This window comes from Leclercia sp. J807, assembly GCF_009734465.1.
In the GTDB taxonomy this organism is placed as follows: Bacteria; Pseudomonadota; Gammaproteobacteria; order Enterobacterales; family Enterobacteriaceae; genus Enterobacter.
Genome location: NZ_CP046446.1, coordinates 228,680 through 690,052 on the forward strand (window position 1 = coordinate 228,680; position 461,373 = coordinate 690,052).

Sequence of the window (461,373 nt, forward strand, 5' to 3'; positions counted from 1 at the left end):
TCAGGCTGGCAGGTGGCGGCAGATGCCAACCTTGCATCCAGCATGTACCCGGATCAGTCCCTCTATCCGGCGAATTCCGTCCCGGCCGTGGTGGAGCGAATCAACAACACTTTCCGTCGTGCGGATCAGATCCAGTGGGCATCCGGTATTGAGCCAAACGATCCGCGCTTCGTCGATTACTTCCTGCCGATTGTGGCCGACGCCGAGGCGGGCTTTGGTGGGGTGCTGAATGCCTTTGAGCTGATGAAATCGATGATTGAAGCCGGTGCAGCGGCTGTCCACTTCGAAGATCAGCTGGCCTCCGTGAAGAAGTGCGGACACATGGGCGGCAAAGTGCTGGTTCCGACTCAGGAGGCGATCCAGAAACTGGTGGCTGCCCGTCTGGCCGCTGACGTCATGGGCGTCCCGACGCTGGTGATTGCCCGTACCGATGCCGATGCCGCAGATCTGATCACCTCCGACTGCGACCCTTACGACAGTCAGTTTATTACCGGCGAACGCACCAGCGAAGGGTTCTACCGTACCCATGCCGGCATTGAGCAGGCGATCAGCCGTGGCCTGGCGTATGCACCGTATGCGGATCTGGTGTGGTGCGAAACCTCCACCCCGGATCTGGCGCTGGCGAAACGCTTTGCCGATGCCATCCATGCGAAGTATCCGGGCAAGCTGCTGGCCTACAACTGCTCGCCCTCCTTTAACTGGCAGAAAAATCTGGATGATAAAACGATCGCCAGCTTCCAGCAGGAACTGTCGGACATGGGCTACAAATACCAGTTCATCACCCTGGCGGGCATTCACAGCATGTGGTTTAACATGTTCGACCTGGCGCACGCTTACGCTCAGGGCGAGGGCATGAAGCACTACGTCGAGAAGGTCCAGCAGCCGGAGTTCGCGGCAAGTCAAAAGGGCTATACCTTCGTCTCGCACCAGCAGGAAGTGGGAACAGGCTACTTCGACAGAGTGACCACCATCATCCAGGGCGGCGCCTCCTCCGTCACCGCCCTGACCGGGTCGACCGAAGAAGCGCAGTTCTGATAACGGAAACGCCCGGTGGCATTGCGCTTACCGGGCCTACGGTTCTGTTTCCTGGGGTGAGGGACATCTATGTCGCGTGGCCTGGAATTACTGATTGCGCAGACCATTTTGCAGGGCTTTGATGCTCAGTATGGCCGTTTTCTGGAAGTGACGGGCGGGGCGCAGCAGCGCTTCGAGCAGGCAGACTGGCACGCCGTGCAGCAGGCCATGAAACAGCGTATTCATCTCTACGATCATCATGTGGGTCTGGTGGTAGAGCAGCTGCGCTGCATCACCGGCAGCATCGATATCAATGCCGCTTTTTTGCTGCGGGTGAAAAGCCATTACACCCAGCTGCTGCCGGATTATCCGCGTTATGAGATTGCGGAAAGCTTTTTCAACTCTGTCTACTGTCGGCTGTTTGATCACCGCTCGCTGTCACCGGAGCGGCTTTTTATTTTCAGCTCTCAGCCGGGGCAACGTTTTCGTGCCTTGCCGCGTCCGCTGGCGAAAGATTTCTATCCTGAACAGGGGTGGGAGGCGTTGTTAACCAAAGTGTTGGCCGATCTCCCTCTGCGTCTGCCGTGGCAAAATCGCCCGCGTGATGTCGGGTATATCATCGCCCATCTGTCGGAAACGCTCGGCGCGGACACTCTGCCAGACTCTCATTTACAGGTGGCGAATGAACTGTTCTACCGCAACAAAGCCGCCTGGCTGGTGGGGAAACTGATTACCCCGGACGCCACGCTGCCGTTTTTACTGCCCATTCACCGCAGCGACGAAGGTGAACTGGTGGTGGATACCTGCCTGACCACCAGCGCCGAAGCGAGCATTGTTTTCGGCTTCGCCCGTTCCTACTTTATGGTTTACGCCCCCCTGCCAGGCGCGCTGGTGGAGTGGCTGCGTGAGATCCTGCCCGGTAAAACCACCGCTGAGTTGTATATGGCGATAGGGTGTCAGAAACATGCGAAAACCGAGAGCTACCGGGAATACCTGCACTATATCACCCATGCGGATGAGCAGTTTATCGAGGCGCCAGGCATTCGCGGCATGGTGATGCTGGTCTTTACCCTGCCGGGTTTTGACCGGGTGTTTAAGGTGATAAAGGATAAATTCGCCCCGCAGAAAGAGATGTCTGCCGCCCATGTGCGCGCCTGCTACCAGCTGGTTAAGGAGCACGATCGCGTCGGGCGCATGGCGGATACCCAGGAGTTTGAGAATTTTGTTCTCGATAAGCGACAGATTGCGCCGCAGCTGATGGCGTTGTTGTTCCAGGAAGCGCCAGAAAAAATCAGCGATCTGGGGGATAAAATCGTCATCAGTCATCTCTACATTGAACGGCGGATGGTGCCGCTCAATATCTGGCTGGAGCAGTCAGAGGGGCAGGCGCTGCACGATGCGATTGAAGAGTACGGCAATGCCATCCGGCAGCTGGCGGCAGCCAATATCTTCCCGGGCGACATGCTATTTAAAAACTTTGGCGTCACCCGTCACGGGCGGGTCGTGTTCTATGACTACGACGAAATCTGCTACATGACGGAAGTGAATTTTCGTGAAATCCCGCCGCCGCGCTACCTGGAAGATGAGCTCGCCAGCGAGCCCTGGTACAGCGTCTCGCCGGGAGATGTCTTCCCGGAGGAGTTTCGCCACTGGTTATGCGCTGACCCGCGTATTGGAGCACTGTTTGAAGAGATGCATGCCGATCTGTTTCGCGCCGATTACTGGCGTGGCCTGCAAACCCGCATTAAGAACGGGCATGTGGAAGATGTTTATGCTTACCGGCGTAAGCAGCGGTTTAGCGTGAAGTATGCGGCTTAACGCCGGGTGGCGGCTGCGCCTTACCCGGCCTACAGAATTTTGTAGGCCCGTGCAAGCATAGCGCCGCCGGGCATTGAAGACTTAACGAATCCCACCATACGCCAGCGTCACCTCTTTCGCCGCCTTAATTACCAGCGCCCCCAGCTCAGTCACCCGGTCGTCGGTCATCCGTGAGATCGGCCCGGAGATGGAGATAGCGGCAAACGGCTCGCGGTGCTCATCATAAATGCAGGCGGCAATACAGCGCAGGCCGAGAGCATGCTCTTCATCATCGAAGGAGTAGCCGCGCTTGCGCGTCAGGGCTAAATCCTCTTTCAGATGCACCGGTGATACCAACGTCGCATGGGTATAGGCGTGTAAGCCTTTGCGGTGCAGCAGACCCGTCACCTGCTCCTCGCTGAGCTGGGACAAAAACGCCTTTCCTGCCCCGGAGGCGTGCATCGGCAGCTTGCCGCCAATCGGGGCCGACATGCGCATCAGTTGGGTACACTGCACCTGGTCGATAATAATCGCCTGGTGATCGCTCTGATCGAGCACCGCCAGGTTGACCGTCTCGCCGGAGTCTTCCATCAGCTTGCGCAGGATCGGATGGACAATGGCGAGCAGATTACGGCTCTGCAAAAAGCTGCTGCCGACAATAAACGCGTGGGCACCCACGGACCAGTGCCCGAGCTCACCCACCTGACGGACAAAGCCCAGCTGCTGCATGGTGGTCAGCAGGCGATGGGTGGTGGAATTTGGCAGGCCAGCCTGCTGGGCCAGCTCCGTTAGCGCCACGCTGCTGTGCGACTCGGCTATCCATTCGAGGAGCTTTAACCCCCGGGTCAGGGACTGGACTTGACCGCCCGCCTGGGCGGTCGCGGCGGCGGGTTTTCTGCCGCGTTTAGCGGGAACGGTGGCGACCATGGCAGGCTCCTTTTTTCTGTATCGTGGAAATCATTTTCGTTTTATTTGGGTATTTTGCAACCGTTATCCTGACTGATCGGATGAGTCATGCTGAACATGTCTCATGTTACCGCGGTGTGACTTTTCCCCTTAGCAAGATTATGCCAGTATGGACTGCTGGCCTTTTGGCCTGGTTGAGCGTTGTCGGGAGCAAGTGTGAGCAGCAAAGTAGATCAACTGCGTGCGCAGTTAAATGAACGCATTCTGGTACTGGATGGCGGTATGGGCACCATGATCCAGAGCTATCGTCTGAGTGAAGACGACTTTCGCGGCGACCGTTTCGCCGACTGGCCCTGCGATCTGAAAGGTAACAATGACCTGCTGGTACTCAGCAAGCCAGAGATTATCGCCGCCATTCACTACGCCTATTTCGAGGCGGGTGCGGATATCGTTGAGACCAACACCTTTAACTCGACAACCATCGCCATGGCGGATTACGAGATGGAATCCCTGTCGGCGGAGATCAACTACGAGGCAGCGAAGCTGGCCCGCGCCTGCGCCGATGAGTGGACGGCCCGCACGCCAGAGAAACCGCGCTATGTGGCGGGCGTGCTTGGCCCGACCAACCGCACCGCCTCTATCTCGCCGGATGTGAACGATCCAGCTTTTCGTAATATCACCTTTGACCAGCTGGTGACCGCGTACCGCGAGTCCACCAAAGCGCTGGTGGAAGGCGGTGTCGATCTGATCATGATTGAAACGGTCTTCGATACGCTCAACGCCAAAGCCGCCATCTACGCGGTGAAAGAGGAGTTCGAAGCCCTGGGTGTCGACCTGCCGATTATGATCTCCGGCACCATCACCGATGCCTCTGGCCGTACCCTCTCCGGGCAGACCACCGAAGCCTTTTACAACTCCCTGCGCCACGCCGATGCCCTGACCTTTGGCCTGAACTGTGCCCTGGGGCCGGACGAACTGCGCCAGTATGTGCAGGAGCTGTCGCGCATCGCGGAGTGCTACGTCACTGCCCACCCGAATGCCGGCCTGCCGAACGCCTTTGGTGAGTACGATCTCGATGCCGCCACCATGGCGGCGCAGATCCGCGAGTGGGCCGAATCCGGGTTCCTGAATATCGTCGGCGGCTGCTGCGGCACCACGCCAGAGCACATTGCCGCCATGAGCAACGCGGTGGCGGGCCTGGCACCACGTAAGCTCCCCGACCTGCCGGTGGCCTGTCGACTATCTGGTCTTGAGCCGCTGAACATTGGCGATGAGAGCCTGTTTGTGAACGTTGGCGAACGTACCAACGTGACCGGCTCCGCGAAGTTCAAACGCCTGATCAAAGAAGAGAAGTACAGCGAAGCGCTGGACGTTGCCCGCCAGCAGGTTGAGAGCGGGGCGCAGATCATTGATATCAACATGGATGAGGGGATGCTCGACGCCGAAGCGGCGATGGTGCGTTTCCTCAACCTGATCGCCGGTGAGCCGGACATTGCCCGCGTGCCGATTATGATCGACTCCTCGAAGTGGGAAGTGATCGAAAAAGGGCTGAAGTGCATTCAGGGCAAGGGGATCGTTAACTCCATCTCAATGAAAGAGGGGGTTGAGCCCTTTATCCACCACGCGAAGATGGTGCGCCGCTATGGTGCCGCCGTGGTGGTGATGGCCTTTGACGAAGTGGGCCAGGCGGATACCCGGGAGCGCAAAATTGAAATTTGCCGCCGCGCATACCAGATTTTGACCGAAGAGGTCGGCTTCCCACCGGAAGACATTATCTTTGACCCGAACATCTTTGCCGTCGCCACCGGGATCGAAGAGCACAACAACTACGCCCAGGACTTTATTGGCGCCTGCGAAGACATCAAGCGCGAGCTGCCGCATGCCCTGATCTCTGGCGGCGTCTCCAACGTTTCGTTCTCGTTCCGCGGTAACGATCCGGTGCGTGAGGCGATCCACGCGGTGTTCCTCTATTACGCCATCCGTAATGGGATGGATATGGGGATCGTCAACGCCGGCCAGCTGGCGATTTATGACGACCTGCCACTGGAGCTGCGCGACGCGGTTGAGGATGTGATCCTGAATCGCCGCGACGACGCCACCGAGCGCATGCTGGAGCTGGCCGAAAAGTATCGCGGCAGCAAAGCTGATGATAGCGCCAACGTTCAGCAGGCGGAGTGGCGTACCTGGGATGTGAAAAAACGCCTCGAATATTCGCTGGTAAAAGGGATCACCGAGTTTATCGAACAAGATACCGAAGAGGCCCGCCAGCAGGCCGCGCGCCCGATTGAAGTGATCGAAGGGCCGCTGATGGACGGCATGAACGTGGTCGGCGATCTGTTCGGCGAGGGCAAAATGTTCCTGCCGCAGGTGGTGAAATCCGCCCGCGTGATGAAGCAGGCCGTGGCCTATCTGGAGCCGTTTATCGAAGCCAGCAAAGAGAAAGGTTCCAGTAACGGCAAGATGGTCATCGCCACCGTAAAAGGCGACGTGCATGACATCGGCAAAAACATCGTCGGCGTGGTGCTGCAGTGTAATAACTACGAGATTATCGATCTGGGCGTGATGGTGCCAGCGGAGAAAATCCTCAAAACCGCACGCGAAGTGAATGCCGATCTGATTGGCCTCTCCGGGCTGATCACCCCGTCGCTGGATGAGATGGTCAACGTGGCGAAAGAGATGGAGCGCCAGGGCTTTACCATTCCGCTACTGATTGGCGGCGCGACCACCTCCAAAGCGCACACTGCCGTGAAGATCGAGCAGAACTACAGCGGGCCGACGGTCTACGTACAGAACGCCTCGCGCACGGTTGGCGTGGTTTCGGCGCTGCTTTCAGCGACCCAGCGAGACGACTTTGTTGCCAGAACCCGCAAAGAGTATGAAACGGTGCGCATTCAGCACGGGCGTAAAAAGCCGCGCACCCCGCCGGTAACGCTGGCGGCGGCGCGGGATAACGACCTGGCCTTTGACTGGTCGAGCTATACGCCGCCAGTTGCCCATCGTCTGGGCGTGCAGGAGGTAACGGCCAGCATCGAGACCCTGCGCAACTACATCGACTGGACGCCGTTCTTTATGACCTGGTCGCTGGCCGGGAAGTATCCGCGCATTCTGGAAGATGAGGTGGTGGGCGAGGAGGCGAAGCGCCTGTTTAAAGATGCCAACGACCTGCTCGACAAGCTCAGCGCCGAGAAAACCCTTAACCCGCGCGGCGTGGTGGGGCTGTTCCCCGCTAACCGCGTAGGTGACGACATCGAAATTTATCGCGATGAGACGCGTACTCACGTGCTGACCGTAAGCCATCATCTGCGTCAGCAGACCGAGAAGGTGGGTTTTGCTAACTACTGTCTGGCTGATTTTGTCGCGCCGAAGCTGAGCGGCAAAGCGGACTACATCGGTGCCTTTGCCGTGACCGGCGGGCTGGAGGAGGACGCACTGGCGGATGCCTACGAAGCGCAGCATGATGATTACAACAAAATCATGATTAAAGCGATTGCCGACCGTCTGGCCGAGGCGTTTGCGGAATACCTGCACGAGCGGGTGCGTAAGGTGCACTGGGGTTACGCGCCTACTGAGAATCTCAGCAATGAGGATCTGATCCGTGAGAACTACCAGGGGATCCGTCCGGCGCCAGGCTACCCGGCCTGCCCGGAGCATACCGAGAAAGGCACTATCTGGCGGCTTCTGGATGTCGAAGCCCATACCGGCATGAAGCTCACCGAGTCCTTCGCCATGTGGCCGGGTGCATCGGTTTCCGGCTGGTACTTCAGTCACCCTGACAGCAAATACTTCGCCGTGGCGCAGATCCAGCGTGACCAGGTGGAAGATTATGCCCTGCGTAAAGGGATGAGCGTGGCGGAGGTGGAGCGCTGGTTAGCGCCAAACCTCGGCTACGACGCCGACTGACCTGGCTTACTTGCCAGCTTGCACCAGGGCTGTCCTCACTGCGGGCAGTCTGTGTGCAATCTGACTGCGCCGCCGACGGTCAGGGTCCGGCTCACGTCACGTTTCCTTACAACAAACAGGGCACCCAATGGGTGCCCTGTCTCTTTCTTACGTTTGACCCCTTATACTTGAGAAGAGCTCAGGCCAGGCGTAGGCCGGATAAGCGAAGCGCCATCCGGCGTTTCTGGCATGGGCTTAAGGAACCGATAACGAAAAGGAGAACCTGTATCCGTGCTGACTCTGCTACATCTGCTTTCTGCCGTGGCGTTGCTGGTCTGGGGCACCCATATTGTTCGTACCGGCGTAATGCGCGTTTTTGGCGCCCGCTTACGTACCGTTCTCAGTCGCAGCGTTGAGAAAAAGCCGCTCGCGTTCTGTGCAGGCATTGGCGTCACCGCGCTGGTGCAAAGCAGCAATGCCACCACCATGCTGGTCACCTCGTTTGTGGCCCAGGATCTGGTGGCGCTGACGCCTGCGCTGGTGATTGTTCTCGGTGCCGATGTAGGGACCGCGCTGATGGCGCGAGTATTGACCTTTGATCTCTCCTGGCTGTCGCCGCTGTTGATCTTTATCGGCGTGATATTTTTCCTTGGCCGTAAGCAGACCCGGGCCGGACAGCTGGGGCGCGTGGGGATCGGCCTTGGGCTGATTCTGCTGGCCCTGGAGCTGATCGTTCAGGCCGTCACCCCCATTACGCAGGCCAGCGGCGTCCAGGTTATCTTCGCTTCGCTGACCGGCGATATCATGCTGGATGCGTTGATTGGAGCGGTGTTTGCGCTTATCAGCTATTCCAGCCTGGCGGCGGTACTGTTAACCGCGACCCTGACCGCGGCGGGGATCATCTCCTTCCCGGTCGCCCTCTGTCTGGTGATTGGTGCGAACCTTGGCTCCGGCCTGCTGGCGGTACTTAATAACAGCGCCGCCAATGCCGCAGCGCGCCGCGTAGCGCTTGGCAGCCTGCTGTTTAAGCTGGTGGGAAGCCTGATTATTCTGCCGTTCGTTAAGCCGCTGGCGGACCTGATGGATAACCTGTCGCTGCCGGAATCGGAGATGGTCATCTACTTCCACGTCTTCTATAACCTGGTGCGCTGCGTGGCGATGGTGCCCTTTGCTGGGCCAATGGCGCGCTTCTGTGAACGTATCATCCGCGATGAACCGGAGCTCGATGCCCGTCTGAAACCGAAACATCTCGATACCACCGCGCTGGATACCCCGGCGCTGGCGCTGGCCAATGCCGCCCGTGAAACGCTGCGCATGGGCGATGCGATGGAGTTAATGCTGGAGGGGCTGAAAAAGGTGGTACATGGCGAGCCGCGGGAAGAGAAAGCGCTGCGTAAACTCGCCGACGATATCAACGTGCTCTATACCGCCATCAAACTCTACCTGGCGCGGATGCCAAAAGATGAGCTGGCGGAAGAGGAGTCCCGCCGCTGGGCGGAGATCATCGAAATGTCGCTTAACCTTGAGCAGGCCTCCGACATCGTCGAGCGCATGGGGAGCGAAATCGCCGATAAATCGCTGGCGGCCCGCCGGGCATTCTCCCTGGAAGGGGTTAAAGAGCTGGACGCGCTGCACGATCAGCTCCTCGCCAACCTTAAGCTGGCGATGTCGGTCTTTTTCTCCGGCGATGTGCCCAGCGCCCGCCGTCTGCGCCGTAATAAACACCGGTTCCGTATTCTCAACCGTCGCTATTCCCACGCACACGTTGACCGGCTGCACCAGCAGAACGTGCAAAGCATTGAGACCAGCTCCCTGCACCTGGGGCTGCTTGGCGACATGAAGCGCCTTAACTCCCTGTTCTGCGCGGTGGCTTACAGCGTAATGGAGCAGCCGGATGAAGACGATGGGCGGGATGAGTATTGATCTGGAAAGCGCCTCGCAGAACGGAGCGGCGAGGCGTGAGTAAACACATCGCCTGGTTTAATGTTATGCCATGGATGATATGTATAAAATTTTATACAGGGATGTGTTATGCTGCCAGAAAGACCGACCCTGCGCCCGATAGCTTGGGTAGGGAGTGCGTTCGATGATTTGCTCTGTTTTCCCGAGGAGGTCCGCCGGGAGGCTGGCTATCAGTTGCACCGCCTGCAGGCAGGGTTAGAGGCGGCAGACTGGAAGCCAATGGCAGAGATTGGCAGAGGCGTGGAAGAAGTCAGATTGCGCAGTAGTTCTGGGGCTTACCGTATCCTCTACCTGGCCCGTTTTGAAGAGGCTGTTTATATCCTGCACTGTTTTATAAAAAAAAGCCGACGTACATCAGAGCACGATAAGCGTATCGCGAAAGCGCGTTTTCAGAGCGTAATGGAGGAGCTAAGGAGTGGAAAATGAGTCAGGCCATTGATTGTAAAATTCGCCATATCACCCCTACAGAGGCAAATATTTTTGCCGAACTCGGCTTTAACGAGCATGAAGCTAAACATCTGCAGGAGGATGCCCAGAAAGAAGTCGAACAACTGTTGCTGCTTAAACGACAGCTGATGCAAGAAATTTCAGCATGGATTGCTGAGCATAACCTTCGTCAGGCGGACGTCGCGGAGAAGCTCAATGTCTCACGACCGCGTGTGTCAGATGTCGTGAATCTTAAAACCAGCAAGTTTACTCTTGATACCCTGGTGATGATGCTCAGCAAACTTGGGAAACCTGTCTCAGTGACGGTAGGCTGATCTTTTTACCAGCCGAAACCTAAGGTATATTTCGCCTCTACAGGAGAAATTATGCTGCCAACTCAATCTACCCGATTAAACAAATACATTAGCGAGAGCGGGATCTGCTCGCGCCGCGAGGCTGACCGTTACATCGAACAGGGCAACGTTTTTATCAACGGTAAACGCGCCACCATTGGCGATCAGGTTGTTCCTGGCGATGTGGTCAAAGTGAATGGTCAAACGATCGAGCCCCGTAACGCAGAAGACCTGGTGTTTATCGCGCTGAATAAACCGGTTGGCATTGTCAGTACCACGGAAGATGGCGAGCGTGACAACATCGTGGATTTCGTCAACCACAGCAGCCGTATCTTCCCGATTGGCCGCCTGGACAAAGACTCCCAAGGGTTGATTTTCCTCACCAACCACGGCGATCTGGTGAACAAGATCCTGCGTGCCGGTAACGACCACGAAAAAGAGTACATCGTCACGGTTAACAAACCGGTGACGGACGACTTTATCCGCGGCATGGGCGCAGGCGTTCCGATCCTCGGCACGGTGACGAAAAAGTGCAAGGTGAAGAAAGAGGCGCCGTTCGCGTTCCGCATTACCCTGGTTCAGGGGTTAAACCGGCAGATCCGCCGCATGTGCGAATATTTCGGTTACGAAGTGACGAAGCTGGAACGTACGCGCATTATGAACGTCAGCCTCTCCGGCATCCCGCTGGGCGAGTGGCGCGATCTGACCGATGATGAACTGATTGAGCTCTTTAAGCTGATTGAGAATTCATCCTCGGAAGCGAAACCAAAAGCGAAAGCCAAACCGAAAACCCAGGGCATCAAACGCCCGGTGGTTAAGGCTCCGCAATCGGAAGAGAAAAGCCGGGCGAAGCCTGCCGGAAACGGAAAGCGCTTTACGTCGCCAGGCCGTAAAAAGAAAGGGCGCTAATCAGCGCCTTCCACGGGTTGGGGTATTCGCTGACCAGGAAAATGTCGCCTCTTTATCTACTTTATAAGCCTGCTCTTTTCGAAGTTTGCGGGCTTTTTTGGCGTCCAGCTCACGCTGCGCCATCAGTTTGTCGATGTACTCTTTTTTGAGGTGATTGGTTTCGGCGTTGGTCAGCAGACGGCCATGGGCGATACGCGCGCGGTCGAGCAGAGTTTTCAGTTCGCGCTGCTCGCTTTCCGTCATCTCTTTCTGGGTCAATCTTGGTGTGGACATACCTGAAGCCTCCTGTGAAAGAGGCTTCAGTGTAAAGCATGCCTTCGCTGCGGCGAAGTGAATTAACCTTCCTTCACCACATCGCTTTTCTTTTGCCCCTCGAGCGGCTTACCCGACCAGTAACCCGCCAGCAGCGAGCCGGAAAGGTTATGCCATACCGAGAAGAGCGCGCCCGGCAGTGCCGCCAGCGGCGAGAAGTAGATTTTGCCGAGGGCCGCGGCGAGCCCGGAGTTCTGCATCCCCACTTCAATCGCCAGCGTGCGGCAGGTGGATTCGTCAAAGCCGAACAGCTTCCCGCCCCAGTACCCGCCCAGCAGGCCGATGGTGTTATGCAGGACCACGGCGATAATCACCACAAAACCGACAGAGGCGATATGGGCCGCAGAACCGGCCACCACGGCGCTGATGATCGCCAGAATGCAGACCATCGAAAATGCCGGTAAATAGGGCTCTACGGCTTTCACCAGACGCGGGAACAGGTGATGAATCACCAGCCCCAGCGCAATCGGGATCACCACGATTTGCAGAATGCTCAGCAACATTCCCATCACATCCACCTGAATGTGGGCATCCACATACAGACGGGTCAGTAGCGGAGTGGCGACTACGCCAACCAGGGTGGAGACAGAGGAGATGGTCACCGACAGCGCCACATCTCCTTTCGCCAGATAGATCATCACGTTGGAGGCGGTACCGCTGGCCACGCTGCCCACCAGCACCATCCCGGCGGAGAGGTCCGGCGGCATCTTAAAGGCGATAGCGAGCGCCCATGCTGCCAGGGGCATCACCAGATAGTGCAGAAAGATCCCCGCCGCAACCGGGGCGGGACGCGACAGGACGCGTTTAAAATCGTCGATTTTCAGATGCACGCCCATGCCGAACATGATCAGCATCAGCAGCGTGGTGACCCACGGGCCGACAGGGGTAAACGTGGCGGGCGTATAATAGGCTATAACAGAGAGCAGCAGCGCCCATAACGGGAACAGCCGGGTGATGGCGGATAACATACGGATTCCTTGCGATTTGTTGTGTTGTGTCGTTATTAAAAAAGCCGGGATCGAGCCCGGCTTAGAGGTATTGTTTATCGTGCTAAGTAATTTTGTTCAATCAAATAATATTCATGATCGCCGGTAGAAGGGGATATCTGCCGTCTGATGAACGCGCTCCTGCGTGTCGGTAACGAATAGTGCAAACTGAAGCAGGAAGCACCGCTTGCTTTCTGCTTCACTCTGGATCAGGTTTGAACCGCCAGACCCGCTGTATGTGCAAATATTTTGGTTTTGAAGTGACGAAGCCATCATGGAGATCAAAGACAAAAGCCAATATTATTTGTCTGGTTAAGCCGTAAAAAAAGAATAGGCGTTATCCCTTTATTAACTTTAGGAAACAATCTTATAACCTGTCTGTCGATAAACTATATATCTTTATTATTTATAGCGAAAGTTTATTCATTCTCTTTAAATATGTTTATTTTATGCTGAATCGATTTAATTAAAAAACAATTAAAATCTGTTTGTCTTGTATTCTCAGAGCATGCTATAAAAGTTTTGTTGCATGAATTTGCTGCAGCGTGAAATATTAATAGATAGTATCGCGTCTATTAATAATATATTTGCTCTCACTATCTTCCCTACGTCATATAATAAGGATTTAATATGAAAGAAATGCCATTGGAACTTCTTTATCGGCTCTACAAGGCGGACATGGGTGATATTATTGATGATACGTATGTTCGTTTAACTGGAGCATGGCTCACTGATGATATACGGAGTACTGATCCGCATAATGGGCTTTTAACCCGATCGGAAGCATATCAATTCATTTTTAAGGATCGTTCTGATGGAAATTATTACCTAGCAAGTAATGGCGCTAGTAAGGCTCATGACCCGGTATATACTAGCCAAAACTGGTTCCATGAACCTTTTACCATAAATACCATTGATCCATTCCCTGTATTTCGTTGTAAATATTGGGCCGAAGCATCGAGTACAGTAATTATGCTTGAAGATGTGCCTGGTTAAATACTTCAAGAGTAATTTATGACTATTTTATATTTTATCGAGATAATGTATAAGCGCTCGTGAATATAGGAAATCATCTAACCCCTGTTAGAGAAAAATGGGAAACTCATTTTTAGTAGTTCGTAATTTTACGCGTTGAGCCGCTTATACGGGCATCACGCCTTCCTTGCGACCGTGTTTTACAGTGATAAAAAAGCCGGGTCTGTACCCGGCTTTTTAATTATTTCTTTTGCTGAATAATTCTATTCAAACAGATTGCGATGTAGTTTCTGCACAACCTGCTCCGCTTCAGCGCCCGGGACCAGGAAGCAGAGGTTGTAGCTGGATGCACCGTAACAAATCATGCGGATGTTAAACGGCTCCAGCACACCAAACACCTCTTTGCCCACGCCGCTGGCGCGGGACAGCTCGTTACCAATGATCGCCACCAGGCGAGCTCTTCCTCCGCCTCAACGCGGAAGCGTTCCCAGTTCCTCAATTACTACCCATCGCTTTTTTATGTTTATCCTGCAAGATAAAGGCTAATACTAAAAGATAAAAATATTCTATCGGTTTAGCAATGTGCTGTGATTTCCAGTAAAAAATCAACTTAAATCAAAAGGATATTTTTGTGTGCAGCAGGAATAGCCTGGCTCGCTCCTGGCAATACTTCCCGGTAACAGACAACGTTAAAAGGGTGGTCACGACGGTTCAGACAGCCCTGAGGATGAGCACTATGAAACAGACTGATTTTGACGTTTTAACGGCGCAGCACAGCGCACCGGTAAAAATGTGGACGCACGGGGTGCCCGTTGAGCCAGAAGCGCGCGAGCAGCTGCTGAATACCGCGAAGATGCCGTTTATTTTCAAACATCTGGCGGTGATGCCGGATGTGCATCTCGGAAAAGGCTCTACCATTGGCAGCGTGATCCCCACCAAAGGGGCCATCATTCCGGCGGCGGTGGGGGTGGATATCGGCTGCGGGATGATTGCCGTGCGGACATCTCTGCTGGCAGGCGACCTGCCGGATAACCTTCACGGGCTGCGCAGCGCCATTGAACAGGCGGTGCCGCACGGGCGGACCAATACCCGCTCCCATCGCGATAAGGGAGCATGGGCAAAGACGCCGGATGAAGTGGATAACCACTGGGCCCGGCTGGCACCGCGCTTCAAACGGCTGACGGATAAATATCCGCAACTGCTGAAAACCAATAACCATCAGCATCTGGGGACGCTGGGCACCGGGAACCACTTTATCGAGATCTGCCTGGATGAGCAGCAACGCGTTTGGGTCATGCTGCACAGCGGTTCGCGTGGTGTGGGCAATGCTATCGGCAATGTGTTTATCACGCTGGCGCAGAAGGATATGCAGCAGCATATTGCCAACCTGCCTGACAGAAACCTGGCCTATTTCCAGGAGGGGAGCCGGCACTATAACGACTACATCGAAGCCGTGGAGTGGGCACAGGATTTTGCGCGCCATAACCGCGAGGTGATGATGTCCCGCGTGCTGGCCGCGCTCTCGCGCATTGTGCCAAAGCCTTTCCTCACGCAGCAGGAGGCGGTGAATTGCCATCACAACTATGTCCAGAAAGAGCGTCATTTTGGTGAAGAGGTCCTGGTGACGCGCAAAGGGGCGGTGTCGGCGCAGAAGGGCGAGATGGGGATCATCCCCGGGTCGATGGGGGCGAAGAGCTTTATCGTGCGCGGCCTGGGCAATGAAGAGAGCTTCTGCTCCTGCAGCCACGGGGCAGGGCGGGTGATGAGCCGCACGGCGGCCAAAAAACGCTTCACCGTCGCCGATCAGGTTCGCGCCACGGCTCACGTCGAGTGCAGAAAAGACAGCGAGGTTATCGATGAGATACCGATGGCCTATAAAGACATCGATGCCGTCATGGCGGCGCAGGCCTCGCTGGTCGAGATCGTCCATACCTTGCGCCAGGTGGTATGTGTAAAAGGATAAAAGAGATGGCTGATAACGGTGCTGGCAGGATAAAAAAAGGGCCCGGTTTACCGGGCCTTTTTTTGTTATTCAAACAAGTTATGATGCAGTTTCTGCACAACCTGCTCGGCTTCATGGCCTGGTACCAGGAAGCAGAGGTTGTAGCTGGATGCGCCATAGCAAATCATGCGGATGTTAAACGGATCCAGCACGCCAAATACCTCTTTGCCCACGCCGCTGGCGCGGGACAGCTCGTTACCGATGATCGCCACCAGGGCGAGATCTTCTTCCACCTCAACGCGGCACAGTTCGGAGAGCTCCATCAGCAGGGACTGCGTCAGCAGGGTATCCCCGGTGGAGGTTGAGCCGGTGGTGTCCAGCGTCAGGGCGATGTTCACCTCTGAGGTGGTGACCAGATCAACCGAGATGCTGTGGCGCGCCAGAATGCTGAACACCTCGGCCAGGAAGCCGCGGGAGTGCAGCATGCTCAGGCTGTGCAGGGTCAACAGGGTCTGTTTGCGACGCAGGGCGATGGCGCGGAACAGCGGTGGGTTTTCGGTGGTGTTGCACACCATGGTGCCGCCCGCTTTTGGATCCTTGCTGGAGCCGACGAACACAGGAATGTCGCTGCGCACTGCCGGCAGTAGTGTCGCCGGGTGCAGTACTTTCGCGCCGAAGGTCGCCATCTCGGCGGCCTCTTCAAAGGCGATCTCGTCAATACGTTTTGCCGCCGGTACCACGCGCGGGTCGGTGGTGTAGATGCCCGGCACGTCCGTCCAGATATCCACACGGGAGGCGCGCAGCGCCTCGCCCAGCAGGGCTGCGGTGTAGTCGCTGCCGCCACGGCCCAGCGTGGTGGTGCGGCCTTTGGCTTCGCTACCGATAAAGCCCTGGGTGATGACAATCCCTTCCGCCAGACGCGGTGCCAGCTGTTGGGTGGTCAGTTCGGCAATGGCTTCAATATCCGGCTCGGCACGACCGAAACGGTCGCTGGTGCGCAGCACTTTACGCACGTCAAACCACTGCGACTGAACGTTACGCTCGCGCAGAACTTCGACAAACAGCAGGGTCGACATCAGCTCACCGTGGCTGACCAGCTCGTCGGTCAGGGCGGTGGAGGTGGCCAGAGAGGCGGCTTCGGCCAGGGTGATGATATTTTCCAGCAGGCGCTCAATCTCTTCGCTGATGACGCTGGGATCGCGCAGGCGGCTAAGGATATCGAACTGAATTTTGTGCAGCGCTTCCAGCTTCGCCTGGCGCTCGCTCGCTTCCAGCCCTTCTGCCAGGGCTACCAACAGATTAGTGACGCCCGCCGAAGCAGACAACACCACCAGCCGGGTATTCGGATCGGCCAGCACCACATCGGCGCTGCGGTTCATGGCATCAAAATCGGCCACGCTGGTACCGCCAAATTTGGCGACAACAAAACTCGTCATAACAACCTCGTGTCAGGGAAGGAAAAGAGCGACCATGGCACAAGGACAAAATAGTTTTATCGGTGCAGGCGCAAATACCGTGTGTATAAATAAAATGTGCAGAGGATCCTGTCAACGCCGGGATTATGCGGATTTTTCATGCTGCCTTCCATATGAGAAACAGGACTTATAACAGCTATACTTTTGGGGCTTTTGCACTGCACTTGATACAGGCCAGGCCAATGGCATAAAAACCATCACAATTTTTGGCGACAGAGGCTACAATCGACCGAGGTCACAATTCTCAATTCAGAAGAGTATTGCTATGAAAAATATCAATCCAACGCAGACTGCAGCCTGGCAGGCATTACAGAAACACTTTGATGAGATGAAAGACGTCACCATCGCGGAGCTGTTCGCGAAAGACGGCGATCGTTTTAATAAGTTCTCCGCGACCTTCGACGATCAGATGCTGGTCGATTTTTCCAAAAATCGCATCACCGAAGAGACACTGGCAAAACTGCAGGATCTGGCGAAAGAGACCGATCTGAGCGGTGCCATCAAGTCCATGTTCTCTGGCGAGAAGATCAACCGCACCGAAGATCGCGCCGTACTGCATGTTGCACTGCGTAACCGTAGCAATACTCCAATCATCGTTGACGGCAAAGATGTGATGCCGGAAGTGAACGCCGTGCTGGAAAAGATGAAAACCTTCTCGGAAGCAATCATCTCAGGTCAGTGGAAAGGCTACACCGGCAAACCAATCACCGACGTGGTGAACATCGGTATCGGCGGCTCTGACCTCGGCCCATTCATGGTGACCGAAGCGCTGCGTCCGTACAAAAACCACCTCAACATGCACTTTGTCTCTAACGTCGATGGCACCCACATCGCGGAAGTGCTGAAAAACGTGAACCCGGAAAGCACCCTGTTCCTGGTGGCGTCCAAAACCTTCACCACCCAGGAAACCATGACCAACGCCCACAGCGCGCGCGACTGGTTCCTGAAAACGGCCGGTGATGAGCAGCACGTGGCGAAACACTTTGCGGCGCTCTCCACCAACGCCAAAGCGGTGGGCGAGTTCGGCATCGACACCGCCAATATGTTTGAATTCTGGGACTGGGTTGGCGGTCGTTACTCCCTGTGGTCCGCGATCGGTCTGTCCATCATCCTCTCCGTGGGCTACGACAACTTTGTTGAGCTGCTCTCCGGCGCGCATGCGATGGACAAACACTTCTCTACCACTCCGGCAGAGAAAAACCTGCCGGTGCTGCTGGCGCTGATCGGCATCTGGTACAACAACTTCTTTGGTGCCGAAACCGAAGCGATCCTGCCGTACGACCAGTACATGCACCGTTTCGCAGCTTACTTCCAGCAGGGCAACATGGAATCCAACGGTAAATACGTTGACCGTAACGGCAACGCCGTGGATTACCAGACCGGCCCAATCATCTGGGGTGAGCCAGGCACCAACGGCCAGCACGCGTTCTACCAGCTGATCCACCAGGGCACCAAAATGGTTCCTTGTGATTTCATCGCCCCGGCCATTACGCACAACCCGCTGTCTGACCACCATCCGAAGCTGCTGTCGAACTTCTTCGCGCAGACTGAAGCGCTGGCGTTCGGTAAAGCGCGTGATGTGGTTGAGCAGGAGTATCGCGATCAGGGTAAAGATCCGGCGACCCTGGATCACGTGGTGCCGTTCAAAGTGTTCGAAGGCAACCGCCCAACCAACTCCATCCTGCTGCGTGAGATCACCCCGTTCAGCCTGGGCGCGCTGATTGCCCTGTATGAGCACAAAATCTTCACCCAGGGCGCAATCCTGAACATCTTCACCTTTGACCAGTGGGGCGTTGAGCTGGGCAAACAGCTGGCTAACCGCATCCTGCCAGAGCTGGGTGATAACCAGGACATTAGCAGCCACGACAGCTCCACCAACGGCCTGATTAACCGTTATAAAGCCTGGCGCGCATAATTCCGCTGTTCTGAACAACGCCGGGCGGCACTGCGTTGGCCCGGCCTACGTGTTTTGTAGGCCCGGTAAGCGCAGCGCCACCGGGCGTTTTGCACAAAATATAAACAAAAAATATAGATCCCCGTCACATTTTTGCGTTATACAGGAATCTCGCCCCGGAGAATGAGGTGCTGTATGACATCCCTGACTCGCCCACGCGTTGAGTTTATCTCAACCATTCTGCAGACCGTGCTGAACCTGGGTCTGCTGAGCCTTGGCCTGATCCTGGTCGTCTTCCTCGGTAAAGAGACAGTGCATCTGGCTGATGTGCTTTTCGCCCCTGAGCAAACCAGCAAATACGAGCTGGTTGAAGGGCTGGTGGTTTACTTTCTCTACTTCGAATTTATCGCCCTGATCGTCAAGTACTTTCAGTCTGGCTTTCACTTCCCGCTGCGCTACTTTGTCTACATTGGCATCACCGCGATTGTGCGACTGATTATCGTCGATCATAAATCGCCCCTCGACGTGCTGCTCTACTCGGCGGCTATTCTGCTGCTGGTGGTCACCCTCTGGCTGTGCAACTCGAAGCGACTGAAGCGGGAATAAAAAAAGGGCGGCCCGAGGGCCGCCGAATACAGTCACAAGTTTGGATCAAGACATCAAGGCAAAGTTGAGGGTTGCAGTGGAATAACAATGAAACTTAACCTTTCACGCCTCCCGCGGTCAGGCCGTTCACCAGCCAGCGCTGGGCCAGCAGGAAGACGACGGTGATCGGGATAGCGGAAAGCACAGCGGCTGCGGCAAAGTCGCCCCACAGGTAGTTTTGCGGGTTGAGGTATTGCTGCATCCCTACCGCCAGGGTGTAGCTGTTCACATCACGCAGCAGCAGTGAAGCGACCGGCACTTCGGTGATGGCAGCGATAAACGACAGAATAAAGACCACCGCCAGAATCGGTACGGAGAGCGGCAGCAGCACCAGACGGAAAGCCTGCCACGGGGTGGCGCCATCCAGCGACGCGGCCTCTTCCAGCGAGTTGTCTATGGTTTCGAAATAGCCCTTGATGGTCCAGACGTGCAGCGCGATCCCGCCGAGGTAGGCGAAAATCACCCCGCCGTGAGTGTTCAGACCGATAAAAGGCACATACTGGCCGAGGCGGTCAAACAAGGCGTACAGCGCCACCAGGGACAGGACCGCCGGGAACATCTGGAAAATCAGCATCCCTTTCAGCAGCGTCGCTTTCCCTTTGAAGCGCATACGGGCAAAGGCGTAGGCGCAGGTGGTGGAGAGCGTCACGATACCGATCGCGGTGATGGTCGCGACTTTCACCGAGTTCCACAGCCACAGCAGCACCGGGAACGGCGGCGGGGTGACGCGGCCATCGGCATGCTCCACGCTGAAGCCCAGCGCTAACTTCCAGTGCTCCCAGGAGATTTGCTCCGGGATAAGGCTACCGGTGGCGAAGTTACCCGAACGCAGGGAGATGGCGATAACCATCAGCAGCGGGAACATGATTGCCGCGATAAAAATCAGCAGACCCAGGTGGGTGATCAGTAAACGTAACTTTTGTGATTTGGGTTGGACCATAGCCATTTTCAGTACCCTCCTTAGTCAAACTTCATGCGGGTTGCTTTCAGGTTCACGATTGCCAGCGCGCCCACCAGCAGGAAGATCAGGGTGGCGATAGCCGCCGCCAGACCAAAGTCCTGGCCGCCGCCGCCTTCGAAGGCGATACGGTAGGTGTAGCTCACGAGCAGGTCGGTATAGCCGGCTGGCGTAGTGGTGCCGAGACGGTCCGGGCCACCGTTGGTCAACAGCTGAATCAGCACGAAGTTGTTAAAGTTAAAGGCGAAGCTGGCAATCATCAGCGGCGTCAGCGGCTTGATCAGCAGCGGGAGCGTAATCTTAAAGAAGTTCTGGAACGGGGTAGCTCCGTCCATGGCAGACGCTTCATACAGGTCATCCGGGATCGCCTTCAGCAGCCCCATGCACAGGATCATCATGTACGGATAGCCGAGCCAGGTATTGACGATGATGATCATGCTGCGGGCGGTAGTCGGGTCGCTGAACCACGCCGGTTTGATACCAAACAGGCTGCTCAGCATCATGTTGATTTCACCAAAGCTCTGGTTGAACAGCCCTTTGAAAATCAGAATCGAAATGAACGACGGTACGGCATACGGCAGGATCAGCAGGACGCGGTAAATCGCTTTGCCTTTCAGGGCTTCCCACTGCACCAGGCAGGCCAGCACCATGCCAACGGCCACGGTCAGGATCACGGTCAGTACCGAGAAGACCACGGTCCAGACAAAGATAGCGAAGAACGGTTTCTGGATGCCTTCGTCGGTAAAGACGCGGGTAAAGTTGTCCCAGCCGATGGTGACGGTATAGCCCGGGCTGAGCTTATCATCGCCCCAGGTGCCGTCAGCATTCACGGACTGGTAGAAGCCGATGTCGTTATTCGGGCGGTACTTCACGCCGGTCTGGTTGTTGGTGAGCGTGCTGTCATCGCCCAGCGTGTAGAGCGGGCGGGTGCCGGAGAACTGGCGCAGCGAGCTCATAATGACTTTGCTTTCGTCCGGCAGCTCAGCGGTAATCTGGGTCAGCGCCTGACGGTTCTGGGTGATGACGCGCAGGTTGGCGCGTTCCCCTTCCGGCAGGGCGTCTGCCTCTTTCAGGGCCAGTTTCTGCTCGCCGCCAAATGTAAAGGCGTCGGAGACGTAATATTTGCCTGCGGCATCGTCGGTCAGCGCCAGCTTCCACTCGTCACCTGCGGGATAGAGACCAAAGTTAAAGGTCTTGCCGGCCTGATAGGAACGATCCATCAGCACCTGCTGGGCGCGCTCTTGCGCGAGCTGGTTGGTGCTACTGTAGTTGGTGAAAGCGATGGCGATGGTGCAAATAAGAGGGAACAGGACAAACAGCCCCATCCCGGCAACGCCTGGATAGACATAGCGCCAGGCATAGGCTTTGCGGTTAGCAAAAATATAGAGGCCGACCGAGCTTAAAATCAGCGTCATGGCGGCAAACAGGTACTCCCCCTGGGCGTACATCAAAACAATAAGGTAACCCACCAGCAAACCCAGCAGACCAATCACTGACCATTTCAGCGTGTCGCTTTGCCACCAGTGTTTCTTTTTAACGACATCCATGGGGATCTTCCTCTACAACTGTGAAAACTTATTGTCAGGTGGCGCTCCGCTTACCTGACCTACGGCTCGAACCGTAGTTGTAGGGCGGGTAAGCGAAGCGCCACCCGCCGCTTTTACTTACTTGGTGATACGACCCTGAGCATCTTTCAGCGCAGCATCCACAGTCTGACGACCGCTTGCGGCGTTGATCACCGCAGTACGGGTGGCATACCAGAAGGCAGCCATCTGCGGGATGTTAGGCATGATTTCGCCTTTCTCGGCGTTGCTCATGGTGGCGGCGATGCGTGGATCTTTCGCCAGGGTTTCCTGGAAGGATTTCAGCGCGACGGCACCCAGCGGTTTATCCTTGTTCACTTCTTCCAGACCCTGATCGGTCAGCAGGTAGTTTTCCAGGAACTCTTTCGCCAGCTCTTTGTTCGGGCTGGCGGCGTTGATACCGGCACTCAGCACGCCAACGAACGGTTTAGACGGCTTGCCATTGAAGGTTGGCAGCACCGCAACGCCGTAGTTGATCTTGCTCTTGTCGATGTTGGACCACGCCCACGGACCGTTGATGGTCATCGCGGTTTCGCCCTTGTTGAAGGCCGCTTCGGCGATGGAGTAGTCGGTGTCCGCGTTCATCTGTTTGTTCTTAATCAGGTCAACCAGGAAGGTCAGACCCGCTTTCGCGCCTGCGTTGTCCACGCCGACATCTTTCACGTCGTATTTGCCGTTTTCAAACTTGAACGCGTAACCGCCATCGGCAGCAATCAGCGGCCAGGTGAAGTACGGCTCTTGCAGGTTGAACATCAGCGCGCTCTTACCTTTCGCCTTCAGCTCTTTATCCAGCGCCGGGATCTCTTCCCAGGTTTTCGGCGGGTTCGGTACGAGATCTTTGTTGTAGATCAGGGAGAGCGATTCAACCGCAACCGGGTAAGCGATCAGCTTGCCGTTGTAGCGCACGGCGTCCCAGGTGAACGGGAACAGCTTTTCCTGGAAGGCTTTATCCGGGGAGATCTCGGCCAGCAGGCCAGACTGAGCATAGCCGCCGAAACGGTCATGGGCCCAGAAGATAATGTCCGGGCCGTCGCCGGTTGCAGCAACCTGTGGGAATTTCTCTTCCAGCTTGTCCGGGTGTTCAACGGTGACTTTAATGCCGGTATCTTTCTCGAATTTTTTACCCACTTCAGCCAGGCCGTTATAGCCTTTGTCGCCGTTAATCCAGATTACCAGCTTACCTTCTTCAATTTTGGCGAGCGCAGGTGCGGAAATCATCATTGCTGCAAGGGCGGACAATGCGAAAACGCGTGCGCCAGTCTTGATATTCATATCTGCCATCCTTTTTGGTGATGTGCTGTGGATACATTGAGGTGGTTCAACGTCGCTCAGTCTCCTTATTTGACATCCTCTTTCCATCCTCCTGGCCCCTACGCCCCACCCCCTCTTTATGTGATCTGCGTTGCATAAATTTCAGTTATGTGTCCTGGCGCACACAAAAGAGCGATGAATTTTGCCGGTGACATCACGAATTTTGCCTCCGCCCCCGGGGGGCGCTGGCGGAGTCCACTCTCTCATCCTCCCGCCTCCTCCCCCATAAAAAAGGCTGGGGGTGGAGGATTCGCGAAACGCCCCGATACCGCATAGTCAGCCCATATTGAATGTTTCTGTTGATGACAGGCTGTAACGAAGGGAGTAGGGCATGGCGAGCGTAGAACTGCGTAACGTAACGAAAGCCTGGGGTGACGTGGTGGTATCGAAAGATATCAATCTCGATATCCAGGAAGGTGAATTCGTGGTTTTTGTTGGCCCGTCAGGCTGCGGTAAATCTACGCTGCTGCGTATGATTGCCGGTCTGGAAACCATCACCAGCGGCGATCTGATGATTGGCGATACCCGCATGAACGATATTCCGCCTGCGGAGCGCGGTGTCGGGATGGTCTTCCAGTCCTATGCACTTTATCCCCACCTCTCCGTTGCCGAGAACATGTCGTTCGGCCTCAAGCTGGCGGGCGCCAAAAAAGAGACTATCAACCAGCGCGTGACCCAGGTTGCTGAAGTGTTGCAGCTGGCGCATCTGTTGGACCGTAAGCCGAAGGCCCTGTCCGGTGGGCAGCGTCAGCGCGTGGCGATTGGCCGTACGCTGGTGGCAGAGCCGCGCGTGTTCCTGCTCGATGAACCGCTGTCGAACCTCGACGCCGCGCTGCGCGTGCAGATGCGTATTGAGATTTCCCGTCTGCACAAGCGTCTTGGTCGCACCATGATTTACGTCACCCACGATCAGGTCGAAGCGATGACCCTCGCCGACAAGATTGTGGTGCTGGATGCCGGTCGCGTGGCGCAGGTGGGTAAACCGCTGGAGCTCTATCACTACCCGGCAGACCGCTTTGTTGCGGGCTTTATTGGCTCGCCAAAGATGAACTTCCTGCCGGTAAAAGTCACCGCCACTGCCATCGATCAGGTTCAGGTTGAGCTGCCGAACCGCCAGCAGGTGTGGCTGCCGGTAGACAGCGTAAACGTCAACGTGGGGGCCAACATGTCCCTCGGGATCCGTCCTGAACATCTGCTGCCAAGTCACATCGCTGATGTGACCCTGGAGGGCGAGGTTCAGGTGGTTGAGCAGTTAGGTCACGAAACACAGATTCATATCCAGATCCCAGCCATTCGTCAGAACCTGGTCTACCGCCAGAACGACGTGGTGTTGGTAAAAGAGGGTGCCACATTCGCTATCGGCTTGCCGCCAGAGCGCTGCCATCTGTTCCGTGAGGATGGCACCGCATGTCGTCGGCTGCATCAAGAGCCCGGCGTTTAAGCAATCCCAATAATAAGCACGAAACCATCAGGTGAAGTGTTCAAAGAAAAGCAATGATCTCAGGAGATAGAATAATGATTACTCTGCGCAAAGTCCCTCTGGCACTCGCCATTGCGGCAGGCATCATGTCTGCCCAGGCCGGCGCTGTAGACTTCAAAGGTTATGCTCGTTCTGGCATTGGCTGGACCGGGAGTGGTGGCGAACAACAGTGTTTCCAGGCAACAGGTGCACAGAGCAAATACCGTCTTGGTAACGAATGTGAAACCTATGCCGAACTGAAACTGGGTCAGGAAGTGTGGAAAGAGGGCGACAAGAGCTTCTACTTCGACACCAACGTAGCCTACTCAGTTTCTCAGCAGAACGACTGGGAATCTACCAGCCCTGCCTTCCGTGAAGCTAACGTGCAGGGTAAAAACCTGATCGAATGGCTGCCAGGCTCCACCATCTGGGCCGGTAAGCGCTTCTATCAGCGTCATGACGTTCACATGATCGACTTCTACTACTGGGATATCTCCGGTCCTGGTGCAGGTATCGAAAACATCGATCTGGGCTTCGGTAAACTCTCTCTGGCAGCGACCCGTTCTTCTGAATCCGGCGGCTCTTCTGCATTTGCCGACTTCGATGCAAATGGCGACCGTATTTACGACAATATCGTACCAAACGATGTCTTCGACGTTCGTTTAGCCGGTATGGAAATCAACCCAGGCGGTACTCTGGAGCTGGGCGTTGACTACGGTCACACCAACATTCCTGACGACTACTACCTGCAGCCTGGCGCCTCTAAAGATGGCTGGATGTTCACCGCTGAACACACCCAGAGCATGCTGAAAGGCTTTAACAAGTTTGTTGTTCAGTACGCCACGGACTCCATGACTTCTAACGGTAAAGGTATTCCGCAGGGTGCGAGCCTGAACAACGACGGCTCCATGATCCGCGTTCTTGACCACGGTGCTGTCACCCTGGCTGACCAGTGGGATCTGATGTACGTCGGTATGTACCAGAACATCGACCTGGACAACAACAACGGTACCGAGTGGTGGACCGTCGGTGTTCGTCCGATGTTCAAATGGACGCCAATCATGTCCACCTTGCTGGAAGTGGGCTACGACAACGTCAAATCTCAGAAAACTGACGACACCAACAGCCAGTACAAAATCACCCTGGCCCAACAGTGGCAGGCTGGCGACAGCATCTGGTCCCGTCCGGCTATCCGCGTCTTCGCAACCTACGCCAAGTGGGATGAGAAATGGGGTTACGCGAACAACGACTCTGGTGCAGGTTACACCTCTGGCGTAGCGTACAACGACACCTCCGCGAAAACCTTCAGCCGTGGCGACAACGATGAGTGGACCTTCGGTGCCCAGATGGAAATCTGGTGGTAAGTCGTAACACCTGATGTATTGACCTAAAAGAGGGGCGCAAGCCCCTCTCTTCATAGGGTGCTGCGCGCTATTGCCTGGCCACCGCAGTGCTAACGCAATCTGAGGTAAACATAATGAAAATGAAAAAAAGTCTCGTCGCGCTGTGCCTCTCCGCAGGTCTGCTGGCAGGAGCTCCAGCCATCACGCTTGCGAACGTCAATTTCGTCCCACAAAACACCAGCGCTGCGCCTGCGGTTCCGGCAGCCGCGCTGCAACAGCTGGTCTGGACGCCTGTCGATCAGTCCAAAGCCCAGACCACCCAGCTTTCTGCCGGCGGCCAGACCTTAAACGTGGCGGGGATCGCCGGCCCGGTGGCGGCGTACAGTGTGCCGGCTAATATCGGCGAAATCACCCTGACGCTGACAAGCGTGGTAGATAAACAGACCAGCGTATTTGCACCGAACGTGCTGATTCTGGATCAGAACCTGACGCCATCTGCCTACTTCCCAAGCGAATACTTCACCTACCAGGAGCCGGGCGTGATGAGCGCCGATCGTCTGGAAGGGGTTATGCGCCTGACGCCAGCCCTGGGTCAGCAGAAACTGTACGTCCTGGTCTTTACGACCGACAAAGATCTACAGCAAACCACCAAACTGATTGATCCGGCGAAAGCCTATGCCAAAGGCACCGGCAACGCCGTACCGGACATTCCGGACCCGATTGCCCGTCACGTGACGGATGGGCAACTGAAGCTGAAAGTCTCCACCAACAGCACCTCCAGCGTGCTGGTCGGCCCGCTGTTTGGCTCCTCCGGCCCTGGCCCGGTCACCGTAGGCAATACCGCGGCACCGGTCTATGCTGCGCCAGCGGTTGCACCTGCTGCGGCTCCGGCTGCTGCGCCAGCCGTTGCCCCGGCCCCGGCGAAGAAGAGCGAGCCGGTACTGACCGATACCGAAGCCTACTTTAATCAGGCCATTAAGCAGGCAGTCGCAAAAGGTGACGTCGACAAAGCGCTGAAACTGCTGGATGAAGCAGAGCGTTTAGGCTCGACCACTGCCCGTTCCACCTTTATCAGCAGTGTAAAAGGCAAGGGGTGACCGTCTCCCCACAATGCTGATTTTGTCAGTAGTTTGGTGCGCCCCTACGGGCGCACTTTTTTTGTGATTTACACCGCTGTTGCATCTCTGTTGCGATAATGTTCGCTAACTCACGTTTGCCCGCCCGCATTGCGCGTTTCTGCGATACAATAGCTTTACGTTATGTATCGGAGAGTCTGGCATGTCACACCCCGCGCTAACGCAACTGCGTGCGCTGCGCTATTTTGACGAAATCCCTGCCCTGGAACCGGAGCAGCTCGACTGGCTGCTGCTGGAAGATTCCATGACTAAACGTTTTGAGCAGCAGGGCAAAAAGGTCACCGTCACCCTCATTCAGGAGGGGTTTGTCACGCCTGACGCAATAGCGGATGAACTGCCGCTGCTGCCGAAAGAGGCGCGCTACTGGCTGCGGGAGATCCTGCTCTGCGCCGACGGCGAGCCGTGGCTGGCCGGGCGCACGGTGGTGCCAGAATCCACCCTTACCGGGCCGGAGATGGCGCTGCAGCAGATGGGCAAAACCCCACTGGGGCGCTATCTGTTCACCTCCTCCGAGCTGACCCGCGATTTTATTGAAATTGGACGCGATGCCGGATTATGGGGACGCCGTTCCCGCTTGCGCTTGAGCGGCAAACCCTTACTGCTGACCGAGCTGTTTTTACCGGCGTCACCGTTGTACTAAGAGGAAGAGAAAATGGAGAGGAGTCTGACGCAGAACAAGCTGCTGGCGTACCACCGGCTGATGCGAACGGATAAGCCGATCGGTGCGCTACTGCTGCTGTGGCCGACCCTGTGGGCGCTGTGGGTTGCTACCCCCGGGCTGCCGCCGCTGTGGATCCTGGCGGTATTTGTGGCAGGTGTCTGGCTGATGCGAGCCGCGGGCTGTGTGGTTAACGATTATGCCGATCGCAAATTTGACGGCCACGTGAAACGCACCGCGAATCGTCCGCTGCCGAGCGGCGATGTCACGGAGAAAGAGGCGCGGACGCTGTTTGTGGTGCTGATCCTGCTCTCGTTCCTGCTGGTGTTGACTCTCAACACCATGACCATCCTGCTCTCCGTGGCAGCGCTGGCCCTGGCCTGGGTCTACCCGTTTATGAAGCGCTACACCCATCTGCCGCAGGTGGTACTGGGCGCCGCGTTTGGCTGGTCGATCCCCATGGCCTTTGCCGCCGTCAGCGAAAGCGTGCCGCTGAGCTGCTGGCTGATGTTCCTGGCCAATATCCTCTGGGCGGTGGCCTACGATACCCAGTACGCGATGGTTGACCGCGACGATGATCTGAAGATTGGCATTAAATCGACGGCCATTCTGTTTGGTCGTCAGGACAAGCTGATCATTGGGATTTTGCAGATCGCGGTGCTGGCGCTGATGGTGGCAATTGGTTACCTGAACCAGCTGAACGGTGCATTTTACGGGGCAGTCGCGGCGGCGGGTGTGCTCTTTATCTACCAGCAAAAGCTCATTGCCAACCGTGAGCGCGAGGCCTGTTTTAAAGCGTTTCTGAACAATAACTATGTTGGTCTGGTGTTGTTTGTCGGGTTAGCGATTAGCTATTGGGCATAAAAAAAGCCGGGTGGCGGCTTCGCCTTACCCGGCCTACGATTTGGCAGAACATGCAGGCCGGGTAAGCGTTAGCGCCACCCGGCTTTTTTACGCATTACTCGCCCTGCGTCGCGCTCTCAATCGTTAAGCGCACGTCAGAGGTGATCAGCTCTGCCAGCATCTGGTAAATCTTTATCGTCTCTTCCGGCTCGGCATCACCGCTGTCGCTGATATAACCCTCATCACGCAGCGTCAATACCAGCGAACTGAAGACCGCCTTGTCGAAGAACTCCGGCGCGTTGATGCCGTGCAGCATCGACAGACGCTGGGCCAGGGTACGGCTCTCTTTCTCCAGCGTACCGCGGTTGATCGACGGGTTGGCGCTCAGCAGCCAGAAGGTGATGGCGTAGCGCTGTACGGTCTCGCGCGCACCCGCCGCCAGCAGCTGTAGCGTGCGTGAGCGGGACGGGTTGATCACCAGAAGGTCATCTTTCTGCGTCATCAGCCCCTGGCGGACCAGCTCTTCAGTATGCTTATCCAGCACCTCTGCCAGCTCGTCGCTGTTCCAGCGCAGGAACAGCTCGGCTTTCAGCATCGGGTAGAGGGCAGTGACATGCTCCAGCAGCGCCTGACGGCTGATCTGGCGATGCTGGGTCACGATGGCGGCCATCAGTGACGGCAGCATCAGCATATGCGCGATGTTGTTGCGGTAGTAGGTCATCAGCACCGCCTGCTCGCGCGGTAGAATGATGATATCGCCAATTGTGTCTTTCTCGACCTCGAACTTATTCATCTGCAATGCGTGATCGATGAGCTCGCTGGCGCTGGCCGTCGGCACCGTAGCATCGGCGGCGTAGGGCACGTTGCGCATCAGGTTCAGATAGCAGTCGATCTGCTCGGTCAACTGCTCACGGGTGAGCGAGCGCTGGCGCGAGGCAAGCAGGGCGGTACAGCACAGGTTCATGGCGTTCGCCGCCCCGGCGTTGTTAATGCGCACCATCAGATCGGCAGCAATGGCGTTCACCGTCGGCGTCAGCCAGGCCGGACGCACCGCTTCGATCGGATCGATGGACTCACGCCACTCCGGTACACGGTGGTTGAGGTAGGTCATCAGCGGCATCGGCTCGCCGAAGTTAACATACCCCTGGCCGAGGTTGCGCAGCTTGCTCAGACCACGCAGCATCTGCAGCAGGCTCTCTTTCTCTTTGGTGGCGCCGCGCAGCTCTTTGGCGTAGGTCCCCACTTCCATCACGTGCTCGTAACCGATGTAGATCGGCACCAGGGTGATAGGACGCGTACCGCCGCGAAGCATCGCCTGGATGGTCATCGACAGGGTGCCGGTCTTCGGATCGAGAAGACGCCCGGTACGGGAACGGCCACCCTCCACAAAGTACTCGACGGAATAGCCGCGGCTGAACAGCTCGCCGAGGTATTCACGGAACACGGTGGAGTAGAGCTTGTTGCCTTTGAAGGTACGGCGAATAAAGAACGCACCCAGACGGCGGAAAATCGGGCCTGCCGGCCAGAAGTTGAGGTTAATGCCCGCCGCAATGTGCGGTGGCACCAGCCCCTGGTGATAGAGCACGTACGAGAGCAGCAGATAGTCCATGTGGCTACGGTGGCAGGGCACGTAGACAATTTCATGGCCGTCATGGGCCAGCTGGCGCACACGCTCGGCGTTGTGCACGTTAATTCCCTGATAGAGACGGTTCCAGGTGAAGCTCAGGATACGGTCGCTAAGGCGGATCATCTCGTAGGAGAAGTTGGCCGCAATCTCTTCCATCAGGGCGATGGCGTTTTGCTGCGCCTTCTCATGGGAGATCTTTTTGCTGCGCGCTTCGTCTTCGACGGCACGGGCAATGGCTTTCGACGCCAGCAGCTTATTGAACAGATCCTGGCGAGCAGGCAGGCGCGGGCCTACCGCAGCCAGACGCTGGCGGGCAAAGTGCATGCGCGCCACGCGGGCCAGCTTCTGGGCGATGGTTTTATCCGTGCCGTGCTCATCGGCCATGCGGCGCAGGGAGACGGACGGTGAAAAACGGACGAAGCTGTCGCGGCCCAGCCAGTTTACGGCAAAAAACTTCTGCACCCCGTTGAGCATGCGCAACGGCGGGTTCTCTTCGCCTTTATCGCGCCCCGGACGACGGCCAAACATCACCGATACCGGCACCATCTGCACATCCAGCAGCGGGTTGCTGCGGTGCAGGTCGAGGTAATCATGGAACAGCTTAATGGACTCTTCTTTCGGCGTGTACCAGGTGAATACGCGAGGTCCGCCGTGGATAAAGATGTAGCGTGGCAGTTGGGTGCCGTCGATCTCCAGCGGCTCCAGCGGATCCGGGAGATCGTGCGCCAGGCACTGGGCGCGCAGCGTCAGCAAGTCGGCCTTCGAGTTATAAGGCAAAACGTACATAATAGGACGCGAGGTATCGAGTCCCAATTCCAGCGTGGGAACCGCCGGAATAGACTTGCTTTTTACCAGGACGCTTAATGGTAAATTAAGTAATTTGTAGTAAATTCGTGGCCAGCCAGACATAAACGATGTAAAGCCTCTGGTTAAAAATGCAATTGCGGCGCAAGGATAACAGAAAGCGCGCAAAATTTCTGTTGTTACCCGTCATACTTCCGGCGGCAGCGCAGTGCGCTTAAGCCACCGTTTCTGACGCTATTTTCGAAGAAAGGTTTCTTTTAATGGCCAACAATACCACTGGGTTAACCCGAATCATTAAAGCTGCCGGCTATTCCTGGAAAGGCATTCGTGCTGCCTGGATCAATGAAGCCGCTTTTCGCCAGGAGGGGGTAGCAGTCATCGCGGCGATTATTATTGCCTGCTGGCTGGATGTTGATCCCATCACCCGTGTACTCCTGATTGGATCGGTAATGTTGGTGATGATAGTCGAAATTCTGAACAGTGCGATCGAGGCGGTGGTCGACCGCATTGGTAGCGACTTCCATGAGCTTTCGGGCCGGGCAAAAGATATGGGCTCTGCCGCTGTGCTGATGGCGATTATCGTTGCCCTGTTTACCTGGGTCACGCTGCTTTGGGGACATTTGCGATAAGCCTTCAGAAACCGAACAAGTCTCTGGTTTTTTATGCGGTTTGTGGTTCCAAAATCGCCTTTAGCTGTATATACTCACAGCATAACTGTATATACACCCAGGGGGCGGAATGAAAGCGTTAACGACCAGGCAGCAAGAGGTGTTTGATCTCATTCGGGATCATATCGGCCAGACGGGTATGCCGCCGACGCGTGCAGAAATCGCGCAGCGTCTGGGCTTCCGTTCTCCAAACGCCGCTGAAGAGCACCTTAAAGCCCTGGCGCGTAAGGGTGTGCTTGAGATTGTCTCCGGCGCGTCTCGTGGTATTCGTCTGCTGGTTGAAGCAGAAGAGGGCCTTCCGCTTGTCGGTCGTGTTGCCGCCGGGGAACCGCTGCTGGCGCAACAGCATATTGAAGGCCACTATCAGGTCGATCCGGGCATGTTCAAACCGAGTGCGGATTTCTTGCTGCGCGTCAGCGGGATGTCCATGAAGGATATCGGCATTCTCGACGGCGATCTGCTGGCGGTACATAAAACGCAGGATGTGCGCAACGGCCAGGTCGTTGTGGCGCGAATAGATGACGAAGTGACCGTTAAACGCCTGAAGAAACAGGGCAATACGGTACAGCTGCTGCCGGAAAACAGCGAGTTTTCCCCGATTGTTGTCGATCTGCGTGAACATAACTTTTCCATCGAAGGGCTGGCGGTAGGCGTCATCCGCAACGGTGAATGGTTATAACCTCTTTCTGACAGACTGCGGCAACGCCGCAGTCTGCTTTTCTTTTTTCTCCCGGTCATACACATGTCTCTGCTGACTGCTTCAGACAAGGCGTTGTGGCGTCTTGCCCTCCCGATGATCGTCTCCAATATCAGCGTCCCGCTACTGGGGCTGGTGGATACCGCCGTTATCGGCCATCTCGACTCTCCGGTCTATCTGGGCGGTGTCGCCATCGGCGCCACGGCAACCAGTTTCCTGTTTATGCTGCTGCTCTTTTTGCGTATGAGCACCACCGGTCTCACCGCTCAAGCCTATGGTGCGAAAGATCCGCTGCGTCTGGCCCGGGCGCTGGTGCAGCCGCTGATCCTCGCGCTCGGCGCCGGGTTACTGATTGTGCTGCTGCGCACACCGCTTATCGATCTGGCGCTGCATATCGTGGGCGGCAGCGAGGATGTCCTGCATCAGGCGCGGCGCTTCCTCGAGATCCGCTGGCTTAGCGCCCCGGCATCGCTGGCTAACCTGGTGCTGCTCGGCTGGCTGCTGGGGGTGCAGTATGCCCGGGCACCGGTGATCCTGCTGGTGGTGGGTAACTTGCTCAATATCGTGCTGGATCTGTGGCTGGTAATCGGGCTGAAAATGAACGTGCAGGGGGCCGCTCTCGCGACCGCTGTCGCCGAATACGCCACCCTGTTGCTTGGCTTGTGGATGGTCTGGCGGGTGCTGGCTCTGCGCGGCATTTCCCTGGCGCTGCTGAAAGCGAGCTGGCGGGGCAATATCCGCAAGCTGCTGGCCCTGAACCGGGACATTATGCTGCGCTCGCTGCTGCTGCAACTCTGTTTCGGCGCGCTGACGGTGCTGGGCGCGCGTTTGGGGCCCGAGATTATCGCGGTTAACGCCGTGCTGATGACGCTACTCACCTTTACCGCCTACGCGCTGGATGGGTTTGCCTACGCGGTTGAGGCGCACTCCGGGCAGGCCTATGGCGCCCGGGAAAGCGGCCAGCTGCGTGAAGTATGGCGGGCAGCCTGCCGTCAGTCTGGCATGGTGGCGCTGGCCTTCGCGCTTGTCTATGCCCTGGCGGGCAACCCGATCGTGGCGCTGCTGACTTCGCTGCCAGAGCTGCGCGCGCTGGCGAGCCATTATCTTGTCTGGCAGGTGATTTTGCCGGTGGTGGGGGTCTGGTGCTATTTGCTCGACGGCATGTTTATCGGCGCAACCCGTGGCGCAGAGATGCGCAACAGTATGGCCGTCGCGGCCGCCGGGTTTGGTCTGACGCTGTTCACCTTGCCCTGGCTGGGGAATCATGGCCTGTGGCTGGCCCTGAGCGTGTTCCTGGCCCTGCGGGGGCTCTCTCTGGGCTGGATCTGGCACCGGCATTGGCGCAACGGCACCTGGTTTCAATAACGGCTTCACCTCACTGAATGGTAAAAGATTCCGAATAACAAACCCAACGCCGCACGCTTATCTATAATTATTATCACGTCCAGCACGAAATCTATTTCAGGACGAACTTATCCTTAACGACCGAGCGAAGAGGAATCGATGATGAATAAAGACCAAGTCGGCGGTAACTGGAAGCAGATCAAAGGTAAAGTAAAAGAACAGTGGGGCGACCTGACTGACGATGACATGACCGTTATCGAAGGTAAACGTGACCAGCTGGTGGGGAAAATTCAGGAACGCTATGGTTATGAGAAAGACCAGGCGGAGAAAGAAGTTGGTGACTGGGAAACCCGTAACAACTATCGCTGGTAATTCAGCGCTACCCGCAGGTACACGGATGTACGCCCAGGGCGACCCTCAGGTCGCCCCTTTTTTTGTGCTCAGCGCGGCTTCTTTTTCAGCTGGATAGAGTGGTCATGCTGGCAATTTTCCTGATGGCGGCAGGCCTCGACTTCCACGCAGTTGCGGCACAGGCCGTGCGCTTCAATCACATTGTGACGCAGGGCAAATCCCATTTTCGCCGCCAGAGTATGCATGATGTCTTCTACCCCTTCCGCGCCTTCTTCCTTCACGCTGCCGCAGCGATCGCAGATAAACATCGCTGAGGTATGGGTAGGCTGATCGAACAGGTGGCACAGCACATAGCTGTTGGTCGATTCCACTTTATGCACAAAACCCTGCTCAAGCAGAAAATCGAGCGCCCGGTATACGGTAGGGGGCTTCGCCTGCGGCTCGCTTTCGCGCAGCAGATCGAGCAGGTCGTAAGCGCTGATGGCCCCATTTTGCAGGCTCAGCAGGCGCAACACTTCAAGGCGCTGCGGAGTCAGGCGCACATTGCGTTGCGCACAGAGCTTTTCGGCTTGCGCTAACAGTGCCTGCATTGTGGTCGTTTCCATTTTGCACCTCGAATAACGTGGAATAACAAACCGCCAGTTTACCATGTTCTGGCCTAAACGCCGAGATCCAGCAGGTGTGCTACCCTGACGAAAAACCACGGGGGAGCAAAAGATGAAAAGACCGGACTGTATTCGACACTGGCGTGAGGTAGAAGGCGCCGACGACTCTACCTATCCCGACAGCACAGAGCGTTTCTCTATTGGCGCACCTCTGGCTCGTGCGCTTGGTTTAGGCCGCCTCGGTATTCACCATGAACGCCTGCCGCCTGGGCGTCGTACCTCTTATCCACATGCCGAAAGCGATGAAGAGGAATTTATCTATGTGCTGGAGGGCTATCCCGAAGCCTGGATCAACGGGTATTTATGGAAGCTGGAGCCGGGAGACAGCGTAGGATTTCCGGCCGGGACGGGGGTTTGCCACACCTTTATTAATAACACCACTGAAGAGGTGCGGTTATTAGTGGTGGGTGAAGCGAATAAAAAACATAACCGAATTTATTATCCGCTAAATGCAGTATATGCCGCCACCCGTGAAGATCGCTGGATCGATCACCCGCCACAATTTTTTGGTCCGCATGATGGAAAACCCGGGCGAAAATAAATTCTTGTTCTATACCTATTTAAAGCAATAAGGAAATCAATAGCTTATCTAATACTAAAGTTTAAGACATATTTAGCTTCTAATACTTTTTTCACGGAGGACGTATTTCCCTGCGCGGCGTATAGCCGCCGGGGTTAATTTACCCAAAATAAGTCAGGTGTCCTGTGAAAATAAAACTCAAACTTTCTGTGGCTGGAATTGCCACCGGTATTCTTTTGTCTCATCAGGCTGGAGCCGCAAATACCTGGACGGAAGCACGCGGAGATGCAATGGGCGGAACAGGCGTTGCATCGGCCCATTATGGCAGCGGGGTATTCATTAACCCGGCGCTGTTGGCAAAATCAAAAGAAGAGGATGATGTCGCCATCATTTTCCCCTCCGTGGGAGCGCAAATTAGCGATAAAGACAATTTGCAGGATAAGATCGATGAAATCAGCGATGAGATCACCGACGATCGGCAGATGATCGACGATCTGACCGTGGCGCAGATCGCCGCCGATCCGCAAGGCACGCTCAGTGAGCTGCAGAGAGCCGCCGGCAACCTTGCCGATCAGCTGGAATTTCTTGATGGCAAAACGGCGCATGCCAACGCCGGCGGTGGGATAGCCGTGAGCATCCCGGGTTCCGGCTTGTCGCTGGCGTTTGTCGCCAAAGCTAATGCTCATGCCCGCGTCAGCTCAGAAATCGATCCTCAGGACATCGATTTTTTACGCCGATTGCAGGGTAGCCCAGGAATGACCAACCAGATGGCGCTGAGCGCGGCGCGCAACGGCTGCGACGTGATTACCCGCAATCTTAACTCTGTTGCCATGGGCAGAGGGGCTATCGTCTCCGACTATGGCTTGGCGATTGCCCGTCAGTTTACGGTAAGCGACCTGCCGGTTTCGGTGGGCGTCACGCCGAAATTACAGCAAACCTGGCTCTATAACTACACCACCTCCATTTATACCTACGACAGCGGCGACTTTAACAGCAGCCGCTACCGTAACGACGATACCAGTTTTAACGTTGATGTCGGCGTCGCGGTGGACTTTGGTGAGAACTGGACGGTGGGCTTGAGCGGGCAGAACCTCTTATCACGTGATATTGATACCAACGACATCCGCATTCTCAACGGGCGTACCGGGCAAGTGGTGAGCTATCAGGACACATACCAGATCCGCCCGCTGGTCACGGCAGGTGTGGCCTGGCATACCGGCCTGCTTACCCTCAGCGCCGATGGCGATCTGACCGAAACCCGCGGCTTTAAGAGCGAAGAAGACGCGCAGTATGTCGGCGTGGGGGCAGAAGTGACCCCGCTGAGCTGGCTGGCGGTGCGCGCAGGCTTTCGCGGTGACGTGAGGGGCAACGACAGCAATGTCTTCACGGGCGGGTTAGGCTTTGCGCCGTTTAATATCGTGCGTATCGATTTGACCGGTATTTACGGGGAAGATGAAACCTGGGGGGCCGGGGCCCAGTTGAGCCTGACCTTCTGAAGGCATCCGGAGGCGCTCGGCCTCCGGCGAATATGTGCTATAGTAGCGCCCCATTTTCACCAGATGCTTAAAACTTCGCCATGTCGTCAGAAAACTCGTCCCGTTATCCTGCCCACCGTTTTTCCATCGCGCCGATGCTCGACTGGACAGACAGACATTGCCGCTACTTCCTGCGTCTGCTGTCGCGCCACACCCTGCTCTATACCGAGATGGTGACCACCGGGGCGATCATTCACGGCAAGGGTGACTATCTCGCCTACAGCGAAGAGGAGCATCCGGTGGCGTTGCAGCTGGGCGGCAGCGATCCGGCGGCGCTGGCGCACTGCGCCAAGCTGGCTGAGGCGCGTGGCTACGACGAGATTAACCTCAACGTCGGCTGTCCTTCCGATCGCGTGCAGAACGGCATGTTTGGCGCCTGCCTGATGGGTAATGCGCAGCTAGTGGCCGACTGCGTGAAAGCGATGCGCGATGTGGTCTCCATTCCGGTGACGGTAAAAACCCGCATCGGCATTGACGATCAGGATAGCTACGAATTTCTCTGTGATTTCATCGGTACGGTGTCCGGTAAGGGGGAGTGCGAGATGTTTATCATCCATGCCCGCAAAGCCTGGCTCTCTGGCCTGAGCCCGAAAGAGAACCGTGAGATCCCGCCGCTGGATTACCCGCGCGTGTATCAGCTGAAGCGCGATTTTCCGCAGCTGACCATGTCCATTAACGGCGGCATTAAGTCCCTTGAAGAGGCGAAAGGGCATCTGCAGCATATGGACGGCGTTATGGTGGGCCGTGAGGCGTACCAGAACCCTGGCGTGCTGGCGGCCGTAGATCGCGAAATCTTTGGTGTGGACGTTGCCGATCGTGACCCGGTGGCGGTGGTGCGGGCGATGTACCCTTACATTGAGCGCGAGCTGAGCAACGGCACCTATCTGGGCCATATCACCCGTCATATGCTGGGGCTGTTCCAGGGTATCCCGGGGGCGCGGCAGTGGCGTCGTTACCTGAGTGAAAACGCCCATAAAGCGGGTGCCGATATCGAGGTGCTGGAGCAGGCGCTGCGTCTGGTGGCAGACAAACGATAATTTTCACCAAAACTTCGTCAAATTCACCACGCCCGGCACCGCATTGCCGGGCGTTTTGTTTCAATATCAATAGGTTATTTTTGGCACGGATCTTGTAAATATCACATCAGCGTATCGTTGTGATGCATTTGGGAGAGAGCCATGCTGGAACTACTTTTTGTGATTGGATTTTTTGTCATGCTGTTGGCAACCGGCGTCTCGTTGCTGGGGATCATCGCCGCACTGGTGGTTGCGACAGTCGTGATGTTTATCGGGGGACTGTTTGCCCTGATGTTGAAACTGTTGCCGTGGTTGCTGTTAGCCGTGGCGGTGGTGTGGGCAATTCGGGCGATTAAATCGCCAAAACTCCCACGCTATCAGCGCAATAACCGTTTTCGTTACTAAGGTATTGAGCGGTTCGTCACATCCTTGCAACTTTTACGGCATCATCACTTAGAACAGAATAGGATTTAGTTATCGAATCTGTCACTATGACCGCCGTTAAAGAATTCATCGCGCTGTACCCTACATACAGCCGAACTAAAAAAAAGCAAAGAAAGAAAAGGGCTTCCCACGGGAAGCCCAATTTTTTATCAAGGGATAAGCAAACTCGACCCCTGCGTCGCCCGACTTTCCAGCACTTCATGCGCGCGTTGCGCATCACTCAGCGGATACTTCTGCGCCTCGGCTACATCCACCTTAATCACGCCGCTGGCAATCAACGAGAACAGCTCGTTGCTGGCCTCGACCAGTTCGTCATGGTTGGTGATATAGCCCTGCAGCGAAGGACGGGTGGCAAACAGCGACCCTTTCTGGTTAAGAATGCCGAGGTTAACGCCGGTCACCGGGCCGGAAGCATTGCCGAAGCTAACCATCAAACCGCGACGTTGCAGGCAGTCCAGCGAGGCTTCCCAGGTATCTTTCCCCACCGAGTCATACACTACACGCACCTTTTTGCCGCCGGTGATCTCTTTCACCCGCTCAACAATGCTCTCTTCACGGTAGTTAATCACCTGCCAGGCACCCGCCTGCAGCGCGCGCTGCGCCTTTTGCGCATTACCCACCGTGCCGATGAGTTTAGCCCCCAGCGCTTTTGCCCACTGGCAGGCGATCAGGCCCACACCGCCGGCGGCAGCGTGAAACAGAAACTGTTCGTCAGGTTTGATTTCGTAGGTTTTGCGCAACAGGTAGAAGACCGTCAGCCCCTTCAGGAAGGAGGCGGCTGCCTGCTCATAGGAGATGGCGCCGGGCAGAATCGCTGCTTTATCTGCCGGGACGTTGTGGACCGAGCTGTAGGCCCCGAGAGCCGATTGCGCATACACCACGCGATCGCCCTCTTTAATATGTTTTACCGCACTACCGACTTTCACCACCACGCCCGCCGCCTCGGTACCCAGACCGCTCGGCAGAGCAGGGGGCGGATAGAGCCCGCTGCGGATGTAGGTGTCGATGTAGTTAATACCAATGGCTTTGTTTTCGACCTGGACTTCGTTCTCCCCAGGCGCGGTGGGAGTGAACTCTACCGCCCTGAGAACGTCCGGGCCGCCGTGTTTATGAAATTCAATACGCGTTGCCATGCTCCCTCCATTAGAATTAGAAAATATGGTAATCTTTCGACCCACTCTCTATCTCGGTAACTCCATTCACTATGGCAGGAAACAAACCCTTCAACAAACAGACTGAACCCCGGGAACGCGATCCCCAGTTAGCCGGATTAAAGGTTCCGCCTCACTCGATCGAAGCGGAACAGTCGGTGTTGGGCGGTTTAATGCTGGATAACGAACGCTGGGACGACGTCGCCGAACGCGTGGTCACTGACGATTTCTACACCCGACCGCACCGCCATATCTTTACCGAAATGGCGCGGTTGCAGGAGTCCGGCAGCCCTATCGACCTGATCACGCTCGCGGAATCGCTGGAGCGTCAGGGGCAGCTGGAGTCGGTAGGCGGCTTCGCTTATCTGGCTGAACTGTCGAAAAACACCCCAAGTGCGGCGAACATCAGCGCCTATGCTGACATCGTGCGTGAACGTGCGGTGGTACGCGACATGATTTCCGTTGCCAATGAAATCGCCGAAGCCGGTTTCGATCCGCAGGGGCGTAACAGCGATGAACTGCTCGACCTGGCCGAATCCCGGGTATTTAAAATCGCCGAAAGCCGGGCCAATAAAGACGAAGGGCCGAAGAACATCGCCGACGTGCTGGACGCCACCGTCTCGCGTATTGAGCAGCTGTTCCAGCAGCCGCACGACGGGGTTACGGGCGTTAATACAGGCTATGACGATCTGAATAAAAAGACCGCCGGTTTGCAGCCGTCGGATCTGATTATCGTCGCCGCCCGTCCGTCGATGGGTAAGACGACATTTGCGATGAACCTCGTCGAAAACGCGGCGATGTTGCAGGATAAACCGGTTTTAATCTTCAGTCTGGAGATGCCCTCCGAGCAGATCATGATGCGTTCTCTGGCCTCGCTGTCCCGCGTGGACCAGACCCGTATTCGTACCGGGCAGCTGGACGATGAGGACTGGGCGCGGATCTCCGGCACCATGGGCATCCTGCTGGAAAAACGTAATATCTATATTGATGACTCTTCCGGTCTGACGCCAACGGAAGTGCGCTCCCGCGCGCGCCGTATCGCCCGCGAGCACGGCGGCATTGGTCTGATCATGATCGACTACCTCCAGCTGATGCGCGTCCCGTCGCTCTCTGATAACCGAACGCTTGAGATCGCCGAAATCTCCCGCTCGCTGAAAGCGCTGGCGAAAGAGTTGCAGGTGCCAGTGGTTGCGCTGTCGCAGCTTAACCGCTCCCTGGAGCAGCGTGCCGACAAACGTCCGGTTAACTCCGACCTGCGTGAATCCGGCTCTATCGAGCAGGATGCCGACTTAATCATGTTCATCTATCGTGACGAGGTTTATCACGAGAACAGCGACCTGAAAGGGATCGCGGAAATTATTATCGGTAAGCAACGTAACGGCCCCATCGGTACGGTGCGGCTTACCTTTAACGGCCAGTGGTCGCGTTTCGACAACTATGCTGGCCCGCAATACGATGACGAATAACTCTCCGACCTTCTTTTAACAAGGATTTGCAATGCAAGCGGCAACAGTAGTCATTAACCGCCGCGCTCTGCGACACAACCTGCAACGCCTGCGTGAACTGGCGCCCGCCAGCAAGCTCGTTGCAGTCGTGAAAGCGAACGCTTACGGACACGGTCTCATTGAGACCGCGCGAACGCTCCCTGATGCCGACGCCTTTGGCGTCGCCCGTCTCGAAGAAGCCCTGCGCCTGCGCGAAGGGGGGATCACCCAGCCGATTCTGCTGCTCGAAGGCTTCTTTAACGCCGCCGATCTCCCGACTATCGCCACGCAACGGCTGCATACCGCCGTACACAATCTGGAGCAGCTCGAAGCACTGGAAAATACGGTGCTCAGCGAGCCCGTCACCGTGTGGATGAAGCTCGACACTGGCATGCACCGTCTGGGCGTGCGCCCGGAGCAGGCGGAGGCGTTTTACCAGCGCTTAAGCCGGTGCAGGAATGTACGTCAGCCAGTCAATATCGTCAGCCATTTTGCCCGCGCCGATGAACCGGACTGTGGCGCCACCGAGCAGCAGCTCGATATCTTTAACACCTTCTGCGAAGGCAAGCCGGGCATGCGCTCGATTGCGGCATCCGGCGGTATTTTGCTCTGGCCGCAGTCCCATTTTGACTGGGCGCGTCCAGGCATAATCCTGTACGGCGTCTCGCCGCTGGAGGGTAAGCCCTGGGGACCGGACCTCGGTTTTCAGCCGGTAATGTCACTCACCTCCAGCCTAATTGCGGTGCGCGAGCACAAAGCCGGGGAGCCGGTCGGCTACGGCGGGACCTGGATCAGCGAGCGCGACACCCGTTTAGGCGTGGTGGCGATGGGCTACGGCGACGGCTATCCGCGCGCGGCGCCATCCGGGACGCCAGTGCTGGTGAATGGCCGGGAAGTGACCATTGTTGGCCGCGTGGCGATGGATATGATCTGCGTCGACCTTGGGCCAGAGGCCGAGGAGAAAGCAGGTGATCCGGTGACGCTGTGGGGCGAAGGTTTGCCCGTTGAGCGAATCGCGGAAATCACAAAAGTAAGTGCTTACGAACTTATCACGCGGCTGACGTCGCGCCTGGCGATGAGGTATCTCGATTGATATTAACTTTCCCTCTCCCTGGAGGGATGAGATATCCGCACGGCCGTTTCCCTCTCAGAAAGGGCTGGGGTAAGGGGGAACATACGACTGAAGTGGTTGTTCCGTTCACCTTACGTTCGCTGCTTCTCTGTAAACCACGTCACCCGTGAACGTGCTAAGGGGGCTCGCCGCCGCCCCCTTAGCAATCCCGGCTCCCGGCAAAGAAAATCGCCGCTTCGCGGTGCCCTCAGCTTATTCCTTCAGGCTTTCGGGTCGGGCACCAGCCTGCATCCCTGCAGGCTATGCCCTCTCGGCGCGTCCCTGCGCCTCGCCCCGGCCTTCCGGAAACGCTTCGGCGATTTTCAGCCGGACCAGGGAGCCGCTGTAAGTTATTTATCTCCTTAGGATTCCGGCATGGCTTTAAGGGCAATAAAATTACTGGTGATTCCAGGGCCCTGCAGGACCAAGGTGAGGAGAAACAGGCCGCGCCGCAGGTTCTGTCGCCCACACCCCATCTTCATTAACATCCTCTCGATCTTCTGCCACTTCCGGTTTATTGTTGAATTCCCTGCCTCATTATTATCCGGAGAACCATCGCGTGTTCCAGAAAGTCGACGCCTATGCTGGCGACCCCATCCTCTCCTTAATGGAGCGTTTCAAAGACGATCCGCGTGGCGATAAAGTTAACCTCAGTATCGGTCTTTACTACAACGAAGCGGGCATCATCCCGCAGCTGCAGGCCGTTGCCAAAGCCGAAGCGTGTCTCAATGCTACACCGCACGGCGCGTCGCTCTATCTGCCGATGGAAGGGCTTAACAGCTACCGTCACACCATCGCCCCGCTGCTGTTTGGCGCAGACCATCCGGTGCTGACGGAGAAGCGTGTCGCAACCATCCAGACGCTGGGCGGCTCCGGCGCGCTGAAGGTCGGCGCCGACTTCCTGCACAAATATTTCCCCGAATCCGGTGTCTGGGTGAGCGACCCGACCTGGGAAAACCACGTCGCCATCTTTGAAGGCGCGGGTTTTACGGTGAATACCTATCCGTGGTTCGACGACCAGACTAACGGCGTACGCGTTGGCGCCTTGCTGGAAAAACTGAGTACCCTGCCGGAACGCAGCATCGTGCTGCTGCATCCGTGCTGCCATAACCCGACCGGTGCCGATCTGACGAATGCGCAGTGGGATGCAGTTATCGAGGTGCTGAAGGCCCGCAACCTAATCCCGTTCCTCGACATCGCCTACCAGGGCTTTGGCGCCGGGATGGAAGAGGATGCCTACGCCATCCGCGCTATCGCCAGCGCAGGCCTGCCGGCGCTGGTCAGCAACTCCTTCTCCAAAATCTTCTCGCTGTATGGCGAGCGTGTCGGCGGCCTGTCGGTGGTCTGCGAAGATCAGGACGCTGCCGGACGCGTGCTGGGTCAGCTGAAAGCCACTGTGCGTCGTATCTACTCCAGCCCGCCAAACTTCGGTGCGCAGGTGGTGGCAACTGTGCTGGGTGATGACGAACTCAAAGCCGAGTGGCTGGCAGAAGTGGAAGCGATGCGCACCCGCATTCTCGCCATGCGTCAGACGCTGGTGGATGTGCTGAAGGATGCCGTTCCGGGGCACAACTTCGACTATCTGCTACAGCAGCGCGGCATGTTCAGCTATACCGGCTTCAGCGCACAGCAGGTAGACCGCCTGCGCGACGAGTTCGGCGTCTATCTGATTGCCAGCGGACGCATGTGCGTTGCAGGCCTGAATAGCGGCAACGTTCAGCGCGTAGCGAAGGCCTTCGCTGCTGTCATGTAAGCACTTACTCACGGCCTCCTTCTTTTGGCGAAGGGGGCCGTAAAGAGATAATCCCTCACTGGCTCCTGGCGCAGACAGGAACACTTTTTAAGCAGATTTACCCGCTGCGGGTTTTACCTTTCGTCGTATTGCTGCACACTTAGAGGGATCAACCTGTAAAACGGAGCAGCACATGTGGTATCAGCAAACCCTGACCCTGCGCGCCAGGTCTCGCGGTTTTCACCTGGTGACAGACGAGGTCATCGGTCAGATTCGCGATCTTCCCCGCATCAACGTGGGTTTACTTCATCTGTTGCTGCAACACACGTCAGCCTCTCTCACTCTTAATGAAAACTGCGATCCCACCGTCCGTTCCGATATGGAGCAGCATTTTCTCAAATCCATTCCCGACAGTGCCCGCTGGGAACATGATGACGAGGGGCCAGACGACATGCCTTCCCATATTAAATCCTCCACGCTAGGCGTCTCTTTGCTGCTGCCGGTCAATCACGGCCGCGTACAGCTGGGCACCTGGCAGGGGATCTGGCTGGGAGAACATCGTATCCACGGCGGTTCGCGCAAAATCATCGCCACGCTACAAGGGGAATAAAGATGACAATTTCGGAGATACTTCAGTACTGCATGAATAAGCCGGGTGCGGAGCAAAGTGTGCACAGCGACTGGAAGGCAACTCAAATCAAAGTCGCCGACGTGCTGTTTGCGATGGTGAAAGATGTGGAGGGGCGTCCGGCGGCCTCGTTAAAAACCAGCCCTGAACTGGCGGAACTGTTGCGCCAGCAGCACAACGACGTGCGTCCCAGCAAGCACCTGAATAAAGCGCACTGGAGTACGGTCTATCTGGACGGGTCGATTCCGGATTCGCAGATTTATTATCTGGTGGATGCCTCTTACAAGCAGGCGGTGGAACTGCTGCCGGAGATGACCCGGCAGCAGCTGTCAGTGTAACTACTTCAGAAGTGGTTTAAGGAAGCGGGCGGTGTGCGAGGCTTCGCACTCCGCGACGGTTTCCGGGGTGCCGGAAACCAGTATTTCACCGCCGCCGCTGCCGCCTTCCGGACCGAGATCGACAATCCAGTCCGCGGTTTTAATCACGTCCAGGTTGTGCTCAATCACCACGATGGTGTTGCCCTGATCTCTGAGCTGGTGCAGCACGTCGAGAAGCTGCTGGATATCGGCAAAGTGCAGACCAGTGGTCGGCTCATCCAGAATGTACAGCGTCTGCCCGGTGCCGCGTTTGGAGAGCTCACGCGCCAGCTTCACGCGCTGCGCCTCCCCGCCCGAGAGGGTGGTAGCCGACTGGCCCAGACGAATGTAGGTCAGACCGACATCCATCAGGGTCTGGAGCTTACGCGCCAGCGCCGGAACGGCATCAAAGAACTCGCGCGCCTCTTCGATGGTCATATCCAGCACTTCGTGGATGGTCTTGCCTTTATATTTGATCTCCAGCGTTTCGCGGTTATAGCGCTTGCCTTTGCACTGATCGCACGGCACGTAGATATCCGGCAGGAAGTGCATCTCAACCTTGATCACACCATCGCCCTGACAGGCTTCGCAGCGCCCGCCGCGCACGTTAAAGCTGAAGCGGCCCGGCGTGTAGCCGCGTGAGCGCGATTCCGGCACGCCGGCAAAGAGTTCACGTACCGGCGTGAAGACACCGGTATAGGTCGCCGGGTTAGAGCGCGGAGTACGACCAATCGGGCTCTGGTCGATATCGATTACCTTGTCGAAGTGCTCCAGACCGTGGATCTCGCGATACGGCGCCGGTTCAGCCAGCGTCGCCCCGTTCAACTGGGTCTGGGCAATCGGGAACAGCGTGTCGTTAATCAGCGTCGATTTACCGGAACCCGACACCCCGGTAATGCAGGTGAACAGGCCGACCGGCAGGGTGAGCGTCACGTCTTTCAGGTTGTTGCCGCGGGCGCCAGTGAGTTTCAGCACTTTTTCCGGGTTGGCAGGCACGCGCTGTTTCGGCACCTCAATCTTGCGTTGACCGCTCATGTACTGGCCGGTCAGGGACTCCGGCACCGCCATGATGGCGTCCAGCGGCCCTTCCGCCACTACCTGGCCGCCGTGGACACCCGCACCCGGCCCGATGTCGATCACATGGTCGGCGGCGCGGATGGCATCTTCATCGTGCTCAACCACAATCACCGTGTTACCGAGGTTACGTAGGTGGATCAGGGTCCCAAGCAGACGCTCGTTGTCACGCTGATGCAGGCCAATGGACGGTTCATCCAGCACGTACATGACACCCACTAAGCCAGCACCAATCTGGCTCGCCAGACGGATACGCTGGGCCTCGCCGCCGGAGAGCGTCTCTGCGGAGCGGGAAAGTGTCAGGTAGTTCAGGCCAACGTTCACCAGGAATTTCAGACGATCGCCAATCTCTTTCAGCACTTTTTCGGCGATTTTCGCCCGCTGGCCAGAGAGCTTCAGGTTGGTGAAGAAGTCCATCGCATGACCGATGCTCATGTCTGAGATAGCTGGCAGCGGCGTGTTTTCCACATATACGTGGCGCGCTTCACGACGCAGACGGGTACCGTCACAGGTGGCGCAGGAGCGGTTGCTGATGAACTTCGCCAGCTCTTCACGCACGGCGCTGGACTCGGTCTCTTTGTAGCGGCGCTCCATATTGTGCAGCACGCCTTCAAAAGGATGGCGACGCACCGAGGTATCGCCGCGATCGTTCATGTATTTGAACTCGATGTTCTCTTTGCCGGAACCGAACAGGATCATTTTGTGCACGGTTGGGCTCAGGCTGCCCCACGGCGCTTCAACGTCAAATTTATAGTGCTCTGCCAGCGACTTCAGCATCTGGAAATAGTAGAAGTTACGCTTATCCCAGCCGCGGATGGCACCGCCCGCCAGCGACAGTTCCGGGTTCTGGATCACCCGGTCGGGATCGAAGTACTGCTGTACGCCCAGGCCATCACAGGTCGGGCAGGCGCCCGCCGGGTTGTTGAACGAGAACAGGCGCGGTTCCAGCTCGCGCATGCTGTAGCCGCACACCGGGCAGGCGAAGTTGGCGGAGAAGAGCAGCTCCTCCGCTTTCGGGTCGTCCATATCGGCAACCACCGCCGTACCGCCGGAGAGATCCAGCGCGGTCTCGAACGACTCCGCCAGGCGCTGGGTCATGTCGTCACGCACCTTAAAGCGGTCGATCACCACCTCAATGGTGTGTTTCTTTTGCAGCTCCAGCTTCGGTGGATCGGAGAGATCGCACACTTCCCCGTCGATACGGGCGCGGATATAGCCCTGGCTTGCCAGGTTTTCCAGCGTTTTGGTGTGCTCGCCCTTACGCTCTTTAATGATTGGCGCCAGCAGCATCAGGCGTCTGCCTTCCGGCTGCGCCAGCACGTTGTCCACCATCTGGCTGACGGTCTGGGCCGCCAGCGGGACATCGTGGTCCGGGCAGCGCGGCTCGCCTACGCGGGCATAGAGCAGACGCAGGTAGTCATGGATTTCGGTGATGGTCCCGACGGTGGAGCGCGGGTTGTGGGAGGTCGACTTCTGCTCAATGGAGATGGCAGGCGACAACCCTTCGATATGGTCGACGTCCGGTTTTTCCATCAGCGACAGGAACTGACGCGCATAAGCAGAGAGCGACTCAACGTAACGACGCTGTCCTTCGGCATAGAGGGTGTCGAAAGCCAGAGAGGATTTGCCTGAGCCTGAAAGCCCGGTGACGACAATCAGCTTGTCGCGAGGGATGACGAGGTTGATATTCTTGAGATTGTGGGTGCGGGCGCCCCGAACTTCGATCTTATCCATTCACCTTTCCCGGTAGGTAGATACACGGAATGCCTGGTTTGTTTGAAGGACAACCGGCATAAACGATTAATTATGACACAAATTGACCTGTCTGGATATACAGTATTGAGATGCAAATTCAGATTCGTTGTGCAAAAATAGACCACGAAAAGAGTTGGGTGGAATCCGCCTCGCAGCTATGAACATGCGGCATGGAAATGGTACACTCGCGCGTTTACACTATTTAGAAATTGTTTTCAGGAGACACGATCATGGCCAGCAGAGGCGTAAACAAGGTGATTCTCGTCGGTAATCTGGGCCAGGACCCGGAAGTACGCTATATGCCGAGTGGTGGTGCAGTGGCCAACATTACGCTGGCTACCTCCGAATCCTGGCGTGATAAAGCGACCGGTGAGATGAAAGAGCAGACCGAATGGCACCGCGTCGTGCTGTTTGGCAAACTGGCTGAGGTGGCCGGTGAGTATCTGCGTAAAGGTTCTCAGGTCTATATTGAAGGCCAGCTGCGTACCCGCAAATGGACCGATCAATCCGGTCAGGAAAAATACACCACTGAAGTGGTGGTGAACGTTGGCGGCACCATGCAGATGCTGGGCGGTCGTCAGGGCGGCGGCGCGCCAGCAGGTGGCGGCCAGCAGCAGGGCGGTTGGGGTCAGCCTCAGCAGCCGCAGGGCGGCAACCAGTTCAGCGGCGGCGCGCAGTCCCGTCCGCAGCAGCCGTCTGCGCCAGCGCAGTCCAACGAACCGCCAATGGATTTCGACGACGACATCCCGTTCTGATAGCCAGAACCTGCGATTCGCAAAAACAAAAAAACCCAGACGCATGTCTGGGTTTTTTTGTATTCAGCCTTTATGCCCGCGGGCATCAGGTGTACATCATCGGCCAGTCCGGCGGCGTATGGCTCATTGCCTCAACCATGATCGTTTTAACGTTATTCCAGACCGCGGCCATATCCAGCAGGGTGATGCCCAACAGGCCGGTGGCAAACCAGCAGGCCGCCGCCAGTCCCAGACAGGTGCTGATCACCGCCAGCACCGCGTAATCCGATTTCTTAAACTGTATATTCAGCGTACTGGCCAGAAACATCAGCACCGCGCTCAACAACTCCCAGCGTGCAAAGACAACACCGGTGGTAATAGCTGCCATAAGACCGATCCTCAAAGATAACCGCCGCCGGGTGTAGCGCGACGTTGCCCGGACGTGGCAAACTGGCTACCGGCAAGCTCAGACTGACAAAATGAAACGATGTTTTTTGTTACATCAGATGTGTGAACTATATCACACTTGTTCTTTTATTCGCCAGTGGGCAAATGCATGAAAATGGCGTTTTTTAACCCGGCTTTTGTTGTATAAATAGCCCGAAGAAATATTTCTTTAGTCTGCTAAGTGCCCGTTTGCGACAACTTTATTGAAAATTCATTGGGATAAGAAAACATGTACAGGCAGCATGTCGATGTACAATATTTACAGCCTCAGGGCTATGGATTATGCTTCATCCGGTTACGTGACTAGCCCGTAATAAATAAATCAGGCTTTTACTGGTTATTATTTGCTGTACTTTTAATTTTACACACACTTTCTTTTTCGACAGGGTCAGACAGCCGCAATAATAGATGCTGGCTGCGTATCCTTTCACTCCTGATTTATTCGTTGCGACATTTTTTATCTCGTTAAATGAGCGACGAATAAAACGATGAAGCAAGCAAATCGAGAGAATATAAATGACAGCACGCGGGCTCTGCACGCATTAGCTAAATTAATGCCAAAATTATCGTCGCAGCAAACCTTAACGGATCTTCTCCAGACGATTAATCATACCTTTGGCGCCCAGACCAGCTGGGTGATGATGGAGGACGATGTGGGCCAGCCGCAGTTTGTCAGCGTCGGCGAATTAACCTGCCATTCTCCAGAAATTAAAGCCTTTCTTTCCAGTGCGTTATTGCAGCGTCACCACCGGGCATGGCGGGTCATCTGTTGGAAAGAGAAGATCGGTACGCTTTTATTTCCTGCCATCCATCCGGGCCATACGCATTTGCAGTGTGGGGTGCTGTATAAATTGTCGCTGCAACAGGATCGCTGCAACGGCTACTTCTTCCTCGGCTTTACGCAACCGCAAAGCAGCATCACTGTGCTGAAAGAGGTGGTGGTGATCCTGGTCGAAAAACTGAAGGACTATTTGACCGGCCTCGTTGCCCGTGAGCGCACGGCAAAAGAGATGCAGCGGATGATCACCCAGTATAAAACCCTGTTTGAGCGGGCGCCGGTACTGATGAACTCCTTTGATCGGCATAGCCGCTGCGTATTGTGGAATGCCGAGTGCGAAAAGGTGTTTGGCTGGACGATGGCGGAGATTAACACCCATGCCGATCCGCTGGCGCTCTTTTATCCTGACCCGGAGGAGCGCCGCCGGGTGCGCGAGTCGGTCAATACCACCCCGCTGAACGATATGTACGAATGGCATCCGCTGCGGCGGGACGGCGTTCAGCTGACGATCCTGTGGTCAAACATCTCTCTGCCGGACGGCTCTATCCTTAATATCGGGCTCGATATTACCGCGCGTAAAAAAGCGGAGCAGCAGCTGGAGGTGAAGGCGACCACCGACGATCTGACGCGCTGTCTGAACCGCTCTGCCATCCTGCAGCAGATTGGCGCTGCGCTGGAGACCTGCCAGCGCGAAGAGGCCGACAGCCACTTCTCTGTCATGATGCTCGACCTGGATTTCTTTAAACAGATTAATGATAAGTGGGGGCATCTGGTGGGCGATGCCGCGCTGGTGCATTTTTGCGACTGCCTGCGGACGGTGATCCCCTCGGGGGCGGCGCTGGGCCGGGTAGGGGGAGAGGAGTTTTTACTGCTGCTGCCCAAAACTCGCAGCGACGCGGCAGTGCAGCTCTCCACGGTGCTCCGTCAGGCGCTCTCCCTCACGCCGCTTAAGGTCGGCAGCCGCACCTTAACGCTCTCTTTCAGTGCGGGCGTGGTGGAGGTGAGCGGGAAACCACGCGATACCTCATCGCTACTCATTAGCGCAGATAAGGCACTTTACGATGCCAAGCGCGGTGGAAGAGGTAAAACAATCGTCGCGGTTGATTATTTATAAATCACTTCAATCACCCTGAAGGGTGAAATAGCACAAAATTTCAGGATGAAGTTGCGCTTTTTTCATTCTGTAGGTAGTTTGGCTTAATCGACGATTTTCTGTTGAGTTATCCGGGAGCCTAGCTTCCTGGATCGGTAATTATTTAACTTAATAAACACGAAACGAATACTTTCAGTTTGGCTTACGGACAAATATTATCGGCATAACTCAATATTAGGTTATTGGCGTTAAAAGTCAGTTGCTAACTTCGCATGATTCATGCAACGTAATCACCTGTTTAGCAAAGCATCCGGCCTTCATGACTACAGGCACATAAAAAGCAGGGATAATAGGGCGGAAATGAATCGTAACGCACGGGACAAGGTGCTGAGGATAGTCGGGGTTATCATGGTAGTTTTGCTACCTGTGATGCTTGCGCTATGGTTTGCTCAGCAACGCGCGGTCAACGAAACAAGCAGTCAACTTCGCTCATTTGCTGCTCTTGCTTTAGACAAAACTGAACTGGTTATTCAGCAGGTTGAGCTGGCACGTCATGCGGCTGAAAAATACTCGGGTAATATTTGCACACCGGAACACCGGCAATATATGTTAAATATCGTCCGGGGCCGACTCTACATTGCCGACCTGCTGTACGCCGAAGGTAAAGCGTTTCTCTGCTCAACCACCAGCACGCCTGAAAACCCCTATTTAATCTCTGCGGCCAATTACCAACGCGCCCCTGACGTCTCTATCTATTATTACCGCGATACGCCCTTTTATGCGGGATATAAAATGACCTATATGCAGGTCGGTAATTATGTGGTGGTAGTTAATCCCCTGACCTATAGCGAAGTCATGTCAGCCGACCGCTCCCTGGCGTGGGGGGTATTTGATACGGTGAACAACGACTTTTTCTCTATCAGTGAACAGGCAAAAGAAAAGGCATTAAAAAAGCTGATTGGCGATAACGAAGCTATATTCCAGAACGAAGGCCGCTTTTACACTATTGTTCATTCGGACAAACGCCCGATTGCCGCTATTGTTTCCACGACTAATCAGCGCTTTTACGAAGTGCTCTATCATCAGGCGACATTAACCCTGCCGCTGGGCATGATCAGCAGTATTATCATTTTATTGATGTGGTCTCGGACGCGACGCGAATTTAATTCTCCGGGTCGCTTATTGCACCGGGCATTAAATAAAAGACAACTTTGCCTGCATTACCAGCCCATTATCGACATTAAAACAAATGCGTGTGTCGGCGCAGAAGCGCTGTTGCGTTGGCCTGGCTTTAACGGCCCGGTAATGAGCCCGGTAGAATTTATCCCGCTGGCAGAAAAAGAGGGGATGAGCGAACGCATTACCGATTACGTGGTAGAGGAAGTCTTCAGCGATCTGGGCCATTTCTTGGCCTGTAACCCGCATCTTTATATCTCCATTAACCTCTCGGCAACGGACTTCCACTCTTCACGCCTGATTGCGATGATCACCGATAAAGCCCGGCACTATAATGTGCGGGCCCAGCAGATCAAAATTGAAGTGACGGAGCGCGGTTTCATTGATGTCCCCAGGACCACGCCGGTAATTCAGGCATTCCGCCAGGCGGGATATGAGGTGGCGATTGACGATTTTGGTACCGGCTATTCCAACCTGCACAACCTCTACTCGCTGAACGTGGATATCCTGAAAATCGACAAGACCTTCATCGATACGCTGACCACCAACAGCACCAGCCATCTTATCGTTGAGCACATTATCGAAATGGCTCAAAGCCTGCGCCTGAAAACCATCGCGGAAGGGGTAGAAACCGTGGAGCAGGTGATGTGGTTGAACAAGCGCGGCGTTCAGTATTGCCAGGGCTGGCACTTTGCCAAGGCGATGTCACCGCAGGATTTCATGACCTGGCAACATCAGCCCGTCGCGACAGCCCTTGCTCATAGCCACTAATTGAGCTGATGGCGATAGTCGCTGGGGGTGCGATCAAATTCGCGGCGGAAGACGCGGGAGAAGGTCTGCTGGGAGACATATCCCAGATCCATGGCGATATCAAAAATGGGCCGCTGGGTGGTGCGTAACGCCTGGGCAGCCAGCAATAATCTGCGTTGACGAATGTATTCGCCCAGCGTCTGGTGCGTGACGGCGCGGAACATCCTCTGCAAGTACCACTTCGAGTAACCCGACTTCTTCGCCACCACATCAATACTCAAAGGTTGATCGATATGGTCATCCATCCATTCAATAAGTGTCTGAATAATTTGTTGATGTGACATAGAGCAGCCTCTCTCTGGATACACCTGTATCGGTTGATTCGTCGTTTTGTCTGCGGGCGAGTATAATTCCTCAAGTTAACTTGAGGTAAAGAGGTTTTATGGAAAAGAAATTACCGCGGATTAAACCGCTGCTGTCTCCGGGCGAGGTGGCAAGGCGTAGCGGTGTGGCGGTCTCTGCACTGCACTTCTATGAAAGCAAAGGGTTAATTAAAAGCATCCGCAACGCCGGCAACCAGCGCCGCTATACCCGTGACGTGCTGCGCTATGTGGCGATCATTAAGATTGCCCAGCGTATTGGTATCCCGCTGGCCACCATTGGCGAGGCGTTTGGTATCCTGCCGGAAGGGCATACCCTGAGCGCAAAGGAGTGGAAGGCCCTCTCTTCCCAGTGGCGTGATGAGCTGGACCGGCGCATTCACACCCTGGTGGCGCTGCGGGATGAGCTGGATGGATGCATTGGCTGCGGATGCCTGTCGCGCAGTGACTGTCCGCTGCGAAACCCTGGCGATAAGCTGGGCGAACAGGGAACCGGCGCGCGGCTGCTGGAAGAGGACTAGCCTGATGCAGAAAAAACTAAAGCGCCACAACAGGGCGCTTTAGTTTGTTCCCGGTCTTTGTCTTTCTCTCTATCCCGCTGGTTCACAGGAGGGTTTCCCCCGACATCAGCACCCCTCAGTCGAGCATCTGGTGGAGGTTCCGGCTTGTGCTGACACTTTAAGTCTAGGCCGCGGCCTTAGCTTTACCAGCCTCATCGCGCAAAAACTCGGCAAAATTTTTTTGTCAGGTTGTGCAATTTTCTATAGTTAGTGGATAAGCCCAACTGGAGATGACGATGATTAAGGTCCACCACCTCAACCAGTCCCGATCGCAGCGCGTGCTCTGGGCGCTGGAAGAGCTCTCTCTACCGTACCAGATCGTTCGTTATCAGCGGGATAAGACCATGATGGCCCCCGCCACGCTGCGTAAAATCCACCCGCTGGGAAAATCCCCGGTGCTGGAGGACAACGGCCTGATCCTGGCGGAATCGGGCGCTATCCTCGAATATTTGCAGGAAACTTACGATCCCGGGTCGCAGATGAAGCCGCAGGATCGTGAGCTAAAGCTGCAATACCGTTTCTGGCTCCATTACGCAGAAGGATCGTTAATGCCGCTGCTGCTGATGAAGCTGGTCTTCGCCAGCCTCGGTAAACCGCCCGTCCCGTTTGGCCTGCGGACACTCGGCAAGGTGCTGGGGCAGGGGGTTGAGAAGGCCTATCTTAACCGCCAGCTGGAAACGCACGCCCGCTTTCTGGAGTCCTCGCTGGAGAAGCATCGCTGGTTCGCCGGGGATCATCTCAGCATGGCGGACGTGCAGATGAGCTTTCCGGTCTTCGCCCTGCTGGAACGCGGCGGCATAGACAATCTTCCCCGCCTGCAAAGCTGGAAGAAAAACGTCGAAATGCGTCCGGCCTGGCAGCGGGCGATCCAGCAGGGCGGGCCGTTCGAAATCCCCGGCGGGTCCTGAAATTGTTATCAAATTGCGCATTCACGATAACGTTTGCGCATACTCTGTTCACTTCTTCACCGCCTCGCACGCATTTTGGCGAAAAACGTCAAAGTTAAGTTGAAAATGCCCGCATTGAGGACGGATAATCGTTTGCCTTCATTTCGACACCCGTTTTGTCAGCGCAAAGCTAAACGTTTGCTTTTTTTATGGCTCCCCTTTTTGTCATAAACGCAGCACAAGGATATGACGTTTAGCGGGTCGTGGAGTGTCCGTCACGCTGACAGACGACAATTATAATTTTCAGGGGATGTTTTCTATGTCTACGCCATCTGCGCGTACCGGCGGTTCACTCGACGCCTTTTTTAAAATTTCTGCCCGCGGCAGCACCGCGCGTCAGGAGATCGTTGCCGGTCTGACGACCTTCCTGGCGATGGTCTACTCGGTGATCGTGGTGCCGGGCATGCTGGGTAAAGCCGGTTTCCCACCGGCGGCGGTATTCGTCGCTACCTGTCTGGTGGCCGGTGTCGGCTCCATCGTGATGGGCCTGTGGGCTAACCTGCCGCTGGCGATCGGCTGCGCCATCTCGCTGACCGCCTTCACCGCGTTCAGCCTGGTGCTGGGTCAGCAGATCAGCGTGCCGGTTGCGCTGGGCGCCGTGTTCCTGATGGGAGTGCTGTTTACCATCATCTCCGCCACCGGCATCCGTAGCTGGATCCTCCGCAACCTGCCGCAGGGCGTTGCGCACGGCACCGGGATTGGTATCGGTCTGTTCCTGTTGTTGATTGCCGCCAACGGCGTTGGCCTGGTGATCAAAAACCCGCTGGACGGTCTGCCGGTTGCGCTGGGTGATTTCGCCAGCTTCCCGGTGATCATGTCGCTGATTGGCCTGGCGGTGATCATTGGTCTGGAAAAACTGAAAGTGCCGGGCGGCATCCTGCTGACCATCATCGGCGTCTCCATTGTCGGACTGATTTTTGACCCTGCCGTTCACTTCTCCGGCGTATTCGCCATGCCATCCCTGAGTGACGAAAACGGCAACTCGCTGATTGGCAGCCTGGATATCATGGGCGCGCTCAACCCTGTCGTGCTGCCAAGCGTGCTGGCGCTGGTGATGACCGCGGTCTTTGATGCCACCGGCACCATCCGCGCGGTAGCCGGTCAGGCGAACCTGCTGGATAAAGATGGCCAGATTATCGACGGCGGCAAAGCGCTGACCACCGACTCCCTGAGCAGCGTCTTCTCGGGTCTGGTCGGGGCGGCACCTGCTGCGGTGTATATCGAATCGGCGGCGGGTACGGCGGCAGGCGGTAAAACCGGTCTGACGGCGATTACCATCGGCGTGCTGTTCCTGCTGATCCTGTTCCTCGCGCCGCTGTCCTATCTGGTTCCGGCGTACGCAACCGCACCTGCGCTGATGTACGTTGGCCTGCTGATGCTGAGCAACGTGGCGAAAATTGATTTTGCCGACTTCGTTGACGCAATGGCCGGTCTGATCACCGCGGTATTTATCGTGCTGACCTGTAACATCGTTACCGGCATCATGATCGGTTTCGCGTCGCTGGTGATCGGGCGTATCGTCTCCGGTGAATGGCGTAAGCTGAACATCGGTACGGTGGTGATTGCCGTGGCGCTGGTGGCGTTCTACGCGGGCGGCTGGGCTATCTAAGCTGTCAACTGCGCAAAAAGACGGGTGGCTCAGGCCGCCCGTTTTCATTTTCGGAACACATCTCGTTGTCTTATGCGTTACTCTGGGGAAGGTAGACTACGGCAAGATGCCAATGGCTTAAACGAACAGATTTATCGCAAACAGGGATCGCATGGAAATTTTCTTCACAATACTCATCATGACCCTTCTGGTCTCACTTTCCGGGGTAGTCACCCGCGTACTGCCCTTTCAGTTACCGCTGCCGCTGATGCAGATCGCCATCGGTGCTCTGCTGGCGTGGCCGACGTTCGGATTGCATGTCGAGTTTGATCCCGAACTGTTTCTGGTGCTGTTTATTCCTCCTTTGCTGTTTGCCGACGGCTGGAAAACGCCAACCCGTGAGTTCCTCGAACACGGGCGCGAGATCCTGGGCCTGGCGCTGGCGCTGGTGGTGGTCACCGTGGTGGGGATTGGCTTTCTCATCTACTGGGTGGTGCCGGGGATCCCGCTGATACCGGCCTTCGCGCTGGCGGCAGTGCTATCGCCAACCGATGCCGTGGCGCTCTCCGGGATCGTGGGCGAAGGACGCATTCCGAAGAAAATCATGGGCATCCTGCAAGGTGAGGCGCTGATGAACGACGCCTCCGGCCTGGTGGCGCTGAAGTTTGCCGTCGCCGTGGCGATGGGCACCATGGTCTTCACCATCGGCGGAGCGTCCGTTGAATTCTTTAAAGTGGCGATTGGCGGTATCCTCGCCGGGTTTGTGGTGAGCTGGCTGTATGGCCGTTCGCTGCGCTTCCTCAGCCGCTGGGGCGGCGACGAGCCTGCCACGCAAATCGTGCTGCTATTCCTGCTGCCGTTCGCGTCGTACCTGATTGCGGAACACCTTGGTGTATCGGGCATTCTGGCCGCGGTGGCGGCGGGGATGACCATCACCCGTGCTGGTGTCATGCGCCGCGCGCCGCTGGCGATGCGCCTGCGCGCCAACAGCACCTGGTCGATGCTGGAGTTTGTCTTTAACGGCATGGTCTTCCTGCTGTTGGGCCTGCAGTTGCCGGGCATCCTGGAGTCCTCCCTGGTGGCGGCTGAGGCCGACCCGAATGTCGAAACCTGGATGCTGTTTACCGATATTGTGCTGATTTACGCCGCGCTGATGCTGGTGCGTTTCGGCTGGCTGTGGACGATGAAAAAGTTCAGCATGCGTTTCCTGAAAAAGAAACCGATGGAGTTTGGCTCCTGGTCCACTCGTGAGCTGCTGATTTCCACCTTCGCCGGGGTGCGCGGGGCGATCACTCTGGCCGGTGTGCTCTCCATTCCGCTGCTGTTGCCGACCGGCGACGTCTTCCCGGCCCGCTATGAGCTGGTGTTCCTGGCGGCGGGTGTGATCTTGTTCTCGCTGTTTGTCGGCGTGGTGATGCTGCCCATCCTGCTGCAACATATGGAAGTGGGCGATCACGTTCAACAGCATAAAGAGGCGCGTATCGCCCGGGCGGCCACCGCTGAAGTGGCGATTGTCACCATCCAGAAGATGGAAGAGCGAATGGCCGCAGATACCGAAGAGAACCTCGATACGCAGCTGCTGAAAGAGGTGAGCTCGCGGGTCATTGGTAACCTGCGCCGCCGCGCGGATGGCCGAAATGACGTAGAGAGCTCGCTGCAGGAAGAGAACCTGGAGCGTCGCTTCCGCCTGGCCGCCCTGCGCGCCGAACGTGCGGAGCTGTATCATCTGCGCGCCACCCGGGAGATCAGCAACGAGACGCTGCAAAAACTGCTGCACGATCTCGATCTGATGGAAGCGCTGCTGGTTGAGAAGCCGTAGTGGTTGATTGCCCGGTGGCGCTGCGCTTACCGGGCCTGCTAAACCGTAGGCCGGGTAAGGCGACGCCGCCACCCGGCGCTACTCTCCCACCCAAAACCCTTCACAGCATTTCAACCACGCCTGAGCGCTGTGCGACAGATAAACCCCTTCCCGCCAGATCATCCCCAACTGCCAGTGCAGGTCGCTCTGGAGCGGGATCCAGCGCAGGGTCTTTTTATCCAGCCGTTCGCAGATGGGCTGCGGCAGGATGGCAATTCCCACCCCTGCCTGCACCATTGCGGCAAGGAAATCCCACTGCCCGCTGCGCACCGCGATGCGCGGCTTAACGCCGTGCTGGTTAAACAGCTGCATCAGCTGGCGGCTGAGGGCAAAATCTTCGTTGTAGATCAGCAGCGGATGCTCGGCGAGGAGTTCAGGATTGATGACATCGAGCGACAACCAGCTGCCGGAGCGCGGCACCAGCACACAGAGCGGATGGCTGAACAGCGGCAGCGCCGTCAGACCGCTATCCTCTTCCACCGGCAGGGCAGTCATGGCCAGATCCAGCTCGCCGTTGATCACCGCCTGCTGGACGGTTAAGCCGCCAAATTCAGAAATTTTTAGCTCTACGCCGGGGTAACGCTGGCGAAACAGGCCGATAGGCCCGGCCATCATCATTCCCACCATTGGCGGGATGCCGAGGCGCAGTATGCCCTTGTTCAGCTGGTTGATGTCGCCAAGCTCGGCCTCCAGCTGGCGAAACTCCGCCAGGATCGCCAGCCCGCGTTCAAACACCACGCGGCCTGTGTCGGTCAGCAGCAGCTTGCGCCCGTCACGGATCAGCAGGGTACAGTTGAGTTCATCTTCGAGGTTTTTCAGCATTTTGCTGATGGTGGGCTGGGTGACAAAGAGCTTCTCCGCGGCGCGGGTAAAACTCTGCTGGCGGACCACTTCGACAAAGTAACGCAGCGTGCGTATGTCCATGACTATTCCTCGAAACTATACCTTTGATGATTTTAATTCATTTCAGTCAATTACGGGCGCTGACTATACTGGCGCTCCGTCTCATTTTGAGGAAATCCCCCATGACCGTGGCGTTAGGTCGCGTTACGCCTGCCGTCGTGCAACGACTCCAGGTACCGGTTCAGGTCCTGCTCTATGCCGCTCTTTTTGTCTTCGCTGAATACCTTGTTCGCTGGCTCCATCTGCCGCTGCCAGCCAATCTGGTCGGCATGGTGCTGATGTTCAGCCTGATCCTCTGTCGCGTTATTCCTCTCAGCTGGGTGCGGGCGGGGTCGCGCTGGCTGCTGGCGGAGATGCTGCTCTTTTTCGTTCCGGCAGTGGTGGCGGTGGTCAATTACGTCCAGCTGCTGATGGTGGACGGCTGGCGTATCTTTGCGGTGATCGCACTCAGTACCCTGATGGTGTTGGGCGCGACCGCGTGGGTGGTGGATAAAGTCTACCGCTTTGAAATCAGCAGGCAGAAACATGACTAACTTTCAGGTCAGCGTCCTCTGCCTGGTGGTGACGCTGATTATCTATTTTGCTAACAAGCGCCTCTACCGCCGCTTTCGTAAACTGCCCCTGATGCCGCTGGTTTTCACCCCGATCCTGCTGGTGATGATGCTGGTGTGGGGGCATATCTCGTGGCAGAACTATATCGGCGAAGCGCACTGGCTGCTGTGGCTGCTGGGTCCGGCGACCATCGCCTTTGCGGTGCCGGTTTACGATAACCTCGCGGTGATAAAACGCCACTGGATGTCGCTCTCCGCCGGGGTGATCACCGCCACGGTGGTGGCCGTCACCAGCTCGGTCTGGCTGGCGCGGTTGTTTACCCTGTCGGACGAGATCCAGCGCAGCCTGGCGGTACGCTCCGTCACCACGCCTTTTGCCCTGGCGGCGGCGAAACCACTCGGTGGACAGCCGGATCTGGTGGCGCTGTTCGTGGTGGTCACCGGGGTATTTGGCATGGCGGTAGGGGATATGCTGTTTTTGCGGCTCTCGATCCGCGAAGGGATGGCGAAAGGGGCCGGGTTTGGCGCGGCCTCCCACGGAGCGGGCACCGCCCGTTCCTACGAGCTGGGCCAGCAGGAGGGCGTGGTGGCAAGCCTGGTGATGATGCTCTCCGGCGTGTTGATGGTGCTGGTGGCCCCGCTGGTGGGCTGGTTGATGTTCTGAGCCGTTTTCTGCCGGGTGGCGCTGCGCTTACCCGGCCTACAAAGACCGTAGGCCCGTACAAGCGCAGCGCCGCCGGGCAATACTCTAACGGTTAAGTCTGCGCACAATCCGCTCCACCTTCTGGCGGAAATCCGCCGCGACCTGAGCGGGTGCCTGGCCCTGTTCCAGTTTTTCCCGCGCCGAGGTGAACTGGTCGATCACCTGTAAATCCTCAATATAGGGCGTGGCGACGACCGTGGTATGCAGCGACTGCGCCTGGCGTAGCCCGGCAATTACCGGATCCTGCGGATCAATCACCCCTTTCTCCGTCAGCTGCGCCTCCGCCGCCTTGTTGAGCGGAATGCCGCGCTCCAGCCCAAGAGCCTCCACCGACTGCGGATCGTTAAGCAGGTAATTCACCAGAATCGCCGCCTCTTTCGGATGTTGAGTGGATTTTGCCACCGACAGCATCTGCGCCGTTTTGAAGTAGACCCCGGACTCCTGTGTGCCGGGCTGCATCACGTAGTCGCCCAGCACCAGCTTCGCCGGTGGCGTCATGTTGTTGGCAAACATGCGAATGGTGATGTTCCAGGTGAAGAGCCCGCCCCACTCACCGTTAATCCACGGCTTCATCTCATAGAGGTTGCCTTTGCCGTAGGAGGAGAGGGTCTTTGGCGACGGCAGAACGTGGTCATCGCTCAGACGTTTCACAAAATCGAAGGCCTCGACCCACTGCGCGTCGTTCCAGGCAAAGGTGCCATCGCTGTTGAACATCGACTTCTGGTGGATCTGCATCATGTACGCATTGAGCAGCAGAATGACATCCTGATCGACCATGGCGTAGGGGTAGTAGTTGTTGCCCAGCGTCTGCTGGAACACTTTTCCGGCGGCAAAAAAGTCGTCCCAGGTTTTCGGATACGCCAGCCCGGCTTTCTGCCAGGTGACGTCGTTGTAGTAAAAGACCGGGGCGTTGACCGAAATCGGCAGGCCGTTGAGCTTGCCTTTCACCGTGGTCGATTGCAGATCCTGCGCCTGGTACTGGCTTAAATCGAGCTCCGCTTTCAGCTTATTCAGGTCGTAATACCCCTCGCCGTTTTTGGAAAAGATGATCAGCCAGGGCCAGTTGGTCTGCATTACATCCGGCTCGGTGCCGCTCGCCATCTGGGTGGTCAGGCGCGAAAGATGCCCGTCCCAGCCGGTGTATTCGGGCTTCACCTTAATCTCCGGATGCGCTTTTTCGAAGGCTTCCAGCGCCTTAAGTGTGGCCTGGTGGCGGCTGTTGCCACCCCACCACGACATGCGTAATTCAACGGGCGCTTGCGCCCAGACAGAGGTACAGGAAAATAACAGCGATGCGATAACACCTGAAACGAGTTTTTTCATTATTGTCTCCGGAACAGAGGCATAAATATTGTTATTAAACAGGTGAGTAACTGCACAATACTACCGGCGGTTCCGGCGCGGCAGCGGGCCGCGCCGGGGTGAGACGCTTAGCGTTTCGTCAGACGGGATACCAGCTCAAACTCCTTAAAGTTGACCGGACGCTGCTGCTGCATGGAGATGTTGCCCGCAATGCCGGTGAGGATAGACATGGCCCCGGCACGGTGGTCCGCTGCGCGCTGCAGCGGATCGTGGCGTGGCTCGCCGAACAGGTCGGCCAGCATCGCGTTGTCGCCGCCGCCGTGGCCCCCTTCGCCGAGGCTGAATTCCGCTTTCCAGGGTTCGGCAAACATCGGGAAGACGGTGAGGTCGCACTGCTCCAGGCTGCCCTCATGTTCCCGCTCCCCCCCGGCATTGACGTAGGACTTCTCGACGATCTTCATCTCCAGACGCCCTTCGGTGCCGTTAAAGACCACATTCAGCCCTTCCCACGGCAGGTAGGCATTGAGGGAGTAGGTGAGTTGGACCTGGTTCTGGTATTTCACCAGCACCGACATCGTATCTTCGATGGTGATCCCGTCGCTGAAGACGCTCTGGTCGCGGAAGTAGTGATCTTCGTGTTCGGCGTCCAGATAGAGCGCCTTAAGTTGCGCATTCTCTTCCATATGCAGCGCAAACGGGTCGTCTTTCGCGTCGGCAAAGCCGTGGGCGCGCGGGTAGAACCGGGTCACGCCGCGCTTCTCCGCATTTTCTCTGCCGTAGAACTGCAGGCTGCCTTCGGCGTAAACCCGTTCCGGGTAGCTGCCCAGCCAGAAGTTCATCAGGTCGAAGTGGTGGGTGGATTTATGCACCAGCAGGCCGCCGCTGTTGCGCTTTTCCCGGTGCCAGCGGCGGAAGTAGTCCGCACCGTGTTCGGTGTTAAGCAGCCACTCGAAATGGACCGAGGTGACCTTGCCGATCGTCCCCTGCATCAGCAGCTCACGCACTTTACTGTGGTGCGGCGCGTAGCGGTAGTTGAAGGCCACGCGCACGCTGCGGCCCGTCTCTTCAATGGTGTCGAGTATGCGCAAGGCGCGCTGCTCGTCGATGGTCATCGGTTTTTCGGTGATCACATCGCAGCCGGCGTGCAGGGCGCGCACGATGTAGTCATCATGGGTGCGGTCCATGGTGGTGACAATGACGATATCGGGCTGCGTCTCGCGGATCATCTCTTCAAACTGCGCCGCCTGCCAGGTAGAAACCGGATCCGCCCCTTCGTTTTTTAATAACTGATTGGCGTACTGCATGCGCGTCTTGTTAGTATCACAGAGCGCGACCAGTCTGGCATTTTCCCGCCAGGCGCCACCGATGGCGGAAATATATAAACCCGCGCGACCGCCGGTTCCGACCAGAGCATATTTTTTCATGGCATCCTCGATTAAATAACAGAATTAATATCAGCAGGTGACGCAATGAAACGTATTCCCCATCAACTGATGGAGCTGAACAGCACGTTTATCTGGCACTGGCCCTGGTTTATTCAGGGGGTGAAAAGCGCGAAACAGCACGGTTTCACTGGCATCATCCTGCACCAACAGGAACTGCTTTCAATACTTGCGACGCCCTCGCCGTTAAGCCAGAAACTCAACGTCGAGAACCTTATTCATCAGCAAAATTACGCCCTGCACTATTTAAAACGCGTCGACAGTTACCTGGCGGAAAATAATTTATCGTTCTGGCTTCAGGGTGAGGCCGCGCCCAATGACGACATTATTAAGCGTAAATTTCCGGAACTGACGTTCGACGAAAAGCACGCGCCCGATTTCTGGCACCCTTTTTATGCCGCGATATTGCATCCCCTTTTACAGGCGCTGCCCCATCTCGGCGGGCTTATTCTCAGCCTGACGACGCCAGACTTTCAGACCAGCCGCTGGCAGCAAAGCCTGTATGATGTCTGGAGCCTGCTGCGCGCCCAGGGAAAAAAGCTCATCCTGCGCGACTTCATTGACAACAGCTGGCCGCGACAGCAGCTCTCCGGCATTCTGGCGACGCTCCCGGACGACGTGCGCGCCTCGGTAAAAGCCACCGAGCTGGATTACCACCCCGGCTTTGCCAACCATCCCAACATCGCCACCCTGCCGGGGCATAAAAAGTGGATCGAGTACGATCTCTTCGGTATCGGCTACGGCTGGACCGCACTGCCGTGCTATCTGGCCGATGAGATTGGCGGCCGCTTAAGCTGGGCGCTCAGCGCCACAGAAAACGAAATCGAAGCGATTACCTCCCGCGTGAGCTGGCAGTGGTTGCCCGACAGCCGGGTGATGGACTCCGTCAACGCCATCAACCTGTTTGGCCTCTCTGCCGCCAACCATGCCGCCGATGCCGCGCTGCCCGCTACCTTCGAGCGCTGGGCGGAACACCATCAGTTCGGCTTTCGCGCTTTGGCGGACAAACATCAGCTTTCGGCCATCCTCCACGCCAGCTACGACTGGCTGTGCAAAACGCCAAACTTCCTCGGACGGCGGCTGCACTACCAGAGCCAGATCCCGGAGAGCATTGCCCAGGCGCAGCAATTGCTCCATACGGACACCCGCAGCGCCAACTGGCTGCACGCCTGGAAGCCGCTGATGCCCGCCGACGATCCTGTTCTTGGCAAAGAGCAGCGTGAACGGGTGGCGCTGGAAAAAGAGGCCGCCTGCTTCCTGGCGTCACGTACGCTGCACAACCTGCGTGAACTGATGCCGCGTATGACCTGCCCGGACGATACCCTGGCGATCCTGCTGGCCGCCTGGCGCAGCGCGGAGATCTACAGCCAGATGTTCTCTCACGTCGCCGCCGCCGTGACCGACGTCGTGTGGCTGGATCACTACGGTCCGCAAAGTCTGCCTGCCGATACCCTGAAGCAGCATCAGCAGCGGTTGCTGCACTTCAGCGACACCCTGGATCGCTGGCTGACAGATCCACCCGCCAGCAGCCCGCTCTTCCTGCCGCTGTTGCTGAGCCCGGCGCGGCTGGAGTGCTTTGCCAGAAGCCTCGGCGAGTCGCTGTAACTAAAGAATAAAAACTGCGGTCGGGGTTGTCTGTATGCCGCGGGTAGGGAATGCGGGGGATCGGCGTGGAATCGGGAAAAGTGTGATGGACGTTGCGGATTGCAGATAAAGCCTGTGATCCGCATCGGCTTTTTCTGTTCTGGCGACGTGATAAACGTCACCAGAAGGGGAAAAAAATGTGATCCCCGACCAGCGGCCGGGGAGGGGATTTTAGTGCGCGCGGCCCTGTTCAACACCCAGGCCGGTTTGGGAGCGGATAAACTGGGCGCGGAACTTCTCGCGCTCCAGGTTGCCTTCCGGCGAGTTATCGGTTGCCGAGAAGACCCAGATGCCGATAAAGGCCACGGCGATGGAGAAGAGCGCCGGGTACTCATACGGGAAGATGGCGCTTTCGTGGCCGAGGATCTGCACCCAGATGGTCGGGCCGAGGATCATCAGGATCACCGCCGTCAGCAGGCCGAGCCAGCCGCCAATCATCGCTCCGCGGGTGGTCAGCTTCGACCAGTACATAGAGAGCAGAATGATCGGGAAGTTGCAGCTTGCCGCAATGGAGAAGGCCAGCCCCACCATAAAGGCGATGTTCTGATTCTCGAACAGGATCCCCAGCAGAATGGCGACGACCCCCAGTACCAGAACGGTGATTTTGGAGACCTTCAGTTCGTCGCGTTCAGAGGCGCCTTTACGCCAGACGTTGGCATAGAGGTCGTGGGAGACCGCAGAAGCACCCGCGAGGGTCAGGCCAGCCACCACCGCCAGAATCGTGGCGAAGGCCACGGCGGAGATAAAGCCGAGGAACAGGTTGCCGCCCACCGCGTCAGCCAGATGGACTGCCGCCATGTTGTTGCCGCCAATCAGCGCGCCCGCCGCATCCTTGAAGGCCGGGTTTGCACCCACCAGCATGATGGCGCCGAAACCGATGATAAAGGTCAGGATGTAGAAGTAACCCATAAAGCCGGTGGCGTAGAAGACGCTTTTACGCGCTTCCCGCGCATCTGACACCGTGAAGAAACGCATCAGAATGTGCGGCAGGCCCGCGGTACCAAACATCAGGCCCAGCCCTAACGACAGCGCCGAGATCGGATCTTTCACCAGCCCGCCGGGGCTCATGATCGCTTCCCCTTTCGGGTGTACCGCCATCGCTTCGGTAAAGAGGTTATTAAAGCTGAAGCCGACGTGCTTCATAACCATAAAGGCCATAAAGCTGGCGCCGAACAGCAGCAGCACGGCTTTGATGATCTGCACCCAGGTGGTGGCGAGCATGCCGCCAAACAGGACATACATCACCATCAGCACACCCACCAGCACCACCGCGACATGGTAGTTCAGGCCGAACAGCAGCTGGATCAGCTTGCCGGCTCCCACCATCTGGGCGATCAGGTAGAGGGCCACCACCACCAGCGAGCCGCAGGCGGAAAGGGTACGAATCGGCCCCTGTTTCAGGCGATAAGATGCCACGTCGGCAAAGGTATAACGTCCCAGGTTACGCAGGCGTTCGGCGATCAGGAACAGAATAATCGGCCAGCCGACGAGGAAGCCCAGAGAGTAGATCAGCCCGTCGTAGCCGGAGGTATAGACCAGCGCGGAGATGCCGAGGAAGGAGGCCGCCGACATAAAGTCACCGGCGATGGCCAGCCCGTTCTGAAAACCGGTAATGTTGCCGCCCGCGGTGTAGTAATCGTTACGGGAGCGTACGCGTTTCGACGCCCAGTAAGTGATGTACAGCGTCAGCACCACGAAGATCAGGAACATCACAATCGCCTGCCAGTTGGTCGGCTGGCGTTCAACCGCGCCGCCAATGGCATCGGCGGCATTTGCCGCGAGGGGGAGGGCGGCGGCAAGCGCCGTCAGGACTCTCTTCATGATGCTTTTACCTCGCGCAGAACCGCTTTGTTCAGACGGTCGAACTCACCGTTAGCGCGCCAGACGTAGACGCCAGTCAGCACAAACGAAACGACAATCACACCGATGCCGATAGGGATGCCGCGCGTGACGCTGGTGCCCGCATGCAGCGGCGTGCCCAGCCAGTGCGGCGCAAAGGCGATCAGCAGGATAAAGCCCACGTAGATGATCAGCATGATAATAGAGAGAATGAAGGCAAACCGTTGCCGTTTATCCACCAGTTCCCTGTAGTGCGCACTGTTCTCTATCTGCTGACAAATATTGTCATTCATCACAGAATCTCCAGAGGTATCCCCCTTCGGTTTTCACGCAGCCTGAGCAGTCACGTGCCTGCAACGCGAAATCCTTTGGGGTGGTTTTTATATTCCCCTCTCCCTTTAAAGGAGAGGGCTAAGGTGAGGGTATTATGATGGCATTGCGATGGCCTGCTTCTCTTCGAGCAGTTTGTCCACCACGCCAGGATCGGCGAGCGTAGAGGTGTCGCCTAAATTGCTGGTATCCCCCGCCGCAATCTTGCGCAGAATACGGCGCATGATTTTGCCGGAGCGGGTTTTCGGCAGCGAGTCGGTCCAGTGCAGCACGTCCGGGGTGGCAAGCGGGCCAATCTCTTTCCGCACCCAGTTACGTACTTCGGTATAGAGCTCGGGTGACGGCTCTTCGCCGTGGTTTAAGGTGACGTAGGCATAGATCGCCTGGCCTTTGATGTTGTGTGGAATACCGACCACCGCCGCTTCGGCGATTTTCGGATGCGACACGAGGGCAGATTCGATCTCGGCGGTCCCCAGACGGTGGCCTGAGACGTTCAGCACGTCGTCCACGCGCCCGGTGATCCAGTAGTACCCGTCTTCATCACGACGCGCGCCGTCGCCGCTGAAGTACATATTTTTGAAGGTGGAGAAGTAGGTCTGCTCAAAGCGATCGTGATCGCCAAACAGGGTGCGCGCCTGACCCGGCCAGGAGTCGGTGATGACCAGGTTGCCCTCAGTGGCGCCTTCCAGCGGCGTGCCTTCGTTGTCCACCAGCGCAGGCTGAACGCCAAAGAACGGACGGGTCGCGGAACCGGCTTTCAGCTGGGTGGCGCCCGGCAGCGGGGTGATCATGAACCCACCGGTTTCGGTCTGCCACCAGGTGTCGACCACCGGACATTTCTCGTTGCCGATCTTCTTCCAGTACCACTCCCAGGCTTCCGGGTTGATCGGCTCACCCACGGAACCGAGGATACGCAGGGAGGAGCGGTCGGTGCCTTCAATCGCCTTATCGCCTTCTGCCATCAGGGCGCGGATCGCGGTCGGGGCGGTGTAAAGAATATTGACCTGGTGTTTGTCCACCACCTGGCTCATGCGCGCCGGGGTTGGCCAGTTTGGCACCCCTTCAAACATCAGGGTGGTGGCGCCGCAGGCCAGCGGGCCGTACAGCAGGTAGCTGTGGCCGGTCACCCAGCCCACGTCGGCAGTACACCAGTAGATATCGCCCTGATGATAATCAAAGACATACTTGAAGGTAGTGGCCGCATAGACCAGATAGCCGCCGGTGGTGTGCAGGACGCCCTTCGGCTTGCCGGTTGAGCCAGAGGTATAAAGGATAAACAGCGGATCTTCTGCGTTCATCGCTTCCGGCTGGTGCTGGTCGCTGGCCTGCTCAATCAGGTCGCTCCACCAGAGGTCGCGCCCCTCATGCCATTCAATGGCGTTGCCGGTGCGCTTGAGCACAATCACGCTGTTGACGCTGTTTACATTGGGGTTTTTCAGCGCGTCATCGACGTTCTTTTTCAGCGGAACGGCGCGGCCAGCACGCACGCCTTCGTCGGCGGTGATCACCAGTTTGGAGCTGGAGTCGATAATGCGCCCGGCCACCGCTTCCGGCGAGAAGCCGCCAAAGATCACAGAGTGCACGGCGCCGATGCGGGCGCAGGCCAGCATCGCCACGGCCGCTTCTGGCACCATCGGCATATAGATGGCAACCACGTCGCCTTTCTTAATGCCCTGAGCCAGCAGCACGTTAGCGAAGCGGCAGACATCGCGGTGCAGTTCGCGGTAGGTGATATTTTTGCTCTGGGTGGCGTCGTCGCCTTCCCAGATGATCGCCGTCTGGTCGCCGCGCTCGGCGAGGTGGCGATCCAGACAGTTGGCGGCCAGGTTCAGCGTACCGTCTTCATACCATTTAATAGAGACGTTACCTGGGGCAAAAGAGGTGTTCTTGACCGTCTGATAGGGCGTGATCCAGTCAAGGATTTTGCCCTGTTCGCCCCAGAAAGCGTCAGGGTTGGTGATGGAGTGTTGATACTTCTCCTGGTACTGCTCAGGGTTAATCAGGCAGCGGTCCGCAATATTTGCGGGAATGTCGTGTTTATGGACTTGGCTCATGGCTTTTATTCTCCTTGTAGGATGTTAATAATATGTCGCAAAAACGTTAATTGTAGGGGCTTTGGCAGCTTTGTTTACTATTTGGGCGACAGATCACGCAAATGTTAAAGCGTATAAAAAATGCGCGAATGACACTTAGAAGGAAAATAATTGCTCTTGAGGATTATTTGCTTTTGTGGATAAAAAAGCGTTTTTATAACAAAAGGTTATTTATCATCATCGATACAAATTAGCGTAACCACCTCTTTTGTCAGTCAAATGCCTCGTTCTTAAAGGCTTGCGCAGCATGCCGTGCAAATGGTACTGATACCGCGCGTTAAAAAACCCCATAAATGAACGCAACACAATTCATACCCTTTCAGTATGTGTCGTCCCCTTCGTTTTACGAGTACGAACACTTCATTGAGGAAGTTTCTTGTTATGAAAAATTTGAAAGTCAGCCTGGCCTGGCAAATTTTGCTGGCCCTTGTGCTGGGTATCTTGCTGGGTAGTTATCTGCATTATCACAGTGACAGCCGCGAATGGCTGATCGCCAATTTACTGTCGCCTGCTGGCGATATCTTTATTCATCTGATCAAGATGATTGTGGTGCCGATTGTTATCTCGACGCTGGTGGTGGGGATTGCCGGGGTGGGTGACGCGAAACAACTGGGCCGCATCGGCGCGAAAACTATCCTTTATTTCGAAGTGATCACTACGGTGGCCATCGTTCTCGGCATCACGCTGGCAAATGTGTTCCAGCCGGGCGCGGGCATTGATATGTCGCAGCTGGCGACGGTGGATATTTCGAAATACCAGAGCACAACCGCCGATGTGCAGAGCCACTCCCATGGCCTGATGGGAACGATCCTGTCGCTGGTGCCGACCAATATCGTGGCGTCGATGGCGAAGGGCGAAATGCTGCCGATTATCTTCTTCTCGGTGCTGTTTGGTCTGGGGCTGGCGTCGCTGCCCTCTGCCCATCGCGAGCCGCTGGTGACCGTGTTCCGCTCCATCTCTGAAACCATGTTTAAAGTGACCCACATGGTGATGCGTTATGCGCCGGTAGGGGTGTTTGCGCTGATCTCCGTGACGGTGGCGAACTTCGGTTTTGCTTCCCTGTGGCCGCTGGCGAAGCTGGTGCTGCTGGTGCATTTTGCCATCATCTTCTTCGCGCTGGTGGTGCTGGGTTTAGTGGCGCGCATGTGCGGGCTGAGCATCTGGATCCTGATCCGCATTCTGAAGGACGAGCTGATTCTGGCGTACTCCACCGCCAGCTCTGAAAGCGTGCTGCCGCGCATCATCCAGAAGATGGAGGCTTACGGCGCGCCGGCGTCGATCACCAGCTTCGTGGTGCCGACCGGCTACTCCTTTAACCTTGATGGCTCCACGCTGTACCAGAGTATCGCCGCGATCTTTATTGCCCAGCTGTACGGCATTGACCTCTCTCTGTGGCAGGAGATCGTGCTGGTGCTGACGCTGATGGTGACCTCGAAAGGCATTGCCGGTGTGCCGGGCGTGTCGTTTGTAGTGCTGCTGGCGACCCTGGGTAGCGTGGGCATTCCGCTGGAAGGACTGGCATTTATCGCCGGTGTTGACCGTATCCTCGACATGGCGCGTACCGCGCTGAACGTGGTGGGTAACGCGCTGGCGGTGCTGGTGATTGCCAAGTGGGAACACAAGTTTGACCGTAAAAAAGCGCTGGCCTATGAGCGCGAGGTGCTGGGGCGGTTTGATAAGACGGCTGACCAGTAAAGTGAAAAGCCGGGTGGCGCTTCGCTTACCCGGCCTACATGACCGTAGGCCCGGCAAACGTAGTGCCGCCGGGCATTTATTCCCCGCTTAACGCATCAAACTCCTCACATCCGGTATCAAACCCTTCGCTACAGCTCAGATTCAACCAGTAGAGCGCCTTCTGTTTATTGGGGGTGATAAACCCTTCCTCGCCCTGCTTAAAGACCTGGCCCGCCCAGTATTCCGCATAGCCTGTGCGCGAGAGGGTGGAGCTCTGCTTAAACCACCGCGCGGCCTGCACATCATCCTGCGCCACTTCCACGCCATTGGCGTAGATCAGCCCCAGCAGCTGCTGGGCATCAACGGCGGCATCGTCTTCGGTATTCTCAGCGACCTTGTGCAGTAAGCTCAGCGCCTGCGGATAGTCGGTCTTCCCGGCCCGGGTGTTTACCAGCAGCCGCGCCAGCATCACGGCCCCCGGCGAGCTCCCGGCGACGGTCGCCTGCTGCGCAAGTCCTTTGGCCTGGGCTAAATCGCCGTGCTTTAACTTGATTTGGGACAGCAGGGCCATGGCATCGATATCGCCGTTTTTCGCTGCTTTTTCGGCCCAGATTTCGGCCTGCTTATCATCACCCGAGCTGTACCAGGTTTCGGCAAGATAGTACTGGGCCCGGCTGTCGCCCGCCTCGGCCTGCTTCCGGTACTGGCCGCCAATCTCCTCGGCGCTCGCCAGAGAAGTAAAAAGGATCAACAACAGATAAAGAGGTTTCATGCGTTATTTTCGTAGGGGTAGATAGCGGGCAGTATAAGCGGGCGATGTGAAGAAAAAAATGGGTGCGTTAAGACCTCCACTACCTACAAGCCGGGCGGGTCTCCCCGCCCGCTGAAGTTAGCCTGCTGCGCAGGCTAATTAGCCGCCACTTCGTGTTGTTCACTCTTTATACCCGTCATACTTCAAGTATTACATCACCCCATCGCGGTATCCCGTAAACGCTTTTTCAACGCATTATATTCATCGATAACATAGCGCTCGGCGGCAGCTTGATCCGCTATCGGCTCGACGCGCACGGCACAATATTTATATTCCGGCGTTTTGGTTATCGGGCTCAGGTTTTCCGTTACCAGCTCGTTGCAGGCACCAATCCACCACTGGTAGGTCATGTATACCGCACCTTTGTTTGGCCGATCGCTCACCTGGGCCCGGGTGATGACCCGGCCTTTACGGGAGGTGACCCACACCAGGGCGTCATCCTCGATGCCCAGCTGTTTGGCATCCCCGGTGTTGATTTGCACATAGCCGGGCTCATCCGCCAGCGCCGACAGCGCCGCACAGTTGCCGGTCATGGAGCGGCAGGAGTAGTGACCCACTTCGCGCACGGTGGAGAGCACCATCGCATAGTCATCATCCAGCTTATCCACTGGCGGCCTCCAGTCGCAGGTGAAGAACTGCGCCAGCCCGTTCGGGGTATCGAATTTTTCCTTGAACAGGTACGAGGTTCCCCGATCCTCTGGCGACTCATCCCGGCACGGCCACTGGATGTAGCCCAGCTCACCCATCTTTTCGTAGGTCGCCCCCTTAAAGGCCGGGCAGAGCTGGCGCAGCTCGTCCCAGATTTGCTGGGTATTATCGTAGTGCATCGGATAACCCATCCGGGTGGCAATCTCGCTGATAATCTGCCAGTCGGTTTTCAGATCCCACTTTGGCTCCACGGCTTTGAAGAAGCGCTGGAAGCCGCGATCGGCTGCGGTGTAGACCCCTTCATGCTCGCCCCAGGAGGTGGAGGGCAGGATGACGTCCGCTGCTGCCGCGGTTTTGGTCATAAAGATATCCTGGACAATCACCAGCTCCAGATCGTCAAAAGCTTTACGCACCGCCGAGAGCTCAGCATCGGTCTGCAGCGGATCTTCGCCCATGATGTACGCCGCCCGCACCTCGCCGTGGGCCGCGCGGTGCGGCAGCTCGCTGATACGGTAGCCGGGGTTCGCCGGCAGGCTCTCCACGCCCCAGGCTTTGGCAAATTTCTCGCGGTTTTCCGGAAACTTAACGTACTGGTAGCCCGGAAAGGTATCCGGCAGTGCCCCCATATCGCAGGCCCCCTGCACGTTATTCTGCCCGCGCACCGGGTTGACCCCCACGTGGGCTTTGCCGAGATTGCCGGTAAGCATGGCAAGGCTGGTCAGCGCGCGCACGGTTTCCACCCCCTGCCAGAACTGGGTGACGCCCATGCCCCACAGCAGGGTAGCGGTGTTGGCCCCGGCATACAGGCGTGCCGCCTGACGGATCTCTCCCGCACTCACGCCGGTGATGGTCTCCACCGACTCGGGCGTATAGCGTTCAACGATTTTACGGTACTCATCAAAGCCCTCCGTGCGGCTGGCAACGAAGGCCCGATCGTAGAGCTGCTCGGCAATAATCACGTGGCCGATGGCATTGAGCAGGGCGATATTCGAGCCGTTTCGCAATGCGATATGCATATCGGCAATGCGGGCGGTTTCGATGCGCCGCGGATCGCAGACGATGATTTTTGCCCCGTTCTGTTTCGCGCGCAGAATATGGTTGGCGACAATCGGGTGCGAATCCGCCGGGTTATAGCCAAAAATAAAGACTAACGCAGTGTTATCAATCTCGTTGATGGCATTGCTCATGGCGCCATTGCCGACCGACTGGTGCAGACCTGCAACCGAGGGGCCGTGTCAGACGCGGGCGCAGCAGTCGACGTTATTGGTGCCGATAACGGCGCGCGCAAACTTCTGCATCAGATAGTTGGTTTCATTCCCGGTGCCGCGTGACGATCCGGTGGTCTGGATCGCGTCCGGGCCGTGCTTTTCCTTGATGGCGGTGAGGCGGCTGGCGACGTAATCCAGCGCCGCTTCCCACGAAACGGGCATCAGCTTGCCGCCGCGTGTTCTGCGGATCATCGGGCTTTTCAGCCGCGGGGTGAGGATTTGGGTATCGTTAATAAAATCCCAGCCGAAGTAGCCCTTCAGGCACAGCGTGCCCTGGTTGGTTTTGCCGTTGGCCGCCTCCGCCCGGACGATTGTGCCGTTATCGACCACCAGGTTGATCTTGCAACCTGATGCGCAATAGGGGCAAACCGTGATGACGTTTTTCATCGATCTCGCTCCAGTTTCACATGATGCTGATATGTCGGTTGAGTATGCCGCCTCTAAGCCGCATTCTTGTTGTGGTTTTCCCCTGACTTTACGGGTGAATCCTGGGCAATACCCTGACGAAAAACAGGCCTGCGGCAAAAATTGCGACGGCGGAAGTGATGGGGGATGTGACGACGGTTGAAGATTCGTGATGGAAAAGGCGTTTGGGCTGGAGCCTTGCACAGAATGGGCCAGACTGATCTTTATCTTCTCTATAGGATCCCGTAATGAAACCAGCAATTCTGGTGGTCGATGACGACACCGCAGTCTGCGAACTGTTGCAGGACGTTCTCAACGAGCACGTCTTTACCGTCCATGTCTGCCACAACGGGCAGGATGCGCTGCGTCTGGCCAGCCAGATGCCGGATATTGCGCTGGTTTTGCTCGATATGATGCTACCGGATATCAACGGCCTGCAGGTATTACAGCAGCTGCAAAAGCAGCGTCCTGAGCTGCCGGTCATTATGCTCACGGGTCTTGGCAGCGAGTCGGATGTGGTGGTGGGGCTGGAGATGGGGGCGGACGATTATATCGGCAAACCCTTTAACCCCCGGGTGGTGGTGGCGCGCGTCAAGGCCGTACTCCGCCGCACCGGCGCGCTGGCGGCAGAGCCTGCGGCGGTCCCACGGGCAGGCGGGATCGGCTTTAACGGCTGGACGCTGGATACCGCCCGCTGCGAGCTGATTGACGCCGCGCGCAACGTGGTCTCCCTGACCCAGGGCGAATACGGTCTGCTGCTGGCGCTCACCCAGAATGCCCGGCGGGTGCTGAGCCGGGAGCAACTGCTGGAGCTGACCCACAGCGAAAGCGCGGAGGTGTTTGACCGCACCATCGACGTGCTGATCATGCGCCTGCGACGCAAAATCGAAATCAATCCTCATCAGCCACTGCTGATTAAAACCATCCGCGGGCTGGGCTACGTCTTTGCCGCCGACGTGCAGCATGGCGACAGGGCGGCCTAGACCAGGCGGTTCTCCTCAATAAACAGCTGCAGCTCCTGCAACGTTTTCGCCCCGTCGATGGCGTTGGCGGCCAGCAGGCTGGCCCGGGCGCAGGCGTGCGCCATCTGAATACTCTCCGTCAGCGACAGCGATTCGTGGCAGCCATACAAAAATCCGGCGCAGAAGGCATCGCCAGCCCCGACGCTGCCGACAATCTCCTCCTGCGTAAGCCGCCACGAGGGGATCCAGCTTCCCGCCTGGCCCGGCTCCTCTCCCCACGCCCCCTCCGGGCAATGGATCACTACCCGTGACTTCACCCCCGCCGCCAGCAGATCTGCCGCCGCCGCCGCAATATTCGCGATCACCGGCGCATCCTGATCATCGCGCATCGGCAGGCCGCTGAACTCGCCCGCCTCCAGCTCGTTAATCACCAGATAGTCGAGATGGCGCAGGGCAGGGAGCACCAGCGGCTGATAGCGCGGATCGCCCTTACGCGACACCAGATCAAGGGACGTTTTAAACCCCAGATCGCGCATCTGCGCCAGCAGCCGCGCGCTGCGGGTGCCATATTCGTCGTCCGGCATATCCAGGCTGTCGAGCAGCAGGAGGTAACCCAGATGGAAGATCTTCATGCTGTAATCGAGCCGGTCAAAGGCGGGCAGATCCAGCAGGCGGTTCGCCCCTGGTGAGTGGAAAAAGGTGCGCTGGCCGCTGGGGTCGGTCATCACCTGCGACATGGAGGTGGGGGCAAAAGTGGTGCGCTGTACCCGCTGGCGGTTGACGTGATACTGGTCGAGCATGGCGAGAATGTAATCCCCGTCGTTATCCTCCCCCACCAGCCCGACCGCCTGCAGCGGGAGCCCGGCATGCATTTTTGCCACGGTTAACAGCACGTTGAGCGGTGCGCCGCCGGTGGCGCGCTCGCTGTGGGTGATCTCCGCCAGCCAGCCGCGCTCCGGCCACTGCACAATCTGGTGGACATGGTCCACCAGCATATTACCCGCCGCGATAATGCCCCGGCGTTCCATTATGCTTGCCCCGCGCTGCCGAAGATGCGCATCTGCGCGGCGACGGTGTCGGTAATCGCCTCTTCGATGCCCAGCAGCAGCTCAGCAAACTCGTCATACAGCGGCTGCCGGTTGGCCATGCGCTGCTCCACGGCCCCCAGCGCCGCCTGGGACATGCCGGTATAGAAGTTAATTTTGTGGATCCCAAGCTCAATGGCCCGGCGAAAATCGGCGTCACCGATCCCGGAGCCGCCGTGCAGCACCAGCGGCAGGCCGGTTTGCTGGCGGATGGCGTCAAGACGGGCAAAATCGAGCTTCGGCTCCCCCTTGTACTTGCCGTGGGCATTGCCGATCGCCACCGCCAGGGCATCAATGCCGGTCTGGTCGACAAATTCCCGCGCCAGGGCCGGATCGGTGAAAAAGGCTTCGTCGGCGTGACCGTACAGGGCGCCGCCCTCATCGCCCCCCACCGCGCCCAGCTCCGCCTCCACCGACACGCCCACCGCGTGGCACATCTTCACCACTTCCCGCGTCTGGCGGATGTTCTCCTCGTAGCTCAGCGTTGAGCCGTCGAACATCACCGAGCTGAACCCCAGGCGCAGCGCCCGCACCACCGCCTCGAAATGCAGACCGTGATCCAGATTCAGCACCACCGGGATGTCATGCCGGGCGGCTTCGAACTTCACCGCCTCCACCAGTGAATCGAGCGACACGTACTTAAAGTGCACTTCGGCAATGTTGATGATAAAGGGCGAGCTCTCCTGGCGGGCCGCGGCAAAGAGCGCCCGCAGGAAGTGAGAGTCGAGGACGTTAAACGCCCCCAGCGCGTAACGCTGTTCCCGGGCGTGCGCCAGCCCGTCGGCGAGAGAGATAAGCGGCATGTTCACTCCTTACAGACGAAACAGGCTGTACTCGTTACACAGCACCAGCACGGCCGGTTCGTCTTCATCAATGTTGTTATAGCGGGCGGTGGGGTGCAGGAAGTGGTTGTCGGTGTCGTCATCATTCACCGAGGAGACCTCGCCCACCAGCACATCCCCAAAGCCCGCTTCACCCCAGAAGCTGTGGTACAAACCGGGCGGCAGACAGATACTCTCTCCCGGTGCGAGACGGATATGGCTGCCTGCCGCGTGAGTCTGCTGGCACCCGTCGATGGAGACCGTAATATCGCCATCCTCTTTCTGCTCATTTTCATCGGCGTTCCACAGCTCCAGAATCAGATTGCCGCCGCCGCGGTTAATGATGTCCTCGCGTTTGCGCCAGTGGAAATGCAGCGGCGTGACCTGGCCGTCGCGCACATGCATGATCTTTTCCGCGTAACATCTGGCCCACGGCTTGCCGCCGGGCGAGCCGTTGCGCAGGGTAAAAAGGGTCAGCCCTTGCGCGGCGAAGTTATCCCCGCCGAAGGCGGTCACGTCCCAGCCGAGGCGAAGATCGAACACTTCGCGCCAGGCCTGTGCGTCGAGCTGCTGCCAGCGGGCAGGGGGGAAGCTGGCAAAGGGGGGCAAATGCACATCGTGCATGGAGAAAAACTGCCGCGTGTGGCCGAGGATTTCGTTAATTTCGGAGCGTTTCATGGTAACTCCTTACGTGATATGCAGAGCCCCTGTTGAAGAGGCTCCGCACCGATCTCACTTAACCGTCCAGCCCTTATAGGTGCCGACGTTGTTCTTATCGATCATCGTCACCGGGATCAGCACCGGCTCTTTCGGCGCCGGTTTGCCCTGCAGAATGCCATAGCCAATCTCCACTGCTTTCGCCGCCATCACCTGCGGGTCCTGCGCCGGGGTGGCGATAAACAGGGAGTTTTCGCGCTTCAGCGCCTCTTCCGCATCCGGGGAACCATCCACGCCAACGATAAAGAATTCATTACGTTGCGCCTGCTTCGCCGCCAGATCGGCCCCGATCGCCGTCGGATCGTTGATGGCGAACACGCCGTCGATCTTCGGATTGGCGGCCAGCAGCGAGGTCATCACCTCCAGCCCGCCTTCACGGCTGCCCTTGGCGTTCTGGTTATCCGAGAGCACCTTGATATCCGGATGTTTTTTAAATTCGGTCTGGCACCCTTCCACGCGGTTCTGTACCGCAGAGACCGGCGGTCCGTTGATGATCACCACGTTGCCTTTGCCTTTCAGACGGTCGGTAATCAACTTACAGGCCATCTCGCCCGCCTGGGTGTTGTTGGAGGTGATGGTCGCATCGGCGCCTTCTGCCGCCACGTCAACCGCCACCACCACGATCCCGGCATCTTTCGCGCGCTTCACCGCCGGGCCGATCCCCTTCGAGTCTGCGGCGTTAAGAATGATCATATCGACCTTAGCGGCGATGAAGTTATCAATCTGCGACACCTGCTGGCCGAGATCGTAACCGCTGGAGACCAGCGTCACTTTCACATTATCTCCCGCCAGTTTGCGTGCTTCCAGCTCCGCCCCTTTGGTGATCTGCACAAAGAACGGGTTCGCCAGGTCACCCACCGTCACGCCGATGGACTTCAGCTCTTTGGCCTGGACAAACGGGGTTGCTGCAAGCAGTGCGCCAGCACAGAGCGCGGTAACAAGAGGTTTTAAACGCATATTTTTCGTCCTCGTTATGTAGGGTATTGTTGTTATGCACTTTGATGGTGTCGGGTACGGTATTTGTCGATCAGTACCGCAATGATGATCACCGCCCCTTTGATCACCAGTTGCCAGAAATAGGAGACGCCCATCAGCGTCATGCCGTTGTTAAGGGTGGCGATAATCAGCGCCCCCACCAGCGTGCCGGTGATGGTGCCGATGCCGCCGACAAAGCTGGTACCGCCGAGGATCACCGCGGCGATGGCGTCCAGCTCATAGCCGGTGCCGAGGTTGCCGTTGGCGCTGTAGAGCCGCGAGGCGCTCATCACTCCGCCCAGACCCGAGAGCAGGCCGCTCATGCCGTAGACAAACAGCAGTACCATCCAGACCTTGATGCCTGTTAAGCGCGCCGCCTGCATGTTGCCGCCCACCGCGTAAATGTGTACCCCGAGGGTGGTGCGGCGCAGGATGAACCAGCAGATGACGATGACCGCGAGGGCGATCACTACCAGCCACGGCACCGGCCCAAGGTAGTTATTGCCGATCCACTCAAAGCTGATGCTGGAGTTAATCACCGTGGTGCCGTCCGCCAGCAGGTAGGCCGCCCCGCGCAGCGCCGTGTAGGTGCCGAGCGTGACGATAAAGGGGGGCAATCCGGCAAAGGCCACCAGCGCCCCGTTGATGGTGCCCAGCACCAGCCCGAGCATCAGGGCCGCCGGGACCGAGAGCATGGAGAGCTCCGGCATCAGCGACACCACCATCGCCGCCACCGCGGTGGTGCCCAGAATCGAGCCCACCGAGAGGTCGATGCCGCCGGTCAGAATGATGAAGGTCATCCCCGCCGCCAGCACGATATTGATGGAGGCCTGACGGGTAATGTTCAGCAAGTTGCTTTCGGTAAAAAAGTTAGGGGCGATAAAGCCAAAGACGGCGACAATCAGGATCAATATCGGCAGGATCCCGATGGTTTGCATCAGATCGCCCATCAGCATTTTTTTGGCGGAGGCCGCTTTGGCCACCTGTTGCGGACTATTTTGTTGGCTCATGATTTTACCGCCTGGTGATGAGAGTCGTTGACGCCGGTTGCCAGCGTCATGATGTTTTCTTGGGTGATATCGGCCCGATGGAGTTCGCCGGCAATGCTCCCTTCGCGCATCACATAGACGCGATCGCTCATGCCCACCACTTCCGGCAGTTCGCTGGAGATCATCAGGATCGCCACCCCTTTACGCGCCATCTGGTTCATGATCCGGTAGATCTCGCTTTTGGCGCCGACATCCACGCCGCGGGTCGGCTCGTCGAGGATCAGAATGCGCGGGCCAATCGCCACCCAGCGGGAGATGAGCAGCTTCTGCTGATTGCCGCCGGAGAGACCGCCCGCCCGCACCTGCGAATGCGGCACGCGAATGTTGAGCAGGGCGATGGCGTCATCGGAGATCGACTGCGCTTTTTTGCGGTTCAGCATGCCGAAGGTGGCGTCGCGCTCCAGCGTCGCCATGGTGATGTTCTCCTGCGCCGCCAGCTCAAGGAACAGCCCTTGCTCCTTGCGGTTCTCGGTTAAAAAACCGATGCCGTGCTCAATGGCAGCACGCGGAGAGTGGATCACCACCGGCTCGCCATCCACCTCAATCATGCCGCCGGTGGCCTTGCGCACGCCAAAAATCAGCTGGGCCAACTCCGAGCGCCCGGCCCCCACCAGCCCGGCGAGCCCGACGATTTCACCGGAGCGCACCAGCAGGCTACAGGGCTGCACTTTGCTACCGTCGGTGAGATGGTGGACATTCAGGCGCGGGCTGCCGAGAGGGATATCGCGCTCTTTATTGAACAGATCGCTCAACGGACGACCGACCATCATCCGCACCAGTTCAGCAGCGTTGAGCTTGTCCCGGGTCAGGCTGCCGACGTACTGGCCGTCACGCAGCACGCTGACGCGATCCGACAGCTCATATACCTCCGCCATGCGGTGGCTGATGTAGATGATCGCCATCCCTTCATCGCGCAGGCGCAAAATCAGTTCAAACAGACGATGGGTTTCGCGAGAGGAGAGGGCGGCGGTGGGTTCATCCATCACCAGAATGCGGCTGTTGCGGTGCAGCGCGCGGGCGATCTCCACCTGCTGCTGCTCGGCGATGGTCAGCTTCATCACCAGATCGGTGGCCTTAAACTGGGCGCCGAGCCGGTCAATTACCGCCTGGGCCTGGGCCGCCATCTCTTTACGCTGCACCAGCCCGCCGCGCGACAGCTCGCTGCCGAGGAAGATGTTTTCGGCCACGGTCAGGTTTGGTGCCAGCTGCATCTCCTGATAAATCAGGGTGATGCCTGCCGCCAGGGCATCTTTCGGGCCTTTGATGTGAAACGGCTTGCCGTCGATCAGGATCTCGCCGCTGGTGGCGATGTAAGCCCCGGCGAGAATTTTCATCAACGTACTTTTTCCGGCGCCGTTTTCACCCATTAGCGCGTGGATCTCACCGGGGAAGACCGTCAGATCCACACCCTTCAGCGCGTGAAAGCTGCCAAAGGTTTTGGCAATGTTGCGCATCTCTAAAACCGGGGTCCTGCTCATGGCGGATCTCCTGTGACGTTCGATATCCGCACTTCATCACAGCCTGGTAAATGCAAAATGTCAGAAGTCGTTCATATTTGTCATAGTTATGAATAGTTAATGTGGATCACAGTTACGCCACGGAGCCAACATGCCCTCACGCCGTCCCCCCTTCTTCGCCAGCGCCCGTGGCCGCCTGCTGATCTTCAATCTGCTGGTGGTGGCGGTGACGTTAATGGTCAGCGGCGTGGCGGTGCTGGGCTTTCGCCACGCCAGCCATATTCAGGAGCAGGTGCAGCGCCAGACGCTGGACGACATGACCGGCAGCATGAATTTGTCGCGGGAAACCGCCAACGTGGCGACGGCGGCGGTACGTTTGTCGCAGGTGGTAGGGGCGCTGGAATATAAAGACGAAGCCAACCGGCTAAAGCAGACCCAGACGGCGCTGGGCCATTCACTGGCGCAGCTTGCCGATGCGCCGCTGGCGCAGCAGGAGCCCGCGCTGGTGGCGCGGATCATCCGGCGCAGCAACGAACTGCAACAAAGCGTGACCGGGATGCTGGAGCGCGGGCAGCGACGCCACCTGGAGCGTAATGCCCTGCTCAGCGCGCTCTACCAGAGCCAGAGCTATCTCCGCCATCTCCAGGAGATCAACCGGCGCTACGCCAGCAACGTACCCGATGCCCGCCTGCTCAGCGAGATGGACCGGCTGATCGTCGCCGCCATCGAAACTCCTTCGCCGCGAGCGACCATCCAGCAGCTTGATACGGTGACGGCGATGCTGCCCCCTCGGGCCACCCAGCCGGTGGTGGGCTTTGTGCTGCCCGATTTTAACGCCGAGCTGAACAAGCTCGGCCCGCTCTCCCGGCAGCTGGAAGAGAGCGATCTGTCGATCAGCTGGTATATGTTTCACATCAAAGCGCTGGTGGCGATCCTCAACCGCGATATCAATCAGTATGTGGAGCAGGTAGCGCAGGCCTCGCAGCTGCGTACCGCCCAGAGCCATCAGGAGCTGCGCTCCATCAGCGTCTTTATTACCCTTTCCGCCGTGCTGGCGCTGATCATTACCGCCTTTGCCTGCTGGTATATCTACCGCAACCTGGGCACCAACCTGACCGCCATCTCCCGGGCGATGTCGCGGCTGGCCCACGGGGAACAGGATGTCTCGGTGCCTGCGCTGCAACGCCGGGATGAGCTGGGCGAGCTGGCGCGGGCATTCAACGTCTTTGCCCGCAATACCGCCTCGCTGGAGCACACCACCCGGCTGCTGAAAGAGAAAACCTCCCAGATGGAGGTGGATCGCATTGAACGTCAGGGGCTGGAGGAGGCGCTGCTCCACAGCCAGAAGATGAAGGCGGTGGGTCAGCTGACGGGCGGGCTGGCGCATGATTTCAATAACCTGCTGGCGGTGATCATCGGCAGTCTGGAGCTGGCCGATCCCCATTCGCCGGATGCGCCGCGCATTAGCCGCGCGCTGAAGGCCGCCGAGCGCGGGGCGCTGTTAACCCAGCGCCTGCTGGCCTTCTCCCGCAAACAGTCCCTGAACCCGCACGCGGTGGAGATGAAACCCCTGCTGGAAAACCTGGCCGAGCTGATGCGTCACTCCCTGCCCGCCACCCTTTCGCTGGAGATCGAAGCGCAGACCCCGGCCTGGCCGGCGTGGATTGACATCAGCCAGCTGGAAAACGCCATTATCAACCTGGTGATGAACGCCCGGGATGCGATGGAAGGGCAAAGTGGAGTGATAAAAATCCGCACCTGGAACCAGCGCGTCACCCGCAGCGACGGACGCAGGCAGGATATGGTGGCGCTGGAGGTGATCGACCACGGCTGCGGGATGTCGCAGGCCATCAAATCCCGGGTCTTCGAACCCTTCTTCACCACCAAGCAGACCGGCAGCGGCAGCGGGCTGGGGCTGTCGATGGTGTATGGCTTTGTGCGCCAGTCCGGCGGGCGGGTGGAGATCGAAAGTGCGCCCGGACAGGGCACCACCGTACGGCTGCATCTGCCCCGCGCCACCCAGCAGGCACTTCCCCAGCCAGAGACGCTGGCGGCCGCCGCAGCGGTACGAAGCGACCGGCTGGTACTGGTGCTGGACGACCAGAGCGATGTCCGCCAGACTCTGTGCGAACAGCTGCACCAGCTGGGCTACCTGACGCTGGAGGCGGAAACCGGCGAGCAGGCGCTGCAAATGCTGAGCGCATCGTCGGATATTGAGATCTTTATCAGCGACTTAATGCTTCCCGGCACCCTGAGCGGCGCGGAGGTGATCCAGCAGGTCCGCCAGCAGTTCCCGCATCTCCCCGTGCTATTGATGAGCGGCCAGGATCTGCGCCCGGCACATAATCCACAACTGCCGGACGTGGAGCTGCTGCGCAAGCCTTTTACCCGTGCGCAGCTGGCACAGGCGCTGCAAAAAATCGGTGCCATGTTTAAGAATTAATCAATCGTAACCGCTGCATTAGTGATGTTAATTTGCGCAAAAATGAGCGGATTAGGATATAAAAGGACTTATGCCGGTACTGTGACGAGAGGGGACTCACATATGATCGTGATGCCTACAACCTATAGCCCGATGACAGTCGCGCGCGCCTTTACGCGGGTGGAAGAGATTGAACTCTCAGGGCGATTGCTGCATGTCATCTATGATCCCCAGACGCCTCGCGCGGCAATCATTGAAGCGGATATCGAAATCTTTGAGGGCATACCGCGACATCGGGTTGTGGCAGCGCTGGATTTACAGCGCAAACCTGCACTCGGTAAAGATATCGTTGCCGTTGAACGCTGCTGGGAAGATGCCCACGTCCTTCAGGTTGAAGGCGTCTGTGTTGATCCTGGCGAGCGGGATAAAGGGCTGGCAACCCGACTTTATGAGGCATTAATCCTCCAGTGCGGTATTACGCTAATAAGCGATTTTGATCAGTACGAAGGCGGTAAAATGCTTTGGCAAAAGATTGCCCGTGAATCGGATCAAATCGCTGTGTTCGTACTGGATGCCGAGCAAGGCGCATTTTGGCCTTATGATGGCAGTAAAGTGATTTACGATGGCGGCTGTATTCCTGAGGAGCGTATCTGGAGTGTTTCGCCTGACCAAAAATGCCATCGCGTTGTTTTAGTGGCCGAGAACAGGCAACGTGCGAATCACCTTATGGAAGAAACTTCCCCCTACAGCATTTGAGATTCCTCCGCTACTCGCTCCACCCGCTGTTTATTACTGTAAAGCCAGCTCACCTGCGAGACTGGCTTTATGAAACAATACTCTACCGCCCTGTTATTGGGTTTGCTCTCTTTAACCAGTCATCTGGCTCACGCTGATATTGTTGACGACACCATCGGCAATATTCAGCAGGCCATTAACGACGCCTACAACCCCAACAGCGACCGCAATAACGATGACGATGACCGTTACGATCGGCGTCGTAGCAGCGATAACCGGCAGTATGAAGAGCGCCAGCGCCAGCTGGACGATCGCCGTCGTCGTCTGGATGAGCGTCAGCGCCAGCTGGATGAGGATCGGCGTCGCTTAGAAGATGACGAGCGCAGGCTGGAAGAGGATTACGATCGGCGGTAATGCCAGTGTCCGGCGGCGCTTCGCTTGCACGGGCCTACGGTTTCCCAGGCCGGGTAAGGCGTAGCCGCCACCCGGCAATGCTTCAGTCCAGCGCCAGCACCATCCCGTCATACCCCGCCTCAAACCCCACAGGGAGCGGGTTGTCCATCATCCACACGTCAAACTCATGGCTGATATGGGTCAGGATCACCTGCGGGCAGCCAATCACCTGATTGAGCGCGATAACCGTATTCAGATCGCAGTGGTTGCGCGGCGTCTCATCCTGCGGCGCATGGCTACAGTCAATCACGATCGCCTGCGGCTGGTTGTTGAGCAGAAACTTCACCGTTTTCTCCGGCAGCCCGGCGGTATCGGAGAGCCAGGCCACGCGGCTGTGGGCGCTCTCCAGCAGATAGCCAAAAGTCAGCTTCGAATGGTTGAGCGGCAGCGGCGTCACCCGCAGGCCCTGGAGTTCAAAGACCACAAACGGCTCGAGAGTATGGCTAAAGTCGAGAAGGCCGGGATGTTTAAAGAGATCGTCGCACCCGGCTTCATCTGGCGGGCCGTAGACCGGAATGGTCGCCCCCATCCCCCAGCGCAGCGGAAACAGCCCCTGGACATGATCCATATGGTAATGGGTGAGTAAAATCTGCTGAAAACTGCCCGCAGTCCAGTCGTCCATCAGGTGTGGGATCCCGGCATCCAGCAGCGTCACCGCATCATTGAATTTGACCACCGCGCTACAGGGGCGACGGCGATAATCTTCCTGCAAACGCGCCCGGCGGCAGGCCGGACAGTCGCAGCCAAAAGCGGGCACCAGCTGGGCGCCACCGGTTCCCGTTAACGTAATGGTCAGACTCATGATGCCTCCTTACAGAGGTTTGGTGAAGCGGAAGTGGCTCTGGGTATACCCTTCACGAAGATAAAAGCGGTGCGCATCGAGACGCTTTACGCTGGTGGAGAGCTCGGTCATCTCCGCCCCGGCGTGGCGGGCCTCTTCTTCCGCCCAGGCCAGCAACTGGCTGCCGACCTTCAGACCACGCGCCTGCGGCATCACCACCAGCTCCTGGATCTCGCCGATCCAGTTGGCGTGATGCAGGTGAAACTGCATGTGCAGGCCGATCATTCCGATGATGTGTCCATCCTGTTCGGCCAGCTGGTAACGCATATTGTGATCCTGCAGATTGGCCGTGAACCCCGCATGGAACGCCGAACGGTCAAGCTCCGCCTGTTTTAACTCACAGATCAGGCCATAGACCGCGTCAACGTCCTCCGCGGTGGCGGGACGCAACTCGCACTCAGGCATGGTTTTTCTCCTTCTGGCTAATGAGTGAAAGGAAGTTGTCGACAGACTGGTGCAAACTGCCGTCATTGTTAAGGATCGGGCAGTCGGACGGCGTATAACGGGCGGCGCGCGCCAGCCGCTGGTCGATCTCTTTAGCGCTCTCCCGCCCACGCGCCTGCAGTCGGCTACGTAGGATCTCCGGCGACACCTGCAGGCAGATCGGCAGCAACGCCCCGGCATAGCGCGCCTGCGCCTGGGGCAGATGGGCGCGCGAACCATTCACCACCACGTCAAATCCGGCGTGCAGCCAGAGATCGATCTCCAGGCCCACCCCATAATAATAGCCGTTAGCGTGCCAGCTCAGGGCAAACAGGTGCTGCCCCGCGCGGGTAAAAAACTCCGACTCGCTGAGGGCGATGTGGTTTTCGCTCCCGGCAGTAGCGGTGCGCGTGATGTAGCGGTGCGCCACCAGCAGTTGTGGATGGGGCTGCTCGCGCAACGCCGCCAGCAGGCTGTCTTTTCCGGAGCCGGAAGGCCCCATTAACCAGATCACTCTTCCCATCAGAACACCCTTTTTCCCTGACGCCAGACGTGGTCGATATGAATGTGCTCGCCTTTACGGTGCGCCAGCACCAGGTCCGCCCGCTTGCCTTCGCCAATCACCCCGCGATCGTGCAGGTTGAGCGCCTGCGCCGGGTTCTTCGTCACCAGGCGGATCGCCTGCGGCAGGGTAAAACGATTCTCCTCGTTGTCCGCCACCCGGAACGCCGCATCCAGCAGGCTGGCGGGGTAGTAATCGGAAGACAGAATATCCAGCAGCCCGAGCGATGCCAGCTGGCTTGCCGCCACGTTGCCGGAGTGCGACCCGCCGCGCACGATGTTCGGCGCACCCATCAGCACGTTCATTCCGTGCTGGCGGGAGGCCTCTGCGGCCTCGAACGTAGTAGGAAATTCGGCGATCACGCTGCCAAGCTGCCGGGATTCAAGCACGTGTTCCGCGGTGGCGTCATCATGGCTGGCGAGGGCGATATTGCGCGCCCGGCAGAGGGCGGCGATGGCCTGGCGGTTGGGCTGCGACCAGCGGGCAGCAAGCTGAAGCTGTTCCTCTTCGTAACGCGCCATCTGCGCGTCGTTGAGGGCATATTTGCCCTGATAATATTCGCGATACTTTTCGATGTTAGCGAACTGGCGCTGGCCCGGAGAGTGATCCATCAGCGACACCAGGGTCACCGGCTCACGGTTCACCAGCTTTTCGAACAGCGGCAGGGTGGTGTGATGAGGCAGCTCGCAGCGCAGGTGCAGGCGGTGCTCGGCGCGGTTAAGGCCGCGCTTCTGCGTCTCCTCCACGGCGTTGATCATCTTCTCCAGATTCTCCAGACGATCGCCGCCGTCGCGCACGTCGCCAATCGCCACCGCATCCAGCACCGTGGTGATGCCGCTGGCGACCATCATCCCGTCGTGGCTGCTCATCGCCGAATGGGCGGGCCAGTCGACTTTGGGTCGCGGGGTGAAGAACTTGTCCATGTTGTCGGTGTGCAGCTCAATCAGCCCTGGCAGCAGCCAGCCGCCTTCACCGTCCATCGCTTCCGGCAGGTGGCTTTGGGTTTCGGCAAAGGCGCGAATGATGCCGTCCTGAATGTCGATGGAGCCGTCAACGACCTCGTTTTCCAGCACCAGTTTTACGTTATTGACGATCATGCGGTGATCCCCATCGGGTGCAGACGATCCGCCACGCGATCCCGCACCGCGTCGTCGTGGAAGATCCCGACGATCGCCGCGCCACGCGCTTTGGCCTCTTCGATCAGTTCAATAACCGCTGCGCTGTTTTTGGCATCCAGCGAGGCGGTCGGTTCATCGAGCAGTAAAATCGGGTAATCGACGATAAAGCCGCGGGCGATGTTGACCCGCTGCTGCTCGCCGCCGGAAAAAGTGGAGGGGGCGAGATGCCACAGACGTTCCGGCACGTTCAGGCGCGTCAGCAGGCTGGCGGCTTTGGCGGCGCAGGTGTCCCGCGGCACGCCGAGATCCAGCAGCGGCTGCATCACCACCTCCAGCGCCGGAACGCGCGGGATCACCCGTAAAAACTGGCTGACCCAGCCAATGGTGGTGCGCCTGACATCCCGCACCTTACGCGCCGGAGCCTGCACCAGATCGACCCATTCGTCGCCGTGGCGCACATGGATATGGCCTTCGTCCGGCAGGTAGTTGGCATACAGCGAGCGCAGCAGGGTCGATTTGCCGCTGCCGGAGTGGCCATGCAGCACCACACATTCGCCGCTGTTCACTTTCAGAGAGGCATTCTGCAGCACCGGCAGGCGCACGCCGTTTTGCTGGTGGAGCACAAAGGTCTTACTTACGTTTTGTACGTGGATCATCTTGGCCTCGTGGCGTTTTCTTGCCGGGTGGCGCTTCGCTTACCCGGCCTACAAAGAGCGCGGTCCGTAGGCCGGGTCAGGCGAAGCCGCCACCCGGCAACAGCAAAATCAGTTCTGCAATACCGATGACACCAGCAGCTGGGTGTAGGGATGATGGGGATCGTCGAGCACCCGGTCGGTCAGCCCACTTTCCACCACCTCGCCGCTCTTCATCACCAGCAGACGGTCCGCTAGCAGGCGGGCGACGCCTAAATCATGGGTGACAATCACCACTGCCAGGTTCAGCTCCACCACCAGACCGCGGAGCAGATCCAGCAGGCGGGCCTGCACCGACACGTCCAGCCCGCCGGTGGGTTCATCCATAAAGACCAGCTTCGGATGGGTAACCAGGTTGCGGGCGATCTGCAGGCGCTGCTGCATCCCGCCGGAGAAGGTGGTGGGCAGGTCGTCGATACGCGACGCCGGGATCTCTACCTCCTCCAGCCACTGTTTCGCCGTCGCGCGGATGTCGCCGTAATGGCGCGCGCCGGTCGCCATCAGCCGTTCGCCGATGTTGCCCCCCGCCGACACCTGGCGGCGCAGGCCATCCATCGGATGCTGATGCACCACGCCCCACTCGGTGCGCAGCAGGCGACGGCGCTCGGCCTCGCTCAGGCCATACAGCGAGTGGCCGTCATAGAGAATGTCGCCGTTCTGCGGCGTCAGGCGCGCCGAGAGGGATTTCAGCAGGGTGGTTTTACCGGAGCCGGACTCGCCGACAATCCCCAGCACTTCCCCCGGCCACAGGTCAAACGACACGTCGCTGAAGCCTTTGCCTGGCGCATAAAGGTGGGTCAGGTTATTGACCGAAAGCAGCGGTTTCATTGGCTGTTGGCCTCGCTCTGTTGGCGGCAAAAATCGGTATCGGAGCAGACAAACATCCGTTTGCCGGTGTCATCCAGCACCACTTCGTCGAGATAGCTGTGCTTCGACCCGCAGATGGCGCACGGCTCATCCCACTCCTGCACCGTAAACGGGTGATCGTCAAAGTCGAGGCTCTCAACCCGCGTGTAGGGCGGCACGGCGTAGATGCGTTTTTCGCGCCCGGCGCCAAAGAGTTGCAGGGCGGGCATCATGTCCATCTTCGGGTTATCGAACTTCGGGATTGGCGACGGGTCCATCACGTAGCGCCCGTTGACCTTCACCGGGTAGGCGTAGGTGGTGGCGATATGGCCGAAGCGGGCGATATCCTCATACAGCTTCACCTGCATTACGCCGTACTCTTCCAGGGCGTGCATGGTGCGGGTTTCGGTTTCGCGCGGCTCGATAAAGCGCAGCGGTTCGGGGATCGGCACCTGGAAAATCAAAATCTGATCTTCAACGAGCGGGGTCTCCGGGATGCGGTGGCGGGTCTGGATCAGCGTGGCGTCTTCGGTGCGCTCGGTGGTGTTCACCCCCGTCACGCGCGTAAAGAACTGGCGGATCGAGACGGCGTTGGTAGTGTCGTCCGCCCCCTGGTCAATCACCTTCAGCACATCCGCTTCGCCAATCACGCTGGCGGTGATCTGAATCCCGCCGGTGCCCCAGCCGTAGGGCATGGGCATTTCACGGCCACCGAACGGCACCTGATAGCCGGGGATGGCCACCGCTTTTAAAATGGCGCGGCGGATCATGCGTTTGGTTTGCTCATCCAGATAAGCAAAGTTGTAGCCGCTGAGGTTAGCCATTGTCGCGCTCCTGTTGCAGACGTTTAAGCAGCTCCAGTTCAGCCTGGAAATCGACGTAGTGCGGCAGCTTGAGGTGCGAGACAAAGCCTGCGGCCTCAACGTTATCCGCGTGGGCCAGCACAAACTCCTCGTCCTGCGCCGGGCCTGTAATGTTCTCGTCGTAGTCGGGGGCCTGAAGGGCGCGGTCAACCAGCGCCATCGCCATCGCCTTGCGCTCGCCCATGCCGAACACCAGACCGTAGCCGCGGGTGAAGTGCGGCGCGTCGTTATCCGGGGTAACGAAGCCGTTTACCATTTCGCACTCGGTCATCAGCATTTCACCGACGTTTACCGCAAATCCCAGCTCTTCCGGCACAATATTGATGTCGATATAGCCGCTGCGGATCTCTCCGGCAAAGGGGTGGTTACGGCCATAGCCACGCTGGGTGGAGTAGGCCAGCGCCAGCAGATAGCCCTCATCGCCACGCATCAGCTGCTGCAGGCGCGATGAGCGTGAACAGGGGTAAACCGGCGGCGTGCGGGTGATGTCGTCTGGCTCATCGCCGCAATCCTCTTCCGCTTTCGCCAGCCCCTGGTTGGCCAGCAGGCTAAAAACGTGCGGCGCGGCGTCCTGCTCGGTGTTTGAGGGGGTAAGGCGAGGGGTTTCGCCATTTGCCAGCAGGGTGAAATCGAGCAGGCGGTGAGTGTAGTCGTAGGTCGGGCCAAGCAGCTGGCCGCCGGGAATGTCTTTATAGACCGCCGAAATACGGCGCTCCAGGCGCATCTCCGCGGTGTTGATCGGCTCGCTCACCGCCAGCTTCGCCAGCGTAGTACGGTAAGCGCGCAGCAGGAAGATGGCCTCGACGTTATCACCGCTGGCCTGCTTCAGCGCCAGGGCTGCCAGCTCGCGATCGGCGATGCCGCCTTCGGTCATTACCCGGTCAACGGCCAGGTTCAACTGCTGTTCAATCTGGGCGACGCTCAGCTCGGGGATCTGCTCATCGCCCCGGCGTCTGTGTTCCTGCAACGCGTGGGCGGCGGCGATCGCCTTCTCGCCCCCTTTGACGGCAACGTACATCAGCACACCTCCACGTGGGTGGTTCGCGGGATCGCCAGCAGGCGCTCGCCGCAGGTCAGCAGCAGGTCGATCCCCAGCGGGAACGGGTGCGGGCGCTCGGTCAGCTCGTGAATGATGCACTCCGGCAACTGCGGGGCGACCATCCGCTCCTCGGCGATGCCGGCCCCGGTCAGGCGCAGCATGCGTCCGCCGCTCAGGCTGGAGACCTGCAAAATCAGGGTCGCGCTGGTCTCCGGCGCCACAGCGCTGCCCTCGCTCAGGGCGTTGAGCTGCTCGTGGCCGATCTGCTCGTCGGCGACGGCGAACACCGCCTGCTGCGGCTGCTCCACCAGCGGGGCGCTGGTATGAAAACGCAGGTTGCTGCTGACGATATCGTTGCTGACGGAGCCCGACAGCCAGACCGGGGTGTCGTTATCGGCCAGGGTCAGCAGCACGCTGGTGGTGGCGAGGTTCAGCGGCTGCCAGCCATGCTTAAGCTGATGCAGCGAGACGATGACGCCCGGCTCGCTCATCGCTTTCAGCAGACGACGAAAACTGTGCTGGGCATCCTGCACGGCAAGGGTAAAAGCGGGGTGAAGTGTCATGCGTTGTCTCCGCGAACGAGCGTAAAGAAGTCGACCCGGCTGGTGTTCACTTCGGCCTGACGGGCGGCAAGGCGTGCGGCGCGGTCGGCATCCAGCGGGGCAATAACGGTTTCCATCAGGGCCTGAAAATGGGGGGCTTCCTGCAGCAGGGCATCCACAACGGCGCACTGCTCGGCGTGGGGTTTGTTACGCCCGAGCAGGTAGCTGTAGCCGAGGGTGCCGCTGGCAAGACGCACCACGGCGCGGGTCAGGGTGGCATCGCCGGCAAAGTAGCGGGCCCCGGTGCCGCCCATCCGCGCCTGGATCTGCACCAGTCCGGTTTCCGGGGCGCGGATCAGTTCATAAGCGGGCGACAGGCTCAGCGCCGACATCCGCGCGGCAAGCGCCGCAGGCTGGCTGTGGGCGAGCACGGCCATCCAGTGCTGGCGGGTGGAGGTATCGAAATGCATTCAGTGCTCCATGGTGAATTCAATCATGTCGGCGCGGGTCAGGCTGACGGAGTACTCCGTCGCATTCACCTCGCCGTCACGGTGGTTAAGGGTGCGCACGCAGAGCAGGGGCGCCATGTTGGGGATCTCCAGCACCTTGCTCTCTTTGGCCTGGGCGCGACGGGCGCTGATGCGCGTCTGGGTGCGTTTGAGCGCAATGCCCGTGGCATCCTGCAGAAAGTCATGCAGCGAGCCGCTGGTGAAATGTTGCAGCACCGGCCAGAGGGCCAGATCCGCGAAGTAGTGGTCGATCTGGCAGAGGGGGATACCGTTAACCCGGCGCAGGGTGCGCAGGTGGATGACGTTGTCTCCCTCCTGGATCCCCAGCGCATCCGCCACGTGACTGGAGGCCGGACGCAGCACCGAGAGCAGCTTTTCGCTGGTGGGGTGGCTGCCCTGATCCAGCAGGTTCTGGCTGAAACGCGCCTGGGCGTTGAGCGGGTAGTCGAACGGGCGCATCAGCACCAGCACGCCGACGCCCTGGCGGCGCTGTACCCAACCGCGCTCCACCAGCTGGTCAATGGCCCGCCGCAGGGTGTGACGGTTGACTTCATAGCGATCGGCAAGCTGCTGTTCCGCAGGCAGATAATCCCCGCAGCGGTAGTGCGTGCGCAGCTCCACTTCGAGCTTTGCCGCAATCTCTTGCCAGCGGGTGGGGTAACTGGTCGGATGTCTGGATAAGTGCATACAAATCAAAGCCTCGCTTCTCAGATGAAGTGCTTACGCAAACGTTGAGAGAGGAAGTCCAGCAGGCTGACGGTGATGATGATGAGCACCATCAGGGCGCAGGTTTGCTGGAACTGGAAACCGCGAATCGCTTCCCACAAAGTGACGCCAATCCCGCCTGCGCCCACCATGCCGACAACGGTGGCGGAGCGGACGTTGGACTCAAAGCGGTAGAGGGAGTAGGAGATGAGTAGCGGCATCACCTGGGGCAGCACGCCGTAAAGAATTTCTTCAATTTTGTTGGCACCGGTGGCGCGAATGCCTTCGACCGGGCCGGGCTCAATGGCTTCTACCGCTTCCGAAAGCAGCTTGGAGAGCACGCCGGTGGTGTGAATAAAAAGCGCCAGCACCCCGGCGAAGGGACCGAGACCGACGGCGACCACGAACAGCATCGCAAAGACCATTTCGTTGATGGCGCGGCAGGCGTCCATCAGGCGGCGCACCGGCTGGTAAATCCACCACGGCACAATGTTGTCGGCGCTCATCAGGCCAAACGGAATGGAGAGCACCACGGCCAGGGCGGTGCCCCAGACGGCGATTTGCAGCGTGACGGCCATCTCGCCGAGGTAGTCCTGCCACTGGCTGAAGTCCGGCGGGAAGAAGTCGGCGGCGAAGGTCGCCATGTTGCCGGAGTCCTGGATCAGCGTCAGCGGGGCCATTTCCGCGCCCTTCCAGGAGACAACCAGCACCGCCAGCAGGATGGCCCAGCTGATCAGCGAGAACCAGCTGCGCTTTGGCGGTGGGAGAGTGATGGTTTGCATGTGTGCTCCTTAATCTGTTCTCCCTCTCCCTCAAGGGAGAGGGAACGTAATCACTGCACCGCTTTGGTCACGCTGGTCATCGCGCCCAGCGCGGCGGTCAGGCGGTCGAGATCGTCCAGCTGCGCCTGAATTTCAGACAGCTTGCTGTTCTTCTCTTCCTCTTTCAGCGTCTTGTTGTCCTTCACGCCCTGGATCTGTTTGAACAGCGCCAGCTGGCGAATCGGCACCAGCTGCAGGTCGCTGGAGGCGCGGAACGGCGCCCAGCCCAGGCGTTCCAGCACGGTTTTCTCTTCCGCGGTTTTGCCGTAGTTCATAAAGAAGTCGTACACCTTCTCCTTGGTGCTTTCGGAGAGGTTTTTACGCCACACAATCGGGTCCCCCGGGATCAGCGGAGATTTCCAGATCACCTTCAGTTCTTTCAGCTTGTCCGGCGCGGAGGTCTTCAGCTTGTCGAGGTTTTCGGTGTTGTTGGTGGCAACATCCACCTGTTTGTTGGCGACGGCCAGGGCGTTGGTTTCGTGCCCGGCGTTGACCGTGCGTTTGAATTCGCTGGTGGAGACATTGTTTTTGGCGAAGACGTAATAGCCCGGCACCAGGAAGCCCGACGTGGAGTTGGGATCGCCGTTGCCAAAGGTGAGCTCTTTACGTTTGGCGAGCATGTCGTTGAGGTTGTTGATCGGGCTCTCTTTGTTGACGATCAGCACGCTCCAGTAACCCGGGGAGCCGTCGGCGGCCACGGTTTGCGCAAAGACCTGACCGTTGGCACGATCCACCGCTTCCATCGCCGAGAGGTTGCCGTACCAGGCGATATCCACTTTGTTAAAGCGCATCCCCTGGATGATGCCCGCGTAGTCCGGGGCGAAGAAGGCGTTCACTTTGATCCCCAGCTTGCTTTCCATGTCCTTCAGGAAGGGTTCCCACTGTGGCTTCAGGTTTTGCTGTGATTCCGTCGAAATAATGCCGAAATTCAGCGCCTTTTCCTGCTCCTCTGCAAACGCCGGGCTGAACAGGGTGCTGATGCTGAACATGCTGGTGAAGGCCAGCGCGGCAACCGTCTTATAGCTCATTTCCATTCCTCATTGTGGGGACGTTAAGCAGCCTGCGCGCTCTCTTCGACGCGGTTAATGCTGCGGTAGAGATGATCAAAACGTTCGTTATCAAACTGGTGGCTGGCGCCATCGAAGAAGACGTGCCCCTGACGCAGGGCGACGATGCGCTCGCAGTAGCGCAGGGCGTAATCCACCTGGTGCAGCGTGACCACCACGGTGATGCCGTCCTTGCGGTTAATGTCGCGCAGGGTTTCCATGACGATGCGGGCCGACTCCGGGTCCAGCGAGGCAATCGGCTCATCGGCGAGAATGATTTTGGCTTTCTGCATCAGCGCCCGGGCAATCGCCACGCGCTGCTGCTGTCCACCGGACAGGGTGGAGACGCGCTGGTGGGCGAAATGGGCCATGCCGACGCGGGTGAGTGCCTGCAGAGCTTCTTGCTTCTGGGACGGGGAGAACCAGCGCAGACAGGTGCGCCAGAACGGGGTGCTGCCGAGCGCGCCAATCAGCACGTTCTCCAGCACCGTCAGGCGGTTCACCAGGTTGAACTGCTGGAAGATGTAGCCGGTCTGGGCGCGGCTTTTGCGAATATCACTCGCCAGACGGCCCGCGCGCTGCACGGTATTGCCCAGCAGCTCAACGTGGCTTTCTGAGGTTTTGTCGCAGGTGATGAGGCCGCTTAAGTGGCGCAGAAGGGTGGATTTACCTGAACCGGACGGCCCCAGCAGCGCTACCATTTCGCCCTGCTGGACGGTCAGATCAACGGCATGCAGAGCCTTGTTGTGATGAAAGGTTTTGCTCAGCTTCTCGACGCGGATGACAGTGTGCATGGGTAAGGCCTCAATTCAAATGTGGCCTCATGCTGGCGGATCAATGTGACATTTAGGTTAAGTGTTGGTTGCGGGAGTTTGAAGAGTTGAGGTGAAAGCGATGACAGTGACGGCAGGCCCGGCGGCGCTTCGCTTGCCGGGCCTATAAAAGACAAATCAGTTCTTCTTAACGAACTCGGATTTGAGCTTCATCGGGCCGAAGCCGTCAATTTTGCAGTCGATGTTGTGGTCGCCCTCGACCAGACGGATGCCCTTCACTTTGGTGCCGATCTTCAGCATAGAAGAGCTGCCTTTGACCTTCAGGTCTTTAATGACGGTGACGTTATCGCCATCCGCCAGCAGGTTGCCGTTGGCATCTTTAACGATCAGCTCATCGCTCTCGGCTACGGGTTCTGCGTTGTTCCATTCGTGAGCGCATTCCGGGCAGATGAACATACCGTTATCTTCATAGGTATATTCAGAGTTGCATTTCGGGCAGTGTGGCAGTGACATGGTGTTCTCCTCAAAATAGTGCGAACCGGCGGCAATGAGGCCCGCCAAAAATCGACAGGTTGTCGAAAAAGGCGGCAAGTATAGCGCATGTCCTTACTTTTGTCGGTGATATTATTTTTCGCTTTTGGCTAAAAAAAGCGTTTCTGATGACAGAGTCTGTCAGTGACTCAGGTAATGATAAGTACCCGGCGCGAGAATGAAATGCTTGCGAATGAAAGCAATAATATTTTATTGCGGCAAATTGATACGCCGTGTCATTTCGGATAAGGTTAAGGTGCTAATGATATTCACCGTAAATGTTTTTATAGCCATCCCCGGGCTTGCAGGGATGATTACCCCCTCATTTTTGGTGGGCGATTAAAGATGGTTTATCCTGAAATTTATTAAATTTGAGCTACGCTCTTAGTCTTTCGGTTTCCCTGACCGAAGGAGCGCGCTCCGCTGTTTTATGCGCTTAAAGAATATATTTGATTGTCATCAGACAATTATTTTGCGTCGAACATATTTGCTACACGGAATCATATAAGCCGATCCTTCATTCTTAAAATAATTCGGTTATATAAAATTTGTGTTAAGGGAAGGCTTTTTACTATGCATACACAAACAATATTTGAGTTAAGCCAGGAAGCTGAAAGACTGCTGCAACTCTCATTGCAGAATCTCGAGTCACTAAGCGCCATGCCTGCTGCGATGCTGGACAATGCAACGTCGGCCCTTACCGGCGAAACCAGCAACGTTTTACCTCTACATTTTAGTGCCCGTGGTTTAGAAGCGCAGCAGTCCATGCTGAATAATGAACTGCGCAAAATTACCCGTCTGGAGATGGTGCTGGCGATTGTGGGCACCATGAAAGCCGGTAAATCGACGACGATTAACGCCATTGTGGGAACGGAGGTGTTGCCCAATCGCAACCGTCCGATGACCGCGTTGCCGACGCTGATCCGTCATACGCCTGGTCAGAAGGAGCCGGTGCTGCATTTTTCTCACGTGGCGCCGATCGATACATTAATAAAACAAATGCAAAAGAAGCTGGCCAATTACGATCGCGGCAAGCTGGCCCAGCAACTTGAAATTGATAAAGATATGAATGCGTTGCTGGGGCGCATTGAAACCGGCGAAGCGTTTGAAAAACATTATTTAGGCGCGCAGCCGATATTTAATTGTTTAAAAAACCTGAATGATTTAGTGCGACTTTCTCAGGCGCTGGGAACAGATTTTCCTTTCTCTGCCTATGCAGCGATTGAGAATATCCCGGTTATTGAGGTGGAGTTTGTCCATCTGGCCGGGCTGGATGGCCATTTGGGGCAATTAACTCTGCTGGATACCCCCGGGCCGAATGAGGCCGGGCAACCACATCTGCAAAAAATGCTTACCGAGCAGCTCGCCCGCGCTTCGGCGGTGCTGGCGGTAATGGACTATACGCAACTGAAGTCGATTTCCGATGCCGAAGTGCGGCTGGCTATTTCTGCCGTCAGCAAATCGGTACCGCTCTACGCGCTGGTCAACAAATTCGATCAGAAAGACCGCAACAGCGATGATGAAGAGCAGGTGCGGGCGATGATCTCCGGCACCCTGATGAAAGGTCATATTTCTCCAGGGCAGATCTTCCCGGTCTCCTCGATGTGGGGGTACCTGGCGAATCGGGCGCGTCATGAGCTGAATCAGCACGGCAAGCTGCCGGATCACCAGGAGCAGCGCTGGGTGCAGGATTTTGCCGAAGCTGCGCTGGGCCGCCGCTGGCGGACTGCCGATCTGGACGATATTGAACACGTTCGCCATTCTGCCGATCTGCTGTGGGAAGATTCCCTCTTTGAGCAGCCGATCCGTAAGCTGATTTATGCTGCCTACGCCAATGCCTCGCTGTATGCGTTACGCTCGGCGTCGCATAAGTTGTTGAACTATGCCCAGAACGCCCGGGAATACCTGGATTTCCGCTATCAGGGGCTCACGGTCGCCTTCGACGAGCTGGAGCTGAATATCGCCCGCCTGGAAGAGGATATGGCGCTGTTGCAGTCCCGTCAGGTGTCGGTAAGCAATGAGGTACGGCATGAAGTCGGACAGGCGCTGGCGGCGACCGACCTGTTTATCAGCACCCAGCAAAACGATATCAAACTTGCGGTAGCGCACATTTTCAATCCGGATAATTTGCTCGATCTGGCCGGGTTTAAGCCGCACACGCTCCATGCCGAGGCGTTAGCTACGCCGGGGCACCTGGTGCTGGACGATGAAGGTCAGGCGCAGATCCTGCTGAGCAAAATCCGCTCCTCCTGTGAAATGATCCTGCTGGATGCACAGGCCAAAATCGGTCGCGAGCTGGCGCTGCGGTTTGACCAACTGGAAACCACGCTGGCCCGCTCCCTGAACGACGCCATGCGACCCATTGAAACGCGGATTAAAGAGGAGCTAAGCCATGCCGGATTCCGCGCGCGGATCAGCTTCCCGGCGTTTCAGGCAAACCAGCTTAACTTCAATACCCGGGGGCTGTTCAGCGATGCTATCGCTCAGGAGAGCCTACCGGCTGGCCAGGGGCAGGGAACCAGCAGTGCGCTGCGCGACACGGTCTCCCGTTGGTTGAACAATCCGGGCTGGGGCTGGGAAGATTATGTGATGACGCGGACGCGCTATGTTATTAACGTGTCAGAGCTTCATGAAAAATTTAAACAGCATATAGATCACTTTTGTGAACAAATTCGTAAAGCTTTGGCTGCGCAGGTCGATGTCTCTGTTACAGCGGGTATGGCGACATTCTTTGCGGAATTCTCGTTATGCCTTGCAGGATTACAGGAAAGCTTGCGTGATAGCCTCGCAGTGCGTCAGCAAAATGAGCATGCCACACGGGCGCTCAGCCAGCTGTTGCAGCAATGCATTACGACTGCGACGTGGATTCAGGAAGATACCCGACTGTTACGCGATGATATTCAAACGTTATTCGCGGCAGAGCAACCATGACAAAACAACTACTGGACGGTCCCGGACGGACGCTGGAATGTATCCATCCTAAATTTATGGTCGACCTGGTGCAGGGGGCTGACGCGCAGCGTCACACCTCTGTGGTGTCGCAACAGCAGCACTTTCGTGAACGTTTAACCCAGGAGATCATGGCGCAGTCTCAGCTTCGTCAGTGGGCCATGGGGGGAATGTTCAGCGAAAATGCTGTGCTGCGGCTCGGGCTGGCGGAGAAGCTGGCGGGCATGTTTGACCCCGGCCATCTGGCGCTGACCCGGATGACGCACATTCTCTCCACGCTGCGCCAGCAGGCCAGCCTGCGCAATCAGCCGCCGATTGGTGTGGTGCATCAATACGAAACCCTCTCCGCCCATTTTCAGCAACGTGCGCAGTTCAAAGAGAAGGCGTTAACCCAGCGCGGATTAACGGTGCAGGCAGGCGTTCACAGCGAGCAGATTTTTACCCGCTGGCGCGCCGGGCACTACGACGGCTGGTCGCTGGCCGGTCGCGGTTATGTGGTGCTGGAGGAGCTGCGCTGGGGGGCGTTCGGTGATGCCTGTCGACTGGCAAATGCAGACGTCAGCGCCATGTTGAAAGATAACCTGTGCAGTATGGTGGCTAACTATCTGGCGCAGGGGATCAACGCTGCACCTAATACCCGCCATTTTTATCACCAGTGGCTCACCACGCCCAGTACGCCGGGGATTATCGACCATAAAGATATGCTGGGCTGGCTGGGTGACTGGTGTGATGCGGACAGGCATCCGGTGTGCTGGTCGGTGACGCAAAGCTGGCAAAATGTGGCGCTGGGGATGCCGAGGTTGTGTTCGGCGGCGAGGCTGGCGAAAGCGATGGTGGAGGAGGTGTTTGGGGAGTAGGGGGAATATGTGGCTCAGGTGGTGGTTCCGTTCACCTCACGTTCCTTGCTTCTCTGATACATCCGAACCGGTGAACGTGCCAGGGTGGCTCAATCGCCACCACCCTGGCAACCCGGGCTTCCGGCAAGAAAATCGCCGCTTCGCGGATTGTTCGCCCCATCCCTGGGGCTCACCCCTCCGGGGCCAGCGCAAGCGCTGTCCAAAATTGCTCCCGGCAATTTTGTCCTCAGCTTATTCCTTCAGGCTTTCGGGTCGGGCACCAGCCTGCATCCCTGCAGGCTATGCCCTCTCGGCGCGTCCCTGCGCCTCGCCCCGGCCTTCCGGAAACGCTTCGGCGATTTTCAGCCGGACCTGGGAGCCGCTGTAAGCTATTAATTATTCTGTTACTACTTTGTAGCTTTAAATGAAAAACCCTCCCGGGAGGGAGGGTCAGGTATTAGTGGTGCAGTGATTCAACCGGGCGCTGTTCTTCGGTCGTGGTTGGAACGTTGCCAAAGCGTTTGGCGTACAGCGCGGTAATAATCGGCACCAGAATTGCGGTGACGATGACGCTTGCTGCAACCAGCGCGGTAGCGGAGGCGGCAACCGGTTCGAACGCCGGGTTAATCTGGGCGATAATCACTGGGTTTGCCACCGCAGCGCCTGCTGCGGAAGAGGCGGCGACACCCGCGGTACCATTCCCGCCGCCGATAACGCGGTCGGCAATAATCAGTGGGATACCGGTGATGATGATAACCGCCACACCCAGCACGATACCCAGCAGGCCGGTATCCAGAATCACGTTCAGGTTGATGGTGTTACCCAGCGCGAAGCCGAAGAACGGGATCAGAACCGGGGTTGCTTTACTGAAAAAGTCGCGCAGATCGTGGTCGAGGTTGCCGAGGGCAAAACCGATCAGGAACGGCAGCACGGCGCCGACAAAGTGATGAAGTTCAAAGGAGGCCAGGCCGGCGGAGCCGAGGATCAGCATGGTCATCAGCGGGCCAGATTCCAGAGACATCAGAACGAAGGCGCCGGACTCTTCTTTAGTGCCGTACTGGTTCATCAGGCTGGCATACAGGCCACCGTTGGTCATGTCCATTGCAGAGACAATCGCCAGCACCGAGAGGCCTGCGAAGAAGCCGGTCTGAATACCGTTTTCCGGAATAAACATGGCGCAAACCATCGCCACAATCCACGCTACGGCAATTTTGGTAATTACCAGCGTACCGGATTTACGTAATACCGTGCCCGTTGCACGTAAATTAATGGAAGCGCCAATACAGAAGAACCAGACCGCAAGGATCGGTACTGTGCCGGTAATCATGCCTTTGGTGAATCCACCAAAATAGGCTCCAGTATTAGGTGCTAAGGTATTTAAAATTGCACCCAATACCAGCGGAACCAGCATCATCCCTCCGGGGATGCGTTCAATCGCGGCTTTAATCTTCATCATCAACCCTCACATCTCATCGCGCATCGCCAGCGGACAAGTCATATTTAATAATCTAATGAATTCAACGAATTGTGACGCAGTGGCGTCAGCGGACTCGTCATTCATACAGCAGATATAACCAGTTTGGTTTTTTTAAGCCTTCACTCAAAGGCCACCAGACTCGTTGTGACGGGCTTATGATGCGATCGTTGGAATGATGATTCAATGAAAATAAAACAGTGTTTTAGTTATCTGCGTCACATATTTTGAGGAAACACGATATTTGCCTCTTGATTATTAAAACCGCTGTAAATGCATTGTAAAATAATGTCGTTCTTTTTTGATTTCACAGCAAATAATAACGGCTGAAAAGATATCTACCGAGCCAGACATAAGAAACAACTGATTGGCATGTATTTACAGTTTTGACTCTTCCGGTAAAAACCCTAATAAATGTGTGAAGTTGATCACAAATATAAACGCTGGTAGGGTAAGGGCATCATTAACAGCCCAGACAGGCGTCACAGGTTCGGTTGTACCGCTCCGAAAGGTCAGTGTAAGTAAACCTGCTACGCTTGAGAAAGGAGAATGCGCATGAGGCGCTTCCCGGGTTCCACAGAGCGCACTTTTTAAGTGCTGTGGTGAGCACTGGGCCCAGTCTACGAGGATAGCAATGCTGAAAAGGAAAAAAGTTAAACCGATCACCCTGCGCGACGTCACCATTATTGACGACGGCAAACTGCGCAAAGCGATCACCGCCGCCTCGCTCGGTAATGCGATGGAATGGTTCGATTTTGGTGTGTATGGCTTCGTGGCCTATGCGCTGGGTAAAGTCTTCTTCCCCGATGCCGATCCCAGCGTGCAGATGATTGCTGCCCTCGGGACCTTCTCTGTTCCCTTCCTTATCCGCCCGTTAGGGGGGTTGTTCTTCGGCATGCTGGGGGACAAGTATGGTCGTCAGAAAATCCTCGCCATCACGATTGTGATTATGTCGGTCAGTACCTTCTGTATTGGTCTGATCCCGTCGTACGCCAGTATTGGTATCTGGGCGCCGATCCTGCTGCTGCTCTGTAAGATGGCACAGGGCTTCTCGGTCGGGGGCGAATATACCGGTGCGTCGATCTTCGTTGCCGAGTACTCCCCGGACCGTAAGCGCGGCTTTATGGGCAGCTGGCTCGACTTTGGCTCCATTGCCGGGTTCGTGCTGGGCGCGGGCGTGGTGGTGCTGCTCTCCACCGTAGTGGGCGAAGAGAACTTCCTCTCCTGGGGCTGGCGTATTCCGTTCTTCCTGGCGCTACCGTTGGGCATTATCGGCCTCTACTTGCGTCACGCGTTAGAAGAGACCCCGGCGTTCCAGCAGCATGTTGATAAGCTGGAGCAGGGCGATCGCGAAGGCCTGCAGGATGGACCGAAAGTCTCGTTCAAAGAAATTGCCACCAAACACTGGCGCAGCCTGCTGACCTGTATCGGTATGGTGATCTCCACCAACGTGACCTATTACATGCTGCTGACCTATATGCCGAGCTATCTGTCGCATAACCTGCACTACTCGGAAGATCACGGCGTATTGATTATCATCGCCATTATGGTGGGGATGCTGTTTGTCCAGCCGATCATGGGTCTGCTGAGCGACCGCTTTGGCCGTCGTCCCTTCATTATTTTCGGCAGTGTCGCGCTGTTCTTGTTGGCTATCCCGGCCTTCATTATGATCAACAGCAATGTGATCGGGCTGATTTTTGCCGGCCTGCTGATGCTGGCGGTAATCCTTAACTGCTTTATCGGCGTGATGGCTTCAACCCTGCCGGCGATGTTCCCGACCCACATTCGTTACAGCGCGCTGGCGGCGGCGTTTAATATCTCGGTGCTGATCGCCGGTCTGACCCCTACGCTGGCGGCTTCGCTGGTGGAGAGTACCCAGAACCTGATGATGCCAGCGTATTACCTGATGGTGATTGCGGTCGTCGGTCTGGTAACCGGCATTTATATGAAAGAGACGGCGAACCTGCCGCTGAAAGGGGCGACGCCTGCTGCGTCTGACCTTCAGGAAGCGAAAGAGATCCTGCGTGAGCACCACGACAACATTGAGCAGAAGATAGAAGATATCGATGCTGAAATTGCCGCGCTGCAGGCGAAGCGTTCCCGACTGGTCGATCAACATCCCCGCATCAATGAGTAAATAACAAAACCCGGCTTCGGCCGGGTTTTGCGTCTTTCGTCACCATAACGTCACAGCATATAAGGTAGATCATATTTTCTATGGTTTTCCTGATTTTGCCTGCGTAATCGTTTTTTTTCATACCTAAAAGGAATACGACTAAAGTTTATTGGCGCTTTGATTGAATAGTGCTTACGCTGTATATAAGCAGATGCCTCTAAAAAATCGACGCTTTGAGCGCTATGAGAGATGTGTATGCCGGGTTTTACACCAACATAGTTATGAATGCAGACAGACCCTGAGATGCTGAATCTTTTCGGTAACGTATTCTTGCGCGAAACAGCATTTTATTATTTTTAATACGCTTACTGGTGCAATTAGCACAAAAAAATAATACCGATGCTTAATTATAAGTAGGTCAGGACATGCTGAGAAATTCGCAGAAGATCACCCATGGAGGTTACTCAGTATTCATTAAATTAATTGATTTCTTCTCAATTAATTTAATTCTGATACTCAGCGGTTGGTGGTTGAAAATGGAGTCTTTCGACACTGTGATTTTGATCAGCTTGTTGTACTCCATCACCTTTTTACTGTTTGGTGAGTACACTGAGTGTTATCTGTATCGGCCTAAAAACAATAAATTACGTAACCAGCGGCGTCTTTTTCTGACGGCGTTTTTAGCCATCCTGTTTATCGGCATGGTGCGCATTTTAGTCGCGAAATTATATTCTTTAGGTTACCTGAGCTTTATTGATGTCCGAAATATCCCGGCAATGCCGCTCTGGTATGCCTCGCCGATCCCTTTTCTTTATGTGATTCGGCTGATTATTTTTAAGCTGTCGGCTAAAAAGCGTATCAGAGTGGCGATTATCGGGATTACCGATAACGGCCTGGCGGCGGAAAAGGCCCTGCGCCTCGAATATGCGGACGTGCAGCTGGAGCTGGCCTTCTACGATGAACGTGGCCCGGAGCGGCTGGGTGAACTGGCGAAAAGAATTACCAGCCCGTATAACGGGCCGGTGATCAAGCTGGTGGAGGAGGCGAAGGCGGGCAGAGTGGATGAAATCTACATTGCCTTGCCGATGGTGGCGCTGCAACGTATACGCCATTTTTTAGCCATGATGTCCGACACTACTGTCAATACGTACATCGTGCCAGATTTTTACGCTTACAGTACCAATACGTCGCAGATACGCTCTATCCATAACTTACAAACGATCGGTATTTTCACTTCGCCGCTGGATGGCGGAGGTTCGTTTATTAAACGCGCAGAAGATCTGGTGCTGGGCAGCGCGATTATGGTAATGATTGTCTCGTTAATGATCGTCATTGCCATCGGCATCAAGCTCACCTCGCGCGGCCCGGTTTTCTTTAAACAGGATCGTTATGGTCTGAGCGGGCAGAAGATCAAAGTCTGGAAGTTCCGGACCATGAAAGTCATGGAAAATACCGACACGGTGATACAGGCGACACGAGATGACCCCCGGGTCACGCGCTTTGGAGCATTCTTACGTCGGACGTCTCTGGATGAACTACCGCAGTTCATCAATGTTATTCAAGGAAATATGTCGATTGTCGGCCCGCGGCCTCATGCTGTGGCGCACAACGAGCTTTACCGTAAGCAGGTCGAAAACTACATGATTCGCCATAAAGTAAAGCCTGGGATCACAGGTTTAGCGCAAATTAATGGCTATCGTGGCGAAATTGATGCGCTATATAAAATGGAAAAGCGAGTCCAGTACGACATTGAATATATTCAGAACTGGTCCTTTTGGTTAGATATAAAAATCATCATTAAAACCATTTTTAAGGGATTTGTCGGTAAGAATGCATACTAAAATTATTATTATCGCTGGGATGATAGCGTCTCCGGTCGCGTTAGCAGAATTAACGCCAAAATCACATATCGGCTGGGCGGGCATCGACTTTCAGAGCAACGTTGGGGTGGAGTATGGACACAACGATAACGTGACTTTCCAGCCTCACGACAGCGATGAAAAAGGCTCTGACTTCCAGGGGCTCAAGCCCGTCCTGAGCATGAACGGGGAGCGAGGCCAGGATAAGTACCTGCTGATGTACTCCGGAGATTATCGCCACTACTCGAGCGATTCTGCGGATGATTATGACGATCACTTTTTCCGCTTTAAAGGCGACTGGCGTTTTGGGCTGATGCATGGCCTGACCCTGAATCTGGAAGATTCTCTCGGCCATGAGGAGCGCGGGCGCGGCGTGACGGAAGGCTTCCTGCCTGAACAGTTCCGGCAATTTGGCGTGAGGTCACCGTTAACTACCAATTTGTTCAACAGTGAGCTGCGCTATAGTTACGGTGCGCCAGATGGCCGTGGAAGGGCAGACCTGGCGTTGATGCACCGCAAGTGGACCTTTGGCAATACCGGCCAGGTTGAGAGCAAGGATGAGGATTTCGCACAATATATCCGCGAACAGGAGTGGGACGAAAATACGCTGATTGCAGAAATTTTCGATCAATACACCTCTAAGACGCGTTTTCGCTATAGTTTTATTACTAACCAGTTTCATTATGGTCATGCGTCGGAAAAAGATAGTAATGAATACTATTTGCGTTACGGCATTCAGTCGCAGCTGACGGGCAAAACGAACGTTGATATGAACGTGTCGTGGCTCTATAAAACGTTTGAAAATAACCCTGGGTCGAAAGATTTTAACGGGATTAACTGGGATATTTTGGGGGAATGGAGACCACTCGAGCAGTCACTTTTTACGTTAAGAACATCCCAAAGTATTAAAGACCCTTCCGAAGCGGGAGGATATAATTTAGTCACGGAGTACGGCGTTTCATACAAACATTTTTGGATGAACAACCGGTTAACGACGTTGCTTGATTATGCATACATAACAGAAGACTACAAAGATCAGGACAAGGACCGTCACGATAAGAATGGCGTGTTTTCATTTATTGTAGGTTATGACCTCACACCATCGATTAACTTTGGTGTGGAATATCATCTAGATACGCTTAAGTCTAATAAAGATACCGATACCTTTACTATCGGCCCTAACGACGATCGCGTGGTGACTGAAACGTTGGGCTACGATCAATCTTTGATTATGCTTACAGCTAAGGTTCAGATTTAAAATGAAAATAATGAAACTGTGCGCGTTTTTACTTCTCAGTGTCCTTTTTGCTGGCTGCAAATCACCGCAGCCGACGTTAAAGGACAATAGTGTGGTCGATACAGCAAATTATTTACTGGGCTCCGGGGATATCGTCAACATTAACGTTGCCGGTCAACCTGACCTGACCATGAAAGTAGTACTTGATAATAGTGGGGCTATTAATTACCCCTATATTGGCAAGCTGGAATTAAAGGGCAAAACCGCCAGTCAGGTCGATGCGGAGATTACGCAACGCCTGCGTAATGGCTTTGTGCTTAATCCCATGGTGACCGTAAATATCGCCGAATTCCGTAAGTTCTATATCTCTGGTGAAGTTGAGAACCCGAATGGCTATTCCTATGAGCCGGGTATGACCGTGGAAAAAGCCATCGCCCTTGCGGGGGGTTATACCGACCGGGCAGACCGTACGGATCTCAGCATTCGTCAATCATCCTCCGGTGAGTTACTTGAAAATGTTGATGTTACCCACTCCGTTCTCCCGGGCGATCTCGTAATTATTGGCATAGGGTTCTTCTGACCATGAAACTATCAATAGTGGAAAATGGCAAAAAGCGAGAAAGCGCTATCGATATCGCCAGATTTGCCAGAGAAATTAAAAAGAACTCCTGGAAAATCGTTCTCTCCGGCGTGATTGCCGGGGCGATTGCCTGGCCATTAATGAGTTTGATGTCATCGAAGTATGTTTCCACTGCCACGGTACTGATTAAAGCTCAGCCGGACAATGTTTCACCTTTCCAGAAAGTGGAAGGCTATGACTCCACCCGTAACGGGTACTACGAAACGCAAAACGCGCTGATGCAATCGCGCGTGGTGCTTGAGCAAGCCATTCGCACGCTGAAACTCGATCAAAACCCGGCGTTTAACGGCGAGGGGGCTGGCAGCAGCGCAACCCCGGCGAACGAACAGCAGCGGGTTGATCATGCCCTGAAAACGCTACAGAAGGATCTGACGATCAGCAACGTGCGTACGACCCATTTGTCTACCGTCTCCTATGAATCCACCTCGCCACAGCTGGCGGCGGATATCGCCAATGGCGTGGCGGAGTCGTTTATTAATTACACCCTTGCGCTCAAGCAGCAAAAAACGGCGAAGGCGAGGGAAGATAACCAGCAGAAGCTGCAGGAACTCCAGCAGCAAATGGTGCAGCAAAAGACCGCGCTGGATAGCTATCTGGCAAAAGAGGGGCTGCTGACCTTCCGTGGCGTTGATGGCTTTGAAACGGAGCAGATGGGCATTATCACCAACCGCCTGGCGAATGCGACCGAGCGTCGGGTAGCGGCGGAATCTGTTTATAACGAAATCCGCTCCGGTGGCTCGCGGGGGCAAGTCATTTCGCTGCCATCCATCTCAAATCACGCCCAGATTCAGGATTTACGCATTGCCCTGATCCAGGCCAACAGCGAGCTTTCCCAACTGGAGAAATCCTACGGTCCCCAGCATGACAAAGTGATCCAGGCCCGGGCGCGTATCAGTGCCATTCAGGCGCAAACGGCGATGACGCTCAGAGAGCAGGAGGCTGGAATACGCCAGACCTACGAGGCGGCGCTGGCGGACGAAAAAAATTACCAGAAGCAGCTGGAAGAGCAGAAAGCGAACTTCCAGAAGCTCTCCCTGAAGCGTGACGGCTACAACGATCTCAAGCTGGCGCTGGATAAAACCGAAGAGATGTACAAGATGGCCTATCAGCGCACGCAGGAGCTGGCACTACCCGGCTCTTATTCCGATGCGGATGCGGAGATCTACGATCCTGCCGTGCCCGCAGCGCAGCCGGCTAAACCGAACAAGCCGCTGCTGATGCTGATGATTGTGCTGCTGGTGATGCTCTTCTACGTGATGTACATCATGGTGAAAACGGCCACGGACAAGTCGGTGAACACCCTCAGCCAGATGCAAAAACGACTGAATCTGATGCCGCTGGGTGAGATCCGCCGCTTTAAAGGCGTGGGCGGACGCAGCAAAATCCGCGATCTGATTATGAGCGATCCGCTGAACGCGGACGTTATTCACAGCATGCGCACGCAGATCATGCTCAGCAGCCATCCGCTGCAGGTGATTACCGTGACGTCGGCGGAAGGCGGCGAGGGGCGGACGCTGCTGGCGAATCTGCTGGCGAGCTCCTTCAGCTTCGACCAGAAAACGCTGCTAATCGATATGGACTTCTTTAACAGCGACGGGCTGTCGGGCGAGCTGGGTTCACCGAAGGCGCCTGGCGTGGCAGAAGTGCTGCGCGGCGACAACGCGACCGACAACGTGCTGGTGAAGATAAACGATAATCTCGATTTTCTGCCGCGCGGCAATACGCCGGTCTCTGCGCTGCTGCTGCTGTCGCCTGAACGGTTAAAACCGCTGATTGATTCGCTGCGTAGCCGCTACCAGCGCATCATTGTCGATGTCGCCGCCGTGAATCAGAGCCAGGAAGTGCAGCTGGTTAACCAGGTAACGGACGGCCTGATCTTTGTCCTCAAAGCGGGTCTGAACACCGCCGACACCACTGGACCGGCGATTGAGAAAGCGGCCCACCACCACAATGTGATTATCGGCGGCGTGCTGAACCAGGTCGTGGATAAAAATCTGGAGAGTAAAGAGGGACTGCGTTCACTTAACTACCATACGCATGAACTGATGAATAACACAGGCCGGGCATGAGTCTTCTCAAGAGCGCCTCCACGATCGCAGGGTCATCAGTTATTTCACAGCTGATTGGAGCCCTGTCGATCTGGCTCATTTCGCATAAGTACGATCTTGGCGAAGTGGGGCTCTACGCGCTCAACTACAGTATTGCCCTGATTGGGGCTCAGGTCTGCACCTTTGCCTCGCAGCTGTTGATCCCCAGACAACAGGATGACGAGCTGGCCCAGAATGTGGTGTTTTGTCTTCTGCAGAGCCTGACCATCGCCATTCCTTATGCGGTGCTGACGGGCTGGCTGTTTCACCAGAATATGCTTTTTCTTTACCTGCTCACGCTCTCGAATACCTGGGTGCTGATAGCCGAGAACCTGTCGCTGCGTACGGCAAACTTTCGCTTTCTGGTGGTACAACGCATCTCCGTCTCGGTGGTGGTGGTGGTCTCCGTGCTGCTCACCCACCAGGTGATGGCCTTTTACTGGATGTGGGCGATCCTGATGATGGCGCTGACCAGCGCCTGCATCTTGCGGGCGTTTGATATTCGCACCGTCACCCTGCATCACCTGTGGCCCTCCAGTAACCTGGCGTTCCTGAAAAAAAATATCCACCACATTACCAAAGTGGGCAGTGCCGAAGTGCTGGCGATGGCTAATAACAACCTGCCGATTATGCTCATCAACTTCTGGTTCTCGGCCTTAACGGCGGGCTACTTCTCGGTGGTGAGCCGCTTCTGCCTGGCCCCGGTGGTGATTGTCGGCAATGCGGTGCGGAACACCATTTTCTCGAAATGGTCGATAGATTTCAGAAACAACGTTTTCAACTACGAAGAGTATACGAAGGTCCGCCTGCTGCTGTTGGTGCTGGGTGTGATCTGCACGCTGGGGGTCTTCATCTTCTATCCGATTGTGATGAATCTGGGCTTCAGCGAGGAGTGGATCGCCTCCGTGCCGACCTCGCGCTATATGCTGCCGTACCTCTTCCCGGCGCTGGCGGTCTGTCCGCTGACGGTGATTGAGCTGATTTTCGGCTCCCATCGCTATTTCCTGCGGATCCAGCTGGAGCAACTGGCGATCGTGGTCATCGCGTTTGTCATCGTGCCGTATGTCTACAATGACTATGCGACCTCCATCATCTTATTTTCGATTCTGACGTTCATTCGCTACGCCTTCATCTACCTGAAGGTGAATAAGCGCGCCGACATTCTGAAAAACGGGTCAGTGGCATCATGAATCTTAATACCGGACATTACTTACAAACCTTCACCCTGCTGACCCTCATCTTCATCGGGCTGGTGCAGTACTTCACCGGTGAGTTGGCGGTGCTGTGGCTCCCCTTCTTTATGACGATGCTGATGGCCGGTTTCCTCGTGCTGCAGACCCGTTATGAACCCGTGCGGCTGGATGCTCAGGAAGCGATTGTTCTGACGCTCTATCTCTCCTTTGTCGTGCTGGCGGGAATTTCGACCCTGTTTCAGGGCGGGGCGTTGATCACCCTGATCGGATTCAAGAATGAGATTGCGCTCTCGCTGGTGATGCTCTGCCTGCTGCTGGGGTTCTGCCGGGAATCGCAGATTTATCAGGTGACGCGCGGCCTGTACTGGATTTTTTATATTCAGTTCCCGGTTGCGCTCTACCAGCTCCTCTTTGTAGTGCCGCAGCGCGTGGCGTTACACGGCGAAGAGGAAAAATGGGACTCGGTGGTGGGGACGTTCGGTGGCGACCCGATGGGCGGCGGCAACACCGCGGCGATGGGGTTGTTCTGTCTGCTGATCATGCTGCTGAAGGTCTCGGAGTATAAGCATGGGCTGACCAGCTTTAAAAACATGGCGTTGCATATCGCGCTGGGGTTTGTGATGTGCATTATTGGTGAAGTGAAATTCGTGATCCTGCTGTCGCCGTTGCTGCTGGGCTGGGTGTGGCTTATGCCCTCCTGGGTCAAAGAGGCGAGTAAGGTGAATTTAGCCGTGCTGCTCTCCATTCTGGCGGCGATGGTGCTGTTAATCGGGCTGGCCATTGTCATTCTCGCCTACAGCTATACCGCCGCTTATGGCATCGACATGTCGGAGAACCCATTCACGGTTTTCTTTGGTTCACTCAGCTATATTTTCGATCCGAATTTCATCTTGCCAGGCGGGGAGATTGGGCGTTTTACCACCCTGACGTTCTGGCTCCAGCATAACGACCTGTCGGGGCTGCCGGGCACGCTGTTCGGCTATGGGCTGAATGCCACCAACAGCGGCAGCTTCCTCTCGCCAGGTTTCCTGAATCAGGTCTATAACCTGATCCTCGACAGTACCGCCATGAGTATGCTGCTCTGGGAAGTGGGCGTGGTGGGCACACTTATATTTATTGGGCTATTTATTTATATACTGAAAGTGGTTCAGCCTGAACCTCTGCTGTCCGTTGACCAAATTGATAAACAGGATCTCCAGCTTCTGAGCTTTGCACCGGCATTTAATGTTTTTGCCATCGCCTGTCTGCTTAGTCTGCCCTACAGTCAGATACTGATGATCGTGCCAATGCTGCAATTCTTATTCTATTTATCTTTAGGTTCCAGCTTGATTATCCGCCGGACCGTACGCCGTTATACGGGGCTCTATTGATGTACAAACCGTTTATTACCGTAAGTATTAAAACGTTTAACGAAGCTGAATGTATTGAGAAGACCATCGACAGTATTCGCAGCCAGATTGTGGAGTATCCGCATAAAATTATCGTTGCCGACAGTCTTTCTACGGATAACACCCAGCAGCTGGCCAGCAATAAAGGGGTGATGGTGGTGTCGTTAACCGAACCGGCAGACCGCTGTTGCGGTGTCGGGCATCAGCTGGGCTACCTTCACAGCGAAGGGGAGTTCATTCTGCTGATGGATGGCGATATGGAGCTGGAGGCGGGCTTTATCGATCGGGCGGTGGCGTTTCTGCAGGAAAACCCTGAGTATGCTGGCGTGGCCGGCACGGTGGAGATGGACGACGCCTCAAACTATGAATTTACCTCCCGCAAACAGCGCATCAATAAGATCTATCCGCTGGGCGACTGCGACCATTTAGGCGGTGGTGGCCTGTATCGCCTGTCGGCAATTGCTGACATCGGTTATCTGACCAACCGCAGCCTGCACGCCTATGAAGAGGCGGAGCTGGGCATTCGCCTGCTGACCGCGGGCTATAAACTGCATCGCCTGAACGTGCCCTATTTCCGCCATACCTCCTACACCATGCCGACCTTTAAAATGCTGCGCTATCGCTGGAAGAGCGGGTTTCATCAGGCGCCGGGAGAACTGCTGCGCAGCGCATGGGGCAAGCCCTGGTTTCGCGATGCGCTGATACTGGTGAAAAACGAAGTGATTTTCGCAAGTTACATCTTTATCGTTCTGATTGTGTTCTTCACTTTCGACGTCAGCCTGATCGACATTGCGTTGCTGCCGCTTCTGGCCTTCATCCTGCTGAAAACCATTCGCAACCGCTCATTAAAAAACGGCCTCAACAGCGTGATCAATCTGGCGGTGCTCTCTGCCGGGCTGGTCAAAGGCCTTTTCCACCCCCTTCGCGATCCCAGGGTGCCACCGGGCAATAAAGTTATTCATGAGCAGGTAGAGTAATGAAAGTCTTACTGGTGAATAAGTTCTTCTTTATTAAAGGAGGAGCTGAAACGGTCTATTTTCAGGAACGTAACATGCTGAAAGAGGCCGGGATGGAGGTGATTGATTTCTCAATGCAGCACGAGAAAAATTTTCCCTCTGACTATGCGGACTACTTCGTCACTAATGTGGATTACCACAAAGAGGGCGGCCTGCTGGCGGGAGCAAAAACCGCCATCAGCTTTATTCACAACCGGGAGGCGTGCAAAAAAATGCTGGCGCTGCTGGAGCAGACGCGCCCGGAGATCGTCCATTTCCACAATATTTATCATCAGCTGACGCCTGCGCTGATTAAAGTCGCCCGGGATTTCGGCTGTAAGACGGTGCTAACCGCTCACGACTATAAAATTATGTGTCCCTCCTACTCCATGCTGCGTGACGGCAAGGTGTGTGATGCCTGCGTGACCGGCAGCGTGTTTAATGCGTTTCGCTATCGCTGCCAGGAGGGCTCGGCGGCGAAGAGTCTGCTGCTGTCGTTAGAAGCGACCTGGCAGTACATCGCGCAAAATTATCAGGCGCTGGACGTGATTGTCTCCCCGAGCGAGTTTCTGCGTAACGAGCTGAGGCGCTCGCTGCCGGACTCCCGTATCGATGTCATCGTGAACGGTATTGACGATAGTCAGCAGCCGGAAGAGGGCCCGGACGAAGGTTATCTGCTCTACGTTGGCCGCCTGAGCCGTGAAAAAGGGGTGCCGACGCTGACCCAAGCGCATCAGCTGATGCGGAATAAAATGCCGTTAAAGGTGGTTGGCCACGGGCCGCTGTATGACGACATGGTAAAAACCTTTCCCCATGCGGAGTTCCTCGGCTATGTGCAACAGGGACCGGAGCTGGATGCGCTGATTAAACATGCCCGGGCGGTGGTGCTGCCCTCTGAATGTTATGAGAACTGCTCCATGGCGGTGCTGGAGGCGATGTCGTTCGCCCGCCCGGTGGTGGGGGCCCGCATTGGCGGCATCCCGGAGCAGATACGACACGGTATTGAAGGATTGCTGTTTGAACCTGGCAACGCTCAGGATCTGGCCGATGCGCTGGACGTGATAGCGGAAAATCCGCAGCAGGCCCGGGAGATGGGGCAGAAAGGCCGCGAACGACTTTGCCAGAAATACTCACTGCGTAAGCACATGGAGACGTTGCAGGCGCTCTACCGCGAGCTGCTCGACGGGCGATAACATGGCAAAAAAAATCACGGTGTTGGGTACCCGCGGCATCCCGGATGTCTTAGGCGGCGTTGAAACCCATTGTCAGAATCTCTACCCGGCTATCCGCCAGCAGTATGAGGTGGAGATTTGCGTCATCGCCCGGTCACCTTATGTACCCTACCGGCGCTCACGCTACAAAAACGTGGAGACCCTGGCACTGTGGGCGCCCAAAAAACGCAGTTTCGAGGCCATTGTGCACTCTATTATTGCTGCGTTGAGGACATTCGTCGATCGATCCGATATTGTGCATGTTCACGCCATCGGACCGGGCCTCGTGGTGCCGCTGTTACGCCTGCTGGGTAAACGCGTGGTCTTTACCCATCACGGGCCGGATTACGATCGCCAGAAGTGGGGCAAGACGGCGAAAAAAATCCTCATGCTCGGCGAGAAAGTGGCGGTGAAGTATGCCAACGAAGTGATTGTGATCTCCGAGGTGATCAACCAGCTGATCCAGCAGAAATACCACCGTTATGATGCGCATCTGGTTTATAACGGGGTTAACGTGCCGGGCCCGCTGGATAAAGAGACAATCGATAAGATCCTCGGACGGTATGATTTGCAGCCAGGGCGCTACATTGTGATGGTCGGGCGTTTTGTTGAAGAGAAGGGGATGCATGATGCCATCGCCGCATATCAACAGTCGGGGCTGACGCTGCCGCTGGTGCTGGTGGGGGATGCGGATCATCCCTCGGAGTACAGTTTGCGTTTGAAACAGCTCGCGTTTGACACGCCTGGCGTGGTGATGACGGGATTTTTAAAGGGCGAGGCGTTGCAGGTGGTCTTCTCTCAGGCGTCGCTCTTTGTGATGCCGTCGTACCATGAGGGTTTACCCATTGCGCTGCTTGAGGCGATGTCCTATTCCCTGCCAGTGGTGGTGAGCGATATTCTGCCGAACCTCGAGGTCGGTTTGCCGGATGAGACCAGTTTTAAGCTGGGAAACGTTGCTGATTTAGCAGCAAAAATGGCAAGTCAGGCGCATTTGCCCCGCGTTGATTACGGCGATTTTCTGAAGCGTTACAACTGGGATGAAATCGCCAGGAAAACCGTCTCCATTTACCACAGATTAGACAAATCAATAGGTTAAAATTGACCAGTAAGCCCAGAAACCCGATCGTTATCGATCGTTTTTACGAAGTGCTTGATAAGAACGTTACCGCTCAGCTGACGCCTGAGCAAAAAGAGGAGATCGAGAGCGCGATCGTCTCAATCACTCTGGCGTCGCGGCACCGGATCGATATCCGTAAAAGTTTCCCTTTCTTCGGCAAACGCCTCTATATGGTGTTTTTACTGGGGCGGGATCTCCGCACGCGTACGCGCCCGGAGTCAAGACTGTCGCGTATCGTGGTCACTTTTCTCATTCTGTTCGCCACGCTTTTCCTGCTGTGTTGCGTGCTGCTGACGCTCTATATGATCAAATCGGCATTGGGGATAGATCTGTTCCAGCACTTTCACGTCGGGATCTGGGACTGGTGGCTTAACCTGAAGTATCAGTAATTAACAGGTGCCTCATGGCACCTGTTACCCTGCTGGTAATCAGGCGTTATACCCGCCGGGATTGTTCTTCTGCCAGTTCCATGCGTCGCGCATCATCTCATCTAGATTGCGCGTCGCATGCCATCCGAGGAGCTGGAGCGCCAGCGATGAATCCGACCAGCACTCTGCCACATCGCCGGATCGCCTGCCGACGATGCGGTAATTAATTCTGGTCTGCGCCGCTTTTTCGAATGCTTTGATCAGGTCAATTACCGAATAACCGACGCCGGTACCAAGGTTGATGACCTTGAAGGCGTCCCCTTCGTCTTTATGATCCAACGCCGCCAGGTGGCCGTGGGCCAGGTCCATCACATGAATATAATCACGGATGCCCGTTCCATCAGGCGTGGGATAATCATCGCCAAAGACGGTCAGACACGGCAGCTTGCCGATAGCGACCTGAGAAATATAGGGTACAAGATTATTGGGGATCCCGTTTGGATCTTCTCCCAGGCGTCCGGAAGGATGCGCCCCCACCGGATTAAAATAGCGCAGGCAAGTGATCCTGAATTGCGGTTGCGCCGCCGCGAAATCTCGCAAAATCTGCTCCACCATCAGCTTGGAAGTGCCGTATGGGTTAGTTGTACCGCCGGTAGGGGACTTTTCGCTTAAGGGAACGGTATCGGGATTGCCATAAACCGTGGCCGAGGAGCTGAAAATAAGGCTGGACACACCTGCCTGCTGCATTTCCTGTAGAAGCACCATCGTCCCGGCCACATTATTTTCATAATAGGCGAGAGGGTGTGCAATAGATTCAGAAACCGATTTAAGACCAGCGAAGTGAATGACGTCGGTGATGCTGTGTTGAGTGAAAAGGGTTTTTAAAGCGTCGCGATCCAGAATGTCAGCAATACAGACCATTGGCCGTTTGCCCGTTAATTCTGCGACCCGGATTAATGACTCCTGCGAGGCATTTGAAAGGTTATCAATGACAACGACCTCTTCTCCCCGCTCGAGTAATGCCAGTACCGTATGTGAACCAATATAGCCTGCACCGCCCGTAACCAGAATCGCCATATTAACGCCCTCAAAAAGCCAGCAGTGGCCCGCGCACTGACGTGGCGGAGCAGGGGAGCTCTTTTACAGTGTTTTATCCTGTCACTCTGGTTAGATTAGTTCTGAATACCGATATTGTCACTTAGCTAAAAAGACGCTTGCGGTGATTCACCATCACTTTATAGGCCAGCTTTTTAAGGGTGGAAAGTAGGCTGAAAGTCAGGTGCTTTGTATCGTAGACAATATAGTTATCGGTAAAGTTTAACGTGTGGATACCGTCACTGTTATTAATCGACGGGCTTATTTTACCGACCAACTTTTCTTCATATTTATGCGGCGTCAGATTGGTCAATTCCTTGATGAATATGGATTTCCCATAAAATCCAGCACTGCACTCCTGGGTAAAGAGGTAGGTTTTATCGTTGACCGAGTAGGGCTTTCCGGCGCCTCTGGCATGCATATTACAGATATCCAGGTCAGGAGAAATTTGCTGCCAGTCACCGAGAATAGCGTCTGAGGTGTGGATCACCAGCTCATTGTCCATGGTGGTGGAGGCCATGAAATTCACGCCATTCAGCTCAAAGATCACGTTATCCGTCACGGCCATATCGGAAACCAGGACTTTCACCTTTTCCCAGCGCGTGGGAAAATCAACCGACTGGAACAAAATGACCTCTTTCCGCTCAGCAGATTCCGGGATCATAAACAGTTTGCCGTCGAGTTCGAACAGAAAGGGAAAGGAGAGGTGGCATTTTAAATCGTCAAACCCCTCGAGCTTAACGTCCTCTATCTCCTCCAGGTCTTTATTAAGGACACGGCAGCGCAGTACCCCCTTTGAGGTGAGGAAGGAGAAAGCTTCATAAAAAACATACAGCCGCTCACCTTTATCGATAATAAAAGGATCGGCCTGGAAAATATATTTTTTATCAAGCTGCCGTGCTTTCGCATTACAGAGAATATCCAGCGTGTTTTCCGGGAAAACATGCTGGCCGTGGCTGTTGATGACCATAATGTCCCAGGACTCATGGAAGAACAGCTTTTTGATTATTCTGTTATTTTTATTGAACATTTTACCATGGTACTCATGAGTAAATATGAATAAACTCAGAAATAAGCGGTGTCTTTAGTCCCAGAAGTATGAAAGGTGAATCATAACACTCGCTCTTCCCGCGCAGTAACATATCAACATTAGCCCAGCGTTTACGCATGGAAATAGTAATATTGGGTGAGTCCGGGAATATATCGTGTGAAATAAAATCTTCTCTGTTGGACGTAACACTCTGGGGAAAGGAGTATTTAATGTGCATTAACAAACTGCCACGCTGTAAAAAGCGGTTGTTACTTCTTGTCGCCGGAGCAGTGCTACTCCTTTCAGGTGGCGCCTGGGCGGAGAGCGCAGACAGGTTACAAACGGTGAATCCGCCTGCCCTTAACGGCCCTCTGGCAAACCCGGGAAACGGTGTTGCCCGTTTTCACGATCAGGACTTAAGCATTGCCGACTATCCGGCGACGGGTCTTGAGTATCGACGCTATTACTGGCGCGAAGTGGAGCCGCGAGAAGGGCAGTACAATTTTGCGCTGGTAGACGAGGGGTTTGCTGCTGCGGCCGCGCATCAGCCAGCCATGAATGTCGGTCTGCGGTTTATGATCCTCGATGGGCCGGAGTCTGGCTCAGAGATCCCCCAGTGGCTTATCGATAAAGGGATCAAAGGCACCTGGACACCGGATCACAAAACCTTTGCCCCCGATCTGGACGATCCCACCTATATGGCTTATGCCCGGCGCCTGCTGCAGGCATTTGGCGCGCGCTATAACAATAACCCGGAACTGGCGTTCATCGATATCGGGATGGTCGGCGCATGGGGAGAGTGGCACAACAGTAACTTCCCGAACCTGCCGCCGTTACAGGAGCGCTATCCGCCTGCGCTGCTCAACCAATACGTTGATATGCATTTCAGCGCTTTTCCTGACACACCCAAAATCATGCTGATTAACGGCTATGATTCCGTGGCCTATGCGGCAAAAAAAGGGGCTGGCTGGCGGGCGGACTGCTGGGGAGACTGGCGCAACTTCAGCCCCACCTGGAGCCACATGGCCAAAGATTACCCGGAACGTATCGCGGCGGCGCAGTCAGCCTGGCCGGGGTTCAACGAGGCATGGAAAAAAGCGCCTGTCAGCTTGGAGATTTGCGGTCATATGGCGGAATGGCTGACCGAGCAGAAGTATACGCGCCAAGAGGTACAGGCCACCTTTGACTGGGCGCTGGCGCAGCATGCCAGCACCCTGAATATTAAATCTACCGAAATACCGAAGGTCTATCGCGATATCGTCGACAAGGCGCTGGCCAAAATAGGCTACCGCTTCCGGGTGGTATCGCTGACCCATCCGGCGAGCGTGCATGCAGGAGAGGCCCTGACGCTCAATAGCCAATGGTCAAATGATGGCGTGGCGCCCGTTTATCTGCGTTATACCCTGGCCTGGCGGCTGCAGGACAATGGCGGGAGCACGGTTGCCCAGGGCAGCGCCGGGGATGACATCCGCCAGTGGCTGCCAGGCAGGCACAGTTCGGCTTATCAACTTGCTACTCCGCGTAACCTTGCGGCGGGGCGCTATCAACTGGACGTGGCGCTGGTGGATAAACACAACAAAGCGCGTATTCAGCTGGCTAACGAGGGGAAACTCAATGATGGCTGGTACAGGCTGTCGTCGATCGTGATTAACTGACCAGTTTCTTTCTATATAGATAAAGCTTCTTCTATATAGAAAGCTTCTCCCGATGCGCTCAGGAAGCCCTTTCCTGGGCTTCCTGATGAAGAATATCGTTCTCTTTGTGGATAAGTCTGTGTGTAATCAGGTATAAGGCGGGCTTTTGCTGGGGAATGCAGCAGTCAGTCATTTTTATGACATTTAAGGGTTGCGGGCGCCGGAGAACTCCCTATAATGCGCCTCCATCGACACGGCAGATGTGAATCACTTCACACTAACAGCCGGGCCGGTTGAGGAGAAAAGCGAAAATAATCGCTTGACTCTGAAAGAGGAAAGCGTAATATACGCCACCTCGCAACGGTGAGCGAAAGCCGCGTTGCACTGCTCTTTAACAATTTATCAGACAATCTGTGTGGGCACTCAAAGTGACATGGATTCTTAATGTCCTCGGACAATAAATGAATACCAAGTCTCTGAGTGAACACGTAATTCATTACGAAGTTTAATTCACGAGCATCAAACTTAAATTGAAGAGTTTGATCATGGCTCAGATTGAACGCTGGCGGCAGGCCTAACACATGCAAGTCGAACGGTAGCACAGAGAGCTTGCTCTCGGGTGACGAGTGGCGGACGGGTGAGTAATGTCTGGGAAACTGCCTGATGGAGGGGGATAACTACTGGAAACGGTAGCTAATACCGCATAACGTCGCAAGACCAAAGAGGGGGACCTTCGGGCCTCTTGCCATCGGATGTGCCCAGATGGGATTAGCTAGTAGGTGGGGTAATGGCTCACCTAGGCGACGATCCCTAGCTGGTCTGAGAGGATGACCAGCCACACTGGAACTGAGACACGGTCCAGACTCCTACGGGAGGCAGCAGTGGGGAATATTGCACAATGGGCGCAAGCCTGATGCAGCCATGCCGCGTGTATGAAGAAGGCCTTCGGGTTGTAAAGTACTTTCAGCGAGGAGGAAGGCATTGTGGTTAATAACCGCAGTGATTGACGTTACTCGCAGAAGAAGCACCGGCTAACTCCGTGCCAGCAGCCGCGGTAATACGGAGGGTGCAAGCGTTAATCGGAATTACTGGGCGTAAAGCGCACGCAGGCGGTCTGTTAAGTCAGATGTGAAATCCCCGGGCTCAACCTGGGAACTGCATTTGAAACTGGCAGGCTTGAGTCTTGTAGAGGGGGGTAGAATTCCAGGTGTAGCGGTGAAATGCGTAGAGATCTGGAGGAATACCGGTGGCGAAGGCGGCCCCCTGGACAAAGACTGACGCTCAGGTGCGAAAGCGTGGGGAGCAAACAGGATTAGATACCCTGGTAGTCCACGCCGTAAACGATGTCGACTTGGAGGTTGTGCCCTTGAGGCGTGGCTTCCGGAGCTAACGCGTTAAGTCGACCGCCTGGGGAGTACGGCCGCAAGGTTAAAACTCAAATGAATTGACGGGGGCCCGCACAAGCGGTGGAGCATGTGGTTTAATTCGATGCAACGCGAAGAACCTTACCTACTCTTGACATCCAGAGAACTTGGCAGAGATGCCTTGGTGCCTTCGGGAACTCTGAGACAGGTGCTGCATGGCTGTCGTCAGCTCGTGTTGTGAAATGTTGGGTTAAGTCCCGCAACGAGCGCAACCCTTATCCTTTGTTGCCAGCGGTTAGGCCGGGAACTCAAAGGAGACTGCCAGTGATAAACTGGAGGAAGGTGGGGATGACGTCAAGTCATCATGGCCCTTACGAGTAGGGCTACACACGTGCTACAATGGCGCATACAAAGAGAAGCGACCTCGCGAGAGCAAGCGGACCTCATAAAGTGCGTCGTAGTCCGGATTGGAGTCTGCAACTCGACTCCATGAAGTCGGAATCGCTAGTAATCGTAGATCAGAATGCTACGGTGAATACGTTCCCGGGCCTTGTACACACCGCCCGTCACACCATGGGAGTGGGTTGCAAAAGAAGTAGGTAGCTTAACCTTCGGGAGGGCGCTTACCACTTTGTGATTCATGACTGGGGTGAAGTCGTAACAAGGTAACCGTAGGGGAACCTGCGGTTGGATCACCTCCTTACCTTAAAGAACCTGCCTTTGTAGTGCTCACACAGATTGTCTGATGAAAAGTAAATAGCAAGGCGTCTTGCGATTGAGACTTCAGTGTCCCCTTCGTCTAGAGGCCCAGGACACCGCCCTTTCACGGCGGTAACAGGGGTTCGAATCCCCTAGGGGACGCCACTTGCTGGTTTGTGAGTGAAAGTCACCTGCCTTTATATCTCAAAACTAACTCATCGAGTTACGTTTGAGATATTTGCTCTTTAAAAATCTGGATCAAGCTGAAAATTGAAACGACACACGTCAAGTGTGTTCGAGTCTCTCAAATTTTCACAACACGAAGTGAAACAGCTTCGGGTTGTGAGGTTAAGCGACTAAGCGTACACGGTGGATGCCCTGGCAGTCAGAGGCGATGAAGGACGTGCTAATCTGCGAAAAGCGCCGGCGAGGTGATATGAACCCTTGACCCGGCGATGTCCGAATGGGGAAACCCAGTGTGATTCGTCACACTATCGTTAGCTGAATACATAGGCTAACGAGGCGAACCGGGGGAACTGAAACATCTAAGTACCCCGAGGAAAAGAAATCAACCGAGATTCCCCCAGTAGCGGCGAGCGAACGGGGAGCAGCCCGGAGTCTGAATCAGCTTGTGTGTTAGTGGAAGCGTCTGGAAAGTCGCAGGGTACAGGGTGATACTCCCGTACACGAAAGCACACATGCTGTGAACTCGAAGAGTAGGGCGGGACACGTGGTATCCTGTCTGAATATGGGGGGACCATCCTCCAAGGCTAAATACTCCTGACTGACCGATAGTGAACCAGTACCGTGAGGGAAAGGCGAAAAGAACCCCGGCGAGGGGAGTGAAAAAGAACCTGAAACCGTGTACGTACAAGCAGTGGGAGCATCCTTCGGGGTGTGACTGCGTACCTTTTGTATAATGGGTCAGCGACTTATATTCTGTAGCAAGGTTAACCGTATAGGGGAGCCGGAGGGAAACCGAGTCTTAACTGGGCGTTAAGTTGCAGGGTATAGACCCGAAACCCGGTGATCTAGCCATGGGCAGGTTGAAGGTTGGGTAACACTAACTGGAGGACCGAACCGACTAATGTTGAAAAATTAGCGGATGACCTGTGGCTGGGGGTGAAAGGCCAATCAAACCGGGAGATAGCTGGTTCTCCCCGAAAGCTATTTAGGTAGCGCCTCGTGAATTCATCCTCGGGGGTAGAGCACTGTTTCGGCTAGGGGGCCATCCCGGCTTACCAACCCGATGCAAACTGCGAATACCGAGGAATGTTATCACGGGAGACACACGGCGGGTGCTAACGTCCGTCGTGAAGAGGGAAACAACCCAGACCGCCAGCTAAGGTCCCAAAGTCATGGTTAAGTGGGAAACGATGTGGGAAGGCACAGACAGCCAGGATGTTGGCTTAGAAGCAGCCATCATTTAAAGAAAGCGTAATAGCTCACTGGTCGAGTCGGCCTGCGCGGAAGATGTAACGGGGCTAAACCATGCACCGAAGCTGCGGCAGCGACACTATGTGTTGTTGGGTAGGGGAGCGTTCTGTAAGCCTGCGAAGGTGTGCTGTGAGGCATGCTGGAGGTATCAGAAGTGCGAATGCTGACATAAGTAACGATAAAGCGGGTGAAAAGCCCGCTCGCCGGAAGACCAAGGGTTCCTGTCCAACGTTAATCGGGGCAGGGTGAGTCGACCCCTAAGGCGAGGCCGAAAGGCGTAGTCGATGGGAAACAGGTTAATATTCCTGTACTCGGTGTTACTGCGAAGGGGGACGGAGAAGGCTATGTTGGCCGGGCGACGGTTGTCCCGGTTTAAGCATGTAGGCGGAGGTTCCAGGTAAATCCGGTACCTTATTAACGCTGAGGTGTGATGACGAGGCACTACGGTGCTGAAGCAACAAATGCCCTGCTTCCAGGAAAAGCCTCTAAGCATCAGGTAACATCAAATCGTACCCCAAACCGACACAGGTGGTCAGGTAGAGAATACCAAGGCGCTTGAGAGAACTCGGGTGAAGGAACTAGGCAAAATGGTGCCGTAACTTCGGGAGAAGGCACGCTGATATGTAGGTGAAGCCCCTGCGGGTGGAGCTGAAATCAGTCGAAGATACCAGCTGGCTGCAACTGTTTATTAAAAACACAGCACTGTGCAAACACGAAAGTGGACGTATACGGTGTGACGCCTGCCCGGTGCCGGAAGGTTAATTGATGGGGTTAGCTGTAAGGCGAAGCTCTTGATCGAAGCCCCGGTAAACGGCGGCCGTAACTATAACGGTCCTAAGGTAGCGAAATTCCTTGTCGGGTAAGTTCCGACCTGCACGAATGGCGTAATGATGGCCAGGCTGTCTCCACCCGAGACTCAGTGAAATTGAAATCGCTGTGAAGATGCAGTGTACCCGCGGCAAGACGGAAAGACCCCGTGAACCTTTACTATAGCTTGACACTGAACACTGGTCCTTGATGTGTAGGATAGGTGGGAGGCTTTGAAGTGTGGACGCCAGTCTGCATGGAGCCGTCCTTGAAATACCACCCTTTAATGGCTGGTGTTCTAACGTGGACCCGTTACCCGGGTTGCGGACAGTGTCTGGTGGGTAGTTTGACTGGGGCGGTCTCCTCCTAAAGAGTAACGGAGGAGCACGAAGGTCAGCTAATCCTGGTCGGACATCAGGAGGTTAGTGCAATGGCATAAGCTGGCTTGACTGCGAGAGTGACGGCTCGAGCAGGTGCGAAAGCAGGTCATAGTGATCCGGTGGTTCTGTATGGAAGGGCCATCGCTCAACGGATAAAAGGTACTCCGGGGATAACAGGCTGATACCGCCCAAGAGTTCATATCGACGGCGGTGTTTGGCACCTCGATGTCGGCTCATCACATCCTGGGGCTGAAGTAGGTCCCAAGGGTATGGCTGTTCGCCATTTAAAGTGGTACGCGAGCTGGGTTTAGAACGTCGTGAGACAGTTCGGTCCCTATCTGCCGTGGGCGCTGGAGAATTGAGGGGGGCTGCTCCTAGTACGAGAGGACCGGAGTGGACGCATCACTGGTGTTCGGGTTGTCATGCCAATGGCACTGCCCGGTAGCTAAATGCGGAAGAGATAAGTGCTGAAAGCATCTAAGCACGAAACTTGCCCCGAGATGAGTTCTCCCTGACCCTTTGAGGGTCCTGAAGGAACGTTGAAGACGACGACGTTGATAGGCCGGGTGTGTAAGCGCAGCGATGCGTTGAGCTAACCGGTACTAATGAACCGTGAGGCTTAACCTTACAACGCCGAAGCTGTTTCGGTGGGTTTGAGAAGATTTTCAGCTGATACAGATTACAGAATTTGCCTGGCGGCTGTAGCGCGGTGGTCCCACCTGACCCCATGCCGAACTCAGAAGTGAAACGCCGTAGCGCCGATGGTAGTGTGGGGTCTCCCCATGCGAGAGTAGGGAACTGCCAGGCATCAATTAAAGCCGAAAGCCCATCCTCACGGATGGGCTTTTTGCGTTGGGGCACCGGAAAAGCCGGGTGGCGGCTTCGCCTTACCCGGCCTGAATGTATTTCTTCCTTCGTTTATTTCCCCTTTTCAACAGGATCGCGCATGTACCAGCAGTCGATCTTTTGATGGATGCATGTCTGGCGCACTGAGTCGCGTTACGAGGCCCTTTTTAAGCAATGTTGTACTCAAAGATGTCGGTGGGGTGAACCGCTGTCTGCGGCACGCCGATGAACGTTACGTGAGAGATGCAATAGGCGATAAGCAGGCTTGAAGGAGGGGGAGCTGACAGAACCCTGAAAAGCAAAAACCCGCCTTTTGGGCGGGTTCTTTAAATAGTGGTGCCCGGACTCGGACTAACGCCGCAGGCGTTGAACAGCGCGCTTGTCGCGCTGGCCCCGGAGGGGTGAGCCGCTTGCGGCGAATAATCGAACATCGTTCGATGAAGAGTCCGGCTCTCAGAAAGCAAAAACCCGCCTTTTGGGCGGGTTCTTTAAATAGTGGTGCCCGGACTCGGAATCGAACCAAGGACACGGGGATTTTCAATCCCCTGCTCTACCGACTGAGCTATCCGGGCAACGAGGCGCATTAAACCGTAATCACGTACAATCGTCAACCTTATTTCGGGAATTGCTGTTCAACTGCTTAAGTTTGCGGCAATCTGTCAGTTTGTGCGTCGATTTTGCACAAATCTTCCAGACAGAAAGGTCATCTCGGGCAATGCTGACAGCCAAAAAGGGGGCGCGACAGTGAAAGACTGGCTTGAGCTGCGACAGCATGCAGATACGGGAATAGAAACGATCAAGGCGCACTTTGAAGGGCATGCCTTTGATCCTCACTGGCACGACAGTTATCTGGTTGGCATCACCCTCAGCGGTACCCAGCAGTTTCATTGCCGTCGTGAACGTCATCGTAGCCATCCGGGTGATGCGTTTCTGCTTGAGCCGGGTGAGATCCACGACGGTGATGCCCCTGTTGCGGGGGGCTTCACCTATCTGACGTTCTATCTTGATGAGCGCTGGTTGACCCAGACCCTGCATGGCCTGTATGACTCGACGCCCGGCAGCTATTCGCTGCATTTCACGCAGACCCTGACCCGCGAGCCGCAACTGGTACGCGCCATTGGCGACACCTTTGCGACGCTGCACACTGACGAGATGAAGATCGTCCAGCAAAGCACGATGGATAATCTGCTCTCTCAACTGACCTCCCATTGCCACTGGCGCAGAAAATTGCCCTCACAGTTGCAGAGCGCGGCGGTGGCGCACCGGGCGCGGGACTATCTCTATGCCCACCTGGGCGACAATATTGGCCTCTCCGATCTGGCCCGGGAGACGGGCACCGATCGCTTCACGCTCACCCGCTGCTTTAAGCGTGAGTTTCACCTGGCCCCTCATGCGTGGCTGATTCAGTTGCGGCTGGCAAAAGCACGGCAGTTTCTGGCGCGTGGGGATCAGCCCGTCGATGTAGCGGCAGCGCTGGGGTTTGCCGATCAAAGCCATCTAGGGCGCTGGTTCCAGCGCGCCTATCGCATTACGCCTGCCCACTACCGGAGGTTGTGCACAAACCTTCCAGACGTTTCTAGAAAATAACGGCAATGTCAGGGCTCTTATAAAAAGGAGCCACCTGTGAATATGTTGCCGTTTCTGTTGTTTGCTTTTGTCGCCTCGATAACCCCAGGCCCCACCAATATCCTTATTCTGACCAATAGCCAGCATTACGGCGTGAAGGCGACCCTGCCTGCGCTGGTGAGCGCCTGCGCGGCAGCCAGCGCCATTGTGCTGATTTCGGGAGCCGGAGCGGGCGAGATGCTGCGGCAGTATCCGCTGGTGCGCCAGGTAATGAGCTGGGCCGGGGTATTGTGGTTAAGCTGGATGAGCTGGCAGCTTTTTTGCGCGCCTGCGGCCAATTTATCCGGGGATAACTATACCCGCTTCACCGCGCGTGCCGCAGCGCTATTGCAGATTATCAATCCCAAAACCTGGATGATGGCGTTGGCGGTTGTCAGCCTGTTTGCACCGGCGGGAGAGGGGGCATTGCGGGAGATCGCGCTGATGGCGCTCTGCTTTTTACTGATTTCGGTGGCCTGCCTGCTGGGCTGGGCATGGCTAGGGCAGGCGGTAAACAGGCTGTTTCGCACCCCTGCCGCCATGGTGCGTTTTCAGCGCCTGATGGCGCTCTGTCTCTTTATTTCCGCCTGGGCGGGGATGCTGGCTTAAGTCAGCGCCCCACCTTTACGACATTGCGCGAAATGCAGAATATCTTCCGCCAGCCGCTGGGCAGTATCGACATCGGCCTGGCTTCGATTCACCAGCATCCGGCTAAGACAGCCTTCTATGATCAGATCCATCTGCTTGGCCACCATCGCCGGGTCGTCCACTTCAAGGGTGGTCAGCAGTTCATGCGTAAAGTCATGAGAGGCGCGTTTTTGCTGATCGGCCAGTTGATGGATCGGATGGTCGGGATCCGGGTAAAAGGTGCAGGCGGCAATAAACAGGCAGCCCGGATAGCGGTGATTACGCACGCATTCGGTGAGCGCGGAATAGCGCGCCATGAGTTTTTGCTCCGCCGAGAGCTCGGTGTTAAGCATCAGTTGCCTGCGCCAGGTATCCACCTGCTGGCTCAGGTAGCGCAGGGCATCGTACAGCAGCGCCTCTTTATCGGGCCAGAAACGACGTAGTTCATCCAGAGGATAATTAACACGTTCAGCGACCCTTTCCAGCGAGGTGCTGGCTATCCCTTGTATTTCAAGCAACTGCAGGGTTGCGCCCAGAACATCTTCACGTTGCACGGTTTATTCCTCCGTCTACTTTCGTACTTTCCCGCTTAAAGTGTCGTTTACGGTTGGCGATTGCGCAAATGCGCACTGAACGCGGCGGCATTCATAAAGCCCGTTACCCGTTGAGCGGGCTGCTCCTTACCCTGAGCGTTGAAAAACAGGATGGTGGGCAGACCGAGCACGTTCAGCGCCTTCAACAGAGCCTTGTCCTCTGGATTGTTTGCCGTGACGTTAGCCTGCAAAAGAACGGTATCAGTCAGAGCGTTTTGTACCTGCGGGTCGCTGAAGGTGTATTTTTCAAACTCCTTGCAGGCGACGCACCAGTCGGCGTAGAGGTCGAGCATCACCGGCTTACCTTGCGCCTGAGCCAGCGCGCGATGTAAGTCATCGACGTTCTTAACCGGCATAAAATTCAGGTGGGCCTGGCTTTGCGCGGCCGGTGCGCCAAATGCCCAGTCCTGTAGCGGACGCACGCTGACCAGCGCGGCGGCCAGCAGCAGGATTTGCACAATGCGGACCCAGGGCTTGCGGGCACTGAGGCTGCTGATAAAGGCCCAGCTAAAGAAGGCCACGCCCAGCATCGCCCACAGACGCAGGCCCCAGACATCACCGATCACGCGCTCGAGCAGGAAGACCGGCAGGGCCAGGATGACAAAGCCAAACGCGGTTTTGACCGTCTCCATCCACGGGCCACTTTTCGGCAGCAGACGGTTACCGAACACCGTCACCAGAATCAGCGGCAGACCCATTCCCAGCGCGTAAAGATAGAGCGTGCCACCGCCGAGCCACATATTGCCGCTCTGGGCGATGTAGAGCAGGATCGCGCTGAGTGGCGCCGTGGTGCAGGGCGAGCAGATCAGCCCGGCGATGGCGCCCATGGCAAACACGCCCCCCACGGAGCCGCCCTGCTGACGGTTGCTCATCAGCGTTAAGCGGGTTTGCAGGGAGGAAGGCAACTGCAGGCTGAAGAGACCAAACATTGAAAGCGCCAGAAGGACAAAGACGATCGACAGTCCGATCAGCACCCATGGATGCTGGAGCGCCGCCTGAAACTGGAGCCCGGCCGCCGCGACCACCAGACCGAGGGCGGTATAGGTGAGCGCCATCCCCTGCACGTAGATAAACGCCAGCAACAGCGCGCGGGTGGTAGAGAGGCGCTGCTTACCGCCGAGCACGATGCCGGAGATGAGCGGGTACATGGGCAGCACACACGGCGTGAAGGCGATGCCAATGCCGATCAGCAAGGCCCAGAGGGCGGAGAAGGGCAGTTCACTGCCGGTTTTTTCTGGGGCCGTTTCTCTCTTTTCAGGAGTGACGGGAACCAGTGCAGCAGCCGCTTTGACTTCGCTCAGCGGCACCACTTTCGTCTCTGGCGGATAGCATAGCCCGGCGTCGGCACAGCCCTGATAAGTGACCGTCAGGGTGGCGCCTTTAGCGGCCTGATCCACCGTCACGGGAACAGACAGCTGGCCCCGGTAGATTTCGCTTTTGCCGTAGAATTCGTCTTCGTGGGCGACGCCAGCAGGCAGCTGGAGTTTGCCGACCTGCGCCTGAGCGGGCGTAATGCTGATCTGCTTGCGATAGAGGTAATAGCCCTCCTTCACATTCCAGTTGAGATTTAGTTCATGCTGGTTTTGCTGAAAATCGAAGACGAAAGCCTGATCGGCAGGGGTGAAGTTCGAGCGGCCGGGTGCATCAAACAACCCGGCAAAGACGGATGTGCTGCACAGCAGCAGGATTAGCGTAAGGAAGCGTTGAGCCATGAGAGATAGTCGTTATCGCCGTGGAGCACTGGCAGCACCAGCAGCTCCGGAGTCTGGTAAGGGTGATGCAATTTGAGGCAGTCGAGGAGCGCTTGCTGTTTCGCCACGCTCGATTTGAGCAGCATCTGCACTTCATACTCCTGTTCCAGTTTGCCTTCCCAGTAGTAAAGGGAGGTGGCGCCGGGGAGGATGGTCACGCAGGCGGCGAGCTTATCTGCCAGGACTTTGGCAGCCAAATCCTGAGCGGTAGCTTCATCGGGGGCGGTACAGAGTACAACAACAGTGTCAGGCGTGTTCACAGGTCGACCTCGTTATCGCAAAAAAATCACTATACCACGACGGGACGCTGCTCATTAATGAATCGGGCCGCTAAGCGGCCCGACTTTAACTCTTTTTACAACCAAAAAGGATTTACAGCACAATCCCGCCGATGATGAAGCCGAGGATCACGCACAGGGTAATGGCGATCACACCCGGGATCAGGAAGGCGTGGTTGAAGACGTATTTACCGATGCGGGTTGAGCCGGTGTCATCCATCTCGACCGCGGCCAGCAGGGTCGGGTAGGTTGGCAGCACAAACAGCGCGGAGACGGCAGCGAAAGAGGCAATGGCGGTGAGCGGTGAGACGCCCAGCATCAGTGCGGCTGGCATCAGCGCCTTGGTGGTGGCCGCCTGAGAGTAGAGCAGGGTCGCGGCAAAGAACAGCACCACCGCCAGCAACCACGGGTAGTTATGCAGCAGGTCGCCCGCCACGGTCTGGATATCGGTAATGTGCGCTTTTACAAAGGTATCGCCCAGCCAGGCCACGCCCAGTACACACACGCAGGCGCTCATACCGGATTTGAAGGTGCTGGCGTTGAGCACTTCGCTGGTGTCGATTTTACAGGTAATGCTAATCAGCGTGGCGATGGTCAGCATAAACACCACGATCGCTTCGTTACGCGGCAGGACCGGGTTCTTGATCAACCCAACGGTATCGCTGATGGCGGTGGCGTAGAACATCACCGCGACAATGCCGATCAGGAACAGCAGCACGGAGCGCTTAGCGTGTGGCTTCAGGATAAACGCCTGGCTGCCGCGCAGCTTCACTTCGCCTTTTGCCAGACGCTCCTGATAGACCGGATCGTCTTTCAGCTCGGCGCCGAGGAAGTTACAGAACACCGCGGTGATCATCACGGCAATCAGAGTCACCGGAATACAGATCGCCAGCAGCGTCAGGTAGCTCACGCCCAGCGGCTCAAGGATACCGGCAAAGAACACCACTGCCGCCGAGATGGGCGAGGCGGTGATGGCAATCTGCGATGCGACAACGGCAATAGAGAGCGGACGGGAGGGGCGGATGCCCTGCTCTTTCGCCACTTCGGTGATCACCGGCAGGGTGGAGAATGCGGTATGGCCGGTACCGGCCAGAATGGTCATAAACCAGGTAACCAGCGGAGCAAGGAAGGTAATGTATTTTGGATGACGGCGCAGCATACGCTCCGCCAGACTCACCAGATAGTCCATACCGCCTGCAACCTGCATGGCTGCGATAGCGGCGATAACCGCCATGATGATTTCAATAACGTCAAACGGGATAGCACCTGGTTTAATCTGGAGAAAGAGAGTGAGGACAAGCACGCCGAGACCCCCGGCGAAACCGATGCCGATCCCCCCGAGTCTTGCGCCTAAGTATATCGCCAACAGGACGATGACGAGTTCTGCTCCGAACATAAGTTCCTACCTTGCTTATTAACAAGTTGATATTAAATTGTTGTGTTTTGGTAACGCCTAAAAACAAAAAAGGCACGTCAATTGACGTGCCTTCATGAAGTTTAACCTGAACTGTTATTGTTCACTTTCATCCGTATATCTTTTTGCTTTATAGGCCGGGTGCATTAAGTTTTGCGCGGAGAAGATATCATCCAGCTCGGCTTCTGTCAGCAAGCCACGCTCAAGTACGACCTCTCGTACGCTCTTACCGGTTTCCGCACAGATCTTACCGACGATATCGCCGTTATGGTGACCGATGAACGGGTTGAGGTAAGTGACGATACCGATGGAGTTATAGACGTAGCTTTCACATACCGCTTTGTTGGCGGTGATGCCGTTAATGCATTTTTCCAGCAGGTTGTAGCAGGCGTTGGTCAGGATATGAATGGATTCAAACATCGCCTGGCCAATCACAGGTTCCATAACGTTCAGCTGCAGCTGACCCGCCTCGGAAGCCATGGTAACGGTAATGTCGTTACCGATGACCTTGAAGCACACCTGGTTAACCACCTCTGGCACCACCGGGTTCACTTTGGCTGGCATGATGGAGGAGCCCGCCTGCAATTCCGGCAGGTTGATTTCGTTCAGACCGGCACGTGGCCCGGAAGAGAGCAGGCGCAGGTCGTTACAGATCTTGGAGAGTTTCACCGCCAGGCGTTTCAGCGCACTGTGCACCATCACGTAGGCGCCGCAGTCGGAGGTGGCTTCAATCAGGTCTTCTGCTGGCACCACCGCCAGGTTGGAGACTTCGGCCAGCTTCTGCACCGCCAGCTGCTGATAGCCGTCCGGGGTATTCAGACGCGTACCAATCGCCGTTGCACCCAGGTTCACCTCAAGCAGCAGCTCAGAGGTGCGCATCAGGTTTTTGGTCTCTTCATTCAGCAGCACGTTAAATGCGTGGAACTCCTGACCGAGAGTCATTGGCACCGCGTCCTGCAGCTGGGTACGACCCATTTTCAGGATGTCCTGGAATTCGACGGCCTTGTTCTGGAAACCTTCGCCCAGCTGGTTAATGGCATCAACCAGCTTCACGATGGAAGCGTATACGGCGATACGGAAACCGGTCGGATAGGCGTCGTTGGTAGACTGGCATTTATTGACGTGATCGTTCGGGTTCAGGTACTGGTACTCACCTTTCTGGTGGCCCATCAGCTCGAGGCCGATGTTTGCCAGTACCTCATTGGTATTCATGTTCACTGACGTGCCCGCGCCGCCCTGATAGACGTCTACCGGGAATTGATCCATGCACTTGCCGTTGTTCAGCACTTCATCGCAGGCGGCGATGATGGTATTGGCGATGCTTTTTGGAATGGTTTGCAGCTCTTTGTTTGCCATAGCTGCCGCTTTTTTCACCATCACCATGCCACGCACAAACTCAGGGATGTCGCTGATTTTGCTGTTGCTGATGTAGAAGTTTTCAATCGCTCTCAGAGTGTGAATACCATAATAGGCATCCGCTGGAACTTCCCTGGTACCCAACAAATCTTCTTCGATACGAATGTTGTTTAACATGTGAACCTTCTTTTCAAGCTGCCGATTGATGTACTAAACACACAGTACATATGTGGTTATGTCTATTTTCTGACCGACGATTATCCCCTGAATCGACCAGATACCCGGAATGATATGCTGATGATAGCGAATTGCCGTAACCTGGATCACTTATTATGGACCCGGCGACATGATATTTATCAATCTGTGAAATGAATCACCGCTTTAATATTTCCAGAAAAAATATCCGTGCAAACCGATTGAATTTTGACTAAACGCCTCCATTTCTGACAGACGCGAATCGCAAATTGTTACCGACAGGGGCCGTAACGGCGACTGCCACACAGGAGAAGCCAGTGCGCTGGATACCGTTAGCTGCAATCTTTCTTTATGTTTATATAGAGATTTCTATTTTTATTCAGGTCGCCCACGTGTTTGGCGTCCTGCTGACCCTGATTCTGGTCATTTTTACATCGGTGATTGGCATGTCACTGGTGCGCAACCAGGGTTTCAAAAATTTCCTGTTAATGCAGCAGAAGATGGCCGCCGGGGAGAGCCCGGCAGCGGAGATGGTCAAAAGCGTGTCGCTGATTATTGGTGGGATCCTGCTGATTATTCCCGGCTTTTTCACCGACTTCCTTGGCCTGTTGCTGCTCGTTCCGCCAGTGCAAAAGCTCCTGACGCTGAAGCTGATGCCGCATCTGCGTTTTAACCGCATGCCGGGTGGTGGATTCAGCGCCGGAACGGGCGGTGGCGAGACCTTTGACGGGGAGTATCACCGTAAGGATGATCAGCACGATCGCCTGGATCATAAAGACGACCGTTGATGTCAGTAGCCCGGCGGCGCTGCGCTTGCACGGGCCTACGATTTTGTAGGCCGGATAAGCGAAGCGCCATCCGGCGTTTACACCGCACTCCGTTTCGGTAAAAAGAGCCACAATCCCGCCAGCATCACAATGGCGTAGAGACTTTTCCATCCCACCATCGCCAGCAGCAGTAAGCAGAGTATCCCACCGATTATCGCCAGCGCTTTATAGCGGCCTTTCAACAGGCGACATCCCGCCAGCATGCACAACAGATAGATCATGATGAAGATGCCGTTGGCATAGACGATAAGCGCGTCGAGGTTGATATCCAGCCAGTAGATTGCCAGCGTGCTTATCACACAGCAGCCCAGCACCGCGTTCAGGGCGTTGAGCGGTAGCTGGCGTCTGGACAGGCGGGCGAGGGGGCTTTCGGGTTTGTACAGCGCCTGGGACCACACCAGCCGGGCAAAGCTCTGGATGTAGATATTCAGACTGGCGAAGCAGGCGAGGTAACCAATCACGCAGGCAACCCACAGCGCTTTTACGCCAAATAGCTGGACCACGATGGCGGGCAGCGAGGCCGCCGCAGCCATATCGGCACCATAGGCAGTGAAATGAAGCACCAGCACCGTACAGGCCCAGTAGACCGTACCTGCCAGCAGCAGCCCTATCATCAGCGCCCGCGGGAAATCACGTTCTGGCTGTTTAAACTCGGAGGCCAGGTGTGCAAAGGCTTCAAGGCCGACAAAACACCAGAACATAACGGAAAGGGCTGCGAAGAGCTGCGAATGATCGATATCGGTTAAGGCAGGGAAGGGGATCTGTGTCACCTCAAGATCCCCTGCCCACCAGATAGCGGCAATCAGCGCCACAATCAGCACTGCCACCAGGGTTTGTAGATTGGCGCTGGAACTGGCGCCGCGTGAACCGACCCACCAGACGATGGCCAACGTACCTAGTTCAGCCAGCAAGAGCTGCGCGTCATGCCAGTCAAACAGCGCCTGGCCAAACCCCGTCGCAATATGCAGGGCAGCAGGCAAACCCACGGGGATAACAGAGAGAAACAGCCAGCCGGTGACGCGCTCCAGACGCGGGCCAAATGCCATACCGACAAAGTGCGCCACGCCACCGGCGCTCGGGAAGTGTCGCCCGAGAAGGGCAAATACAATCGCTACCGGGAAGACCAGTACAATAAGCACCGGCCAGGCCCACAGACTGTTATCACCCGCCACCAGGGCCGCCAGCGCCGGTACGGCAAACACCCCCGTACCTAATAAAGAGGTTGAAAGTAAGCCAACACCCTGCGCGAGTCCCAGCTCCTGTTTGAGTCCACTCATTCCATTGTCCTGCCGCCATCAAAAGAGAGGCGATGGTAACACTTTCACAAATTTTTTTTCGACTACCCCTTGAAGGGGTAAAACCCCATCCCCATCTCTCAGGGCACTAGCCGGAAAACCGCTTACGGCCCGGCGTCACCCATAACTGATAATGACTTTCTCAAAGGAGAGCTATCAATGAGTATTCGTCCGTTACATGATCGTGTGATCGTCAAACGTAAAGAAGTTGAAACCAAATCTGCGGGCGGCATCGTTCTGACCGGTTCTGCAGCAGCAAAATCAACGCGTGGCGAAATCATCGCTGTCGGTAAAGGTCGCATTCTGGAAAACGGAAATGTGCAGCCGCTGGACGTTAAAGTTGGTGACATCGTCATTTTCAACGATGGCTACGGTGTGAAATCCGAGAAGATCGACAATGAAGAAGTGCTGATCATGTCCGAAAGCGACATTCTGGCAATTGTTGAAGCGTAATCCGCGAACGACACTGAACATACGAATTTAAGGGAAAGATTAAAATGGCAGCTAAAGACGTAAAATTCGGTAACGACGCTCGTGTGAAAATGCTGCGCGGCGTAAACGTACTGGCAGACGCAGTTAAAGTGACCCTGGGCCCGAAAGGCCGTAACGTGGTTCTGGATAAATCCTTCGGCGCACCAACCATCACCAAAGATGGTGTTTCCGTAGCGCGTGAGATCGAGCTGGAAGACAAGTTCGAAAACATGGGTGCCCAGATGGTGAAAGAAGTTGCCTCTAAAGCGAACGACGCTGCAGGCGACGGCACCACCACCGCAACTGTACTGGCGCAGGCTATCATCACTGAAGGTCTGAAAGCCGTTGCTGCGGGTATGAACCCGATGGATCTGAAACGTGGTATCGACAAAGCTGTCGCGTCCGCTGTTGAAGAACTGAAAGCGCTGTCCGTACCGTGCTCTGACTCTAAAGCTATTGCTCAGGTTGGTACCATCTCCGCTAACTCCGACGAAACCGTAGGTAAACTGATCGCTGAAGCGATGGATAAAGTCGGTAAAGAAGGCGTGATCACCGTTGAAGACGGTACCGGTCTGGAAGACGAACTGGACGTGGTTGAAGGTATGCAGTTCGACCGCGGTTACCTCTCTCCATACTTCATCAACAAGCCAGAAACTGGCGCTGTTGAGCTGGAAAGCCCGTTCATCCTGCTGGCTGACAAGAAAATCTCCAACATCCGCGAAATGCTGCCAGTTCTGGAAGCCGTTGCGAAAGCAGGCAAGCCGCTGGTTATCATCGCTGAAGACGTTGAAGGCGAAGCGCTGGCAACGCTGGTGGTTAACACCATGCGTGGCATCGTGAAAGTGGCAGCGGTTAAAGCACCTGGCTTCGGCGATCGCCGTAAAGCGATGCTGCAGGATATCGCTACCCTGACTGGCGGTACCGTCATCTCCGAAGAGATCGGTATGGAGCTGGAAAAAGCGACGCTGGAAGACCTGGGTCAGGCGAAACGCGTTGTTATCAACAAAGACACCACCACCATCATCGATGGCGTGGGTGAAGAAGATGCCATCCAGGGCCGTGTTGCTCAGATCCGTAAGCAGATCGAAGAAGCGACTTCTGACTACGACCGTGAAAAACTGCAGGAGCGCGTTGCTAAACTGGCAGGCGGCGTAGCCGTTATCAAAGTCGGTGCCGCTACCGAAGTTGAGATGAAAGAGAAGAAAGCCCGCGTTGACGATGCCCTGCACGCGACCCGTGCTGCGGTAGAAGAAGGCGTGGTTGCTGGTGGTGGTGTTGCTCTGGTTCGCGTTGCAGCGAAACTGGCTGGCCTGACCGCTCAGAACGAAGATCAGAACGTAGGTATCAAAGTTGCGCTGCGCGCAATGGAAGCGCCACTGCGTCAGATCGTTTCCAACGCCGGTGAAGAGCCGTCTGTTGTGGCGAACATGGTGAAAGCGGGCGAAGGTAACTACGGTTACAACGCCGCTACCGAAGAGTACGGCAACATGATCGACTTCGGTATCCTGGACCCAACTAAAGTGACCCGTTCTGCTCTGCAGTACGCGGCCTCTGTTGCTGGCCTGATGATCACCACCGAGTGCATGGTCACTGACCTGCCAAAAGGCGATGCGCCTGATTTAGGTGCTGCTGGTGGTATGGGCGGCATGGGTGGTATGGGCGGCATGATGTAATCATGTTGTTCTGCACCTCGCAGAAATGAATAAACCCCCGGTCAGAAATGATCGGGGGTTTTTCTTTTGGTCATCTTTTAGGTATAAGGTTTAGACGCGGGCAGCACGTGCCCAGCTTATTGAAAACGAGGAATAACATGCGCGTTAAAGTGGGTGCAGGGATCGTAGCGGCAGCGTTGCTGCTGGCGGGGTGTAGTTCCGGTAACGAACTCTCTTCTGGTGGGCAGAGCGTTCGCTTTGTAGAAGATAAGCCGGGCAGTGAATGTCAGCTGGTCGGTACCGCAACCGGTAAACAAAGTAACTGGCTTTCTGGGCAGCATGGCGAAGAGGGCGGTTCAATGCGCGGCGCGGCAAACGCTCTGCGTAATCATGCAGCGGAGATGGGCGGGAACGTGATTTATGGCGTGAGCAGCCCAACCCAGGGCTTGCTGTCGAGTTTTGTCCCGACCGCCAGCGAAATGCAGGGCCAGGTTTATAAGTGCCCGAACTGATTCAATGTCGGATTATCCCTCTCCATCAGGAGAGGGCAACCCGTACAAGCCGTTAATGGAACCTGTTTTTCAGCCCGACGCAACTTACTGAGACAGTGTTCCCTGCGTCTCAAGACAGAAGTTCTGAAGCGCTTTAAGGCAGTTTGCTTTCGCCAGGGGTTTTTCAGGCTGTGATGGAATAATTCTGCTAAAGGTCTGACACAGGGTATATTTCCCCTGAATCTCTTTAATAGACGGGGTTAAAAAGGCCACTCGCTGAATAATATTGTCAGCTTCAGGCGTGTTCGGCTGAGCATTAGATTTAATTACCGTGCCGGCAAGGATTTTTTTTCCGTTTTCGGTATTAAAGCAATACAAGACCGCCAGATAATGCGCAAAAAGGCTCTCTTTCCACGGCTCGTGCTTAATCTCGAGATAGCGCAAATTATCGACATTCGCTAAGTCAACGTTATAAAGCAGGATGAAATCCAGAATCGATCCCATCATCTGGAACGCTTCTTTATCATTAGAGGCTTCAATCGCTTTGACGATCGCCATCATAATAAATTCAGCCTCTAAGTCACCAATATCGAGAGTAACAACATGCTGATTATTGAGTGACATAATCAGCGTGAATCCTTCATCGGCAAATTTGGGTGCCATAGACATGACCAGTTTGCCGGTATCGGGTTGCATAACCTCTTGCGCAGTAATTTGAGGGATATTTTTAGTCAACGATTCAATAGTAGTCATCAACTCTGCTTTGTAACTTTCCCCTCGTTCTTTTATGCGCTGAGAAACCTTATACATACGGTTATTAAGAATGGTAAGGAAATCAACCAGGGTAGACATTTGCATGAAGAGTATATGCTCGTTGTCAGTGTTATCCCTTACCTTTAAGGTCATAACGGACAGGCGTTCACCCTGTTTGATTGGTACAGTATTTATGCCTTTGATTTCCATTTTGGCGTTTTCCCTTTGAGTGATTAAACGGACTGGAAGGTCGTTTTATGGGTAGATAAATCGATAACCCGATCTGCAGAGGCAATCGTTGAAGGACGATGTGCAACAATCACGCGTGTAATGCTTAGATTCGAGATCGCCTGGTTAATGTATGATTCATTATCAAGGTCGAGGTGACTTGTCGCCTCATCCATAAATAAGATACTTGGCTTGCGATAAAGCGCCCGGGCAATCAGTATGCGTTGCTTCTGCCCACCAGAAATCCCTAATCCTAACTCACCGATTATCGTTTCATAACCCATCGGCATTTTCATGATTTCATTGTGGATGTTGCTGTTACGGGCGCATTGCTCAATAAATGCTTGATCTGCATTGTCTTCAAAGCAGCTGATGTTTTCAGCTATAGAGCCAGAAAACAGGCGATCCTCCTGCAACACGCAGTATGTACTCAGGCGATAGTTATTCAGGCCAATCTTGTTAATATCGAGATTGTTAGCCAGGACATCACCCGTTGTCGGCGCAAGAAGACCGCACATAACTTTCAGTAAAGTCGTTTTGCCTACACCTGATGGGCCCACTAAAGCGACTGACTCCCCGGGGGAGATGGTGAGATCCAACTGGGAAAATATAGGTTGTGAAAAAGGATCGTACTGATAGCTGAGATTTTTAATCTCAAGTTTCACGCCTGTGTTTTCTTCAAATACGCGGCGGGTAGGCATCTCCGCTTCCGGCTCGCTAAAGGCAATTTCTGACAGTCGCTCGTTATGCAAAGATAACATGCGAACCTGCATAAAGAGATCGACGAGGCTTGAGGCTCGCTGAGAGAATTGGCCGCGGTAGGCGTTAAACGCCATAAACATACCGAGGGTCATATTATTATCGATGACCATCAAGGCGCCCAGCCATAAAATTACCACCTGATCGATGGTCGATATGAACGTATTAATGCCGCTAAACATCATGTCAAACCGGGTCTGCTTAATGCCAGCGTTACAGGCATCCACGTTGATATTAAGCCAGTATTTAGAGCGTCTCTCTCTTAAATTAAGCGCTTTGATTGTAGATATGCCGTACAGGGATTCCATGAAATGGGAACTTGAACGCGCCCCTTTAATGACCTGCTCTTCAGAAACACGGCGATAAAAACGATAAGTGCCTAAACGCATAATGGCATAGCAGGCTGTAAAACCTACCACCACCCATACCAGCCAGCCACCGTATAGCGTAAGCATGATGAGCAGGCCGATAGTCATGATTGAATCAATAACCCCGGTGACGATACTGTTCGTAAAGGTAGAACGAATCACATCCAGCGAGGAGAATCGAGACTGGATATCCCCCAAATGCCGCTTTTCAAAAAATGAGAGCGGCAGGCTGGTGAGGTGATCAAACAGCGTCGTTTTCCACTGAATATTGGTTAAGGTGTTTAGCGTGAGCGACGTCCACGCGCGCAACATGCTAATGAAGGTACGAAATAACGTAAAGGATACCAGTCCAATACAAATGACGGATAATAAGCTCTGGTCATGCGCCATAATCACATGGTCGGTAACCAGTTGTGTACCGACAGGTAATAAAAGACCGATAGCTTCAATAACAACAGAAAAGGCAAACAGCTTAAGTAAGGTGCTTTTGAGACCAACAATATTTCTCATCAAATCCAGCAAGCGTAATTGCGTTTTCGCTTTTTCTTGCCGGAAAGAGTGATCGGGCCACAGTTCGAGGGCCACGCCGGTAAAATAGTTGGACATCTCCTGCATGCCGATGACGCGTTTGCCCAGCGCGGGATCGTGAACAACGAAACTCGATTTTTTTACTTGCGTCAAAACGACAAAGTGATTCATTCCCCAGTGGAGAATACAGGGTAACTTCAGTTGCCGAATTTCATCCAGATCGAGGGAAAGCGCACGGTTTTTCAGACCTGCACGTTCCGCTGTGTGGCTTAAGGATAGCAGCGTCGTGCCCTGGCTCGGGCTGCCGAAGCGCTGGCGAAAATTAAACAAATCGATATTCAGGCCATAAAAACCGGCGACCATTGCCAGGCATGCGATACCGCATTCTGACGCTTCTGCCTGCAAAATAACGGGGGTTTTATTTCGCAAAGAAAAGTTCAGCTGTTCTGTAATCGTTTTAAATAAGGCCTTAGTCATTGATTGGTCCACTTACGCTCTGGGCAATTTTATAAAATGGAGTAAACATCCACATGTAAAGCGGACGCTCTTCAAGGAAAACAATCGCCTGTGCTTTTAAGCCATTGGACAATTCAAGTTTCTTTCCGTTGTAGATGAAGCTCGTATGTTTTATTTTTACTATTGCTTTATAAAGCGCGAACTCCTGTTGATTGGCCCCTGTTGTAACGTTAGTGTACTCAGCCATTTCCTGACGAGAAGCGGGTACAGAGGAGATAGACATAATTTCTCCCGGAAACTGACCAAACTTATCGGAAGGAAATGCATCATAGCGAATATTAACCGTATCCCCGGGTTTGACGTAGGGGATACTGTTATTAGGCAACCACAGTATTAAATAATACTCGATATTTCCGGTGGGTTTAATTTGTGCAAGGCTACTGCCTTTATCAACCATCTGACCCACCGTTACGGCTACGGATTCAATCTTGCCTGCTGCTGTGGCTTTAATAACCGCATTACCGTTGGCGTTTGATTCCACGGCTTGATTTTTGAAATCATTTATCTGGTTTTTTTGACTGGAGATCTGATTATCAAAATCGGCAGCTTTAATCACAATATCACTCTTTAATTGGGTGAGTTGCGATTCGAGATGCATTTTCTGGCTAATAAGGGATTGATAGGTACCCTGTTGCTGAAAATAGAGAGAGTGCTGGTAGTTATATTGATCTTTGGTAATCAACCCTTGCTTAAGATAGGAGTCATAGCTGGACAGGTTATCCTTCATCTTTTTCAGGCCTGTGCCAGCGTTGGCAAGCATCACTTTCGTCTCTTTGAGCGAGCTCTCATATTGCTTAACTTGGGTATCAAGGGCTTCGAGCGTCTCTTTTTTATTAATTAAGGTCTTATTAATGATCTCTTCGGCATTAAGGATTTTTTCTGAGATGGCGGCATTCATCGCATCGGTTACATTGCCAATAACCGTCGTACGTGAAACATCCAGTTCGTAAAGCGGTGTGCCTTTAGCGACAATGTCTCCGGCTTCCACATGCTTTTTAACGACAAATCCTTGTTGGGGAGCGTAAACGTTTATTGAGTGAGGATGCGTAATCACTTCTCCGCGGACGTCAATACGCTGGGTATAGCTGCAAAAAGTGAGCGTTGAGATCAGTATGACTAAAAATGCAAAGGCCAGCAGGCTTATAAGCCATGCAGGCATTCCTGCCAACAATAATGCTTTTCCTTTCCAGTGATTTTTCTTATATTCAATCGCTTCCTTGCGATACAAACTATTTCCCATGTATTTTCACTTGTTATTAGCGTGGACGGTCCCGGCAGAGGATTCTGCATGATGTTAAACAAAAGTAAAGTGAAATTGAATACAATAGTTTATAAGAAAACATACAGATAATCTTCTGTATTTTCTGTTATAATAACAAGAATTATTCGTAGTATTTATATTTACCTAATCTACTAACATTAATATGTATCTATATTACGACGGGCATAGCTCAAAAATTAAAATCGAATTTGCCTGCTTCCTGTGAAACAGGCAATTTAATTAATGCTGCTTTAATCCCAGATCCAGCGGCGTCTTGCTCGGTTCACCGCCAATCTCACGCGCCAGTTTAGGCACCATATAACCTGACACCAGGGTAAGCAATTCACGCATTATGGCGCGCGCTTCCTCATCATCGACCATAAAGTGCGCAGCACCCTGCACTTTATCCAGCACATGGATGTAATAGGGCATCACCCCGGCATCAAACAGAGCATTACTCAGATCGGCTAACGTCGCAGCACTGTTATTCACGCCACGCAGCAGAACGCTTTGATTGAGTAATGTCACGCCTGCCCGACGCAACCTGGACATGGCATCCCGAAACGCATCGTCAATCTCGTTGGCATGGTTGATATGGTTCACTAACAGGATCTGGAGTGAGGAGCGCCCCAGCCGGTGAGTCAGCTCATCGGTAATACGTGCCGGGATAACAATCGGTAAACGACTATGAATGCGTAGCCGTTTAATGTGCGGGATCGCTTCCAGTTGTGTAATTAACCAGTCCAGCTCGTGATCCTTCGCCATCAAAGGGTCGCCGCCGGAGAAGATGATCTCATCCAGTTCCGGATGAGAGACGATGTAATCAAGCGCCGTCTGCCAGTTACGCTTGTTCCCCTGGTTATCGGCATAGGGGAAGTGGCGACGGAAACAGTACCGGCAATTTACCGCGCAACCGCCCTTAACCAGCAATAGTGCGCGATTACGGTACTTGTGCAGCAAACCGGGCACCACGCTGTTCTGCTCTTCAAGGGGATCGGTGCTAAAACCGGGGGCGGTGATAAACTCATCCTGCGCAGTAAGCACCTGTTTTAAGAGCGGATCGCCAGGGTTGCCTTTTTCCATGCGTGCAACAAAAGCGCGAGGAACACGCAGCGCAAACAGGCGCTTCGCTTCCCGTCCGGCAAGGAGTTTTTCGTTAGCGTCTACATTTAAAAGACGTAGCAGTTCATCAGGACTGGTGATTACATCGGCAAGTTGCAATAACCAATCTTCTCTGGATGGGGTGTTTAGGGTTACAATATGCGCCATTTTGTGGCTTAGCTACCAGTTAACAATTTCAGAGGGCCTTATGGCGACTTACTATAGCAACGATTTTCGTGCCGGTCTTAAAATCATGATGGATGGCGAACCGTACGCGGTTGAAGCCAGTGAATTCGTGAAACCAGGTAAAGGCCAGGCATTCGCACGCGTTAAGCTGCGCCGCCTGCTGACCGGTACCCGTATCGAGAAAACCTTCAAATCCACCGACTCTGCTGAAGGCGCAGACGTTGTTGATATGAACCTCACCTACCTGTACAACGACGGTGAATTCTATCACTTCATGAACAACTCTACTTTCGAACAGCTCTCTGCTGATGAGAAAGCTGTCGGTGACAGCGCTAAATGGCTGCTGGATCAGGCTGAGTGCATCGTGACCCTGTGGAACGGTCAGCCTATCGCTGTGACCCCACCAAACTTCGTTGAGCTGGAAATCGTTGAAACCGATCCAGGTCTGAAGGGTGACACCGCAGGTACTGGCGGCAAGCCAGCTAAGCTGTCTACCGGCGCTGTGGTTAAAGTTCCACTGTTCGTCCAGACTGGCGAAGTGATCAAAGTTGACACTCGCTCTGGTGAATACGTTTCTCGCGTGAAGTAATTCATTCCGGGATGCTGGGCGCAGCGGTCTGCTGCGCCTTACCATTCTAAAGAAGGGTCATGGAAGATGTCGCGTACACTCAAAATTATCCTGATGACAATGATTGCCAGCGCTCTGCTTTCCGGCTGCAACACCGCTCGTGGTGTCGGGGAAGATATCAGAAGCCTGGGTAATGCTATTTCGCACGCCGCCTCCTGATACTTTCTACTTTTCCTAAAAATTCTTCCTTTTCCGGCACTCGTCGGGATCCTGGCTATGCTTATGTAGCTGTACAAAATAACTTTGCCTAAAAAAGGAAGACATTATGCTTAAGAAAACATGTGTAGCGATCTTTTCTGTCCTGGTGCTTTCATCTGTATTAACCGCCTGTAATACCACTCGCGGCGTCGGTGAGGATATCTCCTCTGGCGGCAGCGCGATTTCTGGTGCGGCAACTAAAGCACAGAACTAAAGCACAGGCGTAATTTTGGGCGGTACGGTGTTGAAAATTGAATCGCCGTACCCTCAGTTTACCGCTCAGGGCAGTGACAGAAACGGCGAGTACCGGGTATCCATGTGCAATTTCATGCGAATATTGCGCTTGTAGGTATAAACCGTTTTTCCATGAATCCTCAGTTTGCTGGCAATGATGTGGTTGCTGGCGCCATCCATCCACAGCATCAACACCTTCTCCTCCTGGCGCGTCAATAATGGCGTCGCGGCAGGCCCTGGCTCACTGACGTCCTGTGCGGCTAATGCGGCGTTAATCGTCTGGGCCAGTACGTCCAGCGGGGCCGTTTTAGACAACGACGCCCACAAAGGAAAAGTATCCATAAAGGCTGACATTTCAGGGTGTTCATCGGAATGAAGCGAAATGAAAGGCACAGTTTTACTGGCGTTTATCACCGAAGAGAGCTGCTGGATATGCTGAATGTCTGACGTAAATCCTTGAAAATCGGCGATAACCAGCGTCGGCTTCCACTGCAGGATATGCTCTCTGGCAAGAAAGAGATTGTTAAGGCCCGTCACCAGCACGGGTGAAGGAAATAGCCCTGAATGATTGATCCACATTTCCAGGCCCTTACGGGTGTAATGACACCGGTCAATCAAGAGAATTTTGAACATTTTATTTCGCAATCGGCAAAGTATAGTCGCTTCCTGCTATCAGGAAGTGCCCCATCATAAAGAAGTCGGATGAGTAATAAATGACTGAATTTCGCTGCGAATTGCGTCTATTTCCTGGCTTTAATGTCTCAACTATTGAATAAAACAAACGAGTTGAAAAAAGAATTCAAGCTCTTCACAATAGGAAATTCCTATCCCTTACAGGACGACCTGTAAGTGTTTCTTTCATCGGGGACGGCCCCAGACTGTTATTTAAGTTAAGGAGCCTGAAATGTCCTGGATCATCCTTTTTATTGCCGGTTTACTCGAAGTCGTATGGGCCATCGGCCTGAAATATACCCACGGCTTTACGCGTCTCACCCCCAGCGTGATTACCGTCTCTGCCATGATTGTAAGCATCGTGCTGCTCTCCTGGGCGATGCGTTCGCTGCCTGTGGGAACGGCTTATGCCGTATGGACGGGGATCGGTGCGGTAGGGGCGGCCATTACCGGGATTTTACTGCTGGGCGAGTCTGCGAGCCTGGCGCGTATTGCCAGTCTCGCATTGATTGTTGCCGGTATTATCGGGCTGAAGCTCAGCACCCATTAATGGGTCTGCTCAACCCAGATAAGCTTACTGACATCAAATCCCTGACGCGTTGCGGAATCCAGTAACGCTTGTTTCATCTCATCTGAAATCGTCGGTGTGCGGGAGAGGAGCCACAGGTAATCGCGATCTGGCCCGCACACCAGCGCATGCCGGTAATCTTTATCCAGCGCAATCACGTTATAACCGCCATAAAAAGGGCCTATGAAGGAGACTTTCAGCGCTGCGGTATCAGACGCGCCGGTAAAGTACGCCTTGCCCGTCACCTTCTGCCACATGCCGCGTGCAGGATTGTAGCCCCGGTTGATCACCTGGATTCCCCCGTCTTGCATCAGGCTGTAATTCGCTGTCACTTTTTCCAGTCCACGTTCAAAACGGTGGTCAAAGCGGGCAATTTCATACCAGGTGCCAAGGAATCGCTGGACTTCAAAAGGACGAACAACCGTCACGCCCCGGGGTGGGGTAGGGGAGCTACAGGCAACAACCAGAAACGCAACGGTAACTGCGGCGATGACAGGCAGGATGCGCATAAGAATATCCTTACAGGATTTTTGTTAAGTGTAGAACCTGTCAGGAATTTTGCTCTCCCACCGGCAGGCGGGAGAGCGGGGGAGAGATCACATAAAGACCACGGCAACCAGCGTGACGACGCTCAGAATAGCCGCCAGACCGTAGAACACCCATTTACCGTTAGGCACGTGGATCTTCAGGTCATGCATGGCGTGATGAATACGGTGCAAACCGCACCACAGCGGCAGAACAATCATCAGGAAGATGAATACCCGACCAATAAAGCTGTGGGCAAAGGCCAGCACCCGCTCGTAGCTCAGCGCATCGCCAGGATAGAGCCCCAGCGGCAGCATAATGCCCACCAGCAGAACAATGACTGGCGCGATAATGGCGCACCACATGCCGCCTGCTCCAAAAAGACCCCAGAAGACGGGTTCATCAGAGCGTTTTGGATTTGGATTAATCACGATGGTCTCCTTACCAGAACAGGGCTACGCCAAGAATCACCACGGTTACCACCGCAGTCACCACCCAGAGTCCCTTAATGACTGGCTCTGGCCCAAGTTTTTCGTTTTTCACGATAATATTTGCCGCTTTTGGCGCCAGTTCAAACCAGGTTTTGGTATGCAACAGCGCCGCCGCCAGCACGATGATATTCAGGATCACCACAATCGGATTCTGCAGGAACCCGACGAAACCGGCCCAGGTTTCCGGACCGTGTTTAAGAGCAAACAGGCCGTACATCAACTCAATGCTGAACCACACCGCCGGTACTGCTGTGCCTTCACGCAGCATATAGAAGCGATAAAACGGCAGATTTTTCCACCAGGTGGACGGCATTGGCCGTACATAGGCTTTGCGTTTAGTCGTCATCATGCACTCCTTAGCGTGGTTTCAGGGTGGCGATAAGAAAGTCTTTCGAACTTTCCACCTTACCCTGTTGGATCGCGGCGGCCGGATCGACATGCTTCGGACAGACTTCCGAGCAGTAGCCGACAAAGGTACAGGTCCATACGCCGTTCTGGCCGTTCAGCTGCGTCATACGTTCTTTCTTACCGTGATCGCGGCTGTCTTCGTTGTAGCGATGCGCCAGGGTAATGGCTGCTGGCCCGATAAACTCCGGATTCAGGCCAAACTGCGGACAGGCGGCATAGCACAGACCGCAGTTGATACAGCCGGAGAACTGATGGTATTTGGCCATCTGCGCCGGGGTCTGTTTGTTAGGCCCTTGATCCGGTGTGCGCGGGTTACCAATGATGTATGGCTTAATGGCTTCCAGGCTTTCGATAAAGTGGGTCATGTCGACCACCAGATCGCGCTCAATCGGGAAGTTCCCCAGAGCCTCGACTTTCATGCCCTTCGGGTATTCACGCAGGAAGGTTTTACAGGCCAGCTTAGGCACCTTGTTGACCATCATGCCGCAGGAGCCGCAAATGGCCATACGGCAGGACCAGCGATAGCTCAGGTCCGGCGCCAGATTGTCTTTGATATAACCCAGCGCATCCAGCAGGGAGGTCTGTTCATCGTAAGGGACTTCATAGAAAGCACTGTGCGGGGCGCTATCCACTTCCGGGTTATAGCGCACCACTTCTACTTTCAGGGTTTGCATCTCAGCCATTCGCCGTCTCCTTCTTATCGGCTGCTTCCGCTTCTGCACCGTAAACGCGTTTCGCTGGTGGCAGCGTGGTGATTTTCACGTCGCTGTAGTCCAGACGGGTCGTGCCGTCCGCATCGCGATAAGCGAGGGTGTGCTTGAGGAAGTTCACGTCGTCACGCTCGGTGCAGCCTTCGTCCAGACGCTGATGCGCGCCGCGCGACTCTTTACGCGCCATGGCGGAGTGCGCCATACATTCGGCAACATTCAGCCCGTGGCCCAGCTCAATGGTGTAGAGCAGATCGGTATTGAAGACGCTGGAGGTATCCGTCACCCGCACGCGTTTGAAGCGCTCCTGCAGCTCAGCCAGCTTATCGATGGTTTTCTGCATCAGCTCCGGCGTACGGTAAATACCACAGCCCTCTTCCATAGAGAGCCCCATCTCATCGCGGATCTTCGCCCAGTTTTCGCTGCCTTCCTGATTCACCAGATTTTTCAGGCGCTGCTCGACATCGGCTGCCTGCGCATCGAGCGCGGCGTCGTTCGCCTCACCAGCGGCAGCGGCGCGCGCAACGGCCTGCTCACCGGCCAGACGGCCAAACACCACCAGTTCCGCCAGCGAGTTTGAACCGAGACGGTTAGCCCCGTGCAGGCCAACGGAGGAGCATTCGCCCACTGCAAACAGGCCCTGAATGCGGGTTTCACACTGCTGATCGGTTTCGATACCGCCCATGGTGTAGTGCGCGGTTGGACGCACAGGAATCGGATCTTTAACCGGGTCGACGCCGACATAGGCTTTGGACAGTTCACAGATGAACGGCAGACGTTCCAGCAGTTTTTTCTCACCCAGGTGACGCAGATCGAGGTAGACCACATCGCCGCGCGGGGTAGGGATGGTGTTGCCTTTACGCCACTCATGCCAGAAAGCCTGGGACACTTTATCGCGCGGGCCGAGCTCCATATATTTGTTCTTCGGCTCGCCCAGCGGCGTTTCCGGGCCCATGCCGTAATCCTGCAGATAGCGATAGCCGTCTTTATTGACCAGAATACCGCCTTCACCGCGGCAGCCTTCAGTCATCAGAATACCGGAACCCGGCAGGCCGGTTGGGTGATACTGCACGAACTCCATATCGCGCAGCGGAACGCCGTGCTGTAGCGCCATGCCCATCCCGTCGCCGGTCACGATGCCGCCGTTGGTGTTATAGCGGTAGACACGTCCGGCCCCGCCGGTCGCCATCACCACAGCATTGGCGCGGATCTGGACCAGCGTACCTTCCATCATATTCATCGCCACCAGGCCGCGAGCCTGGCCGTCATCGACCAGAATGTCGAGGACGAAATGTTCGTCGAAGCGCTGGATCTGGGGAAACTGGAGTGATGTCTGGAACAGGGTGTGGAGCATATGGAAGCCCGTTTTATCGGCGGCAAACCAGGTACGCTCAATTTTCATGCCGCCAAAGCGACGCACGTTGACGCTGCCGTCATCCCGGCGGCTCCACGGACAACCCCACTGCTCAAGCTGGGTCATTTCCGTCGGGCAATGATGGACGAAATAATCAACGACATCCTGCTCGCATAGCCAGTCGCCGCCGGCCACCGTGTCGTGGAAGTGATAATCAAAGCTGTCATGATCCTGCGCGACGGCGGCGGATCCCCCTTCGGCGGCAACCGTATGGCTGCGCATTGGGTATACTTTTGAAATCAGGGCGATTTTAGCGTTCGGATTAGCCTGGGCTGCAGCTATCGCTGCGCGTAATCCTGCTCCGCCAGCGCCTATAATGGCAAGATCGGCTTGAAAGGTATGCACGACATTCCTCCAGATTTTTGATATTCGCATCATGACTACCCTAGGGTAGGGCAGGGCCCCGGAGGGCGAATGCGAAAGCGATTCCACTGCTCCTTTATGGGTAACGCAGTATAGCCGCAGGGAAAGAAGGGAAATTTGACGTGTTCGATTTTTTTGCGGTTATTTCCCTTCATTTATCACTGCAATTGATGAATTGCGTCACGTAATTATTGGAAGTTATGAAAATCCTAAAATTCACTGGGCAAAATTTGTCTCCGCCCTGGGTTGCGAGTAGACTTCGTCCCCTTGTCTGAAATCGGAGAAATTCTCATGAGCGAAACGGCCACCTGGCAGCCGAGCGCATCCATCCCCAATCTGTTAAAACGCGCAGCGATTATGGCGGAGATCCGCCGCTTCTTTGCCGACCGCGGAGTGCTGGAGGTGGAAACGCCCTGCATGAGTCAGGCGACGGTCACGGATATTCATCTGGTGCCGTTTGAAACCCGTTTTGTTGGCCCTGGTCACTCTCAGGGGATGAATCTCTATCTGATGACCAGCCCGGAATACCACATGAAACGCCTGCTGGCAGCCGGATGTGGCCCGGTGTACCAACTGTGCCGCAGTTTCCGCAATGAAGAGATGGGGCGTCATCACAATCCGGAATTCACCATGCTGGAGTGGTACCGTCCGCACTATGACATGTACCGCCTGATGAACGAGGTGGACGACCTGCTGCAACAGGTGCTGGAGTGCCCGGAAGCCGAAACGCTCTCTTATCAGCAGGCTTTCCAGCGTCATCTGGAGATTGATCCGCTCTCGGCTGACAAAACGCAACTGCGTGAAGCTGCAGCAAAACTGGATCTCAGCAACATTGCCGATACCGAAGAAGATCGCGATACGCTGCTGCAGATGCTCTTTACCTTTGGTGTTGAGCCGCAGATTGGTAAAGATCGCCCGACCTTCGTCTATCACTTCCCGGCAAGCCAGGCGTCACTGGCGCAAATCAGCACGGAAGACCACCGTGTGGCGGAGCGCTTCGAGGTTTACTTTAAAGGTATTGAACTGGCGAATGGTTTCCATGAGCTGACCGATGCCCGGGAGCAGCAACAGCGTTTCGAACAGGATAACCGCAAGCGTGCCGCACGCGGCCTGCCGCAACAGCCTATCGACCACAACTTACTGGGTGCGTTAAAAGCGGGCCTGCCGGACTGCTCCGGCGTGGCGCTGGGCGTTGATCGTCTGGTGATGCTGGCGCTGGGCGCCGAGCAACTGGGTGATGTGATTGCGTTTACCGTAGATCGCGCCTGACATTTTGTTTGCCCGGCGGCGCTGCGCTTGCAAGGGCCTACGGATTTTGTAGGCCGGGTAAGCGTAGCGCCACCCGGCATTTGCACTACAAACTCCCCGCCGGGCGCTGCTTCGCAGCCGACGTCAACGTTCTTCCCGTCTTACGTCCGTCCAGCGTTTCCAGACGCATCTGGAACGGTGGGAACGGCATATCGATACCGTGTTCACGGAAGCCCGCCAGTATCAGCTGGTGGATCTCATGACGCAGCGGCATACGATGGCCCATTTCCGCTGCGTAAATACGCAGTTCGAAAATCTGGATCCCCTGCTGTAAATCCACCAGGAACACTTCCGGCTCCGGGGTGCTGATCACCAGCGAGCAGCGCTCGGCCGCCGTGTAGAGGATCTGCGTTACCTCTTCGCTGTTGGCATCCGACGGTGCCGGCACGGTCAGGACCACACGCGTGACGGAGTCAGAGAGCGACCAGTTAATAAACTGCTCGGTGATAAACGCCTTGTTTGGCACGATGATCTCTTTGCGGTCCCAGTCGCTGATGGTGGTAGCGCGGGTGTTGATTTTGGTGATGCTCCCGGTCAGATCGCGGATCGTCACGGTATCGCCAATACGAATCGGCTTTTCAAACAGGATGATCAGGCCGGAGATAAAGTTGGCGAAGATCTCCTGCAAACCAAACCCGAGCCCCACCCCGAGCGCAGCAACCAGCCACTGCAACTTCGACCACTCAATGCCGATCATCGAGAAGCCCACCAGCCCGCCAAAGAGCATTAGCAGGTATTTGGTGATGGTGGTGATGGCGTATCCGGTTCCTGGGGTCAAATCCAGATGCTGCAACAGGGCCAGCTCCAGCAGCGCCGGGAAGTTCCGGATCAGCTGGGTGGTGATGATGAAGACCAGAATGGCAATCAGGACTGCGCCGAGCGTAATCGGCTCCAGACTCTCCACGCCCTGTACCGTCGAGGTCACATCCCAGAGGGTGATGTTCTCCAGGAAGCCAAACGCCGAATGAATTTCCGACCACAGGAAGATAACGGAGAGCAGGGCGATCAGCATCAGGATGGATCGTACCAGCCGCAGGGACTGGGTACTGATGGCATCCAGATCCAGCTCCGTTTCATCCACTTCCACTACTCCTTCGGTGCTGAGCATATGGGCTGGCTCTTCTTCGCCGCGCGCCCGCTGGGCAAGGATTTCAGCCCGGCGGTTTTTCGCCCGGTCGAAGGCCAGGCGACGGCGCTGGATCAGCATCCAGCGGCGGATCACGTGGTAGACCACCAGCAGCAGGAACCAGATCGCTACCGACGTCTCAAGACGGGCCAGCAGCGCCTGAGCGGTGGCCAGATAGCCGACGGCAGCCGCGAGGATCGCCGCCAGCGGGGCGCCGAGCAGCAGATTCCACAGCATATGGTTGACCATGTTATCGCCGCTACCCTCTTTGTCGAGATAGAGCGGGATCCCGGCTTTCTTCAGGCTCAGTGTCACCACCGCCAGCGCACCGCAAATCAGCATAAAGCAGAGGCGACCCAGCGAGCCGGAAAACTCCCGATCGTTGAGGTTATCAAACATGATCAGCGCCATAATCAGCGGCACGATAAGCCCAATGCTCATCAGGTAGTAGCGCATGGCCCGCGCCACGCGATTACGCGGCCAGCCAAAGTGGGCGACAAACAGCCCGTTCGGGCGCGCGAAGGTGGCGCAGATCATCACCACCCACAGCAGCGGCACGGTAGCCGTCACCCCGAAACCTATCGCCACCGCCAGCGGGTAAGGCCAGGCTTCGCGCAGGCCATAACCCAGGGTCATCCACAGCACCGGCAGCGGTGAGGCAACCAGAATCGACCAGAAAACCGTGCGCAGCGTGAGCCAGAAATGATCCTGCGTCACTTTGCCTACACGGGCGCTGGAGCGGTCAAGGAAGCGGGTGAAATGGCGACGCGAATAAATGCTGAATCCGACCAGGATCAGCGCCCCCAGCAGCGGGAAAATCGTCTCCTTGCTGGTGAGCATCATAATGCTGGCTTTGCCAAGCTGGCTGAAGGTATCCAGCGAAATTAAGCGGCGCAGGTCCTGAACAATATCAATCGGCCAGGAGAAGGAGACAGGGCGCACGTCCGAGGTCCAGAACAGATAGCGGTGGGTCGCCTCGTTGACCTCTTTTAACGCATCTTCCAGCTGGCTGTTCGACACTTTCAGTTTGGTCAGTTCGAGCAGCAGCGTATCGCCGCCCTGCAACAGAGAGTTCAGCAGCTCGCGCTGGGTTCTCAGCTGGGCTTCCAGAATCCGGTTTTGTTCGGCGGTCAGCGGCTTGCCATCCGGCTGGTGGATCTGGCGCAACTGGGGCTGCTTATTCAGTTGATCCTCAAAGCGCAGACGCTGTACGCGCAGCTGTGCCATTTCGGTATCCAGCTGCTGCGGTTTTGGCATCTCGGGCAGACGGGCAACCTGAGCGCGCAGCGCCTCGCCCAGCAGATTCGACGACCCCAGCCACTGGGACTGTTCGCGAAGGGTATTCAGCGCCTGGCGCACCTGCAGGGTCTGACTGGTTGCCTGACGTTGCTGCGAGGCCACCAGATCCATACGCTGCGCCTGTTGGTTAAGCGCGGCCGAAAGCTCCCGGTTGACTTTGAATTGCTCAACGATGCCGGAGGGCAGGTTCTCGCTGTTCTCCGCCAGCATCTCGGTGCTTTCCAGCGCCCGCTCAGCTTCACGCTGGCGCTGGCTGTTCAGCTGATTGCGCAGCGCCTGAAGATAAGCGTCCAGCTGCTCACCCTGCTTTTTCGCCAGCTCAGAGCGCATACGCGCCAGCTCCTGACGGTTGTTAGCCGAGAGTTGCGCCAGCTCCAGTTCATCCACCAGGGCTTTTAATCTGGCTGATTCCGCCTGCATGCCGAGATTCTGTGCCTGGTTAAGGGCGGTATTGCCGGTTTGCGTTCCGGCCCGGCGTTCAACCTCATTGAGCTGGCGGCGGGCGTCGGTTTGCTGCTGTGGCAGCTGGTTCAGCGAGTCGGCGATATCCCGGGCACGCTCCTGCTCCTGCTGCGCCTGGCGGGTTTTTTCCAGTAGCTGGCTGCTGACCTGCAGGATCTCCTGGTTGAGCGCGTCAGAGGTTAAGCCCGCGGGCACCTGACGCGGCTCTTCACGGATATCGCTCAGCTGTGCGCGGAGGGTTTGCGAAAGTTTGGGGAAATTATCGATAACCTGCTGATACTGCGTGGCACGCTCAAGGGAGCCTTTACGCTCCTCAAGGGCGTTCAGCGCAGCCTGGAGCACCTCTACGGCTTCTGGCTGGGCGGGTTTCGCCGCCTTTGCCTGCTCCAGTTCTTGCGTGATTTGTTTGGTATCGGGAGCCGTCGCTGCGTAGGCCCCCATACTGAGGCACCAGGCCATCAGAAAAGTGATAATCAGGCGCACGTCAGTTTACCTTTTGCTTAGCTTACGTCTTTTTTATCGTCGACCAGTGGGCTGGCTTCGTGTTCGGCGGCAATCTCTTCTGCTGGCAGTGGCGCAGGCTCTGCATCCGTGGTGACGAAGGGCTCTGTTGATACCGCCAGCGGCTGGCCGAGCTTGGTCACGGACAGACTTTCAAGCTGCTCTACCAGCTTCACTTTACCCGGCGCAAACAGGTTGATAACGGTGGAGCCGAGCTTGAAGCGGCCCATCTCCTGGCCTTTAAGCAGCGCCACGGAACCTTCGCTTTCGCCCGCAGGCCACGTCCAGCGTTTGATGATCCCTTCACGCGGCGGCGTAATGGTGCCCGCCCAGACCGTTTCGATGCTGCCGACAATGGTCGCACCCACCAGAATCTGCGCCATCGGGCCGAACTCGGTGTCGAACAGGCAGATAACGCGCTCGTTACGGGCAAACAGGTTCGGTACGTTTTGCGCGGTGAGGTGGTTAACCGAGAAGAGATCGCCCGGCACGTAGATCATCTCGCGCAGGATACCGTTGCACGGCATATGCACGCGGTGGTAGTCGCGTGGCGACAGGTAGGTGGTAGCAAACGTACCGTTGCGGAACAGATCCGCCATCAGGTAGTTACCGGCCAGCAGGGCTTCCAGGCTGTAGTTATGGCCTTTAGCCTGCAAAATTTTGTCGTTTTCGATAGCACCCAACTGGCTGATCACGCCGTCGGCAGGCATTACCAGCACGTTTGGGTCAGTGTTCAGAGGGCGTACTTCATCGCGCAGCGGACGCACGAAAAAATCGTTGAAGGTGCGGTAGCTGGCGGTGTCCGGCTTCTGCGCTTCACGCATATCGACCTTGTAATATTTCACGAACAGATCGATTACCAGCTTAGTCAGCCAGCCCGCTCGTTTGCTTGCGCCCCAGCCCGCCAGGCGAGTGAGCCACAGTTTCGGCAGAATGTATTGAAGCGAAAGTTTAAATGAGTTTAACAAGGTAGCCTCCAGGCCATTGTTTTGTCGTTCCTGAGCCGGCTGTTAAACAGCCGGAACCTGAAAAAAGGGGACGATTTTAGCGACGCTTAGCTTAGTTGTCAGTCATCAGATTCAGAAAAGCTTTTACGCGTTTTTACCTGAGCCATGCTTTCGAGAATGCGGTGGTAGTTTTCAAAACGGGTTTCCGCAATTTCACCGTTTTCGACCGCTTCACGAATGGCGCAGCCCGGGTCGTTGTCATGCTTACAGTCGCGATATTTACACGCGCCTAAGTAGTCGTGGAATTCGACAAAACCGTTAAAGATTTGTTCCGGTTCAAGATGCCAAAGACCAAATTCACGCACGCCGGGGGAGTCGATCACATCGCCGCCGTGCGGGAAGTGATAGAGGCGCGAAGCGGTAGTCGTGTGCTGGCCAAGACCGGAGGTGTCGGAGACATCGTTAGTCAGGATCTCTTGCGGCAAGCCAAGCAGATTATTCAGCAGGCTGGATTTGCCCACCCCGGACTGGCCCGCAAAGATGCTGATACGGTCGGTCAACGCCTCTTCAAGCGGCTTCAGGCCATCCTGAGTACGGCTTGAAACCATCAGTACGCGATAGCCAATCTTGCGATAGATATCCATCTGCTCGTTAACAAATGCGGTGCCTTCGGCATCGAGCAGATCAATCTTATTCAGGACGATCAGCGGCTCAACCTGCAGGGTTTCACACGCAACGAGATAACGGTCGATAATGTTCAGCGACAGTTCGGGCAGAATGGCCGAGACAATGACAATCTGATCGATATTGGCGGCAATCGGTTTTACGCCGTCGTAAAAGTCGGGGCGGGTTAATACCGACGAGCGCTCGTGCACGGCTTCGACGATACCTTTCACCGTCACGCCTTCAGCAGCGGCTTTACCGGGGCGCCACACCACGCGGTCACCCGTTACCAGCGAGCGGATGGTGCGACGAATGTTGCAGCGGTGAACGTCGCCGTCGGCAGACTCCACATCAGCATGCATACCGAAGCGGCTAATCACGATGCCTTCCGCGGGCTCGCCAAACAGGTTGTCGTCGTAGTCGACCTTCTCTGAAGTGGTTTTAAGGCGGCGCTGATGGTTGGCTTTAACGCGGCGCTGCTGCCCTTTGGAGAGTTTATTTTTACTCAATCGTGCTGGCTCCTGGTCGCCCATATTGGGCAAAACCTCTATGATACACACTAATTAATAGTAGTTAACCTGCCACGGCCGGTTATGCGAGAAGGGTGGAAAATAACATGAGTGCAGATGAAAACAATCTGATTTGGATCGATCTGGAGATGACCGGGCTCGATCCCGAGCGCGATCGCATTATTGAGATCGCCACGCTGGTCACTGACGCGAACCTGAATATCCTGGCGGAAGGGCCGACCATTGCCGTGCACCAGTCCGACGAACAGCTGGCGCTGATGGATGACTGGAACGTGCGCACCCACACCGGCAGCGGGCTGGTGGATCGCGTGAAAGCCAGCACCCAGGGCGACCGCGAAGCCGAGCTGGCGACAATCGAATTTCTGAAGCAGTGGGTACCGCAGGGAAAATCACCGATTTGTGGCAACAGCATCGGCCAGGATCGCCGCTTCCTGTTTAAGTACATGCCGGAGCTCGAAGCGTATTTCCACTACCGTTATCTGGATGTCAGCACCCTGAAAGAGCTGGCGCGTCGCTGGAAGCCGGAAATTCTCGACGGCTTTAAGAAGCAGGGCACCCACCAGGCCATGGATGACATCCGTGAGTCGGTGGCGGAGCTGGCCTACTACCGCGAACATTTTATTAATTTATAAGCGATCTTTCCGGCAGGCGTGCGCCTGCCGGGGCATAACGCTTTAAATCTGCACAATGTGACGAATATTGCAGCACTTGAACTAAATTTATAAAAAAACGCTTTTTGGGGGGTTGCAGCAGAAAGGATTTCTCGTATAATGCGCCTCCCGTAACGACAGAGAATTCATCGTTACGACAGCACAGATTTTGCGGGAATAGCTCAGTTGGTAGAGCACGACCTTGCCAAGGTCGGGGTCGCGAGTTCGAGTCTCGTTTCCCGCTCCAAATCTGTTCGCTGAGAAGTAAGACCACCAATCGCAGGATTTCAGGTTGCAACAAGGCGGCAACTGAACGAATCCTTAAGAGCTTACTAAAGTAAGTGACTAAGGTGAGTGAAGGCAGCCAACGCAGTGGCGGCTTGAAAGACGAAGATTAAGCGGGAATAGCTCAGTTGGTAGAGCACGACCTTGCCAAGGTCGGGGTCGCGAGTTCGAGTCTCGTTTCCCGCTCCAAAATTTGTTCGCAAAGAAGTAACACCACCCAAGCGGGAATAGCTCAGTTGGTAGAGCACGACCTTGCCAAGGTCGGGGTCGCGAGTTCGAGTCTCGTTTCCCGCTCCAAATTTTTTCTCCTCCTCCAGATATCCACCGCGGAAAGCCCCGCCGGGGACGACTTGTTTCATTTCTGACAAACTCTTCTTAACAGACTTATCCACAGGTTAATCTCTTTTTACCGAATATTCGGAAACTTCGCCTGATGAATAGTAACGTTTTAACACCTTGAAATTTATAAAGAAAATTTCATTTCAAAATGTTAGCTCGATCACTTGACCAATAGCCAGAACCAGTCTCTCTCTGCCTTTTAATTTTTATTCACAGGCTGTGGAAACATCATGCATCTCTCGGAAGCCCCTTTTCGACGACCCTTACCAGCCTGAGTTTCTGCGGAGATTGCACCTCAACCACGCAGGCATTTCGTTTGGCGATTTGCTGCGCAACCGCCCACTCTATGTGTTCATCGAGAAGTGGGTGCTCACCTCGGCGACTTTCCAGCGCCCGGAGATTGGCTTCATCCCAGGGAGCATTTCCCAGCGCAACGGCGATATTACGCAGCCAGCGGATGTGACCAATACGGCGAATCGCCGATCCTTCCGTCACTTTCAGGAACCAGGCTTCGCTCCAGGCAAACAGCTCTGTCAGCGGCGGCGCGTGCAACGCCTTGCGCGGGCTGAAGTCGTCCTCTTCCGTTAGCTGTGAATAACGGTTCCATGGGCAGATCAGCTGACAATCATCGCAGCCGTAAATGCGATTGCCGATTAACGGCCGAAACTCTTCCGGGATCGCCCCTTCCAGTTCAATGGTCAGGTAGGAGATGCAGCGGCGGGCATCGACGGTGTAAGGCTCGACAATGGCGCCGGTAGGGCAGATGGTCATACAGGCCACACAGCGGCCGCAGCCTTCTTCGACCGGCTTATCCACCGGCAACGGAATATCCACCAGCAGTTCCCCCAGGAAGAAGAACGAGCCGGCATCGCGGCTGAGGATAAGTGAGTGCTTACCTGTCCAGCCGAGCCCCGCTTTTTCCGCCAGCGGGCGCTCAAGAACAGGCGCAGAATCGACAAAAGGTCTAAAATTCAGCGTGGCGCACTGCTCCTGAATCCTTTCCCCAAGCTTTTTGAGCCGGTTACGCAACAGTTTATGATAGTCACGCCCCAGGGCATAACGGCTGACATACCCCAGAGAGGGGTTCTTCAGCGTACTGGCAAAAGCGGCTCCGGTGGGAAGGTAGTTCATACGCACGCTGATCACGCGCAGGGTTCCCGGCAACAGTTCATGCGGGCGGGCGCGCATCATGCCGTGACGCGCCATCCACTCCATCTCGCCGTGGTATTGATTATCCAGCCATGCCTGCAGTTTGGGCTCGCTGGCAGAGAGATCGGTATCGGTGATACCCACGTGTTGAAAACCAAGCTCAGCGCCCCACTGTTTAATGTTTTGCGCTAACTGATTGAGATCGAGGGGCTGTGACATGACGGACCATACTGTGAAGAAAAACCCCGCAAGTATACCACACTCTGTCTGGCCTGCGGACGACCTGCGGCGCGCCGAAAAAGAGGCGGCAGACAGTCTGGGCATAACCCTTTATGAACTGATGCGACGTGCGGGTGAGGCAGCGTTCACCATTGCCCGTACCGCTTATCCGCAATCCCGCCACTGGCTCATCCTGTGCGGTCATGGCAATAACGGCGGTGATGGCTATGTCGTCGCCCGACTGGCGCTTGCCGCGGGCATTACCGTCACGCTGCTGGCGACAGAGAGTGACAAACCGCTTCCGGAAGAAGCCACAAACGCGCGGCAAGCCTGGCTGGATGCGGCGGGGATTATCCACGCTGCGGATACCCCCTGGCCGGAAGGCATCGACCTGATTGTTGACGGTCTTCTGGGAACAGGTTTACGCAGCGCGCCTCGCGACGAGGTTGCCGGATTGATCGCCCACGCTAACCAGCATGCGGCCCCCATCGTTGCGCTGGATATTCCCTCCGGGCTGGTTGCTCAGACGGGCACCACGCCAGGCGCGGTCATAAATGCCGACCATACGGTGACGTTTATTGCTCTTAAACCGGGCCTGTTGACAGGTAAAGCGCGCGATGTGGTGGGCTCGCTGCATTATCACGCGCTTGGCCTGGAGGGCTGGCTCGCCGGGCAGGAGACCGCCATCACCCGCTTTGATGCCTCGCATCTGGCGCAGTGGTTGCCGCCACGCCGTTCAACCTCCCATAAGGGCGATCATGGCCGGCTGGTGATTATCGGCGGCGACCATGGCACAGCGGGCGCTATTCGCATGACCGGCGAAGCAGCACTGCGCACGGGGGCTGGGCTGGTGCGCGTCCTCACCCGCCGCGAAAATATTGCCCCGATCGTTACCGCCCGGCCTGAGCTGATGGTGCATGAACTGACGCCGAAGGCGCTGGATGACAGTCTGCAATGGGCCGATGTGGTGGTGATTGGCCCCGGTCTCGGTCAGGAGCCGTGGGGGAAAGAGGCACTACGCAAGGTCGAAAACTTTCGCCATGCGATGCTATGGGACGCTGACGCGCTGAACCTTCTGGCAATCAACCCGGATAAACGTCACAATCGCATCCTGACGCCGCACCCCGGCGAGGCCGCGCGGCTGCTTAACTGTAGCGTTGCAGAAATTGAAAGCGATCGCTTACATTCTGCCCAGCGTCTGGTAAAACGTTACGGTGGTGTTGTCGTCCTGAAAGGCGCCGGTACCGTCGTCGCCAGCGAGAGCGGAGAGACAGGCATCGTGGATGTCGGCAATGCCGGAATGGCGAGCGGCGGCATGGGCGACGTGCTTTCCGGTATGATTGGCGCGTTGCTTGGACAGAAACTGGCGCTTTATGATGCCGCCTGCGCAGGCTGCGTCGCGCATGGTGCAGCAGCCGATCGGCTGGCTGACCACTATGGCACGCGCGGCATGCTGGCAACCGATCTTTTTGACACGCTGAGGCGTGTCGTTAACCCGAAAATAACTGACGTAGAAAATGATTAATCGCGTGATCCCTTTACCCGACGAACAAGCAACTTTAGATCTCGGCCAGCGCGTGGCGCAGGCCTGCGAAGGCGCAACCGTCATCTATCTGTATGGCGACCTTGGCGCGGGTAAGACAACCTTTAGCCGGGGCTTCTTACAGGCGCTGGGGCATCAGGGTAATGTGAAAAGCCCGACCTACACGCTGGTCGAGCCCTACACCCTGGAAAACCTGATGGTCTACCACTTCGATCTCTATCGCCTTGCCGATCCTGAAGAGCTGGAATTTATGGGGATCCGTGACTACTTTGCCAACGATGCCATTTGCCTGGTCGAGTGGCCGCAGCAGGGGACCGGTGTTTTACCTGAACCCGATGTTGAAATTCACCTGGAGTATCAGGCGCAAGGGCGTGAGGCCCGCGTGACTGCTCTCTCCGCATCAGGAAATTCGATACTGGCGCGTTTAGCCGGTTAAGTTAAGAGATAACGGGATGATTAATCGCGTTAAAAGTTGGCTGATAGCTGCAACGGTGCTGTTTTGCGCGCAGGCCGGGGCGGCAACGTTGTCCGATATTCAGGTTTCCAACGGAGACACTCAGGCCCGGATCACCTTCAGCTTTATGGGCGATCCTGAGTATGCGTTTTCCCAGGACGATAAGCGCAGCGTCGCGCTGGATATTAAACAGACCGGCGTTATCAAGGGGCTGCCTTTACAGTTCAGTGGCAACAACCTGGTGCGCAGCATTCGTTCCGGTACGCCAAAAGACGCGCAGTCCCTGCGTCTGGTGGTTGATTTAACGCAAAACGGCAAGACCCGGGCGGTAAAGCAACAAAACGGCGCGAGCTATATGGTGGTCTTTACCATCAACGCCGATGCACCACCGCCACCTCCGCCGCCACCGGTCGTGGTGAAGCGGGTGGAAGAGCCTGTCGTTGCGCCGCGCCCTTCGGAGCCCGCACGAAATCCGTTTAAATCCGGCAGCGATCGTATTACCAGCGTCACCAGCAGCAACACGGTGACCCGTCCCGCGATGCAGGCGCGCCCGGCAAGCGGCGATAAAGTTATTATCGCCATCGATGCTGGACACGGTGGTGATGACCCTGGCGCCATCGGGCCGGGTGGGACGCGTGAGAAAAACGTGACCATCGCCATTGCGCGTAAGCTGCGGACGCTGCTGAACGACGATCCGATGTTTAAAGGCGTCTTAACCCGTGACGGTGACTATTTTATCTCGGTCATGGGCCGTTCTGACGTGGCGCGTCAGCAGAATGCCAATTTCCTGGTCTCTGTGCATGCCGATGCGGCTCCAAATCGCAACGCGACGGGGGCATCCGTATGGGTACTTTCCAACCGTCGCGCGAACAGCGAAATGGCAAACTGGCTTGAGGAACATGAAAAGCAATCCGAGCTGTTAGGCGGGGCGGGCGACGTGCTGGCAAACAGCCAGTCGGATCCCTACCTGAGCCAGGCGGTACTGGATTTACAGTTCGGCCATTCCCAGCGTGTCGGGTATGATGTAGCGACTAACGTCCTGAATCAGCTGCAAAGTGTCGGTTCCCTGCATAAACGCCGCCCGGAACATGCCAGCCTCGGCGTGCTGCGTTCGCCTGATATTCCGTCCATTCTTGTGGAGACGGGCTTCATCAGCAATAACGGTGAAGAGCGCCTGCTGGCCAGCGACAGCTACCAGCAGCAGATTGCCGAAGCGATTTATAAAGGCCTGCGTAAGTACTTTGATGCGCATCCGCTCCAGTCTGCCCCACAGGGTGGCGCGGGGCAGACCGCCAGCGCCATTTTACCGGGCGAGTCAACCTCGACCAATTAAGGAGCTATCATGCCGATTCAGGTTCTGCCGCCGCAGCTTGCGAACCAAATCGCCGCCGGTGAGGTGGTAGAACGACCTGCGTCGGTAGTGAAAGAGCTGGTGGAAAACAGCCTCGATGCGGGCGCCACCCGCATCGATATCGATATTGAACGCGGCGGAGCGAAGCTCATTCGGATCCGTGATAACGGCTGCGGCATCAAAAAAGAGGAGCTGGCGCTGGCGCTGGCTCGTCACGCAACCAGCAAAATCGCCTCCCTCGACGATCTCGAAGCCATTATCAGCCTCGGTTTCCGCGGCGAAGCGCTGGCCAGTATCAGCTCCGTCTCCCGCTTAACGCTCACCTCCCGCACGGCGGAACAGCCGGAAGCCTGGCAGGCATATGCCGAAGGCCGGGATATGGACGTGACGGTCAAACCTGCCGCGCATCCGGTGGGAACGACGCTGGAGGTACTGGATCTCTTCTACAACACCCCCGCGCGGCGCAAGTTTATGCGCACCGAGAAAACCGAATTCGGTCATATCGACGAGATTATTCGCCGCATCGCGCTGGCGCGCTTCGATGTCACCATCAATCTGAGCCATAACGGTAAGATGATGCGCCAGTACCGCGCCGTGGCGCAGGGCGGGCAGAAAGAGCGCCGGCTGGGTGCCATCTGCGGCACGCCGTTTCTTGAAAAGGCGCTGGCCATTGAGTGGCAGCATGGCGATCTGACTCTGCGCGGCTGGGTGGCCGATCCGAAAGCGAGCAGTGCGGCTTTTGCCGAGATCCAGTATTGCTACGTGAACGGACGCATGATGCGTGACCGTCTCATCAACCATGCGATCCGCCAGGCGTGTGAAGATAAACTCGGCGCCGGCGAACAACCTGCATTTGTGCTCTATCTGGAGATCGACCCGCATCAGGTGGATGTCAATGTCCATCCGGCGAAGCATGAGGTGCGTTTTCACCAGTCCCGGCTGGTGCATGACTTCATCTACCAGGGGGTGCTGAGCGTATTGCAGCAGCAGGCCGAGCCAAACCTGCCGCTGAGTAACGTGGAGCCTGCGCCGCGTCCCATCCCGGAAAACCGTATTGCGGCGGGCAAAAACCAGTTTGCTGAACCCGCTGTCGCGCGGGAACCTGCCGCACCGCGTTTCTCATCTGGCGGCTCAGCTCCCCGGACGTCCGGGGCGAATTATCCACATGCCCAGCCAGGCTACCAGAAGCAGGCGGGCGCGGTGTATCGCACCTTGCTGGACACCCCGGCTCCGGCACAAAAAACGGCTGAGGCCGCTCCCGCAGCCCCCACCCTGATGGGCCATAACCAGAGTTTTGGTCGGGTACTGACCATCATAGCACCCGATGCCGCGCTGCTTGAGCAGGACGGTCATCTGGCGCTGTTATCCCTGCCGGTCGCCGAACGCTGGCTGAAACAGGCGCAGCTGGCACCCGGTCCTCATCAGGCCTGCGCCCAGCCGCTGTTGATCCCGGTGCGGATAAAAATCTCGCCGCAAGAGACGCAGGTGGTGCAGCGTCATCAGGCTGCCCTTGCTGAAATGGGGATCGAAATGGTGCTGGAATCGCATCATGTGACGCTTCGGGCCGTGCCTTTACCCTTACGCCAACAAAATTTACAAAACTTGATTCCTGAACTGATAGGCTACCTGGCGCAGCAGACAACGTTTGATGCCGCCAATACTGCACAGTGGATCGCCCGCCAGCTGGCCAGCGATCACCCGACGTGGAGTATGGCGCAGGCTATCACCGTGCTGGCGGAGGTCGAGCGCCTCTGCCCGCAGCTGGTGAAAGCGCCGCCGGGTGGTTTATTACAACCTGTTGATCTACAAACGGCTAAGGCCGCCCTGAAAAATGAGTGATGTAAGCCATACCCGCCTGCCTAAGGCGATATTTTTGATGGGGCCAACGGCCTCGGGTAAAACCGCGTTAGCCATTGAGTTACGTAAAGTTTTGCCAGTAGAGTTGATTAGCGTTGATTCCGCCCTTATTTATCAGGGGATGGATATTGGTACGGCAAAGCCTAACGCAGACGAGTTACGCGCGGCGCCGCACCGATTGCTGGATATCCTTGACCCGGCGCAGGCCTATTCGGCGGCTGATTTTCGTCGCGATGCGCTGGCGCATATGGCTGAGATCACAGCAGCAGGACGTATCCCGCTGCTGGTGGGCGGAACAATGCTCTATTTCAAAGCGTTACTGGAAGGGTTGTCGCCGTTACCTTCGGCAGATCCGGCCATTAGAGCAAAAATTGAGCATCAGGCAGCAGAGCAGGGATGGGGTGTACTGCATGCGCAGCTGGCAGAAATTGATCCGGTTGCGGCAGCACGTATTCATCCAAATGATCCGCAAAGGCTTTCCCGGGCACTGGAAGTTTTTTTCATTTCGGGTAAAACTTTAACGGAACTGACGCAAACGTCAGGAGAGGCTCTGCCGTATCAGGTGCATCAGTTCGCCATCGCCCCGGCGAGCCGTGAACTGCTCCATCAGCGAATTGAGCAGCGTTTTCATCAGATGTTAGCTTCAGATTTTGAAGCAGAAGTGCGGGCGCTATTTGCCCGTGGAGATTTGCATACGGATATGCCTTCCATTCGTTGTGTGGGTTATCGCCAGATGTGGTCATACATTGAAGGTGAGATTTCGCATGATGAAATGGTTTATCGAGGTATTTGCGCCACGAGACAGTTAGCGAAGCGCCAGATTACCTGGTTGCGCGGTTGGGAGGGAGTTCACTGGTTAGACAGTGAAAAACCGCAACAGGCGTTACACGATGTATTACAGGTTGTTGGTGATATCGCAGACTGAATGTGTACAATTAAGCCGTATCGTGCGCAATTTTTCAGAATCGCAAGGTTCTAAGTACAAAACAAGCATATAAGGAAAAGATAGAATGGCTAAGGGGCAATCTTTACAAGATCCGTTCTTGAACGCACTGCGTCGGGAACGTGTTCCAGTTTCTATTTATTTGGTGAATGGTATTAAGCTGCAAGGTCAGATTGAGTCTTTCGATCAGTTCGTGATCCTGTTGAAAAACACGGTCAGCCAGATGGTTTATAAGCACGCGATTTCTACTGTTGTTCCGTCTCGCCCGGTATCTCATCACAGCAATAACGCTGGCGGCGGTTCCAGTAACTACCATCATGGCAGCAACGCGCAGGGTTCTTCTGCGCCTGCGCAGGACAGCGAAGAGACCGAATAAGGTTACTGGCTGTTATTTCCATATCGGGGAGCCAGGTTTTCTGCGTTCCCCGCTGATCTTTTTTGAGAGGTTTACGCTTGTTTGACCGTTACGATGCCGGTGAGCAGGCGGTGCTGGTACACATCTATTTTTCGCAAGACAAAGATATGGAAGATCTCCAGGAGTTTGAATCTCTGGTCTCTTCCGCCGGTGTCGAAGCAATGCAGGTGATTACCGGTAGCCGTAAAGCGCCGCACCCAAAGTTTTTTGTTGGTGAAGGTAAAGCAGTAGAGATTGCGGATGCCGTTAAAGCGACTGGCGCATCGGTCGTGCTGTTTGATCACGCCCTGACACCGGCCCAGGAACGCAACCTGGAACGTCTGTGCGAATGTCGTGTTATCGATCGGACGGGTTTGATTTTAGACATTTTTGCCCAACGTGCACGTACCCATGAAGGGAAATTGCAGGTTGAGCTGGCGCAGTTGCGCCATCTGGCGACGCGCCTGGTGCGTGGCTGGACACACCTTGAACGACAAAAGGGCGGGATTGGTTTGCGCGGCCCGGGTGAAACCCAGCTCGAAACCGACCGTCGCTTGCTGCGTGGCCGTATTACCCAGATCCTCTCACGGCTGGAAAAAGTTGAGAAGCAACGTGAGCAGGGGCGCCGCTCCCGACAGAAAGCAGACATCCCGACGGTGTCGCTGGTCGGTTATACCAACGCCGGTAAATCCACCCTGTTTAACCAGATTACTGAGGCCCAGGTTTACGCTGCAGACCAGCTGTTTGCGACCCTGGATCCGACGCTGCGCCGCATTGATGTGACGGACGTCGGTGAAACCGTGCTGGCGGATACCGTTGGGTTTATCCGTCATCTGCCGCACGATCTGGTGGCCGCGTTTAAAGCCACCCTGCAGGAGACCCGTCAGGCGACGTTGCTGTTGCACGTTATCGATGCTGCGGATGTACGCGTACAGGAAAATATTGATGCAGTGAATATCGTGCTGGAAGAGATTGATGCCCACGAGATCCCGACGCTGCTGGTGATGAACAAGATCGATATGCTGGACAATTTCGAACCGCGTATCGACAGGGATGAAGAGAACATACCGATTCGGGTCTGGCTTTCTGCGCAGACCGGTGTCGGTGTACCACTGCTTTTCCAGGCTTTAACAGAACGTCTTTCCGGTGAAGTGGCTCAGCACACGCTGCGTCTGCCACCCGAGGAAGGCCGACTGCGCAGCCGTTTTTATCAGCTTCAGGCGATAGAAAAAGAGTGGATGGAGGATGACGGCAGCGTGGGGTTGCAGGTGCGTATGCCAATCGTCGACTGGCGTCGCCTCTGTAAACAAGAACCTGCGCTGGTCGACTACGTCGTCTGACCGGAAAGGAGATGCCTGAAGGATTTTGCCCTTTGGGATACCCGAACCGCTGCGAATGCTCCGGCATGCCAGGCGTTTGAGGGTATATCACCGCATAACAAATATGGAGCACATACATGGCGTGGAATCAGCCCGGTAATAACGGACAAGACCGCGACCCGTGGGGGAGCAGCAATAATCAAGGCGGCAACTCCGGGGGAAATGGCAACAAAGGTGGTCGCGAGCAGGGGCCACCCGATCTGGATGATATCTTCCGCAAGCTGAGCAAAAAGCTGGGCGGACTCGGCGGTGGTAAAGGCACTGGCGGCGGTACTGGCCAGGGGCCGCGTCCTCATATGGGCGGTCGTGTGGTGGGCATTGTTGCCGCAGCGGCGGTGATTATCTGGGCTGCCAGCGGGTTCTACACAATCAAAGAAGCAGAGCGCGGTGTTGTCACCCGTTTCGGCAAATTCAGCCATCTGGTTGAGCCGGGCCTGAACTGGAAGCCGACCTTTATCGATGACGTCACGGCGGTGAACGTTGAATCGGTACGCGAACTGGCGGCATCCGGCGTGATGCTGACGTCAGACGAAAACGTGGTGCGCGTTGAGATGAACGTGCAGTATCGCGTGACCGATCCTGAACGTTACCTCTTTAGCGTGACCAGCGCCGATGACAGCCTGCGTCAGGCGACCGACAGCGCCCTGCGTGGCGTGATCGGTAAATACACCATGGACCGCATTCTGACCGAAGGTCGTACCGTTATTCGTAGCGATACCCAGCGTGAGCTGGAAGAGACCATTCGTCCGTATAACATGGGTATCACCCTGCTGGACGTCAACTTCCAGGCTGCTCGTCCGCCGGAAGAGGTCAAAGCGGCGTTTGACGATGCGATTGCTGCCCGTGAAAACGAACAGCAGTACATCCGTGAGGCAGAAGCCTACACCAACGAAGTTCAGCCGCGTGCGAACGGTCAGGCACAGCGTATTCTGGAAGAGGCGCGAGCCTATAAGACCCAGACCGTGCTGGAAGCCCAGGGTGAGGTGGCTCGCTTTGCGAAAATCCTGCCGGAATATAAAGCTGCGCCGGAAATTACCCGTGAACGTCTCTATATCGAAACCATGGAGAAAGTGCTGAGCCACACCCGTAAGGTATTGGTCAATGACAGCAAAGGTGGCAACCTGATGGTTCTGCCGCTGGATCAGATGCTGAAAGGCACCAGTGCTGCGGGCGCAAAGAACGACAGCGGGGCGAATAACCTGCTGCGTCTGCCACCTGCGTCTACCGGTAACGCCAGCGCAAACACCCGCTCTTCTTCAAGCGATGGTGACATCATGGACCAACGCCGCGCCAACGCGCAGCGTAACGACTACCAGCGTCAGGGGGAATAACGATGCGTAAGTCAGTAATTGCGATCATTATTATCGTGCTGGTTGTGCTTTACACCTCAATTTTTGTGGTTAAAGAGGGCGAGCGTGGGATTAAATTCCAGTTCAGCAGCGTCGTGCGTGACAGCGACAAGCGTCCGGTCATTTATGAGCCGGGCCTGCACTTCAAAGTGCCGTTTATTCAGTCAGTGAAAACGCTTGATGCGCGTATCCAGACGATGGATAACCAGGCCGACCGTTTCGTGACCAAAGAGAAAAAAGACCTGATCGTTGACTCCTATATCAAGTGGCGTATCAGCGACTTCAGCCGTTACTTCCTGGCAACCGGCGGCGGCGACGTCTCTCAGGCCGAAGTGCTGCTGAAACGTAAGTTCTCTGACCGTCTGCGTTCTGAAATTGGTCGTCTGGATGTACGCGACATCGTAACCGACTCCCGCGGTCGTCTGACCTCCGAAGTACGCGATGCGCTGAACTCCGGTTCCGCCGGCACGGAAGATGAAGTGACAACCCCGGCGGCTGACGATGCCATCGCCAAAGCGGCTGAACGCGTTCAGGCTGAAACCAACGGTAAAGTGGCGGTTATCAACCCGAACAGTATGGCGGCATTGGGTATCGAAGTGGTTGACGTGCGTATCAAGCAGATCAACCTGCCGACAGAAGTCTCTGAGGCGATCTACAACCGTATGCGTGCCGAGCGTGAAGCGGTAGCCCGTCGTCATCGTTCACAGGGTCAGGAAGAGGCTGAAAAGCTGCGTGCAACCGCAGACTATGAAGTGACCAAAACCCTGGCAGAAGCGGAGCGTCAGGGCCGTATCCTGCGCGGTGAAGGCGATGCCGAAGCGGCGAAGCTGTTTGCGGATGCCTTCAGCCAGGATCCAGACTTCTATGCCTTTATCCGTAGCCTGCGTGCCTATGAGAGCAGCTTCCAGAGCAATCAGGACGTTATGGTTCTCAGCCCGGACAGCGATTTCTTCCGCTATATGAAGTCACCGGAAGCCAGTCGCTGATTTCACGGCTTCAAAAAGCGAATGGCGTCCCTCAGGGGCGCCATTTTTTTTGCTCGTTAAAGCCGATTTACTGGAGATGAACGAAAAGCGCCAATCCCTTCGGTATAGCGGTAAATGAAATTGCCGCACCGCTTGTGATGAGAATAGGCCCATCACACAAGATATTGAGGTAATCGTTTAACTGGCGAGGAAGGCATCAATTTCGCCGAAATTTGTATACAAAAAAAGCTGAACATCATCAAAACCGATGGTAGAATCCATTTTTAAGCAATCGGTGATTTTGAAAATGGGTAACAACGTCGTCGTACTGGGCACCCAATGGGGTGACGAAGGTAAAGGGAAGATCGTCGATCTTCTGACTGAGCGTGCTAAATTTGTTGTACGCTATCAGGGTGGTCACAACGCAGGCCATACTCTCGTAATCAACGGTGAAAAAACCGTCCTCCATCTTATTCCATCAGGCATTCTTCGTGACAATGTGACCAGCATCATCGGTAACGGTGTTGTGCTGTCTCCTGCTGCGCTGATGAAAGAGATGAAAGGCCTGGAAGACCGTGGCATCCCGGTTCGCGAGCGTCTGCTGCTCTCCGAAGCCTGTCCGCTGATCCTCGACTACCACGTTGCGCTGGATCTGGCGCGTGAAAAAGCACGCGGCGCGAAAGCAATCGGCACCACCGGCCGTGGTATCGGCCCGGCTTACGAAGATAAAGTCGCTCGTCGCGGTCTGCGCGTTGGCGACCTGTTTGATAAAGCCACCTTTGCTGAAAAACTGAAAGAAGTGATGGAATATCACAACTTCCAGCTGGTGAATTTCTACAAAGTTGACGCCGTTGACTACCAGAAAGTGCTGGATGACGTCATGGCGATCGCTGACATCCTGACCGGTATGGTTGTTGATGTCTCCGATCTGCTGGACCAGGCGCGCAAGCGTGGCGATTTCGTCATGTTCGAAGGTGCGCAGGGTACACTGCTGGATATCGACCACGGTACCTATCCGTACGTAACCTCTTCCAACACCACCGCAGGTGGCGTGGCAACTGGCTCTGGCCTGGGTCCACGTTATGTGGATTACGTTCTGGGTATCATCAAGGCTTACTCCACTCGTGTGGGTGCGGGTCCGTTCCCGACCGAACTGTTTGATGAAACCGGCGAGTTCCTGTGCAAGCAAGGTAACGAGTTTGGCGCGACCACCGGCCGTCGTCGTCGTACCGGCTGGCTGGATGCGGTTGCTGTGCGCCGTGCGGTGCAGATCAACTCCCTGTCTGGCTTCTGCCTGACCAAGCTGGACGTCCTGGACGGCCTGAAAGAAGTGAAAATCTGTGTTGCCTACCGTATGCCGGATGGCCGTGAAGTGACCACCACTCCGCTGGCTGCTGACGACTGGCAGGGCATCGAGCCGATCTACGAAACCATGCCAGGCTGGTCTGAAACCACCTTTGGCGTGAAAGAACGTAGCGGCCTGCCACAGGCAGCGCTGGATTACATCCAGCGTATTGAAGAGCTGACCGGCGTACCGATTGATATCATCTCTACCGGCCCGGATCGTTCTGAAACCATGATCCTGCGCGACCCGTTCGACGCATAATGATGGTTTCGCCCGGCGGCGCTACGCTTGCCGGGCCTACAACACCCATCACAGGCCGGAAAGCGATGCGCATCCGGCTTTTTCGTTCTCCTTTCCCCCTTTCAGTTTAAATAAATTCGCCGTTGACTATCTGGCTGGTTTATCATCATTAATGAATATCTCTGCGGATATACCGCGTTTTACCCTTTTCCTGAGGTTGATGTGCAGTTAACAAGTTTCACCGATTACGGATTGCGTGCGCTGATTTACATGGCGTCGTTACCCGCTGGACAGATGACCAGTATCTCTGAGGTGACAGAGGTCTACGGCGTGTCCCGTAATCATATGGTCAAAATAATCAATCAACTTAGCCGAGCCGGATACGTTGCTGCCGTCCGCGGGAAAAATGGCGGCATCCGCCTCGGTAAACCGGCACAGAGTATTCGTGTTGGTGATGTGGTGCGCGAACTGGAGCCATTGTCTCTGGTGAACTGCAGCAGCGAGTTCTGCCACATTACCCCCGCCTGTCGACTGAAACAGGCGCTTTCAAAGGCTGTGCAAAGTTTTCTCATGGAGCTGGATAACTACACGCTGGCCGATTTGGTTGAAGAGAATCAACCGCTGTATAAATTATTGCTGGTGGAATGAAGAAAACGTCCACCGGAGATGACAACGGAGGAACCGCTATGTCACAAGATCCTTTCCAGGAACGCGAAGCCGAAAAATACGCGAACCCTATCCCCAGCCGCGAGTTCATCATTGAACACCTCACAAAACGCGAAAAACCTGCCAACCGTGAAGAACTTGCCGTTGAACTGAACATTGAAGGCGAAGAGCAAATTGAAGCCCTTCGCCGCCGCCTTCGCGCGATGGAGCGCGACGGACAACTCGTCTTTACCCGCCGTCAATGCTATGCCCTACCGGAGCGTCTCGATCTGCTGAAAGGCATGGTGATTGGCCACCGTGATGGTTACGGCTTCTTGCGCGTCGAAGGCCGCAAAGATGACCTCTACCTCTCATCTGAACAGATGAAAATGTGCATTCACGGCGACCAGATCCTGGCCCAGCCGCTGGGTGCAGACCGCAAAGGGCGTCGTGAAGCGCGCGTTGTGCGTGTGCTGGTGCCAAAAACCAGCCAGATCGTGGGCCGCTACTTCACCGATGCTGGTGTGGGTTTTGTGGTGCCGGATGACAGTCGCCTGAGCTTTGACATCCTCATTCCGCCTGAAGAGGTAATGGGCGCGCGGATGGGCTTTGTGGTGGTGGTTGAGCTGACTCAGCGTCCAACCCGTCGTACCAAAGCGGTCGGGAAGATTGTGGAAGTGCTGGGCGATAACATGGGCACCGGCATGGCCGTGGATATGGCACTGCGCACCCATGAAATCCCCCACGTCTGGCCAAAAGCCGTTGAAGAGCAGGTTGAAGGGCTGAAAGAGCAGGTGCCGGAGTCGGCAAAAGCGGGCCGCGTGGATCTGCGCAGCCTGCCGCTGGTCACCATTGATGGCGAAGACGCCCGTGACTTTGATGACGCCGTCTACTGTGAGAAAAAACGCGGCGGCGGCTGGCGTCTGTGGGTGGCGATTGCCGATGTGAGCTATTACGTTCGTACTGGCACCCCACTGGATGGCGAAGCGCGTAACCGTGGCACCTCGGTCTACTTCCCGTCCCAGGTTGTACCGATGTTGCCGGAAGTGCTCTCCAACGGCCTGTGTTCGCTTAACCCGCAGGTTGACCGTCTCTGCATGGTTTGTGAAATGACCATCTCCAGTAAGGGGCGTTTAACCGGCTACAAATTCTATGAAGCGGTGATGAGTTCACATGCGCGCCTGACCTATACCAAAGTGTGGCATATGCTGCAGGGTGATCGGGATCTGCGTGAACAGTACGCCCCGCTGGTGAAGCACATCGAAGAGCTGCATAACCTCTATAAGGTGCTGGAGCAGGCGCGTGAAGAGCGCGGCGGCATCTCATTTGAGAGTGAAGAGGCGAAGTTCATCTTTAACGCTGAGCGTCGCATTGAGCGTATCGAACAGACCCAGCGTAACGATGCCCACAAGCTGATTGAAGAGTGCATGATCCTGGCGAACATCTCTGCGGCACGCTTCGTTGAGAAAGCCAAAGAGCCCGCGCTGTTCCGTATCCACGATAAACCGACCACCGAGGCCATCACCTCTTTCCGTACCGTACTGGCGGAGCTGGGTCTGGAGCTGCCGGGGGGCAACAAGCCGGAGCCGCGCGATTACGCCGAGCTGCTGGAATCGATTAGCGATCGCCCTGACGCGGAAATGCTGCAAACCATGCTGCTGCGTTCCATGAAGCAGGCGATTTACGATCCTGAGAACCGCGGCCACTTTGGTCTGGCGTTGCAGTCTTATGCGCACTTTACCTCGCCGATCCGCCGTTATCCGGATCTGTCACTGCACCGTGCCATTAAGTATCTGCTGGCACATGAGCAGGGCCACAAAGGCAACACGACCGAAACCGGGGGTTATCACTACTCCATGGAAGAGGTGCTGCAGCTGGGCCAACACTGTTCCATGACCGAACGCCGCGCCGATGAAGCGACGCGTGACGTGGCGGACTGGCTGAAGTGCGACTTCATGCTGGATCAGGTCGGGAACATCTTTAAAGGTGTGATTGCCAGCGTCACCGGCTTTGGCTTCTTTGTACGCCTTGATGAACTGTTTATCGATGGTCTGGTGCATGTCTCATCCCTGGACAACGACTACTACCGTTACGATCAGGTTGGGCAGCGTCTGACCGGCGAGTCCAGCGGCCAGACCTACCGTCTGGGCGATCGCGTGGAAGTGAAGGTTGAAGCCGTCAACATGGACGAGCGTAAGATCGATTTCAGCCTGATCTCCAGCGAGCGTGCACCGCGCAACGTGGGTAAAACCGCGCGCGAAAATGCGAAGAAAGGGGCTGCCGGTAAAACCAGCGGCAAACGTCGTCAGGCCGGTAAGCGGGTCAACTTCGAGCCAGACAGCGCCTTCCGTGGCGAGAAAAAACAGAAGTCGAAGGCCGCGAAGAAAGAGGCCAGAGCAGCCAAAAAACCGTCGGCCAAAACCCAAAAAATAGCTGCGGCGACCAAAGCGAAGCGTGCGGCAAAGAAAAAAGTGGCGGAGTAATTCTCCCCTGACCTTGATCCTCTCCCGAAAGGGAGAGGTGAACAGTAATTAATGAGAACCATCAATGAGTGAAATGATTTACGGCATCCACGCGGTGCAGGCCCTGCTGGAGCGCGCACCGGAGCGTTTTCAGGAAGTCTTTATTCTGAAAGGGCGTGAAGATAAACGCCTGATGCCGCTGATCCATGCCCTGGAAGCGCAGGGCGTGGTGATCCAGCTGGCGAACCGTCAGTATCTGGATGAGAAAAGCGAAGGTGCGGTGCACCAGGGGATTATCGCCCGCGTGAAGCCGGGACGCCAGTATCAGGAGAACGATCTGCCGGATCTCATCGCTTCTCTGGAAAATCCGTTCTTCCTAATCCTCGACGGCGTGACCGATCCGCACAACCTCGGTGCCTGCCTGCGTAGCGCCGATGCGGCGGGCGTCCATGCGGTGATCGTGCCGAAAGATCGCTCCGCGCAACTCAACGCGACGGCCAAAAAAGTGGCCTGCGGCGCGGCGGAGAACGTGCCGCTGATCCGTGTGACCAACCTGGCGCGCACCATGCGTCAGTTACAGGAAGAGAACATCTGGATCGTCGGTACTGCAGGTGAAGCAGACCACACCCTGTTCCAGAGCAAAATGACCGGTCGTCTGGCGCTGGTGATGGGTGCCGAAGGTGAAGGCATGCGTCGTCTGACGCGGGAGCATTGCGACGAGCTGATCAGCATTCCGATGGCGGGCAGCGTCTCGTCCCTGAACGTTTCTGTAGCAACCGGCATCTGCCTGTTCGAAGCGGTACGCCAGCGCGGGTAGTCTGTTGTGCCCGGTGGCGCTGCGCTTACCGGGCCTACGGTCCGTGCTTTTGTAGGCCGGGTAAGGCGAAGCCGCCACCCGGCAGTATCACTCACTCCTCCAGCGACCGTAAATGGTCATCCTTCTTAAGCGTCATCAGCGCCCCAATACTCACCACCGCCGTGACCATCACGTAATACGCCGGAATATCCAGGTTCCCCGTCTCTTTTATCAGCCCGGTAATGATTAGCCCCGCACAGCCCGAGAAGATGGCGTTCGACAGCGAATAGGCCAGCCCCAGTCCGGTATAGCGCACCCTTGTCGGGAACATCTCTGACAGCATGGCCGGACCTGGCCCTGCCAGCATCCCCACCAGGCCACCGGCAATCAGCACCACTATCGCTTTCACCGCCAGGGTGCTGGACTCCGCCTGCAAAATTTTCAGCAACGGCAGGGCGAGGATCAGCAGCAGCGCGGCGGCGATAACCATCACCGTCCGGCGTCCGATGCGGTCGCTGAGGATCCCCGATGGGATAATGGTCAGCGCAAAACCGATATTGGAGATCACCGCAATCAGCAGCGCCTGGTTAAAGCCGGTATGCAGAGCCGATTGCAGGTAAGCGGGCATGATCACCAGATAGGTATAGCCCGCGGCAGACCACACCATCACCCGGCCAATTCCCATCCCAATGGCTTTCAGCGTGTCGCTGGTGCGCGCCTTCACGGCCACCGGTTTGGTTTGTTGCTTCACGAAGCTGGGCGTCTCTTCCATGCTCACCCGCAGCCACAGGGCGACCGCCCCCAGCGGCAGGGCGATAAAGAAAGGAATGCGCCAGCCCCAGTCGTGCAGGGCTTCTGGCGTCAGCAGCGCGGAGAGCAGCGCCACAATGCCCGCGCCGGCCAGCAGGCCCAGCGCTACGGTAAAGGACTGCCAGGCGCCGTAGAGCCCGCGTTTACCGCGCGGGGCGAACTCGGTCATCAGCGACACCGCGCCGCCATACTCTCCCCCGGCGAAAAGTCCTTGCAGGATCCGCAGGCCGGTAATGATGAGCGGCGCGGCAATGCCGATGCTGGCATAGACCGGCACGATGCCGATTGCGGCGGTTGCCAGGGTCATCATCACCAGCACGATAATCAGTGTGGGTTTGCGGCCGATGCGATCGCCAATCCGGCCAAAGACGATGGCCCCCAGCGGACGAAAGAAGAAGGCGATAGCGAAAGAGGCGTAGGTGAGGATCAGGCTGGTCAGTCCCGCTTCACCGCTGAGCTGAAAGAAGTTTTTCGCAATCACGGTGGCGAGAAAACCGTATACCGCAAATTCGTACCATTCGATGAAATTACCAATTGAGCCAGCAATTAAAGCGCGCTTATGGGCATCCGGCGCCCGTTGAGTAGTTTGCATCGTCATCTCTCCATGAGGGTAAGAATAAATTATTCACCATAACAAACGATAAGAAATTTATTATTCGTTCATTGTGTGACCAGATTCACGCTTGAGCGTGGCGATATTGTGCGCCCGCTGTTGTGCAGTGCCTGCCCGGTTTGTCCATACTTATTCCATTGCCATAGAAGGAGGGATACGTTATGCACTGGCAGACGCACACTGTTTTTAATCAGCCTGCGCCACTCACCAACAGCAACCTGTTTCTTTCCGATCGCGCACTGTGTGAAGCGGTCAATCGTGAAGGTGCCGACTGGGACGCTGAGCTGCTCGCCAGCATCGGTCAACAGCTGGGTACGGCAGAATCCCTGGAGCTTGGCCGCCTGGCCAACGCCAATCCCCCTGAACTGCTGCGCTATGATGCCAGCGGAACCCGGCTGGATGACGTGCGCTTCCATCCCGCCTGGCACCTGCTGATGCAGGGGCTTTGTGCCAACCGGGTCCATAACCTGGCGTGGGAAGAGGAGGCGCGAAAAGGGGCATTCGTGGCCCGGGCGGCACGGTTTATCCTCCATGCGCAGGTTGAAGCCGGCACGCTTTGCCCCATCACCATGACCCACGCCGCCACGCCGCTTTTGCAGCAGGCGCTACCGCGCGCGTTTCACGACTGGCTGACGCCGTTACTGAGCGACCGGTATGACTCCCATCTGGCGCCGGGCAATCAGAAGCGGGGTCTGTTAATTGGCATGGGGATGACGGAGAAGCAGGGCGGCTCGGATGTTCTGAGCAACACCACCCGGGCAGAACGCTGCGGCGACGGGAGTTATCGGCTGGTGGGGCATAAGTGGTTTTTCTCGGTGCCGCAAAGCGATGCCCATCTGGTGCTGGCGCAGGCCAAAGGCGGCCTGTCGTGCTTCTTTGTTCCCCGTTTTCTGCCTGATGGCCTGCGCAACGCCGTGCATCTGGAGCGTCTGAAAGACAAGCTGGGCAACCGCTCGAACGCCAGCAGCGAAGCCGAGTTTCTCGATGCTACCGGCTGGCTGCTGGGCGAAGAGGGGGAAGGGGTGCGCCAGATCCTGAAGATGGGCGGCCTCACCCGTTTCGACTGCGCGCTCGGCAGCCACGGCCTGATGCGCCGCGCCTTCTCGGTGGCGTTGTACCATGCCCACCAGCGGCAGACCTTTGGCAAAAACCTGATCGACCAGCCGCTAATGCGCGATGTGTTAAGCCGCATGGCGCTCCAGTTGGAGGGGCAGACGGCGCTGCTGTTCCGCCTGGCGCGGGCTTGGGATCGCCGGGGTAACGAGCAGGAGGCGCTCTGGGCGCGGCTGTTTACCCCGGCGACGAAGCTGGCGATCTGTAAAGCGGGGATCCCGTTTGTCGCCGAAGCGATGGAGGTTCTCGGAGGGATCGGTTATTGCGAAGAGAGCGAGCTGCCGCGCCTGTACCGCGAGATGCCGGTTAACAGCATCTGGGAAGGTTCGGGCAATATCATGGGGCTGGACGTGCTGCGGGTGCTGGCGAAACAGCCTGGCGTAGTCGATCTGCTTGCGGCGGATTTTGCCGAGGTTAAAGGTCAGGATCGTCATTTCGATCGCAGCTGGCGCCAGCTCCAGCAAAAACTGCGTAAACCGCAGGAGGCGCAGGGCAGGGAGATCGCCCGGCAGATTTACCTGCTGGGCGCGGGGGCGCAAATGCTGCGCCATGCTTCTCCGCCGCTGGCGCAGGCCTGGTGTCGTGAAATGCTCGACGCCCGTGGCCGATCGTTGCTCAGCGAACAGGTGCAGGACGACCTGCTGCTGCGCGCCACGGGCGGCGTGGCCTGATCCTTACAGGCGGAACAGGCTGACCAGCTCGGTCAGGTGCGAACCCTTCTCCCGCAGGGTTTGCGCCGTCTGTTCGCTGCGTGAGACGCGGTCGGCGTTGATATGCGACGCTTCGCCGATATGGGTCATCGCCAGGTTCACCTGACCAATACCCGCCGACTGCTCGTGAGAGGCATGGTTAATCTCGGTTACCAGCGCCTTGATGTTATCGATGTGCGCGATGATGCTCTCCATCGCCTGGCGGGTCTGCTCCGACAGGGCGTGGCCTTCGCTCACCTTGCTGAGCGTATCGCCAATCAGCTGCTCAATCTCCTTCACCGCGTTGGCGCTGCGCGCTGCGAGGGCGCGGACCTCCTGGGCTACCACGGCGAAGCCTTTACCATGCTCGCCCGCCCGGGCGGCTTCGACGGCGGCGTTGAGCGCCAGAATATTGGTCTGGAAGGCGATACCTTCAATCACCCGGGTGATGGCTTCGATACGTTTTGATGCTTCGCGAATATCATCCATGGTGGAGACAGCATTGCTGACGGTCTCCCCACCCTGATGCACCGCCCGGGAGGTTTCGCCGACCAGCTGCTGGGTCTGCTCCATATTGGCGGCGTTCTGCTGCACGGTGGCCGCCAGCTGCTCCATACTGGCGGACGTCTCCTCCACGCTGCTGGCCTGCTTGTTGATCTGCTCGGAGATCTCGCCGGTATCCGCTGCCAGGGCGTTGGTCCCGAGATGAATATCGCCCGCAGCTTCCCGCACCTGCAGCACGATTTTTTGCAGCCCGCCGCCAATGCCGTTGATGGCACCGATCAGCTGACCCACCTCATCCTGACGGGTGGCAGGCAGGGTGGCGCGCAGATCGCCTGCGGCATACTGTTCGGCCAGGCCAATCACATCACGCAGCGGGCGCGTGAGCCAGCGGCGGATAATAAACACGAACAGCATGGCAAAGAGCGCGGAAAGCGCCACGCCCGCCAGCAGGAAGCGGTCGCGCATACTGGTCACATCAGCCAGCAGTACGGTTTTATCCACCTCGCCCACAATCGTCCAGTTCCAGCCCGGTAGCGGTGTCCAGGCCATGATCAACGTGCGACCATCAGCGCTCTGGCGTTCCAGAGTGCCGGATTTATCCCCCAGCAGCTGTTGTTGAACGGTGTTATCCCACTTCGGCAGCTCTCCCTCTTCTGCGCTATGGAACAGGTACTGGCCGTAGTTCTTGCCGTTACTGCGGTTCAGCACAAAGAAGTGACCGCTCTCGCCCAGACGGCGGCTAAGAATCTTCTCGCGCATGACGTTCCAGGAGTGGGTGATGTCGACGCCGACGAAGATAATGGCAATCACCTGACCGCCTGCATCTTTTACCGGCTGGTACTGGGTGATATAGCGTTTACCGAATAGCAGGGCGAGGCCGCGATACACCTCACCTTTGTTGACCACTTCCCATGCCGGGCTGGCATGATCGAGTACCGTACCGATGGCCCGGTCGCCGTTCTCTTTACGCAGCGAGGTCGCCACGCGGACAAAATCGTCGCCGCTACGGACAAAGAGCGTAGAGATCGCGCTGGTGCGATTCAGAAAATCATCGGGGGTAGTGTTGTTCTCATGGAGTTCCGTATCGCCGCCTTTCAGCAGGGGGACGCTCTGGCCGTTGATGACGCGGGTCTGGCTGGCATCAATACTCAGCGGCTGCGGCAAAAAGGTGGTGAACAGGCGGGTGTAGCTCTCTACCTCTTCGGTGAGGCTGGTATTGAACATCTGCACCATATCCACCACGCCGGTGGACTGGTTATGAAGGTCTTCTACGGCCAGCGATTCAAGTTTTTGACTGGCGTTGTAGCTCAGGAGAAAAGTGAAAAGTAAAAAGAGAGTGGCGACACTCAAGCCGGTAAGCAGCGATAGCTTTGTGCCCAGACCTGCACGGCGGAAAAAGTTGATCATAAATTGCTCATTGTTAAAAAGGTATCGCTTTTCAACGGCAGAGCGGGGATAACATTTATTGGCTTTATGTAACAAAATGTTACAAAGATATCTCAGAGGAGTTATGGCAAGGATAATAGAATTGTAAAGATTAAAAAGCCACTCTTTTTTAGTGGCTTTTATTGACGATTTTCAGACGTAAAGGATGGCCTGCGCCCGCCAGCGATCGACATGGCTCTCTTCCTGCATTTTTATGATGCGATACCACGAGGCACCCTGCTCATCGGCTTTCAGCGCAATCATGCGCTCTACGTCCTGCGGGCTCCCTGAGATATCACTCACGGAGATCAATCCAATTTCATTTAAACCCGTCACACAATCAGCGCTGGCAAATTCAGCTGACTGTGCTGCCGTACTCACCAGACCGGCTGAGAGTAACAGTGTGGTCAAAGCAAGAGATCGTTTCATCGTCAGCTCCATTTTACGTGTCCCCGGTATCCGCCGGGCAATCCTTCGCTAATAAACTCATTTCCATTGTCACTGGCTGGAGTTTATTGTGGACAGGAAAACGTCTATGGACGCAAAGCAGTGTAAATGTCGTTTAAATACCGCGCGTTATTTACGGTATAAAATGGCTTGCGAATACCATTGTCCCGTCACGATGGTTTCATCGATAAGGACGATGACGTAATAATCTGCTTTCGCGGCGACAGCTTTTGCTTTAATGGCCTCTGCCGCATCATCGGGAGAGCCTCGCTCGAGTGCGGTCACGGTACCCATTCGCTGTAATCCTTCCGTTTGATTACGACGTATCTCCTGGGGGTGATCGGCGACCGGTGGCGCAGGCTGCGGCGTACCTTGCAATACGCTACATCCGCCCAACAACACCATCAGCGTTAAAGCAGCAACCTTTCGCATAAACCTGTCTCGTTTCCTGATAGCCATAGTGTAGATCTCTGTTGATTTGACATTGGGGGAATGTTCCCAAATTGTTAGCTATAGCGTAAATTTCGAATGAAAATTGTGTGAAAGCGTAAGCCAGTTCTCAACATTATGATTCACCCATAAGTATGAGGCCCAATTATGATTGAACTTGAAGTACGGCAGCTTGGCGACCATGAGATTGTACATGCCGTTCCCGCAGGAAAGGGGGCTAAGCCGTTGCCAGTTGTTATTTTTTATCATGGTTTTACCTCATCAAAACTGGTCTACAGCTATTTTGCGGTGGCGCTGGCGCAGGCAGGTTTTCGGGTGGTGATGCCGGATGCGCCCGATCACGGGGCCCGTTTTAGCGGTGATGAGCAGGCCCGCCTGGGACAGTTCTGGCCGATCCTGCATGGCAACCTCACCGAATTTGCCCCGTTGCGGGATGCGCTGTATCAGGCCGGGCTGGTGGCCGATGAACGGCTCGCGGTGGCCGGGGCCTCAATGGGGGGAATGACCGCGCTGGGCATTATGGCGCGCTATCCGGAGGTCAAATGTGTGGCAAGCCTGATGGGCTCGGGCTACTTTACCTCGCTGGCCCGTACGCTGTTTCCGCCGCAGCAACCCGAGTCATTCGCGTCGATGGTCGCACCGCTTGCTGACTGGGAGGTAACGACCGCGCTACCGCGTCTGGCTGACCGCCCGCTGCTGCTGTGGCACGGTGAGGAGGATGATGTGGTGCCCGCCGGGGAGACATTCCGCCTGCAACAGGCGTTGCAGCAGGAAGGGCTGGATAAAAATCTGACCTGTCTGTGGGAGGCGGGAGTAAAACACCGTATTACGCCGGGCGCGCTCGACGCCACGGTCGCGTTTTTCCGCCAGCACCTTTAAACGCGCAGGATCTTCACGCCCTGATCTTCCAGTTTCTGGAGGATCTGTGGGTTAGCGTTTTTACCGGTGATCACCATGTCTATCTGCTCGGCACGGCTGAAGAGCATGCCCGCACGTTCCCCGACCTTGCTGCTGTCGACCAGGACCACCAGCTTGCCGACCACGTTCAGCATCTTCTGCTCCGCCATCGCCGTCAGCATGTCGGTTTTATACAGCCCTTCGGCGGTGAGCCCCTTGCCGCTGGTAAACATCCAGTGGCCAGCATAGAGCGTGTTCTCGCTGTCCTGCGGGCTTAGGGTGATGGACTGGCTCTTGTTGTACTGCCCACCCATGATCACCACGCTTTCGTGCTCCTGGTCAATCAGGTAGTTGGCCAGCGGCAGGTAGTTGGTGATGATCTGCACCGGTTTGCCGCACATCTCGCGGCCCAACAGAAAGGCGGTGGAACCGCAGTTAATCACCACGCTTTCGCCAGGATTAACCAGCTGGGAGGCGGCTCTGGCAATACGTACTTTCTCGTCGTGGTTCTGTGCCTGATGAATATTCATTGGCGACCAGCGTGGGCGCTGCTGGCTGATCCCTTCCGCGCCGTTACGCACCTTTTTCAGCTTACCGCTCTCATCAAGTTTGTTGATGTCCCGGCGTGCCGTCGCCGGAGAAACGCCCAGCCGGGCAATCACCTGTTCAACGGTGACAAACCCCGTTTGCGCCAGGAGTTCCAGTAAGATTTGATGACGTTGTGCTTCTGTCATGAGCTATTCCGAAATAAATTGATTTTAAAAGATGATATTTGAAATAGCCTGAAATTACTAAGCAAAAGTTGGAATCGCCAGGCGCAGCGCCTGGCGATGAGGGGCCAATTACAGGAAAGATTTGAACGGCAGATCCGGCTCAATGGTAAAGCAGTCGTCAAAGCCGCGCGGGTAGTGATACTCGAAATTATCCTTATCCAGCGGCCAGGTAAACTTGCCGCCCACCTGCCAGATAAAGGGCTTAAAGCCATATTTCAGCCGATCTTTTTTCATCTCCCACAGCACGCGGATCTCCTGCGGATCGGCCTGGAAGTTTGACCAGATATCATGGTGGAACGGAATCACCACCTGGGTATTCAACGCTTCAGCCATGCGCAGAATGTCAGCGCTGGTCATCTTATCGGTGATGCCGCGCGGGTTTTCGCCATAGGAGCCCAGCGCCACGTCGATATGGTGCTCATTACCGTGTTTGGCATAGTAGTTAGAGTAGTGTGAGTCACCGCTGTGGTACAGCGTACCGCCCGGGGTTTTGAACAGGTAGTTCACCGCACGTTGGTCCATGCCGTCCGGTAACACACCCGCTGCCTTTTGATCGGCTGGCAGAGTAATCAGCGCTGTACGGTCAAACGCATCGAGGGCATGAATTTCAATGTCTTTGATTTTCACTACATCGCCCGGTTTCACTACGATGCAGCGCTCTTTTGGCACGCCCCAACCGATCCACAAATCGACGCAGGTCTGCGGTCCAATGAAAGGCACGTCATCCGCACAGTTCTGCATGACTGCCGCCGCGACGTTAACGTCGATGTGATCGTTGTGATCGTGGGTCGAGAGGACGGCATCTATCTGACGAATCGCAAAAGGATCAAGGACAAATGGCGTGGTACGCAGGTTTGGCTGCAGCTTCTCGACGCCCGCCATACGCTGCATCTGATGACCTTTTTTCATCAGTGGGTTGCCGTGGCTCTGTTTGCCAGTGCCGCACCAGAAATCGACGCAAACATTAGCCCCGTCCTGAGATTTTAGCCAGATACCGGTACAACCCAGCCACCACATCGCAAATGTGCCCGGCGCGACCTGCTCTTGCTCGATCTCCTCATTCAGCCAACTTCCCCATTCCGGGAAGGTGCTGAGGATCCATGATTCGCGGGTAATAGTGTTCACTTTACTCATAGTCAGACTCCCTCTCTATCACAAGTAATCATTTGGTGACGTGTTTTGATTGATATTGGCACCAATGAATCAGCATTGCAATGGCGATTTGCGAGCGTTACGGCAATCTAAAGCTGCTCTCATTAAAAATCCTATACGTGATTTTTATGCTTTGTCTTTGTTAACTTATTGAAATAAATATTTTTTATTGATATCGCATAGGTGCGGATAAAGACATCGCACTTAGGGTGGAAATAATTTGCGTGATACGTCACAAATAATCAAATTCAATCTTGTGGTGATTATTTGTGATTACTAGAGTGGAGGCCTGTTGTACGAACACTAGGCATCGTACCGCCTTTACCGGAGAGTGTTATGGAGATCCTCTACAGCGTCTTTACCGTCTTTTTTAATCAGGTCATGACCAACGCCCCGCTGCTGTTGGGTATTGTGACGTGTCTGGGTTATATCCTGCTGCGTAAAAGCGTGAGCGTGATAATCAAAGGCACCATTAAAACCATCATCGGTTTTATGCTGCTTCAGGCGGGTTCAGGCATTTTAACCAGCACCTTTAAACCCGTTGTCGCCAAAATGTCGGAAGTGTATGGCATCAACGGCGCTATATCAGACACCTACGCCTCAATGATGGCCACTATCGAACGTATGGGAGATGCCTATAGCTGGGTGGGATACGCCGTCCTGCTCGCACTGGCGCTGAACATCATTTACGTTCTGCTGCGTCGGATTACCGGCATCCGCACCATCATGCTCACCGGCCACATCATGTTCCAGCAGGCCGGATTGATTGCGGTTTCCCTCTATATCTTCGGCTACCCGATGTGGACCACCATTATCTGCACGGCGATCCTGGTCTCGCTCTATTGGGGCATCACCTCCAATATGATGTACAAGCCGACGCAGGAAGTGACCGACGGCTGCGGTTTCTCTATCGGCCATCAGCAGCAGTTTGCCTCATGGATTGCCTATAAAGTCGCCCCGTATCTGGGGAAAAAAGAGGAGAGCGTAGAAGATCTGAAGCTGCCCGGCTGGCTGAATATCTTCCACGACAATATTGTCTCTACCGCCATCGTGATGACCATTTTCTTCGGCGCGATCCTGCTCTCATTCGGTATTGATACGGTGCAGGCGATGGCCGGTAAAACGCACTGGTCTATCTATATCCTGCAAACCGGCTTCTCCTTCGCGGTAGCGATTTTCATCATCACCCAGGGCGTACGCATGTTCGTGGCTGAACTGTCTGAGGCCTTCAACGGTATTTCTCAACGCCTGATCCCTGGCGCCGTACTGGCAATTGACTGCGCGGCAATTTATAGCTTCGCGCCGAACGCCGTCGTCTGGGGCTTTATGTGGGGCACCATCGGCCAACTGATTGCGGTGGGCATCCTGGTGGGCTGCGGCTCCTCCATCCTGATCATTCCTGGCTTTATCCCGATGTTCTTCTCCAACGCCACTATCGGCGTGTTCGCTAACCACTTTGGCGGCTGGCGCGCGGCGCTCAAGATCTGCCTGGTGATGGGCATGGTTGAAATCTTCGGCTGCGTGTGGGCGGTCAAACTGACCGGTATGAGCGCCTGGATGGGCATGGCGGACTGGTCAATCCTGGCGCCGCCAATGATGCAGGGCTTCGCCTCTGTCGGTCTTATTTTTATGGGCGTCATCATTCTGATTGCACTGGCTTATATGTTCTTCGCTGGCCGTACGCTGCGGGCGGAAGAAGATGCGGAAAAACAAACAGCAGAAGTTACTGCTCACTAAGGAGTTTTGATTATGACCGTACGTATCCTGGCTGTGTGTGGCAATGGGCAAGGGAGCTCCATGATCATGAAGATGAAAGTGGACCAGTTTTTAACCCAGTCAAACATTGACCACACGGTAAACAGCTGCGCGGTGGGTGAATACAAAAGTGAACTGAACGGCGCGGACATCATCATCGCCTCTACCCACATCGCCGGTGAGATTAGCGTCGCAGGCAATAAATATGTGGTGGGTGTACGCAACATGCTGTCGCCTGCAGACTTCGGCCCAAAACTGCTGGAAGTGATCAAAGAGCACTTTCCGCAAGATGTGAAGTAAGGAGAGGCATATGAAACTACGTGATTCGCTGGCGGAGAATAATTCCATCCTTCTCCAGGCCGAGGCCAATACCTGGCAGGAGGCGGTAAAGCTGGGCGTTGATTTGCTGGTTAAGGCGGATGTCGTTGAGCCGCGTTATTACCAGGCCATTCTTGATGGCGTTGAGCAGTTCGGGCCCTATTTTGTGATTGCGCCAGGGCTGGCGATGCCGCATGGTCGCCCGGAAGAGGGGGTCAAAAAAACGGGTTTCGCCCTGGTCACCCTGAAAACGCCGCTGGTGTTTAACCACGAAGATAACGATCCGGTGGACATCCTGATCACCATGGCGGCCGTTGATGCCAATACCCACCAGGAGGTGGGCATTATGCAGATCGTCAACCTGTTTGAAGATGAAGCCAATTTTGACCGTTTACGCGCCTGCCGTACCGCGCAGGACGTGCTGGATTTAATCGACAATGCCACTGCGGCGGCAGCTTAAGAGGGAGTTGAACATGTCATTACCAATGTTGCAGGTTGCGCTGGATAACCAGACTCTGGCCCACGCTTACGAAACCACGCGTCTGATTGCGGAAGAGGTGGACATTATCGAAGTGGGCACCATTCTGTGCGTCGGGGAGGGGGTCCGTGCCGTCCGCGATCTGAAAGCCCTCTATCCGCATAAGATTGTGCTGGCCGATGCCAAAATTGCCGATGCGGGCAAAATCCTGTCGCGGATGTGTTTCGAAGCCAATGCCGACTGGGTGACGGTCATCTGCTGCGCAGATATCAACACCGCGAAAGGCGCGCTGGAAGTCGCGAAAGAATTTAACGGTGACGTGCAGATCGAACTCACGGGCTTCTGGACCTGGGAGCAGGCAGAAGCGTGGCGCGCTGCGGGTATTCAGCAGGTGGTCTATCACCGCAGCCGCGATGCGCAGGCCGCGGGGGTCGCGTGGGGCGAGGCGGATATCAGCGCCGTTAAACGCCTGGCGGATATGGGCTTTAAGGTTACGGTGACGGGCGGGCTGGCGCTCGAAGATTTGCCGCTGTTTGCCGGCATTCCTATCCACGTCTTTATCGCCGGTCGCAGCATTCGCGATGCCGCCTCGCCGGTGGAAGCGGCGCGTCAGTTTAAACGTTCCATCGCCCAGCTGTGGGGATAAGGAGCGGTTATGTTAAGCAAACAGGTTCCGCTTGGCATCTATGAAAAGGCGCTCCCCACCGGGGAGTGCTGGCTTGAGCGGCTGCGGCTGGCGAAACGGCTGGGATTCGATTTCGTTGAAATGTCGGTGGATGAGACGGATGCGCGTCTCTCCCGACTCGACTGGAGCCGCGAGCAGCGTCTGGCGCTGGTGGACGCCGTCGCCGAAACTGGCGTAAGAGTTCCCTCGATGTGCCTGAGCGCCCACCGTCGTTTTCCGCTCGGCAGTGAAGATGACGCGGTGCGGGCGCAGGGCCTTGAGATCATGCGTAAAGCAATTCGCTTTGCGCAGGATGTCGGGATTCGCGTAATCCAGCTTGCCGGTTACGACGTTTACTATCAGGAAGCCAATGATGAGACGCGCCGTCGTTTCCGTGATGGCCTGAAAGAGAGCGTTGAAATGGCCAGTCGCGCGCAGGTCACCCTGGCGATGGAGATCATGGATTACCCGCTGATGAACTCCATCAGCAAGGCATTGGGTTATGCCCATTACCTGAATAATCCGTGGTTCCAGCTCTATCCCGACATCGGCAATCTCTCTGCGTGGGATAACGACGTGCAGATGGAGCTGCAGGCCGGCATCGGACATATCGTGGCGGTACATGTGAAAGATACCCGTCCCGGCGTCTTCAAAAACGTACCGTTTGGCAGCGGAGTCGTCGATTTTGAACGCTGTTTCCAGACGTTAAAACAGAGTGGCTATTGTGGGCCTTACCTGATCGAGATGTGGAGTGAAACGTCGGACGATCCCGAGCGCGAAGTGGTGCAGGCGCGTGACTGGGTACTTGAGCGTATGGCGCGAGCCGGGCTTGGGGAGGAAGATCATGCAGCAGCTTAAACAGCAGGTATTCGAGGCAAACATGGATTTGCCGCGTTACGGTCTGGTGACCTTTACCTGGGGAAACGTCAGCGCCATTGACCGTCAGCGCGGTCTGGTGGCGATCAAACCCAGCGGGGTGGCCTACGAGACCATGCGCGTGGAAGATATGGTCGTCGTGGATCTTGACGGAAAGGTCGTCGAAGGGCAATGGCGACCTTCGTCTGATACCGCGACCCACCTGGCGCTCTACCGGCGTTATCCCTCTCTTGGCGGGGTAGTGCATACCCACTCGACCCATGCGACCGCCTGGGCGCAGGCTGGGTTGGCGATCCCCGCGCTCGGCACCACCCATGCAGACTATTTCTTTGGCGATATCCCCTGCACGCGCGCACTCACCGAAGAGGAGGTGCTCGGCGAGTACGAGCTCAATACCGGCAAAGTGATTATTGAAACGCTGGGTGACGGCGAACCGCTGCACACGCCGGGAATTGTGGTCTATCAACATGGCCCCTTCGCCTGGGGTAAAGATGCCCATGATGCCGTGCACAATGCCGTGGTAATGGAAGAGGTGGCGAGAATGGCGTGGATTGCGCGCGGTATTAATCCATGCCTGAAACCTATAGACAGCTATCTGATGGACAAGCACTTTATGCGTAAACATGGCCCGAATGCTTATTACGGGCAAAAATAAAAAAAGCCCCCGGGCAGGGGGCTAATAAGACTATGAAAATTTTTTCGTTGTTGGCTTTCCTGGTGCTAGCGTCAAAGCGTTACCGATAGATATCTGCGCTGACGTGCATATTGCCGTTGCTGCCCGGTTCACGGGTGAGCATGACGTGATAGTAGCGGGCATCCCGCGCATCGGCTTCTGCATTAATGGCTTCAGTCGCTTCACTTTCCGTGGCGAAGTTATGGTTGATATAAATGACGCCCAGACTTTGTACATCATCCATATTTCTGGCCTGTCGGCCATCAACCTGAATGGCTGCTGTCGCGTTTGCACTCAGCAAAAGCGCAGCCAGAACGGCAAGGGTGGATTTTTTCATGATATGCGCTCCACGACTAACTACGGTGCGACGATATTCACGGCTGTCTTTTGTCCAGAGACAGGGTCTGATTAAAGTGTAAGCACGAATCTCGCAGGCTATGGCGACCATTTCTGATGCAGTTGTTCAAAAAATCGCCGCGATCGCCCGTGAGTAATGGTAAATCACCCACTTAGACCCGCTTTGCGCTTTGTGCGAATTATTTGCGCAATCAGCTTGAGTTTCGAAGGGTGCGCAAGTATTATGACGCGTCAATTTTTCAGCCGACCTTTAACACGTTCCTTGCCTCCCCGGGCCTCGGCTGACCCAGACAGGAGGCTGAATAATCCGTAAGGAGCAATTCGATGCGTCATTACGAAATCGTTTTTATGGTCCATCCTGACCAGAGCGAACAGGTTCCGGGTATGATCGAGCGCTACACTGGTGCAATCACTGCAGCAGAAGGCACGATCCACCGTCTGGAAGACTGGGGCCGTCGTCAGCTGGCTTATCCGATCAACAAACTGCACAAAGCTCACTACGTTCTGATGAACGTTGAAGCTCCGCAGGAAGCGATCGATGAGCTGGAAACTAACTTCCGCTTCAACGATGCCGTTATCCGCAGCATGGTTATGCGTACCAAAAACGCAGTGACCGAAGCATCTCCGATGGTTAAAGCGAAAGACGAGCGCCGTGAGCGTCGCGATGATTTCGCAAACGAAACCGCAGATGATTCTGATGCTGGGGATTCTGAAGAGTAATTTCTGATGACCAACCGTCTGGTGTTGTCCGGTACCGTGTGCAGGACCCCACTTCGCAAGGTCAGCCCATCAGGAATTCCTCACTGCCAGTTCGTGCTTGAGCATCGTTCAGTGCAGGAGGAAGCCGGGTTTAACCGGCAGGCGTGGTGCCAAATGCCCGTTATTATTAGCGGTCACGAAAACCAGGCCATTACTCACAGTATAACGGTCGGTAGCGCAGTAACGGTTCAGGGGTTCATCTCTTGCCACAAGGCAAAGAACGGCCTGAGCAAACTTGTTCTGCATGCCGAGCAGATTGATTTGATAGATTCTGGAGACTAGCCAAATGGCACGTTATTTCCGTCGTCGCAAGTTCTGCCGTTTCACCGCGGAAGGCGTTCAAGAGATCGACTATAAAGATATCGCAACGCTGAAAAACTACATCACCGAAAGCGGTAAGATTGTCCCAAGCCGTATCACCGGTACTCGTGCAAAATACCAGCGTCAGCTGGCTCGCGCTATCAAACGCGCTCGCTACCTGTCTCTGCTGCCGTACACTGATCGTCATCAGTAATCGGGCACGGTCCATTAATACGACTTTAAGAGGATAAGGTAATGCAAGTTATTCTGCTTGATAAAGTAGCAAACCTGGGCAGCCTGGGTGATCAGGTAAACGTTAAAGCGGGCTACGCTCGTAACTTCCTGGTTCCACAGGGTAAAGCTGTTCCTGCTACCAAGAAAAACGTAGAGTTTTTCGAAGCACGTCGTGCTGAACTGGAAGCCAAACTGGCTGACGTTCTGGCGGCTGCTAACGCTCGCGCTGAGAAAATCAACGCACTGGGCACCGTTACCATCGCGTCTAAATCTGGCGACGAAGGTAAACTGTTCGGTTCCATCGGTACTCGCGACATCGCTGACGCTGTAACTGCAGCTGGCGTTGACGTTGCTAAGAGCGAAGTTCGTCTGCCGAACGGCGTTCTGCGTACCACCGGTGAGCACGAAGTGGACTTCCAGGTTCACAGCGAAGTCTTCGCGAAACTGGTTGTTAACGTTGTTGCTGAGTAAGTAATTACTCTCACCACGTCGAAGCGCCGGCCTTGTGCCGGCGTTTTGCTTTTTAACGCGTCCTGTTCCCTTCTTTGTGACTTGTATGGTGGCTATTCCTTGCGCATTCCCTGATAATAAAATGAAACACTATTTTATCTTTGGGATTTTTCATGGATACCGCTCTGCCTGCACCGCTTTTCTCCCGTAAAAACATTGTGTTCGCCAGCGCTACGCTGTGCTGTCTGCTATGGGGTAGCTCCTATCCCGCGATCAAGAGTGGCTACGAACTCTTTCATATCGCCACCAACGATATTCCATCGAAAGTAGTCTTTGCGGGGTATCGCTTTGTTTTTGCTGGCCTGCTATTGCTGCTGCTCGCTTTGGCCCAGCGCAAGCCGATTGGTCGGCTCAGCCCGCGCCAGTTCGGGCAACTGACGATACTGGGCCTGACGCAGACCACAATCCAGTACACGTTCTTTTATATTGGTCTGGCATACACAACGGGCGCCAAAGGGTCGATCATGAACGCGACCGCTACCTTCTTCAGCGTTATGCTGGCGCACTTTATCTATCAGAACGACAAGATCAGCTACAACAAAGCCCTCGGTTGTATTCTCGGGTTTGCCGGGGTGATGATCGTGAACTTTAACAGCGGTTTGCAGGACTTCCACTTCGTCTGGAACGGGGATGGTTTTGTGGTGCTGGCGGCGTTTATTCTCTCTGCCGCCACGTTGTACGGTAAACGCATCTCTCAGACGGTGGATCCGATGGTGATGACGGGCTGGCAGCTGGCGATAGGTGGGGTGATGCTGGTGGTGGGAGGCTATATCACCGGCGGAACGCTGGCCGTTCCCAGCGTCAAAGCGGCGGCCATCCTGGGCTACCTGACTCTGCTCTCCTCGGTGGCGTTTGCACTGTGGAGTTTGCTACTGAAATATAACCGCGTCAGTATGATCGCCCCGTTCAACTTCTTAGTACCGGTGGCCGGAACCGTCCTTTCGGCCATTTTCCTCGGCGAAAATATCCTGGAGATCAAATACGTTGTGGCGCTGGTGCTGGTCTGCTCGGGGATCTGGTGGGTTAACAAAGTCAGTGAAAAGCAGGCCCGGTAAGCGTTACGCCACCGGGCGAACTGCTATCTGGCGCGGATGAAGCTGCCGTCAGACTGTCGGGTAAACAGCACCTGCTGGCCGTTGCCGCTGTCAATGGTCAGCCCTGTCACCACGCCGCTCGCATTCTGGCGGATCTGCACCATCTGGCCGTTTTGCAGGTTGCTTAACGGCTTGCCTGGTCCCTCAACCTGCGCCATGGCATAGACGTCGGTCGGCGGCAGGTTGTGATCGCGGAACAGCTGCGCCATCGTTTTGCCCGACTCTACACGGTAGGAACGCCACTGCTGTTCAATACCGGGAGGGGATTGCTGGGATTGTACCGGCGCGGCGGCCTGCTCCTGGGGCTGCTCTTCCTGAATCGGCTCCGGCTCAACAGGCGCGACCTGGCCGGGATCGTTAGAGGGTGACACCAGCTGCGTTTGCATCGGCTGTGAATCTGGCTGCGGCTGCGTCTGCGAACGGAAATCCAGTTCGGCATCACGACGCACGGGCGCTGTGGCGCTGTCGTCCGCGCCGCCTGGCAGCAGAAAACCGACAATCACCATCAGCGCACCGATAATAATGCCTCTGCGGTGCAGCGGCGGCAGCGGGTCCATGATGCGAAAGTTATCTGGCGCATGCCAGATTTTCGTCAGGGTAGGTTTTAGTTCAAATGGCCCGGGCATGGCTCTCCTCCTGCTCCGCGTCTTTTTTCCTGTCCCAAGAAGTATAGTTTGCTAACTGCCTGATGAGCGTAACAAAGCCAGCTTCCGTGACACGCATTCGGGAAAAATCCAGATAGCCTCTATTGTTTCCGTTTCGTCGTAATTTGTCATCTTTCCATAAGACAAAGTTTTACCGGATGGAAGGTGGCTGTTATGCTGCCCGCTACTTTAAATGTGATGGAAGGAAATCCCATGACCACCCCGACTTTTGACACAATCGAAGCGCAGGCAAGCTACGGCATTGGTTTGCAGGTAGGACAGCAGCTGAGCGAATCAGGTCTGCAGGGTCTGTTACCTGAAGCGCTGGTGGCGGGTATCGCCGATGCGCTGGAAGGTAAACAGCCAGCGGTTCCGGTAGATGTGGTTCACCGCGCGCTGCGTGAAATCCACGAACGTGCAGACGCTGTGCGTCGTGCCCGTTTCGAAGAGATGGCTGCGGCAGGCGAGAAATTCCTTGAAGAGAACCGTGAGCGCGAAGGCGTGAACAGCACCGAAACCGGTCTGCAGTTCCGCGTTATCACCCAGGGCGAAGGTCCAATCCCGGCGCGTACCGACCACGTTCGCGTGCACTACACCGGTAAACTGATTGACGGCACCGTATTCGACAGCTCTGTTGCCCGCGGCGAACCGGCAGAATTCCCGGTAAACGGCGTGATCCCAGGCTGGATCGAAGCCCTGACCCTGATGCCGGTTGGTTCTAAATGGGAGCTGACTATCCCACAGAACCTGGCCTACGGCGAGCGTGGCGCTGGCGCCTCTATTCCGCCATTCAGCACACTGGTCTTTGAAGTTGAGCTGCTGGAAATCCTGTAAGCGACCTCTCCTCTTCCTCTCCCCACCAGGGGAGAGGAAATTAGTTTAAAAACCTATAGTTACGCCCTAATCAACAGATTATCTTGCAAAAGGTCACAGTAAGTGTATTTTTGTGAGCTGTTTTGCGTGGCTTAAGTGATACGTCACTCAGTTTCAACATATTGTTAACATAATATTTAAATCAAAGTATTCATCCCGCCGATTCTTACCTAATATCGATGAGTCCTTAACCGGGCCGTCGCTTTTCGACGTAATAAAGGGCCAGAAGAGCCTAAACAACACAGGCAGTAACAACAGGAAAACATCACATGGTAGATCAGGTAAAAGTCGTTGCCGACGAAGAGGCACCGTCTGAACAATCGCTACGGCGAAATCTCACAAACCGTCATATTCAGCTTATCGCCATCGGCGGCGCTATCGGTACCGGGCTGTTTATGGGGTCAGGCAAAACCATCAGTCTTGCCGGGCCGTCGATCATTTTTGTCTATATGATCATCGGCTTTATGCTCTTTTTCGTGATGCGGGCAATGGGCGAGCTGCTGCTCTCGAATCTCGAATACAAATCCTTTAGCGACTTTGCCTCCGACCTTCTCGGGCCGTGGGCGGGCTACTTCACCGGCTGGACCTACTGGTTCTGCTGGGTGGTGACCGGGATGGCCGACGTCGTCGCCATTACGGCTTACGCGCAGTTCTGGTTCCCGGGCCTGTCGGACTGGGTGGCCTCGCTGGCGGTGATTATCCTGCTGCTGACCCTTAACCTCGCCACCGTAAAAATGTTCGGTGAGATGGAGTTCTGGTTCGCGATGATCAAAATCGTCGCCATTGTCGGCCTGATTGTGGTCGGCCTGGTGATGATCATGACCCACTTTACCTCTCCGAGCGGCGTGCAGGCCTCGTTCACCCATCTGTGGAATGACGGGGGCTGGTTCCCGAAAGGGCTGAGCGGATTCTTTGCCGGCTTCCAGATTGCGGTCTTCGCCTTTGTGGGGATTGAGCTGGTGGGCACCACCGCCGCCGAAACCAAAGACCCGGAGAAATCGCTGCCGCGCGCGATCAACTCTATTCCGATTCGTATCATCATGTTCTACGTCTTCGCGCTGATCGTGATTATGTCAGTGACGCCGTGGAGCTCCGTGGTACCCAGCAAGAGCCCGTTCGTTGAGCTGTTTGTGCTGGTCGGTTTACCGGCGGCGGCAAGCCTGATTAACTTCGTGGTGCTGACCTCTGCGGCCTCGTCTGCCAACAGCGGCGTGTTCTCCACCAGCCGTATGCTGTTTGGTCTGGCGCAGGAAGGGGTGGCACCGAGCGCATTCGCGAAGCTCTCTAAACGTGCGGTACCGGCGAAAGGGCTGACCTTCTCCTGTATCTGTCTGCTGGGCGGCGTGGTGATGCTCTACGTGAACCCAAGCGTGATTGGCGCGTTCACCATGATCACCACGGTTTCGGCGATCCTGTTCATGTTCGTCTGGACCATCATCCTCTGCTCGTACCTGGTGTACCGCAAACAGCGTCCGCACCTGCATGAAAAATCTATCTATAAGATGCCGTGGGGCAAGCTGATGTGCTGGGTCTGCATGGCCTTCTTCGTGTTTGTGCTGGTACTGCTGACGCTGGAAGAGGATACCCGTCAGGCGCTGATGGTCACGCCGCTGTGGTTTATCGCGCTGGGGCTGGGCTGGCTGTTTATCGGTAAAAAACGTATGGCTGGCATGCGTTAATTGTGTTGTGCCGGGTGGCGGCTGCGCCTTACCCGGCCTACGGTTCGTTGCTTTTGTAAGCCCGGTAAGCGCTAACGCTACCGGGCTTTTTTATTCCCCGGCCAGCGCCCGAGGGAACAGCACGTTATTCTCCAGACTGATGTGCTCCATCAGGTCGTCGATCATCTCGTTAATGCCATTGTACATCGCGCGCCAGGTGGTGCAGGCATCCGCAGGTGGGGTCACGTTATGGGTGATGTGCTTGATCACTTCAACCAGCTCACCGGCGTCGTCGTGCTCGCTTTCCATCACGCTAATCGGCCCCATCGCCTGGCTGCCCATTCCCTGTTTGATCATCGGGAACAGGATCTGCTCCTCTTTCATCATGTGGCTGGAGAGCTCCTCGTGCAGCAGGGTCAGGTTTTTCGCCAGGCCGCGCGGTACAGAGGCTTTTTCGGCATGAACGCGCTCAACTTTGGTGGCCTGCAGGATCAGCTCCGGCAGCTGTTCGCGGTGGCGATCGTGAAAGCGCACGATGATGTGATCGATGATTTCGGCCAGCGCCACGCTGCGCCAGTCTTTTTCCAGCGGCTGCTCGGCCAGCTTCGCCAGTTCTGCTTCGATGAGGTCCAGATCCAGTTCCTTACGCGACGCGGCACGCGCCAGGGTTTGTTTACCGCCGCAGCAGTAATCCATATCGTATTTACGAAACAGCGCCGAAGCGCGTGGGATGGAGAGCGCCAGCTCGCCTAAAGGTTGGTCGCGGAAGGCCATGGTCGTTACCTCATCGTTATTTGATAAGATGTATTTTAAATGCATCTTTTAGGCGAAGCTATAACCCTTTATAGGCAGGGTTAAAAAAGCGATACAGATCACAAAAAAATGCCGATTTAACTCTATGAATGGATTTAAAAAACGGGTTTCGAAACTTTTTAAAGGCACAGAGACGGTAAACAACCCGCTGCGCCTGCCGATAGATACAGGTCAGACAATACCTGCATATAAAAAAGGCAACGCATGTTTAAACGTATAAAAGTGATAACCCTTCTGATTTCGGTGCTGCTGGCGCTCGGGATCATGCAACTGATCTCCGCCGGCATTTTCATCAACGCGCTTAATAACGACAAAGAGAACTTCACCGTTTCCCAGGTCTCCAGCCAGAATGTGGCCGAGTTCACTGACGCGTGGATCAGCCTTAACCAGGCGCGCGTCACCCTCAACCGCGGCATGCTGCGCCTGCAAAGCAGCGTGGCTTCGCAGATTAACGGCGGGCAGTTGAATGAGCTGGTCAACACGGCAAAAAACCTGCTGGCAGACGCCCAGTCCCATTACGACAAATACTACGCGCTGCCGGAAACGCCGGGCCTGGATGAAAAACTCTCCAGCCAGCTGGAAGAGCAGTACCGCATCTACTCGGCCACCCTGACCCAGATGAACCTTCTGCTCTCCCAGGGCAACCTCGAAGATATGTTTAAGCAGAACGCCGAACAGAAGCAGACCGCAATGCAGAAAGTCTATCGTGAATGGCGCCAGGCTCAGGCAGCCCTTACCGATAAAGGCATCGAAGATAACGAAAGCGACTACAAACGCATCCTGTGGATCCTTTCAGGGATGATGCTTCTGGTGATCGCCGTGATTGTCTCCAGTTGGATCGCCATGCGCCGTGTGCTGCTGCTGCCGCTGCAGGAGGTCATCGATCATATTCGCGCTATCGCCGCGGGTGACCTGACACAGCCTGTTGACGTTCAGGGCAAAAACGAAATGGCGATGCTGGCCTATAACGTTCACGAGATGCAGAAGGCGCTGGCGAACACCGTAGGTGTGGTGCGCGAGGGCTCCGACACCATTTATACCGGCGCGGGCGAAATCTCCGCAGGCAGCAACGACCTCTCTTCCCGTACCGAGCAGCAGGCGGCCTCGCTGGAAGAGACCGCCGCCAGTATGGAACAGCTGACCGCCACCGTGAAGCAGAACGCCGATAACGCCCGTCAGGCGTCACGCCTGGCGCTGGATGCCTCAAGCACCGCGAAAAAAGGCGGAAACGTGGTGGAAGGGGTGGTGCGCACCATGGACGAAATCGCCAACAGTTCCAGCAAAATCGCCCAGATCACCAACGTGATTGACGGCATCGCCTTCCAGACCAACATCCTGGCGCTGAACGCGGCGGTAGAAGCGGCGCGTGCCGGGGAGCAGGGACGCGGATTTGCGGTGGTGGCAGGGGAAGTACGCACCCTGGCCCAGCGTAGCGCCCAGGCGGCGAAAGAGATCAAAGGGCTGATTGACGACTCGGGTGCCCGGGTCAGCGCCGGTTCTGCGCTGGTCAATGAGGCCGGGGAGACGATGGCAGAGATCGTCAGCGCCGTAACCCGCGTCACCGACATTATGGGCGAAATTGCGTCCGCCTCAGATGAGCAAAGCCGGGGTATCGATCAGGTCGGCCAGGCGGTTGCCGAGATGGATCGCGTGACCCAACAGAACGCCTCGCTGGTGGAGGAGTCTGCGGCGGCGGCGGCAGCGCTGGAAGAGCAGGCGGCACGCCTGAACGAGGCGGTGGCGGTATTTAAGATTGCGAAGGGCCCGGTGGCTAAGGCTGCGCCGGTGAAAACCTATGCTGCAAAAGCCAAACCGGTACAGGCGACGACCGACGCCAACTGGGAAACCTTCTGACAGAGGCCGGGTGGCGCTAACGCTTACCCGGCCTACGAAACGCATGACTTTGTAGGCCCGGCAAGCGCAACGCCGCCGGGCTTTTTCACGGCTGTGAAACCGGAATTACCCTCGGTTTTTCCGGTTTCGCACTCACCGCAATCACCACCCCCACCACCAGCAACACAATTCCCGTGCTGGTTAACAGCGGCGGCAGGCTCTGGCGCATCAGGAAGGTATAGAGCAGACCGGCCAGGGTTTCGAAGACAATCAGCGGCCCTAAGATCACCGTCGGTAATTTCTGGCTGGCGACGTTCCAGCACAGGGCGCCCACCCACGAGCAGCAGACGGCAATCGCCAGCATCAGCCCGAGAAAGACCCACGGGCGTGGCCCCAGTGGCAGGGCAAAGTCCGGCTGTTGCACGTTCAGCCATGCGCAGGCGGCAAGGTAGCCCAGTAACGAGACCGGCAGTGTCACCAGCGCCTGGGCGGTAGCCCACATCATCGGATGTTTGTCGGGGTTTTCCCGCAGCCAGCGGGCGTTACGCAGGGCGTACCATGCCCAGCAGACCACCGACACCGACGCCAGCAGGATCCCCGAAACATAGCGCCAGCCACTGCCTCCGGCCACGCCGTGACGCAGCTCGGCGATATTCACGCACACCAGCCCCAGCGCAATGGCAAACAGCCCCGGGAGCATCTTCGACCACGCCAGCTTACCATCGCGCTGGCTGTAGAGCAGGTTGGCGAACACCGGGATCACCACCGGCAGCGTGCCGATGATCATGGTCGACACCGGGGCCCCGGTACGCTGGATCGCGCTTGCCAGGCAGACGTAATAGATCAGGTTGCCCATCATCGTCAGCGACAGGGCGGTGAGCCAGTCCCGGCCTTTCAGCTGGCGTAACCGTGCCCGGCCGAGCCAGGCGATCGGCAGGGCGATCAGCCCAAGCGCCAGATAGCGCCCCATCGACTGTAGCGCCGCCGGGTATTCCGGGACGATCAGCGGCCCGACAAAAATCAGTCCCCACATTAACCCTGCAAGCAGGGCATACAACACGCCGCTAATCATTTTTCCCTTCCTCTGCTCTGAACCTGCTAGCAGTGTAGAAAGGCAACAGAGGGCGGTATTGTATGAGATTGCGCATTAGCGCTGCGTTACCTGTTTCTGGTAGCGCACCGGGGTAATGCCATAGCGACGGGTAAACGCCCGGGTCAGGTGCGACTGATCGGTCAGGCCCGTCGCGGCGGCCACCTCTGCCGCCGGGAGCCCCTGGGTGAGAAAGGCTTTGGCGCGCCACAGGCGGATCGCCATCAGCATCTGATGCGGTGTGACGTGAAAATGGGCTTTGAACTGGCGCTGGAAATGGTACGGGCTGAGCGACACCACCTGCGCCAGCTCATCGAGGGTCAGAGAGTGCATGTAGTTGTCATGCAGATAGTCGCGCACGCGCTCGAAGCGATGCGCCCCTTCTTTTGCGACCGGCGCATGACGCGCCAGCGGCTGGAAGGTATCAATCAGATCCAGCAGCAGGCCCTTTTGCGCCAGCGGATCGTCGGTGTGCCACAGGCCGTAGATCAGCTGACAGATCTGCTGCGAACGGCGGGGATCGTGGCGGGTGACGTCGCTGAACCACCAGTGGCGGATGCCTGTCACCTCCTCCAGCAGATCCGGCTCGAGATAGATCATCCGGTAGCGCCAGCCGTCGGCGGTTTCGGCCTCGCCGGTGTGCAGCTCGTCGGGATTCATCGTGACGACGGAGTGAACGGGGGCGACGTACTGCGTGCCGCGATAGCGGAAGCGTTCGGCACCGGCTTCTATGGCACCGATGCCGAAGGCCTCGTGAGTGTGGGGTTCAAAGGCGTAGCGGGAGATATGGGCATGATACAGCTCCACGCCCGGCACCTGCGCCAGATGGCGAAAGCGCGCGCTGTCTCTCTCATCGAAAAACTGTTCAGGTACGCCTTGCACGGTGAGCCTCCTCGCGGGTCAGAATGTCATTATCAGAGATGACCCGCAGGGATGCCACACTAATTAACCATGTTTTAACAATTACAGGATGTGCTTCACGCTCTCCGCAAGCGTGGTGGTCGGGCGGCCCAGCAGGGCGCTCAGGGTGCGGCTGTCATCAAACAGACCGCCTTTCGAGGCACCAATATCGGAGTCCGCCAGCATCTCCGCCAGACCTGCCGGTAGACCCACTCCCTTCAGCGCGGCGGCAAAATCGGCTTCGCTCAGGTTCTGATAGACCACGTTTTTACCGCTCTGGCGACTCAGCTCGGCAGCAAGCTCGCTTAATGTCCACGCCTGGTCGCCTGCCAGCTCATAAACTTTACCGGCATGACCCTCTTCGCTGATAACGCGGGCCGCAGCGGTGGCATAGTCGGCGCGGGTGGCGGAGGCGATTTTGCCTTCACCGGCCGCACCAATAAACACGCCGTGTTCCAGCGCAGGCGGGGCGCTGGCGAGGTAGTTTTCGGTGTACCAGCCGTTACGCAGCAGGGCATAAGGAATACCGGATTCTGCCAGCGCTTTTTCGGTGGCAACGTGCTCCACATGCAGGCCCAGCGGGGAGGTGTCGGCATGCAGCAGGCTGGTGTAGGCGATAAATTTCACGCCCGCCGCCTTCGCCGCGTTAATCACATTCTGATGCTGCGGCGCGCGCTGGCCCACTTCGCTGGAGGAGATCAGCAGCAGTTTATCCACGCCCGCGAGTGCAGCGGTGAAAGCAGCCTGGTCGGTATAATCGGCCTGACGCACGCTCACGCCCTGCCGGCTTAGCGCTTCGGCCTTCGCCGGGTTACGTACAATGGCGACCAGCTGGCTGGCCGGAACGGTTTTCAGCAGCTGTTCAATAACGAGTTGGCCAAGCTGGCCGGTAGCGCCTGTAATCGCGATCATGATGAATATCCTTCGTCTCGGGTGAATGTTGTGGCACACTATCACTCAAACTAACTTTTAGTAAGTACGTACAAAAAGGTAAGTATCTCATGGCAAACCCAACCCTCAGCGAGCAAATGCGCGACGGCAATCTCTTTGCCGAGCAGTGCCCCTCCCGGGATGTACTCAAGCATGTGACCAGCCGCTGGGGCGTGCTGATCCTGGTGGCGTTACGTCAGGGGACGCATCGCTTTAGCGATCTGCGCCGCAAGATGGGCGGGGTGAGCGAGAAGATGCTGGCCCAGTCGCTACAGGCGCTGGAGCAGGATGGCTTTGTCAATCGTGTGTCGTATCCGGTAGTGCCCCCGCACGTGGAGTACAGCCTGACCCCATTGGGGGAAGAGGTGAGTGAAAAGGTAGCGGCGCTGGCCGACTGGATCGAGCTGAATTTGCCCCAGGTGATGAGTAACCGGGATGAACGTGCGGCCTGATGCCGGGTGGCGGTTACGGGTTTTGTAGGCCCGGCAAGCGCAGCGCCGCCGGGCATTGTGCGGTCTGCTTGCCGGGTGGCGGCTGCGCCTTACCCGGCCTACGAAACGGCAACGTGCTTTTACCTGCTTAAATCTAACTGATAAATCGCAAATCCAATCTCATCGGTCGCGACCTGCTGTATCGGGTACTGCGCTTTCTCTTTGATAAACGCCGCCGCTTTTTCCGTTGGCGCGGTCTCAAAGCGGATATCCAGCTTCACATCGCTGTGAACAGGGGCCAGACGCCAGTTGTTGTCCGCTGCCGGATGGATTTCGCCGCTCTTCTTCGACTGCTCGCCAATCCACGTTGCCAGCACCGAACGGTTCTCATCCGGTGAAGCGAAGGCGATATGGCTGTCGCCGGTCCCGGCAAACTTACCGCCGTAAGCGCGGTAGTTGTTGGTCGCCACCAGGAAGGTCGCTTTCGGATCAATTGGCTTACCGTTAAAGGTCAGGTTTTTAATGCGTTCGGCCTGGGCATTCACCACCTGACACTCGCCGTCATATTTCGCCGGCTGGGAGACATCAATCTGGTACTCCACCCCGTCGATCACATCGAAGTTATAGGTGCGGAAACCGTCCCAGTTAATCAGCGACTGCGGTTTGGTGCTGGTCGGGTCGATCTGGTTAAACTGGCCCGCTGAGCACTCCAGCCACTCCTTCACCTCCTGGCCCGTGGCTTTGACCACCACCAGGGTATTGGGATAAAGATAGAGATCGGCGGCGTTCCGGAAGGTCAGCTGGCCTTTTTCGACTTCAACATAGCTGGCCGGATCGTTCTTGCGTCCACCCACTTTAAACGGCGCCGCAGCGGAGAGGACCGGCAGTTTCGCCAGATCCGGATCGCCCTGAATATAGCGCTCCACGTAGGCTTTCTGCGCCATATTCACCACCTGCACGGTAGGATCGTCCTGCACCAGCGCCAGGTAACTGTACATGTTGTCGGCGGATTTGCCGATGGGTTTGCTGACAAACTCGCGGGTGGCGTCGTGATCGTGCTTCAGCACCTCGACGATCTTTTTATCCTCGCCCACCAGCGCTTTTTTGGCGGCAAGATCGTAGATCGGGCGGGCTTCGGCTTTCGACTGGGTGACCTGCCATTTACCGCCGTCATTATTCAGCACCAGATCGACCACCCCAAGGTGATCCCCCCACATGCCCGGCATCACCGCGGGCACGCCGTTCAGGGTGCCTTTGGCAATGTCTGCCCCTTTAATGCTGGCGAAATCTTTGCCCGGGAAGACCGCATGGGCGTGGCCGAAGAGAATGGCGTCCACCCCTTTGACTTCGCTGAGGTAGTAGACCGAGTTTTCCGCCATCGCCTGGTATGGGTCGGCAGAGAGACCGGAGTGGGCTACCACCACCACCAGATCGGCGCCTTTCTCGCGCATCTCCGGCACATACTTGCGGGCGGTTTCGGTGATGTCGTTAACCGTCACTTTGCCGCTCAGGTTGGCCTTATCCCAGGTCATGATCTGCGGCGGGACAAAACCGATATAACCGATCTTCAGGGTCTGCGGTTTCCCGTCCTGATCGACCACGGTGGTCTCTTTGATCAGATAAGGGGTAAACAGCGGCTTCTGGGTCTTAACGTCGATGATATTGGCGTTAACGTACGGGAATTTGGCCCCTGAAAGCGCCATATGCAGATAGTCCAGCCCGTAGTTAAACTCATGGTTACCCAGGTTACCCACCGCGTAATCCAGGGTGTTCAGCGCCTTGTAGACCGGATGCACATCACCCTTTTTCAGACCTTTCGCCGCCATGTAATCCCCAAGCGGGCTACCCTGAATTAAGTCCCCGTTATCGACCAGGACGCTGTTTTTCACTTCGCTACGGGCTGCGTTAATCAGGCTTGCGGTACGCACCAGACCAAATTTTTCCGTCGGGGCGTCTTTGTAGTAGTCGAAGTCCATCATATTGCTGTGCAGGTCGGTGGTTTCCAGAATGCGGAGATCAACCGTCGCTGCCTGTACGCTCGCCGCAATCAGCGTCGCCAGGAGCGTTGCGCTAAACTTAATCATCAGAGGAGTCCTTTTATTCGATCCAGGCCACAAAAGAATATGTATCTATATTTTTTTGCTTACAGAATTGTGAATCCTGCCAGAAAAAAGGGCCCTGAAACCGGAATTGCTTCACAGATAGCGGATTTATTCACAATGCGATATAAATAAAACAAAGAGTTATACCCACTGTGATAACAAAGAGGTGGAGAATGTTAGATAAAATTTGTCAGCTCGCACGGGAAGCGGGCGAGGCCATTATGCAGGTCTACGATGGCAAGATCCCAATGGACACGATCCGTAAAATCGACGACTCCCCGGTGACCGCAGCCGATCTCGCGGCGCACGGGGTGATCCTGAAAGGCTTGCAGGCGTTAACGCCCGATATCCCTGTGCTTTCCGAAGAAGATCCCCAGCCCTGGGAGGAGCGTCAGCACTGGCAGCGTTACTGGCTGGTTGATCCGCTGGACGGCACCAAAGAGTTCCTCAAGCGTAACGGTGAATTCACGGTAAATATTGCCCTGATTGATAAAGGCAAAGCAGTGCTGGGGGTGGTCTACGCCCCGGTGCTGAAGGTAATGTACAGCGCCGCCGACGGCAAAGCGTGGAAAGAGGAGTGCGGCGTGCGCAACCCGATCCAGGTGCGTGACGCCCGGCCACCGCTGGTGGTGATCAGCCGCTCTCACTCGGATAACGAACTTGAGGAGTATCTGCATCAGCTGGGTGAGCACCAGACAACGTCGATCGGGTCATCGCTGAAGTTCTGCCTGGTGGCAGAAGGGCAGGCGCAGCTCTATCCCCGCTTTGGGCCAACCAACGTCTGGGATACGGCGGCAGGCCATGCCGTTGCCGCCGCCGCGGGGGCCCATGTTCACGACTGGCAGGGCAAGCCGCTCGACTATACCCCGCGGGAATCCTTCCTTAATCCAGGCTTCCGGGTCTCGCTTTACTGACCGACCAACTTATGCAGCAGGGCGACCACCTGCTGCACCTCCTCCTGGGTCAGCGCCCCGTCTTTCGCCCACTGCACTTTACCTTGCTTGTCCAGCACGACGACGGCTGAGCTCTCTTCTTCCAGCTGCCAGGCGCCGCGTGCCGCGCCGTTGCTGTCGACGATGAACTGTGACCATGGGTAGAGCTTTTTATTACTCTCCAGGCTGCTGCGCACGAACATGCCGGACCCCGGTATCGCATCATCGGTGTTTACTATGGTAGTGGTCTGATAAGTATCTTTTGGTAAATGTGCCGACTTGATCGCTTCAATCAGGGTTGCGTTTTTCTCTTTTGCCGAGGTGCGACCGGCAATATGTAGCACCACTCGCACTTTGCCAGGAAGCTGCGCGCTATTCCAGGTTTTGTAGCTAAACTCATTATTGTCGAGGATCAATTCTCCCCGGTCGGCAATGCCCACCGGTGGCACACGTTGTCCCTTCTCAAAATTATGTGCGGAAGCCATCAGTGGCAGCATCAGGCAGGCAGTTGCCAGGATGTTACGTAAGATCATAGTGTTTTCCTTTTTGTTTTATTAGCAGGTGATCCGACCACTTGGTCTGATGATTTAATCATAAGTGCGATCGCGGCGCTTTACCCGCAATCCCGGTGCCAGAGTGAGGGGGAACGCACATATCTGCACAAAAACGATGGCTTATACTGCCCGAAAGTTACGATTGCAAAGAATATTCTGATTATTTGTCATCAAAAGGTAAATAAACTTATGCAGACTGGGTATCACCATTTTTCTCGTCTATAGTCATTGGGCAACAAAATTTGCGCTCCAGAGGGTCGGCCCGATTGTGGTGCCGCAAGAGCGTATGATTCGCAGGAGATAATAGAATGAAAATTTTTCAACGCTACAATCCGCTTCAGGTAGCTAAATACGTAAAAATCCTGTTCCGTGGACGGTTGTATATCAAGGACGTTGGCGCTTTTGAGTTTGATAAGGGCAAGATCCTTGTCCCAAAAGTGAAGGATAAACAGCACTTTTCTGTGATGTCCGAAGTCAACCGTCAGGTTATGCGTCTGCAAACTGAGATGGCTTAACCAACGTGCTATGCAGTAAAAGAAACGGCTCCCGATGGGAGCCGTTGATGTTTCTGGTTTAGGCCGAGGCGTTCTCTTCAGCATCCGGCATTTTTGGCACGAGCACCGTCGGTTTGTTGTCGATGCGCGTCACCAGCAGCTGGTCGATGCGGTAGTTGTCGATATCCACCACCTCGAACTTATATCCCGAGAACTTCACCGAGTCGGTGCGTTTCGGGATTTTACGCAGCATAAACATCATAAAGCCGCCAATGGTCTCGTAGTTGCCCGACTGCGGGAACTCGTCGATGTCCAGCACGCGCATCACGTCGTCGATAGGCGTACCGCCGTCCACCAGCCATGAGTTCTCATCGCGCGCCACAATCTGCTCTTCCAGACCCTGACCCACCAGATCGCCCATCAGGGTGGTCATGACATCGTTCAGGGTGATGATCCCCACCACCAGCGCATATTCGTTCATGATCACCGCGAAATCTTCCCCGGCGGTTTTGAAACTTTCCAGCGCTTCGGAGAGCGTCAGGGTGTCCGGGACAATCAGGGTATTGCGGATCTGCACCCCGCTGTTCAGCGTCAGGCTCTGGTTCGCCAGCACGCGGTTCAGCAGATCTTTGGAGTCGACATAGCCGATGATGTGATCGATATCTTCATTACAGACCAGGAACTTGGAGTGCGGATGTTCCGCCACCTTTTTCTTCAGGCTCTGCTCATCTTCGTGCAGATCAAACCAGATCACGTTCTCACGTCCGGTCATGGATGACGGCACGGTACGGGATTCCAGCTCAAACACGTTCTCGATCAGCTCATGCTCCTGCTTACGCAGTACCCCCGCCAGCGCGCCGGCTTCGAATACCGCGTAGACATCGTCAGAGGTGATGTCATCTTTACGCACCATCGGCAGCTTAAACAGACGGAAAATGGTATTGGCCAGGCCGTTAAAGAACCACACCAGCGGGCGGAACACGAAGAGACAGAAGCGCATCGGGTTGATGATGCGCAAAGCCACAGCTTCTGGCGCAATCATACCGATGCGTTTCGGGGTCAAATCGGCAAAGAGAATGAACAGGCCAGTCACCAGCGAGAAGGAGAGAATGAAGCTCAGCTGCTCGGAAAGCTCAGGGGAGAAGTATCGGGAGAAAACGCTATGGAATGCGGGCGAGAATGCAGCATCACCCACAATACCGCCAAGAATGGCGACCGCATTGAGGCCGATTTGCACCACGGTAAAGAACATCCCCGGGTTTTCTTGCATTTTCAGGACGCGTTGGGCATTGAGATCGCCATCATCGGCGAGCAGTTTAAGTTTAATTTTACGGGATGCAGCCAGAGAGATTTCTGAAATAGAGAAAAATGCACTGACAGCGATGAGACAAAGTATTACTAAAATACTGTTTAACATATCTTATCCGGCTTCTCGCCAGATCCTCGGAGGGAAGTTGGTCATACAGGTGTGTAGATATTTTGAACACCGGTCCGAAGCGGTAGGCCGGTTATTTCGAGGGGTAGTATAGCGTAAACGGCTGTAAAGTCGCCAGAGATCGCATTTTGAGCCGGTTTTGCTCGTCAACAGGCAAAACCGGCTTACTGTTATGCCAGCTGCGGCGGCAGGCAGACACCAATGCCACCGATACCGCAGTAGCCGTACGGATTTTTATGCAGATACTGCTGGTGGTCATCTTCCGCATAATAGAACGGTAAGGCGTTGGTGATTTCGGTCGTCACCGGGCGATCGTCACCGGCGGCGTGCATCGCCTGCTGGAAGCGCGCCAGACTGTCGCGGGCGGCGGCATCCTGTTCCGGCGTGAGCGGGTAGATCGCCGAGCGGTACTGGGTGCCGTGGTCATTGCCCTGACGCATACCCTGCGCAGGATCGTGGTTTTCCCAGAATACCTGCAGCAGCTGTTCGTAGCTGACGACGTTCGGATCATATACTACGCGTACCGCCTCGGCGTGACCGGTCTGGCCGGAGCAGACTTCGCGGTAGGTTGGGTTCGGGGTATAGCCCCCGGTATAGCCTGCCGCGGTGCTGTAGACGCCCGGCAGTTGCCAGAAGAGGCGCTCCACGCCCCAGAAACAACCCATTGCGAACAGGGCAATTTCCATCCCTTCCGGAACGTTGGTCATAGAGTGGCCGTTGACGGCATGGAGAGTCGCGACAGGCATAGGGGTGTTACGTCCCGGTAATGCGTCCGCCTGAGCAACCAGGTGCTTTTTATCAAATAAACTCACGGTGTGGCCTCCGGGTGGGTGATGTTTGGGTTAAGGTTGTCACGACGCGTTTAATTGAACACAATAAATGCGGTGAATGAGTCTAGATTTAAACATAAGAAATATTAGGGTGTTTAACCATTTTTCAACCCGCGTATTGGGTTTTGGGCTTTTGCCGTGATTTGCTGCGGAGCGGCACTTCATATGCTTCCAGGGGTGGAAACAAGGATATTCAGGAGAAAACGTGCCAAAAATCCGCCAGTTATGTTTAGCCAGTCTCTTGCTGACAAGCGGAATCGCCAGCGCGGCGAACGTTCGTTTACAGGTTGAGGGGCTATCCGGGGCGCTGGAAAAAAACGTACGCGCACAGCTCTCCACTATTGAGAGCGACGAAGTGACGCCCGATCGTCGCTTTCGCGCCCGCGTGGACGACGCCATCCGCGGCGGTTTAAAAGCGCTCGGCTATTATGAGCCGACCATCGACTTCGAGCTGCGTCCACCGCCGGCCAAAGGGCGGCAGGTGTTGATTGCCCGCGTCAAGCCTGGGGTTCCGGTGCTCATCGGCGGCACGGACGTGGTGCTGCGCGGCGGCGCGCGTACCGATCAGGACTATCTTGAACTGCTTAAAACGCGGCCAAAGAACGGCACCGTGCTCAATCACAGCGACTATGACGGCTTCAAAAAAGATCTGACGAAGGTGGCGCTGCGCAAAGGCTACTTCGACAGCCAGTTCAATAAAAGTCAGCTCGGCATCGCCCTCGACCGCCATCAGGCGTTCTGGGATATCGACTACGACAGCGGGGAACGCTACCGCTTTGGTGATGTGACCTTCGAAGGGTCGCAGATCCGTGATGAGTATTTGCAGAATCTGATCCCTTTTAAAGAGGGCGACTATTACCAGTCGAAAGATCTGGCCGAGCTCAACCGCCGTCTGTCAGCCACCGGCTGGTTTAACTCCGTGGTGGTGGCCCCGGAGTTTGATAAAGCGCGACAGACCAAAGTGCTGCCGTTGCACGGCGTGGTATCGCCACGCACCGAGAACACCATTGAGACCGGGGTGGGCTACTCCACCGACGTCGGCCCGCGCGTAAAAGCGACGTGGAAAAAGCCGTGGATGAACTCCTACGGCCACAGCCTGACCAGCAACGTCACTCTCTCAGCCCCGGAACAGCAGCTCGATTTCAGCTATAAAATGCCGCTGCTGAAAAATCCGCTTGAGCAATATTACCTGGTGCAGGGCGGCTTTAAGCGTACCGATCTGAACGACACCGAAGCGGATTCCACGACCCTCGCCGTGTCGCGTTACTGGGATCTCTCCAGCGGCTGGCAGCGCGCCATCAACCTGCGCTGGAGCCTCGACCACTTTACCCAGGCCAATGTCACCAACACCACCATGCTGCTCTATCCGGGGGTGATGATCAGCCGGACCCGTTCCCGCGGTGGCCTGATGCCGGACTGGGGGGATTCCCAGCGCTATTCGATAGACTACTCCAATACCGCCTGGGGCTCGGATGTGGATTTCTCCGTGGTACAGGCGCAAAACGTCTGGATCCGCACCTTTTATGACCGCCATCGCTTTGTAGTGCGTGGCAACCTGGGCTGGATTGAAACCGGCGACTTTGAAAAAGTGCCGCCGGATCTGCGCTTCTTCGCCGGGGGCGATCGCAGCATTCGTGGCTACAAATACAAATCCATCGCGCCAAAAGATGACGACGGCAAGCTGATCGGGGCCTCGAAGCTGGCTACCGGCTCGCTGGAGTATCAGTACAACGTCACCGGAAAATGGTGGGGCGCGACCTTTATCGACAGCGGAGAAGCGGTGAGCGATATCCGCCGCAGCGACTTTAAAACCGGCGCAGGCGTCGGGGTGCGCTGGGAGTCACCGGTCGGGCCGATCAAGCTCGATTTCGCCGTGCCGGTGGGCGATAAAGATGAACACGGTTTACAGTTTTACATCGGTCTGGGGCCGGAATTATGAGTTTATGGAAGAAAATCAGCCTCGGCGTGTTGCTGTTTATCCTGCTGCTGCTGGCTGCGGTGGCCTTTCTGGTGGGCACCACCAGCGGGCTGCATCTGCTGTTTAAGGCGGCAGACCGCTGGGTACCGGGGCTGGAGATTGGTCAGGTCACCGGCGGCTGGCGCGACCTGCATCTGAAAAACGTTCGCTACGACCAGCCGGGCGTGGCGGTCAACGCCGGGGATCTGCATCTGGCGGTGAAGCTCGGCTGTCTGCGCGACAGCAGCCTGTGCATTAACGATCTGTCGTTAAAAGATGTCTTCGTGACGATAGATTCCAAAAAAATGCCGCAGTCGGAGCCCGTTGCCGAAGAGGAGAGCGGGCCGCTGGATCTCTCCACGCCATACCCGATATCGCTTAACCGGGTGGCGCTGAATAACATCAACGTCAAAATCGACGACACCACCGTGTCGGTGATGGATTTCACCTCCGGCCTGCGCTGGCAGGAGAAAAACCTGACCCTGACCCCGACTTCTCTGCAAGGGCTGCTGATTGCCCTGCCGAAAGTGGCGGAGGTGGCCCAGGAAGAGATTGTTGAGCCTAAAATTCAGAACCCGCAGCCGGAAGAGAAGCCGCTGGGCGAAACCCTGAAGGATCTCTTCTCGAAACCGGTCCTGCCGGAGATGACCGACGTTCACCTGCCGCTGAACCTTAATATTGAAGAGTTTAAGGGCGAGCAGCTGCGCCTCACCGGCGATACCGATCTGACGGTCTTCAACATGCTGCTGAAGGTGAGCAGCATCGACGGCAACATGAAGCTCGACGCGCTGGATATCGACACCAACCAGGGGAGCGTCAACGCCACCGGCAACGCCCTGTTGCGGGATAACTGGCCGGTGGATATCACTCTCAACAGCACCCTGAACATCGACCCGATCAAAGGCGAGAAGGTGAAGCTGAAGGTGGGCGGCGCCATGCGCGAACAGCTGGAGTTTGGCGTCAACCTCTCCGGCCCGGTAGATATGGTGCTGCGCGGCCAGACCCGGCTTGCAGAGGCGGGCCTGCCGCTCAACCTTGAGGTGGTGAGTGAGCAGCTCTACTGGCCATTTACCGGTGAGAAGCAGTACCAGGCCGATGACGTGAAGCTGAAGCTCACCGGCAAAATGACCGATTACACCCTGTCGTTCCGCACTGCGGTGAAAGGGGAGGGGCTACCTCCCGCAGGCATCACTCTGGATGCGAAGGGCAACGAACAGCAGATCAACCTCGACAAGCTGACGGTGGCCGCGCTGGAGGGCAAAACCGAGCTGAAGGCGCTGCTGGACTGGCAGAAGGCGATCAGCTGGCGCGGGGAGCTGAAGCTCACCGGGATCAACACCGCCAAAGAGGTGCCGGACTGGCCCTCGAAGCTCGACGGGCTGATTAAAACCCGCGGCAGTCTCTACGGCGGTAGCTGGCAGATGCAGGTGCCGGAGCTGAAAATCACCGGCAACGTGAAGCAGAACAAAGTGGATGTAAACGGCTCGCTGAAGGGCAACAGCTACCTGCAGTGGGTCATCCCGGGCCTGCACGTCGCGCTGGGGCGCAACACCGCCGATATTAAGGGCGAGCTGGGGGTGAAAGATCTCGATCTGGATGCCACCATCGACGCGCCGAATCTGGATAATGCCCTGCCGGGACTGGGCGGAACCGCGAAAGGGCTGCTGAAGGTGCGCGGCACGGTAGAAGCCCCGCAGCTGCTGGCTGATATCACCGCCAACGGCCTGCGCTGGCAGGATCTCACCATTGTCCGGGTGCGGGTGGATGGCGACGTGAAATCCACCGATCAGATCGCCGGGCACCTGAACCTGCGGGTCGATCGCATTTCCCAGCCGGGCCTCAACCTTAATCAGGTGACCCTGGAAGCCAAAGGCAGCGAGAAGCAGCACGATCTCCAGCTGCGCATTCAGGGTGAGCCGGTCTCCGGCCAGCTGCACCTGGCGGGCAGTTTTGACCGTCAGGAGACCCGCTGGAAAGGCACCCTGGATAACACCCGCTTCGCCACCCCGGTGGGACCGTGGTCGTTATCGCGCGCTATTGCCCTGGATTACCGCAACGCAGAACAGAAGATCAGTATCGGGCCGCACTGCTGGACCAACCCGAATGCCGAACTGTGCGTGCCGCAGACCATTGACGCAGGCGCAGAAGGGCGGGCGGTGGTCAACCTTAACCGCTTCGATCTGGCGATGCTTAAGCCGTTCATGCCAGACACTACGCAAGCAAGCGGCGTATTCAGCGGCAAGGCGGATGTCTCCTGGGATACCACCAAACCGGGGCTGCCGGAGGGCAACGTCACGCTCGCCGGGCGTAACGTGAAGGTGACGCAGGTGGTGAACGATGCGCCGCTGCCGCTGGCCTTCAGCACTCTTAATCTCACCGCCGATCTGCATAACAACCGCGCCGAGCTGGGCTGGCTGATCCGCCTCACCAACAACGGGCAGTTGGACGGCCAGATCCAGGTGACCGATCCGCAAGGACGGCGCAACCTGGGGGGCAACGTCAATATCCGCAACCTTAACCTGGCGATGGCGAATGCCATCTTCTCCCGCGGCGAGAAGGCGGCAGGCATGCTGAATGCCAACCTGCGGCTGGCGGGCAGCGCCCAGAGCCCGCAGCTGTTTGGTCAGATGCAGCTGAACGGGGTGGATATCGACGGCAACTTTATGCCGTTCGATATGCTGCCGAGCCAGCTGGCGATGAACTTTAACGGTATGAGCTCGACGCTTACGGGCACCGTGCGTACCCAGCAGGGGCAGATCAACCTCAGCGGCGATGCGGACTGGAGCCAGCTCGATAACTGGCGCGCCCGCGTGGCGGCCAAAGGCAGCAAGGTGCGGATCACCGTGCCGCCGATGGTGCGTTTAGACGTCTCGCCGGATGTGGTCTTTGAGGCCACGCCGCAGCTATTCACCCTTGATGGCCGCGTCGATGTACCGTGGGCTCGTATCGTGGTGCATGAACTGCCGGAAAGCGCGGTGGGCGTCTCCAGCGATGAGGTGATGCTCAACAACAACCTCCAGCCGGAGGAGCCACAGACCGCCTCTATCCCGATCAACAGCAACCTGATCGTACACGTGGGCAACAACGTGCGCCTGGATGCGTTTGGGCTGAAGGCCAGACTGACCGGCGATCTGAAAGTCGCGCAGGATAAACAGGGGCTGGGCCTGAATGGGCAGATCAACATTCCGGAAGGGCGTTTCCACGCCTACGGCCAGGATTTGATGGTGCGTAAAGGCGAACTGCTCTTCTCCGGCCCGCCGGATCAGCCGCTGCTGAATATCGAAGCGATCCGTAATCCGGAGGCCACCGAAAATGACGTGATCGCCGGGGTGCGCGTGACGGGCACCGCGGACGAACCGAAAGCGGAAATTTTCTCTGACCCGGCCATGTCCCAGCAGGAAGCGCTCTCATACCTGCTGCGCGGGCAGGGGCTGGACAGCAATCAGAGCGACAGCGCGGCGATGACCTCAATGTTAGTCGGTCTGGGGGTTGCACAAAGTGGTCAGGTTGTGGGTAAAATCGGCGAGACGTTTGGCGTAAGCAATCTGGCGCTGGATACCCAGGGGGTCGGCGACTCCTCTCAGGTGGTGGTCAGCGGCTATGTACTGCCGGGTCTGCAGGTGAAATATGGTGTGGGGATCTTTGACTCATTAGCAACTCTCACGTTACGCTATCGCCTGATGCCTAAGCTATATCTGGAAGCGGTGTCTGGCGTAGACCAGGCACTCGATCTGCTCTATCAGTTTGAGTTTTAGCAATGCGAATATTTGTCTACGGCAGTTTAAGAACCAAGCAAGGCAACAGCCACTGGATGACTAACGCCCAGTTGCTGGGGGATTACAGTATCGAGAACTACCAGCTGTACAGCCTGGGCCACTATCCAGGCGCCGTTCCGGGAGAAGGAGCAGTACACGGTGAGGTTTATCGTATTGATAATGCCACGCTGGCCGAACTTGATGCCTTGCGCACCAAAGGCGGGGAATACGCTCGCCGGTTAATCCAGACACCCTACGGCAGTGCATGGATGTACGTGTACCAACGTTCGGTGGAAGGTCTGACGCTGATTGAAAGCGGTAACTGGTTAGACAGAGACCAGTACTGATATGAATAACGCCACCTTTGGGTGGCGTTGTTTTTTCAGGCCGTACAGATTATGTAGGCCGGGTAAGGCGCAGCCGCCACCCGGCAACAGACCGCACAGATAAAAAAAGCCCCGACAAGTCGGGGCTTTTTTTCACACGTTAAGCATTACTTCTTAGCGCGTTCGAAGGAGGCAACGATTTCCGCTTTAGCGGCTTCTGCGTTGTCCCAGCCTTCCACTTTCACCCATTTGCCTTTCTCGAGATCTTTGTAGTGCTCGAAGAAGTGGGCGATCTGCGCTTTCAGCAGCTCTGGCAGGTCGTTCACATCTTTGATGTGATCGTACTCTTTGCTCAGCTTGGTGTGCGGTACCGCAACCAGCTTCGCATCTTCACCCGCTTCGTCGGTCATTTTCAGCACGCCAACCGGACGGCAGCGGATCACGGAGCCCGGCTGCAGGGGGTATGGCGTTGGGACCAGCACGTCTACCGGGTCACCGTCCAGAGACAGGGTGTGGTTGATGTAACCGTAGTTGCACGGATAGAACATCGCGGTAGACATGAAACGGTCAACGAACAGTGCGCCGGTGTCTTTGTCGATTTCGTATTTGATAGGATCAGCGTTCGCCGGGATTTCGATAACTACGTAGATGTCTTCCGGCAGTTCTTTACCCGCTGGGACGTTGAGTAAGCTCATGTCTGTGTCCTTTAAATGATTGGTAATCAAGTGGCGAGTATTATAGCCAACTGGCGCGGAATGTCTCCGCCTGTTTTCGCCGATCCCTGTTCCTCAAAACCATTATCAGCACTTTCTCATGACAAGATAATCCATAAACTCAGCCGCATTTTTAATGGCTCAGTGAAAGCGATTACAAACTTGTGATTAACGTTTTATTCACTTTTCCGAAGTGTGATGTAACACACTCCGTTACATCTCGCATTGTCTATAGTCTCTTCGCAGAACATTTTTTACCCAACAATAAACTCCCCTACGAGGACGCACTTATGTGGAAGCGCTTACTTCTTGTCACAGCAGTTTCGGCAGCCATGTCGTCTATGGCGATGGCCGCCCCCTTAACCGTAGGATTTGCCCAGGTCGGCTCAGAGTCCGGCTGGCGCGCCGCTGAGACCAACGTCGCGAAGAGTGAGGCCGAAAAACGCGGCATCACGCTGAAGATCGCCGATGGTCAGCAAAAACAGGAAAACCAGATCAAAGCGGTACGCTCTTTTATCGCTCAGGGCGTTGACGCCATTTTCATTGCCCCGGTCGTGGCGACGGGTTGGGAACCGGTTCTGAAAGAAGCGAAAGATGCCGAAATTCCGGTCTTCCTGCTCGATCGTTCCATCGATGTAAAAGACAAATCTCTCTATATGACCACCGTCACCGCCGACAACGTGCTGGAAGGCAAATTGATTGGTGAATGGCTGGTGAAACAGGTGGATGGTAAGCCATGTAACGTGGTAGAGCTGCAGGGCACCGTCGGCGCCAGCGTGGCCATCGACCGTAAGAAAGGCTTTGCTGATGCCATCTCAAAAGCGTCAAACATCAAGATTATCCGTTCTCAGTCCGGCGACTTCACCCGCAGTAAAGGGAAAGAGGTCATGGAGAGCTTTATCAAAGCTGAGAACAACGGCAAGAACATCTGCATGGTTTACGCCCATAACGATGACATGGTGATCGGCGCTATCCAGGCGATTAAAGAGGCGGGCCTGAAGCCGGGTACCGACATCCTGACCGGCTCTATCGACGGCGTACCGGATATCTATAAAGCGATGATCGACAAAGAGGCCAACGCCAGCGTGGAGCTGACGCCAAACATGGCAGGTCCGGCCTTTGACGCGCTGGAGAAATTCAAGAAAGACGGCACCATGCCAGAGAAAGTCACTATAACCAAGTCCACGCTCTATCTGCCTGATACCGCTGCAGAAGAGTTAGAGAAGAAGAAAAATATGGGCTACTAAGCTCGACTGAAAATGCCGGGCGACGCTGCGCTTGCCCGGCCTGCGGCTCGCTTTTTGTAGGCCGGATAAGCGTAGCGCCATCCGACATGATGCAGGGGGAACCATGATCACAGACCAGCACCAGGAAATCCTCCGCACAGAGGGCTTGAGCAAATATTTTCCCGGCGTAAAAGCGCTGGATAACGTCGATTTCACCCTGCGGCGTGGCGAGATCATGGCCCTGCTGGGCGAAAACGGCGCCGGAAAATCGACCCTGATTAAAGCCCTGACCGGTGTCTATCACGCCGATCGCGGCACCATCTGGCTGGAAGGCCACGCCATATCGCCCAAAAATACCGCCCATGCCCAGCAGCTGGGTATCGGGACGGTCTATCAGGAAGTGAACCTGCTGCCGAATATGTCGGTGGCGGATAATCTGTTTATCGGCCGCGAGCCACGACGCTTTGGCCTGCTGCGCCGTAAAGAGATGGAAGAGCGCGCCACAAAACTGATGGCATCATACGGTTTCTCTCTCGACGTGCGCGAGCCGCTCAACCGCTTCTCGGTGGCGATGCAGCAGATCGTCGCCATCTGCCGGGCTATCGATCTCTCGGCAAAAGTGCTGATCCTCGATGAACCTACCGCCAGCCTGGATACCCAGGAGGTCGAAATGCTCTTCACCCTGATGCGCCAGCTGCGCGATCAGGGGGTGAGCCTGATTTTCGTCACCCACTTCCTCGATCAGGTGTATGAGGTGAGCGACCGCATTACCGTCCTGCGTAACGGCGGCTTCGTCGGCTGTCGCGAAACCCGGGAGCTGCCGCAAATCGAGCTGGTGAAAATGATGCTGGGCCGCGAGCTGGAGAGCAATGCCCTGCAGCGTGCGGGCCGGACGCTGCTCAGCGAGAAGCCGGTGGCGGCGTTTAAAGGGTACGGCAAGAAAGGCACTATCGCGCCCTTTGATCTTGAGGTGCGCCCGGGTGAGATCGTCGGACTGGCGGGGCTGTTAGGGTCGGGACGTACCGAAACGGCAGAGGTGATCTTCGGGATTAAACCTGCCGACAGCGGCACTGCGCTGATCAAAGGTAAACCGCAGACGCTGCGCTCTCCGCATCAGGCCTCCAGCCTCGGGATCGGTTTCTGCCCGGAAGATCGCAAGACCGACGGCATCATCGCCGCCGCCTCGGTGCGTGAGAACATTATTCTGGCCCTGCAGGCCCAGCGCGGCTGGCTGCGCCCCATTCCCCGTAAAGAGCAAAATGTGATTGCCGAGCGCTTTATTCGCCAGCTGGGCATCCGCACCCCGAGTGCGGAGCAGCCGATCGAATTTCTCTCCGGCGGTAACCAGCAGAAGGTGCTGCTGTCACGCTGGCTGCTGACCAAGCCGCAGTTCCTGATCCTCGACGAGCCGACCCGCGGTATCGACGTAGGAGCGCACGCGGAAATTATCCGCCTGATCGAAACCCTCTGCGCCGACGGTCTGGCGCTGCTGGTGATCTCCTCGGAGCTGGAGGAGCTGGTGGGGTATGCGGATCGGGTGATCATCATGCGCGACCGTCAGCAGGTGGCCGAGATCCCGCTGGATGCGCTCTCCGTTCCGGCAATCATGAACGCCATTGCGGCATAAGGAGTAGATCGTGATGTCACGTTCACTTTCTCAGACCGGCGAGACGAAGCGCCGCTTCAGCTGGCCCACCGGCACGCCGCAAATCATTGCGCTGATCCTGGTGTTGCTGGTGGACAGCCTCGTTTCGCCGCATTTTTATCAGATTATCCTCCAGGATGGCCGCCTGTTCGGCAGTCCGATTGATATCTTAAACCGTGCCGCGCCGGTCGCCCTGCTGGCGATCGGCATGACGCTGGTGATTGCCACCGGCGGTATCGACCTGTCGGTCGGGGCGGTGATGGCGATTGCCGGGGCGACGGCGGCCTCAATGACCGTGGCCGGACACAGCCTGCCGGTGGTGCTGCTGGCGACGCTGGGCACCGGCGTGCTCGCGGGATTGTGGAACGGCATCCTGGTGGCGATCCTCAAAATCCAGCCCTTTGTCGCCACCCTCATTTTAATGGTGGCCGGACGCGGGGTGGCGCAGCTGATCACCTCCGGGCAGATCGTCACCTTCAACGCCCCGAATCTGGCGTGGATTGGCAGCGGATCGCTGTTCTTCTTCCCGACGCCGGTGATTATTGTGGTGGTCACCCTGATCGCCTTCTGGCTGTTCACCCGCAAAACCGCCCTCGGGATGTTTATCGAAGCGGTGGGGATTAACATTCGCGCGGCGAAAAACGCCGGGGTCAGCACCCGTCTGATGGTGATGCTCACCTACGTATTGAGCGGGGTCTGTGCCGCCATTGCCGGGATTATCGTCGCGGCGGATATTCGCGGGGCCGATGCTAATAACGCCGGGCTCTGGCTGGAACTGGATGCGATCCTCGCGGTGGTGATTGGCGGCGGCTCGCTGATGGGCGGGCGCTTCAACCTGCTGCTGTCGGTGATTGGCGCGCTGATTATCCAGGGGATGAACACCGGGATCCTGCTGTCGGGTTTCCCGCCGGAACTCAACCAGGTGGTGAAAGCGGTGGTGGTGCTCTGCGTGCTCATCGTGCAGTCGCCGCGCTTTATCAGTCTCATTAAGGGGATGCGTGGTCATGATAAAACGTAATTTACCGCTCATGATTACCCTGGGCGTGTTTGTGCTGGGGTATCTCTACTGCCTGACGCAGTTTCCCGGTTTTGCTTCGACGCGGGTGATCTGCAACATCCTGACCGACAACGCCTTCCTCGGGATCATCGCCGTCGGCATGACCTTCGTGATCCTCTCCGGCGGGATCGACCTCTCCGTCGGGTCGGTGATCGCCTTTACCGGCGTCTTTCTGGCTAAGGCGATTGGCTACTGGGGGATCTCCCCGCTGCTGGCCTTCCCGCTGGTGCTGGTGATGGGCTGCGCCTTTGGCGCTTTTATGGGACTGCTGATCGACGCCCTGAAGATCCCGGCGTTTATTATCACCCTCGCCGGGATGTTCTTCCTGCGCGGCGTCAGCTATCTGGTGTCGGAGGAGTCGATCCCGATTAACCATCCGGTCTACGACACCCTCTCAAGCCTGGCGTGGAAAATCCCCGGCGGCGGCCGTCTGAGTATTCTCGGGCTGGTGATGCTGGGCGTGGTAGTGATCGGCATTTTCCTCGCCCACCGCACCCGCTTTGGCAACGAAGTGTATGCCATCGGCGGCAGCGCGACCTCCGCCAACCTGATGGGCATCTCTACCCGCAGCACCACCATTCGTATCTACATGCTCTCCACCGGGCTGGCGACGCTGGCGGGGATCGTCTTCTCCATCTACACCCAGGCGGGCTATGCGCTGGCGGGGGTAGGGGTGGAGCTGGACGCGATTGCCTCGGTGGTGATTGGCGGCACGCTGCTCAGCGGCGGCGTCGGCACGGTGCTGGGCACGCTGTTTGGGGTGGCGATCCAGGGGCTGATCCAGACCTATATTAACTTCGACGGCACCCTCAGCTCGTGGTGGACCAAGATTGCGATTGGCATTCTGCTGTTCATCTTTATCGCCCTGCAGCGCGGCCTGACGGTGCTCTGGGAGAACCGCCAGAACTCGCCTGTCACACGGGTGAGCACAACCAGCAAGCTATAAGCGCCTGAATTTACTTCAAGTCTAAATCTTTTCCGGTAGCGGCCGATAACCCTTAATTCTGTCCAGATTTATCTCGCTACCGGAAATTACATCATGCTTAAAACGCTATCGATTCGTACCGGCTTGCTTTCGTTACTGGCCGTTATGACCCTTCTGCTGCTGCTTGTCAGCGGCATCGGCATTTATGCCCTCACCCAGAGCTCCTCCTCTTTGCAACGCATTAACCATCTTCAGGGCGAACAGCTGGTGCAGCTTAATTCGGGCTACACCCTGATCCTGCGTGCGCGCAACGAGGCGGGGCAGGCCGTCCGCATGATGGAGGTGGGGCTGCTGGATGACGCCAAAAAATCGGTGAAAAACATCAATGACGAACTCAAACAGGCGCAAACCACGCTGAAAAGCGTGATCGATAGCGGGGTAAACGATCCCGAAGGTGAGGCGCTGCTGAAGAAAGTTGCCGCGAGCCTCGCCGCCTATAATGCTGAGGGGATCGTGCCAATGCAGAACGCCCTCAATGCGCAGAATGCGGATGACTATTACGATCTGCTGGAGAACCGTCTGGTGCCGGTAGCGCGTCAGTTTGATAACGATATGCAGGCCTTCCAGGCCTGGAGCGACAGCCGCGGCAAAGCTGAAGTCGCCGCGGTGCAGGCGAGTAAAAGTCGGGTGATGCTGCTGATCATCGTCGCCGCGCTGCTGACCGCGGGCATTATCGTGCTGGCGTGGCTGGCGCTTCGTCATATGCTGCTGAAGCCGCTCTCCTCCTCTATTGCCCAGCTTGAGCACGTGGCCGCTGGGGATCTGACCCACGCCCTGACCACCCCCGCAAGTCAGGAGTTTAACCGCCTCAACGCCGCCATTGAGGAGATGCGTCAGTCGCTGATGGGCTCGGTACTGCGGGTGCGTGACGCCAGCTCGCAGATCGATACCGGCAGCCGGGAGCTGACCGCAGGCAATATGCACCTTGCCCAGCGTACAGAATCCACCGCCACCTCGCTGGAGCAGACCGCGGCCAGCATGGAAGAGATCACCGCCACGGTGAAGCAGAACGCCCACAACGCCGAGCAGGCGCATCAGGTGGCGAAGACGATGTCAGATACTGCTGACCGCGGCAGCGAGATGGTCTGTTATGTCATTGAGAAGATGCGCGATATCTCCGGCAGCGCTGATCGTATCGCCGATATTCTCAGCGTGATCGACGGTATCGCCTTCCAGACCAATATTCTGGCGCTGAATGCCTCGGTGGAAGCCGCCCGCGCGGGTGAGCAGGGGCGCGGCTTTGCGGTGGTGGCCGGCGAGGTACGTAACCTCGCCAGCCGTAGCGCCGATGCGGCGAAAGAGATCCGCACGCTCATCAGCGATTCTCAATCACACGTCAGCGAAGGCAGCGAGCTGGCGCAGCAGGCGGGTGAAACCATGGACGAGATCGCCAACGAGGTGATGCGCATGACCCGCCTGATGCGTGAGATCGCCAATGCGTCGCACGAGCAGAGCCGTGGTATTGAGCAGGTGAATATTGCGGTCAACCAGATGGACGAAACCGCGCAGCAAAACGCGGCGCTGGTCCAGCAATCGTCCGCCGCGACGCGCTCGCTGGAAGAGCAGTCCCGCGAGCTCATCGAGGCGATGTCACTGTTTAAGCTGTCGTCGCAACAGGCGTAGCCTTATCGTCTTCCGGCGCCGGGAGGCTTTCCGCGCCAGCCGGGGTGCTGGCGATATGGTCATGAATGGCGCCCAGCAGCTTTTCCATCTCGGCGGTCAAGCGCAACGCATAAGGCGTTGGCTCAAGAAACAGACCCTTGCGGGTAAACAGCGGCTCATTAAACAGCATGCCAAAGCGTTTCAGGGCCAGGCTGACTGCTGGCCTGGACATCACAAGACGTGAAGAGGCTTTGGCCATGCTCCCGCACCTGACGACTTCAATAAATACCGGAATCAGATTGAGATCGATGCCAGTGGATGAGCGAGAGAGGTTTTTCATATCGGCTGATTTCCATTGAACGCTATTTGGACGCCGTAATGATGACGCATTGATTCAGCGGGTTACAGCAGCATTTTTATATAGTTTTATACCAACAAAGATATAAATGTTTGGAAAAACAAAAGGGGCCGAGCGGCCCCTTTTGGTCAAACTCAACAATCAGGCATCCGGAAATTCACGGATAAAGCGTTCCACGTCGTCAACCATATGATCGTTGCCAACGAAGAAGGAACGGCGCTGGTGCAGGCTTTCAGGAATGATATCCATAATCCGCTCTTTGCCGTCGCTGGCTTTACCGCCCGCCTGTTCGGCGAGGAAGGCCATTGGGTTGCACTCATACAGCAGGCGCAGCTTGCCTTCCGGGTGGCTGGCGGTGCTTGGGTAGAGGTAGATACCGCCCTTCAGCAGGTTACGGTGGAAATCCGCCACCAGGGAGCCGATATAACGCGAGGTATAAGGGCGCTGGGTCGATTTATCCTCTTCCTGGCAGAATTTAATGTACTTCTTCACCCCCGCCGGGAATTTAATGTAGTTCCCTTCGTTGATGGAGTAAGTGCTGCCTTTCTGCGGGAAGCGCATGCGCTCCTGGCACAGGCAGAATACACCCAGCGACGGATCGTAGGTAAAGGCATGGACGCCGCAGCCGGTGGTGTAGACCAGCATGGTGGAGGAGCCATATACCACATAACCCGCAGCAACCTGCTTATTGCCCGGCTGCAGGAAATCTTCTTCGGTTACCGGCGTGCCGACAGGGGTGACGCGACGGTAAATGGAGAAAATAGTGCCGACAGAGACGTTAACGTCGATGTTGGAGGAGCCATCCAGCGGATCCATCAGGACGACATACTTGGCGTGTTCACACCCTTCAAAGACGACGATTTCATCTTCTTCCTCGGAGGCGATCCCCGCAACGATGTCGCGCGCGCGCAGTGCAGCTTTCAGTTTTTCATTCGCGAACAGATCGAGTTTCTGTTGAACTTCGCCCTGCACGTTTTCAGCACCGCTGGCACCCAGGATATCGACCAGACCGGCCTTGTTGATATCGCGGTGGATGATCTTGGCGCCCAGCTTTATTGCCGACAACAAAGCAGTGAGCTCACCGGTAGCATGCGAGAACTCGTGCTGCTTTTCGACAATAAATTCACCTAACGTTTTCATAACACTTTCCCTGCATTGGATGTTGAGTAAAGTTGTTGATGCCCAACAATCTTAACAAACTTTCAAATTGTCGCGCAGAGGTGAATCGCGCCAGCTTGCTACAGATTTTCCTGAAATGCATTTCTCTGCTGCTGACATATGCGTAAAATGTGCGCCACATTGAAGAAGGATAGTGACGTATGCGCATTCATATATTGGGGATTTGTGGCACTTTCATGGGCGGCCTGGCTATGCTGGCGCGCGCTCTTGGCCATGAGGTGACAGGTTCGGACGCCAATGTGTATCCGCCGATGAGCACGCTGCTGGAAAACCAGGGCATCGATCTGATTCAGGGCTACGACGCCAGCCAGCTGGAGCCGCAGCCGGATCTGGTGATCATCGGAAACGCCATGACCCGGGGTAATCCCTGCGTAGAAGCCGTGCTGGAAAGGAATATTCCCTACATGTCAGGGCCGCAGTGGCTGCATGATTTTGTTCTGCGCGATCGCTGGGTGCTGGCGGTGGCGGGTACCCACGGCAAAACCACCACCGCCGGTATGGCGACGTGGATCCTCGAAGCCTGCGGCTACAAACCGGGCTTTGTGATTGGTGGCGTGCCGGGGAACTTTGACGTTTCTGCCCGTCTGGGCGAGAGCCCGTTCTTTGTTATTGAGGCGGACGAATATGACTGCGCGTTTTTTGATAAACGCTCCAAGTTCGTTCATTACTGCCCGCGTACGCTGATCCTCAACAACCTTGAGTTTGACCACGCGGACATTTTCGACGACCTGAAAGCGATTCAGAAGCAGTTCCACCACCTGGTGCGCATCGTACCGGGCCAGGGACGGATCATCCTGCCGGAGAACGACATTAACCTGAAGCAGACCCTGGCGATGGGGTGCTGGAGCGAGCAGGAGCTGGTGGGCGAGCAGGGCCACTGGCAGGCGAAAAAGCTCACCAACGACGCCTCCCGCTGGGAAGTGTTGCTGGATGGCGAAAAAGTCGGGGAAGTGCAGTGGGCGCTGGTGGGCGAGCACAACATGCATAACGGCCTGATGGCGATCGCCGCGGCCCGTCATGTGGGCGTGCTGCCTGCCGATGCGGCCAACGCGCTGGGATCGTTCATCAACGCCCGTCGCCGTCTTGAACTGCGCGGCGAAGCCAATGGCGTGACGGTGTATGACGATTTTGCCCATCACCCGACCGCGATCCTCGCGACGCTGGCTGCCCTGCGCGGCAAAGTGGGCGGCACGGCACGCATTCTGGCCGTACTGGAACCGCGCTCCAACACCATGAAGATGGGGATTTGCAAAGACGATTTAGCCCCTTCTTTAGGTCGCGCGGACGAGGTCTTCCTCCTGCAACCGCAGCACATTCCGTGGCAGGTGGCGGAAGTGGCCGAAGCCTGCGTCCAGCCGGCGCACTGGAGTGCAGACGTGGATACGCTGGCGGAGATGGTGGTGAAAACCGCGCAGCCGGGCGATCACATTCTGGTGATGAGCAACGGCGGGTTTGGTGGGATCCATCAGAAACTGCTGGACGGTCTGGCGAAGAAAGCAGAAGCAGTGGCGTAAAAAAAAGCCCGGTAGCGTTAACGCTGACCGGGCTTTTTTTGTAGGCCGGAGAAGGCGTTTACGCCGCCATCCGGCAAACAGCAAGTAAGATATTAACCTTCGGCTTCCGCCAGCTCGCGCAGATACTGGAAAATCAGACGTGCAGACTTCGGCGGCTTGTTCGCCTCTTTCTCTTTTTTCGCGTTACGGATCAGAGAGCGCAGCTGCTGGCGATCGGCGTCCGGCCACAGGTTCAGCACTTCCGGTACGGCGTCATCGCCCTGTTCAATCAGACGATCGCGGATCTGCTCCAGCTTATGGAACAGCGCAACCTGTTGGTTGTGGCGGTTTTTCAGCTTATCCAGCGCCTGGCGAATCGGCTCTACGTCGCGCTGGCGCAATAATTTACCAATCAACTGAAGCTGGCGGCGACGGCCCTCTTTCTTGATGCGCTGTGCCAGTTCGATGGCGGCACGCAGATCCGGGTCGAGCGGGATTTTATCCAGCGCGTTTTTACCCAGCTCTACCATCTCCGCACCAAGCTGTTTTAACTCTTCGGCGTCGCGTTTAATTTCACTTTTACTGACCCAGATGATCTCATCATCTTCGTCTTCGATGTCATCACCGGGAACGTCGTCGAGCCAGTCTTCGGGCTGCTTAGTCATGTCAGGCTCCTTAAAAAAAGAGGCTAATGTTACCAGTTTAGACGCGTACTGAGAAACGGTTCTCTGTTAGACTTCAGCTAACTACACCTTACATTATGGCATTTACGATGAAAGTGATCTCACAAGTTGCAGCGCAGCGTAAAGCACTGGAAGAGGCCGTCTCCATGGCCCTGGAGCTGGCGTCAGCGAAATCGGACGGGGCAGAAGTCGCCGTCAGCAAAACCACTGGCCTGAGCGTCAGCACCCGCTATGGCGAAGTGGAAACCGTTGAATTTAATAGCGATGGCGCATTAGGGATTACTGTTTATCACCAGAACCGTAAAGGCAGCGCCTCCTCTACCGATTTAAGCCCTGACGCCATTGCGCGGACCGTGCAGGCGGCGCTGGATATCGCCTCCTACACCTCTCCAGACCCCTATGCCGGGGTGGCTGACAAAGAGCTGCTGGCCTTTGAGGCCCCGGATCTGGATCTCTTCCATCCGGCGGAAGTAACCCCGGACGAAGCCATTGAGTTCGCCGCTCGCGCGGAGCAGGCCTCCCTTAATGCCGATAAGCGCATCACCAATACCGAAGGCGGCAGCTTTAATAGCCACTACGGCATTAAAGTCTTTGGCAACAGCCACGGCATGTTGCAGGGCTATTGCTCCACCCGTCACTCTCTTTCCAGCTGCGTGATTGCCGAAGAGAACGGCGACATGGAGCGCGATTACGCCTATACCATTGGCCGCGCGATGGGCGATCTGCAGTCGCCAGAGTGGGTCGGGGCGGAGTGTGCAAAACGCACCTTATCCCGCCTGGCTCCGCGTAAACTCTCTACCATGAAAGCACCGGTTATCTTTGCCAATGAAGTGGCGACCGGGCTGTTTGGGCATCTGGTCGGCGCGATTGCCGGCGGCGCGGTCTACCGTAAATCCACCTTCCTGCTCGATGCGCTGGGCACGCAAATCCTGCCGGAGTGGCTGACCATTGAAGAGCACCCGCACCTGCTGAAAGGGCTGGCCTCCACGCCGTTCGACAGCGAGGGCGTGCGCACCGAGCGTCGCGACATCGTCAAAGAGGGCATTCTGACCCAGTGGCTGCTGACCAACTACTCCGCACGCAAACTGGGGCTTAAGAGCACCGGCCATGCGGGCGGTATCCACAACTGGCGCATTCCGGGCCGCGGCCTGAGCTTTGAGCAGATGCTGAAAGAGATGGGCACCGGGCTGGTGGTCACCGAGCTGATGGGGCAGGGCGTGAGCGGCGTCACCGGCGACTACTCGCGCGGGGCGTCTGGCTTCTGGGTGGAAAACGGTGAGATTCAGTATCCGGTGAGTGAAATTACCATCGCCGGTAACCTGAAAGATATGTGGCGTAATATCGTGACGGTGGGAAACGATATTGAAACGCGCAGTAATATCCAGTGCGGTTCCGTTCTTCTGCCGGAAATGAAAATCGCCGGTCAATAATACCAGGCGCACTTCGGTGCGCTTTTTTTAATAATAAAAAAGGAAGTGAGCAATGCGTAAAACCCTGTTAGCTATCCTCGCAGCGTCATCGCTGGTCATGAGCACCTCGGTCTTTGCCGACCTGGAAGACAATATGGACACCCTCAGCGAAAACCTGAAAGTGGTGCAAAAAACCGATAACGCGGCTGAGATGAAAGAGGCGTTAACCAAAATGCGCACCGCCGCGGTAGACGCGCAAAAAGAGACCCCGCCAAAGCTGGAAGGCAAAGCGGAAGATAGCCCGGAGATGAAAGATTTCCGCCACGGCCTTGAGACGCTGGTGGGCCAGATTGACGGCGCGCTGAAGCTGGCGAACGAAGGCAAAGTAAAAGAGGCCCAGGCGGCAGCCGATGGCTTTGTTACCACGCGCAATACCTATCACAAAAAATACCGTTAATGGGTGCCTGAGCCTTACGTCCTTGATACACTCATGAAATGCAGGGGGATTGTACTCCCCCCGCATACTCGCTCTACTCCTTGCCAGAGTTGCAATCCAGTCGGGCAGTCACCTCCAGTGAACCTTTGCGATAGCTAATTTCGCACAGGTTTCGCCGGGTTATCAGTGTGAGCAGGATTGCTGTTATTGCGGCAATCGTTGTTACTCTGATAATAAGTTTTGTGCTTTTCATGGATGCCTCCTTGCTTTTAAAGCGGGCGAGGTAGCGAACTCCACGTGTTCGGACGTGTCGTTTCGAGCCCCCGCCCTGATTTTTCGTCAGGCGGGGCTTTCCACTTCCCGTCCCATGCATGAGACGGTCAGTCTCAAGCACCCACGGCCACTCTAACGAATCCTCATAAGAAAACCTTATCCAGCTCACACTTCTACGAGTCTGCTCGTAAACTTTTTCACTTCCACAACGTGGCTTTTGCCGTTCAGGAGCGTGATATTCATCACGTTAGGCCAGCGAAAAATCGTTATTCAGCGCAATTATGTGGCACAGATCACTGGTGCCGCTCTCCTTTCCACTTCGAAGTGGAAAACAACTCGCTACAAACCCCTGACACCCGGCGTTAGTTTTATCCCAGAGCCAATAACGGGGTAAGACGAGTGATTAACGGAACGGTAATAAACGACACTGGAGACCAGGCGGCGCAAACTGAACAGCTGGCCGACACCATGCTCAGGCAGATTTTCGCCCTGCTTAGTCATCACCACATTATCCCCAATGCCGTTCAGGAGCAGATGCTGACCTCCCACGTTCACGCCATGGCGCACCGGTCGGTAACCCGCGAGCCGTTGCCGGAGGTCGAGGCTGACCTGTTTGACGAAATTTCACCAGAATCCATGCGACTTGCCCGTGAAGTGGTGGCGCAGTTTGGCAATCTTCCTGATGAAGAAGCCTGGCTGCTCTCCGTTCACTTCGAAGTCGCCAAAGACAACCTTTAAGGAGCACATCATGGAACAAATTACAGTCGTCATCGGCGATCGCCTGGGTAAAGGCCAGAAGGTTGCAGCAGGCGTTGAAAAAGCGGGTGGCCGTGCGGTCGTGGTGCCAGGCATGGCGGCAGATATGAAGCTGGGCGACGTGATGAAGGCGGAGAATGCCACCTTCGGTATCTCCTTCTGCGGCAGCGGCGGCGCGGGTGCTATCACCGCCCAGACCAAATATGGCTACAAAGCGAAGTATGGCATGCGCTCGGTCGATGAAGGCGTCACCGCCATCAACGAAGGCTGCAACGTGCTCGGCTTTGGCTTTATGGATAAAGAAGAGCTGGGCGAGCGTCTGGTCCAGGCGTGGCAGAAGAAGCACGGCGCATAAGCATGAAAGAACAGTTCACCACCACGGTGAGAGTGAAGGGCAAGGGCGACGCCAAAGCGCGCGCCTTTGCCGACGCGCTGAACCATGTTCAGGCCGCGGTGATGAAAGCATCGCCGCATATCTTACTGCGTATTGAGCCACAGGATGTGCAGGTTGTTCAGGCGCAAGAAGCGGTGCGTAAAGAGGCGTTTCTGTTCTTCTTTTTGCGCCGGGAAAGACGCACCTACAGCGTGGAGCTGGACGTGACCGTCAACGTGACTGCCATCAATCTGGACCAGGTGGACTTTGTCACGCAACGCTGATTCTTACTAATAGGGCAGACGAATGTTCCTGATAATTTTAATAAAATCGCTCATCATCGGCGGCCTGGTTGGCGTCGGCGTTGGGGCCGGGGCTGCACGCATGTTTCATGCGCCTACCACACAGGGTATGGGCGCGTTTCGTACGTTGGGGGAGCTGAACTCCTGCGAGGGGGATCCGGCGTCCCACTTCTCCTTTGGGTTAGGCTTCTTCTTTAACGCCTGGGCCTCGTCGGTTGCGGCGGGTTCCTTCACCCAGGACGTTGACCACCGCATCATCCCGAACTGGGGTGCCGCGGCGCTGATGATCAAAAACCGCAACGTCGGCGAGACACTGCACGATCCCCGCAAAATGGCGATCGCCTGCGGCGTGATCGGCATGATTGTCGTCACCTTCCTGAACCTCACCGCCTCCTCCGTTCCGGCTGCGTTGCAGGTCACCGCCGTTAAGGTGCTGGTGCCGGCGGCAAACCTGCTGGTTAACACCGTGATGCCGGTGATCTTCTGGCTGGCGGCCATCGATGCGGGTAAAAAATCGGGCTTCTGGGCCACCGTCTTTGGCGGCGCGGCGCAGCTGATTATGGGTAACGCCGTACCGGGTCTGGTACTGGGTATTCTGATCGGTAAAGGGGTGGAAGAGAGCGGCTGGAACCACGTCACCAAAGTGATGATGGCGGCCATCGTTCTGCTCTTCGTGCTGAGCGGCTTCTTCCGCGGCTTCGACATGAAGATGATCGAATCCTTCCATCTGACCGTGCCGAACTGGCTCGACATGATCCACAACTCGCTCAGCGGCAAGTAACAGGAGCCTCTAAATGGAACAGAATAAAGGTTTTTGGTATGCCGACTGGTCGTTCCCGATCTTTGTTGGCCTGCTCTCCTCCGGCGTCTTCGCCGGGACACACATGTATTACCTCTACGGCATCGGCGCCTTTAACGAAGTGGCCTTCGTGGCGATGCTGAAAGCGGGCATCGATACCGGTGCCTACGGCGCGGTGGCGGCGTTCGGCGCCAGCTTCCTGTTCGCCCGTATTATCGAAGGCTCCCTGGTGGGGATTCTGGATATCGGCGGGGCGATCCAGACCGGCGTCGGCTTAGGCGTGCCGGCGCTGCTGCTGGGCGCGGGCATCATGTTCCCGGTGACCAACTTTATCGCCTCGCTGGCAACCGGCCTGGTGATTGGCCTGGCGATTGGTTACGTCATCATCCTGGCGCGTAAGTTCACCATCAATCAGAGCAACTCCACCTATGGGGCGGACGTGATGATGGGCGCCGGTAACGCCTCCGGCCGCTTCCTCGGGCCGTTAATTATCCTCAGCGCGATGACCGCCTCGATCCCAATCGGCATCGGTTCCCTGTTGGGCGCGCTGCTGTTCTATATCTGGCAGAAGCCGATTACCGGTGGCGCCATCCTCGGCGCAATGCTTTTGGGCTGGCTGTTCCCGGTCGCTCTTTAATACCTGCGGGCGCTCCGGCGCCCGTCTTCTCAGGAGAACCCCATGTTTGATTTACTCCTGCGCCGTGCGCGCCTCACCGACGATACCCTGACCGATATCGCCATTCAGGACGGGAAGATCGCGGCGGTTGGCGACATCACCGATCCCGCACAGCATACCGTTGAGCTCAACGGTGACACTTGGGTCAGCGCGGGCTGGATTGATTCCCACGTTCACTGCTACCCGAACTCGCCGATTTATCACGACGAGCCGGACAGCGTCGGTATCGCCACCGGCGTCACTTCCGTGGTGGATGCGGGCAGCACCGGGGCGGATGACGTGGATGATTTTTACGCCATCACCCGCAACGCCTCTACCGAGGTATTTGCCCTGCTGAACATCTCCCGCGTGGGGCTGATTGCCCAGAACGAGCTGGCCAATATGGCCAATATCGACGCCGATGCGGTAAAGCAGGCGGTAAAGCGCCACCCTGATTTTATCGTCGGCCTGAAAGCGCGCATGAGCAGCAGCGTGGTGGGCGAGAATGGCATTACGCCGCTGGAACGTGCGAAGGCCATCCAGAAAGAGAACGGCGATCTGCCGCTGATGGTGCACATTGGCAACAACCCGCCAAACCTCGACGAAATCGCCGAGCTGCTGAGTTCAGGCGACATCATTACCCACTGCTACAACGGCAAACCGAACCGCATTCTGACCCCCTCCGGCGAGCTGCGCGCCTCCATCACCTCCGCCCTGAAGCGCGGCGTGCGGCTGGACGTGGGCCACGGCACGGCGAGCTTCAGCTTTGAGGTGGCGAAACGCGCCATCGCGATGGGCATTCTGCCGCACACCATCAGCTCGGATATCTACTGCCGCAACCGCATTAACGGCCCGGTGGGCTCGCTGGCGAGCGTGATGTCGAAATTCCTCGCTATCGGCATGTCGCTGCCGCAGGTGATTGAGTGTGTCACCGCCAACGCCGCCGACGGCCTGCGCCTGACGCGCAAAGGGCGCATTCAGCCGGGTCTCGACGCCGACCTGACGCTCTTCACCCTTAAACGCCAGCCGACGCTTCTGGTGGATGCTGAAAACGACAGCCTGCAGGCTGAACATATTCTGGTGCCGCTTGCCGCGATCCGCGCGGGCAAGGGCTACATGACCGAACAAGGGAGCACGGAACATGCCTTCAATTTTTGAGAAATACAATTTAAAACAGGTGATTAACACCTCCGGGCGCATGACGGCGCTCGGCGTCTCCACCCCGCGCCCGGAGGTAGTGCAGGCGGCAATGGAGGGCATGAACCAGTACTTCGAGATGAAGGATCTGGTCAACAAAACCGGTGAATACATCGCAAAACTGCTGGATGTGGAAGGGGCAACCGTCGTCTCCTGCGCCTCGGCGGGCATCGCCCAGTCGGTGGCGGCGGTGCTGGTGAAGGATAGCGACTGGCTGCTGGAAAACCTCCACGTCACCCCGATTGAGAACAATGAGATCGTCCTGCCGAAAGGCCACAACGTCAACTTCGGCGCCCCGGTGGGCACCATGGTGGCGCTGGGCGGCGGCAGGCTGGTGGAAGCGGGCTACGCCAACGAATGTTCCGCCGATCAGCTGGCGGCGGCGATCACCCCACGCACCGCGGCGATCATGTACATCAAATCTCACCACTGTGTGCAGAAGAGCATGCTCAGCGTCGAACAGGCGGCGGTAGTCGCGCGTAAACACGATCTGCCGCTGATCGTCGACGCGGCAGCGGAAGAAGATCTGCATACCTACTACCGAGCCGGCGCCGATCTGGTGATCTACAGCGGCGCGAAGGCGATCGAAGGGCCCACCAGTGGGCTGGTGATTGGCAGAACCCAGTACGTTGAGTGGGTTAAACGCCAGACGGCGGGCATTGGCCGGGCGATGAAGGTGGGTAAAGAGGGCATTCTGGGCCTCACCTGCGCCATCGAACATTACCTGACGGCGACCAAAGAGAGCGGGGCGGAGATGGTGGCGAAGATGACGCCGTTTATCGACGCGCTCAACACCCTGAACGGCGTCACCGCCCGCGTGGTGTGGGACAGCGCGGGCCGTGACATCGCCCGCACCGAGATTAAGTTCGACGAAGCCACCACCGGCGTGGGCACCGGCGATCTGGTGCACGCGCTGAAGCAGGGTGAATACGCCATCTACTTCCGCGGCTATAAAGCGAACGAAGGGATTATCGAAGCCGACGTGCGCAGCGTCACCGCTGACCAACTGAACATTGTCTACCGCCGCATCAGCGAAGTATTAGGCCAGGAGAAAACCGCATGAAACTGACCCCCAATTTTTACCGTGACCGCGTCTGCCTGAACGTGCTGGCCGGCTCGAAAGCCAACGCCAGCGCCATTTACGAGGCGGCGGAAGGTCATGTGCTGGTGGGCGTGCTCTCCAAAAATTACCCGGACGTGGACAGCGCCGTCGCCGATATGCGCGAATACGCCGCCCTGATCGATAATGCGCTCTCTGTGGGCCTGGGCGCGGGCGATCCGAACCAGTCGGCGATGGTGAGCGAAATCTCCCGCCAGGTGCAGCCGCAGCACGTCAACCAGGTCTTCACTGGCGTGGCGACCAGCCGCGCGCTGCTGGGGCAGAGCGAGTCCGTGGTCAACGGTCTGGTCTCCCCGACCGACACCGTCGGGATGGTGAAAATCTCCACCGGCCCGCTGAGCAGCGCGGCACCGGACGGCATCGTACCGGTTGAAACCGCTATTGCCCTGCTGAAAGATTTCGGCGGCAGCTCAATCAAATACTTCCCGATGGGCGGCCTGAAATGCCGTGACGAGTATAAAGCGGTGGCGGAAGCCTGCGCCCGTCACGACTTCTGGCTGGAGCCGACCGGGGGTATCGATCTGGAAAACTTTGAGGAAATCCTGCAGATCGCCCTCGATGCAGGCGTGAGCAAGATCATCCCGCATATCTACAGCTCGATTATCGACAAAGCCAGCGGCGATACGCGTCCGGAGGATGTGCGTACGCTGCTGGAGATGACGAAAAAACAGGTTAAGTAGTCCCTCACCCTAACCCTCTCCCGCCGGGGGAGGGAAACACGATCAGGAGCCACCATGCACACCCGTAACCTGCTTGTCGCTTCACTTTCTATGCTTGCCACCGCCGCTGTCGCCCAGACGCAGTATGCCTGGGTGGGAACCTACAACCCCAACGGTGAAGGGCTCTACCGCTTTACCGTCGATCCGCAATCCGGTGCGCTCGCCAACAAAACGCTGGTGAGCAAACTGCCGAACGCCGCGCAGTTAACCGTCTCACACGACGGCAAAACGCTCTATCTGGCAAGCGAAGTGGAGCAGGGGGTGGTGCAGGCGCTGCGGGTGGGTGATAACGGCGAGCTGAGCGAACTGAATCAGGTGGCCTCCGGCGGTGCGGGCCCGGTCTATCTCTCGCTGACGCCGAACGGCCAGCACCTGCTGGTGGCAAACTACGTCAGTGGATCGATCGCAGTGCTGCCGATCAAAACTGATGGCAGCCTGGGTGAGGCGACTGATCGGCATCAGGATCAGGGTGAGCCGGGCGCAGCAAAACCGGAAGCGGCGGTTGAAGGCAGCTTTGCCATCAGCGATCACAACGGCCCCCACGCGCACATGATCGCCGCCGATCCGAGCGGGAAATATGTTTTTTCCACCGATCTGGGGCTGGATCGTATCTATCAGTACCGTTTTGACGATCGCACCGGGAAGCTCACCCCGAACGATCCGCCGTTTATCAGCGCCTCCTCGAAAGGGGCCGGGCCGCGCCATTTCGTCTTTACGCCAAAAGGTGACGCCTTGTGGCTGATAAACGAAGAGGCGTCTACGCTGACCCATTATGCCGTAGAGGCCAACGGCACGCTGAAAGAGGGCAAGAGTGTCTCTGCGCTGCCAGCCGGCTACAAGGGCACCAGTTTTGCCGCCGGGCTGGCGTTAAGTGGTGATGGTAAACAGTTGTATGTTGCTAACCGTTTGCATAACAGCATCGGCCACTTTACCGTAACGGCGGAAGGAACGCTGACGCATCAGGACGATGTCTGGACGCGTGGCGATTACCCGCGCACCCTGACGCTGGATAAACAGGGGCGCTGGCTCTATGTCATGAACCAGCGCAGCGACAACATCACCCGGTTTCGCGTGGCGCAGGACGGCAAGCTGAGCGTCGAGCCAGACTATACCCCGGTCGGCAGTCCATCCCAGATGGTCATTTCACCCTAAGCTGTAAGAGGACAACCCCGTGCGATTTCCCAACCAACGTTTAGCGCAACTGTTCGAGATGTTGCAAAACGAGACGCTGCCGCAGGACGAACTGGCGCAACGGTTGTCGGTCTCCACGCGTACCGTCCGGGCTGACATTACCGCGCTGAACGCGCTGCTGGCGGGGAACGGGGCGCAGTTTATCCTCAGCCGCGGTAACGGCTATCAACTGAAAATTGACGATCCGGCGCGCTATCAGCTGTTGCAGGCTTCGCATCCGCGGACGTTGCGTATTCCGCGCACAGGCCCCGAGCGGGTGCACTACCTGGTGGTGCGCTTTCTCACCTCGGCATTCTCCCTCAAGCTGGAGGATCTGGCTGACGAGTGGTTTGTCAGCCGCGCCACGCTGCAAAGCGATATGGCGGAGGTGCGCGAGTGGTTTCATCGCTATCGCCTGACCCTGGAGACCCGCCCGCGTCACGGCATGAAGCTGTTTGGCAGCGAGATGGCGATCCGCGCCTGCCTGACCGATCTGCTGTGGCAGCTGGCGCAGCAGGACAACCTTAATCCGCTGGTGACGGAAGTGGCACTCAATGCGGGCGTGCCGGAGGAGCTCGCCGCCGTGCTGCATGAGACCTTCACCCGCCACCATATTCGCCTGACTGATGAGGGCGAGCTGTTTTTACGGCTCTACGGCGCGGTCACGGTGCGTCGCATCAGCGAAGGCTATCCGCTGCCAGAGTTTAACGCTGAAGAGGTGGCCGAGAATGTGCGCGACGCTGCGCGGGATATCGCCAGCGCCATCGCCCGGCTGGCAGATAAAACGCTGTCGCCCTCGGAGGTGACCTGGCTGGGAGTGCATATCGCCGCGCGTCAGGTGCAGGAGATCTCCCCCAGCGCCATCAATGCCGATGATGAAGAGGCGCTGGTGAACTACATCCTGCGCTATATCAACACCCACTATAACTACAACCTCCTCGACGACGCCCAGCTCCACGCGGATCTGCTGACCCACATAAAGACCATGATCACCCGGGTGCGCTATCAGATTATGATCCCCAATCCGCTGCTGGATAACATCAAGCAGCACTATCCGATGGCGTGGGATATGACCCTCGCGGCGGTGTCGAGCTGGGGCAAGTACACCCCGTATGCGATCAGCGAAAACGAGATTGGCTTCCTGGTGCTGCATATCGGCGTCGGGCTGGAGCGCCACTACAACATTGGCTATCAGCGCCAGCCGCGGGTGATGCTGGTGTGCGACGCGGGCAACGCGATGGTGCGGATGATCGAGGCGGTATTGCAGCGCAAGTATCCGCAAATCGAGGTGACGCGCGTGCTGACGCTGCGGGAGTACGAGCAGTGCGAGAACATCAGCGAAGATTTTGTCATCTCTACCGCGCGGATCGGCGAAAAAGCCAAGCCGGTGGTGATGATCGCCCCGTTCCCGACCGACTATCAGCTCGAGCAGATCGGCAAGCTGGTGCTGGTGGACAGAACGCGCCCCTGGATGCTGGAAAAGTACTTTGACGCCAGCCACTTCCGCGTGATTAATCAGCCCATCGACCAGCAGACGCTGTTCCGTGAGCTGTGCGGTCAGCTACAGGAGGAGGCGTTTGTGGATGCGGAGTTTCTCGACTCGGTGGTGGAGCGCGAGGCCATCGTCAGCACCCTGCTCGGCGACGGCATCGCCCTGCCGCACTCCCTCGGTTTGCTGGCGCAAAAAACCGTGGTCTACACCGTGCTGGCCCCGCAGGGGATTCAGTGGGGGGATGAAACCGCGCACGTGATCTTCCTGCTGGCGATCAGTAAAAGCGAGTATGAAGAGGCGATGGCCATCTACGATATCTTCGTCACCTTCCTGCGCGAGCGGGCGATGACGCGGCTCTGTCAATGTCACGACTTTGCGGAGTTTAAAACTGTGGCGATGGAGAGTTTGAGCCGGTTTTGAGAGGCGCTATCCAGAATTCGATGTAATGCGAATGTAATGCTAAACTGCATTACACATTCGTTTTTACCGGAGGCATAATGGCCACGCTTAACGTCCGTCTGGATGACAAACTCAAAAACGAGGCATATGCCGTGCTGGAAAAACTGAACATTACCCCGACGGAAGCCGTTCGGCTTCTGTTCCAGTATGTCGCGGAAAATGGCCGCATGCCGGTCAAAACCGTGACGGTAAGTGACAGCGAAGATGAACTGATCAGGACGGTCAGGGAACGGCTGGCGAATCCGCAAAAAGGGATCAAGGTTAGTCTGGATGACCTATGAGCTGGAATTCGATCCACGTGCGCTAAAGGAGTGGCAGAAGCTGGGTGATACGGTTAAGAGTCAGTTTAAGAAGAAGCTGGCAGTCGTCCTGTCAAACCCGCGGAGAGAGTCTGCCAGGTTACATGGCTTGCCGGACTGCTATAAAATTAAACTCAGTTCGTCCGGTTATCGGCTGGTATATCAGGTCAGGGATAAGGTCATTACGGTATTTGTGGTCGCAGTGGGAAAACGCGAAAAATCAGCCGTCTATCACGACGCGAATCAACGGCTTTAAGACTCAACGCAGGTGATGCACCACCTGGTTACTGCTGCCGCGCCAGATAAGCATCGGATCTTTCAGATCCTGCACAAATTTGCCGTCGATCAGCACGTTAATCAGATCCACCACCTGCATTTGCTCATCGTTCAGTTCGTCCAGCTTATAGCCCGTCCACACCCAGATATCTTTGCCCGGGCACTCGGCGCGAATGCGCTGCACCAGCTTCAGGATATCCGGCACGTTTTGCGGGTGCAGCGGATCGCCGCCGGAGAGCGAAATCCCCTGGCGTTTGATGCGCGTGTCGTTGAGATCGTCGATGATCTGCTGTTCCATCTCCGCGGTAAACGGCATGCCGGAATTCAGTCGCCAGGTGCTTTTGTTGTAGCAGCCGGGGCATTCATGAACGCAGCCGGAGACAAACAGGGTGCAGCGGGTGCCGGGGCCGTTGACGATGTCGACAGGATAATATTGATGATACTTCATAGCGTATAACCACGCCGGGTGTCGCGTAGCGATCCCGGCCTACATAAGAGTGCGGTCCGTAGGCCCGGTAAGCGTAGCGCCACCGGGCATAAATGTGGCAGCGGATTAACCGAGCTGCCCATTCCCCAGGTGTTTAACCCGGCGCTTCACCTCTTCCTGCTTACCGGCGTTGAACGGACGGGCGTCCGGGCTGCCGAGGTAGCCGCACACGCGGCGGGTCACGGAGACGCGGGCGGCGTCGTGGTTACCGCATTTCGGACAGGTGAAGCCTTTGCTGGTGCACTCGAACTCACCGGTAAAGCCGCACTCGTAGCACTCGTCGATAGGCGTGTTGGTGCCGTAGTAGGGCACGTGCTGATAGCTGTAATCCCACACGTCTTCCAGCGCCTTCAGGTTGTGCTGAATGTTCGGGTACTCGCCGTAACAGATAAACCCGCCGCTGGCTAATGGTGGGTAGGCCGCTTCAAAATCGATCTTGTCGTACGGGTTCACCTTCTTCTCCACGTCGAGGTGGAAGCTGTTGGTGTAGTAGCCCTTATCGGTGACACCTTCCACCACGCCAAACTCGGCGGTATCCAGGCGGCAGAAGCGGTCGCACAGGTTTTCGCTTGGGGTGCTGTAGAGGCTAAAGCCGTAGCCGGTTTCCTCTTTCCATTGGTCAACCGCGTCGCGCAGACGCTGGACAATCGCGATGCCTTTTGCGCGCAGGGCCTCGCTGTCGTAGATGTGCTTGTCGCCAAACAGGGCGTTAATGGTTTCGTGGATGCCGATATAGCCCAGCGAAATGGAGGCCCGTCCATTTTTGAAGATCTCCGACACATCATCGTCGGCCTTCAGGCGTACCCCGCAGGCCCCTTCCATATAGAGGATCGGGGCGACGCGGGCTTTGACCCCTTCCAGACGGGCGATACGGGTCATCAGCGCCTTACGCGCCAGCACCAGGCGCTCGTCCAGCAGTTTCCAGAATGTTGCTTCATTGCCTTTGGCTTCCAGCGCGATGCGCGGCAGGTTCAGGCTGATCACGCCCAGGTTGTTACGCCCATCGTGGATCTGCTCGCCATTTTCATCTTCGTACACGCCGAGGAAGCTGCGGCAGCCCATGGGGGTTTTGAACGAGCCGGTGACTTTCACCACCTGGTCATAATTCAGAATGTCCGGATACATGCGCTTGCTCGCGCACTCCAGCGCCAGCTGTTTGATGTCGTAGTTCGGATCGCCGAACTTGTGGTTCAAACCGTCGCGGATGGCGAACACCAGCTTCGGGAACACCGCGGTTTTGCGGTTTTTGCCGAGGCCGGAAATCCGGTTGCGCAGGATGGACTGCTGGATCAGGCGTGATTCCCAGCTGGTGCCCAGCCCAAAGCCAAAGGTGACAAACGGCGTCTGACCGTTGGCGGTGTGCAGGGTGTTCACCTCATATTCCAGCGACTGGAAGGCGTCGTAGCACTCTTTCTCGGTGCGGGAGCGGGCATATCCATCCGCATCCGGGATCTGCCACTCTTCCGCCACCTGGCGATGCTTGTTGAAGCTGGCGGTCACAAACGGGGCCAGCACTTCGTCGATCCGGTTGATGGTGGTGCCGCCGTAAATATGGCTGGCGACCTGGGCGATAATCTGCGCCGTCACCGCGGTGGCGGTGGAGATCGATTTTGGCGGTTCAATCTCGGCGTTGCCCATCTTGAAGCCGTGCGTCAGCATGCCCTTCAGATCGATCAGCATGCAGTTGAACATCGGGAAGAACGGCGAATAGTCGAGATCGTGATAATGAATATCCCCGCGCTCATGGGCCTGCACTACGTCGCGTGGCAGCAGGTGCTGACGGGCGTAGTGTTTAGCCACAATACCGGCCAGCAGGTCGCGCTGGGTGGGGATCACTTTGCTGTCTTTGTTGGCATTTTCGTTGAGCAGCGCGGAGTTGGTCTGTTCCACCAGGCCGCGGATCTCCTGATTCAGGCGACCGCGTTTTTCACGTTCAATATCCCGGTCGTGACGGTATTCAATGTAGGCGCGCGCCAGTTGCTTATACGGGCCGGACATCAGCTGGTTTTCCACCGCGGTCTGGATCTCGTTAATGTCGACCTTGCTGCGGCCCATCATCTGGTTGCTGACCACCTCTGCGACGGTGGCGCAGTAATCTGCGTCATCGACTCCCGCTGCTTTAGCTGCACGCAGAATCGCTTCCTGAATGCGCTCTGATTTGAAAGGCACGTTACAGCCATCTCGTTTCATCACATGCGGTGTCATGATCACTCCATTTAAGAACAGGTTATCCACAGAGGCAGGAAAAAGGCGCGGGAGCGTAACTCTCGACGCGCGCGCGGTTTCTCCTGATTTCGACCCTTTTTATCCACAAATTTATGTTGTGTGGTGTCCGTCGTCTTGTGGAAATAATAGACCATGGATACAACATCTTGGGTCGGCGAGCATTCTAAGTTCTATATGTAGTGATTTGCATCAAACAAGTTTGCAATTTATTTGATTCAGAACAAGGTAAAAAACGAAGTGTACAGATGACGCGCGATAGAGGATTTGTAAATTTTGCAAGCCGAAATCGGGGTGATTTTCCACCCAAAAAGCGTGTGCCGGGCAACCGCGCGGTGCCCGGCGCAGGGGATTATGCCTGTAGCCACCAGACCGCTTCAAACGGCCTCAGGGTCATGGTGCCCGGCTGCGGCGAGACCTCGGCATAGTTGCTCATCATCACCTGCCAGTTGCCCTCCACCGAATGCGATTGCCACGGCTGGCAGTCGCGGCTCAGGTTAGCCACTACCATCAGCGTCTGGCCCTGCCACTGACGGCGGTAGCACCACAGCGACGGATGATCCGCAAGCAGATCCTGATAATCCCCCCAGGTCAGCACCGGCAGGGTTTTACGCAGCTTAATCAGCCCCTGGTAGGTGTAAAACACCGAGTCGGGATCGGCCAGCGCCGCGGCGACGTTGATCGTCTCTGCGTTATCGCCCAGGGCAATCCACGGCTCGCCGGTGGTGAAGCCAGCGTTGGGGGAGGCGTCCCACTGCATCGGCGTGCGGCTGTTGTCGCGGGATTTACTCGCGAGGATCGCCAGCAGCTCATCGGCGTCCCGCCCCTGCGTGCGCAGTTCGGCGAACATGTTGTGGCTCTCCACGTCCCGGTAGTCGGTGATGCGGGTGAAGTGTGGGTTGGTCATGCCAATCTCTTCACCCTGATAGATGTAAGGGGTGCCCTGCATGCCGTGCAGCACCATCGCCAGCATCTTCGCCGCCGGGACGCGGTACTCTCCCTCATCGCCAAAGCGCGAGACGATGCGCGGCTGATCGTGGTTACACCAGAACAGCGCGTTCCAGGCTTTATTGTGCATCCCCTGCTGCCAGTGGCTGAACAGCGCCTTCAGCGCCACGAAATCGGGCTTCGCCAGCGTCCACTTTTCGCCGTTGGGATAATCCACCTTCAGGTGGTGGAAGTTAAAGGTCATCGACAGCTCACGCCCATCGAGCGCCGCGTACTGCTGGCAGTGCGCCAGACTGGTGGAGGACATCTCGCCCACCGTCATCAGGTTGCGCGGGGTAAAGACTTCCCGGCTCATCTCCTGCAAAAACGCGTGTATGCGCGGGCCATCGGTGTAGAAGCGGCGGCCATCACCGATCGCATCGTCGGGGAAGTCCTGGTCTTTCGACACCAGGTTAATCACGTCGAGACGCAGGCCGTCCACGCCGCGATCGGCCCAGAACTCGCACACCTTTTTCAGCTCGGCGCGCACCTGCGGGTTCTCCCAGTTGAGATCGGCCTGCTCCGGGGCAAAGAGGTGCAGATAGTACTGCTCGCTTTCGGCGTGCCAGCGCCAGGCGTTGCCGCCAAACTTGGAGCGCCAGTTGTTGGGCGCCTGCTCCGGGGTGCCGTCGCGCCAGATATAGAACTCCCGGTACGGGCTGGCTTTATTGAGCGACTCGCGGAACCAGGGGTGCTGGGTGGAGGTATGGTTAAACACCATATCCAGCACGATGCGTATTCCGCGCTCATGAGCCTGGGCCACCAGCGCGTCGAAATCATCCAGCGTGCCGTAGGCCGGATCGATGCTGAGGTAGTTTGCCACGTCATAGCCGTTATCCACCTGGGGGGAGATGTAGAACGGCGTCAGCCAGAGGGCGTCAACGCCGAGGGTTTTGAGGTAGTCGAGACGCGACGTGACGCCGCGGAGATCGCCGGTGCCGCGCCCGGTGGTGTCCTGGAAGCTCTTCGGGTAGATCTGATAGATGACGCCGTTCTGCCACCAGTGAGGAAGGGTATTCATAATGCGTTCCTGCAAATGCGAAGGGGCGCAACTGCGCCCCGAAGAAGATTAAACCGCCTGCAACGTGCCCTGACGATACTTGCGCTGATAGACAACGGTCGTGAGCGCCATCGGCACGACGATCGCCACGGCCATCGCCAGCGCGAAGACCTGCCAGAAGGCGGTTTGGATGGAGAGGATGCCCGGCAGACCGCCGACGCCGATGCCGTTGGCCATCACGCCGTTCAGGCCACACAGCAGACCCGCCAGCCCGGAGCCGATCATCGCGCAGAGCATCGGGAAGCGGTATTTCAGGTTGATGCCGTACATCGCCGGTTCGGTGACGCCGAGATAGGCGGAGATGGCCGCCGGAACCGAGATCTCACGTTCGTTATGCTTACGGCTGACGATGATGATGCCGGTTACCGCCGAGGCCTGAGCAATGTTCGACAGGGCGATCAGCGGCCACACCGGGGTGCCGCCGAGGCTCTGGATCATCTGCATATCAATCGCCAGGGTGGTCTGATGCACGCCGGTGATCACCAGTGGAGCATAGAGGAAGCCAAACAGCGCGGCGCCAATCGGGGCGAAGCTGCCGGTCATCAGATGACGCACCGCGTACGCCACGCCGTCGCCAATCATGCGGCCAAACGGACCGATAAAGGCGTGGGCGAGGAACACCGCGAGGATCAGGGAGCAGACCGGCACCACCACCAGGTAGAGGTAGTCTGGCACCATACGCTTAAGACGGGTTTCAATCATCCCCAGCGCCAGGCCCGCGAGCAGGGCCGGGATCACCTGCGCCTGATAGCCCACTTTGGCGATGGTGAACAGGCCGAAGTTCCACACCTCAGGTACCTGCTGACCAAGTAAGTAAGCGTTCATTAACTGCGGAGAGACCAGCGTTACGCCCAGTACGATGCCGAGGATTGGCGTACCGCCCATTTTGCGCACCGCCGACCAGCAGATCCCTACCGGCAGATAGAAGAAGATCGCCTCGCCAATCAGCCACAAGAAGTCATAGATGCTCTGCAACGCCGGGTAGATCTGCGCCAGGGTTTTGCCGCCGCTCATTGGCACATCGCCAATCAGGTTACGGAAGCCGAGGATCAAGCCGCCGCTGATCAGCGCCGGCAGCAGCGGGAAGAAAATTTCCGCGAAATGTGAAATGAGCTGTTCATGCCACTTCATATTCTGGCGCGCGGCCTTTTTGGCCTGCTCTTTATCCGCCGATGAATGACCGGTGGTGGCCAGCAGCGCCTTGTAGTAGTCGCCCACCTCGGTGCCGATCACCACCTGGAACTGTCCGGCGTTGGTGAAGCAGCCTTTCACCATCGATAGCTCTTCGATCGCTTTCGGGTTGGCTTTGGCCGGGTCGTTCAGCACAAAACGCAGGCGGGTAATGCAGTGGCTGACTGTGGCGATATTGTCACGTCCGCCAACCAGCACGATCAGCTGGTCGATATCCGTTTGTTTTACTTTGCTCATCATGAAACCTCATGACAGATGGTAGGGGTTATGGACTGGGGGCAAGCCTACTCTTTCAGCATAATTCGGAAAATGGGAACGTTCCCGAAATCGGGCGAGGATCACAATAAAGCGTCTTATGACGCTCAGGAGAGGGCGACGGGAATGACGATCTTGCGGGGTTCGCTACGGCCGTTAATCTGCTCAATCAATTGCCTGGCGGCCTGACGACCGGAGTCGGCGTAGCCGGGATCGACGGTGATGATCTCCGGGTGCAGGAACTTCATCAGCGGCGTATTGCCCACGCTCGCCAGCTGCAGGTTATCGATTCGCTGTTCTTGTAAGTACTTACTTGCGCCCAGAGCCAGAGTATCCGTGGCACAGAGCAGGGCGGTGGTCTGCGGGGTCAGCACGTCGGCCACCTTTTCATAACCCTGCTTCATGCCAAGGCCGGGTAACGCGGCTACGGCGGGGAGCGCGTGCTGTTTACAAAACGCGAGGTAGGCAGCATGACGGCGCTGACCGGTGGTAACATCGCTGTGCGGCACGCCGAGATAGCTGATATGGCGATGGCCGCTCTCATACAGGCGCTGCATCAGGGTGAGAATCGCCCCTTCGTCGTCATAGCATACTGAGGCAAACCCGCGGGCATCCCGCGCCATCAGCACCAGCGACGGCTTCCAGGGGATGAGCATCTCTTCATTGATGCCGGTAAAGCCAAACAGCACCACGCCATCAATGTTGCGGCGTTTCAGCATGCCGAGGTGCTCTTCCACCATCTGCGGCGAGAACTTGCTCTCCATCATGATCGGATCGTAGCCCTGCTCATAGAAGGCGGGCAGCATGGTCTGTACGGCCAGGTTCTCTGAAAGCGAATCCAGACGGGTGACGATGATCGCCACCACTTTATCGCTCTGCCCACGCATGGCGCGCGCCGAGCGGGAAGGGGAAAAACCGTGCTGGTTCATAACCGCCTCGACCCGTTCGCGCGTGCGCTGGCTGACACCACTTTCGTTGTTCAGCACCCGTGAGACGGTGGACTTACCCACGCCGCTCAGACGCGCAATATCTTTAATGGTGAGGCGGTTCTGCATGCTTTATATCCTGTTATGCATCAATGAAATAATCATTAATCCTAAGTCGGGTCCCGGGTTGTGCAATGGGCAATGTCTGGTTTACGTTTGGTTTAATACCCGGCCGTTATCATACCGCCCGAATTGCCGTACGCGGTATGGCTAAAACGCTATAGTGCGCACCGACTTACCTTTTTTTCTTACCGGAGGCTGTATGGATCCCGATCCCACCCCTCTCCCGACAGGGAGAACCCGTTCACTCCGGTAAGCCTTTTCACTGCCTTACCGGATGCGTAGGGCAGTGACGTATTCCCGCGTCCCTGCATAACTGATATCGCCGCTCAGATATGGCTCTGTCACGTCTGAAGGCAAAACTGCGCCCGTTTTTTGCGGGTGCGGGGGACTTGTTATGTTCAAAAATTTCACACAGCAGCTGTTTGCCCGGCTGAGCCGTCACCTGCCGCGCCGTCTGGTGCAGCGCACCCCTATGGCAACCGGCAAAAGCGATGCCGCTATCCCCGCCACCCTTGCCGCCCACTGCCTGCAGATTGCCGCCATGGATGAGCCCGCCCTGTGGCGGACGTTTGGCAGCCACCCGGAAGGGCTCACCGCCACCGAGGTTCAGGCTACCCGCGCTCTTCACGGCGAAAACACCATCCCGGCGCAACAACCGGCCCGCTGGTGGGTGCATCTGTGGGCCTGCTACCGCAACCCTTTTAACCTGCTGCTGACGGTGCTTGGTCTTATCTCTTATGCCACCGAAGACCTGTTTGCCGCCGGGGTGATCGCCCTGATGGTGGGCATCTCCACGCTGCTGAACTTTATTCAGGAGGCCCGCTCCACCCGCGCGGCGGATGCCCTGAAGGCGATGGTCAGCAACACCGCCACCGTCCTGCGTACCCTCAACGACAAAGGGGAAAGCGGCTGGCAGGAGATCCCCATTGACCAGCTGGTGCCGGGGGATCTGGTGAAGCTGGCGGCCGGGGACATGATCCCGGCAGATTTACGTATTATCCAGGCCCGCGACCTGTTCGTGGCCCAGGCGTCGTTGACCGGCGAATCCCTGCCGGTAGAGAAAGTCGCCCACAGCCGCGATCCGCAGCAGAAAAACCCGCTGGAGTGCGACACCCTCTGCTTTATGGGCACCACGGTGGTCAGCGGCACGGCGCAGGCGATGGTCATTGCCACCGGGGGCAACACCTGGTTTGGGCAGCTGGCCGGGCGCGTCAGCGAGCAGGAGAGCGAACCCAACGCCTTCCAGCAGGGAATTGGCCGCGTCAGCATGCTGCTGATCCGCTTTATGCTGGCGATGACCCCCATCGTGCTGCTGATTAACGGCTACACCAAAGGCGACTGGTGGGAGGCCGCGCTATTCGCCCTCTCGGTGGCGGTGGGGCTCACCCCGGAGATGTTGCCGATGATTGTCACCTCGACCCTGGCGCGTGGGGCGGTGAAGCTCTCGAAGCAGAAGGTGATCGTCAAGCACCTGGACGCCATCCAGAACTTTGGCGCCATGGATATCCTCTGCACCGATAAAACCGGCACCCTGACCCAGGACAAGATCGTGCTGGAGCACCACACCGACATCGCAGGCAAGATCTGCGAGCGGGTGCTGGAAACAGCCTGGCTGAACAGCCACTACCAGACCGGGTTGAAAAACCTGCTCGACGTGGCGGTGCTGGAAGGGGTGGATGAGGCCACCGCCCGTGCCCTTTCATCCCGCTGGCAGAAGGTGGATGAGATCCCCTTTGATTTCGAACGCCGCCGCATGTCGGTGGTGGTGAGTGAAGAGCAGGGCGTGCATCAGCTGATCTGCAAAGGGGCATTACAGGAGATCCTGAATGTGTCGACCCAGGTGCGGCATCACGGTGAAATTGTTCCCCTGGATGAGACCATGCTGCGACGCATCAAACGCGTCACCGACAACCTGAACCGCCAGGGGCTGCGGGTGGTGGCGGTCGCCAGCAAGTTCCTGCCCGCGCGGGAAGGTGACTATCAGCGTATCGACGAATCCGATTTAATCCTCGAAGGGTATATCGCCTTCCTCGATCCGCCGAAAGAGACCACCGCACCGGCGTTAAAGGCGCTGAAAGAGAGCGGCATCACGGTGAAAATCCTCACCGGCGACAGCGAGCTGGTGGCGGCGAAAGTGTGCCGCGACGTGGGGCTGGATGCAGGCGAAGTAGTGACAGGCAGCGAGATAGAAGCCCTCTCTGACGACGCGCTGGCTCTGCTTGCCCAACGCACCACGCTCTTTGCCCGCCTGACCCCGATGCACAAGGAGCGCATTGTCACCCTGCTGAAGCGCGAGGGGCACGTGGTGGGCTTTATGGGCGACGGCATTAACGACGCCCCCGCGCTGCGTGCGGCGGATATCGGGATCTCGGTCGACGGGGCGGTGGATATCGCCCGGGAGGCGGCGGATATCATTCTGCTGGAGAAGAGCCTGATGGTGCTGGAGGAGGGAGTGATCGAAGGCCGCCGCACCTTCGCCAATATGCTCAAGTACATCAAAATGACCGCCAGCTCCAACTTCGGCAACGTCTTCAGCGTCCTGGTGGCGAGCGCGTTTCTGCCGTTCCTGCCGATGCTGCCGCTGCATCTGCTGATCCAGAACCTGATGTACGACATCTCGCAGGTGGCGATCCCGTTTGATAACGTCGACGACGATCAGATCCAGAAGCCGCAGCGCTGGGAGCCAGCAGAACTGGGCCGTTTTATGCTCTTTTTCGGCCCGATCAGCTCCATCTTCGACATTCTGACCTTCTGCCTGATGTGGTTTGTGTTCCACGCCAACACCCCAGAACAGCAGACCCTGTTCCAGTCCGGCTGGTTCGTGGTGGGGCTGCTGTCGCAAACGCTGATTGTGCATATGATCCGCACCCGGCGCATTCCGTTCCTCCAGAGCCGCGCCGCCTGGCCGCTGATTGTGATGACGGGGCTGGTGATGGTGCTCGGTATCGCGCTGCCGTTCTCGGGGCTTGCGGGCTATCTGCAACTGCAGGCGCTGCCGCTCAGCTACTTCCCGTGGCTGGTGGCGATCCTCGCCGGGTATATGACGCTGACGCAGCTGGTGAAAGGGTTTTATAGCCGCCGGTACGGGTGGCAGTGATTTTTGCCGGGTGGCGCTGCGCTTACCCGGCTACTGGCTTTCTTCCCAAATTCAACAACCTGTGATCGCCATCATCCGCCGCGCTTGACGCAAATTTGCGCACATGTTAACAGAATGTTTTGCCTTTTTCGGCCCGTCAAATAAGGAACATTCATGTTACGGTACAGCCTCTTAACCGCCGGGCTTATGCTCGGCTTTTCTGCGTTTGCGGCTCCCGCAGGCGATCTTCCCCTGATGCCCTGGCCTGCAAAGGTCGAACGTCCCGCCACCCAGGGCGCACTGGTCATTAACAATAACTTCCAGGTGAGCGTCTCCGGGGACGATCTTGGCGACGCGGTGGCACGTTTGCGCCAGCGGGTGGCGCTGCAAACCGGCTGGACGCTCCAGCCGCAGGCCGATAAGCCGGAAAAACCGACGGTGACCATCGCCATCGCCCGCAAGGTGGCACCACTGCCGAAACCGGACAGCGATGAAAGCTACAAACTCACCGTCGATGCCAGCGGGGTGAACATTACCGCCAACACCCGCTTCGGCGCGCTGCGGGCAATGGAGACCCTGCTTCAGCTGGTGCAGAACGGCCCGGAAAATACCTCTGTACCGTGGGTGACCATTGAAGATGCCCCGCGCTTCTCGTGGCGCGGCCTGCTGCTTGATTCGGCCCGCCACTTTATTCCGCTGGAGGACATCAAACGCCAGATCGACGGCATGGCGGCGGCGAAACTCAACGTGCTGCACTGGCACTTAACCGACGATCAGGGCTGGCGGTTTGCCTCGAAGCGCTACCCGAAACTGACCGAGCTCGCCAGTGACGGGCTGTTCTATACCCAGGATCAGATGCGTGACGTGGTGCGCTACGCCACCGCGCGTGGTATTCGCGTGGTGCCAGAGATTGACATGCCCGGCCATGCGTCGGCCATCGCAGTGGCCTATCCGGAGCTGATGAGCGCCCCGGGTCCGTACGAGATGGAGCGCCAGTGGGGCGTGCTCAAGCCGGTGATGGATCCCACCAAGGAGGCAACTTACACTTTCGCTGGCGCGATGATCGCTGAACTGGCGGCGATCTTCCCGGATCCCTATCTGCATATCGGCGGCGATGAGGTGGACGACACCCAGTGGAAAGCGAATCCCGCCATCCAGCAATTTATGCGCGACAACAAGCTGGCCGACAGTCATGCGTTGCAGGCGTACTTCAACCGCAAGCTGGAGACGATCCTCGAGAAAAATCAGCGCCAGATGGTGGGCTGGGATGAGATCTTCCACCCGGATCTGCCCAAAAGCATTCTGATCCAGTCCTGGCAGGGGCAGGACGCACTGGGGGAGGTGGCGAAGCAGGGCTACAAAGGGATCCTCTCTACCGGGTTCTATCTCGATCAGCCCCAGTACGCTGCCTATCACTACCGCAATGAGATCGTGCCCCAGGGGCTGAACAATGTGGATGTCATTACCGACAGCGACAGCGCCCAGAGCTGGTCCTTCACCCTGCCGCGCCTGAAGGGCAAGCCGCTGGAGGGCAGTTTTACCCTGATAAAAGGCGATGCGGGCTGGCGCGGCTTTATCGATTTCAGCGGCAAATCGCGGCGGGCGGTGCAGGATATCGTCTGGCGCAGCGACAATCAGGTGAGCTTCACCGTCGATACCTGGATGGGGGAGACCCGCCCGGTAGTGACGGTGAAAGAGGACAAGATTGACGGCTATTTCCTGTTGGGTAACAGCCGTTATCCGGTGACAGGCCAGCGGCTGGATGCGGTGCCGGAAGGGATCGCCCCGGCGGTGCCGGATGCCAGCCAGCAGGCTAATCTGCTGGGCGGCGAGGCGGCGCTATGGGCGGAAAACGTCGCGGCGCCGGTGCTGGATATCAAACTGTGGCCGCGGACATTTGCAGTGGCGGAACGCCTGTGGTCGGCGCAGGAGGTGAAGGATATCGACAACATGTATACCCGCCTGCAGGCGATGGATAGCTGGTCGACGGTGTCGGTAGGTTTGCAGCAGCATGCCCGCCAGCAGGTACAGTTCACGCGTCTGGGGAACACCACCGACACGCTGCCGCTGACGATCCTCGCCCAGGCGCTGGAGCCTGCGCACTATTACACCCGTAACCATCTGAAGTTCCAGGCCGGGAACTACGATCTGTTTGAGCCGCTAAATCGTCTGGCCGACGCGCTCGCGCCGGAGAGCAACCAGGTGCGGCAGATGAACCGCTGGGTGGAGCGGCTGGTGAGCGATGCTGAGGATAGCGAAAGCGCGGAGTCGCTGCGCCATCTCTTTAACCGCTGGCAGAACAATACGCCGGACGTGCTGGCGCTGGCCGAAAACAGTTATCAGCTGAAGGCGATAACGCCGGTGATCCAGACGGTGGACAAGCTGGCGGCGATTGGGTTGCGCTTAACGGATCTGGTGGCGCGTCAGGGGACGCTGGATGATACGGAGATTGCGTCGATTCAGGGCGAGCTGGATAAGGCGGCGCAGATTCAGGATGAAGTAGTGATTGCGGCGGTCTATCCGCTGGAGAAACTGCTGCGCGCGACGCGCAATCAGTAAAAAAACGCCCGGTGGCGCTACGCTTACCGGGCTGACTAAAATTCGGATCCGTAGGCCGGGTAAGGCGAAGCCGCAACCCGGCAAACAGACCACGGACCCCTGTGCCCGGCCTGTTCACCGGGCATCAGGAGAGCCTATTACTTCAGGGTCCACGCCATCTGCCAGTGAGAACCTACACCCGGTTCGAACTGGTTAGCAGTTGGAGCGTACTGCACGCAGTAGCCGCTGTAAGGTGCTTTCTTACACTGGTAGGTTTTGCCGTCTTTCGGCTGCAGTACCACGGTGCCCGCTTTGTAGGAAGCGATGTTCTGCGGGAAGGTATAGTCATATTTACCTGTAGTACCGGATGACGCTTCGTTCTCCAGCATCATGTCGATCACGTCCTGCGCGAACATTACGCCATCTTTGTTGGTGGCGAAGTATTTCAGCATGTGGTGACCAGCAGTCACGTCAGTCAGGTTCATGGTCACGTCCTGGTTGGCGTTATTCATCTCCTGCTTCAGGTAACCTTTTTCCGCACCCGCGTGGTTCATCGCACGCGCTTCCAGGCTCACATCGCCCTGGGTATTCACGTGGAAGGTCACGGTTGCTGCGCCGTTCTTGATTTTGGAGAACCGCACGTTGGTGACGGCGATATCTTCACTCACCTGAGCCTGCTGCTCTTCATAGGAGATCGCGACAGATTTCAGGTTGCTGCCATCTTTCACATAGACGTTGTTCGCGCCGTGAACCGGGTTCACCACACCGCTCTCATCTTTAACACCTACGCGAACATCGCTGTGCGCGGCGTTGATTGCCTGCGCCAGGTCATAAGACCACTGGCTTGCCTGACCCTGGGAAGCGGAGGAGATGGTCAGTTCGGTGCGCATGGAGACCACTTCGCCATTAGCATCGAAGAAGCGGGCAATCACTTTATCGCCTGCATTGACGTTATTACCGGCGATCTGGCCGTTCAGGGTTTTCGTCCACTCGGATACCTGAGCCGGGGTTTCGTCAGGGATCACGTTGCCGCCGTTACCGAAATCAACGTCGATAGCCTGGTAGAAGCTGTTAGTGGTATCGGCAATTTCCCATACCGCGTAAATAACCTGGTAGCCGGTACGCTGTGGCACATTACAGGTCATTTCCTGACGCTGAGCTGGTGCCTGGCCATTACCATTTACAGTACAGAATGGCGTGGATTCAAATTGATCGCGGGTCAGCGGTTTATTTGGATTCCAGTCTTGTTTAGTAATATACCAACGCCAGTTGGTGGTTTTATGTGGAGCAGTATGATACCAGGTAAAGGTATTTTTACCGGCAGTAATCGGAGTTTTGGTCCATGCGTTCAGGCTCTGACGATCGAGCTGAGAATACTGCGTAATACCGGCGCTGGCCAGCTGTCCATCCGGCGGCAGCGCGCCAGTTGGGAAGCCAGAGGTGCGTTCAACGCTCTGCGGTTCCCACTGAACAGAACCACAATCAATATTTTTACCAAGCTTACACATATAAGCGCGGCTGGCTGGAGATTCTACATAGCCATGTGCTAAAGCCGATGAAGCAACCGTGAGTGTGGCAAGTGCCAACGCAATTTTAGACAGTTTCATTTTTTATTCCATTAAAAGGGACTAATAATTTTTTGGGCAGGGTCAGTTTCCCCTGGAATAAAAAATTGATCATTTCAATCGGTGATGAAAAATAATGATGAAAATGCTTGAAGTCTATTTATGGCTGTGTATTAACAAAATAAAAAAGGCAGCCCGGGCTGCCTTTTGCATATTAAAATCAACTATTAGCGACGCACGGCAATCGCTTCGATTTCGATCTTCACATCTTTTGGCAGACGCGCCACTTCCACGCAGGAGCGCGCCGGAAAGCTGGCGTTATGCTCGGCGAAGAAGGCTTCATAGGTGGCGTTAACGGTAGCAAAGTCGTTGAGATCTTTTACGAATACGGTTGTCTTAACGATATCGCCCACTTTCAGGCCAGCGGATTCAACGATCGCTTTGACGTTTTCCAGCGACTGACGCGCCTGAGCGGAGACATCTTCTGGCACATCACCGGTTTTTGGGTTCACCGGGATCTGGCCGGAGGTGATGATCATGCTGCCAAGATCAACGCCCTGAACGTAAGGGCCGATAGCTGCAGGTGCATTTTCCGTCGCGAGTACTTTGGTCATGATTTCTCCTGAATGAATACGAAAAGTCCCGGCCATTATAGAAAGCCAGGCATGCATTGCCACCTCAATTAGTTGGCCAGCACCACATTATGTGAAAACTCTTTTTCACAGTATTTGCATTTAAGTGCGATATCATTCGCGCGTTTTTTCACTGCAAAACTGGAGTTTACTGGCTCAGCATGGCTGATGCAGTTGCTGTTCGGGCACACCAGCACGCTCTCGATGCGCTCCGGCAGGCTCGGGCGGGATTTGCCCACCACTTCGTAGTCGTCGATGCGGTTAACGGTCGCTTCCGGAGCATACAGGGAGAGCTGGTTAACCTGCTCATCGGTCAGGAAGGTGTTCTCGATTTTAATCAGGTCCTTGCGGCCCATCTCGCCGGAGGGCAGGTTCAGGCCAATGGTGATGCGCTGGTCGGTTTCGGTCAGTTTGAACAGGGTCAGCAGCTTAAAGCCCACCTGCGCAGGGATGTGGTCAATTACGGTGCCGCGCTTGATGGCTTCGACCTGGAGTTTGTTATCGTGTGTCATTGTCATTTCCCTTACAGAGCTAAATCGCGATTCAGAACCAGTGCCAGTAACGCCTGACGGGCGAAGATGCCGTTTCCGGCCTGCTGGAAGTACCAGGCGTGCGGCGTTTTATCCACGTCGGTGGTGATCTCATCGATACGCGGCAGCGGGTGCAGCACCTTCATATTGTCGCGTGCGCCTTCAAGGTCGCTGGCGCGCAGGACGAACTGCGCCTTCACGTTGGCGTACTCCGATGGATCCAGACGCTCTTTCTGCACGCGGGTCATATAGAGAATATCCACTTCACCCATCACCTCTTCGATGCTGGCGTGCAGGCTCCACTGAATGTTTTTCTCATCGAGCATATCGAGGATGTACTGCGGCATCGCCAGCGCGTCCGGGGCGATAAAGTAGAAGCGGTTGCCATTGAATTTTGCCAGCGCCTGGGTCAGGGAGTGGACGGTACGGCCATATTTCAGGTCGCCGACCATGGCGATATTCAGGTTCTCCAGGCGGCCCTGGGTCTCCTGAATGGTGAACAGATCCAGCAGGGTTTGGGTTGGATGTTGGTTGGCGCCGTCACCGGCGTTCAACACCGGAACACCGCCGGAAAACTCGGTCGCCAGGCGGGCTGCACCCTCCTGCGGGTGACGCATGACGATGGCGTCAACGTAGGTGCTGATGACCGAGATGGTGTCCGCCAGGGTTTCGCCTTTTTTACCGAGCGAGGTGTTGCTGCTGTCGGAGAAGCCCACCACGCTCGCCCCAAGGCGGTGGATAGAGGTCTCAAACGACAGGCGAGTACGGGTGGAGGCTTCGAAGAAGCAGCTGGCGATCACCTTGTGCTTCAGCAGCTCCGGTTGTGGATTGGCTTTCAGTTTTGCCGCGGTTGCCAGAACCAGCTCCAGCTCTTCACGGCTGAGGTCGTTGATGGAAATGATGTGTTTTTGATAAAGCGGATTCATTTTTATCTCCTGACGCCGGGCAAAAAAAAGCCCCTCAAATGAGGGGCTTCTGGAATAGGGATCGCAACGGGAAGAAAAACAGCAGGCCAGCGTCTGCTTTAAGACGCGCTGGGGCACTCTGTCGAACATGTTTGAGCATGCTTCCTCCTGGCAAATTGTGGGGCATTATACGCAGCCTGACCCGCGGATCAAGCGAATAATGCACACTTTACGCAGCGAAAACGGTTGGGCGTGCATGGTTATGCGCAAGTGCAAATCCCGGTCAAAAAGTGGTGGTATGGCAGCTGAAATTCTCGTATAAAAGTTTAAAATGAAACGGTGTTTTATATTGAGGGTTTAAACATGATCGTTGGTAATATTCATAATCTCCAGGCCTGGCTGCCACAAGAGCTGCGTCAGGCGATCGAACACGTTAAAACGCACGTGACCGATGCTACCCCGACCGGTAAACACGACATCGACGGCAACAACCTGTTCTATCTGGTTTCCGAAGATATGACCCAGCCGTTCGCCGAGCGTCGCGCGGAGTACCACGCCCGTTATCTGGACATTCAGATCGTCCTGAAAGGCCAGGAAGGGATGACCTTCAGCACCCTGCCAAACGGCACGCCGGACACCGACTGGCTGGCGGATAAAGACATCGCTTTCCTGCCGGAAGGCGAGCAGGAGAAAACCGTGGTGCTGAGCGAAGGTGATTTCGTGGTCTTCTATCCCGGCGAAGTCCACAAGCCGCTGTGCGCGGTGGGCAACCCGGCGCAGGTGCGCAAAGTGGTTGTGAAGATGCTGGTGGCCTGACGCCTTTCCCCTCTCCCGTCGGGAGAGGGAGTTTCATCCTTTCATTCCGTTCTGTGATCAAGCTTAAAAAACCGACACACCCTCGTGTTACCTGATTGTCCTTCGCTTTCTTCGCGTTCTAGTATAAAAGTTAAATAAACGAACGATGTTCTATAATGTAGAACAAAATGAGTCAGCAAGGAGTTCTCATGCAGCAGACCGTGCAGTTCTCGGGCATTATTCCCCCTGTCTCCACCCTCTTCACCGCCGACGGCAAGCTGGATGAGCAGGGCAGCGCCGCGCTTATCGACCATATGATCGACGCCGGTGTCGATGGCCTGTTCTTTTTAGGCAGCGGCGGGGAGTTTTCCCAGCTCAACACCGCGGAGCGCAAAGCGATCGCCGAATTTGCCATCGCGCACGTGAAGGGTCGTGTGCCGGTACTTATCGGTACCGGAGGCACTAACGCCCGGGAAACCATCGAGCTGAGCCAGCACGCCCAGCAGGCCGGTGCCGACGGCATCGTGGTGATCAATCCCTATTACTGGAAAGTGTCGGAAGCGAACCTGATCCGCTACTTCGAACAGGTGGCCGACAGCGTCACCCTGCCGGTGATCCTCTATAACTTCCCGGCCCTGACCGGGCAGGATCTGACCCCGCAGTTGGTTAAAACCCTGGTGGACTCCCGGGCCAATATCGTGGGCATTAAAGACACCATCGACTCGGTGGCCCATCTGCGCAGCATGGTCCTCACCGTCAAAGCGGCGCACCCGCAGTTTGTGGTGCTGTGCGGTTACGACGATCACCTGTTCAACACCCTGCTGCTGGGGGGCGACGGGGCAATCTCCGCCAGCGGTAACTTTGCCCCGCAGGTGTCAGTCAACCTGTTGCAGGCTTTCCGCGACGGCGACCTGGCCCGGGCGGCGCAGTATCATCAGACCCTGCTGCAAATCCCGCAGATGTATCAGCTGGATACGCCGTTTGTGAACGTGATCAAAGAGGCGATTTCCCTGTGCGTGCGCCCGGTCTCCACCCACGTGCTGCCGCCTGCCGGGCCGCTGGATGACACGCGCAAGGCGCAGCTGAAAACGCTGCTGCAACAGCTCAAGCTCTGCTGAACCGGAAGGTTACGATGTCGATAGAAACCATTTTTACCCCGCAGGATGACGCCTTCTATTCGGTGATCACCCACGCGGCGGGGCCGCAGGGGGCGCTGCCCCTGACCCCGCAGATGCTGATGGAATCCCCCAGCGGCAATCTGTTTGGCATGACGCAGAACGCCGGGATGGGCTGGGATGCCAACAAACTCACCGGCAAAGAGGTGCTGATTATCGGCACTCAGGGCGGGATCCGCGCGGGAGATGGCCGCCCGGTGGCGCTGGGTTACCACACCGGTCACTGGGAGATTGGCCTGCAGATGCAGGCGGCGGCAAAAGAGATCACCCGCAACGGCGGGATCCCGTTCGCCGCGTTTGTCAGCGACCCGTGTGATGGCCGCTCCCAGGGCACCCACGGCATGTTTGACTCCCTGCCGTACCGCAACGATGCGGCCATCGTGTTTCGTCGTCTGATCCGCTCCCTACCCACGCGCCGGGCGGTGATTGGCGTCGCTACCTGCGACAAAGGGCTGCCTGCCACCATGATCGCCCTGGCCGCGATGCATACTCTGCCGACCATTCTGGTGCCGGGCGGGGCCACGCTGCCGCCAACCTTCGGCGAAGATGCCGGCAAGGTGCAGACCATCGGGGCGCGTTACGCCAACCATGAACTCTCGTTGCAGGAGGCCGCCGAGCTGGGCTGCCGCGCCTGCGCCACACCGGGCGGCGGCTGCCAGTTTCTCGGCACCGCAGGCACCTCGCAGGTGGTGGCGGAAGCCTTAGGTCTCGCGCTGCCCCATTCGGCGCTGGCCCCGTCAGGGCAGGACGTATGGCTGGAGATCTCCCGTCAGTCCGCGCGGGCGGTGATTGAGCTGGATAACCGCGGCATCACCACCCGCGATATCCTCACCGATAAAGCGATTGAAAACGCGATGGTGATCCATGCCGCCTTTGGCGGCTCCACTAACCTGCTGCTGCATATCCCCGCCATTGCCCACGCAGCGGGTTGCACTATTCCGGACGTGGAGCACTGGACGCGCATCAACCGCAAGGTGCCGCGGCTGGTGAGCGTATTACCGAACGGGCCGGATTACCACCCGACGGTGCGGGCCTTCCTCGCGGGCGGCGTGCCGGAAGTGATGCTCCATCTGCGCGATCTCGGTCTGCTGCATCTGGATGCCATGACCGTTACCGGCCAGACGGTAGGGGAAAACCTCGACTGGTGGCAGGGCTCTGAGCGGCGGGAACGCTTCCGCCAGTGCCTGCGCGAGCAGGACGGCGTCGATCCGGATGATGTGATCCTGCCGCCGGAGCGCGCAAACGCCCGCGGGCTCACCTCCACAGTAGCCTTCCCGGTGGGCAACATCGCGCCGGAGGGATCGGTGATCAAAGCCACGGCCATCGACCCGTCGGTGGTGGGTGAGGATGGCGTTTACCGTCATACCGGCCGGGCGCGGGTGTTCGTCTCGGAAGCCCGGGCGATCAAGGCAATCAAAAACGGCGAGATCGCCCAGGGCGACATCATGGTGGTGATCGGCGGCGGGCCGTCCGGCACCGGCATGGAGGAGACCTACCAGCTCACCTCGGCGCTGAAGCATGTTTCCTGGGGTAAAACGGTCTCGCTGATCACCGATGCCCGCTTCTCTGGCGTCTCCACCGGGGCCTGTTTTGGCCATGTGGCCCCCGAGGCGCTGGCCGGTGGGCCGATTGGTAAGCTGCGCGATAACGACATCATCGAGATTGTGGTGGACCGTCTTACCCTGACCGGCAGCGTGAACTTTATCGGCACGCCACTGACGCCGCTCACTCCGGAAGAGGGCGCCATTGAACTGGCACGTCGCCAGCCGCATCCTGAACTGCATGCCCATGAATTTTTACCCGACGATACGCGTCTGTGGGCGGCATTACAGTCGGTGAGCGGCGGCACCTGGAAAGGGTGTATTTACGACACGGATAAAATCATCGAGGTTATTAACGCCGGTAAAAAAGCGCTCGGTATTTAATTATATTTATCGCTCTTGTCGTCTACGGAAAATATTCCGTGGACGGCTTTTTCATGCCTGCAATTTATTTATTTTTACGCTTTTAAAACAGTCATTTGATATATATCGAGCAGTGTCACAAAAGCAAAATAACGTAATTAAGAAATAAGATATGGCCATTGCTGATAAATTAATCAGCTTATTACACTCTATTAACACGTTATTGTGAATTCAGCACACTAAATAAGGGTGTATTTCTGATGATGCCATTAACCATGAAAGATAAAATTGGCTACGGGCTGGGTGACACTGCCTGCGGCTTTGTCTGGCAGGCGACCATGTTTCTGCTGGCCTATTTCTACACCGATGTGTTTGGTTTATCCGCCGGGATTATGGGCACGCTGTTTTTAGTCTCCCGCGTGCTGGATGCGGTAACCGACCCGCTGATGGGGCTGCTGGTGGACCGTACCCGCACCCGTTACGGCCAGTTCCGTCCGTTCCTGCTGTGGGGCGCTATCCCGTTTGGCCTCGTCTGCATGCTCACCTTCTACACGCCGGACTTCTCTGCCAATGGCAAAGTGATTTACGCCTGCGTCACCTACATCCTGTTGACCTTGGTCTATACCTTCGTGAACGTACCCTATTGCGCCATGCCGGGGGTGATCACCGCCGATCCGAAGGAGCGTCATGCCATGCAGTCCTGGCGTTTCTTCCTTGCTGCGGCGGGATCGCTGGCGATCAGCGGCATTGCCCTGCCGCTGGTGGGGATCATCGGGAAAGGCAACGAGCAGCTGGGTTACTTCGGCGCGATGTGTGTGCTGGGGCTTTGCGGCGTGGTGCTGCTGTTCGTCTGCTTCTTCACCACCAAAGAGCGCTACACCTTTGAGGTGCAGCCGGGATCGTCGGTGGCGAAAGATCTGAAGCTGCTGCTCGGCAACAGCCAGTGGCGGATCATGTGCGCCTTCAAAATGATGGCGACCTGCTCTAACGTGGTGCGCGGCGGGGCAACGCTCTACTTTGTGAAATATGTGATGGATCATCCGGAGCTGGCGACCCAGTTCCTGCTCTACGGCAGCATCGCCACCATGTTTGGCTCGCTCTGTTCTTCCCGTCTGCTGGGCCGTTTCGACCGGGTTAAGGCCTTCAAGTGGATCATCGTCGCTTACTCCCTGATCAGCCTGCTGATCTTCTTCACCCCGGCCGAGCATATCGCTTTGATCTTTGCCCTCAACATCGTGTTCCTGTTTGTCTTTAACACCACCACGCCGCTGCAATGGCTGATGGCCTCCGACGTGGTGGATTACGAAGAGAGCCGCAGCGGCCGTCGTCTGGACGGGCTGGTGTTCTCCACCTACCTGTTCAGCCTGAAGATCGGCCTGGCGATTGGCGGCGCGGTGGTGGGCTGGATCCTGGCATACGTGAACTACTCCGCCAGCAGCAGCGTGCAGCCGGTAGAGGTGCTCACCACCATCAAAATTCTGTTCTGCGTGGTGCCAGTGGCGCTCTACGTGGGCATGTTCATCATGCTGTCGTTTTACAAACTCACCGATGCGCGGGTGGAAGCCATCAGCCAGCAGTTACTCAAACATCGCGCAGCGCAGGGCGAAGCCATTCCCGCCGCGGCAACGGCAGCATCTCATTAAGGAGGAGGCACTATGTACACCATTACCAACCCGATTCTGACCGGCTTTAACCCCGACCCGTCGATGTGTCGCCAGGGCGAGGATTACTACATCGCTACCTCTACCTTCGAGTGGTTCCCGGGCGTACGCATCTACCACTCCCGGGATCTGAAGAACTGGCGGCTGGTAAGCACTCCGCTGGATCGCGTGTCGATGCTGGACATGAAGGGCAACCCGGACTCCGGCGGCATCTGGGCGCCGTGCCTGAGCTACGCCGATGGGCAGTTCTGGCTGCTCTATACCGATGTGAAGATTGTCGACTCCCCGTGGAAAAACGGGCGCAACTTCCTGGTCACCGCCCCCTCCATCGAGGGGCCGTGGAGCGAGCCGATCCCGATGGGCAATGGCGGGTTCGATCCCTCCCTGTTCCACGATGACGATGGCCGAAAATACTATATCTACCGCCCGTGGGGGCCGCGCCACCACAGCAACCCGCATAACACCATCGTGATGCAGGAGTACGATCCGCAGACCTGCACGCTGTCGCCGGAGCGCAAAACCCTCTTCACCGGCACGCCGCTCTGCTACACCGAAGGGGCGCATATCTACCGTAAGGATGGCTGGTACTATCTGCTGGTCGCCGAAGGCGGCACCAGCTATGAGCACGCGGTGGTAGTGCTGCGCTCAAAAACCATCGACGGGCCCTACGAGCTACACCCGGAAGTGACGATGATGACCAGCTGGCACCTGCCGGAGAACCCGCTGCAAAAAAGCGGCCACGGCTCGCTGCTTCAGACCCACACCGGAGAGTGGTACATGGCTTATCTCACCAGCCGCCCGCAGCGGCTGCCGGGTATTCCGCTGCTGGGCTCCGGCGGGCGCGGATACTGCTCCCTGGGGCGTGAGACGGGGATCGCGCGCATTGAATGGCGCGACGGCTGGCCGTACGTGGAAGGCGGTAAGCATGCCCAACTGACGGTGCCTGGCCCGCAGATGACCGAGAGCCCCGCCGTGGCGCAGACCAACTGGCGTGACGACTTCGACGGCGAGCGCCTCGACCCGGAGCTGCAGACCCTGCGCATTCCGTTCGACGACTCCCTCGGCTCCCTGCGGGCCCGTAAAGGCTTTTTACGCCTGTACGGCAACGACTCGCTGAACTCGACCTTCACCCAGTCCACCGTGGCGCGCCGCTGGCAGCACTTCACCTTCCGGGCGGAAACGCGGATGGAGTTTGCCCCGCGTCACTTCCAGCAGAGTGCGGGGCTGGCCTGCTACTACAACAGCAAAAACTGGAGCTACTGCTTTGTGGACTATGAGGAGGGGCAGGGCAGAACCCTCAAGGTGATCCAGCTTGACCACAACGTGCCGTCATGGCCGCTGCACGAGCAGCCCATCCCGGTGCCGGAGAGCGCAGAGAGCATCTGGCTGCGGGTGGATGTCGATCGCCTGGTCTACCGCTACAGCTACTCCTTTGACGGGGAGCAGTGGCACACCGTGCCGGTCACGTACGAGGCGTGGAAGCTGTCGGATGACTATATCGGCGGGCGAGGCTTCTTTACCGGCGCGTTTGTGGGGCTGCACTGCGAGGATATCAGCGGTGACGGCTGTCACGCCGACTTCGACTACTTCACTTACGAGCCGGTATAACGGCTCAGGCCGGGTAGCCCAGCGCGCGTGAGAGCTGGCGCCCGGCCTCCTGCAACTGCTCGCGGAAGCGGGCCAGCTCCTCGTCGTCCACCCGGGAGGTTAAGGTGGAGAGGCTCAGGGCGGCAATGACGCGGGATTCATGGTTACGCACCGGGACCGACACGCAGCGCACCCCTTGCTCGTTCTCTTCGCTGTCGAGGGCATAACCCTGCTCGCGGGTCTGCGCCAGCGCGGCCAGCAGCGCCTCGCGGGAGGCCAGGGTCGCCGGGGTAAAGGTTGTGTACTGATAACCCTCAAGCAGCGTGTTCAGCTCGGCCTCGCCCAGCCAGGCGATCAGCACTTTGCCGATAGCGGTAGCATGCACCGGCAGGCGACGGCCAATGCGCGAGTAGGCGATGGCCGCCAGCTTGCCTTCAATCTTCTCGATATAGACCCCTTCGCGCCCGTCCAGAATGCCCAGATGGGTGGTCTGCCCGGTACGTTCCGACAGCGCCGTCAGGAAGTGCTTCGCTTTCTGACGGATATCCATGGTGCTCACCACAAAGTGACCGCGCTCGACCAGCTTCATGCCGGGGCGATATTTACCGTTCTCCGGGTTCTGATCGATATAGCCGTGCAGTTGCAGGGTTTTGAGGAGCGAGTGGAGCGTACTTTTACTCAGGCCCATCTGTTTACTGATGTCGGTGATTTTGAGTTCCGTCGCCTGTTCGTTAAACAGATCGAGGATCTGTAAGGCACGTTCAACAGATTGAATAATAGGCATAAGATCGGGACATCCGCGCTGGAATCAGGGCCAAAACGTACCCTGTTTACGCTGAAAAATCAATCGATGCGGGAGGCAGGTTCTTTACGCCGGGTCATATTCATGCTGCTGTAATTTGACTTAAGTAAACTTTGAGGCTTATTACCCTTGATTGAAAGGATAGGCTGTACCTATTACCACATTTTGATTGTTCTTTTACACTTATTTACCGTATGGCTTTCCGCTTTCTGCATGCTCGTTTAAAAGGTATTTTGATGACCGCTTCTAAAACATGGATCACTTTAGGTACTATTGCCAGTCCGGCCACAGGAACGTTATTTTCAAAAGTTCTTACTCAGCATAATCATAAATATATTCTGTGGTATAACAGCGAGCAGCTTTTTAAACCGGGCGATGAAATAAAGGTGATTTATAACCGTTTATTCGTGAACGACGAGCTACGCGATATCAATATCCTGCAAATCGATAAATACAGCCACACCCTGTGGCGCGTGATGCACAACATGTCCAGATGCCCTGGCCATCGCGATCCGGAGAGCAAACAGTGCGATGCCCCGGTTAAATGTATTTTTAAAAAGTGCCCCTACGGTAAGGTGCGGGTAACAGCAAATTAATAATATCCCGAACGGATAGTTTGAAAAGCAGGAGGGCCAGAACCCTCCCGTTATTTAAACGCAACCGTTATTCACCCAGGGTCGCGACCATTACCGCTTTAATGGTGTGCATCCGGTTTTCTGCCTGGTCAAATACAATACTTGCCGCCGATTCAAATACCTCGTCCGTCACTTCCATCCCGCCGTGCAGATCGAACTCTTTCGCCATCTGCTGACCCAGCGTGGTCTGGTCGTCGTGGAACGCCGGCAGACAGTGCAGGAACTTCACATTCGGGTTACCCGTCAGCGCCATCATCTGCGCATTCACCTGATAGCCACGCAGCAGGGCGATACGCTCGGCCCACTTCTCTTTGGCTTCGCCCATCGACACCCAGACGTCGGTGTAGATAAAGTCCGCGCCCTTCACGCCCGCCGCGACATCTTCGGTGAGGGTGATTTTGCCGCCGTTCTTTTCTGCCAGCGCGCTGCACTCCGCCACCAGGCTCTCTTCCGGCCAGCAGGCTTTGGGTGCCACCAGACGCAGATCCAGCCCGGTCAGCGCGGCTGCTTCCAGCATCGAGTTACCCATGTTGTTACGCGCATCGCCGGTATAGACCAGCACCATCTCGTTGAACGCCTTGCCCGGCAGATGCTCCTGCATGGTGAGCAGGTCCGCCAGCAGCTGGGTGGGATGGAACTCGTTGGTCAGCCCGTTCCACACCGGCACCCCGGCAAATTCCGCGAGGGTTTCGACAACTTCCTGGCCGTGGCCGCGATACTGAATGCCGTCGTACATCCGGCCCAGCACGCGAGCGGTATCTTTAATTGATTCTTTATGCCCAATCTGGCTGCCGCTCGGCCCGAGATAGGTAACGCGAGCGCCCTGGTCAAATGCGGCAACTTCGAAAGAGCATCGTGTGCGGGTTGAGTCTTTTTCGAAGATGAGCGCGATGTTTTTGCCAGTAAGTTTCTGTACTTCTGTCCCTTTTTTCTTATCGGACTTCAGCTTTGCTGACAGGGCAAGCAGAGAGGTGAGCTGTGCAGGGGTAAAATCGAGCAATTTCAGGAAATGTTTTTTATACAGTTCAGACATTTTATCCTCACATGGCAAAGGCCACTTATTGAATTAAAATTCACTTTATCTGTATCAATATGCACATGCAACCCCGTTGCACAAATCTTTCTTACAAAGGTGGAGGCAAACACATCCGTGTGTGAAAATAGAAGTATCTGCCGCACTTTAAAGAGGAACGAGCCATGGCAAACCCAGAACTGCTGGAAGAACAGCGCGAAGAGACGCGACTGATTATTGAAGAACTGCTGGAAGACGGCAGCGATCCGGATGCGCTCTACACCATCGAGCACCATTTCTCTGCGGATGATTTCGAGGCGCTGGAGAAACTGGCGGTGGAAGCGTTCCGTCTGGGTTATGAAGTGACCGAGCCGGAAGAGCTGGAAGTGGAAGAGGGCGACACCGTCATCTGCTGCGACATCCTGAGCGAAGGCGCGCTGAAGGCAGAGCTGATCGACGCCCAGGTAGAACAGCTGATGAACCTGGCCGAGAAGTTTGAAGTGGAATACGACGGCTGGGGCACCTACTTCGAAGATCCGAACGGCGAAGAGGGTGACGAAGACGACGAAGATTTCATCGACGAAGATGACGACGGCGTGCGTCACTAATTGATTCAATACACGAGTCATTCGCGTTGCATCGAGGCGGCAACTGAGTAAATCCCCAGGAGCTTACATAAGTAAGTGACTGGGGTGAACGAAGGCAGCCAACGAAGAGGCAGCGTGAAGGGCGACGTGTATTTGCGGCAGCTTCGGCTGTCGCTTCAGGAAAAATAATGGACTACCCGCAGATACTCGCCCCTGTTTTACACTTCCTCCAGTGCCCGACCCCGCAAGCATGGATTGATCAAGCCCGCGACCCGGCGAACCTGCCGCTGCTGCTCACCGACCATATGGTGTGCGAGCTCAAAGCCGCCCAGACCGCGCTGTTATTAGTGCGTAAATACGTCGCCGACGAGAGCGGGGCCGACGCGCTGCTCGAGTGGCTCAAGCCCTACGAAGCCTTTACCTTCCGCGAAGGCCCGGAACCGGACTTCGTCGCCCTGCATAAGCAGATTGGCAAAAGCGTGATGCCGAAAACCGACGACCCCTGGGGCCAGGCGCTCATCGACAGCATGGTGCTGCTGATTAAAGAGGAGTTGCACCACTTCTGGCAGGTGCGGGAGGCGATGCTGACCCGCAACATCCCCTACGTCAAAATCACCGCCAGTCGCTACGCTAAAGGGATGCTGAAAGCCGTGCGCACCCACGAGCCGCTGACGCTGATCGACAAGCTCATCTGCGGCGCCTATATCGAAGCCCGCTCCTGCGAACGCTTCGCCGCGCTGGCACCGTTCCTCGACGACGATCTGCAGAAGTTTTACCTGTCGCTGCTGCGCTCCGAGGCGCGGCATTATCAGGACTATCTGACGCTTGCCCAACAGGTCAGCGACGAGGATATCTCTTCCCGGATACAGCTTTTTGGTGAAATTGAAGCCACACTTATCTCAACACCGGATAACGAGTTTCGCTTCCATAGCGGCGTGCCGGTGTAAATCGGCATAGCTAAAGGATTAAGGATGCGTAACGATGAGAAGAGCGTGGACACCTATAGTCGCAGTGGCAGTTATCTCCGCAGCAGTAGCCTTCTGGGTTTATTACGACAAGCAACGCCTGCAAAACACGCCCGAACACCGGCTTGATACCACGCTTAATGCCATGCCCTCCTGGCAGGTGCTGAAAGAGCAGGACCCCAGGTTTGTGGCACGTATTCGCGAGCAGATCCTCACTATGCAAAAAGCGGGCGATTCTGAGCAGGACATTATCGACGTGGCCCAGCCGCAGATCCTTAGCCTGCAGATGTCGCGCCTGCAATATGCCCCCGACGCGAATGCGGTGGCGTATATGAAGATCAACATGGAGCAGACGGCCGCCATTCAGAAGGTGAGTGACGACGCCTGTTTTCGTTTCCTGTTCCCGGGCGTGAAGGGGGGCATCAACCCGATGCGGGTGCTGGATAAAGATCTGATGCAGCGCCGCATGCAGGCCGACGCCGAAATGATGCGCGCGGGCTGGAGTAAAGCTCGCCACACCGTGACCCCGGAAGAACACGCCGCCGCGGTGGAGGATGTGCGGCCGATTATGCAGGAACTCACTGTTCAGTACGGCAAGGATATCCAGCTGCTGGTGATGCCGGAGAACGCGGTGGGCAAAGAGAAGCTTACCTGCGAGATGGTACAGGCGATGTGGGGTAAGGTGCTGAAGCTGCCGGAGCAGAAGGCGGCGAGGGTGATTCGGATGGCGGTGACGGAACTGGATTGACGGGAGCGCTGGTTTTTTGGGCACTTAACGCGGTTTAGCGCGTCGCCGCTTGCATGGCGGCGCGCGACAGGTATAATCCACAACGTTTCCGCATCCCCTTCAGTGCCGAAGTGGCGAAATCGGTAGACGCAGTTGATTCAAAATCAACCGTAGAAATACGTGCCGGTTCGAGTCCGGCCTTCGGCACCATAAGATGCAAGATTAAGTCGCTTAAGGGCGGCTTTTTTGTATCCATTTCCGTCCAGATTCGTCCATATCCGTTTGTAATTAAAGATAATTTATCTTTTTAATAGCCATTTTATTTTGTGGTCTTTGCGTGTTGGTCTTTTTTCATCCATTGACATCCACACGATTTGGGGGCTTAACGCATTGATCGGGAACGGCGGCTCGCCATCCCGCCACGGGCGGATCCACGGCACATTACCGTTTTCCAGCTCAGTAATAATCTGGTCGGTCACTTTCTGGTAGATATCGTTGCTTCTGTCCATTGTGCGATCCTCATGGAAGAAGCCAGAGCTGCCTCCATCCGGAAGCGACTCCGGCGGGGAGAGGTTATGCCTGTTCAGCCATCGAGACCTGCACATAGTGGCCGTGATAGTTGAGCGACAACAGTAACGCGACAGGGACTTTCATATCGCCCTGCGGCGGCTGGCAGTAGATCGTAAAAGTGACTTTCTTGCGGGATGTCCCGGCGGTGCGCAGGGTCAGCAGTACGGCGAGCAACAGATTGCCCAGCCGTTCTTCCACCTGCTGCGGGTCGGCGGGAAATTCCACAGCGGATTGCCAGACATCAGGGGCGATAACCACCAGCATTAACGACGGTTTTTTATCGAAAAGCGACATGGTGTTTCTCCTGTAAATGAGCAGGGAACACCCTTCGCAGGGCATTTCCCTGCGGGATGGAATGGTACGGGTATCCTGCGCATTTACGCCGTTCGCACCTTCCGGATACATGGCGAACTTACTGCATGGCTGGCGGTAGTATTTTCTGAGCGGGTGATAAAAGGGAGGGAAAATCATTACCGGGACTGAAGAGTTTTGTCGTTCCTGAAATGTGAACGCAGGCAGATTGATGCGCACGCATCGCTCAAAAAATGATCTTTTTCAGGCGGATAATGAAATCAGAAAAGCATATGACCTTGAACAGTAATCACAATGACTGGAGGGATATGCTAATGAACCAACAAGATATAAACGCATTAAAGAATTTTGATTTTCTGGCACGCAGTTTTGCCCGTATGCACGCCCTGGGCCAGCCAGTGGATATCGATGCCGTGACCGGCAATATGAGTGATGAACAGCAAGCATGGTTCCGGGAGCGATACGACCACTACCGAAAGCAGGCTGAGCGGGCGAGAGTGATAGAACTGCGGTGATGTAACGAACAACGGGCTTAACGGCCGTTGCGTATTTTCAGGCTTTGAAAATCTGTTTACGGTGCCAGCCAACATACTGTTCAGCAGGCCACTGCGTTTTGTCATAAGGGAGGAATAACTGCTGGCCGTCCCGGTGCCAGAATAGATGGTCTACCACCGGACTACGACTGACGCCGCCGGAGATGCGGATGGTCATACTCTCGTCCAGCCCGAATGCCCCCATATCAAACGCGTCATGGTGTAATGTACAGAGCGCCAGGCCATTATTTACCACGCACGGACCACCATATGCTTTCCAGTGAATATGCGCCGCTTCAATACCAACCAGCGCACCATCCAGCCGGAGATCGTAACCGCAGAACGCGCACCGTGAGTGGTAAGCGCGAAGAACGATATCCCTGAAACGCGGATCGCGGTTCCTGGAGCGATCGATAAAATCGAATCCCAGTTGGTTGGCAAGGATCCGCTGAATACTTTCCGGGAAGCGATCGGTGAGGATCTTCTGAGCCAACTGGTCGATCATCTCAGGGTGTGCCAGCAATTGTTGATAAGCCGCTTCATCAAAACCGCCCGCGACCTGATTATCTATTAACTCTTTCTTTGTCGGCTGAGTATTTCCCTTACGCGGTTTGCAGCCTTCCGCATGAGTGATCTCCCAGAAACCGTCAGTTCGCAGTCGCCAGAACGGCATATTGGGATAGTCGGTGCGTCGCTTGGGGCCAAACTCTTTCAGCAGGCGAGTAAGCGGTTCGTGGATTTCCAGGCCGTAGTTAAACAGGCGTGGATGGCCTGCTTTGTACTGCGACAGTACATACAACAGCAGTAGCGGTTTATGCGGCGCGCATACGTCACCCTGACGCCAGACAGAGACGTTGGAGATGGCTGATTGCAGCGTTGCAAGAGAAATCACAGGGATGAACCGTTGGCTGGATGATCTTATTGCGATCATGCCCGCAAAAGCTGTGAAGTTCAATCGTTGCAAATCACGGGAATTAGATGGAAATCGATGCTTTATGTCTGTAACACTGGAAGGTAAACTGCGTTTATTTACAGGAGTTTTCAGTCACGCATCGTAGAGCAGGCGCTGCTTGCAAGGTGATGCATATAACCGCAGGCGTACATATGACCAGCCGTCCCCAGATGATAATCAACGTGTTACAAGCGAATCCCGGCAAGCAGTTCACGGCCCGCCAGCTGGCGCAGAAAATAATTGATCACTATAGCGCTGAACTGGCTGAAAAACGTAAAAATCCACGTTTTGCCAGCGATGAGGCTTTTTTAAGCCAAATTACCGCTGAAGTTGGTGGCAGTCGGACTGTTAAAGCGAAAGCTATGTGTCCGCAGGTGATGACGCGTGATAAGCCAAGACCAAGATTGTTTTATTGGGGGGAATCTGTGGTTGAACAGGCGGATGCTAATATAGCCCCCGAACCAACGGTTGATACTGTTAGCTTTACCGAGCATTCGTTGTATCCGATCCTGATTGATTATCTCTCTCAGGAAGAAGGGCTATTGTGCCGTCGTATTGACGAAAAGCGCTCAAGCAACAACAAAGGGTTAGGTGGCAACCATTGGCTTTATCCCGATATTGTCGCATTGGAGCCTCTTGATAAAGAGTGGGACGATGTGGTTCAAAACTGTGTTCGCCACAGCGAAGGGCGTTTGACACGGCTGTGGTCTTTTGAAGTGAAGAAGCAACTTAACCGCAGCAATGTGCGTGAATGCTTTTTCCAGGCTGTCAGCAACTCCAGCTGGGCGCATTTTGGCTACCTGGTGGCGACTGAAATTAATGAAGATAAGCAGCGTAGCGTGGAGCGCGAGCTCCAGATGCTCTGTGCGTTGCATGGCATTGGAGTGATCCTACTCGATCCGCATGACTTCACTAACAGCCAGACGCTGATCCCGGCGCGTGAACGTACCAGCGTTGACTGGCAGTCTGTGAACCGTCTGGTGGAAGAGAATCGTGATTTTAAAGAGTTTATTGAGCTGGTGGGGGAGTACCACCAGACCGGGAAAATCCATAAGTCGTTGTGGAACAAATAACCATAAACGACAACTTCATTGATTAATAAAACTATGGCCCATTGTCTAATGAGGCCGTGGTTAACGAGGCAGTATTCTGAGAAACACATGAAATTAACCCTTACCCAGCTTGAAACATTGCTGCTCCGCGCTTGTGATGACCTGCGTGGCAGCATGGATGCCAGTGAATACAAAGAATATATTTTTGGCATGTTGTTCCTTAAACGTGCCAGCGACCTGTTCGATCAACGTCAGGCTGAGCTACGTAAGCAGTTTGAAGCTCAAGGGATGTCCAAACTGGACATCGAGCTGGCTCTTGAAGATCCCGACAACTACTCAGGTAAGTATTTCTATGTTCCTCCGCGTGCACGCTGGAACGAAGAGTGGGAAGAGATTGTAGAAGAGAAGGATGGCACTAAAAAAGCGGTCATCCGACCGGCCCTGAAGCATGTGAAAGTTGGGGTTGGCAGCGCGTTGAATAAAGCGTTGGAAGCGATCGAAGAAGCCAATATCGATGTTTTACAGGATGTACTGAAAGGTATTAACTTTAACCGTAAGATTGGCCAGCGTACTCTGGACGACGATACCTTGGCTGATTTTGTACAGAACTTCGAGAAAATTCCGCTTAAAGATGAGGACTTTGAGTTCCCCGATCTGCTTGGTGCGGCATATGAATGGTTGATTAAATTCTTTGCTGACTCTGCGGGTAAAAAGGCTGGAGAGTTTTATACCCCGGCGGAAGTTGTGCGGATCTGTGTTGAGATCTGCGATCCTGAAGAGGGCATGAGTGTTTATGACCCGACCGTTGGCTCGGGAGGCATGTTGATTCAGATGCGTGACTACCTGCGTGAAAAAGGCGGTGATGCGGATGAGATCGCGCTCTATGGTCAGGAAAAAATCGGCACCACTTGGTCTATCTGCAAAATGAACATGCTGCTGCATGGAATTTCGCATGCCGATATTCGTCAAGAAGATACTCTGCGTGAACCACAGCATTACGATGAAAAGAATGATTTAAGACGTTTTGATCGTGTGGTGGCTAACCCGCCGTTCAGCCAGAACTATATCAAGAAGGATATTAAACACCCCGGGCGTTTTGCAGTTTGGCTGCCAGAGAAAGGCAAGAAAGCGGACCTGATGTTTGTTCAGCATATGTTGTCTGTGCTCAAACATGATGGGCGTATGGCGACCGTTATGCCTCATGGTGTGTTGTTCCGTAGCGGTGATGAACGCGAAGCGCGTAAATACTTTATCGATCACGGTTATCTGCAGGCCATCATTGGCTTACCTAGCAACCTGTTTTACGGTACGGGTATACCGGCCTGTATTTTAGTGATGAATAAAGAAGGTGCTTCAAAGCGTAAGTCAGTTCTGTTTATCAACGCCGATCGTGAATACAGCGAAGACAAAGCACAGAATCATCTGCGTCCGGAGGATATTGATAAAATTATCAACGCATATCGCAAGGGAAAAACGATCCCGGGCTATGCGCGCGTTGTTCCAACTGATGAGATTATCAAAGAAGATTACAACTGTAATATTCGTCGCTACGTGGACAATGCGCCGCCGCCGGAACCCCACGATGTTCGTGCGCATTTACATGGTGGTATTCCGCTGGCGGAAATCGAAAGTCTTGGCCATTTCTGGCAAAACTATGCCGGGTTACGTGCAGATATTTTTGCACCCCGTGATGCTGAGTATATGAATTTCGGCCCCACTTTGACTGAAGAGCGTGATATTGCTGAGTTTGTTACCCGAAATGCGGGTGTACTACAAGCGAATCAGACGTTCATGACGCAACTTGAGGCGTGGTGGGAGCAGAATCTCCCGATTGTGGAAGCGTTAGCCCCTGACGCTGCCAATCAGCAGGCCCGGCCACGTAATGTTTATGTAATGCGCAGCCAGTTGATGGACAGCATTCATGACGCATTTGCGCAGCAAAACTTGTTAACTTCCTTCCAGGTGCGTGGTGCTTTTGCCAGCTATGTGAATTACTTGAAGGCGGATTTCAAATCTATTGCTGCCAGTGGTTGGGGAGCTGAACTGATCCCCGATGAGGATATTCTTCAAAGTCAGTTCCCTGAGGTACTGGAAGAGCAGGCAAATGCACTGGCCCGTTTAGCCGAGCTGCAGGCGTTATTTGCCGCGGCGGATGATGAGGACTTTGAAGACACCGATGATACTGGTGTGATGACCTCTGAGCAGGTGAAAGAGCTAAAAGCAAAGTTGAAAGATGCTAAAGGCATGGTGAAACTGTGCAAACGCGATCCGGGATTGGGAAGTGCTGAAGAGTATCAGGAAAAGGTTTCCCAAATCGAAGCCCAGTTGAAACGCCATAAAGAACTGGAAGATGAAGCCAAAGAACTGAAGAAAGTGATTAAGGCAATAGAGAATAAGCGTGATGAGCTGGTTTTAAGCGCTCGTGAGAAAATATCACAGGATGAGGCTCGTGTGGTTATTCTTGCGCGATTAAAACAGTTATTGTTAACTACTTATAATCGTTATCTACGGGCAGAACAGCGAGCTTGTATTACTGCAATTGAAAATTTGTGGTTTAAATATGCGGTAACTGCTAAAGAAATCGAGGAGAAGAGGGATAAGGCTTCTCAGCAATTGCGTAGAATCTTAGCGGAGCTGGGATATGAGTAAATGGATTCATGGGTTTTTGGATGATGTAACCTCTTACCAAAAGGCAGGAGGTACGCCGAGTGTATCTAATCCAGCTTTTTATGATGGCTATATTCCTTTTGTCCTTATTGAGGATATGACAAATTCTTATCGGTTTTTAACAAAAACAGGGAAGACATTAACATTAGAGGGCTTAAATAATAGTTCTGCGTGGTTGGTACCTAAAGAACATATATTGTATTCAATGTATGCCACTGTAGGAAAACCTGTAATAAACAAAATAGATTGTGCGACCAATCAAGCTATCATAGCTTTAAAAGCAAATGATAAAGTTCATGATAATTATTTGTTCTATTGGCTGGAATATATTAAACCGTCGGTCTGGCGGTATACTACTCAAACCACACAGTCGAACCTCAATGCAGGTATTGTTCGACGCCTACCTATTTCTTACCCCGAGAATAAAAGTATTCAGGAAAGAATATCACAGATATTAACTTTAGTTGATGATGCCATTGAGAAAACTCAATGCTTAATACGGAAATATAAGAAAATAAAAAATGGTATGATGCTTGACTTATTAACGCGGGGCGTTAATGCTTCTGGTGAATTACGGGGGAGTTATAGGAGTGCACCGCATTTATATAAAATGTCATCCCTTGGGTATATTCCAAAAAACTGGTCTGTTGTCAAACTTGAAGAATTGCTGTCACCAATAGCAAACAACTTCAGAAGTGGCCCTTTTGGAAGTGCTTTATTAAAATCAGAGTTGGTTGAAAAGGGGATTCCTTTTTTAGGAATTGATAATATTCATGTTGAGTATTTTGATAATACGTTCAGGCGCTTTGTTTCGGAAAGGAAATTTAATGAATTGCTAAAATATGCTGTTCGACCCAGAGATGTGGTTATAACTATCATGGGAACAGTAGGAAGAGCAGCTGTAATACCTAGTGACATTGAGCGAGCATTATCATCTAAACATTTATGGACAATGACCTTCAATGAATCTCTGATTGTCCCTGAGCTAGTATGCTGGCAATTGAATCATGCTCCATGGGTTAAAGCTTGGTTTAGAAAAGAAACACAAGGAGGAATAATGGATGCGATACAATCAAAAACATTACGTTCGCTAGAACTTCCTCTGCCTGGAAAAGAAGAACAATTACAATTGTATGAAAAATATTCCTTAGTTACAAAAAAATTAAAGACAGAAGAAATTAGCTTGAAAAAACTAATAAAAGAAAAAAATGGTTTAATGCACGATCTCCTCACTGGTAAAGTTCCTGTACATTCAAAAGACACAGAGGCCCCCCATGTCTGAATACACGGAAGTTGAACAGCCCTTTTTGCAGCAATTGCAATCACTGGGCTGGACGATTATTGACCAGGGACAGGACATTCCCTCCGATCCGGCTAAAAGTATGCGTAGCAGCTTCCGACAGTGGCTGCTGCCGCAGATTTTTACTAACGCAGTAGCGCACTTAAATGCCGGATCAGACGGAAAAACATGGTTAACTGACAAACAGTTACAGGATCTGCAAGACCAGATCCTGCGCCAACCCAACCGTACTTTACTGGAAGCTAATGAGGCGATCCAAAAGCTACTGTTTAAAACACAGGTGGATATTAATAATGCCACCGGTGAGTCTGACCCTATAGTTAAATTAATCGATTTCGAACACCCGGAAAATAACCACTTCCTGGCGATAAATCAGTTCCGGATTGATACCCCAGGTTGCGTAAAACAATTTATCATTCCCGATGTTGTTTTATTTATTAATGGTGTTCCGCTGATTGTTGTGGAGTGTAAAAAGGGTGGTCCAACCTGTTCTAATCCTATGGCTGAGGCATATATTCAGCTCCAGCGTTATATGAACAATCGTAAAGCAACAGCGCTGCAGGGATTAAAAGAGGGGGAACCACGTTTATTTCACAGTAATTTATTTGCGGTCAGAACAACAGGCGTTGAAGCGGATTACGGCACGATTACTTCCGGGGAAGAGCATTTTTATCCCTGGAAGACACAATGGCCGCAGGACGACAGTGTTGCCAGTGATATGAACGCACAGCAACAGCTTATCAATGGCATGTTAAATAAAGCGAATCTGTTATCCATCCTGCGTACATGCTCTTTATTTATGGATACCGATGCTGGCCCGCGCATCAAGGTTGTCTGCCGTTATCAGCAATTTCGCGCTGCTAATAAGATCTTACAGCGTTTACGTGAAGGTAAAACCACAGAAGAAAAAAGTGGTGTTGTCTGGCACACTCAGGGGTCGGGAAAAAGCCTGACGATGGTTTTTGTTGCCAGAATGCTGCGTGTTTCAAACGATCTTCACGATTATAAAATCATACTGATCAATGATCGTCTCGATCTGGAGGAGCAGCTAACAGCGACGGCACAACTGATCGGTGGGCGAGTCAATGTTATTGAAAGCAATAATACGCTTCGAAAAGAGTTATCCACCAACACTTCCGATATCAATATGGTGATGGCGCATAAGTTCTTGGTCGCGCAGGAAAGCCTCCCCATATCCGTTGCTAAAGCGCTGGGAACCTACCAGGCTATTCCAACGGGCAAAACATTTGGCGTAGTGAATACCTCTTCGCGAATTGTGTTAATGATCGATGAAGCACACCGTACCCAGAGCTCCGATCTGGGAAGTAATATTTTTGAGGCCTTCCCCAACGCTGCCCGCATTGCCTTCACCGGAACGCCACTGATTACAGAACGCCACGGTGAGAAACGTACCGTCAAACGCTTTGGCGAATATATCGATAAGTACAAATTGATGGATGCCGTTGAAGATGGCACCACATTGCAGATCCTTTACGAAGGCAGGACTGCTGATGCCGCGCTGAACGATAAACATGGTTTTGAAACGCAGTTTGAAAATCTCTTTAAAGATCGAACGGAAGAAGAATTAGACGCTATTAAGAAAAAGTATGGCGCCACCGGCGACATTCTGGAAGCGGAGCAACGTATTGCCGCTATCGCGCGCGATATGGTGAAACACTATCTGGAGCATATTTTTCCTAATGGCTTTAAAGCTCAGGTTGTATGTCACTCCAAACTGGCGGCAGTCCGTTACCAGAAGGCGATCCATCAGGCATTAAAAGATAAAGTGGATGAGCTTGAATCTGCAGACTTACCTGACCACGCATTAATTAATCGGATCAAGTTCCTCAAAGCTGCGGTCGTGATATCCAGTGATGGCACCAACGAAGCGGCATTTATTACCGAAACACGTAAACAAGCCCGTGCCTGGAATGCGGTAGAAAATTTCTGTAGGCCATTTGCGTTTGACGATCCTGATAAACCTTATACAGGAATCGCCTTCTTGGTAGTCTGTGACATGTTATTAACCGGTTTTGATGCACCGATTGAGCAGGTCATGTATCTGGATAAAAAAATCCGCGAGCATACGTTATTACAGGCAATTGCCCGTACAAACCGGGTGAAAAAAGGGAAACAACGTGGTTTTGTTGTGGATTATATCGGCCTTACTCACCATCTTACCGAGGCATTAACTCTTTATGCAGCCAGCGATGAGCACCAAGAGCTGGCCGAAGGATTAAAAAATATCAATTCAGAAGTTCCGGTGCTGCAGGAGCGCTATCAGCGCTTGTTGAGTTTGTTCTCGTACCATCAGATTAATGGCATCCATGATTTCCTTGAGGGACGATTACCCGACATAGCAGCAGAAGCAGCCGCGGTAAACGACGCTGTTCGTTTGCTGAAAGACGAGAAACTGCGGGCGGATTTTGATGTGTACCTGAAAAAATTCCTTAGCAGTCTGGATATCATCCTGCCACACAGTGCCGGCCAAGTTTATCGTATTCCTGCAAAGCGTCTGGGATATATCCAGCGAGTAACCAAAGAGCGTTATAAAGACGATTCGCTGGATTTGGGAGATGCCGGCCAGAAGGTACGCGATCTGATTAATCAGCACCTCATCAGTCTGGGGATTAACCCTACGGTTCCTCCCGTTGAATTGCTCTCAGATAACTTCATTGAACAGCTAAACCAGCATACCAACGGCAATGATGAGGCGAAAGCCAGCGAAATGGAGCATGCAATTCGTAAGCATTGCACTGTTCACCATGATGAAGATCCAGCTTTTTATAAGAGTCTTTCGGAAAAAGTGGAACAATTAATCGACCTGTATCAGGATCAATGGAAGAAGCTGGCGGAAGAGTTAGAGAAACTGCGTAACGTTGCGATTACCGGGCGCCAGGAGGGGGAAGAAGGGATGAGCCGGGAGGCCACTACGTTTTATGAACATATTGCTCATGAAGCGTTCCCGGGCGGAGAAATACCCGTTTCAGTAAAACCCAAAATTAAAGCGCTGATGGAAGCAATTGTTGAACTTCTGCAACAAAGCATCGGCAGCATCGACTACTGGCACAACAGTAGCAAACAAAAGAAAACGCGCAGTGAGATCAAAACGGCTCTGACGCTAACCGGGGTTCCTGAATTAAAACAGGCAAGAGAACGAATTGCGGTAGAAATTATGAAACTGGCAAAAAACCGACATAGTGCGTTACTTCAGAACTCAGTGGAGATCAAAAAACCATGATGCACCGACGGGTGAAGGACATCGACTATCATCTCGCGCCAGGTACCACCCGGCGTACAACGGACATCGTCATCGAAAGAGACGGTCAGGTTATCGTTCGCCCGCCAGTACACTTTACTCCTGAACAGGCGGATACCGTTGTTTTTCAGAAACGCATGTGGATTTATCGTAACCTGGCGGAGTGGAAAGATCTTAATGCCACTACGGTGGCGCGCGAATGGGTAAACGGCGAGACCTTTCTCTATCTTGGGAGCATGTATCGCTTATCTCTGGTTTCCGAACAGCATCTGCCGTTACTCCTGAAAGATGGACGCTTTTGCCTTAATCGGCAGCTTATTGAAAAAGGCGGTATAGCCGCAGCGAAAGGCGCGTTTGAAGACTTTTATATAACTAAAGGTCAGCAGCGCATCAGAGAACGCACTCTGTTTTTTGCGCCTAAAGTCGGAGTGAAGGCAGATATAATCCGGGTGAAGGAAATGGGGTATCGCTGGGCCAGCTGCGGCCATAACGGTAGACTGAATTTCCACTGGAAATGTATCATGGCCCCAGCGAAGATCATAGATTACATCGTGGTACACGAACTATGTCATTTTCACCATCGTAATCATACAGACGCTTTCTGGAATGAAGTTGACAAGGTGATGCCTGACTGGAGTGAGCGAAAAGAGTGGCTGCGTAAACATGGTGCTAGTTTAGACCTGTAGTTTTCATTAATAGGTGGGAACCGCCGCTCCCGCCTCCCTTAACATCTCCACTCCCCACAGACATCACCCCAGCCACGGCACCGCCAACCCGCCCGCCTAGACCAGCACCGCGAGCCAGAACGCGGGAAGCACTACAAACGTTGTCCCCATTATCAGATTAACGAGCAAATCATTAAAAGTGTTCTGTAAGGCGTACAGGTTGAAATGTAAGGCTCCGTTCTCAGTATAAATTTGAATCACCCCGCGCCAGTAGTTCTCCAGCGTAGGGTCAGCTTGGTAAAATTCCATCAATGCAGTCCTGTTACGGTGGGGGAGGTAGCGAACTACCGAAACCTGTAACAGGATCACATAACAAATGAAAGGTGATGTAAACCGTGAATCAATGGATTTGATGAATTTGTGACCGGGTGCAGTGGAAAAGTGGTGCACCAAACGAGTAGTACTCTAAAAAGGCTAATATCGGCGACTTACGCGACGTCAGTTGCATGCAGCTTTCACTCATGCTGTTGTAAATGGTTGAAGCAGTAAGAATGCATAGCAACAATTAATATTTACAAAGCGTTTTCATCCTAATCAAACGCACGACTAAATTAACGCTTTAACGCCAAACCACTAATCACCTCACATCCATTCCAACGCATTTATCTACGCAACCCCCCCACATTCCCCCCAACTCCGTTTATTAGTAGTTGCCTGATGTATGCAAAACCCTATCATTCTGCCGATAACCAAATTCAATTCAGGTAATAAAGATGAAAGACGCGTGGCTGGATACGTGCTCTACCACCATTCAAAACTTCGTGGAGCGTTCTACGAGGCTACAGCCAGATAATCTTGACCTGGAACTGGTCGAAAAAATTGATTTCGACTACCAGATTAACTTAAGTCTCCATTTTCGCATTGAGACGACAGATCACACTCAGGTAGGAAGAGTCAGCGCCGGGAGCGGCACCCGCGTTTTTACCAGTAATTTCCAGTACGCCGAGGCGCTTCAGGCTGAATCCAGCGCGGTCTTGTCCCGTGCAGAAACACTGCGTGAAGCTCAGGCGCTGGTGCTTTCCCAGCCGTACGGGGCACTTGAAAAAGAGCAAGAGATCTATTCCCACCCAACGCGCCTCTGTTTAACTGAAAACTGCACTAACTGTCATGGTCGCGGGCAGGTCAACTGCTCCTGGTGCTATGGTACTGGACGCGTGAGCTGCACCACCTGTGGCGGAAGTGGGCAGGTACTGGAACAGCGTAGCCATTTCGATCACTACACCAATCAGTATCGTACGGAGAGCCATTACCGGATGTGCTCGACCTGCACAGGCGGCAGGGTGAACTGCAACCACTGTAGCGGCTCTGGAAACCAGCGCTGTTCACCCTGTGAGGGAACAGGTGAAACAACCCGCATTACCCGGCTTTCCAGCGTTGCCGTGCCCCAATACCAGCTGATCTACCATCGTGAGGATGTGCCGAGGTTCATCAAAGATGGTCTCTACAAAGCGGGCATCCCGGAACTGGCCAGTTATGGTGCCGTTGCACTGGCAGATTCCAGTATTGATGAGGGTTTGCGTAACGTTAATTTTATCTACAACGCTAGCGTACCCTTTGCCCGATTTACGAGCCAGCTACGACAGGCTCAGCTTGCCGCGCAGCCTGTTAACTGGATCGTTTACGGTCGTCGTCCGCAGATACTGGATGCGGGACATGTCGTTGAGTTGATGCTGAAAAACGATCTTAATGAGCTTGTCTATCGAACCACCAGAGGGAAACTGCTGAATCCGCTTGTTGCGACGTGCAGCCGTAAAACAGTGGCCACCTTTATGGAATCGGAAGCCCATCAGGAGATGCTGGATGCGAACCGCAAGGGTAAATCCGGGGAGATGCTCCGCGAAGCGATGAATCGTGGGGTCACGACGACCTATATTGATGAAGCCCTGACCAGCCTGCAAGCCATTACGAAGGCTGTGCAAAACTGGTCGGTGGTGAAGTGGGCAATCTTCAGCGCTGTCATTATCTATCTGTTTATGCCGCTTTATACCGCTTATGGCGATATCTGGTTTAGCGACATTGCGACAGGACGGGTCTATCTTACGCCGTTCCTCCGCTGGGATAATCAGCATAATTTACTCGCATCCCTGGAGGTACTGGCGCGTTACTGTGGCCTGTTTATTGCCATCGCTGCCGTTGTTATCTCTTTCCTGGGGTATTTATGGCGCAGGGGCTGGGTCCGCTGGCGAATGGGCCAGCATCTGGCTAAGTGGGCGGTTAATCAGAAGATTTTACGTAGCGGTTGGTTTATGAGCCTTCTTCTCACCAGCCTGCTTACTGTTTGCCTGCTGCTGTTTTTCCCTATCTGGGTGACGAATGAGGGAGAACTTTTCGGGCAGTATTCCTTAATTGAATTACTTCGCTGGGTTGCTCAGTTCTTAAGATAATACATCCAGGGCTCCCGGTATGTTTTCAGGGAGCCTGTCGTTTTACCTGGCAGCCTTTCGCAACCAATAAAAAAGGCGCCCACCGGCGCCTTTTTTATTCAATCGCTTATTGAGCCTTTCGAAGCTTCCCGGATATTACCCCAACAAAGTCCATCACCTGCTTTTGCTTCTGGTCCGACAGTTGACTCACCTCACGCATCAGCGTCTCTATCTCTGGCTCTCCCTGCCGGGAGGTCAGAATCATGCAGCCCTTCATCACCTTCACATCTACTTTCGTTCCGGTACTGAACCCCGCTTCATTGAGCCACAGGCCTTTCATGGTAAACGCCGGGATGCGGGTGTAATCTCCATACCGCGTCGCATAACTTACGGTAAATACCCGGTCGTCAGCGGCAAAGACTTCTGGTTGCAGTGATTCTGCAATACAATCGATATCAGTCATGATTACTATTCTCTCTTAATAGTGATTGTGATGAGCGATACGGGCATGTTGGCGCATGCCCGTATTGCGTTAAATAACCCTGTAAATCTAACCAGTAAACAAAAATAAGTCCAGATTAATATAAAACGTAATAAGCGTTATTCGGCTGCTTTCGAATATCCATTAAATATATAAATTCGCTGTGATTTATAATTTTACGCATAAGGAAATGATAAGTTATGACCGGGAATATCGAACAACGTATCTATGCGCTTGCCAGACGTTATAACGGCGTGTACCTCATCAATAACGAGAAAAACCAGGAATTACTCAATGCCAGTACAGACCTCGATACGGATATGTTGCTGGATGTCGACGAAGCAGAAGAACTCATGGATGAATTTTTTAGAGAATTTAACGTTAATAGGGGAAGCTTTAATATAAAGATCTATTATCCCGACGAGCCTTTTTCCTGGAATCCATTCAAGAAAACTGCCCCTGTTCCTGTTCCCGATTTTACGATTAGTATGTTGATCGAATCAGCCAGGGCTGGGAAATGGTTGTTTGATTAATCACAACCCAAAGGTGCAGCGAAGCAAAGAAGTTTTATTGTTCCATAAAGGGATTATAATTGCCTTATATGACCTGTTAATGGAACAAAGAGGCCTGTGATGGCAAAACCCTCTACCCGAACTTATTCCCGCCATAGCCGCGACGCTGCACGACTGCTGGGGTTAATGCTTCGTACGGCGCGTATTGAACGTCAGCTCACCGTTGAAGAGCTGGCCGAACGTGCCGGGGTATCACGGGGACTGGTTTATCGCGCTGAAGAAGGGGATATGGGATGTGCAATTGGCGCGGTATTCGAACTGGCGACCATTTTAGGCGTTCCCCTTTTTACCCCTGACCCGGCATCGATGGCATTACATACGGCAAACGCAGAGAAAACCTTATCGCTGATGCCACGTTCAGTGCATCGCTCAAGGAAGGTGATAAACGATGACTTCTGATAACCATCATGACCGGGCATACGTGTGGGCCTGGTTGCCTGGCGCAACAGAGCCAGTTGTTGCAGGCGTGCTAAACCGGGATGGTAAGCGGTATATATTCAACTACGGGCGCAGTTATCTGGAGCGGGAAGATGCGATCCCTCTTTATGAACCGGAACTTCCGCTGATCCGGGGCGCGATTTTCCCGGCACCGGGTCTGCAACAGGCGAGTGCATTACGTGATGCTGCGCCGGATGCCTGGGGGCGTCGGGTGATCCTGAACAGGTTGATGGGCGCTCAGGGAAGGGATGTTGATCCGGACAGGCTGGATGAGCTGACCTATTTGCTGGAATCTGGCTCAGACAGAATTGGAGGGCTCGACTTCCAGCTATCAGCAACGGAGTACGTGCCGCGAGCGTCCCAAAGTGCCTCTCTTGAAGAGTTGATGCAGGCGGCATCAATGGTTGAAAGTGGCAGGCCTTTAACTCCGGAGCTGGAACAAGCCTTATTCCACGGGAGTTCCCTGGGGGGAGCGCGGCCAAAGGCAATGATAGAAGCCGGGGAGCGTAAATTTATCGCAAAGTTCTCCTCCTCCACTGATACCTATAACGTTGTTAAAGCTGAATATGTCGCTATGCGCCTGGCTGCTTGTGCCGGGCTGAATGTTGCGCCTGTTCTTCTCCGCCATACGGCGGGTAAAGACGTCATACTGATTGAACGCTTCGATCGTATACGAAGTCATACAGGCTGGCAGCGCCGCCTGATGGTCTCAGCGCTGACCATTTTTGGTCTTGATGAGATGATGGCACGATACGCGAGTTATGAGGATTTGACGGATATTATTCGTCAGCGCTTCGATGCACCAAAAGAGACGTTACGGGAATTATTTGGTCGTCTGGTTTTTAATATTATTTGCGGTAACACTGACGATCATGCCCGAAATCATGCCGCTTTTTGGGACGGTAAAACGCTAAGCCTGACGCCTGCTTATGATATTTGCCCACAGGGTCGTTCTGGTAATGAAGCAACCCAGGCAATGCTGATTAGCGGTGAAAATCGAATGAGCAATCTGGCGGTTTGTCTGTCGGCGGCGGCTAAATTTCTGCTGAGTGAGCAGGAAGCTGTTGAACTGATCACACACTGTATCAGGGCGGTTCGCGAGAACTGGGAAGCGATATGTAAGGAGGCCTCATTGAGTGAAGTGGATCGCAGGTTTTTGTGGGGGCGAGCGTTCCTCAACCCATTTATATTTGAAGGGGCTCCAGAAGCGATCATGGAGATGCGTTGATTCATGTTTTCTGTTGTTGATAGAAAAAGGCCGACATATGGGGCCAGGGCCAATGTTGTAACCCACTAGCCCATCGCCCCCCGAATAATCGGAATCGGCGTCAGCAAATGCTGATACATCAGTTCCCCCGCCTTATCCGCATCCCGCGCCAGCACCGCGTCCATCAGCTTCTGATGCTCCACATGCTTCTCTTCTAACATCGCCACCGACAAAACAGTCTTCCTCAACCACACATACCGGTACCGCGCCGCTAAATCAAAAAGCCGCTCCCGCATCTGCATCAAATACCGCGAACCACACCCCGCCACAATCGCCGTATGAAACGCCTGATGGCGCTGGTCCCACTCGTCCAGCATCGTCTCGCTGGCGTCGCGGGATTCCAGCTTGTTCAGCAGGTGTGCCCGGGCGAGCAGCTCCGCTTCCCACTCTTCGCCACCGCGCTCGATGGCGAGGCGGACCAGCATCGCCTCCATATTGGCGCGGGCATCAAAGATATCGAGCAGCTCCTGTTCGGACATGGGCGCCACCCGGTAGCCTTTCTGGTTAATGACCGTCACCAGCCCCTCGGCAACCAGCTGCGACAGCGCTTCGCGCAGCGGGCCGACGCCCAGCTCATAGCGGGAGGTCAGCAGGCTCATACGCAGCTTCTCATCTGGCTGATAAACGCCGCGGATAATGTCGTTCTTCAGCCAGCGGTAGCCGTCGATGGCCGTCGCCTGGGAAATGATGGTCATGGTCCTGCTCCTTGAATACGGCCCGGCCTGCACCGGGCATAAAGATTAACCCTGTTTCGCCTCGTCAAAACACTCGGCGATAATCGCCAGCCCCTGCTGAAGCTGCGCCTCTTCCACGGTCAGCGGCACCAGGATGCGCAGCACGTTATGGTACGGGCCGCAGGAGAGCAGGATCAACCCTTTGTCCCGCGCCCGGGCCACAATCTGCGCCGTCAGGGCGGCGTCCGGTTTATGGTGGTCGCCCTCCTCAAACAGCTCGATGGCGATCATCGCCCCCAGGCCGCGAACGTCGCCGATCTCGCGGTGTTTTTCAGCGATAGCCAGCAGGCCTTCACGCAGAGTGTTGCCCAGTGTGTTGGCTTTGCCCAGCAGATCCTCCTGCTCGAAGACCTTCATCACCGCCAGCGCGGCGGCGCAGGCAATCGGGCTTCCGGCGTAGGTGCCGCCCAGCCCGCCCGGGGCGATGGCATCCATCACGTCGGCGCGACCGGTGACGCCCGCCAGCGGGAAGCCACCGGCAATGGATTTGGCGAAGGTGGTGATATCCGCCGCCACGCCCATCTGCTCCATGGCGAAAAAGGTGCCGGTGCGGCCCGCGCCGCTCTGCACTTCATCGGCAATCAGCATGATGCCGTGCTCGTCGCACAGGTCACGCAGGCGCTGCATAAAGGCCGGGGAGGTGGCGTAGAAGCCGCCTTCACCCTGGACGGGCTCGATCACGATGGCGGCGATATCTTCCGGGGCGGCATCGTTCTTGAAGATGCGATGGATGCTGGCGATGGCGTCATCATCGCTCACGCCGTGTAGGGCGCAGGGATAGAGGGCGCGATAGACGTGGCCCGGCATCAGCCCCATTCCCGCCGAGTAAGGGTTCACTTTCCCGGTGAGCGACAGGGTGTAGTGGGTGCGGCCATGATAGGCCCCGGTAAAGGCGATGGTGCCGTTGCGCTTCGTGGCGGCGCGGGCGATTTTCACCGCGTTCTCCACCGCTTCGGAGCCGGTGGTCACCAGCAGGGTCTTTTTCGGGAAATCCCCCGGCACTTTCTGGTTCAGGGTTTCGCAAAGCTCCAGATAGGGTTCATAGGCCAGCACCTGGAAGCAGGTGTGCGACAGCTTTTTCAGCTGCGCTTCTACGGCGCTGACCACCTCCGGGTGCAGATGCCCGGTGTTCAGCACCGCAATCCCCCCGGCGAAATCAAGATACTCACGGCCTTCGACGTCCCACACCCGGCAGTTCTCGGCGCGGGCGGCAAAGATGGGGTGGATCTGGCCCACGCCGCGGGGGATGGCATTGCTGCGACGCTGCATTAACGCTTTATTGCTGCTCATTGAAATCTCCTGAAAGATTAAAGGCCGATGCACATATATTTGATTTCTAAGTAATCTTCGATGCCGTATTTAGAACCTTCCCGACCCAGGCCGGAGGCTTTGATGCCGCCGAACGGGGCCACTTCGTTAGAGATAATGCCGGTGTTGATCCCGACGATGCCGTACTCCAGCGCCTCGCCGACGCGGAACACGCGGCTTAAATCGCGGGCGTAGAAATAGGCGGCGAGGCCGAACTCGGTGTCGTTCGCCATCGCGATCACGTCTGCTTCATCCTTAAAGCGGAACAGCGGCGCCAGCGGGCCGAAGGTCTCCTCTTTCGCCACTTTCGCATCACCGGGTACATCTACCAGAATAGTCGGCTGGAAGAAGTTGCCGCCTAATTTATGCAGCGATCCGCCGGTAACCACGCGGGCACCTTTCTCCACCGCGTCGGCAATGTGTTCTTCGACTTTATCGACCGCCTTGCCGTCAATCAGGGGCCCGATGGTGACGCCCTGGGTCAGGCCGTCGCCAATCTGCATTTTTTCCACCGCCTGCTGGAGTTTTTCGGCAAAGCGGTCGTAAACGCCCTCCTGCACGTACAGGCGATTGGCGCAGACGCAGGTCTGCCCGGCGTTGCGGAACTTGGAGGCCAGCGCTCCTTCCACGGCTTTATCGAGGTCGGCATCGTCAAAGACAATAAAGGGCGCGTTACCGCCCAGCTCCAGCGAGACCTTTTTGATGTCCTTTGCGCACTGGGCCATCAGCTGGCGGCCAATCTCGGTCGAGCCGGTAAAGGAGAGCTTGCGCACCAGCGGGTTGCCGGTCAGCTCGTTGCCGATGTCGGATGCGGAACCGGTGACCACGTTAAACACGCCTGCCGGGATCCCGGCGCGGTGCGCCAGTTCGGCCAGCGCCAGCGCGGAGTAGGGGGTCTGGCTGGCGGGTTTGAGGACCATGGTGCAGCCTGCCGCCAGGGCCGGGCCCGCCTTGCGGGTGATCATCGCCGCCGGGAAGTTCCACGGGGTGATGGCGGCGGTGACGCCAATCGGCTGCTTAATCACAATCAACCGCTTGTCCGCCTGATGGCCCGGAATGGTGTCACCGTAGACGCGTTTCCCCTCTTCGGCGAACCACTCTATAAAGGAGGCGGCATAGCTAATCTCGCCTTTCGCTTCGGCCAGCGGTTTGCCCTGCTCGAGGGTCATCAACTGAGCCAGATCGTCCTGGTTCGCCATCATCAAATCGAACCAGCGGCGCAGAATGTTGGCGCGCTCTTTGGCGGTGAGCGCGCGCCAGGCGGGCAGGGCGCGGTTCGCCGCCTCAATCGCCTCGCGGGTCTCACCGGCACCCATTTTCGGCACGCTGCCCAGGGTCTGGCCGTTCGCCGGGTTGGTCACGGCAATCGTCTCGCCGCTGTGGGCGTCGCACCACTCTCCTTCTATATATGCCTGCTGGCGGAATAAGCTGGGATCGTTGAGTTGCATGATGGCTTCCTGTCTCAGAATGATTAACGGGTAAACGCGGCATGTAATGACTCCACATTACAGGCTGCACGCAATGCACGCCCCGGGTTGTGCTGGCTGGCGAGCAGGGTTTGCACCTTGCTGACAATATGCGCCCCGATGGGGATCGCCGAGGTCGCAGCCGGTGAGGGCGCATTACAGGTATGGATGGTGCGCGGCGTGGTGACAAATAAAAAGTCGTCGATGAGCTTCCCTTCTGGCGAAACTGCCTGCGCCCTCACACCCGCAGGCCAGGGTTGCAGATCCTTCAGGGTCAGGCTCGGGCAATATTTTTGCACCTGGCGCAGGTAGCCGCTTCTGCACAGGGAGTTTTTCATCTCGCTTAAACCCGAGAGAAGGTTGTTTTGCAGCACCCGGCGGATGCCCGTTGAACCCAGAATTTCCAGCATATCGGTGAGGGAGAGATCGCTCTTGCGATAGCCCTCGCGCTTAAAGGCGAGCACCGCGTTGGGCCCCACCGTGACGCTGCCGTCGATCATCCGGGTGAGATGCACGCCCAGGAACGGCATGGCCGGATCGGGGATCGGGTAGATAAGGTGGTTCACGATCTGATTGTGCTCCGGCGCCAGGCGGAAATACTCCCCGCGGAACGGACAGATAATAAAGCCGGGGTCGATGCCGAGCATTTTCACCAGCCGGTCGGCCATCAGCCCGGCGCAGGCAATCAGGGTAAGGGCTTCAAACTCGCGCCCGTCACGGGTGTGGATGACAACGCCGCTGGCGTGCTCCTTCAGGGCGCTGACCTCGGCGTTGAAAATCACCTCCCCGCCTTTTTGCTGGAAGCGTTTCGCCATCGCCGCTGCCACCTCGCGATAGCTGACGATCCCGCTGGAGGGGACAAAAATCCCGCCCAGCCCGGTGATGTTGGGCTCGCGCTCACGCAGTTCGGCACCGCTCAGCCACTCGCGCTCGATCCCGTTGGCGGCGGTGCGATCCCACAGGGCCTGCATCCGTTCCATCTCCAGCGGGGAGGTGGCTACCAGCATCTTGCCGCAGGTGTCATAGCGAATAGCGTTCTCATCGCAGAAGGCTTTGGTGGCCCGGTTCCCCGCCAGGCAGAACTGCGCCTTCAGGCTGCCGGGGGTGTAATAGACCCCGGCGTGGATCACCCCGCTGTTGCGTCCGGTCTGGTGGCAGGCCGGGCCCGCCTCCTTCTCCAGCAGGGCGATGCGGGCATCCGGGTAGAGCGCAATCAGCTGCATGGCGGTCGACATGCCGATAATGCCGCCGCCGGTAATCACGAAGTCATACATCCGCGCCATCCCTACTGATGAGTCTGATAGTGGGTGGTGGCGTAGCTGATATACCCGCGCTGGCGCATCAGCTCCCGGCGCAGATCCGGGTGCGGAGTAAAACGATCCCGGCCATGCAGCCAGAACATATTGTTAATCAGCAGGAATTTACCCACCGGTACCGGAATCGAGACGATGTTTTTGCTGCTCTCCAGCGCGTCAGAAAGTTCGCTCAGCCAGACGCCCTCTTCAAAATCTTTCGGCTGTACGAACTGGTCGATATAGCGCATCACCGGGCGACCCTGCTGGTCGACGTCAAACACCGGGTGGAACACATCCTGGGTGACGTTTTTGCTCGGCGGTGCCGTCCAGCGCAGCGGGCGACGGGCCAGCGGATGGCTGAAGAATTTATCCAGCGCTTCCCAGTCGTCGAGATGCAGCAGCAGGGAGTTGCCGCCCTGCATGTTCTGCTCGTCGATCTTCATCATCAGCACGTAGTCGGTCACTTCGTCGACGAAGGTGCCGTCATTGTGCAGCTCCAGCACGCGGTGGGGCTGGCGCAGGTAGCTGTCTGAGTTATCGACGTTTTTCACCGTAAAGCGGGCGTAGTACTGGCCGCTCATGGCGTCGTAATTGGAGCGTCCGATCAGGTGCGCCACCGCGGTGGCGATCTTTACCATCTCGTCCGCCTGGGTGACGTTATCCACCCCGTCGGCAGAAATCAGCAGGGCACCCTGGTCACGGCTGAGCATGGTGTTCAGCAGCAGGGGCTGAAGCTGGTTGCCGCACAGGTCATCGAGGATCTTCGCCACCCGAAAGCGCAGGAAGGATTTATATTCCAGCGCCTGAATGGGCCACTGCTCCACCTCCCGCAGGAACTGCTGCGTGACCTCCGCGGAGAACGTCAGCTCCAGCAGGCGCGGAGACTGCGCGGAGGGCGCAATGCTAAAACCGGTGATGGTTCGGGCTAACGCCTCGTCGGGCTGTTGTACGGCGGTCAGTGCATTCATCAGAATCAATCCTCTCAGAAAGTATTCAGGGAACGGGTTGTTTCGTAGCCATAAATTAAAAATATCTACGTTTTTGCAAAATGGATTTATTCAGGGGAGATTGTTTGAATTCTGTGATACAGGCAGGAAAAAAGGCGAAATGGTCGGGAAAAAGCGCGCTCAGGTCGCTATCTAATCACACTGACGTGATGCGTCTCACGGAAAATGCTGGTTAACCATAACAAAAGCGTGACATATCCATACAAATCTTAACAAATCGCACGGGCGACGCTGTACGGCCTTCAGGGGCTCTTCTATACCTTGATTCGTGTTACCTGCGACTCAACCACAACACAGAGAATAAACGTATGGAACAGACTTCTGGCAAGAAAAGTGAAGCAATTCATAGCGATAATACACAGCAATTTCACCGCTCCATCGGCCTTATCTCTAACTTTTCACTCGGGTTCACCTACCTCTCACCGCTGACGGCGGTCTACTCCCTGTTTGCCCTGGCGGTAACGCTGGCGGGGCCACCGGCGATCTGGTGGATCCCGATTGTGGCCTGCGGACAACTGCTGGTGGCGCTGGTGTTTAGCGAAGTGGCGTCGCAGTATCCGATCACCGGCGGGCTGTACCCGTGGGCGCGCCGTCTGTGGGGGCGAAAATATGCGTGGATCGCCGCCTGGATCTACCTCTGGGCGCTGGTGGTGACCATCACCTCGGTGGCGGAATATACCGCCACCTTCGTCGGGTCACTTTTCGGCTTTGAGACCTCGGCAGGCAACATGCTGATCACCTCGGTGGTGCTGCTGCTGATGATGATGGCCATCAACATGTCGGGCACCAAAAACCTCGCCCGGGTGGCCCGAATTGGCTTCTGGTGCGAGATCGTCAGCGTGATTGCGCTGGGGATCTACCTGCTGATTTTCCACCGCGCGCAGCCCTTCTCGGTGGTCTTCGACTCGATGGGGGTACTGGCGAAAGATGGCAGCTACCAGCCGGCGTTTATGGCGGCAGCGCTGATCGGCCTGTTCATGTTCTTCGGCTTTGAAGCCTGCGGCAACGTGGCGGAAGAGGTGAAAAACCCGAGCAAGAAGATCCCGGTGGCGATGATCCTGAGCATCGTCTTTGGCGCCATCTCGGCACTGATCTCGATCCTCGGCTATCTACTGGCCTCCCCAAATCTGATGAACATCGTCAACGGCCAGATTGCCGATCCGATCCCGGCGATCCTCAACGAAGCCCTGGGAGAAACCGGCGCCACGGTGTTTATCATCATCGCGGTGATCGCCATGTTGTCGTGCATCCTCTCCCTGCAGGCCGCGCTGAGCCGCCTGATCTTCTCCTTCTCCCGCGACCAGATGCTACCGGGTAGCGCCTGGATGGCAAAGCTGTCGAAAAACAGCGTCCCGGACAACGCGATGATCGTCAGCTGCCTGCTGCCGGTGCTCATCTGCGTGTGGGTTTACTTCCAGCCGGATAACCTGGCGCGCATCACCGCCTTTGCGGTTATCGGTATCTACATTTCGTTCCAGATGGTGGTGCTGGCGGCGCTGCGCCAGCGTTTGAAAGGCTGGAGACCCGCCGGGGAGTGGAGCGTCGGCGGGTGGGGCATGCTGGTCAATATCCTGGCGCTGGCCTACGGGCTTTGTGGCATCTGGCTGCTGGCGCAACCCGCCGAGAGCGCGAGCTTTATCGACCGCTGGACGGTGCTGGTGGGGCTGTCGGTGGTGGTGATTTCGGGGCTGATTTACATGGCGCTGGCCCGACCGTTTGGGCGCTCAAACGCGCCGGAAAACGACGCGATCGAGCATGCAAAACGCCTTAACGCGGGACAATCTCTGTAATTCACTCAGACCATAAAAACAATGGAGTCGGCTATGCAACACAACTTACTGATTAATGGCGAACTGGTTGCGGGTTCAGGTGAGATGCAACCCGTGTACAACCCGGCCACCGGCGAGGTCCTGCTGGAGATAGCCGAAGCCAGCCCGGAGCAGGTGGATGCCGCCGTGCAGGCGGCCGATCGCGCCTTCCGAACCTGGGGACAGACCACGCCAAAAACGCGCGCCGAATGTTTGCTGAAGCTGGCGGAGGTGATTGAGCAGAACGCCGACACCTTCGCCCGACTGGAGTCGCTGAATTGCGGCAAGCCGCTGCACTGCGTGCTGAACGACGAAATCCCGGCCATTGTCGACGTGTTCCGCTTCTTTGCGGGTGCCACCCGCTGCCTGAACGGTCTCGCTGCCGGGGAGTATATGGAGGGGCACACCTCGATGATCCGCCGCGATCCGGTGGGCGTTGTCGCCTCCATCGCCCCCTGGAACTACCCCCTGATGATGGCGGCGTGGAAGCTGGGCCCGGCGCTGGCGGCGGGCAACTGCGTGGTGCTCAAACCCTCTGAGATCACCCCGCTTACCGCCCTGAAGCTGGCCGAGCTGGCGAAAGATATCTTCCCAGCAGGGGTGATTAACGTCCTGTTTGGCCGCGGGAAAACCGTGGGCGACCCGCTGACTGGCCACGATAAGGTGCGCATGGTCTCCCTGACCGGCTCCATCGCCACCGGGGAGCACATTATTTCCCATACCGCGCCGTCGATTAAGCGCACCCATATGGAGCTCGGCGGCAAAGCACCGGTCATCGTCTTTAACGACGCCGATATCGATGCGGTGGTCGAGGGCGTGCGCACCTTTGGATTCTACAACGCCGGGCAGGACTGCACCGCTGCCTGCCGTATCTATGCGCAAAAAGAGGTTTATAACACGCTGGTGGAAAAACTGGGTGTCGCCGTCGCCAGCCTGAAAATGGGCGCACCGGACGATGAAACCACCGAGCTGGGACCGGTCAGCTCCGCCGCCCATCTGACCCGCGTCAGCGAGGCGGTAGAGCGCGCCAAAGCCCTGCCGCACATCCACGTGGTCGCCGGCGGCAATGTGGCAGGCGGCAGCGGGTATTACTATCAGCCCACCCTGCTGGCCGGGGCGAAACAGGAAGATGAGATCGTCCAGCGCGAGGTCTTCGGCCCGGTGGTGAGCGTGAGCATGTTTGACGACGAAGAGCAGGTGCTGGAGTGGGCTAATGACTCCCGGTACGGGCTGGCCTCGTCGGTCTGGACCCGGGACGTGGGGCGCGCGCACCGCATGAGCGCCCGTCTGCAATATGGCTGCACCTGGGTGAACACCCACTTTATGCTGGTAAGCGAAATGCCGCACGGCGGGCAGAAGCTCTCCGGCTACGGCAAGGATATGTCGATGTACGGGCTGGAGGACTACGCCGTGGTGCGGCACGTGATGGTGAAGCACTAACGGCATTGCCCGGCGGCGCTCCGCTTGCACGGGCCTACAACACCGTAGGCCGGGTAAGCGCAGCGCCACCCGGCGTAAAGGTTGATGAGTAGGGAAAATATATTTCACCTCATTCTTAATTCCAGAACAATTAAATAATACATTACAACAATAAATTCCGAATAATTAAGTATGATATAGACAACGGTAAAATAGATTACTTACCATCAGAGTTTTACTTATATAAGGATATATATTGTGAGCTCAAGACAAGATATCAGGGATGGTGCTGACTTCGAACATTCATTAAGAGGGCTTATTTATACCGATGTGCTGGGTTGGATAGATATGGGTCATGCCCGTGGCGATGATGTTGAAGAGCTCAGAAGACAGTTCATTCAGGGTGAGGGAAGCGGGCGGGATTATTACGTTGTGATGTATCGACAGGATATGCGCGCAGCAAAATTTGGCTCTTTACTGAGTATTGGAAGGTTTGCCAGATGGGAAATCAAACGTGGCCGTGATATGCATGATATCAATAGTATGATGTTGGCAATGATGATGAGTACCGCGTTAAATTTCGAAGATTTACAAAGCTTTCGGCTATTTACCTGGTATACAGATAGCGGCTTTAGCGGAGAGGATTTAGTCTCTGACTTGTTTGGATTCTATCGTGCTATCAGACCCGGATTCTATGCCGACCAGGTGAAGCCTGTAAGCTATGAATCTGCGTTACGGCGATGGGATTATTATGGAGCTATTGGCTCTTTTAAAAATTGTGGCTTTAAACCCATCATTTTTCCTGATCCAGACGACCCTTGTGTTAAGCATGAGCCTTACATCGCTGAGCTTCCCATGTTTATGAGATGGTTGTATCCCTGGGATGATTTTACTTCTGGCATCGTTAATGTTCTTACCGAAAATGGCACAGCATTTGGATATACAGGGGCTAGATGATGCGCTTTACCTTTATCAGATACCTCATTGTTTTTTCCCTCACAGTCTTAATTCTCTGCTTTCTGTTCATCTACTTCATTGCATCTGACATAAACGAGATGACGGTCTACAAAGAAACCGATCGCTATCGTTATTACACTCTCACCTATAATGAAATTCAAAACGCGCCGAGAATTTCCCGAAGTTACTATTTTGAATCTCAACCCGGTGACGGATATCCTCCTTCGAATGCCATCATTTTCAAAGATACGACTAATGCCGAACCGCTTCGTGTCTACTTCGCCGATTTAGGCTATATCAAAGAAAAGCGAACACAGCGTGGAATGGAAATGTGGTGCCAGCCCAAAAAAGCGTGCAAGGATCGCTTCTATTTATACGTCGACAAACATGCTAAAGAAGTGAGGTTAACCTCTATCCAGGAGTGAACCTCATGCTCAACGCCCTCAACCACCTCACCCTCGCCGTCAGCAATCTGCCCGTCAGCATCACCTTCTGGCGCGATCTCCTCGGCCTGCGCCTGCACGCCGAATGGCACACCGGAGCGTATCTCACCTGCGGCGATCTCTGGCTCTGTCTGTCGTATGACGACTCGCGCAAATTCATTCCGCCACAGGAGAGCGATTACACCCATTACGCGTTCTCTATCGCACCAGAACACTTCCAAACCTTCACGCAAAAGCTTAAAGACGCAGGCGTTACCGTCTGGAAAGAGAACAAAAGCGAAGGGGAGTCGTTCTATTTTCTCGACCCGGACGGGCACAAGCTGGAACTGCACGTGGGGGATTTGGCCGCCCGGCTGGCGGCATGTCGGGAGAAGCCTTACGCGGGGATGATTTTTACCTCAGAAGAAACGTAATTTGCCCGGCGGCGCTGCGCTTGCACGGGCCTGGGGTTTTATTTCGTAGGCCGGGTAAGCGCAGCGCCACCCGGCGTTTAAACACTTACAGCGACTTCACAAACGTCAGCAGATCTTCGTTCAGCTGGTCCTGATGCGTCAGCGCAAAGCCGTGCGGTGCATTGTCATACACCTTCAGTTCCGCATTGCTAATCAGCTCCGCCGCCACTTTGCCGGTGGTTTCGAACGGTACGATCTGGTCGTTGCTGCCGTGGATCACCAGCGTCGGCACGTCGACTTTTGCCATATCCGGGCGGAAGTCGGTCTCGGCGAAGGCGGTCACGCAGTCCAGGGTCCCTTTTAGCGAGGCCAGCAGGGCGATGTTCAGGGTCTGGGTCAGGGCGCCCTCAGAGACGGTCTGCCCGGCGTTGGTACCGTAGAACGGGGTGGCGAAATCGCTGATGAACTGGGCGCGATCTTTCAGCAGGCCGTCACGAATGCCGGCGAAGACTGACTGATCCACACCCTGCGGATAAGAGTCGGATTTACCGAAGATCGGCGTTACCGCCCCCAGCAACGCCAGGCCAGCCACGCGATCGGTGCCGTAGGTGCCGATATAGCGGCTCACGTCGCCGCCGCCCATGGAGAAGCCCACCAGCGTCACGTCACGCAGATCCAGCGCGGTGATCAGGTCGTTGATGTCGGAGGCAAAGGTGTCGTAGTCGTAGCCATTCCACGGCTGATCCGAACGGCCAAAGCCGCGGCGGTCAAAGGCGATGGCGCGGAAACCGCGCTCGGCCAGATAGTTAAGCTGGCTGTCCCACATGTCGGCATCCAGCGGCCAGCCGTGGCTGAACAGCACCGGTTTACCTGCACCCCAGTCTTTGTAGTAAATCTGCGTGCCGTCTTTCGCTTTGATCGTAGCCATAGTCTCTTCCTCAAAAGGTTGTTTTAGGTTTTAAACCGGCGCCACCAGATAGCGGGTCGCCGGGGGTGCATCGCCATGATGAAAAGCCAGGACGCGGCTTTGCAGCAGGTGGTCATTCATGGTGTGCCGCTCCTGCAGGCGCAGGTGTTCCACCCACGATCCCAGCAGGAAGGTCTCGATATAAAGGCCCGGCTGGTCGATATCTTCATAAACCGCCCAGCTGATGGCGCCCGCACGGCGGCGCACCCGGCGCAGCTCGTGGACGGCCTGCAGGAAATCGCTGACCGCTTCAGGATCGATCCGGTACTCACAGGAGACCAGCACCGGGCCGCGCTCGTTGGGGATGTTCTCCCGGGCGTCGTCGGCAATAAGCCCGCTGGTGTCGAGGTTCAGGTTAGGATCTTTCTCCAGCTTCCAGCGCAGCACCGTGGCGCTCGCCAGCAGCATCCCCACCGTTGCCACGCAGAGCGATGTGGCGGTGTTGACGTGCGAGGCGATCTGTCCCCAGAGGGCGCTGCCCGCGGTCATCGAGCCGAAGAAGACCGTCAGATAGACCGCCAGCGCCCGAGCCTTTACCCAGCGTGCGGCACTGCGTTGCGCCCCCAGGTTGAGGGTGGAGAGCACCGCGATCCACGCAAAGCCGGTGAAGAACTCAAACAGGTTCAGCAGCCAGAAGTGACGCACAAAGGCCAGGGCCAGCATGGTGATGGCGAAGACCAGGCTTGCCGCCACCATCAGTTGGTCGGCATTGAGGCGCTGGCGCAGACGCGGCAGCAGCACCGCCCCGGCAATCGCCCCCAGCCCGATACAGGCCAGCATAATGCCGTACCCCGCCGGGCCGAGGCCCAGCTCCCGGCGTGCCACCAGCGGCAGCAGCGCCCAGCCCGCGCTGGCGAAGACAAAGAACGCCACGGTACGAATTAAGACGTTACGCAGCACCGGGGCCGCGTGAACGTAGCGCACCCCGGCGCGTACCGCCGAGAAAAAGTGCTCCGGCGGCAGGCGCTGCACCGATGCCGCAGGCTTCCAGCGCCACAGCACCCAGGCTACGCCCAGCACCGACAGGGCGTTGAGCAGGAATACCATCCACGGCCCCGCCAGCGAGAGCAAAAAGCCCCCCAGCGCCGGGCCGATGGCGCGGCTGATGTTCACCCCCAGCGAGTTCAGCGCAATCGCCGGGCCCAGCTCCGCCTTGCTCACCAGATCCGGCACCACCGCCTGGAACGGCGGCGAGCTCATGGCGCTGCCGACGCTCAGCAGAAAGGCCGCTACCAGCAGCACCGTCGGGGTCACCTGGCCGGTAAACGACAGCACCGTCAGTCCCGCCGCGGCGATAAATACCCACAGCTGGGAAAAGAGCAGGTACTTACGCCGGTCGACGATATCCGCCATCACCCCGGAGGGCAGGGCGAAGAGGAACATCGGCAGGCTGCTCGCTGCCTGCACCAGGGCGATATCCAGCGGATCGGCGCTGAGGGTCAGCATGCTCCAGTTGACCCCCACATCGCTCATCCATGAGCCGACATTCGACACCACCGTGGCGATCCACAGCATGCGGAATACCCGCTGGTGCAGCGGCTGCCAGGTAGACATCGTCGGGGCAGGTGGATGCTCCACGTGCGCGTCGGTGATCTGGGTCATGCGAATCTCTCCGTAGCACGTGTACGCAGCCGCCAGCCACCGGGGCCGGTGATGGCCAGGGTGGTGAAGATGATCAGCAGCAGCCAGCCAAACTGACCTTCCGCAATCGACCAGCCCGGATGCACTACCAGCATCGCCACCAGCAGCACGGCGATGATTGGCACGCAGGCCAGCCGGGTCGCCACGCCGAACAGGATCAGGATCGGGCAGATCACCTCGGCGACGATCGCCGGGATCAGGCTAAAGTACGGCCCGAAGCCAAAGGGATCTTCGATCCGCGTCAGTTCTTCGCTGAAGTGCAGCACTTTCGGCAGACCATGCACGTAGAGCAACAGCAGGCTGCCGGTGATGCGCAGGAAGAACAGCCCCAGGTCGATCCAGGGCAGGTTGGGTTGAGTTGATTTCATCATGATCAGAACGCGAAGCAGCTGCAGCCCAGCGCTCCCCAGAAGGCGTTATCGTCGGCCACCGGCATCTCTGCCGTGCGGGCAAAATCGTGCGAATGGTTGTGCACCCCGCACGGACCGCTACAGTGGTGCGCAGGCTGCATCCCCACGCGGGCAGCCTGCGGTGGCGCGCTGCGGTAGTGACCCGGCACCTTGACTACCGGGGACCACTCCGGCAGGACCGGGATAGCAGGCGGTGCCAGCGGGCCGAAGCTGCCTGCGGCATAGACGATGTTGCCATCCACCACCGTCAGCACCGACTCGATGCCCTTGATCTCCTCTTCCGGCACGCGGAAGAAATCTTTGCTCAGCACCGCGAGATCCGCCAGCTGGCCCTTTTTGATCTGCCCTTTCTGGTTCTGCTCGTTGGAGAACCACGCGCTGCCCTGGGTCCAGAGCATCAGGGCGGTGTCGCGATCCAGACGGGCGCTGTGATCGTACATCTGCATTCCGCCGACGGTACGGCCAGAGACCAGCCAGTAGAGCGCGGTCCAGGGGTTGTAGCTCGCCACGCGGGTGGCGTCGGTGCCGAGTCCTACCGGCACGCCGGTCTCGAGCATACGGGTGACCGGCGGAGTGTGGCGCACCGCTTCCATGCCGTAACGCTCGGCGAAGTACTCGCCCTGGAAGGCCATGCGGTGCTGCACGGCGATGCCGCCGCCCAGCGCCTTGATGCGGTCGATGTTGCGCTGGGTGACGGTCTCGGCGTGGTCGAAGAACCAGTGCAGGCCGTCGAACGGGATCTCACGGTTGACCTTCTCGAAGACGTCCAGCATCCGGCTGATGGACTCATCGTAGGTAGCATGCAGGCGGAACGGCCAGCGGTGCTCCACCAGATGGCGCACCACGCGCTCCAGTTCGTCCTCCATACCGGGGGCCAGATCCGGGCGCGGCTCGAGGAAATCTTCGAAGTCAGCCGCAGAGAAGACCAGCATTTCGCCCGCGCCGTTATGGCGGAAGAAGTCGGTGCCCTGGCCTGGCTTAAGCATGTCGGTCCACTTCTCGAAATCTTCCAGCTCGTGGCCAGGGCGCTGGGTGAAGAGGTTGTAGGCGATGCGGATGGTCATCTGCTTTTTCTCGTGCAGTTCGGCGATCACCTCATAGTCTTCCGGGTAGTTCTGGAAACCGCCGCCGGCGTCGATGGCGCTGGTTAAGCCCAGACGGTTCAGCTCGCGCATAAACTGGCGGGTGGAGTTCACCTGCTGCTCCAGCGGCAGCTTCGGCCCTTTGGCGAGTGTGGCGTAGAGGATCATGGCGTTCGGACGGGCGATCAGCATCCCGGTCGGGTTACCGTTGGCGTCGCGCTGGATCTCACCGCCCGGCGGGTTCGGCGTCTCTTTGGTGTAGCCCACCACCTTCAGCGCCGCGCGGTTGAGCAGGGCGCGGTCATACAGGTGCAGGATAAAGACCGGGGTGTCCGGCGCGGCCTCGTTGATCTCGTCCAGGGTCGGCATCCGGCGCTCGGCGAACTGGAACTCGCTCCAGCCGCCCACCACGCGCACCCACTGCGGTGACGGGGTGCGCAGGGCCTGCTCTTTCAGCATCCGCAGGGCGTCAGCCAGCGAGGGCACTCCTTCCCAGCGCAGCTCGAGGTTGTAGTTCAGCCCGCCGCGGATCAGGTGCAGGTGCGAGTCGTTGAGGCCCGGGATGGCGGTGTGGCCTTTCAGATCCACCACTTTGGTGGCGTCGTCGTGGTACTGCATCACCTCGGCAGCGGTGCCCACCGCAAGGAATTTACCGTCACGCACGGCCACCGCTTCGGCGAGGGGATTTTCACGATCGACGGTGTGAAACTGGCCATTTACCAGAATCAGATCGGCTTTGGCAGAGGAAGTCATAATTGCTCCTGACTGAGAGGGGGAATGGTCAGGATTATTGGAACCGGTTACTGAAAAAAACCAGTTATACAAAGGGATAGGTATACCAAAGTATAACTATACCTGCGTATAACTATACGAAAGGTTAATTATACAAAGAGATAATTACCGCCGGGGCCAGAGAGGCATAGGATGCACTCAACGCATCGTCAACGCGTGGTGCGATTTCACCTGTTAACCTCACTGGATACCATTATGTCTAACTCAAAGCTCGAAGTGTTAACCCCGGATAACTGTCAGATTATCTTCATCGACCAACAGCCGCAGATGGCGTTTGGCGTGCAGTCTATCGACCGTCAGGTGCTGAAAAACAACGTGGTAGCGCTGGCGAAATCGGCCAAAGTGTTCAACATCCCGACCACCATCACCACCGTTGAAACCGAAAGCTTCTCCGGCAACACCTTCCCGGAACTGCTGGATGTCTTCCCGGGCAAAGAGATCCTTGAGCGTACCTCCATGAACTCCTGGGATGACCAGAAAGTGCGTGACGCGCTGGAAGCCAACGGCAAGAAGAAAGTGGTGGTCTCCGGTCTGTGGACCGAAGTGTGCAACAACACCTTCGCCCTGTGCGCGATGCTGGAAGGCGACTACGAGATCTACATGGTGGCGGACGCTTCCGGCGGCACCTCAAAAGAGGCCCACGACTTCGCCATGCAGCGCATGATCCAGGCGGGCGTGATCCCGGTAACCTGGCAGCAGGTGATGCTGGAGTGGCAGCGTGACTGGGCGCGCAAAGAGACCTACAACGCGGTAATGGATATCGTGCGTGAGCACTCCGGTGCCTACGGCATGGGCGTGGATTACGCCTACACCATGGTGCACAAAGCACCATCTCGCCAGAAGAGCGAGCACGAAACCCTGGCGCCGGTTCCGGCCCCGGTCCGCTAAGTTAACAGCGGCAGGCTGGGCCCTCATACGGCCTGCCGCTGACCTCTCTGGAGTGCATCATGAGTACTGGGTTAATTTCCCTCGCGGCAGGCGTGCTTATCGGCCTGCTCTACGCGCTGTTGAAAGTCCGCTCTCCGGCGCCGCCCGCGCTGGCGCTGATTGGTCTGCTGGGCATGCTGGCAGGCGAACAGGCCACCCGCCATTTTTTGCATGCTGACGACACCGCGCAAAAGGCGCCTGTCACCCTCTCCACAGGAGCCTCCTCATGAAAGCCTGGGTCGTTTCGCTGAGCTGCGGAATTCTGGCAGGGGTTATTTATGCCGCAATTGATGTACACTCGCCCGCGCCGCCCGTTGTTGCGCTGATGGGGCTATTTGGCATGCTGGTGGGGGAGCAGTTGATCCCGATTGGCCGCCGCCTGTTCAGCCGTCAGCTGACGATGACCTGGTTTCGCCACGAATGCGTACCCAAAATCAGCGGTACTCCGCCTCCACCCCGTCCCGGCGACGGCAGCGAGGGTTAATCACGTCCATATTGAGGAAAGAGAGCATGCCGCAGCGCATAGCCATCATTGATGATGAACGGTCTGTTCGCAGCGGGTTAAGCAACCTGCTGCAGTCGGAGGGGTATGCCACAGAAGCCTTCGACTCGGCGGAGGGGTTTCTCAGCCACCCCACCGCGCTGACAGACGCGGCGCTGGTGATTGCCGACATCCGCCTGCGGGGGATGAACGGTCTGGAGATGCTCGACAGGCTGCACCTTATCGCCAGTTCACCGCCGCCGCTCATTTTTATCTCAGGTCATGCGGATGACAACATAGAGCGCTACGCTGTTGATAATGGCGCCGTTGCTTTTTTGCGCAAGCCGATAAACGTCGATGTGCTGCTGGCGCACATTCAGCGCGCGCTCGCCACCTGACACCACCTGCACCGTTATCCCACGAGAACCATTAATGAAGAAAAATAAGGAAACGTGGATGAACACCCCATCGCTGCCTGCACTCTGGCCCGCCCCCGGAAATTTATCCGAAGGGCGGGCTTTTGTGCTTAAAGAAGATGTCATTTTTACCCCGCTGGGCCAGGAGGGTAGCCTCTGCTGGCTGAATGCCCGCCTGCCCAGCTCCGGCGGGTCGTTTATTATCGCCACCGCCGTGAGCGATGAAGAAGAGGCCAGCGCAACGCGCCTGCTGCGTAATGAGTTTGCCCTGCGGGAGTACCTGAGCGACGACTGGGCTATCCGTCCGGTCGCCACCACGCAGTACCACGGGCGCTTTGCACTGGTTTACGCCCCTTTTTCCTTTGTGCTGCTGACGCGCATCGTTGGTGCGCCGATGGCCTGTATCCAGAGCTTCCTGGAGCTGGCGATCCGTATCAGCCTGCCTCTGCGTCTGATGCATCTGCGCAACCTGGTACACGGGGATATCAAGCCCGGCAATATCTTTATTCATGACGACAACAGCTGTCGGCTGGGGGGCTTTGGCCTGTCGTCCGGCGCCTCGGAAGAGCTACAGCAGTCGCGACTGGCCATCGTCGGCGGCACACCCGCTTACATGTCGCCGGAGCACACCACCCGCACCCACCGCTCGGTGGACAGCCGCAGCGATCTCTACAGCCTCGGGGTGGTGCTCTACGAGCTGCTCACCGGCAGCCTGCCGTTTGAGCTGGGCGGCCAGGATCAGGGCAAGTGGGCGCACTACCACATCGCCTCGGAGCCGCGCTCCCCGGGAGCGGTCTGCCCCGGCGTGCCCGCTATGATCTCGGCCATCATCCTTAAGATGCTGGCGAAAAAACCGGAGAACCGTTACCAGACCATCGACGGCCTGATCGCCGACCTGCGCCGCTGCCAGGCTACCCTGAGCGACGAGGGCGATATTGCCGCCTTTACCCCCGGCTTGCAGGATCGCTCCCCGGCGTTTCATCTTACCGATACCCTCTACACCGCCCATCCCCAGGCAACGGATCTGATCCACGCCTTTGACCGGGTATGCCGCGACAACCTTGCCGGGTTTGTGGCGATCAGCGGCCCGTCGGGGATCGGCAAATCGTCCCTTATCGCCTCGGCGTTAAAGGCGCTACAACACCGCAACGTGCTGCTGGCGGTAGGCAAGGTGGATCAGTTTTCCCCCACGCTGCCCTATGCCGCCCTGAGCTCAGCCTTTCGCACCCTGGTGCTGCACCTGCTGGGGCTGTCGGCAACGGAGGTGGCGCAGTGGAAGATCCGCCTGTCGCGGGAGCTGGAGGGGTATGAAGAGCTGGCCGTCAGCCTGGTGCCGGAGCTGCGGCTGCTGCTGGAGAACAAGCCGCGCTTCTCCAGCGACAGCTTCTCCCTTGACGCCCGGGCGCGCTTCAGCCATATGGTGCTGGCGCTGGTGAAAACCTTCGCCAGCGCGGGCTGCCCGCTGGTGTTGCTGCTGGATGATATCCACTGGATCGACGCCGCCAGCCTGCAAATTCTGGAGTACCTGTTGACCAACGCCAGTAACGTGCCGCTGCTGCTGGTGGTGGCGCACCGGGATGTCTGCCCGGTGCCGGACGCAACCCTGAATCAGCAGCTGGCGAACCTGCACCGGGCCTCGCGCAATACCACCGAGCTGCGCCCGGAGCCGCTGTCGGTGAAGGCGGTGTCGCGCTGGCTGGCGAGCATCTTCCATACCCGCTCCGCCAGCACCGCGGATCTGGCCGGGCTGATCCACGAGAAAACCGGCGGCAATCCGCTGTTTGTCCATGAGTTCTTCCGCCGCATCGTCGATGACGGGCTGGTGACGCACAACAAATATCAGGATAAGTGGCACTACGATCTGCACGCTATCCGCACCCGGCACTACACCGAAAACGTGGTCACGCTGGTGCTCCAGCAGCTGGAGGAGATGCCCGAAGAGACCCGTCGGCTGCTGGGCAGCATCGCCTGTCTGGGTGGCAGCGGCGAGCTGGAGATGGTCTGCCGGGTGGTGTCGATGTCGGTGGCGGAGATCAGCTACGCCCTGCATCCGGCGGTGACGGCGCAGCTGATCACCCTCAGCGACGAAGGCTATGCCTTTACCCACGACCGGGTTCAGGAGGCGGCCTTCGCCCTGCTGGATAACGCCGAGCGCAGCCGCCTGCACCTTACTACCGCCAGCCTGCTGGCGGAGTCGGCCCGTCAGGCGGCGGGTAACGAGATCCTGTTCCGCGCCGTCCACCACGTGACGGCGGCGCTGGACAGCATTCAGCCTGCGCCCCAGCGCCAGATGTTCCGCGAGCTGAGCCTGCTGGCCGCCCGCCGCGCCCGCCGCTCGGGGGATTATCTGTCGGCCCTGAGCTATATCCAGACCGCCCGGGCGCTGGGCAACGCCGGATCGGCGCCCGAGAGCGCCAGCGACTTTATTCTCGACAGCGAAGAGGCGGGCTGCGAGTTTGCGCTGGGCAATCTCGAGGCCACCCGCAGGCTGTGCGACCGCATTCTCGGCTCCCCCGGCGGGCTGGCGGAGAAAGCGCTGGCGGCCAACCTGCTGGCCGAAGTCTACATGCGCCAGTCCGACAACCGGCTGGCGCTGGAGGCGGCCCTCTGCTGGCTGGCGGTGTTTGGCATTCACGTCAGCCGCTTCCCGGAGACCGCCGAGTGCGACGAGGCCTGGCAGAGCCTGTGCAACCGCGTTGGCGAGAACCCGCAGGACCATTTTAGCCGCCTGCCGCTGATGAAAGATGGCGACACCGAGGCGGTGATGAACCTGCTCAACAGCGCCAGCCTGTTCGCCAGCTTCACCAGCTCGCGCCTGCATTTCATACTGCTGTGCCGGATGATGCACCTGACGCTGGATCACGGCATCACCGGCGCCTCCACCACCGCGATGGCGTGGTTCGGGGTGCTGATTGGCCACCGCTACGCTGAGTATCGCCTCGGCTTCCAGTACGGCACCCTGGCCCGGGAGCTGGTCAACCGCCACGGCTACGACGCCTTTGAAGCCAAAACCCTGCTGGCGCTGGATCAGCTTAGCGTCTGGACCCAGCCGCTGGGCTACACCATTGAGTGCGCCAAGGCCTGCTTCACCTCCGCCGTGACGCACGGCGATATGACGGTGGCCTGCTTCGCCGCCTGTCACCAGGTGATCAATTTCCTCACCCGGGGCGATCACCTCGACGCGGTGCTGATGAGCATTGAGCGCGGACTGGCCTTCGTGCGCAAAACCCATTTCCAGGACGTGGAGGCGATCCTGCTGATGCAGCGCCACTATGTGGAGCACCTGCGTACCCCGGTGAACGGGCAGTGGAGCGCCAGCGAGGCGCTGCCGCAATCCCTGCTGCCCGGAGCTACAGAGCAGGCGCCGGAGCAGACCTCCACCATGCTGTTCTGGTTCTGGCTCTACCGCGGCATGGCCCACTTCGCCTGCGGCGAGTTCCCGCAGGCGGCAGATAATCTGGCCCAGGCCGGGCGCTTTGCCTGGTCCGCCCCGGGCCATATCCACCTGCTGGACTACCACCTTTACAGCGCGCTCACCCTCTCGCAGCAGCTGACCCCGGAGACCTTTTCCGCCGATCTGCGCCGTCAGATCCACCTTCATTACGACAAGATCGCCCTCTGGGCGCGGATTAACCCCGGCACCTTCGCCGATAAAGAGGCGTTGATCTACGCCGAGATCGTGCGCCTCGACGGCATGAACAGCATCGCTCTCGAACAGTACGAGAAGGCGGTGCGCCTGTCGCGCGAAGGGGGCTTCAACCCCTTCAACGCCCTGGCCCACGAGCTGGCGGGCCGCTTCGCCCACGCCTGCGGCTACACCACCGCTGCCGAGGCCCATTTCCGCGGGGCGATGACCGCCTGGGGACGGGCCGGGGCGCAGTCCAAAATACGCCAGCTGGAGCGGGATTTCCCCTATCTGCTGGCCCCCGGCCAGGCCAACGCCTGGGACACCGTGGCCTTTGCCCGTAACGAGGAGATCCGCGACTTACAGAGCGTGATCAAGGCGTCGCGCGCCCTGTCGGAAGAGATCAACCTCGAACGGCTGATCGAAACCCTGATGACCATCCTGCTGGAGCGGGCCGGGGCGCAGCGCGGCTTTTTGATCCGGGTGAATGACAACAACATCCCGGAGATCGAGGCCAGCGCCAGCACCACCACCGACGGGGTGCAGGTGCAGATCCGCAAAGAGGTGCCGACGGCCACCGAGATGCCGCTGACGGTACTGGCGGCGGTGATCCGCACCGGGCAGGAGATCCACACCGGCAAACCGGAAGAGTTCCACCCCTTCAGCCAGGACCCGTATCTGGTCACCTCCGGCGCGGCGGTGATGTGCGTGCCGATGTTCAAGCAGGCGCGGCTGGTGGGGGTGCTCTACCTGGAGAATCGCCTGATGCCGGAGGTCTTTACCGTCGAGCACTCCCGGGTGGTGAGCCTGCTGGGGGCACACGCCGCCATCTCGCTGGAGACCGCCCGGCTCTATGCCGAACTGCTGGAGGAGAACCAGCAGCGGCGTCGGGTGGAGAAAGAGCTGCGGGCCAGCCAGACCTCGCTGATGCTGGGGGAGCAGATCAGCCATACCGGCAGCTGGCGCTGGGAGCTGCAACAGGATCTGATGTTTATGTCGGAGGAGTATGCCCGCATTCTGGGCCTGCCGGAGAAGCAGAAGATGATCTCGATGGCGGAGTTTCTCACCTTCGTGCATCAGGATGACTATCCGCGCATCAGCACCCTGGTGACCGAGAGCGTGCGCGACGGCCTGACCATGCGCGCCGAGTTCCGTATTATTCGTGGCGACGGCGCCGTGCGCACCATTCTGGGGATTGGCGATCCGGTCGGCGTGGGCAGCGAGGTGAATGAGTATTACGGCATCATCACCGACATCACTACCCAGCGGACGGCGGAAGACGCCATGCGGGTGGCGCAGGCGGAGCTGGCCCGCGTCTCCCGGGCGACCACCGTCGGACAGTTAACCTCATCCATCGCCCACGAGATCAACCAGCCGCTGATGTCGATCGTCGCCAACGCTGGCGCGAGCCTGCGCTGGCTGAACCGCGATCCGGCCCGGCTGGATAAGGCCAGGCTCGGACTGGAGGAGATTGTCTCCGAGGGGGAGCGGGCAGGGGAGATCATCCGCAGCCTGCAGTCCCTCACCCGCAAACAGGATCCGGCCTTTGCCCGCATCGATCTGCACTATCTGGTGCGGCACATCATCACTCTTTCGCGCAGCGAGCTGGAGCGGCGGAGCATCAGCGTCAGCTATGCCCTGGCGGCGGCGAACAGTTTTATTGTGGCTGACAGCGTACAGATCCAGCAGGTGCTGCTGAATCTGGTGATGAACGCGGTGGAGGCGATGGCCGAGATCAACACGCGGCCCGGTACGCTGCTGCTCTCCACCTCGAACCCGGAAGGGGGCGGGATCACATTTGAAATCGCCGACAGCGGTACCGGCATCGCGCCGGGGCAGACCGAGCGTATCTTTGACTCGTTCTACTCCACCAAAGCCCAGGGGATGGGGGTGGGGCTGACCATCAGCTACAGCATTATCGAGCGCCATCGCGGCAAGCTGACGGCCCGCAACCGCGAGCCGTACGGCTCTGTCTTTGCCTTTACCCTGCCGCTGGCGGAGGGCGAGACGTCACTCTGAGGGCTGGCTTCTGGTCAGGCGCTCCGCGGCCCTGACCAGATCCGCCAGCGAGCGGGCCTGCATCTTCTCCATCACCCGTCGGCGGTGGACTTTGACGGTGATTTCACTCACCCCCAGCTCGGCGGCGATCTGCTTGTTCAGCATCCCGCTGATCGCCAGTTGCAACACCTCTTGTTCCCGCGGCGTTAGCGAGAGATGGCGCTGCTTGAGAGAGTACTGCTCCCGCAACTGCAGAGCATTCTCTTCCGCCAGCTTCAGCGCGTCGCCAATGGAGTTCAGCAGATCGTTCGACGCCACCGGCTTGGTGAGAAACTCATACGCGCCGCCCTTCATCGCCTTCACCGTCATCGGAATGGTGCCGTGACCGGTAAGATAGATTATCGGGATCTCGCGCCCGCTGGCCTTCAGGGAGTCCGCCACTTCAAACCCGCTGATGGTGGGCATCTGCATATCAAGGATCACGCAGGAGGGCACATCTTCAAAGGTGTGTTGCAGAAAGGATTCTGCCGAGGAGAAGTCGAGGGCGTTCAGCCCCGCGGATTCCAGCAGCCCGACCACGGATCGCCTGACAGCGTGATCATCATCAACGACATAGACAATGTGTTCCATTAATAGCCCCAATGTTTCAGCCTGACAGAGATGAGAGGATTTTCGCTCAGCGTGAAAACCGCCCCCTCTGTTCATGCGTTTCAGGTGGCAGTTTTATGAACATGTCAATTTTAACACATTAATTATCATTATCATTTAACAATATGATAACTATATGAAAGGCGAATTATTGCAGGCTCAGCGCATCGGGTAGCCGCAGCTCAGACGCTTGCAGGGTTTCGCCAATATAAAAGGGTACAATCCATAAGCGTATACCTGTATTGCAAAATTCGTAGGGCATTTGCAGCGGCTGATTAAAATGATCGTGTGCAGGGTAAATAAGTAACATATCCCCGTTGCCCTGTAGGTAGTTCACCCCGTATGCCAGCATCTGAAAGAGATCGTCCCGGGACTGATCGAGCTGAGCCTTACGATCGTCCGCAATTTTCCATTTAATATCGCAAACGATTGTCGCTCCAGCGCTTCCCTCTCGCGGCCTTAATTTGATGTCGGGCCAAAGACCAAAGAGTTCATCGCTGTTGAATCGCACCAGTTTATGTTCATAGACTTGTGGCTCCACATGCCAGCTGTGGCGATAGTGATGACGCATCCATGCCGTGACAAAAGACTCAAATACCGCCTCCATCGGGAAAAGCAGAGAGATCGCGCTGGATTCCCCCTGCATACAGTGAGGCGACTGACCCAGCAGGATCAACCGGGCCCAGGCGAGTGCATGTTCGTAATGGTGCATATGACGATCCAGCCGCACCTGGTCGAAGGCAACGCGAACATCGTTGATGGACGGGATATCTTCAAAGTGTGCCTGCAATGGGCGAAGTTGCTGCAAAAGTTGTGGATGGCGCGTCTGGCGATAGACCTTAGCAAGCGCGGTTTTCAGGATGCGGTTTTCCGGGCGTTCAACGTTGTACTCATCAAACTCAACCTGAAAACGATCCTTTCTTATACAATTTTTGGTGAGCTGGGCGGAGATCTGCAATTTTCCCTTCATCCAGGGCAAATTATCCTGAAGACGCAAATAGTCTCGTTTCAGGCCCTGACGCACAATTTGCTGTACGCTATCGATAAATTGCTGAATAAACACATCCAACAGCGGCATTTTTGAGGTCCTGATGCTGGAAGTGGAGGTAGCAATATGGCGAAAGGATTTTAGCGTACGCAGCATCATCAGGAGCTGTTGACGTGCGATGTCGACATTCTCTTCGCTGTGTCCGGTTTTTGGCAGCACTTCAATAAAGCTATTGCCGGGCAGGGCGATCACCCCGGCATAATTCTTTACCTGAAGGGTCTTTACACCACCCCGGCTACGTAAAGTAAGCAGGCGATGCGTGTTCTCCGCATCATCCCTCAGAGCGCGCTGCTCAAGCCACTCAAACAGGCGTTCGGGCAAGGCGACCGCATGAGCTACGCGGTCGCTATCTTTTTCACTTACCAGGTGTCCGTATTCGAAGACGGTAAAATGTTGCCGGGAGCTCATTCCCCGTTACCTTTGCGTAAGGCATAAATTTGCTGCCAGGCGAGTGGGTTATTCCAGATGTCGTCATCTTCGTCAGCCAGCAAGAAACGGGAGCCGATCTCTTGCAGGTCGTTAGTGCCACCCATGCCGAAGAGGTCAGCGAACTGTTTCTGATCTTTTACCTCGCGGATAAATTGCAGTTGTTCGTCTTTCTGGTTATCGCCCAGCACCATGCGGATCTTTTGCCAGTCATTATAGAAGTACTCTTCCAGCAGCGGCAGAACCTTATTTCTCATGATCCGCTTGAGTCTTGCAAAGGCCAGTTCTTCGTCTTCTCTGGCCTGCACAACCGGGATGAAAAAGGCGTGACCCAGCGTATGTTCGCTGTCATACAGTACCTGGATGCGGTCATTTAGGGTTTGCAGCAGGCGCGGCAGATTTATGCCCTTAACGATGGTATTAGCCAGAACATCAATATCTGGCAGCATGGCTTCAAATTCGAACCGGCGTCGCAGGGCTGTGTCCAGCGCAGTGAGAGAGCGGTCGGCGGTATTCATAGTACCAATCAGATAGAGATTATTTGGCACGCTGAATGAGGTGGCGGAGTAAGGCAGCATAGCACTAAGCGCTTCAGGCTCTCCGGCGCGTTTAGAAGTTTCAATCAGCGTGATCAGCTCGCCGAAAATTTTAGAGATATTGCCACGGTTAATTTCGTCAATAATCAGGACGTAGTTTTGTCGTTTTTCAGGCGTCTCCTCAGGGTTTAAGGATATTTCGCCCTGATCAACCAGATAGTTAATAATGCTGCGTACATATGAAGGATTATGTACTTCAGCCTTCGGGTTTTGGTAAACCAGACGGATGTCTTTGAGGTAGGCATTATAGCCCTGGCCTAAATCATCTTTTTTCGATTGCGACGGGAAGATCCCAAAGGTAGTCTGGCTCTTATAAGTCAGCTGGAAAGGTTTTCCTCGCTGCGTTTCAAGGGTAATGCTCTCGCCTTCTGCCAGACGCCCTTGCAGACGGGCAAGAGCTTTATCAAGTTTTAGCTGAACGCCTGCGTGACCGAATGCGGCATCCTCACAGATTTGTTTAAAAATACCCGGTTTGATTTCATAGCGAATATTACCGTCGTCAGTGGTCTCCGCTCTTAACCCCTCAATAAACTCCTCGTAGCCGAAGCTCTGATGGAAAGTAATAAAACGCACCCGTTTTTCAGCAATCAGACGGTCGTAGATTTTTTTTAGCTCGCGGCGTTTTTCGGTTTCATCTTTACCAAACTGCTGCAAGTACGCTTCGGGTTCGCAGGCACGTACGGCCAGGGCAATAGTGCGATAGGTTTTACCGGTACCAGGCGGGCCATAAAGGATGGTATTTTTCGGCAGTTGCGGAGTGCTCACTTTTTCGTCCTGCTCCTCCTCTGAGGAGGTCATGTCACTGCCGAGTGTCGTGATATCATTTTTTTTCTCAATCACCTGGTTATAGAGATGCCAGAGTGACATGTTAAGTTCGATAGGATCGACCTCATCACCCAATGCTCTATGCAGCGCTTTTTTGAGATCCAGATTACGTGCAAACCATTCCTGCTCCTTTGGAAGTCCGAGTTGAAAATGGTTATTACAGTAGTTATAGCTACTGAAAAAATAACTGACATTAACGACATTAGTGATTTGCTGAGGATAAAAGGCTGCAAAGGCGCGATGGCACAATGCCCAGTAAACTTTGTTCAGCACGCCGTCAGCTTTCAGCTTGATCAGGCGTTTAATTACCTGTTCGTAATTCTCCAGAGAACACTCTTTAGCTATCTGACGGGTAAGAGCGAGAAGCTGTTTTTGCGCAGATTCGAATTCAAACTGGGACATGCCGCCCTGTTTCAGGCTTGAGATACCATTGCTGCGTTCATACCAGATCTGTCGGATCGTATCCGCGCTAAAATTGGGGTTTTCTGCCTGAATCTTGTCAACAAGTTTGCGGTAGCGCTTACCCCAATCCGGGCTATACCGATCGTTTTTTGCAATGTGGGCATTGAAGAAAGGGGCTAACGCAGATGAATCCTGAACCATGACGCACTCCATGTGGAGGATAAAGAAATTAAGATAATCCGTATCTTATAGGATTTATCTGAATTGCGTCACTGCCTGTTCAGGGGAGGCAGTGACGAATTATCCGGATGTGTTTCAGTCCTGAATGTGCTGTCTCACTCCCCCACCAGCTCAATACGGTTCCCATCTGGGTCCGCAATGACCGCTTCATAATAGCCATCGCCCGTCATCCTTGGGGCGCTCAGCAGCGTGTTATTCAGCCGCGCCTGCTCCGCCATCCGATCCACATCCGCCTTGCTGCCCACGTTCAGGGCGATATGCGCCCAGCCGACAAACTCCGGGTGCGACGGGCGATCGGGCAGATCCGGCACCGTCATTAGCTCGATGGTCGGTCCGTCGGACAGCGTGATAAAGTGCGATTCAAAACCGGGACGGTTTTTACTGAGGTAGCGTTCGTTACGCTGGCCGCCAAAAACCGTCTCCCAGAAGTGGACCTGCGCGTCCAGGTTACGGGTCCAGAGTGCCACGTGTGCAATATTCATCTTATCCCTCGCTGCGGGCGGGTTGAGAGGCGGTGACGGTCACGGAGAGCAGGGCGACGACCAGCATCAGCACCATAATGACCATAAACGCCTGGGTTAAAGAGGTGGCATGCGCCACGAAACCGATAATCGCGGGCCCGGCGAGCACGCCGAGATAGCCCAGGGTGGTGATGGCCGGGACGGCAACCGCCTGCGGCATGCGGGTCTGACGGCCAACGGCGGAGAACATCACCGGCACGATATTGGCGCAACCGGCCCCCACCAGCACGTAGCCCAGCAGTGACAGCTGCCACTGCGGGACAAAGGTCACCAGCGCAAACCCTGCGGCGGCCACGATGGCACCCCCCACCACGGCGCGCAGCGCACCGGTGCGGGCGATCAATTTATCGCCGGTTAAGCGGAAAAAGGTCATCGCCACCGAGAAGCAGGTGAAGCCCAGCCCACCCAGGGATTCAGGCACGCCGCGCACCTCGGTCAGGAACACCGCGCTCTAGTCCAGCACCGTGCCTTCGGCGAGAAACACGGCAAAGCAGATGAGGCCGATCAGCAGCACCACGCCGCGCGGCACCGCAAAGGCCGGGCCAGAAGCGGGATTGGCCCAGGGCAGCAGCCCCTTCAGGCTGAAAGCGAGCATCAGGATAACGCTCAGGATGATGATCAGGCAGGCGATAAAAGCGCTGGCCCCGAGGGTCAACAGCAGGGTCATCGCCCCCGCACCCGCGATGCCGCCCACGCTGTACATGCCGTGAAAACCAGACATCACCGGCCCGGGGGCGTCGCGCTCAACGATGATCGCCTGAATATTCATGGCGCAGTCCGTCACGCCGACCCCCACGCCAAACAACAGCAATGTGGCGGCGAGCAGGCGTGGATCCGGGATGATAGCAAGCAGCGGGGTAGTGAGCAGGACGATCGCCATCGCGGTGATAATCACCCGGCGGCAGCCGTAGCGGCTGGTCAGCATCCCGGTGAGCGGCATCGCAATTAACGCCCCCATCCCCAGACAGAGCAGGAGCGAGCCAAGCGTGGCCTCGTTAACGCCGGTATTGGCTTTGGCGAAAGGCACCAGCACCGCCCAGGTGGCGGTCACGTAACCGGCAATAAAAAAGACGATCCGGGTGGCAAGCCGGTGGACGGCTCTGGTGGTCTGAGAGGTCATTTCACATCCTTATACGGTTTCAGTAACGGGGAGGCAGGCGTCTTGCGCTGCACCGTCTCCCCGGCGCGCGCATCTGCGTTCACAGGTTCAAACAGGAAGCCGTCATAGGGCTGAGTGGCGGGCACCTGTTGATGGTAATCATCATCGCGCTTCATTGTGACGCTCCGGTTGTGATGGCATGGATTGACAGAGCAGGCGTTCATGCAACATTATGCGCATTGTTGCTCGATTCAAATCCAGAGAAGATAATTTATGCTCGATTATGCAGCTTTCCCGGAACAACGACAAGATCGGATCCGCCAGATCCTGCAAGAAAATGGCCGGGTGGTCTGCGCCGACCTGGCGATCCGCATGCAGGTGTCGGAACACACGATTCGCCGTGATTTACATGAGCTTAGCAAAGAAGGGTTCTGTAAGAAGGTCTATGGCGGCGCGGTGTTACAGCTGGCCGATGCCGGGAACTTCTACAGCCGTGAGCAACAAAACCATGCAAAAAAAGCCACGATCGCGCAGAAAGCGGCAACCCTGATCAACGCGGGCAGCTGCATTTTTATCGATACCGGCACCACCAACCTCGCGCTGGCGAGGGCTCTGCCACCGGATCTGGCCGTTACCGTGGTGACTAACTCCCCGGCCATCGCCGCGGAACTGCTCCGTCACCCCCTGTGCGAGGTGATCATCACCGGTGGGCAGATCCAGCGCAGCTCCGGCGGGGCCGTGGGGGCGACGGCGGCGAGCCAGATCCAGGGGATGATTTTCGATCAGGCGTTTATCGGCGGCTGCGCGATGGATCCCGGCATGGGGCTGACCGGGTTCGACTTTGCTGACTGCGAGTTCAAGAAAGCGGTAATTAGCCAGAGCAGCCAGAGCATCGTGGCGCTCACCACCGACAAAATCCCCGGCGTGGCGCGCTTTGTAGTGGCGAAGAGCAGTGATATCGACGTGCTGGTGGTGGAGGCGAGCCTGGATCAGGAGGCGATCGCGGCGTTTACGGCAGAGGATGTGCGGGTTATCAGCGCCTAACGCACCGCAAACACCACCGCCGTCCAGTTAACGCGCGTAGCAGGGGGAAATTCGGGACGGGGCTGGATCGGCGTGCAGGCGCCCGCCCAGATAAAGGTCTCTTCATCAATCCGGTACCAGTGCGGATTGCCCTGCACCGCATCACCCACCACCGCCGCCTGAATGCGAACCACGCTTCCTTCAGGCAGCTCACCGGCCACAGGTGCGAAAACGGACGGGTTCTCCTTACGGGTATAAACCCCCATCAGGGTCTTTACGCTGGCGGAAACCGGCAGTTCAATAAACGGGCTCATGGCAGGCCTCATGTCAATACGCTCTTAGTGATTAACGATATAAGTCGCTCCGTAACTCGCGCTCACGATAAAGCGTGAAACTGTCACCCTGTGTCATGCGAATGGCTGAATGCGGCAGGTTTTCATTCCCCCTTGACCCACGACAAGGCAGCGCGGTCCCACCTCTTCCTATAATCACACCCGTTTGTCTTTTTAACTGGTGCTAACCATGGCGTATCAACTCAACCTGAACTGGCCGGAATTTTTAGAAAAATACTGGCAAAAGAAACCCGTTGTCCTCAAAAACGCACTGCCAAATTTTGTCGATCCTATCAGCCCCGATGAGCTGGCAGGGCTGGCGATGGAGCCGGAGGTGGACAGTCGCCTGGTGAGCCATAAAGAGGGCAAATGGCACGCCAGCAACGGTCCGTTCGAGCACTTCGATGGCTTAGGCGAAACCGGCTGGTCGCTGCTGGCGCAGGCGGTAAACCACTGGCACGCCCCTTCTGCCGAACTGGTGCGCCCGTTCCGCGTGCTGCCGGACTGGCGTCTGGACGATCTGATGATCTCCTTCTCGGTGCCGGGCGGCGGCGTAGGCCCGCATATCGATCAGTACGATGTGTTTATCATCCAAGGGATGGGTAGCCGTCGCTGGCGCGTGGGTGACAAGCTGCCGATGCGTCAGTTCTGCCCGCATCCGGCGCTGCTGCATGTCGATCCTTTTGAGCCGATCATCGATGAAGATCTGGCCCCGGGCGACATTCTCTATATTCCGCCTGGATTCCCGCACGACGGCTTCACCCACGAGACGGCGCTCAACTACTCCGTAGGCTTCCGCGGGCCGAATGGCCGGGATCTGATCAGCAGCTTTGCCGATTACGCGCTGGAAAACGATCTGGGCGGGGAGCACTACAGCGATCCGGATCTCACCTGCCGCGACCATCCGGGCCGGGTTGAGGCCTATGAGCTTGAGCGCCTGCGCAAGATGATGATCGACATGATCAGCAAGCCAGACGATTTTACGCAGTGGTTTGGCAGTTTCATCTCCACGCCGCGCCATGAGCTGGATATTGCCCCGGCGGAACCGGAGTACACGCCGGAAGAGGTGCTCGACGCGCTGACGGGCGGCGAAACGCTGACTCGCCTGAGCGGGTTGCGGGTGCTGAATGTCGGGGGCAGCTTCTTTATCAACAGCGAGCGGCTGGAGGTGTCGGATGCAAACGCAGCGGATGCGCTGTGCCGCTACACCGAGCTTAGCCGTGCGGAGCTGGGCGCTGCCCTGCAAAATCCGGCGTTTGTGATAGAGCTGACCGGACTGATTAACCAGGGTTACTGGTACTTCGACGAATGATCACAAAGGCGGCGCGGGGCACAGGCCCCACGCCGCCACCTTTAAGCGGCGAGGATATGACAGGCTTTCCAGTAATCAAGAAGGCGCTCGTCATCAGGTTCTCGCTCCGCTTTACTTTTCATGGCCCGTGCCAGATTCTCTCTCGACACCTCCTGGCCTTTTTGAACGATATCTAAAACCGCTTCACCAAGAGCCAGGGATATTTCGGTACGATGCGTTTCTACCATATATGCCTCCGTGTTGAGTGCGTGAAGATAATTATGCGACATAATCACGTGCCTGGAATATTTCTCAGTTGATTCTTATATATTCCGTGCGAACCTTAAACGCGGCGGGAAATAATGTTTCGAAATGCTAATGAGGCGGTAGAAACGTTATTTATGGACTACAGTTAGTTTCGTGTCACACCCGTAGAAACCAAATGAGGAGAATTAATTATGGTAAACCAGAGTGAAATCAAGGACCATGCTCAGGTAATGGCAAGCTGCGGTACCCACGTTGGCACCGTTGACCATCTTGACGGCAACCGCATTAAGCTGGCAAAAAATGACTCCGAGTCCGGCGGTAAACACCATTATATTCCGCTGGAGTGGGTCGATAAAATCGACGGGAATAATGTGGTTCTGACCAAAGACCATAAAGAAGTGTTTGCTGGCTGGCAAGAAGCGTAATAATCGTCAGCACCAGGCGGATATATTTGAGCTCCGGCATCTTGTCGGAGCTTAATATTTATTAAATTTGCCTGCATTGCCGCCGCGTTAAAGGAGTGATACTGTTTTATTTTTAATATGCTTTTCCAGGCGCAGGTATGTCCGACACAATGCTCCCTCACCCGGCCCCCACAGCGAAAAAAACCTTTTCCGTTGCTGACTTTAAGGTCTTTGGCGAGCGCTACGGCATTGACTACCGTTTTCCGCTGCTCACTGATACATGTGCCAGCAGCAGCCCGGTTCTGCACGGCGATGTCGAAGAGATGATCCTGCCGTCCGGCATCTCATTAACCCACTCCGATGTCCGCGTTCTGCAACCCTATGAAACCACCTCCCGCCACAGCAGCCCGCTCTATGTGCTGGTGGTGCTGGAAGGGTGCGTGACCCTGACCCTGAGCGGCAAGGTTTACTCGGTGCGCCCGGGCATGGCTTTCAGCGCCAGGCTCAGCGAGCAGCAGGCGATGTCTGCCCGTCATGATGCGGATATCGCCCTGAAAACCCTCTCTTTTGGTGTTTACCCCGACGATGCCCGCCGGGAAAACCTGCTTGCCTCACTGCTGGCGCAGTGGGAGAGGCTGAATGCCCCCACCTTTGTCTGGCAGGTGCCAGATTTTGTGCTGGCCGGGATCCAGCATGCCCGCCAGCGCGAGCGCAGCAGCCTGTCGCGCCAGCTATTGCTGGAAGGGGTGATGTACCAGCTCCTCGGCCATGGCCTGCACCTGCGGGAGCAGCAGGGCACGGCGCTTGCTGGCGCATCAAGCGGTGAACAGGCCCGGCTGGAGCAGATCCGCCATCTGCTGGAACAGGCCCCGGAGCAGGAGTACACCCTCGCCCAGCTGGCCGCTCAGGCAGCGATGAGCCCGAGCAGCCTGCGCAGTAAGTTCCGTCAGGCCTATGGCTGCACGGTATTCGACTATTTGCGCGACTGCCGCCTCGCGCTGGCGCGCCGCTATCTGCTGGAAGGCCACAGCGTACAGCAGGCGGCGTGGATGTCGGGCTACCAGCACGCCACCAACTTTGCCACCGCCTTTCACCGTCGCTACGGTATCTGCCCCGGCGCGGTCCGTAACGGCTGCTAATCCCTTTTTTCCTCTATCGCCAACGCCATTCGTGCGGTTTGGCATTGCGCATACGTACTCTGGCAGCGCGCATAGCTATCTTCTAAATGAAAAAGGTAATAATTCTCATTAATAATTAGAAATGGCTCTGGAGATATTCATGTTCGCTAAATCGCGGCTGGCACTGCTGGTGGGATGGGTTACCGGGAGCGTCGCGCTCCCCCTGATGGCGCAGGAGACGCCAAAAACCGAAACGGTTGTTGTCACCTCGCAGATGCAGAGCGGCGCCACCAAGCTGGCGACGCCGGATATCGAGACCCCGCAGGCGGTGTCGATTGTTACCCGTGAGCAGTTTGAGGAGCAGGGCGCCACCAGCGTCCGCCAGGCGGTGAGCTACACCCCGGGCGTCTACAGCAACCAGATCGGCGCCTCAAACCGCTTTGACTACATCGTGCTGCGCGGCTTCTCCGACGGCAGCCTGGATAATGTCTACCTCGACGGCCTGAAGATGATGGGCGACACCAACTCCCACAGCTCGCTGGTGGTCGATCCCTGGTTCCTGGAAAATATCGAAGTGGTGCGCGGCCCGGCCTCGGTGTTGTATGGCCGCTCATCGCCGGGCGGGATCGTGGCGCTCACTTCGCGCAAACCCTCGTTCGATCCAGGCGGCGAGATCAAGCTGTTCGCCGGGAACAACGATCAGCGCGGGGCGATGTTTGACGTCACCGGCGCGCTGGACGATAACGACCGCGTGGCGGCCCGTCTGAGCGGCATGACCCGCTATGCCGATTCCCAGTTCGATCCGCTGAAAGAGGAGCGTTATGCCCTGATGCCGAGCCTGACCTGGCGCATCACCGATAACACCCGCCTGGATCTGATGGCCTACCTGCACCGCGATCCCGAAGGCGGGAGCCACTCCGGCCTGCCGTACGACGGCACCGTGGTGCCGCACAACGGGAAGATGATCTCTAACACTTTCTTCGAAGGCGAGGACGATTATGACAAGTACGATCGCCGCGAGGATATGGTCGGCTATAACATCGAGCACATGTTCGACAGCGGCTGGTCGGTGCGCCAGAAGCTGCGCTATCTGCACACCAAAGTGGAGCTGAACCAGGTCTATGCCGCGGGGTGGCTGAACGACACCGAACTCAACCGCGGTTACTCCGGCTCGGACGAGAAGATGAACGCCATCACCCTGGACAACCAGATCGACGGCAGCTTCGATACCTGGGCGGTTAACCACCGGGTGCTGATTGGCCTCGACTACCAGGATCGCAGCAACCACACCACCGGCTACTACGGCAGCTTCCGCCGATCAACGCCTTCCACCCGGTCTACGGTGCCGGGCCGGAGAGCATCACGATGTACAGCAAGGAGAAGCATAAGCTGCGCCAGACCGGCTACTACCTGCAGGATCAGCTCTCGCTGGACCGCTGGCGCCTGACCCTGGGCGGGCGCTATGACCAGGTGAGCGTCTCCAATGTCGACAAGCTCAACGATACCCGCAGCGATCTGGACAAGAATAACTTCAGCAGCCGCGCGGCGCTGCTCTACCTGTTCGATAACGGCATCGCGCCGTATATCAGCTACTCCACCGCTTTTACCCCGACCAGCTTTGCTGATGAGAACGGCGATCTGCTGGACCCGATGAAAGGCAAGCAGTGGGAAGCGGGGGTGAAGTTTGAGCCGGAGGGGATGAACAGCCAGTTCAGCGCCTCGGTGTTCCGCATCAACCAGAAAAACATCGCCACCAAAGAGGAGCCGACCGATCCATACCGCTCCATCGGCGAAATCGAATCGGAAGGGGTGGAGCTGGAAGCGGTAGGGCAGTTGACCGACAGCCTGCGCCTGCAGGCGGCCTACACCTATACCGACATTCGCTACAAGAAGAGCAGCCCGGAGGAAGAGGGCAAGCGTGCGGTCTATGCCCCGCGTAATATGGCCAGCGGCTGGCTCAGCTATGACGTCAAAACCGGGCCGCTGGATGGCCTGACGGTGGGCTCCGGTGTGCGTTACGTCAACGGCGTGACCAGCGATCGCATGAATACCCATACGCTGCCGTCGTACACACTGGTGGATCTGGCGGTGGGCTATGACCTGTCGAAGGTGGGATTGACCGGGGTAAGCGCCCAGTTGAACGTCAACAACCTGACAGACGAAAGCTACGTGGCGGCCTGTAACTCGCTCTCCTACTGCTACTTTGGTGCCGAGCGCAGCATCGTCGGCAGCGTGTCGTGGACGTTCTGATGTGAAAATGCCCGGTGGCGCTGCGCTTACCGGGCCTACAAAAGAGTCGAACCGTAGGCCGGGTCAGGCGTAGCCGCCACCCGGCGAACAGACCGCACCGCGCTACTCCGCCATCGCAATATTCACCGCTTCCCCCATCTGCTCTACCGCCGCACGGTGCTTCTCGTTTGGCGGCAGGGCGCAGTTGATCCGCAAACAGTTCCGGTACTTGCCGGAAGCCGAGAAGAGCGATCCGGCGGCGATCTGGATGTTAAACCGCGTCAGCTCCCGCGACACGCAGACCATATCCACATGTTCCGGCAGCTCCACCCACAGCATGTAGCCGCCCATCGGGCGGGTCACACAGATGCCACAGGGGAAGAACTGCCTGACCCAGCAGGTGTAGGTCTCGATATTCTGCTGGTAGATCTGGCGCATCCGCCGCACGTGGCGGTGGTAATACCCTTCCCGGATAAAGGTAGCCAGTGCCAGCTGGCTGGCGGGCACGTTGGTGCCGCTGGCGGCATACTTCATGTGCATAATCCGGTCGTGATAGCGGCCCGGGGCAATCCACCCCACCCGCAGCCCGGGGGCGACAGTTTTGGTAAAGGAGTTGCACAGCAGCACCCGGCCATCGATGTCCAGCGAGTGAATGGTGGAGGGGCGGGGATATTCGAACGCCAGCTCGCCATAAATATCGTCTTCAAAAATGACGATATCGTGCCGCTGGGCCAGCGCCAGCAGCTGACGTTTGCGGGACTCGGGCATGATAAACCCCAGCGGGTTATTGCAGTTGGGCACCACAATCACCCCTTTGATCGGCCACTGCTCCAGCGCCAGCTCCAGGGCTTCGACGCTGATCCCTGTTACCGGATCGGTGGGGATCTCGATCGCCTTGATCCCCAGACCGCGCAGCATCTGCATGGTGCCGTAGAAAGAGGGGGATTCCAGCGCCACGATGTCGCCGGGCTTACAGATGGTCAGCAGCGCCAGGGAGAGGGCGCTGTGGCAGCCGCTGGTGACGATCAGATCGTCGGCGGTGACCACCGATCCGGCGTCCAGCATCAGGCGGGCGATCTGCTCGCGCAGTTCACGTCGCCCGGCGTGTTCGTCATAGCTGAGCACCTCTTTAACGCTGTGCTGCACCACCCGGCTCAGCTCTTTCCACAGGGGCTTGAGGCTTGGCTGGGTCAGGTCGGGCTGGCCGCCGCCAAACGCCGTAATGTCGGTTTTGTTGCGCCCTTCCATCAGGGTCAGCACCTCATCCCACTGGGTTACCTCCACCGGACGCTGCACCGGGCGCGACATCGCCGGCACCGGCGGCTGCGCCTTTCGCGGCGCGACAAAATAGCCCGAGCGCGGCTGGGGGGCGATCAGCTGTAAGTTTTCGAGGATCTGATAGGCCTGCTGTATGGTGCTGATGCTGACGCCGTGCTCCTGGCTCAGGGCGCGCACCGAGGGTAAACGCTCCCCGCTGCGATAGAGCCCTTGTTCAATGCGTTCCGCCAGAAGATTGGCCAGATGTTGGTAGCGCGTCATGCTGTATCCCTTATTCTCACCATACAGAAAAGCAAACCGGTACAGATGGCGGTAAAAACTGCCATGCAGTTCCTGTTTTAGACGATCTGTATGTTAAAAAAAAGTAATTTTTGAATCTGTATTGAAAGGTGTGGGATCCGTGATGATAACTCCTCAGACACCCCGAGGAGAGCATCATGGAATTCCACGAAAATCGAGCCAAACGCCCCTTTGCGATCTTTATCTGGATGGGAAAAGCCCTTGCCCGCTGGTATCGCATCAACCGCACGCGCCGGATTTTGAGCGAGTTAAGTGATGAGGATTTAAAGGACATCGGGTTGTCACGGTATGATTTGTAGCTTGCGCAGTTATCGCCTGGTGGCGCTGCGCTTACCGGGCCTACAAGGGCACGAACCGTAGGCCCGGTAAGGCGTAGCCGCCACCCGGCGCTTGTCAGCGCAACAGTGCCAGCGTCTGCTGTTTCGGTTTTTCCAGTAGCGCCACCGCCTCCTGATACGAACGCACGTTGTTATACCCCATCACCAGCCCGTAGCGTTTGCCCGACCCGCTGTACCACGCCGACAGCGCGTTGACCTGTAACTGCTGCTGTTGCCAGCAGTGGGCGATCTCCTGGTCACAGCTGCCTTTGGTTAAAAACGCCACGATATGCATTCCGCCGTCGTTCTGTTCGGTGAAGAAGCGATCCCCATAGACCGCGTGCAGGGCGGCAATCATCCAGTCGCGTCGCTGTTGATAGAGCGCGCGCATCTTTTTCAGATGGCGGAAGAAGTGGCCGTCGTTGATAAAGGCGGTGAGGATCTTTTGCGTCAGCACCGGCTGGCCGCTGGCGAGCAGATCGGCGCAGTCGTTAAAAGCCGTTACCGTGCTGGCGGGCATCACCACATAGCCGAGACGTAGGGACGGCATCACGGTTTTGCTGAAGGTGCCCATGTAGATCACCCGATCCTGGCGATCGAGGCTTTTCAGCGACGGCAGCACCTTGCGGGTGTAGTGAAACTCGCCGTCATAGTCATCCTCAATGATCCACGCCTCGTTGCGGGTGGCCCAGTCGAGCAGTTGCTGACGGCGCGGCAGCGAGAGGGTGACCGCCAGCGGGCTCTGGTGCGACGGGGTGACGATGGCAAATCGGGCGTCGGCGTGGTGATGCAGCAGGTAGTCTGTGTCCATCCCGGCGCGATCTACCGGCACCGTATAGAGCCGGGGCACGATGCGCCGCAGCAGCTGCTGGCCCATAAAATAGCCCGGATCTTCAAACACCACCTTGTCGTTGCGGCTGGCGAGGGTATCGAGGATCAGGCGCAGGCTGCCGCTGTAGCCGCTGGTGATCAGCACCTGATCCGGCGTGCAGGTCAGCCCGCGGGAGATGTTCAGGTAGCGGGCAATCGCCTGGCGCAGGGGAGCCCAGCCCATCACCGGCGGGTTGAGCATCTCCTCCTGGCGCATGGCGCGCACCGCCTGGCCCGCCAGCAGCAGCCATTTTTTGTAGGGGAAGCTGTCCAGCGCCGGAATGCCGGGGCGTAAAAAGCCAGCCCGTTCGCGCTGGCTGACCAGGGACTCCGATAACGTGCCGGTGACGGGATCGTCGGGCGGCGGTGGCGCGGCGGGGAGGTTTAAGTCCGGGTTTACCCGGGTACCGCGCGCCCCCTGGCTCACCAGATACCCCTCGCCGATGAGAATGGCGTAGGCGGTTTCCACCGTTTTGCGCGCGACCTTCAGCTCCTCCGCCAGCACACGAATGGCGGGCACTTTGTCGCCGGGCTTCAGTATGCCGCGGGTGATATTGTCCCGGTAGCGGGTATAGATCTGGTGATAACCCGGTTTCATGTCCTACCTCGTTTCGCGGTTTTTGTATCTTTTTACTATGTCATGAACGGCGTAAATTTGCCCCATCGCATGACCTGTACCGCACAAAAGAGGAAAGACCATGAGCACGCGCGTTAACCACCATAAAGCCACACCTGCCCTCGCTAAAGCGCTCTCCGACCTGAGCATGGCGGTGAGCCAGACCTCCCTCGACCCGGCGCTGAAGCACCTGATCGACATTCGTGTCTCCCAGCTCAACGGCTGTACCTTCTGTCTGGATATGCACGCGAAAGAGGCGAAAATTGCTGGCGAGCGCGAGCTGCGCCTCTATCATCTGGCCGCATGGCGTGAATCCCCGCTGTTCAGCGCCCGGGAAAAAGCGGCGCTGGCCTTCGCCGAAGCGCTGACGCAGATCGGCCCGCACGGGATCAGCGACGTCCTCTACCGCAGCGTGGCGGAACACTACTCAGAAAAGGAGATTTCAGAGCTGAACTTTGCCATTGTGGCGATCAACGCCTGGAACCGCTTAGGCATCACCTCCCGTATGGAACCGGGCTCCCTCGACGGTGCCTACGGCCTCAACAAGGCTAACCTCGAGTAAGGCCCCGCTCGCGGATCATCGCCACCAGCGCCTGCAACCCAGGCGGGACGTGACGATGGCCAGGGTAATAGAGACGCAGTCCGGCAAAGGGCTGCGTCCACTCCTCCAGCACGCTCACCAGTTCCCCGCTTTGCAGCTCCTGTTGAATATAGAGTTCCGGTAAAAATCCCACCCCCAGCCCGGCTTTTACCGCCCGGATCGAAGCAAACAGATCCGAGGTGGCAAAACGGGGCACCACCGCCAGAGCAATCTGCTCTCCGCGCCGCTCCAGCTCCCAGCGGTAGATCCCGCCGTGCGCCATCCGCATGCCGATCCCCTGATGTTGCAGCAGATCGTCCGGCGTACGCGGAATGCCGTGACGGGCAAAATAGTCTGGCGTGGCGGTGATGAGCTGGCGGATATCGGGGGTCAGCGGCACGGCGATCATATCCTGCGGGACTGATTCCGCGAGGCGGATCCCGGCGTCGTACCCTTCCGCCACGATATCGATCATCCGCGCTTCGCTTACCGCTTCGACGCGCATTTTCGGGTAGCGGATCATGTAGTCGATCAGCAGCGCGTCCAGGAACAGAGCGCCGACGTTGTTCGGCACGTTCAGGCGCAGGATGCCGGCAGGCTCGTCGGCATCGCTGTGGATCTCCAGGCTGGCCTGGCGGATCTCCTGCAAAGCCGGCCCCACGCGCGCGACAAAGCGTTGCCCCGCCTCGGTGAGGGCCACACTGCGGGTGGTGCGATTGAACAGGCGCGTTTGCAGGCGGCTTTCGAGCCCGGCAATGGCATTACTCGCGGCGGTGGCCGACATCCCCAGCTCCTGGGCGGCGGCGCGAAAGCTGCCGCGACGCACCACGGCCATGACCACTTCCAGCTCTGTCAGTCCTGAACGGTGCATAGATTATCCTGAAAATCGAAACAACCTTTGCAGCATAGCGTGGATTATCGTAACGGAGAAGGCGTGTCAGACTCGCTTTATCCAGTCTGAGGAGGTCGCTATGCATCACATCGAACAGGTTTATATCAACGGTGAGTTTGTCACCCCACACGGCACGGAGCGCTTCGATTTGTATAACCCGGCGACGGCGCGCGTCATCGGTCAGGTGCGTCTGGCCGACGCGGTGGATGGCGAACGTGCCATTGCCGCGGCCAGCGCCGCGTTTTCGGCGTGGTCGCAAACCACAAAGCAAACGCGCATTGCTGCCCTGCAACGAATGCACGCGGCGGTGGCCGCCCGCCACGACGATCTGCTGGCGGCGGTGGTTGAGGAGTATGGTGCCCCCGCATCACGCTCGGCCTGGATGGCGAGCTATCCGGCAGAGGTGATTGCCCAGGCCATTGAGGCGCTGGAGGCGTTCGAATTTACGACCGTCGCGGGTGCGGCGACAGTAGAGATGACCCCGCTCGGCGTCGCCGGGCTTATCACCCCGTGGAACAGCGATGCGGGCTTTATCTGCGGCAAACTGGCGGCGGCGCTGGCCGCAGGCTGCACCGCGGTGATCAAGCCCAGCGAGATGAGCGCCCTGCAGACGCAGATTGTGACCGAGGCGCTGCACGCCGCCGACCTGCCGCCGGGAGTGTTTAACATCGTTACCGGGCGCGGCGATACGGTGGGGGAGACGATTAGCCGTCACCCGCATGTGGCAAAAATCTCCTTTACCGGATCGACCCGCACCGGCAAAGCGATCCTGCGCAACGCGGCGGAGAACTTTACCCGCGTTACCCTTGAGCTGGGCGGTAAATCCCCGACGCTCATTCTTGAGGATGCCGATATTAGACAGGCGGTTCCGCTGGCGATCCAGGCCGGGCTGATGAACAGCGGGCAGGCGTGTGTGGCCGGTACGCGTATTCTGGTGCCGCAGTCGCGGAAAGCGGAATTCGAGCAGGCGCTGGCCCAGGCTGTCGCGGCGGTGGTGTCGGGCGATCCGCGCGATGCGAAGACCGTGGTCGGCCCGATGGTGAGCGAGAGACAGTGGCAGCGGGTGCAGGGGTATATTCAGAAAGGGCTGGCAGAGGGGGCGCGTATGCTGGCGGGCGGGGTAGGGCGGCCGGAGGGTACCCGGGACGGCTGGTTTGTCCGGCCAACGCTGTTCACCGATGTGCATAACCAGATGGCTATCGCCCGGGAAGAGATTTTTGGTCCGGTGCTGTGCGTGATCGCCTACCGCGATGAGGCGGAGGCCATCGCCATTGCCAACGACACCGACTATGGCCTGAGCGCGCTGGTGCTCGGTGGCGATAGCGGGCGTGCCCGGCGCGTGGCGCAGCAGATCCACGCGGGTCGCGTGCTGGTCAATACCCTCACACACGAGCCCAAAGCGCCGTTCGGCGGATTTAAGCACTCCGGCGTGGGACGTGAGATGGGGGCATGGGGGATCAGCGCGTTTATGGAGCCGAAGTCAATCCTCAGCTAAAAAACGCCCGGCGGCGCAAGCTTGCCGGGCCTACGGTTCGTGCCTGGGTAGGCCGGGATCGCTACGCGCCACCCGGTGATTCGCAACTTACTCAACAAACAGCTTCTCGATTGATTTTGTAGGATAAAAAAGAGAGTTGGCATTGCTGCCGGTTAGCGAAATAAAGCCGAGCTTGAGATAAAACGCTTTCGCTTTATCGTTGAGTGCATCCACAAACATGCCGTGAATGCCAACGGCCTGTGAGGCCAGGTAGACCACTTTCATGGCATGGGTCACCAGCGTCATCCCCCAGCCCTGGCCCTGGAAATCCTGATGTATGGCGAGACGTCCTAACGTGACGCTGGGCACATTGACGTACGGCACTTTGTGCTGCTGCGTTTTTGAGGGCAGTGTCTCTTTCTCAAAGCAACTGCCGGACAACGTATAGTAACCCAGCACTTTTGGCTCAGGGTCATCGGTGACAAGAAGATAGGCGCGTAGCAGGCGCCCGCTGTGTTGGCGTGCAAGGTGATCGAACAGAAAACGGTTCAGGGTGCTATCCCCGCAATTGAAGTCTGTTAAATCATAGCGTGCCTCATGCGAAAACATCCTTATCGTCAGTTTAGTCACGCCTTACTCCATGTTTTGTAAGCGTTTCGCTGCGCGTTTCAGCTGGTCGTTCGGCTCTGGCGGATTGTCGAGCGCATCCATCACCCGGTTCCACGAATTTTCATTGAGGATGAGACGACGATGCTGCTCAATGACTTCTGCAGCACGTTCAGAGGCACTGTTAACCATAAACTGGGTAATTGTCTGGTTAGTCATCGCCGCAGCCTCTTCGATCAGATCCTTGTCTTCTTCCGTTAACCTGAGGTCGATGCGCTGTTTTTTCAGTGCTGACATTTTTACTCCAAAAGTGATCTTTAATGTACGGAATTTTTCCGTACATTGACTATAAATCGGAAAGGCGGGATTTTCAATCAACGTGTATGCTTTCACGGCGTATACTTCGGCGCCCTTACGAATAGATATTATTTGTGCTATGAATGAATTTAGCTAAATTCATATCTATTCATTATATTGTTTATTAGAATTGTCTTATATCAATAATTAATATTATTACGATTGCCAAACCTCACGCTTTATGAAAAGTTGATACTCATAATTGCAGCTTGGATATTAAGTTGCTCGCATAATGGAATATATTAACAAGGACGTGTATAAATTATGTCAACATTAAAAAGTTATGCTGAAAGCGTGTTATTTCAAAGCGTTATTTCTCTCGCGAGCGGGGAGTGTACGCCGGATAGTCTGGCCGCCCTTTCCGAGAATTATATTTCCCGTCTCAGCAGCCACGATCTGCCGGTTACGCTACGTAACACCCTGAAAGAGATAAAATCTCTGGTCTCATTATTGAGCGATAAAAATAAAGCCACGTTATTTAAACATGAAGTCTGGATGAATAAACACCACGAACTGGTGACGCTGATCGCGGAGCTTTATACCGAAGTCGTGGCATGGAATGCCGTGGAACAATACCTTTCAGCATCCGAGTTTCTCTTATTTTCCCAGGAGCACAAGCCCTTCCAGAACACGTTGCATAAGGTGATCAACTAGCCTGACCGTTTCGCAATTCCTGCTCTTAACATCCTCGTTTCTTGATACTTACCCTGATAACTATTATCTTCTCAGCGTGTGAAACGAGGATCCCCCATGCGTGAAGAAGATCTGTTCTGCCGCAGGCCGATGGGCATGCGGATGGCAATGATTGTGCGTCAGTGGCGCGCAGTGATTGACGAAGCCATTCTCGACACCGGGTTAACCCAGTCGAGCTGGACGGTGATGATGCAGCTAAAGCAGTTGGGGGATAACGTCTCGGTGAGCGAACTGGCGGAGGTGCAGGGCATTGAACTGCCGCCGCTGATGCGCACCCTTTCACAGCTGGAAAAGCAGGGCTACCTGCTGCGTACTACATCGCCTTATGACAAGCGTATCCGGCTGCTGACGCTCACACCCAAGGGTAACGCGGTGCTGAAAACCCTGACCCAGATTATCGAGACGTTCCAGGAGCGGGTATCGCAGAATATCGCCCCGGAACATCTGGAGATTTTCAGCGCCACACTCAATCAAATCGCCTGCAACTTGCGGACTATCCGCGAAGAAGATAACAAGACCGAATAATCATGACCCCTGAACAAAAGTTTGCCCGCTGGGTAAGGGTAAGTATTGCCTCTTTCCTGCTGATGTTTGTCTATTTCATTATCGCTGATATCTGGATCCCGCTGACGCCGGACTCCACGGTGATGCGTGTGGTGACGCCCGTTTCCGCGCGCGTCTCCGGCTATGTAGCGGCGGTGCACGTGCATAATAACAGCCAAGTGAAGCGGGGCGATCTGCTGTTTGAACTCGATCCGACGCCATTCCGTAATAAAGTGGAAGCGGCGCAGATCGCGCTGGAGCAGGCGCGTCTCGCCAATCAGCAGCTGGACGCGCAAATTGTGGCGACCCAGGCGAGCCTGAAAACCGCCCAGCTCACCGCCCGTAACGATAAAGTTACCTTCGATCGCTATCAGAAACTCAGCACGTTGCAGAACGTCTCCCAGGCGGATCTGGATAAAGTCCGCACCACCTGGCAGGGCAGCGAGCAGGCGGTGGCGAATCTGGAAGCCACCATCCATCAGCTGCGCATTGAGCGCGGCGAGCGCGACGAAAAGCGTAACGTGACCCTGCAAAAATACCGCAACGCGCTGGACGAGGCGGAACTCAATCTCCGCTGGACGAAAATCTACGCCGAGGCGGACGGTACCGTCAGTAACGTGCAGCTGAGCCCCGGTTTTTATGCTACCTCCGGCTCGGCGGCGCTGGCGCTGGTGAATAACCAGAGCGATATCGTCGCCGATTTCCGGGAAAAGAGCCTGCGCCATACCCGTCAGGGAACCGATGCCGCCGTGGTGTTTGACGCCTTCCCGGGCCACGTTTTCCGCGCCCACGTCACCAGCAGCGACGCCGGTATTCTGGCCGGGCAGGAGGCCGTCAACGGCCAGCTCTCTGAGCCGGAAACCTCCAACCGCTGGGTGCGTGACGCGCAGCGCATGCGCATTCACGTGGCGCTGGACGAGCCGCTGCCAAAGCACCTGCCGACCGGGGCGCGCGCCACCGTGCAGCTCTATAACAGCGAAGGTCCGTTTGCCCGCTTCTTCTCCGGGATGCAGATCCACCTCGTCAGCCTGCTGCACTATGTGTACTGATTATGTCTATTAATACCCTGGCGCGGGTCTTTACCCCGCACGGCAATATCGTCTACACCGCCAACGACTTTCGCCAGACGCTGCGCATCGTCTTTGCCGGGATGATCGCCCTGAGCGTGTCGAGCTTCTACAACACCAGCTACGGCGTCTTCTTCGTGATCTACCCGATCATGCTGCTGTCGTTGGTGCCGGTGTTTAACCGCCACGTGGCAAAACAGTTTGTATTCAGTTCGGCGCTGAACTGCATTGAAATGGTATTTATCATCGGTTATCTGGCGCAATGGCCAGTGATCATGACCCTGGTAGTGTTTGGCCTCTACGTGATGCGTTTTCGCTTTATGAGCCAGGGGCCGCTGTTCCTCTTTGGCTCGATGGGGGTGGTGTGCCAGAGCACCATGCTCAACTTTATGAGCTATCCCACCACCAACTGGCACACGCTGCTCTTTTCCAACCTCGAAGCCAGCGTGATGGCGGTTTGCTTAAGCGCGCTGATGCACTATCTGCTGCCGGATGTCGAGCCGCGCACGCCACCGCCGCGGCTGGAGAAAGATGCCGCCCGCGTGCGCCATGAATCGCTGCTCTCCGGGACCGTGGCGACGCTGATCTTTGTGGTGTTCCAGATAAGCGATCTCAGCGATTCGCTGTCGGCGCTGATGGCGGGTATCCTGATCCTCTTCCCGATGCACTATCGCGGCGCGGTAATGAGTTCGCTGTGGCGCGTGGTGGGGGTGGTGCTCGGCTGCCTCTATATTCTGCTGGTGCAGATGGTGCTCTACGATCACAGCAGCCACATGCTGCTGATGATGCCGCTGATTGGGCTCGGGCTGGCGTTTGGCGCCCGCCTGCACGTGATGGAGAAGGTGGGGGCCGGGGTCGGTTTTGCCAGCATCACCACCATCGGCATTATGTTCGGCCAGAACATGCACCCGGATGGCGACCTGGTGTTCAGCGATCTCTACCGCATCGTCTCGGTGACGGTGGCGCTGGTGGCGACCCTGACGATTGTGTTCCTTATGCATCTGTTTCTTAACTGTTTCGCGCCGACGCGCTATATCATCACGCCTCCCGCCGGGGATAAATGATAATGTGCGGTAGTCTGCACATTAATTCATCCTTCTATGGTAGTAATGCCGGTTGGCTAATCGGATGACAAAGGGAAGGGATCTATGTGGCAGACGCGGGCGCTGGAGCTGAATAATCAGGCTTACTGGAACTGGGAAAAGGCTTGCGAACTGGTGGACTGGGCCGTCGCGCATGACTTTAACACCGTGGTTGTCGGGCAGGTGGATCTGTTCGACAAACTGGTCTCCCCGAAAGGCTACACGCCGCATCTCGACAACGACCGCCTCTCCAGCCAGCAGCGTGCCCGCTGCGTCTACCTCAACCGGCTGGGCCAACTCTGCCAGCAAAAGGGGCTGCGTTTTTACCTGCAGGCCAAAGAGTTCAGCTTCCCTACCGAACTGCTGCTGGCGCACCCGCATCTGTTTGAGCCGGGCCACGGCGTGCGCCTCGACGTTGATTTCTGGTGCGGGTTCCTGACCCGTAAAATCGCCCTGATCTGCCAGCGGATTCCTGCCATTAGCGGCCTGCTGGTCGCGATCTCCAGCACCGACGGCCTGCTGCCCGTGTCGCGCCCTAACTGGGAGTTACAGGCAGAGGGCGAAGTCAATCAGGTCCAGCGCGACGCCCGAAGCCTGGCCATCTACAGCCGCTGCTTTAATGCCATGTCCCGCACCATGCAGGCCGAAAATAAACATCTGGTGCTGCGGGTATTTCCGGCGGGCAATCACGATCTGCACAACGTGCTGGAGGCAATCCGCCCGCTGCCCGAGAGCGTCAGCGTCTCCATTAAACTCACTCCGGAACGTTTCTGGCCGTCGTTTCCCAATAACCCGGCCCTGCTGGCGGTGGAGGAGCGCGAAGTGTGGGCGGATATCGATCTGGTGGGCGAAGAGGTGGGCTGGGGCGTCTTTCCCTGGCTGCGCATCGACGAACTGCAGGGGCGTCTGCTGTGGTGCCGCTCGAATCCGGCGATCCGCGGCGTGGTGTGCAAAGCCAGCTGGGAAGGGGTGGATAACCACTGGGTGATGGGCACCCTGAGCGAGTGCAATCTGGTGGCCTGTAGCCGGATGTTAGCCAGCGATGGCAGCCACCTTAGCGTGGCGCAACTGCTGCATAGCTGGCTGGATGAGCGCTATGGCTGGCAACCGGATGCCGACACTTTTGCCACCTTCCACGCGCTGCTTGAGCAGGCCGGGCAGGTGCTCTATGGCGCCATCTACGTGCGCGATCACGTTTTTCATCGTCACAGTCAGGTGCCGGAAAGCTATGGCCAGGCAGTGTGGAGCCTCTACGGGCAGCTCAACCGCAACCACTGGCTGCCGGGTTCGGAGCGCGATATTTTCTTCAGCGCCAGCGACGTGGAAGCCTCTGCCGCGTCGCTGGCACGCATTGCCCGCGAAAAAGACGAGGCCCGGGACGCCTCGCAGACGTTACAGGAAGCGGCCCTGCGCTTTACCGACACCGCCGCGTTCCCGTATGCGCTGAAACGCCGCTGGCTTGAGGAGTGGCAGGGCTTTGCCCTCTACTGCCATCTGTTTGTCCATGCCCAGAAGGCGTTCTTTACCCTGCGCTTTGCCCGCGAGGTGGAGAACAGCTGGAGCATGCGCGAAATCTGCCAGATCAACATCCAGGAGCTCTATCGCAGCGCCGCCGAACTGGACGACTTCTGCTTAAAGCATGCCGATGCTTCTCCCGGCATGCACGTGCTGTTCGATGCCTCCCGCGTACGCGCGCTGGCGGACAGCCTGAGCGAAGAGCTGAAAGCGCTGAAGTCTTAGTGTGATCAACATCACGTCAGGTGGAGAGGGCTAAAAACCTGACGTGATCGTCCTCATCATTCTTCTTCCTTGCCGGTTGCGTGGTGTGATCGGCATCACGCTGCATCGCTGCCTGTCGTCCGGTTTGTGAGTTGTCAGGCATATCCCGCCAATCCCTCTCCTGGGCTGCTCGCCCCGCAAGGCCAATCTGCTGATGATAGCGGCGTAATGGACGGGTTGATGAGGAAGATATGTCACAAGGTGACTGGCAGTTAGCACAGAGCGACGCACTCACGCGTTTTCTGGGGTCAGCGGCAAAAGCAGAGCGCTTTGCCGAGTTCTATACCGGCGAAACGACAGAGCCTACCATTGAGGTGGGGCCGGATGCGCCGTCGTTTTGCCGTCGGGTGTTCCTGAAGACCCACGCCCGGCGGCGGGTGGATCCCGCCCAGGCTCTGCCGTGCCGGGAAGGGGTTTTTAGCGGCGACAACAACATTCTCTCTTTTTCGGGCTTTTATCCGCTGGCGTACCATCTGCAGCGCTGGCTGCGGGTGGATCTTTTTGTGCCCCATAGCGGCACTTTTACCTTTCGTCTGACGACCTGCGGCGGCGTGCGGATCTGGCGTGACGACGAGCCGCTGGCCTGCTTTACACCCTTTACCCGCAACCGCATGCAGCACACCGAGGTCGCGCTGGCGTTGAGCGCCGGTAAGAACCGCCTGCTGATCCATCTGGATGAACTGTTTGAACGCGATACGACATTTGCCCTGCAAATGGTCTACCTCGACGCGACCCCGCTTGGCTATGGGCTGCCGGACGCGTGCCCGCAGCTCATCGCCCCACGGCAGTACACGCCGCCTGCGCACAGCACGACGGCCCACGACGATAGCGGTCAACGCCTGTTAACGCTGATGGCGCAGCGGGAATATGGCCCGGAACTCGACGCGCTGCTGTACAGCACCCTGAAGCGCGTCAGCGCCCGGGAGGCGGGCTCGGTGTTTTCACTCCTGTCGCTGCTCGTTCTCTGGCATCGCCATCGGGGAGAGCACTTCCCGGCGGTGCTGTGGCGGCGGATAAAATCCACGCTGCTGGGCTATCGCTACTGGCACGATGAGCGGGGCTGCGACGTGATGGCGTTCTGGGGCGAGGAGAACGTGCTCGCCTTCCAGACGGCGCAGTATCTGGCGGGGAAATTGTTCCCGGATGCGCTGTTTATCGCTTCTGGCCACCTGGGGCATCAACAGCAACACCTGGCGCTCACGCGTGCCGCCGATACCGGGGCATTACTGGCCCATGCAGAAACATTCTTAAAAGGGGCGACAGCATGAACAGCGCACAGCAGAGGAAAATACTGGATCGCGTGGTGCGCGGTTTCTGCCGACTGAAAAATCTTGATGAAGTAGGGTCTGGAGACGGGTTCTCCATCAACTTCGAAGAGTGGGAGTGGGAGATTGGCGTCGGGCTGTATGGCTTCTGGCGCTTTGCGGAACACCAGCAGGATGCGGCGCTGCAGCAGTCGATTCTGGCGTGGTACGAAACGCAGATTGCGAAAGGGCTGCCGGAGATGCAGATCAACACCACCGCGCCGATGATCGCCCTGGCGCTGGTGGCCGGGCATCATCAGCGCCAGGATCTGCTTAAGACGGTCAACGACTGGGCCGATGCCCTGCTGCGCGACCTGCCAAAAACCGAAGAGGGCGGATTCCAGCACGTAGTGAAAGAGCAGGCGAACACCGGCCAGTTGTGGGATGACACGCTATTTATGACCTGTCTGTTCCTTGGCGTGGCGGGGATCGTGCTCAAACGCCGGGATCTGATCGACGAGGCGAGCTATCAGTTCCTGCTCCACACCCGCTATCTCAGCGATCCGGTGAGCGGGCTGTGGTATCACGGCTGGACCTTTGTCGATAAGCACCATTTCGCCGGGGCGTTCTGGGCGCGCGGCAACGCGTGGATCACCGTCGCCATTCCGGAATTTATCGCGCTGATGGGCGAGCATCTGGACGCCAGCGTACGTCGCTACCTGGCGCAGGTGGTGGCGCGTCAGGTGCGCACGCTGTGCGATCTGCAGGCGGAGAACGGCATGTGGCATACGGTGCTGGACGATCCCCTCTCGCCGCAGGAGTCCTCCGCCACGGCGGGTATTGCCTGGGGGATGCTGCGCGGCGTGCGGATGGGGATTCTGGATGCGTCGGTGAGCAGGCATGCCCTGCGGGCGTTCGAGGCGGTGATGGCGCGCATTGACGAGGAGGGGATTGTACTGGAAGCCTCCCGCGGCACCATGCTGGGCTGGGATATTCAGTACTACTGCGATATCGCGATGGCCCCGGTGCCCTACGCCCAGGCGTTAACCATCCTGCTGCTGCTGGAGATCGATCAGGGCGGCTGGCTGGCGTAATGCGCAGAAGGCCGGCGATCCGGCCTTTTTTTAGCGGCCCAGTAGCGGCAGGAGTTCCGGCAGTTGCGAGAGTAAAAACAGGATCAGCCCAATCGTGCCGCCCACCAGCGTGCCGTTGACGCGGATAAACTGCAAGTCTTTGCCGATGTTCAGCTCAATCTGGCGGGACATATCTTTGGCATCCCAACCTTTTACCGTGTCGCTGATATGACGGGTGAGGAAGCGGGCAAAATCGGGCGCCACGCGGTGCGCGGCCTGCTCCAGATGTTCGTTCAGCGAGGCGCGCAGGTTGCTGTCCGCCACCAGGGTTTCACCAAACCACAGCCCGGCGTTAGCAAGGCGCTGCTTCACGCGGGAGTCGTCGCGCTGCATATCGGCCTTCAGCCACTGGCGCAGGTCGGCCCACATTTCGCCCAGATAGCGGTTAAAGGCCTCGTCGTTCTTCAGATACGTTTTGATGTTCTCGGCTTTGGCCGCGGTTTCCGGGTCGTTTTTCAGGTTATCAACCAGCTTAAGTACCGCGCGGTCGAAGGCCTGACGGATCTGATGGGTACGATCGTGGCTGACGTCATCCAGGATGGCGTTCACCGCGTTTGAAACCACCTCCGCGCTCTGATCCCCCAGCCACTCGGTGGGCAGCACCATCGATTTGCGCGGATGTTCGGTCTTCAGCCAGTGGACGATTTGCGCGGCGATAAAATCGCGTGTGCTGTCGCGCTGCAGCAGGGTAATCAGGCGATTAATCACCGCGTCCAGCAGCACCTGATGACGCCCGTTTTTCGTCATGCTCTCCAGCATGGCGGCGCTGGTTTCGCTGAAATCGACCTTATCCAGCGCTTTATGCACCGCCCGCTTCAGCATCCGTTGAATGCGCCCGTCGTCGGTCAGTTCCAGAAAACCGCTCATCACCTGCATGATGTGCTGCCCGACGCGCTCGGCGTTGTCCGGCTTGCTGAACCAGTTACCGATAAGCAGCGCCGGTTCATGCTTGCGGATGAGGGCCACCAGCGACTGGGTATCAAGAAACTTCTCCTGCACAAACTGGCCGAGATTGTCGCCAATCCGGTCCTTATTGCGTGGGATAATCGCCGTATGCTTCGAAATAAAGGGGATCGGCACCCGACGAAACAGGGCCACCACGGCAAACCAGTCCGCCAGCGCGCCAACCATCGCCGCTTCGGCAATGGCTTTTACACCGCGCACCCAGAAGGTTTGTGGCAGAAAGAGGGTGGCGATAAAGGTCGCGGCGGCAATCAGCAGCAGCGACAGCGCCAGTAGCTTGGCGCGTTTGAGTTCAGCGAGTTTTTCCATAGGGTTAAGGATAGAGGGAAGCGGCAAGAAGGTAAAAAAATTGCCACAGGATCCCGCCGCCAAACACCATCAGCACCATCCCCGCCACGCGCTCCATCTTCCAGAGGTGGTTGCTCAGCCGACGTTGAACGGCGGGCAGGGCGATGAACGACACCACCGCCAGATCCCACACCAGCACCACCGTGACCATCCAGATGCCGCTCACCGACTGCTGGAGCAGCGTCACATTCGGCCCGAGCAGGGCGGTCATCAGCGCCAGATAAAAGAGGGCATTTTTCGGATTTAATACTGCCGAGCCCAGACCGAGCAGAAGCTGCCTGCGTAAGCCTGGGCGTTCCGGCTCCGCATTATCCAGCTTCAGGGTGCGGGCGCGGCTGTGGAGCAGATGCCAGCCTATCCACAGCAGATACAGCCCGCCCAGGAGTTCAATGGCGTTAAACAGTAGCGTGTACTGGCGCAGCGCGCTGGCGCCAATGATCACCAGCAGGATATAGAGCCCGTTGCCCAGGGCTATCCCCACGCACAGCCCGGCGCTGCCGCGCAGACGATGACGGGCGGCGAAACCCATCAGCAAAAAGAAATCCGGGCCAGGGCTGAGCAGGGCGACGAAGTGCGCCAGCGCGAGCGCCAGAAAAGCGGGCGGAAAGAGAGCGGTAGTCAGTTCCATAGTGACCTCATCAATAAAACTGAGGTCAGGCTACGCCGGTGCGAGCGCTAATTATTGTCGGATATTGATCGCCCGGTTGCGTACTGACGCGGCGTGGCGGCGGTGTAGCTGACGAAGGTTTTATGGAAGTGGCTCTGATCGGCAAAGCCGCTCTGGTAGCTAACGTCGGCGATGTTGTCCCCGGCGCGCAGCCGGGCTTTGGCGAACTCTACCCTTGAGATGGCAAGGAAGGTGCCGGGCGTCAGGCCGGTATCCTGCTTAAAGGTTCTGATTAGCGTCTCTTTGCGCAGGGAAAAGCGTCGGGCTAAAACATCGAGTGAGGGCGGTTCCTGCAGGCTTTGGCGCAGGGTCTGTAACAGTGCAAGGCTGGAAGGACGAAGAGGCTCAGGCGTGGCGCTGCTTTCAGCCAGAGCAGATAGCAGGGCGTTGATCGCCCCGGGCGACAGCGTGTCAACCACAGCCAGATACTGGCGGAAAAGTGCTTCGCTGCGGATCACCTGCATGGCGGGCTGAAGGTCAGTCTCCAGATAGAGCATGTGGTAGCTGCGGGGTTGTCCCGCAACGGGGTTACAGCTGTGCGGCAGATGCGCGGGGATCACAATCAGATCGCCTGGATGGAGGATGAACGGCTCGCCGTTGCAGGTGCAGCAGGTTTGCCCCTCGAGAATGGCGCCAATAGAAAGCTGGGCATGGCTATGACGCTTATAGGCCTGAGAGCTCTGCCAGGTGCTGCGCAGCTCCACGCCGGGCTGGCGTATGAAGGTCTGATTGACTTGGCGAGTATGGGGCATGGCGATTACCGGTGTGAAGGGTAAAGGGGTTTAGGTGCTTATAGCATGAGCGGACAAAGGTGTCGCCTGGAATAATTTGGGAGAGGTCGTTATGTGATAAGAATAGTGGTATAAAATTCAGGGTTAAATAAAATAGCGACGAGGCATCATGGACTTATAGGCGAAATTATCAAAGGAATGAATATATGGCCGTTATACCATTATTACCCAAAGAGGGTTTGGATCTTATTCATAAGAATATGCGCGAGGCGCGTATAAATGGAATGTCGAGAAATATGGCCTTGCCGCAAACTTATTACTGGTTCTATCAAAAAGTCCGGAATCGAGGGCCCTGGGATTACAAACAGCAAGACAGAAAACTGGCAAATTTTGGCAATTTTAATTATGGTGCAACAGGATTTGCCGAGGGTATACCTGAGAAAACGCTCTATATGGGAGCGGGTTTTGCGCAGTCACATGCTAAGACGTCGCGTCCACAATGGGGTGCATGGCATGGCGAATTTCCCTATGGTGACGACCCGCGCGATCAGTTTTGGATTAAACAGGGAATAAACTATGCACGTCAGCACGGCTATTAAATGGTTACATCGGCTGATCACCATCCTGTTACTTATTATCGTTGCAGGCTATTTTTCTTATGAATACTTCATGAAGAGTCGAAGCGACGATCGTTTAGTGATGCAAAAGGAGATTTCAGAAAACGTGACGCTTTACGTCACGCAGTATGGGGGGGGCAACCGTGCCTGATGTCTATCGTTATTACCTGGATAATAAAAATCAGACGATAGAGCAGCTCAGGGAAAGTGAGCCTTTTCTTGTTTCAGATAATGGCAGTGCCATAATTAGCGGCTACGGAAATACTATCAATGTTAAGTTATCAGGGCGTATCTACTCTTTCAGTAATCTTACAATGTTCTACGCTCAGGAAAATCTGGTTATCCCTGTGATTAATCTTACTGCCACAGGAGTACGTTAATTCATATGGACATGAAAAAGCATGAAGTGGTGAGACTCAAACGCGATGATATGCCACTACATATTATGCTGCATACTAATGAACTGTTAGCATTGGCAGAAAAGTCTGATAAGGAAATCGATTATAGCGATATTCCAGAAACTACCGATGAACAGTGGGGTAATGCGGTTTGCGGGAAATTTTAGTGATCTAAAACAACAGATGCCACCTGAAGGTGGCGCGCTCGATATAATTGACTTCACCCTCGTAAAACCCTTTTTGGAAGCGGTTTTTATAGCAAGCCAACGATGGTGGCCCTATTTAGACAAATAGAAATCGTGACAGTAAGTTAAATGCAAAATAGCAATTTTTTCTCCTGTATGTATAAGCATATTTTAAAGGCTTTGATATTCTTGACGGTTCAGATCTGGAGTTTGTTTGAAGCCGTATTATTTGTAGGCGGCTTTATAGTTTGCCTTATGTTGCCTGTCGTGTGGCCAATGAAGTTCTTTTATGCCGCGTTATGGTTTGTTGTATTCTACGTATGTTTAAACGTTATTGGTGTATTAGAAAAATCTCTTGCCAGAAAAAATAGCGAATAGGAAAAGATTGTCTTCAAGATAGCTGGAACGAACGCTGCGTCGCCTGAATGGAGCAATTATATCTCACGCCACCCGCCGGGTGGCACACCCTGTATACCTAACTTTACCTGCGAAACCAGCCATTTTGACTACCCTTAATACCCCAAGCGGTAAAAAAGGAGGCAACAATGGCCTATCAGACAGTGAATCCTGCCAACAACAAACTCATCAAAGAATATCCTTCTCATACTGATGCTGACGTCGAAGCGGCGCTGAATACGGCTGATGCGCTCTACCATTCCGACTGGTCAAAGGGCAGTATCGACAAGCGCCTGGCGGTGCTGCATAAGCTGGCGGATCTGATTGATTCCCGTACTGAAGAGCTGGCTAAAATCGCCAGCGAGGAGATGGGGAAACTCATAGCCCAGAGCCGTGGCGAGGTAAAACTCTGCGCGCAGATCGCCCGCTACTACGCCGACAATGCGAAGCAGTTCCTTGCGCCGGTGAAATATCCCTCGGAGCTCGGCGAGGCGTGGGTGGAGCATCACCCCATCGGCGTGGTGATGGCCGTAGAGCCGTGGAACTTCCCTTACTACCAACTGATGCGCGTGCTGGCCCCGAACCTGGCGGCGGGTAACCCGGTTATCGCCAAACATGCCAGCATCGTGCCGCACTGTGCCGAGGCTTTCGCCCATCTGGTGCGTGAAGCCGGTGCCCCGGATGGGGCGTGGACCAACCTGTTTATCTCTTCAGATCAGGTGGCAAATATCATCGCTGACGATCGTGTGCAGGGCGCGGCGCTGACCGGGTCTGAGAAGGCCGGTAGCGTTGTGGCGGCCCAGGCGGCGAAGCACATCAAAAAATCGACCCTTGAGCTGGGCGGTAACGACGTCTTCGTGGTGCTGGACGATGCCGATCTGGAGAAGGCGGTAAAAATTGGCGTCAATGCGCGCCTGGCCAATGCCGGACAGGTCTGTACCGCAGCCAAACGCTTTATTATCCACGAGAAAGTGGCGGAGGAGTTCCTGGCGAAGTACACCGAAGCCTTTAAGCAGGTGAAGATTGGCGATCCGCTGGACGAGAGCACCACGCTTGGGCCGCTCTCCTCTAAAGACGCGCTGGAAACCCTGACAAAGCAGGTCGATGAGGCGGTGAAAAATGGCGCCACGCTGCATTACGGCGGCAAACCGGTGCAGCGCGAGGGCAGCTTCTTTGAGCCGACCATCCTGACCAATATCACCCGCGATAACCCGGCGTACTTCGAAGAGTTCTTCGGCCCGGTGGCGCAGATTTATGTGGTGAAAAATGATGAGGAGGCGGTGAAGCTCGCCAACGACTCCCACTACGGTCTGGGCGGCGCGATCTTCAGTAAAGATACCGATCGTGCCAGAAAGATGGCCTCGAAGATCGAAACCGGGATGGTGTGGATCAACTGGCTCACCGATACCGCGGCAGAGCTGCCGTTTGGCGGGGTGAAGCGTTCCGGTTACGGGCGTGAGCTGTCGGATCTGGGGATTAAAGAGTTTGTGAACCAGAAGCTGGTGGTGATCCGCCGGTAAAAGTCTTACCGGTACAAAGGCGGCAGCGGATGCCGCCTTTTTTATGTTTTGGTCTGGAGCAATATCCGCATGGCGGCGCGGCTACAGACCTGGCTTTATCAGAAGGTGACGCCGCCGCCAACGTAGGCGCCGTCAATCAGGGTGTGGCCCGGACGGCCATCTTTGCCATCAACGCTGACGTGACGGTAACCCACCTTCAGGGTAACGGGGGTAACCGGCGTCCAGCTCACGCCGCCGTTGGCTTCAACGTAGTTTTTCACGCTGTTGTTCAGTCCTTCCGGCGCGACATAGCCTTCACCGTAAACGTGGATGCTGTCGGTCAGGGCCAGGTTGACGCCGCCACCGATAGGGAATGCCACGCCGTTATCGCCTTTTTTCGGCCCGAGATAGATGGCTTTCGCACCGGCATTGAGCATCACTGGCCCCACTTCCAGGTTATAACCCGCACCAACACCACCGGTCTGGGTGCCGTCATCGGTGTTTTTCAGCCAGTTGCTTTCGGCATACAGGCCAGAAGAGGACTTGCCCATTTCCAGATTCAGGTTGGTGAAGTTTTTGCCCTGTTCGATGCTGCCGCCCATGGCCATTGCGGAGCCTGAAATCGCGGTCAGTGCAGCAAGGATGAAGATATTAAGCTTTTTCATGTTTTATGCCTCGTCATCTAATTTGTCTGCGCACACCCTAACAGGCGAGGTTTACGGCTGCAAATGTACTCAGGCGCGCGGTTTTATGCTGTTTTTGTGTGGATTTTGTTCAGATGATGTGAGCGAAAGGTGTAAATGGTACCGGGTCAATCGTTAAATTTTTCATGTTGAGAGGAGGTTTAGATTAGCGCCTAAACAGAAACTGAACGGGGCGGGAAAAGTAATTAGTTAAGTATTAATTGAGTTTCTTATAATTTCCGAAAATGTTTCTGATGTAACAGATAAAAACGCGGATTTACATTTTCAACGGTAAGCTACTGCATTTCCCATTCCCACCAACATTAATTCCATTTCTGCCAGACGCTCAGAAAAAGTGCAAACCATCGTTTTTGTGGCTACAATGTAGCTACGAAAATTAGGAGGAGCTATGGATTCCGTTATTCGATCACGTATTGACAGTGAACTAAAAGCTCGCGCGGGCGATGTGCTTGAAAGCTGTGGCCTTAACTGGAGCACGGCGATACGCCTGTTTGCAGAACAGATTGTTAAAAATGAAGGGATTCCTTTTGAGGTAACCCGCAAACCTACTACACGGTTACGCAATGCGATGCGCGAAGCCGAAGAGATTTCCACACACCAGAATGGACGCTTCGATGGTGTTGAACAGCTCATGGAGAGCTTAAAAAATGGGAAAGAGTAAACGCGCCCCGCTACCGTTCCGATCTGATTACACCAAAACCTTTGTTAAGGCATGGGAACGCTACAACAAAGCAGGCCGGAGAGATATGCACGATACAGCAGCGATCATGTCGTTAGTGCTTTCCGGCAATCCCATTCCCGCCGAGTACAGCGACCACGCCCTGACTGGTGATATGCAAGGATTTCGGGAACTGCATATTGGGGGTGATTATCTTCTCATTTATCGCGTCGATGATAAAAAGCATTTGGTGGTGTTTACCGACCTGGGGACACATGCGGAGCTGTTTGAGTAGCCACCTCCCCGGCGGCGCTGCGCTTGCCGGGGCTACCTGTTCCGTAGGCCTGTAAGCGAAGCGCCATCAGGCGTTACTTCCGTAATCCCGCAAACCCTGCCCGAATCTCCTCTTCTGGCAGTTCAATGCCAATAAACACCATGACGCTGTGCGGCTGCTCGTCGCCCCAGGGGCGATCCCAGTCGGCGCTGTAGAGGCGCTGTACGCCCTGGAACAGCAGGCGGTTCGGTTCGCCATCGATCCACAGCATCCCTTTGTAGCGCAGCAGTTTGTCGGCAAACGACAGCAGCAGGTTCTCCATTACCCGGGAGACTTCGCTGATATCCACTGGGTAATCCAGCTCCACCACAATCGACGCCACGTCGTTCTGCTTGTCCGCCATAAAGTGGAAGCGCGGTTTTGAGGTGACGTTCTCTTCCAGCATAAAGCCGTTGGTGTTGAACAGCTGAGACAGGTCGATATCGCCATGGGTGACGGTATAGATAGGGGCTCGGGAGTTGATGCGCATCAGGCGTTCGCGTAGTTTGGCGCTGTCGCCTGCGACGTCGGTTTTGGTCAGCAGGATGCGGTCGGCGTAGCCCACCTGCGACTGGGCGATGGTGAACTGGTTCATCTGGTCGTCGGCGTGTACCGCGTCGACCAGGGCGATCACGCCGTCCAGCAGATAGCGCTGGCAGAGGATCTCATGGGAGAAAAAGGTCTGAATAATCGGGCCGGGGTCGGCCATGCCGGTGCACTCAATCACCAGGCGGTCGAAGTCGATCTCACCGCGATCGCGGCTGTCGAGCAGGTCGAGCAGGGCATCTTCGAGTTCGTTGGAGCGGGTGCAGCAGATGCAGCCGTTGGTCAGGGTTTTGATCTGGGTGGCGCGATCGCCAATCAGCTGATCGTCCACCGAGACTTCACCGAACTCGTTTTCGATGACGGCGATTTTAAAGCCGTGTTGTTCGTTAAGGATGTGACGCAACAGGGTGGTTTTGCCCGCGCCGAGAAAGCCGGTGAGTAGGGTAACTGCAATCGGTGTCATGGTTTCTCCTTCAGCAGCAGCGTACGCCGCCTTCTCCTCCTCCGCCATAGCGCGCTTCCTGACGCTCGCGGAAGAATTCGTTGTAGGTCATGTACGGCTTATCCGGATGGTTGGTCTTCATATGCTCAACGTAGTTGTCATAGTCCGGAATGCCAATCAGCATCTTCGCCGCCTGACCGAGGTATTTTTTTGCTTCGCCTAAGTTACCAAACATTGTGCCATCCAGATAGAAAAAGCCCGGTAGCGCGCAGCGATCCGGGCCTATATAGAGGTTACTGACTTAATGGTGTGAAGAGGTCTTCACGCCGCCTTCCGGCACCGGTACGTACGGCGACTCTTTATCGGTACGACCCTCGGCGTTACGCACTTTCATCCAGGTTTTGATGCCGTAGAAGATGATGCTGTAGACCACCACCAGGAACAGAATGCTCAGACCCGCGTTGGTGTAGTTGTTCACCACGATATGGTTCATGTTGGCAATCTGCTGGGCAGTCAGCTCACTGCCGCCTGCGGCAATCTTCTCTTTGTACTGGTTAGCCATAAAGAAGAAGCCTTCCAGCTGCGGGTTGGAGCTGAACAGTTTCAGACCCAGCGCCCAGGTGGTGCAGAGCAGCAGCCACAGAGCAGGAACCACGGTCACCCAGATGTATTTGGTGCGCTTCATCTTCACCAGTACCACGGTGCCGAGCACCAGGGCGACAGCCGCCAGCATCTGGTTAGAGATACCGAACAGCGGCCACAGGCTCTTCACGCCGCCCAGTGGGTCAACAACGCCCTGATACAGCAGATAACCCCACAGACCTACGCAGCCCGCGGTTCCCAGTACGCCCGCTACCAGCGAGTCGGTTTTCTTCAGGAACGGCACGAAGTTGCCCAGCAGATCCTGGAGCATAAAGCGGCCTGCACGGGTACCGGCGTCCAGCGCGGTGAGGATGAACAGCGCTTCGAACAGAATACCGAAGTGGTACCAGAAGCCCATGTCTGCCCATGGCAGCACTTTGTGGAACACGTGGGCGATACCTACCGCCAGGGTTGGTGCGCCACCGGCACGGTTCAGAACCGACGGTTCGCCGATGTCTTTGGCCGTCTGCATGATCTGCTCAGGGGAGATCACAAAGCCCCAGGAGCTGACGGTCGCCGCCGCGTGGGCGCTCACGTCTTTCAGCTGCGCCATGATCAGCGCCGCGTTGTCACCGCCCATCTCATGCAGGTTCGGCATGGTAATGCCCAGGCCCGCTGGTGGGGTGTTCATCGCGAAGTAGAGACCCGGCTCGATGATGGAGGCCGCCACCAGGGCCATGACCGCCACGAAAGATTCCATTAGCATCGCGCCGTAACCGATAAAGCGCGCGTCGGTTTCGTTCGCCAGCAGTTTTGGCGTAGTGCCGGAGGCGATCAGGGCGTGGAAGCCAGAGACCGCACCACAGGCAATGGTGATAAACAGGAACGGGAACAGTGCGCCTTTCCACAGTGGACCGGTACCGTCGATGTACTGGGTCACCGCAGGCATTTTCAGCTCTGGGTTGATGATCACAATGCCGATCGCCAGACCGACGATTACGCCGATTTTCAGGAAGGTCGCCAGGTAATCGCGCGGTGCCAGAATCAGCCATACCGGTAGCAGGGCGGAGATAAAGGCGTAACCAATCAGCGCAAAGGTGATGGTGGTGTCTTTAAAGGTCAGCGCCGGGCCCCAGTACGGGTCGTGGGCAATCACGCCGCCGAAGTAGATGGAGGCCACCAGCAGCACAATACCGATCACTGACACTTCGCCCACGCGGCCCGGACGCAGGAATCGCATGTAGATCCCCATGAACAGCGCAATCGGCACGGTAGAGCAGACAGTGAAGACGCCCCACGGACTTTCCGCCAGCGCTTTTACCACGATCAGCGCCAGCACCGCAAGGATGATGATCATGATCAGGAAGCAGCCGAACAGAGCGATGGTACCTGGGACGCGGCCCATCTCTTCTTTAATCATCTCACCCAGAGAGGCGCCGTTACGGCGAGAAGAGATAAACAGCACCATAAAGTCCTGCACCGCACCCGCCAGCACCACGCCCGCCAGCAGCCACAGGGTACCCGGCAGGTAGCCCATCTGCGCCGCCAGGACCGGCCCAACCAGCGGACCCGCGCCTGCGATAGCCGCAAAGTGGTGGCCAAACAGCACATAGCGGTTGGTTGGTACGTAGTTAAGGCCGTCATTGTTAATGACTGCCGGAGTGGCGCGCGTCGGGTCGAGCTTCATGACCTTTTGCGCGATGTAGAGGCTGTAGTAGCGGTACGCCACCAGATAGACCGACACGGAGGCCACGACGATCCACAGGGCGCTGATGTGCTCGCCGCGACGCAGGGCGACGACGGCAAGGCAACATGCCCCGAGTATCCCAAGCAGCAGCCAGGGGACGTGCTTAAGTAGTTTTTTGATATCCATAATAAGACCTGGTTTTTAGATGAAAAAAGCGTCAGGGTTCGCTGTAGAGAGAGTGATTAATGCTGCGGCGATCTTGCCAGAGCCTTGCGCGTGTAAAGGAAGGTAAATCGGTGAGTGGTTGTATGGCGGGATGAGCGGTCAACTGCGAGGGCGAGTGGTTCAGGCTCGCCGTCAGAGGAGGGGATTGTGTGAAGGGGATCACGATGTTAGAAGCGGATCACTCCACGTCCGCCAGATAGTTCTCCAGAGTGGCAACGAATTTCTGCTTCAGCCATGCCGGTTCCAGCACCTCGATGTTAGGCAGCCAGTAGAAGAGCAGCGGCAGGATCTGGTTTTCATGTGCGGCATGGCAGCGCAGGGTGATGCCGTTTTTATCTTCCGCCAGAATTTCCTGGCCGGGCAGCAGATCGCGGCGTTTAAAATAGTGCGCAATAGTGGTGGGAATAAGCACATCCACTTCGAATGTCTCTTCGCTGACCCACGGGTCGGGATTTTTTTCCAGTAATTCGAGGGTGTCGTTATCTGGCGTGAAGGTTTCGCTGCGAATATCCAGCCACTGAATAAGGCTTAAAGAAAACGATTTCAATCTGCCGTCTTCGGTGGCTTGTAAATACCATATATTTTTTTTGTTAATTACTTTATAAGGGTTAACCTGCCGCGATTTTCCTTTATAGAGGATCTGGCAAATCTGCTGGCCCTTAATCGCTTTCTCAAAGGCTGCAAGCTGCGCGTGAATATCCCATTTTTCTTTTCGCTCGGCCTCGTTACCGAGGATCATAATATGGTTTTCCTCCACCCGTGACTCCAGTTTCTGCCAGAATTCACGGCCTTTGTCGGGAAAATAGTCATCCACATTCAGGAAGTTAGCAATGACGTGATGCAGCCCCGGGCCGGTGTGTGCCTGCGGGGAATGAATAAGCCGGTACAGCCCGTTTCCGGTGTACTCCACAATCGGCGAGAGTGCATTCAGATCGCGATAGACGGTGCGCTCAGTAATATTAAATTTATGCATCAATGCCTGGCGGTTAACCACGCCGTGTAAATGAAGCTCCAGCAGAATATCTACCAACCTTTCAGCCGAGCGACTCCTGGTCGGAATTGTCATATAGCTTTCCCGTGATTTAAAACATTGCTGTGAATTACGCCGGTGCGGGCTGACAAAATATGTCAGTGCAAAAAACGGCGTGAAAATTTGTCTTAGGTTATAACGGCCAGATTAGGGATAAACATTAGTTATTTTTACAACGAGGGGATAAAAGCGAGGGGCAGATCGGATCCGCCGGGGCAATCCCCCCGGCAGAGTGGTGAATTAGCGTTCGAGTTCGGAATCGGTAATAGAATCCGGCAGGGGGAGTTCGGTCGGGACGTTAAGCCAGTCTGACTTACCGTAAAACACGGCGTTAATCTGCGTGTTATAGAGCAGGTGGGTACGAAAACGCTGGAACAGCTGTTTGTCAGGCGCGAAATCCGTTTGCCAGAACTGGTTCAACGGCCCCTGCCAGGTTAAGCCTTCGATGTCATACAGCGCTTTGCCCATCACCTTGAGCGGCTTGTTGTGGATAAGCGCCGACAGCCCCGCAGTGCTGTTAACGGTGATCACTCCCCGGGTGTGGGTCAGCAGGGCGGGCAGGGAGAGATCGTGGATATAGATCACCCGGTCAGTCGTAATGCCGTACTTCTCGCACAGCGTATTAATCAGCACGCCATAATAGCGGTGACCACGATCCATCGGGTGATGCTTGAACACCAGATGGTGTTCTTTCGGCGCATGGCGGGCAAAGGAGCGGATCACGGTTTCGATATAGTCACGCACATCTTTATACGGGCTGTGGTGAACAATCTGGCTATCGTTGTAGACCTGCAAAATCGCCAGGTAGTATGCGTTGTCCAGCGTTTCGGTGATATGGCTCAGCATGTGGCGCTGCTTCCAGCGATACCACAGCTTACGACGGCCGGCACGGACCCAGCAGCGCATTTCATACCACGGGGAGAATGACTTGTGGTGGCGGTAGCCGCGATAGCGATGGCGACCAAACCAGCCCGCCGCGTAATAAAGCATGGCGTGGGCGGCACGGTTAAAGGCGCTGGGCTTCCACGGCGTCGGGGTTTTCAGCTCCGGCAGCGGCTGTTCGCGATAGTATTTCGCATCGATGGGCATCGAGGAGAAGGCGTTCACGCCGCCTTTTTCCAGGGTGATATAAAATGGCCGGAAATACCCCTCCTCAAAGGCGAGAAAGTCGATGGCTTTACCGCGCGCCCACTTCTTCGCTTCGACATGCATCGGGCGGCAATCCCCGAAACAGACGATGGTGTCGAAGGCGTACTCTTTGTGCAGATCGCGCAGCCAGAAGGCAAAATTTTTCACCGGGCCGGTGTAGTGCAGCGACGTCTCTTTTGCGGCATACCAGGCGTCTCCGGCATTAAAGCAGACCTGCTTCACTTCGCGGTGGCTGTGCTGCAGCCAGGTCGCCAGACGTGCAAAGCAGGGGCCCATCGGTCCTTGTAATAAAAGATATCGGCGGCCATTTAATAAATGGCGTATGGCTTGCTCTTCCATTTCTTTTCCCAGATCCGTTCCGTTGATGAGACAGGTGATTAACGGCTTGATGACCGCTTTTCTTTAATACATCAGGATAAATCGTTCGCTAGCGAAGCGTCTGCGCGAGATAGCTCAGTTTTAACTGCCAGCGCTGCCAGCGGCTGGCTTTTTGCGATGAGGAGTTGCCCTGCGCGGCCAACTGGCGGATCAACTGCTCCGGGCTCATCCACAGCCCGCTCTGCCAGTCGATATAGCGCGGATAGGCCACCAGGGTCAGGTAGACCAGCGCCGCCAGTGGCAGAGGGCGCTGACGACGCGGGGCAGGATGTCTGTCTTCGGTCAGTCCCCAGCCGCTGTAGAACGGCTGGCCCCAGGTGGTGACGCTCACCCCCTGCACCAGTGCTTCAAAGCCGCTCAGCGACGTCATGGTGTGCAGCTCATCCACATGGGGATAGAGACTGGTGAGGCCGAGATCCAGCACCTGGCTGTCGACGCAGTGGGCCAGACATTCGGCAGAGATAGCTCCGGCCCGGTTGCCCGCCACCACGTCCGGGTGCGGTTTAAAGAGGATGTGCGCCTCCGGTCTGGCGTCCCGTACCGCCCACAGCAGCGCTTCGTTGCTGCGGATAACCGGACTGCCGGTGAGGATCGAGGCATCGCCATCCACCTGGCCCACCACAAGCACCAGCGAACGGCCATCAGCAGGCGGGGTGAACGGTTTGATGGTGCCGACGTTGTATTTGCTCACCCCGTGCTGGCGGAGCAGATCCACCAGCGTCTCGCCGCGAGCCAGCTCCTGGTCGGTAAGCTCATGCTGATTTAGCAACTGCTCCAGCCCGCTTGGACGGCGACTGTCGAAGTAGATCCCCACCGGGTCGATGGAGAGCGACGAAGGGCGGCACAGATTCGAGCCCAGCCCCCGGGAGCGGATAAAACCATCTTCCACCCGGATGGCGCTTTTAAGTTCAGGATGACGGCTGCCCCACACCAGCACCTGCTCGTCGGCGGCCAGCGTTTCAGGCAGCTTGCGCACAAAGCGCAGCTCTTCGGCCAACGGCTGGCAGAAGGCGCGCATAAAGGCGCGCTTCCACAGCGAGAAGCCCACCATATAGAGACGGCGATAGCGCGGGGCGGGATTCTGCTGACCGGCAATAATGTCGAGTACCTGCTCCACTTCGCAGCGCTGGCCCAGGATCGGGTCCAGATAGCGCGGGTAGAGGATCAGCGCCGCCGCCACCAGCTGGGGCAGGGCGATCGGCCCCTGACGGCGCGGGCAGGTTTTGCTGTCGTGGGTCAGCCCCCAGCCCGCGTAAAACGGCATGCCGAAGCAGTAAACAACTTTCCCGAGCAGCAGCGCTTCAAAGCCCATCTGGGAGGAGACGGTGTAGACCGCCTCTACGTCGTTGAGCAGGGCATGGGGATGGCAGTGTTCGGCCACTACCTCCACGTCGTCCAGCGCCAGCCGCGCCAGCACGCCGCTTTTTTTACCCAGCCGGGTATCCGGATGAGTGCGCAGCAACAGGCGGGCCTCGGGGTGGTTACGTCGGGCCGCCGCTACCATTGCGACAAAATCCTCTTCGCTTGCCAGCGCACCAGGAATGGAGAGATCCCCCGCCACCTGGTCAATCAGCAGCACTTTAGGGCGCGGGTCGCTATGCAGGCGGGCCGCCAGCGTATCCGGCAGGCCGCTGCCTGCGGTATAGCAGTTGTATTTAGTGATGCCGAGACGCAGTAGTTCAGCTATGAGCGCTTCGGCACGCGCCAGCATGCTGTCATCGCAGGGGGTCGCGATCAGCTCTTCAAGGCGGCTCGGCTGGCGGGCATCGTAGTAAATTCCCACAGGATCGGCGATCAGGGAGACGGCTTTGCCTCCCCTGGCGGGATGACCAATATACCCGATAAAGCCATCCTCAAGCTGCCAGTACGGCAGGCCGAGATCGTGGGCTTTTTGTTTGATTTGGCGGGTATTGGCTTTTTGGCCCCAGCCGACCAGGACATCGTCTTGCGCCAGTTCTGTGTTGGTTTTAAAGGCGTGTAACGGGTGGCCCAGCATCGGCTCAAGCTGCGCTTTTCGCGCCAGAATCCCGGCTGAACCTGTATAGAATGTCATGTGCGCTCTGTGCATCAGAAACGCCCCGCGTCACTGCGGGGCGTGGGACTCAGAAGTATTCTGCGTCAGGGAAGGATTTGGCAACGCTGTCTTTGGCGGAGGTGAGGATCTCGCTGTCGATCTCTGGCCAGGTAATACCAATGGTCTCATCGTTCCAGCGGATGCCACGGTCGCTCTCCGGCGCGTAGTAGTTGGTGGTTTTATACAGGAATTCCGCGGTGTCGCTCAGGGTCATAAAGCCGTGGGCGAAACCTTCCGGGATCCACAGTTGGCGCTTGTTCTCGCCAGACAGATGCACGCCCACCCACTGACCAAAGGTCGGGGAGCTTTTACGGATATCCACCGCCACGTCGAATACTTCACCGGCCACACAGCGCACCAGTTTGCCCTGCGCATGCGGTGCCAGCTGGTAGTGCAGGCCACGCAGAACGCCTTTTGAGGATTTGGAGTGGTTGTCCTGCACGAAGTTTACGCTGCGGCCAATGGCGGCTTCGAACTGCTTGTGGTTAAAGCTTTCGAAGAAGAAGCCACGGTCATCGCCAAACACTTTTGGCTCAAAGATAAAGACGTCGGGGATTGCGGTCTGAATTACGTTCATGATTACGGCCTGATTGATAAATGGGGCATGACGCCCCAGGTGTTAATGGTGACTACTTGAGCATTTTCAGCAGATATTGCCCGTAAGCATTCTTCGCCAGTGGCGCGGCTAACTTGCGCACCTGGTCGGCATCGATAAACTTCAGACGGTAAGCAATCTCTTCAGGACAGGCCACTTTCAGCCCCTGACGGGTTTCGATGGTCTGGATGAAGTTGCTGGCCTCAATCAGGCTCTCATGGGTGCCGGTATCAAGCCAGGCATAACCACGGCCCATCATGGCGACCGACAGATCGCCCTGCTCAAGGTAGATGCGGTTCACGTCAGTGATTTCCAGCTCGCCGCGCGGGGACGGTTTCAGGCTTTTGGCAATCTCAACCACGCGGTTGTCATAGAAGTAGAGACCAGTTACCGCATAGTTGCTCTTCGGTTGCAGCGGTTTCTCTTCCAGGGAGATCGCGGTGCCTTCACGGTCGAACTCCACCACGCCATAACGCTCAGGATCGTGTACATGATAGGCAAAGACGGTAGCGCCCGCAGGTTTGGCTGCGGCGGCTTCCAGCTGTTTTTGCAGGTCGTGGCCGTAGAAGATGTTGTCGCCCAGCACCAGCGCACAGTCGTCGTCGCCGATAAACTCTTCGCCGAGGATAAAGGCCTGCGCCAGGCCGTCCGGGCTTGGCTGCACTTTATACTGCAGGTTCAGGCCCCACTGGCTGCCGTCGCCCAGCAGTTGCTCAAAGCGCGGCGTATCCTGCGGGGTGCTGATGATCAGGATGTCGCGGATACCGGCCAGCATCAGGGTGCTCAGCGGGTAGTAGATCATCGGCTTGTCGTAGATTGGCAGCAGCTGTTTGCTCACCGCCATGGTGACCGGATAGAGACGAGTCCCTGACCCACCGGCCAGAATAATACCTTTACGCTTGTTCATAATCCTTCATTTCTTCTGTTTTGCTCCGGATGACGGCGAACCGCCACCCGGCATCTGTTTGATTGCTGTAGAGGGAGCTAAACGCGCCACTCCCTGACAAAGGTCCGTGTCGATAAAACAAGGCATGCATAGCATACCCTGATGCATTTACTTTCCAAGGATTTCGGCAAGCATGCGATCGACGCCGAGGGTCCAGTCTGGCAGCGTCAGCCCGAAGGTGCGCTGGAACTTGCTGGTATCGAGGCGTGAGTTATGCGGACGTTTCGCCGGCGTTGGGAACGCGCTGGTCGGCACTGCATTCACCTGGGTGACCGCCAGCTCAACGCCTGCCGCCCGTGCAGTCGCGAACACCCGCTGGGCATACTCGAACCAGGTGGTGGTGCCGGAGGCGATCAGGTGATAAAGGCCGGCGACTTCCGGCTTATCCTGGGCGATACGGATCGCATGTGCCGTGCAGTCGGCCAGCAGCTCTGCTCCGGTCGGCGCGCCAAACTGATCGTTGATCACCGACATTTCGCTGCGCTCTTTGCCAAAGCGCAGCATGGTTTTGGCGAAGTTAGCGCCACGGGCGGCATAGACCCAGCTGGTGCGGAACACCAGATGACGGGAGCAGAGCGCGGCAGCCTGCTCGCCCGCCAGCTTGGTTTCGCCGTAGACGTTCAGCGGTGCAGTCTGGTCTGTCTCGACCCAGGGTTTTTCACCGCTGCCATCGAAGACGTAGTCGGTGGAGTAGTGCACCAGCCAGGCGCCCAGCGCCTCGGCTTCTTTAGCGATGGCGGCTACGCTGGTGGCGTTGAGCAGCTCGGCAAAGTCGCGCTCGCTCTCAGCTTTATCCACCGCGGTATGGGCGGCGGCATTGACGATCACGTCCGGCTTTAGCAGACGCACGGTCTCAGCCACGCCTTCCGGGTTACTGAAATCACCGCAGTAGTCGGTGGAGTCAAAATCCACCGCCGTAATACGACCCAGCGGCAACAGCGCGCGCTGCAGCTCCCAGCCCACCTGGCCATTTTTGCCGAACAGCAGAATATGCATCAGTTACGCTCCTGATAGTTCTTCGCGATCCAGTCCTGATAACTGCCGCTTTTTACGTTGTTGACCCACTGCTGGTTATCCAGATACCACTGCACGGTTTTGCGGATACCGGACTCGAAGGTCTCCTGCGGCTGCCAGTTCAGCTCGTGGCTCATTTTGCTGGCATCGATAGCGTAGCGACGGTCGTGGCCCGGGCGGTCAGACACGTAGGTGATCTGGTCGCGGTAGGAACCGGCCTTCGGCACCATCTCGTCGAGCAGTTCGCAGATGGTGTGGACCACCTCCAGGTTCTGCTTCTCGTTATGGCCGCCGATGTTGTAAGTCTCGCCCACCACGCCGGTGGTTACCACGGTGTAGAGCGCACGGGCGTGATCTTCCACATACAGCCAGTCGCGGATCTGATCGCCTTTGCCGTAGATGGGCAGCGCTTTGCCGTCCAACGCATTGAGGATCACCAGTGGGATCAGCTTCTCAGGGAAGTGATACGGGCCGTAGTTGTTGGAGCAGTTGGTGACGATGGTCGGCAGACCATAGGTACGACGCCACGCGCGCACCAGGTGGTCGCTGGAGGCTTTCGACGCCGAGTACGGGCTGCTTGGCGCGTACGGCGTGGTCTCGGTAAAGAGCGGCAGCTCACTACCCGCACTCACTTCATCCGGGTGCGGCAGGTCGCCATAGACTTCGTCGGTGGAGATGTGGTGGAAGCGGAACGCCTGCTTGCGGGATTCATCCAGCTCGCTCCAGTAAGCGCGAGCCGCTTCCAGCAGCGTGTAGGTGCCGACGATATTGGTTTCGATAAAATCGGCCGGGCCGGTAATGGAGCGATCCACATGGCTCTCGGCGGCCAGATGCATCACCGCATCCGGCTGATGGGTGGCAAAGACCCGATCCAGCTCCGTACGGTTGCAGATGTCCACCTGCTCAAAGGCGTAGCGGTCGCTCGCTGCGACCTCGGCCAGCGATTCCAGATTGCCCGCGTAGGTAAGCTTATCAAGGTTGATCACCGCATCCTGCGTATCCCGGATGATATGGCGAACAACAGCAGAACCGATAAAACCGGCTCCACCGGTTACAAGGATTTTCATAAGCGATTTTTACTTTTTCTATTGGATGAAATGGTCACCAGAACACAGTCTCTGCTATCCGTTCAGACCGTGTTTTAGCGGCAGGCCGTCTGAAATACAACGCCTGTTACAGGGTGGAAATGATTATTTCCCTTGTCGTCCCGTTTTTAACTGATTAACGAGTACGAGTATTCCTTTGCATTATTCGCCAGAGTCTGACGTTTTTGCCCGGCATTCACCAGTAGCGCTAGGGTATCGATCCATTTCTGCGGATCGTTATTCAGCAGCACGCCGTTGATATTTTGTTCAATAAAGTCACTGTAGGGCGCGCAGTTGCTGTAAACCCCCACCGCGCCCATGCGGACGAAATCATAAAATTTTACCGGCCCGCGCGCCATATTAAACTCTGACGCCAGTAGCGGCGCCAGACCGATATCGATGCGGTGATGCTGGGTGTAATCCAGATAGTTCTGCCAGCTCATAGGATGCAGTACCGTCACGCGCGGCAGGTCGCGATAGAGCTTATAGATTTCGTGTTCGCCAAAGATTTCGAAGCTGGCCTGCGGACACTGTGCCAGCACGTTTTCTACTATTTCACGCAGCCAGTACTTTTCGGCCTGATGTGAACTTGAACCGTGGTAGGCAATTTTTACCGGCTGTTTAACCGCCAGCAGCCGCGGCGTGGGCTGAGCAGACACCACATCGGGGTTGAGGTGGGCATATTTACTGGCCAGGTAGGGCGTCGACACCCAGATGCTGTCACAGTGCGAAGTGATCCAGCGGTGCTGGGCCGCAGAACGACGAATGATCTTCGTCCGGTAGGCTTTGGGTAGCGCCCCTAACGCGGATGGATCAAACAGATCGTCATCCATGAAGTAAACCACCTGGGAGAGATCGTCGATGTTGCGCGCAATCTCGCGCTGCCACTCGGCGGAGATAAAGCGGATGACCACAATGGCCGTTCCTTTATCCACTTCGATAGCGGGCGTGGTTAAGGTATCCATCAGCTGACAGGCCGCGCCGGGAAAGCGACTCCGGATGGCCGCTTCAAAATAGGCCAGCGTCGGTGAATTCCCTTCATGCAGAATCAACAGGGAGCGGCACTCCCAACTGCAAGCATGCGTCTCGCTGCTTTGCTTATTCAACTTCAGATACGGTTTAAAGAGTGCCTTTCTGATTAGTTCGTCCATGGCAGCACCACATTAGGAGCATGACTTAATGAGAAATCGGGTCGGTCATAGCTCAGGTTGGGATTGTATGCAGGATCGTGAGTGAGCCGCTGCGCCCAGCGTTTTTTCATATAGCGCAGCTCACCCTGGGAGCGCGCCAGCTGTTCTGGCGTGACATCTTTGCCGCGGGATACCGATTCGTGGTGGTACAGCTCGGCAAACGGCGTCCAGACGATCCGCCAGCCTGCCTCGCCGACCCGCAGACAGTAATCCACATCATTAAAGGCCACCGGCAGATTGACTTCATCTAAGCCGTTCAGGGACAAAAAGAGCTGGCGATGGGTGAGCAGACAGGCCGCCGTCACGGCGGACAGCTCCTGAGCACTCACCGCCCTGCGCTGATAGCCGGGTTCATCGGCGGCCAACCCACTGTGAAAATGATCGGCGCAGCCACCCGGCCCGACAGCATCGCCCGCATGCTGGACCCGGCCATCGCCGTAGAAGAGCCTTGCCCCCACAATGCCGACGCCCGGGCGCAGTAGGTGGGAGACCATCTCATCCAGCCACTGCGGGTTAATCACCTCGGTGTCGTTGTTGAGCAGGCAGATAAGCTCGCCCGTGGCCTCGCGCACCCCCGCATTGTTGATCGCTGAGTAATTAAACGGATGATCCCAGGCGATAACCCGCACCCCGTACTCCTGGGTAATGTAGCCAAAATAAGCAAGCGTGTCGGGATCGTCGCTCTGGTTATCCATCACCATGATTTCGATATTCGGGTAGCGGGTGTGCTGCACCAGGCTTTCAATGCACGGTTTGAGATGCGCCAGTCCGTTGCGGGTGGGGATGATCACCGACACCCGGGGAAGCTGTTCCGGCAGCGGCCAGCGCCAGCGGCAGATGCCGTGTGGAGCCGACTCCAGCGTCACTCCGACGGGTAGCTCTTGCAGCAGGCTTGCCAGCGTTTCATACCCGTCCTGCTGCGGGAGCGTGTCCGGGACGTGCATCAGCAGGGCGGGGATGTGCGCGATATCCTTCGGCGCAAGCTGCCGGGCCAGCTGCAACCAGCCGCGGTAGTTTTCGGCTCCGTCCTGCGGGATGGCGAAGGTGCCCTCTTCCCGCCAGAGGCCACTCCAACCGATATAGTTCTGGCTGTACAGCAGGGTTTCGTTCCAGTCCGGTTTGAAGTCCGGCGAGTGGCGTTTTCCTTTTTCATCCAGCAGATCGTGATCGCCGTAGATCCATTTTGCCTCTGGCGTCTGGCGCAGCTGGTGCGCCAGCCACACTAATGCGGCCGGAGCGAGTTCCGCCCCCACCGGAATGGCCCACTGCCATTCGCCTTCTGGCCTGACAGTAACAGAGGGGTGCTCCAGCACGGTGATATGCGTGGCCGGGTAACAGAGTGTCGCGATGCTGTCGAGCGTGCGCTGGCGTGATGACTCATCGCCGCCGTTCACCAGATGCAGGCAGACGTGGGGCAGGTTGCCCCAGCGGGCCAGCAGTCGATCGATCAGACGGCGTTCACCGGGCTGCACGATATCGAAATTTGCCAGCCAGTGTTCATAGGCGTGCAGCGGCCTGTCGTCGCGGATCTTGCCCACCAGGTCGTAAGCCTGCTGTAAATCGGTAAACCACAGATGCCACGACAGCCCCAGGCGTTTGCGCTTTTGCGCATTCAGGCGCTGATAAAAAGGCCACACCCGGCGCAGACGGCGCCAGAGGCTATTGCCCGCTGAGACCTGTGCAAAGCGGGTAATATTCAGCTCACATTCCGCCCCTTCGCTGCTGGCGAGCAGCCCCACCTGAGTGGCGCCCACCGGCAACCAGACTAGCTCCTGCAGGGTACCGCGGCGGGTGATAGGCAGGATCTGCTCATGCCAGATGCCCTGACACTGCCAGCGCAGGCGGGTTTCACCCCGAGGCTGACGGGCACGCAGGGTGCCCTGGATCAGGAACCAGCCCGCACGGGATAAAGAAGAATCTGGCAGCGCCAGAGGGTGCCAATGGTAATCGCTTTGCATGAGTGGATTCACTACCCGGAAGCGGGTAAAGCCCGCTTCTGACTCCTGTCGAAATAAAAAACGTAGATTAGCTGATTAACTTTTTAACGCGGGTCGCCAGCCAAGAGTCGCTTTTCTGTGGGCTCTCTTCTGTTGGCAAAGCATCCAGCTGCGCCTGTATTGCAGCCATTTCGGCTTTGACTTTTGGGGCCAGTGCCGCCGCCAGCAGGCAGGTTTCGTCGTTGCGATCGTGGGCTTTGAAGTAGGCTTTATGTTTTACGCGGTTTGCTGTGGCAGCACTGCCACGTAGGTGCTTGCCGAGCAGAAACTCTTCCAAAGATTTTACAGCGTAATGGTTGACCCGGACGCCGTTCCAGACCACTTCGGCACTTACGCCAGGACCATGTTTTGGGTGTAAAACCATGTCATTGCCCAGCGCATCGATATAGCGGCCATAGCGCAAATCTGCAAAATGTGGATTGTGAAAATGATTCACGCGCTCAGGTTTCACCACGCTTTTCACGTTGTGGTGAACGTTAAATTTTATCGGTGCGCGATGAGTAAAACGCTCCGTTACCAGGCCATCTTCAGCAAAGAGCTCGCCACTGGAACCAAAAATGGCCCAGTTAAGCGCAATGGCGCTAACGCTTTCGTCACTAAAATGTGAAGTAAGGAAATCGACCAGACTCACTTCAGCTGATAGGGGCAATAAAAACTCATCGGCATCGATAAAGGCAAGCAGATCAATATCGCGGGAACAGCTACGTAAAATGCGCTCGTATGCCGGGAGCTGCGGTTTTTGATTAATCACATCCGGTTGATCGAGAACTTTTACTATCCCCAGACGCGCCAGGGAAGAGAGCAGCTCGCGGCTTCCGTCACGACTGCCATTGTCGGCAATCATAAATCCGGTTACGCCCAAAACCCGGTGATACGCTATCCATTCAAGCAGGCCTGCAAATTCATCTTTAACGATGGCGGCAATATAAAGGTTCACATTGTTATCCAATTGCGAATGAAAGTCATGTGTAATGCACAGCTAATTTTATATTGATATTACACTTAGAGGTGAATTTTAAATGCGACCATTAAGAAGTTATCACTAACAGTGAAATATAATCTTGATTTATGCTATAACACTGTTGCCAGCTAGAATCGCAATTCAATCTTAATCGTATACAATATTGTGCATGGCTCATTTATAGATGCATTGGTTGTTTTTAAATATAAACTATACAGAGTATAGTCAATATTTAAACTAGCTTGTAGTATATAAGATGAGAATGTGTTTTTTACCAAAAGATAATTGCCAACGTGCATGCTAATTTGGAGCAGTAAATCCTTAAATGCTTTTTTAATATATCAATTATACCATTATAGTTCTTGAAATTCTATGGTTACTATTGGATATAAAAATGTCAATATAATCTAACGTATTCAGTTTTTTATTCGATTTAATTATGAAGCCTGCCAGTGGGTTTATTCCTTTACTTTGTAAGTCGCTTCGTGGGATACGGTCTAAAGTAACATTACCTTGGTGGCTAATCACTTGCATATCAATCATATTAGTTGGATAATTTCTATCGTACATCCATCCATAAATATTACCATCTATTATTTTTTCGACATTAAGATGAATAAATGGAGGGAGCGCCGGTATTCCAGAATTACTTACAATTTCTTTAGTTGATGTTTCAATAACATTCACAGCGAAACTGTTTTTTAATACTGGGTTATAGGCGCTAAATGGTAGACTAAAGGAACAATTACCATCATTTTTACCGGCAGTTTTTAAATCTTTCCTAAAATTATTGCATCTTAATTTTTGTTTTGGCTCAGGATCTTCGCCAAAATATATATCAACTTCTACTGCTTCCAGACTGTTTCTTTCAAGGCACCAACCAAATAAAATTTCACCATTGTATTTATCAATATAACCTTCGGTTAGTTTATTAGAGGCATTTTTTTTTATATATACTTTTTTGTTGAGTTCATCATAAATTGTTTGAAGAGATATTATTTCTGATATGTCCAGCTGTTCGATGCCAAGGTTGAAAACGCCATCTTCAATTTTACTCATAAGTCGTTTATATTCAGAGGAATCAACTAATAAATCATAACATCGTTTGGCTGAACGATAATGAAGCTGTTTGTCGAGGGCAAGGAAAAAACATGATTTTGCAAGGTTTGAATTATTAACTATATTTGACACTGCAACGCAGTAGAGAACTGTATGATGTAATGAATCAATATTGTCTATAATAATTGGCGAGCGTGCTATCCCATCTAAATTGTTAGGGTTAAATAAATCTTGCAATATTTGATATTGTTCATCGGGTAAATTAAAAGAGGGGAATATATTGTCAATATGGGCAAGAGCTGCATCAACATCTTCAATTAATTGTTTAATATCCATTTTACCGGCTAGAATAGTAATCAAAGCATGCGTACATCCATGTAAATGTTTGCTAACAGTATTATTTGAAAATCGTAGCCGCTGATGGGTGAGAATGTCGCTAATTGTGCTGTCACCGTGCAACACTAATTTTTCTACATCCGAATCAATAATTTTACTCTCAAGGCTTTTATAAATGTCAACATGTTCAGAGCGTTCTTTCTTTCCTAAAAGCGATTCAGAAAATTCTGGAATACTGGCACCTAGCGCTAAGATTTTATTGACTTTTAATAAGGCCCCGTAAAGAAGAGCTCCATAGCCTCCCATAGAACATCCGAGAGTGATAATCCTTATATTATCTCCGGGTAGGTCCTCAATGATTTCATTTAGAGCTTTCAGCGTGGCCTCTAAATTACCACCTAGCCCTTGAATACCCTTATGGTAATAATCATCACTAGTTGTATTAAGATAAATTTGGTGATAATTGCTGTTTGAGAATGTTTTTATATAATTGAATTTACCTTTAGGCGTATTAAACCCTGAAAAGCAAATGACGCAAATATTGCTCCAATTACATGCTTTAACTTTGCAATAATCACCAATGTCAAACTCATTTACTAAAAACTCCATTATCCAACCTCAATATTATAATAATCGTTGATGATTGATGGGTATTCTACGCCAATTTGTCTTTGCTCAGTGACTGGTTCAGATAAATATTCGCTGATGGTATTAAATATCGAGTGATTACTACTACCTAGTGGTATTCTCAAAACCGAGCGCATATCTCTGGATCGTTCAACTACAGCACCGATATCAAAGATGGCAATTGGAAGATTGCTGGATATTGCTTCTGTGAATGTATAACTGAAAGTCTCTGGCCATATGCTCGTAATGAAAATAATATCCACCTCATTTTCTTCGAATAATTGAAGGAAGTTTTCACGGGAGTATCTTCCGGTAATCTTAACAAAATCATAGGTGCTGAAGAAGTCGTCATCGCTTGTATATCCAATAATAGTTAAATTCGCTTGAATATCTTTATTTTTAATATATTCAGCAAGACCCTTAATTACATTGATACCTTTATGGGGACCAATGGCGCCAATGAAGCCAATGTTAATTTTTTTGTCTGCATGATGGTTAACATATGATTTGATAATTCCTTCTGGATGATATCTATAATCAATATTATCTAGTGGAATGAAGTTTTTTATTCTTAACATTGTATCTTTTGATGGCGTATAAACTTTCCGAGCCTTTGATAACTGCATTTCGTGAAATTGACGCCAGCTTTCTATACTACCACCGACATCTTCGATTTTTAATTTTGATGAGTCGTGAACGCCCATATCACGAATACAGTTATTACATACATCATTTGTTGGCTGATTACAGTATTTATCGCTGTAGCTGACCATATTTGCTCGTGGACAGACTGTATAATAATCATGCAAGGTAACATCATATTTACATTGAAGATCAGTTGGTAGATCCCAAATGCGAGTAGAGAACTGAAGGGTATGATGATAATGAATGTGCCATACCCCTAACTCTATTAATAAGGATACGAAATCATTATATTCATTATAAATATCATAATCACAGAAGACCCCCACCTTTTCTAAAGATAAACGCCACATGCCATTTTCGCGGCACGTTAACATAATTACCGGATACTGTTCTTTATTCAGTAAACGTTCCATCTCATCAGTAGCTACCTTAGTGCCACCGCCGATTACTAACGAAACAAAAAGAATAGGTTTTTTAGAGAATTCAGACAGTTCATTTCTGATAATTTTAGCTGCGAGTTCTTTGCGTAGTAATCGAACCGGATCTTCCTTTACAAATTTTGCAACTAATTCAGGATAGTCAGGATAAATTGCATTAAGTTTCTCAAGATTCTTAGATATAAATTCTTCAGCATTGTTAGCAAATGAAACCGAGCCTAAATGATGCACAAAGGTTTTATTAGTGACGACATGTTTCCAACCCAATTTTGATGCCCTTAAAGAAAAATCGTTTTCTTCAGCATAACCTTTTCCCCATTTTTGCTGGTCAAAATATCCAACATCATTTATCACTGCTCTTTTGATAAACATACAATATCCGTGCGCAGTAGGTAACTCTTGTGCCGGCATAATGTTTGTTGAACAAAGCGAAGCTAATTTATGTACATCGTAATTAATAGGTAATTCGTTATCTATACAGAATTCAGGGAAACTACAAATAGTGGCATTATTAGATATAGGTGTAACTGTACCAATAATCTCTGAGTTATTAGAGGAATATGCTTCTTGTAAAATGGCGTCAAGCCAACCATCAGCTACTATAGTATCTGAATTTAATAGAATGACATCATGTGCTTCTGCTACTAGCATACCTCTATTTACAGTTCCTACGAAACCTAAGTTTGCTTCATTATTTAAAATCTCAATATTTACATAATCTTTGAATTTAGAAAGCTCATTCTTCATCTCTAAGTCTGGGCTACAATCATTTATTACTATAACCCGAAAAGGTGCTTGGTTTTTAGCGTGAATTACGCTAGATATACAATTGATAGTTTCTTGAACCCCTTTGTATACAGGTATTATTACAGCAATGCTTTCATTTTTGTTTTTGCTTTTGATATCAATAGGTTTAATCGTAGGTACATCAATGTTCATTCGACAGTGATCAATAATCGCTGGGATGATAGAGTGAACTAATTGATGTGAATTCGTTGATTTTAAATAATATTTCTCGTTGCGGAGAAATGATTGTAATTCAGTTAACGCTTTAATTTTTGAAGAGAAAGATGTGAAATTCTTTTGAGAAGCTATAACGTATTCTTTGTCATATTTTAATTTTATCGATATATCACATTCATCTGTCCCAGATAGCTCAAATGCATTAATATAAAAACCATGGTTGCAATTTTTAATGCCAATTGAGTTTAAGTCGCTTCTTAATAAATTTGCTGGGATTTGGTGGTTTTTATTATTAATAGTGACGTCTAGCGATAAAGCGACTTCTTCATTATTTCTATCAACTACCCAACCTGCAGCCACCCCATTGTTATAAATATCTAATGAAAATATAATTTCTGGAGGTGATAGTTTTTTTGGTGAGTTTTTTAACTCGTAATACCCGAATTCAGATTTAATTGAAATTGAACAATCAAAACCATATTCTGTTACTATTTTTTGTAAGTTTAATGGTTCTGAAAAAGCAGCGAATCCCTCATTTATACCAGCAATTGAAAGATCTTTCCTGTGTAAACCACTAGAGAATTTTTTAATTTCGATATCATTTATGTATAAAGAGAGAGTAACTGGTGAATTTTTAATTTTTTCAACGGCCCACCCATGCACAAAATTCCCATCAAACACGTCAAAATGTCCTTTTATTTCATCTTCTTTTGAAATGATTGAATTAAATATTTTTTTAATTTTGTTTTTTGTTTTTTTCATTTTTGTGTGAGCCATTCGTCAGTTTTCCTTCTGATTTAAACAAGCATAAGGAAAGTGTTAATAGTTACTTGCTTTATGCTTTTTCTCTGAACTACATTGCTTTCTACAATGTAATAATATGAAATGAATAAGCCGAGCTATATTCGATACTGATAAAATTACTAAAACAAGTTTGTTGATTGTCTTAATCTTGATGTTCCCGGAGAGTTGCTAAACCCATTATGATTAGACCATATATTAGACACAGCAATACACCAATGGTTGCCAGATTATAAAGGCGTCGGGGATATTCTGCATCTTCAGCCAGAGTAGGTTGGCTAACAACTAATAGATGTTTCAGTTTACGGTATGCTTCGACTCTTGCTTGTTCTAGGCTTATAAGGCCCGACTTATAGAGATCTACTGCTAAAGTTGCTTGAGTCTGTACATCCATATAGCGGGCAGTAACTTCGTTCATCGCATCTTTATCCACGCCAGTAAGTCGACTTTGCTCTTGGGCTAATTGCTGTGTTAATGCATCCACCTTGGCTTGCACAGAAACTACAGCAGGCGCAGAACTTTTCATATAACTTTGCAGTTGTTTCAATTGAGCTTGTTGCTGCGCCAGTTGAGCTTCAATTTGACTTACCACTCCCAAGCGCGCACTACTGGTTGATTCAGGGCTAATTAAGTGGTGATTGTTTTGAAATTCTAAAACTTTAGCTTTTTCCGATTGTACCCGCAGATAAGCACGGTCAACTTCTTTCTCGACAAAGGCCAACTGTTCCAACGCAACCTGATGCCCTAACTTATTTATAAAACGTTCGGATTCTTTCAACATTAGACTAACCACCCGTTGACCATATGCTGGGTCAAATGCTTGTAACTCAATTGTCAGTACACCAGAGACATCATCCATACGTAATGTAAGGTGATCACGGTAATACTTAATAAAATCTTCATTACTCACATCATCTGGTAATCGAGAAAAGTAATCTACTTTAGGGTTTTGGTAATGGGCTTTCAAACCTAGTTCGTTATCAAGTTTATTAAGCAGATCTGGAGATTTGAGATAGTCTTGTATTATGAGTACATCCTCATGATTACTACCGCCAATTCCTAACATAGATAAGGTGTCAGGCAACATTTTAATTTGATCGGCTTGTTTAACTACTAATTCTGCCCGACTAACATACCGATCTGAAGCAATAAAACCAAAATAGAGTACAGCAAGAGAAAAACATATTATTACCCATGAAAAACTGCCTAGTCTAAGACTTTGTTTCCAGGAACGGTGCGCAAGTTTATAACCGCTTGAATCGATAAAAAAGCGCTTGGGTTTAGTTTTGAATTTTTTAAGCTTACGCATTAAACCTGATGATTTATTTAGGCGAGTTAGTTGCGTCATTATTTTTTACTTGCTATAGGTTCTGATAAATACGGATGGCATCGTCGATGTTGTCAAATATTTCTAAAGTACCGTTGCGCAGAACAATACCCATATCACATTGTTGACGTAAGTTTTTCATATCGTGCGAAACCATGATTAGGCTTGCGGTCTCACGTTTATGGTTAAAAACATCAATGCATTTTTGTTTAAATCGTGCATCCCCTACTGACATTATTTCATCAGTAAGGTAAATTTCGAAATCAAAGGCCATACTCACCGCGAACGAAAATTTTGATTTCATACCGCTTGAATATCCTTTGATTGGCAGTTCGAAATGCTGGCCGATTTCTGAGAATTCCTTCACCCATTCCTCAATAGCTCGGGTATCGTGTACTCCATGGATACGGCAAACGAAGCGTGTATTTTCTCGCCCCGTCATGCTTCCCTGAAATCCACCGCCTAGGGCAAGTGGCCATGAGACACGACAATGTCGAGTAACTTTTCCTTTGCTAGGCATATCCATACCGCCAAGTAGGCGTAGCAAAGTTGATTTCCCCGCACCATTAGTACCTAAGATACCGATATTACGATTGCTTGGGAGCGTTATGCTTACATCGCGTAGTACATAGTTTCGGCCAAATTTGGTAGGGTAATACTTCGATACATTATCAAGAATAATCATGCATTTTCACTTTAACTTGCAATTAGGCGACGCTGACTTAAGCGGTAACAACTCATTGCGAACGTAAGTAGAACAAGCGTTACTCCGAGTAAATATGCCCAACTAACATTCGGGCTAACATAGCCAGCAAGCCAGCCTGATCGTATTAGTTCAACGGCATGCACCAACGGATTCCACAAAAACCAGTGTTGGTAATGCGCTGGTATAGTCGCTAATGGATACATAACGCAGGAAACGAACATCAATGGCATCATTATGAGACTGAGAAATTTATTTGCCTCTTGAAATAAATTGCTAACTACACAAAAAACCATACCTAATGAAAACGAAAAAAGCATTAAAATCAAGTACAGAACAACTACTTGTAAAGGGTTGTTAGGAATAGCATCAAAACCAAACCATAATAATCCTAAGACTAAAATACACCATACAACCATGCCAATAATGGCCTCAAGAATGAAACGGGCAATAAAAGTAGCAAAGGGAGTGACTTGCCTATAGCAAAACAATCCCTTGTTTGCGTTTACCGCCGATTGCAGTTTACTCACAACATTTTTAAAAAAGATAAATGGCAAATAGCCAGCAGTAATAAACAACGGTGCAGGCGCGCCGCCAAAACCGCTGTGGTTGCGCATCCCAAATATCAAACTAAAAGCACCAATCATCAACAACGGATCCAACAGCGCCCAGGCATACCCCAGCCGGTAACTGCCAAATCTCGTTTTCAGTTCACGAATAAGCAGGCCAAACGTCACATCCCTCAGCACCTGGAAAGAGCTGCGGGGCGTCTGGTTGAGAACAGGTTTAAGCATAAGAAGGCCGATATCACAGAACGGGCCCGCGATGGTGCGAGCCCGCATTGAGGGTTAGTTCAGGACCACGTTGGCCGCCACGGCAACCTGATAGATGACCTGGGTGATGTCTTTGATGGACTGCATCATTTTGCTGTCCACTTTCGGCATGACCAGAATCTGATCGCCTGGCATCACATCACCGCCGTCTTTAAACTCCATCAGCCCGTTGGCATGTACCACAGCAATGCGCTTGTCGTTCGCACGGTCGGTATAGCCGCCCGCCCAGGCTACGTAGTCTTCCAGACTGGCGTTTTTGTTGTAGACCACCGCCTGGGGCATCATCACTTCGCCACCCACCTGAATCAGGTCGGTTTTGTTCGGGATCACAATCTGGTCGCCCTGTTCCAGCAGGATGTTGGCGATCACGCCCTTATCCGCCACCACCACTTTACCCAGCGGCTGAACCTTGCGGGCTTTTTCCACAAAGCGCATCACCAGCTCGGCTTCTTTGGTTCGGATGGAGGCTTCACCGTCAGAATTAGCTGGCGCGGTAAACACGCTGCGCTCCAGACGGTTAAGGGAGTCTTCCAGCATCTCTTTCTGCCGCGCGGCCACGCTCTTACGCATAATGTAGATCGAGCCGTAATCCGCCATGTTCGGATCAATCGGGATATGGTTCAGCAGATCGTGCAGACGGGTCTCTTTACGCACGGTGAAGTAAGATGGCCCGCGATAGCTGCCCATCACCTGCACGTCGTACACCTGCGCATGCATGTCGTCGTTGAACAGCACCTTGTCGCCGTCGCTCAGCTGAACGCGGTCGAAATCTTTATATGGCATATAGACCGAGAACGGGCCGTTGGAGCGATCGCCAATCACGCCCACGTGGCTCACTTTGGCGAGGGGCAGGGCGTAATCGATCAGTTCCGAGCCGAGCGCAGTGCTGTTCTTCAGCTCAAAGCGGAACGGGTTACGCACTTTACCGGCCACGTTGATCATCGGCCCCTGCGGTTCCACCAGGATCACGTCCTGATCTTTGAGGGACAGCTTCGGCATTTTGCCCTGCTGCATAAACTCATACAGGTCGATCTGCTGGATCACACGGTTCTGGCGTAACACCTTAATGTGACGATAGCTTCCGCGATCGGAGTCGATGCCGCCAGCGCGTTTCAGGAAATATAAAACGCTGTCGGAAGATTGTCCGGCATATTGCCCAGGGCGGATTACTGGCCCGGTGACATATACGCTGACCGGCGTCGCGGTAAGTAAATTAACGTAAACATTTACGTTATTGGTGAATACTTCGCTGATATGGCTGGTGACTAAGTTATTGACTTTACTCGCTGCCACATTTTTGACATTTATTGGCCCGACATCAGGAATGAAAATATTGCCCTGATTATCAACAGTTACCACGTTGGAGAAATTAACCGCGCCCCAGATCCAGATATTCAGCTTATCGCCGGGAGCGATCAGATAATTATCGTTTAAGCCGTCGCTGCGCTCGGTTTCATAACCACCGGCAAACAGGTTAGCTCCGTACGGAGGGGGGAGGCCGGACTCGGACTGCGGCAGTAATTTACGCACGTCGGACTCGCCCGGCAGTAACATGCCCTGGCGGTTTTGCTGCGCGAAAGTACCGGTCGTGGAGGAGGTATTGGCCTGGCCGCTCATCGCTTGCTCACCGCCAAGCTGCAGTCGACCATCGCCGTTATCTGCCGGGGCGTTCATCCCAAAAGCCTGGGCTTCTTGCTGGGTGGGAGCGGCTAAAGATGCGCAGGAGACGCAGGCCAGCAACAGGACGGCACTCAATTGCCGAAAATTCGTTATCTTCACAACATTTCTCTTCAAAATTATTGCACGGCAAGCAGGTTACTGGCGGAAGCCTGTTCCAGCTGCGGTACCAGATACCAGGTATCACCGTTCTTGCAGGTCACACCGCGCTGGGACTGGTTGTAGTTGCGGTTACGCAGCAGTTCAATGCATTCCAGCCCAAGGGCAGAGACATAGCGCTGGCCTAACGTGTACGTATTGCCATTGGCGCTGAGCGATGCGCCCTGCGGCAGCGTGTTCAGAGGTTGTTGCAGGTTAGCTGCCATAGCATGCAGGTCGGTAGAAGCGGTCTGATTCACAAGCGGTCGGGATGCTTCAACCTGCTTCGGAGAATATGCGCAGCCACTCAGCATGAGGGCGAGCGAAATCACCACAAGGCGAGTTACGTTCTTCATAAATCAATATTTTCCAACAAATCAATAACTGGCATGTGAAATAAAATGTTGATGGCATACAACCGCTTCTAATAGCTAAGCAGTTGATAAATCTTGCAGGTGCAGGAGCAGCAAAAAAACGCAGGCGTTAAGTCAGAACAGCCAAAAAAAGGGTAGGCTACCGCACGGAAAAGTACCATTCCGGTTAAAAAACGTGCAGATTTTGTTGTGGTGACGCAGGTGTACTATTCAGTAAACAACTAATTTGAACTTTATTATTCACGAAAATGTTTCCGTGTCGGAGATTACATAATTAGGAACATTCTGTCATTTGAATTTCATTCAAACTGGACACGAGACACGCAAAAATAGCAAAAGACTATTAACTCTGGTGGGGGCAGGAAAATTATTTATCGACTATATGAATGTATTGCGGTGAACTATTTCTAAGGTAAATCAAATTGACTAAAAAACAGCCAGTCACGGAGGCGGCTGGCTGTTGAAAAGAGTGTTAAATTGTTACTTCTTGTTCAATTAACACCGGATGAAATCTGCGTTTAAAGTAAATCAGCCCGTGTCCCTCCTGGCTCAGGTGGATGTTTTTGATCTCCACCAGGTAGACCAGATGGGTGCCGATGGTCTGCACCTGGCTAATCTCACCTTCCAGGCTTGCCAGCGCCCCCTTTAATACCGGCTGGGCCAGCACGCCTTTCTGCCAGCAGGAGAGGGTGAACCGCTCCTCCATGGCCATGCCGGTCATTCCGGCAAAATGGCGCGCCATCAGCTCCTGTTCATGGTTGAGTACATTGATGCACAGCTTGCCGTTACCCTGAAAAACCGGGTTCATGGCGCTACTGGCATTCAGGCACACCATCACCGAGGGAGGCGTATCCGTTACCGAGCAGACGGCGGTAGCGGTGATGCCGCAGCGTCCGGCTTCACCATCGGTGGTAATCACATTGACCGCCGCAGAGAGGCTGGCCATCGCGTCACGAAAACGCAGACGTTGTTCATCATGTTGCATCTTGAGCTCCCGCTGCCCTATTTCAGCAGCTTGTCCAGCAGGTTGATATCGGTGTTGTTGTGCAGGTGCGGAACCGTCCAGCCGTTCTGGTCATATTCAGACAGGCAGCGGTCGACCATCGCCATCATTTTGTCCATGTTGCCGGAGGTCTGCGCCTGGCGCAGGCACTGCAGGCGGATTTCATCCTGGCTACCGGAGTAGTTGATCTCGTACAGCTCATGACGTCCGCCAAACTCGCTGCCGATGGCATCCCACATCAGTTTTAAAATCTTGATGCGTTCCACGTGGTCCATGCCGTTGGAGCCACGCACATATTTCGCGAGGTATTTGTCGATCTGCGGATTGTTCAGATCCCGGGCACTGGACGGCAGGTAGATCAGGCCGCTGGTGACGTTGCGCTCGATGATGTTTTTGATCTTCGCGTAGGCCATTGGCGCCATCACGCGGTAGGTTTGCAGCGCCGCGTGGTCTGGCAGGTAAGCGCCGTTTACCCACGGTGTGGCTTCTGAGCACATGGAGTCGCTGAGCGCCCAGAACATGTTGCGCCAGGCCACTACTTCGCCGAGGTCGGCCTGCACGCCGCGGAACTCGGCGGTACCGGTACACTCCAGCGATTTTTTCAGCAGCCCGGTGATGAAGTCGAGCTTCACCGCCAGACGCACGCACGCCTGCAGCGGATACATGCGGGCGAAACCGCCTTCCATGGTCCAGCGACGGCAGCGGTCAAAATCGCGGTAGATCAGTACGTTCTCCCATGGGATCAGCACATTATCCATCACCAGGATCGCATCGTTCTCGTCGAAGCGGCTGGTGAGCGGGTAGTCGTAAGGGGAGCCGGTCGCGCCTGCTACCAGCTCGTAGGAGGCGCGGGAGATCAGCTTCACCCCTTCGGCATCCATCGGGGCGACAAACATCAGGGCGAAGTCGGGGTTATCCCCCATCACCTGTGCCGAGCCAAAACCGATCATGTTGTAGTGGGTCAGCGCCGAGTTGGTGGCAACCACCTTCGCGCCGCTGACGATGATCCCGGCGTCGGTCTCTTTCTCCAGCTTGATGTAGACATCTTTCACTTCGTCAGCCGGTTTGTGGCGATCGATCGGCGGGTTGACGATGGCGTGGTTAAAGTACAGGCCGGTTTCCTGGATACGGGTGTACCAGTTGCGGGCGTTCTGCTCGAACTGACCATAAAAGGCCGGGTTCGCCCCCAGCGCACAGCCAAAGGCCGCTTTGTAATCCGGGGTGCGCCCCATCCAGCCGTAGCTCAGACGTGACCACTCGGCGATGGCATCGCGCTGCTGACGCAGATCGTCGGCACTTTTCGCCACGCGGAAAAACTTATGGGTGTATCCGCCGTTGCCGGTATCGGTGTTCCAGCAGAGCGCGTCCTGCATGTCAGGTTTGTGCAGCGCATCGTACAGCTGTGCGACCGAGGCCGCCGCATTGCGAAACGCCGGATGGGTGGTCACATCTTTCACGCGCTCGCCGTAGATATAGATCTCACGGCCATCCTGCAGGCTTTTCAGATACTCTTCGCCGGTTAACGGGCGGGTGGTGCTCGCGCGGAAATCTTCAGGTTTCATAGGGACCTCGTATCGGAAGATAGTTGTTAAATTTATGTGTTCTTTTTGTTGTTTAATTGAAGCGTGAGAGAGGCGGGTCGTGAAGGGACGAATGAGTCAACGACGGGTACTTTTCAGGCGGGTGCAAGATTTGTGATCGGGGTGGATTTTGCCGGGTGGTGCTGCGCTTACCCGGCCTACGGTTCGTCGCTCGGGTAAGCACAGCGCCACCGGGGGAAAGCGTGCACTGGACTAGTGAACGGACAGTGACATTACAAAAAATTCGGAAATTAACTATACGATTTAGCATGATATTTTTCGCAGGAAGATTAATAAAGATTAACCATAAAATATATAAGGAAATTATTATGGCAGTTCCTGCTTATCTCTGGCTTTATAATCAGTCCGGTACGCTTATATCCGGCGGAAGCGATGTTATAAACCGTGAAGGTGCAATTGAAATGCAGAGCTTTAATCACGGCGTACATATTCCCTACGATTACAACATGGGCCGGCTTACCGGCACCCGCGTCCATGACCAGTTAAGTATCACTAAGGAGTTCGACAAAGCTACGCCGTTTCTTTACCGTGCCGTATCGACAGGTGAACCCCTTCAAAAGGCGATAATTAAATGGTATCGCATCAGTGATGCAGGCGTAGAGGAGGAGTTTATGCACTTCATCCTTGAAAATGTGAAAATTGTGGCGGTAACGCCGGTAATGCATAATTTCAAGAGTGCATCAGGTTTAAGCAGTAACCCTACTGAATCAATATCCCTGGCATACGAGAGAATTACCTGGCTTTATCTCGATGGTAATATCAAATTCACCGATTCGTGGAACCAGAGGATGACGGCATGATCCACTGTCGGCTGGATTTTAATAATCTTTATGACGATGGCCGGGTTGCACGTCTCGATGTAGGCGGCGTGGGTTCATTCCCCGTTTTTAGCGGTCTTGGGGAGTTAGCGAATAAACCTAAGTGCTCTTATCTGTCGAATGCAGCTGTTCCGCCTGGCAGTTACTGGATTGTTGACCGGCCAACGGGCGGGATGCGTTCACGCGCAGAAACCTGGTTAAAACATGCTTTCACCGGCAATAATTATTACGACTGGTTTGCTCTCTTTCGCAAAGATGGCGTGATTGATGACGTTATGCGTTTTGATGTCGGTACATTCCATTACAACCGAAAACATTTCCGGCTACATCCGCCTCGCCCGGACGGCTCAGGAATTAGTGAGGGTTGTGTTACGTTCTTTCGTAACGTGGATTTTTACACAGTAAGGGCCGCGCTTCTGCGTGCGCATAAGCATAAAGTTCTGGGGGGAAATGAGTTATGGGCTTACGGCGACATTACCGTGATTGGCAATACTCATGGGGTCTGTAATGTTAAGGTTCCTTAAATGGTCGCTGCGCATTACCCTGTTTCTGGCAATCACGTTTTTGTTCCTCATAAGCGGCATTTTTGACCCACTGTCTGAAAGCCTGAGAATTCCGATCGCCAGGTTTATGACTAGGTTTAATTATGATGATTTCACTCTGTATGCGGATGACTACTCTGACAACCTAGAAAATGCCTGGTTATATGTTTATGTACTCCTCAATGTCATTGTCGGCATAGTTTCTGTCGTTGCATTCGGCTTTCTGGCTAAATTAGCCAAAAAGAATAAGTAGCTTCTTGCAAACGTCCCGCATAACACGGACTTTTTTATTCGACTTTATCGGGCGTCCACCGTGGCGGTCTGACTGCCAGAACAGTGCGGTCTGGTTGCCGGGTGGCGCTACGCTTACCCGGCCTACCATACTGGCGCCGCTGGGGAGATTCACGACACTGGCACTTTCTGTGCCCGATACTTGCTTGGCGAACACCCTACTAAGCGGTTAAAAAACCGCGCGAAATAGGCCGGGTCTTTGAATCCCAACTGCCAGGCAATCTCATTCACGGCGCTGTCGGAGAAGACCAGCAGCCGCCTGGCTTCGCGCAACTGACGGTCGAAGATGAGCCGTTTCGGCGGCCGATTGGCGAAGCGGCGGCAGATGTCAGTCAGCCGCGATTCGGTGAGGTGCAGTTCGCTGGCATATTCCGGCACCGTCCAGTGCTGGTGGAAGTGTGCGTCAACCAGCTGAGTAAAGCGCTGGAACAGTTTCAGTTCGCCGCGCATGCCGTAGGCCTCGTGATCGTCGAGCTTTGCGTTGCGCAGCAGCAGGGTGAATACCGCCTGCGCCAGCAGCGCCAGGGTGTGCTCCCGCCCGGGAAGCTGGGCGGTGGATTCGCGTTCAATCAGACGCCAGTAATGAGAAAGCGCTGCCAGCTCATCGGGTTTATCGGCCAGCGACAGGCAGATGCCCGGCAGCCCGAAGGTCTCCCGGGTGCCGGGGTAGAGCACTTCCAGCAGCGGCCAGATCAGATCTTCATGCACCGTCAGCACGTGTCCGTCGCTGTCCGATTCGGTGAAAAACGCGTGCGGCACCGAGGGCGGGGTGAGGACAAACAGCGGGGCCTGCACCGAGTAGCGGTGATCGTCCAGCTGCAGCTCAATCTGCCCGGTATCAAGAAAGTGCATCTGAAAATAGCGGTCGTGGCGATGGGCCTGCATATCGCGGCCAAAGAAGGCCGCCATACGCGCAAAGGACTGGTAATGCACATCGTCCGTCCCAAGGCTCTCGTCGTACTCTTTGCTGATGTCGATATTGGCAATTGGGCTCTGGCACATAACCGCTCCTCAATGGATCTTCTGCGTCGCCATGTCCGGCACGTTTGCACGGCTCTCCTGCCGGGTCATCGGAATACGCGTCAGCACCAGCGCACCCACCACCAGCAACCCAGCCACGAACCACAGCCCGGAGCTGAAGCTGCCGGTGGCATCGCGCAGAATGCCAATCAGCAGCGGGCTGACGGCGGAGCCGACGTTGCCGATGGCGTTGATCACCGCCAGCGCTACCGCCCGGGATTGCAGGCTAATAACCTGATCTGGCGTGGTCCAGAAGATCGCCATGGCGGTAAACGATCCGGTTGAGGCCATGATGATGCCAAGCAGCTGGATCAGGCTGTGATCGGTTGCGGATGCCAGCAGCCATCCCGCCGCCGCAAAAAGGTACGGCAGGATGGTGTGCTTTTTTCGCTCTTTCAGCCTGTCGGAGCGACGGCTCCACCAGATCATCCCGAGGATGGTGCAAAACTGCGGGATCGCCGCCAGCAGGCCGATCACGATATTGCTGCTGCCGGTGTTGAAGCTTTGCAGGATCTGCGGCGTCCAGATGTTGATGGCGCTGAGCGTGTTGGTCAGGCAGAAGTAGGCCAGGGTGTAGAGCAGCACCGCCGGGGTCAGCACTTCACGCAGCGTCGAGCGCGGCGTGGCGGCATGTGCCACGGCGTTCTCCTGCTCGCGGGCGATCATCGTTTTCAGGGTCTGCTTCTCTTCGTCGTCCAGCCAGGTGGCCTGATCCGGCGTGTCGTTCAGGAAGAACCAGGTCACCACCCCAAGCACCACCGACGACAGACCTTCCAGCAGGAACAGCCACTGCCAGCCCTTCAGGTTCCACAGGCCGTCCAGCGCCAGAATGTAGCCGGAGAGGATCGAGCCCAGCATCATGGTCACCGGCATGGCGATCATAAAGAGCGCGTTGGCGCGGGCGCGGTGATAGGCGGGGAACCAACAGGTGAGATAGACCAGAATGCCCGGCAGGAAACCGGCTTCGGCAATGCCCACCAGCATACGCAGCACGTAGAGCGTCTGCGGGCTGGTGGCGAACATGGTGCAGGTCGAGGCGATCCCCCACACCACCATGATCCCGGCGATCCAGCGGCGCGCGCCAATCTTCGCCAGCATGATATTGCTGGGGATCCCGCACAGCACGTAGGTGACGTAAAAGAGCGTTGCGGCCAGGCCAAACATGGTGGAGGTGAGGCCCAGATCTTTGCCCATCGTCAGCCCGGCAAAGCCGATATTGATGCGGTCAAGGAACGAGAAGACAAAGAGAATAAAGAGAAACACGATCAAACGACGAAACAGCTTATTAATGACGCGATGTTCAACGGCTTTTTTATTATCAGGGTGCAGGGTAGAGGTCGTCATGTTGCGCTCCACAGTGTCCGTTCAATAGACGGATTTATTGTTATTAACTGACGTAACCGGTTTATCGATAAAACGTGCCGCCAGCGCTTCGGCGCCGCGGGCGAGCAGGGTGGTGTCGACACCGACGGCGACAAACAGCGCCCCGAGTTCGAGATAGCGTTTCGCCAGCTGCTCGTTCGCCATCAGGATGCCGGGCGCTTTGCCCGCAGCACGGATCTGCGCGATGGCCTGTTCGATAGCGGCCTGCACCTCCGGATGCTGCGGATTGCCGGCAAAACCCATGTCGGCGCTAAGATCCGCCGGGCCGATAAACACCCCGTCCACCCCTTCCACGTCCAGAATTTGCGGCAGGTTTTTCAGCGCCTCGCGGGTTTCGATCTGCACCAGCACGCACATGGCGTCGTTGGCCTGATGCAGGTAATCGGGGATACGATTCCAGCGTGACGCACGCGCCAGCGCGCTGCCGACGCCGCGAATACCCGCCGGCGGGTAGCGGGTTGCGCGTACCGCCAGCCGCGCCTCGTCGGCGTTCTGCACCATCGGCACCAGCAAGGTTTGCGCGCCCACGTCCAGCAGCTGTTTGATCTGCACCGGATCGTTCCACGACGGGCGCACCACCGGCTGGCTGGGGTAGGGGGCGATGGCCTGGAGTTGGGTCAGAACGGTCTGCACGCTGTTGGGGGCGTGCTCCCCGTCGATCAGCAGCCAGTCGAAGCCTGCCCCCGCCAGCAGTTCGGCGCTGTAGCTGCTGGTGAGTCCCAGCCATAAGCCGATTTGCGGGGTTCCGGCTTTCAGCGCCGCTTTAAATGCGTTTTGCATGGCGAACTCCTTATACAAAGCGGCAACTGATGGAGCCCATGTTGCCGTAGTCCACGTGGAAGGTGTCGCCCTTGCTCGCCGCGACCGGGCGGGTAAAGGAGCCGCCGAGAATGATCTGGCCGGGTTCCAGCTGCACGTCGTAGGGCGCCAGCTTGTTCGCCAGCCACGCCACGCCGTTGGCCGGGTGGTTGAGCACGCCAGCGGCAACGCCGGTCTCTTCGATCACGCCGTTGCGGTAGAGCAGGGCAGAGATCCAGCGCAGATCCAGCTCGTCCGGGCGGATCGGGCGGCCACCGAGGATTACCCCGGCGTTGGCGGCGTTATCGGAGATGGTGTCGAACACTTTGCGCGGGCGCTGGGTTTCCGGATCGATGTTGTGGCAGCGGGCGTCGATCAGCTCCAGCGCGGGGATAACATAATCCGTGGCGTTGTAGACGTCGAACATCGTGCAGTTCGGGCCGCGCAGCGGTTTTGCCAGCACGAAGGCCAGCTCCACCTCAATGCGTGGGACGATAAAGCGGTCGGTAGGGATATCGCTGCCGTCGTGGAAGAACATGTCATCCAGCAGGGCGCCGTAGTCTGGCTCGCTGATCTGCGAGCTGGCCTGCATCGCTTTCGAGGTGAGGCCGATCTTGTGGCCTTTCAGGGTGCGGCCTTCGGCGATTTTCAGGCTCACCCATTCGCGCTGGACGGCGTAGGCGTCGTCGATGGTGATCTGCGGGTAATCCAGCGAGATCGCACGGATCTGCTCCCGGGTCTGTTCCGCCTGATGCAGGCGATGGGCAATCAGGGTATGGGTCTGTTTGTCGAGCATGGCGATATCCTGTTTTGCCGGGTGGCGCTACGCTTACCCGGCCTACGGTTGATGCTGCTGTTTGCCGGGTGGCGCAGCGCCACCGGGCATGAGGGCGCGCTACTTAAACAAGGCGTGCACGTTGTTCTGTTTGAAGTTGAGCGTCGGGTGCAGCTCGTCGATTTCAAACGACAGCGCCAGGTAACGGGCGTCCATCAGCCCGGCGAAGTGGTCTTTAATCAACGTAAACAGCATCTCCCCCACTTGCTGACGGCTCTCCAGGCTGCGACCCGCGCCGATCTTCAGCGTCATATGCACAAAGGCGTAGTCGTGCTTGCCGTCGGCCATCTGCCAGGTATCCAGCCAGTGGGCGCGGCTGCGGATACCGCCGAGGGGGAAGATGCCCGTGGCGGCCAGCGCCTCGTTGACTTTGGCGAACAGGCCTGGCAGGTCGGCCTGGTCGCGGATGTTGTCGGTGCATTCAGCAATAAAGTGCGGCATAGGGCGTCCTTATGCGGGCAGAGGGAAAACGGCGTTAACCTGGCCGGTGCCGGAGCTGGGGAACAGCTCGGTGAGAAACTCCACCTTACCGTCGTATTTGTCCCAGCCGAGCATGCCCAGCAGCATCACCGTGTCGTGCATGTTGCCTTCGCCGTAGCAGTAGTCGGCGTACTCCGGCAGCATGCTGCAGAATTCTTTAAACTGGCCTTCGCGCCACAGCTTCACCACCCGCTCGTCCATCTGGCGATCAAACTCGCGGGTGTAGCTGTTCATACCCTCTTCGGCGCGCTGGTCGTCAATAAAGCGGTGCGAGAGCGAGCCGCTGGCGAGCACCGCCACGGTGCCGTCATATTTCTCGATGGCGCTCAGGATGGCCTCGCCCAGCCTTCGGCTGTCGGCAAAGTCATGCACGGTGCAGAAGGCCGAGATGGAGACCACCTTGAAGTGCTTGTCGGCGTTCATGTAGCGCATCGGCACCAGGGTGCCGTACTCCAGCTTCAGGCTCGGAATGTTGTGCGCTTTGGCGCGCACGCCGAGCTTCACCGCTTCGTCGGCAATCAGCTGGCCCAGCGCCGGGTTGCCGTTGTAGTCGTAGGTCATGTCGCGGATAAAGTGCGGCAGCTCGTTGCTGGTGTAGACGCCCGAAAAATGGTCCGCACAGTTGATGTGATAGGCGCTGTTCACCAGCCAGTGGGTATCGAAGACGATAATGGTATCGACGCCCATCTCGCGGCAGCGTCTGCCGATCTCTTTATGCCCGTCGATGGCCCCCTGACGGCAGCCAAAGTTTTTACCCGGGATCTCAGAGAGATACATCGACGGAACGTGGGTGATTTTTGCTGCTAACGCTAACTTGCCCATTTCATACCCCCCACTTCGGGATCGGATGGTCGCCCATGGAGATGCAGACGTTCTTCATCTCGGCGAAGACTTCAAAGCTGTACTCGCCGCCTTCGCGTCCGGTGCCGGAGGCCTTCACGCCGCCAAACGGCTGGCGCAGATCGCGCACGTTCTGGGTGTTCACAAACACCATGCCCGCCTCGATATTGCGCGCCAGACGCAGCACCTTGCTGACATCCTGGGTCCAGATGTAGGACGCGAGACCGTACTCCACGTCGTTCGCCAGACGCAGCCCTTCCGCTTCGTCCTTAAACGGCAGCAGGCAGGCCACCGGGCCGAAGATCTCCTCCTGCGCCACGCGCATGCGGTTGTCGACATCCGCCAGCACCGTTGGACGCAGGAAGTTGCCGCCTTTCAGGTGGGCAGGCAGGTCAGTTGGTTTGTCCGGGCCGCCCGCCAGCAGGGTTGCACCCTCTTCAATGCCGAGGCGGATATAGCCGGAGACTTTTTCCCAGTGCTGCTGGCTGATGAGCGCCCCGATCTGGGTATTCGGATCGGTCGGGTCGCCCACCCGCAGGCGGTTGGCGCGTTCGGCGAAGCGCTTCACGAATTCCGGGTAGATGCTCTGCTGGATGAAGATGCGCGAGCCGGCGGTGCAGCGCTCGCCGTTGATAGAGAAGATGGTGAACAGGGCGGCGTCCAGGGCGCGTTCGATATCGGCATCTTCAAACACCAGCACCGGCGATTTGCCCCCCAGCTCCATCGAGTATTTTTTCAGCCCGGCGCTCTGCATGATGCGCCGTCCGGTGGCGGTACCGCCGGTGAACGACACGGCCCGCACGTCCTGATGACGTACCAGCGCATCGCCCGCCGTGGCGCCGTAGCCCTGCACCACGTTCAGCACCCCCGCCGGAATACCCGCCTCCAGCGCCAGCTCGCCTAAGCGGTCAGCGGTGAGCGGCGACAGCTCGGACATCTTCAGCACCGCGGTGTTACCCAGCGCCAGGCAGGGGGCGACCTTCCAGGTGGCGGTCATAAAGGGTACGTTCCACGGCGAGACCAGGGCGCAAACCCCCACCGGCTGCACCAGGGTGTAGTTGAGCATCTTGTCATCGACCGGATAGGTCTTGCCGTTCATCTGCTGGCACACTTCGGCGAAGAACTCGAAGTTGTGCGAGGCGCGCGGGATCAGCACGTTTTTAGTCTGGTGGATGGGCAGGCCGGTGTCGGCGGTCTCCATCGCGGCGATCTCCGGCACATTCTGGTCGATCAGATCGCCCAGGCGGCGCATCAGGCGCGCGCGCTCTTTCATCGGCAGGTTGGCCCATTTCGGGAACGCCGCTTTGGCTGCTTCGACGGCCTGGTTGATCTCGTCTGCACCGCCGGAGGCCACCTCCGCCAGCACCTCGCCGGAGGCCGGATTGGTGGTGTGGAAGTAGTCGCTACCCGCGACGTTTTTACCGTTGATCCAGTGGTTAATCTTTTTCATTATTTGGCCTCCTCGCTGACAATCCGGTTGACCAGACGGCCAACGCCTTCCACTTCCACCACCACTTCATCCCCCGGGCGCACGTCGGCGAGCCCTTTCGGCGTGCCGGTGGCGATCATGTCCCCCGGCTGCAGGGTCATAAATTCACTCAGGTACGCAATCAGGAACGGAATGCTGAAGATCAGATCCGCCGTGGTTCCTTCCTGACTTAATTCACCGTTGACGAAAGTGCGCAGCGTGAGGTTATGCGGATCAGGGATCGCCGCTTTTGGCACGATGTTGGGGCTGATGGGGGTTAACCCGTCGCGGCTTTTGACCCGCAGGTTGGGGCGATAGTAGTTTTCCAGGTAGTCGCGGATGGCGTAGTCGTTGCAGACCGTATAGCCCGCGACATAGGCCATCGCCTCGGCTTCGCTGACCTTACGCGCGGTTTTGCCGATCACCACCACCAGCTCCGCTTCGTAGTGCATGTACTCAACGTTGTCCGGACGCACCGAAGTCTGGTTGTCACCGTTAAAGGTGTTCGGCGCTTTGATAAACACCAGTGGCTCGGTGGGGGGCTTGAAGTCCAGCTCGCTGGCGTGATCGGCGTAGTTCAGGCCGAGGGCAAACAGCGTGGGGTGAGGGTTTGCACCCTGAGCGATGGCGACGTCGCGTTCATTGACAACCGGGTTTTCCAGCGTCGGGAAGCCTTCCGCCAGAATGCGCACGCGGTCGCCTGGCTGGAGCGGCACGCGCGAGTGCGGAGTGCCGAGCAGAATCGCGTCGCCGGGGTTGAGCGTTGCAAACTCACTCAGGGCGCTCAGCAGTTCAGCGGCGTTACGCTGCAAATCGGCGGTGTTCCAGTGGTCTGCTTCGCGGCCGTTGATCTCGGTGATGATGGTCAGGTTATCCACGTTGTCGACGGCGGCGAGTTCACCCAGCGGGCAAAAGCCGTCCCGGCATTTGGCTTTGATCGCCGGGCGGTAGAAGCTCTCTTCCGGCAGGCTTACCTCGTTTGCCAGCGCGTACCCGGCAATGTAGTCGGCGGCCTCTTCCGGGCTGACTTTGCTCGCGGTCTTGCCGACAATCAGCGCCACCGTGGCACCGCTCAGTACCTGTTCCCCTTCAGGATGCGGGATGGCATCACCGGCGCGGATCAGGGTATTGCGCGGTTTAATAAACCAGACGGCGGTTTTCGGTGGCGTGTTGTATGGGGGCTGGTTAAATGCGTCACGCCAGGCGTCAAGCTGGCTACGGTGATTGAGTGCCACCGCGAAAACAGTACCTTTCATCACTTTCTCCTCTGGCCCGGGTTACGGGTTTTGAGTTCATTAATATGTTAATGATTAGGTTTTAGCCCCTCATTGTGTGTTTGGCAAACAGAAGTGAATATTTTGTGATAGTGATAACAATAAATTTACATTTACGGTATATTAATGATATATATCAGTAAGTTAATATTTTAATGTGATATCTGTTAGACTTTTCAGTCGCGCCGCTGGCGCGCAGAGAGAGCGTTATGCATTGATTGTTTCGTTATTAATGATGTTGAGGTGGGGGCGCCATGCACGATTCGTTAACTATCGCACTACTCCAGACGCGGGAAACCGCGATGACCTTTTTTCGCCCGATTATCAAGCAGCAGAATCTGACGGAGCAGCAGTGGCGGATCGTGCGCGTGCTGGCGGAACATCCGTCGATGGATTTTCATGACCTGGCCTTCCGCACCTGTATTCTGCGCCCAAGCCTGACCGGGATCCTGACGCGTATGGAGCGTGACGGGCTGGTGCTGCGCTTAAAGCCGCTCAACGACCAGCGCAAGCTCTATGTTTCGCTCACCAAAGAGGGGAACGCCCTGTATGAACGCGCCCAGGCGCAGGTGGAAGAGGCCTATCAGCAGATTGAGGCGCGGTACACGCCGGAGAAAATGCAGCAGCTGACGGCCCTGCTACAGGAGTTTATTGCGCTGGGCGATGGGCAGGTTAACAGCCAGGAAGAGGAGTAGATCGCTGCGGTCATCAACACAATTTCCGTAAAGTTTTCCCATTCCAGGCCGAAAATTCTGTACCTGTCTGGTGGAATGAGAAATCATGTTAAATCGTATCAAGATTGTTACTAGCTTATTGCTGGTATTAGTTATTTTTGGCTTATTACAGCTCACATCCGGTGGCCTTTTCTTTAATGCCCTGAAGCATGACAAAGAAAACTTCACCGTTCTGCAAACCATTCGTCAGCAACAATCCACGCTTAACAGCAGCTGGGTAGCGTTGCTGCAAACCCGTAACACCCTGAACCGCGCGGGCATCCGCTACATGATGGATCAGAACAACATCGGTAGCGGTGCCACCGTGAACGATCTGATGCAGATTGCTGCTGCTTCACTGAAGCAGGCGGAAAAAAGCTGGGCGGAGTACGAAGCCCTGCCGCGTGACCCGCGTCAGAGTGAAGGTGCCGCGCTGGAAATCAAACGTAACTACGATATCTATCATGGTGCGCTGGCCGAACTGATCCAGCTGCTGGGCGCAGGCAAGATCAATGAGTTCTTCGATCAGCCGACCCAGAGCTACCAGGATGGCTTTGAGAAGCAGTACGTTAACTATCTGCAGCAGAACGATCATCTGTATCAGACCGCCGTGGACGACAGCAACAGCTCTTACAGCCAGGCCCTCTGGATCCTGCTTAGCGTGCTGATCCTGGTGCTGGTGGTAATTGTCGGCGTGTGGCTGGGTATCCGTCACGCCCTGATCTCTCCGCTGAACCGTCTGACTGACAGCATTCGTCATATCGCCAGCGGCGATCTGGTGAAACGCATCGAAGTGGACGGTTCTAACGAGATGGGCCAGCTGGCCGATACGCTGCGTCACATGCAGGCTGAACTGATGCGTACCGTCGGCGACGTGCGTAATGGCGCTAACGCCATCTACAGCGGCGCGAGCGAAATCTCCATGGGTAACAACGATCTCTCCTCCCGTACCGAGCAGCAGGCAGCCTCGCTGGAAGAGACCGCAGCCAGCATGGAAGAGTTGACCGCCACCGTGAAGCAGAACGCCGAGAACGCCCGTCAGGCGAGCCATCTGGCGCTGAGCGCATCCGAAACCGCGCAGAAAGGCGGCAAAGTGGTGGATAACGTGGTGCAAACCATGCGTGACATCGCCGGAAGTTCCCAGAAGATTGCTGACATCATCAGCGTGATCGACGGTATTGCCTTCCAGACCAACATCCTGGCGCTGAACGCGGCGGTAGAAGCGGCGCGTGCCGGTGAGCAGGGTCGTGGTTTTGCGGTGGTAGCGGGTGAAGTCCGTAACCTGGCCCAGCGCAGCGCCCAGGCGGCACGTGAGATCAAGAGCCTGATTGAAGACTCCGTGGGCCGCGTCGAAGTGGGTTCCACGCTGGTAGAAAGCGCCGGTGAGACCATGGGTGAAATCGTCAGCGCGGTGACCCGCGTGACCGACATCATGGGTGAGATCGCCTCTGCCTCTGACGAGCAGAGCCGCGGGATCGACCAGGTGGGTCTGGCGGTCGCCGAGATGGATCGCGTCACCCAGCAGAACGCCTCCCTGGTGCAGGAATCTGCGGCGGCAGCGGCGGCACTGGAAGAGCAGGCGAGCCGTCTGACTCAAGCAGTGGCGGTGTTCCGCATTCAGCAGGAGCAGCAGAAAGCCCATTCACACGCGGCGGTGAAAACCGTGATGTCGCCGGTGACGACGCGCAAAGCGGCCGCTGCCGACAGCGGTGACAACTGGGAAACCTTCTGATGTAAAAAAGCGCCCTGTTCAGGCAGGGCGCTTTTTATGCCCGGCGGCGCCTGGCTTGCACGGGCCTACGGTTTCCCATGCCGGGTAAGCGCAGCGCTACCCGGCACTCTCCTTCGATTACCCTTCCGCGTTCACCACTTTGATCTCCACCATGCCTATCCCCAGCTGGCGCGGAGAGTGGCCGAGGATATTCCCCTCGTTAGTGGACTCCGGTGCAGGCGGAACAATCACCAACGTGCTGCTGTGCGACGGGTTGTCGAAATGCAGCGTCGTGGTAGTAACTTCATTCCCCAGCGTCAGGGTCTGCTCTTTATCACCAATGCGTACCGGAATCGGTTTGTTAGCGTTCGGCCCCCAGGCTTTGGCGGTGATCACCAGATCGAATTTCGCCGGCAGCGGCTGGTTATATTCGATCTTCACTTCATCACCCAGTTGGGCGTTGGACCAGCGTCCCCAGGATTCCGGACGCGAGATCCCGCTGAACTGCTTCACCTCTTCGGGCGCCCCGGCCACGTTAAAGACAAAGCTGTCAGCCTTGTAGCGGATGTCGTTGTCGGACACCTTGAGCATGTCGACGTTGCGCTGATAGCGATCGGTGCTGATCACTGTATCTTTAAAGGCCGTTTTGCCCTTCCACTGCGCTTTATCGACATGCTGCACGGTCTGCTCGCCGCCTAACTGGCCCTGAGAAACACACCAGTCGGTAGAGAGCGCCAGCGGCTGCGACCAGAGCTGACCCATCTTGTAGCAGCGGTCAACCCAGACGAAGTTATCCCGTGGGGCAAAGTCCGCCAGCTGGTAGCGCAGCGGAGCCGAGTATTCGCTTTCCGGCAACGGTTCGACCCGCTTATCGGAAACGCGCAGCAGCAGCGGCAGGCGGAAGTGGCTGCCGGAGAAGGCCATCATGTTTTTCTGGCTGTCGATGGTGAACTCTTTCAACTCTTTCGGGAAGTTCCACAGGCGAATGACGTCCGGTTTCCACGCCAGCACCTTTTCCTTCATGTTGAGGAACACCTCAGACAGCGACTGCCCGGAGAGGCTGCTGCGACCCAGGCCGATAAAGTTATCCCCGCCGAGAATATCCAGCACCGTTGCGCCGTTATCCATGGTGTTGCGCTTCACGGCCATCACCTCCTGCTGCGGCTTATCGCCACGCAGGATAAAGAACAGGTTGCTGCGGTCGTGTTTGTTCAGCGCATCCCAGGCGGTGTTTTTCATCGCCAGATGGTCGGAAGAGACCACGATCACCGTGTTTTTGAAGTACGGCGAGGCTTTGATTTTTTCGATCAGCGCCGCAATGTGCTCCTGGCTACAGCCCACCGCGCTGAAGGACTGATTGGGTTTGCCTTCAAGGGCATAGCTTTTGCGCTGGCAGGTACGGGAGATAAAGCCATCCGGGTGGTGCGTATCCACCGTCAGGGCAAACAGCGAGAAGCGTTTGCCGGACTGTGACAGCGCCTCGAATTTTTTCCAGGTTTCATCCAGCACCGTATCGTCATAGAAACCCCAGTCGTTACGGTAGGTCGGATCCGCGACGGTGGTTTTTAACTCTTCTGCACCGTACAGATGGTCAAAACCGTGGGACTTCAGGAACACATCTTTCCCGGCGAAACGCAGGTTGGCACCCTGCATGAAATAGTTCTCGTACCCGGAGTTTTTCAGGATATCGCCGAGACAGATATTCTGCGGGAAGAAGCTCGAGACCGAGGCCGAGGCGTTGCCTTCAAACGGGGCGAACAGCGGGATGCCACACTGGGAGGCGACCATGCCTGCGATGGTGTAATCGGTGCCGGGCAGCTGCGCGGTGTGGCTAAAATCGATCCCCTCATTTTTGATAGCACCCAGCTCCGGCGCGAGATCCGGGAAGGCGTCATTATCAAAGTAGGTGCGCTCCAGGCTCTCGCCATAGATATAGACCAGGTTGAGTTTCGGGTTCGGAATGGTTTTACCCGGCTCTTTGTAATAGGCCGCAAAGTCGGGATCGCCATCGCGGGATTGCGATTTCACCAGCTCGGTGATCTGGTGAAACGCCGGGCTGGCATCCACCGAGGCGAGGGCCAACACCAGCGCCAGCAGGCTGTAGCCGAGGTGATGCGGATGATGGCGACGGCGGCGCAGGATCCAGCCCAGCAGGCCAAATACCGCCACCAGCGCAACCACCACGCCAATACCAGGAAGTATGTACTTACTAACCCCGGCACCGGTCAGACTGTTGGTCAGGGTATAGAGGACGGCATCGTTAATGCCATCGCCGGTAAAGTAGTCACTGGCGTAGAGAGTAATGTTCAGTACGACAAACAGCCCCAGCACCAGAAGGGTGACGGCAAACCACCACGTGTTACGACCCGCTTTGCGGGAATAGATAACAACCGAGGCGATAAACAGGGCAATAGAAATGAACTCTGACAACAGCTTATCCTCAACAAAGGCATCCGCCGATTGGCGGATTAACTGTTTAATTTTTGGGTGATCCAATGTAATGGCGATGCCATCAAGCTGCAATTGTAGTGTCACGCAATTGTGCTGTTGTTAGGATTTGGTTTAGAAAATCGAATGTTTGACGGGCGTCGCTTTCTGCGGGGAAGGGGAGAAACGCCGCGGCAGTCGTCGCGGCGTATCGGGGATTAAGAGATAAAGCTCATGCCCTGTTTCAGGACAAAATCACAGGCCTGGGCTTTGACCTTCTTCGCCAGCGGCGAGTTGCCGATGGTTTCCAGATTCAGTTGCTCACCGTTATTGGCATTCAGCAGACCCTGGATCCCTTCCAGATAGTTGGTGTCCTGCTGCTGCTCTTCCTGGGTGTCGAGACCCAGCTTACCCAGCACCTGATTTTTAATGTTGGTGGCATCGGTCATCGAAGCCAGCTTCTCTTTCGCGCAGTACTCGAGGATCCCGGCCGCGTTATTCATGTTGCTGGCAGAGAGCGACTGGCCGCCATTGTTGAGCAGACCGGTGAGCGAGGAGAGGGAGAGGCCACCGTTCTGGGACGTTGTGGTGGTGCTGTTGCTGCTACTGCCCGCGCTGAGCTGGCTGGCGGCACTGTTAAGCGTATCCTGCCAGGAGGAGGCCGCCTGGGCTGCACCCGTCATCAGGAGGGCGCTGACTGCGGCGCTAAGAAGAAAATGTGTTTTCATAAGACCTACTCTGTCGATTGCCCGCCGGGGCGGAGTGGCAGCCAGTATAAACCTCGCGACAGCGCAGAACTTGGGTAAATATCCTAATACTCTTTACCGGTAACGCGGCTGCGATAGCTTTCCCAGTCAAAAATCACATACAGGCTGTTACCGAGTTTCATGCGATCCATCACCCGCTCGCCCAGCAGACGGGTCATCTCTTCAACGTTATGGTTGGTCAGCATGCCGGTCGGGCGCTTAGAGGAGGAGCGACGATCGACAATCTGGTTGATGATCACTTTTTCATAGCGCGATTCGGTCTGCACGCCGATTTCGTCGATCACCAGCAGATCGACGTTACTCAGATCGTTCAACAGCTGTTCTTCGCTGGTTTCCCGGTTGCTGAAGGTATCTTTCATGGCGGACATGATGTCAGCCACGGTGATGATCAGCACCGATTTACCGCGCAGCAGCAGCTCGTTGCAGATGGCCGCCGCGAGATGGTTTTTGCCGGTGCCGGGCTTGCCGCTGAAGATAAAGCTGGCGATGTTGCCGTCGAACTCTTCTACGTACTGGCGCGCCTGTTGCAGCGCCTGAAGTTGTCCCTGGGTCTCGACGTTGTAATTGTCGAAGGAGCAGTTCTGATGCAGAGGACGAATGCCGGAGCGGTTAAAGGTGCGCTGCATCTTCATGGCGCGGTTCTCCCGTGCCAGCGCTGCCGCGCGGATCTTACCCTGCTCTTTTTGCCACGCCAGCAGCTCTTCACCGGTGGTAAAGGCCGGTTTGACGTTAGCGGGCATGATCTTCTGCAGACGTTTCATCAGTTCGCCGAACTCTTTCATTTGGCACCTCGGAATCCGTGGGGGATCTGTTTATCCGGTTCTGAAAAGGTATTCACATCGCGTCTGGCCTGGTTGCCGCTGCTGGCCCGGTTGATCTGCACGCTGCGCGCCAGCTTCTGCTGCCACTGAATATGGTGAAAGACTTTCCCTTCCGCCTGCCAGTACGCGGTAAAGGCGGCCAGCTCTTCCGGGGCGACAGGCTGGGTGAGGGCAATGCCCCACAGCGCCGCCTGACGCTGGAAGTCGGGATCCGGCTGCCAGCCGTTATACATGGCGAATTTGCCCATCGGCACCGCCACCGGCGCGTTGGTGGGTTCCTCGAAGAATTGGGTATCCAGAGTGACGTCACTGGCCGGGCGCGACAGGCGCGCTTCCAGCTCCAGCAGCTCGGCCAGACGCTGCGGCGTGATGGCGTAAAAAGCCGGTGCATTGTCGGCGAAAACGGCGACAGTACCGCCTTGCGCCCTGGACAGCACGCCGCGGGGATCGTGCATAAAGGCATCAATGCCAGTGACGCTGGTGGTCAGGATTCTGGAGGACATAATACTTCTCTACTGAGTTACTGCGGACGAGATATGGGCTTATGGTAGCACAGAGAGGAGGGGGCAGGCAGGGGTCTGAAACCCACTCCCTGACCCCCTGAAAAATCAGGAGATAATATTCAGCGTCACATCGATATTGTTGCGGGTGGCGTTAGAGTACGGGCAGACAATGTGCGCCGCATCCACCAGCTTTTTCGCCTCATCGGCGTCCATTCCCGGCAGGTGAATATTCAGTTTCGCTTCGATGCCAAACCCGGTTGGCAGCGGCCCGATCCCCACTTCGCCCTCAATAAAGGCCTCCTGCGGCATAGTGATTTTGTCGCGGTTAGCCACAAATTTCATGGCGCCGAGAAAACAGGCTGAGTAGCCCGCCGCGAACAGTTGTTCCGGGTTGGTGACTTCACCGCCCGCGCCGCCCATCTCTTTGGGGACGCCCAGTTTGACATCCAGCACGCCGTCGGACGAAGTGGCGCGGCCATCACGGCCTCCGGTAGCTTTGGCTTTGGCGGTATAGACAACTTTTTCTAAAGACATGGTGGGTTCCTTATCTCAGGGTTGTTTGCGCTAAGGACAGGTATAACGCAAGGCAACCTGAACCGCCATTTTTCGATAGTGTTGCCGCTGGGCCTGCTCATCGGCGCCATCCTCAAACAGCAGGGTGAAGGTGTAGCTGTTAGCCACATAGTGAAAGCTGAAACTGCTGATGAGGCGGTGCAGATCCCGGGCGTTCACCGTCTGGTTAAAGAGTTGCTTCTCTTTGCCGCGTTTGAGGATGGTTTCCAGCAGATCCAGCGCGCTGCGGTTCACCTGGCGCAGCAAGGCCGACTGCTGCATAAACCGGCCCCGCTGCATGTTCTCCATACAGATAATGCGAATGTAGTCCGGGTGGTCGGCATGATAGTCAAAGGTGGTTTCCACCAACTGCACCAGCGCTTCTACGGGCGGCATCGCATCCAGACTGAGCTGCTTTTCACTGGCGCGGATCTGGGTGTAGACATATTCCAGCACCAGCAGATAGAGGTTCTCTTTGGTCTTAAAGTGATACACCACCATCCGTTTGGTGGTGCCCGCTTTCTCGGCGATCTGCTCCATGCGTGCGCCGTTAAGCCCGTACTCGGCAAACAGCGAGAGGGCGCTGAGGAAGATTTTGTCTTTCAGGCGGGAGCCGTCGCCGTTTTCCGCGTTTTCGCTGCCGGGGTTAGACACATCTGCTCCTTACTTAGCCACATGAGAGCAGAGGATTATCACCACGGCAGCGGGAGAACACAACTCTCAAACCCGGGGGCGTTTGCGGTAGAGCCACAGTCCGGGGATCGACAGCCCGATTGAGAGGGCGCCGACGATGGACGAGGCTTTCAGGAAGTTGGTCAGCAGCATAATCATCTGCGCTTCGCTGTAGCCAAAGTGGCTAATTTTCACCGCTGAAATCATTGCGGTATAGGCAGAGATGCCCGGGAACATCGGAATCACCGCCGCAACGGTAAAGACCTTTGGATGGGCCAGATACCAGCGCGACCACTGGATCCCAATGCTGCCCACCAGCATCGAGGCCATAAAGGTCGACCATTCGATATTCAGCCCGGCGGTCATCATCGTCATGCGCGAGCCGTGGCCAATAGCCCCCAGCAGCGCGCACCACGGCAGGGCGCGATGGGGAACGTTAAATACCATGGCAAAGCCCACTGCCGGAATGGCCGACAGCATCATGTCTTGGGCCAGCGCCCAGAGAAAATCGATTACGCCCATCCGCGAAGCCCCCATAACGTCATGGCCATCACCACCCCAATACAGGTGGCGAGGGTGAGTAAACTGGCTATCGCCCAGCGGGCAAGGCCGGTATTGATGTGACCTTTGAACATATCGGCCACGGCATTAATCAGCGGAAAGCCCGGCACCAGTAGCAGCACGCTGGCGGCCATGGCGATGGTCGGGGTGGTGGCAAAGCCCGGCAGCCGCAGCAGCAGGCCGGAGACCGTGGTGGCGACAAAGGCGGTGATGCAGAAGTTAATTTGTGGGTGCAGATGCCGGCCTGTCAGCACCTGACGCACGTACATGGCGAGGGTGCTGGCGATAAAGGTCACCATCGCGCCGTCCCAGCCACCGTTGTTAAGTTTGCAGAAGCAGGCGCAGGAGAGACCCACCATCAGCGCCACCAGCCAGCGTGGATAGCGCAGCGGCTTGATCTGGCTGAAGCGTTTTTCGACGCCCTGCGCATCCAGCAGCTTGTGTTCCGCCATGATCACAATGTGTTGCACCTCGGTGACGACGTGCATGTTGATCCCACGATCGTGGTTTTTACGCGTTGAGGTCAGACACTGGCCCGCTTTAATGGTGGTCAGCACAATCGCGTTAGAGGAGATGGAGCTCTCTACGCTGTCCATCCCCAGGGCCAGCCCCAGTCGGGTAGAGAGCTCCTCGACCAGGGCGCTTTCGGCACCGTGTTGCAATAAAAAAAGGCCGCACTGAATACACAGTCGCGTAACGGCGCGTTGTGAGGATTGATCTGCCTGCATCTGTTGCCCTGAGGAGAGAGTGACGAGTGGATAGCCGGAATGTCTACTTTTAGCACACAACCCGGTGGCGTTTGCTCTGGGCCAGATCAAGGTTTAAGCAGATTAGTACTGTAAACAGGTATTACGTTCAGCTGATTAATTATTAATTTCTATGCATTTTATATTTACATATTTATTTAATTTATATTTAGAATATCTAATTTGCTCTTTTTAAAAATATCGCGCGCCAGGGGTTAACATTGCGGCGTTATTTTGCGATATTAATGCCGTTTTGGCGGTGTATACATTTGTGATGCTGATTCTTATCGCAATCTCATTTCGTTCAGCTAATAGAAAAGGAAAGACATTACATTTTTACGTCGCCCTGTTAGACAAACAGGTATTTCAATTGGATGAAAGACGTGGAATGAACGTATGAATGGATTCGGAGCGAAAATGCCGTCATTGATCTGTAAGAGTGTAATAATAATTGGAAAGTCACCCATAATGCAGACCGGCCTCGGCAGCATTATGTCTCGCTATTTCCCGGACTACGATCGTTCATACTGTCGGACCCATGAAGAGCTGACGCTTCTTCAATTGCGTCGTGCAGGCGTGGTCATCGTTGATATTTCAGATGAACAGCGTAATTCGCGTAATATTTGCAATCAGTATCACGTATTACAAAATCAGTATCGGGATATTCACTGGATATTTTTGGTTTCTCGGGCAATTTACCCCCTCGCTGTTGAGCACTTAATGCGTCCAGAAAGCACGTTGCTATCCAACATGGAGCCCATCGAAAGCGTGGTTAAGGCTATCCGGGCGGGTAGTGAAAACGCTGAACGTATTAGCCAGACGCTATTAATCCCCGATCCAGATGATTTATATGACAATCAGGACGAAGTCATGTTGACCTTCTCAGAGCGTAAAGTATTACGCTTACTGGGAAAAGGTTGGGGTATTAATCAAATCGCCGCATTGCTGAAAAAGAGTAATAAAACGGTAAGCGCGCAAAAAAACAGTGCCATGAGAAGACTTGCTTTAACGAGTAATGCCGAAATGTACGCGTGGATTAACAGCACTAAGGGAATGAAAGAGCTGAGTTTATTCTCTGCCTATGGAGAGCAAGACGAATGGAAAAGAGCGCGCCAAAAAGACATATCGCTATCGTCGAAAAGTGCATGATGAGTGCTATGGGGCTGAAGCATCTTTTTGCCAGTCCCTCACTTAAAGGTTATGAAGTCCACCTTTTTAATAATATTAATAGTTTCCAGTCATCACTTAGTTTTATTCCATACACGTCGTTAATTTATTCACTCTCGGATGAGCGGGAAGAACGGCGTAATTGCCTGGTCTGTATTAAGGAAGTGGCCACCACGTACGGCATGATTCAGCGAATTGTGCTCGCATCAGATGAGGCAGAAGCGAGCCTGATTAATCAGCTTTCGCCGTCACGCCTGCATGGCGTCATTCTCAAATCTGAGCCACTCGCCGAACTGCAGGAGCAACTCAGCAAAATATTGAGTGAGAACCGACGGGTCAATGACAGTCATAATAACCACTGGAATATCCATCGTGGGAGACTGCTGAGCCCAACCGAGCGCGCCATTTTGCAGTTTATGTCGTGCGGCTTCTCCATCCCGGAAATCGCCACCCGGCTCGATCGCAACATCAAAACCATTCGTGCGCATAAATTTAATGCCATGATTAAGCTCGGTGTGCGTTCCGACGTGGGATTACTGCACGCGGCGGACATCCTGACGCATTTTCCCGTCCCGGATCCCCGCAACTCGCGCTTCATGTCCCAGCACTTTTCATAGCCCATGCGAAAGTCTGCGCCAGAACGATTTCTGGCGCGGGACTTACAGGCAAACGTCTACCCATGTTGCCTGAGTAAGTTCGGCCATTCTTTCCGGAGAAATACGGACCGCGCTGTGGATCGCACCGGCAGCGGGCAGCACTTCCGCATACTGTTTTAGCGAGATGTCACAATAGACCGCCAGCGGCGTTTCCAGTCCGAAAGGGCAGACGCCACCCACAGGGTGCCCTGTGATTGTCACCACCTCGTCACTGCTCAGCATCCTGGCCTTTGCGCCAAACGTCTGCTTCAGCTTTTTGTTATCAAGACGCGCATCGCCTTTAGCGACCACGAGGATCACCTCATCTTTGATTTTTAGCGACAGCGTTTTCGCTATCTGACCCGGCGCGACGTTGTGGGCCTCGGCAGCCAGCGCAACGGTAGCGGTACTCTGACCCAGTTCGATGACTTCAACATCCGGGGCGTGGTCAGCAAAAAACTGGCGCACAGACTGCAAACTCATTGTTTCCTCCAGAAAATACTCTGTGTAGTCGGTCATAAGAAATTATGCTCTGTAAATATTTACCAGGTCACACACTTCTTATATCAGCGATTTCTGGATCCTCTTCACAATCACGGAAACCGGTTACAGTAACCGGTTGCAGACCATGATATGGAGATTAATACTGATTACGTCACTTCCCCTGTATCCAATAATAAGAGTCGATTATGAAACCTATCCGTTTGAGCAGTACCGCTGGTAAGCGAGCCAGCAAGGTGGTGAAAGTGGTATATGGAACACCGTGCGGCGTCACAGCGCCCGAAACGATCGTCTGACAGGAGAGCCGTTATGTCTGCCAACCATGCTGCGTTTAACCTGATATTCCGATTTGTTGAAAACTATGTCAGCCCCATTGCCGGACGCATCTCCTCTCAGCGTCACGTGATGGCGATCCGCGACGGCTTTATCTCCGCGATGCCGTTTATGATTGTTGGCTCGTTCTTATTAGTGTTTGCTTACCCGCCGTTTTCGCCGGACACCACATGGGGCTTTGCCCGCGCCTGGCTGGATATGGCAAAACAGTTTGAAGGCCAGATCCTCACCCCCTTCGATATGACGATGGGCGTGATGTCCCTCTATATCTGTGCCGCTATCGCCTACAACCTCGGCAAGCACTACGTTAAGTCGCATCAGCTCGACCCCTTCATGTGCGCCATGCTGTCGCTGATGGCCTTCCTGCTGATCGCCGCGCCAAAAACTAAAGGCGCATTGCCGGTGGATAGCCTCGGTGGGACGGGGATCTTCACCGCCATTCTGGTGGCAATCTACTGTGTGGAGATGATGCGTTTTCTGAAGGCGCACAACATCGGTATTCGCCTGCCCGACCAGGTGCCGCCGATGATCAAGAACTCCTTCGATCTGCTGATCCCGGTGCTGGTGGTGGTGTTAACCCTCTATCCGCTGAGCCTGTTCATTCAGTCTGAGTTTGGCATGCTGATCCCGCAGGCGATCATGGCTATCTTTAAGCCGCTGGTCTCCGCGGCGGACTCGCTGCCGGCGATCCTGTTGGCGGTGCTGATTGGTCATTTGCTGTGGTTTGCGGGCATCCACGGGGCGGCGATTGTCTCCGGTATGCTGCAGATGTTCTGGCTCACCAACCTGGGGATGAACCAGACCGCGCTGGCGCAAAGCGCGCCGCTGCCACACATCTTTATGGAGGCGTTCTGGACCTTCTTCATTGTGATTGGCGGCTCCGGGGCGACGATGGGGCTGGTGTTCTGCTATCTGCGTAGCCGTTCGGCGCACCTGCGTTCTATTGGACGGCTGAGCGTGGTGCCGAGTATTTTCAACATCAACGAACCGGTCATCTTCGGGACGCCTATCGTGATGAACCCGGTGTTCTTTATCCCGTTCCTGCTGGCGCCAATGGTCAACGCGGTACTGGCGTGGGCGGCGATGAAGCTGGATCTGATTGGTCGCGTGATTTCGGTGGTTCCCTGGACCGCTCCTGCGCCGGTGGGGGCTGCCTGGGCGCTGGGCTGGGATTTCCGTGCGGCGATCCTGGTCCTGCTGTTAGCGATGGTCTCCGCCATCATCTACTACCCGTTCTTTAAGGTCTACGAGAAGCAGCTGCTGGCGCAGGAGGCCGAAGAGGCCCAGCGTGCAGAAGAAGAAAGTCAGCAGGTCGCGTAATAGAAGCAAAACGGCAACCCTCGGGTTGCCGTTTTCATCTATTGGACCTGACAAACTACTTCAGCGTGCAATCGCCGCACTGCTGAACGTCCGGCAGGCGATAGCGCTGACAGCAGGTACGACGCACCAGCAGGCCGTCGCGTGGAACGACGGTGCGATAAAGCGGGTTGTCACGCCCATCGGAGAGCTGGCGGGCAAAGAAAATCGCCTGACGCAGCGCGTCCACTTTCTCATCCCCCAGCAGGGGTTTCATTTCGGTCAGATACCAGTGAATTAAATAGCCGGTATTGCTCCAGATAAGTTTACCGTTGATCTCACCCGTCGCTTCCAGCACGTCAACCACCGGGACCAGGGCGCGCGTCACCAGTATTTCCATACGCTGCTGGGGCGAAAGCGAGGTTGCCTGGCTGTCTTCCTGAACGTCAATCCAGAAGCAGGCTGCGCGTCCGGTTTCGTGAAACTCAACGTGGAAATGTTCCGGGGAAATATCCAGCGCCACATCCTGGGTCAGCAGGGCCAGCATCATTGGTGGAACCATCAGCCCGATATACCACTGTGCCCACAGCGACAGCAGCGGCTTGTTTTCCCGCGCCATCGTGGGCTGGTTGCGGTAGATATGATCGGAGTAGGTTGCCAGCAAAGACTGCAGTTCGGCAGGACGCTGCCACTGCGCCAGCGTCATGGCGTGATGAGGATGGGGTTCGTCCAGCTTGATGACATCCAGCAGATAGGCACGCGTCTGACCGATAGCGTCACGCATCGCGTCCGCAAGCCCTGAAGGCCTGGTCGTCAGCGGCGTTTGCCAGATAATATTCTCAACAGCGTGTGCGGAACGTGTGGCCATAAGTTAGCTGGATAAAAATCTAAATGATAATGATTGCCAATCCTAACTATAGATAAAACCGTGCGCAAGGCTTTTTACACATCCGGCCTTAACGCTGACAAATGAGAAAATCTATCATATGATATTGGTTATCATTATCGATTTGAGAGACGAATCATGTTGAGCAGAGCGTTGGGGAGTGGATGGGGCGTGATACTGCCGGGGATGGTCATGGCCGGGCTGGCGTGTACCGATCTGTCGTTAGCGGTCTGGAAAGTGATTATCGCGTCGGGCTTGCTGATTTCATCCGCCATGATCTGGCATAAACAACTGCGGCATTTCGTGCTGCTGCCATCATGTGTTGCGCTGATTGCGGGAATGTGGGTGCTGGTAATGAATCTGAACTAACAGGAAAAGAAGAGAGAAAAGCAGGAGAGATAAGATAATTGGTGCGAGGGGGGGGACTCGAACCCCCACATCCTAAGGACACTAACACCTGAAGCTAGCGCGTCTACCAATTCCGCCACCTTCGCACAGTCATCTTATTTTTTGATATCGCCTCGTTGGTGCGAGGGGGGGGACTCGAACCCCCACATCCGTAAGGACACTAACACCTGAAGCTAGCGCGTCTACCAATTCCGCCACCTTCGCCCAGTGCGAGCAATATCAATCATGGTTATTGGTGCGAGGGGGGGGACTCGAACCCCCACATCCGTAAGGACACTAACACCTGAAGCTAGCGCGTCTACCAATTCCGCCACCTTCGCAGACCATCGATACAGTAAAAGTATCGTAACCACGGAGGCGCATTCTAGATGTTTTCAGCTTTTCGTCAACAGATAATTGTGCGGGAGATATTATTTGCTGCAAAAATGGCCTGAACGGGCGGCTCAGGCCAGCGGGAGACGTTACTTCTTCGCCTGGCGGGTCATGATGGCGCGGTAGATCTTAAAGCGGCCCGTTTGCGCCAGTACTTCGTGGAAGCCGAAGACTTCATCCAGCACTTTCGGGTACGGCAGGAAGGCGTTCGCCACGATGCGCAGCTCACCGCCGCTGTTCAGATGGCGTACCGCGGTACGAATCAAGGTCTGCGCGGCTTCGAGGCTGGTTTCCACACCGTCATGGAATGGCGGGTTGGAGATAATCATATCGAAACGGCCGGTCACGTCGGATAAGACGTTAGAGGCAAAAACCTCGCCCTCAATGCCGTTGGCCGCAAGGGTCGCGCGGCTGGCTTCGATGGCGGATGCGCCCACATCGGTGAGGGTTAAACGCACTTTCGGCGAGTGGCTGGCGAGTACGGCGGAGAGCACGCCTGCGCCACAGCCGACATCCAGCACTTTACCTTTGGTGTGCGGCGTAAAGGTGGAGAGCAGCAGCTGGCTGCCCACGTCCAGACCGTCGCGGCTGAAGACGCCCGGCAGGGTTTTGATGGTCAGGCCATCCAGCTGATATTCATCCCAGTATTTTTCCGCATCGAAGGTCGGTTTTTTGTCCAGACGGCCATGGTAGAGGCCGCAGCGACGGGCGCTGTCGACTTTATTCAGCGTGACGTAATCTGCCAGCATCTGCTCAGCGCTGCGCACGCCGCTGCGGTTTTCTCCGATCACGAAGATATCGCAACCCACCGGCAGGAGGGAGAGCAGGTTCATCAGCTGGAACTGGGCTTCGGGTTTGTTCTTCGGCCAGTAGTAGATCAGCGTATCGCAGTCGGCCACGTCGCTCTGCTCAGCCACCAGGCTGAAACGGACGCGCTCGCCCATCTGGCGGCTCAGCACCTGCCAGTGGTGATACTGCTGGGTGTGCGCACGGCTGTCGGCGCACTCGAAACGGGCAGGCAGGTCATCCTGCATATCTCCGGCAAACAGAATACGGCTTTGTTCGAAATCATCACTGTGACGCAGCAAGACTTCACTTGCCGGGGTAAATGCAGACATGAATTGTTCCTCAATAAACACAGGCGGGGATTATAGTAGGTAGATGGCGCAGATTCGACACATTTGCTATATTTGCGCGCCTGACAGACAGGAGTTTTCGCAATGGCATCCCGACGAGACAGGCAACTACAGCAACTGGGCATCACCCAGTGGGCGCTGCGCCGCCCGGCGGCATTGCAGGGCGAAATCGCCATCTCGCTACCGGCGCATATTCGTCTGGTGATGGTGGCGCAAAGCCTGCCCGCCCTCAGCGAGCCGGTGATCGCCGACGTACTGCGGGCGCTGAGGCTGAGTGCCGATCAGGTGCTGCAGCTGACGCCCGATCGCGTGGCCATGCTGCCCGAGGGCAGCCGCTGCAACAGCTGGCAGCTTGGCGTAAGAGAAGAGATTGCTCTGGAGGGGGCGAGTATGGCCTCTCCGGCGCTGGACGAACTTAACGTAAACCCGGCGGCACGTCGCGCGCTGTGGCAACAAATCTGCGAACATGAACACAATTTCTTCCCTCACGACGACTGATTTAGCGCAGGCTTTTGAGATCGAAAAACGCGCCCACGCCTTTCCGTGGAGTGAAAAAACCTTTGCCAGCAACCAGGGTGAGCGTTACCTCAACTATCGGCTGGATGTCGATAACCAGCTGGCGGCATTTGCCATCACGCAGGTCGTTCTGGATGAAGCGACGCTGTTTAACATCGCTGTGGATCCTGCTTTCCAGCGCCGTGGGCTGGGCAGAGAACTGCTGGAACATTTAATTCGCGAGCTGGAAGCCCGAGACGTGTTCACGCTGTGGCTGGAAGTACGGGCCTCGAACGTCGCCGCCATCGCACTCTATGAAAGCCTGGGCTTTAACGAGGCGACGATCCGCCGTAACTATTACCCCACCGCAGAAGGACGTGAAGACGCCATCATCATGGCTCTGCCGCTTGGATAACTAAAAAGGTTGTAACAATGAACTGGGACTGGATTTTCTTTGACGCCGATGAAACGCTGTTTACCTTCGATTCGTACGGCGGCTTACAGCGGATGTTTCTCGACTACAGCGTGACCTTTACTGCTGAAGATTTCCAGGCTTACCAGATGGTGAATAAACCGTTGTGGGTGGATTACCAGAACGGCGCGATCACCGCGTTACAGCTTCAGCACCAGCGTTTTCAGGGGTGGTCCGAGCGCCTGAACGTTCCGCCAGGCGATCTGAACGACGCCTTCCTTAATGCAATGGCTGAAATCTGCGCCCCGCTGCCGGGCGCCGCGTCGCTGCTGGCCTCCCTGAAAGGCAAGGCGAAGCTCGGGATCATTACCAACGGCTTTACCGCGCTCCAGCAGATCCGCCTTGAGCGGACCGGTTTCCGTGACTACTTTGATTTATTAGTGATTTCAGAACAGGTGGGCGTGGCAAAACCGGCCCCGCAAATCTTTGATTATGCGCTGGCCCAGGCCGGAAACCCTGACCGGGCGAAAGTGCTGATGGTGGGGGACACGGCGGAGTCGGATATCCTTGGTGGGATGAACGCCGGGCTCTCCACCTGCTGGCTGAACGCGCACAACCGCACCCTGCCGGAGGGGATCACACCGACCTGGACCGTGACCTCCCTGAGCGAACTGGAGCAACTCCTGTGTAAACATTGATTGCCTGCCCCCCATTGATGGGTAAAATAGCCGCATTTTCGTATTCATGATGCGCGGCTTGCTGCCGCGCTTTTTAAAGAAGATTGAATTATGACGTTGTCTCCTTATCTGCAAGAGGTGGCGAAACGCCGTACTTTTGCCATTATCTCTCACCCGGATGCCGGTAAAACCACCATCACCGAAAAGGTGCTGCTGTTCGGACAGGCGATCCAGACCGCCGGTACGGTAAAAGGCCGTGGCTCCAGCCAGCATGCAAAATCGGACTGGATGGAGATGGAAAAGCAGCGTGGGATCTCGATTACCACCTCCGTAATGCAGTTCCCGTATCACGACTGCCTGGTGAACCTGCTGGACACCCCGGGGCACGAAGACTTCTCCGAAGATACTTACCGTACCCTGACGGCGGTGGACTGCTGTCTGATGGTGATCGATGCCGCAAAAGGCGTTGAGGATCGTACCCGTAAACTGATGGAAGTTACCCGTCTGCGCGACACGCCGATCCTGACCTTCATGAACAAACTCGACCGTGACATCCGCGATCCGATGGAGGTGATGGATGAGGTGGAGCGTGAGCTGAAGATCGCCTGTGCGCCAATCACCTGGCCAATTGGCTGCGGTAAGCTGTTTAAAGGCGTTTACCATCTCTACAAAGACGAAACCTACCTGTATCAGAGCGGTAAAGGTCACACCATTCAGGAAGTGCGCGTCGTTAAAGGGCTGGATAACCCGGATCTGGACGCGGCTGTCGGCGAAGAGCTGGCAGAACAGCTGCGTGAAGAGCTGGAGCTGGTCAAAGGCGCTTCCCACGAATTTGATAAAGAGCTGTTCCTGAGCGGTGAAATCACGCCGGTCTTCTTTGGTACCGCGCTGGGTAACTTTGGCGTGGACCATATGCTGGACGGTCTGGTGGAGTGGGCGCCGCAGCCGATGCCGCGTAATACCGACTCCCGTGAAGTGGTTGCCAGCGAAGAGAAGTTCACCGGCTTTGTCTTTAAGATTCAGGCCAACATGGACCCGAAACACCGCGACCGCGTAGCGTTTATGCGTGTGGTATCCGGCAAATATGAAAAAGGCATGAAGCTGCGCCAGGTGCGTACCGGTAAAGATGTGGTGATCTCCGACGCGCTGACCTTTATGGCCGGTGACCGTTCCCACGTGGAAGAGGCGTATCCGGGCGACATCATTGGCCTGCATAACCACGGCACCATCCAGATTGGCGACACCTTTACTCAGGGTGAGATGATGAAGTTCACCGGTATTCCGAACTTCGCACCGGAGCTGTTCCGTCGTATCCGCCTGAAAGATCCGCTGAAGCAGAAACAGCTGCTGAAAGGGCTGGTTCAGCTGTCGGAAGAGGGGGCAGTGCAGGTATTCCGTCCTATCGCCAATAACGATCTGATTGTCGGCGCCGTGGGCGTGCTGCAGTTTGACGTGGTGGTTGCCCGTCTGAAGAGCGAGTACAACGTTGAAGCGATTTACGAATCGGTCAACGTGGCGACGGCGCGCTGGGTAGAGTGTTCTGACGTGAAGAAATTCGAAGAGTTCAAGCGTAAGAACGAGGTTCAGTTGGCGCTCGATGGCGGTGATAACCTCACCTATATCGCCCCAACCATGGTTAACCTGAACCTGGCGCACGAACGTTATCCGGATATTCAGTTCCGCAAAACCCGCGAGCATTAATCCCTTCCCGGAGCACGGCAGCCGCCGTGCTCTGCTTAAATCCCTGCCTTATTAATCCCTTGCGGAATGTTCTTAATTCAACGACTTTTGCTGCTTATTGCTCATTTTTTGCCCAATTCTGAAAGCGGACCTGTGAGAGTGATCTATATTTAACTCAGTGTTTAACACCGGGCGCAGATGAAAGTTTCATTCAATGCGTGTTGATAAGATTCTCATCTCGCCCGAGTGTTGATTGGTAGTACTAAAGACTACTTGCACGTGATGTTTGACGCTCGAATTCGGAGCAAACCACAGGAATACATCGATGAATACTAAAAAATTGAAGATTTCGAAAACTCTGCTGGCGGTAATGATGGGTAGTGCTCTGGTATGCGGTTCTGCAATGGCAGAGACCACCGCAACGGATAAAGCGCAATCCACTGCGAACACCGCAGGGGAAAAAATCGATAACTCTATGAATAAAGTCGGTAACTTCATGGATGACAGCTCTATCACAGCTAAAGTAAAAGCTGCGCTGGTAGACGCTGATGACATTAAAAGCACCGATATCTCTGTAGAAACCGATAAAAACGTCGTCACGCTGAGTGGCTTCGTTGAAAGCCAGGCTCAGGCTGAAAAAGCGGTCTCCGTGGCGAAAGGCATTGAAGGCGTAAAATCTGTCAGCGACAAACTGCATGTTCGTGACGGCAAGGAACAGTCTGCTAAAGGCTATGCCGGTGACGCTGCGACTACCAGCGAAATCAAAGCGAAACTGCTTGCCGATGACATCGTTCCTTCACGTAATGTGAAAGTGGAAACCACCGACGGTGTGGTACAGCTCAGCGGTGAAGTAGAGTCTAAGGCACAGAGCGACCGTGCTGAAAGTATCGCTAAAGCCATTGATGGCGTGAAAAGCGTTAAAAATGATCTGAAAGTGAAATAAAACTCCAAAATTCGTCCTTCTGGCTGAGGCCAGAAGGCGAGATAAGAATTACACATGTAGATATCGCCGTGAGCAACCTGAGCGCTCACCATGCGGTCGACATTAACTATGGTAAAGGAGAGTCATATGTTTCGTTGGGGCATCATTTTTCTGGTTATCGCGTTAATTGCCGCCGCTCTGGGTTTTGGTGGACTGGCGGGTACCGCGGCGGGTGCGGCGAAAATTGTCTTCGTCGTCGGTATTATCCTGTTCCTGGTAAGCCTGTTCACCGGACGTCGTCGTCCATAGCTCAGGTAACCGTATGTTGATGAAAAGGCCCATGTTAAGCATGGGCCTTTTTCTTTGGCTGACCTTTTCGCAAACATCCTGTTTGGGAAACCCGCCGGTGTAGGCTACTGTGTAGTGACATAACAAATAAAAAACAGGAAAGCAGAGGTGGGGCAGCGAATTCCGGTTACGCTCGGCAATATTGCGCCGTTAGCACTGAAACCCTTTCGGCCAGGCCAGATTGCGCTGGTTTGCGAAGGCGGGGGGCAACGAGGGATCTTCACGGCTGGCGTGCTGGATGAGTTTATGCGTGCGCAATTTAACCCGTTCGATCTCTATTTTGGTACCTCCGCCGGGGCGCAAAACCTCTCGGCGTATGTCTGTAACCAGCCGGGCTACGCCCGCAAAGTGATTATGCGTTACACCACCTCCCGCGACTTCTTCGATCCGTTGCGCTTTGTGCGCGGGGGAAATCTTATCGATCTCGACTGGCTGCTGGATGCTACCGCAAGCAAAATGCCGCTGGCGATGGACAACGCCTCGCGCCTGTTCGATACCGGCAAAGCCTTCTGGATGTGCGCCTGCCGCGGAGATGACTACTCGGCAAGCTATTTTTCGCCGCAAAAAGAGAACTGGCTCGACATTCTTCGCGCCACCAGCGCCATCCCCGGTTTCTACCGGACGGGAGCGCTACTGGATGGGATCAGCTATCTCGATGGTGGTGTCAGCGATGCGGTTCCGGTGCAGGAAGCGGCCCGACGCGGGGCGAACACCATTGTGGTGATCCGCACCGTGCCCTCGCAGATGTACTATACGCCGCAGTGGTTTAAACGAATGGAACGCTGGCTGGGTGAAAGCAGTCTGCAACCGATGCTGAATCTGGTGTCGCACCATGAGGCGAGCTATCACGCCATCCAGCAGTTTATTGAAAAGCCACCGGGTAAACTCAGGATCTTTGAAATCTATCCGCCAAAGCCGCTCAACAGCATGGCGCTGGGCAGCCGCGTACCGGCCCTGCGGGACGATTACAAAACCGGGCGTCTGTGCGGACGCTATTTCCTGGCGACGGTGGGCAAAATGCTGGCCGAGCGTCCACCGCTGCGCCGCCATCAGCGGATCATCGCCCCTGCTACGGTGGTGGTTCCCCCGGCAAGCGTGGCCAACGATGTTGTTGCCACACCGCTGATCGATGCCCCGCAGGCGAACGACACCCTGTTTGATAATGAGGATCTGGCGTGACTTATCGTTTTATTGATACCCATTGCCACTTTGATTTTTCACCCTTCACCGGCGATGAGCCCGCCAGCATCCAGCGTGCCGCCGATGCGGGGGTTATGGCGATCGTGGTGCCGGCCATTGATGCGGCGAGTATCGATCGCGTGCTGGATCTCGGCGCGCGCTACCCGGCGCTCTATATGGCGCTGGGTCTTCATCCGATTGTGATCGAAAACCATCAGGATGCCGATCTGGAAAAGCTGAAGACGGCGCTCGCGGCACGCCCGGAAAGGCTGGTGGCGGTGGGGGAGATCGGCCTCGATCTCTATCGCGAGGATCCTCACTTCGAGCGGCAGGAGGCGATCCTCGATGCGCAGCTCAAGCTGGCGAAACGCTACGATCTGCCAGTGATCCTCCACTCCCGACGCACCCATGACAAGCTGGCGATGCACCTTAAGCGCCACAATCTGCCGCGTACCGGGGTGGTACACGGCTTTGCCGGCAGCCTGCAGCAGGCGCAGCGCTTTGTGGCGTTGGGCTATAACATTGGCGTCGGCGGCACCATTACCTATCCCCGCGCAAACAAAACCCGTGAGGTGATGGCGCAGCTTCCCCTCTCCGCGCTGGTGCTGGAAACCGATGCCCCGGATATGCCGCTTAACGGTTTTCAGGGGCAGCCGAACCGCCCGGAGCAGGCGGCAAGGGTCTTTACCACCCTGTGTGAACTGCGCCCGGAGCCCGCGGATGAGATCGCCCAGGCGCTGCTGGACAATACCCGCGCGCTGTTCGGCCTGTCGCTATAGATAGAGCGCCGGGCGGATCACGCTGATCTGCTCGCGCTCCAGCAGCTGCGCCAGGAGCTCAACATCCTCAGCCGTTGCGCTGCGCCAGTGCCGGGCTTCGCCATAGACGCCATGCGCGTGAAAAGCATTGATCCTGACAGGAACATCCCCCAACTGGCGGATAAATTTGATCAGTTCGCGACGGTGCGTCAGGTAATCACACCGATCCGGGATCACCAGCAGGCGCAGCTCGCTCAGCCTGTTGTGCGCCGCCAGCCAGCGGATGCTGTGCTTGATGAGAAGGTTTTCGCGTCCGGTCAGATAGCGGTGGTGTTCATTACCCCATGCCTTGAGATCCACCATCGCGCCATCAAACACCGGGAGCAGTTTTTGCCAGCCGGTTTCGCTTAGGAGGCCGTTGCTGTCCACAAGGCAGGTCAGATGCTGTAGCTGCGGATCGGTTTTTAGCGTCGAAAACAGCGCCACCAGAAACGGCAGTTGAGTGGTGGCTTCCCCGCCGCTAACGGTAATGCCGGAGATAAACGGCGCGACCTTGCGGATCTGCGCCACCATCTCCTCCACACTATAGCGCTGCGCCATAGGCGTCGCCTGCTGCGGGCACATTTGCAGGCAGGTGTCGCACTGCTGGCAATGCGCATCATCCCACCAGACGCGCCCGGCCTGAACGTTCAGCGCCTCATGCGGGCAATGCGGCACACAGGCGGCGCAGTCGTTGCACCGTCCTATTGTCCACGGGTTGTGGCAGGTTTTGCAGCGCAGGTTACAGCCCTGCAGAAACAGAGCCAGGCGGCTGCCGGGCCCGTCGACGCAGGAGAACGGGATAACCTTACTGACTAAAGCGCATCTGTTGTTCATGACTTATCACGCGCGGCTGGCGCTCCAGAATGCGGGTGTTGCGGGCGGCCTCTTCTCCCAGCCAGGTGGTGTTGGTGCGGGAACCTTCGGCGCGATATTTTTCCAGATCGGACAGCCGCACCATATAGCCCGTCACACGAACCAGATCGTTGCCCGACACGTTGGCGGTGAATTCACGCATTCCGGCGCGGAAGGCACCCAGACAGAGTTCCACCACCGCCTGCGGATTGCGTTTTACGGTTTCATCCAGCGTCAGGATGTCGCTGATCCCGGCGTGATAATGCCGGTGATGCGGGGCCACCGCCAGCAGGTGGCTGATAGGATCGGGCTCGTCCCCATACGGCAGGCGCGCGCCCGGCGTGGTGTCGACGTCAGAGCTGATCCCCGACTGGGCATGCAGCATGGCGCGTTTTTTCCAGCCATGTTTAACCGGGGTCGTTTCCACGAACGCCGCCAGCTGTTCGCTGATGCGATATCCCAGCGCATTGGCCTGGTCATCCTGGCCGTAGCGCCCGTTGATTCCGGCCTTTTCACACAGCACGTTCACCGCCTCAGCCAGGCCATACATACCGAACATCGGCACAAAGTTGTCGGGATCGATCAGCCCTTCTTTAACCAGGAAGCTATTCTCAAAGAAGCCGGAACGCTGGTACAGGAAGTCGCAGCGCGCATCGATAATGGCTATCTGCTGCTGGCAGTAGTGCGGCAGGGTGCGGGTAAAGAACGCCTCCACCGTCTCGCTCTGTTCGGCGATGGCTTTCAGATTGAGGCGCACCAGGGTGCTGCCTCCGCCCGCCAGCGGCAGCGAGTTGTAACAGCTGACCACGCCGTAGCCCTTTTTTGTGAAAATTTTATCATTTACCGGACCGTTGGCAATGTGCGGCTTGCTGCATTCGCAGATGTTCTTCGCCACCTCCAGCAGCAGCGAATCCGGTGTGATGTCAGGATCATAAATAAAGGTGAGGTTGGGTGAAACCTGCTTAAGCTCTGCATCGGCACGTAAAATGGCGCGCGTGATCGGTCCCTCTGCCGGGCCGATATTGGCATGGACGAAGGCATCCGGCAGGGTGCGATCGAGGTAGCGCCAGAAACGTTTTATTCGAATATCGATTTCTTCTTGTGTTAGAATTTTAACATACGGCTGCAACAGCGTATCGAGATGGCCGAGAAAGACCGGCATGCCGGTGACGGAGGGGACATGGTGATAAAGGATGGTCAGCAGCGACAGGGCATCATCCAGATCCTGAGCGCCCTCCAGCTCCAGCCACGCCGAACCCTGTTTCAGGAACAGCGCATAGTCGGGCAACACGTAGCGCGGTTTGTAAGGCGCATGGCCTTCAAACATATCGCAGATAAATCCCCCGGCCAGCGCCAGGCGCGCATCGTTATCCAGCGCGGGATAGGGCAGGTTGTTTTCCGCTTCCAGCGCCAGAAAATGGCGTTTTTGTTCGGGGCTTAACATTGGGCTTGTCACAATTTTCTGGCAACGTTGTTGCAGGGCGGCGGGTGTGGAGAGGGACATTGTCGCTTCCTTATTGTTCGGCATGGACAGAAGGAGAGTGTAAAAAGAGTCCCACCGGCTGCCTTTGATCCTGCGCGGGTGCCTGACGCTTTAATCCGCAGTTGCAGCTTAATTATTTGAAGTTGATCGCATTACGGTAATGCAAATTTGTATGCATTTTTCATTAACTGTGATGAATGTCGAAGTGAGAATGCGGGTGAATGTTAGAATACTCACAGACCCGCAAGGTGAAATTTTACGGCTATACGCCCGGAGAATGTTATGACCGATTTAACCGCCAGCAGCCTGCGCGCACTGAAACTGATGGATCTGACCACCCTGAATGATGACGACACCAACGAAAAAGTGATCGCGCTGTGTCATCAGGCGAAAACCCCGGTGGGCACCACCGCGGCTGTCTGTATCTACCCGCGTTTCATTCCTATCGCGCGTAAAACCCTGAAAGAGCAGGGCACGCCGGAGGTGCGTATTGCCACCGTGACGAACTTCCCGCACGGCAACGACGACATCGAGATCGCGCTGGCAGAAACCCGCGCAGCCATTGCCTACGGTGCTGACGAAGTGGACGTGGTCTTCCCGTACCGCGCGCTGATCGCGGGTAACGAGCAGGTCGGTTTCGATCTGGTGAAAGCCTGTAAAGAGGCCTGCGCCGCGGCAAACGTACTGTTGAAAGTGATCATCGAAACTGGCGAACTGAAAGAAGAGGCGCTGATTCGCAAAGCGTCTGAAATCTCCATCAAAGCCGGGGCAGACTTCATTAAAACCTCCACCGGTAAAGTCCCGGTAAACGCCACCCCGGAAAGCGCACGCATCATGATGGAAGTGATCCGCGATATGGGCGTGGAAAAAACCGTGGGCTTCAAACCGGCGGGCGGCGTGCGTACCGCAGAAGATGCGCAGCAGTTCCTGGCGATCGCCGATGAGCTGTTCGGTGCCGACTGGGCCGATGCCCGTCACTACCGTTTTGGCGCATCCAGCCTGCTGGCGAGCTTGCTGAAAGCGCTGGGTCACGGCGACGGTAAGAGCGCAAGCAGCTACTAATAGCACTACTCGTTGTAAGCCGGATAAGGCGTAGCCGCCCTCCGGCGTTATTCCGCTTCGCCGGGTGGCGCTACGCTTACCCGGCCTACGGTTAGCCTTCGACTCACTTCCTCAGGGGGTTATTTTGTTTCTCGCACAAGAAATTATTCGTAAAAAACGTGATGGTCATGCGTTAAGCGACGAAGAGATCCGCTTTTTTATCAACGGCATTCGCGACAATACCATCTCTGAAGGGCAGATTGCCGCCCTGGCGATGACCATTTTCTTCCACGATATGGCGATGCCGGAGCGCGTATCGCTGACCATGGCGATGCGGGATTCAGGAACCGTTCTGGACTGGAAGAGCCTTAACCTCAATGGCCCAATCGTGGATAAACACTCCACCGGCGGCGTGGGTGACGTCACCTCGTTGATGCTGGGGCCAATGGTCGCTGCCTGCGGCGGCTACATTCCTATGATTTCCGGGCGCGGCCTCGGTCATACCGGCGGCACGCTCGACAAACTGGAAGCCATCCCGGGCTTCGATATCTTCCCGGATGACAACCGCTTCCGCGACATTATTAAAGACGTTGGCGTGGCGATTATCGGCCAGACCAGCTCTCTTGCTCCGGCGGATAAGCGTTTTTACGCCACGCGTGACATTACCGCGACCGTCGATTCCATCCCGCTGATCACCGCCTCGATCCTCGCCAAGAAGTTGGCCGAAGGGCTGGATGCACTGGTGATGGACGTCAAAGTGGGCAGCGGCGCCTTTATGCCGACTTATGAACTCTCTGCCCAGCTTGCCGAAGCGATTGTGGGCGTGGCTAACGGCGCAGGCGTGCGCACCACCGCGCTGCTCACCGACATGAACCAGGTGCTGGCCTCCAGCGCCGGTAACGCGGTCGAAGTCCGCGAAGCGGTGCAGTTCCTGACCGGCGAATACCGGAACCCGCGTCTGTTTGACGTCACCATGGCGCTCTGCGTCGAGATGCTGATCTCCGGTAACCTGGCGAAAGATGACGCCGAAGCCCGCACGAAATTGCAGGCGGTGCTGGACAACGGTAAAGCGGCGGAGATCTTTGGCCGCATGGTTGCCGCTCAGAAAGGCCCGACCGACTTCGTGGAGAATTACGCCAAATACCTGCCTACTGCGATGCTCAGCAAAGCGGTCTACGCGGATACCGAAGGCTTTGTCTCGGCGATGGATACCCGTGCGCTGGGTATGGCGGTGGTCTCGATGGGTGGCGGTCGTCGTCAGGCCTCGGACAGCATTGATTACAGCGTCGGCTTCACCGATATGGCCCGTCTGGGCGACAGCGTTGACGGTCAACGTCCGCTGGCGGTGATCCATGCGAAAGATGAAAACAGCTGGCAGGAGGCGGCGAAAGCGGTGAAAGCGGCCATTACCCTGGCAGATAATGCCCCAGAAAGCTCGCCTTCGGTCTATCGTCGTATTACCGAATAGCGGTATACTGATCTGATCGCTTTTTTATGAAGCACTGAGTACGGAGAACATATGAAACGTGCATTTATTATGGTGCTGGACTCTTTCGGCATCGGCGCTACAGAAGATGCTGGTCGCTTTGGTGACACAGGTGCAGACACCATGGGTCACATTGCTGAAGCCTGTGCAAAAGGCGAAGCGAACAACGGGCGTCAGGGCCCGCTGAATTTGCCAAACCTCACCCGTCTGGGTCTGGTTAAGGCTCACGAAGGCTCTACCGGCAAAGTTGCCGCCGGTATGGACGCTAACGCGGAAGTGGTGGGCGCGTACGCCTGGGCGCACGAGCTCTCTTCCGGGAAAGACACCCCGTCAGGTCACTGGGAAATCGCCGGTGTGCCGGTTCTGTTTGACTGGGGCTATTTCTCCGATCACGAAAACAGCTTCCCTCAGGAGCTGCTGGATAAACTGGTTGAGCGTGCGAACCTGCCGGGTTACCTCGGCAACTGCCACTCTTCCGGTACCGTGATCCTGGATCAGCTCGGCGAAGAGCACATGAAAACCGGGAAGCCGATTTTCTACACCTCCGCTGACTCCGTGTTCCAGATTGCCTGCCACGAAGAGACCTTTGGTCTGGATCGCCTGTACGAGCTGTGCGAAATCGCCCGTGAAGAGCTGACCGAAGGCGGCTACAACATTGGCCGTGTGATCGCGCGTCCGTTTGTGGGCGACAAAGCGGGCAATTTCCAGCGTACCGGTAACCGTCACGACCTGGCCGTTGAACCGCCAGCGCCGACCGTGCTGCAGAAACTGGTTGATGAGAAAGGGGGCCAGGTGGTCTCTGTCGGTAAGATCGCCGATATCTACGCTAACTGCGGCATCACCAAAAAAGTGAAAGCCACCGGTCTGGATGCGCTGTTTGACGCCACCGTCAAAGAGATGAAAGAGGCGGGTGATAACACCATCGTCTTTACCAACTTCGTGGACTTCGACTCCTCCTGGGGTCACCGTCGCGACGTGGCGGGTTATGCTGCCGGTCTGGAGCTGTTCGACCGCCGTCTGCCGGAGCTGATGGAGCTGGTGGGTGAAGATGACATTCTGATCCTGACCGCCGATCACGGCTGCGACCCAACCTGGACCGGTACCGACCACACCCGCGAGCACATTCCGGTGCTGGTGTACGGCCCGAAAGTGAAACCTGGCTCTCTGGGCCATCGTGAAACTTTCGCGGATATCGGCCAGACCATTGCGAAATACTTTGGTACGTCTGACATGGAATATGGCAAAGCCATGTTCTGATGACGTTGCCCGGCGGCGCGTGGCTTGCCGGGCCTACGGTTTTGTAGGCCGGGTAAGGCGCAGCCGCCGCCCGGCAAAACAATATACTAATAAGGGAACTGAAGATGGCAACTCCTCACATTAATGCAGAGATGGGTGATTTCGCTGACGTCGTATTGATGCCGGGCGACCCGCTGCGCGCGAAGCACATCGCCGAAACCTTCCTCGAAGAGGTGCGTGAAGTGAACAACATTCGCGGCATGCTGGGCTTCACCGGTACCTACAAAGGCCGCAAAATTTCCGTCATGGGGCACGGCATGGGTATCCCATCCTGCTCCATCTACACCAAAGAGCTGATCACCGATTTCGGCGTGAAGAAAATCATCCGCGTCGGCTCCTGCGGCGCCGTGCGTATGGACGTTAAGCTGCGTGACATCGTGATCGGCATGGGCGCCTGCACCGACTCCAAAGTTAACCGCATGCGTTTCAAAGATCATGACTTCGCGGCCATCGCCGACTTTGACATGGTGCGCAACGCCGTTGACGCCGCCAAAGCGCTGGGCGTGGACGCGCGCGTGGGTAACATCTTCTCTGCGGACCTCTTCTACGCGCCAGACGGCGGCGAGATGTTCGACGTGATGGAGAAATATGGCATCCTGGGCGTGGAGATGGAAGCGGCGGGTATCTACGGTGTGGCGGCTGAGTTCGGTGCGAAAGCCCTGACCATCTGCACCGTGTCTGACCACATCCGTACTCACGAGCAGACCACTGCCGCTGAGCGTCAGACCACCTTCAACGACATGATCAAGATCGCGCTGGAATCCGTTCTGCTGGGCGATAAAGAGTAAGATTTCCTGCGGGGGCGTTCTGCCCCCTTTTTTATCTATTCACCTTTTACATCCTGCTTCCCCATTTTTCTTTACATTTCATCTGAATATGTTATGAAGTTTATTCAAGTATCTATTCATAAAACCATTCACTGATGACGACGATAAGTGATTTGCTGCTACAGGGCCCAAGCGGAGCGCCTGAGCTTCGCCAGCATCTGGGCATCAGCCAGGCGACATTTTCGCGTCTGGTGGCTACCCAGCAACAAGTGATCCAGTTTGGGAAAGCGCGCGCCACGCGCTACGCCCTGCTGCGACCTGTGCGGGGTATCAGCGTATTTCCTTTCTGGCAAGTGAATGCTCAGGGCCGGGCCATTAAAGGCGGGGAGATTTACCCCACCTGGCCGCAGGGAAGCTGCCTTGTGCTTCAGGCTGATGGGCAATGGCAATGGTTTGATAGTCTTCCCTGGTACCTGACCGACCTTCGCCCGCAAGGTTTTTTAGGACGGGCGTGGGGTCGCCGCCTGGCACAGCAATTCTCGCTGCCGGAAGATATTCGCCTGTGGCAGGAAAGCGACGTGCTGTATGCGCTGAGCCAGTTTTCAGGTGAGCATGCTGGCGGCTGGCTGGTGGGGGAAGAAAACTATCAACGCTGGCTCTGTGCAACCCCTCCGCAGGCTATCACCAACGATCAAAAGCCCGGGATCTATGCGCAATTATCCCGGGAGGCGCTGGCAGGGGAGATCGTGGGATCCTCGGCGGGCGGGGAACAGCCCAAGTTCTCCTGTTTTTCCCGGACGGCATCAGGTGATGCGCATGTGCTGGTCAAATTTGCCGCCCCACAGCGAAGCGCGATTTCGGTTCGCTGGGGCGATCTGTTGTTTGCGGAGGCTGTCGCCCTTAGCACGCTTGCACAGGCGGGGATCGCGGCCAGCGACGCCATCGCGCTACAAGGGGAAAGCGGCCAGGTTTTTCTTGAGGCTAAACGCTTTGACTGCGAAGGCGTAACGGGCAGACGCGCCATCGTCTCCCTTGAGGCGGTACAAAGTGAATTTGTCACCGCGAGCGGAGCATGGCCGCACACGGTTGAGAAGCTCGTGCAGGCTGGCATCGTAGAGGCAACCGCTGCGGGACAGGTCGAAAAGATATGGGCGTTTGGGCGCCTTATCGCTAACAGCGATATGCACGCGGGGAACCTCTCATTTTACTATTCCGCGTTCCCGTTATCCCTTGCCCCGGTTTATGACATGTTGCCCATGGCGTTTGCGCCTTCCAGCGCGGGTATGATGCGGGAAGAAGCGTGCGAGTTGCGTTTCGATAGCACAATATCGCGTCAGGCATGGGAATTTGCCCTGCCACTGGCGGAACAATTCTGGCAGCAGGTGATGGATGAAAAACGGATAAGTGAAAATTTCCGCACGATCGCCGCGGGGATGAAAACGCGGTTAAGCGATATTGCGGTAATGGTCCAGAGAATGGCGTGAATGTTCTGCCGGGTGGTGGCTTCGCCTTACCCGGCCTACGGTTACAGGCCCGCGCAAGCGGGCTTTTTTATTAGCGTACCGCCCGCGCAATCCAGGCTGACAACTCCCGCAGCTCTTTTTCCTGTTCCGGGAAATCGCCGATCAGGGCATCGCACTCTTGTTGCAGTATATCCGCACGGTACAAACAGTCCTGCAGACGTGCCGCCAGCGCCTCTAACGGGGCTGGATTCAGGCTGTCGGTAAAGACCTGCGTGCGCGTAATGTGGCCCTTCTCGACGTCGAAGTGCAGCTCCACGCCGCCCCAGGTGAAACGCTCATCCAGCAGGTGCGAGAAGGCGGGCGCCTGGCCGAAGTTCCACTCCCAACTGCTCTGACGGGCAAAGGTTTCAGCAAAGTTCGGCAGATCTGGCGTCTTATCCGGCGAGATCACTTCGGCCTCCACGCGTTCGCCATAGTGGGCAAAAAATGCCTCACGGATCGCGTCGCAGATCCGCTCATGGGTGATGCCCGGCAGCAGATCCACCAGATTGGCAACCCGCCCGCGCACGGAGGTGATGCCCTTGGCCTGCAACTTTTTCTGGTCGGGATTGAGGTAGTTCGCCAGGCGGCTGAGATCGGCATTTAATAACAGGGTGCCGTGATGGAAACCCCGGTCCATCGTTTCGCGATAGGCCGAGCCGGAGACTTTCCGGTCACCTTCATCTGTTTTTACCACCAGGTCGTTGCGCCCGGAGGCTTCCGCCGTGGCCCCCAGCGCCTGCAGCGCGTTCAGCACGATGTTGGTAGAGATGATTTTGTCGTACTCCGGCTTTCCGGCCATAAAGGTAAAGCAGGTGTTGCCGAGGTCGTGGAATACCGCGCCACCGCCGCTGCTGCGACGGGCCAGACGCACATTGTCCTCTTCCATGCGTCGCGTGTTGCACTCTTTCCACGGGTTTTGCGCCCGGCCAATGACCACCGTGTCGGCGTTGCGCCACAGGAACAACACGCGCTGCGTGGCGGGCATCTGGCGGAAGATGCACTCTTCTACCGCAAGGTTAAACCAGGGATCGTATGAATCTGAGATAAGCAGACGCAATGTAGACATGCAGATTTCCTTTCCTGAAACGGTTATCGACTCAATCACTCGCTTTTCTTTTCGCTCTCTTCCTCTTCAGGCACCGATTTACTGGCGGTGAGCAGGAATGGCGACTGCTGCCAGCGGGTGCGTTTGCCCTGCAGCAGCGTGCGGGTCAGCACCACGCCGATCGCCAGCGACAACAGCAGCATCAGGCGCAGAATATTGGTGGTGTTATCCACCTGCTTGGCCTCGGTGGCCAGTGTATGGGTGTCGAGCGTCAGACGCAGATAGCCGAGCGGGCCGTTTTTACCCTGAATCGGCTCCACCAGCTGCTGGTTAAAGTAGCCGCCCGCTTTTTTACCATCCAGCGCCAGCCTGTCGCGCACGTCGACATGCTCGCCGGAGCGGGCAATCAGGGCCCCTTCTTCATCGTAAACGCTGGCATCCAGGATGCGGCTCTCTTCCGTCAGAAGATGCAGCACCTGGGTGATGCGCTTTTCATCCGGCGTTTCGGTGCGCATCAGCGGGGCGATGTTGAGCGACACCTGACGCGCAAGGGTGTGCGCCAGCTCTTCAAGCTGCGGATTACGCTGCCGTTGATGATTCTGGCTGAACCACGATGCGCCCTGCATCAGCGCCACTAACAGGGCGAGACAGGAGAGGACAATCACGGCACGATGAAGCCGGAATTTCAGTTTTGCACGAGCCATATTCCACCTGCTGAAAATTTTCGGGGTTAATGTTGCCAGAAGTGATGGTTACAAGGTAGCCTCATGCGTTATTTTCCCTCCCCTGGATGATTCCCGGCGCGAACGATTTTACAGGAGCTTTAATGCCAAACATTACCTGGTGCGACCTGCCCAATGATGTCTCTCTCTGGCCAGGATTGCCGCTCTCATTAAGTGGTGATGAGGTAATGCCACTGGATTACCATGCTGGTCGTAGCGGCTGGCTGCTGTATGGACGCGGCCTGGATAAACAGCAGTTAACGACGTATCAGCGCAAGCTGGGCGCGGCAATGGTGATCGTGGCGGCCTGGTGTGTGGAAGATTATCAGGTGATTCGTCTGGCCGGTTCCCTGACCCAGCGTGCCACCCGACTGGCGCATGATGCGGGTCTCGATGTCGCGCCATTGGGTAAAATCCCGCACCTGAAAACGCCGGGCTTGCTGGTGATGGACATGGATTCAACCGCCATCCAGATCGAGTGCATCGACGAAATTGCTAAACTGGCGGGTACCGGCGAGATGGTGGCCGAAGTGACCGAACGCGCCATGCGTGGCGAACTGGACTTCACCGCCAGCCTGAAACAGCGCGTGGCGACCCTGAAAGATGCCGACGCAAATATCCTGATGCAGGTCCGGGAAAAGCTCCCCCTGATGCCGGGGCTGGTGCAGCTGGTGCTGAAGCTGGAAACCCTGGGCTGGAAAGTGGCCATCGCGTCTGGCGGGTTCACCTTCTTTGCTGAGTATCTGCGTGACAAGCTGCGCCTGGACGCGGTGGTTGCCAACGAGCTGGAGATCCGCGACGGCAAACTGACCGGAAACGTGGTTGGCGATATCGTTGATGCCCAGTTCAAGGCCAACACCCTGACGCGTCTGGCGGAAAAATATGAGATCCCGGTTGCCCAGACGGTGGCCATTGGCGACGGGGCGAACGATCTGCCGATGATTAAAGTGGCCGGGCTTGGCATCGCCTACCATGCCAAACCGACCGTGAACGAAAAGACGGAAGTCACTATCCGTCATGCTGACCTGATGGGGGTGTTCTGCATTCTCTCTGGCAGCGTAAACCAGAAATAAAGAGGTAAAACGTGGCGAAAGCTCCAAAACGCGCATTTGTCTGTAATGAATGTGGTGCGGATTATCCGCGCTGGCAGGGGCAGTGCAGCGCCTGTCATGCCTGGAACACCATCACCGAAGTGCGCGGAGTTGCCGCTTCACCCACCGTTGCCCGTAACGAGCGTCTGAGCGGCTATGCGGGCAACGCAGGCGTATCGAAAGTCCAGAAGCTCTCCGACATCAGTCTTGAAGCCCTGCCGCGCTTCTCTACCGGTTTTAAAGAGTTTGACCGGGTGCTGGGCGGCGGCGTGGTGCCGGGCAGCGCCATTCTGATTGGCGGGAACCCGGGTGCCGGGAAATCGACCCTGCTGCTGCAAACCCTCTGCAAGCTGGCGGCGCAGATGAAAACACTCTACGTCACCGGGGAAGAGTCGCTGCAGCAGGTGGCGATGCGTGCCCACCGGCTGGGGCTGCCCACCAGCGAGCTGAATATGCTCTCCGAAACCAGCATCGAGCAGATCTGCATGATTGCTGAAGAAGAGCAGCCGAAGCTGATGGTGATCGACTCCATTCAGGTGATGCACATGGCCGATATCCAGTCGTCGCCGGGGAGCGTCGCCCAGGTGCGCGAAACTGCCGCCTACCTGACGCGCTTTGCCAAAACGCGCGGTGTGGCGATCATCATGGTCGGCCACGTCACCAAAGATGGCGCCCTGGCGGGGCCAAAAGTGCTTGAACACTGTATCGACTGCTCCGTGATGCTGGATGGTGATGCCGATACCCGTTTCCGTACCCTGCGCAGCCATAAGAACCGCTTTGGTGCGGTGAATGAGCTGGGCGTCTTTGCCATGACCGAGCAGGGGCTGCGTGAAGTGAGCAACCCGTCTGCCATCTTCCTGAGCCGTGGCGACGAAGTCACCTCCGGTAGCTCGGTAATGGTGGTCTGGGAAGGGACGCGCCCGCTGCTGGTGGAGATCCAGGCTCTGGTCGATCACTCGATGATGGGCAATCCCCGTCGCGTGGCGGTGGGGCTGGAGCAAAACCGTCTGGCAATTTTGCTGGCGGTGCTGCACCGTCACGGCGGCCTGCAGATGGCGGATCAGGATGTGTTTGTGAACGTGGTCGGCGGCGTGAAGGTCACCGAAACCAGCGCCGACCTGGCACTGCTGCTGGCGATGGTCTCCAGCCTGCGCGACCGTCCGTTGCCGCAGGATCTGGTGGTCTTTGGCGAGGTCGGTCTGGCCGGCGAAATCCGCCCGGTACCGAGTGGTCAGGAGCGCATTTCCGAGGCGGCAAAACATGGCTTCCGCCGGGCGATTGTGCCCGCCGCCAACGTGCCGAAAAAAGTGCCGGAAGGGATGAAGGTCTTTGGGGTTAAAAAACTTGCTGATGCGTTAAATGTCTTTGACGACTTATAATTATCTATTCGATGTTGCAGGAGGCACCGTAATTTATGTCGTCATTTGACTATATCAAGACCGCGATCCGCCAGAAAGGCTGCACCTTGCAGCAGGTGGCGGAAGCCAGCGGTATGACCAAGGGCTATTTAAGCCAGCTGCTGAATGCCAAAATCAAAAGCCCCAGCGCGCAGAAGCTGGAAGCGCTGCACCGCTTTCTGGGGCTTGAGTTTCCACGTATGCAGAAGAACATCGGCGTGGTGTTCGGCAAGTTTTATCCGCTGCATACCGGGCATATCTATCTCATCCAGCGCGCCTGTAGCCAGGTGGACGAGCTGCACATCATCATGGGCTACGACGACAAGCGCGACCGCGAGCTGTTTGAAGCGAGCGCCATGTCCCAGCAGCCCACCGTTCCGGACCGCCTGCGCTGGCTGTTACAGACCTTCAAGTACCAGAAAAATATCCGCATTCATGCCTTTAACGAAGAGGGGATGGAGCCCTATCCCCACGGCTGGGATGTCTGGAGCAACGGCATAAAAGCCTTTATGGAAGAGAAAGGGATCCAGCCGAACTGGATCTACACCTCTGAAGAATCTGACGCTTCGCAATATCCCGAACATCTGGGCACGGAAACGGTGCTGATCGACCCTAAACGCACCTTTATGAATATCAGTGGCGCCCAGATCCGCGAAAACCCGTTCCGCTACTGGGAATACATCCCGACGGAAGTGAAGCCGTTCTTCGTGCGCACCGTGGCCATCCTCGGCGGCGAGTCCAGCGGCAAGTCCACGCTGGTCAACAAGCTGGCGAACATTTTCAACACCACCAGCGCCTGGGAGTATGGCCGGGATTACGTCTTCTCGCACCTCGGCGGCGATGAGATGGCGCTGCAATATTCCGACTACGACAAGATTGCGTTGGGGCATGCCCAGTACATTGATTTTGCAGTGAAATACGCCAATAAAGTGGCGTTTGTCGATACCGATTTCGTCACTACCCAGGCGTTCTGTAAAAAATATGAAGGGCGCGAGCACCCGTTTGTGCAGGCGCTGATCGACGAGTACCGCTTCGACTTAGTGATCCTGCTGGAAAACAACACCCCCTGGGTCGCGGACGGGATGCGCAGCCTGGGCAGTTCGGTGGACAGGAGAGAGTTCCAGACCATGCTGGTGGAAATGCTTGAAGCGAACAATATCGACTTTGTGCATGTGGAAGAGGCGGACTATGACAACCGATTCCTGCGCTGCGTGGAGCTGGTGAAAGAGATGATGGGCGAGAAGGGATAAGCCCTCTGCCGCTCTGCTTGCCCGGCCTACGTTTTTGTAGGCCGGGTAAGGCGAAGCCGCCACCCGGCACACATAAAAACGGCAACCAGTGGGTTGCCGTTTTGCCTTTACTTGGCGATACGCTTGTACTTGATACGCTTCGGCTCCAGCGCGTCGGCGCCCAGCGTGCGTTTCTTGTACTCTTCGTATTCGGTGAAGTTACCTTCGAAGAACTCCACTTTACCCTCATCCTGGTAATCCAGAATGTGGGTCGCGATACGGTCGAGGAACCAACGGTCGTGGGAGATCACCATGGCGCAGCCCGGGAACTCCAGCAGGGCGTTTTCCAGCGCGCGCAGGGTTTCGATATCCAGGTCGTTGGTCGGTTCATCGAGCAGCAGCATGTTACCGCCAACCTGCAGCAGTTTGGCCAGATGCAGACGACCACGCTCACCGCCGGACAGCTCGCCCACGCGTTTACCCTGATCAACCCCTTTAAAGTTAAAGCGGCCTACATAGGCACGGCTTGGCATTTCGGTGTTGCCGATACGCATGATATCCAGGCCGCCGGAAACTTCTTCCCAGACGGTTTTGCTGTTATCCATTGCGTCGCGGAACTGATCCACGGAGGCCAGCTTCACGGTTTCGCCGAGGGTGATGGTGCCGCTGTCAGGCTGTTCCTGACCGGACATCATGCGGAACAGGGTCGATTTACCCGCGCCGTTCGGGCCGATGATGCCCACGATCGCGCCTTTCGGTACCGAGAAGCTCAGATCGTCGATCAGCACGCGGTCGCCGTAGGATTTACGCAGGTTGCTGACTTCAACCACTTTGTCACCCAGACGGGCTCCAGGTGGAATAAACAGTTCGTTGGTTTCGTTACGTTTCTGGTATTCGGTGTTGTTCAGCTCTTCGAAGCGCGCCAGACGGGCTTTGCCCTTAGACTGACGGCCTTTAGTGCCCTGACGAACCCACTCCAGCTCTTTCTCAATGGATTTGCGACGGGCCGCTTCCTGAGAGGCTTCCTGCGCCAGACGCTGATCTTTCTGCTCCAGCCAGGAGGAGTAGTTACCTTCCCACGGAATACCTTCCCCGCGGTCCAGCTCCAGGATCCAGCCGGCAACGTTATCGAGGAAGTAACGGTCGTGGGTGATCGCCACAACGGTCCCTTCGAAGTCGTGCAGGAAGCGTTCCAGCCAGGCGACAGATTCCGCATCCAGGTGGTTGGTTGGTTCGTCGAGCAGCAGCATGTCTGGCTTTTCCAGCAGCAGACGGCACAGTGCGACGCGGCGGCGCTCACCACCGGAGAGGTTGGCGATTTTTGCATCCCAGTCTGGCAGGCGCAGGGCATCGGCCGCACGCTCCAGTTGCACGTTCAGGTTATGACCGTCGTGTGCCTGGATGATCTCTTCATATTTACCCTGCTGGGCCGCGAGCTTATCGAAGTCTGCATCCGGCTCTGCGTACTTCGCGTACACCTCGTCCAGACCTTTCAGCGCGTTAACCACTTCGGAAACGGCTTCTTCAACAGATTCGCGAACGGTGTGCTCCGGGTTCAGCTGCGGTTCCTGCGGCAGGTAACCGATTTTGAGGCCAGGCTGCGGACGGGCTTCACCTTCGATCTCTGTATCGATGCCCGCCATGATGCGCAGCAAGGTGGACTTACCGGCACCGTTGAGACCCAGCACACCAATTTTTGCGCCCGGGAAGAAGCTCAGCGAGATATTTTTAAGAATATGACGTTTCGGCGGTACCACTTTGCCGACACGATGCATGGTATAAACGAATTGAGCCACGTTGGACTTCGCCTCTTTTATCGTGATGAGAATAGTGGCGAAGTGTAGCCTTTTTCCCCGCCTAATCCCAGCCATCGACGGCAGGAGTGTTAAAACGCGCAAGAAAGGTAAAAATGTGTCGGTAACGTGGCGCGTTGCGGGATGCCTGGTTAGCATAAGTTAATTACGTTTTTGCGCGGCACGATGCTGCATTTTATGACGATTAACAGAGGATGAGCGTGTGGTAAAAGCCAAACAAGTGGGCTGGCGACTGTTGGCTGCCAGCGTCTGCGTGCTGACTATCAGCAGCGCGGCGCGAGCCGATTCACTGGATGAACAACGTAACCGCTATGCCCAGATCAAACAGGCATGGGATCAGCGACAGATGGAGACGGTGCAGGCCCTGATGCCGACGCTGAAAGATTACCCGCTGTACCCCTATCTGGAATACCGCCAGCTCACCGACGACCTGATGAACCAGCCGACGATCACCGTCAAAAACTTTATCCAGGCCAACCCGACGCTGCCTCCGGCGCGGACCCTGCAGTCGCGCTTTGTCAACGAGCTGGCGCGTCGTGAAGACTGGCGCGGCCTGCTGGCCTTTAGCCCGGAGAAGCCGGGCACTACCGAAGCGCAGTGTAACTACTATTATGCAAAATGGGCGACAGGCCAGCAGGAAGAGGCCTGGAACGGCGCCAAAGAGCTATGGCTCACCGGTAAAAGCCAGCCTAACGCCTGCGACTCGCTGTTCGGCGCCTGGCGTGCCTCCGGCAAGCAGGATCCTTTAGCGTATCTGGAGCGCATCCGTCTGGCGATGAAAGCGGGCAACACCCGTCTGGTGACCGCGCTCGCCGGACAGATGCCACCGGAGTATCAGACCATCTCCAGCGCGCTGATCCAGCTGGCGAACGATCCGAAGACGGTGATGGACTTTGCCCGAAACACGGGTGCTACCGATTTTACCCGCCAGATGGCGGCAGTGGCGTTCACCAGCGTGGCGCGTGACGACGTAGAAAACGCCCGGCTGATGATCCCATCCCTTGCCCAGGCGCAGCAGCTCAATGAGGATCAGACCCAGGAGCTGCGCGATATTGTTGCGTGGCGACTGATGGGCAGCGATGTCACCGATGAACAGGCGCGCTGGCGCGATGACGCCATCATGCGTTCCCAGTCCACCTCGCTGGTGGAACGCCGTGTGCGCATGGCGTTGGGGAATGGCGATCGCCGCGGCCTGAACACCTGGCTGGCGCGCTTGCCGATGGAAGCGAAAGAGAAGGACGAGTGGCGCTACTGGCAGGCGGATCTTCTGCTGGAGCGGGGGCGTGAGGAGGAGGCGAAATCGATTCTGCACAGCCTGATGCAGCAGCGCGGTTTCTATCCGATGGTCGCGGCCCAGCGGCTCGGCGAGGAGTACACCTTAAAGATTGATAAAGCGCCGTCCGGCGTCAACGCGGCGCTGGTAAATGGGCCGGAGATGGCGCGGGTGCGCGAGCTGATGTACTGGAATCTGGACAACACCGCCCGCAGCGAATGGGCGAATCTGGTCACCAGCCGTACCGTTGACGAAAAAGCGCAGCTGGCGCGCTATGCCTTTGATAACCGCTGGTGGGATCTTAGCGTGCAGGCGACGATCGCCGGTAAGCTGTGGGATCATCTCGAGGAGCGTTTCCCGCTGGCCTATAACGATCTGTTCGAACGCTATACCCGCGGCAAAACTATCCCGCAGAGCTATGCGATGGCGATTGCCCGCCAGGAGAGCGCCTGGAACCCGAAAGTGCGCTCGCCGGTGGGGGCCAGCGGTCTGATGCAGGTGATGCCTGCTACCGCCGCCCATACGGTGAAGAAGTTTAATCTACCGGGCTATAGCAGCCCGTCGCAGCTGCTGGATCCGGAGACCAATATCAATATCGGCACCACCTATCTGCAGAGCGTCTACGACCAGTTCGGCGATAACCGCATCTTTGCCTCGGCGGCCTATAACGCCGGTCCGGGACGCGTGCGCACCTGGCTTGGCAACAGCGCCGGACGCATTGACGCGGTGGCGTTTGTCGAGAGCATTCCGTTCTCGGAAACCCGCGGCTATGTGAAAAACGTCCTGGCGTATGATGCTTACTATCGCTACTTCATGGGAGAGAAAGATACCCTGATGAGCGACAGTGAGTGGCAGCGACGTTACTGATCGGTGGGGTTATGTTATGCTTGTACTCGTTTAAGAGTACGAAAGGCGGCATAACATGACCCAGCATTCCCCTTATTCATCGGCGATGGCCGAGCAACGTCATCAGGAGTGGCTTCGTTTTGTGGAGCTGCTTCGTCAGTCTTATGAACAGGATCTGCATCTGCCGCTGCTGCAGCTGATGCTCACCCCCGACGAGCGCGAGGCGCTGGGCACGCGGGTGCGGATTATCGAAGAGTTACTGCGCGGTGAGATGAGCCAGCGCGAACTGAAAAGCGAGCTGGGGGCGGGGATCGCCACCATCACCCGCGGATCGAACAGCCTGAAATCGGCACCGGTTGAATTGCGCCAGTGGCTGGAGCAGGTGCTGCTGAAAAACGCCTGATGGCGCTGCGCTTATCAGGCCTACACAAGACGTGTGTACCGTAGGCCGGATAAGGCGTAATTACCTGTATATCGCGTTATGAAACGGGCTCAACGCCAGGATCACCGCCTGATGATAAACGCTTGAGCGCGTCAGCGCCCCGGCGGTAAAGACCCCAATCGCCCCCTCTTTGCGCCCAATCTCATCAATGCCGGTGTATTTCGACATCACCGGCCCAAGCGCTTCCCCTTCGCGCACTTTATCCAGGATGATCTCCGGAAGGGGCAGGGTAGCGGAACGGGCTTCGCCGCGCTGCTCCCGGCTCTCGATAACCACCCAGCTAAAGGTTGCGCCTTCGTCAATGCCCGCTTCAATCGCCACCCAAAAGTCCGCATCTGGACAGGCGGCCTTCGCATTGGCTACGCGGTTCCGTGCGCCAGCGCGCGTTTCCTCGCTGCCGAATGGCTGTTCCGGGACGCCGCTCTCGACGCTGACGGATGTAATGTGGCAGGATCCTTCGCCGAAGATCTCGTCAAATGCCCTTAGAATTGCCTGAATTTTGGCAGGATTAGTGGTAGCAGAGACAACCTGGTGCATAATTAAGCCTAACTCTAAAAATATCATCGCAGTATAACGGAAAAAAAGCATGTTACAGGTATACCTTGTTCGCCACGGTGAAACGCAGTGGAACGCCGAGCGACGTATTCAAGGCCAGTCAGACAGTCCACTTACTGCCAAGGGTGAGGAACAGGCCCGGCAGGTTGGCGAACGCGCCAGAACGCTGGGCATTACCCATATCATCGCCAGCGATTTAGGTCGCACGCGACGCACAGCGGAGATTATCGCGCAAGCCTGCGGCTGCGATGTCACCGTGGATGCCCGCCTGCGTGAGCTGGATATGGGGGTGCTGGAACAACGTCTTATCGATACCCTGACGGAAGAAGAAGAGTCCTGGCGTCGTACGCTGGTTAACGGCAGCGAAGATGGCCGTATTCCACAAGGCGAATCGATGCTGGAACTGAGCGAGCGTATGCATGCGGCACTGGCAGCCTGCCTGGACCTTCCCGAGGGCAGTCGGCCATTGCTGGTGAGTCACGGAATGGCGTTGGGTTGTCTGGTCAGCACCATCCTTGGGCTTCCGGCCTGGGCTGAACGTCGCCTGCGTCTGCGTAACTGCTCGCTTTCCCGCATCGACTATCAGCAAAGTCCGTGGCTGGCATCAGGATGGATTGTGGAGATGGCAGGGGATATCTCGCATCTTGATGCCCCTGCGTTAGATGAGCTGCAGCGTTAACGGCGGATAGGAATCAGGTATTCGCAGCGCAGATCGATTGGGCGTTCGTCCGGTTTAACATCCGTTGACGGATAGTAACGCTCAATATCCTGCCCCTTTCTGCGGTTCAGGTTCAGCATCGGCATACAGGTGCCATAGACCGTCATGATAAAGTCCTGCACGCCAGTTCCCAGCCCTTCATAGGTGAACATCACATATTCACCGCCTTCCAGCACCACCGGTTTCGACCCCTGAATATAGCCATTGGCCATTTCCGGCGTTAATGCCGTGGTGTAGAACACTTCCTGCTCGTCATCTTTTTCCAGACTTGGACGCGTCTCGTTCAGGCCATATAGCAGCGGCGGAATGGCCGGCGCATGGCTGAGGAAATCACGCCAGAACTGAACGCGCATCTGATGACGGAATTCGGAGATCTGCTCCAGCGAGCAGGAGTAGCTTTGCGTCGTACCGACCAGGTGCGTCTCTGGCAGAGTGACGAACTCATGCTGAGGCAGGGTGAATTCGCCGAGGCGCAGCGGCGGGCACATCCCGAACGAACTCCAGTCCGGCGAGCGGCGGTAGAGCGCAGGGGTCAACGAGAACTGTTTTTTGAACGCGCGGGTAAAGGTCTGCTGTGAATCAAAGCGGTACTGTAAAGCGATATCCAGAATCGGACGCGCAGTCAGGCGAAGCGCCACGGCGGACTTGGACAGGCGACGTGCGCGGATATAAGCACCAATGGCATGACCGGTGACATCCTTAAACATCCGCTGTAAGTGCCACTTAGAATATCCCGCTTTTGCCGCCACATTATCGAGTGACAAAGGCTGATCCAGATGGCCTTCCAGCCAGGTAAGAAGATCGCGAATAATTCCAGCCTGATCCATATACTATCCTCATCCTTAATACAGCAGGTACCCTGTTAACAGGTTAGCGGATAATAGCATTTTTTGATGTTTTAGCATTCAGTGTTTTTTTTGCGCTTAAATGCGGTTTTGCTGGTGATCCAGGAGAATATTTTCTAATGCTGTGATCTTGCTGCTTTTTTTATATGATTGTTGAATAATTACGCAGTTCAATTTTCAAATATGGTAACAATATGAAATACAAGACATTGATCGTCACGACGCTGCTGTTATTAATGGCGCGCGCCGTGCAGGCAGAGGAGATTGGCTCTGTCGATACCGTGTTCAAAGTTTTCGGGCCGGACCATAAAATTGTTGTCGAAGCCTTTGACGATCCCGATGTAAAAAACGTGACCTGCTATATCAGCCGGGCAAAAACGGGCGGGATAAAAGGGGGCCTTGGGCTGGCTGAAGACACCTCCGACGCGGCAATCTCCTGTCAGCAGGTGGGGCCGGTTGAGCTGAGCGAGAAGATCAAAAACGGTAAGGCGCAGGGCGACGTGGTGTTCCAGAAACGCACCTCGCTGGTGTTCAAAAAACTGCAGGTGGTGCGTTTCTATGATGCGAAACGTAACGCGCTGGCTTATCTGGCCTACTCGGACAAGGTCGTTGAAGGCTCACCGAAAAACGCGCTCAGCGCGGTGCCCATTATGCCGTGGCATTAACTCAGGGACACGCCATGCAGCAACCTGTGGTCTGGCTGGTTGAAGACGAAATCAGCATCGCCGATACGCTGATCTACATGCTCCAGCAGGAGGGATTTGCGGTAAAGGCCTTTGAACGTGGCCTGCCGGTGCTGGAGGAAGCGCGCCGACAAAGCCCGGCGCTCGCCATCCTGGACGTGGGGCTGCCGGATATCAGCGGTTTTGAGCTCTGCCGTCAGCTGCTGGCCCGGCATCCTTCGCTACCGGTGCTGTTCCTGACGGCCCGCAGCGATGAAGTGGATAAGCTGCTCGGTCTGGAGATCGGCGCCGATGATTACGTTGCCAAACCCTTCTCGCCCCGGGAGGTATGCGCCCGGGTGCGGACCATTTTACGGCGCATGCAAAAATCCGCTGCGCCTTCAGAGATTGTCCGTATCGGCGAGTTTGAACTGAATGAACCTGCCGCCAGAATCAGCTGGTTTGGTGAGCCATTACCCCTGACACGCTACGAGTTCCTGCTGCTTAAAACGCTGCTGAACGCGCCGGGCCGTGTCTATTCTCGCCAGCAACTGATGGATAAAGTCTGGGGAGAGGAGGGCGACAGCTTCGATCGCACCGTGGATACCCATATTAAAACCCTGCGCGCCAAGCTGCGGGCAGTGAATGACCAGCTTTCCCCTATCAGCACCCATCGCGGCATGGGCTATAGCCTGGGATTATATTAATGCGCATAGGCATGCGGCTGTTGCTGGGATACTTCCTGATTGTGGCCATCGCCGCGTGGTTTGTGCTGTCGATCTTTGTTCAGGAGATCAAGCCCGGCGTGCGCAGGGCAACCGAAGGCACGCTGATTGACACCGCGACGCTGCTGGCGGAAGTGGGACGAGACGATCTGCTGGCAGGCAACCCACAGGAGGGCAAGCTGGCGCAGGCCTTTTCCCGGCTCCACCAGCGCCCGTTTCGCGCCAATATTGGTGGCATTCATAAGGTGCGTAACGAGTATCACGTCTACATGACCGATGCCCGCGGCCGGGTGGTATTTGACTCCGCCGGTCTGGCCGTGGGGAAGGATTACGCGCGCTGGAACGACGTCTGGCTGACGCTGCGCGGGGAGTATGGCGCCCGCAGTACGCCGAGCGATCCGCAGGATCCGGAGAGCACGGTCATGTACGTTGCCGCGCCGGTGGTCGATCGGGGCAAGATTATCGGCGTGTTGTCGGTTGGCAAGCCCAATAGCGCGATGGCGCCGGTGATCCAGCGCAGCGAGCGACGGATCCTGTGGGCCGGCGGGGCGCTGCTGGGGATTGCGTTGCTCATTGGTCTGGCGGTGGCATGGTGGATCAACCGCTCGATTAACACCCTGTCGCGCTATGCCGACTCGGTGACCAATGATACCCCGCTGCCGTTGCCCGATCCGGGCAGCAGTGAATTGCGCAAACTGGCGCAGGCGCTGGAGAACATGCGTGTTCGTCTGGAGGGAAAAAATGATATCGAAAATTATGTGCATGCGCTCACCCACGAACTGAAGAGCCCGCTGGCCGCGATCCGCGGTGCGGCGGAGATCCTGGCAGAGCAGCCCCCGCCGCAGGTGGCGGCGCGGTTTATTGATAATATCCTGGCGCAGAACGCGCGTATGCAGTCGCTGGTTGAAAAACTTCTCGCTCAGGCCAGACTGGAAAACAGGGTCGAGATCGTTCCGGTCAGTGTCAGCATTGATGAGCTGTTTACACGCCTTGCCGATGCGCGCGCGGCGACGCTGGCCTCCCGAAACATCACCCTGAACTGGCAAAGGAGCGGGTGCTGCGTGGAGGGCGATGCCGATCTGCTTGAGCAGGCGCTGGGCAATTTACTGGATAACGCTATCGACTTTACCCCGCCGGGTGGGGCGATCCAGCTTGCCGCTACGCAGGCGTTCAGGCAGGTCACCATCACCGTGACGGATAACGGAAGCGGCATCCCGGATTATGCGCAGGCGCGAATCTTTGAGCGCTTCTACTCCCTCCCGCGCGAGAACGGATTAAAAAGCAGCGGGCTGGGGCTGGCCTTTGTGCTGGAGGTGGCGCGTCTGCATCAGGGGAGCATCGATCTGCGCAACCGGACTGACGGCGGCGTGACGGCCACCCTGATACTTCACCGTCCCTTCACATAACTTCAAACTGGCCCCACATAGCCTGGTTAGGCTCTCCTCATCACAAAGGAGACCTGATATGAAATCCCCCCTGTTCTGGAAAGTCAGCACCCTGTTGGGGTGCATTCTGCTGTTACTCGTCCCACTGATGCTGGTGGGTAATCTGATTTCGGAGCGCGAGAGCTATCGCAACGAGGTCGAAAACACCCTTCGCCAGAGTACCAGCGGCCCACAGCAGCTGGTGGGCCCGCTCATCGCCATTCCGGTAACGGAGGTCTATTACAAACAGGAAGAGGCGAAAAAGGTGGAGTATAAGAAGCGTTATATGCACTTTATCCTGCCGGAGACGCTACTGGTTGAGGGCAATCAGCACGTGCAGACGCGCAATATCGGCATCTATGACGGGCAAATCTGGAATACCGATCTCAACATTAAAGCGCAGTTTACGACGGAAAAACTGGCGGAGTTGCAGGGTGAGACGATGACGCTCGGCAAGCCGTTTATCGTGGTCGGCGTCGGGGATGCGCGCGGGATAGGGGCAGTGAGCATCTCAAAAATCAATGGTGAGACGTTAAGCATCGAGCCTGGCGCCGGGGTGTACGGGGCGTTATCCGGCATTCACATCCCACTGACCGACAACGCGCTGGCGGCAAAAACCGTCTCGCTGGAGATGTCGCTCAATCTGGCTGGTACCGGCAGCTTTGCCGTGGTTCCGGTGGGGCGTAACAGCGAAATGACCCTGAACAGTAACTGGCCGCACCCGAGCTTTATGGGCAATTACCTGCCGGTTAAGCACGAGATTAGCGCGTCTGGTTTCCAGGCAAACTGGAAAAGCAGCTGGTTTGCGAACAACCTGGCGGGCTGGTTCAACGACAACGAGGTCCCTGAATGGAGTGCGATCCCGGCGTTTAGCGTCACGGTGGCGACCCCCGCGGATCAGTATCAGCTGACCGACCGCGCGATTAAGTACGCCATTTTACTGATTGCTTTGACGTTTATGGCCTTCTTCGTCTTTGAAACTTTAACCGGATTGCGGCTGCACCCGATGCAGTACCTGCTGGTGGGGCTGGCGCTGGTGCTGTTCTATCTGGTGCTGCTGGCGTTGTCTGAGCATGTGGGCTTTACTCCCGCATGGATTATCGCCAGCCTGGTGGGGGCGCTAATGAACGGCGTCTATCTGCAGGCAGTGCTGAAAAGCTGGAAACGCAGTGGCCTGTTTGTACTGGCGCTGCTGGGGCTGGACGTGGTGATGTGGTTCCTGCTGCGTTCAGAAGAGAGTGCGTTGCTGCTGGGCTCTGCGGTGCTGGCGCTGGCCCTGTTTACGGTAATGTATCTCACGCGCCACTTTGACTGGTACTCGCTCTCCCAGCCGAAGCGCACGGTGCCATCCGGGTCAACGGATAAAGATACGATGCGGTTATGGAAATAAAAAAACGGCGCCAGGGCGCCGTTTTTTATGACTTATGTGCAGAATTATTCCTGCAGGTCGCCGCAGAAACGATAGCCTTCACCATGAATGGTGGCGATGATTTCTGGTGTATCCGGCGTGGATTCGAAGTGTTTACGAATACGGCGGATAGTCACGTCAACGGTACGGTCGTGCGGCTTCAGCTCACGGCCGGTCATTTTTTTCAGCAGTTCTGCACGGGACTGGATCTTGCCCGGGTTTTCGCAGAAGTGCAGCATGGCGCGGAATTCGCTGCGCGGCAGTTTGTACTGGTCGCCCTGCGGGCTCACCAGAGAACGGCTATTAATATCAAGTTCCCAGCCGTTGAATTTGTAGCTTTCTACGCTACGACGCTCTTCGCTGACCGTGCCCAGGTTCATGGTGCGGGACAGCAGGTTGCGTGCACGAATGGTTAACTCGCGTGGGTTAAACGGTTTGGTGATATAGTCATCCGCGCCGATTTCCAGGCCAAGAATTTTATCAACTTCGTTATCGCGGCCAGTCAGGAACATTAACGCAACGTTCGCCTGTTCACGCAGTTCACGTGCCAGCAGAAGGCCGTTTTTACCCGGCAGGTTGATGTCCATGATAACCAGGTTGATATCATTTTCAGAAAGGATCTGATGCATCTCTGCGCCATCGGTCGCTTCAAAGACATCGTAGCCTTCTGCTTCGAAAATGCTCTTTAACGTGTTGCGTGTTACCAACTCGTCTTCAACGATAAGAATGTGCGGGGTCTGCATGTTTGCTACCTAAATTGCCAACTAAATCGAAACAGGAAGTACAAAAGTCCCTGACCTGCCTGATACATGCCACAAATTAACATGACCGGCGTAACGTGACTAAAGTACGTAATTGCGTTCTTGATGCACTTTCCATCAACGTCAACAACATCATTAGCTTGGTCGTGGGTACTTTCCCTCTGGACCCGACAGTGTCAAAAACGGCTGTCATCCTAACCATTTTAACAGCAACATAACAGGCTAAGTGACACCAGACACCCAATAAAACTACGCTTCGTTGACATATATCAAGTTCAATTGTAGCACGTTAACAGTTTGATGAAATCATCGTAGCGGATCGCTAGCCTTTGTCACAAATTTTCAACAAACCAACTAGTTGCGACCGTTAATTAATAAACAAGGTGAATCCAATGTCAACATTGAACCTGAGAAATCATTATCATTATTAAACATAGGGATAAGCGTTATTCATTAACATTATCCCTTAAAGTTCATTCATGAAATAGTTTAGTATTTTTAATTTGTAGTGAAACGCTATTTCGGTGATTTCTGTTGCGAATTTGTAAATTCGTGATGCGTAATATGATGATGCGTATCACATTTTTATCGGCTAACTGCCTAAAAAGAGAGCATAAATGCATTTGTCTATCGTACTGGTATCCCCAGCAAGAGCAGAAAATATCGGCGCCGCCGCACGGGCAATGAAGACCATGGGGTTTACCGATTTACGTATTGTCGCCAGCGATGCGCACAACGAACCTGCGGCACGTTGGGTTGCCCATGGGGCGGGAGATATCCTTGATAATTTAACTACTTACGAAACTCTGGCCGACGCGCTGCACGATATCTCTTTTACCGTCGCTACCACCGCCCGCAGCCGATCTAAGTTTCATTACTACGCCACGCCCGCTGAACTGGTGCCTTTACTGGCAGAAAAAAGCCAGTGGCTGCCCAACATGGCGCTGGTTTTTGGCCGGGAAGATTCCGGCCTGACGAACGAGGAACTGGCACTTGCGGACGTGCTGACCGGCGTGCCGATGGTGGCAGATTATCCGTCGCTAAATTTAGGTCAGGCCGTGATGGTGTATTGCTATCAATTAGCATCCTTGATGCAAAATCCTGCTTCACCTCCGGCTGAGGTGGATGAAAACCAGCTTTCTGCTTTGCGTACGCGTACCGAACGCCTGCTGACCTCGCTGAATGTCGCCGACGATCAGAAAATGGCGGAGTGGCTACAGCAGCGGTTAGGTCTGTTAGGTCAGCGAGACACGGCAATGTTGCACCGATTACTGCACGATATCGAAAAAAAACTGGCAGAGTAAAACGCTGTCATACTTTTTTGTTATGGTTGAATGCTCCAAAAAGTGTGCAGTGCACGGTCCGATCCGGACGGAAATAAAAACTCAGGTAGAGATACGTGAAAGGGCCGGAAAATGTGATCAAATTAGAAATTCGTTGACTTACCGGCACGTATGCTTTAACCAATAGAGTCAGACAGCACAGACAGATAATAATGACAGAGTACACAACATCCATGAAACACATCAGCATCACCACCATTACCACCACCATCATCATTACCACAGGTAACGGTGCGGGCTGACGCGTACAGGAAAGAAAAGAAAAAGCCCGCACCTGAACAGTGCGGGCTTTTTTTTCGGCTAAAGATCACGAGGTAACAACCATGCGAGTGTTGAAGTTCGGCGGTACATCAGTGGCAAATGCAGAACGATTTCTGCGTGTTGCCGACATCCTGGAGAGTAATGCCAGGCAGGGGCAGGTGGCGACGGTTCTCTCTGCCCCGGCTAAAATTACCAATCACCTGGTGGCGATGATTGAAAAAACCATCGGGGGTCAGGATGCACTGGTGAACATCAGCGACGCTGAGCAGATCTTTGCCAGCCTGCTACAGGGCCTGGCGGATGCACAGCCTGGCTTTCCCCACGCCCAACTGAAAGCCTTCGTTGAGCAAGAGTTCGCTCAGATTAAACACGTTCTGCATGGTATCAGCCTGTTGGGGCAGTGCCCGGACAGCATCAACGCGGCGCTGATCTGCCGTGGTGAAAAACTCTCTATCGCCATTATGGCGGGTCTGCTGGAAGCCCGTGGTCATAACGTCACGGTGATCGATCCCGTCGAAAAACTGCTCGCTGTTGGCCATTACCTCGAATCTACCGTAGATATTGCCGAATCTACCCGTCGCATTGCGGCAGGCAAAATTCCTGCTGACCATATGATCCTGATGGCGGGCTTCACCGCCGGGAATGAAAAAGGGGAGCTGGTGGTGCTGGGCCGTAACGGTTCCGACTACTCCGCCGCCGTGCTGGCTGCCTGCCTGCGGGCCGACTGTTGTGAGATCTGGACTGACGTCGACGGCGTGTATACTTGCGACCCCCGGCAGGTGCCCGATGCCCGCCTGCTGAAGTCGATGTCTTATCAGGAGGCGATGGAGCTCTCCTACTTTGGCGCCAAAGTGCTTCACCCTCGTACTATCGCCCCTATCGCCCAGTTCCAGATCCCCTGCCTGATTAAAAACACCGGTAATCCACAGGCGCCAGGCACGCTGATTGGCGCCAGCAGCAATGAAGATGGTCTGCCGGTAAAAGGTATCTCCAACCTCAATAATATGGCGATGTTCAGCGTCTCCGGGCCAGGCATGAAAGGGATGGTTGGCATGGCGGCGCGCGTGTTTGCGGCCATGTCGCGCAACGGCATCTCGGTGGTGTTAATCACCCAGTCCTCCTCGGAATACAGCATCAGCTTCTGCGTACACCAGGCCGACTGCCTGCGTGCGCGCCGGGCGCTGGAAGAGGAATTTTACCTGGAGCTGAAAGAGGAGCTGCTGGAGCCGCTCTCCATACAGGAACGCCTGGCCGTTATCTCGGTGGTGGGCGACGGTATGCGCACCCTGCGCGGCATCTCCGCGAAGTTCTTTGCGGCGCTGGCGCGGGCAAACATCAATATTGTTGCCATTGCCCAGGGCTCCTCAGAGCGCTCCATCTCCGTGGTGGTGAATAACGACGATGCGACCACCGGCGTGCGCGTTACCCATCAGATGCTGTTTAACACCGATCAGGTAATCGAGGTGTTCCTGATTGGCGTCGGCGGTGTCGGCGGTGCGTTACTGGCGCAGCTGAAGCGCCAGCAGGAGTGGCTGAAGAAAAAGCATATCGATCTGCGCGTCTGCGGCATTGCGAACTCCAAAGCGTTGCTGACCAACGTTCACGGGCTGAACCTCGAGAACTGGCAGGCTGAGCTGGCGGAGGCGAAAGAGCCGTTTAATCTGGGCCGCCTGATCCGTCTGGTGAAGGAGTATCATCTGCTGAACCCGGTGATTGTCGACTGTACCTCCCACCAGGCGGTGGCCGATCAGTATGCCGACTTCCTGCGCGAAGGTTTCCACGTGGTGACGCCAAACAAAAAGGCCAACACCTCGTCGATGGATTACTACCATCAGATGCGTCACGCGGCGGCGAAATCCCGTCGTAAGTTCCTCTACGACACCAACGTCGGCGCCGGGCTGCCGGTTATCGAAAACCTGCAAAACCTGCTCAATGCCGGGGATGAACTGCAGCGTTTCTCCGGCATTCTGTCGGGCTCGCTCTCCTTTATCTTTGGCAAGCTGGATGAAGGCATGAGCCTGTCGGAAGCGACCAAAATGGCGCGTGAGCTGGGCTACACCGAGCCCGATCCGCGTGACGATCTCTCCGGCATGGATGTGGCGCGCAAGCTGCTGATCCTCGCCCGCGAAACGGGACGTGAGCTGGAGCTGTCGGATATCGTCATTGAACCGGTTCTGCCGGAGAGTTTTGACCACTCTGGCGATGTCGCCACCTTTATGGCGAATCTGCCGCAGCTGGATGACGCTTTCGCCTCCCGGGTCGCAAAAGCCCGTGATGAAGGCAAGGTATTGCGCTATGTTGGCAACATTGAAGAAGATGGCGTCTGCCGTGTCAAAGTGGCGGCGGTCGACGGTAACGATCCGCTGTTCAAAGTGAAAAACGGCGAAAACGCCCTCGCGTTTTACAGCCACTATTATCAGCCACTGCCGTTGGTCCTTCGCGGCTATGGCGCGGGGAATGATGTGACGGCGGCGGGCGTGTTTGCCGATCTGCTGCGTACCCTGTCATGGAAGTTAGGAGTTTAACATGGTCAAAGTTTATGCCCCGGCTTCCAGCGCCAATATGAGCGTCGGATTTGATGTGCTGGGCGCGGCGGTGACGCCGGTGAATGGCGCATTGCTGGGTGATACGGTTACGGTAGAAGCGGCGGACAGCTTCAGTCTGAATAACGTCGGGCGTTTCGCCAGCAAGCTGCCGAGCGAACCGCGGGAAAATATTGTCTATCAGTGCTGGGAGCGTTTTTGTCAGGAGATCGGTAAAAACGTCCCTGTTGCCATGACGCTGGAAAAAAGCATGCCGATTGGCTCCGGGCTGGGCTCCAGCGCCTGTTCTGTCGTCGCTGCGCTGGTGGCGATGAACGAACATTGCGGCAAGCCGCTGAATAACACCCGCCTGCTGGCCCTGATGGGCGAGCTGGAAGGGCGCATCTCCGGCAGCATTCATTATGATAATGTTGCCCCCTGTTTCCTGGGCGGCATGCAGTTGATGATCGAAGAGAACGGCATCATCAGCCAGCAGGTGCCAGGCTTTGATGAGTGGCTGTGGGTGCTGGCCTATCCGGGCATCAAAGTGTCGACCGCGGAAGCGCGCGCTATTCTGCCGGCGCAGTATCGCCGTCAGGACTGCATCGCTCATGGCCGTCATCTGGCGGGCTTTATTCATGCCTGCTATACCCGTCAGCCAGGGCTTGCAGCAAAACTGATGAAGGATGTTATTGCCGAGCCGTACCGCACTAAGCTGCTGCCTGGCTTTGACGAGGCACGCAGCGCCGCACTGGATATTGGCGCGCTGGCCTGCGGCATCTCCGGTTCCGGACCGACCCTGTTTGCGCTGTGCGACAAACCGGATACGGCTGAGCGGGTAGCAGGTTGGCTGGAGAAAAATTACCTGCAAAATCAGGAAGGCTTTGTTCATATTTGCCGTCTGGATACGGCGGGCGCACGAGTACTGGGATAAACGATGAAACTCTACAATCTTAAAGATCATAACGAGCAGGTAAGTTTTGCACAGGCAGTAACGCAGGGGCTGGGCAAAAACCAGGGGCTGTTCTTCCCGCACGATCTGCCAGAATTCGGTCTGACGGAAATTGACGAGATGCTGAAGGAGGATTTCGTCACCCGCAGCACCAAAATTCTTTCCGCCTTTATTGGCGACGAAATCCCGAAGGAGCTGCTGGAAGAGCGCGTTCGCGCGGCCTTTGCCTTCCCGGCACCGGTAAGCCAGGTCGAGCCGGACGTCGGCTGCCTTGAGCTGTTCCACGGCCCGACGCTGGCATTTAAAGATTTTGGCGGCCGCTTTATGGCGCAGATGCTGACTCACATCAGCGGTGATAAGCCAGTAACCATCCTGACCGCCACCTCCGGCGATACCGGGGCGGCGGTGGCGCATGCCTTCTACGGCCTGAAAAACGTTCGCGTCGTGATCCTCTACCCGCAGGGTAAAATCAGCCCGCTGCAGGAAAAACTCTTCTGTACGCTCGGCGGCAACATTGAAACCGTCGCTATCGACGGGGATTTCGATGCCTGTCAGGCGCTGGTTAAGCAGGCCTTCGATGATGAAGAGCTGAAAGTGGCATTGGGTCTGAACTCCGCCAACTCCATCAACATCAGCCGCCTGCTGGCGCAGATCTGCTATTACTTCGAGGCGGTGGCGCAACTGCCGCAGGAAGCGCGTAATCAGCTGGTGATCTCGGTGCCGAGCGGCAACTTTGGCGATCTGACAGCCGGCCTGCTGGCGAAGTCTCTGGGCCTGCCGGTGAAACGCTTTATCGCGGCCACCAACGCCAACGACACCGTTCCCCGTTTCCTGAAAGAGGGCAAGTGGACGCCAAACGCGACGCAGGCCACCCTGTCTAACGCGATGGATGTGTCACAGCCTAATAACTGGCCGCGTGTGGAGGAGCTGTTCCGCCGTAAAATCTGGCGTCTGAATGAGCTGGGCTACGCTGCGGTGACTGACGAAACCACCAAAGAGACAATGCGTGAGCTGAAGCAGCTGGGCTACGTCTCTGAACCGCATGCCGCGGTGGCGTATCGCGCCCTGCGCGATCAGCTGAACCCGGGCGAGTACGGCCTGTTCCTCGGCACCGCGCACCCGGCGAAGTTCAAAGAGAGCGTGGACGCGATCCTGGGCGATTCCCTGCCGCTGCCGAAAGAGCTGGCCGAACGTGCCGATCTGCCGCTGCTGTCGCACAACCTGCCGGCCGATTTTGCGGCGCTGCGTAAGTTGATGATGACGCGCGGGTGATTGTTTGTTGCCGGGTGGCGCTTCGCTTACCCGGCCTACACGAGCTCGAATTGTAGGCCCGGCAAGCACAGCGCCGCCGGGCACCATGTCGCATAATCCAGCCGGGGACGCCTCTGCGTTACCCGGCTTTTTTATGGAGAAATTAAGGAGAGAAATAGCAGGGAAAAAGTAGAAATTCCCAATAAATGCGGACACTTACAGAATAGGATTGCAGAGAATAACAACCTCCATGCCTCTCGCGTAATCTCCTTACATCGGCCCACATCGGGCAAGATCAATAAGGAGTAACCTATGTCGAAACTGAAACCTGTGCTGATCGCGCTTTCTCTGATGCTGGTGGCTCCGATGGCGGCTCAGGCCTCTGAAATTACCCTGGTACCGGCGGTCAAACTGCAAATTGGCGATCAGGATAATCGTGGACACTACTGGGATGGCGGCCACTGGCGTGACCATGACTGGTGGAAATCTCACTACGAGTGGCGGGACAATCGCTGGCATCCGCATGGCGAGCATCACGATAATCGCCATCACGATCGTCATGACGATCACCGTCCGGGACCGGACCGGAAACACCATTAAAATTACCCCGCCAACCGGCGGGGTTTTGCTTTACTGCTCGTGGCGCTTAAACACCAGCTCACCTTTCCCTGATGCTTCCTCATCAAAGAAATAGCCTTCGCTGTCGAATGCTTTCAGTTGCTCTGGCTGGGTCAGACGGTTTTCAATGATGTAGCGGCTCATCAGCCCGCGCGCTTTTTTGGCGTAGAAGCTGATCACTTTGAATTTGCCATTCTTCTCGTCCAGGAAGACAGGCTTGACGATCTCCGCGTTCAGCTTTTTCGGTTTGACCGATTTGTAGTATTCATCGGATGCCAGGTTGATCAGGACGTTGTCGCCCTGCGCCTTCAGCGCCGCGTTCAGCGTGTCGGTGATGGTCTCGCCCCAGAACTGATAGAGATCCTTCCCTCTCGCGTTTTCCAGGCGGATCCCCATCTCCAGACGGTAAGGTTGCATAAGATCCAGCGGGCGCAGCACGCCATACAGGCCGGAGAGCATACGTAAATGCTGCTGGGCAAAATCAAAATCCGCTTCGCTGAAGGTTTCTGCCTGCAGACCGGTATAAACATCGCCTTTAAAGGCCAGAATCGCCTGACGCGCGTTGGATGGGGTGAAATCGGGCTGCCATTCGTGGAAACGGGTGGCATTGAGATCCGCCAGCTTGTCGCTGATGCTCATCAGGGTCGCAATTTGCGGAGCCGAAAGTTTACGCGCTTCGTGGATCAGCTGTTGCGAGTGATCCAGCAGTTCCGGCTGGGTATAGCGCTCGGTGGCAAGTGGGCTCTGGTAGTCGAGCGTTTTGGCAGGTGAAATCAGAATCAGCATATCCAGTCCTTGCAGGAGATTTGGTGCGATTTTAACAAAAAAACCGCCTCGATTGATCGATGGCTGTTATTGACGCGGCAAATCATCCCAGGCGCCGGGGGCGAGCTGTTCTTCAATCTCGGGATAACGCGAGGCATCAAAGACCGGCTGGACGCCCAGCTTGCGCTGACGCAGATAGTCCCGGGCAATCAGGGTCACCACCGGGGAGAGCAGCAGGATAGCTGTCAGGTTGGCGATGGCCATCAGGGCCATGATGATATCCGCCAGCTGCCAGACCATCGGCAGGCTTAACAGCGATCCGAGCAGCACCATCAGCACAACGCCGCCCCGTAATACCCAGCGCGATCGCCGGGCATCGGGATGCAGAAAGATCAGATTATTTTCGGCATAGATGTAATTCACCACGATGGAGCTGAACGCGAACAGGATAAGGATAAACCCTACAAATCCGGCTCCCCAGCCCCCGGTCAGGTTTATCAGCGCCTGTTGCAGCAGCTGTATGCCTGCGGTATCTGCCGGCAGATCCATCGGCCCTGCCAGCAGCACGATCATGGCGCTGGCGGTGCAGATAATGATGGTATCGACGAAGACGCCGATCATCTGCACCAGCCCCTGAGAGGCCGGGTGAGGGGGGCAGGAGGCGGCGGCGGCTGCGGCATTCGGGGTTGAGCCCATGCCCGCTTCGTTGGAAAACATGCCGCGCTGGAAACCCGCCGTCAGGGCCTGACTCAGGGTGTAGCCCAGCGCCCCGGCGGCTGCTTCGCGCCAGCCAAAGGCGCTTTTGACGATCAGGCTGAAGACGGCAGGTAACTGTTCGGCATGCCAGGCGCAGATGATCAGGCTGGTCATGAGCCACAGCAGCGCCATCGCCGGCACCATCCACTGCATCAGCCGGGCGACGCCTTTGATGCCGGTGACGATCACCAGCAGCGTGAACGCGGCCAGCATGCCGCCGGTGATGATTTCCGGGCAGTCAAAGGCGAAGCGCAGCGCATGGGCCACCGAGTGGGCCTGGACAGTGTTAAAAATAAGACCGTAAGCGACGAGCAAAAAGAGTGAAAAGAGCACGCCCATCCAGCGCATGCCGAGACCCCGGGCCATGTACCAGGCTGGGCCACCGCGAAATTGCCCCTGTTTATCCGCTTCCTTATATAGCTGTGCCAGCGAGCACTCTGCGAAGGAGGTCGCCATACCGATAATGGCGGTCATCCACATCCAGAATATCGCCCCTGGGCCGCCAGCGGAGATGGCCAGCGCGACCCCGGCCAGGTTACCGCTGCCGAGCCGGGCCGCCAGGCTGGTGCAGAGCGCCTGGAACGAGGTTAAGCCTCCCGGCTGCGGGCTCAGGCTATTTTTCAGATTAATGCGCAGTTGAGGAAGGGCGCTAAATTGAATAAACCCGCTGCGAACAGTGAACCAAAGACCTGCCGCAAAAAGCAGGTATATCATCACTGAACCCCACAGGATTTCATTAATAAACGACAGATAATCAGGCACTAACGTCCCTCTTGTTGATGCCAAAGTGCATAGGTAATCGCTTCGAGCGATTGAACAAACAGTGAATGGGTAATCTGTTATTTTGCCGAGTTTATCACAGTATCCTTCAGCGCATTGTCTGCGGTTGCGCTGACCTTCCGTCGTGTTATCATCAGGGCAGACCGGTTACATCCCCCTAACAAGTAAACCTGTCATTTTTCCGTTTCTGGCATCTTGCTGGTAACGCGAATTATCCAGGGCAAGTTAAAGAGAAACACTATCATGACGGATAAATTAACCTCCCTTCGTCAGTTCACGACTGTTGTCGCTGACACCGGAGATATCGCGGCAATGAAGTTGTACCAGCCGCAGGATGCCACAACGAACCCTTCTCTGATCCTTAACGCTGCACAGATCCCTGAATACCGTAAACTGATCGACGATGCTGTTGCCTGGGCGAAAAGCCAGAGCAGCGATCGCGCACAGCAGGTAGTGGATGCTACCGACAAACTGGCTGTGAACATCGGTCTGGAGATCCTGAAACTGGTTCCGGGCCGTATCTCCACTGAAGTGGATGCGCGTCTGTCTTACGACACCGAAGCCTCCATCGCGAAAGCCAAACGCCTGATCAAACTGTACAACGATGCGGGTATCAGCAACGACCGTATCCTGATCAAACTGGCTTCCACCTGGCAGGGCATCCGCGCTGCTGAGCAGCTGGAAAAAGAGGGCATCAACTGTAACCTGACCCTGCTGTTCTCCTTCGCGCAGGCGCGTGCGTGCGCAGAAGCGGGCGTCTACCTGATCTCGCCATTCGTGGGCCGTATTCTGGACTGGTACAAAGCCAACACCGATAAGAAAGAGTACGCGGCAGCGGAAGATCCGGGTGTGGTTTCCGTTACCGAGATTTACGAGTACTACAAACATCACGGTTATGAAACCGTGGTGATGGGCGCAAGCTTCCGTAACGTGGGTGAGATCCTGGAACTGGCTGGCTGTGACCGCCTGACCATCGCACCTGCGCTGCTGAAAGAGCTGGCAGAAAGCGAAGGTACCATCGAGCGTAAGCTGAGCTTCAGCGGTGAAGTGAAAGCCCGTCCAGAGCGCATCACTGAATCTGAGTTCCTGTGGCAGCACAACCAGGATCCAATGGCGGTAGACAAACTGGCGGACGGTATCCGTAAGTTTGCCATCGACCAGGAAAAACTGGAAAAAATGATCGGCGACCTGCTGTAATCATTCCAGCGTGACCGGGCTCCCGGTCACGCTACCTCTCTCATACCCTGTCTGAATCGCCTTCCTGCGTGTATCATTCCCCTCAATCTGTATTGTTTGAATGGAATGGATATGAATACCTTACGCATTGGCTTAGTTTCCGTCTCAGATCGCGCCTCCAGCGGTGTCTATGAAGATAAAGGCATCCCCGCGCTGGAAGCCTGGCTGGCGTCTGCCCTGACTACGCCGTTTGAAGTACAAACCCGTCTGATCCCGGACGAGCAGGCCGTCATTGAGCAAACCCTGTGTGAACTGGTGGATGAAATGAGCTGTCATCTGGTGCTGACAACCGGCGGCACCGGTCCGGCACGACGCGATGTGACCCCGGACGCAACGCTTGCCATTGCCGACCGCGAAATGCCGGGCTTTGGCGAACAGATGCGCCAGATAAGTCTACACTTTGTGCCAACGGCAATCCTGTCACGCCAGGTCGGGGTGATCCGCAAGCAGGCGCTGATCCTCAATTTACCAGGCCAGCCGAAATCGATTAAAGAGACGCTGGAAGGCGTTAAAGAGGCTGACGGCAAAGTGGTGGTGGCGGGGATCTTTGCCAGTGTACCGTATTGTGTACAGCTTCTTGAAGGGCCTTATGTCGAAACCGATCCGCAGGTGGTAGCAGCTTTTCGCCCGAAAAGCGCGAGGCGTGAAACAATCTCCTGAAATTAACAATAATGTGACATAAGCTGTAACGATGGTAGCGTGCTGATTGATTTACGGTATAGTAATTTTTTCTTTACGATCGCTGTAAATATAATCCAATAATTCAGCCCAGAATGGTTCGCTATGCCACATTACAACCGGACTCTCAATCGTCAGGATTATAAAACCCTCACGCTTGCCGCACTCGGCGGCGCGCTGGAGTTTTATGACTTCATCATTTTCGTCTTCTTTGCCGCTGTCGTCGGGGAGCTGTTCTTCCCGCCTGACATTCCCGAATGGCTGCGTCAGGTTCAGACCTTTGGCATTTTCGCCGCCGGTTATCTGGCGCGTCCGCTGGGCGGCATCGTAATGGCCCACTTCGGCGATCTGGTCGGGCGTAAGAAGATGTTCACCCTTAGCATCCTGCTGATGGCGGTACCCACCCTGGCGATTGGCCTGTTGCCAACCTATGCCTCCATGGGCATTCTCGCGCCGATCCTGCTGTTACTGATGCGCATCCTGCAGGGTGCGGCGATCGGTGGTGAAGTGCCTGGGGCATGGGTATTTGTGGCGGAACATGTTCCGGCCCGGCGGATCGGCATTGCCTGCGGCACGCTGACCGCAGGGCTGACCGTCGGCATTCTGCTGGGCTCGGTGGTGGCGACGCTGGTGAATACCAGCATGACCCAACAGGCGGTACACGACTGGGGCTGGCGTATTCCATTCCTGCTGGGCGGCGCGTTTGGCCTGGTCGCCATGTATCTGCGCCGCTGGCTGCAGGAGACACCGGTATTCCTTGAGATGCAGCAGCGTAAGGCGCTGGCGCAGGAGCTGCCGGTGAAAGCGGTGGTGGTGCGGCACAGAAAGGCGGTGGTGGTGTCAATGCTGCTCACCTGGCTGCTCTCGGCGGGTATCGTGGTGGTGATTTTGATGTCGCCGGTCTGGCTGCAAAAACAGTACGGCTTTGCGCCGGCGGTGACGTTGCAGGCTAATAGCATTGCAACCATCATGCTCTGCTTTGGCTGCCTGATTGCCGGGCTGGCGGTGGATCGTATCGGCTCCAGCCTGACCTTTATTATTGGCAGCCTGCTGCTGGCCGGGTCGAGCTGGGCGTTTTACCATCTTGCGGGCAGCCATCCTGAACAGCTGTTCCTACTGTATGGCACGGTAGGGCTTTGCGTGGGTGTGGTGGGCGCTGTGCCGTACGTGATGGTCCGCGCCTTCCCGCCAGAGGTGCGCTTCACCGGTATTTCGTTCTCCTATAACGTTTCGTACGCCATCTTCGGCGGCCTGACGCCGGTTGCCGTAACCCTACTGATGGGCGTGTCGCCAATGGCACCCGCCTGGTATGTGCTGGCGCTCTCGTTGATGGGGCTGGCGCTGGGAATTTGGCTACGGCAGGGGATGATAGAGAAAGAGGTGCCGGAACTGGCTAGCTCCGTTCGCGGATAAACGCCGGAGAGATTTCGTGCCCGCGGAGCGGGCACGAAGGGGATCAGTGTTTTTCACCAATCGGCAGAACGGTGCGACCGAACTGCTCGTTCAGGACTTCACCCATTGCCAGGTAGATGGCGCTGGCGCCGCAGACCAGGCCAACCCAGCCCGCCACGTGGATAATGGCTTCGCCGTTATCCACCAGGTGACCCACTGCCAGCAGGGCGAACAGCACGGTCAGGCTCAGGAAGACGAACTGCAGCGCGCGGTTACCTACCAGCGTGCCGAAGAACATGAACAGCGTGAAGACGCCCCACAGGCCCAGGTAGACACCCAGGAACGGTGTATTAGCCGCATCGGCCAGGCCCATTTTCGGCATCAACAGAATGGCGACCAGGGTCAGCCAGAATGAACCGTAAGAGGTAAATGCGGTTAAACCGAAGGTATTGCCTTTCTTATATTCCAGCAGGCCCGCGAAGATCTGTGCGATACCGCCATAAAAAATGCCCATCGCCAGGATAACGCCATCCATCGGGAACATCCCGATATTATGCAGGTTCAGCAGAATGGTGGTCATGCCAAAACCCATCAGGCCCAGCGGAGCCGGATTAGCCAACTTAGTGTTGCCCATAAGTCCTCAAAAAAATCATCATTAATATGGTGAAATAGTGGTTCCCACGCCAATACTCCCTGGCGGGGCGCGGCATCATAATGGGCGCCATCGATGCCGTCTATGATCTAATCAGGGTGAAATTAAAAAATTTTTTATCCATCCCCCTTGATGGATGCCGTTGCGACCCCATCTTGTAGTCAACCGCAGTGTGTGGACCTGAAAAAATTCAAATCTGGGCAGTTGAAAAAGCACCTTTTGCCCTTATTACAGGTACACAACCACATGTTGACCGAATTTATAGTGGAGACGTTTAGATGGGTAAAATTATTGGTATCGACCTGGGTACTACCAACTCTTGTGTAGCGATTATGGACGGCACTACTGCACGTGTGCTGGAGAATGCCGAGGGCGATCGCACCACGCCTTCTATCATTGCCTATACCCAGGATGGTGAAACTCTGGTTGGTCAGCCGGCTAAACGTCAGGCAGTGACAAACCCGCAAAACACGCTGTTTGCGATTAAGCGCCTGATTGGCCGTCGCTTCCAGGACGAAGAAGTTCAGCGTGATGAAGCTATCATGCCGTACAAAATCATCGGCGCTGAAAACGGCGACGCCTGGATTGATGTTAAAGGTCAGAAAATGGCACCGCCGCAGATCTCTGCTGAAGTGCTGAAAAAAATGAAGAAAACGGCGGAAGATTACCTGGGTGAGCCGGTAACTGAAGCGGTTATCACTGTACCAGCCTACTTCAACGATGCACAGCGTCAGGCGACCAAAGACGCGGGCCGTATCGCGGGTCTGGAAGTCAAACGTATCATCAACGAACCAACCGCAGCGGCACTGGCTTACGGTCTGGATAAAGAAGTTGGCAACCGCACCATCGCGGTATACGACCTGGGTGGTGGTACTTTCGATATCTCTATTATCGAAATCGACGAAGTTGACGGCGAAAAAACCTTCGAAGTTCTGGCAACCAACGGTGATACCCACCTGGGTGGTGAAGACTTCGACAGCCGTATGATCAACTACCTCGTTGACGAATTTAAGAAAGATCAGGGCATTGACCTGCGTAACGATCCGCTGGCGATGCAGCGCCTGAAAGAAGCCGCAGAAAAAGCGAAAATCGAGCTCTCTTCTGCGCAGCAGACCGACGTGAACCTGCCGTACATCACTGCAGACGCCACCGGTCCAAAACACATGAACATCAAAGTGACTCGCGCGAAACTGGAAAGCCTGGTAGAAGACCTGGTTAACCGTTCCATCGAACCGCTGAAAGTTGCGCTGCAGGATGCGGGACTGTCCGTATCTGAAATCCAGGACGTTATCCTGGTAGGTGGTCAGACTCGTATGCCAATGGTTCAGAAGAAAGTCGCTGAATTCTTTGGTAAAGAGCCGCGTAAAGACGTTAACCCGGACGAAGCCGTTGCTATCGGTGCTGCTGTTCAGGGCGGCGTACTGACCGGTGATGTTAAAGACGTACTGCTGCTGGACGTTACCCCGCTGTCTCTGGGTATCGAAACCATGGGCGGTGTGATGACTCCACTGATCGCCAAAAACACCACCATCCCGACCAAGCACAGCCAGGTGTTCTCTACCGCTGAAGACAACCAGTCTGCGGTAACCATCCATGTGCTGCAGGGTGAGCGTAAACGTGCCGCAGATAACAAAGATCTGGGCCAGTTTAACCTCGACGGTATCAGCCCGGCGCCGCGCGGTATGCCTCAGATCGAAGTCACCTTCGACATCGATGCTGACGGTATCCTGCACGTTTCCGCGAAGGACAAAAACAGCGGTAAAGAGCAGAAGATCACCATCAAGGCCTCTTCTGGTCTGAACGAAGAAGAAATCCAGAAAATGGTTCGCGAAGCAGAAGCGAACGCCGAGTCTGACCGTAAGTTCGAAGAGCTGGTTCAGACCCGCAACCAGGGTGACCATCTGCTGCACAGCACCCGTAAGCAGGTTGAAGAAGCGGGCGATAAACTGCCAGCTGACGACAAAACGGCTATCGAGTCTGCACTGAGCGCGCTGGAAGCTTCCCTGAAGGGCGAAGACAAAGCTGATATCGAAGCGAAAATGCAGGCACTGGCGCAGGTTTCCGGGAAGCTGATGGAGATCGCACAGCAGCAGCACGCACAGCAGCAGGCTGGTGCAGGCGCTGACGCTTCTGCGAACAACGCGAAAGATGACGATGTTGTCGACGCAGAGTTTGAAGAAGTGAAAGACAAAAAATAATCGCCCTTTGAACGGGTAATACACTGGCACGGGCGAAGAGGTTTCCTCTCCGCCCGTGCACGCATGTTAGGGGCAGATAAAACAAGATGGCAAAGCAAGACTATTACGAGATTTTAGGCGTTTCCAAAACAGCGGAAGAGCGTGAAATCAAAAAGGCGTACAAGCGCCTGGCCATGAAATATCACCCGGACCGCAACCAGGGTGACAAAGAGGCCGAAGCCAAATTTAAAGAGATCAAAGAAGCCTACGAAGTCCTGACCGATGCGCAGAAACGTGCGGCTTACGATCAGTACGGTCATGCCGCGTTTGAACAGGGCGGTATGGGCGGCGGCGGATTTGGCGGCGGCGGCGCAGATTTCAGCGATATCTTTGGTGACGTGTTCGGCGATATCTTCGGCGGCGGCCGCGGTCGCCAGCGTGCAGCCCGTGGCGCAGACCTGCGTTACAACATGGAGCTGACGCTGGAAGAGGCGGTCCGTGGCGTGACGAAAGAGATCCGCATCCCGACGCTGGAAGAGTGTGACGTTTGCCACGGCAGCGGCGCGAAGGTGGGCACCAAGCCGCAGACCTGTCCAACCTGTCACGGCTCCGGTCAGGTGCAGATGCGTCAGGGCTTCTTCGCGGTGCAGCAGAGCTGTCCGCACTGTCAGGGTCGCGGTACGCTGATCAAGGATCCGTGCAACAAATGTCACGGTCACGGTCGCGTCGAGAAGACCAAAACCCTCTCCGTTAAAATCCCGGCGGGCGTGGATACCGGCGATCGTATTCGTCTCTCTGGCGAAGGCGAAGCAGGCGAGCATGGCGCACCGGCAGGCGATCTGTACGTTCAGGTACAGGTGAAGCAGCACGCGATTTTTGAGCGTGAAGGTAACAACCTGTACTGCGAAGTGCCGATCAACTTTGCGATGGCGGCGATGGGCGGTGAGATTGAAGTGCCAACGCTGGATGGCCGTGTAAACCTGAAAGTGCCTGGCGAAACCCAGACCGGCAAGCTGTTCCGTATGCGCGGCAAAGGCGTGAAATCTGTCCGTGGCGGCGCGCAGGGCGACCTGCTTTGCCGCGTGGTGGTAGAAACCCCGGTTGGCCTGAACGAAAAACAGAAGCAGCTGCTGAGAGAACTGCAGGATAGCTTTGGTGGTCCAACGGGTGAAAACAATAGCCCGCGCTCCAAAAGCTTCTTTGATGGCGTGAAAAAATTCTTTGACGATTTGACTCGCTAACGTTGTGCCCGAAGCCCGGAAGCGATTCCGGGCTTTTTTATCCCTGAAATAATCAGATCGAAAAAACTGAGTCTATAGTTAACATTAACCTGCTTTTGCCGATGAATATCCGTGCGTATAATGGTTTTAACGAAGGATTGTCGTAAAAAGAGAGAGTAATAGTGAAACTTTTGAATCGTTTTTTCCGCAATGAGGCCTCTGGGGGCATCATACTCATGCTGGCCGCAGCCATCGCTATGCTGCTGGCAAACCTGGGCTCAACCCGCGGCCTGTATCACGCTTTTCTGGAAACACCCGTTGAGTTACGCGTCGGCGTGCTGGAAATCAACAAGAACATGCTGCTGTGGATCAACGATGCACTGATGGCGGTCTTTTTCCTGCTGGTGGGGCTGGAGGTCAAGCGTGAGCTGGTTCAGGGCTCCCTGGCAAGCCGTCAGCGCGCGGCGTTTCCGGTGATTGCCGCCATCGGTGGGATGGTGGTTCCGGCCCTCATCTTTCTGGCCTTTAACTATCAGGATCCCATTGCCCGGGATGGCTGGGCGATCCCGGCAGCAACGGACATCGCCTTTGCGTTGGGCGTTCTGGCGCTGTTAGGTAAACGCGTGCCGATGGCGTTAAAAATCTTCCTGATGGCTCTGGCGATCATCGATGACCTGGGCGCAATCGTCATTATTGCCCTGTTCTATACCAGTGAGCTGTCGGTGCTGTCGCTGGCGGTTGCGGCGGCGGCCATCGCGGTGCTGGCGCTGCTCAATATCTGCAATGTCCGTCGCATTGGTATCTATCTCCTGGTGGGCATGGTGCTGTGGACGGCTGTACTGAAATCGGGCGTGCATGCCACTCTGGCCGGCGTGATTATCGGTTTCTTCATGCCGCTGAAGGCGCAAGAGGGTAAATCGCCGGCGAAGCAGCTTGAGCACGTGCTGCATCCGTGGGTCGCCTTTATGATCCTGCCGCTCTTCGCCTTCGCAAACGCGGGTGTTTCCCTTGAGGGCGTCACGCTGGATGGATTGATGTCGATGCTGCCGCTGGGGATCATCGCCGGGCTGTTTATCGGTAAGCCGCTGGGGATTGGCCTCTTCTGCTGGATGGCGCTGAAACTGAAGCTTGCTACCTTGCCGCACGGAACCACCTGCCGGCAGATCATGGCCGTTGGTGTGCTGTGCGGGATCGGCTTTACAATGTCGATCTTTATCTCAACACTGGCGTTTGGCGCGAATGCCCCTGAGCTTATCATCTGGGCTAAGCTGGCTATCTTAACCGGATCGCTGTTGGCTGCGTTTGTAGGTTATATGTTGCTGAAGACGAAATTGCCATCGCAGGCGCATCCGGCGTAACGGGACTCCGGGAGGGACAGGCAGCCCTCCCGTTAACACAATCAGGGAGCGAGGATCGTATGTCTCATCTTAACTACAACCATCTTTACTACTTCTGGCATGTCTATAAAGAGGGGTCGGTTGTCGGCGCTGCAGAGGCGCTCTACCTGACGCCGCAGACGATTACCGGGCAGATCAAAGCGCTGGAGGAGCGCCTGCAGGGCAAGCTCTTCAAGCGTAAGGGGCGCGGTATTGAGCCAAGCGAACTGGGTGAACTGGTGTTTCGCTACGCCGACAAAATGTTCACCCTGAGCCAGGAGATGCTGGATATTGTGAATTACCGTAAGGAGTCGAACCTGCTCTTTGATGTGGGCATTGCGGATGCGCTGTCAAAGCGGCTGGTCAGCGGGGTGCTGGATGCGGCAGTCGTGAAGGATGAGCAGATCCACCTGCGCTGTTTTGAATCGACGCATGAGATGCTGCTGGAGCAGTTGAGCCAGCATAAGCTGGATATGATTATCTCTGACTGCCCCATCGACTCCACGCAGCAGGAAGGCCTTTTTTCGGTGAAGATTGGTGAATGCGGCGTCAGCTTCTGGTGCAGTAATCCGCCGCCAGAAAAACCGTTCCCCGCCTGTCTGGAAGAGCGCCGTTTACTGGTTCCCGGGCGTCGTTCGATGCTGGGACGCAAGCTGCTGAACTGGTTTAACTCCCAGGGGCTTAACGTTGAAATTCTGGGTGAGTTTGATGATGCCGCATTGATGAAAGCGTTCGGGGAAGCGCATAACGCCATTTTTGTCGCCCCCACGCTCTATGCGCAGGATCTCTATGCGGATGAGAAGATTACCGAGATTGGCCGGGTGGACAACGTGATGGAAGAGTATCACGCCATTTTTGCCGAAAGGATGATCCAGCATCCGGCGGTACAGCGTATCTGTAATCAGGATTACGCTGCGCTGTTTACGCCACCGGTACTCTGAAGGCATAAAAAAACCCGCGTTAAGCGGGTTCTTTTAAAACAAGCAACAACAAATAGCGATTAAGCCAGTTTGTTGATCTGCGCGGTCAGGTTAGCCTTATGACGCGCTGCTTTGTTTTTGTGGATCAGACCTTTAGCAGCCTGACGATCCACGATTGGTTGCATTTCGTTAAATGCGTTCTGCGCAGCAGCTTTGTCGCCAGCTTCGATAGCTGCGTATACTTTCTTGATGAAAGTACGCATCATAGAGCGACGGCTTGCATTGTGCTTACGAGCCTTTTCAGACTGGATAGCACGTTTCTTAGCTGATTTGATATTAGCCAAGGTCCAACTCCCAAATATGATCTATGTGGACAATTCAAAGGCCGAGGAATATGCCCTCTATACCTTCTTTTGTCAATGGATTTGTGCAAATAAGCGCCGTTAATGTGGCGACGCTACGTTACGTAGTGATGGCGCAGGATTCTACCAGCTTGTCGTGTCTGAATACAGCTTTTCGGCACAAAAAACGTTATCTGCCGACAGTTTTTTTCGCTCTGAAAGGTCAGCATGATGAAATCATTACAGCTTTCTGTTTTGCGGCAACAATCGCCGGTTAACCTTAACCGCTGTACAAGGTATACTCTGGCGATTTTCACTGTTTTGAGCCAGTCATGAAGCTGATACGCGGCATACATAATCTCAGTCAGGCCCCGCACGGGTGTGTGCTGACTATTGGTAATTTCGACGGCGTGCATCGTGGGCATCAGGTGCTGTTGCAGGGATTGCGTGAAGAGGGACGGGCACGGGGTCTGCCGGTCGTCGTAATGATTTTTGAACCGCAGCCGCTGGAGCTCTTCGCCAGCGAAAAGGCGCCTGCGCGACTGACCCGTCTGCGTGAAAAACTACGCTATCTGGCGCAGTGTGGCGTGGACTATGTCCTGTGCGTCCGGTTCGACCGACGCTTTGCCGCCCTGACGGCACAAAATTTTGTTGGCGACCTGCTGGTCGATCGCCTCGGGGTACAGTTTTTGGCGGTGGGTGATGATTTCCGCTTTGGCGCTGGTCGTCAGGGGGATTTCTTGCTATTACAGAAGGCTGGTCTGGAGTATGGCTTTGACGTCACCAGCACCCAGACCTTTTGCGAAGGCGGCGTGCGCATCAGCAGCACGGCGGTTCGCCAGGCTCTAGCCGATGACGATCTGGATACCGCCGCAAAACTGCTCGGACGCCCGTTCTCCATTTCCGGACGGGTCGTGCATGGCGATGAACTGGGTCGCACCATTGGTTTCCCTACGGCGAATGTACCGCTGCGCCGTCAGGTTTCCCCGGTCAAAGGGGTTTATGCGGTAGAAGTGACGGGACTGGGTGATAAGCCTTTACCGGGTGTTGCCAATATTGGTACCCGTCCGACAGTTGCTGGCGTGCGCCAGCAGCTCGAAGTGCATTTGCTGGACGTTGTAATGGACCTCTACGGTCGCCATATAGATGTAATCCTGCGTAAAAAAATACGCAATGAGCAGCGATTCGCCTCGCTTGATGAGCTGAAAGCGCAAATCGCGAGAGATGAATTAACAGCCCGCGAAATATTTGGGCTATCGAACCCGGCTTAATGCCTGAGATATAAATACGGAACCGAGAATCTGATGAGTGACTATAAATCAACCCTGAATTTGCCGGAAACAGGGTTCCCGATGCGCGGCGATCTCGCCAAGCGCGAACCGGGAATGCTGGCGCGTTGGACCGATGATGACCTGTACGGCATCATCCGTGCAGCCAAAAAAGGTAAAAAAACTTTCATTCTGCATGATGGCCCTCCCTATGCGAATGGCAGCATTCATATTGGTCACTCTGTAAACAAGATTCTGAAAGACATTATCGTTAAGTCCAAAGGCTTAATGGGCTATGACTCGCCTTACGTTCCAGGCTGGGACTGCCACGGTCTGCCGATCGAGCTGAAAGTGGAGCAGGAGTTTGGCAAGCCGGGTGAGAAATTCACCGCTGCTGAATTCCGTGCTAAATGCCGCGAATATGCCGCCACGCAGGTTGATGGTCAGCGTAAAGACTTTATCCGTCTGGGCGTACTGGGCGACTGGTCGCATCCGTACCTGACCATGGACTTCAAAACCGAAGCCAACATCATCCGTGCGCTGGGTAAAATCATCGGCAACGGCCACCTGCACAAAGGCGCCAAGCCGGTGCACTGGTGCGTGGACTGCCGCTCTGCGCTGGCTGAAGCGGAAGTTGAGTATTACGACAAAACCTCTCCGTCCATCGACGTAGCCTTTGAAGGCGTCGATCAGGATGCGCTGCAGGGCAAATTTGGTCTGCCGGGCGTCAACGGCCCAATCTCGCTGGTCATCTGGACCACCACACCGTGGACCCTGCCTGCCAACCGCGCGATCTCCCTCTCTGCGGAGTTCGAATACGCGCTGGTACAGGTTGAAGGCCGCGCGCTGATTCTGGCGAAAGATCTGGTTGAGAGCGTGCTGAAGCGCGCGAACATCACTGATTACCAGGTACTCGGCACCGTGAAGGGCGCTGAGCTGGAGCTGATGCGCTTTAAGCATCCGTTCCTCGATTTCGATGTGCCGGCGATCCTGGGCGAGCACGTTACCCTGGAAGCGGGTACCGGTGCGGTACATACCGCCGGTGGCCACGGCCCGGACGACTACAACATCAGCCTGCAGTACGGGCTGGAAATCGCTAACCCGGTTGGCCCGGATGGTGCTTACCTGCCTGGCACATACCCGACGCTGGACGGTGTTAACGTCTTTAAAGCCAACGATATCATCGTCAATATGCTGCGCGACAACGGCTCGCTGCTGCACGTTGAAAAAATGCAGCACAGCTATCCATGCTGCTGGCGCCACAAAACGCCAATCATCTTCCGTGCGACCCCGCAGTGGTTTGTGAGCATGGATCAGAAAGGGCTGCGCGCGCAGTCACTGAAAGAGATCAAAGGTGTGCAGTGGATCCCGGACTGGGGCCAGGCGCGTATCGAGTCCATGGTGGCGAACCGTCCTGACTGGTGTATCTCCCGTCAGCGTACCTGGGGCGTACCGATGTCTCTGTTCGTGCATAAAGAGACCCAGGAGCTGCACCCACGCACGCTGGAGCTGATGGAAGAAGTCGCTAAGCGCGTTGAAGTGGACGGCATTCAGGCGTGGTGGGATCTTGATTCCCGCGACATCCTGGGCGCAGATGCGGATAACTACGAGAAGGTGCCGGATACGCTGGACGTCTGGTTCGACTCCGGATCCACCCACGCCTCCGTGGTTGACGTGCGTCCTGAGTTTGCCGGTCACGCTGCCGACATGTATCTGGAAGGTTCTGACCAACACCGCGGCTGGTTCATGTCATCTCTGATGATCTCCACCGCCATGAAGGGCAAAGCGCCTTACCGTCAGGTACTGACCCACGGTTTCACCGTAGATGGTCAGGGCCGCAAGATGTCCAAATCTATCGGTAACACCGTTTCTCCGCAGGACGTGATGAACAAGCTGGGCGCGGATATTCTGCGTCTCTGGGTGGCATCCACCGACTACACCGGCGAAATGGCGGTTTCTGACGAGATCCTGAAGCGTGCTGCCGACAGCTATCGTCGTATCCGTAACACCGCGCGCTTCCTGCTGGCGAACCTCAACGGTTTCGATCCGGCAAAAGACATGGTGAAACCGGAAGAGATGGTGGTGCTGGATCGCTGGGCGGTAGGCTGTGCCCAGGCGGCGCAGGAAGATATCGTCAAGGCGTATGACTCCTACGACTTCCACGAAGTGGTGCAGCGCCTGATGCGCTTCTGCTCCATCGAGATGGGCTCGTTCTACCTCGACATCATCAAAGACCGTCAGTACACCGCCAAAGCGGACAGCGTGGCGCGTCGTAGCTGCCAGACTGCGCTGTACCACATCGCAGAAGCGCTGGTGCGCTGGATGGCGCCGATCATGTCCTTCACCGCAGATGAGATCTGGGGCTACCTGCCAGGCGACCGTGAGAAGTATGTCTTCACCGGAGAGTGGTATGAAGGTCTGTTTGGCCTGGGCGAAACCGAAGCCATGAACGATGCCTTCTGGGACGAGCTGCTGAAAGTGCGCGGCGAAGTGAACAAAGTTATCGAGCAGGCGCGTACCGACAAGAAAGTGGGCGGCTCTCTGGAAGCGGCAGTAACCCTGTACGCTGAACCAGAGCTGGCGGCGAAGCTGACGGCGCTGGGCGATGAATTACGATTTGTCCTGTTGACCTCCGGTGCAAAAGTTGCGGATTATGCCGATGCGAGCGCTGATGCCCAGCAGAGCGAACTGCTCAAAGGGCTGAAAGTGGCGCTGGCGAAAGCCGACGGCGAGAAGTGCCCGCGCTGCTGGCACTACACGACCGATATCGGCAAGGTGGCGGAACACGCAGAGATCTGCGGACGCTGTGTCAGCAACGTCGCCGGTGATGGCGAAAAACGTAAGTTTGCCTGATGAGTAAATCACTCTCTTCAACAGGGCTGCGCTGGCTGTGGCTGGTGGTAGTCGTGCTGATTATTGATTTGGGCAGCAAATACCTGATCCTCCAGAATTTTGCTCTGGGGGATACGGTTCCGCTGTTCCCGTCGCTTAATCTGCACTATGCGCGTAACTATGGCGCGGCGTTTAGCTTCCTGGCGGATAGCGGCGGCTGGCAGCGCTGGTTCTTTGCAGGTATCGCACTCGGTATCTGCGTGGTACTGGCCGTGCTGATGTACCGTTCGAAAGCCACGCAAAAGCTGAACAACATCGCCTACGCGCTGATCATTGGCGGCGCGCTGGGTAACCTGTTCGACCGTCTGTGGCACGGCTTTGTGGTCGATATGATCGACTTCTATGTCGGCAACTGGCACTTCGCCACCTTCAATCTGGCCGATACGGCGATTTGTATCGGTGCGGCGCTGATTGTGCTGGAAGGCTTCTTGCCGAAGCCCGCAGCGAAAGAGCAGGCGTAACAAACCCGCCGGGCGGCGCTGCGCTTGCACCGGCCTACGATGAGTAGGCCCGGTAAGCGCAGCGCTACCGGGCAAAATGAGTGAGCACTCTGCATGTCTAAATCCGTACAGTCCAACAGCGCGATGCTGGTTCATTTCACGCTGAAACTCGATGATGGCTCCACGGCGGAGTCCACCCGCAATAACGGCAAACCGGCGCTGTTCCGTATGGGTGACACCTCTCTGTCTGAAGGTCTTGAGCAACAGCTGCTGGGGCTGAAAGAGGGGGATAAAAAAAGCTTTTCACTGGAGCCGGATGCGGCGTTTGGCGTGCCGTCCCCGGACCTGATCCAGTACTTCTCGCGTCGTGAATTTATGGATGCAGGAGAGCCTGAGATCGGGGCGATTATGCTCTTTACCGCTATGGATGGCAGCGAAATGCCAGGTGTGATCCGTGAAATCAATGGCGACTCGATTACCGTTGACTTCAACCATCCGCTTGCCGGGCGTACCGTTCATTTTGATGTAGAAGTGCTGGAAATCGATCCGGCACTGGAGGCCTGAAATGCAGATCCTGTTGGCTAACCCGCGCGGCTTCTGCGCCGGTGTAGACCGCGCTATCAGCATTGTTGAAAACGCGCTGGAGATCTACGGCGCGCCGATTTACGTGCGTCATGAAGTGGTACACAACCGCTACGTGGTGGATAGCCTGCGCGAGCGTGGGGCGATCTTCATCGAGCAAATCAGCGAAGTGCCGGACGGCGCTATTCTGATCTTCTCCGCGCACGGCGTTTCCCAGGCCGTGCGTAACGAAGCCAAAAGCCGCGATCTGACCGTCTTCGACGCTACCTGTCCGCTGGTAACGAAAGTGCATATGGAAGTGGCCCGCGCCAGCCGCCGTGGTGAAGAGTCGATCCTGATTGGCCACGCCGGTCACCCGGAAGTCGAAGGCACCATGGGGCAGTACAGCAACCCGGAAGGGGGGATGTATCTGGTTGAGTCCCCGGAAGATGTCCTGACGCTGAACGTGAAAAACGAAGCCCGTCTGTCGTTTATGACGCAGACCACGCTTTCGGTTGATGATACGTCGGATGTGATTGATGCTTTGCGCCAGCGCTTCCCGAAAATCGTCGGGCCGCGTAAAGATGATATCTGCTACGCAACCACTAACCGTCAGGAAGCGGTGCGCGCTCTGGCAGAACAGGCGGACGTGGTGCTGGTGGTCGGCTCGAAAAACTCCTCTAACTCCAACCGCCTGGCCGAACTGGCACAGCGAATGGGCAAGGCGGCGTTCCTGATCGACGACGCGACGGACATCCAGGAAGCGTGGGTTAAAAACGCGGCCTGTGTCGGTGTCACCGCAGGGGCTTCCGCGCCGGATATCCTGGTGCAGAACGTGATTGCCCGCCTTCAGGAGTTGGGTGGGGGGGAAGCCGTTCCGCTGGAAGGGCGCGAAGAGAACATCGTCTTCGAAGTCCCGAAAGAGCTGCGTATCGACGCCCGCGAAGTAGAATAAGATTTAAAAATGCCAGTCATCAGATGACTGGCATTTTTTCATTCAGATAGTTGATCATGGCTCGCATTCTGGCTGGCATATGCTTGTTACGCGTCCAGAGCAGCCATAAATCGCCGGAATAGCTGCTGATAAACGTCCACTCCGGCAGAACCTGTACAATTTCCCCTTTTTCAAGCGCCTCACGCGCCGTAAACAGCGGTAAACTCCCGATGCCTACATGATGTTTGACCGAATCCAGCCGCACGCCCGTGTGGTTGGCCGCGTAGCGGCCGTGCGTCTGGACAATCTCCGTTTTTCCCTGCGAGGTAAATTTCCAGCGTGAATCGGCCGGGGTTTCACCGAGCGAAATACAGCTATGCCCCCGGAGATCGTGCGGATGCTGAGGCGTGCCTGCGCGACGAAGGTATTCTGGCGTCGCGCAAATAATATGGGTTACCGGCATCAGCGGTTTTCCGTACAGGCCTGGCGAAGGGGTATCGGTGATCCGTAATGCCAGATCGACACCGTCATCGATCAGATCCATGTAGCGATCTTCCAGGCGCAGGCAGACATCTATTTGCGGATAGCGCGCCAGGAATGCCGGCATTAGCGGATGGATCACGAACCGTCCTACGGCTTTCGGTACGCTTATCGTGAGCTTTCCCTGCGCAATGGTTTGCAGACTGCTGCCGGAATCCATTGCCTGTTGGGCCGCGTCCAGCATATCCAGGGCATGTTCATAAACCGATTTTCCGGTTTCGGTAAGTGCCAGCTTGCGCGTGGTACGGTTCAGTAATTTACACCCCATCTCCTTCTCCAGGCGTGAAACACAACGGCTGATCGCTGAGGGGGTCGCGCCCGTAATACGGGCTACGGTGGAAAAATTGCCGTGTTCAACGATGGTCACGAAGGTTGCGAGATCGGGAAGCAGTGTAGGTTTCATTTGTGCATACCAGGCAAGAGTGCATTGTTTGAAAGGCCAATTATCGATGCTTAAGTGATGAATATACTGTCAGGGTACAGAGGAGAACAACCATGACAGAACGACTTTATTACACCAGTGAAGCGACAGAAGGCCGCGCGAAAGTGATCCGTTGCACTGAAGAGGCGGATGGCTGTTACGCCGTCGAGCTGGATCAAACCCTTTTCCATCCGCAGGGCGGCGGACAACCAGCAGATCGGGGCTACATCGCCGGGATCGCGGTGGAGAGCGTGAACCTGCGTGGAGAGCAGGTCATTCACATTCTGGCCCGGCCGCTTGTGCCAGGCGAGGTGGACATTCAGGTGGATAAAAGTGCGCGGGTGCGACATTCCCGCTGGCACAGCGCAGGCCATTTGATCGGTTATGCCGGTGAGCGATGCGGTTGGGAACCGGTAAAAGCCCACCACTGGCCCGGTGAAGGACGAATTACCTTTACGGCCCGGGACCTTAAGAGCGTAATGCCTGATGCCAGCGCGCTAATCGCCCTTATCAACGGCTGGAAAGCGGATAATCTGCCCCGTCATACAGAAATGGAAGCGGGCAGACGCAAGGTTCGCTTTGGCGATCTTCCGGCTTATTCGTGTGGCGGAACGCATGTTAGCCAACTGGCGGAAATAGGTGAAATGGAGATCCTGGGGATGAAAATAAAAAAAGGGCAGCTGGTGGTCACTTATGCCCTTCACGAGCAGGCGTAACTGGAGTGTGATTAACCCGACAGAGCGCAAGGCTTGAAAGGAGGTGGGGCTGTTAATCTTTAGGCTTGCTATGTTGTCCTGCCCGGGCAGGAGATAACCTCCTGCCCCCTACGCTGGCGGTGCATGAATCGTGCGGTTTTCGCTGACACCTATGTTTTTTACTGATATCTGACCCGTTTTATCATTAAATTCTAATTATCGGTGTTTTCAGATGGCGGCAATCTTGCTGGCTGGTTACTCTGGAAGCGATTTACATCATTTTAACGTAAGAGAATAACTATGCATGATGCACAGGTCCGTGTCGCAATTGCGGGCGCGGGTGGCCGTATGGGCCGTCAGTTAATTCAGGCTACGCTGCAGATGGACGGCGTTGCGCTTGGCGCCGCGCTGGAGCGCGAAGGTTCTTCTTTATTAGGCGCGGATGCCGGTGAACTGGCAGGCGTGGCTAAGACGGGCGTCACCGTGCAGAGCAGCCTTGATGCAGTAAAAGATGACTTTGACGTGTTTATCGATTTTACGCGCCCGGAAGGCACGCTGCATCACCTGGCGTTTTGCCGCCAGCACGGCAAGGGCATGGTGATCGGCACCACCGGTTTTGACGACGCGGGCAAACAGGCGATTCAGGATGCGGCGAAAGTCATCCCCGTCGTATTTGCGGCCAACTTCAGCGTGGGCGTGAACGTGATGCTCAAGCTGCTGGAGAAAGCGGCGAAGGTGATGGGCGACTATACCGATATTGAGATCGTTGAAGCTCACCACCGCTACAAAGTGGACGCACCGTCAGGTACGGCCCTGGCGATGGGCGAGGCGATTGCCCAGGCGATGGATAAGGATCTGAAAGCGTGTGCCGTCTACACCCGTGAAGGCCATACCGGTGAACGCGTCCCGGGCACCATTGGTTTTGCCACGGTGCGTGCCGGTGACATTGTAGGCGAACATACCGCAATGTTTGCCGATATTGGTGAGCGCGTTGAAATCACCCATAAGGCTTCCAGTCGTATGACTTTTGCAAATGGGGCTGTTCGTTCTGCTGTTTGGTTGAAAGGCAAAAAAGATGGTCTTTTTGACATGCGAGATGTGCTCGATCTTAACAATTTATAATCATAGTTACCCTTCGTGATGTGGTTATTGCAGTCGTAATTACTTGATTGCAGAGGGCAATATTTTATTGCCCTTTAATTTTAAGATTCTTAGCGTAATTACTAATCTAAACCTCTATAATTCTTCTTTTTGTCCTCTGTTTTTGTTTCATTCTTGTGAATTTTGACCAAATGGTCCACTTTTTTGGACCGCAACGGCAGTTCTAACAATAAAATGGGTTCGCAAGCGTTTTCCCAAGTGATTTAGTTGATCTTTTTGCCCGTTAACAACTCTCTTTCCCACCAGTGGCATAAAAACGACAGACAAAACCCACTTTTTAAGTTGACTTTCCCCTGCTAAATCTCCAGAATGCCGCCGTTTGCCGAAAATCCACTGGCAGCAGATTTGCATTGATTTGAACCTTGGTTATGAATTAATATGCAAATAAAGTGAGTGAATATTCTCTGGAGGGTGTTTTGATTAAGTCAGCGCTATTGGTTCTGGAAGACGGAACCCAGTTTATCGGTCGGGCCATTGGGGCAACAGGTTCGGCGGTTGGGGAAGTCGTTTTCAATACTTCAATGACCGGTTATCAAGAAATCCTCACTGATCCTTCCTATTCCCGCCAAATCGTCACTTTAACTTATCCCCATATTGGTAATGTCGGCTCTAACGCCGCTGATGAAGAGTCCTCCCAGGTACATGCACAAGGTTTGATCATTCGTGACCTGCCGCTGATTGCCAGCAACTACCGCAATACCGAAGACCTCTCTTCCTACCTGAAACGCCATAACATCGTGGCGATTGCCGATATCGATACCCGTAAGCTGACGCGTCTGCTGCGTGAAAAAGGTGCCCAGAACGGCTGCATCATCGCTGGCGACAATCTGGATGCGGCTCTGGCGCAGGAAAAAGCCAAAGCCTTCCCGGGTCTGAACGGTATGGATCTGGCAAAAGAAGTGACCACTGCTGAGTCCTACAGCTGGACGCAGGGGAGCTGGACGCTGGCTGGTGAACTGCCGGAAGCGAAAAAAGAAGAGGAGCTGCCTTTCCACGTGGTGGCCTACGACTACGGCGCCAAGCGCAACATCCTGCGTATGCTGGTGGATCGCGGCTGCCGCCTGACCGTTGTGCCGGCCAAAACCCCGGCAGACGAAGTACTGAAGATGAACCCGGACGGGATCTTCCTCTCTAACGGCCCGGGTGACCCGGCACCGTGCGACTACGCTATCGACGCGATTAAAACTTTCCTTGAAACCGACATTCCGGTATTCGGCATCTGCCTCGGCCATCAGCTGCTGGCGCTGGCGAGCGGTGCGAAAACCGTGAAGATGAAGTTCGGTCACCACGGTGGTAACCACCCGGTGAAAGATATCGACAACAACACGGTAATGATTACCGCACAGAACCACGGTTTTGCCGTCGATGAAGCCTCCATGCCTGCCAACCTGCGCGTCACGCACAAGTCGCTGTTCGATGGCACTCTGCAGGGCATTCATCGTACCGACAAACCGGCGTTCAGCTTCCAGGGACACCCGGAGGCAAGCCCAGGCCCGCACGATGCCGCGCCGCTGTTCGATCACTTCATCGAACTTATCGAGCAATACCGTAAGACCGCTAAATAATCAGGAGCCGAGAAGACCATGCCAAAACGTACAGACATAAAAAGCATCCTGATCCTTGGCGCTGGCCCGATTGTAATCGGCCAGGCCTGTGAATTTGACTACTCTGGCGCCCAGGCGTGTAAAGCCCTGCGCGAAGAGGGTTATCGCGTTATCCTGGTGAACTCCAACCCGGCCACCATCATGACCGACCCGGAAATGGCCGATGCGACCTACATCGAGCCGATTCACTGGGAAGTGGTACGCAAAATCATCGAAAAAGAGCGCCCGGATGCGGTACTGCCAACCATGGGCGGCCAGACGGCGCTGAACTGTGCGCTGGAGCTGGAGCGTCAGGGCGTGCTGGCTGAGTTCGGCGTGACCATGATTGGTGCCACCGCCGACGCGATTGATAAAGCAGAAGACCGCCGTCGCTTCGACGTGGCAATGAAAAAAATCGGCCTCGACACCGCGCGTTCCGGCATTGCACACAATATGGAAGAGGCGCTGGCGGTTGCCGCTGACGTGGGTTATCCGTGCATCATCCGTCCTTCCTTCACCATGGGCGGCACCGGCGGCGGTATCGCTTACAACCGTGAAGAGTTCGAAGAGATTTGCGCCCGTGGTCTGGATCTTTCTCCAACCAACGAGCTGCTGATTGATGAATCATTGATCGGCTGGAAAGAGTACGAGATGGAAGTGGTGCGTGATAAAAACGACAACTGCATCATCGTCTGCTCCATCGAAAACTTCGATGCCATGGGCATCCACACCGGTGACTCCATCACCGTGGCACCCGCCCAGACTCTGACCGACAAAGAGTACCAAATCATGCGTAACGCCTCGATGGCGGTACTGCGTGAGATTGGCGTCGAAACCGGCGGCTCTAACGTGCAGTTCTCGGTTAACCCGAAGAACGGTCGTCTGATTGTTATCGAGATGAACCCGCGCGTGTCCCGCTCCTCTGCGCTGGCATCGAAAGCCACCGGCTTCCCGATTGCCAAAGTGGCGGCGAAACTGGCGGTGGGTTACACCCTCGACGAGCTGATGAACGACATCACCGGCGGTCGTACTCCGGCCTCGTTCGAGCCGTCTATCGACTACGTTGTGACCAAAATTCCTCGCTTCAACTTCGAGAAATTTGCTGGTGCGAACGACCGTCTGACCACCCAGATGAAATCTGTCGGCGAAGTGATGGCCATTGGCCGCACCCAGCAGGAATCCCTGCAGAAAGCGCTGCGCGGTCTGGAAGTGGGCGCCACCGGTTTCGACCCGAAAGTGAGCCTGGATGACCCGGAAGCGCTGACCAAAATCCGTCGCGAGCTGAAAGATGCGGGCGCCGAGCGTATCTGGTATATCGCCGACGCTTTCCGTGCGGGCATGTCCGTCGATGGCGTCTTCAACCTGACCAACATCGACCGTTGGTTCCTGGTGCAGATTGAAGAGCTGGTGCGTCTGGAAGAGAAGGTGGCAGAGCTGGGCATCAACGGCCTCGACGCCGACTTCCTGCGCATGCTGAAGCGTAAGGGCTTTGCCGATGCGCGTCTGGCTAAACTGGCGGGCGTACGCGAAGCGGAGATCCGCAAGCTGCGTGACCAGTACGACCTGCACCCGGTCTACAAGCGCGTGGATACCTGTGCGGCAGAATTTGCGACCGATACCGCCTACATGTACTCCACCTATGAAGACGAGTGCGAAGCGAACCCGTCTGTTGACCGCGACAAAATCATGGTGCTGGGCGGCGGTCCAAACCGTATCGGTCAGGGCATCGAGTTCGACTACTGTTGCGTACATGCCTCCCTGGCGCTGCGCGAAGACGGTTACGAGACCATCATGGTCAACTGTAACCCGGAAACCGTCTCGACCGACTACGACACCTCTGACCGCCTCTACTTCGAGCCGGTAACGCTGGAAGATGTGCTGGAAATCGTGCGTATCGAGAAGCCAAAAGGCGTTATCGTGCAATACGGCGGCCAGACTCCGCTGAAGCTGGCCCGTGCGCTGGAAGCGGCAGGTGTACCGGTCATCGGTACCAGCCCGGACGCGATTGACCGTGCAGAAGACCGCGAACGTTTCCAGCACGCCGTTGACCGTCTGAAGCTGAAACAGCCGGCTAACGCCACCGTCACCACCATTGAGCAGGCGGTTGAAAAGGCCAAAGAGATCACCTACCCGCTGGTGGTGCGTCCCTCCTACGTGCTGGGTGGCCGCGCAATGGAAATCGTCTACGACGAAGCCGACCTGCGCCGTTACTTCCAGACGGCGGTCAGCGTCTCTAACGATGCGCCAGTCCTGCTGGACCGCTTCCTGGACGATGCGGTAGAAGTGGACGTGGATGCCATCTGCGACGGCGAAAGGGTGCTGATTGGCGGCATCATGGAGCACATCGAGCAGGCGGGCGTACACTCCGGCGACTCCGCATGTTCTCTGCCAGCCTATACGCTGAGCAAAGAGATTCAGGACGTAATGCGCGAGCAGGTGCAGAAGTTGGCCTTCGAGCTGCAGGTGCGCGGTCTGATGAACGTGCAGTTTGCGGTGAAAGACAACGAAGTCTACCTGATTGAAGTCAACCCACGTGCGGCACGTACCGTCCCGTTCGTCTCCAAAGCCACCGGTATCCCGCTGGCGAAAGTGGCGGCGCGCGTGATGGCTGGCCAGACGCTGGCGCAGCAGGGCGTAACCAAAGAGATCATCCCGCCGTATTACTCGGTAAAAGAGGTGGTGCTGCCGTTCAACAAGTTCCCGGGCGTTGACCCGCTGTTAGGGCCAGAGATGCGCTCTACCGGTGAAGTGATGGGCGTGGGCCGTACCTTCGCGGAAGCGTTCGCCAAGGCGCAGTTGGGCAGTAACTCCACCATGAAGAAACAGGGCCGTGCGCTGCTCTCCGTGCGCGAAGGCGACAAAGAGCGCGTGGTGGACCTGGCGGCGAAGCTGCTGAAGTATGGCTTTGAGCTGGATGCGACCCACGGCACCGCGATTGTGCTGGGTGAAGCGGGTATCAACCCGCGTCTGGTGAACAAGGTGCATGAAGGTCGTCCGCACATTCAGGACCGTATCAAGAATGGCGAATATACCTACATCATCAACACCACCGAAGGGCGTCAGGCGATTGAAGACTCCAAGCTGATTCGCCGCAGTGCGCTGCAGTACAAAGTGCACTATGACACTACCCTGAACGGCGGTTTTGCAACAGCGATGGCGCTGAACGCGGATGCCACCGAGAAGGTGATTTCTGTGCAAGAGATGCACGCGCAGATTAACAAGTAACAAGCCTGTTATCGTAGGCCCGGTAAGCGAAAGCGACGCCGGGCAAACGGCGGGTGGCGCTTCGCTTACCCGGCCTACGATGGCTGTCTCCCTCTTCAGAACCTTCTGCTTTCCCATCTCCCATCAGTCAGTTAGCCTAAAATTATCAGGTCGATAATTAAATCCAACTGAAAGCAGGGAGAACACCATGCGCAAGAATCTTTTGCTGACTTCAATTTTTACTGCCGCAGCACTGTTCACCGTTGCAGGTTGTTCGTCTAACCAGGCGGTGAAAACTACTGACGGTAAAACTATCGTCACCGACGGAAAACCGCAGGTAGATGACGATACTGGAATGATGTCTATTGATAATGCCGAAACCGGTCAGACGGAACAGATTAACCGCGATCAGGTGAAATCCATGGGTGAGCTGGATAACTGATAAAAAAATGCAGTGGCCTGCGCCACTGCATCGGTTATTGCGGTAACAGGATTACCAGCGGTGATTTAACAGGATATGACCGCCATAGGCGTCGTAGCTGTTTTCACCCCATTCGCCGCTGGCACGCAGTGAAATCAGAGTGGTTTCATTCAGCTTGCCTGTTACGCCCAGCTCCAGCTGCGCCCGATCGTCCGGCGTATCGTTGCTGAACGCTTCGCCGTTAAAGGCGATGTCGTTCTGTCCGGCGCCTTTCAGCCAGTTGACCGCGACGTAAGGCTGCCACGCCTGCACATCTTTCTGGTCAAAGTAGCTGGTTTTCACCCCTACGCGGCCAAGTACGCCGTCATTATCAAGGGTGGAGATCCGTACGCCATCGGCATCCTTATGATTTTCCTGATCCAGATAGCTATAGATAGCCTGGATTTGCGGCTCGATTTTCCAGGTTCTTTCGTTCTCAGAGGCAACCACCCAGGCATGGCCCATTTCGATTGACGCGGCGAAACCGTTGCTGTCATAGGATTCGCTGCTGCGCTTATCGCCATTCACCGTATTGTGATACCAGCTAAACGCGGTCCAGGTATCGATATAGTTGCCTGTGCGTAATGCCGGATCTTCCTGCCAGGTAGCGTACAGCCCGACGTTCACACCATCGACTTTACCCTGCGCGCTACGGGAGTTGTAGCGTGCTGTGGAGTCGGTTTTCGCCTGACCTGCACCGAACATCATCCCGGCGTGCAGCACCCCTTGATCCATCTGCTTACTGATAAAATCACTACCGACCTGCATAACGAGTTCGGTCGTGTCGTAGTTCACTTTGCCGCCAGCGATATCGTTATCGTGATAACGGCCTTTGACATACATCCAGGTATTCAGATCCTCGCCATTGCGCAGGGTCAGCTGATCGCGGTCGTCACGTTTATGCAGGAACATATTCTGAGCGGCAAGATAGTTACATAGGTAAGCACCGACTTCCGGCGCCATCACCTCTGGAACGTCAGGCGTATTATCCCCGCCATTATCGTTGTTGCCGCCATTGCCGCCGTTGTCGCCGTTGTCGCCGTTGTCACCGTTGTCGCCGTTGCCGCCGTTATCACCGCCGTTGTCATTGTTGTCGTCTCCACCGTCCTGGTTGTCGTCGGAAGGTGGGGTTTTGGATTCCAGATACCAGTTGCCATCACTCTTCTGGTTCAGGTTATATTCCCAGGCGCCTACAACGGCAGGTTTAGCTAAGGTAAATGTCGCCTCGGAATTGCCTCCCACGCTGATAATCTCGATTCCGTTAACGGTTTGCGCGCCGAGGCCACCAATGTTGCTGAGTTGAATGCCGGATGCGCCAGCGCTATTGCCAGTGATAGTCAGGTGATCGGTACTTGAACTGTCATCACCGAGGATGCTATTCATTACGAGCTTGCTGCCGCTCACGCCGGTGTAATCGCCGTTGATGGTGAAGTTATTACCCACGTAATTGTTGAGGCCGCTAATTTGCAGCGTGCCGCTGTTGGTAACGTTGCCGTTGATGGTGTTAGCCGTCGGGGAACTGGTCGCGTTGTTACCGGCTACGGCATTCCATGAGGCCAGCACGCCGCCGCTCAGGATATCGATATTGTTATTAACAATGCCTGCGCTGGCGAAAGTTGCGCCGTCGTCAACGGTAATGGTGGCCGTGTTGCCTGCACTGCCCAGGGTTGCGCCCTCGGCCACCAGCGTGGTGCCGCTGCTCAGTAGCGTATTGCCGGTGTAGCTGTTGTTGCCGGTCAGGGTCAGGATGTTAGCATCAGTTTTGATGACACTGCCTGTGCCGGTAATATCAGTTGCAAAGGTGAAGTCAGCAGCCTGGTTGAATTCCAGCGCCCCGTTGTTAGTCAGCGTTCCGCTTAACGTGCCGGTTTTTTCGCCGTTACCTAATTGCAGAGTGGCACCATCAGCGATAAGGGTATTACCGGCGATGTTGACATCTCCTGCAAGAATAAGCTTACCGGTATCAACTTGAATTGAATCATTTGTACCGATGATATCCAGATTACCGGTCAATTCCCATGCGGTACCAGACATGGTGAGAGAGGCGAAGCCATCATCTTTATTAACACCAATGAAATTGCTGTCCTCCTTACCTTCACCGTTCAAAACAAGCGTGTTGCCTTTTGACGCAGTTGAAAATACATCTCCGATAAGCTCTGAGCCGGTATCGAGAATCAAGGTATTATTTTTTGTACTACCGAAATAGACAGCGCTTTCCTGACCCCCCAGGATACCACTGTTGTTAATAACCGCTTTTGCATTTTCGGTTACAAAGATGCCATTGGCTGAGCCTTCAATAGTTCCACGGTTTGTTAGAAAACTATTCCCGGCACTCCATAACTTGATGCCGCTGCCCTGGTTACCTTTGAATGTGCCTTCATTTGTTAAAGTAATAGTTACGCCAGAGGAAAGAGCATTGTCGCCTTCAATGAGACCATCGTTGTTCATGATGAAAGTTGATGCTTCATCGCTGACTAAGATGCCATTATTTTTACCGATAATACTGCCTGAGTTGTTAAAAGTTCCGCCCATGAGATTAACGGTGACAGCGTTGCCCTCACTGGAAGTAATGCTTGCACCTGCTTTATTTTCCAGTAGAGAACCCTGTTTCATTGATTCGATTAAAATGCCGTCTCCGAGGCCGGCAATCGTTCCATAATTTTCAATACTTGAGGTGTCACCGCCACTTATCGTTACTGCTGGGGTAGACGTAAGTGACGAAATAGTGACACCTTGGTTGATAGTATAAGAAGGGTCTTTTGAAAAAAACTGGTTTTCTGTGGTCGATTCACTAATGACTGAAGCAGATACCATTAATGGGGAGAGAATAAAAAAAACAGGAAATATTCGATATATTGATTTTGTTATGGGATTTAATTTGCCAACTCTATTGTTCATTGCCACATCCTTTTGGGATTAAAAAGAAAGAATATCTTAATAGCGAGTGCATTTAATGTAAATAATTGATTTTAAAGAAAAAAAATAAACTTAAAACCGAAATTATTAATTCTAAAGACTTTTCTGTACATCAATTCATTTTAAATATTGAATTAAAAACGACTTAATTATTATTTTTTATTTATTCTTTGTGTTTACTGAATGTGTTTTCTGAATATTATTGTTTTGTGTGATTTATTTGCTGGAATCTATAATGAGTTGAAGCACGGTTTGCCAATCCTTGCTGTTAAGCCTGGCGGCGGGACTGAGCCCTTCAAACGCTTCGCTTTCCTGACTACACTGACAGTCACAACAAGAAAGGAGTTTGCCCAGGTTAATCATGATACTCATTATTTACGCCCATCCTTATCCACATCATTCGCATGCGAATAAGCGAATGCTTGAACAAATAAAGACGCTGGAGGGTATAGAGATCCGCTCGCTCTATCAACTCTATCCTGACTTTAATATTGATATCGCTGCAGAGCAGGAGGCTATCTCCAGGGCCGATCTCATCGTCTGGCAGCATCCGATGCAGTGGTACAGCACACCTCCGTTGTTGAAACTGTGGATCGATAAAGTCTTCTCGCACGGCTGGGCGTACGGTCATAACGGCAGAGCGCTCAAGGGTAAAAGCCTGCTGTGGGCGGTGACCACCGGTGGCGGCGAAAGCCATTTTGATATCGGTTCTTTCCCCGGTTTTGAGGTACTGGCGCAGCCGCTGCAGGCGACAGCGCTCTATTGTGGACTCAACTGGCTTCCCCCATTTGCTATGCACTGC

416 protein-coding genes, 9 tRNA genes, 3 rRNA genes, 5 pseudogenes and 1 other annotated feature (2 of these 434 only partly in view) are annotated in these 461,373 nt (G+C 56.0%); of the genes and pseudogenes, 243 read left to right on the top strand and 190 right to left on the bottom strand.

Going from position 1 to position 461,373, the window contains the following annotated elements; translation table 11 throughout:
* Together aceA and aceK are read left to right on the top strand one after the other, a co-directional pair.
* Positions 1-1,035: the 3' portion of an isocitrate lyase gene (gene aceA, locus GNG26_RS01080; RefSeq protein WP_156237501.1), read on the top strand. Its footprint begins 270 nt before the window's first position; the window shows 1,035 of its 1,305 coding nt (coding positions 271-1,305); its start codon lies off the left edge, out of view; its stop codon occupies positions 1,033-1,035.
* A 69-nt stretch (positions 1,036-1,104) separates the two neighbouring features.
* Positions 1,105-2,832: a bifunctional isocitrate dehydrogenase kinase/phosphatase gene (aceK, locus tag GNG26_RS01085; RefSeq protein WP_156237502.1), complete on the top strand. Its 1,728-nt coding sequence runs from the start codon at positions 1,105-1,107 to the stop codon at positions 2,830-2,832.
* Positions 2,833-2,913: 81 nt separating this feature from the next.
* Here the strand turns inward: aceK and iclR are convergent, their stop codons facing one another.
* Positions 2,914-3,738, bottom strand: a complete 825-nt coding sequence (iclR, locus tag GNG26_RS01090) for a glyoxylate bypass operon transcriptional repressor IclR (RefSeq protein WP_103177822.1) — start codon at positions 3,736-3,738, stop codon at positions 2,914-2,916.
* 195 nt (positions 3,739-3,933) lie between these two features.
* Between iclR and metH the strand changes: the two genes are divergently transcribed.
* The 5 genes from metH (at position 3,934) to rluF (ending at position 11,246) form a co-directional block, all read left to right on the top strand.
* Positions 3,934-7,617, top strand: a complete 3,684-nt coding sequence (metH, locus tag GNG26_RS01095) for a methionine synthase (RefSeq protein ID WP_156237503.1) — start codon at positions 3,934-3,936, stop codon at positions 7,615-7,617.
* A 270-nt stretch (positions 7,618-7,887) separates the two neighbouring features.
* Positions 7,888-9,519 carry a Na/Pi cotransporter family protein gene (locus tag GNG26_RS01100; protein WP_114388208.1) on the top strand — a complete coding sequence of 544 codons (1,632 nt, stop codon included), beginning with the start codon at positions 7,888-7,890 and terminating at the stop codon, positions 9,517-9,519.
* 108 nt (positions 9,520-9,627) lie between these two features.
* Positions 9,628-9,984 carry a type II toxin-antitoxin system RelE/ParE family toxin gene (locus tag GNG26_RS01105; RefSeq protein WP_156237504.1) on the top strand — a complete coding sequence of 119 codons (357 nt, stop codon included), beginning with the start codon at positions 9,628-9,630 and terminating at the stop codon, positions 9,982-9,984.
* A complete protein-coding gene (locus GNG26_RS01110) occupies positions 9,981-10,319 on the top strand; it encodes a helix-turn-helix domain-containing protein (RefSeq protein WP_156237505.1) in 339 nt (112 codons plus the stop codon). The genes GNG26_RS01105 and GNG26_RS01110 overlap by 4 nt, the downstream gene beginning before the upstream one ends.
* 51 nt (positions 10,320-10,370) lie before the next feature.
* Positions 10,371-11,246 carry a 23S rRNA pseudouridine(2604) synthase RluF gene (gene rluF / locus GNG26_RS01115; protein WP_103825377.1) on the top strand — a complete coding sequence of 292 codons (876 nt, stop codon included), beginning with the start codon at positions 10,371-10,373 and terminating at the stop codon, positions 11,244-11,246.
* On the opposite strand, the gene GNG26_RS01120 is transcribed toward rluF, so the two are convergent.
* Entirely contained in the window at positions 11,247-11,519 is a 273-nt protein-coding gene (locus GNG26_RS01120; RefSeq protein WP_103177828.1) for a DUF3811 domain-containing protein, read from the bottom strand.
* Positions 11,520-11,581: 62 nt separating this feature from the next.
* Positions 11,582-12,526, bottom strand: a complete 945-nt coding sequence (gene panS, locus GNG26_RS01125) for a ketopantoate/pantoate/pantothenate transporter PanS (protein WP_156237506.1) — start codon at positions 12,524-12,526, stop codon at positions 11,582-11,584.
* Positions 12,527-13,174: 648 nt separating this feature from the next.
* Between panS and GNG26_RS01130 the strand changes: the two genes are divergently transcribed.
* Positions 13,175-13,540, top strand: a complete 366-nt coding sequence (locus tag GNG26_RS01130; RefSeq protein ID WP_156237507.1) for a hypothetical protein — start codon at positions 13,175-13,177, stop codon at positions 13,538-13,540.
* Positions 13,541-13,782: 242 nt separating this feature from the next.
* Here the strand turns inward: GNG26_RS01130 and GNG26_RS01135 are convergent.
* Positions 13,783-13,997, bottom strand: a pseudogene (locus tag GNG26_RS01135) (lysine-sensitive aspartokinase 3); the annotation flags it as partial.
* Positions 13,998-14,255: 258 nt separating this feature from the next.
* Between GNG26_RS01135 and GNG26_RS01140 the strand changes: the two are divergent.
* Positions 14,256-15,482 (top strand): RtcB family protein, encoded by a 1,227-nt coding sequence (locus tag GNG26_RS01140; protein WP_156237508.1) that lies wholly within the window; start codon positions 14,256-14,258, stop codon positions 15,480-15,482.
* A gap of 65 nt (positions 15,483-15,547) precedes the next feature.
* Here GNG26_RS01140 and lysC read toward each other — a convergent pair whose 3' ends face one another.
* On the bottom strand, positions 15,548-16,897 hold the full coding sequence (gene lysC / locus GNG26_RS01145) for a lysine-sensitive aspartokinase 3 (protein ID WP_114388200.1): 1,350 nt from the start codon (positions 16,895-16,897) through the stop codon (positions 15,548-15,550).
* Positions 16,898-17,201: 304 nt separating this feature from the next.
* On the opposite strand from lysC, the gene pgi reads away from it, so the two are divergent.
* Positions 17,202-18,851, top strand: a complete 1,650-nt coding sequence (gene pgi / locus GNG26_RS01150) for a glucose-6-phosphate isomerase (protein WP_156237509.1) — start codon at positions 17,202-17,204, stop codon at positions 18,849-18,851.
* 174 nt (positions 18,852-19,025) lie between these two features.
* Positions 19,026-19,436, top strand: a complete 411-nt coding sequence (psiE, locus tag GNG26_RS01155; protein WP_103825384.1) for a phosphate-starvation-inducible protein PsiE — start codon at positions 19,026-19,028, stop codon at positions 19,434-19,436.
* A 94-nt stretch (positions 19,437-19,530) separates the two neighbouring features.
* On the opposite strand, the gene malG is transcribed toward psiE, so the two are convergent.
* The 3 genes from malG to malE all read right to left on the bottom strand — a co-directional run bounded on the left by malG (position 19,531) and on the right by malE (position 23,288).
* Positions 19,531-20,421 carry a maltose ABC transporter permease MalG gene (gene malG / locus GNG26_RS01160; RefSeq protein ID WP_032615951.1) on the bottom strand — a complete coding sequence of 297 codons (891 nt, stop codon included), beginning with the start codon at positions 20,419-20,421 and terminating at the stop codon, positions 19,531-19,533.
* A 14-nt stretch (positions 20,422-20,435) separates the two neighbouring features.
* Positions 20,436-21,980, bottom strand: coding sequence for a maltose ABC transporter permease MalF (gene malF / locus GNG26_RS01165; protein WP_156237510.1), 1,545 nt, complete (start codon positions 21,978-21,980; stop codon positions 20,436-20,438).
* 117 nt (positions 21,981-22,097) lie between these two features.
* Entirely contained in the window at positions 22,098-23,288 is a 1,191-nt protein-coding gene (malE, locus tag GNG26_RS01170; protein WP_156237511.1) for a maltose/maltodextrin ABC transporter substrate-binding protein MalE, read from the bottom strand.
* Between the two features lie 370 nt (positions 23,289-23,658).
* Here malE and malK point away from each other — a divergent pair, with 370 nt between their 5' ends.
* From malK to ubiA, 5 genes are all read left to right on the top strand, one after another.
* Positions 23,659-24,768, top strand: coding sequence for a maltose/maltodextrin ABC transporter ATP-binding protein MalK (malK, locus tag GNG26_RS01175; RefSeq protein ID WP_103825387.1), 1,110 nt, complete (start codon positions 23,659-23,661; stop codon positions 24,766-24,768).
* A gap of 71 nt (positions 24,769-24,839) precedes the next feature.
* Positions 24,840-26,150: a maltoporin gene (locus GNG26_RS01180; RefSeq protein WP_114317156.1), complete on the top strand. Its 1,311-nt coding sequence runs from the start codon at positions 24,840-24,842 to the stop codon at positions 26,148-26,150.
* Between the two features lie 113 nt (positions 26,151-26,263).
* The gene (malM, locus tag GNG26_RS01185) at positions 26,264-27,226 is read left to right on the top strand and encodes a maltose operon protein MalM (protein WP_114388195.1); all 963 of its coding nucleotides are present in this window, start codon (positions 26,264-26,266) and stop codon (positions 27,224-27,226) included.
* A gap of 181 nt (positions 27,227-27,407) precedes the next feature.
* Positions 27,408-27,905, top strand: coding sequence for a chorismate lyase (ubiC, locus tag GNG26_RS01190; RefSeq protein WP_114316159.1), 498 nt, complete (start codon positions 27,408-27,410; stop codon positions 27,903-27,905).
* A gap of 12 nt (positions 27,906-27,917) precedes the next feature.
* Entirely contained in the window at positions 27,918-28,787 is an 870-nt protein-coding gene (gene ubiA, locus GNG26_RS01195; protein WP_156237512.1) for a 4-hydroxybenzoate octaprenyltransferase, read from the top strand.
* Positions 28,788-28,881: 94 nt separating this feature from the next.
* Here the strand turns inward: ubiA and plsB are convergent, their stop codons facing one another.
* A complete protein-coding gene (gene plsB, locus GNG26_RS01200) occupies positions 28,882-31,302 on the bottom strand; it encodes a glycerol-3-phosphate 1-O-acyltransferase PlsB (RefSeq protein ID WP_156237513.1) in 2,421 nt (806 codons plus the stop codon).
* A gap of 155 nt (positions 31,303-31,457) precedes the next feature.
* Between plsB and GNG26_RS01205 the strand changes: the two genes are divergently transcribed.
* From GNG26_RS01205 to GNG26_RS01220, 4 genes are all read left to right on the top strand, one after another.
* Positions 31,458-31,826, top strand: coding sequence for a diacylglycerol kinase (locus GNG26_RS01205; protein ID WP_103177843.1), 369 nt, complete (start codon positions 31,458-31,460; stop codon positions 31,824-31,826).
* A 109-nt stretch (positions 31,827-31,935) separates the two neighbouring features.
* On the top strand, positions 31,936-32,544 hold the full coding sequence (gene lexA / locus GNG26_RS01210; protein WP_103825393.1) for a transcriptional repressor LexA: 609 nt from the start codon (positions 31,936-31,938) through the stop codon (positions 32,542-32,544).
* A gap of 63 nt (positions 32,545-32,607) precedes the next feature.
* Positions 32,608-33,927, top strand: a complete 1,320-nt coding sequence (gene dinF / locus GNG26_RS01215) for an MATE family efflux transporter DinF (protein WP_103825394.1) — start codon at positions 32,608-32,610, stop codon at positions 33,925-33,927.
* A 141-nt stretch (positions 33,928-34,068) separates the two neighbouring features.
* A complete protein-coding gene (locus tag GNG26_RS01220) occupies positions 34,069-34,278 on the top strand; it encodes a CsbD family protein (protein ID WP_103177846.1) in 210 nt (69 codons plus the stop codon).
* Positions 34,279-34,346: 68 nt separating this feature from the next.
* On the opposite strand, the gene zur is transcribed toward GNG26_RS01220, so the two are convergent.
* On the bottom strand, positions 34,347-34,862 hold the full coding sequence (zur, locus tag GNG26_RS01225) for a zinc uptake transcriptional repressor Zur (RefSeq protein WP_039031935.1): 516 nt from the start codon (positions 34,860-34,862) through the stop codon (positions 34,347-34,349).
* A gap of 112 nt (positions 34,863-34,974) precedes the next feature.
* Here zur and GNG26_RS01230 point away from each other — a divergent pair, with 112 nt between their 5' ends.
* The 4 genes from GNG26_RS01230 (at position 34,975) to pspG (ending at position 38,398) form a co-directional block, all read left to right on the top strand.
* On the top strand, positions 34,975-35,463 hold the full coding sequence (locus GNG26_RS01230; protein WP_156237514.1) for a cupin domain-containing protein: 489 nt from the start codon (positions 34,975-34,977) through the stop codon (positions 35,461-35,463).
* A 164-nt stretch (positions 35,464-35,627) separates the two neighbouring features.
* Positions 35,628-36,938 carry a conjugal transfer protein TraF gene (locus GNG26_RS01235; RefSeq protein WP_156237515.1) on the top strand — a complete coding sequence of 437 codons (1,311 nt, stop codon included), beginning with the start codon at positions 35,628-35,630 and terminating at the stop codon, positions 36,936-36,938.
* Positions 36,939-37,018: 80 nt separating this feature from the next.
* Positions 37,019-38,014, top strand: coding sequence for a tRNA dihydrouridine(20/20a) synthase DusA (gene dusA / locus GNG26_RS01240; RefSeq protein ID WP_156237516.1), 996 nt, complete (start codon positions 37,019-37,021; stop codon positions 38,012-38,014).
* A 141-nt stretch (positions 38,015-38,155) separates the two neighbouring features.
* Positions 38,156-38,398 (top strand): envelope stress response protein PspG, encoded by a 243-nt coding sequence (gene pspG, locus GNG26_RS01245; RefSeq protein ID WP_039031939.1) that lies wholly within the window; start codon positions 38,156-38,158, stop codon positions 38,396-38,398.
* Between the two features lie 188 nt (positions 38,399-38,586).
* On the opposite strand, the gene GNG26_RS01250 is transcribed toward pspG, so the two are convergent.
* The gene (locus GNG26_RS01250; protein WP_103825397.1) at positions 38,587-39,570 is read right to left on the bottom strand and encodes a quinone oxidoreductase; all 984 of its coding nucleotides are present in this window, start codon (positions 39,568-39,570) and stop codon (positions 38,587-38,589) included.
* 71 nt (positions 39,571-39,641) lie between these two features.
* On the opposite strand from GNG26_RS01250, the gene dnaB reads away from it, so the two are divergent.
* The 5 genes from dnaB to GNG26_RS01275 all read left to right on the top strand — a co-directional run bounded on the left by dnaB (position 39,642) and on the right by GNG26_RS01275 (position 44,881).
* On the top strand, positions 39,642-41,054 hold the full coding sequence (dnaB, locus tag GNG26_RS01255; RefSeq protein ID WP_103177851.1) for a replicative DNA helicase: 1,413 nt from the start codon (positions 39,642-39,644) through the stop codon (positions 41,052-41,054).
* A 31-nt stretch (positions 41,055-41,085) separates the two neighbouring features.
* A complete protein-coding gene (gene alr / locus GNG26_RS01260) occupies positions 41,086-42,165 on the top strand; it encodes an alanine racemase (RefSeq protein WP_156237517.1) in 1,080 nt (359 codons plus the stop codon).
* Positions 42,166-42,742: 577 nt separating this feature from the next.
* The gene (tyrB, locus tag GNG26_RS01265) at positions 42,743-43,936 is read left to right on the top strand and encodes an aromatic amino acid transaminase (protein WP_156237518.1); all 1,194 of its coding nucleotides are present in this window, start codon (positions 42,743-42,745) and stop codon (positions 43,934-43,936) included.
* 172 nt (positions 43,937-44,108) lie between these two features.
* Entirely contained in the window at positions 44,109-44,525 is a 417-nt protein-coding gene (locus GNG26_RS01270; RefSeq protein ID WP_156237519.1) for a secondary thiamine-phosphate synthase enzyme YjbQ, read from the top strand.
* Between the two features lie 2 nt (positions 44,526-44,527).
* Positions 44,528-44,881 (top strand): MmcQ/YjbR family DNA-binding protein, encoded by a 354-nt coding sequence (locus GNG26_RS01275; protein ID WP_103825401.1) that lies wholly within the window; start codon positions 44,528-44,530, stop codon positions 44,879-44,881.
* On the opposite strand, the gene uvrA is transcribed toward GNG26_RS01275, so the two are convergent.
* Positions 44,882-47,707: an excinuclease ABC subunit UvrA gene (gene uvrA, locus GNG26_RS01280; protein WP_156237520.1), complete on the bottom strand. Its 2,826-nt coding sequence runs from the start codon at positions 47,705-47,707 to the stop codon at positions 44,882-44,884. It abuts the gene before it with no gap.
* 251 nt (positions 47,708-47,958) lie between these two features.
* Here uvrA and ssb1 point away from each other — a divergent pair, with 251 nt between their 5' ends.
* Positions 47,959-48,483, top strand: a complete 525-nt coding sequence (gene ssb1 / locus GNG26_RS01285) for a single-stranded DNA-binding protein SSB1 (protein ID WP_114316148.1) — start codon at positions 47,959-47,961, stop codon at positions 48,481-48,483.
* An 85-nt stretch (positions 48,484-48,568) separates the two neighbouring features.
* On the opposite strand, the gene GNG26_RS01290 is transcribed toward ssb1, so the two are convergent.
* The gene (locus GNG26_RS01290) at positions 48,569-48,850 is read right to left on the bottom strand and encodes a YjcB family protein (RefSeq protein WP_103825404.1); all 282 of its coding nucleotides are present in this window, start codon (positions 48,848-48,850) and stop codon (positions 48,569-48,571) included.
* A gap of 547 nt (positions 48,851-49,397) precedes the next feature.
* On the opposite strand from GNG26_RS01290, the gene GNG26_RS01295 reads away from it, so the two are divergent.
* On the top strand, positions 49,398-50,801 hold the full coding sequence (locus GNG26_RS01295) for a sensor domain-containing diguanylate cyclase (protein WP_156237521.1): 1,404 nt from the start codon (positions 49,398-49,400) through the stop codon (positions 50,799-50,801).
* Positions 50,802-51,140: 339 nt separating this feature from the next.
* Positions 51,141-52,727, top strand: a complete 1,587-nt coding sequence (locus tag GNG26_RS01300; protein WP_114316146.1) for an EAL domain-containing protein — start codon at positions 51,141-51,143, stop codon at positions 52,725-52,727.
* Here the strand turns inward: GNG26_RS01300 and soxS are convergent.
* A complete protein-coding gene (gene soxS, locus GNG26_RS01305; RefSeq protein ID WP_103177869.1) occupies positions 52,724-53,050 on the bottom strand; it encodes a superoxide response transcriptional regulator SoxS in 327 nt (108 codons plus the stop codon). The two genes, GNG26_RS01300 and soxS, sit on opposite strands and share 4 nt — an antisense overlap.
* Positions 53,051-53,148: 98 nt before the next feature.
* On the opposite strand from soxS, the gene soxR reads away from it, so the two are divergent.
* From soxR to GNG26_RS01325, 4 genes are all read left to right on the top strand, one after another.
* Positions 53,149-53,607 carry a redox-sensitive transcriptional activator SoxR gene (gene soxR / locus GNG26_RS01310; RefSeq protein WP_103177870.1) on the top strand — a complete coding sequence of 153 codons (459 nt, stop codon included), beginning with the start codon at positions 53,149-53,151 and terminating at the stop codon, positions 53,605-53,607.
* A 275-nt stretch (positions 53,608-53,882) separates the two neighbouring features.
* Entirely contained in the window at positions 53,883-54,554 is a 672-nt protein-coding gene (locus GNG26_RS01315; RefSeq protein ID WP_114388177.1) for a glutathione S-transferase family protein, read from the top strand.
* A 298-nt stretch (positions 54,555-54,852) separates the two neighbouring features.
* Positions 54,853-56,202 carry a guanine/hypoxanthine transporter GhxP gene (ghxP, locus tag GNG26_RS01320; protein WP_103825408.1) on the top strand — a complete coding sequence of 450 codons (1,350 nt, stop codon included), beginning with the start codon at positions 54,853-54,855 and terminating at the stop codon, positions 56,200-56,202.
* Between the two features lie 151 nt (positions 56,203-56,353).
* Entirely contained in the window at positions 56,354-58,000 is a 1,647-nt protein-coding gene (locus GNG26_RS01325; protein ID WP_156237522.1) for a Na+/H+ antiporter, read from the top strand.
* Between the two features lie 78 nt (positions 58,001-58,078).
* On the opposite strand, the gene GNG26_RS01330 is transcribed toward GNG26_RS01325, so the two are convergent.
* Positions 58,079-58,963: a LysR family transcriptional regulator gene (locus tag GNG26_RS01330; RefSeq protein WP_156237523.1), complete on the bottom strand. Its 885-nt coding sequence runs from the start codon at positions 58,961-58,963 to the stop codon at positions 58,079-58,081.
* Between the two features lie 101 nt (positions 58,964-59,064).
* On the opposite strand from GNG26_RS01330, the gene GNG26_RS01335 reads away from it, so the two are divergent.
* Positions 59,065-59,475 carry a CidA/LrgA family protein gene (locus GNG26_RS01335; RefSeq protein WP_103177875.1) on the top strand — a complete coding sequence of 137 codons (411 nt, stop codon included), beginning with the start codon at positions 59,065-59,067 and terminating at the stop codon, positions 59,473-59,475.
* Complete coding sequence (locus GNG26_RS01340) at positions 59,468-60,157, top strand: LrgB family protein (RefSeq protein ID WP_114316142.1); 690 nt, start codon at positions 59,468-59,470, stop codon at positions 60,155-60,157. Before GNG26_RS01335 ends, GNG26_RS01340 begins: the two co-directional genes overlap by 8 nt.
* A gap of 84 nt (positions 60,158-60,241) precedes the next feature.
* Here the strand turns inward: GNG26_RS01340 and GNG26_RS01345 are convergent, their stop codons facing one another.
* Together GNG26_RS01345 and GNG26_RS01350 are read right to left on the bottom strand one after the other, a co-directional pair.
* Entirely contained in the window at positions 60,242-61,519 is a 1,278-nt protein-coding gene (locus GNG26_RS01345; protein ID WP_156237524.1) for an ABC transporter substrate-binding protein, read from the bottom strand.
* A 107-nt stretch (positions 61,520-61,626) separates the two neighbouring features.
* Positions 61,627-62,922: a Gfo/Idh/MocA family protein gene (locus GNG26_RS01350; RefSeq protein WP_156237525.1), complete on the bottom strand. Its 1,296-nt coding sequence runs from the start codon at positions 62,920-62,922 to the stop codon at positions 61,627-61,629.
* Between the two features lie 45 nt (positions 62,923-62,967).
* On the opposite strand from GNG26_RS01350, the gene GNG26_RS01355 reads away from it, so the two are divergent.
* Positions 62,968-64,545 (top strand): hypothetical protein, encoded by a 1,578-nt coding sequence (locus GNG26_RS01355; RefSeq protein WP_156237526.1) that lies wholly within the window; start codon positions 62,968-62,970, stop codon positions 64,543-64,545.
* Between the two features lie 210 nt (positions 64,546-64,755).
* Here the strand turns inward: GNG26_RS01355 and actP are convergent, their stop codons facing one another.
* The 3 genes from actP to acs all read right to left on the bottom strand — a co-directional run bounded on the left by actP (position 64,756) and on the right by acs (position 68,807).
* Positions 64,756-66,405: a cation/acetate symporter ActP gene (gene actP / locus GNG26_RS01360; RefSeq protein WP_103177880.1), complete on the bottom strand. Its 1,650-nt coding sequence runs from the start codon at positions 66,403-66,405 to the stop codon at positions 64,756-64,758.
* A complete protein-coding gene (locus GNG26_RS01365) occupies positions 66,402-66,716 on the bottom strand; it encodes a DUF485 domain-containing protein (RefSeq protein WP_103825415.1) in 315 nt (104 codons plus the stop codon). Before GNG26_RS01365 ends, actP begins: the two co-directional genes overlap by 4 nt.
* A 132-nt stretch (positions 66,717-66,848) precedes the next feature.
* Positions 66,849-68,807 carry an acetate--CoA ligase gene (acs, locus tag GNG26_RS01370; protein ID WP_103177882.1) on the bottom strand — a complete coding sequence of 653 codons (1,959 nt, stop codon included), beginning with the start codon at positions 68,805-68,807 and terminating at the stop codon, positions 66,849-66,851.
* A 420-nt stretch (positions 68,808-69,227) separates the two neighbouring features.
* Between acs and gltP the strand changes: the two genes are divergently transcribed.
* Positions 69,228-70,541, top strand: coding sequence for a glutamate/aspartate:proton symporter GltP (gltP, locus tag GNG26_RS01375; RefSeq protein ID WP_103825416.1), 1,314 nt, complete (start codon positions 69,228-69,230; stop codon positions 70,539-70,541).
* Positions 70,542-70,617: 76 nt separating this feature from the next.
* Here the strand turns inward: gltP and GNG26_RS01380 are convergent, their stop codons facing one another.
* A complete protein-coding gene (locus GNG26_RS01380; RefSeq protein ID WP_156237527.1) occupies positions 70,618-71,292 on the bottom strand; it encodes a tetratricopeptide repeat protein in 675 nt (224 codons plus the stop codon).
* 194 nt (positions 71,293-71,486) lie between these two features.
* On the bottom strand, positions 71,487-73,634 hold the full coding sequence (gene fdhF / locus GNG26_RS01385; protein WP_156237528.1) for a formate dehydrogenase subunit alpha: 2,148 nt from the start codon (positions 73,632-73,634) through the stop codon (positions 71,487-71,489).
* Between the two features lie 266 nt (positions 73,635-73,900).
* Between fdhF and GNG26_RS01390 the strand changes: the two genes are divergently transcribed.
* Positions 73,901-74,635: a response regulator gene (locus GNG26_RS01390; protein ID WP_103177887.1), complete on the top strand. Its 735-nt coding sequence runs from the start codon at positions 73,901-73,903 to the stop codon at positions 74,633-74,635.
* Here the strand turns inward: GNG26_RS01390 and GNG26_RS01395 are convergent.
* From GNG26_RS01395 to GNG26_RS01420, 6 genes are read right to left on the bottom strand one after another with little or no spacing between them, the layout of a single operon-like run.
* Entirely contained in the window at positions 74,632-75,645 is a 1,014-nt protein-coding gene (locus tag GNG26_RS01395) for a carbohydrate kinase family protein (RefSeq protein ID WP_156237529.1), read from the bottom strand. The two genes, GNG26_RS01390 and GNG26_RS01395, sit on opposite strands and share 4 nt — an antisense overlap.
* Positions 75,642-76,502, bottom strand: coding sequence for a ketose 1,6-bisphosphate aldolase (locus tag GNG26_RS01400; RefSeq protein WP_156237530.1), 861 nt, complete (start codon positions 76,500-76,502; stop codon positions 75,642-75,644). The genes GNG26_RS01395 and GNG26_RS01400 overlap by 4 nt, the downstream gene beginning before the upstream one ends.
* 9 nt (positions 76,503-76,511) lie before the next feature.
* A complete protein-coding gene (locus GNG26_RS01405; protein ID WP_103825422.1) occupies positions 76,512-77,198 on the bottom strand; it encodes a D-lyxose/D-mannose family sugar isomerase in 687 nt (228 codons plus the stop codon).
* Between the two features lie 54 nt (positions 77,199-77,252).
* Entirely contained in the window at positions 77,253-78,194 is a 942-nt protein-coding gene (locus GNG26_RS01410) for an ABC transporter substrate-binding protein (RefSeq protein WP_103177891.1), read from the bottom strand.
* Between the two features lie 32 nt (positions 78,195-78,226).
* Complete coding sequence (locus GNG26_RS01415; RefSeq protein WP_103177892.1) at positions 78,227-79,222, bottom strand: ribose ABC transporter permease; 996 nt, start codon at positions 79,220-79,222, stop codon at positions 78,227-78,229.
* A complete protein-coding gene (locus GNG26_RS01420; protein WP_103825423.1) occupies positions 79,219-80,739 on the bottom strand; it encodes a sugar ABC transporter ATP-binding protein in 1,521 nt (506 codons plus the stop codon). Before GNG26_RS01420 ends, GNG26_RS01415 begins: the two co-directional genes overlap by 4 nt.
* A 130-nt stretch (positions 80,740-80,869) precedes the next feature.
* On the opposite strand from GNG26_RS01420, the gene GNG26_RS01425 reads away from it, so the two are divergent.
* The 3 genes from GNG26_RS01425 to yjdP all read left to right on the top strand — a co-directional run bounded on the left by GNG26_RS01425 (position 80,870) and on the right by yjdP (position 84,289).
* Positions 80,870-83,161 carry a hybrid sensor histidine kinase/response regulator gene (locus GNG26_RS01425; protein ID WP_156237531.1) on the top strand — a complete coding sequence of 764 codons (2,292 nt, stop codon included), beginning with the start codon at positions 80,870-80,872 and terminating at the stop codon, positions 83,159-83,161.
* Positions 83,162-83,263: 102 nt separating this feature from the next.
* Complete coding sequence (locus tag GNG26_RS01430) at positions 83,264-83,896, top strand: GNAT family N-acetyltransferase (protein ID WP_156237532.1); 633 nt, start codon at positions 83,264-83,266, stop codon at positions 83,894-83,896.
* A gap of 69 nt (positions 83,897-83,965) precedes the next feature.
* Positions 83,966-84,289 (top strand): DDRRRQL repeat protein YjdP, encoded by a 324-nt coding sequence (gene yjdP / locus GNG26_RS01435; RefSeq protein WP_156237533.1) that lies wholly within the window; start codon positions 83,966-83,968, stop codon positions 84,287-84,289.
* Between the two features lie 82 nt (positions 84,290-84,371).
* On the opposite strand, the gene phnP is transcribed toward yjdP, so the two are convergent.
* From phnP to GNG26_RS01510, 15 genes are all read right to left on the bottom strand, one after another.
* Positions 84,372-85,130, bottom strand: a complete 759-nt coding sequence (gene phnP / locus GNG26_RS01440) for a phosphonate metabolism protein PhnP (protein WP_156237534.1) — start codon at positions 85,128-85,130, stop codon at positions 84,372-84,374.
* 9 nt (positions 85,131-85,139) lie between these two features.
* Positions 85,140-85,574, bottom strand: coding sequence for an aminoalkylphosphonate N-acetyltransferase (phnO, locus tag GNG26_RS01445; protein ID WP_156237535.1), 435 nt, complete (start codon positions 85,572-85,574; stop codon positions 85,140-85,142).
* A complete protein-coding gene (phnN, locus tag GNG26_RS01450; RefSeq protein ID WP_156237536.1) occupies positions 85,567-86,118 on the bottom strand; it encodes a ribose 1,5-bisphosphokinase in 552 nt (183 codons plus the stop codon). The genes phnO and phnN overlap by 8 nt, the downstream gene beginning before the upstream one ends.
* Positions 86,115-87,251, bottom strand: coding sequence for an alpha-D-ribose 1-methylphosphonate 5-triphosphate diphosphatase (gene phnM / locus GNG26_RS01455; protein ID WP_156237537.1), 1,137 nt, complete (start codon positions 87,249-87,251; stop codon positions 86,115-86,117). Before phnM ends, phnN begins: the two co-directional genes overlap by 4 nt.
* Complete coding sequence (phnL, locus tag GNG26_RS01460) at positions 87,248-87,928, bottom strand: phosphonate C-P lyase system protein PhnL (protein ID WP_103825435.1); 681 nt, start codon at positions 87,926-87,928, stop codon at positions 87,248-87,250. The genes phnM and phnL overlap by 4 nt, the downstream gene beginning before the upstream one ends.
* Before the next feature lie 108 nt (positions 87,929-88,036).
* Positions 88,037-88,792 (bottom strand): phosphonate C-P lyase system protein PhnK, encoded by a 756-nt coding sequence (gene phnK / locus GNG26_RS01465; RefSeq protein WP_156237538.1) that lies wholly within the window; start codon positions 88,790-88,792, stop codon positions 88,037-88,039.
* Positions 88,789-89,634, bottom strand: coding sequence for an alpha-D-ribose 1-methylphosphonate 5-phosphate C-P-lyase PhnJ (phnJ, locus tag GNG26_RS01470; RefSeq protein WP_103177903.1), 846 nt, complete (start codon positions 89,632-89,634; stop codon positions 88,789-88,791). Before phnJ ends, phnK begins: the two co-directional genes overlap by 4 nt.
* The gene (locus GNG26_RS01475; RefSeq protein WP_156237539.1) at positions 89,627-90,691 is read right to left on the bottom strand and encodes a carbon-phosphorus lyase complex subunit PhnI; all 1,065 of its coding nucleotides are present in this window, start codon (positions 90,689-90,691) and stop codon (positions 89,627-89,629) included. Before GNG26_RS01475 ends, phnJ begins: the two co-directional genes overlap by 8 nt.
* Positions 90,691-91,275 carry a phosphonate C-P lyase system protein PhnH gene (gene phnH / locus GNG26_RS01480; RefSeq protein WP_156237540.1) on the bottom strand — a complete coding sequence of 195 codons (585 nt, stop codon included), beginning with the start codon at positions 91,273-91,275 and terminating at the stop codon, positions 90,691-90,693. Before phnH ends, GNG26_RS01475 begins: the two co-directional genes overlap by 1 nt.
* The gene (gene phnG, locus GNG26_RS01485) at positions 91,272-91,724 is read right to left on the bottom strand and encodes a phosphonate C-P lyase system protein PhnG (RefSeq protein ID WP_156237541.1); all 453 of its coding nucleotides are present in this window, start codon (positions 91,722-91,724) and stop codon (positions 91,272-91,274) included. Before phnG ends, phnH begins: the two co-directional genes overlap by 4 nt.
* On the bottom strand, positions 91,725-92,450 hold the full coding sequence (phnF, locus tag GNG26_RS01490) for a phosphonate metabolism transcriptional regulator PhnF (protein ID WP_156237542.1): 726 nt from the start codon (positions 92,448-92,450) through the stop codon (positions 91,725-91,727).
* Positions 92,451-92,470: 20 nt separating this feature from the next.
* Entirely contained in the window at positions 92,471-93,250 is a 780-nt protein-coding gene (gene phnE, locus GNG26_RS01495) for a phosphonate ABC transporter, permease protein PhnE (RefSeq protein WP_156237543.1), read from the bottom strand.
* Positions 93,251-93,300: 50 nt separating this feature from the next.
* Positions 93,301-94,317, bottom strand: a complete 1,017-nt coding sequence (gene phnD / locus GNG26_RS01500; RefSeq protein ID WP_156237544.1) for a phosphonate ABC transporter substrate-binding protein — start codon at positions 94,315-94,317, stop codon at positions 93,301-93,303.
* A 23-nt stretch (positions 94,318-94,340) separates the two neighbouring features.
* On the bottom strand, positions 94,341-95,129 hold the full coding sequence (gene phnC, locus GNG26_RS01505; RefSeq protein ID WP_114316119.1) for a phosphonate ABC transporter ATP-binding protein: 789 nt from the start codon (positions 95,127-95,129) through the stop codon (positions 94,341-94,343).
* 156 nt (positions 95,130-95,285) lie between these two features.
* The gene (locus GNG26_RS01510; protein ID WP_103825445.1) at positions 95,286-95,621 is read right to left on the bottom strand and encodes a zinc ribbon domain-containing protein YjdM; all 336 of its coding nucleotides are present in this window, start codon (positions 95,619-95,621) and stop codon (positions 95,286-95,288) included.
* 591 nt (positions 95,622-96,212) lie between these two features.
* On the opposite strand from GNG26_RS01510, the gene crfC reads away from it, so the two are divergent.
* Both crfC and GNG26_RS01520 read left to right on the top strand, forming a co-directional pair.
* Positions 96,213-98,570 (top strand): clamp-binding protein CrfC, encoded by a 2,358-nt coding sequence (crfC, locus tag GNG26_RS01515; protein WP_103825446.1) that lies wholly within the window; start codon positions 96,213-96,215, stop codon positions 98,568-98,570.
* Positions 98,567-99,445: a diguanylate cyclase regulator RdcB family protein gene (locus GNG26_RS01520; RefSeq protein ID WP_103825447.1), complete on the top strand. Its 879-nt coding sequence runs from the start codon at positions 98,567-98,569 to the stop codon at positions 99,443-99,445. Before crfC ends, GNG26_RS01520 begins: the two co-directional genes overlap by 4 nt.
* A 436-nt stretch (positions 99,446-99,881) precedes the next feature.
* Here GNG26_RS01520 and kdgT read toward each other — a convergent pair whose 3' ends face one another.
* Entirely contained in the window at positions 99,882-100,877 is a 996-nt protein-coding gene (kdgT, locus tag GNG26_RS01525; protein ID WP_103825449.1) for a 2-keto-3-deoxygluconate transporter, read from the bottom strand.
* A 655-nt stretch (positions 100,878-101,532) separates the two neighbouring features.
* Between kdgT and proP the strand changes: the two genes are divergently transcribed.
* The 11 genes from proP (at position 101,533) to GNG26_RS01580 (ending at position 115,130) form a co-directional block, all read left to right on the top strand.
* On the top strand, positions 101,533-103,035 hold the full coding sequence (gene proP, locus GNG26_RS01530) for a glycine betaine/L-proline transporter ProP (RefSeq protein WP_103825450.1): 1,503 nt from the start codon (positions 101,533-101,535) through the stop codon (positions 103,033-103,035).
* Positions 103,036-103,439: 404 nt separating this feature from the next.
* Positions 103,440-104,855 carry an undecaprenyl-phosphate glucose phosphotransferase gene (locus tag GNG26_RS01535; protein ID WP_103825451.1) on the top strand — a complete coding sequence of 472 codons (1,416 nt, stop codon included), beginning with the start codon at positions 103,440-103,442 and terminating at the stop codon, positions 104,853-104,855.
* Entirely contained in the window at positions 104,845-106,131 is a 1,287-nt protein-coding gene (locus tag GNG26_RS01540) for an outer membrane beta-barrel protein (protein WP_103825452.1), read from the top strand. Before GNG26_RS01535 ends, GNG26_RS01540 begins: the two co-directional genes overlap by 11 nt.
* A gap of 1 nt (position 106,132) precedes the next feature.
* On the top strand, positions 106,133-106,690 hold the full coding sequence (locus GNG26_RS01545; protein ID WP_103825453.1) for a polysaccharide biosynthesis/export family protein: 558 nt from the start codon (positions 106,133-106,135) through the stop codon (positions 106,688-106,690).
* Positions 106,691-106,692: 2 nt separating this feature from the next.
* The gene (locus GNG26_RS01550; protein WP_156237545.1) at positions 106,693-108,819 is read left to right on the top strand and encodes a polysaccharide biosynthesis tyrosine autokinase; all 2,127 of its coding nucleotides are present in this window, start codon (positions 106,693-106,695) and stop codon (positions 108,817-108,819) included.
* Positions 108,816-110,027: a lipopolysaccharide biosynthesis protein gene (locus GNG26_RS01555; RefSeq protein ID WP_114388139.1), complete on the top strand. Its 1,212-nt coding sequence runs from the start codon at positions 108,816-108,818 to the stop codon at positions 110,025-110,027. Before GNG26_RS01550 ends, GNG26_RS01555 begins: the two co-directional genes overlap by 4 nt.
* Positions 110,024-111,400, top strand: coding sequence for a capsular biosynthesis protein (locus tag GNG26_RS01560; RefSeq protein WP_156237546.1), 1,377 nt, complete (start codon positions 110,024-110,026; stop codon positions 111,398-111,400). The genes GNG26_RS01555 and GNG26_RS01560 overlap by 4 nt, the downstream gene beginning before the upstream one ends.
* The gene (locus GNG26_RS01565) at positions 111,397-112,395 is read left to right on the top strand and encodes a glycosyltransferase family 2 protein (RefSeq protein WP_156237547.1); all 999 of its coding nucleotides are present in this window, start codon (positions 111,397-111,399) and stop codon (positions 112,393-112,395) included. Before GNG26_RS01560 ends, GNG26_RS01565 begins: the two co-directional genes overlap by 4 nt.
* Entirely contained in the window at positions 112,395-113,606 is a 1,212-nt protein-coding gene (locus tag GNG26_RS01570) for a glycosyltransferase family 4 protein (RefSeq protein ID WP_156237548.1), read from the top strand. Before GNG26_RS01565 ends, GNG26_RS01570 begins: the two co-directional genes overlap by 1 nt.
* Position 113,607: 1 nt before the next feature.
* On the top strand, positions 113,608-114,720 hold the full coding sequence (locus GNG26_RS01575; RefSeq protein ID WP_156237550.1) for a glycosyltransferase family 4 protein: 1,113 nt from the start codon (positions 113,608-113,610) through the stop codon (positions 114,718-114,720).
* A gap of 2 nt (positions 114,721-114,722) precedes the next feature.
* Entirely contained in the window at positions 114,723-115,130 is a 408-nt protein-coding gene (locus tag GNG26_RS01580) for a hypothetical protein (protein ID WP_156237552.1), read from the top strand.
* A gap of 39 nt (positions 115,131-115,169) precedes the next feature.
* On the opposite strand, the gene galE is transcribed toward GNG26_RS01580, so the two are convergent.
* Together galE and GNG26_RS01590 are read right to left on the bottom strand one after the other, a co-directional pair.
* Positions 115,170-116,186 (bottom strand): UDP-glucose 4-epimerase GalE, encoded by a 1,017-nt coding sequence (galE, locus tag GNG26_RS01585; RefSeq protein ID WP_156237554.1) that lies wholly within the window; start codon positions 116,184-116,186, stop codon positions 115,170-115,172.
* Between the two features lie 121 nt (positions 116,187-116,307).
* Positions 116,308-117,234, bottom strand: a complete 927-nt coding sequence (locus GNG26_RS01590) for a hypothetical protein (RefSeq protein ID WP_156237556.1) — start codon at positions 117,232-117,234, stop codon at positions 116,308-116,310.
* A 230-nt stretch (positions 117,235-117,464) separates the two neighbouring features.
* On the opposite strand from GNG26_RS01590, the gene GNG26_RS01595 reads away from it, so the two are divergent.
* The 5 genes from GNG26_RS01595 (at position 117,465) to rrf (ending at position 124,362) form a co-directional block, all read left to right on the top strand.
* The gene (locus GNG26_RS01595; RefSeq protein ID WP_156237558.1) at positions 117,465-118,889 is read left to right on the top strand and encodes a DUF4832 domain-containing protein; all 1,425 of its coding nucleotides are present in this window, start codon (positions 117,465-117,467) and stop codon (positions 118,887-118,889) included.
* Positions 118,890-119,395: 506 nt separating this feature from the next.
* A 16S ribosomal RNA gene (locus GNG26_RS01600) occupies positions 119,396-120,935 on the top strand.
* An 85-nt stretch (positions 120,936-121,020) separates the two neighbouring features.
* Positions 121,021-121,096, top strand: a tRNA-Glu gene (locus GNG26_RS01605).
* A gap of 181 nt (positions 121,097-121,277) precedes the next feature.
* Positions 121,278-124,182, top strand: a 23S ribosomal RNA gene (locus GNG26_RS01610).
* A gap of 64 nt (positions 124,183-124,246) precedes the next feature.
* Positions 124,247-124,362, top strand: a 5S ribosomal RNA gene (gene rrf / locus GNG26_RS01615).
* Together the 16S, 23S and 5S rRNA genes with 1 tRNA gene alongside form the textbook arrangement of a ribosomal RNA operon.
* A 535-nt stretch (positions 124,363-124,897) precedes the next feature.
* Here the strand turns inward: rrf and GNG26_RS01625 are convergent.
* Positions 124,898-124,973: transfer RNA gene (locus GNG26_RS01625), tRNA-Phe, on the bottom strand.
* 172 nt (positions 124,974-125,145) lie between these two features.
* On the opposite strand from GNG26_RS01625, the gene GNG26_RS01630 reads away from it, so the two are divergent.
* Both GNG26_RS01630 and GNG26_RS01635 read left to right on the top strand, forming a co-directional pair.
* Positions 125,146-125,988 (top strand): AraC family transcriptional regulator, encoded by an 843-nt coding sequence (locus GNG26_RS01630; protein WP_103822967.1) that lies wholly within the window; start codon positions 125,146-125,148, stop codon positions 125,986-125,988.
* Between the two features lie 36 nt (positions 125,989-126,024).
* On the top strand, positions 126,025-126,615 hold the full coding sequence (locus GNG26_RS01635) for a LysE family translocator (protein WP_156237560.1): 591 nt from the start codon (positions 126,025-126,027) through the stop codon (positions 126,613-126,615).
* Here GNG26_RS01635 and GNG26_RS01640 read toward each other — a convergent pair.
* From GNG26_RS01640 to aspA, 5 genes are all read right to left on the bottom strand, one after another.
* Complete coding sequence (locus GNG26_RS01640) at positions 126,612-127,187, bottom strand: transcriptional regulator (protein ID WP_156237562.1); 576 nt, start codon at positions 127,185-127,187, stop codon at positions 126,612-126,614. The genes GNG26_RS01635 and GNG26_RS01640 overlap by 4 nt on opposite strands.
* A 47-nt stretch (positions 127,188-127,234) precedes the next feature.
* Positions 127,235-128,938 (bottom strand): protein-disulfide reductase DsbD, encoded by a 1,704-nt coding sequence (locus GNG26_RS01645; RefSeq protein ID WP_156237564.1) that lies wholly within the window; start codon positions 128,936-128,938, stop codon positions 127,235-127,237.
* Positions 128,914-129,237, bottom strand: coding sequence for a divalent cation tolerance protein CutA (gene cutA / locus GNG26_RS01650; RefSeq protein ID WP_103822971.1), 324 nt, complete (start codon positions 129,235-129,237; stop codon positions 128,914-128,916). Before cutA ends, GNG26_RS01645 begins: the two co-directional genes overlap by 25 nt.
* Positions 129,238-129,349: 112 nt before the next feature.
* Entirely contained in the window at positions 129,350-130,651 is a 1,302-nt protein-coding gene (locus GNG26_RS01655) for an anaerobic C4-dicarboxylate transporter (protein WP_103791334.1), read from the bottom strand.
* A gap of 114 nt (positions 130,652-130,765) precedes the next feature.
* Entirely contained in the window at positions 130,766-132,202 is a 1,437-nt protein-coding gene (aspA, locus tag GNG26_RS01660) for an aspartate ammonia-lyase (protein ID WP_103822972.1), read from the bottom strand.
* 335 nt (positions 132,203-132,537) lie between these two features.
* On the opposite strand from aspA, the gene GNG26_RS01665 reads away from it, so the two are divergent.
* A complete protein-coding gene (locus tag GNG26_RS01665) occupies positions 132,538-133,008 on the top strand; it encodes an FxsA family protein (protein ID WP_156237566.1) in 471 nt (156 codons plus the stop codon).
* A 77-nt stretch (positions 133,009-133,085) separates the two neighbouring features.
* Here the strand turns inward: GNG26_RS01665 and yjeH are convergent, their stop codons facing one another.
* Positions 133,086-134,324, bottom strand: a complete 1,239-nt coding sequence (gene yjeH / locus GNG26_RS01670) for an L-methionine/branched-chain amino acid transporter (protein ID WP_156237568.1) — start codon at positions 134,322-134,324, stop codon at positions 133,086-133,088.
* Between the two features lie 177 nt (positions 134,325-134,501).
* Here yjeH and GNG26_RS01675 point away from each other — a divergent pair, with 177 nt between their 5' ends.
* From GNG26_RS01675 to GNG26_RS01685, 3 genes are all read left to right on the top strand, one after another.
* Positions 134,502-134,795 (top strand): co-chaperone GroES, encoded by a 294-nt coding sequence (locus GNG26_RS01675; protein ID WP_032616151.1) that lies wholly within the window; start codon positions 134,502-134,504, stop codon positions 134,793-134,795.
* A gap of 44 nt (positions 134,796-134,839) precedes the next feature.
* Complete coding sequence (gene groL / locus GNG26_RS01680) at positions 134,840-136,486, top strand: chaperonin GroEL (protein ID WP_103822975.1); 1,647 nt, start codon at positions 134,840-134,842, stop codon at positions 136,484-136,486.
* Positions 136,487-136,623: 137 nt separating this feature from the next.
* A complete protein-coding gene (locus GNG26_RS01685) occupies positions 136,624-136,977 on the top strand; it encodes a DUF4156 domain-containing protein (RefSeq protein WP_103822976.1) in 354 nt (117 codons plus the stop codon).
* A gap of 84 nt (positions 136,978-137,061) precedes the next feature.
* Here the strand turns inward: GNG26_RS01685 and yjeJ are convergent, their stop codons facing one another.
* The 4 genes from yjeJ to epmB all read right to left on the bottom strand — a co-directional run bounded on the left by yjeJ (position 137,062) and on the right by epmB (position 142,638).
* On the bottom strand, positions 137,062-137,919 hold the full coding sequence (yjeJ, locus tag GNG26_RS01690) for a YjeJ family protein (RefSeq protein WP_156237570.1): 858 nt from the start codon (positions 137,917-137,919) through the stop codon (positions 137,062-137,064).
* A gap of 23 nt (positions 137,920-137,942) precedes the next feature.
* Positions 137,943-140,069 (bottom strand): peptidase domain-containing ABC transporter, encoded by a 2,127-nt coding sequence (locus tag GNG26_RS01695; protein WP_156237572.1) that lies wholly within the window; start codon positions 140,067-140,069, stop codon positions 137,943-137,945.
* Complete coding sequence (locus GNG26_RS01700; RefSeq protein ID WP_114388119.1) at positions 140,062-141,348, bottom strand: HlyD family secretion protein; 1,287 nt, start codon at positions 141,346-141,348, stop codon at positions 140,062-140,064. Before GNG26_RS01700 ends, GNG26_RS01695 begins: the two co-directional genes overlap by 8 nt.
* Before the next feature lie 261 nt (positions 141,349-141,609).
* Entirely contained in the window at positions 141,610-142,638 is a 1,029-nt protein-coding gene (gene epmB, locus GNG26_RS01705; RefSeq protein WP_156237574.1) for an EF-P beta-lysylation protein EpmB, read from the bottom strand.
* A 40-nt stretch (positions 142,639-142,678) separates the two neighbouring features.
* On the opposite strand from epmB, the gene efp reads away from it, so the two are divergent.
* The 3 genes from efp to ecnB all read left to right on the top strand — a co-directional run bounded on the left by efp (position 142,679) and on the right by ecnB (position 143,696).
* Complete coding sequence (gene efp / locus GNG26_RS01710) at positions 142,679-143,245, top strand: elongation factor P (RefSeq protein ID WP_103822981.1); 567 nt, start codon at positions 142,679-142,681, stop codon at positions 143,243-143,245.
* A gap of 93 nt (positions 143,246-143,338) precedes the next feature.
* The gene (locus GNG26_RS01715) at positions 143,339-143,443 is read left to right on the top strand and encodes an entericidin A/B family lipoprotein (protein ID WP_370463885.1); all 105 of its coding nucleotides are present in this window, start codon (positions 143,339-143,341) and stop codon (positions 143,441-143,443) included.
* A 106-nt stretch (positions 143,444-143,549) separates the two neighbouring features.
* Entirely contained in the window at positions 143,550-143,696 is a 147-nt protein-coding gene (gene ecnB, locus GNG26_RS01720) for a lipoprotein toxin entericidin B (RefSeq protein ID WP_103177950.1), read from the top strand.
* Between the two features lie 65 nt (positions 143,697-143,761).
* Here ecnB and GNG26_RS01725 read toward each other — a convergent pair whose 3' ends face one another.
* Positions 143,762-144,349 carry a LuxR C-terminal-related transcriptional regulator gene (locus GNG26_RS01725; RefSeq protein ID WP_156237576.1) on the bottom strand — a complete coding sequence of 196 codons (588 nt, stop codon included), beginning with the start codon at positions 144,347-144,349 and terminating at the stop codon, positions 143,762-143,764.
* A gap of 271 nt (positions 144,350-144,620) precedes the next feature.
* Here GNG26_RS01725 and sugE point away from each other — a divergent pair, with 271 nt between their 5' ends.
* A complete protein-coding gene (gene sugE / locus GNG26_RS01730; protein WP_014882209.1) occupies positions 144,621-144,938 on the top strand; it encodes a quaternary ammonium compound efflux SMR transporter SugE in 318 nt (105 codons plus the stop codon).
* Here the strand turns inward: sugE and GNG26_RS01735 are convergent.
* The 5 genes from GNG26_RS01735 to frdA form a co-directional block, all read right to left on the bottom strand.
* Complete coding sequence (locus GNG26_RS01735) at positions 144,935-145,465, bottom strand: lipocalin family protein (protein ID WP_114388115.1); 531 nt, start codon at positions 145,463-145,465, stop codon at positions 144,935-144,937. The two genes, sugE and GNG26_RS01735, sit on opposite strands and share 4 nt — an antisense overlap.
* Positions 145,466-145,552: 87 nt before the next feature.
* Entirely contained in the window at positions 145,553-145,912 is a 360-nt protein-coding gene (frdD, locus tag GNG26_RS01740; protein ID WP_114316095.1) for a fumarate reductase subunit FrdD, read from the bottom strand.
* A 10-nt stretch (positions 145,913-145,922) separates the two neighbouring features.
* The gene (gene frdC, locus GNG26_RS01745; protein WP_103822986.1) at positions 145,923-146,318 is read right to left on the bottom strand and encodes a fumarate reductase subunit FrdC; all 396 of its coding nucleotides are present in this window, start codon (positions 146,316-146,318) and stop codon (positions 145,923-145,925) included.
* Between the two features lie 10 nt (positions 146,319-146,328).
* Positions 146,329-147,063 (bottom strand): succinate dehydrogenase/fumarate reductase iron-sulfur subunit, encoded by a 735-nt coding sequence (locus GNG26_RS01750; RefSeq protein WP_103177955.1) that lies wholly within the window; start codon positions 147,061-147,063, stop codon positions 146,329-146,331.
* Positions 147,056-148,846, bottom strand: coding sequence for a fumarate reductase (quinol) flavoprotein subunit (gene frdA, locus GNG26_RS01755; RefSeq protein ID WP_156237578.1), 1,791 nt, complete (start codon positions 148,844-148,846; stop codon positions 147,056-147,058). Before frdA ends, GNG26_RS01750 begins: the two co-directional genes overlap by 8 nt.
* A gap of 309 nt (positions 148,847-149,155) precedes the next feature.
* On the opposite strand from frdA, the gene epmA reads away from it, so the two are divergent.
* Entirely contained in the window at positions 149,156-150,133 is a 978-nt protein-coding gene (epmA, locus tag GNG26_RS01760; RefSeq protein ID WP_103177957.1) for an elongation factor P--(R)-beta-lysine ligase, read from the top strand.
* A gap of 85 nt (positions 150,134-150,218) precedes the next feature.
* Here epmA and mscM read toward each other — a convergent pair whose 3' ends face one another.
* The 3 genes from mscM to rsgA form a co-directional block, all read right to left on the bottom strand.
* The gene (gene mscM, locus GNG26_RS01765) at positions 150,219-153,542 is read right to left on the bottom strand and encodes a miniconductance mechanosensitive channel MscM (RefSeq protein ID WP_156237579.1); all 3,324 of its coding nucleotides are present in this window, start codon (positions 153,540-153,542) and stop codon (positions 150,219-150,221) included.
* Between the two features lie 17 nt (positions 153,543-153,559).
* Positions 153,560-154,528: an archaetidylserine decarboxylase gene (gene asd / locus GNG26_RS01770; RefSeq protein ID WP_114388111.1), complete on the bottom strand. Its 969-nt coding sequence runs from the start codon at positions 154,526-154,528 to the stop codon at positions 153,560-153,562.
* 98 nt (positions 154,529-154,626) lie between these two features.
* The gene (gene rsgA, locus GNG26_RS01775) at positions 154,627-155,679 is read right to left on the bottom strand and encodes a small ribosomal subunit biogenesis GTPase RsgA (RefSeq protein ID WP_168191995.1); all 1,053 of its coding nucleotides are present in this window, start codon (positions 155,677-155,679) and stop codon (positions 154,627-154,629) included.
* Positions 155,680-155,786: 107 nt separating this feature from the next.
* Between rsgA and orn the strand changes: the two genes are divergently transcribed.
* The 4 genes from orn to GNG26_RS01795 all read left to right on the top strand — a co-directional run bounded on the left by orn (position 155,787) and on the right by GNG26_RS01795 (position 156,932).
* Entirely contained in the window at positions 155,787-156,332 is a 546-nt protein-coding gene (gene orn / locus GNG26_RS01780) for an oligoribonuclease (protein WP_039028434.1), read from the top strand.
* Between the two features lie 189 nt (positions 156,333-156,521).
* Positions 156,522-156,597 (top strand) — tRNA-Gly (locus tag GNG26_RS01785).
* Positions 156,598-156,748: 151 nt separating this feature from the next.
* Positions 156,749-156,824, top strand: a tRNA-Gly gene (locus GNG26_RS01790).
* A gap of 32 nt (positions 156,825-156,856) precedes the next feature.
* A tRNA-Gly gene (locus tag GNG26_RS01795) sits at positions 156,857-156,932 on the top strand.
* A 270-nt stretch (positions 156,933-157,202) separates the two neighbouring features.
* Here GNG26_RS01795 and queG read toward each other — a convergent pair.
* Positions 157,203-158,342, bottom strand: coding sequence for a tRNA epoxyqueuosine(34) reductase QueG (queG, locus tag GNG26_RS01800; RefSeq protein ID WP_156237580.1), 1,140 nt, complete (start codon positions 158,340-158,342; stop codon positions 157,203-157,205).
* Here queG and nnr point away from each other — a divergent pair.
* The 13 genes from nnr (at position 158,341) to rlmB (ending at position 174,086) form a co-directional block, all read left to right on the top strand.
* A complete protein-coding gene (gene nnr, locus GNG26_RS01805) occupies positions 158,341-159,867 on the top strand; it encodes a bifunctional ADP-dependent NAD(P)H-hydrate dehydratase/NAD(P)H-hydrate epimerase (RefSeq protein ID WP_156237581.1) in 1,527 nt (508 codons plus the stop codon). The genes queG and nnr overlap by 2 nt on opposite strands.
* A complete protein-coding gene (gene tsaE, locus GNG26_RS01810) occupies positions 159,860-160,321 on the top strand; it encodes a tRNA (adenosine(37)-N6)-threonylcarbamoyltransferase complex ATPase subunit type 1 TsaE (RefSeq protein WP_103177963.1) in 462 nt (153 codons plus the stop codon). Before nnr ends, tsaE begins: the two co-directional genes overlap by 8 nt.
* Before the next feature lie 16 nt (positions 160,322-160,337).
* On the top strand, positions 160,338-161,672 hold the full coding sequence (gene amiB / locus GNG26_RS01815; protein WP_156237583.1) for an N-acetylmuramoyl-L-alanine amidase AmiB: 1,335 nt from the start codon (positions 160,338-160,340) through the stop codon (positions 161,670-161,672).
* A 9-nt stretch (positions 161,673-161,681) separates the two neighbouring features.
* Complete coding sequence (gene mutL, locus GNG26_RS01820) at positions 161,682-163,529, top strand: DNA mismatch repair endonuclease MutL (protein WP_156237585.1); 1,848 nt, start codon at positions 161,682-161,684, stop codon at positions 163,527-163,529.
* Entirely contained in the window at positions 163,522-164,472 is a 951-nt protein-coding gene (gene miaA / locus GNG26_RS01825; protein ID WP_156237587.1) for a tRNA (adenosine(37)-N6)-dimethylallyltransferase MiaA, read from the top strand. Before mutL ends, miaA begins: the two co-directional genes overlap by 8 nt.
* An 85-nt stretch (positions 164,473-164,557) precedes the next feature.
* Positions 164,558-164,866 (top strand): RNA chaperone Hfq, encoded by a 309-nt coding sequence (hfq, locus tag GNG26_RS01830; protein WP_032616179.1) that lies wholly within the window; start codon positions 164,558-164,560, stop codon positions 164,864-164,866.
* Positions 164,867-164,943: 77 nt separating this feature from the next.
* Complete coding sequence (gene hflX / locus GNG26_RS01835) at positions 164,944-166,224, top strand: ribosome rescue GTPase HflX (protein ID WP_103177967.1); 1,281 nt, start codon at positions 164,944-164,946, stop codon at positions 166,222-166,224.
* A 116-nt stretch (positions 166,225-166,340) separates the two neighbouring features.
* Positions 166,341-167,594, top strand: coding sequence for an FtsH protease activity modulator HflK (hflK, locus tag GNG26_RS01840; RefSeq protein WP_103822995.1), 1,254 nt, complete (start codon positions 166,341-166,343; stop codon positions 167,592-167,594).
* A 2-nt stretch (positions 167,595-167,596) separates the two neighbouring features.
* Positions 167,597-168,598: a protease modulator HflC gene (gene hflC, locus GNG26_RS01845; protein ID WP_103822996.1), complete on the top strand. Its 1,002-nt coding sequence runs from the start codon at positions 167,597-167,599 to the stop codon at positions 168,596-168,598.
* Between the two features lie 286 nt (positions 168,599-168,884).
* A complete protein-coding gene (locus tag GNG26_RS01850) occupies positions 168,885-170,183 on the top strand; it encodes an adenylosuccinate synthase (RefSeq protein WP_039028486.1) in 1,299 nt (432 codons plus the stop codon).
* A gap of 201 nt (positions 170,184-170,384) precedes the next feature.
* The gene (nsrR, locus tag GNG26_RS01855; protein ID WP_103822997.1) at positions 170,385-170,810 is read left to right on the top strand and encodes a nitric oxide-sensing transcriptional repressor NsrR; all 426 of its coding nucleotides are present in this window, start codon (positions 170,385-170,387) and stop codon (positions 170,808-170,810) included.
* 38 nt (positions 170,811-170,848) lie between these two features.
* On the top strand, positions 170,849-173,290 hold the full coding sequence (gene rnr / locus GNG26_RS01860; protein ID WP_156237589.1) for a ribonuclease R: 2,442 nt from the start codon (positions 170,849-170,851) through the stop codon (positions 173,288-173,290).
* Between the two features lie 64 nt (positions 173,291-173,354).
* Entirely contained in the window at positions 173,355-174,086 is a 732-nt protein-coding gene (gene rlmB / locus GNG26_RS01865; RefSeq protein WP_156237591.1) for a 23S rRNA (guanosine(2251)-2'-O)-methyltransferase RlmB, read from the top strand.
* Between the two features lie 91 nt (positions 174,087-174,177).
* Here rlmB and GNG26_RS01870 read toward each other — a convergent pair whose 3' ends face one another.
* Positions 174,178-175,467: an MFS transporter gene (locus GNG26_RS01870; RefSeq protein WP_103823000.1), complete on the bottom strand. Its 1,290-nt coding sequence runs from the start codon at positions 175,465-175,467 to the stop codon at positions 174,178-174,180.
* A gap of 182 nt (positions 175,468-175,649) precedes the next feature.
* Here GNG26_RS01870 and GNG26_RS01875 point away from each other — a divergent pair, with 182 nt between their 5' ends.
* A complete protein-coding gene (locus GNG26_RS01875) occupies positions 175,650-177,272 on the top strand; it encodes an isovaleryl-CoA dehydrogenase (protein ID WP_156237593.1) in 1,623 nt (540 codons plus the stop codon).
* Positions 177,273-177,275: 3 nt separating this feature from the next.
* Here GNG26_RS01875 and GNG26_RS01880 read toward each other — a convergent pair whose 3' ends face one another.
* The 3 genes from GNG26_RS01880 to bsmA all read right to left on the bottom strand — a co-directional run bounded on the left by GNG26_RS01880 (position 177,276) and on the right by bsmA (position 180,125).
* The gene (locus tag GNG26_RS01880; RefSeq protein WP_156237595.1) at positions 177,276-179,201 is read right to left on the bottom strand and encodes a methyl-accepting chemotaxis protein; all 1,926 of its coding nucleotides are present in this window, start codon (positions 179,199-179,201) and stop codon (positions 177,276-177,278) included.
* Positions 179,202-179,372: 171 nt separating this feature from the next.
* Complete coding sequence (gene yjfN, locus GNG26_RS01885; RefSeq protein WP_103823003.1) at positions 179,373-179,660, bottom strand: DUF1471 family protease activator YjfN; 288 nt, start codon at positions 179,658-179,660, stop codon at positions 179,373-179,375.
* A 135-nt stretch (positions 179,661-179,795) separates the two neighbouring features.
* Positions 179,796-180,125 (bottom strand): biofilm peroxide resistance protein BsmA, encoded by a 330-nt coding sequence (bsmA, locus tag GNG26_RS01890; protein ID WP_114316081.1) that lies wholly within the window; start codon positions 180,123-180,125, stop codon positions 179,796-179,798.
* Positions 180,126-180,263: 138 nt separating this feature from the next.
* Between bsmA and yjfP the strand changes: the two genes are divergently transcribed.
* The gene (yjfP, locus tag GNG26_RS01895) at positions 180,264-180,995 is read left to right on the top strand and encodes an esterase (protein ID WP_156237597.1); all 732 of its coding nucleotides are present in this window, start codon (positions 180,264-180,266) and stop codon (positions 180,993-180,995) included.
* Here the strand turns inward: yjfP and ulaR are convergent.
* Entirely contained in the window at positions 180,992-181,747 is a 756-nt protein-coding gene (ulaR, locus tag GNG26_RS01900) for an HTH-type transcriptional regulator UlaR (protein WP_103177977.1), read from the bottom strand. The two genes, yjfP and ulaR, sit on opposite strands and share 4 nt — an antisense overlap.
* A 108-nt stretch (positions 181,748-181,855) precedes the next feature.
* A complete protein-coding gene (gene ulaG, locus GNG26_RS01905; RefSeq protein ID WP_156237599.1) occupies positions 181,856-182,920 on the bottom strand; it encodes an L-ascorbate 6-phosphate lactonase in 1,065 nt (354 codons plus the stop codon).
* 354 nt (positions 182,921-183,274) lie between these two features.
* On the opposite strand from ulaG, the gene ulaA reads away from it, so the two are divergent.
* From ulaA to GNG26_RS01935, 6 genes are read left to right on the top strand one after another with little or no spacing between them, the layout of a single operon-like run.
* Complete coding sequence (ulaA, locus tag GNG26_RS01910) at positions 183,275-184,675, top strand: PTS ascorbate transporter subunit IIC (protein WP_156237601.1); 1,401 nt, start codon at positions 183,275-183,277, stop codon at positions 184,673-184,675.
* A gap of 12 nt (positions 184,676-184,687) precedes the next feature.
* Positions 184,688-184,993 carry a PTS ascorbate transporter subunit IIB gene (ulaB, locus tag GNG26_RS01915; protein WP_156237603.1) on the top strand — a complete coding sequence of 102 codons (306 nt, stop codon included), beginning with the start codon at positions 184,688-184,690 and terminating at the stop codon, positions 184,991-184,993.
* A 10-nt stretch (positions 184,994-185,003) separates the two neighbouring features.
* Complete coding sequence (ulaC, locus tag GNG26_RS01920) at positions 185,004-185,471, top strand: PTS ascorbate transporter subunit IIA (RefSeq protein WP_103823008.1); 468 nt, start codon at positions 185,004-185,006, stop codon at positions 185,469-185,471.
* A gap of 13 nt (positions 185,472-185,484) precedes the next feature.
* Entirely contained in the window at positions 185,485-186,135 is a 651-nt protein-coding gene (locus GNG26_RS01925) for a 3-keto-L-gulonate-6-phosphate decarboxylase UlaD (RefSeq protein WP_103177982.1), read from the top strand.
* 9 nt (positions 186,136-186,144) lie between these two features.
* Positions 186,145-187,011, top strand: a complete 867-nt coding sequence (locus GNG26_RS01930; RefSeq protein ID WP_103823010.1) for an L-ribulose-5-phosphate 3-epimerase — start codon at positions 186,145-186,147, stop codon at positions 187,009-187,011.
* Entirely contained in the window at positions 186,998-187,684 is a 687-nt protein-coding gene (locus GNG26_RS01935; RefSeq protein ID WP_156237605.1) for an L-ribulose-5-phosphate 4-epimerase, read from the top strand. The genes GNG26_RS01930 and GNG26_RS01935 overlap by 14 nt, the downstream gene beginning before the upstream one ends.
* Before the next feature lie 79 nt (positions 187,685-187,763).
* On the opposite strand, the gene yjfY is transcribed toward GNG26_RS01935, so the two are convergent.
* Positions 187,764-188,039 carry a DUF1471 family protein YjfY gene (gene yjfY, locus GNG26_RS01940; protein ID WP_156237607.1) on the bottom strand — a complete coding sequence of 92 codons (276 nt, stop codon included), beginning with the start codon at positions 188,037-188,039 and terminating at the stop codon, positions 187,764-187,766.
* 344 nt (positions 188,040-188,383) lie between these two features.
* Between yjfY and rpsF the strand changes: the two genes are divergently transcribed.
* From rpsF to GNG26_RS01965, 5 genes are all read left to right on the top strand, one after another.
* On the top strand, positions 188,384-188,779 hold the full coding sequence (gene rpsF / locus GNG26_RS01945) for a 30S ribosomal protein S6 (RefSeq protein WP_103177986.1): 396 nt from the start codon (positions 188,384-188,386) through the stop codon (positions 188,777-188,779).
* Positions 188,780-188,785: 6 nt separating this feature from the next.
* Positions 188,786-189,100, top strand: a complete 315-nt coding sequence (priB, locus tag GNG26_RS01950; protein WP_103177987.1) for a primosomal replication protein N — start codon at positions 188,786-188,788, stop codon at positions 189,098-189,100.
* Positions 189,101-189,104: 4 nt separating this feature from the next.
* Complete coding sequence (gene rpsR / locus GNG26_RS01955; protein ID WP_000135199.1) at positions 189,105-189,332, top strand: 30S ribosomal protein S18; 228 nt, start codon at positions 189,105-189,107, stop codon at positions 189,330-189,332.
* Positions 189,333-189,373: 41 nt separating this feature from the next.
* Positions 189,374-189,823, top strand: coding sequence for a 50S ribosomal protein L9 (gene rplI, locus GNG26_RS01960; protein WP_103177988.1), 450 nt, complete (start codon positions 189,374-189,376; stop codon positions 189,821-189,823).
* A 152-nt stretch (positions 189,824-189,975) separates the two neighbouring features.
* Positions 189,976-190,917: a DMT family transporter gene (locus tag GNG26_RS01965; RefSeq protein ID WP_103823013.1), complete on the top strand. Its 942-nt coding sequence runs from the start codon at positions 189,976-189,978 to the stop codon at positions 190,915-190,917.
* Between the two features lie 23 nt (positions 190,918-190,940).
* Here GNG26_RS01965 and GNG26_RS01970 read toward each other — a convergent pair whose 3' ends face one another.
* Positions 190,941-191,582, bottom strand: a complete 642-nt coding sequence (locus GNG26_RS01970) for an OapA family protein (protein ID WP_114316074.1) — start codon at positions 191,580-191,582, stop codon at positions 190,941-190,943.
* Between the two features lie 231 nt (positions 191,583-191,813).
* Between GNG26_RS01970 and fklB the strand changes: the two genes are divergently transcribed.
* Both fklB and cycA read left to right on the top strand, forming a co-directional pair.
* Positions 191,814-192,434 (top strand): FKBP-type peptidyl-prolyl cis-trans isomerase, encoded by a 621-nt coding sequence (gene fklB / locus GNG26_RS01975; RefSeq protein ID WP_168191996.1) that lies wholly within the window; start codon positions 191,814-191,816, stop codon positions 192,432-192,434.
* 308 nt (positions 192,435-192,742) lie between these two features.
* Positions 192,743-194,152, top strand: a complete 1,410-nt coding sequence (gene cycA / locus GNG26_RS01980) for a D-serine/D-alanine/glycine transporter (RefSeq protein WP_156237609.1) — start codon at positions 192,743-192,745, stop codon at positions 194,150-194,152.
* Positions 194,153-194,242: 90 nt separating this feature from the next.
* Here cycA and ytfE read toward each other — a convergent pair whose 3' ends face one another.
* Entirely contained in the window at positions 194,243-194,905 is a 663-nt protein-coding gene (ytfE, locus tag GNG26_RS01985; RefSeq protein WP_103823313.1) for an iron-sulfur cluster repair protein YtfE, read from the bottom strand.
* Between the two features lie 243 nt (positions 194,906-195,148).
* Here ytfE and GNG26_RS01990 point away from each other — a divergent pair, with 243 nt between their 5' ends.
* Positions 195,149-196,798, top strand: coding sequence for a methyl-accepting chemotaxis protein (locus GNG26_RS01990; RefSeq protein ID WP_103823016.1), 1,650 nt, complete (start codon positions 195,149-195,151; stop codon positions 196,796-196,798).
* 85 nt (positions 196,799-196,883) lie between these two features.
* Here GNG26_RS01990 and GNG26_RS01995 read toward each other — a convergent pair whose 3' ends face one another.
* The 3 genes from GNG26_RS01995 to GNG26_RS02005 form a co-directional block, all read right to left on the bottom strand.
* Positions 196,884-197,849 (bottom strand): DMT family transporter, encoded by a 966-nt coding sequence (locus tag GNG26_RS01995; protein ID WP_114388097.1) that lies wholly within the window; start codon positions 197,847-197,849, stop codon positions 196,884-196,886.
* Between the two features lie 75 nt (positions 197,850-197,924).
* Complete coding sequence (locus tag GNG26_RS02000) at positions 197,925-198,749, bottom strand: AraC family transcriptional regulator (RefSeq protein ID WP_103177996.1); 825 nt, start codon at positions 198,747-198,749, stop codon at positions 197,925-197,927.
* Between the two features lie 81 nt (positions 198,750-198,830).
* On the bottom strand, positions 198,831-199,679 hold the full coding sequence (locus tag GNG26_RS02005; protein ID WP_156237611.1) for an SDR family oxidoreductase: 849 nt from the start codon (positions 199,677-199,679) through the stop codon (positions 198,831-198,833).
* An 89-nt stretch (positions 199,680-199,768) separates the two neighbouring features.
* Between GNG26_RS02005 and GNG26_RS02010 the strand changes: the two genes are divergently transcribed.
* Positions 199,769-200,149 (top strand): helix-turn-helix domain-containing protein, encoded by a 381-nt coding sequence (locus GNG26_RS02010; protein ID WP_180210222.1) that lies wholly within the window; start codon positions 199,769-199,771, stop codon positions 200,147-200,149.
* A gap of 119 nt (positions 200,150-200,268) precedes the next feature.
* On the opposite strand, the gene GNG26_RS02015 is transcribed toward GNG26_RS02010, so the two are convergent.
* On the bottom strand, positions 200,269-202,212 hold the full coding sequence (locus GNG26_RS02015) for a bifunctional 2',3'-cyclic-nucleotide 2'-phosphodiesterase/3'-nucleotidase (protein ID WP_156237615.1): 1,944 nt from the start codon (positions 202,210-202,212) through the stop codon (positions 200,269-200,271).
* 191 nt (positions 202,213-202,403) lie between these two features.
* On the opposite strand from GNG26_RS02015, the gene cysQ reads away from it, so the two are divergent.
* Positions 202,404-203,144, top strand: coding sequence for a 3'(2'),5'-bisphosphate nucleotidase CysQ (gene cysQ / locus GNG26_RS02020; RefSeq protein ID WP_114316070.1), 741 nt, complete (start codon positions 202,404-202,406; stop codon positions 203,142-203,144).
* Here cysQ and GNG26_RS02025 read toward each other — a convergent pair.
* Positions 203,138-203,695, bottom strand: a complete 558-nt coding sequence (locus GNG26_RS02025; RefSeq protein ID WP_156237616.1) for a YtfJ family protein — start codon at positions 203,693-203,695, stop codon at positions 203,138-203,140. The two genes, cysQ and GNG26_RS02025, sit on opposite strands and share 7 nt — an antisense overlap.
* 329 nt (positions 203,696-204,024) lie before the next feature.
* Here GNG26_RS02025 and GNG26_RS02030 point away from each other — a divergent pair, with 329 nt between their 5' ends.
* Positions 204,025-204,231: a DUF1107 domain-containing protein gene (locus GNG26_RS02030; RefSeq protein ID WP_032616223.1), complete on the top strand. Its 207-nt coding sequence runs from the start codon at positions 204,025-204,027 to the stop codon at positions 204,229-204,231.
* A 58-nt stretch (positions 204,232-204,289) separates the two neighbouring features.
* Here the strand turns inward: GNG26_RS02030 and GNG26_RS02035 are convergent, their stop codons facing one another.
* Together GNG26_RS02035 and msrA are read right to left on the bottom strand one after the other, a co-directional pair.
* Positions 204,290-205,627, bottom strand: coding sequence for a hemolysin family protein (locus tag GNG26_RS02035; protein WP_103178002.1), 1,338 nt, complete (start codon positions 205,625-205,627; stop codon positions 204,290-204,292).
* A 188-nt stretch (positions 205,628-205,815) separates the two neighbouring features.
* Positions 205,816-206,457 (bottom strand): peptide-methionine (S)-S-oxide reductase MsrA, encoded by a 642-nt coding sequence (gene msrA / locus GNG26_RS02040; protein ID WP_103178003.1) that lies wholly within the window; start codon positions 206,455-206,457, stop codon positions 205,816-205,818.
* Positions 206,458-206,680: 223 nt separating this feature from the next.
* On the opposite strand from msrA, the gene tamA reads away from it, so the two are divergent.
* Genes tamA through GNG26_RS02055 form a run of 3 tightly spaced genes read left to right on the top strand, consistent with a single transcriptional unit; the run spans position 206,681 to position 212,534 of the window.
* Entirely contained in the window at positions 206,681-208,414 is a 1,734-nt protein-coding gene (tamA, locus tag GNG26_RS02045; RefSeq protein ID WP_156237618.1) for an autotransporter assembly complex protein TamA, read from the top strand.
* Complete coding sequence (tamB, locus tag GNG26_RS02050) at positions 208,411-212,187, top strand: autotransporter assembly complex protein TamB (protein ID WP_156237620.1); 3,777 nt, start codon at positions 208,411-208,413, stop codon at positions 212,185-212,187. The genes tamA and tamB overlap by 4 nt, the downstream gene beginning before the upstream one ends.
* Before the next feature lie 2 nt (positions 212,188-212,189).
* Positions 212,190-212,534, top strand: coding sequence for a gamma-glutamylcyclotransferase (locus GNG26_RS02055; protein ID WP_103823030.1), 345 nt, complete (start codon positions 212,190-212,192; stop codon positions 212,532-212,534).
* Between the two features lie 146 nt (positions 212,535-212,680).
* Here the strand turns inward: GNG26_RS02055 and ppa are convergent, their stop codons facing one another.
* Positions 212,681-213,208: an inorganic diphosphatase gene (gene ppa / locus GNG26_RS02060; RefSeq protein WP_103178006.1), complete on the bottom strand. Its 528-nt coding sequence runs from the start codon at positions 213,206-213,208 to the stop codon at positions 212,681-212,683.
* A gap of 308 nt (positions 213,209-213,516) precedes the next feature.
* On the opposite strand from ppa, the gene ytfQ reads away from it, so the two are divergent.
* From ytfQ to GNG26_RS02085, 5 genes are all read left to right on the top strand, one after another.
* Complete coding sequence (ytfQ, locus tag GNG26_RS02065) at positions 213,517-214,473, top strand: galactofuranose ABC transporter, galactofuranose-binding protein YtfQ (RefSeq protein WP_103178007.1); 957 nt, start codon at positions 213,517-213,519, stop codon at positions 214,471-214,473.
* Between the two features lie 103 nt (positions 214,474-214,576).
* Positions 214,577-216,079: a galactofuranose ABC transporter, ATP-binding protein YtfR gene (ytfR, locus tag GNG26_RS02070; protein WP_156237622.1), complete on the top strand. Its 1,503-nt coding sequence runs from the start codon at positions 214,577-214,579 to the stop codon at positions 216,077-216,079.
* Between the two features lie 10 nt (positions 216,080-216,089).
* Positions 216,090-217,115: a galactofuranose ABC transporter, ATP-binding protein YtfT gene (gene ytfT / locus GNG26_RS02075; RefSeq protein WP_168194501.1), complete on the top strand. Its 1,026-nt coding sequence runs from the start codon at positions 216,090-216,092 to the stop codon at positions 217,113-217,115.
* Positions 217,102-218,100, top strand: coding sequence for a galactofuranose ABC transporter, permease protein YjfF (gene yjfF, locus GNG26_RS02080; protein WP_114316064.1), 999 nt, complete (start codon positions 217,102-217,104; stop codon positions 218,098-218,100). Before ytfT ends, yjfF begins: the two co-directional genes overlap by 14 nt.
* A 93-nt stretch (positions 218,101-218,193) precedes the next feature.
* Positions 218,194-219,762, top strand: a complete 1,569-nt coding sequence (locus GNG26_RS02085) for a methyl-accepting chemotaxis protein (RefSeq protein WP_156237624.1) — start codon at positions 218,194-218,196, stop codon at positions 219,760-219,762.
* On the opposite strand, the gene GNG26_RS02090 is transcribed toward GNG26_RS02085, so the two are convergent.
* Together GNG26_RS02090 and fbp are read right to left on the bottom strand one after the other, a co-directional pair.
* A complete protein-coding gene (locus tag GNG26_RS02090; protein WP_156237625.1) occupies positions 219,737-220,081 on the bottom strand; it encodes a LysR family transcriptional regulator in 345 nt (114 codons plus the stop codon). The two genes, GNG26_RS02085 and GNG26_RS02090, sit on opposite strands and share 26 nt — an antisense overlap.
* A gap of 159 nt (positions 220,082-220,240) precedes the next feature.
* The gene (gene fbp / locus GNG26_RS02095; protein ID WP_103178013.1) at positions 220,241-221,239 is read right to left on the bottom strand and encodes a class 1 fructose-bisphosphatase; all 999 of its coding nucleotides are present in this window, start codon (positions 221,237-221,239) and stop codon (positions 220,241-220,243) included.
* 179 nt (positions 221,240-221,418) lie between these two features.
* Between fbp and mpl the strand changes: the two genes are divergently transcribed.
* The gene (gene mpl, locus GNG26_RS02100; RefSeq protein ID WP_103178014.1) at positions 221,419-222,792 is read left to right on the top strand and encodes a UDP-N-acetylmuramate:L-alanyl-gamma-D-glutamyl-meso-diaminopimelate ligase; all 1,374 of its coding nucleotides are present in this window, start codon (positions 221,419-221,421) and stop codon (positions 222,790-222,792) included.
* 92 nt (positions 222,793-222,884) lie between these two features.
* On the opposite strand, the gene yjgA is transcribed toward mpl, so the two are convergent.
* On the bottom strand, positions 222,885-223,436 hold the full coding sequence (yjgA, locus tag GNG26_RS02105) for a ribosome biogenesis factor YjgA (protein WP_103178015.1): 552 nt from the start codon (positions 223,434-223,436) through the stop codon (positions 222,885-222,887).
* 95 nt (positions 223,437-223,531) lie between these two features.
* Here yjgA and pmbA point away from each other — a divergent pair, with 95 nt between their 5' ends.
* Both pmbA and cybC read left to right on the top strand, forming a co-directional pair.
* Complete coding sequence (pmbA, locus tag GNG26_RS02110; protein WP_103823038.1) at positions 223,532-224,884, top strand: metalloprotease PmbA; 1,353 nt, start codon at positions 223,532-223,534, stop codon at positions 224,882-224,884.
* Positions 224,885-224,936: 52 nt separating this feature from the next.
* Positions 224,937-225,320 carry a cytochrome b562 gene (gene cybC / locus GNG26_RS02115; RefSeq protein WP_103823039.1) on the top strand — a complete coding sequence of 128 codons (384 nt, stop codon included), beginning with the start codon at positions 224,937-224,939 and terminating at the stop codon, positions 225,318-225,320.
* A 73-nt stretch (positions 225,321-225,393) separates the two neighbouring features.
* Here the strand turns inward: cybC and GNG26_RS22770 are convergent, their stop codons facing one another.
* Positions 225,394-225,672, bottom strand: coding sequence for a Hok/Gef family protein (locus GNG26_RS22770; protein WP_309236373.1), 279 nt, complete (start codon positions 225,670-225,672; stop codon positions 225,394-225,396).
* Between the two features lie 299 nt (positions 225,673-225,971).
* Here GNG26_RS22770 and GNG26_RS02125 point away from each other — a divergent pair, with 299 nt between their 5' ends.
* The 12 genes from GNG26_RS02125 (at position 225,972) to GNG26_RS02180 (ending at position 235,169) form a co-directional block, all read left to right on the top strand.
* Positions 225,972-226,310 (top strand): glycine dehydrogenase, encoded by a 339-nt coding sequence (locus GNG26_RS02125; RefSeq protein ID WP_156237627.1) that lies wholly within the window; start codon positions 225,972-225,974, stop codon positions 226,308-226,310.
* A gap of 10 nt (positions 226,311-226,320) precedes the next feature.
* Positions 226,321-226,683, top strand: a complete 363-nt coding sequence (locus tag GNG26_RS02130; protein WP_006179053.1) for an SFCGS family glycine-rich protein — start codon at positions 226,321-226,323, stop codon at positions 226,681-226,683.
* Positions 226,684-226,685: 2 nt separating this feature from the next.
* Positions 226,686-226,985, top strand: a complete 300-nt coding sequence (locus tag GNG26_RS02135; RefSeq protein WP_006810338.1) for a DUF4312 family protein — start codon at positions 226,686-226,688, stop codon at positions 226,983-226,985.
* A gap of 22 nt (positions 226,986-227,007) precedes the next feature.
* Positions 227,008-227,784, top strand: a complete 777-nt coding sequence (locus GNG26_RS02140) for a DUF4311 domain-containing protein (protein ID WP_039030609.1) — start codon at positions 227,008-227,010, stop codon at positions 227,782-227,784.
* Positions 227,785-227,797: 13 nt separating this feature from the next.
* On the top strand, positions 227,798-228,439 hold the full coding sequence (locus GNG26_RS02145) for a DUF4310 family protein (protein WP_103178023.1): 642 nt from the start codon (positions 227,798-227,800) through the stop codon (positions 228,437-228,439).
* Between the two features lie 42 nt (positions 228,440-228,481).
* Positions 228,482-229,615 (top strand): amidohydrolase/deacetylase family metallohydrolase, encoded by a 1,134-nt coding sequence (locus GNG26_RS02150; RefSeq protein ID WP_103823043.1) that lies wholly within the window; start codon positions 228,482-228,484, stop codon positions 229,613-229,615.
* Complete coding sequence (locus tag GNG26_RS02155; protein WP_156237629.1) at positions 229,599-230,717, top strand: DgaE family pyridoxal phosphate-dependent ammonia lyase; 1,119 nt, start codon at positions 229,599-229,601, stop codon at positions 230,715-230,717. Before GNG26_RS02150 ends, GNG26_RS02155 begins: the two co-directional genes overlap by 17 nt.
* Positions 230,714-231,454 carry a KDGP aldolase family protein gene (locus tag GNG26_RS02160; protein WP_156237631.1) on the top strand — a complete coding sequence of 247 codons (741 nt, stop codon included), beginning with the start codon at positions 230,714-230,716 and terminating at the stop codon, positions 231,452-231,454. Before GNG26_RS02155 ends, GNG26_RS02160 begins: the two co-directional genes overlap by 4 nt.
* Positions 231,455-231,508: 54 nt before the next feature.
* Positions 231,509-232,645 carry a lactonase family protein gene (locus GNG26_RS02165; RefSeq protein WP_156237633.1) on the top strand — a complete coding sequence of 379 codons (1,137 nt, stop codon included), beginning with the start codon at positions 231,509-231,511 and terminating at the stop codon, positions 232,643-232,645.
* 19 nt (positions 232,646-232,664) lie between these two features.
* Positions 232,665-234,575, top strand: coding sequence for a transcription antiterminator (locus GNG26_RS02170; protein WP_156237635.1), 1,911 nt, complete (start codon positions 232,665-232,667; stop codon positions 234,573-234,575).
* A gap of 77 nt (positions 234,576-234,652) precedes the next feature.
* A complete protein-coding gene (locus tag GNG26_RS02175; RefSeq protein WP_103178029.1) occupies positions 234,653-234,895 on the top strand; it encodes a type II toxin-antitoxin system RelB/DinJ family antitoxin in 243 nt (80 codons plus the stop codon).
* Positions 234,885-235,169, top strand: coding sequence for a type II toxin-antitoxin system RelE/ParE family toxin (locus GNG26_RS02180; protein ID WP_103178030.1), 285 nt, complete (start codon positions 234,885-234,887; stop codon positions 235,167-235,169). The genes GNG26_RS02175 and GNG26_RS02180 overlap by 11 nt, the downstream gene beginning before the upstream one ends.
* Positions 235,170-235,172: 3 nt before the next feature.
* Here GNG26_RS02180 and nrdG read toward each other — a convergent pair whose 3' ends face one another.
* The 5 genes from nrdG to treR all read right to left on the bottom strand — a co-directional run bounded on the left by nrdG (position 235,173) and on the right by treR (position 242,447).
* A complete protein-coding gene (gene nrdG / locus GNG26_RS02185; protein ID WP_103823049.1) occupies positions 235,173-235,637 on the bottom strand; it encodes an anaerobic ribonucleoside-triphosphate reductase-activating protein in 465 nt (154 codons plus the stop codon).
* Between the two features lie 105 nt (positions 235,638-235,742).
* Entirely contained in the window at positions 235,743-237,881 is a 2,139-nt protein-coding gene (gene nrdD, locus GNG26_RS02190) for an anaerobic ribonucleoside-triphosphate reductase (RefSeq protein WP_156237637.1), read from the bottom strand.
* A 370-nt stretch (positions 237,882-238,251) separates the two neighbouring features.
* The gene (gene treC / locus GNG26_RS02195) at positions 238,252-239,907 is read right to left on the bottom strand and encodes an alpha,alpha-phosphotrehalase (RefSeq protein WP_156237639.1); all 1,656 of its coding nucleotides are present in this window, start codon (positions 239,905-239,907) and stop codon (positions 238,252-238,254) included.
* Between the two features lie 48 nt (positions 239,908-239,955).
* A complete protein-coding gene (gene treB, locus GNG26_RS02200; RefSeq protein WP_197080147.1) occupies positions 239,956-241,374 on the bottom strand; it encodes a PTS trehalose transporter subunit IIBC in 1,419 nt (472 codons plus the stop codon).
* Positions 241,375-241,499: 125 nt separating this feature from the next.
* Entirely contained in the window at positions 241,500-242,447 is a 948-nt protein-coding gene (gene treR, locus GNG26_RS02205) for a trehalose operon repressor TreR (RefSeq protein WP_156237641.1), read from the bottom strand.
* A gap of 388 nt (positions 242,448-242,835) precedes the next feature.
* On the opposite strand from treR, the gene mgtA reads away from it, so the two are divergent.
* Positions 242,836-245,538 (top strand): magnesium-translocating P-type ATPase, encoded by a 2,703-nt coding sequence (gene mgtA / locus GNG26_RS02210; RefSeq protein ID WP_156237642.1) that lies wholly within the window; start codon positions 242,836-242,838, stop codon positions 245,536-245,538.
* 153 nt (positions 245,539-245,691) lie between these two features.
* Positions 245,692-248,076: a beta-N-acetylhexosaminidase gene (locus GNG26_RS02215; RefSeq protein WP_156237643.1), complete on the top strand. Its 2,385-nt coding sequence runs from the start codon at positions 245,692-245,694 to the stop codon at positions 248,074-248,076.
* Positions 248,077-248,213: 137 nt separating this feature from the next.
* Here GNG26_RS02215 and gbpA read toward each other — a convergent pair whose 3' ends face one another.
* From gbpA to GNG26_RS02240, 5 genes are all read right to left on the bottom strand, one after another.
* Positions 248,214-249,662: an N-acetylglucosamine-binding protein GbpA gene (gene gbpA / locus GNG26_RS02220; RefSeq protein ID WP_156237644.1), complete on the bottom strand. Its 1,449-nt coding sequence runs from the start codon at positions 249,660-249,662 to the stop codon at positions 248,214-248,216.
* A 185-nt stretch (positions 249,663-249,847) separates the two neighbouring features.
* Positions 249,848-250,234, bottom strand: a complete 387-nt coding sequence (gene ridA, locus GNG26_RS02225) for a 2-iminobutanoate/2-iminopropanoate deaminase (RefSeq protein WP_156237645.1) — start codon at positions 250,232-250,234, stop codon at positions 249,848-249,850.
* A 68-nt stretch (positions 250,235-250,302) separates the two neighbouring features.
* Complete coding sequence (pyrI, locus tag GNG26_RS02230; RefSeq protein WP_103823058.1) at positions 250,303-250,764, bottom strand: aspartate carbamoyltransferase regulatory subunit; 462 nt, start codon at positions 250,762-250,764, stop codon at positions 250,303-250,305.
* An 11-nt stretch (positions 250,765-250,775) separates the two neighbouring features.
* A complete protein-coding gene (gene pyrB / locus GNG26_RS02235; protein ID WP_103823059.1) occupies positions 250,776-251,708 on the bottom strand; it encodes an aspartate carbamoyltransferase in 933 nt (310 codons plus the stop codon).
* Between the two features lie 34 nt (positions 251,709-251,742).
* The gene (locus GNG26_RS02240; RefSeq protein ID WP_370463881.1) at positions 251,743-251,874 is read right to left on the bottom strand and encodes a pyrBI operon leader peptide; all 132 of its coding nucleotides are present in this window, start codon (positions 251,872-251,874) and stop codon (positions 251,743-251,745) included.
* Positions 251,875-252,050: 176 nt separating this feature from the next.
* Here GNG26_RS02240 and GNG26_RS02245 point away from each other — a divergent pair, with 176 nt between their 5' ends.
* The 5 genes from GNG26_RS02245 to GNG26_RS02265 all read left to right on the top strand — a co-directional run bounded on the left by GNG26_RS02245 (position 252,051) and on the right by GNG26_RS02265 (position 258,830).
* Positions 252,051-252,503, top strand: coding sequence for a YhcH/YjgK/YiaL family protein (locus GNG26_RS02245; RefSeq protein WP_156237646.1), 453 nt, complete (start codon positions 252,051-252,053; stop codon positions 252,501-252,503).
* 188 nt (positions 252,504-252,691) lie between these two features.
* Positions 252,692-253,600: a dihydrodipicolinate synthase family protein gene (locus GNG26_RS02250; RefSeq protein ID WP_156237647.1), complete on the top strand. Its 909-nt coding sequence runs from the start codon at positions 252,692-252,694 to the stop codon at positions 253,598-253,600.
* A gap of 14 nt (positions 253,601-253,614) precedes the next feature.
* On the top strand, positions 253,615-255,582 hold the full coding sequence (yagF, locus tag GNG26_RS02255; RefSeq protein ID WP_156237648.1) for a xylonate dehydratase YagF: 1,968 nt from the start codon (positions 253,615-253,617) through the stop codon (positions 255,580-255,582).
* Between the two features lie 239 nt (positions 255,583-255,821).
* Positions 255,822-257,204, top strand: coding sequence for an MFS transporter (locus GNG26_RS02260; RefSeq protein ID WP_156237649.1), 1,383 nt, complete (start codon positions 255,822-255,824; stop codon positions 257,202-257,204).
* Between the two features lie 12 nt (positions 257,205-257,216).
* Complete coding sequence (locus GNG26_RS02265; RefSeq protein ID WP_156237650.1) at positions 257,217-258,830, top strand: glycoside hydrolase family 43 protein; 1,614 nt, start codon at positions 257,217-257,219, stop codon at positions 258,828-258,830.
* A 4-nt stretch (positions 258,831-258,834) separates the two neighbouring features.
* Here the strand turns inward: GNG26_RS02265 and GNG26_RS02270 are convergent, their stop codons facing one another.
* Positions 258,835-259,593: an IclR family transcriptional regulator gene (locus tag GNG26_RS02270; RefSeq protein ID WP_156237651.1), complete on the bottom strand. Its 759-nt coding sequence runs from the start codon at positions 259,591-259,593 to the stop codon at positions 258,835-258,837.
* Positions 259,594-259,847: 254 nt separating this feature from the next.
* Here GNG26_RS02270 and GNG26_RS02275 point away from each other — a divergent pair, with 254 nt between their 5' ends.
* A complete protein-coding gene (locus tag GNG26_RS02275; RefSeq protein ID WP_114316038.1) occupies positions 259,848-260,207 on the top strand; it encodes a hypothetical protein in 360 nt (119 codons plus the stop codon).
* Between the two features lie 67 nt (positions 260,208-260,274).
* On the opposite strand, the gene argF is transcribed toward GNG26_RS02275, so the two are convergent.
* Positions 260,275-261,279, bottom strand: coding sequence for an ornithine carbamoyltransferase (gene argF / locus GNG26_RS02280; protein ID WP_156237652.1), 1,005 nt, complete (start codon positions 261,277-261,279; stop codon positions 260,275-260,277).
* A gap of 164 nt (positions 261,280-261,443) precedes the next feature.
* Between argF and rraB the strand changes: the two genes are divergently transcribed.
* The 4 genes from rraB (at position 261,444) to GNG26_RS02300 (ending at position 263,747) form a co-directional block, all read left to right on the top strand.
* Positions 261,444-261,866, top strand: a complete 423-nt coding sequence (gene rraB / locus GNG26_RS02285) for a ribonuclease E inhibitor RraB (RefSeq protein ID WP_103178050.1) — start codon at positions 261,444-261,446, stop codon at positions 261,864-261,866.
* A gap of 167 nt (positions 261,867-262,033) precedes the next feature.
* Positions 262,034-262,792, top strand: coding sequence for a tRNA isopentenyl-2-thiomethyl-A-37 hydroxylase MiaE (gene miaE, locus GNG26_RS02290; RefSeq protein WP_156237653.1), 759 nt, complete (start codon positions 262,034-262,036; stop codon positions 262,790-262,792).
* Positions 262,793-262,826: 34 nt separating this feature from the next.
* Positions 262,827-263,558, top strand: coding sequence for a topoisomerase II (locus GNG26_RS02295; RefSeq protein WP_156237654.1), 732 nt, complete (start codon positions 262,827-262,829; stop codon positions 263,556-263,558).
* A gap of 104 nt (positions 263,559-263,662) precedes the next feature.
* A tRNA-Leu gene (locus GNG26_RS02300) sits at positions 263,663-263,747 on the top strand.
* Positions 263,748-263,917: 170 nt separating this feature from the next.
* Here GNG26_RS02300 and GNG26_RS22775 read toward each other — a convergent pair.
* A pseudogene (locus tag GNG26_RS22775) lies at positions 263,918-264,142 on the bottom strand (ArdC-like ssDNA-binding domain-containing protein); the annotation flags it as partial.
* Entirely contained in the window at positions 264,111-264,401 is a 291-nt protein-coding gene (locus tag GNG26_RS02310) for a hypothetical protein (protein ID WP_156237655.1), read from the bottom strand. The gene GNG26_RS02310 and the pseudogene GNG26_RS22775, both read right to left, overlap by 32 nt.
* 332 nt (positions 264,402-264,733) lie before the next feature.
* Between GNG26_RS02310 and glgS the strand changes: the two genes are divergently transcribed.
* Complete coding sequence (gene glgS, locus GNG26_RS02315) at positions 264,734-264,934, top strand: cell surface composition regulator GlgS (RefSeq protein ID WP_020845974.1); 201 nt, start codon at positions 264,734-264,736, stop codon at positions 264,932-264,934.
* Between the two features lie 37 nt (positions 264,935-264,971).
* Here glgS and GNG26_RS02320 read toward each other — a convergent pair whose 3' ends face one another.
* Positions 264,972-265,844 carry a phosphorothioated DNA-binding restriction endonuclease gene (locus tag GNG26_RS02320; protein WP_156237656.1) on the bottom strand — a complete coding sequence of 291 codons (873 nt, stop codon included), beginning with the start codon at positions 265,842-265,844 and terminating at the stop codon, positions 264,972-264,974.
* A 212-nt stretch (positions 265,845-266,056) separates the two neighbouring features.
* On the opposite strand from GNG26_RS02320, the gene GNG26_RS02325 reads away from it, so the two are divergent.
* The 6 genes from GNG26_RS02325 (at position 266,057) to GNG26_RS02350 (ending at position 277,291) form a co-directional block, all read left to right on the top strand.
* Positions 266,057-266,977, top strand: coding sequence for a COG2958 family protein (locus GNG26_RS02325; RefSeq protein WP_156237657.1), 921 nt, complete (start codon positions 266,057-266,059; stop codon positions 266,975-266,977).
* Positions 266,978-267,064: 87 nt separating this feature from the next.
* Positions 267,065-269,605, top strand: a complete 2,541-nt coding sequence (locus GNG26_RS02330; protein WP_156237658.1) for a class I SAM-dependent DNA methyltransferase — start codon at positions 267,065-267,067, stop codon at positions 269,603-269,605.
* Positions 269,598-270,905, top strand: coding sequence for a restriction endonuclease subunit S (locus tag GNG26_RS02335; protein WP_156237659.1), 1,308 nt, complete (start codon positions 269,598-269,600; stop codon positions 270,903-270,905). The genes GNG26_RS02330 and GNG26_RS02335 overlap by 8 nt, the downstream gene beginning before the upstream one ends.
* A complete protein-coding gene (locus tag GNG26_RS02340) occupies positions 270,898-274,164 on the top strand; it encodes a type I restriction endonuclease subunit R (protein WP_156237660.1) in 3,267 nt (1,088 codons plus the stop codon). The genes GNG26_RS02335 and GNG26_RS02340 overlap by 8 nt, the downstream gene beginning before the upstream one ends.
* On the top strand, positions 274,161-274,868 hold the full coding sequence (locus tag GNG26_RS02345; RefSeq protein WP_156237661.1) for a M48 family metallopeptidase: 708 nt from the start codon (positions 274,161-274,163) through the stop codon (positions 274,866-274,868). The genes GNG26_RS02340 and GNG26_RS02345 overlap by 4 nt, the downstream gene beginning before the upstream one ends.
* Before the next feature lie 752 nt (positions 274,869-275,620).
* Positions 275,621-277,291 carry a hypothetical protein gene (locus GNG26_RS02350; RefSeq protein ID WP_156237662.1) on the top strand — a complete coding sequence of 557 codons (1,671 nt, stop codon included), beginning with the start codon at positions 275,621-275,623 and terminating at the stop codon, positions 277,289-277,291.
* Between the two features lie 106 nt (positions 277,292-277,397).
* Here the strand turns inward: GNG26_RS02350 and symE are convergent, their stop codons facing one another.
* A complete protein-coding gene (gene symE, locus GNG26_RS02355) occupies positions 277,398-277,733 on the bottom strand; it encodes an endoribonuclease SymE (RefSeq protein WP_156237663.1) in 336 nt (111 codons plus the stop codon).
* Between the two features lie 218 nt (positions 277,734-277,951).
* On the opposite strand from symE, the gene GNG26_RS02360 reads away from it, so the two are divergent.
* From GNG26_RS02360 to GNG26_RS02370, 3 genes are all read left to right on the top strand, one after another.
* Entirely contained in the window at positions 277,952-278,284 is a 333-nt protein-coding gene (locus GNG26_RS02360) for a DUF1493 family protein (RefSeq protein WP_156237664.1), read from the top strand.
* A 99-nt stretch (positions 278,285-278,383) separates the two neighbouring features.
* Positions 278,384-278,722, top strand: coding sequence for a helix-turn-helix domain-containing protein (locus GNG26_RS02365; RefSeq protein ID WP_103178067.1), 339 nt, complete (start codon positions 278,384-278,386; stop codon positions 278,720-278,722).
* On the top strand, positions 278,712-279,989 hold the full coding sequence (locus tag GNG26_RS02370) for a type II toxin-antitoxin system HipA family toxin (protein WP_156237665.1): 1,278 nt from the start codon (positions 278,712-278,714) through the stop codon (positions 279,987-279,989). Before GNG26_RS02365 ends, GNG26_RS02370 begins: the two co-directional genes overlap by 11 nt.
* A 65-nt stretch (positions 279,990-280,054) precedes the next feature.
* Here GNG26_RS02370 and csiR read toward each other — a convergent pair whose 3' ends face one another.
* Genes csiR through glaH form a run of 5 tightly spaced genes read right to left on the bottom strand, consistent with a single transcriptional unit; the run spans position 280,055 to position 285,799 of the window.
* Positions 280,055-280,723, bottom strand: a complete 669-nt coding sequence (gene csiR, locus GNG26_RS02375) for a DNA-binding transcriptional regulator CsiR (protein WP_156237666.1) — start codon at positions 280,721-280,723, stop codon at positions 280,055-280,057.
* 45 nt (positions 280,724-280,768) lie between these two features.
* Positions 280,769-282,052 (bottom strand): 4-aminobutyrate--2-oxoglutarate transaminase, encoded by a 1,284-nt coding sequence (gene gabT, locus GNG26_RS02380; RefSeq protein WP_156237667.1) that lies wholly within the window; start codon positions 282,050-282,052, stop codon positions 280,769-280,771.
* Positions 282,053-282,069: 17 nt separating this feature from the next.
* The gene (gene gabD / locus GNG26_RS02385) at positions 282,070-283,518 is read right to left on the bottom strand and encodes an NADP-dependent succinate-semialdehyde dehydrogenase (RefSeq protein ID WP_156237668.1); all 1,449 of its coding nucleotides are present in this window, start codon (positions 283,516-283,518) and stop codon (positions 282,070-282,072) included.
* A gap of 23 nt (positions 283,519-283,541) precedes the next feature.
* Positions 283,542-284,810, bottom strand: a complete 1,269-nt coding sequence (gene lhgO / locus GNG26_RS02390; protein ID WP_156237669.1) for an L-2-hydroxyglutarate oxidase — start codon at positions 284,808-284,810, stop codon at positions 283,542-283,544.
* Positions 284,811-284,821: 11 nt separating this feature from the next.
* Positions 284,822-285,799, bottom strand: a complete 978-nt coding sequence (gene glaH / locus GNG26_RS02395; protein WP_156237670.1) for a glutarate dioxygenase GlaH — start codon at positions 285,797-285,799, stop codon at positions 284,822-284,824.
* 347 nt (positions 285,800-286,146) lie between these two features.
* On the opposite strand from glaH, the gene GNG26_RS02400 reads away from it, so the two are divergent.
* The 5 genes from GNG26_RS02400 to GNG26_RS02420 all read left to right on the top strand — a co-directional run bounded on the left by GNG26_RS02400 (position 286,147) and on the right by GNG26_RS02420 (position 290,878).
* On the top strand, positions 286,147-287,628 hold the full coding sequence (locus tag GNG26_RS02400; protein ID WP_156237671.1) for an APC family permease: 1,482 nt from the start codon (positions 286,147-286,149) through the stop codon (positions 287,626-287,628).
* Between the two features lie 33 nt (positions 287,629-287,661).
* Positions 287,662-289,086: an aminobutyraldehyde dehydrogenase gene (gene patD, locus GNG26_RS02405; RefSeq protein WP_156237672.1), complete on the top strand. Its 1,425-nt coding sequence runs from the start codon at positions 287,662-287,664 to the stop codon at positions 289,084-289,086.
* 237 nt (positions 289,087-289,323) lie between these two features.
* A complete protein-coding gene (locus GNG26_RS02410; RefSeq protein WP_156237673.1) occupies positions 289,324-290,022 on the top strand; it encodes a hypothetical protein in 699 nt (232 codons plus the stop codon).
* Positions 290,019-290,447: a hypothetical protein gene (locus GNG26_RS02415; RefSeq protein ID WP_231604203.1), complete on the top strand. Its 429-nt coding sequence runs from the start codon at positions 290,019-290,021 to the stop codon at positions 290,445-290,447. Before GNG26_RS02410 ends, GNG26_RS02415 begins: the two co-directional genes overlap by 4 nt.
* A gap of 5 nt (positions 290,448-290,452) precedes the next feature.
* Positions 290,453-290,878 carry a FosA8 family fosfomycin resistance glutathione transferase gene (locus GNG26_RS02420; RefSeq protein ID WP_156237674.1) on the top strand — a complete coding sequence of 142 codons (426 nt, stop codon included), beginning with the start codon at positions 290,453-290,455 and terminating at the stop codon, positions 290,876-290,878.
* An 85-nt stretch (positions 290,879-290,963) separates the two neighbouring features.
* On the opposite strand, the gene GNG26_RS02425 is transcribed toward GNG26_RS02420, so the two are convergent.
* From GNG26_RS02425 to GNG26_RS02440, 4 genes are read right to left on the bottom strand one after another with little or no spacing between them, the layout of a single operon-like run.
* Positions 290,964-291,785, bottom strand: coding sequence for an alpha/beta fold hydrolase (locus GNG26_RS02425; protein WP_156237675.1), 822 nt, complete (start codon positions 291,783-291,785; stop codon positions 290,964-290,966).
* Positions 291,786-291,815: 30 nt separating this feature from the next.
* The gene (locus GNG26_RS02430; protein WP_156237676.1) at positions 291,816-293,426 is read right to left on the bottom strand and encodes an MFS transporter; all 1,611 of its coding nucleotides are present in this window, start codon (positions 293,424-293,426) and stop codon (positions 291,816-291,818) included.
* Positions 293,423-293,833, bottom strand: a complete 411-nt coding sequence (locus tag GNG26_RS02435) for a DoxX family protein (RefSeq protein WP_156240125.1) — start codon at positions 293,831-293,833, stop codon at positions 293,423-293,425. The genes GNG26_RS02430 and GNG26_RS02435 overlap by 4 nt, the downstream gene beginning before the upstream one ends.
* A 5-nt stretch (positions 293,834-293,838) precedes the next feature.
* The gene (locus GNG26_RS02440) at positions 293,839-295,710 is read right to left on the bottom strand and encodes an amidohydrolase (RefSeq protein ID WP_156237677.1); all 1,872 of its coding nucleotides are present in this window, start codon (positions 295,708-295,710) and stop codon (positions 293,839-293,841) included.
* Positions 295,711-295,944: 234 nt separating this feature from the next.
* On the opposite strand from GNG26_RS02440, the gene GNG26_RS02445 reads away from it, so the two are divergent.
* Genes GNG26_RS02445 through GNG26_RS02465 form a run of 5 tightly spaced genes read left to right on the top strand, consistent with a single transcriptional unit; the run spans position 295,945 to position 303,217 of the window.
* On the top strand, positions 295,945-296,637 hold the full coding sequence (locus tag GNG26_RS02445) for a hydrolase (RefSeq protein ID WP_103823317.1): 693 nt from the start codon (positions 295,945-295,947) through the stop codon (positions 296,635-296,637).
* Between the two features lie 59 nt (positions 296,638-296,696).
* Positions 296,697-296,906: a DUF1427 family protein gene (locus GNG26_RS02450; RefSeq protein ID WP_032616311.1), complete on the top strand. Its 210-nt coding sequence runs from the start codon at positions 296,697-296,699 to the stop codon at positions 296,904-296,906.
* Positions 296,903-297,160: a DUF1427 family protein gene (locus GNG26_RS02455; RefSeq protein WP_103823084.1), complete on the top strand. Its 258-nt coding sequence runs from the start codon at positions 296,903-296,905 to the stop codon at positions 297,158-297,160. Before GNG26_RS02450 ends, GNG26_RS02455 begins: the two co-directional genes overlap by 4 nt.
* Before the next feature lie 26 nt (positions 297,161-297,186).
* Positions 297,187-297,555 carry a response regulator gene (locus tag GNG26_RS02460; protein ID WP_103823085.1) on the top strand — a complete coding sequence of 123 codons (369 nt, stop codon included), beginning with the start codon at positions 297,187-297,189 and terminating at the stop codon, positions 297,553-297,555.
* Between the two features lie 58 nt (positions 297,556-297,613).
* On the top strand, positions 297,614-303,217 hold the full coding sequence (locus tag GNG26_RS02465; RefSeq protein ID WP_156237678.1) for an AAA family ATPase: 5,604 nt from the start codon (positions 297,614-297,616) through the stop codon (positions 303,215-303,217).
* Here the strand turns inward: GNG26_RS02465 and GNG26_RS02470 are convergent.
* The 6 genes and pseudogenes from GNG26_RS02470 to GNG26_RS02495 all read right to left on the bottom strand — a co-directional run bounded on the left by GNG26_RS02470 (position 303,209) and on the right by GNG26_RS02495 (position 309,177).
* The gene (locus GNG26_RS02470) at positions 303,209-303,826 is read right to left on the bottom strand and encodes a response regulator transcription factor (RefSeq protein ID WP_039030554.1); all 618 of its coding nucleotides are present in this window, start codon (positions 303,824-303,826) and stop codon (positions 303,209-303,211) included. The two genes, GNG26_RS02465 and GNG26_RS02470, sit on opposite strands and share 9 nt — an antisense overlap.
* 166 nt (positions 303,827-303,992) lie before the next feature.
* Positions 303,993-305,300, bottom strand: coding sequence for an McrC family protein (locus tag GNG26_RS02475; protein ID WP_156237679.1), 1,308 nt, complete (start codon positions 305,298-305,300; stop codon positions 303,993-303,995).
* Positions 305,297-307,342 (bottom strand): McrB family protein, encoded by a 2,046-nt coding sequence (locus GNG26_RS02480; protein WP_156237680.1) that lies wholly within the window; start codon positions 307,340-307,342, stop codon positions 305,297-305,299. Before GNG26_RS02480 ends, GNG26_RS02475 begins: the two co-directional genes overlap by 4 nt.
* A 134-nt stretch (positions 307,343-307,476) precedes the next feature.
* The gene (locus GNG26_RS02485) at positions 307,477-307,863 is read right to left on the bottom strand and encodes a VOC family protein (RefSeq protein WP_156237681.1); all 387 of its coding nucleotides are present in this window, start codon (positions 307,861-307,863) and stop codon (positions 307,477-307,479) included.
* Between the two features lies 1 nt (position 307,864).
* Positions 307,865-309,022, bottom strand: a pseudogene (locus tag GNG26_RS02490) (MFS transporter).
* Complete coding sequence (locus GNG26_RS02495; RefSeq protein ID WP_156237682.1) at positions 309,019-309,177, bottom strand: hypothetical protein; 159 nt, start codon at positions 309,175-309,177, stop codon at positions 309,019-309,021. The pseudogene GNG26_RS02490 and the gene GNG26_RS02495 overlap by 4 nt, the downstream one beginning before the upstream one ends.
* Positions 309,178-309,274: 97 nt before the next feature.
* On the opposite strand from GNG26_RS02495, the gene GNG26_RS02500 reads away from it, so the two are divergent.
* Complete coding sequence (locus GNG26_RS02500) at positions 309,275-310,045, top strand: DeoR/GlpR family DNA-binding transcription regulator (protein ID WP_156237683.1); 771 nt, start codon at positions 309,275-309,277, stop codon at positions 310,043-310,045.
* Here the strand turns inward: GNG26_RS02500 and GNG26_RS02505 are convergent.
* Positions 310,042-310,338, bottom strand: coding sequence for an SH3 domain-containing protein (locus GNG26_RS02505; protein WP_114316006.1), 297 nt, complete (start codon positions 310,336-310,338; stop codon positions 310,042-310,044). The two genes, GNG26_RS02500 and GNG26_RS02505, sit on opposite strands and share 4 nt — an antisense overlap.
* Positions 310,339-310,546: 208 nt before the next feature.
* On the opposite strand from GNG26_RS02505, the gene GNG26_RS02510 reads away from it, so the two are divergent.
* Entirely contained in the window at positions 310,547-311,668 is a 1,122-nt protein-coding gene (locus tag GNG26_RS02510) for a cupin domain-containing protein (RefSeq protein WP_156237684.1), read from the top strand.
* A 41-nt stretch (positions 311,669-311,709) separates the two neighbouring features.
* Here GNG26_RS02510 and GNG26_RS02515 read toward each other — a convergent pair whose 3' ends face one another.
* On the bottom strand, positions 311,710-311,895 hold the full coding sequence (locus tag GNG26_RS02515; RefSeq protein ID WP_114317151.1) for a DUF2767 domain-containing protein: 186 nt from the start codon (positions 311,893-311,895) through the stop codon (positions 311,710-311,712).
* A 210-nt stretch (positions 311,896-312,105) separates the two neighbouring features.
* On the opposite strand from GNG26_RS02515, the gene GNG26_RS02520 reads away from it, so the two are divergent.
* The 3 genes and pseudogenes from GNG26_RS02520 (at position 312,106) to foxA (ending at position 315,686) form a co-directional block, all read left to right on the top strand.
* Positions 312,106-312,339, top strand: a complete 234-nt coding sequence (locus GNG26_RS02520; RefSeq protein ID WP_103178088.1) for a DUF2171 domain-containing protein — start codon at positions 312,106-312,108, stop codon at positions 312,337-312,339.
* A gap of 137 nt (positions 312,340-312,476) precedes the next feature.
* A complete protein-coding gene (locus GNG26_RS02525; protein ID WP_156237685.1) occupies positions 312,477-313,457 on the top strand; it encodes a helix-turn-helix domain-containing protein in 981 nt (326 codons plus the stop codon).
* Positions 313,458-313,578: 121 nt separating this feature from the next.
* A pseudogene (foxA, locus tag GNG26_RS02530) lies at positions 313,579-315,686 on the top strand (ferrioxamine B receptor FoxA).
* A gap of 102 nt (positions 315,687-315,788) precedes the next feature.
* Here foxA and GNG26_RS02535 read toward each other — a convergent pair.
* Positions 315,789-317,204, bottom strand: a complete 1,416-nt coding sequence (locus tag GNG26_RS02535; protein WP_156237686.1) for a PLP-dependent aminotransferase family protein — start codon at positions 317,202-317,204, stop codon at positions 315,789-315,791.
* Positions 317,205-317,380: 176 nt separating this feature from the next.
* Here GNG26_RS02535 and GNG26_RS02540 point away from each other — a divergent pair, with 176 nt between their 5' ends.
* Positions 317,381-317,542 carry a DUF1127 domain-containing protein gene (locus tag GNG26_RS02540; RefSeq protein ID WP_156237687.1) on the top strand — a complete coding sequence of 54 codons (162 nt, stop codon included), beginning with the start codon at positions 317,381-317,383 and terminating at the stop codon, positions 317,540-317,542.
* Between the two features lie 94 nt (positions 317,543-317,636).
* On the opposite strand, the gene GNG26_RS02545 is transcribed toward GNG26_RS02540, so the two are convergent.
* Positions 317,637-319,028, bottom strand: coding sequence for a PLP-dependent aminotransferase family protein (locus tag GNG26_RS02545; RefSeq protein WP_156237688.1), 1,392 nt, complete (start codon positions 319,026-319,028; stop codon positions 317,637-317,639).
* Positions 319,029-319,128: 100 nt separating this feature from the next.
* Between GNG26_RS02545 and GNG26_RS02550 the strand changes: the two genes are divergently transcribed.
* On the top strand, positions 319,129-319,608 hold the full coding sequence (locus GNG26_RS02550; protein WP_114316000.1) for a carboxymuconolactone decarboxylase family protein: 480 nt from the start codon (positions 319,129-319,131) through the stop codon (positions 319,606-319,608).
* On the opposite strand, the gene GNG26_RS02555 is transcribed toward GNG26_RS02550, so the two are convergent.
* Positions 319,595-320,497 (bottom strand): LysR family transcriptional regulator, encoded by a 903-nt coding sequence (locus GNG26_RS02555; protein ID WP_103823097.1) that lies wholly within the window; start codon positions 320,495-320,497, stop codon positions 319,595-319,597. The genes GNG26_RS02550 and GNG26_RS02555 overlap by 14 nt on opposite strands.
* 100 nt (positions 320,498-320,597) lie before the next feature.
* Here GNG26_RS02555 and GNG26_RS02560 point away from each other — a divergent pair, with 100 nt between their 5' ends.
* Positions 320,598-322,013: an aldehyde dehydrogenase family protein gene (locus tag GNG26_RS02560; protein ID WP_156237689.1), complete on the top strand. Its 1,416-nt coding sequence runs from the start codon at positions 320,598-320,600 to the stop codon at positions 322,011-322,013.
* A gap of 87 nt (positions 322,014-322,100) precedes the next feature.
* Here the strand turns inward: GNG26_RS02560 and GNG26_RS02565 are convergent, their stop codons facing one another.
* Positions 322,101-322,601, bottom strand: a complete 501-nt coding sequence (locus tag GNG26_RS02565; RefSeq protein WP_370463886.1) for a GNAT family N-acetyltransferase — start codon at positions 322,599-322,601, stop codon at positions 322,101-322,103.
* A 24-nt stretch (positions 322,602-322,625) separates the two neighbouring features.
* Positions 322,626-322,895, bottom strand: coding sequence for a DUF1778 domain-containing protein (locus GNG26_RS02570; protein ID WP_103823103.1), 270 nt, complete (start codon positions 322,893-322,895; stop codon positions 322,626-322,628).
* A 324-nt stretch (positions 322,896-323,219) separates the two neighbouring features.
* Between GNG26_RS02570 and GNG26_RS02575 the strand changes: the two genes are divergently transcribed.
* The 5 genes from GNG26_RS02575 (at position 323,220) to GNG26_RS02595 (ending at position 328,080) form a co-directional block, all read left to right on the top strand.
* Positions 323,220-323,609, top strand: coding sequence for a hypothetical protein (locus GNG26_RS02575; protein WP_114315996.1), 390 nt, complete (start codon positions 323,220-323,222; stop codon positions 323,607-323,609).
* 96 nt (positions 323,610-323,705) lie between these two features.
* A complete protein-coding gene (locus tag GNG26_RS02580) occupies positions 323,706-324,173 on the top strand; it encodes a MarR family winged helix-turn-helix transcriptional regulator (RefSeq protein ID WP_156237691.1) in 468 nt (155 codons plus the stop codon).
* Positions 324,173-325,240 (top strand): HlyD family secretion protein, encoded by a 1,068-nt coding sequence (locus GNG26_RS02585; RefSeq protein ID WP_103823106.1) that lies wholly within the window; start codon positions 324,173-324,175, stop codon positions 325,238-325,240. The genes GNG26_RS02580 and GNG26_RS02585 overlap by 1 nt, the downstream gene beginning before the upstream one ends.
* Before the next feature lie 2 nt (positions 325,241-325,242).
* A complete protein-coding gene (locus GNG26_RS02590; protein ID WP_103823107.1) occupies positions 325,243-326,322 on the top strand; it encodes a DUF2955 domain-containing protein in 1,080 nt (359 codons plus the stop codon).
* Between the two features lie 84 nt (positions 326,323-326,406).
* A complete protein-coding gene (locus GNG26_RS02595) occupies positions 326,407-328,080 on the top strand; it encodes a hypothetical protein (RefSeq protein WP_156237692.1) in 1,674 nt (557 codons plus the stop codon).
* 16 nt (positions 328,081-328,096) lie between these two features.
* Here GNG26_RS02595 and GNG26_RS22740 read toward each other — a convergent pair whose 3' ends face one another.
* Entirely contained in the window at positions 328,097-328,222 is a 126-nt protein-coding gene (locus tag GNG26_RS22740) for a hypothetical protein (RefSeq protein WP_255410173.1), read from the bottom strand.
* An 88-nt stretch (positions 328,223-328,310) separates the two neighbouring features.
* Here GNG26_RS22740 and GNG26_RS02600 point away from each other — a divergent pair, with 88 nt between their 5' ends.
* Entirely contained in the window at positions 328,311-329,387 is a 1,077-nt protein-coding gene (locus GNG26_RS02600; RefSeq protein WP_156237693.1) for a hypothetical protein, read from the top strand.
* On the top strand, positions 329,384-330,457 hold the full coding sequence (locus GNG26_RS02605) for a glycoside hydrolase family 105 protein (protein ID WP_103823110.1): 1,074 nt from the start codon (positions 329,384-329,386) through the stop codon (positions 330,455-330,457). Before GNG26_RS02600 ends, GNG26_RS02605 begins: the two co-directional genes overlap by 4 nt.
* 30 nt (positions 330,458-330,487) lie before the next feature.
* Here the strand turns inward: GNG26_RS02605 and GNG26_RS02610 are convergent, their stop codons facing one another.
* Genes GNG26_RS02610 through GNG26_RS02620 form a run of 3 tightly spaced genes read right to left on the bottom strand, consistent with a single transcriptional unit; the run spans position 330,488 to position 333,226 of the window.
* Positions 330,488-331,768 carry a DUF445 domain-containing protein gene (locus GNG26_RS02610; RefSeq protein ID WP_114388034.1) on the bottom strand — a complete coding sequence of 427 codons (1,281 nt, stop codon included), beginning with the start codon at positions 331,766-331,768 and terminating at the stop codon, positions 330,488-330,490.
* A gap of 4 nt (positions 331,769-331,772) precedes the next feature.
* Entirely contained in the window at positions 331,773-332,435 is a 663-nt protein-coding gene (locus GNG26_RS02615; protein ID WP_156237694.1) for a LysE family translocator, read from the bottom strand.
* A 47-nt stretch (positions 332,436-332,482) separates the two neighbouring features.
* Entirely contained in the window at positions 332,483-333,226 is a 744-nt protein-coding gene (locus GNG26_RS02620) for an AraC family transcriptional regulator (protein ID WP_156237695.1), read from the bottom strand.
* Positions 333,227-333,411: 185 nt separating this feature from the next.
* Between GNG26_RS02620 and GNG26_RS02625 the strand changes: the two genes are divergently transcribed.
* The 5 genes from GNG26_RS02625 to GNG26_RS02640 all read left to right on the top strand — a co-directional run bounded on the left by GNG26_RS02625 (position 333,412) and on the right by GNG26_RS02640 (position 336,321).
* The gene (locus tag GNG26_RS02625; RefSeq protein ID WP_156237696.1) at positions 333,412-333,804 is read left to right on the top strand and encodes a polymorphic toxin type 44 domain-containing protein; all 393 of its coding nucleotides are present in this window, start codon (positions 333,412-333,414) and stop codon (positions 333,802-333,804) included.
* Positions 333,782-333,973 (top strand): hypothetical protein, encoded by a 192-nt coding sequence (locus GNG26_RS22585; RefSeq protein WP_231604205.1) that lies wholly within the window; start codon positions 333,782-333,784, stop codon positions 333,971-333,973. Before GNG26_RS02625 ends, GNG26_RS22585 begins: the two co-directional genes overlap by 23 nt.
* Positions 333,966-334,202: a hypothetical protein gene (locus GNG26_RS22590; protein ID WP_231604208.1), complete on the top strand. Its 237-nt coding sequence runs from the start codon at positions 333,966-333,968 to the stop codon at positions 334,200-334,202. The genes GNG26_RS22585 and GNG26_RS22590 overlap by 8 nt, the downstream gene beginning before the upstream one ends.
* A gap of 5 nt (positions 334,203-334,207) precedes the next feature.
* Positions 334,208-334,387: a hypothetical protein gene (locus GNG26_RS02635; protein ID WP_103823120.1), complete on the top strand. Its 180-nt coding sequence runs from the start codon at positions 334,208-334,210 to the stop codon at positions 334,385-334,387.
* A 563-nt stretch (positions 334,388-334,950) separates the two neighbouring features.
* A complete protein-coding gene (locus GNG26_RS02640) occupies positions 334,951-336,321 on the top strand; it encodes an NAD-dependent succinate-semialdehyde dehydrogenase (protein ID WP_103178115.1) in 1,371 nt (456 codons plus the stop codon).
* Positions 336,322-336,419: 98 nt separating this feature from the next.
* Here GNG26_RS02640 and GNG26_RS02645 read toward each other — a convergent pair whose 3' ends face one another.
* Positions 336,420-336,965, bottom strand: a complete 546-nt coding sequence (locus tag GNG26_RS02645) for a YfaZ family outer membrane protein (protein ID WP_156237697.1) — start codon at positions 336,963-336,965, stop codon at positions 336,420-336,422.
* Between the two features lie 427 nt (positions 336,966-337,392).
* Between GNG26_RS02645 and GNG26_RS02650 the strand changes: the two genes are divergently transcribed.
* The gene (locus tag GNG26_RS02650; protein ID WP_114315982.1) at positions 337,393-337,665 is read left to right on the top strand and encodes a type II toxin-antitoxin system RelB/DinJ family antitoxin; all 273 of its coding nucleotides are present in this window, start codon (positions 337,393-337,395) and stop codon (positions 337,663-337,665) included.
* Positions 337,652-337,957: a type II toxin-antitoxin system YafQ family toxin gene (locus GNG26_RS02655; protein WP_114315981.1), complete on the top strand. Its 306-nt coding sequence runs from the start codon at positions 337,652-337,654 to the stop codon at positions 337,955-337,957. Before GNG26_RS02650 ends, GNG26_RS02655 begins: the two co-directional genes overlap by 14 nt.
* Positions 337,958-338,030: 73 nt before the next feature.
* On the opposite strand, the gene yjiA is transcribed toward GNG26_RS02655, so the two are convergent.
* From yjiA to hpaB, 22 genes are all read right to left on the bottom strand, one after another.
* On the bottom strand, positions 338,031-338,984 hold the full coding sequence (gene yjiA, locus GNG26_RS02660) for a GTPase (protein WP_156237698.1): 954 nt from the start codon (positions 338,982-338,984) through the stop codon (positions 338,031-338,033).
* Between the two features lie 10 nt (positions 338,985-338,994).
* A complete protein-coding gene (locus GNG26_RS02665; RefSeq protein WP_032616354.1) occupies positions 338,995-339,198 on the bottom strand; it encodes a YbdD/YjiX family protein in 204 nt (67 codons plus the stop codon).
* Between the two features lie 66 nt (positions 339,199-339,264).
* Positions 339,265-341,418 carry a carbon starvation CstA family protein gene (locus GNG26_RS02670; RefSeq protein WP_156237699.1) on the bottom strand — a complete coding sequence of 718 codons (2,154 nt, stop codon included), beginning with the start codon at positions 341,416-341,418 and terminating at the stop codon, positions 339,265-339,267.
* Positions 341,419-341,635: 217 nt separating this feature from the next.
* Complete coding sequence (locus tag GNG26_RS02675) at positions 341,636-342,523, bottom strand: YafY family protein (protein ID WP_156237700.1); 888 nt, start codon at positions 342,521-342,523, stop codon at positions 341,636-341,638.
* 204 nt (positions 342,524-342,727) lie between these two features.
* On the bottom strand, positions 342,728-343,975 hold the full coding sequence (locus GNG26_RS02680; protein WP_156237701.1) for a capsule biosynthesis protein: 1,248 nt from the start codon (positions 343,973-343,975) through the stop codon (positions 342,728-342,730).
* Positions 343,976-344,063: 88 nt separating this feature from the next.
* Positions 344,064-346,067, bottom strand: a complete 2,004-nt coding sequence (locus GNG26_RS02685) for a capsular polysaccharide biosynthesis protein (protein ID WP_156237702.1) — start codon at positions 346,065-346,067, stop codon at positions 344,064-344,066.
* 49 nt (positions 346,068-346,116) lie between these two features.
* Positions 346,117-346,665 carry a dTDP-4-dehydrorhamnose 3,5-epimerase gene (gene rfbC / locus GNG26_RS02690; RefSeq protein WP_103823133.1) on the bottom strand — a complete coding sequence of 183 codons (549 nt, stop codon included), beginning with the start codon at positions 346,663-346,665 and terminating at the stop codon, positions 346,117-346,119.
* A gap of 52 nt (positions 346,666-346,717) precedes the next feature.
* Positions 346,718-347,590, bottom strand: a complete 873-nt coding sequence (rfbA, locus tag GNG26_RS02695; RefSeq protein WP_156237703.1) for a glucose-1-phosphate thymidylyltransferase RfbA — start codon at positions 347,588-347,590, stop codon at positions 346,718-346,720.
* Between the two features lie 147 nt (positions 347,591-347,737).
* Positions 347,738-348,625 (bottom strand): dTDP-4-dehydrorhamnose reductase, encoded by an 888-nt coding sequence (gene rfbD, locus GNG26_RS02700; RefSeq protein WP_103178122.1) that lies wholly within the window; start codon positions 348,623-348,625, stop codon positions 347,738-347,740.
* Entirely contained in the window at positions 348,625-349,710 is a 1,086-nt protein-coding gene (gene rfbB / locus GNG26_RS02705) for a dTDP-glucose 4,6-dehydratase (RefSeq protein WP_156237704.1), read from the bottom strand. The genes rfbD and rfbB overlap by 1 nt, the downstream gene beginning before the upstream one ends.
* A 146-nt stretch (positions 349,711-349,856) precedes the next feature.
* Positions 349,857-350,879, bottom strand: a complete 1,023-nt coding sequence (locus GNG26_RS02710) for a glycosyltransferase family 1 protein (protein ID WP_156237705.1) — start codon at positions 350,877-350,879, stop codon at positions 349,857-349,859.
* Positions 350,867-352,876 (bottom strand): glycosyltransferase, encoded by a 2,010-nt coding sequence (locus tag GNG26_RS02715; RefSeq protein WP_156237706.1) that lies wholly within the window; start codon positions 352,874-352,876, stop codon positions 350,867-350,869. The genes GNG26_RS02710 and GNG26_RS02715 overlap by 13 nt, the downstream gene beginning before the upstream one ends.
* Positions 352,877-352,943: 67 nt before the next feature.
* On the bottom strand, positions 352,944-353,852 hold the full coding sequence (locus GNG26_RS02720) for a glycosyltransferase family 92 protein (RefSeq protein WP_156237707.1): 909 nt from the start codon (positions 353,850-353,852) through the stop codon (positions 352,944-352,946).
* A gap of 369 nt (positions 353,853-354,221) precedes the next feature.
* A complete protein-coding gene (locus GNG26_RS02725; protein WP_156237708.1) occupies positions 354,222-355,880 on the bottom strand; it encodes a hypothetical protein in 1,659 nt (552 codons plus the stop codon).
* Positions 355,880-358,720 carry a glycosyltransferase gene (locus tag GNG26_RS02730; protein WP_156237709.1) on the bottom strand — a complete coding sequence of 947 codons (2,841 nt, stop codon included), beginning with the start codon at positions 358,718-358,720 and terminating at the stop codon, positions 355,880-355,882. The genes GNG26_RS02725 and GNG26_RS02730 overlap by 1 nt, the downstream gene beginning before the upstream one ends.
* Positions 358,721-358,889: 169 nt before the next feature.
* Positions 358,890-360,092, bottom strand: a complete 1,203-nt coding sequence (locus tag GNG26_RS02735; RefSeq protein WP_156237710.1) for a sugar transporter — start codon at positions 360,090-360,092, stop codon at positions 358,890-358,892.
* 13 nt (positions 360,093-360,105) lie between these two features.
* Positions 360,106-360,756: an ABC transporter ATP-binding protein gene (locus GNG26_RS02740; protein WP_156237711.1), complete on the bottom strand. Its 651-nt coding sequence runs from the start codon at positions 360,754-360,756 to the stop codon at positions 360,106-360,108.
* An 11-nt stretch (positions 360,757-360,767) separates the two neighbouring features.
* A complete protein-coding gene (locus tag GNG26_RS02745) occupies positions 360,768-361,511 on the bottom strand; it encodes an ABC transporter permease (RefSeq protein ID WP_231604211.1) in 744 nt (247 codons plus the stop codon).
* Positions 361,512-361,622: 111 nt separating this feature from the next.
* Positions 361,623-363,386 carry a polysaccharide biosynthesis/export family protein gene (locus tag GNG26_RS02750; RefSeq protein WP_156237712.1) on the bottom strand — a complete coding sequence of 588 codons (1,764 nt, stop codon included), beginning with the start codon at positions 363,384-363,386 and terminating at the stop codon, positions 361,623-361,625.
* Positions 363,387-363,403: 17 nt separating this feature from the next.
* Positions 363,404-363,778, bottom strand: a complete 375-nt coding sequence (locus GNG26_RS02755) for a hypothetical protein (RefSeq protein ID WP_156237713.1) — start codon at positions 363,776-363,778, stop codon at positions 363,404-363,406.
* Between the two features lie 490 nt (positions 363,779-364,268).
* Complete coding sequence (locus tag GNG26_RS02760; protein ID WP_156237714.1) at positions 364,269-364,781, bottom strand: 4-hydroxyphenylacetate 3-monooxygenase reductase subunit; 513 nt, start codon at positions 364,779-364,781, stop codon at positions 364,269-364,271.
* A 17-nt stretch (positions 364,782-364,798) separates the two neighbouring features.
* Positions 364,799-366,361, bottom strand: coding sequence for a 4-hydroxyphenylacetate 3-monooxygenase, oxygenase component (gene hpaB / locus GNG26_RS02765; protein ID WP_156237715.1), 1,563 nt, complete (start codon positions 366,359-366,361; stop codon positions 364,799-364,801).
* A 347-nt stretch (positions 366,362-366,708) separates the two neighbouring features.
* Here hpaB and GNG26_RS02770 point away from each other — a divergent pair, with 347 nt between their 5' ends.
* Complete coding sequence (locus GNG26_RS02770) at positions 366,709-367,200, top strand: type VI secretion system tube protein TssD (RefSeq protein WP_156237716.1); 492 nt, start codon at positions 366,709-366,711, stop codon at positions 367,198-367,200.
* Positions 367,197-367,742, top strand: a complete 546-nt coding sequence (locus tag GNG26_RS02775; RefSeq protein ID WP_156237717.1) for a DUF2778 domain-containing protein — start codon at positions 367,197-367,199, stop codon at positions 367,740-367,742. Before GNG26_RS02770 ends, GNG26_RS02775 begins: the two co-directional genes overlap by 4 nt.
* Positions 367,743-368,162: 420 nt before the next feature.
* On the opposite strand, the gene hpaA is transcribed toward GNG26_RS02775, so the two are convergent.
* The 8 genes from hpaA to hpaG form a co-directional block, all read right to left on the bottom strand.
* On the bottom strand, positions 368,163-369,053 hold the full coding sequence (gene hpaA, locus GNG26_RS02780; RefSeq protein ID WP_156237718.1) for a 4-hydroxyphenylacetate catabolism regulatory protein HpaA: 891 nt from the start codon (positions 369,051-369,053) through the stop codon (positions 368,163-368,165).
* Between the two features lie 9 nt (positions 369,054-369,062).
* The gene (hpaX, locus tag GNG26_RS02785; RefSeq protein ID WP_156237719.1) at positions 369,063-370,415 is read right to left on the bottom strand and encodes a 4-hydroxyphenylacetate permease; all 1,353 of its coding nucleotides are present in this window, start codon (positions 370,413-370,415) and stop codon (positions 369,063-369,065) included.
* A 21-nt stretch (positions 370,416-370,436) separates the two neighbouring features.
* Positions 370,437-371,234, bottom strand: coding sequence for a 4-hydroxy-2-oxoheptanedioate aldolase (gene hpaI / locus GNG26_RS02790; protein ID WP_156237720.1), 798 nt, complete (start codon positions 371,232-371,234; stop codon positions 370,437-370,439).
* A 10-nt stretch (positions 371,235-371,244) separates the two neighbouring features.
* Positions 371,245-372,048 carry a 2-oxo-hept-4-ene-1,7-dioate hydratase gene (gene hpaH, locus GNG26_RS02795; RefSeq protein WP_103823153.1) on the bottom strand — a complete coding sequence of 268 codons (804 nt, stop codon included), beginning with the start codon at positions 372,046-372,048 and terminating at the stop codon, positions 371,245-371,247.
* 99 nt (positions 372,049-372,147) lie between these two features.
* On the bottom strand, positions 372,148-372,528 hold the full coding sequence (locus GNG26_RS02800) for a 5-carboxymethyl-2-hydroxymuconate Delta-isomerase (RefSeq protein ID WP_156237721.1): 381 nt from the start codon (positions 372,526-372,528) through the stop codon (positions 372,148-372,150).
* Between the two features lie 9 nt (positions 372,529-372,537).
* Positions 372,538-373,389, bottom strand: coding sequence for a 3,4-dihydroxyphenylacetate 2,3-dioxygenase (hpaD, locus tag GNG26_RS02805; protein ID WP_156237722.1), 852 nt, complete (start codon positions 373,387-373,389; stop codon positions 372,538-372,540).
* Between the two features lies 1 nt (position 373,390).
* Positions 373,391-374,857 (bottom strand): 5-carboxymethyl-2-hydroxymuconate semialdehyde dehydrogenase, encoded by a 1,467-nt coding sequence (gene hpaE, locus GNG26_RS02810; protein WP_156237723.1) that lies wholly within the window; start codon positions 374,855-374,857, stop codon positions 373,391-373,393.
* The gene (gene hpaG / locus GNG26_RS02815; protein WP_156237724.1) at positions 374,857-376,131 is read right to left on the bottom strand and encodes a 4-hydroxyphenylacetate degradation bifunctional isomerase/decarboxylase; all 1,275 of its coding nucleotides are present in this window, start codon (positions 376,129-376,131) and stop codon (positions 374,857-374,859) included. Before hpaG ends, hpaE begins: the two co-directional genes overlap by 1 nt.
* Before the next feature lie 272 nt (positions 376,132-376,403).
* Here hpaG and hpaR point away from each other — a divergent pair, with 272 nt between their 5' ends.
* Positions 376,404-376,844, top strand: coding sequence for a homoprotocatechuate degradation operon regulator HpaR (hpaR, locus tag GNG26_RS02820; RefSeq protein ID WP_156237725.1), 441 nt, complete (start codon positions 376,404-376,406; stop codon positions 376,842-376,844).
* A gap of 85 nt (positions 376,845-376,929) precedes the next feature.
* Positions 376,930-378,594, top strand: a complete 1,665-nt coding sequence (gene tsr / locus GNG26_RS02825; protein WP_156237727.1) for a methyl-accepting chemotaxis protein — start codon at positions 376,930-376,932, stop codon at positions 378,592-378,594.
* A 117-nt stretch (positions 378,595-378,711) separates the two neighbouring features.
* On the opposite strand, the gene opgB is transcribed toward tsr, so the two are convergent.
* The 8 genes from opgB to GNG26_RS02865 form a co-directional block, all read right to left on the bottom strand.
* On the bottom strand, positions 378,712-381,003 hold the full coding sequence (gene opgB, locus GNG26_RS02830; protein ID WP_156237729.1) for a phosphatidylglycerol--membrane-oligosaccharide glycerophosphotransferase: 2,292 nt from the start codon (positions 381,001-381,003) through the stop codon (positions 378,712-378,714).
* 215 nt (positions 381,004-381,218) lie between these two features.
* Positions 381,219-381,728 carry a DUF2501 domain-containing protein gene (locus GNG26_RS02835; protein WP_156237731.1) on the bottom strand — a complete coding sequence of 170 codons (510 nt, stop codon included), beginning with the start codon at positions 381,726-381,728 and terminating at the stop codon, positions 381,219-381,221.
* A gap of 83 nt (positions 381,729-381,811) precedes the next feature.
* The gene (gene dnaC / locus GNG26_RS02840; protein WP_103823160.1) at positions 381,812-382,549 is read right to left on the bottom strand and encodes a DNA replication protein DnaC; all 738 of its coding nucleotides are present in this window, start codon (positions 382,547-382,549) and stop codon (positions 381,812-381,814) included.
* On the bottom strand, positions 382,546-383,091 hold the full coding sequence (gene dnaT, locus GNG26_RS02845) for a primosomal protein DnaT (protein WP_156237732.1): 546 nt from the start codon (positions 383,089-383,091) through the stop codon (positions 382,546-382,548). The genes dnaC and dnaT overlap by 4 nt, the downstream gene beginning before the upstream one ends.
* Positions 383,092-383,196: 105 nt before the next feature.
* Positions 383,197-383,625, bottom strand: coding sequence for an organic hydroperoxide resistance protein (locus tag GNG26_RS02850; RefSeq protein WP_156237734.1), 429 nt, complete (start codon positions 383,623-383,625; stop codon positions 383,197-383,199).
* A gap of 30 nt (positions 383,626-383,655) precedes the next feature.
* Positions 383,656-384,297: a TetR family transcriptional regulator gene (locus GNG26_RS02855; RefSeq protein WP_114315952.1), complete on the bottom strand. Its 642-nt coding sequence runs from the start codon at positions 384,295-384,297 to the stop codon at positions 383,656-383,658.
* 66 nt (positions 384,298-384,363) lie between these two features.
* Complete coding sequence (locus tag GNG26_RS02860) at positions 384,364-384,837, bottom strand: threonine/serine exporter (protein ID WP_103823164.1); 474 nt, start codon at positions 384,835-384,837, stop codon at positions 384,364-384,366.
* Positions 384,828-385,604, bottom strand: a complete 777-nt coding sequence (locus tag GNG26_RS02865) for a threonine/serine exporter ThrE family protein (protein WP_103823165.1) — start codon at positions 385,602-385,604, stop codon at positions 384,828-384,830. Before GNG26_RS02865 ends, GNG26_RS02860 begins: the two co-directional genes overlap by 10 nt.
* Before the next feature lie 435 nt (positions 385,605-386,039).
* On the opposite strand from GNG26_RS02865, the gene GNG26_RS02870 reads away from it, so the two are divergent.
* The gene (locus tag GNG26_RS02870) at positions 386,040-386,771 is read left to right on the top strand and encodes a response regulator transcription factor (protein ID WP_103823321.1); all 732 of its coding nucleotides are present in this window, start codon (positions 386,040-386,042) and stop codon (positions 386,769-386,771) included.
* Complete coding sequence (gene bglJ, locus GNG26_RS02875; RefSeq protein ID WP_156240127.1) at positions 386,771-387,406, top strand: DNA-binding transcriptional activator BglJ; 636 nt, start codon at positions 386,771-386,773, stop codon at positions 387,404-387,406. The genes GNG26_RS02870 and bglJ overlap by 1 nt, the downstream gene beginning before the upstream one ends.
* Positions 387,407-387,448: 42 nt before the next feature.
* On the opposite strand, the gene GNG26_RS02880 is transcribed toward bglJ, so the two are convergent.
* Positions 387,449-387,907 (bottom strand): YbaK/EbsC family protein, encoded by a 459-nt coding sequence (locus GNG26_RS02880; protein ID WP_103823167.1) that lies wholly within the window; start codon positions 387,905-387,907, stop codon positions 387,449-387,451.
* Between the two features lie 327 nt (positions 387,908-388,234).
* Here GNG26_RS02880 and GNG26_RS02885 point away from each other — a divergent pair, with 327 nt between their 5' ends.
* Positions 388,235-389,578 carry a PTS sugar transporter subunit IIC gene (locus tag GNG26_RS02885; RefSeq protein ID WP_114315950.1) on the top strand — a complete coding sequence of 448 codons (1,344 nt, stop codon included), beginning with the start codon at positions 388,235-388,237 and terminating at the stop codon, positions 389,576-389,578.
* 55 nt (positions 389,579-389,633) lie between these two features.
* Here the strand turns inward: GNG26_RS02885 and fhuF are convergent, their stop codons facing one another.
* On the bottom strand, positions 389,634-390,422 hold the full coding sequence (gene fhuF, locus GNG26_RS02890) for a siderophore-iron reductase FhuF (protein WP_156237736.1): 789 nt from the start codon (positions 390,420-390,422) through the stop codon (positions 389,634-389,636).
* 156 nt (positions 390,423-390,578) lie between these two features.
* On the opposite strand from fhuF, the gene GNG26_RS02895 reads away from it, so the two are divergent.
* A complete protein-coding gene (locus GNG26_RS02895; protein WP_103178163.1) occupies positions 390,579-390,809 on the top strand; it encodes a DUF1435 domain-containing protein in 231 nt (76 codons plus the stop codon).
* A 39-nt stretch (positions 390,810-390,848) separates the two neighbouring features.
* On the opposite strand, the gene GNG26_RS02900 is transcribed toward GNG26_RS02895, so the two are convergent.
* From GNG26_RS02900 to rsmC, 4 genes are all read right to left on the bottom strand, one after another.
* A tRNA-Leu gene (locus tag GNG26_RS02900) sits at positions 390,849-390,934 on the bottom strand.
* A 31-nt stretch (positions 390,935-390,965) separates the two neighbouring features.
* A tRNA-Leu gene (locus tag GNG26_RS02905) sits at positions 390,966-391,052 on the bottom strand.
* Positions 391,053-391,081: 29 nt separating this feature from the next.
* Positions 391,082-391,168, bottom strand: a tRNA-Leu gene (locus GNG26_RS02910).
* Between the two features lie 141 nt (positions 391,169-391,309).
* Positions 391,310-392,338, bottom strand: coding sequence for a 16S rRNA (guanine(1207)-N(2))-methyltransferase RsmC (rsmC, locus tag GNG26_RS02915; RefSeq protein WP_156237738.1), 1,029 nt, complete (start codon positions 392,336-392,338; stop codon positions 391,310-391,312).
* 102 nt (positions 392,339-392,440) lie between these two features.
* Between rsmC and GNG26_RS02920 the strand changes: the two genes are divergently transcribed.
* From GNG26_RS02920 to GNG26_RS02955, 8 genes are all read left to right on the top strand, one after another.
* Positions 392,441-392,854 carry a DNA polymerase III subunit psi gene (locus GNG26_RS02920; RefSeq protein WP_103823171.1) on the top strand — a complete coding sequence of 138 codons (414 nt, stop codon included), beginning with the start codon at positions 392,441-392,443 and terminating at the stop codon, positions 392,852-392,854.
* Positions 392,823-393,266, top strand: a complete 444-nt coding sequence (rimI, locus tag GNG26_RS02925) for a ribosomal protein S18-alanine N-acetyltransferase (protein ID WP_103178166.1) — start codon at positions 392,823-392,825, stop codon at positions 393,264-393,266. The genes GNG26_RS02920 and rimI overlap by 32 nt, the downstream gene beginning before the upstream one ends.
* 17 nt (positions 393,267-393,283) lie before the next feature.
* Complete coding sequence (yjjG, locus tag GNG26_RS02930; RefSeq protein WP_114315946.1) at positions 393,284-393,961, top strand: pyrimidine 5'-nucleotidase; 678 nt, start codon at positions 393,284-393,286, stop codon at positions 393,959-393,961.
* 90 nt (positions 393,962-394,051) lie between these two features.
* On the top strand, positions 394,052-395,641 hold the full coding sequence (prfC, locus tag GNG26_RS02935; RefSeq protein ID WP_103178168.1) for a peptide chain release factor 3: 1,590 nt from the start codon (positions 394,052-394,054) through the stop codon (positions 395,639-395,641).
* 304 nt (positions 395,642-395,945) lie between these two features.
* Positions 395,946-396,563, top strand: coding sequence for a molecular chaperone OsmY (osmY, locus tag GNG26_RS02940; RefSeq protein ID WP_103178169.1), 618 nt, complete (start codon positions 395,946-395,948; stop codon positions 396,561-396,563).
* A 126-nt stretch (positions 396,564-396,689) separates the two neighbouring features.
* A complete protein-coding gene (locus GNG26_RS02945; RefSeq protein ID WP_002887716.1) occupies positions 396,690-396,851 on the top strand; it encodes a DUF1328 domain-containing protein in 162 nt (53 codons plus the stop codon).
* A 147-nt stretch (positions 396,852-396,998) separates the two neighbouring features.
* Entirely contained in the window at positions 396,999-398,069 is a 1,071-nt protein-coding gene (locus GNG26_RS02950) for a patatin family protein (RefSeq protein ID WP_114315944.1), read from the top strand.
* On the top strand, positions 398,066-398,848 hold the full coding sequence (locus GNG26_RS02955) for a TatD family hydrolase (protein WP_156237740.1): 783 nt from the start codon (positions 398,066-398,068) through the stop codon (positions 398,846-398,848). Before GNG26_RS02950 ends, GNG26_RS02955 begins: the two co-directional genes overlap by 4 nt.
* Here the strand turns inward: GNG26_RS02955 and GNG26_RS02960 are convergent.
* Both GNG26_RS02960 and GNG26_RS02965 read right to left on the bottom strand, forming a co-directional pair.
* The gene (locus GNG26_RS02960; protein ID WP_156237741.1) at positions 398,843-399,703 is read right to left on the bottom strand and encodes a YjjW family glycine radical enzyme activase; all 861 of its coding nucleotides are present in this window, start codon (positions 399,701-399,703) and stop codon (positions 398,843-398,845) included. The two genes, GNG26_RS02955 and GNG26_RS02960, sit on opposite strands and share 6 nt — an antisense overlap.
* Positions 399,675-401,225, bottom strand: a complete 1,551-nt coding sequence (locus tag GNG26_RS02965) for a YjjI family glycine radical enzyme (RefSeq protein ID WP_156237743.1) — start codon at positions 401,223-401,225, stop codon at positions 399,675-399,677. The genes GNG26_RS02960 and GNG26_RS02965 overlap by 29 nt, the downstream gene beginning before the upstream one ends.
* Positions 401,226-401,486: 261 nt before the next feature.
* Here GNG26_RS02965 and deoC point away from each other — a divergent pair, with 261 nt between their 5' ends.
* The 5 genes from deoC (at position 401,487) to yjjJ (ending at position 407,278) form a co-directional block, all read left to right on the top strand.
* On the top strand, positions 401,487-402,266 hold the full coding sequence (deoC, locus tag GNG26_RS02970; RefSeq protein ID WP_168192000.1) for a deoxyribose-phosphate aldolase: 780 nt from the start codon (positions 401,487-401,489) through the stop codon (positions 402,264-402,266).
* A gap of 124 nt (positions 402,267-402,390) precedes the next feature.
* Positions 402,391-403,713, top strand: a complete 1,323-nt coding sequence (gene deoA / locus GNG26_RS02975; RefSeq protein WP_156237745.1) for a thymidine phosphorylase — start codon at positions 402,391-402,393, stop codon at positions 403,711-403,713.
* 51 nt (positions 403,714-403,764) lie between these two features.
* Positions 403,765-404,988 (top strand): phosphopentomutase, encoded by a 1,224-nt coding sequence (deoB, locus tag GNG26_RS02980; RefSeq protein ID WP_156237747.1) that lies wholly within the window; start codon positions 403,765-403,767, stop codon positions 404,986-404,988.
* A gap of 104 nt (positions 404,989-405,092) precedes the next feature.
* Entirely contained in the window at positions 405,093-405,815 is a 723-nt protein-coding gene (gene deoD / locus GNG26_RS02985; protein ID WP_156237749.1) for a purine-nucleoside phosphorylase, read from the top strand.
* Between the two features lie 134 nt (positions 405,816-405,949).
* Positions 405,950-407,278, top strand: coding sequence for a type II toxin-antitoxin system HipA family toxin YjjJ (gene yjjJ, locus GNG26_RS02990; RefSeq protein ID WP_156237751.1), 1,329 nt, complete (start codon positions 405,950-405,952; stop codon positions 407,276-407,278).
* A 70-nt stretch (positions 407,279-407,348) separates the two neighbouring features.
* Here yjjJ and lplA read toward each other — a convergent pair whose 3' ends face one another.
* Positions 407,349-408,365, bottom strand: a complete 1,017-nt coding sequence (lplA, locus tag GNG26_RS02995) for a lipoate--protein ligase LplA (RefSeq protein ID WP_156237753.1) — start codon at positions 408,363-408,365, stop codon at positions 407,349-407,351.
* Between the two features lie 35 nt (positions 408,366-408,400).
* Entirely contained in the window at positions 408,401-409,048 is a 648-nt protein-coding gene (locus GNG26_RS03000) for a YtjB family periplasmic protein (RefSeq protein WP_103178181.1), read from the bottom strand.
* Positions 409,049-409,170: 122 nt separating this feature from the next.
* Between GNG26_RS03000 and serB the strand changes: the two genes are divergently transcribed.
* Genes serB through nadR form a run of 3 tightly spaced genes read left to right on the top strand, consistent with a single transcriptional unit; the run spans position 409,171 to position 412,804 of the window.
* Entirely contained in the window at positions 409,171-410,139 is a 969-nt protein-coding gene (gene serB, locus GNG26_RS03005) for a phosphoserine phosphatase (protein ID WP_103823182.1), read from the top strand.
* A gap of 11 nt (positions 410,140-410,150) precedes the next feature.
* Positions 410,151-411,536 carry a DNA repair protein RadA gene (gene radA / locus GNG26_RS03010; protein WP_103823183.1) on the top strand — a complete coding sequence of 462 codons (1,386 nt, stop codon included), beginning with the start codon at positions 410,151-410,153 and terminating at the stop codon, positions 411,534-411,536.
* Positions 411,537-411,571: 35 nt separating this feature from the next.
* Positions 411,572-412,804, top strand: a complete 1,233-nt coding sequence (nadR, locus tag GNG26_RS03015; protein WP_103178184.1) for a multifunctional transcriptional regulator/nicotinamide-nucleotide adenylyltransferase/ribosylnicotinamide kinase NadR — start codon at positions 411,572-411,574, stop codon at positions 412,802-412,804.
* Positions 412,805-412,911: 107 nt separating this feature from the next.
* Here the strand turns inward: nadR and ettA are convergent, their stop codons facing one another.
* Positions 412,912-414,579, bottom strand: coding sequence for an energy-dependent translational throttle protein EttA (gene ettA / locus GNG26_RS03020; protein ID WP_103178185.1), 1,668 nt, complete (start codon positions 414,577-414,579; stop codon positions 412,912-412,914).
* Between the two features lie 220 nt (positions 414,580-414,799).
* Here ettA and sltY point away from each other — a divergent pair, with 220 nt between their 5' ends.
* Both sltY and trpR read left to right on the top strand, forming a co-directional pair.
* On the top strand, positions 414,800-416,737 hold the full coding sequence (gene sltY / locus GNG26_RS03025; protein WP_156237755.1) for a murein transglycosylase: 1,938 nt from the start codon (positions 414,800-414,802) through the stop codon (positions 416,735-416,737).
* A gap of 55 nt (positions 416,738-416,792) precedes the next feature.
* On the top strand, positions 416,793-417,119 hold the full coding sequence (trpR, locus tag GNG26_RS03030; protein WP_103178187.1) for a trp operon repressor: 327 nt from the start codon (positions 416,793-416,795) through the stop codon (positions 417,117-417,119).
* 60 nt (positions 417,120-417,179) lie between these two features.
* On the opposite strand, the gene yjjX is transcribed toward trpR, so the two are convergent.
* The gene (gene yjjX / locus GNG26_RS03035) at positions 417,180-417,695 is read right to left on the bottom strand and encodes an inosine/xanthosine triphosphatase (protein ID WP_156237757.1); all 516 of its coding nucleotides are present in this window, start codon (positions 417,693-417,695) and stop codon (positions 417,180-417,182) included.
* Between the two features lie 49 nt (positions 417,696-417,744).
* Between yjjX and gpmB the strand changes: the two genes are divergently transcribed.
* Positions 417,745-418,392, top strand: coding sequence for a 2,3-diphosphoglycerate-dependent phosphoglycerate mutase GpmB (gene gpmB / locus GNG26_RS03040; protein WP_103823185.1), 648 nt, complete (start codon positions 417,745-417,747; stop codon positions 418,390-418,392).
* Here the strand turns inward: gpmB and robA are convergent.
* The gene (robA, locus tag GNG26_RS03045; protein WP_103823186.1) at positions 418,389-419,258 is read right to left on the bottom strand and encodes an MDR efflux pump AcrAB transcriptional activator RobA; all 870 of its coding nucleotides are present in this window, start codon (positions 419,256-419,258) and stop codon (positions 418,389-418,391) included. The two genes, gpmB and robA, sit on opposite strands and share 4 nt — an antisense overlap.
* 212 nt (positions 419,259-419,470) lie before the next feature.
* On the opposite strand from robA, the gene creA reads away from it, so the two are divergent.
* The 4 genes from creA to creD are packed head-to-tail and all read left to right on the top strand — an operon-like array spanning position 419,471 to position 423,477.
* On the top strand, positions 419,471-419,941 hold the full coding sequence (gene creA, locus GNG26_RS03050; RefSeq protein ID WP_156237759.1) for a protein CreA: 471 nt from the start codon (positions 419,471-419,473) through the stop codon (positions 419,939-419,941).
* Between the two features lie 14 nt (positions 419,942-419,955).
* Entirely contained in the window at positions 419,956-420,645 is a 690-nt protein-coding gene (gene creB, locus GNG26_RS03055) for a two-component system response regulator CreB (RefSeq protein WP_103178191.1), read from the top strand.
* Positions 420,645-422,069 carry a two-component system sensor histidine kinase CreC gene (creC, locus tag GNG26_RS03060; protein ID WP_156237761.1) on the top strand — a complete coding sequence of 475 codons (1,425 nt, stop codon included), beginning with the start codon at positions 420,645-420,647 and terminating at the stop codon, positions 422,067-422,069. Before creB ends, creC begins: the two co-directional genes overlap by 1 nt.
* Before the next feature lie 58 nt (positions 422,070-422,127).
* Positions 422,128-423,477: a cell envelope integrity protein CreD gene (gene creD, locus GNG26_RS03065; RefSeq protein WP_156237763.1), complete on the top strand. Its 1,350-nt coding sequence runs from the start codon at positions 422,128-422,130 to the stop codon at positions 423,475-423,477.
* A gap of 44 nt (positions 423,478-423,521) precedes the next feature.
* Here creD and arcA read toward each other — a convergent pair whose 3' ends face one another.
* Positions 423,522-424,238 carry a two-component system response regulator ArcA gene (gene arcA, locus GNG26_RS03070; protein ID WP_039030451.1) on the bottom strand — a complete coding sequence of 239 codons (717 nt, stop codon included), beginning with the start codon at positions 424,236-424,238 and terminating at the stop codon, positions 423,522-423,524.
* Positions 424,239-424,333: 95 nt separating this feature from the next.
* Between arcA and yjjY the strand changes: the two genes are divergently transcribed.
* From yjjY to GNG26_RS03105, 7 genes are all read left to right on the top strand, one after another.
* Positions 424,334-424,474: a protein YjjY gene (gene yjjY, locus GNG26_RS03075; protein ID WP_001541509.1), complete on the top strand. Its 141-nt coding sequence runs from the start codon at positions 424,334-424,336 to the stop codon at positions 424,472-424,474.
* 399 nt (positions 424,475-424,873) lie between these two features.
* On the top strand, positions 424,874-425,560 hold the full coding sequence (locus GNG26_RS03080) for a tRNA/rRNA methyltransferase (protein ID WP_156237765.1): 687 nt from the start codon (positions 424,874-424,876) through the stop codon (positions 425,558-425,560).
* A 212-nt stretch (positions 425,561-425,772) separates the two neighbouring features.
* Positions 425,773-425,841: a thr operon leader peptide gene (gene thrL, locus GNG26_RS03085; protein WP_156240128.1), complete on the top strand. Its 69-nt coding sequence runs from the start codon at positions 425,773-425,775 to the stop codon at positions 425,839-425,841.
* Positions 425,780-425,897, top strand: a sequence feature (Thr leader region). Its footprint overlaps the gene before it by 62 nt.
* Before the next feature lie 25 nt (positions 425,898-425,922).
* Positions 425,923-428,385, top strand: a complete 2,463-nt coding sequence (gene thrA / locus GNG26_RS03090) for a bifunctional aspartate kinase/homoserine dehydrogenase I (protein ID WP_156237767.1) — start codon at positions 425,923-425,925, stop codon at positions 428,383-428,385.
* 1 nt (position 428,386) lies between these two features.
* Positions 428,387-429,316 carry a homoserine kinase gene (gene thrB, locus GNG26_RS03095; RefSeq protein ID WP_103178196.1) on the top strand — a complete coding sequence of 310 codons (930 nt, stop codon included), beginning with the start codon at positions 428,387-428,389 and terminating at the stop codon, positions 429,314-429,316.
* 3 nt (positions 429,317-429,319) lie between these two features.
* A complete protein-coding gene (gene thrC / locus GNG26_RS03100; RefSeq protein ID WP_156237769.1) occupies positions 429,320-430,606 on the top strand; it encodes a threonine synthase in 1,287 nt (428 codons plus the stop codon).
* 291 nt (positions 430,607-430,897) lie between these two features.
* Entirely contained in the window at positions 430,898-431,185 is a 288-nt protein-coding gene (locus tag GNG26_RS03105) for a DUF2502 domain-containing protein (RefSeq protein ID WP_156237771.1), read from the top strand.
* 30 nt (positions 431,186-431,215) lie between these two features.
* Here GNG26_RS03105 and yaaA read toward each other — a convergent pair whose 3' ends face one another.
* Positions 431,216-431,989: a peroxide stress protein YaaA gene (yaaA, locus tag GNG26_RS03110; protein WP_156237773.1), complete on the bottom strand. Its 774-nt coding sequence runs from the start codon at positions 431,987-431,989 to the stop codon at positions 431,216-431,218.
* Positions 431,990-432,055: 66 nt separating this feature from the next.
* On the bottom strand, positions 432,056-433,486 hold the full coding sequence (locus GNG26_RS03115) for a sodium:alanine symporter family protein (protein ID WP_114315927.1): 1,431 nt from the start codon (positions 433,484-433,486) through the stop codon (positions 432,056-432,058).
* A 261-nt stretch (positions 433,487-433,747) separates the two neighbouring features.
* Here GNG26_RS03115 and tal point away from each other — a divergent pair, with 261 nt between their 5' ends.
* The 3 genes from tal (at position 433,748) to GNG26_RS03130 (ending at position 436,831) form a co-directional block, all read left to right on the top strand.
* Positions 433,748-434,701: a transaldolase gene (gene tal / locus GNG26_RS03120; RefSeq protein WP_156237775.1), complete on the top strand. Its 954-nt coding sequence runs from the start codon at positions 433,748-433,750 to the stop codon at positions 434,699-434,701.
* A gap of 111 nt (positions 434,702-434,812) precedes the next feature.
* On the top strand, positions 434,813-435,400 hold the full coding sequence (gene mog, locus GNG26_RS03125) for a molybdopterin adenylyltransferase (RefSeq protein ID WP_114315925.1): 588 nt from the start codon (positions 434,813-434,815) through the stop codon (positions 435,398-435,400).
* Between the two features lie 123 nt (positions 435,401-435,523).
* Positions 435,524-436,831 carry an MFS transporter gene (locus tag GNG26_RS03130; protein WP_156237777.1) on the top strand — a complete coding sequence of 436 codons (1,308 nt, stop codon included), beginning with the start codon at positions 435,524-435,526 and terminating at the stop codon, positions 436,829-436,831.
* A gap of 43 nt (positions 436,832-436,874) precedes the next feature.
* Here GNG26_RS03130 and satP read toward each other — a convergent pair whose 3' ends face one another.
* The gene (gene satP, locus GNG26_RS03135) at positions 436,875-437,444 is read right to left on the bottom strand and encodes an acetate uptake transporter (RefSeq protein ID WP_114315923.1); all 570 of its coding nucleotides are present in this window, start codon (positions 437,442-437,444) and stop codon (positions 436,875-436,877) included.
* Between the two features lie 296 nt (positions 437,445-437,740).
* Here satP and dnaK point away from each other — a divergent pair, with 296 nt between their 5' ends.
* From dnaK to nhaR, 4 genes are all read left to right on the top strand, one after another.
* Positions 437,741-439,660 (top strand): molecular chaperone DnaK, encoded by a 1,920-nt coding sequence (gene dnaK / locus GNG26_RS03140; RefSeq protein ID WP_103823202.1) that lies wholly within the window; start codon positions 437,741-437,743, stop codon positions 439,658-439,660.
* 86 nt (positions 439,661-439,746) lie between these two features.
* Positions 439,747-440,880: a molecular chaperone DnaJ gene (dnaJ, locus tag GNG26_RS03145; protein ID WP_103178209.1), complete on the top strand. Its 1,134-nt coding sequence runs from the start codon at positions 439,747-439,749 to the stop codon at positions 440,878-440,880.
* A 161-nt stretch (positions 440,881-441,041) separates the two neighbouring features.
* Positions 441,042-442,217 (top strand): Na+/H+ antiporter NhaA, encoded by a 1,176-nt coding sequence (gene nhaA, locus GNG26_RS03150; protein WP_103823203.1) that lies wholly within the window; start codon positions 441,042-441,044, stop codon positions 442,215-442,217.
* 59 nt (positions 442,218-442,276) lie between these two features.
* A complete protein-coding gene (nhaR, locus tag GNG26_RS03155) occupies positions 442,277-443,176 on the top strand; it encodes a transcriptional activator NhaR (protein ID WP_103178211.1) in 900 nt (299 codons plus the stop codon).
* 59 nt (positions 443,177-443,235) lie between these two features.
* On the opposite strand, the gene rpsT is transcribed toward nhaR, so the two are convergent.
* Positions 443,236-443,499, bottom strand: coding sequence for a 30S ribosomal protein S20 (gene rpsT / locus GNG26_RS03160; RefSeq protein WP_008502037.1), 264 nt, complete (start codon positions 443,497-443,499; stop codon positions 443,236-443,238).
* 154 nt (positions 443,500-443,653) lie between these two features.
* On the opposite strand from rpsT, the pseudogene GNG26_RS22595 reads away from it, so the two are divergent.
* From GNG26_RS22595 to ispH, 6 genes and pseudogenes are all read left to right on the top strand, one after another.
* A pseudogene (locus GNG26_RS22595) lies at positions 443,654-443,821 on the top strand (DUF2575 domain-containing protein).
* 7 nt (positions 443,822-443,828) lie between these two features.
* The gene (ribF, locus tag GNG26_RS03170) at positions 443,829-444,767 is read left to right on the top strand and encodes a bifunctional riboflavin kinase/FAD synthetase (RefSeq protein ID WP_103823205.1); all 939 of its coding nucleotides are present in this window, start codon (positions 443,829-443,831) and stop codon (positions 444,765-444,767) included.
* Between the two features lie 33 nt (positions 444,768-444,800).
* Positions 444,801-447,617: an isoleucine--tRNA ligase gene (ileS, locus tag GNG26_RS03175; RefSeq protein WP_156237779.1), complete on the top strand. Its 2,817-nt coding sequence runs from the start codon at positions 444,801-444,803 to the stop codon at positions 447,615-447,617.
* Entirely contained in the window at positions 447,617-448,117 is a 501-nt protein-coding gene (gene lspA / locus GNG26_RS03180) for a signal peptidase II (RefSeq protein WP_103178215.1), read from the top strand. The genes ileS and lspA overlap by 1 nt, the downstream gene beginning before the upstream one ends.
* Positions 448,118-448,210: 93 nt before the next feature.
* Positions 448,211-448,660, top strand: coding sequence for an FKBP-type peptidyl-prolyl cis-trans isomerase (gene fkpB, locus GNG26_RS03185; protein ID WP_103823207.1), 450 nt, complete (start codon positions 448,211-448,213; stop codon positions 448,658-448,660).
* 1 nt (position 448,661) lies between these two features.
* Positions 448,662-449,612: a 4-hydroxy-3-methylbut-2-enyl diphosphate reductase gene (gene ispH, locus GNG26_RS03190; protein WP_028015471.1), complete on the top strand. Its 951-nt coding sequence runs from the start codon at positions 448,662-448,664 to the stop codon at positions 449,610-449,612.
* A 19-nt stretch (positions 449,613-449,631) separates the two neighbouring features.
* Here ispH and GNG26_RS03195 read toward each other — a convergent pair whose 3' ends face one another.
* Complete coding sequence (locus tag GNG26_RS03195; RefSeq protein ID WP_156237781.1) at positions 449,632-450,534, bottom strand: LysR family transcriptional regulator; 903 nt, start codon at positions 450,532-450,534, stop codon at positions 449,632-449,634.
* Positions 450,535-450,626: 92 nt separating this feature from the next.
* On the opposite strand from GNG26_RS03195, the gene GNG26_RS03200 reads away from it, so the two are divergent.
* The gene (locus GNG26_RS03200; protein ID WP_156237783.1) at positions 450,627-451,268 is read left to right on the top strand and encodes an alanyl-tRNA editing protein; all 642 of its coding nucleotides are present in this window, start codon (positions 450,627-450,629) and stop codon (positions 451,266-451,268) included.
* A gap of 279 nt (positions 451,269-451,547) precedes the next feature.
* A complete protein-coding gene (gene dapB / locus GNG26_RS03205) occupies positions 451,548-452,369 on the top strand; it encodes a 4-hydroxy-tetrahydrodipicolinate reductase (RefSeq protein ID WP_103823210.1) in 822 nt (273 codons plus the stop codon).
* A gap of 147 nt (positions 452,370-452,516) precedes the next feature.
* Here the strand turns inward: dapB and GNG26_RS03210 are convergent, their stop codons facing one another.
* Positions 452,517-452,759: a hypothetical protein gene (locus tag GNG26_RS03210; RefSeq protein ID WP_114387972.1), complete on the bottom strand. Its 243-nt coding sequence runs from the start codon at positions 452,757-452,759 to the stop codon at positions 452,517-452,519.
* 65 nt (positions 452,760-452,824) lie between these two features.
* On the opposite strand from GNG26_RS03210, the gene carA reads away from it, so the two are divergent.
* The 3 genes from carA to GNG26_RS03225 all read left to right on the top strand — a co-directional run bounded on the left by carA (position 452,825) and on the right by GNG26_RS03225 (position 457,637).
* On the top strand, positions 452,825-453,973 hold the full coding sequence (carA, locus tag GNG26_RS03215) for a glutamine-hydrolyzing carbamoyl-phosphate synthase small subunit (RefSeq protein WP_114387971.1): 1,149 nt from the start codon (positions 452,825-452,827) through the stop codon (positions 453,971-453,973).
* Positions 453,974-453,991: 18 nt separating this feature from the next.
* Complete coding sequence (carB, locus tag GNG26_RS03220; RefSeq protein WP_156237785.1) at positions 453,992-457,216, top strand: carbamoyl-phosphate synthase large subunit; 3,225 nt, start codon at positions 453,992-453,994, stop codon at positions 457,214-457,216.
* Positions 457,217-457,403: 187 nt separating this feature from the next.
* Positions 457,404-457,637 (top strand): YgdI/YgdR family lipoprotein, encoded by a 234-nt coding sequence (locus GNG26_RS03225; RefSeq protein WP_103178229.1) that lies wholly within the window; start codon positions 457,404-457,406, stop codon positions 457,635-457,637.
* A 51-nt stretch (positions 457,638-457,688) separates the two neighbouring features.
* On the opposite strand, the gene GNG26_RS03230 is transcribed toward GNG26_RS03225, so the two are convergent.
* Positions 457,689-460,553, bottom strand: coding sequence for an autotransporter outer membrane beta-barrel domain-containing protein (locus GNG26_RS03230; protein WP_156237787.1), 2,865 nt, complete (start codon positions 460,551-460,553; stop codon positions 457,689-457,691).
* 379 nt (positions 460,554-460,932) lie between these two features.
* On the opposite strand from GNG26_RS03230, the gene kefF reads away from it, so the two are divergent.
* On the top strand, positions 460,933-461,373 hold the 5' portion of the coding sequence (gene kefF, locus GNG26_RS03235; protein ID WP_156237789.1) for a glutathione-regulated potassium-efflux system oxidoreductase KefF. The gene runs 90 nt beyond the window's last position; only the first 441 of its 531 coding nucleotides appear in the window; it begins with the start codon at positions 460,933-460,935; its stop codon lies beyond the right edge, outside the window.

Bases quoted from the DNA above. Each gene is read 5' to 3' on its own strand.
- aceK (WP_156237502.1), top strand. From the start codon at position 1,105: ATGTCGCGTGGCCTGGAATTACTGATTGCGCAGACCATTTTGCAGGGC.
- iclR (WP_103177822.1), bottom strand. From the start codon at position 3,738: ATGGTCGCCACCGTTCCCGCTAAACGCGGCAGAAAACCCGCCGCCGCG.
- GNG26_RS01105 (WP_156237504.1), top strand. From the start codon at position 9,628: ATGCTGCCAGAAAGACCGACCCTGCGCCCGATAGCTTGGGTAGGGAGT.
- GNG26_RS01110 (WP_156237505.1), top strand. From the start codon at position 9,981: ATGAGTCAGGCCATTGATTGTAAAATTCGCCATATCACCCCTACAGAG.
- rluF (WP_103825377.1), top strand. From the start codon at position 10,371: ATGCTGCCAACTCAATCTACCCGATTAAACAAATACATTAGCGAGAGC.
- GNG26_RS01120 (WP_103177828.1), bottom strand. From the start codon at position 11,519: ATGTCCACACCAAGATTGACCCAGAAAGAGATGACGGAAAGCGAGCAG.
- panS (WP_156237506.1), bottom strand. From the start codon at position 12,526: ATGTTATCCGCCATCACCCGGCTGTTCCCGTTATGGGCGCTGCTGCTC.
- GNG26_RS01130 (WP_156237507.1), top strand. From the start codon at position 13,175: ATGAAAGAAATGCCATTGGAACTTCTTTATCGGCTCTACAAGGCGGAC.
- GNG26_RS01140 (WP_156237508.1), top strand. From the start codon at position 14,256: ATGAAACAGACTGATTTTGACGTTTTAACGGCGCAGCACAGCGCACCG.
- lysC (WP_114388200.1), bottom strand. From the start codon at position 16,897: ATGACGAGTTTTGTTGTCGCCAAATTTGGCGGTACCAGCGTGGCCGAT.
- pgi (WP_156237509.1), top strand. From the start codon at position 17,202: ATGAAAAATATCAATCCAACGCAGACTGCAGCCTGGCAGGCATTACAG.
- psiE (WP_103825384.1), top strand. From the start codon at position 19,026: ATGACATCCCTGACTCGCCCACGCGTTGAGTTTATCTCAACCATTCTG.
- malG (WP_032615951.1), bottom strand. From the start codon at position 20,421: ATGGCTATGGTCCAACCCAAATCACAAAAGTTACGTTTACTGATCACC.
- malF (WP_156237510.1), bottom strand. From the start codon at position 21,980: ATGGATGTCGTTAAAAAGAAACACTGGTGGCAAAGCGACACGCTGAAA.
- malE (WP_156237511.1), bottom strand. From the start codon at position 23,288: ATGAATATCAAGACTGGCGCACGCGTTTTCGCATTGTCCGCCCTTGCA.
- malK (WP_103825387.1), top strand. From the start codon at position 23,659: ATGGCGAGCGTAGAACTGCGTAACGTAACGAAAGCCTGGGGTGACGTG.
- malM (WP_114388195.1), top strand. From the start codon at position 26,264: ATGAAAATGAAAAAAAGTCTCGTCGCGCTGTGCCTCTCCGCAGGTCTG.
- ubiC (WP_114316159.1), top strand. From the start codon at position 27,408: ATGTCACACCCCGCGCTAACGCAACTGCGTGCGCTGCGCTATTTTGAC.
- ubiA (WP_156237512.1), top strand. From the start codon at position 27,918: ATGGAGAGGAGTCTGACGCAGAACAAGCTGCTGGCGTACCACCGGCTG.
- plsB (WP_156237513.1), bottom strand. From the start codon at position 31,302: ATGTCTGGCTGGCCACGAATTTACTACAAATTACTTAATTTACCATTA.
- GNG26_RS01205 (WP_103177843.1), top strand. From the start codon at position 31,458: ATGGCCAACAATACCACTGGGTTAACCCGAATCATTAAAGCTGCCGGC.
- lexA (WP_103825393.1), top strand. From the start codon at position 31,936: ATGAAAGCGTTAACGACCAGGCAGCAAGAGGTGTTTGATCTCATTCGG.
- dinF (WP_103825394.1), top strand. From the start codon at position 32,608: ATGTCTCTGCTGACTGCTTCAGACAAGGCGTTGTGGCGTCTTGCCCTC.
- GNG26_RS01220 (WP_103177846.1), top strand. From the start codon at position 34,069: ATGAATAAAGACCAAGTCGGCGGTAACTGGAAGCAGATCAAAGGTAAA.
- zur (WP_039031935.1), bottom strand. From the start codon at position 34,862: ATGGAAACGACCACAATGCAGGCACTGTTAGCGCAAGCCGAAAAGCTC.
- GNG26_RS01230 (WP_156237514.1), top strand. From the start codon at position 34,975: ATGAAAAGACCGGACTGTATTCGACACTGGCGTGAGGTAGAAGGCGCC.
- dusA (WP_156237516.1), top strand. From the start codon at position 37,019: ATGTCGTCAGAAAACTCGTCCCGTTATCCTGCCCACCGTTTTTCCATC.
- pspG (WP_039031939.1), top strand. From the start codon at position 38,156: ATGCTGGAACTACTTTTTGTGATTGGATTTTTTGTCATGCTGTTGGCA.
- GNG26_RS01250 (WP_103825397.1), bottom strand. From the start codon at position 39,570: ATGGCAACGCGTATTGAATTTCATAAACACGGCGGCCCGGACGTTCTC.
- dnaB (WP_103177851.1), top strand. From the start codon at position 39,642: ATGGCAGGAAACAAACCCTTCAACAAACAGACTGAACCCCGGGAACGC.
- alr (WP_156237517.1), top strand. From the start codon at position 41,086: ATGCAAGCGGCAACAGTAGTCATTAACCGCCGCGCTCTGCGACACAAC.
- GNG26_RS01270 (WP_156237519.1), top strand. From the start codon at position 44,109: ATGTGGTATCAGCAAACCCTGACCCTGCGCGCCAGGTCTCGCGGTTTT.
- GNG26_RS01275 (WP_103825401.1), top strand. From the start codon at position 44,528: ATGACAATTTCGGAGATACTTCAGTACTGCATGAATAAGCCGGGTGCG.
- uvrA (WP_156237520.1), bottom strand. From the start codon at position 47,707: ATGGATAAGATCGAAGTTCGGGGCGCCCGCACCCACAATCTCAAGAAT.
- ssb1 (WP_114316148.1), top strand. From the start codon at position 47,959: ATGGCCAGCAGAGGCGTAAACAAGGTGATTCTCGTCGGTAATCTGGGC.
- GNG26_RS01290 (WP_103825404.1), bottom strand. From the start codon at position 48,850: ATGGCAGCTATTACCACCGGTGTTGTCTTTGCACGCTGGGAGTTGTTG.
- GNG26_RS01295 (WP_156237521.1), top strand. From the start codon at position 49,398: ATGAAGCAAGCAAATCGAGAGAATATAAATGACAGCACGCGGGCTCTG.
- GNG26_RS01300 (WP_114316146.1), top strand. From the start codon at position 51,141: ATGAATCGTAACGCACGGGACAAGGTGCTGAGGATAGTCGGGGTTATC.
- soxS (WP_103177869.1), bottom strand. From the start codon at position 53,050: ATGTCACATCAACAAATTATTCAGACACTTATTGAATGGATGGATGAC.
- soxR (WP_103177870.1), top strand. From the start codon at position 53,149: ATGGAAAAGAAATTACCGCGGATTAAACCGCTGCTGTCTCCGGGCGAG.
- GNG26_RS01315 (WP_114388177.1), top strand. From the start codon at position 53,883: ATGATTAAGGTCCACCACCTCAACCAGTCCCGATCGCAGCGCGTGCTC.
- ghxP (WP_103825408.1), top strand. From the start codon at position 54,853: ATGTCTACGCCATCTGCGCGTACCGGCGGTTCACTCGACGCCTTTTTT.
- GNG26_RS01325 (WP_156237522.1), top strand. From the start codon at position 56,354: ATGGAAATTTTCTTCACAATACTCATCATGACCCTTCTGGTCTCACTT.
- GNG26_RS01330 (WP_156237523.1), bottom strand. From the start codon at position 58,963: ATGGACATACGCACGCTGCGTTACTTTGTCGAAGTGGTCCGCCAGCAG.
- GNG26_RS01335 (WP_103177875.1), top strand. From the start codon at position 59,065: ATGACCGTGGCGTTAGGTCGCGTTACGCCTGCCGTCGTGCAACGACTC.
- GNG26_RS01340 (WP_114316142.1), top strand. From the start codon at position 59,468: ATGACTAACTTTCAGGTCAGCGTCCTCTGCCTGGTGGTGACGCTGATT.
- GNG26_RS01345 (WP_156237524.1), bottom strand. From the start codon at position 61,519: ATGAAAAAACTCGTTTCAGGTGTTATCGCATCGCTGTTATTTTCCTGT.
- GNG26_RS01350 (WP_156237525.1), bottom strand. From the start codon at position 62,922: ATGAAAAAATATGCTCTGGTCGGAACCGGCGGTCGCGCGGGTTTATAT.
- GNG26_RS01355 (WP_156237526.1), top strand. From the start codon at position 62,968: ATGAAACGTATTCCCCATCAACTGATGGAGCTGAACAGCACGTTTATC.
- actP (WP_103177880.1), bottom strand. From the start codon at position 66,405: ATGAAGAGAGTCCTGACGGCGCTTGCCGCCGCCCTCCCCCTCGCGGCA.
- GNG26_RS01365 (WP_103825415.1), bottom strand. From the start codon at position 66,716: ATGAATGACAATATTTGTCAGCAGATAGAGAACAGTGCGCACTACAGG.
- acs (WP_103177882.1), bottom strand. From the start codon at position 68,807: ATGAGCCAAGTCCATAAACACGACATTCCCGCAAATATTGCGGACCGC.
- gltP (WP_103825416.1), top strand. From the start codon at position 69,228: ATGAAAAATTTGAAAGTCAGCCTGGCCTGGCAAATTTTGCTGGCCCTT.
- GNG26_RS01380 (WP_156237527.1), bottom strand. From the start codon at position 71,292: ATGAAACCTCTTTATCTGTTGTTGATCCTTTTTACTTCTCTGGCGAGC.
- GNG26_RS01390 (WP_103177887.1), top strand. From the start codon at position 73,901: ATGAAACCAGCAATTCTGGTGGTCGATGACGACACCGCAGTCTGCGAA.
- GNG26_RS01400 (WP_156237530.1), bottom strand. From the start codon at position 76,502: ATGCCGCTTATCTCTCTCGCCGACGGGCTGGCGCACGCCCGGGAACAG.
- GNG26_RS01405 (WP_103825422.1), bottom strand. From the start codon at position 77,198: ATGAAACGCTCCGAAATTAACGAAATCCTCGGCCACACGCGGCAGTTT.
- GNG26_RS01410 (WP_103177891.1), bottom strand. From the start codon at position 78,194: ATGCGTTTAAAACCTCTTGTTACCGCGCTCTGTGCTGGCGCACTGCTT.
- GNG26_RS01415 (WP_103177892.1), bottom strand. From the start codon at position 79,222: ATGAGCCAACAAAATAGTCCGCAACAGGTGGCCAAAGCGGCCTCCGCC.
- GNG26_RS01420 (WP_103825423.1), bottom strand. From the start codon at position 80,739: ATGAGCAGGACCCCGGTTTTAGAGATGCGCAACATTGCCAAAACCTTT.
- GNG26_RS01425 (WP_156237531.1), top strand. From the start codon at position 80,870: ATGCCCTCACGCCGTCCCCCCTTCTTCGCCAGCGCCCGTGGCCGCCTG.
- GNG26_RS01430 (WP_156237532.1), top strand. From the start codon at position 83,264: ATGATCGTGATGCCTACAACCTATAGCCCGATGACAGTCGCGCGCGCC.
- yjdP (WP_156237533.1), top strand. From the start codon at position 83,966: ATGAAACAATACTCTACCGCCCTGTTATTGGGTTTGCTCTCTTTAACC.
- phnP (WP_156237534.1), bottom strand. From the start codon at position 85,130: ATGAGTCTGACCATTACGTTAACGGGAACCGGTGGCGCCCAGCTGGTG.
- phnO (WP_156237535.1), bottom strand. From the start codon at position 85,574: ATGCCTGAGTGCGAGTTGCGTCCCGCCACCGCGGAGGACGTTGACGCG.
- phnM (WP_156237537.1), bottom strand. From the start codon at position 87,251: ATGATCGTCAATAACGTAAAACTGGTGCTGGAAAACGAGGTCGTTGAC.
- phnL (WP_103825435.1), bottom strand. From the start codon at position 87,928: ATGATCCACGTACAAAACGTAAGTAAGACCTTTGTGCTCCACCAGCAA.
- phnK (WP_156237538.1), bottom strand. From the start codon at position 88,792: ATGAAACCGCTGCTTTCGGTCAATAACCTGACCCACCTTTATGCGCCA.
- phnJ (WP_103177903.1), bottom strand. From the start codon at position 89,634: ATGGCTAACCTCAGCGGCTACAACTTTGCTTATCTGGATGAGCAAACC.
- GNG26_RS01475 (WP_156237539.1), bottom strand. From the start codon at position 90,691: ATGTACGTTGCCGTCAAAGGGGGCGAGAAGGCGATCGCCGCCGCCCAC.
- phnH (WP_156237540.1), bottom strand. From the start codon at position 91,275: ATGACACTTCACCCCGCTTTTACCCTTGCCGTGCAGGATGCCCAGCAC.
- phnG (WP_156237541.1), bottom strand. From the start codon at position 91,724: ATGCATTTCGATACCTCCACCCGCCAGCACTGGATGGCCGTGCTCGCC.
- phnF (WP_156237542.1), bottom strand. From the start codon at position 92,450: ATGCACTTATCCAGACATCCGACCAGTTACCCCACCCGCTGGCAAGAG.
- phnE (WP_156237543.1), bottom strand. From the start codon at position 93,250: ATGCAAACCATCACTCTCCCACCGCCAAAGCGCAGCTGGTTCTCGCTG.
- phnD (WP_156237544.1), bottom strand. From the start codon at position 94,317: ATGAGCTATAAGACGGTTGCCGCGCTGGCCTTCACCAGCATGTTCAGC.
- phnC (WP_114316119.1), bottom strand. From the start codon at position 95,129: ATGCACACTGTCATCCGCGTCGAGAAGCTGAGCAAAACCTTTCATCAC.
- GNG26_RS01510 (WP_103825445.1), bottom strand. From the start codon at position 95,621: ATGTCACTGCCACACTGCCCGAAATGCAACTCTGAATATACCTATGAA.
- crfC (WP_103825446.1), top strand. From the start codon at position 96,213: ATGCATACACAAACAATATTTGAGTTAAGCCAGGAAGCTGAAAGACTG.
- GNG26_RS01520 (WP_103825447.1), top strand. From the start codon at position 98,567: ATGACAAAACAACTACTGGACGGTCCCGGACGGACGCTGGAATGTATC.
- kdgT (WP_103825449.1), bottom strand. From the start codon at position 100,877: ATGAAGATTAAAGCCGCGATTGAACGCATCCCCGGAGGGATGATGCTG.
- proP (WP_103825450.1), top strand. From the start codon at position 101,533: ATGCTGAAAAGGAAAAAAGTTAAACCGATCACCCTGCGCGACGTCACC.
- GNG26_RS01535 (WP_103825451.1), top strand. From the start codon at position 103,440: ATGCTGAGAAATTCGCAGAAGATCACCCATGGAGGTTACTCAGTATTC.
- GNG26_RS01540 (WP_103825452.1), top strand. From the start codon at position 104,845: ATGCATACTAAAATTATTATTATCGCTGGGATGATAGCGTCTCCGGTC.
- GNG26_RS01545 (WP_103825453.1), top strand. From the start codon at position 106,133: ATGAAAATAATGAAACTGTGCGCGTTTTTACTTCTCAGTGTCCTTTTT.
- GNG26_RS01550 (WP_156237545.1), top strand. From the start codon at position 106,693: ATGAAACTATCAATAGTGGAAAATGGCAAAAAGCGAGAAAGCGCTATC.
- GNG26_RS01555 (WP_114388139.1), top strand. From the start codon at position 108,816: ATGAGTCTTCTCAAGAGCGCCTCCACGATCGCAGGGTCATCAGTTATT.
- GNG26_RS01560 (WP_156237546.1), top strand. From the start codon at position 110,024: ATGAATCTTAATACCGGACATTACTTACAAACCTTCACCCTGCTGACC.
- GNG26_RS01570 (WP_156237548.1), top strand. From the start codon at position 112,395: ATGAAAGTCTTACTGGTGAATAAGTTCTTCTTTATTAAAGGAGGAGCT.
- GNG26_RS01575 (WP_156237550.1), top strand. From the start codon at position 113,608: ATGGCAAAAAAAATCACGGTGTTGGGTACCCGCGGCATCCCGGATGTC.
- galE (WP_156237554.1), bottom strand. From the start codon at position 116,186: ATGGCGATTCTGGTTACGGGCGGTGCAGGCTATATTGGTTCACATACG.
- GNG26_RS01590 (WP_156237556.1), bottom strand. From the start codon at position 117,234: ATGTTCAATAAAAATAACAGAATAATCAAAAAGCTGTTCTTCCATGAG.
- GNG26_RS01595 (WP_156237558.1), top strand. From the start codon at position 117,465: ATGTGCATTAACAAACTGCCACGCTGTAAAAAGCGGTTGTTACTTCTT.
- GNG26_RS01645 (WP_156237564.1), bottom strand. From the start codon at position 128,938: ATGGCTCAACGCTTCCTTACGCTAATCCTGCTGCTGTGCAGCACATCC.
- GNG26_RS01655 (WP_103791334.1), bottom strand. From the start codon at position 130,651: ATGTTCGGAGCAGAACTCGTCATCGTCCTGTTGGCGATATACTTAGGC.
- aspA (WP_103822972.1), bottom strand. From the start codon at position 132,202: ATGTTAAACAACATTCGTATCGAAGAAGATTTGTTGGGTACCAGGGAA.
- yjeH (WP_156237568.1), bottom strand. From the start codon at position 134,324: ATGAGTGGACTCAAACAGGAGCTGGGACTCGCGCAGGGTGTTGGCTTA.
- GNG26_RS01675 (WP_032616151.1), top strand. From the start codon at position 134,502: ATGAGTATTCGTCCGTTACATGATCGTGTGATCGTCAAACGTAAAGAA.
- groL (WP_103822975.1), top strand. From the start codon at position 134,840: ATGGCAGCTAAAGACGTAAAATTCGGTAACGACGCTCGTGTGAAAATG.
- GNG26_RS01685 (WP_103822976.1), top strand. From the start codon at position 136,624: ATGCGCGTTAAAGTGGGTGCAGGGATCGTAGCGGCAGCGTTGCTGCTG.
- yjeJ (WP_156237570.1), bottom strand. From the start codon at position 137,919: ATGGAAATCAAAGGCATAAATACTGTACCAATCAAACAGGGTGAACGC.
- GNG26_RS01695 (WP_156237572.1), bottom strand. From the start codon at position 140,069: ATGACTAAGGCCTTATTTAAAACGATTACAGAACAGCTGAACTTTTCT.
- GNG26_RS01700 (WP_114388119.1), bottom strand. From the start codon at position 141,348: ATGGGAAATAGTTTGTATCGCAAGGAAGCGATTGAATATAAGAAAAAT.
- epmB (WP_156237574.1), bottom strand. From the start codon at position 142,638: ATGGCGCATATTGTAACCCTAAACACCCCATCCAGAGAAGATTGGTTA.
- efp (WP_103822981.1), top strand. From the start codon at position 142,679: ATGGCGACTTACTATAGCAACGATTTTCGTGCCGGTCTTAAAATCATG.
- GNG26_RS01715 (WP_370463885.1), top strand. From the start codon at position 143,339: ATGACAATGATTGCCAGCGCTCTGCTTTCCGGCTGCAACACCGCTCGT.
- ecnB (WP_103177950.1), top strand. From the start codon at position 143,550: ATGCTTAAGAAAACATGTGTAGCGATCTTTTCTGTCCTGGTGCTTTCA.
- GNG26_RS01725 (WP_156237576.1), bottom strand. From the start codon at position 144,349: ATGTTCAAAATTCTCTTGATTGACCGGTGTCATTACACCCGTAAGGGC.
- sugE (WP_014882209.1), top strand. From the start codon at position 144,621: ATGTCCTGGATCATCCTTTTTATTGCCGGTTTACTCGAAGTCGTATGG.
- GNG26_RS01735 (WP_114388115.1), bottom strand. From the start codon at position 145,465: ATGCGCATCCTGCCTGTCATCGCCGCAGTTACCGTTGCGTTTCTGGTT.
- frdC (WP_103822986.1), bottom strand. From the start codon at position 146,318: ATGACGACTAAACGCAAAGCCTATGTACGGCCAATGCCGTCCACCTGG.
- GNG26_RS01750 (WP_103177955.1), bottom strand. From the start codon at position 147,063: ATGGCTGAGATGCAAACCCTGAAAGTAGAAGTGGTGCGCTATAACCCG.
- epmA (WP_103177957.1), top strand. From the start codon at position 149,156: ATGAGCGAAACGGCCACCTGGCAGCCGAGCGCATCCATCCCCAATCTG.
- orn (WP_039028434.1), top strand. From the start codon at position 155,787: ATGAGTGCAGATGAAAACAATCTGATTTGGATCGATCTGGAGATGACC.
- nnr (WP_156237581.1), top strand. From the start codon at position 158,341: ATGACGGACCATACTGTGAAGAAAAACCCCGCAAGTATACCACACTCT.
- queG (WP_156237580.1), bottom strand. From the start codon at position 158,342: ATGTCACAGCCCCTCGATCTCAATCAGTTAGCGCAAAACATTAAACAG.
- tsaE (WP_103177963.1), top strand. From the start codon at position 159,860: ATGATTAATCGCGTGATCCCTTTACCCGACGAACAAGCAACTTTAGAT.
- amiB (WP_156237583.1), top strand. From the start codon at position 160,338: ATGATTAATCGCGTTAAAAGTTGGCTGATAGCTGCAACGGTGCTGTTT.
- mutL (WP_156237585.1), top strand. From the start codon at position 161,682: ATGCCGATTCAGGTTCTGCCGCCGCAGCTTGCGAACCAAATCGCCGCC.
- miaA (WP_156237587.1), top strand. From the start codon at position 163,522: ATGAGTGATGTAAGCCATACCCGCCTGCCTAAGGCGATATTTTTGATG.
- hfq (WP_032616179.1), top strand. From the start codon at position 164,558: ATGGCTAAGGGGCAATCTTTACAAGATCCGTTCTTGAACGCACTGCGT.
- hflK (WP_103822995.1), top strand. From the start codon at position 166,341: ATGGCGTGGAATCAGCCCGGTAATAACGGACAAGACCGCGACCCGTGG.
- hflC (WP_103822996.1), top strand. From the start codon at position 167,597: ATGCGTAAGTCAGTAATTGCGATCATTATTATCGTGCTGGTTGTGCTT.
- GNG26_RS01850 (WP_039028486.1), top strand. From the start codon at position 168,885: ATGGGTAACAACGTCGTCGTACTGGGCACCCAATGGGGTGACGAAGGT.
- rnr (WP_156237589.1), top strand. From the start codon at position 170,849: ATGTCACAAGATCCTTTCCAGGAACGCGAAGCCGAAAAATACGCGAAC.
- rlmB (WP_156237591.1), top strand. From the start codon at position 173,355: ATGAGTGAAATGATTTACGGCATCCACGCGGTGCAGGCCCTGCTGGAG.
- GNG26_RS01870 (WP_103823000.1), bottom strand. From the start codon at position 175,467: ATGCAAACTACTCAACGGGCGCCGGATGCCCATAAGCGCGCTTTAATT.
- GNG26_RS01875 (WP_156237593.1), top strand. From the start codon at position 175,650: ATGCACTGGCAGACGCACACTGTTTTTAATCAGCCTGCGCCACTCACC.
- GNG26_RS01880 (WP_156237595.1), bottom strand. From the start codon at position 179,201: ATGATCAACTTTTTCCGCCGTGCAGGTCTGGGCACAAAGCTATCGCTG.
- yjfN (WP_103823003.1), bottom strand. From the start codon at position 179,660: ATGGAGCTGACGATGAAACGATCTCTTGCTTTGACCACACTGTTACTC.
- bsmA (WP_114316081.1), bottom strand. From the start codon at position 180,125: ATGGCTATCAGGAAACGAGACAGGTTTATGCGAAAGGTTGCTGCTTTA.
- yjfP (WP_156237597.1), top strand. From the start codon at position 180,264: ATGATTGAACTTGAAGTACGGCAGCTTGGCGACCATGAGATTGTACAT.
- ulaR (WP_103177977.1), bottom strand. From the start codon at position 181,747: ATGACAGAAGCACAACGTCATCAAATCTTACTGGAACTCCTGGCGCAA.
- ulaG (WP_156237599.1), bottom strand. From the start codon at position 182,920: ATGAGTAAAGTGAACACTATTACCCGCGAATCATGGATCCTCAGCACC.
- ulaA (WP_156237601.1), top strand. From the start codon at position 183,275: ATGGAGATCCTCTACAGCGTCTTTACCGTCTTTTTTAATCAGGTCATG.
- ulaB (WP_156237603.1), top strand. From the start codon at position 184,688: ATGACCGTACGTATCCTGGCTGTGTGTGGCAATGGGCAAGGGAGCTCC.
- ulaC (WP_103823008.1), top strand. From the start codon at position 185,004: ATGAAACTACGTGATTCGCTGGCGGAGAATAATTCCATCCTTCTCCAG.
- GNG26_RS01925 (WP_103177982.1), top strand. From the start codon at position 185,485: ATGTCATTACCAATGTTGCAGGTTGCGCTGGATAACCAGACTCTGGCC.
- GNG26_RS01930 (WP_103823010.1), top strand. From the start codon at position 186,145: ATGTTAAGCAAACAGGTTCCGCTTGGCATCTATGAAAAGGCGCTCCCC.
- GNG26_RS01935 (WP_156237605.1), top strand. From the start codon at position 186,998: ATGCAGCAGCTTAAACAGCAGGTATTCGAGGCAAACATGGATTTGCCG.
- yjfY (WP_156237607.1), bottom strand. From the start codon at position 188,039: ATGAAAAAATCCACCCTTGCCGTTCTGGCTGCGCTTTTGCTGAGTGCA.
- rpsF (WP_103177986.1), top strand. From the start codon at position 188,384: ATGCGTCATTACGAAATCGTTTTTATGGTCCATCCTGACCAGAGCGAA.
- priB (WP_103177987.1), top strand. From the start codon at position 188,786: ATGACCAACCGTCTGGTGTTGTCCGGTACCGTGTGCAGGACCCCACTT.
- rpsR (WP_000135199.1), top strand. From the start codon at position 189,105: ATGGCACGTTATTTCCGTCGTCGCAAGTTCTGCCGTTTCACCGCGGAA.
- rplI (WP_103177988.1), top strand. From the start codon at position 189,374: ATGCAAGTTATTCTGCTTGATAAAGTAGCAAACCTGGGCAGCCTGGGT.
- GNG26_RS01965 (WP_103823013.1), top strand. From the start codon at position 189,976: ATGGATACCGCTCTGCCTGCACCGCTTTTCTCCCGTAAAAACATTGTG.
- GNG26_RS01970 (WP_114316074.1), bottom strand. From the start codon at position 191,582: ATGCCCGGGCCATTTGAACTAAAACCTACCCTGACGAAAATCTGGCAT.
- fklB (WP_168191996.1), top strand. From the start codon at position 191,814: ATGACCACCCCGACTTTTGACACAATCGAAGCGCAGGCAAGCTACGGC.
- cycA (WP_156237609.1), top strand. From the start codon at position 192,743: ATGGTAGATCAGGTAAAAGTCGTTGCCGACGAAGAGGCACCGTCTGAA.
- ytfE (WP_103823313.1), bottom strand. From the start codon at position 194,905: ATGGCCTTCCGCGACCAACCTTTAGGCGAGCTGGCGCTCTCCATCCCA.
- GNG26_RS01990 (WP_103823016.1), top strand. From the start codon at position 195,149: ATGTTTAAACGTATAAAAGTGATAACCCTTCTGATTTCGGTGCTGCTG.
- GNG26_RS01995 (WP_114388097.1), bottom strand. From the start codon at position 197,849: ATGATTAGCGGCGTGTTGTATGCCCTGCTTGCAGGGTTAATGTGGGGA.
- GNG26_RS02005 (WP_156237611.1), bottom strand. From the start codon at position 199,679: ATGATCGCGATTACAGGCGCTACCGGCCAGCTTGGCCAACTCGTTATT.
- GNG26_RS02010 (WP_180210222.1), top strand. From the start codon at position 199,769: ATGGCAAACCCAACCCTCAGCGAGCAAATGCGCGACGGCAATCTCTTT.
- GNG26_RS02015 (WP_156237615.1), bottom strand. From the start codon at position 202,212: ATGATTAAGTTTAGCGCAACGCTCCTGGCGACGCTGATTGCGGCGAGC.
- cysQ (WP_114316070.1), top strand. From the start codon at position 202,404: ATGTTAGATAAAATTTGTCAGCTCGCACGGGAAGCGGGCGAGGCCATT.
- GNG26_RS02025 (WP_156237616.1), bottom strand. From the start codon at position 203,695: ATGATCTTACGTAACATCCTGGCAACTGCCTGCCTGATGCTGCCACTG.
- GNG26_RS02030 (WP_032616223.1), top strand. From the start codon at position 204,025: ATGAAAATTTTTCAACGCTACAATCCGCTTCAGGTAGCTAAATACGTA.
- GNG26_RS02035 (WP_103178002.1), bottom strand. From the start codon at position 205,627: ATGTTAAACAGTATTTTAGTAATACTTTGTCTCATCGCTGTCAGTGCA.
- tamB (WP_156237620.1), top strand. From the start codon at position 208,411: ATGAGTTTATGGAAGAAAATCAGCCTCGGCGTGTTGCTGTTTATCCTG.
- GNG26_RS02055 (WP_103823030.1), top strand. From the start codon at position 212,190: ATGCGAATATTTGTCTACGGCAGTTTAAGAACCAAGCAAGGCAACAGC.
- ppa (WP_103178006.1), bottom strand. From the start codon at position 213,208: ATGAGCTTACTCAACGTCCCAGCGGGTAAAGAACTGCCGGAAGACATC.
- ytfQ (WP_103178007.1), top strand. From the start codon at position 213,517: ATGTGGAAGCGCTTACTTCTTGTCACAGCAGTTTCGGCAGCCATGTCG.
- ytfR (WP_156237622.1), top strand. From the start codon at position 214,577: ATGATCACAGACCAGCACCAGGAAATCCTCCGCACAGAGGGCTTGAGC.
- yjfF (WP_114316064.1), top strand. From the start codon at position 217,102: ATGATAAAACGTAATTTACCGCTCATGATTACCCTGGGCGTGTTTGTG.
- GNG26_RS02085 (WP_156237624.1), top strand. From the start codon at position 218,194: ATGCTTAAAACGCTATCGATTCGTACCGGCTTGCTTTCGTTACTGGCC.
- GNG26_RS02090 (WP_156237625.1), bottom strand. From the start codon at position 220,081: ATGAAAAACCTCTCTCGCTCATCCACTGGCATCGATCTCAATCTGATT.
- fbp (WP_103178013.1), bottom strand. From the start codon at position 221,239: ATGAAAACGTTAGGTGAATTTATTGTCGAAAAGCAGCACGAGTTCTCG.
- mpl (WP_103178014.1), top strand. From the start codon at position 221,419: ATGCGCATTCATATATTGGGGATTTGTGGCACTTTCATGGGCGGCCTG.
- yjgA (WP_103178015.1), bottom strand. From the start codon at position 223,436: ATGACTAAGCAGCCCGAAGACTGGCTCGACGACGTTCCCGGTGATGAC.
- pmbA (WP_103823038.1), top strand. From the start codon at position 223,532: ATGGCATTTACGATGAAAGTGATCTCACAAGTTGCAGCGCAGCGTAAA.
- cybC (WP_103823039.1), top strand. From the start codon at position 224,937: ATGCGTAAAACCCTGTTAGCTATCCTCGCAGCGTCATCGCTGGTCATG.
- GNG26_RS22770 (WP_309236373.1), bottom strand. From the start codon at position 225,672: ATGCATGGGACGGGAAGTGGAAAGCCCCGCCTGACGAAAAATCAGGGC.
- GNG26_RS02130 (WP_006179053.1), top strand. From the start codon at position 226,321: ATGGAACAAATTACAGTCGTCATCGGCGATCGCCTGGGTAAAGGCCAG.
- GNG26_RS02135 (WP_006810338.1), top strand. From the start codon at position 226,686: ATGAAAGAACAGTTCACCACCACGGTGAGAGTGAAGGGCAAGGGCGAC.
- GNG26_RS02140 (WP_039030609.1), top strand. From the start codon at position 227,008: ATGTTCCTGATAATTTTAATAAAATCGCTCATCATCGGCGGCCTGGTT.
- GNG26_RS02145 (WP_103178023.1), top strand. From the start codon at position 227,798: ATGGAACAGAATAAAGGTTTTTGGTATGCCGACTGGTCGTTCCCGATC.
- GNG26_RS02150 (WP_103823043.1), top strand. From the start codon at position 228,482: ATGTTTGATTTACTCCTGCGCCGTGCGCGCCTCACCGACGATACCCTG.
- GNG26_RS02155 (WP_156237629.1), top strand. From the start codon at position 229,599: ATGCCTTCAATTTTTGAGAAATACAATTTAAAACAGGTGATTAACACC.
- GNG26_RS02160 (WP_156237631.1), top strand. From the start codon at position 230,714: ATGAAACTGACCCCCAATTTTTACCGTGACCGCGTCTGCCTGAACGTG.
- GNG26_RS02165 (WP_156237633.1), top strand. From the start codon at position 231,509: ATGCACACCCGTAACCTGCTTGTCGCTTCACTTTCTATGCTTGCCACC.
- GNG26_RS02175 (WP_103178029.1), top strand. From the start codon at position 234,653: ATGGCCACGCTTAACGTCCGTCTGGATGACAAACTCAAAAACGAGGCA.
- GNG26_RS02180 (WP_103178030.1), top strand. From the start codon at position 234,885: ATGACCTATGAGCTGGAATTCGATCCACGTGCGCTAAAGGAGTGGCAG.
- nrdG (WP_103823049.1), bottom strand. From the start codon at position 235,637: ATGAAGTATCATCAATATTATCCTGTCGACATCGTCAACGGCCCCGGC.
- nrdD (WP_156237637.1), bottom strand. From the start codon at position 237,881: ATGACACCGCATGTGATGAAACGAGATGGCTGTAACGTGCCTTTCAAA.
- treC (WP_156237639.1), bottom strand. From the start codon at position 239,907: ATGAATACCCTTCCTCACTGGTGGCAGAACGGCGTCATCTATCAGATC.
- treB (WP_197080147.1), bottom strand. From the start codon at position 241,374: ATGAGCAAAGTAAAACAAACGGATATCGACCAGCTGATCGTGCTGGTT.
- treR (WP_156237641.1), bottom strand. From the start codon at position 242,447: ATGCAGAACCGCCTCACCATTAAAGATATTGCGCGTCTGAGCGGCGTG.
- mgtA (WP_156237642.1), top strand. From the start codon at position 242,836: ATGTTCAAAAATTTCACACAGCAGCTGTTTGCCCGGCTGAGCCGTCAC.
- GNG26_RS02215 (WP_156237643.1), top strand. From the start codon at position 245,692: ATGTTACGGTACAGCCTCTTAACCGCCGGGCTTATGCTCGGCTTTTCT.
- gbpA (WP_156237644.1), bottom strand. From the start codon at position 249,662: ATGAAACTGTCTAAAATTGCGTTGGCACTTGCCACACTCACGGTTGCT.
- ridA (WP_156237645.1), bottom strand. From the start codon at position 250,234: ATGACCAAAGTACTCGCGACGGAAAATGCACCTGCAGCTATCGGCCCT.
- pyrI (WP_103823058.1), bottom strand. From the start codon at position 250,764: ATGACACACGATAACAAACTCCAGGTCGAAGCCATCAAGCGCGGCACC.
- pyrB (WP_103823059.1), bottom strand. From the start codon at position 251,708: ATGAATCCGCTTTATCAAAAACACATCATTTCCATCAACGACCTCAGC.
- GNG26_RS02240 (WP_370463881.1), bottom strand. From the start codon at position 251,874: ATGCCCCACAATTTGCCAGGAGGAAGCATGCTCAAACATGTTCGACAG.
- GNG26_RS02245 (WP_156237646.1), top strand. From the start codon at position 252,051: ATGATCGTTGGTAATATTCATAATCTCCAGGCCTGGCTGCCACAAGAG.
- GNG26_RS02250 (WP_156237647.1), top strand. From the start codon at position 252,692: ATGCAGCAGACCGTGCAGTTCTCGGGCATTATTCCCCCTGTCTCCACC.
- yagF (WP_156237648.1), top strand. From the start codon at position 253,615: ATGTCGATAGAAACCATTTTTACCCCGCAGGATGACGCCTTCTATTCG.
- GNG26_RS02260 (WP_156237649.1), top strand. From the start codon at position 255,822: ATGATGCCATTAACCATGAAAGATAAAATTGGCTACGGGCTGGGTGAC.
- GNG26_RS02265 (WP_156237650.1), top strand. From the start codon at position 257,217: ATGTACACCATTACCAACCCGATTCTGACCGGCTTTAACCCCGACCCG.
- GNG26_RS02270 (WP_156237651.1), bottom strand. From the start codon at position 259,593: ATGCCTATTATTCAATCTGTTGAACGTGCCTTACAGATCCTCGATCTG.
- GNG26_RS02275 (WP_114316038.1), top strand. From the start codon at position 259,848: ATGACCGCTTCTAAAACATGGATCACTTTAGGTACTATTGCCAGTCCG.
- argF (WP_156237652.1), bottom strand. From the start codon at position 261,279: ATGTCTGAACTGTATAAAAAACATTTCCTGAAATTGCTCGATTTTACC.
- rraB (WP_103178050.1), top strand. From the start codon at position 261,444: ATGGCAAACCCAGAACTGCTGGAAGAACAGCGCGAAGAGACGCGACTG.
- miaE (WP_156237653.1), top strand. From the start codon at position 262,034: ATGGACTACCCGCAGATACTCGCCCCTGTTTTACACTTCCTCCAGTGC.
- GNG26_RS02295 (WP_156237654.1), top strand. From the start codon at position 262,827: ATGAGAAGAGCGTGGACACCTATAGTCGCAGTGGCAGTTATCTCCGCA.
- GNG26_RS02310 (WP_156237655.1), bottom strand. From the start codon at position 264,401: ATGTCGCTTTTCGATAAAAAACCGTCGTTAATGCTGGTGGTTATCGCC.
- glgS (WP_020845974.1), top strand. From the start codon at position 264,734: ATGAACCAACAAGATATAAACGCATTAAAGAATTTTGATTTTCTGGCA.
- GNG26_RS02325 (WP_156237657.1), top strand. From the start codon at position 266,057: ATGACCAGCCGTCCCCAGATGATAATCAACGTGTTACAAGCGAATCCC.
- GNG26_RS02330 (WP_156237658.1), top strand. From the start codon at position 267,065: ATGAAATTAACCCTTACCCAGCTTGAAACATTGCTGCTCCGCGCTTGT.
- GNG26_RS02335 (WP_156237659.1), top strand. From the start codon at position 269,598: ATGAGTAAATGGATTCATGGGTTTTTGGATGATGTAACCTCTTACCAA.
- GNG26_RS02340 (WP_156237660.1), top strand. From the start codon at position 270,898: ATGTCTGAATACACGGAAGTTGAACAGCCCTTTTTGCAGCAATTGCAA.
- GNG26_RS02345 (WP_156237661.1), top strand. From the start codon at position 274,161: ATGATGCACCGACGGGTGAAGGACATCGACTATCATCTCGCGCCAGGT.
- GNG26_RS02350 (WP_156237662.1), top strand. From the start codon at position 275,621: ATGAAAGACGCGTGGCTGGATACGTGCTCTACCACCATTCAAAACTTC.
- symE (WP_156237663.1), bottom strand. From the start codon at position 277,733: ATGACTGATATCGATTGTATTGCAGAATCACTGCAACCAGAAGTCTTT.
- GNG26_RS02360 (WP_156237664.1), top strand. From the start codon at position 277,952: ATGACCGGGAATATCGAACAACGTATCTATGCGCTTGCCAGACGTTAT.
- GNG26_RS02365 (WP_103178067.1), top strand. From the start codon at position 278,384: ATGGCAAAACCCTCTACCCGAACTTATTCCCGCCATAGCCGCGACGCT.
- GNG26_RS02370 (WP_156237665.1), top strand. From the start codon at position 278,712: ATGACTTCTGATAACCATCATGACCGGGCATACGTGTGGGCCTGGTTG.
- csiR (WP_156237666.1), bottom strand. From the start codon at position 280,723: ATGACCATCATTTCCCAGGCGACGGCCATCGACGGCTACCGCTGGCTG.
- gabT (WP_156237667.1), bottom strand. From the start codon at position 282,052: ATGAGCAGCAATAAAGCGTTAATGCAGCGTCGCAGCAATGCCATCCCC.
- gabD (WP_156237668.1), bottom strand. From the start codon at position 283,518: ATGCAACTCAACGATCCCAGCTTATTCCGCCAGCAGGCATATATAGAA.
- lhgO (WP_156237669.1), bottom strand. From the start codon at position 284,810: ATGTATGACTTCGTGATTACCGGCGGCGGCATTATCGGCATGTCGACC.
- glaH (WP_156237670.1), bottom strand. From the start codon at position 285,799: ATGAATGCACTGACCGCCGTACAACAGCCCGACGAGGCGTTAGCCCGA.
- GNG26_RS02400 (WP_156237671.1), top strand. From the start codon at position 286,147: ATGGAACAGACTTCTGGCAAGAAAAGTGAAGCAATTCATAGCGATAAT.
- patD (WP_156237672.1), top strand. From the start codon at position 287,662: ATGCAACACAACTTACTGATTAATGGCGAACTGGTTGCGGGTTCAGGT.
- GNG26_RS02415 (WP_231604203.1), top strand. From the start codon at position 290,019: ATGATGCGCTTTACCTTTATCAGATACCTCATTGTTTTTTCCCTCACA.
- GNG26_RS02420 (WP_156237674.1), top strand. From the start codon at position 290,453: ATGCTCAACGCCCTCAACCACCTCACCCTCGCCGTCAGCAATCTGCCC.
- GNG26_RS02425 (WP_156237675.1), bottom strand. From the start codon at position 291,785: ATGGCTACGATCAAAGCGAAAGACGGCACGCAGATTTACTACAAAGAC.
- GNG26_RS02430 (WP_156237676.1), bottom strand. From the start codon at position 293,426: ATGACCCAGATCACCGACGCGCACGTGGAGCATCCACCTGCCCCGACG.
- GNG26_RS02435 (WP_156240125.1), bottom strand. From the start codon at position 293,833: ATGAAATCAACTCAACCCAACCTGCCCTGGATCGACCTGGGGCTGTTC.
- GNG26_RS02440 (WP_156237677.1), bottom strand. From the start codon at position 295,710: ATGACTTCCTCTGCCAAAGCCGATCTGATTCTGGTAAATGGCCAGTTT.
- GNG26_RS02445 (WP_103823317.1), top strand. From the start codon at position 295,945: ATGTCTAACTCAAAGCTCGAAGTGTTAACCCCGGATAACTGTCAGATT.
- GNG26_RS02450 (WP_032616311.1), top strand. From the start codon at position 296,697: ATGAGTACTGGGTTAATTTCCCTCGCGGCAGGCGTGCTTATCGGCCTG.
- GNG26_RS02455 (WP_103823084.1), top strand. From the start codon at position 296,903: ATGAAAGCCTGGGTCGTTTCGCTGAGCTGCGGAATTCTGGCAGGGGTT.
- GNG26_RS02460 (WP_103823085.1), top strand. From the start codon at position 297,187: ATGCCGCAGCGCATAGCCATCATTGATGATGAACGGTCTGTTCGCAGC.
- GNG26_RS02465 (WP_156237678.1), top strand. From the start codon at position 297,614: ATGAACACCCCATCGCTGCCTGCACTCTGGCCCGCCCCCGGAAATTTA.
- GNG26_RS02470 (WP_039030554.1), bottom strand. From the start codon at position 303,826: ATGGAACACATTGTCTATGTCGTTGATGATGATCACGCTGTCAGGCGA.
- GNG26_RS02475 (WP_156237679.1), bottom strand. From the start codon at position 305,300: ATGAGCTCCCGGCAACATTTTACCGTCTTCGAATACGGACACCTGGTA.
- GNG26_RS02480 (WP_156237680.1), bottom strand. From the start codon at position 307,342: ATGGTTCAGGATTCATCTGCGTTAGCCCCTTTCTTCAATGCCCACATT.
- GNG26_RS02485 (WP_156237681.1), bottom strand. From the start codon at position 307,863: ATGAATATTGCACACGTGGCACTCTGGACCCGTAACCTGGACGCGCAG.
- GNG26_RS02495 (WP_156237682.1), bottom strand. From the start codon at position 309,177: ATGAAGCGCGATGATGATTACCATCAACAGGTGCCCGCCACTCAGCCC.
- GNG26_RS02500 (WP_156237683.1), top strand. From the start codon at position 309,275: ATGCTCGATTATGCAGCTTTCCCGGAACAACGACAAGATCGGATCCGC.
- GNG26_RS02505 (WP_114316006.1), bottom strand. From the start codon at position 310,338: ATGAGCCCGTTTATTGAACTGCCGGTTTCCGCCAGCGTAAAGACCCTG.
- GNG26_RS02510 (WP_156237684.1), top strand. From the start codon at position 310,547: ATGGCGTATCAACTCAACCTGAACTGGCCGGAATTTTTAGAAAAATAC.
- GNG26_RS02515 (WP_114317151.1), bottom strand. From the start codon at position 311,895: ATGGTAGAAACGCATCGTACCGAAATATCCCTGGCTCTTGGTGAAGCG.
- GNG26_RS02520 (WP_103178088.1), top strand. From the start codon at position 312,106: ATGGTAAACCAGAGTGAAATCAAGGACCATGCTCAGGTAATGGCAAGC.
- GNG26_RS02525 (WP_156237685.1), top strand. From the start codon at position 312,477: ATGTCCGACACAATGCTCCCTCACCCGGCCCCCACAGCGAAAAAAACC.
- GNG26_RS02535 (WP_156237686.1), bottom strand. From the start codon at position 317,204: ATGACGCGCTACCAACATCTGGCCAATCTTCTGGCGGAACGCATTGAA.
- GNG26_RS02540 (WP_156237687.1), top strand. From the start codon at position 317,381: ATGGAATTCCACGAAAATCGAGCCAAACGCCCCTTTGCGATCTTTATC.
- GNG26_RS02545 (WP_156237688.1), bottom strand. From the start codon at position 319,028: ATGAAACCGGGTTATCACCAGATCTATACCCGCTACCGGGACAATATC.
- GNG26_RS02550 (WP_114316000.1), top strand. From the start codon at position 319,129: ATGAGCACGCGCGTTAACCACCATAAAGCCACACCTGCCCTCGCTAAA.
- GNG26_RS02555 (WP_103823097.1), bottom strand. From the start codon at position 320,497: ATGCACCGTTCAGGACTGACAGAGCTGGAAGTGGTCATGGCCGTGGTG.
- GNG26_RS02560 (WP_156237689.1), top strand. From the start codon at position 320,598: ATGCATCACATCGAACAGGTTTATATCAACGGTGAGTTTGTCACCCCA.
- GNG26_RS02565 (WP_370463886.1), bottom strand. From the start codon at position 322,601: ATGTTTTCGCATGAGGCACGCTATGATTTAACAGACTTCAATTGCGGG.
- GNG26_RS02570 (WP_103823103.1), bottom strand. From the start codon at position 322,895: ATGTCAGCACTGAAAAAACAGCGCATCGACCTCAGGTTAACGGAAGAA.
- GNG26_RS02575 (WP_114315996.1), top strand. From the start codon at position 323,220: ATGTCAACATTAAAAAGTTATGCTGAAAGCGTGTTATTTCAAAGCGTT.
- GNG26_RS02580 (WP_156237691.1), top strand. From the start codon at position 323,706: ATGCGTGAAGAAGATCTGTTCTGCCGCAGGCCGATGGGCATGCGGATG.
- GNG26_RS02590 (WP_103823107.1), top strand. From the start codon at position 325,243: ATGTCTATTAATACCCTGGCGCGGGTCTTTACCCCGCACGGCAATATC.
- GNG26_RS02595 (WP_156237692.1), top strand. From the start codon at position 326,407: ATGTGGCAGACGCGGGCGCTGGAGCTGAATAATCAGGCTTACTGGAAC.
- GNG26_RS22740 (WP_255410173.1), bottom strand. From the start codon at position 328,222: ATGCCTGACAACTCACAAACCGGACGACAGGCAGCGATGCAGCGTGAT.
- GNG26_RS02600 (WP_156237693.1), top strand. From the start codon at position 328,311: ATGTCACAAGGTGACTGGCAGTTAGCACAGAGCGACGCACTCACGCGT.
- GNG26_RS02605 (WP_103823110.1), top strand. From the start codon at position 329,384: ATGAACAGCGCACAGCAGAGGAAAATACTGGATCGCGTGGTGCGCGGT.
- GNG26_RS02610 (WP_114388034.1), bottom strand. From the start codon at position 331,768: ATGGAAAAACTCGCTGAACTCAAACGCGCCAAGCTACTGGCGCTGTCG.
- GNG26_RS02615 (WP_156237694.1), bottom strand. From the start codon at position 332,435: ATGGAACTGACTACCGCTCTCTTTCCGCCCGCTTTTCTGGCGCTCGCG.
- GNG26_RS02620 (WP_156237695.1), bottom strand. From the start codon at position 333,226: ATGCCCCATACTCGCCAAGTCAATCAGACCTTCATACGCCAGCCCGGC.
- GNG26_RS02625 (WP_156237696.1), top strand. From the start codon at position 333,412: ATGGCCGTTATACCATTATTACCCAAAGAGGGTTTGGATCTTATTCAT.
- GNG26_RS22585 (WP_231604205.1), top strand. From the start codon at position 333,782: ATGCACGTCAGCACGGCTATTAAATGGTTACATCGGCTGATCACCATC.
- GNG26_RS02635 (WP_103823120.1), top strand. From the start codon at position 334,208: ATGGACATGAAAAAGCATGAAGTGGTGAGACTCAAACGCGATGATATG.
- GNG26_RS02640 (WP_103178115.1), top strand. From the start codon at position 334,951: ATGGCCTATCAGACAGTGAATCCTGCCAACAACAAACTCATCAAAGAA.
- GNG26_RS02645 (WP_156237697.1), bottom strand. From the start codon at position 336,965: ATGAAAAAGCTTAATATCTTCATCCTTGCTGCACTGACCGCGATTTCA.
- GNG26_RS02650 (WP_114315982.1), top strand. From the start codon at position 337,393: ATGGATTCCGTTATTCGATCACGTATTGACAGTGAACTAAAAGCTCGC.
- GNG26_RS02655 (WP_114315981.1), top strand. From the start codon at position 337,652: ATGGGAAAGAGTAAACGCGCCCCGCTACCGTTCCGATCTGATTACACC.
- yjiA (WP_156237698.1), bottom strand. From the start codon at position 338,984: ATGACACCGATTGCAGTTACCCTACTCACCGGCTTTCTCGGCGCGGGC.
- GNG26_RS02665 (WP_032616354.1), bottom strand. From the start codon at position 339,198: ATGTTTGGTAACTTAGGCGAAGCAAAAAAATACCTCGGTCAGGCGGCG.
- GNG26_RS02670 (WP_156237699.1), bottom strand. From the start codon at position 341,418: ATGGATATCAAAAAACTACTTAAGCACGTCCCCTGGCTGCTGCTTGGG.
- GNG26_RS02675 (WP_156237700.1), bottom strand. From the start codon at position 342,523: ATGACAATTCCGACCAGGAGTCGCTCGGCTGAAAGGTTGGTAGATATT.
- GNG26_RS02680 (WP_156237701.1), bottom strand. From the start codon at position 343,975: ATGGAAGAGCAAGCCATACGCCATTTATTAAATGGCCGCCGATATCTT.
- GNG26_RS02685 (WP_156237702.1), bottom strand. From the start codon at position 346,067: ATGACATTCTATACAGGTTCAGCCGGGATTCTGGCGCGAAAAGCGCAG.
- rfbC (WP_103823133.1), bottom strand. From the start codon at position 346,665: ATGAACGTAATTCAGACCGCAATCCCCGACGTCTTTATCTTTGAGCCA.
- rfbA (WP_156237703.1), bottom strand. From the start codon at position 347,590: ATGAACAAGCGTAAAGGTATTATTCTGGCCGGTGGGTCAGGGACTCGT.
- rfbD (WP_103178122.1), bottom strand. From the start codon at position 348,625: ATGCATATTCTGCTGTTCGGCAAAAATGGCCAGGTGGGCTGGGAGCTG.
- rfbB (WP_156237704.1), bottom strand. From the start codon at position 349,710: ATGAAAATCCTTGTAACCGGTGGAGCCGGTTTTATCGGTTCTGCTGTT.
- GNG26_RS02710 (WP_156237705.1), bottom strand. From the start codon at position 350,879: ATGGACGAACTAATCAGAAAGGCACTCTTTAAACCGTATCTGAAGTTG.
- GNG26_RS02715 (WP_156237706.1), bottom strand. From the start codon at position 352,876: ATGCAAAGCGATTACCATTGGCACCCTCTGGCGCTGCCAGATTCTTCT.
- GNG26_RS02725 (WP_156237708.1), bottom strand. From the start codon at position 355,880: ATGGAGTTTTTAGTAAATGAGTTTGACATTGGTGATTATTGCAAAGTT.
- GNG26_RS02730 (WP_156237709.1), bottom strand. From the start codon at position 358,720: ATGGCTCACACAAAAATGAAAAAAACAAAAAACAAAATTAAAAAAATA.
- GNG26_RS02735 (WP_156237710.1), bottom strand. From the start codon at position 360,092: ATGACGCAACTAACTCGCCTAAATAAATCATCAGGTTTAATGCGTAAG.
- GNG26_RS02740 (WP_156237711.1), bottom strand. From the start codon at position 360,756: ATGATTATTCTTGATAATGTATCGAAGTATTACCCTACCAAATTTGGC.
- GNG26_RS02755 (WP_156237713.1), bottom strand. From the start codon at position 363,778: ATGAAGAACGTAACTCGCCTTGTGGTGATTTCGCTCGCCCTCATGCTG.
- GNG26_RS02760 (WP_156237714.1), bottom strand. From the start codon at position 364,781: ATGCAACATGATGAACAACGTCTGCGTTTTCGTGACGCGATGGCCAGC.
- hpaB (WP_156237715.1), bottom strand. From the start codon at position 366,361: ATGAAACCTGAAGATTTCCGCGCGAGCACCACCCGCCCGTTAACCGGC.
- GNG26_RS02770 (WP_156237716.1), top strand. From the start codon at position 366,709: ATGGCAGTTCCTGCTTATCTCTGGCTTTATAATCAGTCCGGTACGCTT.
- GNG26_RS02775 (WP_156237717.1), top strand. From the start codon at position 367,197: ATGATCCACTGTCGGCTGGATTTTAATAATCTTTATGACGATGGCCGG.
- hpaA (WP_156237718.1), bottom strand. From the start codon at position 369,053: ATGTGCCAGAGCCCAATTGCCAATATCGACATCAGCAAAGAGTACGAC.
- hpaX (WP_156237719.1), bottom strand. From the start codon at position 370,415: ATGACGACCTCTACCCTGCACCCTGATAATAAAAAAGCCGTTGAACAT.
- hpaI (WP_156237720.1), bottom strand. From the start codon at position 371,234: ATGCAAAACGCATTTAAAGCGGCGCTGAAAGCCGGAACCCCGCAAATC.
- hpaH (WP_103823153.1), bottom strand. From the start codon at position 372,048: ATGCTCGACAAACAGACCCATACCCTGATTGCCCATCGCCTGCATCAG.
- GNG26_RS02800 (WP_156237721.1), bottom strand. From the start codon at position 372,528: ATGCCGCACTTTATTGCTGAATGCACCGACAACATCCGCGACCAGGCC.
- hpaD (WP_156237722.1), bottom strand. From the start codon at position 373,389: ATGGGCAAGTTAGCGTTAGCAGCAAAAATCACCCACGTTCCGTCGATG.
- hpaE (WP_156237723.1), bottom strand. From the start codon at position 374,857: ATGAAAAAGATTAACCACTGGATCAACGGTAAAAACGTCGCGGGTAGC.
- hpaG (WP_156237724.1), bottom strand. From the start codon at position 376,131: ATGAAAGGTACTGTTTTCGCGGTGGCACTCAATCACCGTAGCCAGCTT.
- hpaR (WP_156237725.1), top strand. From the start codon at position 376,404: ATGCACGATTCGTTAACTATCGCACTACTCCAGACGCGGGAAACCGCG.
- tsr (WP_156237727.1), top strand. From the start codon at position 376,930: ATGTTAAATCGTATCAAGATTGTTACTAGCTTATTGCTGGTATTAGTT.
- GNG26_RS02835 (WP_156237731.1), bottom strand. From the start codon at position 381,728: ATGAAAACACATTTTCTTCTTAGCGCCGCAGTCAGCGCCCTCCTGATG.
- dnaC (WP_103823160.1), bottom strand. From the start codon at position 382,549: ATGAAAGAGTTCGGCGAACTGATGAAACGTCTGCAGAAGATCATGCCC.
- dnaT (WP_156237732.1), bottom strand. From the start codon at position 383,091: ATGTCCTCCAGAATCCTGACCACCAGCGTCACTGGCATTGATGCCTTT.
- GNG26_RS02850 (WP_156237734.1), bottom strand. From the start codon at position 383,625: ATGTCTTTAGAAAAAGTTGTCTATACCGCCAAAGCCAAAGCTACCGGA.
- GNG26_RS02860 (WP_103823164.1), bottom strand. From the start codon at position 384,837: ATGGGCGTAATCGATTTTCTCTGGGCGCTGGCCCAAGACATGATGCTG.
- GNG26_RS02865 (WP_103823165.1), bottom strand. From the start codon at position 385,604: ATGCAGGCAGATCAATCCTCACAACGCGCCGTTACGCGACTGTGTATT.
- GNG26_RS02870 (WP_103823321.1), top strand. From the start codon at position 386,040: ATGCCGTCATTGATCTGTAAGAGTGTAATAATAATTGGAAAGTCACCC.
- bglJ (WP_156240127.1), top strand. From the start codon at position 386,771: ATGAGTGCTATGGGGCTGAAGCATCTTTTTGCCAGTCCCTCACTTAAA.
- GNG26_RS02880 (WP_103823167.1), bottom strand. From the start codon at position 387,907: ATGAGTTTGCAGTCTGTGCGCCAGTTTTTTGCTGACCACGCCCCGGAT.
- GNG26_RS02885 (WP_114315950.1), top strand. From the start codon at position 388,235: ATGTCTGCCAACCATGCTGCGTTTAACCTGATATTCCGATTTGTTGAA.
- fhuF (WP_156237736.1), bottom strand. From the start codon at position 390,422: ATGGCCACACGTTCCGCACACGCTGTTGAGAATATTATCTGGCAAACG.
- GNG26_RS02895 (WP_103178163.1), top strand. From the start codon at position 390,579: ATGTTGAGCAGAGCGTTGGGGAGTGGATGGGGCGTGATACTGCCGGGG.
- rsmC (WP_156237738.1), bottom strand. From the start codon at position 392,338: ATGTCTGCATTTACCCCGGCAAGTGAAGTCTTGCTGCGTCACAGTGAT.
- GNG26_RS02920 (WP_103823171.1), top strand. From the start codon at position 392,441: ATGGCATCCCGACGAGACAGGCAACTACAGCAACTGGGCATCACCCAG.
- rimI (WP_103178166.1), top strand. From the start codon at position 392,823: ATGAACACAATTTCTTCCCTCACGACGACTGATTTAGCGCAGGCTTTT.
- yjjG (WP_114315946.1), top strand. From the start codon at position 393,284: ATGAACTGGGACTGGATTTTCTTTGACGCCGATGAAACGCTGTTTACC.
- prfC (WP_103178168.1), top strand. From the start codon at position 394,052: ATGACGTTGTCTCCTTATCTGCAAGAGGTGGCGAAACGCCGTACTTTT.
- osmY (WP_103178169.1), top strand. From the start codon at position 395,946: ATGAATACTAAAAAATTGAAGATTTCGAAAACTCTGCTGGCGGTAATG.
- GNG26_RS02945 (WP_002887716.1), top strand. From the start codon at position 396,690: ATGTTTCGTTGGGGCATCATTTTTCTGGTTATCGCGTTAATTGCCGCC.
- GNG26_RS02960 (WP_156237741.1), bottom strand. From the start codon at position 399,703: ATGAACAACAGATGCGCTTTAGTCAGTAAGGTTATCCCGTTCTCCTGC.
- GNG26_RS02965 (WP_156237743.1), bottom strand. From the start codon at position 401,225: ATGTCCCTCTCCACACCCGCCGCCCTGCAACAACGTTGCCAGAAAATT.
- deoC (WP_168192000.1), top strand. From the start codon at position 401,487: ATGACCGATTTAACCGCCAGCAGCCTGCGCGCACTGAAACTGATGGAT.
- deoB (WP_156237747.1), top strand. From the start codon at position 403,765: ATGAAACGTGCATTTATTATGGTGCTGGACTCTTTCGGCATCGGCGCT.
- deoD (WP_156237749.1), top strand. From the start codon at position 405,093: ATGGCAACTCCTCACATTAATGCAGAGATGGGTGATTTCGCTGACGTC.
- yjjJ (WP_156237751.1), top strand. From the start codon at position 405,950: ATGACGACGATAAGTGATTTGCTGCTACAGGGCCCAAGCGGAGCGCCT.
- lplA (WP_156237753.1), bottom strand. From the start codon at position 408,365: ATGTCTACATTGCGTCTGCTTATCTCAGATTCATACGATCCCTGGTTT.
- GNG26_RS03000 (WP_103178181.1), bottom strand. From the start codon at position 409,048: ATGGCTCGTGCAAAACTGAAATTCCGGCTTCATCGTGCCGTGATTGTC.
- serB (WP_103823182.1), top strand. From the start codon at position 409,171: ATGCCAAACATTACCTGGTGCGACCTGCCCAATGATGTCTCTCTCTGG.
- nadR (WP_103178184.1), top strand. From the start codon at position 411,572: ATGTCGTCATTTGACTATATCAAGACCGCGATCCGCCAGAAAGGCTGC.
- trpR (WP_103178187.1), top strand. From the start codon at position 416,793: ATGACCCAGCATTCCCCTTATTCATCGGCGATGGCCGAGCAACGTCAT.
- yjjX (WP_156237757.1), bottom strand. From the start codon at position 417,695: ATGCACCAGGTTGTCTCTGCTACCACTAATCCTGCCAAAATTCAGGCA.
- gpmB (WP_103823185.1), top strand. From the start codon at position 417,745: ATGTTACAGGTATACCTTGTTCGCCACGGTGAAACGCAGTGGAACGCC.
- robA (WP_103823186.1), bottom strand. From the start codon at position 419,258: ATGGATCAGGCTGGAATTATTCGCGATCTTCTTACCTGGCTGGAAGGC.
- creA (WP_156237759.1), top strand. From the start codon at position 419,471: ATGAAATACAAGACATTGATCGTCACGACGCTGCTGTTATTAATGGCG.
- creB (WP_103178191.1), top strand. From the start codon at position 419,956: ATGCAGCAACCTGTGGTCTGGCTGGTTGAAGACGAAATCAGCATCGCC.
- creC (WP_156237761.1), top strand. From the start codon at position 420,645: ATGCGCATAGGCATGCGGCTGTTGCTGGGATACTTCCTGATTGTGGCC.
- creD (WP_156237763.1), top strand. From the start codon at position 422,128: ATGAAATCCCCCCTGTTCTGGAAAGTCAGCACCCTGTTGGGGTGCATT.
- arcA (WP_039030451.1), bottom strand. From the start codon at position 424,238: ATGCAGACCCCGCACATTCTTATCGTTGAAGACGAGTTGGTAACACGC.
- GNG26_RS03080 (WP_156237765.1), top strand. From the start codon at position 424,874: ATGCATTTGTCTATCGTACTGGTATCCCCAGCAAGAGCAGAAAATATC.
- thrA (WP_156237767.1), top strand. From the start codon at position 425,923: ATGCGAGTGTTGAAGTTCGGCGGTACATCAGTGGCAAATGCAGAACGA.
- thrB (WP_103178196.1), top strand. From the start codon at position 428,387: ATGGTCAAAGTTTATGCCCCGGCTTCCAGCGCCAATATGAGCGTCGGA.
- thrC (WP_156237769.1), top strand. From the start codon at position 429,320: ATGAAACTCTACAATCTTAAAGATCATAACGAGCAGGTAAGTTTTGCA.
- GNG26_RS03105 (WP_156237771.1), top strand. From the start codon at position 430,898: ATGTCGAAACTGAAACCTGTGCTGATCGCGCTTTCTCTGATGCTGGTG.
- yaaA (WP_156237773.1), bottom strand. From the start codon at position 431,989: ATGCTGATTCTGATTTCACCTGCCAAAACGCTCGACTACCAGAGCCCA.
- tal (WP_156237775.1), top strand. From the start codon at position 433,748: ATGACGGATAAATTAACCTCCCTTCGTCAGTTCACGACTGTTGTCGCT.
- mog (WP_114315925.1), top strand. From the start codon at position 434,813: ATGAATACCTTACGCATTGGCTTAGTTTCCGTCTCAGATCGCGCCTCC.
- GNG26_RS03130 (WP_156237777.1), top strand. From the start codon at position 435,524: ATGCCACATTACAACCGGACTCTCAATCGTCAGGATTATAAAACCCTC.
- satP (WP_114315923.1), bottom strand. From the start codon at position 437,444: ATGGGCAACACTAAGTTGGCTAATCCGGCTCCGCTGGGCCTGATGGGT.
- dnaK (WP_103823202.1), top strand. From the start codon at position 437,741: ATGGGTAAAATTATTGGTATCGACCTGGGTACTACCAACTCTTGTGTA.
- dnaJ (WP_103178209.1), top strand. From the start codon at position 439,747: ATGGCAAAGCAAGACTATTACGAGATTTTAGGCGTTTCCAAAACAGCG.
- nhaR (WP_103178211.1), top strand. From the start codon at position 442,277: ATGTCTCATCTTAACTACAACCATCTTTACTACTTCTGGCATGTCTAT.
- ribF (WP_103823205.1), top strand. From the start codon at position 443,829: ATGAAGCTGATACGCGGCATACATAATCTCAGTCAGGCCCCGCACGGG.
- ileS (WP_156237779.1), top strand. From the start codon at position 444,801: ATGAGTGACTATAAATCAACCCTGAATTTGCCGGAAACAGGGTTCCCG.
- lspA (WP_103178215.1), top strand. From the start codon at position 447,617: ATGAGTAAATCACTCTCTTCAACAGGGCTGCGCTGGCTGTGGCTGGTG.
- fkpB (WP_103823207.1), top strand. From the start codon at position 448,211: ATGTCTAAATCCGTACAGTCCAACAGCGCGATGCTGGTTCATTTCACG.
- ispH (WP_028015471.1), top strand. From the start codon at position 448,662: ATGCAGATCCTGTTGGCTAACCCGCGCGGCTTCTGCGCCGGTGTAGAC.
- GNG26_RS03195 (WP_156237781.1), bottom strand. From the start codon at position 450,534: ATGAAACCTACACTGCTTCCCGATCTCGCAACCTTCGTGACCATCGTT.
- GNG26_RS03200 (WP_156237783.1), top strand. From the start codon at position 450,627: ATGACAGAACGACTTTATTACACCAGTGAAGCGACAGAAGGCCGCGCG.
- dapB (WP_103823210.1), top strand. From the start codon at position 451,548: ATGCATGATGCACAGGTCCGTGTCGCAATTGCGGGCGCGGGTGGCCGT.
- GNG26_RS03210 (WP_114387972.1), bottom strand. From the start codon at position 452,759: ATGCAAATCTGCTGCCAGTGGATTTTCGGCAAACGGCGGCATTCTGGA.
- carB (WP_156237785.1), top strand. From the start codon at position 453,992: ATGCCAAAACGTACAGACATAAAAAGCATCCTGATCCTTGGCGCTGGC.
- GNG26_RS03225 (WP_103178229.1), top strand. From the start codon at position 457,404: ATGCGCAAGAATCTTTTGCTGACTTCAATTTTTACTGCCGCAGCACTG.
- GNG26_RS03230 (WP_156237787.1), bottom strand. From the start codon at position 460,553: ATGAACAATAGAGTTGGCAAATTAAATCCCATAACAAAATCAATATAT.